Source organism: Tistrella mobilis KA081020-065, assembly GCF_000264455.2.
In the GTDB taxonomy this organism is placed as follows: domain Bacteria; phylum Pseudomonadota; class Alphaproteobacteria; order Tistrellales; family Tistrellaceae; genus Tistrella; species Tistrella mobilis.
On record NC_017966.1, the window covers coordinates 1 to 461,373 of the forward strand.

Below are 461,373 nucleotides of genomic sequence, written 5' to 3' on the forward strand. Positions count from 1 at the left end.
ATGAAGGCGCTCACCTGGCACGGCAAGGGCGATATCCGCTGCGAAACCGTTCCCGATCCCGCCATCGAACACGGCCGGGACGCGATCATCCGCGTCAGCTCCTGCGCGATCTGCGGATCGGATCTGCACCTCTTTGACGGGGTGATGCCGTCGATGCATCATGGCGACGTGCTGGGGCATGAAGCGATGGGCGAGGTGGTAGAGGTCGGGCGCGACAATCAGGCGCTGTCGGTCGGCGATCGGGTGGTGGTGCCCTTCACCATCTCCTGCGGCGAATGCTTCTTCTGCCGGCGCGGTTTCTTCTCGGGCTGCGAGCGCTCCAACCCCAATGCGGCCGATGCGAAGAAGCTCTGGGGGCAGTCCCCGGCGGGGCTGTTCGGCTATTCCCACCTGCTGGGCGGCTATGCCGGGGGGCAGGCGGAATATCTGCGCGTGCCCTATGCCGATGTCGGGCCGATCCGGGTGCCGGATGGCATGCCCGATGAACAGGCGCTGTTCCTGTCGGATATCTTCCCCACCGGCTATATGGCGGCCGGGTTCTGCGACATCCAGCCCGACGACACCATTGCGGTCTGGGGCTGCGGGCCGGTCGGGCAGATGGCGATCCGCAGCGCCTTTCTGCTGGGGGCCGGCCGGGTGATCGCCATCGACACCGTGCCCGAGCGTCTGGCCATGGCACAGGCCGCCGGGGCGCTGACGCTCGACTTCATGGCCGAGGACATCTACGACCGGATCCAGGAACTGACCCGCGGCCGCGGCGCCGATGCCTGCATCGACGCTGTCGGCACCGAGCCCGAGACCAGAAGCGGCCTCGATGCCGTGATCGACCGGGTGAAGGTTGCAGCCTTCATGGGCACCGACCGGCCGCATGTGCTGCGTCAGGCGATCCAATGCTGCCGCAATTTCGGCACGGTCTCGATCGTGGGCGTCTATGGCGGGCTGCTCGACAAGATCCCGATGGGTTCGGCGATCAATCGCGGCCTGACCTTCCGCATGGCCCAGACGCCGGTGCAGCGCTATCTGCCGCGGCTGGTGGAACTGATCACCTCGGGCCGCTTCGATCCCTCTTTCGTGGTCACCCATCAGGCCGGGCTGGATGCCGGGCCCGATCTCTATGCCACCTTCCGCGACAAGGCCGATGGCTGCGTGAAGGTGATGCTGCGGCCCTGAGCCCGCCCCGGTTCTGACCGACACGCTTCCCCTCTACCCGGCCCCGTTCTCTTCCTCTGCCGTCGGCGGTTCGCACTCCAGCACCACCCGATATCCCTGGTTGTCCAGCGTATGGGTGGCGGTGACCACCGACCAGCGGCCATCCACCGGCGTGCGGATGCCTGAGACCTCGACCGGTGTTTCGGCCCGCAGCGCCGCATCGCCGGGAAGGGTGAGGCGCAGCCGACGACGGGCGCGTTCTGCGGCTTCGCCGGCGGCCTGGGCGGCGGCCCGGGCGTCCTCTGCCGAGGCGAAGCTGCGCCGGAGCGTGCGTGCCGGGGCCGATGGATCGGCACCGGGCACCTCCACCCGTTCCGATCGCCGTTCCCCGGTTGCGGTATCGGTATAGGCGGCGATCACCGCGCCATGGGCCGGGCGTTCGGTCTGGGACAGCGCCCAGTCGGTCAGCCTTTCGGCCGGCAGGGCGATCGGGTCGAGCAGCTCGCCGCCGGCGCTGCGGCCGCGCGCGGCAGAGACAAACAGCAGCCGGCCGGCCACCGGCTTCGCCACCGCGTCATGATCCTTCGCCAGCCGGGTCAGCAGGTTCAGGTCGCTCTCACCCGTCTGGTCTACCCGGGTCAGAACCCGGCCGGCCAGATCTTCGGACACGCGCGGTGTCAGCCCGTGACGGCCGGCGATCCCGGCGACCAGGTCGCCGATCGTGATCCGGTCGCGCCCCAGGGTGCGCGGCTCCTTCAGGCTGGCGGCAAAGGCGGCGGCGCTGGCGATGATCGTCATGCGGGCCGGCGGGCCGGCATGTTCCAGCCCGTCGACCTGAAACCGGCCCATCAGCTCGGGCCGGCCCAGCCCCAGCCAGAGGCTGAGGTCGACGCCGGTTCGCGGCCAGGCGATGCGGCTGTCGCGGTCGTCGAGCACGATCCGCAGCGTGTCGGCATGCATGCCGGCGGCATCGCTGACCGTCAGCGAGATCAGCCGGTCGGCGAGCAGCGGGGTGAGATCGGCATCCCCCGCCGTCAGACGGAAAATCGGGCGCATCAGTCCCAGAGCCTCACCCGTTCGCGCGCCACCGGAATGGTGCGTCCGGCCGTCGCTCGCGGCAGATCGGGCAGCAGCACGGCAAGGTTGGCAGGATAGACCGGGCCCTTCGCGGCCAGGCCCGGATTGGCGGCCAGCACCTCGGCCACCACGTCATGGCGGCCGTAATGCCGCCAGCAGATGCGGTCGAGCACATCGCCGTCGATGGTGCGGTAGAGCGTGGTCATGCGGCCTCCGAGGTGGGGTCGTCCTCGCCATAATAGGCGAGCGAAATCTGCAGATCGATCGCCCGGGCAAGGCCGCCCGGCCCGAAGACCCGGCCGGTCTCATCGATGCGGGTGATGACCCAGAAGCCCAGCACGCGGCCGTCGGACAGGGTGAAGAGCAGCGGCTGCCCTTCGGCTGCCATCGCACGCAGCTGCTCGATCTGGCCGGTCCCGCCGCGCCACCAGGGATGAAGGGTGGCCGGCAGGGTGATCTCGTCGGTGCCGGGGCCCACATATTGCAGGGCAGGGGCGCGGCCGATCCGGTCCTGTGCCGGCCACCGCCAGGCGGTTGCGCGGCGGAGTTCAGTATAGGCCACCGTGGACAGGCCGAAGCCGAACCGGCCGAGCCGGGCAAGCTGGGCCGGTACGATGCCGGCCGCCTCGGCGATGCCGCCGAGCGCCGCCGCCACCCCGGGCGGGACATAGATGGTCGCCGCCACCTGCGCGACGACGCCATCTGCCGCCGCCATCGCGCTCCGGACCCGGCCGTGAAGATCCAGCCGGCCGGCGGCCCGGCCCAGCATCGCCCCCAGATCCGATCCCGCCGCCATGCCGTCCGGCAGCCCGTCGCGTGCCACGCTTTCCAGCGCGGCCAGCATCGGGTCGGCAGCTCCGGGGGCAAGACCGTTCATCCAGCCGAGCATCACCCCGGCTGTGGCATCGGCCCGACCCTGGCCGCGCAGCATCACCTGGGCGGCGGCCCCGACCGCGTCGACCAGCGCCATGCCTTTCAGCCCCAGCCGCGGCGCTGCCGCCAGAAGCCGCGGCAGATCGGCCGCGAGTGCCCGCATCGCGACTGGCCGATCGCCGGTCCCGTCGTCGGCGGTGAGGGTGGATTGCAGCAGCCGGTCCCAGGCGGCGGCCATATCGCTGCCCGGGATCTTCGCCTGCTGCATCAGGCTCGCCGACACCGCAATCGTCTCGTCGAGCGCCACCCCGGCCGCGAGGGCCGCAAGCGCCGAGGGCCTGAGGGCCAGCAGGGCGCCGGACAGCGCCGTGCCGCGGCCGACAAGCCAGGTCAGCGCCCCGGTCAGGGCATCGGGGTCCTGACCGCTTTCCGCCTGGATGCGGAGGATGGCGGAAACGGTGTCGTCGAAGGCGCGACGCTGGGCCGCAGTGGCGCCGCCGCCGGGTTCCAGCAGATGGGGGGCAACGCCCACCAGGGCGGCGATGCGGCGCCGGATGCCCGGATCAGAGATCGTGGTCATAAAGCACTCCCCAGTCATTGTTCAGGACGCCCTGCCGGAATTCCGACGCGATGCGCTGGCCATCGGCGGGGCCGGTGACGTTGATCGTCACGTTCCAGGTGTGGCTGATGGCGGGTGGTGTATGGCCGGTGGCAGTCATGACCGGTTGAGGCGGCATCAGTTGTGGCAGGGGCGCCACCTGCTCTTCGGTCCCGTCCTGACGGATGATCCCACCGTCGAAGGAGGGCATGGGCAGAGAGACGACGTTGCCGTGCGAACCCGCCCGATCGGTGCTGGCCCCGCTCAAAAGCTCGTTGCCGGTTGCGACGATATCGTCCCAGAAGTAGACGATGAGGCCGGTTGCGGCCAGGGCTGCCAGAACCTGGGGTTTGGCGACGGTTGACATGACCACGGGGCCGATAAGAGGCATCAACCAGCGCATGATCCCGGCGCCGCTACCCAGTCGGGCGATCAGACCGCCAGCCGTCTTTGCCACCCCGCCGACCCGGCCCGCCACGCCGCCGACCGTTCCCGCCACCGTCGCAGTACCCGCGGCCAGGACCAGTGCCGAGGTCAGCCCGGGCATGGCCTCGATCAGCCGGTTGATGCCGTTCAGCAGGTCGGTCACCACGTCGGCGATGCGGGCAAGATCCGGTTCCATCGCAGTCAACAGGGTGGATACGCTGCCTTCCCAGGCGGCGGTCATGCGCTGGACGGAACCGCCAGCGCTTTCGCCCACACGCGCCGCCGCCGCTTCCAGCGATCCCGGCGGTGCGCCCTGTGCCACGCCGCCGCGCCCGGGCAGGCCGGCACCTGCGCTCAGCACGCTGGTGCGCAGCCGATCGTAATCTTCGCCGCCGGTCATCAGGCGAGCGGCTGTGCTGGCCGCCAGTTCATCGCCGAACAGCGCATCCAGATCCGGCAGATTGCCGCCGGTCGCGCGGCGGATGTCGTCGAGCACCCGGCGCAGCGGATCGGCGCCCGTTGCCTGTGCAGCCTGGACCGCGGCCCGGATATCGACGCCCAGCGCATCGGCACGTGTCGACACCGCCCGGCTTTTCAGCGCCTGCAGCAGGGCGGCCATGCCAGCGGTCGCTTCGGCACCGTCAGCGCCTGCGATCTGAAGGGCGGCGGCCAGGCTGGCGACGCCGCCGGTACCGGTCAGACCGATCCCGGCTGCCGTGCCGGCAAGGGCGGGCAGGGCAGGGACGGCGCTGCGGAAGTCGGTGACCCGGCCCGCCACGCCGGCACGGTTCAGCATCTCGAAGGCGATGCCGATCTCTGCCGGATCCAGTGCCATCTCGCGGGCGAGGCCGATGGCGCCGCCGGTCAGCGCCTCCACCCCGGCGCCGGTGGCCTGATCGGTCCGGGCGATCACCTGCACGGTTTCCAGCGCCCCGGCCGGGTCGGTGCGGTTACGCACCAGCACCTCGAAGGCGGCGGTGAGACGGGCTGCATCTCCGCCGGTCTGTGTCGCCGTCTCGTTCAGCGGCGCTATATAGCTCGTCAGGGTGTCGGGTGCGGTGCCGGTGATCGTGGCCAGCCTCTGCAGCCGGGTCGAGACCTCGATCGCGGGGCCCATTGCGTTCAGAATGCCCGAGGCAAAGCCGGTCACCCGCCCCAGATCGTCATAGGTCTGGCGAATGCCCTCGCCATAGCGCCGCACCGCCGCGGCGATCACCTCGGCGCGGTCGGCAGCTGCGGGCGCGCTGTTCTCTGCCATGGGATGTCTCCGGTCATCTGCGGGATGGCGTGGTGCCGCGCATCTGCGGCGTCAGAATCAGATGGGCACGGGCGATCGCCCGGCGGTGCCAGGCAATCGCCTCGTCCAGCGTCAGGGCGGACAGCTCGGATGGCTGCCAGCCGAAGATCAGCGCGAGGTCGGCTGCGAGGTCGTCGGGGTCGACCCGGAGCCGCTGCCGAAAAAACCCAGCAGACCCACGCAGAGCCGGGTGAAGTCGGCGGGATCGAGCCCATCGACCACGGCGGGGTCCAGCACCGGCGTCGAGGTGCGCGAGATCAGCTCGGCCACGGCGCCCACCTCCATCTGGTAGACGTCGAGCAGCTTCACGCCGCGCAGCTGGCCGATCCGCGGCCGGGTCAGCACGATCTGGTCGGTGGGCACGCCGTCGACGGTGACGGGCGTGTCGAGGCGGATGGTCACGGTGTCGGTCATGGCGGAAGATCCTGACGTGGAGAAAGGGGGGGGGGAGGGAAGGCGGGGCCGGCGATCTGCGGCCCCGCCTTCCGGTCCGGATCAGACGCCGAGCGCCGTGCGCAGATCGGACATCTGGTCGATACCGCCAATGCGGCGGACCATGTTGAGCGCGTCGATTTCCACCAGCTCCCGTCCGCCGATGGTCAGCCGGTAATAGCTGAGGGCCGCGGTGTAGGTGGTGGCGGCGCTTTCACCCGGCGTCCAGTCGCCGGGATCGACGGCCTTCCAGCGGCCGCGCATGTCGACCACGATGGTTTCGGCCTCGGTACCGTCCGAGGCCGCACCACGGGCGGTGATGCCGATCTCGGCGCCGAACAGGCCGAAATGCTCGATCATGGTCGCGGACAGCTCGGCCAGTTCGAAACTGGCTTCCAGCTTTTCGAGCCCCATGTCGATCTCGACCGGCAGATCCATGCCGCCGGCACGGAAATCTTCGGTCTTGACCGTCAGCTTGGGCAGGGTGAGCTTGGTCGCGCGGCCGAGATACCCCCGGCCGTCGACATAAAGCGCGCAGGCGCGCAGGATCTTGGGCAGCGTTGCCACGGAAAATCGCCTCTCTGTTCAGGGCGGATCGGGAAGGTGGAATGGCCGCCCGCCGCGCGGGAGCCGCCGCACGGCGGGGCAGGCTTTCCACTCAGACGGCGAGCGCTTCGGTCCAGTACTCGGCGTTGCGATGGGCGCGGAAGGTCAGGCGCTCCAGCGGTGCCGGCGGCTCGATGTCGAAATCGACATAGAGCTTGCCCGCCTGAAGGGTGGCCGGCGTGTTCAGGTCCGGGTCCAGCCAGGCCTTGCCGCCGACGATGGCGCCCAGCGCGATCAGCTCGCGCAGATAGGCGTTCACGCTGCCTTCGATATCGGCGAAGAGCTGGCGCGACAGCGGCCGGTCCATCGCCCAGAGCAGGGCGCGTTCGATGCTGTCATAGATCAGGTCCGCGGTACGGCGCACCGGCAGGAACTGCCAGAGCGGATCCTGCGCCGTGGTGCGGTTGCCCCACAGGCGGAAGCCGTTGTTGCGGATGATCGTGGCGATCTTCGCTTCGTTCAGCAGGTTGGATTCCGAATTCGAATCCGACAGCGCGAAATCGACCGGGCGCGAGATGCCGACGATGCCGGCGATCTCGTGATTGCTGGGCGACCACCAGAAGCCACGCTCGTTGTCGATCCGGGCGATCAGCCCGGCAACGCGGGCAGAGGCGGGCTCTGCCACGGCAGCATCGGTTTCCTGCGACCAGACCATGACCTTGGGGTCGACGACGAACAGGCGGTCGGAGCCGAGCGACTGGCCATAGGTCAGGGCGGCGGCCGTGGTGGTGGCCGGGCCGTCGGCGATCACCACCGCCCGCATCGACGGCGCGACCGACAGCAGGGCCGCGACCACCGGGTTGGCGGGTGTGCCGCCATCGGTGCCCTGATGGGTGAAGCCGGTGGCGATCAGGATGCGCGGCGAGGCGCCGAGTACGGCCTGTGCCGCCTTCAGCGCGTGCACGCCGGTGCCGTCGAGGCTGCTGCCGGCGACATTGCCCAGCGTGTCGGCCTCGTCGGTGCCTTCGGTGACGCGGATCACCGCGACCACGGCGCCGGCCTGGTCATAGATGCCGGCCAGTGCCTTGGGCAGGCTGCCGCTGTCGCCCAGGCCGGCGAGCTGGCGGCGATTGGTCACCAGCACGGGCGTGTCGAGCGGCCAGTCGGCGGCGACCGCGTCGGGTGCGGTGCCGATCAGGCCGATCACCGAGGAGCGGACGGTCTGGATCGGCCGGATGCCGTCGTCGACCTCAAGCACCTCGATGCCATGGAGGAAATCGGTGGCCATGGATCAGTATCCCCTGAGTGCGGTGCGCGCCGCGGTCACGGCGGCCTCGATCGCGGTGGCATCGTCCAGCAGGTCCAGACCCTGCTTGGCCGAGACGCGGATGGCCTCGATATTGGCGGCGGCAGCGATCCAGGCGGTGCGGGCGGCCAGGATCTCGTCGGCCAGCGCGGCCACGGTCATGGCGCGGGCCTGGGCCTCGGCCGTCAGCATCGGCCAGGCCGAGGCGTCGGCCGGCCGGCCGGCCGCGACGAAGGCCGCGGCGGCTTCCGCCTTCATCTGGTAAATGCCGTCCTGGCCGGCGAGCGGGCTGGCATGGCGGCCACGGGCGGCAACCGCAGCCGCGTCGATCGCGCGCCGGCCCTGTTCGCGGGCATCCTGAAGCGCGGCTGCGGCATAAACCCCGGCTGGCAGGCCCAGCATGGCCGCAGCATCGGCATCGGTCACGCCGGCATAGCGGCGCCCGTCATAGATGATATCCATAGGGGAAGCCTCAGAGTTCGGTGGAGGAGAGGACGTTGTAGACGCGGCCGGTTGCATCGGTCTTCAGACCGGCCATGAGGTCGCTATAGGTCAGGCCTTCGGGCAGGACGTTGTTCGATGCGCCGAAGATCGCCGGCTGCTGTGCGGCATTGAGCAGCACGCCCCGCCCGGCAGTGCTGCGGGTGATGGTGCTGCCGTAGATCTGCAGCCACATGCTGGCGGTGCCGGAGCTGCGGTTAACGAACGACGTCGTGCCGAGCGTGATGTCGCAGAACAGCACCCCGACCAGGGCCCCCATCATATCGATGCGGCGGACCAGGCCATCGGACGGCACCGTCTCCAGATCGGCGGGGGTCGCCGTTTCCAACGCGCAGTAGACGAAGGAGACCGATGCATCCTGAACATAGAAGCCATAGACTTCGTTCTCATCTGCGCTGAGCCGCTGACGGATGATCGGCCTGTTGCCGGTCGTCAGGTTGGCCTGAGAACGGAACTGGATCGTCTTCCTGCGCAGATAGATGTCCGCATCGATATCGTAAACATGCGGCGCAGCCGCCAGATAGATGATCCCGTGACCACCCACCGGCACGGCATCACAGGCGGCTTTAAGAGTGCGGAAGGGCTGGCTGCTGCTGGTCCCGGAATTGGTGTCGGCACCGGTTGCGGCATTCAGATAGTAGGTCTTCGAATTGTTCGGGATCGCGTTCAGCGCATTGGCGACCGACTGGTCGATCGTCTGCGCCTTGGTGCGATAGGTCTCGTAGAGCGAGTCGACTTTGCCCGTCAGGGCGGCGATCTCGGTTTCGAGGGCGGTGAAGGCCATCGATCAGGCTCCTTCGGCAAAGCGGGCCATTGCCTCGATATAGGCAGGCGACCCTTCGTGGTAGACGGGGTGGACGGGGTAGCGGGTGCGGATCAGGGTGGTGCCGCCACCGTCCTTCGACACAGGTGGCAGGAAGACCCGGACACCGCTGGCACGGACCGCGCGGGTGGTACCGTCGGCATCCAGGGCGAAGCGTGCGCCGGCGCTGGTGTCGGCGTCGTCGCCCGCGGTTTCGCCCTGGAACAGGCTATCGGGCGTGAACCAGTTGACGCTGGCGGCACGATAGCCGTTGTAGGGGGAAGCCTCGGTGCCGGCACCGGTGATGGTGGTCTGTTCGGGGATGCCGTAGGGGTTCCAGCTCTCCAGCGGCGTGCGCAGGATCAACTCCAGCGGGATCGCCCAGCTCGCCCGATAGGTGCGGCCGTCGCGCTCGAAGCCCGAGACGCGTTCCTGCGTGGTCAGGGCGGCCCAGAGGGTGGGATCGTTGAAGCCGCGGTGGAAACCGGTGCGCCCTGACGCATCCGGCACGCTCAGGCTGGCACGCCGGCTGTAATAGGCGGCGTTCAGCGTGGTGCCGGCGCTCCAGCCGGTGATCTGCTTCCACTCACTGTCTTCGAAATACTCTTCCAGCAGGCTGGCGCCGGCACCATCGAGCCCCGGAATCTTCTCCATCCAGGTGTCGGGGGTCTTCAGCGCGAAACGGGCATAGCGGCTTCCCTCCACATCCGCCGGCACTTCGCTGCGCATCCGGGTCGGCACATCGTCGACGAAGGCGACCATGTCCGAAATCTTGTGATCCTTCAGCGTCGAGACGGTGCGGGTCAGGATGCGGTAGCGCAGCACAGCGATCTGAGGCCGGCCGCGGATCGACCGCACGGCCACCGGCACGAACGGGTTGTTCTCGGCCCGCAGCTTGGCACCGGTGGTGTCGATCATCTGGATGGTGTTCAGCAGCCCCGCCGCCGAGGTATCGTCGGCCTGGTGACGCGGGGAATAGAACGAGTCCGCCACGCCGCCACTCTCGGGCAGCACCTCCCACCAGACCTCGGCATAGGCCAGGTCCCAGCGGAAATGCTGGGCGTCGGCATCGGCGATGCTGCCATCGGTCACCTTGTGCAGCAGGTTGCGCATCTTGGTGATCTGTTCGGCAGGCGTACCCGTCACCGACGCCGGCACCGTCACCGGATCCTGGCGACGCACCGCCAGATAGCCGCTGCCTTTCGCAGCCGGCGTGTTGTCGACATAGTCGTTATGGCGGGTGCGCAGGTACCAGCCGTTGACCACCATGCCGAGTTCCGCGAGGCCCATCACGCCCGCCAGATTGGCGTGATCATGGGCGTTCAGCGCCGCATAGCCGATCGTGGTCGGCCGGTACCAGGGCTCTTCGCCGCGGCTGCGGATGTTGTACTGGCGGGTGACGATGATGCCGGACTGGCCGTTGGCGCGCAGCACTTCGGCCTGCGATTCGGCGGCCGATGCGGCCGAGAGCGCCAGGCTCGCCGCCAGTCGTTCGGTCGATGCGACCCGCTCGCCGACCTGCCGCTCCAGCAGCAGACGGTACTGTTCGGTTTCCTGGCCGATAAGGCGCAGCTGCTCCTTGATGTCGCGGATCTCGGCATCCCGCTCCAGCCCCCGCCGGCCCTCGTCGGTGAAGGCGGCGCTGAGTGCCGTGGCGGCGGTGGCGCTTTCGGCGATCGCCGGCTCGATGGCAAGGTCCAGCGGCTGGCCCTGATCGACGATCTCGATCGCGCCCAGTGGCACGTCGGTGACCGTCAGCGTCAGGCCGAGCAGGAAGCGCACCGGCGCGGTCTTGTAGCCGAGCGCGCCGGAACTCATCGACCAGAGCCAGACCAGCGTGCCGTCTTCGGCGAAGAAGCCGACCTCGCGGATCCAGTATTCGCCGTCGTCGACGATCGCCGCAGACAGCGCCAGCTGGTGATTCTGCGGGTCGACCTCGGCATGGGCGATCTCGACCCGCGCTTTTTCAGAGGTGAGGGCGGTGGCGGATGCAAGCGGCGTGTAGCCGGCATCGCCCACCGCGACATGGGTGATCTTCAGTTTCAGACCGGCCGTGTCGGCGTCGAGAATCGCCTGCTGGCCGGCGGTCGTGGTAACGACCTGGAGATTGGTGGTCATGAACGTCCTCTCGTCAGGATGCGGCCGCCATGGCGGTGGCAAGCACCACCGGGCGCCGGAGGATCGCGGCGGGATACAGGTGCAGGTCGACCTGTGCTTCGATGTCGGCCAAGGGGACCTCCGATCGGGTGTGGGCCAGGGCTGCCGGGCGGGTGAGGGCGGCACCGATCCGATGCACCGGCCCCGCCGCGGCAGAGAGATGGCGGAAGGGCACGGCGGCCGTTCCGTGGGTGAGGCTTGCCGGCCGTGTGAGCCGGGCGGCGACCGCCTGGCCGACCCGCACCGATCCCCGGGGCTCCGGGGTGGCGGACAGGTCGTGCGACACCAGCGTCGAGCGGCGCATGGCGCCGCCGATTTGCGGTCCGGCGCCGAAATCGGCGCCGATGCGCAGGTCGAAATGCACCCGGGCCGGTGCCGTGCGTTGCAGGATTTCGGTCAGATCGCGCGCCAGATCGTCTATCGTCCAGTCGGGGCCGCGATCGGCGTAGTCGTTGGCATAGGCATCGACCAGCACCGTGTAGGGCGCCCCCTCTACTCCCGGATCGAACCATTCTCTGAGCGAGATCCGGGTCTTGAGGGCGCTGAGCGCGGTGTGGACGGCGGCCGGGGTGCCGCGGGTGGCGCGGGTCTTCAGCATGCTGCGGATGACGTTGCGCTTGACCTCGGCCGGCCAGCCCGGGCGCCAGTAATCGACCCCCACCGCCCAGGCGAGCCACGGCAGCCGGTCCTCGGGGCAGGCATCCACATCCCAAAGCGGCTCGATCGGCACCGGCACATCGCCGATGCGGGCGAAACCCTCGTCCAGCCGCCGCTCCAGGCGGGTGGCGTTGGGCGGCATCAGGCCCTTGAAGCCGTCACTCATCGCCCACCGTCCCGCCATCGGCCGGATCGGTGTCCAGCGTCACCTCGATCGCCTCGCACCAGGCGGCCTCGTGGGCCTCGGGCAGCAGATCGCCTGCCGGTTCCAGCAGGCGGACCCGTTCCACCCCGCCCTGATGCAGGGCCTGCATCAGGCCCGAAATCGCGACCGGCGTACCCAGCATCCGGCGGGCCTCGACATAGCGGGCGACCGATGCGGTGCCGTCGGCCATGATCACCTCGGCATCGGGCAGGCTGGTGATGGTCAGCTTTGCCACCACCCGGTAGGGCAGAATGCTTGCGGCGGCGACGCTCACCCGGTCGGTCAGCGGCCGGACGGTCCGGTCGTTGGCGGCGTCGAGCACGGCATCGAGCAGGGCGGTCAGCCGTGCCTGATCTTCAGGCGTGCCCGACGGTCGCCATTCCGGCAGCACGGTCACCACCACATCTCCGGGTGCCGGAGAGGTCGCGATCGCATCGCGGATATCGACCGACACATCCAGTGCCCGGGCACGATAGGCCGCGGCGGGGCCGGCCACCGACCAGCCGTCGGGCGTGGTCAGCACGCGGCTGCGCAGGCGGTCGTCGGTTTCATCGGCAATCCGCGACACGCCGTAAAGCGCCGCCAGATGATCCAGATCGGTGCCGGTCGCATAGGCCAGCATCACGCTCTGTGCTGCATCGTTCACCCGCTGGCGCAGCAGAAGCTCGCGATAGGCCACCACCTCCACCAGCTTGCGCAGAGGCTCGCTTTCCAGCTGCAAGGCGCCCTCCAGCGAGGGGCTTTTTTCCACGAGGTCGGCGATGATCTCGTCGCGGATGGCCTCGGCGGTCAGGGTTTCCACCACATCCGGCCGGGGCAGGCGCGACAGGTTGAGCGGCGCGTCGGTCACAGGATCAGTCCTTCAAGAACCAGGGGGCGGCCGTCGGGGCGGTAGACGGCGTCGATGGCGATCTCCAGCCGGCCGGTGGCAGCGTCGGCCGCGACCAGCCGGACCCGGTCGATCCGGATCCGCGGCTCCCAGCGCGCCAGCGCATCGGCGGTTTCTGCCGCCACATCAGCGGCGAGCGCCGCACCCAGCGGCCGGTCGATCAGCGCCGGCAGGTCGGATCCGTAATCCCGCACCAGCACGCGGCTGCCCTTGGGTGTGGTCAGGATGTCGCGGATCGACTGGCGGACATGGTCCAGCCCGCCGAGTGGCCGGCCGGTGGCGCGCGAACTGCCACCGATGCCGCCGTCGGCGACGGCGGTCGCGAATGTGGTCAGGGTCATGGCGGTCAGTCTCCGATCAGGATCCGGGCCTCGCCCTCGGCAACCCGGCTGCCGCACGAGACCGGATCGTCGATCCGGCCGATCGCGCGGCCGCCGACCGTCAGACGCGGCGCACCGGCTGCAAGCACGCCGCCATGGGTTTCGGGAATGGCGGGGCAGGTATGGGCGGCGAAGGCATGGCCGACCAGGACGACCGGCCGGCCGCCCACGGTCAGCCGCGTCTCGCCTTCGATCGACGGGCGGCCCGGCCAGCAGCCATGGCCGGTGCAGGCATCGCCTTTCAGCGTCACGGGCGGCATGGGGTCAGCCTCCTTCCAGAAGCCGGATCGCCTGGGCGTCGACATGAATGGTGCCGCCGGCCCGGATCACCAGATCCCCGGGAAGGTCGATCACCACCCGTTTCGCCGCCCGGTCGACCGTGACACTCGACCCGTCGCCATGGACGGTGCGGTGGATATCGGCCGAGGCTGCCGGTGCCGGTGCGCCGGTCGAATAAAGCGCGGGCAGGATCACCCCCAGCCCCGGCTCGCCTTCAGGACAGAGCAGCACCACGGCCTCGCCGGGTTCCGGTGCCCACCAGCTGCGATCACCGCCGGCGCGGGTGGTGATCCAGGGCAGCCAGGCGGTCAAAAGCTCACCCGACCGGACGCGGGCGCGGGCATTGGCGGGGTCGGTCTCGGCGATCACCCCGCGGCGGAGCAGGTTGACGAGCCGGCGTTCCAGCTCGCTCACTCGGAAAGCGAGATCCGGGCTCATGGCTGGCCTCCGCCTGCATCCGGATCGTCCAGGCCGGTCACCGGCACGTAGTCCGCGACGTGATCGGGGCCGATCCGCGGAGCGAAGCCCGCCAGAATCTCCGTCGGCAATGGGTCGACCGGCTCGGCCGGTGCCTCGCCCAGCACCACCTCCTGCAGCCATTCGACCCGCCAGAGGCAGATGGCTGGATCCGCAGCCGGGGGCGTGTACAGACCGGCGGCAACGTCATGCGGGGCACCGGGTGCCGGCTCGTCGTCTTCCGCAACACCGGCCGGATCGGCCAGCGGGGCGGCGAGCGGCAGGCGGCCCGTGACCGCTTCGACCAGATCCAGCGCAGCCCGATCGCGATCGCCGGCGTCGTCATGCCGGGTGGCGATCCAGGCGGCCAGAGCCGCAGCATGGAGATGACGGCCGTCATCCATCATCCGGCCGCGGCCGAGGCCGGTGACGATCACCGTCACCAGTGCCTCGGTGCCGGCCGGCTCCGCGCCGATCAGCGCGGCTGCGACCGCGGCATCCACGGCACCGGGATGGGACCGGCAGACGGCAGCCTCGGGGAGCCAGGCGGCGATCAGCCCGGTCATCCGGTCGCGCAGCATCTGAAGACGTCGGGTGGACATGTGGGGCCGTTCCTCGTCGAAGGAGCCGGGACACCGGTCTTCCGGTGCCCCGCTTTGCCCGGCGGACCGGCCGGATACGCGGCCGGCCTGCCGGGGTGACGAGGGGGATGATGGCCCGGAACCGGCGCCGGGCATGCGCTGTACCGGTTCAGGTGAAATGCGACCGCATGGCGCTGCCGGTGATCAGGCCCCGGCGCGCCGTGCGGCCCGAACGGCCGCCCGGCAGGCATAGACCCAGCGTTCGGTCACGCCGAAGCGGCGCGCCACCGCATGCGCCGGGCCTGCGGCGTCGCCGATCAGGCGGCGGCGATCGGCCCGGTTTGTCGGGTGGCGCGGCAGGGTCAGATGGCCGGGACCGAAGGCGTCGCAGAACCGGGTCGCGGCCTCGGGCCCGATCAGGGCCGACAGCCAGTGGCCCCCGGTCCAGGCGCCCGGCGGACGGAATGTAGCGGCGGGTGCCGCCATAGCTGCCGATCAGCAGATCTGTGGCCTCGGCACCGATAAGCGCTGCGATGCGGGCTGCGCCTGGCTGGGTGGTCTCGGGTTCCGTGATCATGTCCGTGCTCCGGTTTTGTCGTCAGGTTCACGGGATGCGGCATAGCAGAGGCCGGAGCGGCGTCTCTACATACCCGGTGCTGCAACTGCCGGCCGGTTTGCGGCCGCAAACGAAAACCCCGCCATCCGATTGGATGGCGGGGGTCTGAGATCGTCCGACGGTCCCCTGTCGGGGCGGCGGGATCAGCTGTGGTAGGCGGCCTCGCCGTGGCTGGACAGGTCCAGGCCCTCGCTCTCGGCTTCCTTGCTGACGCGCAGACCGACGATCAGGTCGACGATCTTGTAGAGGATCAGGCTGCCGATGCCCGACCAGGCGATGGTGACCAGCACGGCCAGGATCTGGGTCCAGACCTGGTCGGCCATGGTCACGCCGTCGGCATAGCCGATGCCGCCGAGCGACGCGCTGGTGAACACGCCGGTGCCGACTGCGCCGATGATGCCGCCGATGCCGTGCACGCCGAACACGTCCAGGCTGTCGTCATAGCCCAGCTTGTTCTTCACCACGGTCACGAAGAAGTAGCAGATCGCCGAGGCGATGATGCCGAGCACGATCGCGCCCACCGGGCCGATCAGGCCGGCGGCCGGGGTGACGGCGACCAGGCCGGCGACGATGCCCGAGGCGGCGCCCAGCATCGAGGCCTTGCCGCGGGCGAGGCTTTCGATCACCACCCAGGCGACCAGCGCGCCGGCAGTGGCGGTGAAGGTGTTGATCATGGCAAGGGCGGCACCGCCGGTGGCTTCCAGGTTGGAACCGGCGTTGAAGCCGAACCAGCCCACCCACAGGATCGAAGCACCGACCATGGTCAGCGTCATCGAATGCGGGGCCATCATGTCACGGCCGAGACCGGTGCGCTTGCCGACCATGATGCAGCCTACCAGGCCCGCGATGCCGGCATTGATGTGCACGACCGTGCCGCCGGCGAAATCCAGCGCGCCCCAGGCGAAGAGCATGCCGTCCGAATCCCACACCATGTGGGCGATCGGGAAGTAGACGAAGGTGACCCACAGGATGACGAACAGCACCACCGCCGTGAAGCGCATGCGCTCGGCGAAGGCGCCGACGATCAGTGCCGGGGTGATGCAGGCGAAGGTCATCTGGAAGCAGATGAACACGTATTCCGGGATCACCACGCCGTCGGTGAAGGTGGCGGCGACGCTGTCCATGGTGACGCCGGCGAGGAAGGCCTTGTCGAGCCCGCCCCAGAACATGCTGGGGGCATCGCCGAAGGCCATCGAATAGCCCCAGAGCGTCCAGACGATGATCACCACGCCGGTGATCATGGTGCACTGCATCAGCACCGAGAGCATGTTCTTGGCGCGCACCAGGCCGCCATAGAACAGTGCCAGACCCGGCAGGATCATGAAGAGGACCAGGATGGTGGAGACCATCATCCAGGCGGTATCGCCCTTGTCCATCGTCACGGCGGCCTCGGTGGCCGCCTCTGCGGCTGCGGGTGCCGCATCCTGCGCCCAGGCCGGCAGCGCCGACAAGGCGAGGGCGGGCGCCGCAGCGAGTAGGGTTTTCAGGTGCTTCATTACTATCCCCTGGTCCTCGAGGAACTGCATGACTGCGAAGCGGTCGAAAGTCGGTCTTCATCGGCGGGCCGGTGAGGCCCGGACGCGGCCACCGCCCCATAAGGCAAACTTCGCGCCAATTTCCGAAGTCACGGAAAACTCACCCGAAAAACCCTGGTCGGCCACGGCGGTGCAGCATGGTGCACGCTCATTGAATGATCAGACGCCTAAAATGCAGGCAATTGTCACATATGGGCAGAGACGCAGATGCCGCCCCGTCCGGGCGGACGGGGCGGCATGCAGCGCTGCTTTTGCGACGGGTGGACCCGGGCGGTCAGACCGGCCGGTCGGTCCCCTTGATCGTGGTCCGGTGCATGATCCGCCGGTACTTCACATCGTCATAGGGGGTGGCCTTGTGCATGGTGCAGCGGTTGTCCCAAATCAGCAGATCGCCCTCCTGCCATTTGTGGCGGTAGACGAATTCGTCCGAGATCGCATGAGCGTTGAGCGTGGCGAGCAGCGCGGCCGCCTCGTCCGCCGGCAGGTCCAGGATCTCCTTCACGATATCCTCGCCCACATAGAGCGACAGCCGGCCGGTCTCGGGATGGGTGCGCACCACCGGGTGCACGACATCCGGGGTGGCGGCGCGCTGGGCATCGGTCAGCGGCTCGCGATCGCCGAAGGCCTTGTCGTAATAGCCGGCATAGGAATGCACCGCCTTCAGATGGCGGATCTTCGCCTGCATCTCGGGGTCGAGCGCCTCCCAGGCGGCATGCATCGACGAGAACAGGGTGTCAGCACCTTCCGGCGGGCATTCGCGGGCGTAGAGCACGGATCCGAAGCAGGGGATCTCCAGATAGGACCAGTCGGAGTGCCAGTTCCAGCCCTCCTTGTGGTTGCCGATCGAGCGGCCGGCTTCCTTGACGTTCGACAACACATAGATTTCGGGATGCGCCGTCGTCAGGTACTGGGTCAGCACGTGGATCTGCAGATCGCCGAAATGGCGCGAGAAGGCGATGTGCTGGGCCTCGGTCAGGTTCTGGCCGCGCAGCAGCAGCACCGAATGCGTGTTCAGCAGGTCGCGCATCTCCGCGACCATGGCATCGGAAATCGGCGCCGAGGCGTCGACGCCCAGGATCTCGACGCCGATCACGGGCGAGAGTTCCTTGATCTCCATGAGACTGATCCTTCCGTGCAGACGTGGGGGAATTGTCGGTGGTCTCTGATCCGCGTAGCCAGGGGCCACGACGTCAGTCGGCGTAGCCGGGGGCGACGTCTCTGAGCAGGCGCAGGAAACCCGGCCATTCGCGAAAGCCAGGGCGTTTGATGTCGCCGGCGAATTCGGTGAACTGGCGGGCGGCCTTTTCCGAGACCTCGGGCGGCGGCAGGGCCAGACTGCCGCCGGATGCCGCCGCGGCCGCCTGGGCCTTCAGCTGGATCCGGGCCGCGCGCTCGAAGTAATAGGCCAGCATGAAGGCCTCGGGGATCGTCTGGCCGACGGTCAGGAAACCGTGATTGCGCAGCAGCAGCACCCGGTGCTGGCCGATATCGGCCACCAGCCGGTCCTGTTCCTCCAGATCCAGCGCCACGCCTTCGTAGGGGTGGATGCCGATCCGGTTGTGGAAATGCATCGCGAACTGGCTGACCGGCAGCAGCCCCTCGGGCAGGGCCGAAACCGCGGTTGCCGCGTCCGAATGCAGATGCAGCACACAGATCGCATCGGCGCGGGCACGGTGGATGGCGGCATGGATCACGAACCCGGCCCGGTTGACCTCGCCTGCGCCATTGCACAGCTTGTTGCCCTCAAGATCGATCTTGAGCAGCGAGCTTGCCGTGATCTCGCGGAAGAACATGCCATAGGGGTTGATCAGGAAGTGGTGATCGCTCCCCGGCACCCGGGCGGAGATGTGGTTGTAGATCAGGTCGTCCATGCCGAAATGGGCGACGAGGCGATAGCAGGCGGCCAGCTGACGGCGCAGCTCGTCTTCGGTCGCGGGATGGTCGGAGACGGACATCATGTCCTCGTTTTCAGGAAATCACTGCCACCAGACCAGCTTGCGGTCGACCCAGACCAGCAGCAGGTACAGGATCATGCTGGCGACCGATGCGGTGAGCACGCCGGCCCAGACCAGCAGGAAATCGACCTGCTGGGTGGCCTGGAAGATCACCCAGCCGATACCGGCATAGGCGCCGAGCATTTCAGACACGATCGCGATCAGCACCGCACGGACCACCGCGACCCGGAGCCCGTTCACCACCGAGGGCAGGGCCGCCGGCACCCGCAGCTTGGCCATGATGGTGATCGGGCCGGCGCCGAAGCTGCGCATCAGGTTGATCGCCGCCTCTTCGGGCCGCTTCAGCCCGTGCAGCGTGTTGACCAGGATCACGAAACCCACGGCGAGCGTGACCATGGCGATCTTGGAAGCCGGGCCGATCCCCAGCCAGATCAGCGCGAGCGGGGTATAGGCCACCACCGGTACCGAATTGATCGCGACCACAACCGGCATCAATCCGCGTTCGACCGCCGGCAGGAAGACCATCAGCATGGCCAGCGCCACACCGATGGCAGTGCCGAGCGCGTAGCCGAGGCCCGCTTCATAAAGCGTCGCCTGCAGGGCGGTCAGCATCATCGGCAGGTCGTCGATGGTGGCGCCGAAGATGGCGGTGAGCGAGGGCAGCACATAGGGCTTCACGTCGAAGGCCCATATGGCGGCCTCCCAGATGCCGCCGATGACCGCCAGGCCCAGGACCACCGGCAGGACCCGCTCGCGCAGAACCGCGCCGATGTTCAATCCTGCCGCCACCATATGAACTTCCTTTCGAACAGGGAGACCACGGTATAGAGGGCGGAGCCCAGCAGGCCGCAGGCAAGGATGATCGCCCAGAGCCGCGGCACGGCTTCGGTGTACATCGCCTGGATCAGCATCACGCCCAGCCCCACCGTGTCGCCGAACCATTCGCCCACGATCGCGCCGATCAGGCTGAGCGAGATGCCGAGCCGGAGCGCCACCGCGATCACCGGCAGGGCGGTGGGGAAGCGCAGCTTGCGGAAGATGGTCCACTCGCCGGCACCGAAGCTCTTCATCAGCGCCACCTTCTGCGGGTCGCAGCCCAGCAGGCCGCGATGCGTGTTCACGGTGACGGGGAAGAAGGTTACGTAGAAGGCGATGATCACCTTCGACAGGATGGTATTGCCGAACCAGATGATCACCAGCGCGCCGAAGGCGATGACCGGGATGGTCTGCGACACCACGAACAGCGGAAAAAGCGCCCGTTCCAGATTGCGGGAATAGGCGAAGACCACGCCGCAGAAGATGCCGAAGGCCGATCCGGTCAGGAAGCCCAGCACGGTTTCAAGGAAGGTGCGGCCGGTGCTGCGCAGCAGATAGGACCAGACCGAGGCGGCATCGGCCAGCACCACCGACAGCGGCGGGAAGAACGAGGCCGGCACCTCGAAGATCCGGGTGATGCCTTCCCAGAGGATGGCGAGGGTGATGATGGTCAGCAGCGGCAGTCGCACCGCCTGCCAGACCCGTGCCGCCGGCCCGCCGGATGCCCGGGCGGCACTCATCCCGCACCCCCGGTCGTGGAGACGAAGCTCTTGCGGGCTTCCTCCTCGATCGCGCCCAGCAGGCGGCGCTTGATCTCGATGAATTCGGGCGAGGTCACGATACCGGCATCGCGCGGACGTGGCAGCTCGATCACCTCGTCGCATTTGATCGTGCCGGGACGCGACGTCATCACCACCACCCGGTCGCCCAGGAAGATCGCCTCGTCGATGTCGTGGGTGATGAACAGCACCGTACGGCGATAGCGCGCCCAGATGTCGAGCAGCCAGCGCTGCATCATCGCCCGGGTCAGCGCATCCAGCGCGCCGAAGGGTTCGTCGAGCAGGATCATGTCGCGCTCGAACAGGAAGGTGCGCATCAGCGCCACCCGCTGGCGCATGCCGCCCGACAGCTGGTGCGGATAGTGCTTCTCAAAGCCCTTCAGGCCGAAATCCGGCAGCATCTCCAGCGCCCTGGCGCGGGCGGCGGCCTTGGGCGTGCCCTCCACCTCCAGCCCCAGGATGGCGTTGTCGACCACATTGCGCCAGGCGAACAGAAGATCGCGCTGCGGCATGAACGACACCTTGCCGAGCAGGGCGCCATCGGCCATCGGCCGGCCATGCATCAGGATCGAGCCGTCATCGTCGGCCGGCAGCAGCCCGCCCACCATGTTGAACAGGGTGGATTTGCCGCAGCCCGAGGGGCCGACCAGACAGACGAACTCGCCCTCGCGGATCTTCAGGTTGACGTTCGAGACTGCGGTCACCTGCGCCGGGCCGTCGCCGAACCGCTTCCACAGATTGACCAGTTCGAGCAGGGGCGGCTTCTCCCCCGCCACGGCCGGGGCCGTGGCGGCAGAGGAGACGGAAGACGACGAGGGCGCCATCGCGGTGCTGGTGGAGGAGGGGGGCATCATCCGCCTTTCCGCTCTCAGAGCTTCTTGTCTTCGGCCGGGACCTTGTCCCAGAAGGAGGGATCGAACGCGGCCTTCAGATCGACCGGAGCCTTCATCACGCCATTGGCGAGCAGGATGTCGTGCTGCTTCTGCAGGCTGTCGAAATCGATCGCGAGCAGGCCGTCGCTGGCGCCCTTGCCATAGACCATCACGTCCTGGATGGCCTCGATCATGGCTTCCTGATGCTTGCGATCCATGCCGGGATCGGCCTTCATCATGATGTCGATCGCCTCGGCCTTGTGCTCGAGCGCATATTTCCAGCCCTTGAGCGTGGCGGTGAGAAAGCCCTGTACCAGCTCCGGCTTGTCCTTGACGGTGTCGGTGGTGGTGACCAGCGTGTCGCGCTGCACGGTGATGCCGAAATCATCGGGCTGGAACAGCACCAGATCGGTCAGGCCGCGCGACTTCAGCGTGTTCAGCTCGTTGTAGAGCGTTGCGGTCGCGACATCGACCTCGCCGTCGATGAACGGGTTCAGCGACACCGACTGCGGCATCAGGGTGAAATCGCCCTCGCCGACGCCGCCGGTCGCCAACATCGCCTTCAGCGTGTACTGCGCGCCGGTGTACCAGGTGGAGACCTTCTTGCCCTTGAAGTCGGCGAGCGTCTTGATGCCGCTGTCGGGCTTGGTGACGAAGGCATAGGGCGTCTTCTGATGCGAAACGCCGATCGCGACCAGGGGCATGCCCTTGTCCACCGCCGCCAGATGGCTTTCCACGCCGCCGGTCAGGCCGAAAGTATCGGCGCCCGAAGCGACCAGCGCTTCGGCGTTCAGGTTCGGGCCGCCTGGATTGATGGTCAGGTCGATGCCCTCGGCTTCGTAGAAGCCCTTGGCCTTCGCGACGTAGAAGCCGGCGAACTGCGCCTGGGGCAGCCATTTCAGCCGGAGCGAGGCTTTCTCTGCCGCCCGGGCATCCTGGGCGCCGCCCAGGGTCGCGGCCGCCAGCAGCGGTGCCGCAAGCGCAAGGGCGACGGCGGCCCGGCGGGCGCCTTTCGCGAAGAGGGGTGCGAAAGCCATGTCGTCTGGTCTCCTCGATCGTCGGGGGCCGTTGAAGGCGTGGCGGCGGTGATGTCGACCATGGGCCTGCGGTCCGGGTTGCGGAACCTGGCTGCATGCCATGTCATGCGGGTGCTGCCTTTGCGGCACCCTGCCGGAGCGTTGCAACGGCCGTGCCAGACGCGGCAGCGTGTGACGGAGAGATGACGGTTCTGCCCGCAATCGGCCGCAGACCGCCGTGCACCGGCCGCGTGCACGAATGCGCGGCACAGCATTCTTGTATGCAAGAAAGCCAAAGGCCGCATAAAATTTGGCCAATTTCGGATATGTGTGCCCAAATTTTCCGCACGGAAGCCCGAATGCTCATGAAAAAGGCATGGATGCCCTGGTGCGATCTGGACAGATTGCGCGGTTCTCGATACAAAAAATGCAGATCTGCATGCAGGAGATGGCGACATGGTCGACGTACCGCCCGCCGCCGGCAGCCCGGGGCTGCCCTTCACGCCCGACGAACGGGCGGATTATCGCAGCATCCGCGAAAGCCAGGCCCGGGATTACGAAATCCAGGAGCGCCACATGGCGCGTCATCGCCAGGGCACGCCGGATCTGTATCTGCGGCTGCTGGCGGGGTTGGCGACCCCGCATCTCGGCTTCCCGATCGACCGGCTGGAACATTCCCTGCAAACGGCAAGCCGGGCCCTGCGCGACGGCCGGGACGAACTTTATGTCTTCGCGGCGCTGTTCCATGATGTCGGCGATGCCGTTGCACCCGCCAATCATCCCGAGGCCGGGGCGGCGATGCTGCGCCCCTATGTCTCCGACGATCTTTACTGGATGGTCCGCCATCACGGCAGCTTCCAGGGTTATTACTACTGGCACTTCCTGGGCCGCGACCGCGACGCGCGGGAGAAATACCGGGATCATCGCCTGTTCGGCTTCACCGCCGAGTTCTGCGAACTCTATGATCAGGCGGCCTTCGATCGGGACTACCGGTCATTGAGCCTGGCGGATTTCGAGCCACTGGTGCGGGAGGTGATGTCTCGGCCGCGGAATTTCGTCCCCGACTAATGCAGAGGGCCTGTGCGTATGCTCATCCGGCGGTTCTGCGTGCATGGTGACGATAAAACCGCTATTGTCCGCGGGGCGGTATCGCTCCGCCGTCTCCGTTGAGCGGATCCGCGCCCCCATGAAGATGGTGTCATGAAGATCAAGACGGTGCCCGTGGTGACCGAAACCCGTGCCGAAAGCCTGCGCCGCAGCCTGGAACAGCAGATCGTCCGTGGCGAGCTGCGCCCCGGCGACCGGCTGGACGAGGTGGAACTGGCCGAGCGCTTCAACGTGTCGCGGACCCCGGTGCGCGAGGCCCTGCATGCGCTGGCCGCGGCCGGGCTGATCGAGATGCGCTCCCGCCAGGGGGCGACGGTGTCCACCGTGTCGATCTCGATGCTGCTGGAGATGTTCCAGATCATGGCCGAGCTGGAAGGCCTCTGCGCCAGCTTTGCCGCCCGCCGCGCCAATGCCGCCCAGCGCCGCAACCTTCAGGCCATCCATGAACGCCTGGTCCGGGTGATCCAGGACGACGAGCCCGAGGCCTTCTACGAGGTCAACCGGGAATTCCACGAGGCGATCTACGATGCCTCGAATTCCGAATTCATCGCCGAACAGACGCTGGCGCTGCGCAACCGCGTGTCGCCCTATCGCCGCTATGTCACCTTCCTGCCTGGCCGGATGACCGCAACGCTGGACGAGCACGAGCGGGTGCTGAACGCGATCCTCGCCGCCGATTCCGCCGGCGCCCAGGCGGCGATGCGCGATCATGTCACCCTGCTGGGCGACAATCTGACCGACTTCATCGCCGCCATCCCGCCGAGCGTGCTCAAAACCGCCTGAGCCCCTGGCCAGGCGTTCCGGCGATTATTTCACGCCGACATGCCGTTCGGCCGGGACACGAGCGGTCCGGAATTCGTAGGTGATCTCGTCGCCTTCGGCCGACAGGATACGCAGTTCGGCACGATCGCCCGACTGCCGCTCGCACCAGCTGCCCGGCGACGCCTGGCGGGCCTGATAGCTGCGGGTGCCAGCCTGGCTGCCGACATAGTCGAAATCGATCGTGCAGTTCCGCGGCGCTCCGAAGGCCAGGCGCAGGCGGTTCTTCGCCTCCCCGCCTCACCCGGCACCAGCAGCATCACCGCCTGCGGCCGGTCATTGATCATGAAGACCGAGTGATAGCGGCCAGCGGTCTCTTCCGCCGCCTGCGCCGGCATGGCGGCCAATCCGAGAAGCAGGGCCAGGGTGGTGCGTGTCATGAGTGACATCCGTCGGGCTTTCGATCGAGGGTGACGATCTTCGCATCATAGATGCAATTTTCAGGTCATGTGCGCCGATCTGCCCTGATCCATCCGCAGGCCGGTATAGGGGCGTGCGAATTCCCCTTTTCATCGCCCCGCCCCGGTCACATGATGGCCAATGTGTAGTGACCTGCGGAGCATCGGCGTGTCCGTCCGGGGCGTCATCTTGAGCCTTCTGGTCGTGCTGCTCTGCGTGGTCGGGCGGCATGGGTTTGCTGTTGAGGCAGAACCGGCCGCCGGGCGGCCGGTTCTGGATCCGGCGCAGCAGGCCTGGCTTGCCGCTTACGGTCCGGTCACCTTTGGGGTGGTGGAGGCCGGCTGGCCGCCCTATGACAGCGTCACCGCCGACGGCAGCTGGGAGGGGATGAGCGCCGATTACGTGGCCGCCATCGCCCGGGCTGTGGGCGCCCGGATCCGCGAGGTCCGCTTTCCCGACTGGAACGCTGCGATCGCTGCCCTGAGCGCCGGGCAGATCGACGCCCTGGCCAGCATGAACCGCACGCCTGCGCGTGAAGCGGCGATGAGCTTCACCACCGCCTATGTCACCAGCCGGGCGGTGATCGTCTCTCCGCGCGACCGCCTGCCGCCGACATCCCTGGACGACCTGGCGGGCGAGACCGTCGCCATGGAACGCGGCTATGCCACCACCGAGCATCTCGCCGCCGGCTATCCCGCCATCCGGCTCGCCCTGGTCGCCGATACCGCCGCGGCGCTTGACATGGTCGCCTCGGGCCAGGCCGCCGCCTATGTCGGCGAAATGGCGGCCGCGAGCTGGATCATCCGCCACCGCCGGCTGGACGGGCTGCAGATCGGCGCCGTGACCGATCTCAACACCGGCGCGCTGTCCATCGCCGTCACCCGCAATCTGCCGCCGCTGACCGGGATTCTGTCCGCCGGCATCCGCGCATTGACGCCCGAACAGCACCGCGAGATCCGCGGCCGGTGGCTGTCTTCGGTGGCCGTCGGCATGCTGGATGTAGCACGGCCGCGCCTTGATGATCGTCAGGCCGACTGGATCGCGCGCCACCGGGTGCTGACGGTCGCGGCCACCCGCAGTACCGCACCGCTCGGTTTCATCGACCGCAATGGCCACCATGCCGGCATCGCCGCCGATGTGCTCGACCACATCGCCACCGCCACCGGTTTCACCATTAATCTGGTGCCGGCTGACAGCCCGGCCGAGGCGCGCCGTCTGCTGTATGAAGGCCGGGTCGATGCGGTGGCGAGCCTCGGTCATCTGCGCGAGGTGGAAGACGGCATCGTCTTTCCGGTCGCCCATGCCCGCACCCCCTGGGTGCTGGTCGACCGGATCGACACCAAGCCGATCCAGGCGGCGGGTGACCTGTTCGGGCGGCGGGTCGCGGTGGTCGACGGCAGTGCGGTCGCGGCGGCGGTGAAGGGTATCGCACCGGGGCTGGTGGTCACCCGCTGGCCGACGGCCGAGGCGGCGCTCAAGGCCGTCGCCGGCGGTGCCGCCGATGTGGCCGCGGCAGAGCTTGCGGTGGCCAGCTGGGAAATCCGCCGGCTTGGCCTGGGCAATCTGAAGCTGACCGGTCTGCCAGGCGGCAATGATGTCGTCTTCGGCCTGGCGGTCCTGGCCGACAGCCACATGCTGGCCGGCATCCTGCGGGTGGCGGGTGCCGATCTCGACACCGGCACGCTCAACGCTATCACCGCCCGCTGGCAGGAGGGGCGGTTCGAACAGCGGCTCGACCTGTCTGTCGTGCTGCCCTGGATCCTGCCGCCGGCCGCGGCGATCCTGGCGGCGCTTGCGATCTTCGGCATCTGGAACCGGCGCCTGAAGGCAGAGGTCGCCGAGCGGGCGCGCGCGGAAGAAGACAGTGCCGAAGCGACGGCCCGGCTTCGGATGATCCTGGATCTGCTGCCCGGCGCCGTCTATCTCATCGGGCCCGACGGCCGGCTGCGCTTCGTCAACCCCGGTTTCGCCAGCCTGTTCGGTGTGCCGGCAGACATCGCTCAGCCCGGCATGGCGATGATGGACGTCGTCCGCCGCTTCGCGACCGAAGGCGTCTACGGGCCGACCGACGATCCTGAGGCCGTCGCGCGCCGGCGCTGGGATGCCTTTCTGGGCGCCCCCAGCACCGGCACGCTTGCCACTTTCCTCACCCTGCCCGACGGGCGTTCGGTCAATGTGGTGCGCTCACCCTCCACCGCCGACGGGGTGCTGTGTGTCGCAACCGACGTCACCGACCGGGTGCGCGCGGAACGGGCGCTGGAGGCGAGCGAGGCGACGCTCCGCGGCATCATCGCCTCGGCCTTCGATGCCATCGTGATGATCGATGCCCGCGAACATGTTCTGTTGTGGAACCCGGCGGCCGAACAGCTCTTCGGCTATGCTGCGGCCGATACGGTGGGGCGCAATGTCCACGACCTGATCACGCCCGACCGCCACCGGGCGGTGCTGAGGGCGGGGGCTGCCCGTGCCATGGCCGATGCCGGCGACACCCCCTGGACGCGCACCCGCGAGATCGAGGCGCGGCGCGCCGACGGCACCGAATTCCCGGTGGAATTCAGCCTCTCGACCTTCAGGCTGCACGGTGCCTGGCATGGCGTGGTCTTCGTGCGCGACATCACCCCGCGCCGGCATGCGGCCGACGAGCTGGCCCGCGCCCGCGATCTGGCCGAGCAGGCCAGCCGGTTGAAGAGCGATTTCCTCGCCAATATGAGCCATGAAATCCGCACCCCGATGAATGCCGTGATCGGCATGACCCATCTGGCGCTCAAGACCGAACTCACCCCCCGCCAGCGCGACTATCTGCAGAAGATCCAGGGGGCGGCCGACGGGCTGCTCGGCATCATCAACGACATCCTCGACTTCTCGAAGATCGAGAACGGCCGGCTGGAGCTGGAGGCGGTGGATTTCCGCCTCGACGACGTGCTCGGCAATCTTGCGACCGTGATCGGCCATCGCGCGGAAGAGAAGCGGCTGGAATTCATCTTCGACGTTGCCCCCGACGTGCCCGGCACGCTTCTGGGTGATCCGCTCCGTCTGGGCCAGGTGCTGATCAACCTGGCCGGCAATGCGGTCAAGTTCACCGAGACCGGCGAGGTGGTGGTCTCGGTCCGGCTGGTGATCTCCGATGCCGATGGCCACCGGCTGCGCTTCGCGGTGCGCGACACCGGCATCGGCATGACGCCCGACCAGATGTCGCATCTGTTCGAGCCCTTCACCCAGGCCGACGGCTCCATCACCCGGCGCTATGGCGGCACCGGGCTCGGCCTCAGCATCAGCCGCCGCCTGGTCCGGATGATGGATGGCGAGGTGACGGTTGAGAGCACGCCCGGTGCCGGCAGTGTCTTCACCTTCGATGCCGCCTTCGGCCGCAGCCGTGCCCGCTGGTCGCGGATCACGGCACGGCCGGATCTGCGCGGCCTGCATGTGCTGGTGATCGACGACAACCCGCTCGCCCGCCAGGTCTTGACCGGCATGCTGGAGGGCATGGCCTTCCGGGTGGTGGCGGTGCCCTCGGGGGAGGCGGGGCTGGAAGCGCTCGCCCGCGGCCGCGAGGTGGAGGATCCCTATAGCCTGGTCCTGCTCGACTGGCGGCTGGGGGCCGGGCTCGACGGGCTCGCCACCGCCGGGTTGATCGCCCAGGCGGCGGCCGAAGCGGGCGCGCCGGTGCCGCCGATCGTGATGATCACCGCCTTCGGGCGCGACGATCTGCGCCAGTCGGCCGAGGCGGCGGGCATCCGGGCGGTGCTGGGCAAGCCCTTCAACGCCTCCACCCTGTTCGACACCATCATGCATGTCTTCGACGACGGCGGCGGTGATGATGTCCGGGCGGCAGCCACCCAGGCCCTGCCCGATCTGCGGGGCGGGCGGGTGCTGCTGGTAGAGGACAATGCCCTTAACCAGCAGGTGGCGCTGGAGCTGCTGGAGGCCGCGGGGCTGGTGGTCGATGTCGAAACCGACGGTCGGGCGGCGCTCGACCGGCTGGTGGCAGGGCCGCGACCGCCGGTGCACGATCTGGTGCTGATGGATCTGCAGATGCCGGTGATGGATGGCTACGAGGCGACGCGGGCGATCCGGGCGACGCCCGGCCTGGCGAATCTGCCGATCGTGGCGATGACCGCCCATGCCCTGGCCGAGGAACGCCAGCGCTGCCTGGAGGCGGGCATGAACGACTGCGTCACCAAGCCGGTCGATCCGGAGCGGCTGATGGCGGTGGTGGCGGGGTTCGTCCGTCCCGGCGGCGATCTGGCGGGCCTGCTGCCGGTCCTGCCGGCGCCGTGCGATCTGGCGGCCCTGCCGCCGCTTGCCGGCATTGAGGTGGAGGCGGCCCTGCGTCGCCTGGCCGGCAATGCCCGGCTCTATCGTGACCTGCTGTTGCGCCTGCTGGCCGATCATGCCGATGCCGCGGGCCGGATCCGCACCGCCCTCGGGTCCGGCGATGCGGCAGAGGCGCGGATGATCGCCCATGCCCTGGCCGGTGTGGCCGGCAATCTGGGCATCACGGCCCTCGCCGCCGCCGCGGGTGGGGTCGAGGCGGCGTTGAAGCATCCGGATGGCGACCCCGAGGCGGCGGTCGCGGCCCTTGAAGCGGCCTTCGATGCCGCGGCCGAGGTGATCCGGCCCCTGGCGGGGCTGGAAGACTCCGAACCGGATCCACCGCCGCCGGCCGATGCCGCCGCCGTCGCCCGGGCACATGATGCGCTTGCACGGCTGGCGGCTCTGCTGCGCGACAGCGACGGCGCCGCCGTCGACCTGTTCGAGGCCGAGCGCGGCACGCTTGTCGCGATCCTGCCCCCCGCCATGCTGGCGACACTGGGCGGGCGGATCGATGCCTTCGATTTTGACGGAGCCAGTACCCTGATCGCCGGCACCCTGATCGCCGGGGCCATGGAGGCGGACGAATGACCGACCGCAAGACCATTCTGCTGGTGGACGATACGCCGTCCAATCTCACCATTATCAACGCGGTGCTGAAGGACGACTACCGCACCCGCATCGCGACCGGCGGCGCCAAGGCGCTGGAGATCGCCGCCGGGCCCGAGGGCCGGCCCGATCTGGTGCTGATGGACGTGATGATGCCGGGCATGGATGGCTACGAGGTCTGCCGGCGGCTGAAGGCCGATCCGGCCACCGCCGACATTCCGGTTATCTTCCTGACCGCACTCCACGATGAGCGCGACGAGCGCGCGGGCTTCGCGGCGGGTGGGGTCGACTTCATCACCAAGCCGTTCTCGCCCGAGATCGTGCGCGCCCGGGTGCGCACCCATCTGGCGCTCAGGGAAGCCAATGCCCGGCTTGCGCGCCAGAATGCCGAGCTGGAGCGGCGGGTGGACGAGCGCACCCGCGAACTGGCCCTGGTCCGCGACCTGACCATCTTCTCGCTGGCCTCGCTGGCCGAAACCCGCGACAACGAGACCGGCAACCATATCCGCCGCACCCAGACCTATGTCCGCGAACTGGCACTGGCCCTCAGGGACCATCCCCGTTTCCGGGCCGAACTCGACGATGCCACCATCGACCTGCTCTACAAATCCGCCCCGCTGCACGATATCGGCAAGGTCGGCGTGCCCGACGCCATCCTGCTCAAGCCCGGCCGGCTGACGCCCGAGGAATTCGAGGTGATGAAGCAGCACGCCGAATTCGGCCGCGCCGCCATCGCCGCCGCCGAGGCCCGGATCGGCTCGGGCAATGGCAATTCCTTCCTCCGCTACGCTCGCGAGATCGCCCACACCCATCACGAAAAATGGGACGGCAGCGGCTATCCCCGCGGCCTTGCCGGCGATGCCATCCCGCTCTCAGGCAGGCTGATGGCGGTGGCGGACGTCTATGACGCGCTGATCTGCAAGCGGATCTACAAGCCCGCCTATTCCCACGAGACCGCCGTCGACATCATCACCCAGGGCCGCGGCACCCATTTCGACCCCGACATCGTCGACGCCTTCCTGACCCTCGCCGACCGCTTCCGCGACATCGCGGCGGAGTTTGCCGATCCGGAAGAGGCGTGACGCCCATATCGGGCGTCAGCGCCGGCGGCGGAGCTGCATCACACTCGCCACCGCCGCAAACCCCGCGCCAAGAATGGTGACGGCCATCCACCCGCCCGCCTGCCAGGCCGCTGTGGCTGTGGCGGAACCGGTGGCGCCGCCCAGGAACATGGCGCCCATGAACAGGGTGTTGATCCGGGCGCGGGCTTCCGGGGCGAGGGCGAAGATGACGTGCTGGTTGGAGACCAGGGCCGCCTGGACGGCGAAGTCGAGCAGGACGACGCCCGCGATCATGCCGGCGAGGCTGGTCCAGGCGCCGAAGATCGCCCAGGCGGCGAGGGTGCCGAGGGCGCCGGCCAGGATCACCCGGTCGGGGCCGCGGCGGTCGGCGATGCGGCCGGCGAGGGGCGCGGCCAGCACGCCGGCCATGCCGACCAGGCCGAAGGCGCCGGCGGCATCCGCCCCCAGGCCGAAGCGCGGATCCTGCAACCGGAAGGCGAGCACCGTCCAGAACACCGAGAAGGCGGCGAAGAGCAGCGCCTGGGTCGCCGCCGCCCGGCGCAGCGCGCCATGCGCCCGCCAGAGCCCGGCGAGAGAGCGGAGCGACGCAGCCCAGGTCAGGCCCCCGGCCGGCCGGGCCGGGGCATGGGGCAGGCGCCAGGCGAGCAGGGCCGCGGTGCCGAGCGCCAGCGGCACGCCCAGCCAGAACATCTCGCGCCAGCCGGCATGGCTGCCGACGAAACCGGCCAGCGTGCGGCTGAGCAGGATGCCGGCAAGCAGCCCCGACATCACCGTGCCGACCACCGCCCCCCGGCGTGCGGGCGCCGCCAGATGGGCGGCGAAGGGCACGATCTGCTGGGCGACGGTGGCGGCAAGGCCGATCGCGAACGACGCCGCCACCAGCAGCAGCGCATCGGGCGCCAGCGCCGCCCCGACCAGAGCCAGGGCGAGGGCCAGGAACTGCAGGGTGATCAGCCGCCGCCGCTCTACCAGATCGCCCAGCGGCACCAGCAGGAACAGCCCCGCGGCATAGCCCAGCTGGGTGGCGGTGGGCACCAGCGCGGTCGCGGTGCCGCTGAGGTCCTGTCCGATCAACCCCAGCAATGGCTGGTTGTAATAGATATTGGCGGCAGCAATACCGGTTGCGGCTGCCATGGTGAAGCTCAGGCCCCGGCCGATTCCGGTGGCCGGGGCGGCCTGGCCGGCCGTGCCGGCTGCGGTTCCTGCGGTCATGATCGCCTCGCATCTTGTTGGCCCCGCTAATCTGGCCTACCCTCAAGATCCGCGGTACCGGCCGCGATTGATCAGCCTGCCTATCGGAAAACGATATGATTGACCTGAACGACGTCGCGGTGCTGGTGGAGGCGGTGGCGGCCGGCAGCCTGGCGGGGGCGGCCCGCCGGTTGGGCATCGGCCCGATGGTCGCCTCGCGCCGGCTGGCGGCGCTGGAGGACGAACTCGGCGTGCGGCTGGTCCACCGCACCACCCGCGCCCTGTCGCTCACGCCCGAGGGCGAGGCCTTCTGGCCCTATGCCCAGACCCTGCTGGAGAACGCGACCGATGGCCGCGCTGCCGTGCGCCCGGCCGCGTCGGGGGCGGCGGGCCGGCTGCGGGTCACCTGTTCGGTACCTTTTGCGCGCAAGGTGGTGGCGCCGATGATGGGCGGCTTCCTGCGCGACAATCCGGCGCTGGAGGTGGAGCTGGTGGCGAGCGATGCGGTCGTCGACATCGTGGCCCAGGGGCTGGATCTCGCGATCCGCATCGCGCCCCTGCGCGACAGCACCCTGATCGCGCGGCGGGTGGCGCCCAATCCGCGGCAGCTGGTTGCCTCGCCCGCCTATTTGGCCGCCCGCGGCACGCCGTGCCGGGTGGCGGAGCTTGCGGATCATGACTGCCTCACTACACCCGGCACCGGCCACTGGTCCTTTTCGGGGCCCGCGGGCCCGCTTCGCCAGCGGGTGCGCGGACGCTTTACCGCCACTTCGATCGATGCCCTGCAGGAGGCCTGTATCGACGGGCTGGGCCTTACCATCATCGCCGACTGGAATGTCCGCGACGACCTCGCGACCGGCCGTCTTCGGGTCGTGACGCTTGAAGACGGCGCGCCCGAGCCGCTGACCATCTGGGCGATCCACCCCACCACCCGCTTCGTGCCGCCCAAGGTCCGTCTGTTCGTGGCGGCGCTGGAGGCGCATCTCGGCGCCCGCTGACGGCGTGTCGCGCCGCTATCCGGCGGTCAGCGCCTGCCGCGCCGCGGCAACCGCCGTGCCTGTATCGCCGCGGAAATGGACCGCGGGCGGGGTCAGCCCATGGCGGTGGAGCATGTGACGCACGGCGGGGCGGGCAGCGGCGATCCACAAGGTGGCGCCCTGGCGGTCGGCCTTGCGGCGGAAACCGTCGATGGTGGCGGCGCCGGTGGAATCGAGCAGGGGCACCGCGCTCATATCCAGCACGTAAGCCTTGGGGGCCGCGGCGCCGACATTGTCGAGCGTGGCGCCGACGGTCGCTGCGGCGCCGAAGAAGAAGGCGCCGGAGATGCGCAGCACGGCCACCGCGCGCTCGTCGCCTTCGGCCGGCTGCCAAGCGGTGCGGCCGCCGGTTTCGGGGCGGTCGCTGTCGGCGCGGTCGGGTTCGATCAGCGGCACGCCGGTCTCCACCGCCACCGTGCCGGCCATGCGGTGCAGGAAGATCAGCGCGCCCAGCGAGAAGCCGGCGACGATGCCGGCGGTCAGATCCTCGAACACCGTCAGCAGGAAGGTGACCGCCAGCACGGCGGCGTCCCCGCGGGAGGCGCGGAGCAGGATGCCGATCGCGTGGCGCTCGATCATGTTCCACGACACCACCGCCAGCACGCCGGCCAGCGCTGCGAGCGGGATATAGGCTGCGAGCGGCGCCGCGATCACCATGAAGCCCAGCAGGAACAGGGCATGCAGCATGCCCGAGACCGGGCCGCGTGCGCCCGAGCGGACATTGGTGGCCGTGCGGGCGATGGTGCCGGTCACGCAGATGCCGCCGAACAGGGCGGAGGCGATGTTGGCCACACCCTGGGCGACCAGTTCGCAGTTCGACCGGTGGCGCCGGCCGGTCATGGCATCGGCCACCACCGCCGAGAGCAGGCTTTCGATCGAGCCCAGCAGCGCGAAGGAAAGGGCGGCCGGCAGCACGGCCATGACCTTCTCGACCGAGATCGCCGGCAGGGCGGGGGCGGGCAGCATGGAGGGGATGCCGCCGAACCGGCTGCCGATGGTCTCAACCGGCAGGCCGGCGAGGGCGGCGACCAGGGCGGTGCCGACCACGGCGATCAGCATGCCCGGCAGGCGGGGGGCGAAGCGTTTGGTGCCCTGGATGATCAGGATGGCGGCCAGGGCCAGCGCGATTGCCGCCGGGCTGGCGGTGCCCGCGGCATCGGCCAGCGCGTGCAGCTTGGGCAGGATGGCGGCGGGTTCGGGGCCCGCCAGATGCAGCCCCGCCAGATCCTTGATCTGGCTTGAGAAGATGATCACCGCGATACCGGCGGTGAAGCCCACCGTCACCGGATAGGGGATGTATTTGATGAAGGTGCCGAGCCGGAGTGCCCCGATCGCAAGCAGGATCAGGCCGGAGAGCATCGTTGCCAGGATCAGCCCGTCGACGCCGTGGGTCGCGACGGTGGATGCCACCAGCACGATGAAGGCGCCGGCCGGGCCGCCGATCTGGAAGCGGCTGCCGCCGAGGGCGGAGACCAGAAAACCGCCGATGATGGCGGTGTAGAGGCCGCGTTCGGGCCCAACGCCCGAGGCGATCGCGATCGCCATCGACAGCGGCAGGGCGACGATGGCGACGGTCAGGCCGGCGATCGCATCGGCGCGCAGTGCGCCCAGGCCGTAGCCTTCACGTAGCACGGTGAGGAGTTTGGGGGTGAAAAGCTCCGCCAGGCGCGGGCTCTGGGCTGAGGCGGCCATCCGTTCCGGATCCCTTGGCATGATCGGCCCCTCCCCCGTCGGGGGCGGGCATGATCTGGGCCGGTGGCGGGGACAGGCGGTCAGCGGCCGGGCGGTGCCTCTTTCAGGCGCACGCCGCGACCCTGGCCGAGGCTCTGGGCCCCGTCGCCGATCAATTCCACGCCCGCCCGATCGAAGGCCTCGATCACCTTGGTCAGGGTGTCGACGACCCCGCGCACCGTCCCTTCGCTCGCCTCCATCCGCTGGATGGTGGGGAGCGACACACCGGCAAGCTCGGCCAGCTGACGCTGGTCGATGCCGAGCAGGGCGCGGGCTGCGCGCATCTGGGCCGCCGTGATCAAGGGGTCCTCCGGTCCGGACTGGCAATCCTCATGTTAGTACCTTCAAAAATGATGTCCAGAACATCAGTATCGGCGTTTACAGCATCAGGACTTGCATATGCTGCATGGCTCGGCTGCGCATCATAGCCGCTGCCCGGGGCTGCGTCAGGCTTGACTCGCAGTGTCATGTTTGTACTGTTCGATACAGAAATTATCAAACGGTACAGATCATCGGAGATCGCCCATGCGTCCGCCCATCCCACCCTTCACCGCCGAAGCCGCCGCCCTGAAGGTGCGCGCCGCCGAAGACGGCTGGAACAGCCGCGACCCTGAACGGGTCGCCGGCGCCTATACGCCCGACTGCCTGTGGCGCAACCGGGCGAGTTTCGTGCGCGGCCGCGCGGAGATCGTGACCTTCCTGACCGCGAAATGGACCCGCGAACTCGACTACCGGCTGATCAAGGAACTCTGGGCCACGGCAGGGGATCGGATCGCGGTGCGCTTCGCCTATGAATGGCATGACGACAGCGGCAACTGGTTCCGCTCCTACGGCAACGAGAACTGGGAGTTCGACACGGACGGGCTGATGAAGCGCCGGATCGCCAGCATCAACGATCTGCCGATCGCGGCGGCCGACCGCAAATTCTTCTGGCCCCTGGGGCGGCGGCCGGATGATCATCCGGGCCTGAGCGATCTGGGTCTGTAAGAGAGGGGAGGCGGCGCGACGCCATGGCACGGCTGGTCAGGGAACGCAGCGACATCATCCCGCTTCTGGGCGAGGTGTTCCGCGCCCATGGCTATGAGGGGGCCAGCTTGCAGGTGATCGGCGCCGCCACCGGGCTCGGCCGCGGCAGCCTGTACAATTTCTTCCCCGGGGGGAAGGAAGAGATGGCGGCGGCCGTGCTGGCCGATATCGACCGCTGGTTCCGGGACGAGATCTTCCGGGCCCTTGAGACCGCCGCCGCCTCGGGCGATCCCCATCGCGCCCGGGCGGCGATCGAGGAAACGGCGGCCGCGGTCGGGCGGTATTTCCGCGGCGGGCGGCGGATCTGCCTGGTCGGCGCCTTCGCGCTCGATGGTGTGCGCGACCGTTTCGCGGCGGCGGTCGCCAGCTATTTCCGGGCCTGGATCGATGCCCTTGCTGCGGCGCTGGACACAATGGGGCTTGCCCCCGGCACGGCGCGCGACCGGGCGGTCACGGCGGTCGCCGACATCCAGGGGGCCCTGGTTCTGGCCCGCGCGCTCGACGATCCCGGCCTGTTCGAAACCCGGCTCAGGGCGATCGTGACCGCCCTCACCGCAGATCCGACCGGGGCGGATTAGGCTCGGGGGCTCTGGTCGCGGCGCCCCTGCGGTCATATATGTGGGGGCTTGCCGTCGTCCCCCGCGTGAACAGGACCCGCCTCTGATGTCTCCGATCGATACCGGCCGCCTGAACGGCCGGTCCCCGGCCAGCCGGATCATGCGGTGGTTCGAGTCCCGGCTCGACCCCTATCCGCCGGCGGCGCCGACCCAGCCGCCGCGCGGGCTGGTCGCCTTCTGCCGCCATTACACCCGGGGGGCGGAACCCTGGCTGATCGCCATGGCGCTGCTCTCCACCGCCATCGCGCTGGCCGAGGTGGCGCTGTTCTCGTTCATGGGCTCGCTGGTCGATCTGCTTCAGGCGAACACGCCCGAGGGGCTGTTCGCGGCCGAAGGCTGGAAGCTCATCGGCATGGCGGTACTGGTGCTGGTGGTGATGCCGGCGATCGCGCTCGGCAATTCGCTGATCATCCACCAGACCCTGCTCGGCAATTTCCCGATGCGCATCCGCTGGAGCCTGCACCGCTATCTGGTGCGCCAGTCGATGAGCTATTTCCAGGACGAGTTCGCCGGCCGGGTCGCGACCAAGCTGATGCAGACCTCGCTCGCGGTGCGCGAGACCGTGATCAAGCTGCTCGACATGGGCAATTACGTGCTGGTCTACATGACCGGCGCCCTGATCGTCGCGGCCTCGGCGGACTGGCGGCTGATGCTGCCCTTCCTTGCCTGGATCCTGCTTTATGCCGCGCTGCTGCGCTGGTTCATTCCGCGCATGCGCGCGGTCTCTCAGGCCCAGGCCGATGCGCGGTCCGAGATGACCGGGCGGATCGTCGACAGCTACACCAATATCGCGACCGTCAAACTGTTCTCCCATGCCCGCCGCGAGGACGGCTATGCCCGCGACGCCATGGAGAGTTTCCTCAAGACGGTGCATCTGCAGATGCGGATGTCGACCGTGGTCCAGGTCGGCAATCTGTGTCTGAACTATCTGCTGATCGCCTCGGTGGCGGCGCTGGGCATCTGGCTCTGGACGGTGCAGGCGGTCAGCGTGGGCGAGATTGCGGTGGCGGTATCGTTCACGCTGCGTCTGATGGGCATGTCGCAGTGGATCATGTGGGAAATGGCCGGGCTGTTCGAGAATATCGGCACGGTCCAGGACGGCATGAACTCGATCTCGCTGCCCTACGAGGTGGCCGACCGGCCGGATGCGCGCGCGCTTGGCCCGGTGACGGGGGCCATCCGTTTCGATCACGTCGGCTTCAATTACGGCGGCCGCCGGCCGGTGGTGCGCGATTTCGACCTGGTGGTGAAACCGGGCGAGAAGATCGGGCTGATCGGCCGGTCCGGTGCCGGCAAGTCGACGGTGGTGAACCTTCTGCTGCGCTTCTACGACGTCGAACAGGGCCGGATCACCATCGACGGCACCGACATCGCGACCGTCACCCAGGATTCTCTGCGGGCGGCGATCGGCGTGGTGACGCAGGATACCTCCCTGCTGCATCGCTCGGTGCGCGACAACATCGTCTATGGCCGGCCCGATGCCGGCGATGACGAGATGATCCGTGCCGCCCGCCGGGCCGAGGCCGATGATTTCATCGCCACCCTGGTCGACAGCCATGGCCGCCGCGGCTATGACGCCCATGTGGGTGAGCGCGGGGTGAAGCTCTCGGGCGGTCAGCGCCAGCGCGTCGCCATCGCCCGGGCGATGCTCAAGGACGCGCCGATCCTGATCCTCGACGAGGCGACGGCCGCGCTCGATTCCGAAGTCGAGGCGGCGATCCAGGCCAATCTCGACCGGCTGATGGAGGGCAAGACCGTGATCGCCATCGCCCATCGCCTGTCGACCATTGCCGCCATGGACCGGCTGGTGGTGATGGATCAGGGCCGCATCGTCGAACAGGGCACCCATGATCAGCTGATCGCGGCCGGCGGCCTCTATGCCCGGCTGTGGCATCGCCAGTCGGGCGGCTTCATCCAGGCCGATGACGAGCCGGCAGAGGTGCTGCAGGGGGCCTGACGCCCCCTGTTTCTGCAAATCATGGGAGATCAAAGCCATATGGCCCTGTTGCGCCGCCTCGCCGCCCTGGCCCTGCTGGTGGCGGCGGCGATCGGGATCTTCCATGTCCTGGCCGGGATGCGGGCAGGGACCGTCCGGCCCGGTCTGGTGCTGATGACCGGCCTGCTCGCCATCGGGGTGCAGGTGGCGGCCCATCAGCTGGTCATCCACGGCCTTGCCCGCGGCGGCCGCAGGCGGGCCGCCGTCGCTGCGGTCTCGGCCTTGCTCGCGACCACGCTGTTCGCGGGCGGTGCCGGGGTGCTGGCCGATCTGATGATCACCCACCGGCAGATGATGATGACCGGCACCGGCGGCGCCATGCTGACCGTGGCCGTGCTGCTGCTCTACACCGCCTTTCTGGTGCTGGCGAGCCATCGGACGGAGCGGGTGGGGCGGGGGCCTGCCATCCTCTCCACCCTTCCGATCCTGGCAGTCCTCGGCTGGGCCGGCTGGCGGATCGCCTCAGGCCCGGGTTTCGCCGCCATCCCCGCCATCCTGGCCGACGGGAGCGGCGCCGACCGGCTCGCGTTGGCCTGCGTCGCCCTGATGACCATCGGGCTGGTGGCGCAGGGGGCACGCCAGCTGCTGAAACGACAGGTCACCCCGGATCTGCCGTCAGGGCTTCCGGCGCCGTCCTATCGCGATGGCGGAGTTTATGTGCCGGAGTCCGGGTGGGACGGGAGCGGTGACGGTGGGGATGGGTCCTGCGACTGATGGTGCCGAACGAGAAGCGGGGGCGGATGCCGTGCACCCGCCCCCGCCCGGCCATACCGGAGGGACCCGTGTTTCCGGTATGGCTCACTTCGTCTTCGTCACGCCCCAGAAGCGGTCGAAACCGGCCGACCAGGGGGTGTAACCCTTGAGGTCGGGCGCCGTGGCGATGACGCGGACGTCGTTGTAAAGGCCGATCACCGGCACCGCCTCGGCCATGCGGCTGTGGATGCGGTCGAAGATCTTGCCGCGGACCGCCGGATCCATGGTCTGCTTGGCGGCTTCCAGCAGCTTGATCGCGTCCGGATCGTCCCAGCTGGCGCTGGGCTGTTCGGTCTTGTCGCCGATGATCGAGGAATAGGCGAGCGCCGGATCCAGCCGCGAGGAATAGACGAAGGACTGCATCTGATACTTGCCCTGCAGATAGTTCTGCAGCTGCGTCGCCCAGTCCAGCACCTCGATCTGGGCGTTGATGCCCGCCGCCTGCATCATCGCCTGGGCGGTGACCGCGGTTTCGTGATAGCCGCCGGGGCGCATATTGGTCTGGATGCGGATCGGCTCGCCCTTATAGCCGGCCTCTTTCAGCAGCTTCTGCGCAAGCGCCGGATCATAGGCCGGCCACTGATCATGGGTGGCGTTGTGATAGGGGCTGGCGGTGGCGACGCCGGACGGATTGGCGGTGGCGACGCCTTCGCTGGCGACCGCTACAACCGAAGGCACGTCGATTGCGTGCGCAATCGCCTTGCGGATGCGGGGGTCCTTCAGCACCGGATCCTGGATCTGGATCAGCAGCAGGTGCCAGGACAGGATCGGCTGTTTGTAGATCGACACCCCGCGGCTTTCGGCCTCCGGGATCTCGGCGGCGCCGAGTTCGGGCACGAAATCCAGCTCGCCGGCATAAAGCGCGTTCTTCATCACCGTGCCGTCGGGCGCGATCAGGAAGCGCAGATGATCGGCCAGCGCCGGCTTGGCGCCGGTCATGCCGTCCGACGGGCCCTCGCGGCCGGTATAGCCGTCGAAGCGGTCCAGCTCGACATAGCGGCCGGGCTTCCAGTCGCCGATCACATAGGGGCCGGTGCCGACCGGCGCCTTCCAGCTGCCGTCTTCATTGACCGAGGACGGGTGCAGGATGGCGGCGTTGCACTGCAGGTTCGACATGAACAGCGGCAGCATCGGGTTCGGCTTTTCCAGCCGGAACACCACCGCATAGGGCTCGGGCGTCTCGATCGCGGTGATCGCAGCACCCTGTTTGCCGTCGAAGAAGCGCTTGCACTGCCAGGCGGTCTCCGCCTTCAGATAGCGGTTCCAGCTCCAGGCGACATCGGCCGAGGTCATCTCGGCGCCGTTCTGGAAGTGGACGCCCTTGCGCAGCTGAAAGCGCCAGGACAGGCCGTCGGCCGAGGGCTCGAAGCTTTCCGCCAGGACCGGGCCGACCGACAGATCCTGACGGTGGCCGACCAGCCCCTCGACCACGTGGTTCATGATCAGATCCGCGGTGCCGTCGCGCTGCACGCCGGGATTGGTGCTGCGCAGATCGGTCGGGATCGCGATGGTGATCCGTTCCGTCCGCTGCGCTTCATCGGCGGAAAAGGCAGTCTGCGGCAGGATCAGCGCCGCGGTGACGACGGCCGCGGCGCCAAGCTGCCGCGTGGTCACGCAGGTCATGGGTCTTCCCCTTCCCTTCGCTGGGTGATGGTGAAGCGACACCGGCGGCACACCACCGGTCCCCGTCACGAGCCGGCCGGACATTGTTTTCGGATCGTCCGGTCCGGGAGTATTGCGGGGGCGGGGCGCATGCTCCCCATGCGCGCCGCCCGATCTGGTGTCTGCGTCAGGCCCTGGTGGCGGCCACGGCCCCGGCCAGGAAGTCCTGGACGGCGCCGACCACCTTCAGCCCTTCATGGCGCACGCCCGGCAACAGGTCGAGCCGCACGGGAATGCCCTTCGCCTCGAACGAGGCCTTCAGGCTCCGGATCTTGTCGACCCGGGTGGCGCCGGCGATGTTGGCATCGGGCATCCAGCCGGGCATGCCCGGCTTCAGCGTGATTTCCCAGGTGTCGAGATCGGCATCGCCCACCACCATCTGCACCGCCACACGGCGCATGGCGTCGACATCGGGATCGGTGCCGAACACCTCGCGCAGATTGCGGATGCCGACCCACCAGTCGCGATCCTCGTCCAGCAGGGTCACGCCGCCGGGCGCGCCGATCGAGACCGCGAACAGCCGGTCGGCATGCAGATAGAGGAAGCGGTGGGTGAAATGGCCGCCGCCCGAAAAGCCGAACAGGGCCACGCGCGAGACGTCGATGTCGTAGCGCTTGCCCACCAGATCGACCATGTCGAGCACCAGCCGGTCGAAGCGCATGTCGTGGAATTTGATGCGCTTATAGTTCGACATCTCTCCCGGCTCGATCAGCCCGACGGGAAAGAGCGGCGCCAGCACGATGCAGTCATGGGCGTCGGCAAAGGCGGCGAAATGGTCGCGATAGGCCGCCGCGGTGCGGCCGGTGCCATGCATGGCGACGATCAGCCGCCAGCGCCGGCGCGCCTCGGCATCGGCCGTGGCAAAGCTCTTGGGCACATAGAGGCAATAGGAGACGCGCTGTTCGTTCGGCAGGGCGAAGAAGGGCGTCGGCCCGAAATCGTAGAAGTTCAGATGCGGCTGCGCGAGGGTGATGCCGTCGGGGATCATGGGCGCGGGCTCCGGCAGGGTCGGGAGGGCAAGGCAGGCGGGGGACGGCCCTGGCTCGTCTTCGAGCATAGGACCGCCCGCCGCGAAGGCCAAGGGCAAAAACTGCTTTTATGACGGTTATAGTGCAGAACGATCATTGGCGGCACCGGCCAGCCGCCAACCGCCGCCGGGTGCCGGCTCCAGCACAGGTGCGGCGGCGAGCAGTGCGCGGGTATAGGCATGGCGCGGCCGGGCGAAGAGGTCTTCGGTCGCCGCCGTCTCGACGATCCGGCCATCCTTCATCACCGCCACCCGGTGGGCGATGCGGCGCACCACCGACAGCGCATGGGTGATGAACAGGCAGGAAAAGCCGTGGCGCTGCTGCAGATCGCCGAACAGGTCCAGCACCTGGGCCTGAACCGTCATGTCCAGCGCCGAGACCGCCTCGTCGGCGACCACGAAGGCCGGGCGGCGGACGATGGCGCGGGCGATGGCGACCCGCTGGCGCTGGCCGCCCGAGAGTTCATGCGGCAGGCGCTTCGCATAGGCCGCGCCCAGCCCGACCTCTTCCAGCACCTCGTCCACCCGGCGACGCGCGTCTTCAGCCGAAAGCCCGGGCACATGGCGCAGCGGTTCCGCCACGATCCGCCCCACGCCATGGCGTGGGTCCAGCGACGAGAACGGATCCTGGAACACCATCTGGCAGTCCAGCCGCCGCGCGCGGGCCTCGGCGCCGGTGGTGCGGGCGAGATCGGCACCGCGGAACATCAGCTGCCCGCCGCTCGGCCGGGTGAGGCCGACCAGGCAGCGGCCGATGGTGGTCTTGCCCGAGCCGCTTTCGCCGACCAGCGCCAGGGTCTCGCCCGGCGCCACCTGAAAGCTGACCCCGTCGACGGCGCGCTTGTCGGGCTGGCGCTTCAGCATCCGCCGCCGGCCCTTGTGGATCACCACCAGATCGCGGGCCTCCACCACCGGCACATCGGCCCGGGCGGGCGGCGCCAGACGGCGCGGCCGCGGCATCGCCTCCAGCAGGTTGCGGGTGTAGTCATGCTGCGGGTCGAGCAGGATCCGTGCTGTGGGGCCGCGCTCGATCACCCGGCCGCCGCGCATCACCACCACGTCGTCGGCATAGCGCGCCACCAGCCCCAGATCATGGCTGACCAGCAGGATGGCGGTGTCGTTCTCGCGCGCCAGCTCTACCATCAGCTCCAGCACCTCGCGCTGGACCAGGGTATCGAGCGCGGTGGTCGGCTCGTCGGCGATCAGCAGCCGGGGCTTCAGCAGCATCACCGAGGCGAGCATGATCCGCTGGCGCATGCCGCCCGAGAATTCATGCGGCCAGGCGCCGAAACAGCGCGCCGGATCGTCGATCCGGATGCGGGCGAGCATGGCGAGCGCCCGCGCCCGGGCCTCGGCGCGGCCGATCCTCTCGTGCAGCATCAGCCCTTCGACCAGCTGCGCGCCCACCGACAGGGCCGGGTTGAGCGAGACCATCGGTTCCTGGAACACCATGCCGATCTGGCCGCCGCGCACCTTGCGGCGCGCGGCCCCTTCGAGCGTGGTGATGTCGCGGCCGTCGAACAGGATCCGGCCGGACTGGCGGATCAGCGGTGCCGGCAGCAGGTCGAGCACCGCCCGCGAGACCACGGTCTTGCCCGAGCCGCTTTCGCCCACCACCGCCAGAATGCGGCCGCGCGCGATCGACAGGCTGGCATCTTCCACAACTGTTGGTCCGTGTTCTAGGCCAACAGACAGCTTTTGGATGTCTAGAAGCAGGTCGCTGGTCATGCGTTGCGCATCCTGGGATCGAGCCGGTCGCGCAGCGCATCGCCCAGCAGGCAGATGCCGAGCAGGGCCATGGTGATGCAGGCGCCGGGGAAGATGGTGAGCCAGTCGGCCTGGGCCAGATAGGGCCGGCCGGCGGAGAGCATCGAGCCCCAGGTCGCCGCCGGCGGCGGCACGCCGAGCCCCAGGAAGCTGAGTGCGCTTTCCGACAGCAGGGCCCAGCCGAACATGGAGGTGGCGAGCACGATGATCGGCGAGGCGGCATTGGGCAGCACATGCACCGCCATGGTGTAGAGCGTGGAATTGCCGGTGACGGCCGAGGCCTCGACGAATTCCCGCGCCCGCAGCGACATCACGATGCTGCGCACCACCCGTGCCATCGAGGGGGTATAGGCGATGCCCAGCGCGATCACGATGCTGGTCTCGCCCGGCCCCATCACCGCCATCAGCCCCAGCGCCATCAGAATGCCGGGGAAGGCGAGCAGCGCATCGATGACCACGGCCAGCATCCGGTCGACCGCGCCGCCCAGAAAGCCGGCCAGCACGCCGATCGGCGCGCCCAGCAGCGTCGCCACCGCGACCGTGGCAAGCCCGATCGACACGCTGGTGGTGGCGCCGCTCATCAGCCTTGAGAGCACGTCGCGGCCGAATTCATCGGTGCCCAGCCAGTGCAGTTCCGAGGGCGGCTGCAGGCGATGGGGGATGCTCAGCGCCATCGGGTTGTAGGGCGTCCAGACGGCGCCGGTGACGGCAAGCATCAGCACGATGCCGACCAGGATCACCCCCAGCCACAGCCCCGGCTGAAGCCGGCGACGCAGCGGTTTCAGGCCGCGGGTATCGGCGGTGGAAGCAGGTGCAGAGGTCATGCCGCAACCCTCGGATCGAACAGCGGGTGGAGCAGGTCGACGATAAGGTTGATCACCACGTAAAGCCCGGCGATGAAGAGAAGCCCGCCCTGGACGACCGGATAGTCGCGGGCATAGATCGCATCGACCAGTAGCCGGCCGAGACCGGGCAGCGAGAAGATGGTTTCGGTGACCGCAATGCCGCCCAGAAGATTGCCCAGGATCAGCCCGACCAGGGTCAGGGTCGGTGCGAAGGCGTTGGGAAACACATGGCGCGCCATCACGGTGTGTTCCGGCAGCCCCTTGGCGCGGGCATGGGTGACGTATTCCAGCCGCAGCACCTCCACCGTATTGGCGCGCGCCATGCGGGTCAGGATGCCGATTTCGACGATGGTCAGCGTCAGCACCGGCATGACCAGATAGGCGAGCGCCCGGCCGGCATCCTCGGCGAAGCCGACATAGCCCACGATCGGCAGCCAGCCCAGATTGAGCCCCAGCCACATCAGGATCAGCAGCCCCAGCCAGAAGGTCGGGATGGACATCAGCAGGGTGGCACAGGCGGTGATGGCGAGATCCGTGCCGGCCCCGCGCCGCCAGGCCGCGATCATGCCCAGCGGCACCGCGACCAGGGTCGCGATCAGGACAGCCGGGAAGACCACGCCGGCCGTGACCGAGAAGCGATCGGCCACCAGCTCTGCCACCGGCAGGCCGTTGGTGATGGACTGGCCGAGATCGCCCGAGGCCAGCCGCTCGACCCAGAGCACGAACTGCCAGGGCCAGGGGCCGTCCAGCCCATAGGCCTGACGCAGCGCCTGAACCGTGGCCGGATCGGCCTGATCGCCGAGCATGGTGGTGACCGGATCGCCTGGAATCGCGCGGATCAGCACGAAGACCGCAAGCGCCACCACCACGAGTGTCGGGATCGCCGACGCCAGGCGGTAGAGGATGAAGCGCAACATGGCGGGCTCCTTTTTTGTTGGTCCCTCGCCGGGCGGGCGCTGCCGCGCCCTTGGCCGCCGCCTCAATGGCGGAAGTCTGTATGGCCCTCGCCGGGCGGCCACTGCCGTGGCCTTGGCCGCCGCCTCAATGGCGGGAGTCTGTTCGACCCTCGCCGGGCGGTCACTTCCGTGGCCTTGGCCGCCGCCTCAATGGCGGGAGTCTGTTAGTCCCTCGCCGGGCGGCCACTACCGTGGCCTTGGCCGCCGCCTCAATGGCGGCTTGGGCCAGCCGTTGCAAGGGGCAACGACTGGCCCCGGCTCGTCGTCAGGCGCGGGGGGCGGTGATCGCGCCGTCCATGTCCAGCGTGTAGGTGGTGAAGCGGGTCGACAGGGCCGGCATGGGGCAGACCTCCATCAGGCCCAGCGCCGGTTCCATCACCACCATGGCGACGGTGGAGGAGATGGAGCCCCCGGCCCCCGGCCGGGGCGGGCGGCAGACCGAATAGGGGACGCCGAAATCGTCGAAGAAGGCGGCCTTCAGCACGTCGCGGTCGATCTGCCCGGCCTTGGCCGCCAGCGCCCGGCGCACCCGCCAGTCGCGATAGAAGCTTTCCGGCACGAAGGGGATGCCGGTGTCGCGGATCTTGGTGCGGGCGATGTCGCCGATCCAGTGATTGGCATGCACGATCATGCCGTTCTCGTCCGGCCAGATCGGGAAGGCCTCGTCGGGGGCGCATTCGAAATCGATCGCGAAGCCTTCCGACCAGCTCAGCATCATGTTGTTCGAGGCCGATTTGGGCGTGCAGGACACCGCCTTCATCGCCAGCGCCATATGCTGCTGTTCCAGCGCCTTGCGCCGGATCAGCGCCAGCGGCACGCCGACCTGGGCGTAGTCGCGGTCGCTTTCCAGATAATTGGCGGTGATGGCGATGCCGGCCGAATTCAGGCCGCAGCGCGCCAGGCCGCCGGCTTCGGTCATGGTCAGCAGGTCGGGGCCGTCGTCGCGGCGGATCTTCAGCACCACGGTGGTGTGGGCGCATTCCGGCCGCCAGTCCCAGTTCTGGCCGTGGATCAGCCGGCCATGGGCCGTATGGCTGCCCAGGATCACCGCACCGGTGCATCCGTCCGGCTCCTCGTCCGGAATGCCGGCGCGCTGGCGGCCGATCTGCAGGATTTCGGTGCGGGCATTGATCAGCAGGATGTGTTCAAGGTCGCAGCCCGCCCCCTCGGCGATGCCGCGCATCTCTTCCACATAGGCGGGGTCGAAATTCTCCACCAGCGGCAGGAATTCCCGCGCGATGGCGGCGATCGCCGACCAGTCGTGGTTCATCGCCCGGAGCTGGGCGGTGTAGAGCGCAACACTGCCCAGAACCTGGGATTTCAGCGCCGCGCCATAGGTCCGCCCCCGCTCGACGGGGGTGCCGCGCAGCTCGACCATGGGGAAATCGACGACATCGGCGGCAGATGTCGGGGCCACGGGTGGGATCATCGGGGGAGGTTCCTTGGAAGAGGGCTGACCCATGTTGCACTGAAGGCGTGCAGAAGACAATTTTTCCGGGCCGGACCGCGCCGGGCGCAGCGCCGTGCAACCCGTGCTTGATCGGCGGCCGAAGCCGTGGTTAACAGGGGATGCATGCGCGCGGCCGGCCGGCGACCGGGCGCGCCTTCCCCACAGAGCAGGCTGTCTTTTCGATGGTGACGATGCCCGAGGCCGAGGACGACGCCGCACCGCAGGCCGGGCTGTCGGCCCTGCAGATCGAGGTTGCCCGCCGCATCCTGGAACGCATCCGCGACGGCCGCTGGGCGCCGGGCGAACGCGCGCCGGAGCTGGCGCTGGCCAAGGCGCTGGACGTGTCGCGCACGCCGGTGCGCCGGGCGCTGGAACTGCTGGAAAGCGAAGGGCTGATCGCCCAGTCGCCCGGCCGCAGCTTCCGGCTGATCGAGGATCCCGCCGCCATCGAGGCCGCCGCTGCCCGCGTCGAGGCCCGGCTGCCCGCCTCGGATACCGAGCGGGTCTATCAGATGATCATCGCCGACAAGGCCCAGGGGCGCATCGCCCAGGATGTTTCCGAGGCCGAGCTGCTGCCCCGCTATGGCGTCTCTCACGGCACGCTCCGCCGGGTGCTGATCCGCCTGTCGACCGAGGGGCTGGTCACCCGCCAGCCCGGCCATGGCTGGCGCTTCGTCGACAGCCTGGACGACGACGACGCGGTGACCGAAAGCTATGCCTTCCGCATCGCCATCGAATGCCAGGCCCTGGCTCAGCCCCGCTACCGGGTCGACACCGCCCGCTTCGCCGAGCTGCGCGCCGCCCATCTGAAGGTGCTGGCCGCCGATCGCGAGACGCTGGACGAGCGCGAATGGTTCCGGGTCAACGCCGCCTTCCACGAGGCGATCGTGGCCGGCGCCGGCAACCGCTTCTTCGACCAGGCCATCGCCCAGCAGAACAATCTCCGCCGCATCCAGGAACGCGACGAGTTCCGCCGGCTGACGCCTGATCGGGTGGTGCAGTCCTGTTGCGAACATCTGGCGATCCTCCAGGCGATCGAGGCCGGCAACCGCCGGCTGGCGGCGGCCCTGCTCCGCCATCATCTGGCCCAGGCGGCGGAGTTCCCCGAGGACGAGGGAGGGAGTCTTTTTTTAGCCCCTCGCCGGGCGGGCACTGCCGTGCCCTTGGCCGCCGCCTCAATGGCGGGAGTCTGTTTGACCCTCGCCGGGCGGCCACTTCCGTGGCCTTGGCCGCCGCCTCAATGGCGGCTGGGAGCCCTGTGGTCCTGCGGCGGGGAAGAGGCTCACTGGCGATAGTGCGCGGCCATTTCGGCGGCGAGGGCACGGTCTTCGTCGCGGGGGCTTTCCGCCAGCGCGCGGATCACCGCGGCGCGGTCGGCCTCGGGTCTCTCCTGGCTGAACTTGGCCAGGGCCTCCACCGTCTGGATGACGATCTCGAAGGCCTGGATCCGCGGCAGCATCGCCTGGATGTCGGCCTCGTTCAGTTGATCCAGCGGCCAGGGCTGCGGTTGCTGCGCCTCGAAATGCGCAACCGTGCGGGCAAGCGCCGCGCGGTTGGCCTCAGGCCCGGTCAGCAGGCGGATATGTGGCCGGTCACGTGCAGCGCCGAATAGTTCCAGGTCGGCGCATCGGCCCCGGTGACGTACCAGGCGGGGGAGACATAGCCGTCGGGCCCCGTGAAGACCGCCAGCACCGGCACGCCGTCACGAAGCCGCGCCGCCTGCGGGTTGACGCAGGCGATATGGCCGAGCAGCCGGTCGCCGGGCGCCAGGCCGTCATCCAGCCTGAGCAGCGGCAGATGGCTGGCCAGCGGCGCACCGCCCTGGGGCGGCACATCCACCAGCATGGCGAAGCCGTGGGCGTCGACGAAGGCCGCGCGGCGCGCGGCCTCCTCAATGCGATAGCGTGCGGGTGCATACATGGCGACGGGTGTCCTCAGCCGCGCGAGGCGTGGACCGGCGGCAGATGCTGCGCCCAGGGCGCCGCCTCTTCGATCCGCGCCGCCAGGCGGAACAGCGTCGCCTCGTCGCCGGGACGGGCGATGAACTGCACGCCGACCGGCAGGCCGCCGTCGCTGAAGCCGCCCGGCACCGACATCGCCGGCTGGCCGGTGACATTGGCGATATGGGTGAAGCCCAGATGGCCCAGCACCCGCGCGAGATAGACGTCGAGGTCCAGCCCGTCACTGTCCAGATAGCCATGGGCCATCGGCGCCTGCGGCAGGGTCGGGGTCATCAGCAGGTCGTAATCGCCGAAGAAGCGGCAAAAACGCCGGGCCTCCGCCCCCATCCGGCCGCGGGCATCCAGCAGCGCCGGCGCCGGCGTGGCCCGGCCGCGTTCCGCCGCAGCCAGAATGCCGCCTTCGACCGTGCTGCGATCGACCGGCCGGCCCATGATCTTCGACAGGTCGTCGACCTGCGCCGCATCATAGGCGCAGACCATCAGCTTCAGCGCCTCGGCAACCGCCTCGCCGTCATAGACCGGCACGGCCTCGACCACCTCGTGGCCCATCTCTTCCAGCAGCTTCGCCATGCGCAGCGTGGCAGCGCGGACATCTTCGGTCACCTCCACCGGCACCGGCGGGGTCAGGCTGAGGGCGATCTTCAGCCGGCCGGGGGCGGCGGCGACCTCTTCGAACCACGGCCGGGTCTTGGGCGGCGCAAAATAGGGGGCGCCGACATCCGGGCCGTCGGTCAGGTCCAGCATCAGCGCGCTGTCGCGGACGCTGCGGGTGACGACGTGTTCCGAAACCAGCCCACCCCACAGATCCCACGACACCGGCCCGGCCGGGGTGCGGGCGCGCGAGGGCTTCAGCCCGAAGGTGCCGGTCGACGAGGCCGGGCAGCGGATCGAACCCGCGCCGTCATTGGCATAGGCGATCGGCACCATGCCGGCGGCCACCGCCGCCGAAGAGCCGCCACTGGAGCCGCCGACGCTGAAACCATGCTTCCAGGGATTGTGCGTCGGCCCATTCGCAACCGGTTCGGTTGTGGCGTTGGAGCCGTATTCCGGCAGATTGGTCTTGCCGACCACGATCACGCCGGCCTTGCGGTAGCGCGCCATGATCTCGGTGTCGTAATCGCGGGTGAAACCGGCGGCCAGGCGGCTGGCATTGGCGCTGGGCACACCGGCATAGGACTGGCAATCGTCCTTCAGCAGCACCGGCACGCCATAGAGCGGGGTGGCCGCGGGATCGAGCCGGTCGAGCGCCGCCAGCTGCTCTTCGGCCTGGGCCTCCATGCGCATGATCACGGCATTCAGGGCAGGATCGACCCGGTCGATCGCGGCAAAGGCGGCCGCGACGGCCTCGCGCGGGCTCACTTCCTTCGCACGGATACGCGCGGCCAGCGCGACGGCATCATCCGTCGCATAGGTCTCGACGAAGCTCATCAATCTGCCCTCTGTTGGAGCGGGGTGCATGTGGCTGATGAGGAGGACCGTAACAAACTGCGTTCTGAACGTAAATAAGACAGTTTAAAAAATGCGAAGCCGCATCGGCGCCTCTCCGTCGGGGGTGATCTCGACCGCCGCGGTCATGCCGGCGACCAGTTCGACCCCGGGCGGCACCGCATCGATCCGGATGCGGACGGGGATGCGCCGGGCCAGGCGCACCCAGGCGAATGTCTCAGGCACATCGGGCAGGCCCTGCGCGCCGGGCGTGTCGTTGTCGTTCTCGATACCGCGGCCGATGCTGTCGACATGGCCCGACAACGGCCGGTCGAACCCCATCAGCCGGATCTGCGCCGGGCGCCCCGGGTGGACATGGCGGATTTTGGTCTCTTCGAAATAGCCGGTGATCCGGAAGCTGCCGGCATCGACGATCGAGATACGGCTTTCGCCCGCGATCGCATAGTCCCCGGGCCGGAGGCGCAGGGTGCTGACATAGCCGTCGACCGGAGAACGCACGGTCGTGCGCGCCAGATCGAGCCGGGCGAGATCCAGCCGCGCCTGTGCCGCCCGCCAGTCGGCATCGGCCACCGCCGCCGCGGCCTCCACCTGCTGAAGATCTTCGCGCGAGATCGCCTCGCGGAGCCGCTTGCGCCGCTCTGCCGCCGCCCGGCGGACGATCATCTCCTGACGCCTGGCTTCGACATCGGCCTCGGCGGACCGGACGGCAAGGCGGTAGCGCTCGGGGTCGATGACATACAGCACATCGCCCCGCTGAACATGGCCGTTGTCGCCGACCTCGACCGTGGCGACGGTGCCCGACACCTCGGGCGCCAGCCGGACGACATCGGCGCTGACCCGGCCGTCGCGGGTCCAGGGCACCTGCTGATACCGATCCCAGTACTGCAGGGCGATCACGGCGGCGGGCACGACGATGCAGAGGGTGAGGACATAGCGGCCGAGGCGGGAGAGGATCCTGGTCATTGGAAAAGCCCGGTGGATGGCAGGTGCTGGAGCAGCAGCCCGTAAATGATGGCGAAGACGGCAAGCTCGACGAGCGGCCGGCCGGCGAAGAGGCGGCTGAGCCCCGTGACGACCAGAACCCGGATCACCAGCAGGGTGGCAACGAGCGCCAGGACCGCCAGCACCAGCAGGCCGGGGATGAAAACGCCGCCGAGGGCGAGATCGGTGATCATGGGTGTGGCTCCCCGTCGGGCGTGCCGCCACTGCCCAGCCCCAGCGCGAAGCGCAGATCGATGATCAGGTCGAGCAGGCGGGCACGGTTGTGAAGCGAACTGCCGGCGATCAGCCCGGCCAGCGCCCGGATGCGCGGCTCCAGCCCGGCGATCTGGCCGGGGTCCGGCTGCCGGGCCGCGAAGCCGGCCGCGATCGCCGCCAGCAGCCCGCGGGCATCGCGGCCGATATGGCCCTCCACCCGGCCGATCTCGTGGCGGAGCTGCCCGGCGGCATGGCCGATGCGCAGATGATGCATGGTATCGTCGAGCAGATGGCCCTGCAGGCGGCCCGAGAGCCGCAGCCTGGGCAGCAGCAGCGCCGTGCGGTCGACCATGAGGTTCGTCCACCAGGCCTCGTCGGGGGCGGTGCCGAGAATGCGCCGCCGGACATCCCTGCGGCTCAGCCGCAGCAGGCGTCCGATCGCCGCATGGGGCGGGACGGTCTGAAAAATCGTCATGCTCACCATCGCAAAGCCGACGGCCGCGAACAGCGCGACCACGTTGTTGAGGGCGGCGGCGAAATCGCCGTGATAGACGCTGTCCAGCCCGCCCAGGATCGGCACCGTCAGCGTGATGCCGAGCGCCATGAAGGTCGTGGGCGGGCGCGCCTGCAGGGATCCGGCGAACAGGAAGACGGGGGCCAGGACTACGACGAGACCGGCGAAATCCGGCACCCGTGGCAGGATCGCGAAGCCGTAGACCAGGCTGATCGCCACCCCGTAGACCGAGCCCAGCATGTAGGTCCGCAGATGCGGCGCCGGCGCATCGACGGTTCCGAACAGGGCACAGCACACACCCAGGATCGAGACCGCCATCCCGCCATCCGGCCAGCCCGACCAGATCCAGAACAGGCAGCCCATGGTGATGCCGATGGCGGCACCGGCCCCCGCCCTGACCGCCATCCACGGGTCGCGGTGATAGACATAGCCCCTGGCCGGACGGGGGGTCGATCGGCCGGGGCCGGCCCTCAGGGCCTGTTGCCAGAGCCGATCAGTGTCACGAAGCAGGCCGGCCATCAGGGCCAGACGGCCGGCGAGATTGGCGGCCAGCCGGTCGCGCGGCGTCGCCGCCCCCGCGGCAAGCCGGGCCCCGAGGGCTTCCGCCCGGTCGATCAGGCCGCTCGCCGCGGCTGCCCGCGCGGCGGCATCGTCCATGGCGATCCAGCGGCGGAGATCCGCCACCAGCCGCGCGGTTTCGTCTGCCGGATCGCCTGTCTCAAGGCCCAGGGCGGCGATCTTTTCTTCCACCTCCATCGTCAGCGGCAGCAGGTGGGACAGCCGGTCGTGGATCATCCGGCGCAGCCCGATATGCGGCACCAGCGGTGCCGGATCATAGGGCAACTGCGTGCCGAGCCCCTGCAGGCCGAGAAGATCGGCGGCAAGCTGGCGGCGATCATCGCGCGTCTGCCGCGCCGCGGCCCCGCCCAGGGCATCATCCGCCAGGCGCCGGGCATCGCGGAGCGTGGCCGCCAGCCGGCCGGTGAACTGGTCGGTCGCATGTTTGGGCAGAACGATGCGATGAACCAGAACCGCGCAGAGGATGCCGACCGAGATTTCCTGAACCCGCACCAGGGCGGTGGTGAAGATCTGGCCCGGATCGAGCACGCCCGGAAAGCCGATCAGGCTGGCGGTGTAGCCGGCCAGAACGAAGGCATAGGCGCGGGGTGTGCGATCGAGCAGGGACAGGCCGAGGCACAGGCCGATCCAGCAGGCGAGCACGATGCTGCACAGGATGGGGTCGTTCACGAAGGCCGGAATGATCACCACCGTCGCCGCCGCACCGACCAGGGTGCCGGCAAAGCGATAGACGCCGCGGCCGAGCGAGGCGCCCGCCGAGCCTTGCGAGACGATATAGACGGTCAGAACCGCCCAATAGGGCCGCGGCAGTCCGATCCGCAGCGCGAGATAACAGGCCAGCATCGCGGCGATGAAGCTTTTTGCCGAGAACAGCAGCGCGTCTGCATCCGCCCGCAGCAGGGGCGAACGGCAGAGGCGCCGGAGGTGACGGCCGGCTGCGGCAATGGGACGCTCGGGGCGATGATCGGTGCTCATGCCGCAGAGTATCGCCGCGGTGCCAAATCGGTTAAATTCGATATCCGGTCATAAAATCACTAAAAACTGCCAAAGCGATGTGCCCCTCCCCAAGATCTGCCGTCTCCGCCGTCTCGGTCTTCGATCCGGACCTCACCGACCGGCCGGCGGTCGCCAGCCAGCTCGATTTCGCAGACCATGCGGAAGAGGTGCCGGTCCACCGGCATCGCAAGGGGCAGTTGATCCTGGCGCGGCGCGGCGCGGTGACCTGCACGGCGGATAACGACATCTGGATCGTGCCGCCCAATTGCGCCGTCTGGATCCCGGGCGGCATGCCGCACAGCGCCCGGGCGACCGCGAACGCCCGCCTCAGTTATCTGTTCGTGGAACCGGGCGCCGCCCTGCTGCCCGACAGCTGCTGCACCCTGTCGCTCTCGCCGCTGGTGCGGGAAATGGTCGACCGGTTGGCTCAGGAGCCGGCGGATTATCCGGCCGACAGCCATGCCGCCCGGCTGGCGCGCGTCACCCTGGACGAGCTGGCGGGGATGCCGCGGGAGCGTTTCAACCTGCCGATCTCGAGCCATCCCAAGATCCGCGCCATCGCCGACGCTCTGACCCTCGACCCGGCCGACCGCAGCACGCTCGGTGACTGGGCAAAGCGCGTGGCGATGAGCGAACGTTCGCTCGCCCGCCTGATGATCCGGGAAACCGGCCTGACCTTCGGCCGCTGGCGACAGCAGCTGCACCTGATCGTCGCCCTGCGCACACTGGCCGCCGGCACCGCGGTTCAGAACGTCGCGGTGGAACTGGGCTATGAGTCGGTCAATGCCTTCATCGCCATGTTCAAAAAGGCGCTGGGCAGCACGCCGGCACAGTATTTCGCCCAGCGGCGGCGGGGGTAAGGCCGGCCAGGCCCAGACCGTTCAGATAGGTAAAAGTGCAGCCGGCCGACATGGGTGACAGCTGTGCAAGATGGTCGCGGAGGTGCGGCCATGGCGTGGCAAGAGACCCGTGTGATGGATGAGCGGTTGTGTTTTGTGTCGGCGTGCCTCGAGGGCGGCGACAGCATCTCGGAGTTGTGCCGTGTGTTCGGCATAAGCCGGAAGACGGGGCATACATGGCTGGGTCGCTATCGCCGTGACGGGTTCGCGGGCTGGAGGATCGGTCGCGGGCGCCGCATGGCAATCCACGAGCGGTTCCTGATCGGCCCCGAGACCTGGCGGGATCGCGATCCCGCACCAAACCAAGGCCGGAACCGGGGTGAGCTGTTACCTGTGTCGCCGGTCTGAAGTGTTGCCCGTCTTTCCGGTTGCTCAAGGAGACTAAGCGAACATCGACCGCCCACCATATGGCGATAGCGGGCGATCATATGGTTCCAGCGGATTGCGATCTGCTATAAAATGTGAGCAGGTCTCGAAGGAGTATCCGATGCAGCGGCGACTTCGCAATATCCTTCTGGCAGCGGTCGCGGCGGCTGCGTCGATATGCGCCCACACCGCGGGCGCGCAAAGCCTCACGCCCGAGCAGTTGCGGGCCCTGGTGGACAAGCGCGTCACCGCGCTCAATCCGTATCAGGAACTCCTCAACGATCCGGATCCGGCACGAAGCCTGGCTGCCATGCAGATCATGCTGGAGAGCGACGATGCCGAACTGACCCGTCTTGCATTGGAGTTCGGGCTGCTGTCACCCAACCCTTCGGTGAAACGCGCCGCCTTCGAGAGTTTTCTCAAAACCCGCCCGATCTTCTCGATTCGTCTGGACGGCAGGGCAGTGAAGGACAACGACTTTACCGGCGTGATTCGGGATCGGTGGAACGGCAACGTTACGCCTGAAAAGATCGCGTACTGGCGGATCGGCGTCGGTGACTACTCTCCGGACAAGCGCTGCTACGTGAATGCGAATGCGGGTAACGAGTGTTTCGTGACCGTCAATGCGGATGGCATCTTTCTGACTGCGAGCTACCTGAATGCGCGGGGGATCATCGGCGATGACGGCGCCATTGCGGGTTCAGCCACCTTGGGGGCGGTAGACGAACCGGTACCGTTCGCGATCAAACTGCTCGAATGAGGCAAACTGTCGAGTGAGGTTACTCGACAATCACGTCGTCGATCACGACCGGACCGGGACCCCAGGCATCAAGGATCGTGAACGCAATCCACCGGATGTTGCGTGGTGCCATCCGGCCGGTATCGAACAGGCCGTCGGGGGCCATCTGGCCGCGGGTCCATTCCCGGAACTGCTGCCCTTCGTCGTCAAGGGAATACTGGACGATGATCGTTCTGGGCAGCGCATAGTCTGCATCCGTCGGTGCGGTCATCCGGACACGATGCACTGCGGCGACGTTGCCGGTGGCAATACCAAACACGATCCGGGCGCCCGGTACGCCCTCATAGACGAAAACGCCGTTGCCCGTCAGATTTTCCGGGCCATAGCGTGGGTTGACGGGCGGTATAGAGCTGCGGACGACCACCAGCGGTAGCCCCGCCGCCGCCGGCATCCCGGCGGCTGGCGGTATCGCACCGGCCGGCGGGGCGCCATAGGCCGCCCCCTGTTCATTCAGAAAGCGGTGCAGGTTTATCAGAATCTCTTCCGAACGCATGAAGGTCGCCCGACGAGGGTCCGCAGAAGCATAGGCCATGCCGATCGGTGTTTCGCCGACGAAGGCGAAGGCACCGGACGTTCCCTGGCTGATCTCGCGACCGGCCAGGATCTCGCCCTCAAGAGTCAGGTAGCCGCGCTGGGTGATCCGCAGCGGCACACGCTCTTCCTCGCCCGTGGGTGTGAGGCGCAGAAGGCTGGCTTCGGCCGCCCGCCTGCCAGCCGCGTCGACGTCGAGTGCGTCCAGCTGCTCGCTGCAGCGATCCGTGCCGATGCCCCGTATCACGGCAAGTGCCAGATCGATGCCATCCCAGAACGGTGTGATCACGGTGCCCGTCCCGGTCTGCACCGGTGCCGCTGTGGAAACGGTCACGCGCGGAAAGATGCCCGCCACGTGGCGGGGCATCACCGCATAGCAGGTGCCTGCCTGACCGAACATCCAGCCGAAGCCATTCTCTCCCTCGCCGTTCTTCACGGAAACGGTTTGTGCAAATGCGGATGTTCCGTAAATTGCCAGTAGGACGAGTGCCGAAAGGATCACGGTCATGACGTTGCGGAAAAGAATCATGTCTGTCTTTCTCGCGGCTCTCTTGATTCCGACCCCTGGGGCGATGGCACAGGACGAACCGGCACTCGAACTCGGCCAGGATGGCTTCAGGGAGATCGTCCGGCCAAGTGCATTGATTTCCGGCGCGATCGTCACCGGCGTGCAGGTCTATGCTGCGGCACAGGACGATATCTCCATGCGTGGCTTCGTCCCCCGGAGCTGGGCCGGTGAAAGCGTCTGTGCATCTGTTCTTACGATCAACGGGCTCTATGAGGCAACGGCGACCTACAGAATTCCGGCTGAATGGCCGGGTGGAATTGCACTGCTTCCTTTCCCGACCGTGCATGCGGACATTCTTTCCAATGCCGGATCCGATGGCCTGTCGATCCGTGTCAGCCGGAATGCCTGTGGCGCGGAGCTGGGGCGTGACATGTCCTTTGCGCTCTGGAATGGCGGTGGGGGAAACAGGCTGACCGTCCTGCTCAACTCGTTCCGGGCCGATGCGGTCTATCTGTATGTTGCCGGGCGCGAGACGCCGGTCCGCTGCCGTATGATCGATCTGCCGGCCCGCAGCGCATTCGATGTTGCCTGCGATCTGTCCGTCGACGGTCTTGCCGGTCCGACCCGGATCGAGATCCTGCGCATGGTGGAACGCAAGGTTGCGCCGCCCACCGATTTCGTTCTCTGGCTGCCGCAGGAGTAGGCGGTGCGATACATGGCCTTTCTGAGGCGCTTCGTCTCGGGCTTCAGCGTTCTGGTTGTGGTGACGGTCGTCTTTCTGGCGACGACCGCGAATGATCGCTCGTTCCAGATCGAGGCCGAGACTCTGGGCGCCGCGATCACTTTCGAAGGCGACCAGAACATCTGGAACTTCTCGGCTGCCATCCTGTGCCTGCCGCGGGCGATACCTGATCTGCGGCAGCTGACGACGGAAGCGGTGGATCGGGATACCGCCTGTACCGAGGCATTCTTCGAACTGGCGGAGCGGACGGACCTTTCGATCCACTGGCACCATGGTGACGAGGTCGCAGTTTCGGTCGACGGCGAGGGGCGGCTGGAGATCGAGATCAGGCGGCGTCGGGAGACGGATGTACCCGAGCACGCCTTTCTGGTCATACCCGCCGACATTTGGACCCGGCAGGGGGCCCTGACCTTCGTCGGCTCTGCGCGCATCGGCGGTGATATGGCAACGGGGGCCCGCGACTATCTGCGCGCCGGCAGGTGGGACGTGCGGCAGACAGGCATCGCCAATTCTCTGTTTCGGGATGTCACCGAGGTGGTGAAGCGTGGCGACTTTACGTTGGGCAGCTCCGTTCAGGTTCTGAATGCCGGCATGCCTGCCACGCTCTTCGGCAGTATCACCCGGTCGGCGGAAGCGGGCATACGGCTGGTCGCCCTCTCCGAACGGGGTGAGGTCGAACTGCAGGTGGCCTATTTCGGGGTGGGCACTCCGGTCATTCTGCGCCCTGACTGGATCGACAGAATCGTCTCCAGTTCGGTGCTCATCGCACTGATCGGCGTCATGACCTTCGCGTCGAGCATTTTCCAGATATTCATGTTTGCCCGGTCCGGGCGCAACCTCTGATCCCCTGGAGGGCAATCCGGTTTGCTCCGCGGCCAGTAGCATGATTTTTCATCATGCAATGCCCAATATTCATGCGTTGTGATGCCAGCTGGATGATCCCATACTTGACCTACAAATAAAAATGAAGGTCAGGAGACATGCGGGATATGATGAATCGCAGGCGGTTCAACACCTTCCTCGGCGCGGGCATGGTCTCGGCTGCGGCAGGGCTGAAAATCGGGATGGGGCAGGCCTTCGCGGCCGATGGTTCCTTCCAGCGGGTGAAGAATTCGGGGGTTTTGCGCATCGGCGGCGTGCCGGATGGCGCCCCCTATTACAAGAAGAGTCTGACCGACGGCAGCTGGCAGGGCTTTTATATCGATATCTGCAAGAAGCTTGCGGATGATCTGCGCCTCGAACTCTCGGTGCTGGAAACCACCTGGGGCAATTCGGTGCTGGATCTTCAGGCCGACAAGGTCGATGTCTTCTTCGGCCTGAACCCGACGCCCGAGCGGCAGAAGGTGATCGACTTCTCGGTGCCGGTGTTCAACAACGCCTTCTCGCTGGTGGCGAAGGAGGGGTTGGAGGCGACCAGCTGGGAAGACGTGAACAAGCCCGAGATCCGGATCGCGGTCGATGCCGGCTCGTCGCATGATGCCGCCGTGACGCGCCATGCGCCCAACGCAACCGTCGTGCGCCTGAAGAACCAGAGCGACGCCACCGCCGCCCTGCAGTCGGGGCGGGCGGATGCGCAATGCCTGGTGCTGGTGCTGGGCCTGTCGCTTCGGGCCAAGAACCCGAAGATCGGCAAGCTGATCATCCCGACGCCGGCCGACTACACCACCTCGAATGCCGGTTTCCGGCGCGAGGACGACCAGTCCTGGCGGCAGTTCGTCGACGGCTGGATCAAGGCCAACCGTGCGAGCGGCTTCATCAAGGATGCGATCATCCGCAACATGCAGCTGGTGGGTGTGAAACAGTCCGACTTCCCGCCCGGTTTCGACGTCTGATCTCCCCGGATCCGCGGCGGGGCCGGCTGCCGCCGCCGCGGATCCGCTGCCACCCTGGACCGGGAGATCCGGATGTACGAGTGGGATTTCGGCCTGTTGTGGGGCTATCGCTGGCTCTTCCTCGACGGGCTGTGGGTGACGGTGTCGTTCACCGTCGCCATCGTGGCCGGGGGCCTTGCGGTCGGGCTGGTCGGTGCGCTGGGGCTGCTCTGCCGCTTCGCGCCGCTGCGCCTGGCCAGCCTCGCCTTCATCGAGGTCTTCCGCTGCACGCCGATCCTGGTGCAGCTGATCTGGTGCTATTACGCCCTGCCGATCCTGGCGGGTATCGAACTCAGCGCCACCAGTGCGGCGCTGATCGCGCTGTCCTGCTATGGCGGTGCCTTCTATGCCGAGATCATCCGCGGCGGCATCGTCTCGATCGATCCCGGCCAAAGCGAGGCGGGGGCGGCGCTGGGCATGACGCCGGCGCTGACCATGCGGCGGATCATCCTGCCCCAGGCGCTCCGGCGCATGATCCCGGCGCTGATGAACCAGTCGATCCTGCAGTTCAAGAACACCTCGCTGGTCTCGGTGCTGGCGGTGCCCGATCTGGTCTATCAGGGCCAGATGGCCGCCCATGACAGCTTCCGGCCGCTCGAGACCTATACCGCGATTGCGGTCGCCTATTTCGTCATCCTGTTCCCGCTGACGCTGTTCGTCCGCCATCGGGAGCGCAGGCTGGGGAGCCGGTCATGACCGCCGCTGAAACCAGGCCGCAAGAGACCAAGATCGAGATCGCCGGCCTGCAGAAATCCTTCGGGCCCCTGGCCGTGCTGCGCGATATCGGCTTCACCGTGCCCGCGGGCGGCGTGGTCTCGCTGATCGGACCGTCGGGCTCGGGCAAGTCCACCTTGCTCCGCTGCATGAACCTGCTGGTGACGCCCGATCGCGGCAGCATCCGCGTCGGCGATGCCCGCTTCGTCTTCGGCAGCGGTGCGCCGTTGCCCTCGCATCGCGAGCTGGCGGGCTTTCGGGCGCGCACCGGCATGGTGTTCCAGAACTTCAACCTCTTCCCGCATATGACCGTGCTTCAGAACGTGATGGAGGCTCCGGTTCAGGTGCGGCGCCGGCCCAAGGCCGAGGCACGGGAGATGGCGCTGGCCCAGCTTGAAAAAGTGGGCCTGGTCGACCGGGCCGGGCAGATGCCCGATACGCTGTCGGGCGGCCAGAAGCAGCGGGTGGCGATCGCCCGGGCGCTGGCCATGGAGCCCGAGGTGATGCTGTTCGACGAGGCGACCTCGGCACTCGATCCCGAACTGGTGGGCGAGGTGCTGGCGACGATCCTGAAACTCGCCGCCGACGGCATGACCATGGTGATCGTGACCCACGAGATCGCCTTCGCGCGCGAGGTGTCCGACCGGGTGGTGTTCATGCGCGACGGCGTGGTGGTCGAAGACGGCCCCGCCGCCCAGGTGATCGGCGATCCCCGCCAGGACGCCACCCGCCAGTTCCTCAGCCATTTCCACAAAGCCATCTAGGACCAAGCCATGGAGCGCATTGAACGACTGCGCGTCTTCCTGATCGAAAGCCCGATCGCGATGGCCCGGCTGCAGGGCGTCGGCAACGTCAAGGGCACGGTCAAGCGCGTCCTGGTCGAGGCGACCTCCACCTCCGGCCTTGTCGGCTGGGGCGAGGCGGCCCCCTGGGAGGTGTTCACCGGCACCGCCGAAGCGGCCTTCGCCGCGATCGACGTCTATCTGCGGCCGCTGGTGACCGGTGCGCCGGTCAATCGCATCCGCGCTCTGACCCGGGCGATGGACAAGGCCCTGGTCGGCCATGGCGAGGCCAAGCTCGCGATCGAGACCGCGCTGTTCGACATTCTGGGCAAGCGGTCGGGGCTGTCGGTCGCCGAGCTGCTGGGCGGCCGGGTGCGGGATGAGATCCCGCTCTCCTTCTCGATCGCAGATCCCGATTTCGACGCCGATTTCGCCCGCATGCAGGCCATGGTTCCGGCCGGCAACCGGATCTTCAAGGTCAAGACCGGGGTCAAGCCCCATGCCGAAGACATGGCGCATCTGGAGGCGATCCGCGACGCCTTCGGCGAGACGGTCGACCTTCGGCTCGACTACAACCAGGCGCTCGATCCCTTCGGGGCCATCGCCATCCTGCGCGATGTCGACCGGTTCCGGCCCACCTTCATCGAACAGCCGGTGCCGCGCGACTGCCTGGCGGCGATGGCGTCCTTCGCGGCCGCCCTCGATACGCCGATCCTGGCCGATGAAAGCTGTTTCGACGCCCGCGACCTGCTGGAGATCGCCCGGCTGGGTGCCGCCGATGCCGTCTCGGTCAAGCTGATGAAAGCCGGCGGCATCCTGAAGGCGCAGGCGCTGATGGCCGTTGCCGATGCGCTGCATCTGCCGGGCTATGGCGGCACGCTCTGGGAAGGCGGCATCGCGCTTGCGGCCGGTACCCAGTTCATCGCCGCGACGCCGGGCATGTCGCTCGGCTGCGAATTCTACATGCCCCATCACGTGCTGACCGAGGATGTGCTGCTGGAGCGGGTTCCCAACCGCAATGGCAGGGTGATCGTCCCCACCGGCCCCGGCCTCGGCATCGAGGTGACGGAACAGTCGGTGCGCGGCAATGCCCGCATCCTCGCCGAAGCCTGACATGCCGCCGCTGCGGGCCTGATACCGGCGCCGCGGCGGCGCCCCCAGGAAGCAGAGATGTCCCAGACGAACGAGACGCAGGCCGTCGTCATCGGCGCCGGCATCGTCGGCGTGTGCGCGGCGCTGGCCCTTCGCCAGGCCGGCCTGGCCGTTACCCTGGTCGACCCGGACGAGCCCGGCGGCGAGCACGCGGCGAGCTATGGCAACGGTGCTTTCATCACCCCCGCCTCGATCATCCCCATGTCGGTGCCGGGTCTCTGGCGCAAGGTGCCGGGCTATCTGCTCGATCGCGACGGCCCGCTCACCATCCGCTGGCGGCATCTGCCGCGGCTCACCCCCTGGCTGCTGCGTTTTCTGGCCGCCGGCATGACCACGGCGCGGGTGGAGCGCACCGCCGCCATCCTGTCCGGCCTGCTGCACGACGCACCCGACCGCCATGCCGCCCTGGCCGCGGCGGCAGACGTGCCGGGGCTGATCGAGCGGCGCGGCGTGCTCTACGTCTACCCCGACCGTGCCGCCTTTGCGGCCGAAGCCCTGTCCTGGCGGCTGCGGCGTACGGCCGGTGTGGTCTGGCGGGAGCTGGACGCGGCGGATCTGCAGGCCTTCGAACCCGCCTTGTCCCCCGCCTACCGCTTCGGTATCCACGTGCCGGCAGCGGCGAATTGCGCCGATCCGGGGGCCTATGTCGCGGCCCTGGCGGCTCATGGTGAACGTCTCGGCGTCCGCCGGGTCACCGCACAGGCCACCGGCTTCACCTTCGAGGGTATGAAACTGCGGGCGGTCGAGACCGATCAGGGGCCGATCGCCTGCAACCGGGTGGTGGTGGCGGCGGGCATGGCCTCGGCACGGCTTGCCGCCGCGGCGGGGGACCGTGTTCCGCTGGAGGCCGAGCGCGGCTATCACGTCCAGCTGACCGGCGGTGCCCCGGGCGGGCCGCATCTGCCGGTGATGCCGAGCGACGGCAAGATGGCGAATATCGTCACGCGCGAGGGGCTGCGCGCGGCGGGGCAGGTGGAACTGGCGGGGCCCGGTGCGCCGCCGGACTGGCGCCGGGCGGAGATCCTGCTGCGCCATCTCTACGCCACCTGGCCGGGGCTTTCCCGCGATCTGCCGGTGCGCCGCTGGATGGGCAACCGCCCTTCCACCCCCGACGGGCTGCCGGTGATTTCGGCCGCCCGCCGCAGCCCCGATGTCTTCTACGCCTTCGGCCATGGCCATGTCGGCCTGGCCGCCGGCCCCAAAAGCGCGGCGCTGGTCGCCGCCCTGGTCACCGGATCCACGCCACCCCTGTCGCCCGCGCCGTTCGCTGCGACGCGCTTCCGGTGGTGACCGGTCCCGCGATGACCCTTGCCTCAAAAGGATCGACGATGCGTGGTGCAGACATTCTGGTCGAGATGCTGATCGGTTACGGCGTCGACACCATCTTCGGCGTGCCCGGCGACACCAATGTGCCGTTCTACGAGGCGCTGCAGCTGCGCGCCGACGAGATCCGCCATGTGATGGCGCGCGACGAACGCTCCGCCGGTTTCATGGCCGATGCCTATGGCCGCTTCACCAACCGGCCGGGCGTGTTCGAATGCCCCTCGGGCGCCGGGGCGATGTATTCGCTGCCGCCGGTGGCGGAAAGCAACGGATCTTCGGTGCCGGTGATCCTGCTGACCATCGACATCCCGCTGCCGGGCGAGGGCCGGGGCGTGCTGACCGAGCTTGACTGCGCAAAGCTGTTCGAGCCGGTCACCAAGCTGTCGGTGCAGGTGAAGTCGCCGGAAAAACTGCCCGAGATCATCCGCCGCGCCTTCCGTGCCGCCTGTTCGGGCAAGCCCGGCGCGGTGCATCTCCAGATCCCCGAGGACATGCTGCTGGCCGAGGTCGATCCGGCCCGGATTTCGCTCCATGTCGAGGAGGAATGCCGGACCTTCCCGGCCTATCCGACCCTGCCGCCCGAGACCAAGTTGACCCGTCTGCTGGAACTGATCGCCCGCGCCGAGCGGCCGCTGATCATCGCCGGCGGCGGCGTCAACCGCGCCGATGCCGGCGACGTGATCACCAGCTTCGCCGAGCGCCACGATATCCCGATCTGCACCACCATGACCGGCCAGGGCTCGATCCCCGACGATCATCGCCTGGCGATCGGGGTGATCGGCGACAACGGCTATCACCCCCATGCCAATCTGGCGCTGGAGAAATCCGACCTCGCGATCTTCGTGGGCTCGCGCATCGGATCGGTGGTCACCATCGGCTGGACCTTCCCGCAGGTGACGCTGAACCGCCGGCTGGTCCAGATCGACATCTCGCCCGAGGTGATGGCCAACAATTACGAAAACCTGCTCTCGGTGCAGGGTGATGCGAAGCTGGTCTTCCAGCGCTTGTTGCAGATGGAAACCGACACCAACCCCGCCCGGCGCAGCGGCTGGGTGGATGAGCTGAACGCCGACCGCGCGCGTTTCTGGGAGAGCGCGGCACCGCTGCTGACCGACGAGCGGGTGCCGCTGCGGCCCGAACGCGCCGTGCATGCCTTCAATCGCGCGCTCGAAGCCTCGGGCCGGCCGGCGCTGATCTATTCCGATGCCGGCACGCCCACGCCCTATATGACCCGTTTCCTGAAGATCAACGACCGCGAGACCCGCTTCGCCATCCCGCGCGCCTTCGGCGGGCTGGGTTCGGCCTTGCCGGCGACGGTGGGCGCCTGGGCGGCGGATCCCGCCAAGCGGCCGATCGGCCTGTTCGGCGACGGCTCGTTCGGCATGAGCGTGGGCGAGCTTGAGACGCTTGTCCGCCTTCAGGTGCCGGCGATCCTGATCCTGTTCAACAACGGCACCTATGGCTGGATCAAGGGGCTGCACCGGCTGAAGGGCCACAATCAGTGTTTCGGCGTCGACTTCCTGCCGCCGGAAGGCCAGGCCATCGCTGAAGCTTTCGGGCTCAAGGCCTGGACGGCACGCACGGGTGCCGAACTCGACGAGGCGCTGGCCCTGGCCTTCGCCTGGAAGACCGGGCCGTGCTTCATCGACCTCAGGATCGAATCCCTGGCGGAGCGGGTGCCGCCGGTCTATTCCTGGCTGCGCCGGCGCGGTGAGGATCCAATGGCGCTGGACAGCGCCGATCACGGATACCGCTGAGGTCGGATCATCTCAGGCAGCCGGATCATCTCGGGCGGTGGGGCGCGGCGCGGGCAGCAGGTTCCGCCGCCGCGCCTCGGCCAGGAACCAGCGGCGGAAGGCGGCGACGCCGTTCTGGCTCATGAAGGCTTCCGGGCAGCACATGTAGAAGCCTTCGCCTGAAGAGCAGCGCTGGGGGAAGGCGGGCTTCAGCCGGCCGTCGGCCAGTTCGGCCAGGACATAGCTTTCCGGCACCACCGCCAGCCCCATACCGGCGATCGCCGCCTCGATGATCATGTCGGTGACCGAGAAGCGCGGCCCCAGGATCGGCCCGGTGAACGGGATGTCGGCCGCGCGCAGCCAGTGCATCCACAGGCTCGGCCGCGAGACGTTCTGGATCAGGGTGATCCGCCGCAGATCGTCTTCGGCGAGGAAGCCTTGGGCCGGCAGCAGGGCCGGGGCGCCGACCACCACGAGGTCTTCTTCAAACAGCAGATGGCTGCGGCAGGCGGCCCAGTTGCCCACACCGCGCAGGAAGAACAGATTGGCGTCGAAATCCGCCGGATCCTGGGTATTGGGGCAGGCCACCACCTCGAACAGGATCTCGGGCTCGGCATGTGCGAAATGTTTCAGCACCGGCAGGGCCCAGCGCCGTGCCAATGTGGGTGACATGCCGATGCGCAGGAAGTCTTCGGTGGTCCGGCCGCGCACCGCATCGATGGAGACTTCCTCCATCCGGTCGAGCAGATGCGAGATTTCTTCGTAATAGGCCCGGCCGGCTGCGGTCAGGATGATGCGCGGGCCGGCGCGTTCGAACAGGGTGACGCCCAGAAACTCTTCCAGATTGCGGATCTGGCGGCTGATGCCGCTCTGGGTGACGCACAGATCCTCGGCCGCCTTGGTAAAGCTCAGATAGCGCACCGCCGCATCGAAGGCGTGGAGGGCAGACAGGCTGGGCAGGAAGCGGCGCAAGCTCGTCTCCGGCGGTCAGAACCCGGCCGGGCCGGGTATCGGTGCACCGACCGGTGCCACCACCAGCCGGCCGATGCCGTCGGCCGCCAGCGTGAAGCGCAGCAGAATGACCACCGGGTCGGGCAGGCCGGTCGGGTCGAAATCGCCCGCCACCGCCACCCTGACCGCAACCTCCGCCCCGGCTTCCTGCCAGTCGATCGGGGTGAAGCGCAGGCGGATGGCGAAGATCTCGTGCGCCGCCCAGGCGCCGATCGACGGCCGGCCATGGATCAGCCGGTCGCCCCGGACCACCTCGGCGCCTTCGGTGAACAGCTGGCGGAAACTGTCGAAATCATCCTCGTTCACGGCCTCGATCCAGTCGAGGACAAGGGGCGTCGCCAGGTTGGACAGGCGGGACATCAGCGGTGCATCGGGCATGACGGTCGGTCCGGGCAGCGATCGGTTTCGTGGCATGGTCACATCTGATGGACGTGGACGGACATGATGCCGGTCACCTCCTGACGACATTCCGTCAGGAGCCGGACAAAAACCGCGATCCGCCCCGCATGATGCAGCGATGATCGGGCCGGCGGCGCTCAGGTGATTGGCTGTTTCCCCCCAGCCGGTAAGCCTGCGCCTGCGTGGGTGATCACGTCAAGACCGGTCTTCGATGTTTCACGTTGCAGTCCGCACGATCCTGGCCACCAGCCCGTGCAGCTCGTCGACATAGCCGGTGCGCCCGGATGGCGTGTCGGGGTCCGAGGTGATCACGACGACCATGTCGATGCCGGGCAGCAGATAGAGCAGCTGGCCGCCATAGCCCCAGCCATAGACCGCCGGCCGGACGCCCGTCTCACGCAGGAACCAGCCATAGCCATAGGCATCGCCGGTGAAGGGCGAGGTGGTGCGGGGCGTCCACATCTCGCGGATCCACCCCTCCGACACCAGCCGGGTTCCGTCTGCCGCAACCCCGCCCCGGCGGAGCATCTCGCCGATGGCAAGCAGGGCGCGGGGCGACAGCACCATCTGGTTGCCGCCCATATAGACGCCCTGCGGATCGCGGGTCCAGGGCGGGATGGTGATGTCGAGCGGATCCCCCAGCCAGTCGCGGGCCAGCGCCAGCGTGCTCTCGCCGCTGGTGCGGGTCAGGATCGCCGACAGCAGATGCGAATTGCCGGTGGAATAGAGCATCCGCCCGCCGGGCTCCGCCACGAAGGGCCGGGAGAGCGCCGTGCGCACCCAGTTCCGGCTTTCGACCCAGGCGCCGTAATAGGGGCCGGAGGTCCGCTCCAGCCCGGCCTGCATCGACAGAAGATGGCCGATGGTCAGCCGGTCCAGCCGCGGATCGGGATCATCCGGCAGGTCGGCGGGCAGCAGGTCCGCCACTTTCTGATCCGTGCCGGTCAGCACGCCCCGATCGATCGCGATGCCGGTGAGCAGGGCGATGATGCTTTTCGACAGCGATTTGACGTTCACCGGTCGCGTGGCCGGCGGGCCGCGATAGACCCGTTCGGCCAGAACCTCGCCCGCCTGCGCCACGATCAGCGTGTGCAGGCCGGTCAGGTGCCGGGCATCGTCGAGCAGCCGGTCGAGCGCGGGCGCCGCCGCCCGCCCGGCCCGCGGGGCGATGGCGGTGACGGCGGCGAGCGCGAGGCCGCCGGTGATCAGCCGGCGGCGGGAGGGCAGATATCCGGTCATGGAACTGGAGTTGGGGCGATGCCCGGCCGGATCAACGGCCGGGCATCCTGTGGTCACGCCTGGCGTGTGTTTCGCCACAAGCCGTAGAGCCCCGCCACATCGCCCGAGCAGAGCAGCGGCATGGCCTGCCGGATCTCGTCCAGTGGCCAGTCCCACCACGCCATCTCCAGCAGCATGGCGACGGCATGCTCGTCGAAGCGCTGCCGCACCGGCCGGGCCGGATTGCCGGCGACGATGGTGTAGGGGGCGACGTCGCGGGTCACCACCGCGCGGGTTGCGATCACCGCGCCATGGCCGATGGTGATGCCCGGCATGATCACCGCTTCGGCACCGATCCAGACATCGCTGCCGACCACCGTATCGCCCGCCGGCCGGTAGCCGTTCTCCGCCCCGGCGAAGGCGGGTTCCCCCGTCCACCAGAAGAAGGGGAAGGTGGAGACCCAGTCGGCGCGGTGGCCCTGATTGCCGGCCATGATGAAGGCGGCACCCGTGCCGATGGAGCAGAACGAGCCGATGATCAGCCGGTCGACATCATCGCGATCGGGCACCAGATAGCGGGCGCAATGGTCGAAGCCATGGCCATGATACCAGCCGGAATAATAGCTGAACCGGCCGGCCGTGATGTTGGGGTTGGTGATCTGGTCGCGGATCTCGCGGCCCTTGAACGGGCTCTCGAAGGCATTGGTCAGAAAGGGTGTGGTCATTGATTGAGCATTCCGCTGCGCGTCGTCCTGTATTTCCGCCATGCGCCGGGCATGACGATAGGACAGCCTTGAACGATATGTTCAGGCTGGAAACAGGTTCGCGCTGGGTCTGGCGGCCATGATGCTCATGGGGCGGGATGTTAGGTCAGCGGCCATGCCGGGGCAAGGCTTTCCCGCCCGTCAGACCAGCCGCCGGATCGGGCGCTTCTTCCAGATCAGGTGATAGAGCGCCGACTGCCCCGCCGCCAGCAGGCAGAAGGCGACCGGGTACGACATCCACACCCCTTCGATGCCGATCCGCGCCGACAGCGCCCAGCCGACCGGCAGGCCGATGGCGAGAATGGCGGTGCCCGAGACCAGGGTCGGCAGCAGCACCATGCCGCTGGCCCGCATCAGGCTGGAGGTGGCCATGCCCATGCCATAGATCACCAGCGCCCAGACCACGATGTGCAACAGGGTGCGGGCTTCCGCGACCACGGCCGGGTCGGCCAGGAACAGGCCGAGCAGGGGGCCTGAAAACGCATAGACCAGCGCCACCAGACTGCCGGTCAGCACGAGGTTGAAGGTGAGCGCGGTGCGCAGGATTTCGGACAGCCGGTCGGTGCGCCCGGCACCGATCGCCTGGGCGCCGAAGATCGAGGCGGTGATGCCGATCGAGATCGCCGGGAACTGGACATAGTTCACGATCTGGGTGATCGCGCCATAGGATGCGGTCGCATCCGAGCCGAAGCGGTTGACCAGCGACAGGATCAGGATTTCGGAAAGCGAGATCAGCACCAGCATGATGCCGGTGGGCAGGCCGATGCGCAGCACCTTGGCGAGCAGCACGCGGTTGAAGCCGAGCGCGCGCAGGAACGCGCCATCCGGCGCCAGCGGATGGTTGCGGCGGCGCAGATGGATCACCATCCAGGTGGTGGCGATGGTCATGGAGACGATCGAGGCCCAGGCCGGCGAGGTGACCCCCATCTGCGGCAGCCCGGCCCAGCCGCGGATCAGCGCCGGGGTCAGCACCATGCCGATCAGCGTGGCGAGGCCAAGGGTGAAGAGCGGCGTGATCGTGTCGCCCACGCCCCGCAGCATGGATGTCGCGAGCAGATAGAGGAAGATGCCGGGGGTTGCGATCAGCATGATCCGCGCATAGGCCACCGCCTGCGGCAACACATCGGGCGGCGTGCCCAGCAGGCTGAGGATCGCGGTGGTGGCCGTGCCTCCGAAGATGGCCACCAGCAGCCCGGCCGCCACCACCACGCTCAGCGTCGTGGCCGCGATCGCCTTGATCTGCCCGGTCTCGCCGGCACCGAAGGCCTGCCCGATCAACACCGCCGCGCCTGCGCCCAGCCCGATGATCAGCGAGATCATGAAGAACATCAGCGGAAAATACGACGTCACCGCCGCCAGCGCCGACACCCCCAGCATCTGCCCGACATAGATGTTGTTGAGGCTGCCCGACGCCGCCTGCAGCAGATTGCTGCCGATCATCGGCACCAGAAACGCCAGATAGGGCTTCCACAACGGCTGTACCGGCGCCTTGGGCGAGAAGGGCGACACCCGCGGCTTGCCACGGCCGGCCGGCGCCGGAGAACGGGGGGAGGGGGCAGACATCGGGGGCGCTCCGGGGCAGGCGTGCGGGATGGGGCTGGCACTCTAGCAGGGGGCGGGGTGGGGGGCTATGGGCAGAGCGGGGGTGGTGGGATGGGGGGACAGGGAACGCGTGGCCGGCTCTGATCCGCCCTTCCGTATCTGCCGCCGCCGGACCTCGTGCGCAACAGCCGGTCAGTCATCTGCATGTTGCGCTGCAACGTTTCGTAACACGACAAAACATGGGGAAAGTCAGGCGGCTGCTATTTTATGACCGATTGAAGCAACAGGTTGGGTCATGGCCAGGAAATCCCGCTCAGGAAAGGTCTCTCTGCGCCTGATGGCTCTTCTGGTGTCGGTCATACCGTCTCCCTGCATAGTCATTGCGGCCGCAGGGGCGCAGGAGATGATGTCGGTCTCTGTCGTCGTTGCGAGAGAAGGCCTGCTCACGGACCAGATCTCCATCGTCGGAACGCTGGTGCCGCGAGAGGAGGTGGAAGTTCATCCTCTCGTCTCGGGCCAGCCGATCACGCGAATTCTTGCGGAGACAGGGCAGTACGTTGAAGAAGGGCAGGCGCTGGCCATGCTCGATACCACCGATGCGCAGATGCTGCTCGACAAGAACGCCGTCGGCACCCTGCGGGCAGAAGCCGCTGTCGCCGTCGCGCGCAGCCGGGTGGATGTGGCGCTGGTTGCCGAAGCAGAAAGCAGACGAAGGCTGGAGCGTAGTCGTGCCCTGCAACCCAAGGGTGCCGTGTCCCTGCAGCTTCTGGATGAACATCAGAATGCTCATGCTCGGGCGGTCGCGGAGCTTGCTCTGGAGCGTCAGTCGCTCGCACTTGCCGAAGCCGAGGCGGACCTCGTGATCCATGAGCGCCGGGAAATAGAACTCAGGATCCAGCGTGGCACGCTCATAGCCCCGACGGCGGGGGTGATCCTCGACCGCAGGGCCCGACTCGGCGCCCTGGCGTCGGATGCAGGTGATGCTCTTTTCTCGATTGCGGAGAACGGTCTGGTGGAGGTCGTCGCACAGGTCGTGGAAACGGATTTTGTCCGGCTTCGCGACGGAATGCATGCCGAGATCAATCTGCCGGGACGGAGCGATCCGGCGACGGGCACGCTCAGGATGAAAGCTGCGCAGATGGATCCGGTGACCCGCAGTGGCGAGGTGCGGATCCGACTGGATGAGAATGATCGCGTCACGCCGGGCATCTTTGCGCGCGGCCACATAAAAATCGCCGAAAGACGCGGCATTCTGCTGCCGGGCACGGCGGTCAGAAGCCGCAGCGGTGAGGATATGGTCTATGTGGTGGCGAACGGGGTCGTGGATGTCCGCCCGGTGATGGTCGGGCTCCGGCGGGACGGGTTGGTGGAAATCACCGGCGGCCTGTCCGCGGGCGAAATGGTGGCTCTGAAGGCCGGCGGCTTCCTGAAGGATCGGGAGAAGGTTCACCCCGTGATTGCCGGCACGGATGCTGCGCCGAAAGACGAGCTGGCCGTATCACCCCCGACGGACGATGCACGGGGGCGCATGCGCGAATGAATACAAATATCTCCGCATGGGCCATACGCACGCCGCTGCCGTCCATTCTGCTGTTCGTGGTTCTGACCATCATCGGGCTCTACAGCTTTGTACGCCTGCCGATCACGTATTTTCCAACGGTCATCACGCCGTCGGTCCGCGTCACCATTGAACAGGCAGGTGCATCTCCCGCAGAACTTGAAATCCAGGTGACGCGGCTTGTGGAAAACGCCATAGCCTCGCTGCCAGCGATCCGACGGCTGGATTCCATGATCGATCAGGGGCGTTCCGTGACGACCGTGGAATTCGAACTGGGTCTGGTGACGCCGGACCGTGCCGTGGACGATGTGCGGGACGCGGTCTCCAGGATCAGGAGCGACCTGCCGGCCATGGCAGATGAGCCCTTGATCGAAAGGCTGGAAGAGGATTCCACATCCCTCGTCACCTATGCAGTCCTGAACCCCGATATGACGGTGACGGAACTGTCCTGGTTCATCGATGACACCGTGACCCGCGCTCTTCAGGGTCTTCCGGGTGTCGGGCGTATCGAGCGTGTCGGCGGTGCCGATCGCGAAATACATGTTGAACTGGATGTGGAGCGGTTGCAGGCCCTGTCGCTCACCGCCGGAACGGTCAACGACATGCTGCTGCAGACGCAGCTTGAACGTTCGGGCGGCCGTAGTGAGGTGAACGGCAACGAGGAGGTCGTGACCACGGCTGCCGCGGCCGAAACGATCACCGAACTGGCCGGGCGGCGTCTGGCGCTCGATGGTGAAAGCTCGGTCCGGCTTTCAGACATTGCACGGGTCCGCGATGCGAATGCCGAGCCCCGGGCCTTCGCCATGCTCGACGGTTCCGAGATCGCAGGCTTTTCCGTCTATCGCTCGGGCGGAGCGGGCGAAGTGGCCGTCGCTACCGCTGTCGCGGGCGCGCTTGAGGAGATCAGGACCGCTTATCCGGACCTGCAGTTCCGCCTGGTCGACGACAATGTGTCCTATACCGTCGGCAACTACCATGCGGCCATGAGCAGCCTGTTCGAGGGGGCGGCCCTGTCGGTCATCGTGGTGTTTCTGTTCCTGCGTGACTGGCGGGCAACCATCGTCGCGGCCGTGGCCCTGCCACTTTCGATCATCCCGACGTTCTTTGTGATCGGGCAGCTCGGGTTCTCGCTGAACATTCTCAGCATGCTTGCGATCACGCTGGTGACCGGCATCCTGGTCGATGACGCCATCGTCGAGATCGAGAATGTCGTGCGCCATCGCAACATGGGCAAGTCGGCCCGCCGTGCCGCGCTGGATGCCTCCGACGAGATAGGGCTCGCCGTCATCGCGATATCGGCGACGATCATCGCGGTATTTGCGCCGGTCGGGCTCATGAGCGGCGAGGTCGGGCTCTATTTCCGTGAATTCGGGCTGACCGTCGCCATTGCCGTCTTCTTCTCGCTGCTCGTCTCACGGCTGATCGTGCCCGTACTGGCGGCGTATTTCATGACCGCGGGGCCCCCGAAGGATGAGGAAAACGGGCGGCTGATGCGGTCTTACGAATACCTGCTGAAGATGAGCCTCAGGCACCCCCTGCTGACCGTCGGCACGGCTCTGGGGCTGTTCGCGATCGCGATCGTGTCGTTGGCGTCGCTGCCCACCGCCTTTCTGCCCGAAGAAGACATGGGGCGACTGACGCTTACGGTCGAACTGCCGCCGGGCGCCACCCTCGACGACACCCGGGCGGCAACCGATGACATTGCGGACCGCCTTCGCGGTTTCGAAGAGGTTCGGGGCGTTTTCGTCCGCGCCGGGGCGAGCATGACCGGGCAGGAGGATGTGCGTCACGCGATCGTGCTGATCAATCTCGTTCACAAATCGCAGCGCGAGAGGTCATTGTCGGCGATCGAGGCCGATCTGGAAAGAATGCTGGCAGCGTTTCCGGATCTGCGTCTGCGCTTCCTCAACAATCGGGGCAGTCGTGACGTTTCCTTTGCGCTGCTGGGCAGCGACGGCGATGCCGTTCAGGCGGCGGCGAATGCCGTCCTGCGTGAGATGTCGGCCGATGGCGACTTCGTCGACCCGTCCAGCGACAACATCGCCATGCGCCCGGAATTGCGGGTGATCGTCGACACCGACAGGGCCGCGATGCTCGGCGTGTCGCCGGCGATGATCGCCGAGACCATCCGCGTGTCCACCATCGGCGAGGTCGACAGCAGGCTGGCGGATTTTCTCGACGGGTCCAGAAAGATCCCGATCCGGGTCATCATCGATCCGGTTTTCCGGGGGAATCTGCCGGCCTTGCAGTTGTTGACCCTTCCGGCAGCCGGCGGCGGTCAGGTCCCGTTGTCGGCGGTGGCCGGGATCCGTTTCGACGAAACGGCTGCCGTGATCAATCGCATGGACCGTCTGCGTCAGATCGAGATGGGAACGGACATGGCCGCAGGCATGACCTCGGGGCAGGGTCTCGAAAAGCTGATGACGCTCGACAGCGTCCGCAACCTCCCCGATGGCATACACATACGGACAACGGGCGATTCCGACAGCGAGGGCGATGTCTTTGAAAGCTTCGTGCCCGCCATGGGCGCGGGGATCCTGCTGGTCCTGATCGTCCTGATTCTGCTGTTCGGCAGCGTGCTTGCGCCGTGGACGATCCTTGCGTCGCTGCCTCTCTCGATTGCCGGGGTCACCCTCGGGCTTGTGCTGGGCGGGCATGCCGTGTCCCTGCCGGTCGTCATCGGCATTCTGATGCTGATGGGCATCGTGACGAAGAACGCGATCATGCTGGTTGATTTCGCCATCGAACGCGAGGCGCAGGGGCTTGGCCGGATGGAGGCCATCGTCGAGGCGTGCTCCAGCCGCATCCGCCCGATCGTCATGACCACGCTGGCCATGGTCGGCGGCATGATCCCGTCGGCGATCGGCATTGGCGACGGCGGCGAGTTCCGGGCCCCGATGGCCATCGCCGTCATCGGTGGGCTTCTGGTGTCCACCCTTCTGTCCCTGATCGTGATCCCGTCGCTGCACCTGATCATGTCGACTCTGGGTGACCGCCTGACCTGGATTTTCCGGCGGGTTTTTCAGTCGGCCGGGGGCTAGAGCCTGCGTCAGGCAGGCTCGTTGGTGTGGCCGGTTTCCCCTGACACCCACTTCTCCATCACCACCCGCGGCACCGCCTGATACCCCACCTTTTCATAAAACGCCTTCACCGCCGTATTCGTCTCGCGGATCATCAGCAGCACCTTGCGCACGCCGTGGCGGCGCAGCCAGTCTTCGCCGGCGGTGACGATGTCGGTGCCGAGGCCCTGCTGGCGGCAGGTCGGGTCGACGGCGACGTAATAGAGCCAGCCGCGGTGGCCGTCATGGCCGGCCATGACCGAGGCGACCAGCCGGCCGTCGAGCCGGCCCGCCAGCACCTCGGAATGGGAGCGGCCGCGCGCGAAGGCGATGTCGTCCAGCGGTACGACTGATCAAGGCTGGCATCCGGGTGGAGCGGATCGAGCCCGGTAAGCCGCAACAGAACGGGCGACATGAGCGGATGCATCTGACGCTTCAGGAAGAAACGGCCTCGCCGCCGGCCCGGAGCCTGAAGGAGCAGATGCAGCGGTTCCGGGACTTCCGCCAGAGCTTCAACCACGAGCGCCCGCATGAAGCGCTGGATTATGAGGTACCCGCCGCGCGCTACCAGCCCTCGCCACGGCGTTTTGACGGCCGGCTGCGATCGCCGGACTATCCGCATGACGCCGAGATCCGGAGAGTGCGCAGGACCGGAGAGATCAAATGGCGAAACCGAAACCTGTTTCTGACCGAGGTGCTCTCAGGCGAGCCGGTCGGGCTGTTCCTGATCGGCCCCGAGACCTGGCTGGTGAAATACGGGCCTGTTGCGCTGGGCTCGATCAGGGGGAAAGCGGGCTTTGAAAAGTTTGGTGCGGGATCGTGATCCCGCACCAAACCAAGGCCGGAACCGGGGTGAGCTGTTACCTATGTCGCCGGTCTGAAGTGTTACCCGTCTTTCCGGTTGCTCAGGGCCGCAGCATGATTTGAGATCCGTGCGTATCGGGGCAAAACCGGCGCCAGATGACCGGTTATCTGCGCGCCAAGCCAACACGCTATCTTCCCTTCTGGGCGGGCGAGACATCACCCCTCAGGATCTGAAGTCGAAACAAAAGCCTCCGAAGGTTGACGAGGTGTCTTCTAACTGCTAATGATTCTCATTATCAAAATGGAGCGGAGAATGTCTGATAACCATCTGGAGCAAAGCGGATGAAACCCGGCACAGCCGAGGCGGCACTGCGCGTCTGCATGATCGGGCTCCCCGCCACCTGCGCCGTTTTCGGCGGCAGCATCATCCTTGACCATCTGGCTGATCTTGGCAGGCCCGAATGGCAGCAGGCGCTCGTCTCCATCACTGCAGGGGCTGTAATCGGTGGAGTCGTGGGATTCCTATTGGTGATTGTGAAGAAATTTATGATCAAGGACTAATCGTATGATCACCAGAGATTATGGGCTGCATCGACTTCATATTTGTATGGCATTATTATTGGCGGCGATATTCATATCAATTTCCAATTCATCTGAAGCCTCGCAAATTTCGAAGAACTCGGCAAAAGAGAATAGGAATATTGTTGAAATAGAAGATTTTTTGCCGGGTACGGGAGATGTCACAGTCTCAATAGGGGCAGATTTTTCTTATTTGAACCAGGACTCGAACACGTTCGCATTCGGGCTTGCGCCACAAGGTAACGTGATAACACTCGTCCCCTTCTCAGTTCCGTCAAATCGCCAGACTTATTCGTTTTCCGCCGCAGCAGCAGTGACCTATGGAATCACCGAAAGATTATCACTCGGGGCACGCATACGAGGAACGGCCGAGTTTACTGAGATCCAGACAGGCGGCCACTACACAAAAAGAGACGATAAATATGAAATATCTGACATTTCCCTAACTGGAAATTACAAAATTACACCCATCACAGAGAGTCCTTATTATTATATATTTGGAGAATATCGATTTCTGGAAATGGAAGATGATGTATCTATCGGTCACTCTTATGCCTTTGGCGCAGGCATCGGATGGCTGGAAGATCCTATTCTCATTTCTCTGGGACTCGCCTTCTCCTCGGTGGATGTCCGAGATCCAGAATCTTCTCTGAATTTCTCTGGGCGGTACATGATGGCATTTCCAGCAATAGCCTTCTCTGTCAACGAAAAGATCAATCTGACGTCCGGTGTGAGCCTTGGGTACATGCTCGACGACATGCCACACGGCGCAGGAGGATCATCGTTTAGCAGCGCCATGGCCTTCGGGCTCTCCTACCGCATGAGCCGCCAGACGGCGTTGAATCTCAACACCCGTTTTGGCTTGGCGGATAACGAGAGTGTCGGCATGCATGGCACGTGGATTTATAGGTTCTGAAAGGAGAATAGCATGAGGAAGCTACGGGCAATCTCTGGAATAGTGGTCCTGTTGTCGATCATGATCCACCCGGCATTTGCGTTGGAACAAGATCAGTCAGCAAAAATATTTGGACCGAAACACCGAGAACTCTACACTCGCGAATTAACAGAAGAAGAGCGTAAAAACATAACAGGAGCGATCCACCCAGTCATTATAGCGGTCGGGTGGGCCGCGGGCGCCGGAGGGGCAAGCATCGTCTATCAGTATGCCGCCAATGGTCAGGTCGACTGGTGGGAAGTAGCCACCAACGCTACGGGGGCCTTCGTCGGAGCACTTACCGGCGGAGCCCTGACTCCGTATATCGGACAAGTCGGCTCCGCCGTAGTAGGCGGAGCAGCAGGAATGATATCTTATTATGGAATGAATAATCATATGAACATCGGTTCTGTGTGCTCCACATGCCACCAGTGATTGCGGACGAGATGATCAGATATTACGCTTTATCGGTTCTGGTATTTTCTGTGCCCACAGATGTTTTGGCACAGGAAGCCACATTTCCATTTTTTCCGGGAGAGGTGATCAAGCCATTCAATATTCAGAAGTATAACAAAATAACGACACAAGTATTTGATAGCTCCTGCGGGGCAGCTTCGGTTGCAAACATAATCAGCGAATACTACAGGATACCGACAAATGAACTGGTAATTCTAGCAAACATGAATATACATGGGGATAGATCCGAGTATTCATTTGAAGATCTAAGATATGGGGTTGAATTTCACAATCTAACGCCCGTATACGTCGCGACTAATTATGAGGCACTTCTGGAGCTCAAGATTCCAGTGATCGCACATCTACGATTGCTTGACGGTAATCACTTTTCTGTAATAAGAGCTGTCACTGAAAATTACATATTTTTAGCTGATCCCGCCTGGGGGAATGTAAAATTGACGCGCACACAATTCGAAGAGAAATGGTTGAGTGATACAAATGAAGGTCATATCATGGCTATAATTTCTGAAAACAACATAAACACTTCTGATGAATATTTCGGTCTAAAAAAATATCGATAAATCAATCTATATGATATTTCATGATTTTAGATGAAATATGGGTATGTATTTATTAATACAAAATCAGCTTATTGGTAGTATTCTGAATATCTTTATAGATATTATATTGTGAATCAATCCGTTCAAAATTGCTCGTGAGCTAGAAATTCATGCGTAATTTCTTCCATCATGTTCTATTCTATATTCCGCAAACTGTCGTGCACATTCTAAATATAATCATGCCCGACTCACTCCTGCATCGAGAAGCATGTCTTCGATGGCGCAACTCCGAGATGTTGTCACCGCCTTCAAGGCACGCCGACACGAAACACAACCTCTCATCCATCACACAGGTCTCTTGCCACGCCATGGTCGCACCTCCGCGACCATCTTGCACACCTGTCACCCATGTCAGCGGGCTGAACTGTTACCTATCTAAGCGGTCTGGACCGACCGGTCTGGCCCCCCCTCACAACCACCTCTCCATCACCACCCGCGGCACCGCGTTATACCCCACCTTTTCATAAAACGCCTTCACCGCCGTATTCGTCTCGCGGATCATCAGCAGTACCTTGCGCACGCCGTGGCGGCGCAGCCAGTCTTCGCCGGCGGTGACGATGTCGGTGCCGAGGCCCTGCTGGCGGCAGGTCGGGTCGACGGCGACGTAATAGAGCCAGCCGCGGTGGCCGTCATGGCCGGCCATGACCGAGGCGACCGGCCGGCCGTCCAGCCGCCCGACCAGCACCTCGGAATGCGAACGGCCGCGGGCGAAGGCGATGTCGTCCAGCGGGTCGTTATAGGGCATCACCAGATTGCAGGCCTGCCACAGCGCCACCAGCGCCGGCAGTTCGGCATCGTGGACGGGGCCCACCGTCAGGCGGGGCCGGTCGGGCCGGTCGTCGGGATCGGTGGCATCGGTGCTGTCCATCGGCGTGGTCCTTTCGTTGCGGGGCGGCGTGCGGGCCATGCGGTTTCGTGGCCGCAGATCAGCAGAGATCCATGACCACAGAATGACAAAACCGCAGCGCCAGGGGCCAGCCTGTGGAGCAGCCGCTTGACTCGTCGGTAACCAGCTATTACGGATGGAAAACCCATGAGTTTTTCTTTCGGCCAATCCGGTTTCCGTATGCGTCACCCCCTATGCCGGGTGGCGTGACGTCCGGGGCCGGGTCGGAGGGAAAGCCGGGGCAAGCCCGGCGGCGGAATCAGACCGGGCGGAACCGAACGGGAGGAAGCCCATGTCGATGGATGTCGCGGGCCCCGCCATCAGGGCGGTGCCGGCATGACGGGCGAGGTGCGGGCACCGGCCGGGGGCCTGCTCCGCCTGGCCGATCTGCTGAACACGGTCGTCGCCCGGATCGTGGTCTGGCTGGTGCCGGTGATGGTGGTGGTGACCATCATGGATGTGGCGCTGCGCCTGTTCGCCGGGCGGGCCACGCTCTGGGCCTTCGATGCCACGGTGCAGTTCTACGCCGCCCATTTCCTGCTGCTCGGCGGTTTCACCCTGCTGCGCGGCGGCCATGTCGGGGTCGATATCCTGCGCGAGCAGGCGGGGCCGCGCACCGGGCTGGTGATGGATGTGGCGTCCTGGATCGCCTTCTTCTTCCCCTTCGCCATCGTGATGGTGCTGTGGAGCTGGGATTTCATGATCGCCTCGTGGGCGATCCATGAAACCTCGCCCGGGGTTGCGGCGCTGCCGGTCTATCCGATCAAGACCCTGTTCTTCGCCGGCAATCTGCTGCTGCTGATCCAGGGCGTGGCGGAATTTCTGCGGGTGCTCGCCGGCGGTTTCAGCCGGCTGAAGGGGGCGTGACGCCATGCATCTCTCCCCCGAACTCTTCACCATCCTGATGTTCGCCGGCCTGCTGGTCGGGCTGCTGCTCGGCCATCCGCTCGCCTTCGTGCTGGGCGGGCTGTCGGTGATCTTCGCCATGCTCGGCCCCGGTATTCCCGCCTTCGGCATCGTGATCAACCGGGTCTGGGGCCTGGCCGACAATTACGTCATGGTCGCGATCCCGATCTTCGTGTTCATGGCCCGGCTGCTCAGCGACAGCGGCATCACCGACCGGCTGTTCCACACGTTGCGTCTGCTGTTCGGGCCGGTGCCGGGCGGGCTGAACTTCGCGGTGATCATCATCTCGGTGCTGCTGGCCGCCGCCACCGGCATGGTCGGCGCGTCGCTGGCCGTGATGGGCGTGCTGGCCCTGCCGGCGATGATCTCTTACGGCTATCGCAAGGAAACCAGCACCGGCGCCATCGCCGCCGGCGGCAGCCTGGGCATTCTGATCCCGCCCAGCATCATGCTGGTGGTGATGGGCGGCTATGCCCAGCTGTCGGTCGGCAAGCTGTTCGCGGCGGCGCTGGTGCCGGGCCTGCTGCTGGCGGTGTGCTATGCGCTCTATACCGGCATCCTGTGCTGGATGAAGCCGCAATACGGGCCCCCGGTCACGGCCGAGGAACGCGCGCAGACCTCTACCGGCGCGCTGCTGCTGATGCTGCTGAAAGAGGTGGCGCCCACCCTGGCGCTGATCCTGGGCGTGCTCGGCTCCATCTTCACCGGCATCGCGACCGTCACCGAGGCGGCCTCGATCGGTGCGGCCATCGCCTTCCTGATCATCCTGGCCTATCGCCGGTTTTCATGGGCGATGCTGCGCACCGCGGTGATCGAAACCGGCATCACCACCGCCATGGTCATGTTCGTGGCGATCGGCGCCACCGCCTTCACCGGGATCTTCGTCGCCGGCGGCGGCATGGGGGTGGTGCAGTCCTTCTTCACCGGGCTGGAGATCGGCCGCTGGGGCACCTTCGCCCTGCTGATGTTCGCGGTGTTCATCGCCGGCATGTTCCTCGACTGGCTCGGCGTGATCATGATCTGCTTCCCGATCTTCCTGCCGATCGCCGCCGCCCTCGGTTTCGACAAGCTGTGGTTCGTGATGATGATCGCGGTCTGCCTGCAGACCTCGTTCCTGACACCCCCGGTCGGCTATGCCCTGTTCTACCTGAAGGGCGTGGCGCCGAAGGGGGTCACCACTATGCACATCTATCGCGGCGTCGTGCCCTTCGTGCTCATCATCCTGGGCGTGATCGGGCTGTGCGCGCTGTTCCCCGGCATCGTCACCTGGCTGCCCACCCGTGTGGGCTGATACCGGCCAGGCCGAAGAAACATCCCAACGACCAGACACGTCCGCATGAACGGACGGCGCGGAGGAAACATCATGCCCAGTATCACCATATCCGGGATGGCCAGGGTCGCCGGCCTCTCAGCCGGTCTGGCACTCTCAGCCGGTCTGGCACTCGCAACCGGTACCGCCCTTGCGGCCGACGCCACCATGCGCATGACAACCACCTGGACCAGCGGCATCAACCTGATGGAGGGCGACAAGAAATTCGTCGAGATCGCCAATGCGATCACCGGCGATGCGCTCAAGATCGAGTTCTTCGAAGGCGGCACGCTGGTCCCGCCGACCCAGGTCTTCGATGCGGTGCAGAGCAATACCGTCCAGGCCTCGGCCGACTGGCCGGGCTATTGGGCGGGCAAGAATTCGGCCTTCGGTCTGCTCGGCAGCTACCCCATGCTGTTCACCGCCGCCGACTATATCCTCTGGACCAAGCAGTGGGGCGGGTTCGAGGCCTTCCAGGAAGCCTATGGCCAGTTCGGCATGGTCTATCTGCCCTATGCCGTGGTCTCGATGGAATCGGGTCTGCGCGGCCGCAACCCGATCCCGACGATCGCCGATATGGAAGGCAAGCGCATCCGCATGTCCGGCCGCGCCCAGGGCGAGATCCTGAAGCGGCTGGGCGCCGCCCAGACCCAGATCGCCGGCGGCGAGGTCTATCAGGCGCTGGAGCGCGGCGTGGTCGATGCCGCCGAATTCTCCGGCCCCGGCGTCGACTGGGGCATGGGGCTGCAGGAGGTCTCCAAATACTGGATGCCCCCGGGCTGGCATCAGCCGGGCTCGATGAGCGGGGTGATGATCAACAAGAAATTCTGGGACGGGCTGCCCGAAGAGGTTCAGACCAAGCTGAAGATCGCCGCCGACGCCACCCTGTCCTGGTCGATCGCCTATTACGAGCATGACGCGGTCGAGGCGGTGCGCAAGTTCAAGGAGGCCGGGACCGAAGTCGTGCAGCTGCCGGCCGAGGACGTGGCGAAGCTGCAGGAGATCTCCAACCAGGCTCTGGTCGACGAGGCCTGCGCCAACCCGCTCTTTGCGAAGATCGCCGCCTCGCAGGTCGAATACATGGCAGACTATGCCGAATGGCGCGGCATGGCCGGGGATTTCGCCATGGGGCGCAATCTCTCCAAACTGCCTGATGTCGCGAAGCTGAAATCCTGCGCCGGCTGACATCGCCTCCGGAGGCTGCCCGATGACCACCGACACGCCGTCCTCTCCCATCCTTCCGGAGGTGACCGCCGCGGGCGGCCTCACCATCGACCTGCTGTTCGCGCGCCAGGCCCGCGCCACCCCCCAGGCACCGGCCCTGGCCGATGCCGGGGGCGAGGTCGCCTTCACCTATGGCGCGCTCTTCGCCCGGGTGTCGCGGCTCGCCGCCTGGCTGACCGGCCCGGCCGGGCTGAGGCCGGGCGACCGTTTCGCGGTACTGGCCGAAAACCGCACCGAATATGTCGAACTTCTGCTCGCGGCCGCGATGAGCGGCACCATCCTGGCCGCGATCAACTGGCGGCTGGCACCGCCCGAGGTCGCCCATTGCCTGCGCCTGGTCGAACCCGGGCTGATCGTGGCGAGCCCCCGCCATGCCGGGCTGCTGGATGCGGCAGCTGTCGGCGATGTGCCGCATCTGCTCTTCGGCCCGGATTTCGAGGCGATCGCCACCACCGGCCCGGTGCCGGATCTGCCCGCGGTGACCGGGCCCGAAAGCGGGCTGGTCATTCTCTACACCAGCGGCACCACCGGCCTGCCCAAGGGCGCGCTGATCAGCCACCGGGCCGAGATCGCCCGGACGCAGGTGATGGCGATCGACCATGCCATTCCGCCCGGGCGCGGTTTCGTCGCCTGGGCGCCGCTCTTCCACATGGTTTCGGCCGATCAGGTGCTGGGCACGCTGATCCGTGGTGGCAAGGTGACGGTGGTCGACGGCTACGACCCCGAGGCCATCATCCGGGTCGTAGCGCGCGAAAAGATCGGCTGGCTGGTGCTGATGCCGGGCATGATCGAGGATTTCCTGGCCCATCTGGCGGAAGCCGGGCCGATCGAGCCCGATGTGATGGTGATGGGCTGCATGGCCGATCTGGTGCCGCTGGCCCAGATCCAGGCGGTGACCCGGGCCTTGAACGCGCCCTATCTCAACAGCTTCGGGTCGACCGAGACCGGCGCCGCCCCCGCCTCTGCCGCGGTGATCGGCGTGGGGGAGCTGCCCGCCGGCCTGTCCAAGCGCCAGAGTTCCGGCTGTGCGGTGCGCCTGGTCGACTGGGACGATACGGAAGTGCCCGACGGCATGCCGGGCGAGGCGACGATCCGCTCGCCCTCGCTGTTCTCGGGCTATTGGAACAATCCGGAGGCCACTGCCGAAGACTTTCGCGGCGGTTGGTTCCATATGGGCGACATGTTCGTCCGCAATCCGGATGGCAGCCTGGATTTCGTCGACCGGCGCAAATACCTGATCAAATCGGGTGGTGAGAACGTCTATCCCGCCGAGATCGAACGGCTGATCCTGGCGGGCGCCGACATCCGCGAGGCGGTGGTGGTGCGTGCGCCCGATGCGCGCTGGGGCGAAGTGCCGGTGGCGGTGGTCGCAGCCGCACCCCACGTAACGCGCGAAGACGTGCTCGGCCGCTTGCATGGCCGGCTCGCGCGGTACAAGCTGCCCAAGGCGGTGGTGTTCCTGGATTACGACGCCTTTCCCCGCTCGACCACCGGCAAGATCAAGCGTCACGACGTCGAAACCCTGCTCGACAGTCGGGGCCAGCTCAAGGGAGATCCCGCCCCATGACCACCGCATCCGGATCCGCAGCTGACGTCTCAACCAATGGTTATGTCCACGGCTTCGCCGAAGGCGCCGTGCTGCTGGAGCGCCGCGGCCCGGTTGCCTGGGTGCGGATGAACATGGCCGAGAAGCGCAACGCCATGTCGGAAGCGCTGGTGCAGGGCCTTGCCCGCGCCGTCGATGCGGTGGAGGCCGACCCGGCCTTCCGGGTGATGGTCATCACCGGCTCGGGGCCTGCCTTCTCAGCCGGCGGCGACCTCGCCCTGTTTCAGCGGCTGGTCGGCAGCGGCACGCTCGATACCTTCGACACATATCTTGAGCGCGGCCGGGCGATGTTCACCCGGATCGAACAGTTCCGCCGCCCGGTGATCGCCGCGGTCAACGGCGTCACCGTCGCGGGCGGGCTGGAGCTGATGCTGACCGCCGATCTGGTCTATGCGGCGGAAAGCGCCCGGATCGGCGACGGCCATGTGAAGTTCGGCGTGATGCCCGGCGGCGGCTCCACTGCCCGGCTGTCGCGGCGGCTGCCCTTCAATGTGGCGAGCGAGCTGCTGCTGACCGGCCGTCTCGCCGACCCCCGCGAGCTTGCCGCCCATGGCCTGGTCAATGCCGTGCTGGCCGACGACGCGCTGGAGACCCATGTCCAGCAGGTGGCCGAAACCATCGCCCGCCACAGTTCCGACGGTATCGCCCGGATCAAGGCCCTGCATGCCCGCGCCCGTGACCGCAGCCTGGACGACGCGCTCGCGACCGAGGTCCGCGCCCTGCTGGATTATGCCCGCGGCCCGGATCTGCTCGAAGGGCTGACCGCCTTCGTCGAGAAGCGGGCACCGCGGTTCAGGTGAGCCGCCGCGCTCTCTGCTACCCCTACGCCCGATGATGCCCCCTACGCCCGATGATGCTTCGGGGGCAGGCCGTAGGTCTTCTTGAACGCGGCGGTGAAGCTGGTCGGGCTGGTATAGCCGGCGATCCAGGCCGCCTGGGCGATCGGCACGCCGTCGCGTTCAAGGGCCGCCCGGGCGGCCTCCAGCCGCTTCAGGCGGATGAATTCATAGACCGTCATTCCCAGATGTTCCTTGAAATGGCGCTGGATCGACGAGGTGCTGAGGCCCATTTCGCGGGCGATGCCCTCGACGGTCAGCGGCCGGCCCAGATTCTCAAGAATATGGTCGTGGATGCGGGCGATCTGCCGGCGGCTCATCTCCACCGGTTTCGGCGTATCGTCGCCGGTGGCGTCCAGCATCTGCAGGCAGGCTTCGCACATCAATTGCAGGGCGTGCGACTTGCGATAAAGCGTGCGCAATTCGCCCTGCATCGGCACCGGCGGTTCCAGAATGCGTTCGGCAAGCTGGATCAGCGCCGGCCGGGCTCGAAGCTGAACCGGTTCAGATGGCCGGCGAAGAAGCGGCGCAGCGCCGGCATGCCGTTTTCGGGGCAGCTGCGCATCAGATCCTGCATCCAGGGCAGGGGCGCTGAGACCATCACCTTGCGCATCGCCACATCGCTGTCGTTCACGAAGCGGACCAGGCAGGGCCGGGCGACGTTGAGCAGGAAGACCTGCGGCACCGAGATGTCGGAATCGCCGGCATCCAGGCGGAAATGCTCGCCATCCATCACGAAATGCTGCGCGCCCTGCAACAGCACGATGACCATGAATTTCGGCCAGACCTGATGCAGCTCCTCGTCGGGCGTGCAGGTCGCAAGGCCGGTCATCGTGCCGACGAACAGGTCATGTGGAATGCCCAGGGCGGGCGCAGTTTCCTGCATGTGAACACCTTGATCACGCTTGGGTCGGGTCAGGTGTCCTCACGACGCTGCCATCGTGCCTGCGCAGGTCTTTGCCGCTTTTGAAGAGGTCATGTCGCACGACAGCGCCGACACCCTAGCCCTAAACATCGGAAAGTCAATGGACTTCCACCGCCCTGGCAGGGGGCGGAGGGGTGTTCGCGTATGTCGGAGAAAAACATATGGCACGCATGGCGTATCGGGCAGGCGCGGGAAAATGGGCGTTTTCCGTGTCCTGGGCAGCACTTCTGGCCGCAGGGCCGGCCGTGGCGGAAGACGCGGTCCGGCTGGACGTCCTGAAGGTTGAAGAACGGGCGACCGAGAACGGCACCGGCCCGGTCGGCGGCTATGTCGCCCGGCAGAGCCGGACCGGTACCAAGAGCGATACGCCGATCGCAAAAACGCCGCAGAGCGTGTCGGTCGTCAGCCGGGAACAGATGCAGGCCCAGCAGGTCGAAAGCGTCGCTGAGGCGCTGCGCTACACCCCGGGTGTCTTTGCCGAATATCGTGGCGCGTCCAATCTGCGCGATGAGATCTTCGTTCGCGGCTTCTATTACGTGCCGAAATATCTCGACGGGCTGTTCCTGGGCGGCGACCTCTCTTACGCCAAGATCGAGCCCTATCTGCTGGAACGGGTGGAAATGCTTGCCGGCCCGTCCTCGGTGCTCTACGGCCAGGCCAATCCGGGCGGGCTGGTCAACATGGTCAGCAAGACGCCGACCGATATGCCCCTCTACGAAACCGAGGTCTCGATCGGCACCGGCAATCACTACGGCGCCGCCTTCGACCTGTCGGACCGGCTGACGACCGATGGCCGCTGGGCCGGCCGGCTGGCCGTCACCGGGCTCAATCGCGATCTTCAGGAAGACGGCGCCGAACGCCGCGCCTTCGCGGTGGCGCCCTCGCTGCGCTGGACCGATCACGAGACCACCAGCCTCACCATCCTCGGCGGCTATCAGAACGAGCCCGATGCCGGCTATCGCAACTTCCTGGATGCGGCCGGCACCATCGTGCCGATCCCGGGCTATGGCTATGTCCCCCGCGACTTCTTCGTCTCCGATACCGGTTTCGAGAAGTTCGAGCGCGAACAGCTCTGGATCGGCTATCAGCTGGAGCATGCGGTCTCGGATGCGCTGACCCTGCGCCAGAATGCCCGCTATCATCAGGTCGAGACCACGCATCATACCCTGATCTATGGCAGCGCCAGTGCCAGCCCGACCACCGGGGCCGCCACCATCTACAGTCGCAGCCTGACCGGCGGGGCCGACGACTGGCGGCAGTTCGCGATCGACAACCAGGCCGAATACCGCTTCGGCACCGGTGCGGCGGCCCATACCCTGCTGGCCGGCCTGGACTATCGCCACCGCACCCGCGACTACATCTGGGGCCGCAACCGCAATGTGCCGTCGATCGATGTCGCCAATCCGGTCTATGGCAATTTCGACTTCTCCTCTCTGGACCTCACCACAACCGATGATCAGGATCTGACGGCGGAACAGTTCGGGCTCTATCTGCAGGACCAGATCGAGATCGACGGTTTCAGCCTGCTGGCCGGTCTGCGGTATGATCGCGCCTCGACCGATATCGACGACAACTTCAACGACCTGTCCTATTCCTACGACGACAATGCGCTGACCTGGCGGGTGGGGGCGCTCTACACCTTCGATAACGGCATCGCGCCCTACGTCTCGTATTCGACCTCGTTCGAACCGTCGCTTTACGCCCCCGAAGCGGGGCAGCCGGCCTTCGACCCCACCACCGCCCGGCAGGTCGAACTCGGCGTCAAATACGCGCCCGAGGGGACCGGCCTGCTGCTGACCGCCGCGGTCTATGATCTGCGCCAGAAGGATGTGGTGATGAGCGCCTGGGATCCCGACCTCGGCCGGTCGGTCTATTCCCAGGTCGGCGAGGTCCATAATCAGGGGCTGGAGCTGTCGGCGAAGGCTGAACTGGACGAGCACCTCTCGATGGTGGCGAGCTATTCCTATATCGACTCGACCATAGAGGACTCGGTGACCGCCGCCGAGATCGGCCGGACGCCGGCGCGGGTGCCTGCCCATACCGCGTCGCTCTGGGCCGATTACCGATTCACCGACGGTGCCGTGCAGGGGCTGGGTCTTGGCGCGGGCGTGCGCTATATCGGCACCAGCCAGGGCAACAACACCAATGACTTCGAGGTGCCGGCCGTGACCCTGTTCGATGCCTCGGCCAGCTATGATTTTTCGGCCCTGGGCGGCAGCTGGCAGGGCGTGTCGGTGCAGGTCAACGCCAAGAACCTGACCGACGAGACCTATGTCGCCTCCTGCGCCAGTGCCTATGCCTGCTTCTATGGCGAAGGGCGGACGGTGGTCGCGACCCTGAAGAAGCGCTGGTGAGCCGACCGATGATCCGTCCGACGCGCGCCGTCGTGCTTCCCCTCCTGATCCTGCTCGCCTCCCCGGCCGCCGATGCGGCCGGGGGGCAGGCGGTCGGCGGTAGGCTTGCCGCCGGTGAGACGGCTCTGATCGATCCTGCGGCGGCGCCGGGCGATTATCTCCGCGGTCGCCTCACCGTCGACGGCGGCCGCTTCGATCTCGATCTGGTCGATGGCGCAGGTGTGCCGCTCCGCCATTTCGGCAGCGACATCCCGACCGTCCGCAGCTTCCACCATGTCATGGGTGACACGGGCGAGCGGTTGCAGATCCGTGCGGTTGAGCCGGGCGGCTGGCGGATCGAGCTGGACCCGCCGGTCCCGGCTGCCGCCCAAAAGGCGCCTGACCCGGAACCGTTGAGCCCGACCATCGCAGCCCTTGCGCGCGATCTCGCCCGCGGCGGCGATACCGCCGGCTTCTGGGCGGACATGGCCGCGCGCGGCACGCCGCTGGTCGAGCCCGCCGACCGCCCCGACCGGCGGATCGTAACCTTCCTCGCCCGCGGTGCCCGGCACAACGTCCGGCTGTTCGGCGGGCCCGGCACCGGCCATGACGAGTTGCAGCGTCTGGGCAACGCCGATGTCTGGTATCGCAGCTATGTTCTGTCCTCGGACACGCGGCTCGCCTATCAGCTGGCCCCGGACGTGCCCGATTTCGCCGGCACGGCGCGCGAACGCCGGGTGGCGGTGCTGGCCACCGCCGCGGCAGATCCGCTCAATCACCATCCCTGGCCGGCCGATGCGCCCGACGTCTGGGCACGCGATTCCCTGCTGGTGCTGGATGATGCGCCGGATCAGCCCTGGGCGGATGCCGGGGCCTCCGTGCCGCGCGGCCGGCTCGATCACCTGCGGCTGACCAGCCGCCGTCTCGGCAATACCCGCGACATCACCCTTTACCGCCCGGCCGGTTTCGATCCGGCGCGGCCGGACACCGTGCTGCTGATTCTGTTCGACGGCCGGGAGTATCAGCGGAAGGTGCCGGTGCCGCGGATTCTGGACGCGATGATCGCGGCCGGTGCCATTCCGCCGGTGGTGGCGGTGCTGGTCGACAGCCTGGACCAGGACACCCGCGGCCGCGAACTGCCGGGCCATCCGGATTTCGCCGACATGCTGGCGGAAGAGCTGCTGCCGATGGTACGCGCCGCGGCCGGCTTCGCCCCCGATCCGGCCCGCACCGTGCTTTCGGGGTCGAGCTTCGGCGGTCTGGCCGCGATGACCGCGGCGCTCCGCCATCCGGACATTTTCGGCAATGTGCTCTCGATGTCGGGCTCGTTCTGGTGGAGCCCGTCCGGCACGCCCGAAACCGGGCGGGAATGGGTGGCCGGCCGGGTTGCGGCGGCGGCCATGCCGCCGCCGCTCCGGGTCTTCCTCGCCGCCGGGATCTACGAGACCTCGGGCGATGGGGTGACGGCGTCGATCCTCGACACCAACCGCCATCTGCGCGATGTGCTGATGGCGAAGGGCGTCTGGGTGCGCCACCGCGAATATGCCACCGGCCATGACTATGTCGCCTGGCAGGGGGTGCTCTCCGACGGGCTGGTCGCTCTGTTCGGGCGCGACCAGCCCTGACCGGCTCAGCGGCCGACCGGCTCCCAGCCATAGGCTGCACCATCGCTGCCCGGCGTCACCCGGCCGATGCCGGGGAAGGTGATATGGGCCCCGGCCACCAGATAGCCCTTCGCGGCGGCATCCTTCATGGCCTCCAGCCGGCTCCGGCGGGCGGCGTCCTGGTCGACGTCGAAGTCGATGGTGACCTCGGGGTCGGCGAACTGCACGAATTCGCCATGGGTGATGTCGCCCCAGACCACCAGCGTCTCACCCTGATCGCTGACCACGATCGAGGAATGGCCCGGGGTGTGGCCGGCGCGCAGGATCGACTGCAGCCCCGGCACCGGGTCGGCGCCATCGGCGAAGGTCGCAAAACGGCCGGTCTCGCGATAGGGGGCCGTCATGGCGACCGCCTCGTCGAAGCCGCGCCGGGCGGCCTCGGGGGCGGCGGCGCGGGCCTTCTCGCTCAGCCAGTAGGCGGCATCGCGTTCGGCCACATGCAGCCGCGCCTTCGGGAACACGGCCTTGCCGTTGCGGGTCAGCCCGCCCGAATGGTCGGCATGGATATGGGTCAGCACGATGTCGTCGATCTCGTCCGGCGTATGGCCCGCCGCCTTCAGGCTTTCAGGCAGATGGCCGAGCTTCGGCCCCAGCAGGTCGCCGGTGCCGGTATCGATCAGCACCAGCCGGCCATCGGGCATGGCGACCAGATAGGTGTTCACCGCCAGCGTCACCGGCGACTGCTTGCCGGCGCGGGCCAGTGCCGCTTCGATCTGGGGCTTGGGTTCGCCGCGCATGATATCGGCCAGCGGCACCGGGATCTGACCGTCGGACAGGGCGGTGACGCCGATCCGGCCGATGTCGATGTGATAGGGGGCGGAGAGCGGGTCATCCGCAGCGGCGGGGCCGGCGAGGACCGAAAGGCCGAGCAGGCTGGCGAAAGCGAGCGAGGCGGCGAGGGGGGTCTTCGACATGGGAAGAGGTCTCCGTGATCATCGGGACGGGCTTGCCCCGGACGCCGCTTCAGGTATCTATGGTCAGGTCAGCAATCAAATCGATGCGGATCATGGAGACTATCGATCATTTCAATCTGCGCGCCTTCGACCTCAACCTGCTGGTCGCCTTCGACGCACTGATGGAAGAGGGCAGCGTCACCCGGGCGGCCCGGCGGCTGAAGATCGGCCAGCCGGCGATGAGCCATGCGCTGTCGACCCTGCGCATGCTGCTGGATGACGAACTGTTCGTGCGGGTGGGGCAGGCGATGCAGCCCACCGCACGTGCCGTCGCCGTGGCCGGCCCGGTACGCACGGCGCTGATGCAGGCCCAGGCGGCGCTGGGGGCGCGGGAAAGCTTCCGCCCCGAAACCGAACGCCGCATCTTCCGCCTGGGCATGTCGAGCGAGCTGGAACTGCTGCTTCTGCCCGCGCTCACCTCGCGTCTGGCGACGGAGGCGCCTGGCATCCGCCTGCATGCCCGCATGGCGCCGTCCACCCAGGTCGAGACGATGATCGACACCGGCGTGATCGATCTTGCGGTCGGCTGCTCGCTGGAGCCGGCCAGCCGGCATCGCGGGCTGGACCTCTTCCCGGCCGGGGTGTCGTGCTGCTTCAACCCGCAGCGCCTGGCGCTGGATGTGCCGGTCGGGCTGGATGACTATCTGGCCGGCCGTCATGCCGTCATCTCGCAAAGCGAGAGCCTGCATGGCTGCGTGCACGAGGCGCTGGAGCGGATCCGCACCGATCTCGACGTGGTGATGGCGGCGCCGGATTTCCTGACCGTGCTGTCGGCCGCGGTCGAGGCGCCGGTGATCGCCACCATCTCGACCCGCGTTGCCCGGCGCTTCGCCCCGCCGCTGGGCCTGGCCGTCTCTCCGGTGCCGCTGGATCTGGTGTTCCCGCCGGTGCGCATGGTCTGGCCGGTGCGGCTGGATCGCGACCCGGCGGCGGCCTGGCTGCGCGACCGGATCATCGAGACGCTGGGCCTCGACGTGGTGCATGATCGGGCGGCATGACGATGACCGTCACCGGGGGGAGACATGACGACATCCTTCGCCGCAGTCCTGGACCGGGCCACCCGCCATCATGGCGGGTCCGGCGGGCTGGAGGCCCGCCTTGCCGCCACGCCCTGGGCGGCTCGCACGGCCGACGAACTGCGCGCGGTGCCCGACGATCGCTTCCTGGCTGAGGCCACCCGGGTGATCTTTCAGGCCGGTTTCGACTGGGCGGCGATCGATCGTCGCTGGCCGGAGTTCGAGGCGGCATTCGAAGGCTTTGACCCTGCCCGCTGGTCGCTGATGTCGGATGACGATCTCGACCGGCTGATGGCGGCGCCCGGCATCGTGCGCAACGCCGCCAAGCTGCGCTCGGTCGGCGGCAATGCCGCCTTCTTCTCCGATGTCGCCCGCAGCCATGGCTCGGTCGCGGCCTGGATCCTGACCTTCCCGGCCGGGCGCTATATGGAGCTGGTGCGCGAGCTGAAAACGCGCGGCGACCGTCTGGGCGGCAAGACCGGCCAGCTGCTGCTGCGCCGGATGGGCGTGCCCTCGCTCATCTGCTCCGATGACGTGGTCAAGGCGCTGATCACGGCGGATGTGGTTTCGAAAGCGCCGTCATCGGCGAAGGACTTCGCCGCGGTCCAGGGTGCCCTGGACCGCTGGCAGGCGGAAACCGGCTTCGATCTCACCCGGATCAGCCGCATTCTGGCGTTGTCGGTGGGCTGATCTCCCGGCGCTTCATGTGCCGCCGACGATCGCCGGCCGGACCAGTGCCGCCAGCGCCGATCGCATCGCCTGGGGGTCGGTCACCCGGCGCGGGAAGCGGATGCGCAGATCCCCGTCGGGGGAGGTGAGGTCGATACCCTCGGGATCGATGCCCGCCGCGCGCCAGCGTCCGGCATCGCCGCCGCCATGCAGCCGGGCCAGGCGCCCGGGCAGGTCCTCGCCCCAGGGGCCGTTCAGCCGCTCCACCTCGTCGGCCTCGGCGGCGAGCAGGGCCTCGGCGCCGGCAAGATCGGTCAGGAAATGCGCCACCTGCGGCTCGCCCGCATTGCGCCGCGGTCCGCCGGCGACGCGCAGATCCGCCATCTCCAGCCGGTAGAGGCCGATATCCGGCAGGGTCATATAGAGCTTCGTCTTCGGATGCCGGGCCAGATAGCGCCGGCGGACCGCTTCCAGCCTTGCCGGATCGGTTACCTGCACCACCCGTCCGACGATGGTCATCCGCACCCCCGCCAGCACATCGGTAAGCCCCGGCTCGACCAGGGTCAGCGACGCGCGCGGATCGGCCGCCAGATTGCGGGCATGCAGCGCCAGCCCGGCCATGATGAAGACCGGGCTACCGTCGTGATCGGTCGCCAGATTGGTGGCGGCGCCATAGGGATAGCCGCTTTCCGGGTCGAGCGTCGACAGGGTGCCGAACCGCGCGGTGCGCAACAGCCGCCGGCCGTGATCTTCGGCATCGAAGGGCAGGGCGGCATCCAGGCGCAGCTCCCGGCCGCGCGGGGTGATGACGGGGGCGCCGTCGGTCGGCGTGTCGACAGAGGGGGCGGGCGTGGTCATGGCGGTCTCTCCGGGCTGGCGGTCGCGCAGCCGAAGGATGGGCGTCCTTTTATGAGAATGCAAGTCAATCGCAATAAAGGAGCCATGTGCGGCCGCCGCATCTTTTCCGCCACCCGGCCTTTCCAGGCGCGAGGCCGTACCGTAGCATCCAAGCCCGAAAACAGGCCCTCGCGGCCGTCTCTTATGTGCCAGTATCTTATGTGCCAGTACGAGGAAGACCGATGGCCGATCCGAAGCCCACTGCACTGCCCGAGCGCCGGCGCGGCTCTGGTGTCAAGATGGTCTATGACCTTCTGCGCGATGAAATTCTCGATCTGAAACTGGCACCGGGCAGCACGGTCGACGAGGCGCAGCTGGCCGAGCGGTTCAAGATGTCGCGCACGCCGATCCGCGAGGCGCTGGTCCGCCTTGCCGGTGAGGGGTTGATCGAGACGCTGCCGAACCGCTCGACCATGGTGTCGAACATCGATTTTCTCAACCTCAGCACCTTCTTCGATGCCCTGGTGCTGATGTACCGGGTCACCACGCGGCTGGCCGCGCAGAACCATCGGCCGGAAGATCTGCCGGTCATCCGCCGTCATCACCAGGATTACGCGGCCGCCGTCGAGGCGCGCGACGCGCTGGCGATGATCGCGACCAACGCCGCCTTCCACGCCGCCATCGCCGAGGCCGGCCGCAACCCCTATTTCACCAGCCTTTTCATAAGGTTGCTGAGCGAGGGGCGGCGCATTCTCCGGCTTTATTACCGGTCCTATGAGGAGCAGTTTCCCCAGCGCTTCGTGGACGAACACGCCGAGATGATCGCCACGATCGAAGCGCGCGACGTGGAGCGGGCCGACCAGCTGGGCAAGGCTCATGCCGAGCAGATCGTGGCCCAGGTGCAGAAGCTGTTCACCCGCAATGGCGGGCTCGACATCCCGCTCTGAGTTTGCATTTTCTTTGTCGACAATAAAAATGCAAACTGCCATCATGACCATGGCAGAGGGGGAGGACAGCTGCGTCCTGCCGGCGGACTGCCGATCGAACGGCTGGAAGGAAACGAAGGTGAAGGCGACGATTTTCTCCGGTGTGATCCCCGCCCTGATGACCCCCTGCAAGCCCGACCGGACTCCGGATTTCGCTGCGCTGGTCCGCAAAGCTTGGGAGTTGATCGATGCCGGCATGTCGGCGGTGGTCTATTGCGGCTCCATGGGCGACTGGCCGCTGCTGACCGATGCACAGCGCATGCAAGGCGTCGAACGTCTGGTGGAGGCCGGGATTCCGGTGATCGCCGGCACCGGCGCCGTCAACACGGCCTCTGCGGTTGCACACGCCGCCCATGCGCAGAAGGTGGGCGCGCAGGGGCTGATGGTCATTCCCCGCGTGCTGTCGCGCGGCACGGTCGTCGCGGCGCAGCGGAACCATTTCAAGGCCATTCTGTCCGCGGCACCGGATCTGCCGGCGGTGATCTATAACAGCCCCTATTACGGCTTCGCCACGCGTGCCGATCTGTTCTTTGCCCTGCGCGCCGAACATCCCAATCTCGTCGGCTTCAAGGAATTCGGCGGCCCCGACGACATGCGTTATGCGGCCGAGAACATCACCAGCTGCGACGACGACGTCTCGTTGATGATCGGCGTCGATACCTGCGTGTTCCACGGCTTCGTGAATTGCGGTGCCACCGGTGCCATCACTGGCATCGGCTGTGTACTGCCGAAGGAAGTGCTGCACCTCAGCAACCTCGCCCAGGCGGCGGCGAAGGGGGATGCCGATGCCCGACAGCGCGCGCTGGAACTGGAATCGGCGCTGGGCGTGCTCTCCTCCTTCGATGCGGGGCCGGACCTCGTTCTGTATTTCAAGTACATGATGGTCCTGAAGGGCGACGGCGAATACGCGCTGCACTTCAACGAAACCGACGAACTCACCGAAAGCCAGCGCGGCTACGTCACCACCCAGCTGAAACTGTTCGACACCTGGTATGCGGAATGGAGCCGGCTTCCGGGGGCCGTGCAGACATACAAGGCGTAAGGCAGAGCCGTCCGGCCTGCAAACGGCCCTCCCTCCGGAGGGCCTTTTTTATGGACCTGTCGCCACCGGCACACGGTCCGCGCGCCTGTGCAGCCCATCCGGTGATGCGGCACAAGTGCCTGTTCTGCCAGTCAGATTTTTTCTCGAAGCTTATATATTTTTTGTATTTTTCTTGTATCCTGAATAGGGGGTTTTCGCCGTTCGGCGTGGGAGGGGCCTTCGCCGGCGAGGATCACTGCTGATGGGAGACAACAGTGAACAAGGCTTCAATTTTCGCTGTCGGACTGATGGCCGCTACCGTCCTGGGGGGCACGGCGCATGCGGACAAGCTGGACGACATCATCGGCTCGGGCACGCTGCGCTGTGCGGTGGTGCTGGACTTCCCGCCGATGGGGTCGCGCGATGCGAACAACACGCCGATCGGCTTCGACGTCGACTATTGCAACGATCTGGCGAAGGCGCTGGGCGTGACCGCCGAGATCGTCGAGACGCCGTTCCCTGAGCGGATTCCGGCGCTGATGTCGGGCCGTGTCGATGTCGGCGTCGCCTCGACCTCGGATACGCTGGAACGGGCGAAGACCGTGGGCATGACCATCCCCTATTTCGCCTTCGAGATGGTGGTCACCGCGAACGGCAAATCCGGCGTGACGTCCTATGACGGCATGAAGGGCAAGGTGGTGGGCGCCACCGCCGGCACCTACGAGGCGATCGCGCTGGAGAACCAGGTGAAGGCCTGGGGCGAGGGGTCCTTCCGGCCCTATCAGACCCAGGCCGATGTTTTCCTGGCGCTGGCCCAGGGCCAGATCGACGCCACGGTTTCCACCTCGACGGTGGCACAGGCGAATGTGAAATCGGGCAAGTTCGCCGGGCTGTCGGTGGTCGGCAGCGCGCCCTTCGACACCGATTACGTCGCGCTGTTCACCAACCGCGAGGAATACGGCCTGATCAACTACCTGAACCTGTTCATCAATCAACAGGTCCGCACCGGCCGCTATGCCGACCTCTACGAAAAATGGGTGGGCGGCACGGCGCCGGATCTCACCGTCGGCAGCGTCTATCGCTGATTGACCCGGCCCGGCCGTGGCGGCCGGCAGATGCCGGCGCCACGGCTTCCGTCAGGAATGTGACCTGCCTCGGGTCCGGGAGACGGGGATGTTCACCTATACTTTCCACTGGAATCAAGCGCTTAAAGCGCTGCCGCAGATGCTCGACGGCGCGCTGGTCACCCTTCAGATCGCCGTGCTGTCGATGGCGATCGGTCTGGTCTGTGCCATCGCGCTGACGGCCTTTCGCCTGTCGGGCAACCGGTCGCTGTCGGCGGTGGCGGCGGTCTGGGTCGAGATTGCCCGCAACACGCCGGCGCTGTTTCAGATCTATATGGCGCATTTCGGCCTGGGCAATTTCGGCATCCATCTCAGCCCCTATGCGGCACTTCTGGCCGGCATCGCCTTCAACAATGCGGGCTATCTGGCCGAGAATTTCCGCGGTGCGCTGAAGGCGATCCCCGATACCCAGACCCGCACCGGCCGTTCCCTGGGCATGACCCGGCTGCAGACCTTCCGCTTCATCGTGCTGCCGCAGATGCTGCGCATCGGCTATCTGCCTGCGACCAATCAGATGATCTGGGCGATCCTGATGACCTCGCTGGGCGTCACGGTCGGGATGAACACCGATCTGGCCGGCGTGACCCAGGATCTGAACGCGCGATCCTTCCGGACCTTCGAATTCTTCGCCATCGCCGCGGTGATCTACTACCTGATCGCCAAACTCGTGACCCTGGCCGCGCGGGCGCTCGCCTGGCGTCTGTTCCGCTACTAGGAGGGCCGGAGATGTTCGATACCGCCCTGACCTGGAACGATCTGGCCTTCCTCGGCCAGGGGGCCCTGATGACCCTGGCCGTGACCGCCGTCTCCGTGGCCGCGGGCACGGCGATGGGGATCGTCTTCGGCGTGATCCGCTTTCAGGCCGGACCGGTCTGGTCCCTGCCGCTGATGTTCTTCCTCGACATCTTCCGGTCGGTGCCGCTGCTGATCCAGCTGGTGCTGGGCAATGCCCTGCAGTCGATCGCAAAGCTGGGCTGGCCGCCGTTCACCACCTCCTGCGTGGTGCTGTCGCTCTATACCGCCGCCTATTGTACCGAGATCGTCCGCGGTGGCATCGCGGCCGTGCCCGTCACCACCCGCCGCGCCAGCCGGTCGCTGGGGATGACCTGGTGGCAGGATATGCGCCACATCGTGGCGCCGCTGGCGGTGCGGGTGTCGATCCCGGCCTGGATCGGGCTCACGCTCGGCGTCATGAAGGATTCGGCGCTGGTGCTGTGGCTTGGGCTGATCGAACTGCTGCGCGCCTCGCAGATCCTGGTGACCCGCCTGCAGGAGCCGCTGTTCATCCTGCTGATCTGCGGCGTCATCTACTTCATCATAAGCTTCCCGATTGCCCGGCTCGGCGGCTATCTCGAAAGACGGTGGTCCCCCTATGATTGAGATCGAAAACGTCCGGAAGTCCTTCGGCAGTCTGGAGGTGCTGAAGGGCATCGACCTCACCGTCGAGAAGGGCGAGGTGGTGACGATCATCGGCGGGTCGGGCTCGGGCAAATCCACCCTTCTCGCCTGCATCAATGGTCTGGAGCCGATCAATGCGGGCGTGATCCGCATCGACGGCACCCGGGTTCATGACCGGACGACGGATCTGAACCGGCTGCGCCGCAAGGTCGGCATCGTCTTCCAGCAATGGAACGCCTTCCCGCATCTGACGGTGCTGGAGAATGTGATGCTGGCGCCGCGCAAGGTTCTGGGCCTGTCCCGGCAGCAGGCCGAAGAGATCGCGGTCCGGCAGCTCACCCATGTCGGGCTCGGGGAAAAGCTGTCGGTCTATCCGAACCGCATGTCCGGCGGGCAGCAGCAGCGCATGGCCATTGCCCGCGCGCTGGCCATGTCGCCCGAATACATGCTGTTCGACGAGGTGACCTCGGCGCTCGATCCCATGCTGGTCGGCGAGGTGCTCGACACGCTCAAGATGCTGGCCGAAGAGGGGATGACGATGATCTGCGTGACCCACGAGATGGGGTTTGCGCGCGACGTCTCGGATCGGGTCGCCTTCTTCCATCAGGGGGCGATGGCGGAGATCGGCCCGCCCGATCAGATCTTCGGCGCGCCCCGGCAGCCCGAAACCCAGGCCTTTCTGGGGAGTGTGCGCTGATGACCGGGCCGGAGGTCGTCGTCATCGGGGCGGGGGTGATCGGCCTGTCGGCGGCGATTGCCGTTCAGTCGCGAGGCTTTCCGGTCACGGTGCTCGACCGCGAGGGGCCGGCGGCCGGTGCCTCGGCCGGCAATGCCGGCGCCTTCGCCTTCACCGACATTCTGCCGCTCGCCTCGCCCGGCATCCTGCGCAAGGCGCCCGGATGGCTGCTCGACCCGCTCGGGCCGCTGTCGGTGCCGCCGGCCTACGCGCTCAAGATCGCGCCCTGGATGTACCGTTTCTGGCGGGCCTGCGCGCCCGAGCGCGTTGCCGCCGCCACCGATGCCCAGGCGGCCCTGATGGATCTCTCCCGCGCCGAGCTGGAACCCTTCCTGCAACAGACCGGCACGCGCGGCATGTTGCGCAAGGACGGCAATCTCCAGGTCTATGAAAGCCGCGCGGAATTCGAGGCCGCGCGGCCCGGCTGGGCGGCACGCGAACGGCACGGCATCGATTTCCGCCATGTCGATCCCTCAGAGATGGCCGCGATCCAGCCGGGGCTCTCGTCGCGCTTCACCCATGGAACCTTCACCCCCGGCTGGTACTCCATCGCCGACCCCCGGCTCTACACCCTGGCGCTTGCCGATCATCTCCGGCAGCGGGGCGGCAGGATCGAGCGGGCCGAGGTCACCGCACTCCGGCCCGAGGCAGCGGGTGTCGGGATCGTCACGGCCGACGGGACGTCGCGGCGCGCGGCCCGGGTGGTGCTTGCCGCCGGCGCCTTCTCGCACCGCATCGCCCGCACCCTCGGCGACGCCATCCCGCTTGAAACCGAGCGCGGCTACAACACCACCCTGCCGCCCGGTGCCTTCGATCTCAGAACCCAGATCACCTTCGGCGGGCATGGGTTCGTGATCAGCCGCCTGTCCACCGGCATCCGCGTCGGCGGTGCGGTCGAACTCGGCGGGCTGGATCTGCCGCCGGATTACCGGCGGTCGCGGGCCATGCTCGGCAAGGCGCAGGCATTTCTCCCCGGGCTCGTCGCAAAAGGGGGCGTCGAATGGATGGGCTTCCGGCCGTCCTTGCCCGACAGCCTGCTGGCGATCGGCCGGGCCGGCAGCCAACCGCGCGTGATCTATGCCTTCGGCCACGGCCATCTCGGCCTCACCCAATCGGCCGGGACCGCCCGGCTGGTCGCCGACCTGCTGACCGACGAACCATCGCCCATCGATCTCTCGCCCTTTTCGCCTCACCGCTTCTGACAGAGTGAACGCCATGGCCTGCTTCACATTCTCGTGCATCGACGGGCATACCTGCGGCAACCCGGTCCGCCTGGTCTCGGGCGGCGGCCCGCGTCTTGAGGGCGCGACCATGCTTGAAAAGCGGGCGCATTTCGTCAGGGAGTACGACTGGATCCGCACCGGGCTGATGTACGAGCCGCGCGGCCACGACATGATGTCGGGTGCGATCCTCTACCCGCCGACCCGGCCGGATTGCGATGTCGCGGTGCTGTTCATCGAAACCTCGGGCTGCTTGCCCATGTGTGGCCATGGGACGATCGGCACCATCACCATGGGCGTAGAGAACGGCCTGATCACGCCGCGGGCGCCGGGCAGGCTGTCGATCGATGCCCCGGCCGGTAAGGTCGACATCACCTACCGGCAGGAAGGGCGTTTCGTCGAAGAGGTGCGGCTGACCAATGTCCCGGCCTTCCTCTATGCCGAAGGCCTGACCGTCGAGGTCGAGGGGCTGGGCGAGGTGGTGGTCGACATTGCTTATGGCGGCAATTTCTACGCCATCGTCGAGCCGCAGACGGCCTTCCGCGACATCGCCGATCACACCGCCGGAGAGCTGATCGGTTGGAGCCCGAAGCTCAGGGCCGCGCTCAACGAGAAGTACGAGGTCGTCCATCCGGAGCATCCCGAGATCCGCGGCCTCAGCCACATCCTGTGGACCGGGGCGTCGACGCAGCCGGGGGCCCATGCGCGCAACGCCGTCTTCTACGGCGAAAAGGCCATCGACCGCTCGCCCTGCGGCACCGGCACCTCGGCGCGGATGGCGCAGCTTGCGGCCAAGGGAAAGCTGAAGGTCGGCGACGATTTCGTCCATGAATCGATCATCGGCTCGCTGTTCAACGGCCGGGTGGAAGCGGCGGCCACGGTTGCCGGACGTGATGCCATCATCCCCTCGATCGCCGGCTGGGCGCGCATGACCGGCATCAACACGATCTTCATCGATGACCGCGATCCCTTTGCGCATGGCTTCGTCGTCAGGTGACGGGGATGGGGGCAGGAGTGCGTCTGCGATTGAGGATGAACCTCTCGGCCTGAAGACAAGGAAGCTGACTGATGGTGAAACCCGCATCCAGGGCCGGGGCGCGCCCGCCTGTGCGCTCCGCTGTAGTCAGGGCGATCGTGGCTGCCTCGGAAGGCGTGCTCGTGGCTGAGAAGGTGCTGGTGGCGATGCTGATGGCATTGCTTCTTGGCCTGATCCTTCTGAACGTCGGCACCCGCTATGCGGGATCGTCGCTCTACTGGGTCGACGAGGCTGCGGTCTATGCAATGGTCTGGCTGACCTTCATCGGCGGGTCGGCCCTGACCCGGCTGCGGCTCGATTTCGCCATGACCCTGGTCAGCGACAGGCTGTCGGCGGCGAATGCGACACGGCTGAAGGCGTTCGCCCATGTCATCGCCTGTCTGTTTTCGCTCGGCCTCGCGGTCATGTGCTGGAACTGGATGGATCCGCCAGGTATTGCGGCGGCCGGTTTCGATGCGCGGAGCTATGCCGGCGACAGCTTCAATTTCCTCTACACCGAATACACCCAGACGCTCGAATGGCCGGTATGGATGATCAGCCTGGTTATTCCGATCTTCTCCGTGACCATGACCCTCCATACGCTGGCCAATATCGTGGAGGAAATCGGGCTGTCGCCGAAGAGACTGCACCCCGGCTTCGGTTCGGCGGAAGGGGTCAATTGAGATGATCACATCCGCGGCCTTTCTTCTCGTCATGCTCGTCGGCGTCCCCATCGGGCTGTGCCTGTGCATTGCCGCCGCCGTCTATATCTGGGCCAGCGGCGACACGCTGCTGTTTCAGACTTTTCCGGCACAGCTCTTCGGCGGCGTCGACAATTACGGTCTGATTTCGATCCCGCTGTTCGTCTTCATCGGCGAGGTGATGAATGGCGGCGGGATCACGCGACGCATCATCAACATGACGATGGCGCTGATCGGGGCGATGAAGGGCGGCCTCGCCTATGTGAACCTGATCGCCAACATGTTCGTCTCCTCGATCCTGGGCTCGGCCACGGCCCAGGTCGCCATCATGGCGCAGATGATGGTGCCGGAGATGGAAAAGACCGGCTATGACAAGACCTTCGCCGCGGGGCTGACCGCCTATGCCGGCATGCTCGGGCCGATCATTCCGCCGTCGATCATGTTCGTCGTCTATTCGGTTCTGGCGCAGGTGCCGGTGGGCGACATGCTGGCGGCCGGTATGGTGCCGGGCATTCTGCTCACCATCATCTTCTGCACCGTCATCGCCGGCATGGGCTGGTTCGTCTACGACTATCCGAGAGGCGAGCGTCTCACGGTCCGCGCGCGGCTGCGGATTATCCTCGGCGCCCTGCCGACGCTCTCGATCCCCATCGTCATCGTGGGGTCGATCCTGTCCGGCATCGCCAACCCGACCGAAGCGGCGGCCGTCGGCGCGGTCGCGGCGGTGCTGGTCGGGCGGTTCTGGATCGGCGAACTCTCCGTCGCTCAGCTGCCGCGGATGCTGCTGCGTGCCGGCATCTATTCGGCGGTCGTGCTGATGCTGGTCGCTGCGGCTGCGGTTTTCTCGTGGGTGCTCGTCTACGGCATGGTGCCGCAGCGCGTGGCGGCATGGGTGCAGACGATCGCCACCGACCCGATCACCTTCATGCTGCTCGTCAACGTCATCCTGCTGGTCATCGGCACGGTCATCGACGGCGCGCCGGGACTGATCATGACGGTGCCGATCCTTCTGCCGATCGCGACCGGGATCTATGGCATCGATCCGGTCCATTTCGGCGTGGTCGTCGTCATCAATCTCGTGCTGGGTTTCCTGTCCCCGCCCGTCGGTCTCAGCTTCTTCGTCGCCTCGGCAGTCACGGGGGCGAAGCCCGGCCGGATGTTCGTCGTGACACTGCCCTTCTTCTTCGCGGCTTGCAGCCTGCTGATCCTGCTGTCGATCTTCCCCGCAATCTCCACCGCCTTCGTCAAGTAACCGCCGCCCCATCATGCCTCCAGAGGACAGACCCATGACGATCTCGCGCAGGACATTCCTCCGTAACACGACGCTTGCGGCTGCCGGTGCGGCCTCGGTCGGCACGCTGTTTGCGCCCAACATCCTGCGGGCGCAGGAGGCGAAGACCTTCCGTCTCGGCATCACGACGCCGCCCGGCCATCCGTGGAACAATGCGGCCCTGAAGGTCGGGGAGATGCTGAAGGCCGAAACGAAGGGCCGCCTGGATCTTGCCGTCTTCCCCGCAAATCAGCTGGGCACGGAAGCGGTGATGTTGCAGCAGATGCAGGCCGGCTCGCTCGATTTCGGCTGGATCATGACGGCGGAACTCGGCTCCCGCATCCCGTCGATCGCCGCGATCAACGCGCCCTATATCGTCGATTCCACCGCCAAGGTGGCGAAGCTGGTACGCGATCCCCTGGTGATGAAGATGCTGGACGTCCTGCCGAGGGAAACCGGCACGCTGGGGCTGGCCTGGGGCATCACCACCATGCGTGTCGTGTTCTCGGCCAGGGAAATCGGCGGGCTCGACGATCTGAAGGGCATGAAGCTGCGGATCAACACCACCCCTGCCTATCGCGATTTCTATCAGCTGCTCGGCGCCGCGCCGACACCGATCCCGACGCCGCAGGTGTTTGATGCCATGTCCAACGGCCAGGTGGACGGGCTTGAGGCCGATCTCGATTTCTCGTGGAACCAGCGCTTCGACAAAGTGTCGAAGACCATGCTGAAGATGAACGCCATCTTCATGCCCTGTGTCGCGCTCGCCTCCGGCCGGGTCTGGAAGGATGTCCCGGCTTCCGACCGTGAGCTTGTCACCCGGCTGACGCGCGAGGCGCTCGACGCCCAGATCGATGCCACCGTCGCCAACGAGGCGCGGCTGCTCGAAGAGTTCCGGAAGGTCATCACGGTGAAGGACGTCCAGGTCGCGGATGCCGGCAAGGTCATTGCCGAGTACGATCAGATCTGGCTGCCGAAGGCCCCGGTTCTGGCCGATCTGCGCGCGCTCGGCGCCACGCTCTGACGCGCCGGCCCCAGCCATCGGCCCAGGGCGTCAGCCACAAAATAAAGGGGGCCACCCTTCCGGATGGCCCCCTCTCCGTCACACCCCCTTCCCCCGAAGGCGATGCATCGGTCCGGCGGTCACGCGCGCATCACTGCTTCGCGTTGGCGTCCGCCCAGCTCTTCACCAGCTGGTCGTAATCGACCGTCTGGGGCTTTTCCTTCTCGTTCTCGATCTTCAGCTGCGGCGCGATGGTGCCGTTCTTCTTCGCCTGCTCGTTCCAGTAGGCGAGGTCATGTTCGGGGTTCAGCTTGGGGCCGAACTCACCCTGCACGCCGGCGCGCTCCAGGCGGCTCATGACCTTCTCCTGCTCGGCGCAGAGCGAATCCATGGCAGCCTGGGCGGTCTTGGCGCCCGAGGACGCATCGCCGATCGCCTGCCACCACAGCTGGGCCAGCTTCGGATAGTCGGGCACGTTGGTGCCGGTCGGCGTCCACTGCACCCGGGCCGGCGAGCGGTAGAACTCGACCAGGCCGCCCAGTTCCGGGGCGCGCTTGGTGAAGCTCTCGTGGCGGACCGACGAATCGCGGATGAAGGTCAGGCCGACATGGCTCTTCTTCACGTCGACGGTCTTCGACGTCACGAACTGCGCATAGAGCCAGGCGGCCTTGGCGCGGTCGGTGGGGGTAGAGGTCATCAGCGTCCAGGAGCCGGTGTCCTGATAGCCGAGCTTCATGCCTTCCTTCCAGTACACGCCGTGCGGCGAGGGGGCCATGCGCCATTTGGGCGTGCCGTCCTCGTTCACCACCGGCAGACCCTTCTTCACCATGTCGGCGGTGAAGGCGGTGTACCAGAAGATCTGCTGGGCGATATGGCCCTGCGCCGGAACCGGGCCCGATTCCGAGAAGGTCATGCCCTGGGCCTCCGGCGGTGCATAGGCCTTCATCCAGTCCAGATACTTCTGGATGGAGTAGACGGCCGCCGGGCCGTTGGTGTCGCCGCCGCGGGCCACGCAGGAGCCGACGGGCTGGCTGTTCTCGTTGACGCGGATGCCCCATTCGTCGACCGGAATGCCGTTGGGCAGGCCCTTGTCGCCATTGCCGGCCATCGACAGCCAGGCGTCGGTGAAGCGCCAGCCGAGCGACGGGTCCTTCTTGCCGTAGTCCATGTGGCCATAGACCTTGCGGCCGTCGATCTCGCGGCCGGTGAAGAACTCGGCAATGTCCTCATAGGCCGACCAGTTGACCGGCACGCCCAGATCGTAGCCGTACTTCTGCTTGAACTCGGCCTTGATCGCGGGGTCGCTGAACCAGTCGTAGCGGAACCAGTAAAGGTTCGCGAACTGCTGGTCGGGCAGCTGATAGAGCTTGCCGTCCGGGGCGGTGGTGAACGACTTGCCCATGAAGTCGTCGATGTCGAGGTTCGGGTTGGTGACGTCCTTGCCTTCGCCCGCCATCCAGTCGGTCAGGTTGCGGACCTGCTTGTAGCGCCAGTGGGTGCCGATCAGATCCGAGTCGTTGACCCAGGCGTCGTAGAGGTTCTGACCCGTCTGCATCTGGGTCTGGATCTTCTCGACGACGTCACCTTCCTGGATCAGGTCGTGGGTCAGCTTGATGCCGGTGATGGCCGAGAAGGCCGGCGCCAGCACCTTGCTTTCGTATTCATGGGTGGTGATCGTCTCCGAGACGACCTTGATCTCCATGCCGGCGAACGGCTTCGCGGCATCGATGAACCACTGCATCTCCTTTTCCTGGTCGGCGCGCGACAGGACCGACTGGTCGCCGATCTCCTTGTCGAGGAAGCTCTTCGCCTCCTCCATCCCGGCCCAGGCCTGGCCGGCAGCCAGCAGCAGCGCCAGCGCCGCCGTGGATGCCATCAGATGCTTCCGCATAAGTACCTCCCTCTTGATCAGCTGCGGATGCCGGCACGGGGCATCCGTCGTTCGAAGCAAGCCTCGATTGGTCTTCAGTCACCCGCCGCGCAGGGCCCCGGGCAGTGGGGTCAGACGAAGCGGAACACCAGGATTGCGTAGATCACCGACAGCCCCGTCGCCCACCACAGGCTGGCATCCACAAGCCCCAGCCAGCCCAGATGGATGAAGGCGCTGCCCAGCAGCGAGATGAACAGGCGGTCGCCGCGCGTGGTTTCGAAGCGCAGCAGGCCGACCTTCGGCGCCCCACCGGGACGGGCGTATTCCCAGACCCCCATGCCCAGCAGCAGACAGGCGATGACGACGAAGAAGATGACCGTGGGCCAGGTCCAGGCCATCCACGAGAAGTCGAACGACATCGGTGCGGCCTCCCTCAGACGCGGCCCAGGGCAAAGCCCTTGGCGATGTAGTTGCGGACGAACCAGATCACGAGCGCGCCGGGGATCAGCGTCAGCACGCCTGCGGCGGCGAGCAGGCCCCAGTCCATGCCCGAGGCCGAGACGGTCCGGGTCATGGTTGCCGCGATCGGCTTGGCATCGACGGTGGTCAGCGTCCGGGCCAGCAGCAGTTCCACCCACGAGAACATGAAGCAGAAGAAGGCCGCCACGCCGATGCCGCTGGAGATGAGCGGCAGGAAGATCTTCCCGAAGAAGCGCGGGAAGGAATAGCCGTCGATATAGGCGGTCTCGTCGATCTCTTTGGGCACGCCCGACATGAAGCCTTCCAGGATCCACACCGCCAGCGGCACGTTGAACAGGCAGTGTGCCAGCGCGACCGCGATATGGGTGTCGATCAGCCCGAAGGCCGAATAGAGCTGGAAGAAGGGCAGGGCGAACACGGCCGGCGGCGCCATGCGGTTGGTCAGCAGCCAGAAGAACAGATGCTTGTCGCCCAGGAACCGGTAGCGCGAGAAAGCATAGGCAGCCGGCAGGGCCACCGCCACCGAGACCACCATGTTGATGACGACATAGGTGATCGAGTTGATGTAACCCGAATACCAGGACGGATCGGTGAAGATGATCTCATAGTTCCGAAGCGTCGGCTCGGCCGGCCAGAGCGTCAGACCCGAGACGATTTCCTCGTTGGTCTTGAAGCTCATATTGACGAGCCAGTAGAGCGGCAGCATCAGGAAGAGGATGTAGAGCGCCGGCACCAGCCAGGACCAGCGGGATTTCGTACCCCGCTTGCGCATGCGGCGGGCCAGCTGCTCGTCATAGGCGTCGGTGCGGGTGGCGGGCATGGCGGTCGTCGTCATGTCACGTCCTCGCGTCGTAATTGGTCATGACGGTGTAGAACACCCACGACAGCAGCAGGATGATCAGGAAGTAGACCAGCGACATCGCCGCCGCGGGGCCCAGGTCGAACTGCCCGATCGCCATCTTCACCAGGTCGATCGACATGAAGGTCGTCGAATTGCCCGGGCCGCCGCCGGTCACGACGAAGGGTTCGGTGTAGATCATGAAGCTGTCCATGAAGCGCAGCAGCACGGCGATCAGCAGCACGCGATGCATCTTGGGCAGCTGGATGTATTTGAACACCGCCCAGCGCGAGGCCCCGTCGATCTTTGCCGCCTGGTAATAGGCGTCGGGGATCGAGACCAGGCCGGCATAGCAGAGCAGCACCACCAGGCTGGTCCAGTGCCAGACATCCATCACCACGACGGTGATCCAGGCCGACAGCGGATCCTGCACATAGTTGTAGGGGATGCCGAGCGATTCCAGCGTGTGGCCCAGAAGGCCGATATCGCCGCGGCCGAAGACCTGCCAGATGGTGCCGACCACGTTCCACGGCACCAGCAGCGGCAGGGCCATGGTGACCAGGCAGAACGGCACGCCCCAGCCCTTTTTGGGCATGTTGAGCGCGATCAGGATGCCGAGCGGCACCTCGATCGCCAGGATCAGCAGCGAAAAGCCGAGGTTCCGGAACATCGAATCCCAGAAGCGTGGCGACTGCAGGATGTCCTTGAACCATTCGGTGCCGGCCCAGAAGAACTGGTTGTTGCCGAACGTGTCCTGCACCGAATAATTGACCACGGTCATCAGCGGGATCACCGCCGAGAAGGCCACCAGCACCAGCACCGGCAGCACCATGAACCAGGCCTTGTTGTTCCAGGTCTTTTCCATGGGCTCAGGCTCCCGTGTCGACGCGCCAGGCGTCGGCATAGAGGTTGATGCCGCGCGGGTCGAAGGTGATCCGCGCCTCGGCCGGGATGTCGCCGTCTTCCGGCACCACCGCCGCGATCTCGTGCCCGGCCAGATCGGCATGCACGATGCGGTGGCGGCCGATATCCTCGACCTTGGTGATGGTCGCGGGCAGGCCCGTGCGACCCAGGCGGACGAATTCCGGCCGCACGCCCAGTTCCAGCTTCGCCCCCGGCGTCGTCGCCGGTGCGGCACCGATGCCGATCGCATGGGTTCCCAGCCGCGCCGTTGACCCGTCCAGCGTCACGGGCAGCACGTTCATGCCGGGCGATCCGATGAAATAGCCGACGAAGGTATGGGCCGGGCGCTCGAACAGCTCGTCCGGGGTGCCGATCTGCACGATCTGGCCCTGATACATCACCACCACCTTGTCGGCGAAGGTCAGCGCCTCGGTCTGGTCGTGGGTGACGTAGATCATGGTGTGGCCGAAGCGCTTGTGCAGCTGCTTCAGCTGGGTGCGCAGCATCCACTTCATATGCGGGTCGATCACGGTCAGCGGTTCGTCGAACAGGATGGCGCTGACATCGTTGCGCACCAGGCCGCGGCCCAGCGAGATTTTCTGCTTCAGGTCGGCGGTCAGGCCGCGCGCCTTCTTTTTCGCCCGATCGGCCAGGTCGATCATCTCCAGGATCTCGCGGACCCGGGCATCGACCTCCCGTTCGGGCACGCCGCGATTGCGCAGCGGGAAGGCGAGGTTGTCGTAGACCGTCATGGTGTCGTAGACCACGGGGAACTGGAACACCTGGGCGATGTTGCGTTCCTCGGTCGACAGCCCGGTGACGTCGCGGCCGTCGAACAGGATCCGGCCTTCCGACGGGCGCAGGAGCCCCGAGATGATGTTGAGCAGTGTGGTCTTGCCGCAGCCGGAGGGACCGAGCAGCGCATAGGCGCCGCCGTCATCCCAGCGGTGATGCACTTCCTTCAGCGCGTAGTCATCGTCCGATTTCGGCGCCGGGCCATAGGAATGGCGGATATGGTCGAGGTCGATCAGGGCCATGTGTTCCGTCCTCCCCGGCTCAGACCGCTTGCGCCCGAAGACCGGCGGCAAGCTGCACCGCGCGGCCCGTGGCGTCGAAGAACATCAGGTGGCGCGGCTCCAGATACAGGTTCAGCATCTCGCCGATCTCGTGGTCATGGATGCCGGGCGCGATCATCACCCAGCGCTCGCCGGCGAAATCGACATGCACGAAACTCTCCGAGCCGTTGAACTCGGTCACGAAGGCGCGCGCTGCAAAGGCGATCGCGTCGCTGCCGCCCGGCGCCACCGTCAGATGATGCGGCCGGAAGCCGGCGGTATAGCGGCCATCGGGCAGCCGGGTCATGCCGCCCGGCACCGCCAGCGTCTGGCCGTCGGCCAGGCGGAAGACCGGCCCCGCCTTGGTCAGCGCCAGCGTGTTCAGCGGCGGGTCCGAGAAGGTGGTGGCGGTGATCAGGTCGGCGGGGTTGCGGAACACCTCGATCGTCGGGCCGAACTGGGTGATGCGGCCCTCGTGCAGGGTGGCCGTATTGCCGCCCAGCAGCAGCGCTTCCGAAGGTTCGGTGGTCGCATAAACGAAGATCGCGCCCGATTCCTGGAAGATCTTGGGCAGTTCGGTGCGCAGTTCCTCGCGCAGCTTGTAGTCCAGATTGGCCAGCGGCTCGTCGAGCAGCACCAGCCCCGCCTTCTTCACGATCGCGCGGGCCAGCGCCGTGCGCTGCTGCTGGCCGCCCGACAGGTTCAGCGGCTGGCGGTCCAGATAGGGGGTCAGCTTCAGCAGCTCGGCGGCCTGGCGGACCTCGCGGTCGATGGTCGCGCGGTCGGCACCGGCCAGACGCATCGGCGAGGCGATGTTGTCATAGACAGTCATCATCGGATAGTTGATGAACTGCTGGTAGACCATCGCGATGTTGCGCTTCTGCACGGGCACGCCGGTCACGTCGCGGCCGTCGAACCAGAGCGAGCCGCGGGTCGGGCGGTCCAGCCCGGCCATCAGCCGCATCAGCGTGGTCTTGCCCGAGAGGGTGGGGCCGAGAAGCACGTTCAGCGTACCGCGCTCCAGTGTAAGCGTGGCCTCGCCGATGTGGGTCTCGTCGCCCACCTGTTTGGAAACGCCTTTGAGTTCAAGCATCGCGGTGTTCCATGTCTCGCGGTCGGCTCGCTTTCGGGACGATGTGGGTCCGGGCTCGGGTCGTCATTCTGCGGCGGCAATGCCGGTGACGGGCAGGCTGTGCATGAAGTCGTCCACGGCTGCCCGCTGGTCTTCCGACAGATGCAGGCCGCGCTTGGTGCGCCGCCACAGAACATCGTCGGCCGTCCGCGCCCATTCGTGGGTCACCAGATAGCGGATTTCGCTTTCGGTCAGATCCGCACCGAAATCGCGCCCCAGATCCGCCTTGCTTCGCGCGGATCCAAGGATCATCCGCGCCCGTGTGCCATACAGCCTCACCAGTCTGCGGCCAAAACCGTCGTCCAGGAAGCCGTATTCGGCACGCAGCCGGGCAAGCTCGGCCTCGAAACCGGTGGCGGGGAAGTCGCCGCCGGGCAGGGTGGCGGTGGCGGTCCATGCCGGGCCGCGGGCGCCCAGCTCCGCCTCGATCTTCTCCAGCGCCGCCTCGGCCAGGCGCCGATAGGTGGTGATCTTGCCGCCGAAGACGTTCAGCATCGGCGCGCCGTTGCCGGGCGCGTCCGGCCCGTGCTCCACCTTCAGCACATAGTCGCGCGTGGCTTCCTGCGCCTTCGACGCGCCGTCGTCATAAAGCGGCCGCACGCCGGAATAGGTCCAGACGATGTCCTCGCGCCGCACTGGCTCGGCGAAATACTCGCTGGCCGCGGCACAAAGATAGTCGATCTCGCCTTCGGTGATCCGGATGTCCTTCGGGTCGCCCTTGAAATCCTGGTCGGTGGTGCCGATCAGGGTGAAGTCGTCTTCATAGGGGATGGCGAAGATGATCCGGCCGTCGGAATTCTGGAAGAAGAAGGCGCGCGGATCGTTGAACTTCGCACGCACCACGATGTGGCTGCCCTGAACCAGGCGGACATTGTGGACGTCGTTGCGGGCCAGCGTGCCCTGCAGCACCTGATCAACCCAGGGGCCGGCGGCATTGATCAGCATGCGCGCACGAAAGCTGCGGGTCACCTCCGGATGGTCGACGCTCTGGACGGTCACGATCCAAAGCTCGCCCTCGCGCCGCGCCGAGGTCACGCGGCTGCGGACCATCAGCTCCACGCCGCGGGCGGCGGCATCCATGGCGTTCAGCACCACCAGCCGGGCATCGTTCACCCAGCAGTCGGAATATTCGAAAGCGGTTCGGAACAGCGGCTTCAGCGGTTTCGCGGCGGGATCGCTGCGAAGATCCAGCGTCCGGGTCGCGGGCAGCTGCTTGCGGCCGCCGATATGGTCGTAGAGGAACAGGCCCAGCCGCAGCAGCCAGCGCGGCCTGAGCCCCTTGTGATGGGGCAGCACGAAGCGCATCGGCCAGATGATGTGCGGGGCATTGCGCCACAGCACCTCGCGCTCCATCAGCGCCTCACGCACCAGCCGGAATTCATAATGTTCCAGATAGCGCAGCCCGCCATGGATCAGCTTGGTGGAGCCGGAAGAGGTGCCCGAGGCGAGATCATTCATCTCGGCCAGCGCGACCGAATAGCCGCGCCCGGCAGCATCACGCGCGATGCCGCAGCCGTTTATGCCGCCGCCGATGACGAAAATGTCATGGACCGGATCGCCCGTCACCCGTCTTCCCTCCCCAGGCTTTCGCAACGCAGCATTCTCTGTGCCGCTCGAAAGTCTGTGAAGCGTAATGTGAAGGTAATACGAATGTCAAACGAAACTCGCGGCGCGCCGGCCGCGTGTGCAGGGCGCATGGACCGCCCAGGGGCTAGAACGCAAGAAGCCCCCTCCGCACGGAGCAGAGAGGGCCGACGATCACGGACAACTCCCGGATCTGCGGATGGGCCGGATCTGCGGATGGGCCGGATCTGCGGATGGGCCGGATCTGCGGATGGGCCGGATCTGTGGAAGGTTGTGGGGAGACAGGCGCCTATGCCGCAGCTCGGATCTGCCCTTCGTTCGTGATCTGGTGATTGATAACCTCTTCGGAAACGCCGAACTTCTCCGCCATGGCGAGTGCATCATTGCCCTTGAGGCGAAGCTCTGTGATTTCGTTGATCGGCGCGAGAAATTCAGCGGCAAAGGCCCGGCTCGCCGCCTGTCGATACACATTGCGAAGATCGTTGAGGGACGCCCGCCCGTTGCCGGGAAAGCAGATCACATCACCGACGGCGCGGGCAAAACTGAACAATTCAGCGGCAGAGTGGCCGTGACGACGCAGATGGATGCGTGCTGTCTGGCCGTCGACTGACCGCACGGCTCTGAGGCCTGCGACAGAACCTGCATCGGAGAATGCGGCGCTGGCGCCAAGACGTGCCGCGAGGCTGGGCAGGGGCCCGACCTCTCCGCTGAGATCCAGCTTCGACCGCAGGATTTGCGCGCGGCGATAGCCCAATGACCATGGGCGTTCATTGCTGCGAGGGGGCGCTGATACTGCAATTGAGTGCGCGTGAGCCGCCAGATCGTCGAGCCGGCAGGTATTATCCGGCCGGCTTTCAGCTGCAGAGATCCATGACAGTAGCTCGGTGTGTTTCCGGGCGGTGGCCGCGCCAGCGAGGAACTCCAACAGGGCCTCGCCGCTGAAGAATCCTTCCGCGTTCTCGATGAACGAAGCCGAAGCGTCGTCGATCTGATATGGGTCTAACCCGAACGCGCCTGCGGCTTTGCAAAAGGCAGTCTCTGCGGGGTCTTCCAAAGATTGGCGGACGCGAGCCCAGCGAAGTTGCATTGCCGAGCCGGAGATCCTTTTTGATCGAAGCCTCTGATCGACGGTATCGAGGAAATTCCGGAAGTGGTCCTCTATATTTTGTGGAGTCAGGATCTCGCTGGCTTCTGTGAGGAAGGTGATACCTTCCTGCTCTGACGGCTGAACGTGAACGGTGAAGGTCTGTCCATCGAAATCGAAACGGATGTCGGGCACGATATATCCGCTGCGCCAACGCCTCAGTGACACGGGCAGGTCGTGGGGCGTGAAGACCCGCCACCAGTCATGCACCAGCCCTTCCGCAAGAGCGTACGCAACGACAGTTATGTTCTTGACCACCTTGCCCTTCGGCAGGCTCGCCAGGGTCGCATTACGGCCGCCGACGTGAAGGGCGAGCGCGGCCACGGTCGCGCGTTCCTCGGGAACCGCGTTTTCCGCATCATCAATCCACGCGATGTCAAACTTCATCGTGCTCGTCATCCTGCAGAGGCCAACCTTTATAGGTGCCCAGGGTCGTGTTTATGCAGCGCCCCTGCCAAGCCTTTTTATCGCCAACGATGCGCCAGATAAAGTGGGGGTAGATGTCGTCTCCTTCCTTAAACTCGTACCATCCCTTGATAAGAGCTTCTTGTACCCAGCATGTGGCCTGGTCCCGCTCGTCCGGCGTCCGCATCGGACAGATTGTTGCAGGCGGGGCTTTCCTGTGGCGGGGGAGTCCATTCCACCATCGCTTATTCTTATGTTCCGGGCTGCCTTCATAGCGGGCTGCTCCAATTTCACCTTGCGTCAGGCCACGGCGACGCGGGATCTGTTTCGGGTGGCGCATTGTCGTCTCTCTGTCGCAGGTATGTATGCCGCCCGAAAATATATCATGGGTAGATTTTTGTGCTTCGGCTAATGTGCAGACAACCAAAACTTGATCACCAACCCCACCACCCCGGTAACCGCCACCCCCGCGGCCCAGAGGCCCAGGAACCACAGCCACTGGCGCGGGCGGGGGAGGTGGTGATGGCGGCGGGGGTTGTCTTGCTCTGCCATCTCAATGATACCCTTCATGGCCGGTCTTGCCGCGGAACACCCAATAGGCATAGGCGGTGTAGCCCAGGATGATCGGGATCAGCACCGCGGCGCCGACCAGCATGAAGCCCAGGCTCGCCGCGGGGGCGGCCGCCTCCCAGATCGTCACCGCCTGCGGGACCACATGCGGGAAGATGCTGACGCCGAGGCCTGCGAGGCCGAGGGCGAACAGGGCCAGCGCCATCAGGAAGGGCGTGTAGTCGTGGTCGCGCTTCAGGCTGTAGAAAAAGGCGGCCGAGCAGATCAGCACCAGCAGCGGCACCTGCGCCGTGAACAGCACCCGCGGCCAGGCGAACCAGGCCTCGTAATAGGCGCCCGACAGGAAGGGCGTCGCCGCACTCACCGCCGCCATGCAGACGAGCGTTGCGATGCCCAGCCGGAGCGCCAGGCTGCGGCATTGCAGCTGCAGCACGCCGTCGGTCTTCATCACCAGCCAGGTGGCGCCCAGCAGCGCATAGCCGATCACCAGGCTGACGCCGACCAGCAGGCTGAAGGGGGTGAGCCAGTCCCACCAGCCGCCGGCATAGCTGCGCCCCTCGACCGCGATGCCCTGGAGCAGCGCGCCGAGGGTGATGCCCTGGGCCAGCGTCGCCACGATCGATCCGGCGGTGAAGGCGAAATCCCAGGCCCGGCGATGGCGGGCGTCGCGCCAGCGGAATTCGAAGGCGACGCCGCGGAAGATCAGCGCCAGCAGCATGGCGATGATCGGGGCATAAAGCGCCGGCAGGATGATCGCATAGGCGAGCGGGAAGGCCGCCATCAGCCCGCCGCCGCCCAGCACCAGCCAGGTTTCGTTGCCGTCCCAGACGGGGGCGACCGAATTCATCACCCGGTCGCGCTGGGGCCCCGGCGCGAAGGCCGGAAACAGGATGCCGAGCCCCAGATCGAAACCGTCCATGACCACATAGGCGAAAACGGCGAAGGCGATGACGAAGGCCCAGATGGTGGGCAGGTCGAAGAAACCGGTCATCATCGGATCACCTCTCCTCGCGGGTGGGTGAGGCATGGGTGCCGGGGCCGTGACGGCTACCGATCGCGCGGCCGGCATGGACGGCGGGTGCCGGCGTGATCCCGGCGGCGCGCACCGGCTGGTGTTCCTCCGTCTCGTCGTCGCGGGTCTGATCGGGGGTGGCCGTCTGCGGCGCCTTGTGCATCAGCTTCAGGATGTAGAGCGTGCCGCTGCCGAAGACGATGAAGTAGACCAGGATGAAGATCAGCAGCGAGGTTGCCACCGCAGGTGCTTCCAGCGGCGAGGCGGACTGCGCCGTGCGCAGCAGGCCATAGACGGTGAAGGGCTGGCGGCCGACCTCGGTGGTCACCCAGCCGGCGATCACCGCCACGAAACCCGACGGGCCCATGGCCAGGGCAAAACGGTGCAGCGCGCGCGAGCTGTGCAACCGACCGCGCAGCCGCTGGACCAGGGCGAAGCCGCCCAGCGCCAGCATCAGGAAGCCCAGCCCGACCATGATGCGGAACGACCAGAACACGATCGGCACATAGGGCCAGTCCTCGCGCGGCAGCGTCTCCAGCCCGTCGAGGGGCGCATCCGGATCATGCTTCAGGATCAGCGACGACGCCTTGGGGATGGCGATCTGGTGGCGCACCTCGCCCGCCTCCTGATCGGGAATGCCGAACAGGATCAGCGGCGCGCCATCGGGATGGCTTTCGAAATGGCCCTCCATGGCCATCACCTTGGCGGGCTGGTGTTCCAGCGTGTTCAGCCCGTGCATGTCGCCGGCGAAGATCTGGATGGGCGCCGCCACCATCACCAGCCCGGTCGCCATCGAGAACATCACCCGCGCCGCCTCGTTGCGGCGGTCGCGCAGCAGATGCCAGGCGCCGACGGCGCCGACCACCAGCGCGGTGGTCAGATAGGCGGCAAGCACGGTGTGGGCCAGCCGGTAGGGGAAGGAGGGGTTGAAGATGATCTCCAGCCAGCTTTCCGGCACGAACTGCCCGACCTCGTTGATCGAGAAACCGGCCGGAGTCTGCATCCAGCTGTTGGCCGAGAGAATCCAGAAAGCCGAGATGAAGGTGCCGATCGCGACCATCAATGTCGCCGCGAAATGCAGGCCGCGACCGACGCGGTTCATGCCGAACAGCATCACGCCCAGGAAGCCTGCCTCCAGGAAGAAGGCGGTCATCACCTCATAGGCCATCAGCGGCCCGATCACCGGTCCGGCCTTGTCGGAGAACACCGACCAGTTGGTGCCGAACTGGTAGGACATCACGATGCCCGACACCACGCCCATGCCGAAGGCGAGGGCGAAGATCTTCAGCCAGTATTTGAACAGGGTGAGATAGACCGTGCGCCCGGTCTTCAGCCACAGCGCCTCCAGCACCGCCAGATAGCTGGCGAGGCCGATGGAGAAGGCGGGGAAGATGAAGTGGAACGACACGGTGAAGGCGAACTGGATGCGCGCCAGGAGAACGGCGTCGGCCTGATCAAACATAGCCGCCTCCGTCGGATGATGCCTGGCCGCGATCGGCGGGGCGGCGGCGCGGCAGATCGGTCGATGCCATGACACTCCTCCTCGGAAGATGGTCCCGGGCTCGAACGGGCGGTGAGACATCGTCGGAACGACGCCTGGACCATAAGGTTGCCCGCGACAGGGCGTCGGCAAGGTCGGGTGAGGCAGCCTGTCGCGGCAGCGCCATCCAAGACCCGCCGGCGCCCATGCCTCAACCGCAGCAATGTCGCAGCCCTGTCGCAGGCATCCGCTACCCGGGGTGGAGAAAACCGGCCGGCCGCGCGATGCGTCATCCGGTCGCGCTCATGGGCAACTGCTTGAGAGCATGCGGTGAATTCTTCCGGCGATGCCATCGCAACCTTCCCGCCATCATGCCGCAGGGTCGGCAGACATGGCCTTTACCAAACGCGCATTTGCGACGTCAGGCCGCGATATTTTTGATCTGGATCAAAGCGCGGGCACGGGTTTCGTGAGAGGCTGGCGGTTCCATACCAAGAGGTATTGACTCGTAGCCGGCGCCACGGTACTTCCTTGTGCAACGAACAGCGACGCAGGGAGGACGAAATGACGTCGCAGGCTCCGGTCGTTCACGGCCGTGGCGAGCCCCGGCCGGCCTTCGGGTCCGTGCTGGCGGCCTTCGACCACGCCGTCACCCAACATGCTGAAATAACGGCACTCATCCACCGCGGGCGCAGCCTGGATTATGCGGCCGAGGGCCGCGCGGTGGCGGAACTCGCAGGCTGGATCGAGGAAGCGGGTTTTGGTGGCCGTAGCGTGGTGCTGCTGATCCCCAACGGGATCGAGTATCACATCGCATACTTTGCGGTCTTGTATGCCGACGCCACGCCGGTGCTGCTGAACCCGCTCTACCCCGCGCCGGCGCTGGAGCCGCTGTTCGCCGATGCCGAGCCGGCGCTGGTGCTGACGGTGCCCGAGACGGCCGAGGCCGCCCGCGCGCTGATGCCGCGGTTCGGCCATCAGGTGCTGGTGCTGGGCGAGGGCGATTTCACCCCCGAGGCCCTGGTCGCCCGCGGGCCGGCGGTCTGGGTGCCTCGCCAGGCCTCGCCCGAGGCGCCGGCCGCGCTGATGTTCACCGGCGGCACCACCGGCATTTCCAAGGCGATCGTCCACAGCCATCGGGCGATGATGGATGCGATCCTGCGCATCGACTGGGGCTGGCCGACCCGCGCCCGGGGCGAGGTCTGGCTGCCGGTCGCGCCGATGTTCCACATCTATGGCTGGCTGTTCGGGGTTGGCAATCCCGTCCATGCCGCGGCGACCCTGATCATCCCCGATCGCTTCCAGCCCGATCATGTCGTCGATCTGATCGCGCGTCACCGCGTGACGGTCTTCGGCGGCGGGCCGCCGGCGATCTACCAGGGGCTGATGGCGGCGCAGGATTTCGAGACCGCCGACCTCTCCTCGCTTGTGGTCTGCGGCGGCGGCGGCGCGCCCTTCCCGGTGGAGGTGCTGAAGCGCTGGAAAGACCGGACCGGGGTCGATATCGCCGAAGGCTATGGCATGACCGAGATCGCGCCGATCGCGGTCAATACCGACAGTTTCGGCCGCAAGGCGGGCTCGGTCGGCAAGCCGGTGCCGGATGTCGACATCCGCATCGCCGATCTGAACGACTGGTCGCGGGAACTACCGATGGGTGAGGCGGGCGAGGTTTGCGTGCGCGGGCCGCACGCGCTGACCGAGTACCGCAATCGCCCCGATGAGACCGCGGCCACCATCCGCGACGGCTGGGTTCTGACCGGCGATATCGGTTTCGTCGATGCCGAGGGCTTCCTGACCATCACCGACCGCAAGAAAGACGTGATCCTGGTCAAGGGCTTCAACGTCTTCCCGCGCGAGGTGGAAGAGGTCATCCACCAGCATCCGGATGTGCGGGGCGTCGGCGTGGTCAGCCTGCCCGATGCGCGGTCGGGTGAACGGATCATCGCCTTCGTGGTGGTCGATCCCTATACCGAGACCGGTGTGGCCGACCTCATGGCCCATTGCAAGGCACGGCTGGTCGCCTACAAGGTCCCGGCCGAGATCCGCCTGATCGAAGATCTGCCGCTGACCCCGGCCCGCAAGCTGGACCGCATCGCGCTCCGCCGCCAGGCGGCGGAAGCGGCCGAAGCTGCGGCCTGACCGCCGACGATCGGCCATGGCGCACCCCATGTGGTGCGCCGCTTTCTGCCCTCAACATACCAAAGAGTACTGTGGGCATCAGCAACAGGGGGGACTGTCCATGAAGATGCAAGGTCTCAAACGCGCCGGCCTCAGACTTGGTCTCGCTACCGCCGGCGCCGTGATCGCGATGACCGCGGCGGCCATGGCCGAGCCGGTGGTGCTGCGCTACAACCAGTGGTTCCCGACCGGCCATTGGTCGCAGACCGAGGGTCTGTATCCCTGGTTCGCCGAAATCGAGGCGGCCACCGAAGGCCGGGTGAAGGTGGAGCCCTCGGCCAAGCCGATCGCGCCGCCGAACCGCAATTATCAGGCGGTGGTCGACGGGGTCGCCGATCTTGCCTGGGGCCCCCACGGCTACACACCCGGCGTGTTCCCGCTGACCGAAATGGTGGAACTGCCCTTCATCACCGAGGATGCCGGCAAAAGCTCGGTCGCTTTCTGGCGGCTCTGGGAGAATTTCTTCGCCCCGACCGGCATGCAGGGCGATGTCGTGACGCTGGCGATGCACGTCACCTCGGGGGGCAACATCCATATGCGGGAGACCGGGGTCGAAAGCCTGGCCGACCTCAAGGCGCAGAAGATTCGCGTGCCCACCCCCACCGTCGGCCGGGTGCTGAAGGATGTGGGCGCGGTGCCGGTTTCGGGCTCGCTGGGTGAACTGCGCGAGATGCTTTCCCGCGGCATCATCGACGGCACGGCGATTTCCGACGAGCTGGTGACCGGTTTCAAGGTCGAACAGTATGTGAAGCATGTCACCCGCATCCCCGGCGGGCTTTATTCCAACGCCGCCTTCGTGATCGTCAACAAGGCGAAGTGGGAGAAGATCTCGGAAGCCGACCGTGCCGCCATCCTGAAGCTGTCGGGTGAGACGCTGTCGGAAAAGATGGGCGCCCTCTGGCATAAGCATGATCTGATCGCGCGTGAGGCCATCAAGGCCGAGCTGGGCGATGCCTATCGCGATGCCAGCCCGGCCTTCCTCGCCGAGTTGAAGGCCGCCTTCCAGCCGGCCGAGGTGGCGTGGCTGGAACAGGCCGCGAAGCTCGGCATCGACGGCGGCGGCGCGCTCAACTTCTACCGCGCCGAACTGGCCCGCAGCGGGGGCAATTGAGGCCATGACCGCCCTGATCCGCATGGTGCGCGGCCTGACCGACCGGATCGCCATGGCCACGCTGATGCTCATGGCCCTGGTCACCTTCGTCGACGTCGCCGGCCGGGTGCTGTTCAACGAGCCGCTGGGCTTCGCCTACGAGATGATCGGCGTGCTGCTGGGCCTTGCCACCTATGCCGGGCTCTACGCCACCCAGCTGCATCGCGGCCATATCGCGATCGACCTGCTGGAGGATCGCTATCGGCGCTGGCCGCGGTTCGATGCGGTTCGGGGCGCTCTGGTCTGGCTGGTGGAGGCGCTGTTCTGGGGGCTGGTCGCCGCCTGGATCACCCGCCAGGCCGGCACCTCCATGGCCTATGGCGAAACCTTCCTCTTCCTGCCGGTTGCGAAGCATGTGCCGCTCTATGCGCTGGCGGTGCTGGCCTGGCTGGCCTTTGCCGGCCATCTCGCCCGCGGCTGGCTGACCGTCACCGGCCGTAGCCTCGCACCCGGGGCCGGCAAAGCGGAGCAGGTCGGATGATCGTCACCATCGCCTTCCTGATCCTGTTCGCGCTGCTGCTGCTGCGCACGCCGATTGCGGCCGCCACCGGCCTGGTCGGCATCGGCGGGCTCGCGGTCTATCAGGGCATCGGCCCGGCGCTGTCGCAGATCGGCATCATCGCGACCGAAACGGTGCTCACCTATGAATTCGCGGTCATCCCGCTGTTCATCCTGATGGGCGCCTTCATCAGCCGCTCGGGCATCGCCGAGGAACTCTACCGGGCCTGCCATGCCCTGGTCGGCCATCGCCGCGGCGGGCTCGCGGTCGCCACCGTCGTCGCCTGCGGCGGCTTCGGGGCGGTCTGCGGTTCCAGCCTCGCCACCGCGGCCACCATGTCGCGGGTCGCCTATCCGCCGATGAAGAAATACGGCTACAGCGATGCGCTGGCCTCGGGCTCGATCGCGGCCGGCGGCACGCTCGGCATCCTGATCCCGCCCTCGATCGCGCTGGTCTTCTACGGCATCCTCACCGAGACCGATATCGGCCAGCTGTTCATCGCCGGGCTTCTGCCGGGTGTGGTCGGCATCCTGCTCTATGCGGCGGCGGTCGTCGCCGTCACCACCCTCGACCGCAAGGCCGGGCCTGCGGCGGAGCGGATGCCGCTGCGCGATCGGCTGAAGGCGCTGCGCGATGTCTGGGCCACGGGGCTGCTGTTCGTCATCGTGATGGGCGGCATCTATGGCGGGTTCTTCTCGCCCACCGAAAGCGCCGGCATCGGCGCGGTCGGCGCCCTGCTGATCACCGCCGCCCGCGGCCGGGCCAGCCTGGCGATGGTCCGCGATGCGCTGACCGATGCCGCCCACACCACCGTTGCCCTGATCGCGATCCTGATCGGCGCCTTCCTCTTCGCCAATCTGATCAATGTCGCAAGCGTTCCCCAGGCGCTGGTCGCCTGGATCGGGGCCATGGATGTGCCGCCGCTGGTGGTGATCCTGGCGATCATCGGCGTCTATCTGGTGCTGGGCTGCGTGCTGGAAAGCATGTCGATGATGCTGTTGACCGTGCCGGTGTTCTATCCCCTGGTCGCGAGCCTCGGCTACGACCTGATCTGGTTCGGCATCGTGGTGGTCGTCGTGACCGAAATCAGCCTGATCACCCCGCCGATCGGCCTCAACGTCTTCGTGCTGCGCGCGGTATTGCCCGATGTCCGGCTGGCCTCGGTGTTCCGCGGGGTCATGCCCTTCATCACCGCCGATGTCGTCCGTCTCGCCCTCATCCTGTTCGTGCCCTGGCTGTCGCTGGCCCTGCCGCAGCTGATGCGCTAGCCGACCCGTCTTCTCCCATGCCCACAGGCACGGGACTCTGCCTTATCCATACCTTCAGGTACTGAAAGGAATCCCTGACATGAACGCCCAGGCTCCCGCCGCCATTCAGGTCGTCACCCGCACCATCCAGGCCCATGATCATCGCACCAATCTGCACGAGGCTGGCCAGGGCCGCCCGGTGGTGCTGCTCCACGGCTCGGGCGCCGGGGTTTCGGCCGCGGCCAACTGGTCGAAGGTGATCCCGGAACTGGCCCGCAATTTCCATGTCGTCGCCCCCGATATCGCCGGCTTCGGGATGACCGAACTCAAGCCCGATGCGCGCTATGACATCAAGCTCTGGGTCGCGCATTTCATCGGCATCCTGGACGCGCTGGGCCTGGAGAAGGTCGGCGTGGTCGGCAATTCCTTCGGCGGCGCGCTGGGCCTTGCCACCGCGCTGTCGCATCCGACCCGCATCGACCGGCTGGTGCTGCTCGGCACCCCCTGCGGTGAATTCCCGATGACCGACGGCCTGCGCGCCCAGCTGGAGTTCGACGGCACGATCGAGGGCATGCGCCACGCGGTCAGCTTCTTCCCCCATGACGACAGCATCATCACCGACGAGCTGATCCAGCGCCGGTTCGAGGCCGCCACCCAGCCGGGTGCGCTCGAAGCCTTCCGCAAGCTGATGCCGGCGCCGGCCGGTGACGAGCGGCCCACCGTGCGCGGCATTCCACTCAAGGCGCTGGCGACCCTGCCGCACCGTGCCCTGATTCTGCATGGCCGCGAAGACCGGGTGGTGCCGTTCGAACGCGCGCTCGACATGCACCGCTCGGTGCCGAATTCGGAGCTGCATTCCTTCGGCCAGTGCGGCCACTGGGTGCAGATCGAGCGCGAGGCCCGTTTCCTGGATCTCGTCACCGAATTCATGGCCCGCGACTGATCCGGCGTGAAGGAGGGCCATGCCCATGAGCCGCGACGTGCTCGAAAAGCTGCTCTACGACCTGTCGACCAGCCGGCAGAACCGCGAGGCCTTTGCCGCCGATGCCGACAAATACCTCGCCCGCTATCGGTTGAGCGCCGGGGAAAAGGCGCTGGTGCGCGACTACGACGTTCGCGCGCTGGCCGATCTGGGCGTCAACACCATGCTGACCTGGGGCTTCTGGCTCCAGGCCGGCCGGCGCAACCCCGACTACATTCGCGCGATGCAGGGGCGCGCCATGCAGGGCCGCGCCGTGCAGAACCGGAACAGCGCCACCCCGACCGAAGGAGCCCCGTCATGAGCCGGATCGTCGGCGGTTTCGTCGTCCCCCACGACCCCGTGATGTATGCCGCCCCCAAGGCTGCGAGCGAGGCCGAGGCGGCCGCGGTCTATGGCGCCTATGCCGCGATCGCCCGCCGGATCGGCGAGCTTCAGGCCACCACCGCCATCGTCATCGGCTGCGACCACTACATCCTGTTCGGCACGGATTGCCTGCCGCAATACGTCATCGCGACCGGCGAGGTCGACGGCCCAATCGACCAGCTGCCCGGGCTGAAGCGCGGCCCGATCGAGAACCATAGCGGCCTCGCCCGCCACATCGCGGAACAGGGCTTCGCCGAGGGCTTCGACTGGACGGTGGGGCGGTCGATGCAGGTCGACCATTCGATCGCCATCCCGCACCAGCTGCTGGTGGCGCCCAATGAGGGCGTGAAGACCGTGCCGGTGATGCTGGCCTGCGGCGTCGACCCCTATATCCACAAGCGCCGCGCCTTCGATCTGGGCCGCCAGATCGGCCGGGCGATCGAAAGCCATGACGGCGACGAGCGGGTGGTGGTGATCGGCTCGGGTGGCATCTCGCACTGGGTCGGTACCGCCGAGATGGGCCGCATCAACCCCGATTTCGACCGGATGGTGCTGGATTGCGTCGCCCGCGGCGATGCCGAGGCGCTGATTGCGCTGGATGACGCCACGATCCTGGAACAGGGCGGCAATGGCGCCATGGAAATCCGCACCTTCATCTGCGCCATGGGCGCGGTGGGCGCCAGCCAGGCCCGGGTGATCGATTATCTGCCAGTCCCCGGCTGGATCACCGGCCTCGGCTTCGCCGAACTCGCCGCCGCCTGAGGAGACGCACCCCATGACCGATACCACCCTGATCCGTCTTTGCGATGCGGCCGATCTTGCCGAAGGCGAGGTGCTGAAGATCGAGATCGACGGCCGCAAACCGCTGGCCGCCACCCTGGTCGACGGCGTGGTCCATGTCTTCGACGACACCTGCCCGCATGCCGAGGAATCGCTGTCCAAGGGCTGGGTAGAGGATGGCCGGGTGGTCTGCCCTGTCCATTTCGCCGAATTCGACCTGGCCGATGGCAGCGTCCACAACGCTCCGGCGGGCTGCGGAAAGCTCCGCGCCTATGCGGCCGAACTGCGCGACGGCGCGGTTTTCGCCAGCCTCGGCTGACCGGTCCCGATACGCGCGCCTGCGCCACAAAAAACACAAGCTCTCCCATTCGGTCCGCCCTTCGGAGGAACAAGTCATGTGCGACGCCAAGGCGCGCCCCGACATGCAGCCGGTCTACCCCAAGGCCGGCAGCTATCCCGATTTCGCCGATCTGGTCGACGACAGCCGCGCCCAGGTCGATCGCCGGGTCTTCATCGACCGCGCGATCTATGAAGCCGAGCTGCGGCAGATCTTCGGCCGGGCCTGGCTGTTCCTGGCCCATGAAAGCCAGATCCCCAATCCCGGCGATTTCGTGCGCACCTATATGGGCGAGGACGACGTCATCGTCGTCCGCCAGCGCAATGGCCGCATCGGCGCCTATCTGAATTCCTGCCCGCATCGCGGCAACCGGGTGTGCATGGTGGACAGCGGCAAGAAGGCCCGCGGCTTCATCTGCAATTATCACGGCTGGTCCTTCGGCATCGACGGCCGGTTGAACGGTACCGACGGCAAGGTCTATGACAAGGATCCTGGCTTTCAGAAATCCGAGATCGGCCTGACCCCGGTCGCTCAGGTCGCGAGCTACCAGGGGCTGGTCTTCGGCACCTTCGATCCCGAGGCGCCGTCGCTCGAAGAATATTTCGGGCCGTTCACCTGGTATCTCGACGTCATGCTCGACAATGACGAGGGTGGCACCGAATTCATCGGCGGCTGCGTGAAGTCCACCGTCGAGTGCAATTGGAAGTTCCCGGCCGAGAACTTCGTCGGCGATATCCTGCATGCCTTCTGGACCCATCAGTCGGGTGCCGAGGCGATTCTGGGCGGGGCCGTCGATCTGGGCTCGCGCTATGACGAACGCGCCTTCCAGGCCAGCGTCTACGGCCATGGCATCGAAACCAATCTCGACAAGGTCGGCAACACCCGCACGCTGGGTTTCCCCGAGCTGAACGATTACGTGCTGGGCCGCTACGAGGCGGTAAAGGCGCGGCTGGGCGAGGTCAGGGCGCGGATGGTCGGCGCGGTGTCGTCCTGTACCGTTTTCCCCAATTTCTCCTTCCTCCCCGGCCAGGCGACTTTCCGCGTCTGGCATCCCAAGGGGCCGGACCGGATCGACCTCTACACCTGGACGCTGGTGAACAGGAATATGCCCGAGCGGATCAAAGAGCTTTACCGCAAGGGCACCATGATCACCTTCTCGCCGGGTGGCGTGTTCGAAATGGACGATGGCGAGAACTGGGAATACTGCACCAAGGCCAATCAGGGCTGGGTGACCCGGCATCAGAAGCTGCATTACGGCCTGGGCCAGGACAGCGGCTGGGCCGAGTCAAGCCTGCCCGGCCATATCCATCGCGGCTCGCTCAACGACGCCAATCAGCGCCAGTTCTACAGGCGCTGGGCCGAGTTCATGCGCTTCGACAGCTGGGGCGATCTGCAGCGCGCCGAGACCGCGCCGCCGGCCAAACCGATGACCCGGGCAGCCGAGTGAGGGAGGCGAGGATGACCGTGCAAACCGTTCCCATGCTCGACGAAATCCCCGTCGCCGACGAGCTGCTCCGCCGCATCGAGCGCTTCTATTACCGCGAGGCGCGGCTGCTCGACCGCGAGGCCTATGCCGACTGGCTGACCCTGCTCGACCCCGGCATCCGCTACTGGATGCCGGCCATGGAGACCCGCAAACGCGGCGATCAGCGCGGGCCCTGGACCGATGGCGAGATGTCCTATTTCGACGATGATTTCGCCATGCTCAGGGTCCGCGTCGCCCGCTATGAACAGCCCTCGGCCTGGGCCGACAACCCGGCGACGCGGCATCTGCACATCGTCACCAACATCGAGGCGATCGAGACCGGCACCCCCGGTCTGGTGCGGGCGTTCTCGTGCTTCGAGAACGTGCGCAATCGCAACGAAAAGGACCAGGACATCATCCATGGCCGCCGCGAAGACCTGCTGAAGGTCGGGGACGGGCGGATCACCATCGCCGAACGGCGGATCCTGATCGTGCAGAACATCCTGTTGTCCAAGAACCTCAACACCTTCTTCTGACAAAACTCATCCAACCTTTGGGAGGACGGCGTGATGACGGGCAGGGCCCTGGAAGGCGAGGCGGCGCTGGTCACCGGCGGCGGCAAGGGCATCGGCCGGGCGGTCGTCGACCGTTTCGTGGCCGAGGGTGCGCAAGTCGGCGTACTCGTGCGTTCTGCGGCCGATGCCGATGATCTGGTGGCGGCGCATGGCGACCGGGTGGCCCCGGTGATCGGCGATGTCCGGTCCTGGGACGACAATCTCCGCGCGGTGACCACCGTCGTCGAGCGCTTCGGCAGGCTGGACGTGCTGGTGCCCAATGCCGGCGTCTACGACTTCTCGGTGCCGTTCGAAGACCAGACCGGCCCCGAGATCGCCGCGCGTTTCGACGAGCTGATCGCCGTCAACGTCAAAGGCTATCTGCTCGCCGCGCGGGCGGCGCTGGAACCGCTTCGGGCCATGCGCGGGTCGATCGTCTTCACGCTGTCCTCCTCGTCCTTCTATGCCGGCGGCGGCGGGGTGCTCTACGTCACCTCGAAACATGCCCTGGTCGGCACGGTGCGCCAGCTCGCCTTCGAGCTGGCGCCCGAGATCCGGGTCAATGCCGTCGCCCCCGGCGGCACCCGTACCGGACTTGGCGGTCTCGCCTCGGCCGGGGCGGAGGCCACCCGTCTGGATGCGATCGAGGGCTTCGACCGCATGGTGGCCAAAACCGTGCCGCTGGGCTTCCTGTCCGAGCCCGAAGACCATGCCGATGCCTATGTCCTGCTCGCCAGCCGCAGCGCCTCGCGCTTCATGACCGCGGTGATCCTGCCCTCCGATGGCGGGCTGGAGGTGCGCGGCGGCGGCCGGCGCAAGCGCGGCTGACCCGCGCCATCTGCAACCGGAGATAAACAATGACCAATGACGTGGCAAGCCAGGTTGCATCGCTGAAAGACCAGCTGCGCCTGCCGGTGATCGTGGCGCCGATGTTCCTGGTCTCGGGCCCCGATCTGGTGGTGGAGGCCTGCCGGGCCGGGCTGATGGGCTCGCTGCCCGGGCCCAATGGCCGGACGATCGAAGATCTGCGGGCCTGGTTCACCGACATCGCCACCCGGCTGGATGCCGCGCGTGCCGCCGGCGAGCGGCCGGCGCCCTGGGCCTTCAACATGATCACCCATCAGAGCTATGGCCGTTTCGACGACGAGATCGCGCTGGTGCAGGAGTTCCGCCCCGGCATCGTGATCACCGCGCTCGGCGGCCCGCATCGGGTGACCGATGCCGTGCACGGCTATGGCGGGCTGGTCTTCGCCGACGTGAATTCCGCAGGCTTCGCCCGCAAGGCGGTCGACAAGGGCGCCGACGGGCTGGTGCTGGTCTGTTCCGGTGCCGGCGGCCATACCGGCGAATATGCCATGCTCGCCTTCATCGACGAGGTCCGCAGCTTCTTCGACGGGCCGATCGTGGTCGGCGGCGCGATCAGCCATGGCCGCAGCGTTCGCGCCGTGGAACTGCTCGGCGCCGATTTCGCCTATATGGGCACCCGCTTCATCGCCACCCCCGAAAGCCTGGTCTCCGACGACTACCGCGCCATGGTGGTCGACAGCCGGATGGAGGATCTGGTGGCGTCGCGCGCCATCACCGGCGCGCTCGGCAACTGGATGCGGGTCTCGATCGAAAAGGCCGGCATCCCGCTCGACGCCATGAAGGCCGAGGCGAAGATCGATTTCTCGGGCGACATGCATTCGGGCGTGAAGGCCTGGAAATATGTCTGGAGCGCCGGCCAGGGCGTCGGCGCCACCGACCGGGTCACCCCCGTGCGCGAACTGGCCGAGCGGCTGGTCGCCGAATATCTGGCGGCCTTCCGGGCCGAACGCACCACCCATACCGCCTTCGCCCGCCGCAATGGCTGGCAGGCCGCAGCGGAAGCCGCAGAATGACCGAGATCACCCCCGACATCCAGGCGGCGGCCGCGGCGATTTTCGCCGCCCGCGAGAGCCTGACCCAGATCCCGCCGGTGCGCGAGACCCACGGCATCACCGATGTCGAGAGCGCCTATGCCGTCCAGGCGCTGAACACCGCCCGCTGGATCGAGGCCGGCCGCCGCCCGGTCGGCGCCAAGATCGGCCTGACGTCGAAGGCCGTGCAGGAGCAGCTGGGCGTGGGCGAGCCCGATTTCGGCACGCTCTGGGCCGATTACGCCTTCGGCGAAGGCGATGTCGTGCCGCTCCGCCGTTTCATGCAGCCCAAGGTCGAGGCCGAAATCGCCTTCGTGATCGGCCGGCGGATCGATGATCCGCAGATCTCGCTCACCCGGCTGACCGGGGCGATCGATTGCGCCTATGCCGCGGTCGAAATCGTCGACAGCGCCATTGCCGCCTGGAACATCCGCCTCGCCGACACCGTCGCCGACAATGCCTCGGGCGGGGGCTTCGCGCTCGGCACCGAACCCCGCCGGATCGGCGATGTCGATCTGCGCCTGGGCGGCATGGTGCTGACCCTGAACGGCCGCCCGGCCTCGATCGGTGTCGGCGCCGCCTGTCTCGGCCATCCGCTGAACGCCACGCTCTGGCTGGCCCGGCGCATGGCGGAACTCGGCCGGCCGCTGGAGGCGGGCGACATCGTGCTCTCGGGCGCCCTGGGCCCCATGGTGCCGGTGGCCTCGGGCGACGTTTGCACCGTCGAGATCCAGGGCTTCGCGCCGCTTTCCTTCGTGTTCGGAGACTGACACCCATGACCAAGGTCAAATGCGCCATCATCGGCTCGGGCAATATCGGCACCGATCTGATGATCAAGATCATGCGCATGTCGAAGACGCTGGAGATGGCGGCCATGGTCGGCATCGATCCCGAGAGCGACGGGCTGAAGCGGGCCGCACGGCTGGGCGTCGCCACCACCCATGACGGCGTCGAGGGGCTGCAGGCCCTGCCGGTCTATCCTGAGATCGGCATCGTGTTCGACGCCACCTCGGCCGGCGCCCATGCCCGGCACGACCGGTTGCTTCAGGCCGACGGCAAGCAGGTGATCGACCTCACCCCAGCCGCCATCGGCCCCTATGTGGTGCCGCCGGTCAATCTGGATGCCATGCGCGACGCCCCCAATGTCAACATGGTCACCTGCGGCGGCCAGGCCACCATCCCGATCGTGGCGGCGGTGGCGAGCGTTGCACCGGTGACCTATGCCGAGATCGTGGCCTCGATTTCCTCGCGCTCGGCCGGCCCCGGCACCCGCGCCAATATCGACGAATTCACCGAGACCACCTCGCGTGCCATCCGCGAGGTCGGCGGCGCCGGTGCCGGCAAGGCGATCATCGTGCTGAACCCGGCTGAGCCGCCGCTGATCATGCGCGACACGGTCTATTGCCTGGCGCAGACCCAGGACCGCGAGGCGGTCCGCATCGCCATCGAGAAGATGGTGGCCGAGGTTCAGGCCTATGTCCCCGGCTACCGGCTGAAGCAGGCGGTGCAGTTCGAGGTGATCGGCGACAACGCCCCGCTCCGCATCCCCGGCGTTGCCGAAGCGGCCACCGGCCTCAAGGTCAGCGTCTTCCTGGAGGTCGAGGGCGCCGGCCATTACCTGCCGGCCTATGCCGGCAATCTCGACATCATGACCTCGGCGGCGCTGAAGACCGCCGAACGCCTGGTCGACCTGCGGCGCGAGAAGGCAGCCTGACCCATGACCGATACCACTACGTCCGACACCAACGCGACCACCCCGGCCCTGCGCCTCTACGTCCAGGACGTCACGCTCCGCGACGGCATGCATGCCATCCGCCATCAGTACACGCTGGATCAGGTGACGGCCATCGCCGCCGCCCTCGACCGGGCCGGCGTCGATGCGATCGAGATCGCCCATGGCGACGGGCTCGCCGGCTCGTCCTTCAATTACGGCTTCGGCCGCACCACCGATCTGGACTGGATCGAGGCTGCGGCTTCGGTGATCACCCGCGCGAAGCTCACCACCCTGCTGCTGCCCGGCATCGGCACCATTCATGATCTGGAGCGGGCCTTTGCCGCCGGCGTGCGCTCGGTCCGGGTCGCGACCCATTGCACCGAGGCCGATATCGCGAAGCAGCACATCGCCCATGCCCGCAAGCTGGGCATGGACGTCTCGGGCTTCCTGATGATGAGCCATATGAACCCGCCCGAGAAGCTGGCGGCCCAGGCGAAGCTGATGGAAGACTACGGCGCCCATTGCGTCTATGTGGTCGATTCGGGCGGCGCCCTCACCATGGCCGGCGTCGCCGACCGGGTGCGCGCCTTCCGCGACGTGCTGGCACCCGAAACCCAGATCGGCATCCACGCCCATCACAACCTGTCGCTCGGCGTCGCCAATTCGGTGGTTGCGGTCGAATGCGGGGCGATCCGGGTCGACGCCTCGCTGGCGGGGCAGGGGGCGGGGGCCGGCAATGCGCCGCTGGAGGTGTTCATCGCCACCGCCGACCGCTATGGCTGGGCGCATGGCTGCGATCTTTATGCGCTGATGGATGCCGCCGACGATCTGGTCCGACCGCTTCAGGACCGGCCGGTCCGGGTGGACCGCGAGACGCTGAGCCTCGGCTATGCCGGGGTCTATTCCAGCTTCCTGCGCCACGCCGAGACGGCCTCCGCCACCTATGGCGTGGATGTCCGCCGCATCCTGACCGAGCTTGGCCGGCGCCGCATGGTCGGCGGCCAGGAAGACATGATCGTCGACGTGGCGCTGGATCTGGCGCGCGAGGCGCCTCAGGGCTGAGGTGGACTACTGGTGGCGCCGTCCGGTGTCGTCACCGCGGGGGCCGTCAGCAGCTCCATGACCTTGTCGATATAATCCTGCTCCGCCACCTGGTCGCCCAGCGTCTTGTGCAGCACGCTGTCGCCCATCATGGCGCAATAGGCGATATAGGACCGCTTGCGCGCCTCGGCCTCGTCGAAGCCGTGATCGCGAAAGATCTGCTCGAAAAAGCTCATGCGGATCTGGTCCACCTCCCAGATCGCCTTGCGCGGCATTTCCACCCGCCGCGCCCAGTCGCGGATGCTGGTTTCGATCGCGGCGAAGGCCTGGGATTTCGGGCGGCGGGGCAGGGCGAGCAGGTGGCGGAGCCGTTCCATACCGCCCGGCCCGGCCCTGGTGACGCTGCGGATGACGTTCAGCGTCATCCGGCTGCGCCAGGTGTTCAGCATGGCGGCCAGCAGGTCGCTGCGCTTCTTGAAGTGCCAGTAGAAGCTGCCCTTGGTGACGCCCAGCCGGTCGCAGAGTTTGTGCAGCTGGATGCCGCGGACATTCTCGTCGACCAGGATGTCGATCGCGGCTTCCACCCAGTCGGCCTCGGTCAAAGGCCGGTCCTTGACACGCTTCGTGGGGGCGCGGCGGCGCTTTTCAGGTGGGGCGGTCTCGCTGGTCTCGGCCATGTCTCGGGATATCCGGTGGTTCCGCAACGGGGGCAGCCCCCCTTGCACTGCAACAAGCCGCCACAATACCCCAGGGTCTTGCTGAGTCCATGAGACAAAAGCGGGCCATGAGACAAAAGCGGGCGCCCGCGCGCACCCCACGCCCAATTGAAAGGCAGATGAAGATGAGCCCGATCGTTATCATCGGCGGCGGCCAGGCCGGTGGGGCCGCGGCATTGGCCCTCAGGCGCCATGGCGCGACCGGTCCCATCACCCTGATCGGCCGCGAACCCCTGCCGCCCTATGAACGCCCGGCCCTCTCCAAGGGCCTGCTGCTGGGCGAGACGGCGTTCGAGAAGCTGCTCGTGCTGCCTGAAACCGTGGCGGCCGAACAGGCGATCACGCTGCGCCTCGGCACCACCGTCACCGCCATCGACCGGGCCGCGCAGACGGTCACCACCGATGCCGGCGACGTTCTGCCATACGGAACCCTGATCCTGGCCACCGGCGGCCGCGCCCGCGCGCTGCCGGGGCTTGCCCCCGACGGTCGCGACATCTTCGCGATCCGCACCGCCGCCGATGCCGAGGGGATCCGTGCGCGCATGGCCCGGTCCCGCTCCCTGCTCGTGATCGGCGGCGGCTGGCTGGGGCTGGAGCTCGCGGCCAGTGCCCGCAAATCGGGGCTCGACGTCACCCTGGTCGAGGCGGGCCCCCGGCTCTGCGGCCGGGTGCTGCCGCCCGCGGTCTCGGCCATCCTGGCCGATCTCCACACCCGCCGCGGCGTCGATCTGCGCCTCGGCGATGCCCCGGTGGCGCTCGCCTCCACCGGGACCGGCGGCGTCACCGCGCGGCTCGCCTCGGGTGCGGTTCTGGCCGCCGACATGGCCGTGGTCGCGGTGGGCCTGACGGTCGAGGACGATCTGGCCCGCGCCGCCGGCCTCGCCACCGCCGACGGCATCCTGACCGATCCGGCCGGCCGCACCGAAGATCCGGCGATCTTCGCCATCGGCGATGTCGCCCGCACCCCGCACCCCGCCCTCGGCAGCCCCACCCGGCTGGAAAGCTGGCAGATGGCCAATCTCCAGGCGGAGGCGGCGGCGCGCGCGATCCTGAACCTGGCCGTGCCGCCCGCCGAAACCCCCTGGTTCTGGTCGGATCAGTACGACCTCAACCTCCAGATCCTGGGCCTGCCCGACATGGCGGCCCAACCCATCCGCCGCGGCAGCCCCGAGACCGGCCGTGGCAGCCTGCTCTGGCTGGATCCGGCCGAACGGCTCTGCGCCGTCATCGCCCTCAACGCCCCCCGCGACATCGCCATGGCCCGCCGCCTGATCGGCACCGGCCTGGTCATCGACCGCCCCCGCGCCGCCGATGCGGCGGTGCCGCTGAAGGATGCGGTGTTCCGGGCGGCCTGAGGTGCCGGAAGATCTGGAGGGCGGGCAGGGCTTGCCGGGCGGGGCAACACGGCGGATGATGCCGTCTCACTTTCCGGGACGATCCGCCGTGCTTGCTTCCTCCGCCTCGCTGCGCCCTGCCTCGCGACCCCATGGCTGACGACCTGCTGTTCAGCCTCTCCCCCGCCGACCTCGCCGGCGCCGGCCTTGCCATCTTCGTGGCCGGGTTGCTGCGCGGCTTCACCGGTTTCGGCTTCGCGCTTGCCGCCGTGCCGCTCGCCGGGCTGGTGTTGCCGCCGGCGATGATCGTGCCGGTGGTGATGCTCACCCAGCTGGTGATCGGCAGTGCCGATGCGGTGCGCGAGCGGCGGGCGGTGGACTGGCGGCTGGTCGGCTGGCTGACCCTGGGCCTTGCCATCGCCACCCCGCTCGGCACCTGGGCGCTGGTGGCGCTGCCGGGGGACATCACCCGGATCGTGATCGCCTGCATCGTTCTGCTGGGGGCGGCGGCCGCCTGGCGCCCGCCCCGGGCCGAAAGCGCGGGCGAGGGCGGGCTGCTGCACGCCCGCATCACCCGGCTGGGCGTGGGCCTGGTCGCCGGGCTGTTCACCGGGCTTGCCGCCATGCCGGGCCCGCCGGTGGTCGCCTATATGCTGGCGGCAGAGCGCGACCCGCGGATCATCCGTGCGACGCTGATGGTGTTCTTCTTCTTCACCGCAATCACCGGCTGTGCCAGCGCTTGGTTCGCCGGGCTGATCGGCTGGCCGGAGCTGGTGATGTCGGCGGCGGCCCTGCCGCTGGTGGTCGGCGGCAGCGCGATCGGGGCGGCCGGTTTCCGCCGGGCCGATGCCCGCCACTACCGCCCCGCGGCGCTGGTGGTGCTGGTCGGCGCCGCCGTGGTGACCCTTGCGCGCGAGATTTTCTGATCGCGAGCGACGAGGGGAAGCCGCTGGCCTCGCCCTTCCCGGCGGGCTATAAGCCGGAAGAGTGAACTTCCCCCGCCAACCGACGCCGACGAGGCCGTCATGCCCCTCGATCCCGACACCCTGTTGGCGAGCAGCATGTTCATCAACGCCTCGGGTGCCATCGTGTTCAGCCTGTTCTGGCTGGCGGACCGCCGCTCGCCGGAACTGGCGCTCTGGGCAGCGGGGTATGTCCTTATAACGCTGGGCCTGCTGGGCATGATGCTGCTGTCCACGACGGACTATCCGTCCGCCTGGGCGGGCGGGGCGGCCTTCCTGCTCTGCGGCCTCTCGCCCGCCTGCTTCTGGCTGGGCACCCGCTGTTTCGACAGGATCCGGCCGGTCTGGTGGGGGCCGGCGCTGGTCGCGGGCAGCATGCCCGGTCTGCAATACCTCGTCGGCATCGAACTCGGCCGGCCACCGGCCTCCGTCGCCGCCACCACCGCGCTGCTGCTGGCGGTGCTCTACGCCTTCAACACCCATGTGCTTGCCCGCGGCATCGGCCGCGATCCGTCGCTGCCCGGGCGCTGGCCGGTGGCGCGCATGGTGGTGTCCGTCTGCCTCGGCCTCTATTGCCTCAGTTTCATTGCCTCGGCGCTCGTCACCTGGCATGGCGGAGGGTCCGGGGTGGAGGCGGAGGCTGCCTCGATCGTGATCGTCTCGGTGGTCGACAATCTGCTGGGGGTGATTTCCTGCATCGCCATGGCCGGCATGCTCTGGGAACGTGCCCGGGCCGATCTGGCGCGCGAGGCGCGGATCGACCCGCTGACCGGGCTGTTGAACCGCCGCGGCCTGCATGACGGCGCCCGCCGCTGGCTGGCCCGCAGCCGGCCGCTGGCGGTGATCATCGCCGATATCGACCGGTTCAAGCGGATCAACGATGCCCATGGCCATGCCGGCGGGGATCTGGTGCTGACCACCTTCGCCCATCTGATCCGCGATGTCTGTCCGGCCGAAGACAGCCTGCTGGCCCGGATCGGTGGCGAGGAATTCGTGATCCTGCTGCGCCATGCTGACCCCGATGCCGCCCGGCACTTCGCCGACCGGCTCCGCCACGAGGTCGAAACCGGCGGTTTCCTGGTGGCGGGCGAACGGCTCGCGATCACCGTCAGCATCGGCCTCGCCTTTCCCTCGGCGGCCGAAACCGACCTCACCCCCGCCCTGGAACGCGCCGACCGCGCGCTTTACGCTGCGAAGCGTGGCGGGCGTAATCGGGTGGAGGAACTGGCGGCGGTCTGACCGGCGGGTGTTACACCGCCTGCCCCGCCGCCCAGCCCGACGACCAGGCCCATTGGAAATTGTAGCCGCCCAGCCAGCCGGTGACGTCGACCACCTCGCCGATGAAGTGCAGGCCGGGCAGTTTGCGGGCCATCATGGTTTTCTGGTCCAGTTCGCGGGTATCGACACCGCCCAGCGTCACCTCGGCGGTGCGATAGCCTTCGGTGCCGGCCGGGCGGATCCGCCAGGCGCCGACCGCATCTGCAAGCGTTCTCAGGCGCCTGTCGCCCAGATCCGCCAGCCGGGCGGTCTCCACCCCGTGATCCTCGGCGATGCGCTGCGCCAGCCGGCGCGGCAGCAGGCGAGAGAGCACGGTCACCGGCGCCTGACGGCCGCTGTCGCTGCGTGCCTGGCGCAGTAGCTCGAAGACGTCGACGCCCGGTGCCATGTCGACCACGATGTCGCGCCCGTCGCGCCAGAAGGACGAGATCTGCAGAATGACCGGGCCGCTGAGGCCGCGATGGGTGAAGAGCAGCGCCTCGTCGAAGCCGGTGCCGTCGCACGACACCCGCGCATCCACCGCCACCCCGGCAAGCGGCTTGACCCGGGCCAGATCCTCGGGCCCGAATGTCAGCGGCACCAGTGCGGGACGGGTTTCGGTCACCTTCAGCCCGAACTGCCGGGCGATGTCGTAGCCGAAGCCGGTGGCGCCGATCTTGGGGATCGACAACCCGCCCGAAGCGATCACGAGCGAGGCGCAGTGGATCATCTCATTGCCGGTCCGCAGCCGGAAACCGCCATCGGCTGCCGCCTCCACCGTCTCCACCCCGGTCGAGAGCGCGAGTTCCACCCCGCCGGCCGCCATCTCGTCGGTCAGCATGGTGATGATCTGCTGTGCGCTCTGGTCGCAGAACAGCTGGCCGAGGATTTTCTCGTGGAAGGCGATGCCGTGGCGGCGGACCAGGGCGATGAAATCCTGGGATGTATAGCGCGACAGCGCCGAGATGCAGAAGCGCGGATTTTGCGACAGGAAGTTGCGCGGCGCCGTGTTCAGATTGGTAAAGTTGCAGCGCCCACCGCCCGAGATACGGATCTTCTCGCCCGGCGTCTGCGCGTGGTCGACCACCAGGACGCGCCGGCCGCGCCGGCCGGCTTCGGCCGCACACATCATGCCGGCGGCACCGGCGCCGATGATCACCACATCCCGATATCGCGTCTTCATGCCCGACGTCACCTCAAAGCTTCAGCCTTGCTCTATCATGAGCCCTGCGCCGGCTGAAGAGCCGCCCTGCGGAAAACCCTCCACATTATGAGAATTTCTTAACCGCTCATCGGTTACAAACCGGAGACACACGCCGGCCTGCCTGTGGCGGCGGTGCGGAGGCGGTGCAGAGGAGCGGGGCATCGGCATGGCGCGTCGGTCTTGGTTCGGAGATGGAGCTGGGGGGCACCGCCTGCGGATGCTCAGGCCCGCCTATGTCCGCATCGTGCCGGTGCTTGTGCTGTTGGCCGGGCTTCTGGCCGCGGGCAACGCCTGGTACCTTCAGCGCGACGAGAACCGGTACCAGACCACGCGGGAGCTGAACCGGGCCGCTGCAGAGGCTGCCCAGACCATCGGCGACCGGCTGCAGATCATCGAGCACACCCTGCATGGCGCCCGCGGCGCCATGGTGGCGGTGGGCTCGCGCAGCTTCGACGAGGAACGCTTCCGGCGGTTCGCCGAGGCAATCGATTTTCGCCGCGACCTGCCGGGCGCCCTGGCGCTCGGCTTCGTCCGGCGGGTGGAGACCGCCGACCTCGCTGCCTATCAGGCCCGGGAACGGCGCGAGGGGCGCGAGGATTTTCGCGTTCAGCCGATTGCGCCCGGCCGTGCGGGCGAGCATCTGATCGTCGAATATGCCCATCCGGCCGGCGCCGAAGGTCTGGCCACCGGGCTGGATCTGGTGACCAACCCCGCCATCCGCGAGGCGGCGGCACTGGCCCTCACCATCGACACCGCCGTCCTCAGTGCGCCGTTGATCCTGCGCCCCTCGGGCCCGGCCAGCGAGATGACCGGCATGGTCATGGCCCTGCCGGTGCGCAGCGCCATGCACGGACCCGCCGATGCCCTGGTGATCATGTCGCTGGCGGTGGATCGCGTGCTCGGCCTGGGATTGTCGCGCGACGACACGCTGATGGTCACCATCTCGGACGTCACCGACCATCCCGGCGGCGCGATCCTGCAGCTGACCGGCTCGGCCGACCTCAAGGGGCAGCGCGTCTACCGGCCCGTGACCTTCTACGGCCGGTACTGGCGCGTCGACGTCACCCCCGGCCCGGCCTTCATCGCGCGCCTGAACCTGTTGTCGCCCTGGTGGGTGGCGGCAAGCCATCTGGGGCTGGCCGTCATCGCGGCGCTGCTCGCCTATCTGATCCTGAACCGGGTGGACCGCCGGCTGCGCGACGATGCGCGCCGGCTGGCCGCCGCCGACGAGCTGGAGCGGCTGGTCGCCATCCGCACCGCGGAACTCCGCGAGCGCGAAGCCCGCTTCCGCGCCATCACCGAACTGTCCGCCGACTGGTACTGGCAGACCGATGCCGATGGCCGGTTCATCGAAATCTCGGGCGGGATCGAGCGTTTGGGCTTCGAGGCCGACCATGTCGTCGGCCGGAGCCGGCGGGAGCTGGCGGCCGATCCGGATGATCCGGGACTTGCGATCTATGATGCCGTGGCCGCCCGCCGCCAGCCCTTCCGCCGCGTCGCCTATCGTGTTGCCGGCGGCGAGGGCGAGATGCGCACCATCGAGATCAGCGGCGACCCGATCTTCGGGGCGGATGGCCGCTTCCAGGGCTATCGCGGCTCGGGACGCGACGTCACCGACGATGTGGCGGCGCGCCGCGAGATCGAGCAGGCCTATGCTACCGTCGCCGGCGTTCTGGACGCCTCGCTGAACGCCGTCTTCGTCTATGTGGCCGAGCGCGACGCGGCGGGGCGGCTGACCGATCTGCGCCTCAGCATGATCAACGCGGCCGGTGAGGCGCTGTCGGGCGTGCGCGCCGATGACGTGATCGGCAACTCCCTGCGGGGCAGCCTGCTGCCCGGCGAGGAAGAGATCTTCCGCCGTGCCCGCAGCGTGGTCGAAACCGGCCGCCCCGAGCGCTTCTATCAGCTGGTCAACCGTGCGGGCCGCGACATCTGGGTCATGATCCAGACCGTCCGGCTGGGCGATGGCTGCGTGATCACCGCCGCCGACGTCACCGAGGCGCGGATCCGCGAGGCGCGGTTGCGCGAAAGCGAGGCGCGGTTGCAGGCGCTGATCGGCACGGTGGGCGTCGGCATCGTCGTGCTGGACGGCGACGGCCAGGTAATGATGATGAACGCCGCCGGCGAGCGCCTGTTCGATCGCCGTGCGGCCGAGGTGGTGGGCGACAATTTCTGCCATCTGGTGCCGCGGCCCGAGGGGCTGGAGGCTGCAGGCGATGACGAATGCGGCGGCTCGATCGCCGATGGCTGCGGCGCGATCCACCAGGCGATCGCCCTCAGGGCCGACGGCACCTCCGTGCCGGTCGAGGTCTCGATCGGTGCCTTCGATACCGGCGATGGCCCGATGTATGTGGCCGCGATCGCCGACATGACCGAACGCGACCGCTCCATGGCCGAGCTGCGCCGGGCGCGCGAGGAGGCGGATGCCGCCAACGCGGCCAAATCGGCCTTCCTCGCCAATATGAGCCACGAGATCCGCACGCCGATGAACGGTGTCACCGGCATGCTGCAGATCCTGCTCGCCACCCCGCTCGATGCCGATCAGCGGCGCTATGCCGAGGTCGCGCGCGACAGCGCCGACAGCCTGCTGGGGCTGATCGACGACATTCTCGACGTCTCCAAGCTCGAAGCGGGGCGGATGGAGCTGGAGCGCCTGCCTTTCGATCTGGAGGAGCTGGTCGACGGCGTGATCGCGATCCTCGCCCCCCGCGCGCGGGACCGGCGGATCGATCTGGCCGGGGTGGTCGACTCCTCGGCGGTCGGTAGCTGGATCGGCGATCCCACCCGTATCCGGCAGATCCTGGTCAATCTGGCCGGCAATGCGGTCAAGTTCACCACCGCCGGCCATGTGTCGATCGAGGTTTCGGCGATCGCCGCCGATGACGACCGCGGGCGGCTGCGCTTCCGGGTGGAAGATACCGGCGTCGGAATCGCGGCCGATCATCTGGACCAGCTGTTCCGGCCCTTCTCTCAGGCCGATGCCTCCGTCACCCGCCGCTTCGGCGGCACGGGGCTGGGGCTTGCGATCTGCCGCGACCTGACCGCGCTGATGGGCGGCACGATCGATGTCGTCAGCCGCGAGGGCGAAGGCTCGGTGTTCACGGTCGAGATCGGGCTGGAGCGTGTGGCCGATGCGGCGCGCACGACCCCCTCCATGCCGGTGCTGGCCGGTCGGCGCGCGCTGGTGGTCGACGCGGTAGAGGTCACCCGCCGCATGGTCGCCCGCCAGATCGAGGCGCTGGGCATGGACTGCGTGGAGGTCGCCTCTGCCGGTGAGGCGCTGATCATCCTGGAGATGAGCGTCGCCGGCGAACGTCCGATCGATCTGGTGATCAGCGGCCTGAACCTGACCGGTCTCAGTGCGGCACGTCTGGCGCGCTGGGTACGGCTGGATCCGGATCTGGCGGGGGTGAAGGTGATCGCGGCCACCTGCGGCGTACCGGTGCCGGACGAAGAACTCTATGACGGCGTGATCTCCAAGCCGGTCCGCCGGCGCGAACTGGCGGATCTGATGCACCGCCTGCTCGACCCCGAGGCCGCGGCCGCCCGCGGCGTCAGCCCGGCCCCGGCCGAGGGGCCGGGCCATGGCCGGCGCCTGCTGCTGGTTGAAGACAATGCCACCAACCGCACCGTGGCGACGGTGATGCTGGAACGCCAGGGCTATACGGTCGAGACCGCCGAGACCGGCGAAGGGGTGGAGCTGCGGCTTGCCGAGGGCAGTTTCGATGCCGTGCTGATGGACATCCAGATGCCCGTGGTCGACGGTATCGAGGCCACCCGCCGCATCCGCGCCGCCGAGGCGGCGGCCTGCCTGCCGCCGGTGCCGATCGTGGCGCTCACCGCCAACGCCATGGCGGGCATGCGCGAAGAGTATCTGGCGGCTGGCATGAATGACTATCTGGCCAAGCCCTTCCAGGTCGACGACCTGCTGGCGGTGGTCGCAAAGTGGTGCGGCGGCCGGGCGACGCCGGCCGCATCCGCCCGGCCTGCGCGGCCGCCGGCCGTGCCGGTTCTGGACGAAACCGCGCTCGACCAGGTGGCAGCCGTGCTGCCGGTGGAGAAGTTCGAGGATCTGGTCCAGAGCTTCGTCACCGCCGGTGTGGCCCAGCTGGATGAAGTCCGCGCCGCCCGCGCCGCCCGCGATATCGACCGCCTGCGCCGCAGCGGCCACGACATCATCTCCACGGCCGGCAATTGCGGGTTGATGCAGCTGTCGGACGCCGGCCGCCGCCTGCAGGTCGCGGCCCGCGCCGGCGACCTGGACCAGGCGGTCGAAGTGGCCGGCGAAATCCTTGATGTCGGCCCGGCCGCCATCGAGGCCGTCCGCACCCGCTTCGGCTCGCCGCGATCGGCGGCCTGACCGGCTCAGTCCGCCAGCCCGATCTCGCGCAGCCGCTCCGCCAGATAGTCCGCGGCTGTTTTGTCTGCCGCAAGCCGCACCTCGGGTCGCGGATGGATGAAGATCGGCATGGACTGGCGGGCGGTGTGGTCGCCCTGTGCCGGGTTGACCACCCGATGGGGGGTGGCGGGCAGATAGCCGGCGGTGGCGAGTGCCAGCATGTCGCCGCCATTGACCGCGATCATGCCGGCATCGCAGGGCACGGCATGCCAGCGGCCGGCGGTATCGCGCGCTTCCAGCCCCGGTTCCGAGCCCGCGACCAGCAGGGTGATCAGGTTGATGTCCTCATGCGCGGCGGCCCGGACGGCGCCGGGCTCGGCATCCTCGCCGACCGGCGGGTAGTTCAGCACCCGGAACAGCGAGCGGTCGGAGCCGGCGACCATGGCGGGCAGCGGCTCCGACAGCCGGTCGCGGATCCCGGCCGGCAATTCCTCCTGGATCCAGCCGAGCAGGGTGGTGCCCAGATCCGACAGCTGCCGATAGATTTCGCGGGTATCATCTGCAATCTCTGGCGGCAGGGCCGTGTCGGGATAGACGTGGAAGAACTCCTTCAGATCCTTCACCGCCACCCCCTTCGCATTTTCCGACCGGAAGGGGAAATAGCCGCTCTGGCTGCCGGGTGCACGGATCCAGCCCCGCTTTGCCGGATCGGCGAAGAACCGTGCCCACCCGGCATGCAGGCGGGCGATCAGCCCGGCATCGATCGGATGCGCACGGAGCACCGCAAATCCGGTATCGCGCAGCGAGGCCAGGAACCGGGCCGGCGCCCGGGCGTCGGTCATGTCGATGCTGTCGATGGCGAACATATGAGAGGGCACCCTAGTGCATTGACCGAGCGGAAGGGACATATTGGAGGAGCATTCTCCGGCGATATATGGGTAGAATCTACCCTGGATATGTATATATCTCTATCTTCGGTGCGGTGTCGCCTATCTTACCTATCCGTGGATTGCTACGGCCTCCTGGAACATGTTTGGCAAGTCTTGATCATGCTGGGGGCATGGAGGTAGTGGGGGATGATAGTGATGTAGGCAGGAATAATGGCGGTGATTTGGCGCTGGCCGCTTCGGTTCTATGAAAAAGGACGGAGTTGTGGTTGAGGTTCAGAAGATCATCATAGATGAATTTTGGCATAAGATGATATATAAGGTATGTATATTGTTAATATCGTGCCTTTCTGTCGTCCATAAACCAGAGATATCACATGCGTCTGAAAATGTAGGCGCGTTGATTGGTTTTCACGAGGATCCGTTGCCTATATATGACCGCTTTGTTTCTAGAGGACCGATAGGATATCTACATATCGAAGATATTTCAAAAGTAATTATTTTAGAAATCGACAATGTATATGTAATTTTCAGTTACGATGATGAAAAATATATAACGAGAAGATTTCTTTTGGAGTTTTCAAGAGAGACTAATGAAGATTGCATTAGGTTGGAAGATAATATTTCTGGCTCAAGGTCTGTAGGATACGCGTGCAGATGAAGAATTTTTGGAAGGTGTCAATTTTTAAATTGAAAAAATTCCCATTATATGTGATTATTCCATTCTCATTAGTAGTATTTTTCCATCAAATTGATTTATTTGGAATAAAAGGTCAGACAGAAAAGCAGTCGGCTCGAATGATCAATATCGCGCTTTCTCACATGTATCCTTCGCATAATAGCTATGTCTTGCCAGTCATCATAACGGAAAGAACGTTAGAAAGACTTGGATCATCCTATCCATTGCCCGAAAATATATTATCGGATATGATATATATGCTATCTCAATTTGGAGCTAAAGCTATATTCATCGACATGACTTTCTCCGGAAGAAGAAAAACAGAATTATCACATCTTCTTCAGGCAATTAAATATGCAGCTAGTAATAGAACTCATATTTTTTTTCCAATTAATGGATACAAAAGTGAAAATTTCGACGATATTATGAAATTAATAAATGAAAGCCCGTCAATTCATGCCGTTGACATTTCGCTTGGAAATAATAGATCCGGATTAAATTACCCAAAGAAGAGGAATATAGCGGTTCTGACGCCTGCTTTTGCCATATGTGCGGCTTTCTACGGCGAAAACTGGTGCCGATCTGATGTTGCCAAGCTGGAAATCGCGAACATATGGTGGCGAGGATCGGAGGAAGAGAGCCTATATGACGCCGCTAAAGATGTTCTGCAACATATCATTCGGAACATCTCTGGAGATTTAAAATCGTATGATGATAATAAGCCAATTGTATATATAAAAATGGAAACCTTTGAGTCAATATACCTCGGAGAATTCTCGGGCACGGATAGGGAAAAGCTAACGAGTCAGATCGTAGTCATTGGACAAAATTTGCATGGATTAAATGATTCTGTTGAAACGTCAATTGATGACTCGATGCCCAGCCTTCTATACCATGCCATGGCGATTGATAATCTAGCTGCACTAGAAACAGAATTCTCTATAAATAAAATCTCTCGGCATATTATTGAAGTAATTATAGCAATAATTCACTATGTCTCAATATGTATATATAGAAAATATACCCGAAAATATTATGAATGTTATATTTATAATAATGAAAAATTCATAAAAAGGCTCATTGTACTGCCAATATTAAACATCGTACCGACTATCGTTGTTTTTGGGATGATTTTCATCATGTCGATTCTATTATTCGAGTTCTTGCAGATGAGGTCTGTCTTGGATCTCTTGGGCATTATCGGTGCGGTGGAGCTCGGTAGAATGTTAACGCCGGCATCAGAAGACAAAGTGTCTAAAGTATAATGAAATAAAATAAATTCAGAGTCCGTTCGAGAACTTATCTATGATTTCCACCTCCTTGCGATTCTCCGCATCATGATCCGGATCATGGCGAGGCGGAGAAATGCCAGAGCCATCCGTGACAGGTTCTCGAAGTCCTTGGCCAGCCTGGGACAGCGGCCGAGCATTCCGAAGGTCCGTTCCACGATCCAGCGTTTGGGCAGGATCTGGAAGCTCTTGGTGGTATCGGAACGCTTGACGATTTCCAGTTACCAGACGCCGAGTTCACGCACGGCGGCAGCCGTGGCGGTCCCCTGATAGCCACCATCGGCGAAGATGCGCTCGATGAACGGAAACAGGCGGCGGACCTCTTTCAGCACCGGCAACGCGCCGTCCCGATCCTGGATGTCGGCAGGCTGGATCTGCGCTTCCAGCATCATGCCGAGCGTGTCGACGACGATGTGCCGCTTCTTGCCTTTGACCTTTTTACCCGCGTCGTAGCCCGACGGATCGATCCGCGCCCCCCTTTTTCCGCGCTTTTGACGCTCTGGCTGTCGATGATTGCCGCAGTCGGGCCGGCCTCTTTCCCGGCCAGTTCGCGGACATCCACGAACAGGGCATGGTGGATCCGCGCCAGCGTGCCATCCCATTCCCACAGACCCAGATATTCATGCACCGTGCTCCGCGGCGGCAGATCCTTGGGCAGGGCCCGCCATTGGCAGCCGGTCATCAGCACATAGAACACACCGTTGAGAACTTCGCGGACATCGACCGTGCGCTGTCGACCGCCGCGCTTCGCGGGCGGGATCAGCGGTTCGACCAGCGCCCATTCTTCATCCGTCAGGTCGCTCGGATATCTCAGGCCCGGCCGTTCATAAATCCGGCGGGTTTCCGTCGTCCACATTCTGTCCGCTCCCTTTTTCTCTGGCGCGGCATAGAATCACAACGGATTCACCGGATTCAATAACATTCCGGACGGGCTCTTAACGAATTAGAATATTTGTTTCGTCAATTAAGGATATTATAAGAAGATGGCAGTCTATATCTGATTTTTGGAAATATTCGCAAAAAGCTTGAAGGCCATCTTGGCCTTTTTCGAATCCATAGTATTCTAAGATATAATCGAAATAATTGTTCACGTACTTTTGATATATTAGATTAATTTTGTATGCTTCTTCGCTGAAAATTAAGGATCCTAAGTTATCTTCAATTTCTCTCCTCAGTTCTTTTAATTCTGTAATCGGATTCATTCCAAAACACATATCTTTTTCAGATTTTATTTTTGAACACTTATCTACGTGCATATTCGGAATAGGAGGAATCAAACCAAAACTATCCGGATAGCGCAAAGTGTATGTTGCCAAATACCAAGCCGGCATGCGCATATTTAACGCATACATGGCTTTCGCTACAAATAAAAAACTTACATCATAATAAGAGCCGTGTTCATAATAATTGGCGAGTATTTTTCTATATTGTCTAGTTCGCAACCAAAAGTTGATATTGTCCAATCGAGCATAATCATAATTTTTTGTAAAATAATGCTGAGGTGCATAATAATACTGAAGGGGGTTTCGAGAGAGTTCTCCTAATGGAGCAGGGCGAATTTCCTCAGCAGATGCGACGGTAGTATAAAAAAAGATACTCAGAACAAAAATTGAAAAGAATCTACCCCTCATTTTTTAATCTCCTTATTTCATTGCGGATACGCATGATACGTTCATCAAAAGATCCATAGTGACCCACAGGAGATTTTGGTACATTGTAATATATATAGAACCGATTGAGGGCTGAAATTGCTGCATAGACATCATAGCCAGCTTTAGAAATTAGCCGCAACCCGACGGCGTCAGCCAAATATTCTTGATCCATTGAAAAATATAACCCGCTATGCTTCGATATATCCGAAATTACTTCATTCTTAGCAATTTCGAGAAATACCAAACAGGGTGGACATGTTAGATACACCGATAGCGATAATGGTATCAGTTGCGCGTCTTTGTTAAGTCTCTCGTATGAAACGTTTTCTGCAAATAAATCGTCATTATAAGCGATATGAACCATTTCATGCGCAATCATCCACGCAAGTTCCTGCTCATCTAGTGTTCTTGAAAACTGTGGATCCACTAATAATGTTCCGTTCTCCATCACCGAAAATGTAAATGGAATATCCTCTAATTTTATATTCGTCCCTAGGCGTCTATTGTATTCTTCCAGCGCAAGTATATATTCTGGATCAGATTTTATTATAACGCGGGCATATTTTGTCGAAAAATTATTCAAAATTGCAATTTTCGTCCAAGTGCGACGAATTCGAATGACTTCTTCATCCTTAGATTTTCCATACCCTATCCCATCATACGTATAGAAATATGTTGAAATATTATTGAAATCATCTCCATCTGATCGAATTGATACGTAGCTGCTACAAGACATCAGACACACGGATAGTGTTGATGTAAAAACTATTCTAAGTATGCGATAAATATTCTGCATTATCTTTCCACATTCTGCCGAAATGCGCAAAGTCGCCGTGAGAAAGTTAATTAGCCGGGTACATTGTAGGCGCAATTATGTGCGTGACTTCCCAAATTCGCAAGATCGGTTCGGCGAAGGCGCACGGTCCCAACATAGCAGCCTCAGCGCGCCGCCACCACCGCAGCCGCGGCGATCATCAGGCTGCCGGCGCCCCGGTTCAGCGCGCGGATGCGGGCCGGGCGGTCCAGCAGGCTGCGGGCTTTCATGCCGATCAGCACATGGCCGCCCACCACCACCACCTCGACCGCGGCGATGATCGCCAGCAGCAGGGCGGTATCGGCCACCCCCAGCGGCCGCACGCCAAGCGCACCCGGAAGAAGTGCCAGATAAAAAATCGACATCTTTGGGTTGCTGACATTGAGCAGGAAACCGGTGATGTAGAGCCGGAACACCCCGCCCGAGGCCGCCCGCGGCTTGATCACGGGTGCCGCCCGCCACATGGAGATGCCCATCCAGACCAGCCAGGCGGCCCCCAGATACTGCACAAAGGCCAGCTGTTCGTTCATCGTCTGGGCGAGCGCGTTGAAGCCGATCGCGGCCAGGATCACGAAGCCGAAAATGCTGGTCACCACGCCCGCGCCATAGGCGAGGCCATGGGCCGGGCCGTCGGCCACGGTCTTCGACAGAATGGTGACGTTGTCGGGGCCGGGGCTGGCGGCGAACACGAAAAAGGCGATGGTGAAGGTCAGGATGGTCTGCAGATCCATGGCGCCCCTCCGTCAGATGGCCGTGGCGGTGGCTTCGGATGTCGCATCGAAGCGGAAATAGCCGCCGGGGGCGTAATCCGTCCCGACGGATTTATAGCGGCTTGCGGGGGCATCGAAGCCGAAATCGAGATAGTGCAGCAGGGCGTTGCGCACCTGGGGCGTGTCGATCGTCACCGGCGGCAGCGTCAGCTCCCGCCCCGGCCGGTCATGGGCCAGGTGGCGGAAGATCCGGTCGCGGATGCCGATGCCTTCGGGCATGCGGATCTTGGGTCGGTTGATCATGACATCGGCAATCTCGCCGCGAAAGGCTTCGCGCAGGATCCATTTCTCCACACCGCCGCGCAGCTTCAGATCGAATGGCAGGGCCATCGCGAAATCGACCAGCGCCCGGCCCAGAAACGGCACCCGGCATTCCACGGAATGGGTCATGCTGGCCCGGTCGGTGCGTTGCAGATCGGTGCGGTGCAGATTGCCGACCCGATAGGTGGTCAGGGCATAGGGGTCGGCGGCGGTGCGGAACATGTCGTAGCCGGCGAAGAGTTCGTCGGCGCCGTCGCCGGCGATCGCGACCTTGAAGCCGTTGGCCCTGACGGCGGCATGCACGGCGGACATCGAGATCATGTCCGAGATGTCGACCGGCTCGAAGAACTCGCCGTCGAAGATGGCGCCCCGGATCCGCCGCGGGATCATCTCGGGTGCGAAACCGGTGACGATATGGCGGATGCCCCGTTCGGCGCAGAAGGCGCGGGCGAAGGCCAGATCCTCGCTGTCTTCCGTGCCCACCGAAAAGGCGGTGACGTCGGGGTGGTGGCGGGTCGCCAGGTGCAGCAGGATGGTACTGTCCAGCCCGCCCGAGAAGATCACCGCCAGAGGCAGGTCGGTCTGCACCTGCCGGCGGACGGCGGCATCCAGCAGGGCCCGGCAGCGGCCGACCGGGTCGGGCCCGATGACGGCCGGGTCGTGCGCCGCCTGAAAGCCGGCATAGCGGCTGATCACACCATCGGCCCAGACATGGCCGGGGGCAAGCTCAGTCACCCCGGCGATCAGGCCGATGAAGGCCTTGCGTTCCGATGCGAAGGCCACCCAGCCGCCGGCCGTGGCCATATAGAGCGGCTTGACGCCCAGATGGTCGCGGGCGGCAAAACTGCTGCCGGTGGCGGGATCATGGATCACGAAGGCGAAGATGCCGTCCAGCCGGTCCACACAGGCCGGCCCCCAGGCGCCGAAGGCCGCCAGCACGGTCTCGGTGTCCGATGCGGTGCGGAAGTGATGGCCGCCGGCATCGAGTTCCGCGCGCAGCTCTTCATGGTTGTAAATTTCGCCATTCATCACGATCAAGCGGCCGCTTGCCGGATCGACCACCGGCTGACGGCCATGGGCCCGGTCGACGATCGCCAGCCGGTTGGTACCCATGCCGCCGCCCGCACCCGGCATCCCCCGGCCCTGCGCGCGCCGGCCCTGCGCGCGCCGGACTGGCAGCAGCAGATGTTCGGCGAAGTTCCAGCTGTCGCCCCGATGGCGCAGCGCGCCCAGCATGCGCATCAGCGCCGCTGCCGGATCGACCGGCGGCGGCAGGTCGGGGGTGGCCGCCAGCGGCAGGATGGCTGCAATACCGCACATGGGCGCAGTCTCCTGCGCCGGTGGGCGTGCTGCGGGTGCCGATGGCGACCAGCGCCGTGCGCGCCAGCCGCGCCGTCCAGCCATGGGTGGAAGGTGCAACCCGGATCGCGCCCAGCATGTCGGGCAGGGCGGCGGCAATCCGGGCGCGGCGGCTGGCCGGGGTGTCGCCCGCACCCACCAGATCGTACATCCGGTCCAGATGGTCGAGCAGGGCATCGCGCGCCGCTGCGGCGTCGGCACCGTGCAGGGTGAAGGGGTCGTCGATATCCATCACCCGCACGTCGCGGAAGCCGGCTGCGGTCAGCAGGCTGAACATTTCGCTTCGGGTAAAATGGCGGTGGGGATGGCCGGTTCGCGACCAGGGATGAACCACCCGGTCGAACCAGCGGGCGGTGCTGCCGCCGGTTTCGAAATCATGCAGCACCAGCCGGCCGCCCGGGCGGAGCGTCCGGAAGGCCTCGGCCACGGCCGCGGGGCGGTCGTCGTCATTCAGATGATGGCTGCCATATGCGATCAGCACCCCGTCGAGCGCGCCGCCCCGGATCAGGCTATGGGTGGCGGCCTGGCGCAGCGCCGGCAGGTCCCGGGCCAGGCAGGCTTCCACCATCAGCCGCGACAGATCGGCCGAGACGATCATCGGCCCGGGTGTATCCAGCCCGTTCACGAACCGCGCGAGCGTGCCGTCACCACCCAGCACGTCGAGCAGCAGGGTTTCGGGCCCGGGGATGCGATCGAAACCGGGCGAAAACAGGCGGAGCAGGGCCGCCATGCCCGGCGCGCGGTTGTCGGTGGCCCTTTGCGCCAGGTTATAGGCGGTACCGCGGCCGCCGGTGTCAGCGTCCTCGAACTCCCACGAGGCGGCGTTCATGGCGGCAACCGCATCGCGCAGGGCCGCCGGCGCCGTGCGGCCGGGGTCGAGCAGCCGGTCGAAGACCGGGAAGCGGGACCGCAGCATCTGCAGCGCGGCCGGGGCGGGAAGATCCTCAAGATAGAGCGGTTCGGTTATGACGGACTGATCGAAGGCCAGCATCGCGACACCATTGCGGTGACGGACGGCGTGGGGGGCCGCGGTCCGGAGATGGATCAATCTCCGGATGCTGTATTGTCTTCAGCTTTTGATCAATATGGATTCAAAGATAGAAACGTTATGGGGAATATTCCCCGCCATCGAACCGGTCCCAGACCGGCACCCCGGCGAAGCGGGCGACCAGGAAGTCGATCAGCAGCCGCGATTTGGCCGCCAGATAGCGGTTGGGGGCATAGAGGGCGAAGATGTCGAGCGCCGTGGGCGGGTGGTCGGGCAGCACCACGGCCAGCCGGCCGGCGGCGATGTCGGGGCCGGTGATGAAGCTCGGCAGCGCGGTGATTCCATTGCCCGCCACGGCTGCGGCCCGCAGAACCTCGCCATTGTTGCAGCACATGGCAGCGTTGAGGTCGGCGCGGATCGTGCCGCCGCCGGGGCTGGTCAATGTCCACTTCTGAAGATTTGTGCTGTGGCCATAGACCAGGCAGCGATGCCGGACCAGATCGTCCGGGGTCTCGGGCGCGCCATGGGCCGCCAGATAGTCGGGGGCGGCGACCAGCAGCCGGCGGCAGGGGGCCAGCCTGCGGGCGATCAGGCTCGAATCCTCCAGCTGGCCGATGCGGATGGTGACGTCGACCCCTTCCTCCAGCGGGTTCACGAACCGGTCGGACAGCACCATCTCGACCTTGAGATCGGGCCAGAGCCGGGCGAAGTCGGCGATCGCATCGCCCAGATGCAGGGTGCCGAAGGACATGGGCGCGTTCAGCTTCAGCGTGCCGCGCGGCTGGTCGTGCAGCTGCGCCACCTGCAGCTCGGTCTCGTCGATCGCGGCCAGGATGTCCAGGCAGCGTTCGTAATAGGCCCGTCCCGCATGGGTGGGGCTCACCCTGCGGGTGGTGCGGTCCAGAAGTCGGGCACCCAGCAGGTGTTCAAGCTCCGCCACCGCCTTGCTGATCGCGGATCGGGTCAGGCCGAGCGTGCGCCCGGCCTCGGCGAAACTGCCGGTCGTCACCACCTTGGTGAAGGCCTGCATCGCATCCAGCTTGTCCATGAAGGCCCTCGTCCGCCTGATCCCTCCCCATGGCATAGCATTTCGGGGGCCGCCCCGGCGAGCGGATCAGCCCATGCCGAGCAGATGATAGATGCGTTTGGTATAAGCGCCGAATTCCGGCGTCGCCTTCATGTCCAGGGTCCGCGGATGGGGCAGGTCGATCGGGAAATGATCGGCCATCCGCGCGGGGCCCGCCGTCAGCACCGCGCATTGCGAGCCCAGGAACACCGCTTCCTGGATCGAATGGGTCACGAAGATGATGGTCTTGCGGCTCTCGCCCCAGATCCGCAGCATCTCCAGATTCATCTTCTCGCGGGTCAGTGCGTCCAGCGCACCGAAGGGTTCGTCCATCAGGATCAGCTTGGGGTCGTGGACCAGCGCCCGGGCGATGGCCGCGCGCTGCTGCATGCCGCCCGACAGCTCGTAAGGGTATTTGGTCTCGAAGCCCGACAGGCCGACCATGGCCAGCAGCTCGCGCGCCCGCGCCTCGGCCTCGCGCCGGGCCAGGCCCAGGATCTGCGCCGGCAGGATCACGTTCTGCAGGATGGTGCGCCATTTCAGCAGCAGGGCCTGCTGGAACACCATGCCGACATCGCGGCCGGGGGTGAAGGCAGAGGTGGCATTGCCGATCCGCACCTCACCCTCTTCGGCGTCGTGCAGCCCTGCCAGGATCTTGAGCAGGGTGCTCTTGCCGCAGCCCGAGGGGCCGACCAGCGAGACCATCTCGCCCTCGTTCACATCCATGGTCACATCCGACACCGCAACGAATTCGCGGGTGCCGGTGCGATAGACCTTGCGCACGCCCTTCAGCCGGATCAGCGGCTCGGGCGTGGTGTCGATGCGGGCGGCATTCATGGTCATGACAGCCAGCGCTCCAGGTTTTCGGCCACGAAGGCATCGTCGGACAGATCGGCATGCATCCGGCACACCCGGTCGAGTTCCGCCGCCTGGCCCGGGCTCAGCCCCTCTGCGGGGTCCAGGCACCAGATGCCTTCCAGCAGGCCCTGGCGGCGCAGGATCTCGTGACAGCCGGCGATGCAGCCGTGGAAATCATTGGCGACGTCGAAGAAGGCGGCGTTGCAGTCGGTGACGCGCGAATCGAGTGCCAGCAGATCGGCCGGCACGTCGCCGCCACCGGCTGCCGCCTTCAGCCGCTCCAGCATCAGGACCGCCTGCCGGGTCCAGACCGACCAGTGGCCGAGCAGCCCGCCGCGGAAGCGCAGCGTCACCGGCATGCCGTCCCGCATCACCGTGAACGGGGTCAGCAGGTCCAGCACGATATGGTCGTCATTGCCGGTATAGAGCGTCACCCGATCTTCCGCCCGCGCCGCGACCACGCCGCGGATCACGTCGAGCGTGCGATAGCGGTTGAAGGGGGCGACCTTGATCGCGATGACATTGTCGATCGCCGCGAACCGCGACCAGAAATCGGCATCCAGCGACATGCCGCCGACCGCAGGTTGCAGGTAGAAGCCGATCAGCGGGATTTCTTCGGCCACCCGGGCGCAATGGGCGATCAGTGCGTCGGTATCCTGACCCGCCATCGCCGCCAGGCTCAGCAGCCCGGCGTGATAGCCGAGGCCCACTGCCGTCTGCGCCTCGGCCACCGCCTGATCGGTGCGGCCGGCCAGCCCCGCCACCATCACCAGCGGCCGGTCGGTCCAGGCCTTTGCATCGGCCATGGCCGCGCTCAGCACCGGTTCGTACAGCCCCACCTCGCGGATCGCGAACTGGGTGGTGTGCACGCCGACCGCCAGACCGCCGGCACCGGCATCGACGTAGTAGCGGGTCAGCGCCCGCTGGCGGCGCCGGTCGAAGCGCCGGTCCCGGTCCAGCGCCAGCGGATGGGCGGGGATGGCGGTGCCGGTCCGGATACGCTCCAGGATCTCCGGCGGCAGGGTCGAGCGGTGCAGGGTCATCGGGTGTTTTCCTTCCGACGAAGTTTCCCATGACCACCATCGTCCACGATGGTGGTCATAAGCCGCCATTGAGGCGGCGGCCAAGGGCGCGGCAGCGCCCGCCCGGCGAGGGGCTGACAGGACTCGCTACCCGAATTCGGGGCCGGCGGCGGCATAAAGATGGAGAGGGTTGCCAACAGGGGCCGGATGATGAAGCGCCATACGCAGGAACGGGCGGCGTGGCACGAAACCGCGGGTACGCAGCAGGTCGGCGAGGCCGGCATGATGGTCGGCAAGATCGATGATCAACGGGCCTGAGGCGGCCGCGATGGCCGCCTCGATCAGCCGCGCCGCCGTGCTCTCGTCCTCCGCGACCACCGGCCCGATCTGGGTGGCGACCCGGCCCGGGCGGCCCAGGGCGAAGCCGCTGCCGGTGTCCGCGATCAGCGCCGGGGCGCCGCTGGCGGCAAGCCCGGCCAGCAGCTCCGGGCGGGGGGCGCCAAGGGCTGCGGCATCGGCCCTGGTGATCCGGGGCAGGTCGCCCGGCACGATGCGACGCACCCCTTCGGGGATACTGCCGCCGCCGGTGCCTTCCCAGCGGGTCAGGCCGAACCAGGGCAGGAAGCCGAGCGGGCGATAGACCTGTTCCCCTGCCGGTGTCGCATCCAGCACCGGCAGCAGGCCCTGCGTGCGGCAATGGTCGAGGCAGACCTTCAGGATCTGCGTGCCGAGCCCGCCGCCCCGCCGGTCGCCCCGGACCAGCACCATGCCGATCCAGGCGACCCGTGGCCCATGGGCGATCACCGCACCGGTTGCGACCGGTCTTCCGCCCTCGGTGATGCCGAAGACGGTGCCCGACCGGAAGAAGGTCATCCAATCGGCCGCGGTCTGGTTCCAGCCGGCCGCGGCCGAGAGCGCCCGGCAGTCATCAAGGGCGTCGGGCGTAAGCGGCGCCGGCTCAGTAGGTGCCATCCCGCACCTCGAACCGGGTCGGCTTGCCGAAGGCCGGCCGTTCCGCCGCCACCCAGTCCGCCACCCAGTCGATCATCCGGTTGAGCGGCACCAGCGGGTAGCCGAACAGCCCGGCCGCCTGTGCCGTGTTGGTCAGCCAGGCGGTCGGCGCCTCGGTACCGGTGATCACCGCTTCGCGGCCCAGCCTTTCGGCGAAGGTGCGGGCCAGCCAGCGCACCGCGATCGTCTCGGGGCCCGAGACGTTGATCGGGCTGGTCGGATCGGTGCAATGGGCCAGGCAGCGCAGCGCCTGGGCATTGGCATCGCCCTGCCAGATGACGTTGACATGACCCATGGTCACGTCGACCGGCTCGCCGTCGCGGACCTTGCGGGCCACGTCGAACAGCACGCCATAGCGCAGATCCACGGCATAGTTCAGCCGGAACAGCCGGCCGGGGGTGCCGTAGCGTTCCGAGAAATGGCCGAAGATCCGCTCGCGCCCGATGCACGAGAAGGCGTATTCGCCGGGCGGGTTCAGGATGCTGTCTTCCGTCGAACCCTGGCTCGACACGTCGACGAAGGGATAGACGCAGCCGGTGGAGAAGGCGACGATCCGGCTGTCGCGGAAATGTTCGGCCACCATCGACGGGACATGGACGTTCATCGCCCAGGTGAGGTTGGCCGAGCCGGTGGCGCCGAATTTGCGCCCGGCCATGAACACCACATTGCGGACCCGAGGCAGGGCGGCGATGGCGTCGGGATCCATCAGATCGCAGGCGATGGTCTCGACCCCATGGGCCTCCAGGCTGTCGCGCAGGCCCGGCTCGCTGAACCGGGCGACGCCGATCACGCGCTTGTCGGGTGCTGCATTGCGGGCGAGGCGGGCAAGCGTCGGGCCCATCTTGCCGCCGACGCCCAGTACCATGATGTCGCCGTCGATCGCGGCGAGGTCGGCCGCCAGCGCCCGCGACGGGCGGGTCAGGAAATCGTCCAGGGCTTCGGTGCCGTCGAAACGGTCGGGGAAGGCGGCGTCGTCGAGCCAGACGGTCATTTCATCCTCGCATCCTTGGGGAGGAACAGGTGTTCGGCGGCGAGCACCGCGAGATAGAGGGCGAGGCCGAGCAGGGTCAGCATCACCACCGCCATGAACATGGCGGGCGTGTCGAGCGAGGCCTGAACCTGGATCATCAGGTAGCCGAGGCCGCGTTCCGAGGCGATGAATTCGCCCACCACCGCGCCGGCCACGGCCAGGATCGCGGCCACCTTCATGCCCGAGAACAGATAGGGCAGGGCGCCGGGCAGCTGGATGTAGCGGAAGGCCTGCCAGCGCGAGCCCTTGAGCGAGCGCACCAGGTCGAGCAGGTCGGGCTCCACTTCCTTCAGACCGCGCGCGGTGGTCAGCAGGATCGGGAAGAAGCAGAGCAGGAAGGTGATGAGGATGTTGGTGCCGATGCCATAGCTGAACCAGACGATCACCAGCGGCCCCAGCGCCACCTTGGGGATCATGTTCAGCGTGACCAGCAGCGGAAACACCAGCAGTGTCAACGGCTTCGACCACGAGAAGGCAAGCGCGAGCGCCACCCCCACCACCACCGACAGCGCATAGCCGCCGAAGATCTCGGCCGCGGTGACGGCGGTATTGCCGAGCCAGTCATAGCCTTCGCCGCCGAGTGTGGCGAGGACGGCCGCCGGGGACGGCAGGATGAAGGCGGGCAGGTCTGCCAGGCGAACCGTCAGCTCCCAGAGCGCGATCGCGCCCAGATGGACGGCGACGACCGCCGCCTGGCGCCGGCGTGCCGCCGCGCGTTCGGCCTTCACCTCGGCCGCCGCGCCCGCGCTGCGGGCGTCCTCCTCCACGAGGCTGGTCATGACATGGGGTCCCTCTTCGAACGGCCCTGGTGAACGGGTGTCGGCCCGCGGACGGCTGGCGTCCGGTTCCCTCGGCCTCGCCCTCCGGCCACAAAACAAGGCTAGGGCGGCTGGATTTTTGAGTCAACTAAACAGTTGACTTAATTTCACGCGGTCGCGCCTGCCACCGGTCGCAGGGCCGAGAGCACAAAATCGATGACATGGCGCCGGCGACGAGAGACCTCGCGTGCCGAATCCAGGTTGGTATCGAAAATGGCGGAAAGGGTGTGATTGTTGGCAAAGAAGAAATAGGCAAGACCTGCGATCGAGATATAGACGTTGATCGCATCCATGTCGTCGCGGAACACGCCGTCACGGGCACCGCGGGTCAGGGTTTCTTCAATCATCACGATCAAGGGTGAATGCATTGCCTGTATTTGCGGAGAGTCCTTGATATGCCGGGCCTCGTGACGGTTCTCGTCGTTGAGCAGGGCGACCAGCTCGGGATGTTCGGCCAGATGGTCGAAGGAGAAGCCGACCAGCCGCTCCATCGCCGCCACCGCCGGCAGATCGGCCAGATGCAGGGCCTGTTCCCGTGCGCGGATCTCACCATAAACCTGTTCCAGCGCGGCGCGGAACAGGTCTTCCTTATTGCCGAAATGGTGATAAACCAACTGCTTGTTGACGCCGGCCCGCTGCGCGATCTCGTCGACCCGCGATCCGGCCAGGCCCTTGTCGGCGAATTCGGCGATCGCGGCGCTGAGCAGAGCGCGCCGTGTCGCCTCGGGATCGCGCTTCTGGCGAGCCGGGCGCTTGTCGTTCATCCGCGGGGAGTCGTTCATCGGGGCCACTTCCAAATTATCAACCAACCAGTTGATTTAACATTGCCGGGTCCCGGGGTGAAGCGCTAAGCTTTTCCGCGACAGGGCCGTAACGCCTTCCTTACCACAATGGAAGCGGCGGTGCCGATCAGGGAAAAGTCTGGCCTCACCGGGAAAAGTCAGGGAGTTGAAGGGCATGAAGATCACGGGGACCCGTGCGACTGTGGTGGCGGCGATGGTCGCCGCGGTCTGGATGCAGCCAGCTGCCGCAGCCGAATCGGTCGATCTGGTGCTGAACTGGGTGCCGACCGCCGACCATTCGCCCTATTACTACGCCAAGGCGCAGGGCTGGTATGAAGAGGCGGGCATCGACCTCGACATCCAGACCGGCAAGGGCTCGGGAGTTTCGGCCCAGCGTGTCGGCGCCGGGGCGTCAAAGATCGGCATCGCCGACATGGCGACCGCCCTGCTGGCGAAGAGCAAGGGCGCCGATCTGACCGCGGTGATGGTGGTCTATGCCAACTCACCGCAAGGTTTCTACTGGTTGAAGAGCCACGGCATCACCGGGCCCGCCGACTTTCCCGGCCACAAGATCGGCAACCCGCCGAGCGATGCCTCGCGGGTGATGTGGCCGGCCTTCGCGCAGAAGGTGGGCATCGATCCCGCGTCGGTCAGCTTCGTGAATGTCAGCCCGCAGGCCAAGATGGCCTCGCTCAAGAGCGGCGCGATCGATGTCACCACCGATTTCTATAACGAACACGATCTGAAGGTGCGCGAGTTCGGCGACGATCTGGGCTTCGTGGCCTGGCGCGATATCGGCATCAACCCTTATGGCAATGCGATCATCGTCAATGGCGATTTCCTGAAGGACAAGCCCGAGGTGGTGGAAGCCTTCACCCGGGTCAGCCAGCGCGCCTTCGCCGCCTGCGTCCGGGACGTCACCCCCTGCCTTCAGGCACTGCTCGCGGCCGCCTCGGGGCTGACCGAAGCCAACCAGCGCGACCAGTGGAACCGGGTGAAAGAGCTGATGCGCGACCCGACCACCACCGGCACGGCCCTCGGCGCCTTCGACCCCGAGCGGGTCGCGGCCGACTATCAGCTGGTCGAAACCTATTTCGGCATCGAAAAACCCTTCGACGTGACCGGCGCCTATACCAACGACTTCCTGGACCACGGCATCCGTATGACCGCGGAGTGAGCCGGCCGGACGCAGGCGTACAACCGGCTGCCGGCGGTTCAGGCCGGTGGTCGCGATGCTGGTGGTCGCGATGATGCTGCGGCCCTGCGCCGCAGATCGGCGACCGTCAGCCAGGTGGCCGAGATCAGGAAATAGACCGCCCCCAGCGTCGCATAGCCGGTAACGCTGGTGATGGAGGGAATGGCGGGCAGGCCGGCGCGCGAGATGAACAGCACGCCGGCCACCGCCGACTGCGCCCCACTCAGCACCATCGCCCATTGCGCGCCGAACCCCTTCCAGCGGCGGATGGCGGTGCCGAGTTGCAGCAGGCCCGACAGGATCGCCCAGGCGCCGAACACGGCGAGCACCTGGTTCATGCCGTTCTGTAGTGCGATGACGACCGCGAGGGTGGTGACGGCGCTGACGCCGGCATTGATCGTCTGTGTCGGGTTCCGGCGCAGCCCGCCATTGCGCGCGCCGTCGACGAGGTTGGCGGCTGCATCCCAGGCGGGATAGAGGATGAGCAGGGCCATGGCGAGGCCGGGCGACTGCTGCCCGGCGGTGAGGGCGAGCAGCACCCAGATGGCGGAGAACCCCGCCCGTGCGAAATAGTAGAGCCTGAGCCATCTTTCCTGAGCGGCGGGTGGCAGGCCGGCGGATCCGGTCGTCATGTCGTGATCTTTCTGTCGGGTGACGGAAGGGAAGGTGCGTGCCTGCAATGCGTGGTCTTTTATAATCTACCTACTAATAGATAGTTTGCGGGGCGACAGATCGGCCGGTCGGCCGGTCGGCAGACCCTGCGGCCGGTAGATACCGGGTCAGACGGCCGCGAGCCTGTCGATCAGGGGGCGGGTGATCATGCCGAAGATCGCCGGGTCTCCACAGGCGCGTGCGGAGAGCATGGCGCCGTGTACTGTCGCCATGAAGCTTTCCGCCGCCACCCGGGGCGGGGCCGCGAGAACCATCGTGCCCCCGGCGGCGCCCTGGTCCATGACCGCGGCCAGCCATGCCGAAAGCCGGCGGAAATAGGCCGTGACTTCCTGCGCGACTTCTGGTGGCAGGACCGGAATTTCGCAGGCGAGCAGCGCGCAAACGCAGAAGCTCAGGCTCCCGTCGCCGATGCAGCCTTCCCAGAAGCCGATATAGGCGCGCAGCTGATCGAGCGGTTCCGGATGATGCCGGGCCAGCGCCGCCAGCCCCGCTTCGGCCTCGTCGCGATACTGCACGACGAGCGCCCTGACCAGATCGACTTTTCCGGGAAAATGATGGTGAATACTCGCCTTTCGGATGCCGACCACTGCAGCGATATCGGCATAGCTGAAGCCGTTATATCCCCCCGCGACCACCAGTGTGCGGGCGCAGCGGAGAATGTCGTCGGCGGTGTTTCGGGGCGTGCTCATGACGTAAACCTACCTTCTGGTAGGCAGGCCGTCAAGCAGCCACACCACACCGCCCCGGCTGCGGGGAATGTCTCCCGTGATTGTATCCATTTCAGACACAGTCCGGCCGAAACTGGCTGAATTGTGGGATGGGGTGGTCGGATCTATCTTCCTCTCAACGGTCCCGCGGTGGACCTCCCGCAAGCAGGGGAAACAGGATCATGACCACCATCATTCGTCGTGCAGAAGACCGGGGCCATGTCGATTTCGGCTGGCTGAACAGCCATCACAGCTTCTCCTTCGGGCATTATTTCGACCCGAACCACATGGGCTTCGGCCCGCTGCGGGTGATCAACGACGACCGGGTCGCCCCGGCCGGCGGTTTCCCCACCCATCCGCATCGCGACATGGAGATCATCTCCTATGTGCTGGAGGGCGGGCTTGAGCATCGCGACAGCCTGGGCACCGGCTCCGTCATCCGCCCGGGCGACGTGCAGCGGATGACCGCCGGCACCGGCATCCGGCACAGCGAGTTCAACGCCTCGCGTACCGATCCGGTGCACTTCCTGCAGATCTGGATCATCCCCGAGGCCGAGGGGCTGGCCCCCGGCTACGAGCAGAAGACCTTTGCCGAGGCCGAGAAGACCGGCCGGCTGCGCCTGGTCGGCTCCCGCACCGGCCGCGAGGGCTCCATCACCATCCATCGCGATGTCGATCTCTATGCCGGCCTGCTGCCCGAGGGCACGACCACCAGCCATGATCTGGCGGCGGGCCGCATCGCCTGGATCCAGGTCGCCCGCGGCACGGTGAAGCTGGGCGACGAGGTGCTGAAGGAAGGCGACGGCGCCGCCATCGCCGGCGGCCGCATCGACCTCGCCGGTCTCGACGGCGCCGAGGTGCTGGTCTTCGACATGGCGGCGTGACGCCGAGGCATATCAGGGCGCCCGCTTCGGATTGCGCAATCCGGGGCGGGCGTCTTCTTGCGTATTGCGGGCCACGATCCGGACCGGGGGCTTCGAAAATCGGCCGCGACGGGTCATGAATGGAATTGAAGCGCGGCGACCCGGCTTACATAGTGTGGTATACCGTGCCCGCCGTCCCCTGGGGCCAGTCTCAGGGGCGGTACACAAGAAGCCCATATGCGCGCCCGTCTCCGCGCGCGCCGCGTCCTTGAGGATCCCCCATGCCCGCCTATCGTTCCCGCACCACCACCCATGGCCGCAACATGGCCGGCGCCCGCGGTCTGTGGCGCGCAACCGGCATGAAGGACGAGGATTTCGGCAAGCCGATCATTGCCGTGGTCAACTCCTTCACCCAGTTCGTGCCGGGCCATGTCCACCTCAAGGATCTGGGGCAGATGGTGGCGCGCGAGATCGAAAGCGCCGGCGGCGTCGCCAAGGAATTCAACACCATCGCGGTCGATGACGGCATCGCCATGGGCCATGACGGCATGCTGTATTCGCTGCCCTCGCGAGAGCTGATCGCCGACAGCGTCGAATACATGGTCAATGCCCATTGCGCCGATGCGATGGTCTGCATCTCCAACTGCGACAAGATCACCCCCGGCATGCTGATGGCGGCACTGCGCCTCAACATCCCGGTGGTCTTCGTCTCGGGCGGGCCGATGGAGGCCGGCAAGGTGGTGCTGGGCGGCGAGAAGAAGGCGCTGGACCTGGTCGACGCCATGGTCGCCGCCGCCGACGACCGGATTTCGGAAGAGGATGTCAAGGTCATCGAGCGCTCGGCCTGCCCGACCTGCGGATCGTGCTCGGGCATGTTCACCGCCAATTCGATGAACTGCCTGACCGAGGCGCTGGGCCTGTCGCTGCCGGGCAACGGCTCGACGCTGGCGACCCATGCCGACCGCAAGCGCCTGTTCCTGGAAGCCGGCCATCTGATCGTCGATCTGGCCCGGCGCTATTACGAACAGGACGACGCCACCGCCCTGCCGCGCGGCATCGCCACCCGGGCGGCCTTTGCGAACGCCATGACGCTGGACATCGCCATGGGTGGGTCGACCAACACCGTGCTGCACCTGCTGGCGGCGGCGCAGGAGGGTGAGGTCGATTTCACCATGGCCGATATCGACCGGCTGTCGCGCCGGGTGCCGGTGCTGTGCAAGGTGGCCCCCGCGGTCAGCCATGTGCATATGGAAGACGTCCATCACGCCGGCGGCATCATGGCGATCCTGGGCGAGCTGGACCGCGCCGGCCTGTTGGACACCTCGGTGCCGACGGTCCATGCCGAGACGCTGGGCCATGCGCTCGACCGCTGGGACGTGAAGCGGACCACTGCCGCCTCGGTGCATGATTTCTACCGTGCCGCCCCCGGCGGCGTGCCCACCCAGACCGCCTTCAGCCAGGATCGCCGCTTCGACGCGGTCGATCTGGATCGCGAGACCGGCGTCATCCGCGATATCGACCATGCCTATTCCAAGGATGGCGGCCTCGCGGTGCTGTTCGGCAATATCGCGCTCGACGGCTGCATCGTGAAGACCGCGGGCGTCGATGAGTCTATTCTCACCTTCAAGGGCCCGGCGCGGATCTTCGAAAGCCAGGATGCGGCGGTGTCCGGCATTCTGGGCGGCAAGGTTTCCGCCGGCGACGTGGTGCTGATCCGCTATGAAGGCCCGCGCGGCGGCCCGGGCATGCAGGAAATGCTCTATCCCACCAGCTACCTCAAGTCCAAGGGGCTGGGCAAGACCTGCGCGCTGGTGACCGACGGCCGCTTCTCGGGCGGGTCCTCGGGGCTGTCGATCGGCCATGTCTCGCCGGAAGCGGCCGAAGGCGGCGCCATCGGCCTGGTCGAGGAAGGCGACATCATCGAGATCGACATCCCCGGCCGCCGCATCCATCTGGCGGTGGACGACGAGACCCTGGCGGCCCGGCGTGTCGCGCAGGAGGCCGCGGGCTGGAAGCCGGCCGAACCGCGCAGCCGCAAGGTGTCGAAGGCGCTGCAGGCCTATGCCATGCTGACCACCAGTGCCGCCCAGGGGGCCGTGCGCCGGATCCCGGCCGCGGACTGATCGATCAGCCTGAACCCGACCACTGCGAGCCCCGCCATCGCTGCCGATGGCGGGGTTTCGTTTGTCCGGCCGGTGGATCATCCTGCGATATGTATAGGCAATTGACGTCGGGTGATCCGCTGTGCTGCTATGAGTTTATGCAAAGCAAAGACCCGCGGCCCGATCCGCGGGCACAGGGGTGACCGGGTCAGGACCATCAGCGTCCGTTCACATACGGGGGACCAGTTCATGAAGCTTCGTCGGAACATCGGCATGGCCGCCGCCATGGCCGGTCTTGCGGCCGTGGCGATCGCCGCGCCTGCCTCCGCCGAGACCACTAAGGTGACCATCGGCCTGTCGGGCTGGACCGGCTTCGCGCCGCTGACGCTGGCGAAAGAGGCCGGCATCTTCGAAAAGCACGGGCTGGACGTCACCCTGAAGAAGATCCCGCAGGCCAGCCGCCATCTGGCGCTCGCCTCCGGCGACATTCAGTGCGCGGCGACCACGGTCGAAACCTGGATCGTGTGGAACGCCAACGGCGTGCCGGCGAAGCAGATCTTCCAGATGGACAAGTCCTATGGTGCCGACGGCATCGCGGTGCGCAGCGATGTCAACGGCTTCGCCGATCTGAAGGGCAAGACCGTTGCGGCCTCGGCGCCCGGCACCTCGCCCTATTTCCTGCTCGCCTGGATGCTGCACAAGAACGGCATGAAGATGTCGGATGTTAAGGTGGTGAACATGGAGCCGGGGCCGGCGGCCCAGGCCTTCGTCGCCGACCAGAACGATGCGGCGATGACTTACGAGCCCTATCTCTCCACCGTCCGCAACGCCCCCGACAAGGGCAAGATCCTGGCGACCACGCTAGATTATCCGGCGGTGATGGATACCGTCGGTTGCACCCCGGCCTTCCTGTCGGAAAACCCCGCCGCCGGCAAGGCGCTCGCCGACAGCTATTTCGCGGCGCTTGAGATGATCGCGGCCGACAAGGACAAGGCCTATGGCATCATGGGCGCCGATGTGAAGCAGACCGCCGAGGCCTTCGGCAATTCGGCGCAGTATCTGCGCTGGCAGGACAAGGCGGCGAACCAGGCCTTCTTCGAGGGCGAGTTCAAGACCTTCTCGGCCGAGGCGGCCGACCTGCTGCTCGAAATCGGCGTGATCAAGCAGAAGCCGGATATCGACGCGATCGTCGACACCAGCTACATCAAGTGACGAACGGCAGGTGATCCGCGGCGGGGCAGGGGCATGGCTCTCCGCCCCGCCCATCTGCTGCCTCCGTCGCTTTTTCTTTCCGACCCAAAGACCTGGTTGAACCCCATGCTCCGACCTTTCGAGCCGGTCAGCCCGCGCACGCGGATCCTGCTCGGCATCGGCTTTTTCGTGCTGTTCACGGCCGGCTGGGCGGTGGCGACCTTCGGCGGCTTCGTCTCGCCGACCTTCCTCGCCGACCCGCTCACCATGCTCGCCGACGGCTGGTCGCTGCTGGCCGACCAGGGTTTCCTGTCCGATATCGGCATGACCGTCTGGCGGGTGGTCGGCGGGTTTGCCATGGCCAGTGTCATCGCCGTGCCGCTCGGCATCGCCATGGGGGCCTACAAACCGATCGAGGCGCTGTTCGAGCCCTTCGTCTCCTTTGCCCGCTATCTGCCGGCCTCGGCCTTCGTGCCGCTGCTGATCCTCTGGGCCGGCATCGGCGAGATGCAGAAGCTGCTGGTGATCTTCATCGGCTCGGTCTTCCAGATCACCCTGATGGTGGCGGTGCAGGTCGGTGCCACCCGCCGCGACCTGGTCGAAGCGGCCTATACTCTGGGCGCGCGCGATCGCGGCATTCTCCGCCGGGTGCTGCTGCCGGCCAATGCCCCCGACATCGCCGAGACCCTGCGCCTGGTTCTGGGCTGGGCCTGGACTTATGTCATCGTGGCCGAGCTGATCGGCGCCTCGTCGGGCATCGGCTACATGATCATCAATTCCCAGGCGCTGATGGCCACCGGCCAGATCATTTTCGGCATCATCGTCATCGGCGTGATCGGGCTGATTTCCGACGTGCTGTTCAAGCTGGCGAACCGCCGCCTCTTCGCATGGCGGCTGGCATGAGCGGCGGGCTGATCGTCGAGAACGTCAGCCGCACCTTCCCGGGTGTGCGCGGCGGCAAGCCGACGCTGGCGCTCCAGCCCACCGATCTGGTGGTGCCGGACAACGACTTCGTCTCGGTGCTGGGCCCGTCGGGCTGCGGTAAGTCGACCCTCCTGCGGATCATCGCCGGGCTCGACCGGCCGTCGACCGGCCGGGTGACGCTGGACGGGCGCGAGATCACCGGCCCCGGCGCCGATCGGGGCATGGTCTTTCAGTCCTACACCCTGTTCCCGTGGCTGACCGTCGCACAGAATATCGGCTTCGGCCTGCGCGAAAAGGGCATGGCCGAGGTCGAGCGGCGCGAGATCGTCGGCCGTTTCATCGATCAGGTCGGGTTGCGCGGTTTCGAAAACCACTGGCCCAAACAGCTCTCGGGCGGCATGCAGCAGCGCACCGCCATCGCCCGTGCGCTGGCCAACGATCCCAAGATCCTGCTGCTCGACGAACCCTTCGGCGCGCTCGACAACCAGACCCGCGGCCTGATGCAGGAACTGCTTCTCGGCATCTGGGAAAGCGCCCGCAAGACGGTGATCTTCGTCACCCACGACATCGAAGAGGCGATCTTCGTGGGCTCGCGCGTCATCACCATGTCGGCCCGCCCGGGCCGGATCAAGGCGATCACCCCCGTGCCGCTTGCCCATCCGCGCCACTACACCGTCAAATCCAGCCCCGAATTCAGCGAACTCCGCGCGAAGCTGACCGAGGAGATCCGGGCGGAGGCGATCCGGGCGGCGGGGGATCATTGATTGCAGCCCCTGTTACAGGGGGGACTTGTCGTGGGGTGCGGGCGCGCTTATTGTCATTCAAGTGAATGACACCCGGCCTCTCGCGGCAGGAGGATAGAATGGCGGTCACGGCTCTGGTTCAGGCGCGCATCGACGCCGAGGTGAAGGAGAAGGCGAGTGCGGTGCTCGACGGTGTCGGGCTCACCCTCTCGGATGTCGTGCGTATCGTCCTGACCCGGGTGGCGCGGGAAGGGGCACTGCCCCCCGGCCTCGTCACCGATCCGGCCACCCATGATGCCTGGTTCCGCGCCCGGGTGCAGGAGGCGCTCGACGACACGGCCGGCGATCTCTCTCATGACGAGGTGAACGCCCGTCTCGCCGCCCGCCGGGAGGCAGCGCTCCGGCGGGCCGGCGGCGCGTGAGGATCATCTGGTCCCGCTTCGCGGCCCTGGACCGCGAGCGGATTTTCGACCGCATCGCCGCGCATGATCTTGGCGCGGCGATCGGTATCGATGAACGAATTCAGCAGCAGTCGTCGGATCTGGCCCGGTTCCCGCAGCGGGGCCGGCCGGGCAGGATCCCCGGGACCCGCGAACTGGTCATCCACGGCACGCCTTACATCCTGGCCTATCGGCCGGGTGAAGAGACCGTCCGGCTCCTGCGCCTGCTGCACGGCGCCCAGCTCTGGCCCGACGAGCTGGAGTGACCGCCCGTCGGGTAATTGCCGCCGTCACTTCCGTCCCGCCTCGATCATCGTCCGCAGCGGCTCGGCCGCAAGGGCGGCTTCGATCTTTTCCCGGCCCGGGGTTTCGGGCAGGGCCTCGCGCAGATTGCGGGCATGGGTCTCGGGCAGGCGCGGCGGCATCATCGGCTCGTAGGGGTCGACGATCGCATCGATGACCACCGGGCCCGGGGTGGCGAGCGCCTGGTCCAGCACCGCATCCACCTGGCCGGGTTCGGACACCGTGAAGCCGCGCCCGCCCATGGCCTCGGCGGCTTTGGCGAAATCGATCGGCTGCAGCTCGCAGGCGAATTGCGGGTTGCCCAGGAACATCATCTGCTCCCAGGCGATCTGGTTGAGCATGCCGTTGCGGATCACCAGCAGCTTCAGGTTCAGCCCGTGGCGGACGGCGGTGGAGAACTCGCCCAGCTGCATGGCGAAGCCACCATCGCCGACGATCGCGAAGACCGGGCGGTCGGGATGGGCCAGCCCGGCCGCGATCGCATAGGGCAGGCCGCAGGCCATTGAGGCGAGCGTGCCCGAGACGGCGTAATCCTGCCCTGGCCCCAGCGGCACGTGGCGGGCGGCAAGCTCGGTGTTCTGGCCGCTGTCGCTGGTCAGGATCGCCTCGGGCGGCAGCCGCCGGCCCAGCGCCCCCACCACCACCTGCGGCTTCATCGGCACGTCGTCCTGGCGTTCGGCCGCGCGCATCATCTCGCGCCAACGCGCCATGCCGCTCTGTGCGCGTTCCAGGAAGCTGCGATCCTGCTTGCGCTCCAGCTTTTCGTTCAGCAGATGCAGGCTTTCTGCCGCATCCCCCACCAGCCCGGCCTCGACCGGATAGCGCAGGCCGATGCGCTCGCCGTCGCGATCGATCTGCACGGCGCGCGCCTGGCCGGGGTCGGGATAATATTCGATATAGGGGAAGGTCGATCCCACGATCAGCAGGGCGTCGCAGCCCTCCATCGCTTCCTCGGACGGCAGGGTGCCGAGCATGCCGATGCCACCGGTCGAATGCGGATGGTCCTCGGGCAGGATCGCCTTGCCCAGCAGCGCCTTGGCGACCGGGGCCGCCAGCAGGTCGGCGGTCTTTTCAAGCTCTGAAACCGCACCGGCGGCCCCCTGGCCGGCCAGGATCATCACCCGTTCCGCCCGGTTCAGGATCGAGGCCGCCAGCTCCACCTGATCGGGATCTGGCAGGCTGCGGCCGTAAAAGCGCCGGTTCGGCACATGGCCCGGCCGGTTGCGCGACGAACGCGGGCTGTCTTCCAGCCTCTGCACCTGCATGTCGGCCGGGATCGACAGATGGGCCACGCCGCGCCGGGTGAGTGCCGCCCGGCAGGCGAGGCCCGCCACCGTCTCCATATGTGCGGCGCTGGCGACCTTGGTGTCGAAGACCGCGATGTTGCCGATCATCCGCGAGAGGTCGATGTCCTGTTGGGTGAAGCTGTCGATCAGGTCATGGGCCTGCAGGCCGGTGATCGCCAGCACCGGCGCCTGATCGAGCGCCGCATCGCACAGCCCGGTGATCAGATGAGTGCCGCCGGGACCGGAGGTCGCCAGGCAGACGCCGAGCTTTCCGGTGAATTTGGCATGGGCGGACGCCATGAAGGCGGCGCTTTCTTCATGCCGGGTCTGGATGAAGCGGATCCTGTCCTGACGGGTGCGCAGCGCCTCCATGACGCCGTTGATGCCGTCGCCCGGCAGGCCGAAGACGGTGTCCACCTCCCAGGCGATCAGGGTCTCGACCAGAATGTCGGCGGCGGTGAGGGCAGGTGAGGGGGCGGTCATCGGGCGATCTCCGATCTGCGGGGATGTCGGAAGGCGAACGCGCGGGCGTACCGCATGTTCCATTGAAACCTTCCGGCGACTCCGGCGTTTGCCTGTCGTGCCCGTCGTCCCGAGCCCGCCGTCCCGAGCCCGCCGTCCCGAGCCCGCCGTCCCGAGGAGGCCCCATGCCCGACACCCAGCGGGCAGAGATTGCCCGCGCGGCTCTGCCCCGCGCGCCTGAATTCGATGCGACCCTCGCCCTGCTGCGAGAAGGCGCCGGCTACATTTCTGCCCGCGCCGATCACCTGGGGACCGACGTCTTCCGCACCAGGCTGGCGCTCCGCCCGGTCATCTGCATGCGCGGCGCCGAGGCGGCGGAGATCTTTTATGGCGGTGACCGTTTTACCCGTCGCGGTGCCATGCCCGCCTCCATCCGCCATCTGCTGCAGGATGACGGCAGCGTCCAGGGGCTGGACGGGGCCGCGCATCGCCACCGCAAGGCGATGTTCACCGGCCTGATGCTGGAGGACTCGATCCGCCGTCTCGCCGGCCATTTCGCTGCCGAATGGCGCAGCGCCGTGCCGGGCTGGCAGACGGCGGGCAGGGTGGTGCTGGTCCGCGCCCTGCCGCAGCTGCTGTTCCGCGCCGCCGCGGTCTGGGCGGGCGTGCCGGTCGACGATGCCGAAGCGACCCGTCGGGCGGACGAGATGGAGGCGATGATCGTCAATGCCGGCCGGCTCGGCCCCGCCAACTGGCGGGCGCGGCTGCGCCGTCACCAGACCGAAGCCTGGGCGCGCCGGGTGATCCGCGATCTGCGTGCCGGTGCGGCGGCGGAGCTGTCGCCGGCCCTGCCGGCCGCCGCCATCGCCGCCCATCGTGATGAGGCCGGCCGGCTGCTGCCCGAGGCCGTGGCGGCGGTGGAGTTGATCAACCTGCTGCGGCCGGTGGTGGCGGTGGGTCACTTCATCCTGTTTGCTGCTCTGGCGCTCCATCATCATCCTGAATGGCGGACACGCTTCGCCACGGGCGCGGACGAGGATCTTGAGCCCTTCGCGCAGGAGATCCGCCGCACCACCCCCTTCTTCCCGGCGGTTGCCGGCCGGGTGCTGACCCCCTTCACCTGGCGGGGCATCGATTTCGCGGCCGATGCCTGGGTGCTGTTCGACATCCACGGCACCGATACCCATCCGGCCCTCTGGGCCGATCCGGCCGCCTTCCGCCCCGAACGTTTCCGCGGCTGGGATGGCGATCCCTGGCGCCTGGTGCCCCAGGGGGCCGGGCTGGTCGGGGCGACCCATCGCTGCCCGGGGGAGCGGATCACGCTGGAGCTGATCAAAGAGGCGGTCCGTCTGCTCTGCCGCGATCTGGACTGGCGGCTGCCGCCCCAGGATCTGACCGTCGATCCCGCCCGCCTGCCGGCCTGCCCGGCGGACGGGCTGGTGCTGGCCGATCTCAGGCCGTGCCGCTGACCACCCCGTCATGTCATCGGAAAGGACGACCCCTATGCCGTCTCACATCCACGGTTTTGCCGCAGCCCTCGCCGCGACGCTGATGATCGCGGCCGCCCCCGCTATCGCCGCCGAGGCAGAGACCACCCGAGCGGACGCGCGGTTCATCGGCCTCTCGGGTGAGGAAACCGGCACCGCCACCCTCACCGGCACCGCGCGCGGCGTGCTGATCCAGGCCGAGGTGCGGGACCTGCCGGCCGGTCAGTGGGTCGCCTTCCACATTCACGAAGGCGGTACCTGCGATGCGGCCGATCACCACAAATCGGCCGGCGGCCATTTCAACCCGGGCAACACGGCCCATGGTTTCCTGGCCGAAGGTGGGCCGCATGCCGGCGACATGCCCAACCAGATGGTCGGCGCCGACGGCACGCTTCATGCCGAGGCCTTCAACCCGATGGTCCGGCTCGATGACGGCCCGAACGGCATCCGCGGCCGGACGCTGATGATCCATGCCGGCCGCGACGACCACCGCAGCCAGCCTTCGGGCAATGCGGGCGACCGGCTGGCCTGTGCGGTGATCGAGTAGTCGGGCAGCTGCAGGCACGCAGAGCCGGAGACGGTTGCGCGCCAGCCCGGGCTGATGCCGGACCACCACGTCCGGTGTGGTGACCGAGACCGCCGGCATGGCGGCGGCGGAGATCTGCCGCAACCGGCCTTCCAGCCTGAAGATCAGGGCCCGGCCGGTGCCGGTGCGGCAGACCAGGCGCATCCGGCTCCGGCCGACCTGAACGCAGCAGCGCCGCCCGTTCACGGCGAGATAGAGCCGGGGCCGACAGAGCCGGGCCCCGGGTCGCGCCTGGCGCGGCAGGTCGCAGAGGCGGAGCAGGCAGAGAGGCAGCCGCGCGCCGCCGAGCTGCGCCGACGTCTCGACGGGCAGGCGGAAATGAAGCACCACCCCTCGCGTCTCGCCCGTCTCCAGCGGGGTCGGTGGAAACATCTCGATCTGCAGATCCCCGATCTCTGCCAGGTCCGCCACCGGGGGACGACCGCATCCCAGAGGCTGGGCCTCGACGAGTATGGGCGTGCGTCGTAAAGGCCTGGTCATGGTCTTGCCTCCTGTCGTCAGCGGGGGAATGCATGCGAGCAGGTTAACCTATGGTTCACATATATTGCATGCAGGATTGTGTTGCCGCATGCGGACGAATGTTGCCTGTCGACGCCCGTGAACAAATCAAACATGATAAAATATTTTTGGAATGGGCACTCGTTCGGCGAGAAATGATCGCTCTAATTAGAATTTCAGCGTGTATTTCAATCACTGGTGACGGAAGCGGGGGACAAATCGTTGCAAAATTGGTCAAATGCCTCAGACACGAAATCTGCCGGCCGCGGAACGGCCGGGATCTGCGGTGTGGAGAGGCAACCGACACATGAGCACGACGAACCCGACCGGCCGGCGGCCGAATTTCCTGTTCCTGATGGTGGACGAGATGCGCCACCCGCCGGTTTACGAAAGTGAGGCGACCCGGGCCTTCCGCGCCGCCCATCTGCATATTCAGCCGGTGCTGCGGCAGAACGGCGTGAACTTCACCCGTCACTACGCCGCCTCGGTCGCCTGCGCGCCCAGCCGGACCTCGATGTTCACCGGCCAGTATCCCTCGCTGCACGGTGTCACCCAGACCACGGGTGCGGCCAAGTCGGCCTCGGACCCGCAGACCTTCTGGCTCGATCCCAATGGCGTGCCGACCATGGGCGCCTGGTTCCGGGCCGGCGGCTATCGCACCTTCTGGCATGGCAAATGGCATGTATCCGATGCCGATCTCGCCACGCCCGGCACCCATAACGGCCTGCCGTCCTATACCGCCGACGGGGCGCCCGATCCGCAGAAGGTGGCGCTTTATCGTGCCGCGAACCGGCTGGATCCCTATGGTTTCGACGGCTGGATCGGGCCCGAGCCCCACGGGTCGAACCCGCTCAACAGCGGCTCGTCGGCCAAGGATGCCCGCGGCCGCGATGTCGCCTATCGCGACGAGGTGGTGGCGACGCTGAAGGCGCTGGATGCGGCAGAGGACGACACGCCCTGGCTGATGGTCGCCTCGTTCGTGAACCCGCACGACATCACCCTCTATGGCCTGGCCGCCCGTCTCGGCGGCGGCTTCTCTTTCCCGGTGGGTGAGGACGTGCCGAAGGATCTGTTCGACGACAGCTTCAAGGCCTCGCGTTTCGAGGATCTCTCCACCAAGCCCTCCGCCCAGGCGAGCTATGCCGAGAGCTACCGGCAGTGGATGCAGCCGATCGTGGACAAGGAATTCTACGAGCGCCTTTATTATCAGCTGCAGCAGACGGTCGATACCGATCTGATGGCCGTCTACGAGACGCTGATGCAGACCCGCTTTGCCGAGGACACCATCGTCATCTTCACCTCGGACCATGGCGACCTGCTCGATGCCCATGGCCATATGCACCAGAAGTGGTACACGATGTATGAAGAGGCGCTGCACGTGCCCTTCATCATCTCCAACCCCAGGCTTTTCCCCGGCGGGGCCGAGGTCGACGGGCTGACCAGCCATGTCGATCTGCTGCCGACCATGCTGGGTCTGGCCGGGCTGGATGCAGACCAGCTGCTCACATCGATCGGGCCGCGCTATACCGATGCCATGCCGCTGATCGGCCGCGATCTGACGTCCGCGCTGGTCAACCGCACGCCGCTGACCGACCCGATCTATTTCATGACCGACGATGATCCCAGCCGCGGCCCCAACCAGGTCAACTTCACCGGCATCGCCTATAACTCGGTCATCCAGCCCAATCATATCGAGGCGGTCATCGTGGCGGGAGAGGACGGGACGCTCTGGAAATACGCCCGTTATTTCGACAACCCGCAGTTCTGGAGCACGCCGGGCCGGCCGGGCAATCCCAATGTCAATGTTGAGGACATCGTGACCAGCCCGGTCGGTACGCCACCCGACACCGACGGCACTACCCAGTGGCCCTACAACTACACGGTCAAGCACCAGCCGCTGGCCGAGGAATACGAGATGTATGAACTCAGCGCCGACCCGCTGGAGCTGAACAATCTGGCCGGCCAGCCGCAATGGGCCGAGCGTCAGGCACAGCTTGCCGCATTGCTGGCCGAACAGAGCGCCGCCAAGCGCACAGTCCCCCAGAGCGGCCGCGTGCCCGGCCAGCCCTTGCCGATCCCGGCCGGCCAGATGGGCTGAAGCGCCGGTCAGGTCACCAGGAAGTCGGCGGCGGTGAGCGCCAGGCCCTTGCCCAACAGGGCGATCTGCACCGCCGCCGATCCGGCGCGACGTCAGCCGCCCGACGGATAGTCGGCGTCCGACACCTTTTCCATCCAGGTGACGACCGATCCGTCCAGCGCCTCGGCGATGGCGAAATGGGTCATGGCGGCATCGGGGGCGGCACCGTGCCAGTGCCGGGTCATGGGCGGGATCCAGACCACATCGCCGGGGCCCACCTTCAGGACCGGCCCGCCGTCTTTCTGTACCAGGCCGCGGCCTTCGGAAATGAACAGCGTCTGGCCCAGTGGGTGAGTGTGCCAGGCGGTGCGGGCGCCGGGGGCGAATGCGACGGTGGCCCCGCCGATCCGGGCGGGGGCGTCGCCCTGATAATGGCCGTAGACCTTCACCTCGCCGGTGAAATACGCGTCGGGGCCGGGTGTCGCGGTCTCGGGCGCGGCCGGGATCACCCGCAGATCGGTGCCGGCAGCCGCAGCGGCTGCACGTCCGGCGAACACCTTTTCCAGCACCGGCACCGCAGACATCGCCCGCGGCCAGCCGGCATAGAAGGCCAGATGGGCCGGCACTTCCGCAGCCTCGTCGCGGCTGAGGCCGTTATCCATGGCGCGGCCGGCGTGGAAGGGCAGCTGTTCCGGCTGACCGATGGCGATCAGCGCCGCCATGGTGATCAGGCTGCGGTCGCGCGGCGCCAGATCGGGCCGCTGCCACAGATCGCCGAACAGCACCCGGTTGGTCAGGTCGGCGAGGGCCGGGGCGGTCGGGCCGACCGCGCCGTCGACGGCGGCCTTGCGTGCCGCTTCGGCAGCCGCTTCCAGCTCGATGCGCGCAGCTCCGCTCTCGGCCACCGGGCCGATGCTGCGCTGCTCGAACACGGTGCGTGTCTCGAACACTGCCGAAATGGCGGCCGGCCAGCCGGCATAGAAGGCGAGCTGGGTGATCAGCTCGCCAATCTCCTCCGGTCGGACGCCATTGTCGAGCGCGCGCGCGACATGGGCGCCGATCTGCGCCGTCCGCCCGGTAGACACCAGGGCTGCCAGGGTGATCAGGCTGCGGTCGCGCGGGCTCAGCACCGGCCGGGCCCAGACTTCGCCGAACAGCAGGTCGTCGGTGAAACGGCCGAGCGCCGGTGCGACCTCGTAGACGGGGGCGGGGGCAATCCTGCGCCTCTCCTCCTGCGCCTCTGCACCGGTGGCGGCCAGCGTGGACAGGGCGATTGTGGCGGCGATCTTCTTCATGATCCTCGTGATCCTCCGGCATCGGTCGGGCGGTGGCGGGCGGCAAGGCCATACGCCACACGATTGCCGATAAGCTGGGGGCATGGGGATCCAGCGATTAGGCGATCAGATCCGCACAGGCTGATATTGCTGATTCATGAATGGCCGGGTCATGAAGGGCGGGCGGCCTGTGCCCGCAGCGCATCGACCAGCAGCCGGAAGGCGACCGACACCTGGCGCCGGCTTGGATAATACAGGTGGTAGCCGGGGAAGGGCGGGCACCAGTCGTCCAGCACCCGCACCAGCCGGCCCTCGGCGATCAGGCTGCCGAACTGGTCCTCGGGCAGGCAGGCGAGGCCCAGCCCGTCGAGTGCCGCCCCTACGATCAGCGGCGTGTGGTCGGTGGTGAACCGGCCGGTGACGCGCACATTGAGCGGCCGGCCCTCCTTCTCGAACTCCCAGACATAAAGCCCGCCCAGGGTCGGGAGCCGGAGGTTCAGGCAGTCATGGCCGGTCAGGTCGTGGGGAGTGCGCGGCGCCGGGTGGCGTTCGAAATAGGCCGGCGACCCCGCCACCGCCATGCGCAGATCGGGGCCGATCCTGACCGCGATCATGTCGCGATCGACCTCTTCACCCAGCCGCACCCCGGCGTCGTAGCGTTCGCTGACGATGTCGGTCAGGCGCTGATCGATCGAGATTTCGATCTCGATCCCCGGATGTTCGGCGATCAGCCGGTTGGTCACCGGCATCAGCAGGTCCATGGCCGCCTGGCGGCTGGCGGTGATCCGGATCGTGCCCGTCGGCCGTTCGCCCAGCACGCTCACCGCCCGGATCTGCGCCTCGATGTCGTCGAAGGCCGGGCGCAGGGTCGCCAGCAGCTGCTCGCCCGCATGGGTGGGTGCGACATTGCGGGTGGTCCGGGTCAGCAGCCGCACGCCCATGCGTTCTTCCAGCCGCCGGATGGTGTGGCTCAGTGCCGATTGCGACGTGCCCATCCGCGCCGCCGCCCGGGTGAAGCTGCGCTCTTCGGCCACGGCTACGAAGGCCATCAGATCGCCCAGTTCCTCACGCTTCATTCCGGTCTCCCCTCGTACCTGCCCGGCCAGAATATATGAGCGAGCGACATAGGTGCATACCGATCTGATGATCTAATCGCACGGCGCGGCAGGTGCTATGTCGTCAGGTACCCGGCCATGCCCGTCATGGCCACCCTCGGGAAAGGACCTGATCCCATGCTGGGCACCGTACTCCACGCCCCCGGCGACGTCCGTTGCGAACACGTCCCCGAGCCGGAAATCCTGCAGCCGACCGATGCGATCATCCGCCTGGCCGCCAGCTGCATCTGCGGCTCCGATCTCTGGCCCTATCGCGGGCTGAACGACATCACCGCCCCCATGCATATGGGCCATGAATATTGCGGCGTGGTGGTCGAGGTGGGTGCCGCGGTCACGACCGTGCGGCCCGGCCAGTTCGTGGTCGGCTCGTTCTGCCTGTCGGACAACACCTGCCCGCATTGCCGCCACGGCTTTCAGTCGTCCTGCGACCAGCGCGAATTCATGAGCGGCGCCCAGGCGGTGTTCGCCCGGGTGCCGCTGGCCGACGGCACCCTGGTTGCGACCCGGGACATGCCGGCCGACGATCTGATCCCCGGCCTGCTCGCCGCCTCCGATGTGCTCGGCACCGGCTGGTATGCGGCTGATGCCGCGCGGGTCCAGCCCGGATCCAGCGTGGTCGTGGTGGGGGACGGTGCGGTCGGGCTGATGGGCGTGCTGGCCGCAAAGCAGATGGGCGCCGCCCGCATCATCGCCATGAGCCGCCACAAGACCCGCCAGGATCTCGCCCTGCATTATGGCGCCACCGACATCGTCGCCGAGCGCGGCGAGGCCGGCATCGCCCGGGTTCGTGAGCTGACCGCCCGCATCGGCGCCGATGCGGTGCTTGAATGCGTGGGCACGCAGGACTCGATGACCCAGGCCCTGCGCGTCGCCCGGCCCGGCGCCATGATCGGCTATGTCGGCGTGCCCCATGGCGTTGAATTCGACGGCCAGCAGCTGTTCTTCTCGCAGGTCGGCATGCTGGGCGGCCCGGCGCCGGTCCGCCGCTTCCTGCCCCATCTGATGGATCTGGTGCTCAGCCGCCGCATCGATCCGGGCCTGGTCTTCGACCTGGAGCTACCGCTCACCGACGTCGCCGAAGGCTATCGGGCGATGGACGAGCGGCGGGCGATCAAGACCCTGCTGCGGGTGTGATGCCACCCGTCAGACTGTCGGCACCGTACCGCCGTCGACGGTGATCTCAGTGCCGTGGATGGCCGAGGCGCGGTCCGACTGCCAGGAAGGCGATCACCTCGGCGACCTCGTCGGGGCGGGCGGGGCGGCCGATCGGAATGCCACCCAGGGCGTCGAGAATGCTCTGGCGTGCCGCTTCCTCGGTCGTGCCGGCCCCGGCGGCGATCCGTTTGACCATGGCATCGGCGGCATCGGTATAGATCCAGCCGGGCGATACCACATTCACCCTCAGCCCGCGGGGGCCGACTTCCTTCGAAAGCGCCTTGCTGTAGGTGACCAGGGCGGCCTTCGCCGCGGCATAGGCGATGGTCGCGTCATGCAGTGGCAGACGGTGCTGGATCGATGCGGTGTGGATGACGGCGCCCCGGCCGCGCGCGATCATGCCGGGCAGCAGCGCACGGTCGAGCCTGACCGCGCTCAGCAGGTTGAGGTTGAGTTCGGCCAGCCAGCAGGCATCGTCGAGCGCCATAAACCCGCCGCCCGGCGACCCGGACCCGCCCAGCACATGCACGATGATATCGACCCCGCCGAGGCGGTCGATGGCCGCCTCGGCAAGGGTTGCGACCCCTTCGGGCGTCGTCAGATCTGCGGCGATGAAGGCCTCGGGCGGTACGAAATCGGGCCGCTCCGACCGGGCGGCTGTGATCAGCGCGGCACCGCCGGCGGCCAGTCTCTGAAACGTCGCCGCGCCGGCGCCTTTGGTTCCGGCGGTGATGACCACGCGCCTGTCACGGAATTCGGAGGGATCGATCGACATCATCAGGCGGTCTCCTTTGGGCCTCGGAGGTGATTGACCGGTTCCGATATGTCGCTAAGCTGAAGAAAAAGGAAGACCGCACAAAAAAGTGAGGGACTTACTTATGAGTAAGCGGCCCGACTACACGCCCCATAGCGGCGCGCAGGGCATTCAGAACGCCTTGCGGATTCTTGAAGGGCGCTGGAAACTGGTGATCCTGTTCCAGTTGTTCGGCGGCAAGACCCTGCGTTTCTCGGAACTCGAACGCTCGATCCCTGGGGTGTCGCAGAAGATGCTGGTCCAGCAGCTGCGCCAGCTGGAGACCGACGGCGTGGTCCGGCGCATCGTCCATGCCGAGGTGCCGCCCCGGGTCGACTACTGCCTCACCGACTGGGGTCAGTCCCTTTGTCCTGCACTCGATGCGCTCCTGCTCTGGGCGGAAGCGGCGCCGGACGACATCCGCGCGCAGCTGATCCCGTCGCCCATGCCCGCCTGGCCCGCCTGACCCGCCTCGGCGGCGGCGTCGCGGCAGGCGCCTGAGATCCAGGCGGTGAAGGCCGCCATGGCCCGGCTCTGCGGCCGTTCCGACGGCCAGGCCAGGAAATAGTGGCCGGCCGGCACGGTGGTGGCGAAGGGCTGCGTCAGCCGGCCCTGGCGGATCTGGCGGCTGAACATGGCGATCGGCAGCAGGGCGACGCCGAAGCCGTCGGCCGCCAGTTCCGCAAGCGCCACCGAGCTGTCGAAGACCGGGCCGGTGACCGGCGGGGCGGGGATGCCGGCGGCGGCGAACCATTGCGGCCATTCCGCATTGCGATAACTGCGCAGCAGCACCGCCCGGCCCAGATCGGCCGGATCCTGCAACCGCGCCGCCAGCCCGGGGGCGCAGAGCGGCGACAGCGGCGCCTCGATCAGCGGCACGGTTTCATGCCCGGTCCAGCCGCCGGTGCCGAAGCGGATCGCCATGTCCAGCCCTTCGCGCAGAATTTCCACGCGGTTGTTGTTGGTGGCGATGCGCAGCTCGATCTCGGGATGGGCGGCACAGAACCCGTCCAGCCGGGCGGTCAGCCAGCCCAGGGCGAAGGTGGTGTTCACGCCGACATTCAGCACCTCGACATCGCGCCGGCCGTGCAGCCTGTCCAGCACCCGGCCGATGGCGTCGAAACTGTGTTCCAACACCGGCGCCAGAAGCCGCCCCTCATCCGTCGGCACCAGGCCTTGAGAGGTGCGCTGGAACAGGGTGGCGCCAAGCAGATCCTCCAGCCGGGCGATCTGATGGCTGACCGCCGCCTGGGTCACGCGCAGTTCGATCGCCGCCTTGGTGAAGCTGCCCTGGCGCATGGCCACTTCGAAGACGCGCAGCGCGTTCAGGGGGATGTCCGGGCGATCCATTGCATAACCTCAGCTTATGGCGGTCAGCAGGATTTGTCGGCTGGGCCGCCGATGCAAGCCGGATTAAGAGAACGGCATAAGAAAATCTTGAGGAGATCTCATGATGCCGATCGCTCTTCCGCGTCTGCCGCGTCTTGTGGCGGGCCTGGCCCTGGGGCTGTTTCTGGCGATGCCCGCCTGTGCCGACACGCCGAAGACCCCGACGCCCGAGACCCGGCTTGCCGACACCGTCAGCCGCATCGAGGATCAGCTCGATGCCCGCATCGGCCTCGTGCTGCACGATACCGGCCGCGGCTGGCGATGGGGGCACCGCGCCGATGAACGCTTCCTGATGAACAGCACGGTCAAGATGCCGATCTGCGGCGCGATTCTCGCCGGGGTTGATGCCGGAACGGTCTCATTGGACGAAACCCTGCCCATCCGCCGGGCCGATCTCGTCTCCCATGCGCCGGTCACCAAACCGCGTGTGGGCACGGCGATGTCGATCGCCGGCCTCTGCTTCGCCACCCTGGACCAGAGCGACAACCCCGCGGCCAATCTTCTGATCACCCGCCTCGGCGGCCCGGCCGCGGTCACGCAATTCTTCCGCAGCATCGGTGATCCGGTCAGCCGGCTGGACCGGCTCGAACCCGGTCTGAACAGTGCGCCGGCCGGCGACCCCCGCGACACCACCACCCCGGCGGCCATGGCGGCCACCATGGAAACCCTGCTGCTCGGCACCGGCCTGACCCCGGCGTCCCGGGCGCAGCTGACCGAATGGATGCGCCATGGTGGCGTCACCGGCGCCCTGCTGCGCAGATCCGCCCCGGCCGACTGGCAGATTGCCGACAAATCCGGTGCCGGCGACACCACCCGCAATCTGGTGGCCCTGATCACCCCGCCGGGCCGGGCGCCGTGGATCGCGACGATCTATCTGGGGGATGCCGAGACGGATTTCGCAACGCGCAACAAGGCCCTGGCCGAGATCGGGGCCGCGGTCGTCGAGGTGGTCAGGGCACCCTGACGCTCACCGCCGGCCCATCCCCTCCAGGAAGATCCCCTCCAGGAACAGGCCCAGCAGATGGGGGATGCGCGTCTGTGACGCCTCGTCCTCCCCGGTGGCGAGGGAAATGGCGGTCACCACGCAGACCAGATCCTCGAAGCTCACATCCTGGCGGACGGCGCCGGCGGCCTGCGCCTGATGCAGCAGCCGCCGGCCTTCCGCCGTCGTCGCATGGCAGCCGGGCGTTCCGCTTTGCAAAACCGTACCGATCGAGGTGGCGAGGCCGCGATAGAGCGTCGTGTCGGCCGCCAGGTCTTCGAGATAGGCCCTGAGCGCGCCGGCGGGATCGCGCCCGTCATCCCGCGTCCGGCTCGTCTCGGCAAGCGACAGGAAACGGGCATTATAGGTGGCGGCCAGCAGCTCCTCGCGCGTCGGGAACCGGCGATAGAGCGTGCCGATGCCCACGCCGGCACGCTTCGCCACATCCTCCAGCGCGGCACCGGCGCCCTGTTCCAGAAACACCGCCTCGGCCGCGGCCAGGATGCGCTCGCGGTTGCGGCGGGCGTCGGCACGCAGGGTGCCCTCCTGCTGCATGCCCTCCTGCTGCATGGTCTCCTCGCTCACGGTCTTCTCCGAAGGTGCTTGCTAAATGGAGGATGCCTCCATATTTTAAATGGAGCAATCCTCCACTTATGACCTGAGGTATGGATATGGCACGGGGATCTGAGAGCCGGTTTGCGAACCGGGTGGTGGTGGTGACCGGCGGCAGTGACGGCATCGGCCTGGCGACCGCGACGCAGTTCGCCGCCGAAGGCGCGCATGTCTACGTGACCGGCCGTCGGCCGTCGGCTCTGGATGCGGCGGTCGCGGCGATCGGCAACGGCGCCGTCGGTGTGTCGGGGGATGTCGCCGACCCGGCGGATCTGGACCGGCTCTACGACCGCATCCGCCGCGACCATGGCCGCATCGACATCGTCTTCGCCAATGCCGGCATTTCCGAATCCGCCGGCCTCGACGCCATCGACGCGGCCCATATCGACCGCCTGTTCGACGTCAACCTCAAGGGCACGGTCTTCACCGTGCAAAAGGCCCTGCCGCTGATGACGGCGGGCGGCGCCATCATCCTCGCCGGCTCGGCCGCGGGCAGCAAGGGCCTGCCGGGGCTCTCGATCTACAGCGCCACCAAGGCCGCCATTCGCTCCTTCGCCCGCACCTGGACCACCGACCTCAAAACCCGCGGCATCCGCGTCAACGTGGTCTCCCCCGGCATGATCCTGACCCCGGCCATGGACAGATACCTCACCGCCAACCCCGGCACCGAAGACGCCCTGAAACAGATGACCCCCTTCGCCCGCCTCGGCACCGCCGAGGAGGTCGCAAAAGCGGTGCTGTTCCTGGCGTCGGAGGACAGCGGTTTTGTGGCGGGGGATGAGCTGTTCGTGGATGGGGGGGTGATGGCGGTTTAGGCCGCAGATATCATTACCTGATCGTGATCACGGCTGGAGCGCGACATCCCCGTCAATCTCGGCATTGAGGTCGACGTCCATGTCCCCGACAAGTGCCGCAATGCGATCGCGCAGGCTGGCGGGCAGTGCGGCGATGGATGTGCCCGGGTGTTTGCGCATGTCCTGCGCCAGAAATGCGAGGAAGCGGTCCACGACCGGATCGCTTGCCTCTTCCATTACTTTCTCGACATAAACCCGATGCTGATCGTCCACAAAGAAGGCGATGCGTCCGCCGTAGTCCACGCCCAAAGCCTGTCGCACGCTCTTGGGGGCGCCGACACCTGCTGCCAATCATGCCAAGCGCGGAACATCAGATAATCGCCTGCAACCCCTTGTCCGCAATGACGTTCAGCAGCTTGAGCGCGGGGCCGGTGGGGCGGGTTGCGCCCTGCTCCCACTTGCGCACGGTCGACGCGGTGGTGTGCAGGTGATGTGCGAACATCGGCTGGCTGAACTTCAGGTTTTCGCGCAGACGCTTTATGTCCATGGGGCTGAACTCCCGAACCGGGGCCGGGCAGATCGTGCCGAACGCGCGCAGCGTCACCTTATTGATGGCGCCTGCGTCGTAGAGCGCAGCCAGGTCCTCGCGCAGCGATTCAACAATTTTGCTCACAATGCACCTCCACCAGAACACCCGACTGTAACGCCTTCCTTTTTCATTTTTTGTGGCGACTGCCTCGCTCTCTGTCAACCAAGGCGAGAAACAATAGATCCGGTATGTCCGAGCCGCCAGAAGCATCCGATTTCGCCATGTTGAGGGCGTTAGAACTCGTGAGGAAAAATTCGCCTCTATTTCCGATCCGTGGCGCCCTTGCTGTTTGCAGTGGTTTGGGAGGGTGATTGGATGTGAAGTTTTTGCAGAATCCCGTCTTCTGTCTGCATGTTGTAAAATGCGGTTGGCGCGCTTACATTCCAGTCTGAAAATGCATCTTTTGTCTCCTCCCACTTGCTGATTGATCCATATATTTGGATATACATGCCACCGAACCGTATCGCATGAATTCTATCGGCTATCTTGAGTGCCTCATGCATGTGTTTACCTCCTAAAGAAAATGCATATCCAGATGATGTTCCGGAAATGCCGATAACTAGTAGTGATTTTAAGGCCGAAAGCACCATAAAATTTGCGGTGATGTCTTGCACCGAATTAATAAGGCGTATCATTTGTTCTCCAACAAAATATATGCAGAATATTCCTACGAATAGCGACAAAACTCCGATAAAATTCCAAATCTTTGACCATGCAACAAGCATTTTCTCGCGATCTCTGAGTTCATCAACGGTGTCTTTAACATAATCTGATGAACGTTCTCGAAGTTTATTTGATATTTCTTCATTATATTTTTGTCGCTCGCTTTCCGTCTGACGCCGTGCATTTTCCAGAGATTTTTCTGAATCTGACTTCTCTTTTGAGAATTTTGCTTTCTCGATGCGTAATTCACGTCTTTCCTGATGGAGCTGCTCCTTTAATTTATTTATCTCCTCAAAATCTTCCATATACGATTTCTTTCCATCTTCATACGCCCTTATAAGATTACGTTTATATTCATCTTTATATTCATCTTCATGTGAAGAATATTCTGTGGGAATTCGAAGTGATTTACTATATGTGTGCCGGTTAACTCCATGAGATTCGGGTATTTTTGTTTCTGATGTTCTGTTCATGGGGAAATCATCTTCTTGGGTACTCATTGCGAATCTCCAGTTGCGAGCGAGATAAATTGGTGTGCAGATTATTTGCCCAGCTGATTTGGAAGATGAACGCACACAGTAACATAATCCGGCTCAACGTCAGGAGAAATCAAGTCTAATTATTTAATTGATCAGCGGTCAGCGACCAAAGCCACCGACCGGACTTGTCAGGTCTGAACCGTTACCCGTCCAGTCGATTTGGACCCCAGGCACCCCTCACCCCCCATCCCTCTTAATCCGCATCGTATAACTATACCGATCCGCCGGATGATCATTCACCGAGGCGATCAGCGGCCGGCCCTTGCGGTCCAGATAGCGGCGGACCACGCGCAGGACATGGGCTTCGGGGCGGTGGTCGTCGAAAAGGGTGCGGCTTTCGGGGGGCATGGGCAGGGCGGTGATGGTCTGCAGGGTTTCCGTCACCGTAACCCGGGCGCGCTGTTCGATCAGGGCGTAGAAGGGGCCGTGGCAGTTGGGGAATTCGTCCTGCAGCCAGGCGAAGCGTTCGGGTACGAAGACTTCGGTATAGCTGATCGGCGCGCCGTCGCCCTGGGCGGAGCGGACGCCGTGGATGTGCAGCCAGGGCTCGGCCGGTTCGGTGCCGATCAGTCGGGCGGTGGGCTCGTCCAGCCGTTCCATCGCCATGGCGTGGATGCGGAAATCGGTGTCCAGCGCATACTGGAAGAGTTCCGACAGCGACCGCATCGACTGGCTGAAGATCGAGCCCGGCTCGGCCGAGAGCACATGGGTGCCCGATCCCTGCCGGCGCTCCACATAGCCCTGTTCGACCAGGCGGCGCAGCGCCTCGCGCACGGTATAGCGGCTGACGGCGAATTCCGCGCACAGCTCCGCCTCGGTCGGCACCAGGCTGCCGACCGGATAGAGACCGTCGGAAATCCGGTCGCGGATCTCCTGGAAAACCTGAAGATAGCGGGGGATTTCCGGGCCGTCCGCCGCGGCGGCTGCCGGGTCCCGGGTCAGATCTGCCGCCTGATCCTGCTCCATGCGCGTTCCAGCTCCCCTTGAAATTCGGGCGCGGCCACGGCGATCAGACGTTCCGCCCGCATGTCGAGGTTGCACCCGCGCAGATCCGCACAGCCGTATTCGGTGACGACGATGTCGATATCCGCGCGCTGGATGGATACAACAGTTCCACTCTCCAGAACAGGGACGATCCTGGATCGTGCCCCCCCCGCAGCGGTCGAGGCAAGGGCAACCACCGCTTTCCCGCCCGCCGAGCGGCGCGCGCCGCGCAGGAAATCGACCAGCCCGCCCTGGCCGCTGATCTGGCGGCCACCGATCATCTCGGCCGAGGCCTGGCCGAACAGGTCGATTTCAATCGCGCCGTTCACCGCCACCAGCCGGGGCAGGGCGCCCAGCCGGGCGATGTCGTGGGTCTCGGCCACCGGCCGGAAACGCACGCCCTCCGCCCGGGCGATGCGCTGGTGGAAATCGGGCGTGCCCAGGGCCACGCCGGTGGTGATGCCGCGGCTCGCCACCCCCGCCTCCAGCAGCTCCAGCCCGGCCGCAGTGACCATGCCCGCATGCAGCCCCAGATCCCGGTGATCCTTCAGCGCGCGGAGCAGGGCCGCCGGCGCGGCGCCGATGCCGGTCTGGATGGTGGAACCGTCCCCGATCAGCCCGGCGATGCGCGCGCCGATCCGGCTCTGGACCGGATCGTCACGATCGGGTGGCAGCCCCGCGGGCAGACCGTCGCTTTCGATCAGCCCCGAGAACCGGTCGATCGGGATCCGGATCCCGTCGAGCGGTTCCGGCAGGTCGGGCAGGATCACGCCATAAAGCCGCGCGCGGCCGGCCGCCACCGCCGGGGTGAAGTCATGGGCCATGGCCAGCGACACCATGCCGTCGCGCGGCGGTGCCACGGTGAACAGCGCCGCGTCGATCGGGCTCGCCTGCAGATGGTGGTATGTGTCGACATAGGCGAGCGGCAGATGCCGTACCCGGCCGGCCTCGAAGCCCTGGCGCAGGGCCGGGGTCACGAAGGTCGACTCGACCGTCAGTGTCGGGTCCAGCGCCGCCAGATCCAGCCGGTTGACGCCGGGGATGAACACGCCGGTGAGTGTCTTGTCCCTGAGCGCCCCGCAGGCGCCCAGCGCCGTCAGCACCTGGGCAGGTTCGCCCGCGCAGCCGGCGGTATAGATCCGCCGGGCGGGTGCCAGGGCCCGGGCCAGGCCGTCGAGATCGATCAGGGGCAGGGGGGGCATGCTGCTGGTCATCATCCGTCACTGAACGGGTTGCGCTCCGGGTTTCGGCTGCTAGTATATGTCCGGACAAATTTGGAAGATAGCCCTCATGCCCGAGAATTCCGATGTCTGACAGCGCCGCCAGTCTGCCCAGTCTGACCGAACGGCTCGGTCTTTGTCTCGCCCGTCCGGTCGATGCGGCTGCGCGGGAGCGCGCCCGCCTTGCGGTGCTGGACTGGGCCGGCTGTGCCGTGATCGGGGCGGCGACCGAGACCGGCCGGGCCTTTGCGCGGCTTGCCGCGGATGGGGTGGTTGGGCCATCGCGGGTGCTGGGTGCGGGGCGCGCCCCCGCCCGCGACGCCGCCTTCGCCAATGGCGCCTATGGCAATATCTACGAAATGGACGATGTCGACCGCCAGGCCGTGCTCCATCCGGGCCCCGTGGTCATCCCGGCGGCACTGGCCATGGCCGAGGCGCTGGGCAGCAGCCCCGATGCCCTGCTCGATGCGGTGGTGCGCGGTTACGAGGCGATGGTGCGTCTGGGCCGCGCCATGGGCCCCGCCCATTACCGCCACTTCCACCCGACCGCGACCTGCGGCGCCTTCGGGGCCGCCGCGGCCGCGGCCTCGCTGATGGGGCTGGACCAGGCACGTCTGACCGGCGCGCTCGGCACCGCCGGCACCCGTGCCGCCGGGCTCTGGCAGTGCCGGCACGAGCCGGTGACCACCAAGCAGTTCCACACCGCCCGCGCCGCCGCCGGCGGCATCGAGTCGGCACAGCTGGCCGCCGCAGGCCTCGGCGGGCCGCGCTTCATTCTGGAAGGGCCGCAGGGGCTGTTCGCCGCCATGGCGCCCGACGCCCGGCCCGACGAGATCACGGCGCCCCATGATGGCGCCTGGCTGATCCTCGGCACCAGCATCAAGCCCTGGCCGGCCTGCCGCCATGCCCATGCCGCGATCGATGCCGCGCTGATCCTCCGCGCCGAAGCGCAGGGCCGCATGCCGGCCGCGATCGAGGTGCGCAGCTTCGCCGATGCGCTCACCTTCTGCGACCGGCCCGATCCCGCCAGCACCATCCAGGCCAAATTCAGCCTGCAGCACGCCGTGGCCGTCACCCTGCTCGGCGGCCCGCCGCCGCTCGGCGCCTTCGAGCCCGAGGTCATCGCCGATCCGGTGGTGGCGGGGCTGCGCGCGCGGGTGCGGCTGGTGGTGGCCGAACCCTATGCCGGCGCCTATCCGCGCCGTTTCGGCACCGGCCTCACCATCACCTGGGATGACGGCACCACCAGCCGTGCCGAGGTGCCGGACGCCCTGGGCGACCCCGAAAATCCGGTCGATCATGCGGCGGTGGTGACCAAGGCCCGCACGCTGGCCAGGGCGGCCGGGCTGGACGAGCAGCACATCGGGGCGCTGATCCGGGCGATCGAGGCCCTTGAAGGCCCCGATCCGGCCCGGATCGCTGCCTTCACCGCCATCCTGCCCTGATCTTTGGCCCTCACCGTCACACCTTCACCCCCCACATTTGCGAAGAGACGAAAGCATGACCGGTCCCGACTATTTCCAGGCGCCCGACTATTTCCAGGCCATGGACTACCCCACGATCGTCCAGGCCTATCCGGTGGGGGATGATTTCGTCGCCCTGGGGCAGCGCCTCAGCCGCGACGAGCTGTTCGCCCGCCAGGACGCCCAGTTCCGTAAATGTCTGGCCTTCGCCTGGAAGGTGCCGTTCTATCAGCGGCTCTGGGGCGAGAAGGGCATCGAGCCCGGCGATATCCGGGGACTTGCCGATATCGGTAAACTGCCGACCTATTCCAAGACCGAGCTGATGGCCTCGGTGGCCGCCCATCCGCCCATGGGCGATTTCCACGGCCTCGACACCTATCCCGCCGGCCAGCGCCCGCCCGTCGTCTTCCAGACCACCAGCGGCACCACCGGCAAGCCCCAGCCGCTGATCTATGGCGCGAAGAGCCGCGAGGTGCAGAACCGTCTTCTGGCGCGCGCCTATCTCTGGCAGGGCATGCGGCGCGAGGATGTGGTGCATTCGGTCTATGGCCACGGGCTGATCAATGGCGGCCATTACGTCCGCGAGGCGGTGAGCCACTGGGTCGGCGCGCAGTTCATGAGCGCCGGCACCGGCATCGAGACCCGGTCGGTCAATCAGGTCATGATGATGCGCGAATTCGGCGCCACCGTGCTGGTCGGCTTCGGCGACTATGTCAAGCGCCTGGCCGATGTCGCCCGCGCCGAGGGCATGGAGCCCGGCCGAGACATCCGTATCCGCATGATCACCGGCCATATCGGTGCCGAAAGCCGCGAGAGCATGAGCGAGGCCTGGGGCGGTGCCGAGGTCTATGACTGGTATGGTGTCGGCGACACCGGCATCATTGCGGGGCACGGTCCCGATCAGGACGGCATGTATGTGATGGAGGACGCGCAGTATCTGGAGCTGCTCGATCCCGATACCGGCCTGCCGGTCGAAGACGGCGAGCTGGGCGACATGGTCTGCACCTGCCTGTTCAAGGACGACGTCTTTCCGATCATCCGTTTCAACACCCACGATGTGACCGAAGTGATGACCGGTGCCTCGTCGACCGGAGTCAATTTCCGCCGGATCCGCGGTTTCATGGGCCGGTCGGACAATATGGTCAAGCTGCGCGGCATCAACATCTTCCCGACCGGTATCGGCGCGCTGCTGTCGGAAGAGCGCGAGGAGATGACCGGCGAATATATCTGCCGCGTCGCCCGGATCGAGGGCCGGGACGAGATGACCGTCCATGTCGAGGTCAGAACCGGGGCGGGTGACGCTGCGATGAAGGCGGCGTACGAGAAGATCCTGCGCACCCGCCTGGGTGTCGAGATCGGCGTCGCCTTTGCGGCGCCGGGCGAGCTGGCGCCGCTGACCGGCATCGAGGTGCGCCAGAAGCCGATCCGGCTGATCGACGAGCGCAAGTAAGCGCCGCTGACCGCCGCTCTCCCCCGCCGCTCTCCCCCGTCATCTTCGCCGAAAGAGCCCACGCACATGAACGTGACGCCCGTGTCCGCGGACCTCACCCGCCTCACCGCAACGGAGCTTGTCGCCGCTTACAGCAATGGCGCCGCCGATCCGCTGGCGGTGTTCGATGCCTGCATCGCGGCGATCCGGGCGCGGGATGGCGGGATCCGGGCATTCATCGAGCTGGATGTCGAGGGCGCGCGGGCGGCGGCGGCGGCCTCTGCCGCGCGGTTCCGGGATGGCTGCCCGTGCGGCCCGCTCGATGGTGTGCCGGTGGCGGTGAAGGCCAATATCGCCGTGCGCGGCCTCGCCTGGTCGGCGGGGGTGGGCTTCTGGCGCAACCGGATCGCGGCGGAAGACGCGCCGGCCGTGGCGCGGCTGCGGGCGGCCGGCGCGGTGATCCTGGGCACGCTCAACATGCATGAGGGTGCGCTCGGCGCCACAACTGATAACCCGCATTTTGGTCGTTGCTACAACCCTGCCGTGCCGGGCTGCACCCCGGGCGGGTCGTCCGGCGGCTCGGGTGCGGCGGTGGCGGCCGGTTTCGTGCCGGTGGCGCTCGGCACCGACACCATGGGCTCCGTGCGCATTCCGGCCGCTTATTGCGGGGTGATGGGGCTGAAGCCGACCACGGGCCTTGTCTCGAATACCGGCGTGGTGCCGCTCGCCTGGTCGCTCGATCATATCGGGCCGGTGGCGCGGTCGGTGGACGATCTGGCCCTGGTCACCCGGACCCTGGCCGGCTTCGACCCCGCCGACCCGGTGGCCGAACCCGCGCCCGCCGGCTGGACGGCGATACCCAGCGGCTGCGGCCTGTCCGGCATGCGCCTTGGCCTGCCGCGCGAGATCGACGCCGTAGCGACCGAGCCGGCGGTGCGCGAGGCTTTCGCCCATGCGCTGGACCGTCTCCGCGGCCTGGGCGCCACTATCCAGCCGGTCGCCATCCCCGGCTGGTCGCCGGGCCCCGCGCGCCGCGACGGGCTGTTGATTTCCGAGGCAGAGGCAGCGGAGCTGCATCCCGAACTGATGGGTCCCGACGGCACCACCACGCCCGAGGGCGTGAGCGAGAGCTTCGCCGCCGCCCTGCGCTATGGCCGCGATGCCAGCGCCGCCCGGCTGGCGGGCGCATACCGCCGCATCGCCGAAATCGGTGTCGCCGCCCGTGCGGCCCTGGCCGGCCTCGACGCCTTCATCCTGCCCACGGCCCCCCAGGCCGCCTTCGCCCATGATGCAAAGGTCCCGGCCGGGCAGGCCGATTTCACCGCGCTTGCGAATTTTGCGAAGCTGCCGGCGGTCTCCGTGCCGGTTGAGCCCATGGCACCCCCGACGTCAATCGATGACCAGACATTCGCAAACGTCGCAAACTCTGCGAATCCTGCGAAGCCCCCGATCGGCCTCCAGTTCATCGGCCCCCGCTTCGGCGAGGCCGCCATCCTGCGCATGGCCGCCGCTTACACGGCGGCACTCGGCGGCTCCGATACCGTGCACGGATCGTGACACCGTAAAGCGTGCGGCACACCAGCGCCGGGGCGATCAGACGAAACCGCCATCACCGCGACACCCCGCCCGCGAACCCCAGGCACCCGCAAAAACCCCGGGAGGTTCGCGCAAACCGCGTTTTTTCCGCCCGCGCTTCAAGGTATTAAGAGGGGGTAGGGTCGCACCCTTGCGGGTGCGTGGATTGAAACGGCAGGTCAATGATCGGCGAGCCCTGGCGAAGGCTCCAGGGTCGCACCCTTGCGGGTGCGTGGATTGAAACGGCAGTCATGTCGATCCCGAAGCGCATCCCGAAAAGGTCGCACTCTTGCTGCCGCGTGAACCGTACAAGACGCCGTGTCGCCGGCGACACAGTGGGGATTCGGGCGGGCAAGTTATGCATACCCCGCCGGCCGCCGTGTATGCCAGTCGGTCGCAGTCTGGAAGGCGTGGGCGGTGCGGGCGATCAGGGCTTCGGCGAAGCGGGGGCCGGCGAACTGGCAGCCGATGGGGATGCCTCCACCGCCGATACCCGTCTCGCTGAGGCCGCAGGGGATGGTGATGGTCGGCTGGCCCGAGACGTCGAAGGGGGCCGTGAACGGGCCGATCGCCAGGATCGCCGCCGGGTCTTCGCCCAGGCCGGACATGTAATCGAGCGTGGGGCCCGCGACCGGCAGGCCGGGGATCAGCAGCACGTCGCAGGCGGCATAAATCGCCTCCATCGCCCCGGCGAAATCGCGGCGGTGCTCCTGCGCTTCGGCCAGTTCGAACGCCGTGTGGCGGTGGCCGCGTTCGATCAGCGCGGCGAGGCGCGGGCCGTATTCGGCCGCGCGGGTCGACCAGTGTTCGCGATGAACGATGGCGGCCTCGACCGCACATTGCACCGCCCAGCCGGTCAGCGCTGGCTCGATCGGCGGCAGGGTGACGTCGACGATGCGCGCGCCGAGCCCGGTCATCACCTCGATCACATGCTCCATCGAGGCCAGAACCTGATCATCTGCCCGCGCCTTCAACAGCCCACGGTCGATGCCGATGGTCAGGCCCCGCACCGGTTTGGTGAGTTCTGCCATATAGTCAGGTACGGGAAGTTGTGATGCGGTGGGGTCGCGCGGGTCGGGGCCGGCCATCACGCCGAGCAGGGTGACGGCATCGGCGACACTGCGCGTCATCGGCCCCATATGATCGAGCGAGGGGGCGAGGGCGAGCGCGCCCGCCCGGCTGACCCGCCCCCATGTCGGCTTGATGCCCGTCACGCCGCAGCATGAGGAGGGCAGGCGGATCGAGCCACCGGTATCGGTGCCGAGCGCGCCCCAGATCAGCCCGGCGGCCACCGCCACACCCGACCCGCTGGACGAGGTGCCGGTCCAATGCCCGGCCCCCCAGGGGTTGACCGGCGGCACGACATCCGGGTGGTGATCGGCATAGGCGCCCTCGGTGAGGGTGGTCTTGCCCAGAATGATCGCACCGGCGGCCCGCAGCCGCGCGATGACGGTGGCATCCTGCGCGGGCCGCCGGCCGCGCAGCACCGGGCTGCCGAATTCCGTCGGCATGTCGGCCGTGTCGAACAAGTCCTTGGCCGCCAGCGGCACGCCGTGCAGGGGGCCGCGCACCAGACCGGCGGCGATTTCCGCCTCGGCCCGGCGCGCCTGATCCAGCGCCGCATCGTTCAGATGGGCGAAGGCATGAAGCGCGCCGTCATGGGCGGCGATCCGGTCCATCATGCAGCGGACCGCGTCCACCGGCGACACCGCCCCACGGCGGATCTCGTCTGCCAGGCGGACCAGGCTCAATCTGTGCAGGGTCGACGACATTCCGGACGGCTCCTCTCATCGGGCTGCGGGCGCGGGCATGTCAGTATTATACAAGAATGCCTGTTTCGTGTTCAAAAATCGTCGATGCTCATAAAACAGGCGGTTCGTCCCAGGGCAGATGCCGGAGAATCGCGGGATGGCGAGATGGAAGGCGGTGGCATGCATATTGCGTGGGCGCGCCTGCACACCGGATGACCGGGCCGTGCGCAGAACCCCCGCCTTGCCCACAAAAAAATGCTCCGGAAGGCTTCGATCCATGTATATGCGCATTGCGAAACGGGGGGCGGTCGCCCTTGGTCTGGCCGCGGCAGCCGTCTTTGGCCCCATGGGTGGGGCGGCGACCGCCGATGCGGCAGAGGCGGTGTCGGTGCGGCTGAAATGGCTGCCCCAGGCCCAGTTCGCCGGGTTTTACGTCGCCAAGGCCAAGGGTTTCTATGAAGCCGAGGGCCTGGATATGACCATCAACCCGGGCGGCCCGAACCTGAATGCCGAGGCGCTGGTGGCCTCGGGCGCCGATACCTTCGGCCTCGGCAGCGGGACAGAGGCGGTGCTGCATGCCCGCGCCAAGGGTCTGCCGCTGATCTGCATCGGCATGTCGCAGCAGAAGACCCCCTTCGCCTTCGTTGCGCGCGAGACAAGCGGCATCAAGACGATCGAAGATTTCAAGGGCAAGAAGGTCGCAACCTGGTTTACCGGCCCGCAATACACGCTCTATTCGGTGCTGGCCGCGGCCAAGATCAAACAGTCGGAGCTGACCATCATCCCGCAGCCGGTCTCGATGGCGCCCTTCGTCGCGGGTGAGTTCGACGTCGCCACCGTCACCTTCTACAACGAGCTGAACACGCTGAAAGAGCAGGGGATCACCGATCTGACGGTCTTCACTCCCGATGACTATGGCGTGACCACCCAGCAGGACAGCTTCATCACGTCCGAGAAGATCGCGACCGAGAAGCCGGAGCTGGTCCAGGGCTTCCTGAACGCTACCCTGAAAGGTTGGAAATACGCGTTTGAGCACAAGGCAGAGGCGATCGACATCGTCATGGCCGCGGCGGAGGGGCTGGAGCGCAAGCACCAGGAGGCGATGCTGGACGAGATCGAACGGCTGATGGTTGCCGGCCGCGCCGCCGATGAAGGCCTCGGCGCGCTCGACATGGCGTCGATCGAGAAGGTGCAGAGCGATCTGGTCGGCTTCGGCGCGCTGAAGGAGCCGGTCGACCTGAAGGCCGCCTTCGACGAGAGCTTCTGGGACAAGGTGCCGGCTGCGGACAAGATGCTCTGAGCCTCCACAACCGCCCGCGGAGGAGATCCTGCGCGGGCGGTGCTTGACTCGACGGCGTGCGTATACAATAGTGACGTTATTGCATTCACAAACGCATGTTATGCGTACCAAGCGAGGGTTTTGAGCGGTGAAGCTGGGTCTTGAAGGCAAGAAGGTTCTGATCACCGGCGCATCGAAGGGTATCGGCCTGGCCGCTGCCTGGAGCTTTGCCCGCGAGGGTGCCGATCTGCACCTGGCCGCCCGCTCGGAAGAGGCCCTGGTCGAGGCGAAGGCGGCGATCGAGGCGGAATGCGGCGTGGCGGTGACGATCTACCCCATGGATCTGTCGAGCGATGCGCAGATGGTGGCGCTGGCCGATGCCGCGGGTGATGTCGACATTCTGGTCAACAATGCCGGCAACATCCCCTCGGGCCCGATCGATGCGGTGGATGATGTCTCCTGGCGCCGCGGTTTCGACCTGAAGGTCTTCGGCTATATCTCGCTGACCCGCGCGGTGTATGCCCGCATGCAGGCGCGCGGCACCGGCGTGATCGTCAACGATATCGGCAATTCCGGCGAGAACTGGGATGCCAATTACATCGCCGGATCGACCGGCAATGCGGCGCTGATGGCCTTCACCCGGGCACTCGGCGGGGTGAGCATGGATTACGGCGTGCGGGTGCTGGGCGTGAACCCGGGGCCGGTGGAAACCGACCGCATGGTGCGGCTGATGAAGCGACGCGCGGTCGACATGTTCGGCGACGAAACCCGCTGGCGCGAGCTGTTCGACCGCTATCCCGGCGGCCGCCCGGCCACGGCCGAAGAGGTGGCCGATCTGATGGTGTTCCTGTCCTCGCCGCGCGCCGGCTATGTCAGCGGCACGATCGTGACCATCGATGGCGGCATCGCCTCGCGCGGGTCGATCATCAAGGATGGCGGCCGGCGGTCGGTCGCGGCGCCCGCGCTTCAGGAGCCCGCCATTCAGGAGATCGATGCGTGAGCCTGCTCGACACCAAGAACGCCTATTTCGACCGGCTGTTTTCCGACCCCGAGCTGAAATGGCTGGGCCAGAACACCAATCACGTGCCCCAGCATCCGGCGGTTGCCGCCGCCATGCATGCAGCGGTGGATGCCGAGAATTTCCATGCCTATGCCCCGCCCGCCGGCATGGAGGCGCTGCGGGCGGCGATCGTCGCCGATCTGCGGCTGCCCGGCGCCCAGGCGCTGGTGACCGACGGCGCCGTGGCGGCGCTGGCGCTGATCTGCCGGGCGTTTGCGAAGCCCGGCACGACCTTCGTCACCACCGATCCGGGCTGGAAATGGCCGCTGCAATTCGCCGCCCAGAACGGCGCCGAGGTGATCGAAATCCCGATCTACGGCCCCGAATGGAATTTCCGCCTCAGCCCCGAACGGCTGGCCGAGGTGGTGGATGAGCGGACCGCGATCATCTATCTGGTCGACCCGAACAACCCGCTGGGCATCACCTATACCGCCGAGGAAATCGGCGCCTTCGCGGCGATCGCGCGCGAGGCAGGCGCGATCCTGATCCATGACAGCACCTATCGCGACTTCGCCGAAGGCCATACGCCGGCCAGCATGATCTATCCCGAAGGCGCGGTGACGGTGGTCAGCTTCTCCAAATGGCTGGGACTGGCGGGCATGCGCGTGGGTGCGCTGGTCGCATACCCCGAGCTGATGGACAGGATTGCACCGTTTTCGACCGCGCCCTTGGGCGCCAGCGTGATCGCCCAGGCGGCGGCGCTGGCCGGGCTTGGGGTCAAGGACGAATGGATGGCCGGGGTGCAGCAGATCCAGCGCCACAACCAGGCGCTGATCAAACAGGCGGTCGATGCCCTGCCGGGCTTCGCCATGCCGGTCTACCCCTCCCACGGCAATTTCGTGGTGGTGGAATGCATCGAGGCCGGGGTGCGGCCGGAAGCGCTGGTGGCCGAGTTTCAGACCGCGGGGATCATGATCCGCCAGGGCACCTATCATACGCCCCGCTTCGGCGACCGCTTCATCAAGGTGTCGACCACCGTGCCGACCGCCTGGGTCGAAGCCTTCTGCGCCCTGCTGCCCGAGATGGCGGAACGGGCGAAGACCCGCACCGACATCCCGCCGCTGTTCTGACCGGAAGGGCAAGTCCGATGTCTTTTGCCACCGCAACCGACGGCACCCGCCTCTATTATGAAGAGGCGGGGACCGGCACGCCGATCCTGTTCATCCATGAATTCGGCGGCGATTATCGGGCCTGGGAACCGCAGATGCAGTTCTTCGCGCGCCGGCATCGCTGCATCACCTATTCCGCCCGCGGCTATGCGCCTTCGGATATTCCGGCGGATGTGGCGGCCTATTCGCAGGAGATTGCCGTCACCGATGCGCTGGCCGTGCTCGACCATCTGGGCATTGACCGCGCGCATATCGTCGGCCTGTCGATGGGCGGGTTCGCGACCCTGCATTTCGGCCTGATGGCCCCCGAACGCGCCCTGTCGCTGACCATCGCCGGGGCCGGCTATGGCGCGGAAAAGCAGTTCGAGGACTATTTCCGCGGGGTTTCCCTGGAAGTGGCCGAGCGGTTCCGGACGCTGGGGGCCAAAGAATTCGCCAAGACCTATGCGCTGGGCGCCAGCCGGGTGCAGTTCCAGAACAAGGATCCGCGCGGCTGGCAGGATTTCGCCGACCGCCTGGCCGAGCATTCCGATATCGGCGCCGCCAATACGATGAGCGGCGTTCAGGCGCGGCGGCCGTCGATCTACGATCTGGAAGAGCGGATCCGCGCCTGCACCGTGCCGGCGCTGATCGTGGTCGGCGACGAGGACGATCATTGCCTGCAGCCGGGCATCTTCATGAAGAAGACCCTGCCGGCCGCCGGGCTGGCGGTGCTGCCCAAAACCGGCCATACGCTGAACCTGGAAGAGCCGGCGCTGTTCAACCAGCTGCTGGCCGAGTTCATCGCCATGGTCGAGGCCGGACGCTGGACGGCCCGCGACCCGCGCGCCGAGCCGGCGCAGATCATGAAGACGTCGTGATCCTTATGTCCGGCGATGGTGGCGGGACAGGCGGCGCGGCGCCGGCGGAGAGCTGGCGCCGCCGCACCGACTGGCGCAAGGAAACGGGGGAGGGGTATATGCCGAGCGGTCGCGAGATCACGCCGGAGGCCGAACGCATTCTGGGGCATGTAAATGGCGACCGGTTGTGGCAGCGGCATATGGAACTGGCCCGCTTCGGCGCCCGCAGCGATGGCGGGGTCGACCGCCAGGCGCTGTCGGCCGAAGAGATCGAGGCCCGCGCCCATCTGATCGGCATCGCCCGCGCCCGCGGTTTCGGCGTTGCAACCGATCCGGCTGGAAACCTGTTCTTTCGGTTGCAGGGGCGGGAGCCGCATCTGCCGCCGGTGCTGTCGGGATCGCATATGGACAGCCAGCCGACCGGTGGCCGTTTCGATGGGATCTATGGCGTGCTGGCCGCCTTCGAGGTGCTGGAAGCGATCCGCGATGCGGGACACACGCCCCGCCGCAGCATCGAGGCGGTGGCCTGGATGAACGAGGAAGGCTCGCGCTTCGCCCCGGGCATGATGGGATCGGAAGCCTTCGCGGGCGTGCGGCCGCTGGACGAGATTCTGGGCGTCCGCGATGCCGACGGGGTGAGCGTCGCCACGGCGCTGGCCGCCGTGAACTCAGCCTTCCCCGATGTGCCGCTGCGCGAGCTGGGCCAGCCGATCGAGGCCTATGTCGAGGCCCATATCGAACAGGGCCCGGTGCTGGAGGCCGAGGGCCGGGTGGTCGGCGCCGTGACCGGCATTCAGGGCAAGCAGACCTATCGCGTGACGGTGACCGGCGAAGAGGCCCATGCCGGCACAAAGCCGATGGCCGAGCGGCGCGATGCGCTGATCGCCGCCAGTGCCATGGTGCAGCGCCTTCATGCCATCGCGCGCAGCACGGCCGAAGATCTGATGCTGACCTTCGGCCGCTTCACCGTTTCGCCCAACGCACCCTCGGTGGTGCCGGCGAAGGTGGTGTTCTCGATCGACCTGCGCCATTTCGACACCGGGCTGATGCAGGGCTTCGGCGCGGCGATCCCCGATCTCTGCGCCGAGCTGGCCGGCGGTTGCGGGGTTGTGGTCGAACCTCTGGTCGACGCGCCCTCGCTGGTGTTTCCCGAAGCGCTGCGCGACCGGATCCGCGACATCGCCGCGGTGCTGGGCCATCCGGTCATGGACCTGGCCTCGGCGGCCGGGCACGATGCAAGGCACCTGCACGCCATCGCACCCACGGCGATGATCTTCATTCCCTGCCACCAGGGCATCAGCCACCACCCGACCGAGCGGGCTGAACCCGAACACCTCCATGCCGGCACCCGGGTTCTGGCGGCGCTGCTGACCGAGCTTGCGGGGTAGGGTGGCGGGAGATCCTCAGTTGGCGGGGGATCCTCAGGCGCAGGCGGGATCCGCGGCCGGTGCCGCCGCGGCGCGCCGGTCCAGCGCGCCGCTCCAGAGGGTGAGGGCGAGGGCCGCCAGGGTGATCAGCGCCCCGACCCAGGGCGTGGCGCTGAGCCCCAGGCCCGAGGCCACCACCCGGCCGCCGATCCAGGCACCCGCGGCGATGCCCAGGTTGAATGCGGCGATGTTCAGGGCCGAGGCGACATCTACTCCTTCAGGTCGGTGAAGCCTGGCAAGCTTCACCACGTAGAGTTGCAGGCCTGGCACATTGGCGAATTGCAGAAAGCCCAGCGCCGCCAGCGTGACCAGCGCCGGCACCGCAGACAGCAGCGTGACGCTGAAGGCGAACAGAACCGCGGCCTGGGCGGCGAAGAGCCAGGCGAGCGCCCTGACCGGGTTGCGGTCGGCCAGCCGGCCGCCGGCGATGTTGCCGATGGCGATCGCGACGCCATAGAGCACCAGCACCAGGCTGACTGCGGCATTCGGCAGGCCGGTCACCTGTTCCAGGATGGGCGCCAGGAAGGTGAAGGTGACGAAGGTGCCGCCATAGCCGGCCGCCGTCATCCCGAAGACCAGTAGCAGCCGGCCCGAGCCCAGCACGCGCGCCTGATCGACCAGCCGGGCCGGGGCGGCGCGGGGCAGATCGCGCGGCAGCAGGGCGGCGATGCCGGCCAGCGCGACCGCACCGATCAGCGCCACGGCCTGGAAGGTGGCGCGCCAGCCGAAATGCTGCCCGATCCAGGTGCCGAGCGGCACGCCGGTGACGATCGCCACCGTCAGCCCGGCAAACATCATCGCAATCGCCGAGGCTCGCCGGTTTTCCGGCACCAGATCGGCGGCAATGGTGGCGCCGACTGAAAAGAACACCCCGTGGGCGAAGGCCGACAGCACGCGGGCGACCAGAAGCACCTCGTAGCCCGGCGCCAGCGCCGCCAGCCCGTTGCCGGCGATGAACAGCGCCATCAGCCCTAACATCAAAGGCTTGCGCGCCGCGCGGCCGGTGAGCGCGGTCAAAACCGGCGCGCCGAAGGTGACGCCCAGGGCATAGACACTGACGATCAACCCCGCCGCAGGCAGGTCGATCCCCAGATCCTGTGCCACCGTCGGCAACAACCCGACGATGACGAATTCAGTGGTTCCGATCGCATAAGCTGCGATGGTCAGGGCAAACAAGGCGGGAGGCATGGCGGACACTCCAAACCGCGGAACCAGTCTCGCCCGGCACTATGCCCCTGTCCCTCAACATCGATAATCCGCCATGGATGACGATCACTCTGTCATATGATGACAGAATAACCCCCGCCGACCGGCCCCTGCGCGAACCGCAGGTACACGTAAAAACCCCGGGAGGTTCGCGGTGAAGTTTTTCCTTCATCATCAGGGCATTACCAATTCTCAATGGCGCATCACTCATACCTGACCAGGATCTCCCCGGAGATTCGCGCAAACCGCATTTTTTCCGGCCGTGATTCGGGGTATTAAAGGGGGGTGGGTCGCACCATCAGACCCAACCGATTGTCTCTGAAAGAAAATCCCGTCATCCCGGCGTGAGGGCTGACAATTGCCTTTCGCCGGAATGACGTATAAATGCTTGACGGATGCCGGTCAGTACGGGATCCGACATGAATGCCGGGTGACGGGGGCTCTCCTCAGAGGCCCGACCAGCGCCACCCCAACCACCAGGGAGGCACCACCATGCGCGCCCGACGCCGGCATGATGCCGAACGCCGCAAGGCGAAAGCCCGGCGGATCATGGCCTTGTGGTTTCCCGATCAGGAGCCGCAAGGGTTTTCCGCGCGTGCAGTGGGACGCAATGCGGCGACGCATTGCCGGCCCTGTTCCTGTGTGCTCTGCCGGGGGCCGCGGAGTGGGGAGGAGCGGCCGCGCCGGCGGGTGGTGATGACCGACGAGGTCTGAGTCAAGGTGTAAGCGGGGGCGTACGGATTTGGATGCCCAAAAAAATAAGGACACTTGGGGTCGCCGAATCTCAGTGGTAACGTGACAGACCACTCGGAAGTATCTGGCTCAGGGACTTATTCTGTTCTGACGTGGCGGATTAATTAACAAATCGGAATAGATAAATGCGGAAATACGCCGTGCTGACTTTGGGAACCTTGATTGTTGCGCCGATTGTTGCGCCGGCGGCGGATAGAATGCCTATGGAACGGGAAGATGCAGCAATAATTATATCTGCGATTGATAGCTTAGCCAGTATTGTAGCCCAGGGTAATGCGATGTCTTCTGCCGCCGGCGTATCAGCTGCAGCTGCCGGAGGAATTTCTGAAGCGATGAAAGAAAAGTCGAATACCAAGAAGGCGGGAGATCTATTGTTGGTGCTCTCTGAGCAGATAAATGAAGCACTTCTAAAATATTCTATGAATATTAATTCTGAAGCATCAGATAGAATAATTGAAGCAAGAAAAATTGTTATTTCAATTGAAGAACATCAAAGAGTACCAACGGAATCAGAATGTAAATCAATACTTGTGCCAATTGGCGAGATGGCAAAGAACGCGGACGCCGGCGGCAGCCTGAGCACCACACTTAAGGCAGCTAGTCAGGCTTCAGGATACTTCGGTGATATAATCACTATGGAGGATGGTGAGGATATCGCCGTGCATTTTCGGACGCTTACGCGAGATTTGGCAGAAGTAACCGCGCGATACGCCGCAGTGTCGTCGCCTGATGCGCGGCAGTTAATCATGGCGTCGGGGCCTGTTCTTGGGCGAATCTGCCGGATGGGCCTTTAGTTCACTGAGAAAACAGGTCCGCGCAAGTTGCGTCCTTCCGGACGCGTGGCTGATACGCTCGGCCCGCACGTTTGAGCGGGTATACTTATGTGCACCCGCACCTGAGAATCTCGCCAGCCAGCGACTAACTGGCCGCTGCCGGTTCATCCGTCGGCAGGCGAGCGATCCCGACGCCGCAGCGCCCGGTCACCCTGGTGCCCCGTCATCCGGGCGGGTTCATCGGATCCAGGGGCACGATTTCGGCCCAGATCTTGTTGCAGCCCTCGGCCCGCCAGATCGATCGGACCATGACTCTGGCGCCGGTGTCGTACCATCCGAGGACCGGCGGGCGGTTGGTCGATACGCAGCTGCCAGCCAGGTTGCTGCCGTAATCGTAATGGCCCTGCCGGATGTTGACTGGCGAGGTCACGCGCCAGTCGCGGCCGGCCAGCCGGTCGGGCGCGAATGACCCGGCACCGTAAAGGCCGGGCGCTTCCCATCGGCCATCGGCATAGCTGTCCAGGAACATCCAGGCGGTGCCGTCGGCGGATGTCGTTGTGGCCGGCGGTGGGGCGGCTGCCGCTGCCGGCTGCGGCGCCGCGCTCTCTCCTGAGGGCGCGTCGCGCAGGGCCGTGTCGGCCTTGCAGAACGGCTGGATCAGCTCAAAACAATGGGTCTCGGTATAACGTCGATGGCGAGAATGATGATGCCGGTCAGTATGGCCACCAGAAACGCCCTCATCGCCACCTCCAATGGCTGCGCGTTCCAGATCGTCTGATGACCGGCGCGGCTTGTCAATCGGGGGTAGATGAGTCTGTCAGTCTGTTGCGGCGGGCACCCGAAACGGCAGCGGTGCCGCGCCCGGTGCGCCATCCGGTTTCAGCCCGTTGAACACGATGTCGATGAAACTGTCGGCATAGGAGGTGGCGGCCTCGGGATCGGTCAGCGGCGTGCCGTACATCCGTTCGATCATGCCGGAAAAGGTGAAGATCAGCGAGGCGCCGAAGACGATGATCAGGGTCACGTCGCGCAACGGCATCTGGCGGATGGCGCCGGCCGCCATGGCCTCGCGGATCGCGCCTTCGAACTTGTCGAAGGCGGTTTTCATATAGCTTTCCACCAGCCAGTGCATGCGGTCGCCCGATACCGAGCCTTCATGCACCGTCACCCGGGCGAAATCGGGGTTGTGGGCGTTGGCATAGACCAGGCCCTTGGTCAGCAGTTTCAGTCGGGTCAGCGGGTCCATGCCGCCGGGTTTTTCGGCGAGGGTGTCATAGAAGGCGATGCGTTCGGCCATCAGCCGGTCGATCGCCGCCTCCCAGATCTTCTGTTTCGAGCCGAAATGATAATGCACGATCGACTGCGTCACCCCCGCCTCGGCCGCGATCGCGCCGGTGGTCACCGGCTCGTAGCCGAGGCGCGCAAACAGCTTCGTGGCGGCATCGAGCAGGGCGTTGCGGGTGGCATCCGGCCCGGCATCGCCCAGCGGCGGCCGCCCCTGACGGCGGCGGCGCGGCGTGGCGGTACTCGTCTTTCGGGTGCGCACGGGCTTTGATACCGATTTTGGGTTGTCGTTCTCCTGGCGCGCCATCACCCTCATACCATGTTTCAACCGGCGTTCAGCGCCTGGACCATAGCCCCGTCCGGCGCGCCGGCCCAGCCCGAAATCACCGGGCCGGACCGGGACGCCGGTCCGGTCACGGCTTCAGCAGCGGGCAGTCGCTTTCCGCCGCCGGGCGGTAGGCCTCGGCACCGGGGATGGTGGTCTTCTGGGCCAGATAGTCGAGCGGATATGTCGACTCCGCCGGGCTCTTGACCTCGAAGTAATACATGTCGCGCATCAGCCGCCCGTCGGCGCGGATGGTGGCGCCGTCGGTCATGAAGTCGTTGACCGGCATGGCTTTCATCTTCGCCAGCACTGCCTGGGTCCCGGTGGTGCCTGCGGCCTCCACCGCCTTCAGATAATGCAGGACCGAGCTGTAGACGGTCGCCTGCACATCCGTCGGCACCTTGCCGTGGCGGGCCTTGAAGCGTTCGGCGAAGGCGCGGGTGCCGTCGGTCTGGTCCCAATAGAAATCCGCCACCACCGGCATGCCCTTGGTTGCCTCCAGCCCCAGACCCTGGATGTCGTTGACGGTGAAGAACAAAGGCGCGATCCGCTGGCCGGCCTGGGCGATGCCGAATTCATCCGCCTGCTTGATCATGTTGCGGACATCCGCGCCGCCCGCCACCAGCGCCACCACATCGGCGCCCGAAGCCTGCGCCTGCAGCAGGAAAGAGCTGAAATCGGTGGTGCCGAGCGGGAAGCGCACGGTGCCCTTCACGCTGCCGCCCATCTTCTCGATCACGCTGATCGTGTCGCCCTCAAGCCCATGGCCGGACGCGTAGTCGACGGTGAGGAAGAACCAGGAACTGCCGGGGTTGCTCTTGAAGATGCCCTCGACATTGCCCTTGGCCAGGGCATAGCCGTCATAGCCCCAGATCAGGCCGTTGGTGGTGCAGCGGTCGCCGGTCAGGCTCTTGTTGTTGGCGCCCGAGAACACCGCGATCTTATCGCGCTTCATGATCACGTCCTGAAGCGCCAGCGAGATGCCGGAATTCGACACGTCGAACAGCGCCTGCACGCCCTCGTCGTCGAACCATTTCAGCGCCGCGGTGACGCCGATATCGGCCTTGTTCTGATGATCGGCCGACACCAGCCCGACCGGCTGGCCCAGCACCTTGCCGCCGGCATCCTCGATCGCGAGTTCGGCCGCGACCACCGATCCCTGGCCGCCGAAATCCGAATAGACCGAGGACATGTCGGTCAGCACGCCGATCTTGACGGCATCCGCCGCCTGCAGCTCGGCCATCTGGCACAACACCGCCAGTGCCGCCGCGAGCCCCGCGGCGGGTTTCATTATCCTGCGCATGTGATCTTTCCTCCCGATCCCGGTCTTGGCGCCGGGGCGTGGTCGTGTGTGTGGGGAGGGCCGGCGTGCCCGTCTTTGCGGGCATCGCCGGCCGGGAGTCTTGCGGCTCAGCGCGTGGCGATGAAGGGCCGCCGCTTGCCGCCTGCCGCCGGTGCCGGCGGCACCGGGAAGCCGTCGAGGCCGCGCCGCACCCAGTCGCGGCTGGCGGCGGGGTCGATCACGCCGTCGATTTCAAGGAAGGCCGCCATGTTCGACGCCTTGCCCTTGGCATAAAGCGCATCGACCAGCTTGCGGTAGAGCGCATCGCGCCCGGCCGGGTCGGCGATGGCTTCAAGATCGCGGCGATAGCCCAGGCGTACGGCCCCTTCCAGGCCCATGCCGCCGAACTCGCCGGTCGGCCACGAGACGGTGAAGGCGGGGGCGTGCATGTTGCCGCCGGCCATCGCCTGGGCGCCCAGGCCATAGCCCTTGCGCAGCACGATGGTGAACATCGGCACGGTCATGTTGGCGCCGCCCACGAACATCCGCGACACCCGCCTGACCAGCGCGGTCTTCTCGGCATCCGGGCCGACCATGAAGCCCGGCGTGTCGCAGAGCGACAGCACCGGCAGGCCGTGCGCCTCGCAGAGATCCAGGAAGCGCGCGGCCTTCTCGGCCGCCTCGCCGTCGATCGCGCCGCCCAGATGGCGGGGATTGTTGGCGAACAGGCCCATCGGCCGGCCCTCGATCCGGATCAGGGCGGTGATGATGCCGATGCCGTAATCGGGCCGGAGTTCGAGCACCGAATCCGTGTCCGCGACCAGCTCGATCACCTTGCGCACGTCATAGGCGCGCAGCCGGTTTTCGGGGATGGCATTGCGCAGCAACCGCTGATCGGCCGCCGCCCAGTCGGCCACCGGCCCCTGGAAATAGGACAGGTACTTCTTCGCGGCGGCGACCGCCTCGGCCTCGTCCTCGACCAGGATGTCGACCACGCCGTTCGGCACCTGAACATCCATCGGCCCGACCTCTTCGGGCTTGTAGACGCCAAGTCCGCCGCCTTCGATCATGGCCGGGCCGCCCATGCCGAGATTGGCGTTGCGGGTGGCGATGATCACGTCGCAGACGCCTGCGATCGCCGCATTGCCGGCAAAGCAGCGGCCCGAGACCACGGCCACCGTCGGGGCTTTGCCGCTCATCTGCGCCAGCAGCTTGAAGGTCGGCACGTCCAGCCCTGCCACGCCGACATGGTCGGTATCGCCCGGCCGGCCGCCGCCGCCCTCGGCAAACACCACCAGCGGCATCGCCCAGTCATTGGCCAGATGGAACATGCGGTCCATCTTCTTGTGGTTCATGAAGCCCTGGGTGCCGGCCAGCACGGTGTAGTCGTAAGAGAGCAGCATGCAGCGCGCCCGCTCGGCCCCGAACAGACCGGCATTCACCGAGCCCACACCCGCCACCAGCCCGTCGGCGGGGCTCATCTTCTTCAGCGTCTCGTAATCATGGCGGCTGCGCTGGGCGGCGAGCGCCAGCGCGCCGTATTCCATGAAGCTGCCGGGATCGGCCAGATCCTCGATATTCTCGCGCGCGGTGCGCTGGCCGGTCTTACGCCGCCGCGCCACCGCATCGGGCCGGCGGGCATCGGTCAACTCGTCATGCAGTTCCAGGATCGCGGCCAGATCGGGGCGGATATGGTCCAGATCGACCTCGACCGTCTCCTCTTCCGCAGCGCCCTCGAAGTCACCCGGCTCGATGAACAGCACCGGCTGGTCGCCATAGACGGTCTCGTCCACCGCCACGGCCAGCGCCCGCACGATGCCGGCCCGGCCCGCGGTGATGGTGTGCTCCATCTTCATCGCCTCGATGACCGCCACCACCGTGCCGGGGCGGACGACATCGCCGGGCGTCACCTCGATCGCGACCACCCGGCCGGTCATCGGGGCGGCCACCGCCTCGGTGCCGTCGGGTGCGACCGGCCCGCTCGCCGCTTTCATGGCCCCGCCGCCGCTGCTTTCCACCCAGAGCTTCGGATGGCTGTCGGCGGCCTCCGCCAGCCGGGCGGCATGGGCGCCGATATAGCCGGTATCGAAGCGCCCGGCGCGCACCGCCTCGTCGGCGATCAGGCTTTGCAGGAAACCGATATTGGTCGCCACGCCTTCGATGCGGAATTCGGCCAGCGCCCGGCGGGCACGGTCCAGCGCCAGATCCAGCCGGTTGCCCGGCACATGCACGATCAGCTTGGCCAGCAGCGAGTCGTAATGGGGCGAGGTCGCATAGCCCGCATAGCCGAAGGTCTCGACCCGCACACCGCGGCCACCCGGCACCTCGAAGGCCGAAATCACCCCGCCCGCGGGCACGGCCACGGCATCGGCGCCGATCTTCTCCATATTGATCCGCAGCTGCACCGCCACACCCTCGGGCTCGGGCAGGCGGCCGTCGCGCAGGCCCAGCTCGGCCAGGCTCAACCCGGCGGCCAGCCCGATCTGGGTCTGGACCAGATCGACGCCGGTCACCTCTTCGGTGACGGTGTGTTCCACCTGCAGCCGCGGATTGGCCTCCATGAACACGAAGCGCTGCCCGGCCGGGTCGCGGCCGTCGATCAGGAATTCGAAAGTGCACAGCGTGTGGATGCCTCCGGCCCTGGCCAGCGCCACCGCGGTCTCGGCGATCCGCGCCTTCAGCGCCGGGTCGAGCCCGGGCAGCGGCGCGATCTCCACCAGTTTCTGATGCCGGCGCTGCAGGCTGCATTCGCGTTCATGCAGATGGATCACCCGCCCGTCCCGATCGCCCAGCACCTGGATTTCCAGATGCCGCGCCGGCTGGATCAGCTCTTCCACATAAAGCGCATCCGAGCCGAAGGCGCCCAGCGCCTCGGCACCCGCCCGGGTCCAGGCTTCGGCCAGTTCCGATGCCGCGCGCACCACCCGCATGCCGCGCCCGCCGCCGCCGGCCACGGCCTTGATCATGATCGCGCCGCCGGCACCCAGGCTGTCGAAGAAACTCCGGGCTTCATCCAGCGAGGTGGCATGGGCCGTGCCGCGGGCCAGCGGCGCGCCGGTCTCCGCCGCCAGCCGCCGTGCCGCACCCTTGTCGCCGAACAGGTCGAGCGCTTCGGGCTTCGGGCCGATGAAGGTCAGCCCCGCTTCGGCGCAGGCGCGCGCGAAGCCGGCATTCTCGGCCAGGAAGCCATAGCCCGGATGGATGGCGTCGGCGCCGGTTTCCAGCGCTGCGCGGATCACCGCGGCGCCGTCCAGATAGGCGGCGGCGCCAACGCCCGGCAGCTCCACCGCCTGGTCGGCGCGTCGCGTGTGCAGCGAGCGGGCATCGTCCCTGGGCGCGACCGCGACGGTCGGAATGCCCAGTTCGGCGGCGGCGCGCGCGATCCGGATCGCGATCTCGCCGCGATTGGCGATCAGGATACGGCGGAAGAGGGGAGACGAAGGAGAAGAGGGGGAGGAGGGGGACGTCATCTGTCAGCTGTGCCCGATCTTGTCGCGTTTCACCACGATGCCGGCGGCCTCGCGGTCCCATGTGTCTGCCGTGACGCCCGCCTTGCGGATCAGGTACTTTTCGACCTTGTTCGTGGGCGTCTTGGGCAGGTCCGCAAGCATACGGACATAACGGGGGATCATGAAGTGCGCCATGCGCGGGCGCAGATGCTCGATCAGCGCCGCCGGATCCAGGCTGGCGCCCTCGGCCAGCGACACCGCAACCAGGATCTCGTCCTCGCTGTCGGCGGCGGGCACGGCGACCACGGCCGCTTCGCGCACGGCCGGATGGCCGCAGATTTCGGCCTCGACCTCGAAGGATGAGACGTTCTCGCCGCGGCGGCGGATCGAATCCTTGAAGCGGTCGACGAAGAACCAGTTGCCCTGATCATCCACCCGGAAGGCATCGCCGGTGTGGAACCAGCCATTGCGCCAGGCGGCGGCGGTCGCCTCCGGATTGCCCGAATAGCCGTGGTTCATCTGCCAGGGCAGGTCGGTGCGGATCACCAGCTCACCCACTTCGCCCGGCTCGACCGCCCGGTCATGGGCATCGACCAGCCGCACCTCCACCCCGTCGCGGGGCCGGCCGCAGCTGGCCACCACCTCGGGGTTTTCCTCGGCGATCAGCGGGCAGGAGACCTCGCTCATATTGAACAGGGTATGCAGCGTCACGCCGAAGCGCCTGCGGAAGGCGATGGCCTCTTCGGTCAGCGGGATGGCGATGACATGCGCGAGGGGGCTGTCTTCTGCCGCGCCCTCGTCCCGGTCCTTCAGCAGGAAGGCCGCCATCACCCCCAACAGGATGACGCAGGTGGTGCCGCTCTGCCGGACCGCCGGCCAGAAGCTCCTGGTGTCGAAGCCCTCGACCAGGGCGATGGAGCCGCCGAGTGCCAGCATGGCATAGACCGGCGCCGTGCCGCCGACATGGAACAGCGGCAGATTGACCATGAACCGGTCGCCGGCGCCCAGGAACGGCACCCGCCGCGGATCCGACGCCAGCGCCGTGCCCATGGCGTGCAGATGGGCGTAGCTCGACAGCACACCCTTGGACGGGCCGGTGGTACCCGAAGTGTAGATGATCGACTGGGTGTCCCAGGGTTCCACCGGCTCGGCGAGCGGGGCGGGGGCGGTGGTGCTTTCCAGCGCATCGCCACCCAGCCAGGTGATCCCGTCTGCGGCGGGCAGCCGCGCCGCGGCCGTGGCTGCGTCTGCCGTATCGGCCACGACCACCCGGTCGACGGCGCTGGTGTCGATCCCGACCAGACGATCCGCCAGTGCCGCGATGGTGATCACCAGCCGCGCCTCCGACACCTGGATCACATGCTCCAGAATGCCGCCCTTATAGGCGGTGTTGATCGGCACATAGATCGCGCCAGCATAGTTGATCGCGAACCAGGCGGTGAGACACAAGCCGCCATTGGGCAGCCAGACCACCACCCGGTCGTGGGGCTTCACGCCGAGCGCCTGAAGGGCTGCGGCCATGGCGCGCACCCGGTCGCGCATTTCCGCGTAGCTCCAGACCTGGCTGTCGGCCCCGCCCCGGCGATCGGGAAAGGCGACGAAGGCGGCATCGGGCGTGTCCGCGGCGCGGCGATCCAACAGATCGGGCAGCACGCAGTCTGCGCGGCCCTGAAGGCGCGTGTGGTCCGGCATGTTTCCTCCCATGCGGCAGCTCTTGAACGGTGCCGTCGGGATGATGGTGCATAAATCAATAGATCTATTCAATAACTGAATCGACAGCCGTGCCGCTTTGGTGCCCGCGGCCGTCGGTCAGGGGGATGATCCCGCATTGCGCGCTGAAATCGTTTTCAGAATCAACCGCTTCCCGTGGCGCAACCGGGGCCATGCGAAATTTGCGAAACCGTCGCTGACATGTCTGGGTTAGAGTGCCCCACGGCGGTTCCTCCCCCCTTGGATCACGCCTGACGATGCGTGACGACAACGAGGTCCGGCCGCCATGCCCCAGATCCATCCGCTTCCCCGACGGCGCAGCCTGGCCCGGCTGCTGTTCCGCGTCGATCTGCAGCGGATGATCGTCGCCCTGGCGGTGGCGGCGGCAGGGGTGCTGCTGGCCAACGGCTTCTATTCCAGTTATCTGGTCCAGCGCCAGGTGTTGATCGACACCACGCTGAAGGCCAACCACGCCTACGCCGCCAAGCTGGCCGAAGCCGCGCAGAATTTCATCGAAGAGGCCCAGCAGCAGCTGGCCTACAGCGCGGGGATCGTCGCCCGCGATTTCGACAATGAAAACCTGCTGCTCGACGAGGCCGAACGTCTGCGGCTGCAGACCCACAGCTTCAACTCGGTCGCCATCGTCGATGCCGGGGCGATCGTGCGCGCCACCTCGCCCGAGGCGCTGCAGATCAAGGGGCGCTATCTGCGCTCGCTGGCGGCGCGCGAGGCGCTGGACCAGCGCCGGCCACTGGTCAGCCAGCCTTATATGGCGATCACCGGCAATATGCTGGTGGTGATTTCGCAGCCGGTCTTCACGGCAGACGGCCGCTATCTGGGCTATATCGGCGGCACGATCTATCTGCGCGAACGCAACATCCTGAACGTGCTTCTGGGCACGCATCACTATGACGACGGTTCGTATCTGTATGTCGCCGACCAGGGGCGCGCGCTGCTTTATCACCCGGATCCGGCGCGGATCGGTGAAGTGGTGTCCGGCAACCCGGTGATCGAAGCCGCGATCACCGGCGTCAGCGGCAGCGGCGAAGTGGTCAACAGCCGCGGTGTCGCCATGCTGGCGGGCTATGCCCCGGTGCCGGCCACCGGCTGGGGGGTGGTGGCGCAGCGGCCGCTTGCGGTAACGCTGGCGCCGCTCGAAGGGCTGATGTGGCGGGTGGCGGCCAACAGCGCGCCGGCAGCGGTCGTCACCCTGGTCGCGATCTGGTGGTTCGCCCGGGCGATTTCCCGGCCTCTGGGCCAGCTGGCCGAAGGCGCCCGCCAGATGGACGCCCCCGGCACCGCCGACCGGATCCAGCGGGTGCGGTCGTGGTATGTGGAGGCGCGGCAGATCAAGCGGGCGATGCTGATCGGCATCGGCCTGCTTCAGGCGCGCATCGGCCGGCTGGACCGCGATGCCCGCACCGACCCCTTGACCGGGCTGATCAACCGCCGCGGCATGGATGATGTCCTGGAGCTGTGGCGGGCCGAGGCCCGGCCCTTTGCTGCGATCGCGGTCGATATCGACCATTTCAAGCAGGTCAACGACAGCTGGGGGCACGAGGTCGGCGATGCGGTGCTGCGCCGGGTGGGCCTGATCCTGCGGCAGACCGCGCGCGACACCGATCTCGTCTGTCGCACCGGCGGCGAGGAATTCCTGCTGCTGCTGCCGGGCCTGTCATCCGCGGCGGCGGTCGCCGTGGCCGAGCGTCTGCGCAAGGCGGTGGCGCGGGAACGGATCGATCCGGCGGGCCATGTGACGGTCTCGGCCGGTGTGGCCGTGTTGCCCGAAGACGCGACCGATATCGGCGCCGCCCTGCGCCTTGCCGACGAAATGCTCTACGAGGCCAAGCGCGCCGGCCGCAACCGGGTGGTGGCGGCCGGCAGCCCGCGGCTGCACGGCTGAGCATCCGTCGCGTCGACCCTGGCCGATCTCGTCACCGAGAGGGGCCCCGCGTGACGCCTCCGGCCAGTCCGCGAAATTTTTTTACGCGCGCGGCCGCATGTCGCCTTCCGGGGCCGGGATTCCGACCCCGTTCAATTCATGACGAAATTTTTGCGGCCAAGATGTCATTCGGTAATTTTATGACCCTGCGGCGCACGGAACCGTTTTAGGTGCAGTGCAACTCGCGCCGCGGGTACCGGAACCGGTGGAGTGAATGTCTTCAGGGTTGCAGGCGCCGGCAGGCCGCCGCCACTCACGGTGTAAAGAGTGGGGATGACAGCCCGGATGTTTCGCTGTCATAGTTTGGCCACTCGGAGCGCCCCATCTTCGTCTGGGATGCCATCCTCGTCTGGGAAGATCGACGCTGATGTCCACATCCGAACACCTTAGTCTGCATGTACCCGAGCCGGCGGTCCGGCCGGGCGACACCCCCGACTTCTCGACCGTCAAGATTCCCAAAGCCGGGGCCGTGCCCAGACCCGAGGTCGATGCCGATCCGGAGCAGATGCGCGACCTCGCCTTCTCGATCATCCGCGTGCTGAACCGCAATGGCGAAGCCGTCGGCCCCTGGGCCGGCGCGCTTACCGATGACGAGCTGCTCGACGGGCTGCGCCACATGATGACGCTGCGCGCCTTCGATGCGCGCATGCTCATCGCCCAGCGCCAGGGCAAGACCTCGTTCTATATGCAGCATCTGGGCGAGGAGGCGGTCAGCTGCGCCTTCCGCAAGGCGCTGGTCGACGGCGACATGAACTTCCCTACCTATCGTCAAGCGGGGCTGCTGATCGCCGGCGGCTATTCGATGGTCGACATGATGTGTCAGATCTATTCGAATGCCCGCGACCCGCTGAAGGGCCGGCAGCTGCCGGTGATGTATTCCTCGCGCGAGCACGGTTTCTTCACCATCTCGGGCAACCTCGCCACCCAGTTCGTGCAGGCGGTGGGCTGGGCGATGGCCTCGGCCATCCGCAACGACACCAAGATCGCCGCGGCCTGGATCGGCGACGGCTCCACCGCCGAGAGCGATTTCCACGCCGCCCTGGTCTTCGCCTCCACCTACAAGGCGCCGGTGGTGCTGAACGTGGTCAACAATCAGTGGGCCATTTCTACCTTCCAGGGCATCGCCCGCGGCGGATCGGGCACTTTCGCCGCGCGCGGTCTGGGCTTCGGCATCCCGTCGCTGCGTGTCGACGGCAACGACTATCTGGCGGTCCACGCCGTCGCCAAATGGGCGGCGGAGCGGGCGCGGCGCAATCTGGGCCCGACGCTGATCGAATACGTCACCTATCGTGTCGGCGCGCATTCCACGTCCGACGACCCTTCGGCCTATCGTCCCAAGGCTGAAAGCACCGCCTGGCCGCTGGGCGATCCGGTGATCCGGCTCAAGAACCATCTGATCACCCGCGGCGTCTGGTCGGAAGACCGCCACAAGCAGACCGAGGCCGAAATCCTGGACACGGTGATCGCCGCCCAGAAGGAAGCCGAAAGCCACGGCACGCTGCACGCGGGCGCCAAGCCTTCGGCCCGCGACATGTTCGACGGCGTCTTCGCCGAGATGCCGGCCCATCTGCGCCGGCAGCGCCAGCAGGCGGGAGTCTGAACCCATGCCACGCATGACGATGATCGAGGCCATCCGCGACGCGCTCGACGTGATGATGGGCCGCGACGACCGGGTGGTGGTCTATGGCGAGGATGTCGGCTATTTCGGCGGCGTCTTCCGCTGCACCCAGGGCCTGCAGCAGAAATACGGCCGGACCCGCTGCTTCGACGCGCCGATCAGCGAAAGCGGCATCGTCGGCACGGCGATCGGCATGGCCGCCTATGGCCTGCGCCCCTGTGTCGAGATCCAGTTCGCCGACTACATGTACCCGGCCTATGACCAGATCACCCAGGAAGCGGCGCGCATCCGCTATCGCTCCAATGGTGATTTCACCTGCCCGCTGGTGATCCGCATGCCCACCGGCGGCGGCATTTTCGGCGGCCAGACCCACAGCCAGAGCGTGGAAGCCCTCTTCACCCATGTCTGCGGGTTGAAGGTGGTGGTGCCGTGCAGCCCGCACGACGCCAAGGGCCTGCTGATCTCGGCCCTGGAAGATCCCGATCCGGTGATCTTCCTTGAGCCGAAGCGGCTCTATAACGGCCCCTTCGACGGCCATCACGACCGGCCGGTGACCCCCTGGTCGAAGCACGAGGCGGGCGAGGTGCCGGCCGGCCATTACTCCGTGCCGCTCGGCAAGGCCAATATCGTCCGCCCCGGCTCCGCCGTCACCGTGCTCGCCTACGGCACCATGGTCTATGTCGCGCAGGCGGCCGCGGCCGATGCCGGCATCGATGCCGAAATCATCGATCTGCGCACGCTGGTGCCGCTCGACCTCGACACCATCACCGCCTCGGTGCGCAAGAACGGGCGCTGCCTGGTGGTGCACGAGGCCACGCTGACCTCGGGCTATGGCGCGGAACTCACCGCCCTGGTGCAGGAGAACTGCTTCCATCATCTGGAGGCGCCGGTCACCCGCATCGCCGGCTGGGACACGCCCTATCCGCATGCCCAGGAATGGGACTATTTCCCCGGCCCCGCGCGTGTCGGCCGTGCCCTTCAAGAGATCCTGGAGAGCTGACCCATGGGCGAGCATATCATCAAGATGCCCGATGTCGGCGAAGGCATCGCCGAGGCCGAGCTGGTCGAATGGCATATCGAGGTCGGCCAGATCGTCCGTGAGGACGCGGTCCTGGCCGCGGTGATGACCGACAAGGCGACCGTCGAAATCCCCTCGCCGGCCGATGGCAAGGTGCTGTGGCTGGGCGCCGAAATCGGCGACGTGGTCAGCGTCGGCGCGCCCCTGATCCGGCTGGAGGTGGAAGGCGAGGGCAATGTCGCCGCCGGTGCGGCAGCGCCCGCCGCTGCTGCGTCGAAGCCCGCCGCGGCCCAGCCTGCGGACGAGGATGACGGCGCCCCGCCGGCCGCCCCGGCCCAGGCGGCGGAGCCGGCGCCGGAACTGAAGACCGTGCCCAAGCCGCAGCCGGCTGCGAAGCCCCCGATTACCAGTTCCGGCGCGGGTGCCGGCACGGTCGCCATGGCCCCGGGCGCCCCCCGGGGGGAGCATGAAAAGCCGATCGCCTCTCCCGCCGTGCGCCACCGGGCGCGCGAGGCCGGGGTGGATCTGCGCCAGGTGCGCGGCACCGGTCCGGCCGGCCGCATCACCCATGAAGACCTCGATCGCTTCTTCGCCGGCAAGGACCAGCGCCCCGCCGCCGGCGGGCTGGTGGCCGATACCAGCGTCAGCGAAATCAAGGTGGTCGGCCTGCGCCGGCGCATCGCCGAGCAGATGGCGCTGTCGAAGTCGCGCATCCCCCACATCACCTATGTGGAGGAGGTGGACGTCACGGCACTCGAAGAGCTGCGCGGCAAGCTGAACGCCGAAAAGCGGACCGACCGGCCCAAGCTCACCATCCTGCCCTTCCTGATGCGGGCGATGGTGAAGGCGATCGCCGAACAGCCGCGGCTGAATTCGCGCTATGACGACCAGGCGGGTGTCATCCACCAGCATGGCGGCGTGCATATCGGCGTCGCGGCCCAGACCCCCACGGGCCTGGTCGTGCCGGTGGTGAAGCATACCGAGGCCCGCGATCTCTGGGCCTGCGCCGCGGAACTCTCGCGCCTGGCCGAGGCGGCCAAGAACGGCACCGCGACGCGCGAAGAGCTGACCGGCTCCACCATCACCATCACCTCGCTCGGCGCGCTGGGCGGCGTGGTCACCACCCCGGTGATCAACCATCCGGAAGTCGCGATCGTGGGCGTCAACAAGATGATGGTCCGCCCGGTCTGGGACGGGTCGGCCTTCGTGCCGCGGAAGATGATGAACCTGTCGTCCAGTTTCGATCATCGCGTGATCGACGGCTGGGATGCCGCCGTTTTCGTCCAGCGCATCAAGTCGCTGCTGGAAACCCCGGCGACCATCTTCATCGAGGGCTGAGACGATGAAGGATATTTCCTGCAAGCTGCTGGTGATCGGCGCCGGCCCGGGCGGTTATGTCTGCGCGATCCGTGCCGGCCAGCTGGGCGTCGACACCGTGATCGTCGAGGCGAAAAAGCCGGGCGGCACCTGCCTGAATGTCGGCTGCATCCCCTCCAAGGCGCTGATCCACGCGGCCGAGGAGTTCGAGAAGCTGGTGCATATGGCCGAGGGCCAATCGCCGCTCGGCATCACCGCCACGGCGCCGAAGATCGATCTGGCCCGCACCGTCGCCTGGAAGGACCAGATCGTCGGCCGGCTGACCGGCGGCGTGTCGGGCCTGCTCAAGAAGGCGCGGGTCAAGGTGGTTCAGGGCCATGCCCGTTTCCGCGACGGCAAGACGGTCGAGGTCGAAACCGAAACCGGGCTTCAGGTGATCAGGGCCGAAGCGGTGGTCATCGCCACGGGCTCCGAGCCGGTCGAGCTGCCCTTCCTGCCCTTCGGCGACCGGGTGATCTCGTCGACCGAGGCGCTGGCGCTCACCTCGGTGCCGGAGCGCTTCGTGGTGGTCGGCGCCGGCTATATCGGCCTCGAACTCGGCACCGCCTATGCGAAGCTGGGCGCGAAGGTGACGGTGGTCGAAAGCCAGTCGCGCATCCTGCCGCTCTATGATGCCGAGCTGACCCGGCCTGCCGCGAAGCGGCTGGAAGAGCTGGGCGTAGAGGTGCTGACCGGTGCGAAGGCGCGCGGCCTGTCGCGCGGCGGCGACGGGCTGGTGGTCGAAACCCAAAACGGGGACGAGATCACCCTGCCGGCCGACAAGATCCTGGTCACCGTCGGCCGCCGCCCGGCCACGCGCGGCTGGGGGATGGAGGAACTGGTGCTCGACATGCAGGGGCCCTTCATCTCGGTGGGCGAGCGCTGCCAGACCTCGATGCGCGGCATCTATGCCATCGGCGACGTCACCGGAGAGCCGATGCTGGCTCATCGCGCCATGGCCCAGGGCGAGATGGTCGCCGAGATCATCGCCGGCCATAACCGGGTCTGGGACAAGCGCTGCATCCCGGCGGTCTGCTTCACCGACCCCGAAATCGTGACCGCCGGCCTCTCGCCCGACGAGGCGAAGCGGTTGGGCACCGAGGTCAAGACCGCCCAGTTCCCGTTCACGGCTAATGGCCGCGCGATGACGAAACTGGGCGAGCAGGGCTTCGTGCGGGTGGTCTTCCGCGCCGACAACAATCTGGTGCTGGGCATCCAGGCCACCGGCCAGGGCGTCTCGGAACTCTCCGCCGCCTTTGCGCTCGCCATCGAAATGGGCGCGCGTCTGGAAGACATCGCCGGCACCATCCACGCCCACCCCACCCAGGGCGAGGCCTTCCAGGAGGCGGCGCTCAAGGGCCTGGGCCACGCCCTGCATATCTGACCGGGCATATCTGACCGGGCCACGCCCTGTATATTCGGCCGGGCCACGCCGGCGACCACATCGCGGCCACGCTCCCCTTGGGGGCGTGGCCGTCGTCGTTCCGGTCTGTGATGGGCCCCTCTTGTGAGGCATCTCACCGGGATTAATGAACCACGGTCATAAAGCCGATCGGAAAATCGCCCCTAATCCTCTGGTGCCGGCGCGCCATCTTCTTCATCTACCGGACCCGCATCCGCCGCCTGGCGGCGCAATAACCTCAAGGACATGGGCGCGGGACGGAGGTGAGACGACAAACAGGCGGAACGGGGACAAGAGCCATGGCCTTCGACATCACGATCAACGGCGCCCGCCATCAGGTGGACGTCGACGGCGACACGCCGTTGCTTTGGGTGCTGCGCGACGTGCTGGGGATGACCGGCACCAAATTCGGCTGCGGTGCAGCACTCTGCGGGGCCTGCACGGTGCATATGGACGGCCAGCCGATCCGGTCCTGCATCACGCCCGTGGAGGCGGTGGGCGAGGCGCCGATCACCACCATCGAGGCGCTGGAGACCCTGCCGGTCGGCCCGGCGCTGCAGGCGGCCTGGGTGGCGCTGGACGTGCCGCAATGCGGCTATTGCCAGTCGGGGCAGTTGATGTCAGCCGCGGCCCTGTTGACGGAAACACCCAAGCCGTCCGATGCCGAGATCGACGGCGCCATGTCGGGCAATGTCTGCCGCTGCGGCACCTATCCCCGCATCCGTGCGGCCATCCATCGCGCCGCCGGCGCGGTCTGAGCGGGGAGCGCGATCCGATGATCAATATCACGACGACCGGTATGACCCGGCGCAGCTTCCTGACGGCCGGTGCCGCCGTGACCGGCGGACTGGTCGTGTCGCTGACCCTGCCTTTGGGCATCCGCCCGGCCGATGCCGCCGCCGCTTCTGCCGATACGGCGCGCTTTGCCCCCAATGCCTTCATCCGCATCGATCATCAGGGCATCGCCACCCTGGTGATGCCGATGGTCGAAATGGGCCAGGGCGTCTATCAGGGCCAGGCCATGCTGATCGCCGAAGAGCTGGAGATCGGCCTGGATCAGGTCCGGCTGGAACATGCGCCGGCCGGTCCGGCCTATACCAACCCGCTGCTCGGCGGCCAGGTCACCGGCGGGTCGACCACGATCCGGGCGATGTGGCAGCCGCTGCGCCAGGCGGGTGCCGTGGCCCGCACCCTGCTGGTTCAGGCCGCCGCCGCGCGCTGGGGCGTGGATCCCGCCGGCTGCACCGCGCGCGATGGCCGGGTGCATGATGCCGCAGGTGGGCGCAGCTTCGGCTATGGCGAGCTGGTCGATGATGCCGCCCGGCTGCCGGTGCCCGATGCGGCGACCGTGCGGCTGAAGGATCCCGCCGATTTCCGCCTGATCGGCCAGCCGCTCCACCGGCTGGACACACCCGACAAGGTGAACGGTCGGGCCGCTTTCGGCATCGATGCCCGGCTGCCGGGCATGAAGATCGCCGCCATCGCCATCGCCCCGGTCTTCGGCGGCCGCCCCGCCGGGCTGGACGAGGCGGCGGCGAAGGCCGTGCGCGGCGTGCATCAGGTGGTGACGACCGACGAGGCCGTGGCCGTGATCGCCGACCATTGGTGGGCGGCCCATAAGGGGCTGGAGGCGGCCGCGATCCGCTGGCAGGACGGCGAGCATGGCGGCGTCAGCATGGCCGATCTGCGCGCCGATCTGGACGCCGCCTCGCGCCGCCCCGGCGCCGTGGCCCGCGACGAGGGCGGGGTGGATCAGGCGCTGGCAGGGGCGGCGCAGCGGCTGGAGGCGGTTTATGAACTGCCTTTCCTCGCCCATGCGGCGCTGGAGCCGATGAACTGCACCGTGCATGTCCATGACGGCGCCTGCGACATCTGGGTCGGCACCCAGATCCCCGGCATCGCCCAGGCGGTGGCGGCGGGCATTCTGGGCATCCCGGCCGAGAAGGTCACGATCCACAACCATCTGATCGGCGGCGGTTTCGGCCGGCGGCTGGAAGCGGACGGCATCGCCCATGCGGTGAAGATCGCCCGCCAGGTTTCGGGCCCGGTCAAGGTGGTGTGGAGCCGGGAGGAAGACATCCGCCACGATATGTACCGGCCCTATTACTACGATCGGTTGCAGGCCGGTCTCGGTGCCGACGGCCGTCCGGTGGCCTGGACGCATCGGGTCTCGGGCTCGTCGATCATGGCCCGCTTCGCCCCCGCCGCCGTCGTCAACGGCGTCGACCCCGATGGTGTCGAGGGTGCGGCCGAACCGCCCTATGCCTTCCCGGCGATCCGGGTGGAGTTCCAGCGGGTCGAACCGCGCCATGTGCCGACCAGCTGGTGGCGGGGTGTCGGCCCCACCCACAACATCTTCGTGGTCGAAAGCTTCATCGACGAGCTGGCGGCAGCTGCCGGCGCCGATCCGGTCGCTTATCGCCGCAGCCTGCTCGACGCCAATCCGCGTGCCCGCGCTGTGCTCGACCGTGCCGCCGAGGCTGCCGGCTGGGGCGGGGCGCTACCGGCCGGCCATGGCCGCGGCGTCGCGCTTCAATACGCCTTCGGCAGTTATCTGGCGATGGTCGCAGAGGTGAAGGTCGCGGCCGATGGCGGGGTGCGGGTCCATCGCCTGGTTGCGGCGGTGGATTGCGGCCGCGCGGTCAACCCCGATCAGATCCGCGCCCAGATGGAAGGCGGCGCGATCTTTGGCCTGACGGCGGCACTTCATGGCGAGATCACCATCACCGATGGCCGGGTGGCGCAGGGCAATTTCGACACCTACCTGCCGATGCGCATCGACGAGGTGCCGGTGGTCGAAACCCATCTGATCGACAGCAGCGAGGCCCCGGGCGGCATCGGCGAAACCGCCACCGCCGCGGTCTCCCCCGCCGTCACCAACGCCATCTTCGCCGCCACCGGCAAACGCCTCCGCCGCCTGCCGATCGATCCGGCGGCGCTGAAGCGCGCGTGAGGCCGGCCCGGCCCATCTGATCCCTGATCGGCGGCGGCTGCCGAAGCCGCCGCCGCTTCTTTCCATCACAATTGACTGACCGTCAGTCATAATATAGACAGGGGAGGCAAACCGGCGGCAGCTCGCCGGGCGAGAGGGTCATCAGGGATGGATGCCGTATGATGCACATAGCCGAACCTGCCACAGGCCCCGGAGCCCCGGGGCGGGTGGCGATCACGATCGCTTTCGTCCTGGTCTGCCTGAACCTCCGCATCGTTTTCGGCGGGGTCGGGCCGCTCCTGCCCTATATGTCGCTCGACCCGTTGACTGCCGGCGCGCTCACCGCCTTTCCGCCGCTATGCATGGGCCTGTTCGCGCCCCTCGGCGCCGTGGCAGGGCGGCGGCTGGGCGAGGCGCGTGCCCTGTTCGCGGCCATGGCGATCCTGACCGCCGGGATCCTGATCCGGTCCTGCGGGATGACCGGCCTGCTGGCGGGCACCGTCATCGCCAGCCTGGGCGTCGCGGCGCTGAACGTGCTGACGCCGGTCTTCGTGCGCCGCAATTTCGGCGGCCCCCGGATCGGGGTGATGATGGGGGTCTATGCCATGATGATGGGCGGGGGTGGCGGCATCATGGCCGCGCTGGCGGTCCCGATCTATCATGCCGCGGGCGACAGCTGGCCGATCGCGCTGGCAGGCGCCGCAGTGCCCGCCGCCATCGCGCTGGCGATGCTGATTCCCCTGCTTGGCACGCCCCGTTCGCCCGCCGGTTCCAGTGGGGCGGGGCAGCGCTGGCACTGGCTGCTGAGACACCCCACCGCCTGGAGTCTGGTCTGCTTCTTCGGCATCCAGTGCCTCGTCTTCTATGTGGTCCTGGCCTGGCTGCCGGCGATCTATGTCGACAAGGGGGTGTCCCCCGCCACGGCCGGCCTCTATCTCGCCCTCTGCATCCTGGCGGTGGCCGCTGGCGGCTTCTTCGGGCCGACGCTCGCCGCGCGCCGGGATGATCACCGCGGTCATATCCTCGTCTGTATCGCGCTCTGCATCACCGGTCTCGCCGGCGTTCTTCTGGCGCCAGCGGAAACCGGGGTCGTCTGGTCGGTCATCCTCGGGCTCGGCATGGGGGCGGGCCAGGGCATCCCCGGCGTCCTCTATGCCAGGCGGACCGCCGACCATCTCGGCATGATGCAGCTCTCGGGCATGGTGCAGAGCTTCGGCTATCTGATCGCCGCCACGGGGCCGGTCATGGCCGCGGCGCTGCATGGCTGGAGCGGCGGCTGGGCCTGGCCGATCGGTGTCCTGCTCGGCCTGCTCGTCTTCAACGGGTTTGCGGGGCTGCGCGGCGGTCGCGATCATGTCATCGGCGCGGACGGCAGATGAAACCCGCCGGCGGATGGGCTATCACTGCGAAAACGACCTGAAGGGGGCGGTAAATGACCGGGGCAGCCGACAAGCGGCCAAGAACCAAGCCGGCGGAAATCCGTCGCGACGAGTTGATGGATGCGGCGGAGTCCCTGTTTCTGAGGAAGGGGTTTGCCGCGACGAGCGTGGGGGAGATCGTTGCGGAAGCCGATGTCGCCAAAGGCACCTTCTATCTGTACTTCAAGACCAAGGACGATGTCCTGGACGCCCTCCGCACCAGATTTATCGAGGGGTTCTGTGAAAAGCTGGACCTGGCCCTGGCCGCCGGGGATCGGGACTGGTCCGGTCGCATCGATATCTGGGTCAGGACCTGCGTGAACGCCTGGCTCGACAGCGTGGCGCGGCATGATCTGGTGTTTCATCAGCACGCGCCGGCCGATCGGGCCATGAAGGCCGACAATCTCGTGATCCTCCGCCTGGCGACGCTCCTGGAGCAGGGGGCGCAGGCGGGGGCCTGGACGATCGATCACCCGCGCATGGTCGCGGTGATGCTGTTCGACGCCCTGCACGGCGCGGTTGATGACAGTCTCGCCGCGAAGACACCGCTGAGCCGGGCGCAGCTGATCGCTCTGATCACCAGGTTCTATCGCCGGGCCCTCGCCATCGATCAGGGCTGACGGCGGCCGGGCCAGAAGGCGGCGGCCCTGCCGCCCGGTCGGTCGCCGCCGTCTCCCCCCTCAGGCCGCCGCCGCCTCCGCCTGCCAGCGGGCCACCATCTCGTCCGTCGTGGTCACGTCGCCGAACTGCAGGGCGAAATTGGTCAGCGCGCCGCAATGTTCTTCGGCCGTCAGGCTGGCATTGGCATCCGCCACCATGGTGGTGCGGTAGTTCAGCATCATCGCATCGCGCGCCGTGCTGTCGCAGCAGACATTGGTCATGGTGCCGGCCACCGCGACCGCGGTGATACCGCGGGCCTTCAATGCCGCATCCAGATCCGATGCGCCCTGGATGAAGGCGCTGTAGCGGGTTTTGCCCACCACCAGATCTTCCGGCTGCACATCCAGCTCGGGCCAGAGGAAGGAGGGGCGTGCGGTTTCGGCCAGGGCGGCCGATCGCGCCTGCATGCGCTCCGGCCGCATCAGCACCCGGTGAAAATGCGGGATCTCGGCCAGGGCCTGATCGGTGTAAAGGGTGCGGATCCACACCACCGTTCCCCCGGCCGCGCGCAGCGCCGCCGCCAGCCGGTTGACATTGGGCACGATCGCGCGGGCCGCCGGCACCTCCGCCGGCATGCCCGGCTCCATGAACCAGATCTGAAGGTCCACCACCACCAGCGCGGTTTCGCGCGCGGGCAGGCGATGATGGACCAGCGGTGCCCCCTGGCGGGCCATGATCCGCGCCATCGCCCAATCCGGCATCACATATTCGTGCATCTGATTAAACCTTGTGCAGTTTTGGTCCGCAACTCTGGGCCGGACCCGGTCTTCGGGGGCAGGTAAAATCGTATACAGTAGACAGTAGGCGAGCAACGGCGTTCTGGCCCGCGGTTTGCATTCACCGCTTCCCAGGCACATCACATGCCTCCGCAGGCGGAGGCCGGGTCAGGGGAATGGGGGACGGATGATCAACCGGATCGGAGATCGGCAGAGGGGCGCTGTGGCGGCGGTGCTGGGCGCGATGCTGGCCACGATGGTGGCGGCGCAGCCGGCAGCGGCCGAAGAGCTGACCCGGGTCAGCTTCATGGAGCCGATCCACTCGCTGTTCTACGCGCCGCTCTATGCCGCCGACGGCAAGGGCTTCTTCGCGGAAGAGGGCATCAAGGTCGATTTCGCGGTCTCGCAGGGCAGCGACAAGGCGACGGCGGCGCTGCTCTCGGGCTCGGCCGATGTCGTGCTGGTGGGGCCTGAAACCGCAGTCTATATCGCGGGCGGCCGTTCGCCGGTGAAGACGAAGATCTTCTCGGGCCTGACGGCCACCGACGGCTCGTTCCTGATGGGGCGCGAAGGCACGGCAGGGGCGGCGGCCGATGGCAGCTTCGACTGGTCGGCGCTCAAAGGCGCCACGATCATGTCCTGGCGCAAAGGCAGTGCGCCGGCGCTGTTCATGGAGGCGGCGCTGCGCAAGGCCGGGCTCGACCCCGAAACGGACGTCACGCTGGTCACCAACACCGCCATTCCGGCCAGGGTCGGCGCCTTCATGGCCGGCATCGCCGATTACGGCACCTTCTTTGAGCCCGACGTCTCGCGGATCGAGGCCGAGGGCAAGGCCAAGGCGCTCGCCAATGTCGGCGGCGCCGTCGGCCGGATCGACTACACGGTCTTTGTCGCGACCGACCCCTTCATCGCGCAGCATCCCGACATCATCCAGGGCTGGACCGATGCCATCGCCCGCGGCCTCGCCTGGACGGCGAGCGCCGATCCGGCCGAGGTGGCGGGCGTGCTCGCGCCCTATTTCCCGGGCGTCGACCAGGGGCTGCTGGCCGAGAGCGTGGTTCGTCACCGTACCGCGGGCATCTGGAAGACGTCGCCGCTGGTCGAGCCGGCGGCGATCGACGGCCTCCAGACCCTGCTGACCGAGGCCGGCATTCTGAAGCCCGAGGCGCGCGTCGCCTATGAGGACGTGGTGGCGACCCGCTTCGCCGAGGCCGCGCCCAAGGCGGTCGCCGCGAAGTGATCCGGGCGATGCATCATTCATCTTGGGGAGACAGACTATGACCATCGGCTCCGTCCTGGATCGGGCCTCTCCGGATCTGGCCACCGTGGCGGCGGAGGTGCCGCCACGGATCTCGTTCCGCAATGTCGGCCTGCGCTATTTCAGCCCGCGCGGCGAGACCGAGGCGCTGCGGGGGATCGATCTCGACATCCGCCCGGGGGAATTCGTCGCCATCGTCGGCCAGTCGGGCTGTGGCAAGAGCACGCTGCTCTCGCTCCTTGCAGGGCTCGTGCCGCCGGGCAGCGGTACGGTGGCGATCGACGGCGTGCCGGTCACCGGCCCCGGCCGGCGGGTGGGGTTCATGCTCCAGCAGGACACGCTGTTCGAGTGGCGCACGATCCTGGAAAACACCCTGCTCGGGCCTGAACTTCAGGGCGGCGACATGGCGGCCGCCCGGCGCCGGGCCGAGGCGCTGCTCACCCGCTATGGCCTGGGCGAGTTCATGCACCACAAGCCCGGCCAGCTGTCGGGCGGCATGCGCCAGCGCGCGGCGCTGGCCCGGACCATGTGTCTGGAGCCCGACATCCTGCTGCTCGACGAGCCGTTCTCGGCGCTCGATTTCCAGACCCGGCTGATGCTGGCCGACGAGATCGCCGACATCATCCGGCGTGAGGGCAAGACCGCGATCCTGGTCACCCACGACATCCCGGAAGCCATCTCCATGGCCGACCGGGTGGTGGTGCTGAGCCGCCGGCCCGGGCGGATCCGGGCCATTCACGACATCGCCTTCCCCAGCGCCGGCGGCACGCGCCCGCGGGCGATGGCGGTGCGCGAGACCCCGGAATTTCCCCATCTTTTCAACCTGGTCTGGGAGGAGCTTGAGGTTCATGCGGAGTGAGGCCATGCAGAGTGACGCCGTGAAGGGCAGCCCGGCCGCCGCAGCGGCAGCCAGCGCCGAATACCGGGCTTGGGCGGCGGCGCGGCGGCGGGAGCGGATCGCCGTGCTCGGCTGGCGGGTGCTGCTGGTGGTGGCGGTGCTGGCGCTCTGGGAAGCGGCCCCCCGCCTTGGCCTGGTCAACCCGATGCTGACCAGCCATCCGAGCGCGGTCTGGCAGGGTTTCCTGGTGCTGATCGAGGAAGGGGATCTGGGGCTGCATGTCGGCGTCACGGTGATCGAGACCATCGCCGCCTTCGCGCTTTCCATGATCATCGGCACCGCCGCGGCGCTGGCACTCTGGTCCTGGCCGATGGTGCAGAAGGTGCTGGATCCCTTTCTGGTGGTCGCCAACGCCCTGCCCAAGATCGCGCTGGTGCCGATCTTCTACATCTGGCTGGGCCCCACCCAGTCGATCTATGCGGTGGCCGTCGCGGTCGCCGTCTTCATCACCATCCTGATGATGTATACCGGCTTCGTGCAGACCGATCCCAACAAGATCAAGCTGGTCCGCACGCTGGGCGCCAGCCGGTCGCAGATCCTGCGCAAGGTGGTGCTGCCGGCCAATCTCGCCACCTTCATCGCCACGCTGAAGGCCAATGCGGGCCTCGCCCTGGTGGGCGTGATCGTGGGCGAGTTCCAGTCCGCCAATGCCGGCCTCGGCTATCTGATCGTCTATGGCAGCCAGATCTTCCGCATGGACATGGTCATGGCCGCGATCGTGATCCTGGCCGTGCTGTCGCTGCTGATCTATCTGGCCATCCAGCTGGCCGAGGCCCGGCTGATGCGGGGCGGTGCCGGGCATTGAGGGGCTTGCGTCCGGCCTGCCGGACAAGCCCCTCGTCTTTTGGTCAAAATCGTATACAGTATTCAAAATTCAAAAACAGAAGGAGGCGTTCATGCCGTTCTTCACGCAGGACTGGCTGATCGCGGGCGCGGTGATCGCCGTGGCGGCCTGCCTGCAGGGTACCGGCGGGATCGGTTTCGGCATGGTCGCGGCACCGGTGATGGCGATCCTGATGCCCGAACTGCTGCCGGGGCCGATGCTGCTGCTGGGGCTGATGGTCGCCGTGCTGGCGGTGACGCGCGAGCGGGCGGCGCTGGATCCGAAGGGGCTGGGCTTCGCGCTGGCGGGCCGTCTGCCCACCTCGATCGCCGCCGCCACGCTGATCGGCATCCTGCCGGTCCGCGACCTCTCGATCGTCTTTGCGCTGGTGATCCTGGGCGGTGTCGCGATCAGCGTCACCGTCTCGCTCCGCGGCCGGCGCATCGTGCCCTCGCCGGGCAAGCTGTTTGCCGCCGGCCTGGTCTCGGGCTTCATGGGCACGATCACCTCGGTCGGCACGCCGCCGATCGCGCTGGTCTATCAGAATGCCGATGCGGCCGCGCTGCGCGCCACGATCGGCGCCTATCTGGTCGCCGGCACGCTGATCTCGATCGGCGCGCTTGCGGCCGTCGGCCGCTTCGGCCTGCATGATCTGGCGCTGGGCGCCTGGCTGGCCCTGCCGCTGGCGGCAGGGTTCTGGGTCTCTGGGCCGCTGGCGGCCCGGCTGCCGCGTAATGCCATGCGCTGGCTGGTGCTGGCGCTGTCGGCCGCGGCCGCCGGGCTGCTGCTGGTGAAGCAGGTGATCTGAACCGCCCCGCTCACCATACGCCAGTATTCGGCATCGACGCCCAGGGCTCGGCCTTGGGCAGCGGTTCGCCCTTCTGCAGCAGTTCCACCGAGATCAGATCGGGGGAGCGCACGAAGGCCATGTAGCCGTCGCGGGGCGGGCGGTTGATGGTCACGCCCGCCTCCATCAGCCTCTGGCAGGTGGCATAGATGTCGTCGACCGCGAAGGCCAGGTGGCCGAAATTGCGCGCGGTGCCATAGTCTTCCGGATCCCAGTTATATGTCAGCTCGATCAGCGGCGCGGTCTGATCGGGACCGGTGACGTCGTCCGGGGCGGCAAGGAAGATCAGGGTGAAGCGCCCCGCCTCGGAGTCCCGCCGCCGCACTTCCTTCAGCCCCAGCTGGTCGCAGAAGAAGGTGAGGGCGGCGTCGAGGTCGCGGACGCGGATCATGCTGTGCAGGTAGCGCACGGGAAACGGTCCTTCCGGCAGTCTTGAACAGGTGAAGGCGGGTGCCAGGGGTGGCGCCCGCCTTCACCATAGACCCTTGGCCGTCCGGCGTCAGCCGGCCTTGGCGCGCAGCCGATCGATGCTCCAGATCCCTGAGCCTGCCGTCGCGATGAACAGGAAGACGAAGGCGTAAAGCGCCGCCAGCTCGCCCTTGTTCACGATCGGCAGCAGCCCGCCATTGGCATGCCCCACCCAATAGGCCGCCGCCGCCATGCCGCTGCACAGAAAGGCGGCCGGGGTGGTGAACAGGCCGATCATCACCAGCGCGCCGCCGACCAGCTCGATCGGCCCGGCGATATAGACGATCCAGTCGGGCAGGGCGTAGCCCGCCGGCGGCAGGCCGAACAGCTTCTGGGTGCCGTGCCACAGGAACAGGAAGCCGGTCACGATGCGCAGCAGCGCATAGGCCTGGGGCTGGAAGGGCTTGAGCAGTTTTTCCATCCGATGTCTCCGGGGAGGGAGGGGTGCGCGGTCGCGTGCTGCGGCGATGTGCCGCGTCGCCCGCATCCTGCGCCGGACATGCGCCTGCCGCAGTGGCCTTCGCCACAGCCCCGCATTCCGTGTCTATTGGCGCGTCAGAATGGCCCCGGTGATGATGTCGAACAGATGATCGGCACGCGGCACCAGCGGCGGCTGGTCGGCCAGCCAGGCCAGCGCGCTGATCAGGGCGAAGAGGTCGTTGCCGTCCATATCGGCCCGGGCGGCACCCGCCGCCTGCGCGCGGTGCAGCAGCCGTGTGCCGGCTGCGCGCAGCCCCGTGCAGGACCCGTGCAGCGCCGAGTTCTCATCGCCGATCGCCGCCACCATCAGCGCGATGGCGCCCCGGTAGTCATGGGTCATCGCCACCGCTTCGCGCAGCCAGGTGGCGAGGGCCGCGCCCTGATCCTCCCGGGCTTCAAGCTCTGCCGCCCGCCTGGCCAGCGCGTCGAAGCCGTTCCGCAGCAGCGCGTCGAGCAGCGCCTCGCGGGTCGGGAAGTGGCGGTAAAGCGTGCCGAGGCCGACGCCGGCCCGGCGGGCGATGTCGCGCAGCGACGCCTCGGCGCCTTCTTCGGCGATCACCTGGCGCGCCACGGCCAGGAGCTGATCGTAGTTTTTCCGTGCGTCGGCTCTCATTCGGCCTCTTGAAAAACGGAGCACCGATCCGGATATAACCGGTGCACTGCTCCGTATTTAATAGCACAGATGCCATCATGGAGAAAGCGATGCCGGGCGAGATGATGAAAGCGGTCAGGATCCACCGTTTCGGCGGTCCCGAGGTTCTGGTTTACGAAGACGTCCCGCGCCCCCGCCCGGGCCCGGGTGAGGCGCTGGTGCGGGTGCATGCGGTGGGGCTCAACCCGCCCGACTGGTATCTGCGCGACGGCTATCGCGCCCTGCCGCCAGAATGGCGTCCCGCGGGCGGCGTCCCGATCATCCCCGGCACGGATATTTCGGGTGTGGTCGCAGGTCTCGGCGAGGGCGTCACCGGCTTCGCCGCCGGCGATGTGGTCTATGCGCTGGTCCGCTTCCCCGAGGGTGTCTTCGGCGGCAGCAACGGTTATGCGCAGTATGTCAGCGTGCCGGCCGCCCAGCTCGCCCCCGGGCCGGCGGGCATCGACCATGTCCAGGCCGCGGCCGCGCCGATGTCGCTGCTCACCGCCTGGCAGTTTCTGGTCGATCAAGGCCATGACGAGCCGAACCCGCTTCAGCCCGCCCGCCATGAGCCGGTGTCGCTCGACGGCCGCCGGGTGCTGATCAACGGTGCCGCCGGGGGCGTCGGGCATTTCGCCCTTCAGATCGCGAAGCTGAAGGGGGCGCAGGCGATTGCGGTCGCCTCCGCCCGGCACAAGGCGCTGCTTCGCGATCTGGGTGCCGATCAGGTCATCGACTACCGCGCGACCCCGCCGGAAGATGTCGTCCGGGATCTCGATCTGGTGGTCGATGCCGTGGGCGGGCCGGCCACCGGTCGGTTTCTCAAGACCCTGAAGCCCGGCGGCGCCCTGTTCCCGATCTTCCCTTTGGGCTTCGACGGGGCGGCAGAGGCCGCGCGGCAGGGCATCACCGTCTCCGCCACCCAGGTCCGCTCCAGCGGTGCCCAGCTGCGGCAGCTGGCGCCGCTGCTGAGCGACGGCCGTATCCGCGCGGTCATCGACAGCACATATCCCCTGGCAGATGTCCACAAGGCGCATGAGCGTGCGGAGCGCGGCCACATTCAGGGCAAGATCGTGCTCACCGTCGACTGACCCGCCGGGTGCGCGCGGCTCAATCCAGCCCGGTCTTGCCCGGTGCCCAATAGGCCTTGGCGCGGATCCGTGCCGCGGGCACGCCGATCGTCTTCAAGGCCCGGCTCATCCGCTGGATCGACGAGGCCTTGCCGGTCAGCGCGAAGCGGACCCGCCGGGCGGCGAGGCGGGTCAGTTCGGCCTCCGCCACCGCCAGATGGGTGTCCCCGGCCTGCCGGCCGATCACCCGCGCGCCGTTGAGCCCCATGCGCGCCAGCACCAGCCGGGATGCGGCCACGTCCGTCACTTCGAACAGATGTCCTTCGGCATCGCCTTCGGCGCCGAGCGAGGCTGCGAGCGCGAACGATGTCTCGTCGCCGAACACCACCACCGGCCCCCCGGCGCCCGTCAGATCCAGCGAGCGGCGCGGGCCGAAGACGTGGCACCCGGCGCCGGCCGTCAAAGCGGCCGCCCAGCGGCTGCCCGGTGCCGCGCCCGACGCCGCATCCTGGTCGTGAAGATAGGCCAGCAGCTGTGTCCGCCCGGCGGCGGCATCCCAGAAAATCGGGGTATAGGTCCGGGCGGTCATGCCGGTTCCCATCGCCACCTGCAGCTTCTGGCCGATGGTCCAGGCGACATCCTTCAGCGCCGTCCCCTCCAGCGTGATCAGCCGGAAGTGCGGCGACAGCGTCTCCACCGCGGCGACCCGTGCCGGGCGCATGAACCAGCTCTGCAGGGTGCGGGCGATCCGGCCGGGCTGCGGTACGGCATCGGTGCGCGGTTCGAAGGTCGAGGTCATGGCAGGGCTCCTGTGGTCGGGCGTCGATCTTGGCGTCGGGCGCCGATCTTGGCGTCAGAGGCAAGATAGGCAGCCCCGGCGCTGACCACATTCGTTCAAACAGACAAAATCTTGCGATATCCGGTCAATCCGCACCGTTCCCATCCTGCCGCCGCCGCTCGGCCAGATAGCGTGCCGGCGGCTTGCCCAGCGCCTTGCGGAACATGGTCACGAAGGCGCCGGCGCTTTCATAGCCAAGCTCCTGCGCCACGCTTTGCACGGCGGCGCCCTGATCCAGCCGTTGCAGCGCGATCAGGATATGCAGCTGCTGGCGCCAGCGGCCGAAGCTCAGCCCGGTTTCGCGCGTCAGCGCCCGGGTCAGCGTGCGCGGGGCGGCGGCCATGCGCTTGCCCCAGGCCTCGATCGTCGCACGGTCGGCCGGATCGGCCATCAGCGCGGCCGCGATACGGCGCAGCCGCGGATCCTGCGGCATGGGAAAATTCAGCTGCTCCACCGGTGCCCGGGCCAGCTGGTCCAGCAGCACGGTCGCGATCCGGCCGTCGGGCCCGTCTTCGTCATACATCACCGGCATGTGGGCCGCGTGCCGCAGCAGCTGTTCCAGCAGTGGTGAGACCGCCACCGTGCAGCAGCCGGCGGGCAGGGCCGGCGCGGCATCGGGGTCGACGAACAGGCAATAGATCTCCACCGCACCGCTGAGCGCTGCGCTGTGGGGCATGCCGCCGGGAATCCAGACGGCACAGCGCGGCGGCACGATCCACACCCCGTCATCGGCCTCGCAGCGCACGATGCCCCGCAGGGTGAAGATCAGCTGGGCCTTGCGATGAAAATGGACGCCCATTTCCTTAAGCCCCATCCCGGCCACCAGGTCGGCGCCGATGGCGGTGATCGCCCGCGGCACCTCTTCGGGCGAGAATCCGGCCTTCTCGACGGGGTCGGGCGCATGATCGAAACGGTAGAAGGGCATCGCCGTCTCCGCTCAGCCGGGCCGGTGGCCGCGGATCACATCCAGCTCGGCCCGCGTCGCCACGATCCTGACCGCGATCGCACCGCCGCGGCCGCGGATGTCCAGCACCCGATGACCGATCCGCCCCAACTCGGCCGGTCCCGGGCCCCGGCCGCCGGCCACCACCCCCGCCACCGTCGCCTCCGACAGGATCAGCGTGCAGCGCTCGGCCTTGGTCGCCTCTTCCAGCCGGGCCGCGACATTGCCGGTATCGCCCAGAAACTGGATCGGCCGCGGGGCGGTCACGCCGGTGGTGCCCACAACCGAAGGGCCAAGATGTACGCCAATTCCGATACGAAGTGGCGCATCCAGCTCATGCCGCAGTTCGGCCGACAGCGCTTCCACCCCATCCCAGATCGCCGCCGCCGCGGCCAGCGCCGCCCGGCAGGTGGCCGGCACGTCGTCCACCGGCCCGGTGCCGCCGAACACGCTCATTACCCCGTCGCCGGCGATGCCGGTCACCCGGCCGCCGGCGGCGGTGACCGCCTCGGTCACCACATCGACATAGCGCTCGATCAGATAGAGCGCGTCATAGGCGGTGCGTTCGGCGGCAAGCCGGGTGGAGGCGCGCAGATCGGTGAACAGCGCCACCACCATGGCCTCGCGGGCATGGCCGACCAGCCCGGCGGCGCCGGTGCGATCCTCGACCATGGCTCCGGTGAAGCGGGCACCGGGGGGGATCAGCGGCTGCACGGTCAGATCGCTCGGCGGCCTGAGCTGGCAGGCCAGGCGCACATCCCCGGGCGCCCGGATCCGGCGCAGCATCTCCGCCTCAACCGCCCGGGGCGGCGGCAGCTGGTCGCGGCCGTCCAGCACCCGCACCCGGCAGGTGGAACAGCGCCCCTGGCCGCCGCAGATCGCGGCATGGGGGATGCGGGCGCTGAGGCTGGCTTCCAGCACGCTCCAGCCCCGCGGCACCGTCACCACGGTCTCGCCGCCATCGGCGGCGGCCGGGCCGGCATAGCGGATGCGCACCGCGCGGAAATGCCGGGCATGGCCGTCGCGCAGCAGCCGCCCGGCCAGAACCCCGCCGACCAGCAGCACCCAGGCGCCGGTCAGGCATTCGACCCAGGGGCCAAGGCCTGCGCGGGCCGCCGCCGCCACCTCGGGTGCGACCGCGGTCATCCGGGCAAGTTCGGGGTCGCCTGCGGCGGCGCGGGCCTGGATATCCGCCCCGGCGATGGCGATGCCGATCACCGCCAGCACCGGCACCAGGCAGGCGGCGACCAGCAGCAGATGCGACCTTGCCATGAACCAGGTCTTGAACCGCAGCCAGCGGTAGAGCCCGATGCAGCCATGCACCCAGACCACGACCAGCAGAAGCAGTTGCAGAAACAGGTTGATGCCGGCCTCGGGCAGCCAATAGCCGGCGAGCAGCCGCCAATAGCTGTCGTCCAGCCCATAGAGCATCTCGCCCAGCCGCACGCTGACGGCATGGCGGATCACGATCAGCGGGATCAGCAGCCCCAGCCCCAGCTGCCAGGCTTCCACCGCCGACATGCGCAGATGCCGCCGCCGCCACAGGGCGTGCAGCCCCAGCGCCGCATGCACGGTGAAGGCGCCATAAAGCGCGGTATGGCCGATCCAGCCCTTCCAGGGCACCAGCAGCACCCGGCTGGTCGCCTCCATGGCCGGCGCCGTCAGGATGCCCGAAGCGTGGGTCAGAAAGTGACAGCTTGCATAGAGGAAGAGGATGATGCCCGATATGATGCGCAGCCGGGCCAGAACCGGCGCGGGCGGCCGCATGGCGCCACCATCGCCGGCCCCGGCATCCCTGCGCGCCCATCGGCCAGCCCACCATCGGCCCAACGCCCATCGGCCAGCAGACCACGGGAAAGATATGCGACCCAGCATGGTCAGACGCACCGACCCCCGTTCCGCCAGGGATAGCCTGGCACGTATCCCTCTGTTCGCGGCGCTGTCGCCCGACCAGATCGCGGCACTCGATGCCGCCTGCAGCTGGCGGCGGGTGGATGCCGGCGCGGCGATCATAGATCATCAGGACGACGGAACCGATGTTTTCTTCGTCGTCCACGGCCATGTCCGGGTGATGATCCGCCAGCCCGGCGGGCAGAGCGTCATTCTGCGCGACATCGGCGACGGCGAGTTTTTCGGCGAACTGGCGGCGATCGACGGCCAGCCGCGCTCTGCCGGCATCCAGGCGGTCACCGCCGCCACAGTCGCCCGGATGCCTGCGGCCACCTTCCGCCGCGCGATCCACGACCATCCCCCGGTCGCAGACCAGGTTCTGGGCCTGTTGGCGGGGCAGGTGCGGATGCTGGCGACCCGCGTCACCGAATTCTCCACCCTCAACGTCCGCCACCGGCTCTATGCCGAATTGCTCCGCCAGTCCCGCCCGGACCCGCGCGAGCCCGCCCATGCGATCATCTCGCCACCGCCGATCCAGGCCGACCTGGCCGCCCGGATCAGCTCGCACCGCGAAGCCGTCTCCCGCGAACTCGCAGCCCTCACCCGCGCCGGCCTCCTCGACCGCCGCCGCGGCGCCCTGGTCCTGCTCGACCCCGCCCGCCTGCGCCAGCTGGTTGAAGAGGCTTATGCGGGGGGGTGAGGGAGTATCTCGGGACGGCGGATCAGAACCGGCCGCTTCTCGCCTGTTCCGGGGACGTCCTCGAATGCCGGATGGCGGCGCCTGCGTGACAGGATCCGGTGCAGTTTGTCGCGGGTTTCAGGGGTGACACCGTCGGCGCAGCGCCCCGCGACATCCTCCAGAACTTTCCGCGCCCGGGCATCGGCCAGCACCATGTGCACATGGCGGGCCTCTTCGGGTGTCAGATGATCGTCGAGCGTGACCAGCTCCATGGGGGCGAGTCCGGCGAGCAGCTTTGCCTGAAGCTCGACCTGGCCGCCGAGCATCAGCTCCAGAAGGCGGGGCGGTGGTGCGAACCAGCCGCCCACACCCCAGGAGGTGAATCGCTGACGCCAGCTTCGCTGCGGGGGTGTCGTGGTGGTCCCGATGGTGACGATGCGCTGGGCATTGAAGGGGATGCGGAATCTCTGCGACAGATCATGAGCGGCCAGCAGGGCAGGGCCGTTGGCGACGAGGGCACCATCTGCGTAGTGGTGATCCCCGATCTTGTGGCGTGGCAGATAGGTCGGTGCGGCGGCCGAGGCCAGCACCACATCGACAACAGAGATATGTGCCTGATCCGGATCGTAACTGCGGAAGATCTCGGGCTTTCCCAGGCTCTCGTTGATTGTCGGGATCAACAGGGCATGGTCCAGATCGCCGAGCCGCCTGTCGCCCAGAATGGCGGTCAGAATGTCGCGGAGCGGCTTCGGCGAGAAGCGGGCGCCGAGGATACCCGGCGCGGTCGCCAGAATCTTCCGCCTCGGGAAGATTTTCTCCCCGTTCTGCTGCATGATCCTCGCAATCGCCGATGCCGTCAGTCCGGCGGCAAGGCCGGCGGCGATGATTGAACCTGCCGACGTTCCGGCAAGCAGGTCGAAATGTCCGGCCACGGAGGCCCCGGGCTGGCGGCCGGGTATCATCTCCTCGATCCGGCACGCCATGAGCGCCGAGAAATAGGCAAGGAAGCCGCCGCCCTGGAAGGCGAGAACACTTGCGGTCGCCGGATCCCCGGCGTCAATCGGTCCAGCGGGCGGTGACATGAAGGCCGGACCTCGACAGTTTCTCCATCATCTTCCGATCATTTGGTCCGTCCTGAAGCAGCAGCTCCGCATCCTGGACACGGCAGATGGCGATGGTCTGAAGGAGATGCGGATAGACCTCAGGGAGGATGGCGCGGAGCCTGGACAGGAGCAGCAATTCGTTCCGGCCGACCGTGAACAGCAGATAGCGCGGTGGCGGAATGGCGAGACCGGAGGCCGGGTTGCCGACGGTATGGTCGAGCAGTTCCTGCAGGCGGCTCTCGAACCGGAGGCGGTCTTCCGGCGCGGCGGTTGCGGCCAGATCCGCCACGAAGGCCAGGGCAGGGGCCGCAAGGGCGATGCGCTCGGATGTGTTGGCGGCAAGAAATCTCAGCGCGGGATGCTGCCTGCTGCCATCGACGATCTGCATCGTCTCCTTCGGCCCCGGCAGGATCATAAACCCCGCTCCGGCTTCGGTAAGATGACGGGGCGGCCGAGCACATCGGCGAGAGACGGCATCTCATAAGACAGGGACGGCGGATTTGCCGCCAGCGCATGCGGCGGCCCGTCATGTGCCAGGTGCTCGTAAAGATCACCCGCCGTCGCCAGCTTGGGCTGGAGCGTGGTCACAAGGGCGTCGATCAGCAGGGCCAGGCGGTCGCGGCCGATCAGCACGGCTTCCGGGTCGTCGCCTCTGGTTTCGGTCAGGCCGAGAGGCCCGGTCTTGTCCAGATCCGCCAGAACCCGGCCGGGATCGCGTTCGAATTCGGCCAGCGTCAACCGCCGGTCCTGCCGCGTGTTGTAGAGGTCGAGAAGGATCCGTGCGATCCGGACCAGTCCTTCGCCGGCGGGCCCTTGTGCCAGTTCCCGCAGCCGGGCCAGATCGATCCGGCGTGCGGCCGCAGCGAGCGTGTCGTCAGGCTCTGCCATATCGCCCCCCCCGGCTGTCGTTACCACTTGCGATGATATGGGGGTTTCAGGCGTGCGATCAATCGCTTGCGGCGATCCTGCCCCTGCTTTGTTCCTATCCCGCCTCCACCCGATACCGCCCCGGGCTCTGGCCGGTCCATTTGCGGAAGGCGCGGTGGAAGGAGCTGGGGTCGGCGAAGCCGGCCGCGGCGGCGGCGTCGGCGACCGAGGCGGCGGGGTCGCGGAGGACGTCGATGGCGATGTCCAGGCGCAGCGCGTCCTTGATCGCCCGGTAGCTCTGGCCCTCGGCCGCCAGGCGGCGGTGCAGCGTGGCGGTGGAGATGCCGAAGGCGGCGGCCAGGCTGTCGATATCCGGCCAGTCGTCGGGGTGCAGGCCGCGCAGATGGTGGCGCACCCGCACCAGCCAGGCATCGGCATTGCGATAGCGCACCAGAATATTGCCCGGCGCCTGTTTCAGAAAGCGGGTCAGGGACCGGCGCGAGCGGTCGATCGGCAGGTCCAGCAGCTCGGCATCGAAGACCAGGCGGCTGTCGGGTTGGCCGAAGCGCAGATCGTTGCAGAACAACCGTCGGTAATCGTCGGTATAAGCCGGCACCCGTGCGCGGACATCGATCCAGCGGATCGGGATCCGCCGGCCGACCAGCCAGCAGGCGGCGCCATGCAGCATCAGCCAGATGGTGAAATCGGCGAAGGCGCGCGGCGGGGGCAGGGGCGCCCCGCCGGTGGGGCGGCGGCCGCGCATCACCAGCTGGGCATGGGCGCCATGGCGCAGCAGGCGCAGGTCGATATCGTCGAAGACCAGCATCATGAACCGGGTCATGATCCGCAGTGCCGCGCCCAGATCCGGCGCCTCGCGCGCGGTGGCGCACATGAAGCCGAAGCTGCCGCGCTTCATCCGCCGCCGGTTCATCGCGAAGAATTCATCGTCCAGCAGCCGGGTCAGCCCGCGCCACAGCCGGGCATAGGTTTCGGCATCCACCCGCGCCCCCGGCCGGGTCAGGGCGACCGGGTCGATGCCGGCCGATCGCAGCACCGGCCCGGTATCCAGCCGCAGCCGATGGGCGCCTTCCAGGGCTTCCGCCACCAGATGGGCCGAAATCGTGCCGGCCGGGACATCGCCCTCGCCCGTGTTCCGTTGTCCGGATCCGTTGTCCGTGGTCATGCGTCCCGCCGGCCCTTCGCCCGCCCCCTGTCCTGTGGGTCAGGGGATAAACCGGAAGTCGCCCGGGGTAAAGCAGGCAGTGCGCATTGCGACCCCGGATCACCCGCCCTCGGGTGTGGCGCCGCCTGCGGGCCAGGCGGCGAGGGCCTGTTCGGCGATCGCCTCCAGCTTCTCCCGACTGAACCCCGCCTTGGCCTGCACCGCCATGCCATGAAGCGTGGTCAGCAGGAAGGCGGCGAGCACGTCGGGTCGGGCGCCGGATGGCAGGTCGCCCGCGGCCTTCGCCCGCTCGAAGCGGGCGCAAAGCTGCGCCTCGCCGGCGGCGCGGGCCTCGATCAGCATCTGCCGCACCGGCTCCGCATCGTCCGACCCGGCCAGCACCCCGTTGATCCCCAGGCAGCCGGTATGCTCGGGATGACGGGTGTTGAGGTCGATGGCGCTGAACAGGATATGCCGTGCCACTTCCCGGGCGGTCGGCAGGTTCAGGGCGGCCGGAATGTAGTCCAGATGACGTTCGTAATAGCGGGCCAGTGCCTTGCGGAACATCTCTTCCTTGTTGCCGAAGGCCGAATACAGCGCCGGCCGCTCCACCCCGGCCGCCCGGGTCAGGTCGGTATAGGACGCGCCTTCATAGCCCTTCTGCCAGAACACGCACATCACGGCGTCCAGCGCCTCGTCCATATCGAATTCGCGACGGCGCCCCATCAGCCCGGTCCGGAAATGATCATCGGCTGCATCCTAAGGCGCTTGACAGCTCCTGTCCATATTTCATACCAATCGTTATCATAATGATTAGTATGAAATGAAGCGCTCTCTGGAGCGCCGGAAACGGAGGTCTCATGTCGAAGATGTCAGCTTCGAAGATGTTGGCGGGCAGGGTGGCGCTGGTCACCGGCGGGTCCCGCGGCCTGGGCGCCGCGGTGGCGCGGGCGCTGGCTGATCAGGGGGCGGATGTGGCGATCAGCTATGTCGCCTCGGCCGACAAGGCTGCGGCGGTGGTGGCCGATCTGACGGCGCAGGGCGTGCGCGCGGCGGCCTTCCGCAGTGATCAGGCCGATACCGCCGCGGCGGCACCGTTGATCGGCCGGGTGATGGCCGAATTCGGCCGGCTCGACATTCTGATCAACAATGCCGCGATCTCGGTGCTGGGCCAGATGGTGGACGATCCGGCCGCCGACACGGCGCGGCTCGACCGGCTGTGGCAGATCAATCTGGCCGGCGCGGTCGCAACCACGCGCGCCGCGGCGCCGGTGCTGTCGGATGGCGGCCGGATCATCTTCATCGGCTCGGCGCTCGGCAGCCGTGTGCCCTTCCCAGGCGTCGCCGACTATGCCGGCAGCAAGGCGGCGATCGCCGGCTATGCCCGCGGGGCGGCGCGTGATCTGGGGCCGCGCAACATCACGGTCAATGTCGTCCAGCCGGGCATCATGCCCACCGACATGGCGGCAGAGGTGGGCGACAGCGTGCCCGACGCCCTGATGGACCTGCACCCCATCCGCCGGATCGCGACGCTGGACGAGGTCGCGGGCCTGGTCTGCTTCCTGGCCGGGCCCCATGGCGGCTACATGACCGGCGATGTGATCGACATCGCCGGCGGCATTCAGGTCTGAGACGCCCCGCGCCTTGCCGCCGATGCGGCATAGGTCACCCGCCGCAGCCGGTTCAGCTCTCCCAGCGGCCGGTGGGCGGCAAGGGCGTTCCAGGGGGTGAAGGCGGTGTCGCGGCCGCGCCCGGGTTCCACCGGCTGGGGTGGTAGCTCCAGCCGGGCCACGGTCGTGAACGGCCCGGTCCAGCGGGCGATGCCGTCATCCAGCGATTCGTGCTCGCCCTGGCGGGGCTGGATCAGGAAATCGAAGCCGATCGGCCCGCGGGCGAAGGCCTTGCGCAGCCGTTCGGCGAAGCTGCCGCCGCGCACATTCCGCCAGGCGGCATCCGGCCGGCACTGAAACTTCATCGCCCCCGCGCCCAGCGCGAAGGGCGCCACCGAATGATAGATCCGCCCGGCCAGATCGCGCCCCTTCAGGTGGTTGCGCAGCGTGTCGGCCATCATCTGCAGATAGTGCAGGCGCAGCCGCCCGCGCGGCATCACGGCGCCGGGCAGCAGCATGCGGCCAAGCGTCGGCTTCAGATGGCCGTCGATCGCCCGGAACAGCACCAGCGCATCGGCGGCATCGCGCATCGCCGGGGTCGGCTGGTCGACCATCACGAAATCCTGCCGGCCCTCAGGCGCGCCCTCGCAGACCTCCCCCGCGATGCCCGACACGGCGATCGCCATCCCGCGCGCATCCGGCAGCCGTTCATCCGGCAGGAGCCCGCCCGAGAACCGCACCAGGGCCTTATACTGCCCTGGCCGGGCGAACAGCCCCGCGGCCAGGGCCGGATCTGCGGGCGGCGTGACGGTGAACACGGCGTCCAGGCAGGCATGTTCCAGCTCGTGAAAGGTTCGTGGCAGCGACCCGTCCGGGCGCGGCAGCTGAAAGGTGCGGTGGAAAATCGTGACCAGCTCGTCGCCGGTCGCATCCAGCGGGCAGCGGGGTGCGTCTGCGGGCAAGGGCGCATCCTCCGGTCGGTCGGTGGGTGATCCATATCCCCGATCCTGACCGTCCGGCGGCCTGGACGCAACCGTCAGCCGCAGTCGCCGCGGCCGGGCAGGGGGCAGAGCGTGCCGCAATCGGCAAAACCCTCCAGCTGATAGCGCAGGCAGCAGATTTTGCGGCGGAACGCGCCCTCCCCGGGCTGCACCTCGTCCGGCGGACGCCTGGTCAGCATGCCCTTCAGCGGGTTGACCAGCCCGTCCGCGATCCGGTCGTGGTCCAGCAGACGGGTCCGGGCGCGGGCGGCAAGGGTGGCATCGCCGCGGATCTCCGCGCCAACCCCGGCGGCCCAGGCCAGGATCGAAGCGGCATTGCACCACAGCAGACGCGGCGATATCCGCCCCGCTTCGGCAAGGCGGTCGAAGACCGGCAGCAGGTGATCGCTGATCAGGCTGTCGATCACCTCCAGCGGATCGCCTGCCGGGACGAGTTGGTGATCGGCCGCGATCCGGAAGCCGCAGGGCTGGCCGGTCGGATCGCAGGCGATCCGGCAGGTGTCGGGGGTGATCGGCAGCCGCCTCCCGGCGAGCATCGCCGCCGCCACCACCGGTACGCCGACCACGCCGCAGTAATACTGGCTCCACATCGATGCCGCGGCCCGCCTTGTGGCCGGGACGGCGGCCGGACCGCAGCGGCGGGTGAGGATTTCCGTCAGATCCGGGCGGGCCAGCAGTTCGGCCGCCGTCGGTGTCGGCACCGCCGGATCATCCGCGGCCAGCACGCCCGACAGATAGGTGAAGCTGCCGGTGAAGCAGCCCTGCAGCGCCGCGATCATGGTCATCTTCCCTCCCGCGGGCTGCGGCCCAGCAACAGGATCAGCCAGGGTCCGCCGATCAGGGCCGCCATCAGCCCCGCCGGCACCTGATAGGGCGCCAGGATCATCCGTCCCGCCTGATCGGCCGCGATCATGATCGCGGCGCCGGCAATTACCGCGGCCAAAATCTGGCCGCGTGCGCGGCCGAACCCGGAGAGCCGGGCCAGATGCGGAGCGATGACGCCCACGAAGCTCAACGGTCCGACCAGAGCGGTGGCGGCGGCGGTGGCGAGGCAGACCAGCAGCAGGGCCAGCGCCCGGACGGGTGTCACGGCGAGCCCCACCCCCCGGGCGACATCGGGGCCGAGCGCCAGCAGGTCGAGCGGCCGGGCCATGGCGAGAGCAAGAGCCGGCAGCAGCACGGCACCCGCCGCCGCGGCCATCGCCTGGTCGGGTGCGACACCCCAGGTGGAGCCGGCCATCCAGGCCATCAGCCCGGCCATGCGCGGGTCGCCGCTTGCTGCCGCCACCGCCACCAGCGCGGTGCCGGCGGTGCCGATCGCGACGCCGGCCAGCAGCAGCCGTTCGGGGGCAAAGCGGCTGCGGGCGGCGCTGGCCATGACCAGAGCGAGGGCGGCTGCCGCTCCCGCGGCACCGGCGGCCAGCCGCGCGGGGCCGCTGCCGCCACCGGCCAGGAACAGGGTGGAAAGCACCGTTGCCAGGATCACGCCCGAGGTCAGGCCCAGCACTTCGGGCGAGGCCAGCGGGTTGCCGGTCAGCCGCTGCAGCACCGCCCCGGTCATGCCCAGCAGACCGCCTGCCGCCAGCGCCGCCACCACACGCGGCCAGCGCCAGGGCAGCAGCACCTCCAGATCGGCCCCGGTCGCCAGATGCAGGCCGTCGGCGCCGCGGCCGACCAGCAGACCGGTCAGCGCCAGGCCCAGGGCGGCCAGGCCGATGGCCAGGAAGATCCGACCAGGGCGCCAGGTGCGACTGTCGGGGGCCGGGGTCTCCGGTGGTGGCGCCACTGGTGACGGCGCCTGCGGCAACCAGCCGCGGCGGCCGAGCAGCACCATCAGCAGCGGCGCGCCCAGCACCGCGGTTAAGGCTCCGGTCGGCAGCATCGGCCCGTCGAGCATGCGGCCGAGGGCGAGGGTGATCTCGTCGGCAAGCCAGAGCAGCGCGGCACCGGTGGCGGGGGCCGCCAACAGCCGGGGGCCGAGGCGGGTGACGCCCGCCAGCCTGACCAGGGCCGGGGCGGCAAGGCCCACGAAGCCGATCACCCCCACCGCGGCCGAGACAGAGGCGGAGACCGCGACCGCAAGGCCCAGCGCCAGCAGCCGCAGGCGGGCGGTCCGCACCCCCAGCCCCTGCGCGCCGGTCTCGCCCAGGTCGAGCAGGGCGAGCGGCCGCAGCAGCAGCCCGGCCGCGAGCGCCGCGAGGACCAGCCGCACCGCCAGGGTTTCTGCCGCAGACCAGCCGTCCTGGACCAGCGAGCCGCTGCCCCAGATCAGCACTGCGGTCAGATAATCGTGATTGAACACGGTCAGGAAGCCGGTGGCGGCGCCGCAGATCAGCGTCACGATCAGCCCGGCCAGCACCACCCGGACCGGTGCCGCCCCGCCGCGGCCGCCGATCGCGAGCGTAAGCCCGATCGCCGCCGCCGATCCGGCCAGGGCCACCATCTCCCGCCCCGCGCCCAGCAGGGACGGCGCCGTCAGGGTCGCCAGGGCCAGCGCCAGATGGGCGCCGGCCGAAACGCCGAGCGTCGAGGGGTCGGCGACGGGATTGCGCAGCACCTGCTGGAACACGGTGCCGGCCAGGCCGAGCAGGGCGCCCGCCAGCAGCGCCACCGCGATCCGCGGCAGGGTGCCGGCCAGGATCATCACCCGGTCGATCCCCGCGGCGGGCAGAAACCCCGAAGCCGGCAGCAGGGGCACGAGCCCCGCCCAGGCGAGGCCGGCCGCGGCCAGCAGCGGCAGAAGGGTGAGGCAGAGCAGCGGGCGCGAGGGCAGCGGCATCATGGCAGATAGCTCATCGGCCGGCCGGAAACCGGATGTGGCATCACCCCCAGTTCCAGCCCGTAGATCCGGCGCAGCATCTCCGGTTGCAGGATGTCGCAGGCCCCGCCGCTGGCGACGATCCGGCCTGCATCCAGCGCCACGATGCGGTCGGCGAAGCGGGCGGCCATGTCGACATCGTGCAGCACCATCACCACCGCCAGGCCGCGATCCCGGGCAAGGCTGCGGACCAGGGTCAGCACCTCCACCTGATGGGCCACATCCAGGGCCGCGGTCGGCTCGTCGAGCAGCAGCACCGATGCCTCCTGGGCGAGCGCCATGGCAAGCCAGGCCCGCTGACGCTCGCCGCCCGACAGCGCGTCGACCTCGCGATCGGCCAGGGCGTCGAGCCCGGTGCCGCCCAGGGCGCGGCCGATCGCGGCCGCATCTTCGGCGCTGCGCCGGCCCAGCGCGCCGTGATGGGGGTAGCGGCCGAAGGCGGCCAGTTCACGCACGGTCATGCTGGGTGCCGGCGGCAGGGTCTGGGGCAGATGGGCGACCAGCCGCGCGAACCGCCGGGGTGGAATGCGGTGGATCGGTGCCCCGCAACAAAGCGCCTGACCCCGGTCGGGCCGGCGGATGCCGGCGGCAAGCCGGATCAGCGTGCTCTTGCCCGATCCGTTGCGGCCGATCAGGGCCACGACCTCGCCGGCCCCGATCTCCAGATCGGCATCGGTCAGGATGCTTCGGCCATCGGCCAGAACGGTGGCGCGGCTGATTTGCAGAAGTGGAGCGGTCATCCGGCCTCCCTTCGACCGGCGTCACTGGCGTCACTGGCACCGGTCAGGGCATCCGCCAGCTGGTCGGCGAAGCGGGCCATGGTCGGCAGGGCGCCGAAATACCAGAACGGACCGATCCGCCGGGCACGGCCGGCGGCGACCGGCGGCAAGGCCTGCCAGATGGTCGAGGCCCCGGTGGTCCAGCCGGTTTCGGTCACCGGCAGATCGGCATAGATCAGCCGGCAATCCGGCAGCGCCGCCAGCCGGTCGATGCCGATGGCGGTATAGCCCCAGAAGCTGCCCGGGCCGGTCCAGGCCGGTGTCAGCCCCATCCGGGCCATCACCGCCGCAATGAAGCCGTTGCGGTCGGCGATCCAGCCATGGCGCGGGTCCTGAAAGATGAACACGGCGACCGGCAGCCGGCGCAAGCCCTCGCCGACCCGGGCGGCGGCGGCATCGATCCGGGCGAGGGCCCGCGCGATTGCCGGCTCGGCGGCTTCGGCCCGGCCGAGCCTCTCACCCAGATCGCGGGTCACCTGGCAGGCTGCATCCAGCGGTGCGCCGTCGCCGGTATAGATCGACCCCTCCCAGACCGGCGCGATGCGGGCCAGCGCCGGCCCGATCGTCTCTGCCTGACCGTGGCCGGTGACGATCAGATCGGGGCGGAGCAGCAGCAACCGTTCCAGATCGGGCTGGGTCATCAGGCCCAGATCGATCACATCCCCGGGCAGATCCGGATCCTGCGCCCGGTCGCGATACCGGCCCGGCTCGACCATCGCGACCGGCGGCCGTCCGAGTGCCACCGCCGTCTCGGCCATCGCCCAATCCAGCACCGCGATGCGCCGGGGGGCGGGCGTGGCGAGGCGCGGGGCAGCGGCCCCGGCGGCAGGGCCGCCGAGGGCCATGCCGCCGAAGGCCGCCACCCCGCGCAGCATCTGCCGGCGGGAGAGCGACACCGCCGCTCTCACCAGCGATAGCGCAGGCTGGCGATCACCGTCCGGCCCTCGCCGCGATAGCAATAGCCGTCCTGGCAGACCAGCACCTCGCGATCGCCCAGATTGCGTGCATTCAGCTGCAGCCGGGCGCCGCCCAGATCGTAGTGGATCACGGCATCGGCCAGGGTATAGCCGCCATTCGTGGTGCTGTTGGTGGTGTCGGTATAGGTCTCGCCCACATAGCGCAGGCCGAAGCCGCCGCCCAGCCCGGCGAAGCTGCCGGTCTGGTGGGTGTAGTCCAGCCAGGCCGAGGCCAGATGTTCGGGCACGCCCGTCGGCCGGTTGCCCTGGTCACCCTCCAGGCTGCGGGTGATCTCCATATCCTGATAGGCATAGGCGGCCCGGAGCTTCAGCCCGTCCATCAGTTCGGCCACCGCTTCCAGTTCCAGACCCCGGCTGCGGACCTCGCCGATCTGGCGCGGCAGCAGATAGTTGCCGTTTTCGTGGGTCACCACATTGGTCTTGGTCAGATCGTAGAGCGAGGCGGTGTAGATCGAGTTGGTGCCCGGGGCCTGGTACTTCACCCCGATCTCGATCTGCTCCCCCTCGGTCGGGCGCAGCTGGTTGCCGTTGACGTCGGTGCCGGATTCGGGATTGAACGAGGTCGCATACGAGACATAGGGGGCGAGGCCGGACTCGAACATGTAGAGCAGGCCGACGCGGCCGGTGGTGGCATCGTCTTCCGATCGGGTCACGATGCCGGTCTGGCGGTCGCGGGTGCGGTTGGTGGCGTTGTCGTGGCGCAGGGCCAGCGTCATCCGCCACCGGTCCAGCGCCAGCTGATCCTGGATGTAGACGCCGGTCTGGTTGGTCCGCACCGCGCTCAGCGTCAGCACGGTGTCGGGATGGGGCACGTACTGGCTGTAATCCGGGTGCCTGAGGTTCAGCGAGGGGGCGTCGCCGCTCAGATAGTCGATCGTGCCGTCATTCCACTGATAGTCCAGGCCGGTGAGCAGGGTGTGGCTGACCGGTCCGGTGTCGAAGCGGAACTCGGCCTGATTGTCCACACCCAGCGTCTGGATGGTTTCATAGACGCCGATCGATGTCCGGTTCAGGGTGTAGCCGTCGGCCTGCAGCCCGGCGGGGCTCAGATACTGGTTGTCGGTGTCGACCTCGCCATAGCGCAGATTCTGGCGCAGCGTGATGTCGTCGGTCAGGTCATGGGCCAGTGAATAGCCGACCATCACCTGGGTCTGCTCCAGTTTGTCGAAGTTCTCGTCGCCGCCCCAGATCCGGGTCAGTCCCTGCACCGGATCGTCGTACGGGCGCGGGCTGGCGCCGGTGCGGTCGTGCTGATACTGGCCGTAGACGGTCAGCTCCGTGGCGTCGCCCTGCCAGCGCAGCGAGGGAGAGAGCATCACCCGGTCGTCGTCGATCTGGCTGATGGTCCGCTCGCTGTCGCGCGCCACCGTCACCAGGCGATAGGACAGGCTGCCATCGGGCACCAGCCTGTCGCCCAGGTCGAACTGGGTCTGCAGACGATAGGGGTCGCCGGTCAGAAACTCGACCTCGCGGATCTTCTCGCCGGTCGGCCGCTTGCTGACCCGGTTGACCAGCCCGCCGACATCGCTCTGGCCATAGAGCACCGAGGCCGGCCCCTTCAGCACATCCAGCCGTTCCAGGTTGTAGGTGTCGGTGCGGTAATAGGCCAGCCAGCCGGTATTGGGCTGCTTCAACCCGTCCAGATAGTCGCCGCTTTCGGTGATGCTGAAGCCCCGGATCTGAATCTGGTCGAAGCGCGGATCCATGCCCCAGCCGGCGATCTGAACGCCGGCGGTATAGGCCAGCGCATCCTCCACCGTCTGGACCTTCTGATCGGCGATCTGGTCGGCGGTGACCACCGACACCGATTGCGGCGTCTCGATCAGCGGTGTGGCGGTTTTGGTGCCGGTGATGGTGTTGCTAGCGACATAGCCGTCGACCGGGCCGACGGCGCCGGCCAGTTTTGCGTCCATCACCACCAGCGGCCCCAGGCTGACCGCGCCGTCCGATGCGGCCAGGATGGTGGCCGCTCCGGCCCCCGAAAACCGGTAGTCGAGCCCGGTGCCGGCCAGCAGCCGGGCCAGGGCCTGATCGGCGCGCATGGTGCCGTCCACCGGCTGGGAGCGGCGCCCGGCGGTCAGCCCCGCATCATAGGCCAGCTGCACGCCCGAGGCGGCGCCGAAGGCCGCCAGCGCCGCATCCAGCGGCTGGGCCGGAATGCTGAAATGCAGGGTCGGCAGGCCCTGTCCGGTTTCCTGTGCCGCCGCCTCTGGCATCTGCCCGGCCAGCGCCACGGCGCTCAGCACCAGTGCCGTCGCCCCCAGAACCACCCGCCGGCCACCGGCCGCACTGCCCCGCATCGTCGCCATTCCCGCTCCCTCCTTCAGACCCGGGTCGGCGGGCCTGTCATGCGAATGTGTCTCATGTGCATGACGGGCGGGCGGCGGCGGCGACGAATCGGCGGGGTGTAAATTTTACGAAAACCTTGTCCCTGAAGTCGGCTCAGATCTCTTCGACCACGGCGGTGAAGACATAGCCGCCCAGGCGCACCGTGCGCAGCAGGGCGGGTTCTTTCGGGTCGGCTTCGATCTTCTGGCGCAGCCGGCTGATGTGCACGTCGATGCTGCGCTCGATCGGCCCGGCGAGACCGGCATGGGTCAGCGACAGCAGTTCTTCGCGCGTGATCACCCGGCCGGGATTGCGGCAGAAGGCGAGCAGCAGGTCGAATTCCGTAGTGGTCAGCGCGATGCGGGCACGGGAGGGGTCGTGGAGCTGGCGGCGCAGCGGGTCGATCTCCCAGCCGTCGAAGCGCAGCCGGCGGCGGGCATCGGGCAGGGCTGCACCGTAAGAGGCGCGGCGCAGCAGGCTGCGGATCCTGGCCACCAGCTCCCTGGGGCTGAACGGCTTGGTGACATAGTCGTCGGCCCCCACTTCAAGCCCGACGATCCGGTCGATTTCTTCGCCCAGCGCCGTCAGCATGATGATCGGGATGGTCATCTCCGCCCGTATCCTGCGACACAGGCTGACGCCGTCCTCGTCGGGCAGCATGATGTCCAGCACGATCAGGTCGAAACCCTGCCGGCTCAGGGCCGCGGTCATGCCGCGGCCGTCGCCAACCACCGTCGCCTGCATGCCGCTTTCCTGCATGGTCAGGGCCAGCAGCCCGCCGATCCCGGCATCATCCTCGACGATCAGGATCCGGGGCAGGATACGGGGGCCGGCGGCTGGCTGCATCTTCGTCACCTCGTCCCGATCTTCAGAACCGGTAGCCCAGCGCCAGTGAAAGTTTCGGCTGGACCTTCTCTTCCACCACCGGGCTGTCGGCGGCATCGCCGGTCAGCACGCCCACACCCGCCGCACCGCGCAGCAGCCAGTTGTCGCCCATCATCCAGGTGGCCGTGGTCTCGAATTCCACCCGCTTCAGCCCGGCCTCGGCATCATAGCGCGCCAGGCCCGATGCGGTGGACTGGCGGGCATCGATGCCGAAATAGCTCTGCATATGCTTATCATCGGCCATCACCGCGGCCACACCCGCCGTCAGGGTCAGGCGCTCCGACACTTCCATCGTATAGTCGAGCCCCAGCGTGCCCGTCAGCCCGTCGTTGCCGCCCAGCGCCCGGTCGACGGTCAGATACACTTCGAAGGGCTCCGGGTTCCAGGCGAGTTTCAGCCCGGCGGTGGCGGCGCCATCGACATCGCCCAGCCCTTTCAGCCGGTCGGCATCGTCCTGGTCGCGGCCTTCTTCATAGCCCAGCCGGCCCGAGACCGACAACTGGCCCCAGCGTGCGACACGCGCCTCGGCGCCGCCGGGGGAGACCGTCAGCCAGTCCTGCCAGGTGAAGAGTACCAGCGGCACGGGCGAGACCTCCATATCCTCGCCGCCTTCGTATTCGGGGGCGAGTTCGGCACCGGCGCCGAGCACCAGGCTCCAGTCGCGGGCCTCGGCACCGGCCGGCCGGATGATGAGAAGGGCGACCGCAGCTGCGGCCGGAAGAAGGGAGGTGGTATGGCAAGCGAGACGACGCATGACGGCTCCGTGCGACGATGAGGACCGATGCCTTCTGCTTCCCATATTGCGCGGGGCCGTGGGGGTGTGGATTTGTTACGTTTTGTTGCGGCGCAACCGCGGCGGCCCGCGACATGCGAAGATGGCGGCCGCCACCTCGTTCACCCCATACGCCGGAGCGGGCATGAAGCGCGTCACGATACCGCGACCGACATTGCAGATACAGATCATGGTCATCATCCTGATTGGCCTGGCGGTCGTCGACACGTTCGGTCCGATCCTGGAACGCCAGATCAAGAGTCTGTCGACCCTGCCGGACCTGAAGCAGGTGGCCAGGCAGGTCGGGGTCGTGGCCGATCTGGTGGAGGACAGCCCACCGGCGGAACGCGACGCCGTGCTTGCTGCAGCGCGGCGGTCGGGCTGGGTTCTGTCCCTCGCAGCCCCCGAGACGGCTGACCGGTTGGTGACGGGACTGCCCGAGGATGGTGTTTTCGACAGGCTGACCAGCTGGTTGTTCATGCCCGAGGACATCGATCCGCCGGTCGGTGGATGGCGCACCTTCCTCGACGAGACCCGGGTGATGGTGCTGAAGATCGACCAGGGGCAGACCCTGCTGGTCGCCACCCTCGATCCTGAGCGGATGATCCTGCGCGACGTCTCGGCCCAGGTGCCGTATTACCTGCTTGCCATCGTCACCCTCGGCCTGCTCTTTGCGGCCTTTTCGGCCCACGTCATCACCCGGCCGCTGCGGCGCATCGCAACCGCCGCCGCCGGGGCGGACCTGTCGGGCGGGACCGAGATCTTCGAGGAACGCGGCAGCATCGAAATCGTGATGCTGGCCCGTGCACTCAACCGCATGCGCCGGCGGATCGTGACCATGGTCGAGAGCCGCACCCGCATGCTGCGCGGCATCAGCCACGACCTGCGCACGCCCCTGACCCGCATCCGGCTCCGCGCCGACCGCATCGCCGATGCGGAGCTGCGCGCGGCCCTGCTCGCCGATGTCGGCCGGCTGGAGGCGCTGCTCAATGAAAGCCTGGCCTATCTGCGCGACGACCATGCCCGCGAGGCGGTGGAGCGCACCGATGTCGCCAGCACCCTGCAGACCATCTGCAGTGATTTCGCCGATATCGGCCACGACATCCGCTTCCACGGCCCGAACCGCCTCGTCGCCCGCTGCCGGCCGCTGGCGCTGGGCCGGGCGGTGGCCAATCTCTGCGAAAATGCCATCCGTTTCGCCAGCCGGACCGATGTCACGCTCACAGCCGGCGACGGTGTCTTCGTGATCGAGGTGGCCGATAATGGCCCGGGCATTCCGCCGGACAAGCGCGCCCGCGTGCTGGAACCCTTCTTCAAGCTCGACACCGCCCGCCAGGACGGCGGCACCGGCTTCGGCCTGGGCCTCGCCATCGTCGCCGAAATCGTCCAGGCCCATCGCGGCCAGCTTGAGCTTCTGGACAATGCGCCACAGGGGTTGCGTGTGCGCATGACGATACCGGTGGGGTGACGCGTCACGCGACCCCCCGTACCCTTTCGCCCCACTCCCGGGGCGGGCGGCCCATCACCCGCTTGAAGGCGGTGCTGAAGGCGCTGTCCGACCAGTAGCCCAGATCGGGCGCGATCACCGAGATCGGGTCGCCGGTGGTTTCCAGCCGGTCGGCCGCCAGCAGCATGCGCCAGCGGGTCAGATACTCCATCGGCGTCTCGCCCGCGGTTTCGCGGAAGCGGGCGGCGAAGGCCGATCGCGACATGCCGGCCGCGGCGGCCAGGTCCTGCACCGTCCAGCGCCGGGCGGGATCGGCATGCATGGCGCCGATCGCCGCGGCCATGCGCGGATCGGCCAGCGCGAAAAACCATCCGATGCGCGGAGGGCCAGTGCGGGTGGGCCCCGCTTCGGTCATGCACAGGCGCAGCGCCTGGACCAGCATCATATGGGCCAGATGGCGGGCGATCAGCTGGCCGCCGGGGCGGGGATCGTGCAGCTCGTCGATCATCCGCTCCACCGCCCAGCGCAGCGCCTCGCGATCCGCGGGGGCATGAACATGCAGCACGGGCGGCAGGCTGGCCAGCAGCAGCCCGGCGCGGCCGGCATCGACCGCAAACCGGCTGCCGACCAGGAACATGCCGCCACCGCCGCCCAGCCGCGCCACGCCCTGGTCCCGCTGCACGGGGAAGATCTCGCGGGATGAAACCGGCACCAGGCCCAACTCGCTCGCCAGGGTGAACGACCGGCCGCTCGGCATTACGAAGCTTTCCCCCGCCTGCAGCCGCAGCGGATCGGCCAGGCCGTCGACGGTCAGCCAGCAGCCGCCCCGGGTGATGGCATAGCATTTGATATAGCCCTGCTGGTCGTCGAAGCGCACAGCCCAGTCGCCGCCGGCATCGAAGCCGGCCGAGACATAGCTCTTCGGGCGGAGCAGGGAAAGAATGTCGGAGAGCGGGTCCATCGCGGGGCCTCTTCGGGGGAGAGCAGCGCCGCCACGGGACGATCGCGAAGATATTATGGAGGCTGCAGCATGGATCGTCCATGGGGTCGGGCCTATCCTGCGGCCTCGGTGTTTTACCGATCCTGCAGCTTTGCGAGGTTGCCATGCATGTCTTCGTCACCGGTGCCACGGGTTTCGTCGGCACGGCGGTCGTCCGCGACCTTCTTGGGGCCGGGCATCGGGTTTCGGGCCTGGCCCGGTCCGATGAGGCGGCCGCATCCCTGGCCCGGGCCGGCGTCACCCCCATCCGTGGGGATCTCCGCGACACCGCCGGGCTTGCCGCGGCGGCAGCGGCGGCGGATGGGGTGATCCATGCCGGTTTCATCCACGACTTCACCGATTATGTCGCCAATTGCGAAATCGACCGCGCCGCGGTGCGGGCGCTGGGGGCGGCGCTTGCCGGCAGCGACCGGCCGCTGATCGTCACCTCCGGCATCGGCGTGCTGCCCCAGGGGCGGCTCTCGACCGAAGACGACGCCCCGCGCGCCGGATCGGGCGGCCTGCCCCGCGTCGCCTCGGAAGAGGCCGCCGCCGAGGCGCTGGCCGGCGGCGCCAGGGTCATGGTGCTGCGCCTGCCGCCCTCGGTTCACGGGGCCGGCGATCACGGTTTCGTGCCGATTCTGATCGACATCGCCCGCCGCACGGGCGTCTCGGCCTGGATCGGCGAGGGCGCCAATCTCTGGCCGGCGGTCCATCGCGGCGACGCCGCCCGGCTCTATCGCCTGGCGTTGGAAGCGGGGCAGGCCGGTGCCCGCTATCACGCCGTCGCCGAACAGGGCATCGCCTTTCGCGAGGTCGCAACCGTCATCGGGCAGGGGCTGGGCCTGCCCCTGCGCTCGGTCACGCCCGAAGAGGCGCCGGCCCATTTCACCTGGTTCACCCATTTCGCCGCCATGGACGTGCCGGCCTCGGCCACGCTCACCCGCGAGAGCCTCGGCTGGGTGCCGACCGGGCCGGGGCTGCTCGACGACATCCGGACGGCGGGCTATTTCGTCGGATGATGAACGCGGTGCGTAAGGGCGGCCGGCTGACGGACCGGGTCAGCCGGCCTCGCCGGCGACCCGGTCACCCAGCGCCATCAGCCTGTCCCGCGGCAGGTCGAGCGACGGCACCGCCAGGTTTTCCTTCAGATGATCAAGGCTCGACGTGCCCGGGATCAGCAGGATGTTGGGCGCGCGGGCCAGCAGCCAGGCGAGGGCCAGCTGCATCGGCGACACGCCCTGCGCCGCCGCCTCTTCGGCCAGCGCTGCCGATTGCAGGGGGGTGAAGCCTCCGAGCGGGAAAAAGGGTACCCAGGCGATGCCCTGATCCGCCAGACGGTCGACCAGCGCATCATCGGCGCGGTGGACGAGGTTGTAGTGGTTCTGCACGCAGACCACCGGCGCGATCCGCTGCGCCTCGGCGACCTGGGCGGCGGTGACGTTGCTGAGCCCCAGATGGCGGATCAGTCCCTGGTCGCGCAGCCGGGCCAGTGCCGTGAACCGCTCTTCGATCGAGCCTTCTTCCGGCCCGGGACTGTGGCCCTCGACGATTCTGAGATTGACCACATCGAGCACGTCGAGCTTCAGGTTGCGCAGATTGTCGTGCACCGCGCGCTCAAGATCGGCCGGCGCCTGCGCCGGCAGCCAGGCGCCGTCACTGCCCCGGATCGCGCCCACCTTGGTCACGATCACCAGATCGTCCGGATAGGGGTGCAGCGCCTCACGGATCAGTTGGTTGGTGATATGGGGGCCGTAGAAATCGCTGGTGTCGATGTGGTTGACGCCGGCCTCCACGGCCGCCCGCAGCACCGCGATCGCTGCCGCAGGATCTTTGGGCGGGCCGAAGACGCCAGGCCCTGCCAGCTGCATGGCGCCATAACCCATGCGGTCGACCATGCGGTCGCCGAGCCTGAACTTGCCGGCCGTCTTGTGCGTCGTCATGATCGTTCCTCCGGGCTTTGCAGGCTGCGCTCGTCGGGGCAGGACGACCAGCGGGATCGGCCTGTTTTATCAGATGGCCGGCCCCGCCGACACCGGCCCCGATACGGGCACCGACACCGACACCGGCACCGACACCGACACCGGCACCGGCACCGGCACCGCAATGGTGCAGTGAACCCCGTCGGGTCCCAACGTGAAGCTGGTCTTCGCCTTCAGCTGATAGGGCAGGCCGCGTTCGATCAGGGCGCGGCCCTGGCCCCCATCCCCCCTGGCCCCCCATCCCCCCTGGCCCCCATCCCCCTGGCGGCTACCGGGCGGGGTGGGGGCGGCGGCGGGCATGGTGATGCCCCGCTCCCGCCAGTCGATATGCAGCCAGGGCCCCTCATGGTCGTCCTCCGCGGGCGCCAGGTGCCACGAGATCTGCAACCGCCCTGCGGGCTGGGCCAGGGCGCCGTATTTGACCGCATTGGTCGCCAGTTCGTGCAGCGCCATGGCCAGCACCTGTACGGTGGAGGATCTGAGCCGCACCTCCGACGGCCCGGTCAGGGTCACCTGGCTGGCGGGGTCGCCCATCACCGAGATTTCGGCGCGGACCAGTTCGTCGAAGGCGACGCGGTCATGATCGGTCAGTCGCGACAACAGGCCCTGCACCCGGGCCAGCGCGTCCAGCCGGTCGCGGAACCGGTGCTGGAAATCGCCCAGATCGGCGCTCGCCCGGGCGGTCTTGTCGGCGATCGAGCGGATGACGCCCATCAGATTGCGGGTGCGGTGCTGCAGCTCGGCCAGCAGCACCTTCTGGCGCTCCTGCCATTCCCGCTGGCCGGTCACGTCCATCATGGCGCCGACCATGCGCACCGGCCGGCCTTCGGCGTCATAGAAGAACCGCCCGCGCCCGGCGATCCAGTGCACCGAGCCATCGGGGTGCAGGGTGCGGAATTCGCTGACGAAATCGCTCCCGTCGGCCATCGCCTCGTGCAGTGCGGCCTCGGTTTCGCCGCGATCCTCGGGGTGGATGCGGCGCAGCCATGCCTCGTAGCTGGGCGTCACCTCGCCCACCGCATAGCCTTCCATCAGGTAGTGCTCGTCCGACCAGTGGATATGCCCGGTCTCAAGATCCCAGTCCCACAGCCCCAGCCGCGCCACCTTGACGGCGATGCCCAGCCGGTCGCTGCTGCTTTGCAGCGCGTCCTGAACCCGCCGCGCCTCGGTGGTGTCGTGGCTGATCCCGCCGATGAAGGCGATCCGGCCGGTGGCGTCGGGGATGGGGAAATCCGTGTTGCGCAGCCAGCGGATGCCGCCATCGCCGGGGCGGATCACCCGGTGGTCGAAGGTGACATGGTCGCCGCCGCGCACCCGGGCGATCATCGCCTCGGTCCGCGGCCGGTCTTCCGCCACCACCAGATCCAGCCAGCGCCGGTAATTATCCCCCGTCAGCGCCTGTTCGCGGCCAAGGCCGTAGATCGTCTCGAAGGCCGGGGACAGATAGACCCATTGCAGGCTGTCGGCATCGCGGATCCACAGAACATCCCGCGAGGCCTCGCCGAAGCGCCGCAGCCGCTCTTCGGTCGCGCGCAGCTTCTCCGCCGCCTGGCGCGGGGCGGTGACGTCGGTGCCCGACCCGAACCATTCGCTGACGGTGCCGTCGGGGGCGAGCAGCGGCGCGGCACGCGACACCACATGGCCGATGCCGCCATCGGGCAGGCGGATGCGGTGTTCCAGCTCGAACACCGTGCTGCCGTCGATGGCCGCCTGAACGGCGCTCTGCACCATCTGCCGGTCCTCGGGCAGGACGAAGCGCTCAAGCCAGGTATGGTTCAGCGCGGTGCCGGCGGGGTCGGCGACATGCGGTGGCAGGCCGGTCTCCATCACCGACATCTGCTGCCAGTCCGGGCTGATCCGATAGACCGACTGTGCGGTCGCCATCACCAGGGCCTGAAAGCGCCGGCGGCTCTGGTCGATCTCGGCCTCGTGGCGCTTGCGCTCCGAGATGTCGTGGAACAGCACCGCGACCTGGTTTTCGCCGATCCGGAAGGCATAGACATTGTACCAGAAGCCCAGCGCATCGGCCCGATGCTCGAAACGCTCGGGCGTTCCGGTCAGGGCGATGCGGCCATAGATGTCGAACCAGTGCTGTTCGTGATCCGACGCCAGATCGCGCATTCGCCGGCCCACCGCATCCGACAGGCCGGTCTGGCGGGCGAAGGCGGCATTGGTTTCCAGAAACACATAATCGACCGGCTTTCCGTCCGCATCGAACAGCATTTCGATGGTGCAGAAGCCCTCATCGATGGAATTGAACAGGGTGCGGTATTTGTGGGCCTCGCCCTGCAATTCGGCCAGCCGCGCCGTCGCCAGCGTCAGCCCCACCTGGCGGGCCAGCAGGTCCAGGAAGCGGCGATAGCCGTCGTCATAGGAAAGCCGGGGGTTCAGCCCGACCACCAGAAAGCCCGAGACCTTGTGGCCATGGTCGTCCGTGGCCGCCGTCAGCGGCAGAATGACGGCGGATTGCGGCGCCCCGGCCGCGGTGGAGGCGGCCGGCCAGGGGCCGGCGGCAAGCCCCGGCCCGGCCAGGTCGATCACCCCACCCCGATGCCCTGCCAGGGGGGCGGCAAGCGGCCAGGGCTGCGCCGGGCCGTCGGCATCCATCTCCCAGGGGGTGACGGCGGTTCCGGCCGCAAGCCCCGCGCAGCCGGTCAGCCTGGCGGTGCGCGTGTCGCCGTCCAGGCTGTAGAGCAGGGCAAAGGCCAGGTCGCGCGGCTGGTCGTTCAGCACGGCGATGATCGCGGCGGCGGTCTGGGGCGCGCTGCGGGCGGCCCGGGTGCCGTCGCCCAGGGCGGTGAGTGCCGCCAGCCGACGGTCGCTCAGCATCCGGCCGGTCTCGTCGGTGCAGATGCCGAACACCCCGGCGGTGCCGCCCTGGCCGTCGGGGATCGGGCTGCACGACAGGGCCATGCAGACCTCTTCCGCCACCCCGTCGCGGGTGACGACCATGTCCAGCCGCTCGCGCCGGATCGCGGCCCCGCCCGCCATCACCGCCGCCAGGGTGGCGCCGAGATCGGGCCAGGCGGCGCTGTCGGTCGTGGGCCGCTCATCCGACCCGTCCTCGTCCCCCCCGTTCTCGTCCACAGGGAGGCCGGACAGGGCAGGGTGGTGCCGGCCCAGCAGCGGGATGCAGGCGTCGTTGTGGAAGCGGATCAGCTCCTTCCCCCACCAGATCAGCATCGGCTGGGGGGCGGCGAGCATGATCCCGATCGCAGAAATCAGGCCCTGCGGCCATCCGGCCTGGGGGCCGATCGCGGTTGCCGACCAGTCGCCGGCATCGATCTGCGCCCGCATGCTGCCGTCATTCGTCGGCGTCTGATGCCTCAGCGGCATATGCATCGCATGGGTCACCGCTCCTCGCTTTCATCGCCATCGGGCGTCTTCGCGCCCTGCGGCTGATCGGCGGGGCCGCGCCGCCGCCGTGCCTCTTCCAGCGCATCCGCCAGTTCATGCGCCAGCTGCCGCAGCCGCGGCGGAATCACCTCGGTCCGGCCCGGTATGCGCGAGCTTCGCAGGGGGCCGGCTTCGCCGTCCATCCCGCCATTGCGCGCCCATCGCTCGCGCGCCCATCGCTCGCGCACCCATCGCGCGCGTTCTTCGTCGCCCCGTGCCGGACCGCCATTTTTCTGATCGACCATAAACCCTCCTGGACCACCTGGCGGTGGCCATCCTGATACCCGCCACCCCGTACCCGGATCCCTCCGGGGGCCTCGCTTCAGTGCAGATAAAGCCGTCCGCGCCGGCGGAATTCGTCGTCCAGCGCCGCGTGCAGCCAGGCGGCCGGCTCCGGGCTTCCGGCCCGGCCGCTCCGGGCTTCGGTGATCGCCCGGCGCAGCGTCGCCTCCACCAGCCGTTCGGCCGCGCCCGGGTCGGGCAGCAGGGTGCGGGCCCGTTGCAGCAGGCCCGAGACCACCGCTTCCAGGCTCTGCGCATCATCCATGCGGCCGCCCGAAACCGCATCGGTGCTGCCGTCGCGGTCGGGCGCCGGCAGGTCCCGCCCGTCCTCATACTGCCGGTGCAGATCGTCCAGCAGCGTGCGCGCGTGATGTGGTTTCTGATAGACCGGCCGGCCGGCGAAGCGGTCGGGGAAAATGTCGAGGTCATAGCCGGTCAGAAACACGAAGGGCACGCGCCCCAGGACCAGCGAATCCGCCACCGGGAACGAGGCCAGATCCCGGATCCTCACATCCAGAATCGCGACCTGCGCGGCTTCGACATGCCGGATCGCCTCGTCCATATCCGAAAACGGCCCGACCACCGTATCGCCGCAGCTGCGGATATCGTCCGACAGCGTCTCGGCCAGATAAAAATCATCCTCCAGCACCAGAACCTTCAGCGACGGCCGATCGATCCGCCGCTCCCCGCCGACCTCCCGGCCGCGCCGGCCGGCGCTCACCTGTACGGCGCTCACCTGTGCTCTGGGGGCCATTAACCGCCCCGGCTCAAGACCGGCGGCAGGCGGGGCGGGACGTGCGGTCACGGGCGGGGCGGATGGCATGGTCGTTCTCCGATGGATCTGACTGTTCTCAGGCAGTCAATCGGCGAAGGCGCTGCGGGTTCCCGTATAATTCGAGGGGGTGGCGTTTTTTTCCGGTGGCTTTGCCCGGATCGGGGGGCGGGCTACACTGAAACCAGGGCGCGAGCCATGGGGAGGCCGGTATGCAGATCAGAAAACAACCCGAGGGTCTGACCATCGCCCTGCCCGACGAGCTGGTCTCCGAACTCGGCTCTGAGGCGGGCGCCACCCTCGACGTCCGCGTGACCGGGCCTTGGGCTTTCGACATCAGCCGTCGGTCGGATCGGGAAAGGGCGATTGAGCGGTTGCGGGCGTTTCGGGGGATGTTGCCGGCGGGGTTTGTGTTTGATCGGGATGAGGCGAATACATAACGCTCCGGCCGCCATCTGTCCGGGGCCGGAGCGTTACGAAGGTCATGTCATATCGGCCGCGATTTTGACATCTCGACCTGGATCGTGGCTTCAATCCGAATCGTCATCATCGTCTTCTGTGGCACCGTCGACATAGGCGTCACCGATGATCGTCCGGATACGATCCGCCATGATCTGCGCCCGGCGGCGCATGAAGACTTCGTAGTTTTCAACCTTGAACTGTTCCAGCCAATCCGGATCTCCGGGATTTCCAGGAATGAGGCAGGCCTGCATTCTTTCGCGGAGGGCCCCGACCGTGCCGGCTTCTTTGGCGCTCAGCAGCCTGGTCCTGAAATAGTCGTAGGGAGAATCGTCGCCGATTTTTCGGTTCGTATCTCTGATGACCGGAATCTTGTTGGTAATGGAGTCGATATCTCGTTGACGTACCTTGCTCTTCTTGAGGAGGGCACGCGGAAAAATATGGTGTTCTTCGACCATATCCTCCGATATCAGTTGATTGGTGAACAGATCATTCTTAATAGTCGCAAATATCAGGGACTGTAGGCCTTTATATCTAACATCCGCTGCCTGATAAAGATGCATGATGGAATCGACATTCATGTATACTTTATCAAAAGTCGGATTTATTTTTCCGGATGAATATAGACTTAGCTCTGAAAAATACAGACCCATCTTGTAATTACCGGCCTGTCGCGCACCCTGCTGGAGTATCTTACAAAAATACCACTTCCGCAGGGTGTCATCCTCATTGTCATAGATCGACGCGCTATCATTGCTGATGACGAACAGGGCTGCGATCGCAGTGAGAATGTTGTGGCTGGGCGGGTTTGGCGCGCGCGCGCCATTGCGTTCGGCCCAGCGGTAAGCCTTGGCGAGACCCGTGATCGCCGCGTTCCATTCAGACAGTATGACGTCTCTTCCCATCGTGAGAAGAGTACCCCGGGAGACTTCCGGAGATTTTCCGCTACGAAATGCTGAAACCAGCGCAATGACCTGTAGGGCACGTTCTCCATCGACAGCAAAATCGTTTAATATTGGATGAATTTCTTTTGCACTCTTCCACATAGATTGAAGATCTGGATCCGGATAATATTTAGCGACAGAAAGATCGAAGGTTGTGAGCCGTGTTCCGGTGGAATTAATTGTCTCGAATATCCGGCAGACGCTTTCGATCTTGGCGTCGCGTTCGATCGTCACGACCGGCAGCAGGTAGCTTCGGAATCTCTCGAAAACCCCGCGTACCTTGGCCATCTCCGCAGCGGCTTTGCGGCGGTCCCCATTGAATTCCTCGATCGTGTACAGATTGTTGTCACTGAACTGCGACAAGTAGATTTCACAGTCGATCTGACTCATCACAACGTCGGCGCGAATGAGGTCCTGATCTTCTTTCCGTGAATGTCCATTCTTATCCTTGCGCTTGCGCGTAATCCAATCCGTGCCATCTTCTCCCCGCAGATAATGACTCAGCATCTTTCTTACGTTAAAATAGTAGCTATGTGTTGGATCGGCATCCATGAATACACGGACGATGGATGTGACTCTCTGTTGCCCGTCAAGTATATAGTATTGCTCAGACGGCATCTCTTCTGGCGGGGCTTCGCCAGCCGATTCACCGGCATCATCATTGCGATCCTCGAATATCTCGGCTTGGATGCTGCGAGAATTCAGTGTTATGTCAGCCGTCTTGGGAAGCAGAAGGATGGATCCAACAGGATAGGAGCGTGAAATCGAGTCAATCAACAGCTTTATCTGTGCGTTCTTCCAGACGAAAGGGCGCTGAAATTGCGGAATCGTCAGAGCCTTCTCTCGGGCCCGTCGAAGTATGTCGGAAATAGTGAAATTGGCCGTGTGCATGGGCGCGCTCCGCATCCGCTCTCAAGAGTGTACAAGTTATCGTACGCTCTCTCGACCCTCAACCATTGGCCGAACGCACATGCGTTTTGCAGCGGAATGGTCGGGAGCATCCTCCGCATGTGGGCGAATGAGGCTGCATCGCATTTTCGGGAAGAGTTTAGCCCCCCACCCCCCTCCCAAAATCCGTCTCTGCCGCCTCCCGCAGCGCATCCGCCGCATGCTCCGGCGACGGTGCCGCCTCGTCGGGCAGAGGGGTGGTGGCGGAAAGGGCGCGGGCGACGACGGTCATGTAGATGCGTTCCACCTCCTGCGGCAGCGGGCGGACTTCCGTGCCGGTGACGCAGTAGCGGGAGAGCAGGAATTCGCGGGCGCCCATCAGCATATAGGCCATGGGTTCCAGATCGGCGTCGGTATAGCCGGGCAGTTCGCCCGCGGCATGGGCCCGGCGCAGGGCGCGGACATAGCCTTCGGCCAGGTGGTCATAGAATTCGCGGTGGGCTTCGGGGGCGAAGAATTCGGCCTCGTTGGTCAGGCGGTGCAGATGCGGGTGGGTGGAGAGATAGGCGAAATTGGCCTCCAGCCCCACCCGTTCGCGTTCCAGCACCGTGCGGGTGTGGCGGGTGCGCCGGCGGATGAAGTCCAGCATCCGCCGGCCCAGCGTCGGCAGCAGGCTGTCGAACAGAGCCTGGCGGTTTTCGAAATGCAGATAGACCGAGCCATGGGCGATGCCGGCCTCTTCGGCCACCCGGGCGATCGAGGTCTTGTCGTAACCTTTCTCGCCGATGGTCCGGGCGGCCGCCTGGATGATCGCCTCGCGCACCTGTTCCGCGCGCTCGTTGCGTCTGCGCCCCGCCATGAATTCCGTCCTTCGGTTGACTGTGCGGTCGTGGACGGCCGGTCAGGTCTTGTCCTGGACTGCGTCCGCCACCATCCTGCGGATCAGATGTTTCTGGATCTTGCCCGACGCGGTGCGCGGGAAATCCTCGACCCATTCGATCCGTTCGGGAAGTTTTTGCCGCGCCAGCCCCCGCGATGCAACAAAATCGGCGATCGCCTCGCGATCCGGCAGGGCGGTGCCGTCATGTTCCGCATCGCGGGCCGCATCGGTCGGGATCAGCCAGGCGCAGACCCCTTCGCCCAGCCGGGCATGGGGCATGGCGACCACAGCGGCTTCGCGCACCAGCGGGTGTTCGTGCAGCGCGTCCTCGATTTCCTTGGCCGACAGGTTCTCGCCGCCGCGGATGATCAGATCCTTCTTGCGGCCAGTGATCACCACCTGGCCCGCGGCCGAGACCGTGCCGAGGTCGCCGGTTTTGAAATAGCCTTCGGCATCGAAGGCCTCGGCCGTGGCGTCCGGGTCGGTATAGCCGCGGAACAGCGCCGGGCCGCGGGCCAGGATCTCGCCCTCCGCCCCCGGCGGCAGGGTGCGGCCGGCATCGTCGACCACCTTCACCTCCCAGCCCGTCACCGCGCCGTCGGTCACCGCGGCGGCTTCGGCCGAGGCCGGGTCGGTACCGGGATAGCCCTGGGTGATCATCGGGCATTCACTCGACCCATAGACCCGGAAGGCGGCAAGGCCGGGCAGGGCGGCGCGGGCGCGGCGCACCACTTCGGGCGGCACCGCCGCACCGCCGCAGGCGAAGATCTTCAGGCTGGCGGCCACCGGCGGCCGCCCGGCGGCGCGGGCGCTTTCCGCGGCCTGGGTCAGCTCCTGCAGGAAGGGGGTCGCGCCGATCATCACCGACACGCCATGGTCTTCGATCAGGTCCAGCGCCCTACTGCCGTCCCAGCGCTCCATGAACACGGTGGTGGTGCCGTGATAGAAGGGCAGCTCCATGCCATAAGAGAAGCCGGTGACATGGGTGACGGGAGAGGGCATCAGGATCACCTGGCCCGCCCGGACGTCCCAGGCCGCCATGGAATTCAGCAGCGCCCGCTGCGAGGTCTCGTGGGCATAGAGCACGCCCTTGGGCCGGCCGGTGGTGCCCGAGGTATACATTACCATCTTGAGTTGTGAGGCATCGGCCGGGGTGAAGTCGTCGCCGAAATCAACCGCACCGTCGTCTTCGGCCCCGCCCCAATCCTCCCAGCTATCGCAGCCTTCCGCGCGGCCGCGCACGGTGATGATGGCCTGAAGATGGTGCAGGCCCGGCTTCAGCCCCCGCGCCATGGCGGCATAGTCGAACCGCCGCCACTCCGCCGGCAGGACCAGAAGTTTTGAGCGCGCATCCCCCAGAATGAAGCCCACTTCGCGATCGCGATAGATCGGCACGATCGGGTTGATCACCCAGGCCCCCAGCGTGCAGGCCAGGTTCAGCACCACCGCCTCTTCCCAATTGGGCAGCTGAAAGCTGACCACATCGCCGGGCTTCAGCCCCGCCTGCCGCATCTGCCGTGCCAGCTTCACCGCCCGGCTCAGGGCCTGGCCATAGGTCAGGCTGCCGGTTTCGGTGCGCACCGCAATCTGGTCGGGGGTCTGGCGCGCCCGGTCGCGGGCATAATCAACCAGCGTGCGCCCCGACCATTCGCCGGCTGCCCGGCGCAGCCGGGTCTCGTCCGGGGTGTAGCGCAGGCGAAAGCCGCTCGGGTCGTCGACAAGGATGCTGGACATGGGGTGCGGGGTCCTCGGGAGCACAGGGCGCGGAACAACGGCGATGATGGTCACAAGCCGCCATTGAGGCGGCGGCCAAGGCCACGGTAGTGGCCGCCCGGCGAGGGTCGAACAGACTCCCGCCATTGAGGCGGCGGCCAAGGCCACGGCAGTGGCCGCCCGGCGAGGGGCTGAAAGACTCACACGGCCAGATAGCGGGCTTTGAGCGTCGGATCGGCGTCGAACTCATGCCAGCTGCCCGAATACACCAGCTGGCCGCTGTCGATCAGATGCACCTGGTCGGTCACCGCGCGGGCGAAGGAGAGGTTCTGTTCGGTGACCAGCACCGTCAGCCCGTGATCGCGGTGCAGCCGGCGGATTTCGCCCGCCATCTGGTCCACGATCACCGGGGCCAGCCCCTCCACCGGTTCGTCCAGCAGCAGCAGGCGCGGCCGGGCGATCACGCCGCGCGCCACCGCCACCATCTGCTGCTGCCCGCCCGAGAGCGCATAGCCGGCCCGGGCCGCGAAGGGCACCAGCGCCGGGAACAGCGCCCAGATCTCGTCCATGGTCATCGGCTTCACGCCCGGGCGGGCGGCATGCGCGCCCAGCGCGATATTCTCGGCCACCGTGATATGCGGGAAGATCCGGCGGTCTTCGGGCACCAGCATCAGCCCGGCCCGGGCGCGGGCATCGGGCGCGAGCGGCCCCATATCCCGGCCGTCCAGGGTGATGCGGCCGCCGGTGACCCGTGGCCCGGCATTCAGGATGGTTTTGAGCAAGGTGGATTTGCCGGCGCCGTTGCGGCCGAGCAGGGCGACGGCCGAGCCTTCCTCGATGGCGAGGTCGATGCCGTGCAGCACCGCGGCATCGCCATAGCCGGAATGAAGCGCCTCGATGCGCAGAAGCGGGTCAGCCATGGCCCAGATAGACCTCCTTGACGGTCGGGTCGTCGCGCACCGCGGCCGGTTCGCCGCTGGCGATGACCCGGCCGTGATGCAGCACGGTCAGCCTTTGGGCAAGGCCGAAGACCACGCCCATGTCATGTTCGGTGAGCAGGAAGGCGAGGCCGTGGGCACGCCGGGTTTCGTCGATCAGCTCGGCCGCCGCTGTGCGGTCGCCCGGCGACATGCCGGCGGTCGGCTCGTCGAGCATGATCAGCTTGGGCCGCAGCGCCAGGCTCATCGCCAGTTCCAGCCGCTTCTTGTCGCCGTGGGAGAGCAGCTTCGCCGGGTCGTCGGCGCGCGGTCCCAACCCCAGCCCGTCGAGCAGCCGGCGGACCTCGGCCAGCGTGCCATGCCGCGGGCTGATCCGGAAAGTGAGGCCGAAGCCGCCCCGGGTCCGGCGCTCGCGCGCCTCCACCGCCACGATCAGGTTTTCGGCCGTGGTCATCTCGCCGAAGATCCGCGCCACCTGGAAGGACCGGCCGACGCCGCGCCGCACCCGCTGCCAGCCGGCAAGCTTCGTGACATTGCCGTCGTCGAAGCGGATCTCGCCGCCATCGACCGGAAACTCGCCTGAGACCGCCTTGAACAGCGTGGTCTTGCCGGCGCCGTTCGGGCCGATCACCACATGGGCCTCGCCCGGTGCCACATCGATCGAGACATCGTGCAGCACCTGGGTCTTGCCGTAGAACTTCACCAGGCCGCGGGCCGCCAGCAGCGGCGCGGCGGAGCTGGGGGCGGACAGGCTCATGGCGTCTGCTCCTGCGGGCGGGTGGTCGATGCGACGGGTCTGGCGGGCGCGGCTGCGGCGGGCCGCGCGCGCAGTTTCATCACCAGCCCCATCACGCCGCCGGGGATGGCCAGCACCACGGCCAGCAGCATCAGCCCGGTGGTGATGTCGGCGATGCCGTGCATGGTGCGGGTGGCGTATTCCACCGCGCCGAACAGGATGGCACCGATCGCAGGGCCCCAGAAGCTGGCGGCGCCGCCCAACAGGGCATAGAGCACCGGCTTTGTCGACATGCTCCAATGGGCGAGTTCGGGGGTGACGATCTGCATCCAGGGCGCGCTGACCGCGCCGGCGAAGGCGCTGGCGGCGCCCGAAATGGCGAAGGCGGCCAGGCGGTGGCGGTCGACATTAAGGCCCAGAAAGGCCGCGCGCACGGGATCCTGCCGGATCGCCCGGAAGCTGCGGCCCAGCACGCCATGCCCCGCCCACCAGAGCAGGGCCGAGGCCAGGCCGCAGGCGACCAGCATGAACCAGTAATAGGCATCGCCCTGCGTCAGATCGATGGTGGCGACGCCAAGCTCGATCGTCGGGCGATAGATGCCGGTCAGCCCGTCATTGCGGCCCAGCCAATCGGTCTTGGTGATCAGCACATGGACCAGTTCGGCGAAGGCGAGCGTCAGCACGGCGAAATAGATCCCGCCCGAGCGGCGCAGCGCCACGATGCCGAAGACGATCGCCGCCAGCGCCCCCAGCCCGGTCGAGAGGCCGAGCCACATCAGGAACGGCCCGCCGCCGGCCTGCTGGGGGCCGGCCGCCATGGCATAGGCGCCGATGGCGAAGAACATCGCCTGGCCGAAGGACAGCAGGCCGATGGTGCTGAACAGCAGGTTCCAGGCCTGGGCAAACACGATGTTGACCAGCGTCAGCCCCGCCAGGAACACCAGCCCCTGATTGAGCAGCGCGGGCGCCAGGGCGAAGAGGATCAGGCCCACCGCCAGCGGCCAGAGTGCCAGAAGCGGTGTCGTCCGGGTCGCAAGCATCATCATGCCACCTGTGCGCGTCCCATCAGCCCCTGCGGCCGGATCAGCAGCACGGCGGCCAGGGCGACGAAGAAGAGGATGCCGGGATAGTCCGGCAGGAAGACGGTGCCGAAGCTTTCGATCAGCCCCAGCATCACGGCGGCGATCGCAGCGCCACGGATGCTGCCCATGCCGCCGACGATGATCACCCCGAAGGCCTGGAGCAGGAACACGCCGGCCAGGCTGGGCGACAGGCTCTGATTGGCGGCGAGCAGCCCGCCGGCAAGGCCCGCCAGGCCGAAGGCGATCACCACCGTGATCATCAGCACCCGGCCGACGCGAATGCCCAGCAGCTTCGCCATCCAGCTGTCCATGGCGACCGCCCAGATCAGCTTGCCGAAGGTCGTCCGCTCCATCAGCAGGTCCAGTCCGATGAAGGCGAGCAGGCCGCAGGCCACCACGAACAGCGCGAATTCGGGCATGATCGCATCGCCCAGGAACACCGCGCCGCCCAGCTCGTCGGGCGTCGGCACCGACATGAAATTCAGCCCCCAGATCAGCTTGACCGCGCCGTCGCAGACCAGCAGCAGGGCGTAGGTGGCGATCAGCACATAGGCGTCTTCAACCCCGCGCAGCCGCCGGAAAATGGCGAGATCGGCCAGCACCCCCAGCACGGCCACCGCCATGCCCGATGCCAGCGCCACCACCAGATACAGCCAGAGCGGCACGCCGCCGCCGCCTGCCAGCTGCAGCAGGGTGAAGGCGATATAGGCGCCGATCATGAAGAACCCGCCATGGGCGAAGTTCAGGATGTGCAGGATGCCGAAGATCAGCGTCAGCCCCGCCGCCACCAGAAAGGTCGCGGCCGCCCAGGCCATGCCGTTGAACAGGATCAGCGCCAGATCGGCGAACGTCATCATCGCCTCCGTAAGGCCGCATTGGGGTGCGGAAGGTCGGGGTGCGCACCGTTGGCCATGCGATGCACTCTGTCTCGCGAAAAAATGCAGCCACCGGGGAGGGGGTGCGGCCGGTCACCGGGGAGGCGCGATCGTCTTGGCCGCGCCCCGGTGGCTGCAAGTCGAGAGACGGTCAGAGAGACTTCAGTTCAAGCTTCTGTCCCGGCCGTGCCGGTTCCACCACGCTGTCACCCGGCACCGAGACGAAGTCGGTGACCGCGAAGCCGTCGGGGTTGTTGGCCTTGGGGCTGATGCGGATGATCTCGACGCTCTTGATCGCCTGGTTGTCCTCGGCGCGCAGCGTGCGCTTGCCGGTGGCGCTGTCGAAGGTCAGGCCCTTCAGCGCGGCGATGATCGCATCGGCCCTGGTCTCGCCGCCGGTCTTCTCAAGTGCCGCCTTGTAGGCATAGACCGCCGCATGGGCTTCCGCCGCCCAGCCCATCGGATACTTGTTCCCGGTGCGCGCGACATAGGCATCGTAGAGATGCTTCGACATCGGGTTGTCGGTGTTGCCGTTGAAATACCAGTGGGTGCCGGTCCAGGTGTCCGGGGTCTGGTCCTTCATCGCCAGCGGCACCAGGAACTCGTTGGCCGAATCGACCAGCACCTTGGTCTTTTCGAACAGGCCGAAGGGCTTCGCCTGCTGGAACAGGGTCACCGCATCGCCGCCATAGGCCGAGGTATACAGCCCCTCGAAGGGCTGGCGCACCGCGGCGGCGATGAAGTTCTTGTAGTCGCCCGCGCCATAGGGCACCAGGATCGGCCGCTGGATCTCGGGCTGTTTGCCGGTGACCTGGGGGAAGACGTTCAGCATCGCATCCACGAAGATCGCCCAGGTGGTGCGGCCATATTCATGATCGGGGATGATGCCGCCCCAGCTGGTGACGTTCGGGTAGCGCTCGGCGATCAGCCGGATCAGGCCGTACTGGCGCGAATAGGGGCTGTCGCCTACCCGGAAGACATTGGGGCTGTAATTCTCGTGGTTCAGCTTTTCGGTGCCGGCGCCGCAGGTCAGCACCGTGCCGCCGGCCGCCTGCATCAGCGGACCCATGGCCAGCGCCACCGCCGAGGAGATGGTACCCAGCTGCAGGTTGACGCCCTGGCCCAGCAGCTCGCGTGCCGCCACCGTCGCGGCGGCCGGGTTGGCCTTGCTGTCGCGGATCTCCAGCGCCAGCGGCCGGCCGTTCACGCCGCCATCGGCATTGATCTTCTCGACCGCGATTTCGGCGCCATGGCGCACGAAGCTGCCGATCATTTCCTGTGCGCCCGACAGCGGCGTCACCAGGCCCAGCGTGAGCGGGTTGTCGGCGGCACGGGCGCCGGGGATCCACAGCCGGCTCATCGGCGCGATCGCGGCCGCGGCGGCGGTGGTCTTCAGCAGGGTGCGCCGGCTGAATTTCGGGCCCTTGAAGCTCTGGGTCATCTCTGTCTCCTCCCTGGGCATGGCGCGGTTCTGGTTGGTGTCCCGTGGGGCACGGGCCGCGCCTTCATGCCTCATCCATGCGATGGGTGCAGATCGTGTCGGTCGTGTTCGGGTGCCCCGGCAAGCTGCCGGCGCAGTTCGGTCTTCAACACCTTGCCCAGCGGGTTGCGGGGCAGCGCATCGGTGAGGAAGACCCGTCTCGGGATCTCGTAATCGGCCAGCACCGCCGTAGCGGCCGCTTGCAGCCGAGCGATGAAGTCTTCATCGGTTTCGATGTCTTCGGTTGTGTCCGGCGCCGTGCGCACCACCACCGCCGCGACATCCTCGCCCAGCCGCGGATGGGGCAGGGCGATCACCGCCGCCTCGAACACGCCGGGGATGCGGTGCAGCACGTCTTCCACCCGCCGGGCGGCGATCTTCAGCCCGCCGCGGACGATCACATCCTTCAACCGGTCCAGGTGGTGGAGATGGCCGTCGGCATCTATCCGCCCCCAGTCGCCGGTGCGGACCCAGCCATCCCTGATCGTCTCCGCCGTCGCCTCGGGCGCGTCGCGATAGCCGATCATATTGGCCGGACTCAGGATTTCGATCTCGCCGGCTTCCCCCGCCGGCAGTTCGCGGCCGTCCGCATCGGTGATCCGCACCCGGCAGAGCGGCATGGGCCGGCCGACCGAGCCGGGCTTTGCCGTCACCTCGTCGGGGAGAAGCATGGTGCCGGTGGGGCCCGTCTCGGTCATGCCGTAGTTCTGGCGCTGATCGACTTCCGGGAACCGTCGGGCCAGTGCCAGCACCGCCTCCTGGGGCATGGCGGCCCCGCCGTAATTCCAGAGCCGGATGCTCGACAGATCGGGGGCGTCTCCGCCCGCCCGCGCCAGCGCATCCAGCAGATAAAGAAAGCCCGAGGGCACCGACAGCAGCACCGTGCTGCGCCGGGTCGCGATCCGCGCAAGGATGCGCGCCGCATCGAAGGCGGGCTCCACGATCATCGCCGCCCCGGCCCAGAGCGCGGCCAGCGGGTTGAAATGCACGCCCGAACTGGTGAAGAACGGCACCGCGTGATGATGCCGGTCATCCGGCGTCAGCCCCAGCGCCGTGCCGAAGATCGCCCCCGTGGCCACGGCAGAGCGGTGGCTGTGCTCCACCGCCTTGGGCCGGCCGGTGGTGCCCGAGGTGAAGATCAGATCGGCGACGGCCTCGGGCGCCACCTCGGGCAGGGCGAGACCGGCATCGGCATCCGCCGTCAGCCCGGCGAGCCCGTCGCCCAGGTCGATGCAGCGGGCAGCACCGCCCGCCCGCGTGATCGCGGCGGCAAGCCGCGGCATCAGCCCCGGTTCGGCAAAGGCGAGCCGCAGCCGGCCAAGCGCGATGGTGTGGTCCAGATCCTCGTCGCCATGGCGGGGGTTCAGCGGCACCAGCACACCGCCGGCCAGCGCCGCGGCATACTGCACCAGATGGGCCTCGGTGACGGCGGTGTTGCCGGCCAGCACGCCGATGCCGTCACCCGGCCCGACACCCGCCGCCACCAGCGCCCGGGCCAGCCGCTCCGCCTCCGCCGCCATGGCGGCGAAGCTGGTGACGGCCAGCCCGTCCGGCTCGGCCGGCCGCAGCAGCGAGGGGGCGATCAGCATGGGCGCCGCGCCATGTTCCGCCGCCCGCGCCCGCAGAAGACGGCCGAGCGTGCCCGTCTCCGCAATCCTGCGGGCGAGATCGGCTTCAAGCGGTCCCTGGGGCGTGGGGGCAGCCATGGCGGTTCCCTCTGGTGAGCTTATCGACCGGCCAGCTTATCGACCCGTGAGCTTATCGACCGGTGAAGGCCGGCTTGCGCTTCTCGCGGAAGGCGGCGACCGCCTCGCGATGGTCTTCGGTCAGGTTCGACATGCTCTCGTACCCGATGCAGGCATCCATCATCGAATGGGCCAGCTGCTTCAGGGCGATATTGGTCGCGGTCTTGGTCCAGCGGATCGCCTTGGTGGCGCCCCCGGCCAGGCGGTCGGCCAGGGCATAGACCTCGTCGTCCAGCCGCTCCGGCGCGACCGCGCGATTGATCAGCCCGATCTGCGCCGCCTCGGGGGCGGTCAGCAGGTCGCCGGTCAGCAGGAATTCCTTGGCGCGGGCAAAGCCGATCAGCTGCGGCCAGATCACCGCGCCGCCATCGCCCGCCACCAGCCCCACCGAGACATGCGGGTCGCCGATCTTGGCCTTGTCCGAGGCGATGATGATGTCGCACATCAGTGCGATGGTCGCACCCAGCCCGGTGGCATGGCCGTTCAGCCGGCAGATCAGCGGCTTTTCAAGATCCAGCTGGCTGAACACGATGCGCTTGGCCTCAAGCCCGGTGCGCTCGAATTCGCCGGGCACATCGATATGTTCCTGCATCCAGTTGATGTCGCCGCCGGCGCAGAAGGCGCGGCCGGCGCCGGTCAGCACCACCACATCGCTGTCCGGGTCCATGGCGAGGTCGGTGAACAGCCGCGAGAATTCCTCGTGCAGCCGGGCATTGACCGCATTCATCGCCTCGGGGCGATTGATGGTTGCGGTCAGCACGCGGTTGCGGCGTTCGAAGGTGAAGCACTGATAGTCGCGGAATTCGAAGGCGCCGGGTTCGGTGGTCACGGGGCTGGTTTCCTCTCAGGCGGGGCGGTTCGTCTGCCGCCCTTGGGTGATGTCTTCAAAGTCTCTGGCGATCAGGCGGCGTTGCTCTGCTCGGCGGTGGCGATGAAGCGGTCCAGATGCAGGTCGTTACCGCCCATGCCGGCGGCGATCACCTTCAGGCGCTTGAAGCCGTGGCCGACGATCATCTCGTCGGTCATGCCGATGCCGCCATGCAGCTGGATCGCCTCGCGGCCCACATGCATCGCGAGTTCGGCCACATGCAGCCGGGCGGCCGACACTGCGCGGGCGCGGGCGAGCACGTCGTCCTCGGCCAGCGCGACCGTCGCCATGATCACCATCGACCGCGCCTCTTCGCAGGCGATATGGATATCGGCCATGCGGTGCTGCAGTGCCTGGAAGCGGCCGATTTCCTGGCCGAACTGGCGGCGGGTGCGCAGATGGTCCAGCGTCGCCGCCTTCAGCCGCTCCATCACGCCCACCGCTTCCGCCAGTTCCGCGGTGATGGCGCGATCGATCAGCGCGGCCAGGATGGCATCCGCCGCGCCGGCCAGCAGGGCCGCCGCCGGCACCTCCGTGCCCTCGAACGCGATCTCGGCCGCGGTCATGCCGTCGAGTGTCGGATAGCCGGTGCGGGTGATCCCCGGCGCCGTGGCCTCCACCAGGAACAGCCCGGTGGTGCCGCCCGGCATGCTTGCCGAAACCAGCAGGCAATCCGCCTCGGCCCCGGCACGGACCACGCTCTTGGTGCCGTCCAGCCGCCAGCCATCGCCCACCGGCACCGCCCGGGTGCTGCGTGGGGCGGCCGGGTCGCGCAGGCCGGGCTCGTCATGGGCGAAGGCGACCACCAGCCGGCCGCCGGCGATGGCCGCCAGCCGCGCGTCGTCGTCGGCCGACCCGGTCAGCATCAGCGCCGCGGGGGCGATGACGGCGGTGGCCAGATATGGTTCCACCATCAGCCCGCGGCCGATCTCTTCCATCACGATCATGGTCTCGACCGCACCGCCGGCACTGCCGCCCGCGGCTTCGGGCAGCGCCACGCCCTGCCAGCCCATTTCCGCCATATCGGCCCAGGCGGCCCGGTCGAAACCGCCGGCCGCCGCGGCCTTGCGGCGCTTCAGATCATAGCGCTCCGCGACCCAGCGCCTGGCCATGTCGCGCAGCATCGACTGTTCTTCGGTGAAGCGGAAGTTCATGTGATGCTCTTTGTTTGGCCCTCGCCGGGCGGGCACTCCGTGCCCTTGGCCGCCGCCGGGTTTTTTTAGCCCCCTCGCCGGGCGGGCGCTGCCGCGCCCTTGGCCGCCGCCTCAATGGCGGCTGGGAGCCTGTTGTGAACGCAGGCAGTGCCCAGGCTTCCGGGCGTTGCGGTCAGAGGCCCAGGGCGTGTTTGGCCAGGATGTTGCGCTGGACTTCGTTGGAGCCGCCCCAGATGGTGGGGGCGCGGTGGTAGAGGAATTCGGCCAGGATGCCGGCGGCGCCGTCGAGGCCGATTTCGATGCCCTGCGCCTCTGCCTCCAGCAGCCGCACATCGAAGGGGATGCCGTAGAGGCCGAGCACGTCGGTGGCGAGTTCGGTGATCGCCTGCACCAGTTCGCTGCCGCGGATCTTGAGCAGGGAGGCCTCGGCCCCGGGACCGGCCCCCTCCATGGCGGCGTCCAGCATGCGCAGCGTGGTCCATTCCAGCGCCAGCACGCGGATCTCCAGCCGGGCGATGCGGTCGCGGAAGCGGGCATCATCGGCCAGCACGCCCCGGCCGTTGGCATGGGGCAGGCGGGCGGCCATGCGCCGGATCTTGCCGATCAGCCGCCTTGCCTTGCCGGTTTCGGCCGAGAGCATGCGCTCATGCCCCAGCAGGAATTTGGCGTAGGTCCAGCCCCGGTTCTCCTCGCCGACCCGCTCGCTCACCGGCACGCGGACATCGTCGAAGAACACCTCGTTCAGGTGATGGGCGCCATCGATCGAGATGATCGGCCGCACCGTCACCCCCGGCTGCTTCATGTCCAGCAGCAGGAACGAGATCCCCTCCTGGGGCCGTGCGGCATCCGCATCGGTGCGCGCCAGGCAGAACATCATGTCGGCCCAATGGGCCATGGTGGTCCAGATCTTGGATCCGTTGACGATATAATGGTCGCCATCGCGCACCGCCCGGGTCTTCAGCCCGGCCAGATCCGACCCGGCACCCGGCTCGCTATAGCCCTGGCACCAGAACACATCCGACGACAGAATGCCCGGCAGATGCCGTTCCTGCTGGTCGGCATTGCCATAGGTGAAGATCACGGGGCCCACATAATTCACCCCGAAGGGCAGCAGCCAGGGGGCACCGGCGCGCGCGGTCTCTTCCTGGAAGATATAGCCTTCCACCGGCGTCCAGTCGCACCCGCCCCATTTCTTCGGCCAGAACCCCGCAATCCAGCCCTGTTCATACAGGATCTTCTGCCAGCGGATGTGATCCGCACGGGAAAGATGCCGCCCCTCCAGCACCTTCGCCCGGATATCCTCGGGCAGCCGCTCCTCGCAGAACCGCCGCACCTGATCGCGGAACGCCCGCTCTTCGGCCGTGAACTCGGCGTGCATGCCTCGCTCCGAACTGATTAATGATTCATAAGTCATTATTCTTGTCGCTGAAACCGGGGCGGGGCGCAAGATCAAATCGCGTTGTGCAGTACAGAAGAAATTTTAGGAGGGGTTGTGCGGTGCGGTGGGAAAGGTGGCGGGGCGGGGCAGGGGACGAGGGGTGCCTACTTGCGTCTGCGGGGTTCGGCGGTTGATCGCGTGGGCAGCCTTACAGGTCTACGGCTTTGAACTCTTCGATCACGTCCCGAACACGATGCGGCGGACAGGATATGTAGTCCGACTAGATCTCATCACAGCCATGAGGATAGCCCAAGAGGTTGCTCATGGATGCTATTACGGCACAGTAGAATTCGATATCGTTCAGACTTTGCTTCGGCCATGCATCAAGAAGGATCTTTGCGACGTTTCTTTCAACGCCGATCAGTGTCTGGAACTCCCAATCCGGAAAGAAGGGCCCTTCGACGGCGGCGCGCAGGCATTCTCCTGCGATCTTCATCGCTTCCGGGCTGATTGCGCCCAGGTTTACCATGGGGCTGTTGGACCTTCATGATTGCCAGCTGGTGGGGATGTGGAGAAGAGCATCGCTACGATGTTGGTGAAGTTCATCCATGGATAGGTTTGGTGCCCAGGTTGGGCGGTTTAGCGGCGGAAATTTCCTCACCATGACGATAGTCGCACAGGGGTGGGCTTATACATCCCCCCGATCTCATGTGTTCTTCTGCGCCGGGAGATGAATTTAATGATGTGGCACGCACCTGTTCACAAAAGATCGTTTGGCCTCGGCTACTGATGCGGACGGCTATCTCGACTTTTGGTCGCATAAACCTCGCGGCGATTGATCGCTCCGTTGCGCTCATGCCTCTTCCATAATTCAGGTCGTCGGGGCTATGCTAGCGGTGGGTAGCTGGTGTCCACAAGAGGTTCTCAAAGCAGGTTTCTGCAAGGTTGGGGACAGGGCCCAACTCAAATATCTACCTTTTCAGTCTCGAGGCACCCCCTTGGCGGGAGAAGAAGGATATGAAGATAAAGCATGTAACCATTCATAATTTTCGGTCGGTTCACCATGCGGACTTTGATCTCTACGACTACACAATGCTTGTAGGGGCTAATAACTCCGGAAAATCTACCATTATCAACGCTTTAAGAATATTTTATGAAGATAGCATCAAATGGTCAAAAGATGATCTGCCCAAAATAGTTGGACCAGATCGAGAATCTTGGATTGAGTTAGAATTTGAATTAAATGATGATGAATTCAGGAGTCTACCTGAAAAATATCAGGGGCATTATCATAATCTAAAGGTAAAAAAATTCCTAGCATCCGAAGAAAGTCCGGGGCGGGTAAAATCTGGACAAAGTAATATATATGCCATGCTCCCGGATGGCTCTCTTGAAGAAAATCTATTTTTTGGGGCAAAGAGTATAAGTCAAGCAAAGCTCGGTAGGGTTATATATATACCTGCACTAAGCACTCCCTCAGAGAATTTCAAAACAACCGGAGCTTCGCCATTTCGTAATGTTATTTCTTTTTTGCTGAAGAAGGTCGTTGAAAATAGCAAAGGTTATGCCGCTTTGGGTACGGCGTTTGATACCCTCAATTCCGAAGCAAAGGGCGAAGCTGGATTTCTTTCGCAGCTAATTAATCCGATGAATACTGCATTGAGCAGGTGGGGTGTGAGTATGAAACTGGAAGTAAAGCCAGTCACCCCGGAGGAGATCGTTAAAAATCAAATAGCGCATGCTTTTCAAGATGAAAACTTTGATGGCGATCTATCTATTGATAGATTTGGGCATGGATTTCAGCGCTCTGTGATATACGAGCTAATTCGTCTGGCTCCAATATTTGAGGATTCGAAAAAACGAGACAAGAAAATTTTCGATCCGGACTTTACACTCCTGCTATTTGAGGAGCCAGAAGCGTTTCTCCATCCCAACCAGCAAGAAAATCTGGCGTTAAGCCTACGGAAGCTGGGCGGAGAGGCAAATCAACAGGTTCTCATTACAACACATTCTCCTGTTTTTGTCGGAAAGGCGGCTAAGGATCTCAAGCAGATTATCAGGCTGCACCGTCAAGAAGGCGTCAGCAGAGTCTTTCAGCCTTCTGAGCAGAATCTTGAGGAACTTCTGTCGGGAGCGAATAGACTCAAAGAAGCTCTTGAGAAATTTGTAAATGATTTAAGTATAGATGATTCAAGAAAGGCAAAAGCGAGGAGGCTGATCGCTAGTTTTCCAGACAGAGAAGTGGCGATACAGGAAGATAGTTTCCGGTTCCAACTTTGGCTTGACGGGGAACGGGCATCTGCCTTCTTTTCTGATAAAGTTATAATTTGTGAGGGAGCTACAGAAAAGGCGCTTCTTAACTATCTGCTAGAGAATGACTGGGAACAATTCAGAAGTAACAGTATCTTTATTCTTGATGCACTGGGTAAATATAATTTCCCGCGCTATCTTTTGCTGTTTGAAATTTTTGGAATACCACATGGTGTCCTCCTAGATGGTGACGTTAATAGAAATGAACATGAGGCAATTAATCAGCTCATTCACTCGCTTCGAGGAACATATACGATCGACATACATCAATTTGAGAAGGATTTGGAGGCATTCATCGGCACAGAGAAGCCGCAGTCCGGTCGTGATGACAAAAAGCCGATTGAGGTGCTTAAGGCCATTTCTGAAAATAGAATAGATATAATGAAAATATCGGAGCTACAGACAATTTTTTCCACTATCTGCGGCATAGGAAATAAAGAAAACTTACTATAAGATTATTATTTTGTCCAAGGACAATCACGCCCGTCCATGCTCAGCATGTAATCGTAGAGTTAAAATGGCGAGATCCACATCTTCCTTCGTTGGGCGAAATGTATGTTCGTTCATAAGATGATAGTGGAGTTCATTCTGCGGATGATCAAGCCGCTGCTCTTATTTGGCGGTCTAAATGAAGATGTCGTCATGATGATGCAATCGATGAGATTAATGACGCATGCTCGTTTCTGCCATCACCAACCTCACACGTCGCCCAAACCATCCTCATAATCCCGCGCCCCATGGATCACATGAACGATCAACACTCGGTCCTCTTCCACCCGATACAGAATAAGATAGTCGCGCCAGGGGCGGCGTCGCAGGCCGAGGTGTTGATAGCGGGGCAGGGTGGGGTAAGCGTGGGGTGTGTCGCCGAGGCGGCGGGCCACGTCGCGAAGTTCGCGGATAAAGCTTGCCGCGCGCCGCGGATTGTCCCGGGCGATGTGATCACCCACCGCCCGCAGGTCAGCCTTTGCCTCGCTGGAAAACTCGACCCTCACGACTCCGCGCGCGCGTCGGCCATCGCCATATAGCGGGCTTCGAGTTCGTCGAAGACGTCTTCGGCAGGGTGGGTGCGGCCAGCCGCGCCGTCGGCCAGGCCGCGCATGACGGCGGCGTCGAGGGCGGCCAGGCGCCGTTCGCGTTCCTCCATCAGGCGGAGGGCGTCGCGTATCACCTCGCTGGCGTTGTTGTACCGGCCGCTGGCGAGCTGGGCCTGAATGAAGGTCTCGAAGTGCTTGCCGAGGGTGTAGCTGCCGGGCATCGCCATTCTCCTCACCTCTATCGTTGAATGATAGTGTCGGCGCTGATGGCGTGCAATGTCCCGTGGCAGGCCGGGATGGACAGCTTCGCCGGCCCGATGCACCATCTGGCTGACGCGTCCATGCGGGAGACCTCAATGCCCCGACCGTCAGATTCTCCGGATCCGGCACCGCCCGGGCCATCCGACTGCCCCGAGGAATCAATCCCGGCCACCGCCACGCCGGATGTGTCGGCAGTCATCGATCCCAGGGTCTGTTTACGCGCCGCCATCGCCCGCGGCGTGAGCGACGACTTCATGATCGACGGCCGCGAACAGCCCGATCTCCCGCCCTCCGATCTCTCGCACTTTGATTTCTGACCCCCCAAAAAAAACAGCCGCACCCCCAAGGATGCGGCCGTTCTCACCCCGTCGCCCCGCCCTTGTCCGGGCAGGCCGCAGGTCAGCTCTTCTTCAGCGCCGCCGAGGCGTTGCCGATTTCGAAGGTGCCCTGGGCGGTGCCGCTTTCCGGCACGATTTCGCGGGCGCGGTCGCCGATCTCGTCGATGCGGGCGGCGATCTGTTCGGCGGCGTCGGGGCCGTCGCCGATATAGACGCCTTCGGTCAGCGTCACATAAGCGCGTTCAAAGCTGCCGGCGCCGGCGTTCAGGATCATGCGGGTCGGCGCGTCTTCCGACACCAGGTAGAGCAGGCCGGGGGAGACCGTTTCCGGGCGCAGCGCCGCCAGAACCTCGGCGGTCATCAGGCCTTCGGTCATGCGGGTCGCGGCGGTGGGGGCCAGGCAGTTGACGCGGATGTCGTTCTTCACGCCTTCCAGCGACAGGGTCTGCATCAGCCCGACCAGCGCCATCTTGGCGGCGCCGTAATTGGACTGGCCGAAATTGCCGTACAGGCCCGACGACGAGGTGGTCATCACCACGCGGCCGTAATTCTGCGCGCGCATGATCTCCCACACCGCCTTGGTGCAGATCACCGCACCCATCAGGTGCACGTCGACCACCAGGCGGAAATCGTCCAGGCTCATCTTCGCGAAGCTCTTGTCGCGCAGAATGCCGGCATTGTTGACCAGAATGTCGACCCGGCCCCAGCGCGCCATGGTCTCGGCGACCATCGCCTCAACCGCCGCCGCATCGGTCACCGAGGCGCCGCTCGCCATGGCCTCGCCGCCGGCGGCCTCGATCTCGGCCACGACCTGGGCGGCCGCATCCGAAGACCGCCCGTCGGCGCCCAGATCGTTCACCACCACCTTCGCACCGCGCGCGGCCAGCGCCAGCGCATGACAGCGGCCCAGGCCGCCGCCGGCCCCGGTAACGATCGCAACGCGGCCGTCGAACCTCATGCTCATGAACTCCACCTTCCCTGTCGGTCATCTTCCGCTCCGCAGGTCCGGCCACGCTCTTGGCATATGTTCCCGGGCAAACAGCCCTCCGGGCATATGGGGGCATGATCGGCGGACCCGCCGCCCGCAGCGCGTCTGCCGCGGGCCGGCGCGATCATAGCGGCTGCGCGCCGCAGCGCAAAATATACGGTGTTTGAAAGATCTTATGGCCGGCCATAGGCGCCGGACCCGCCGGCCTCGGCCGAGGCCTCCCGCGCTGCGGCGAAGATCAGGGCGCGGTCGGCCTCGGGCAGTTCGCTGCCGCTGGTCGTGGTCACCACGCAGGCCACCTCGTGCTGGGCATCGAAAACCGGCGCCGCCTGGCCGGTGATCCCTGAGAGCAGATGGCCGCTGAGTTCATGGCCGAAGCTTTCGCGGATCCGCGCCAGATCGCGGGCAGCCGGCGGCTTGCCGCGAAACGGTGCCGGCTGGAGTTTGCGCGCGACCTCGATCCGCTCCGGCGGCAGGAAAGCCTGAAAGACCAGGCCGCAGGCGGTGTTGTCCAGCGGCAGCACATCGCCCAGGCCAATGGCGCTGATCGAGAAATAGGCGCTGCGATACCAGCGCACCACGGTGGGGCCGCGATCGGTCCAGATCGCCACCCCGCCGCTGGCGGCGATGCGCATGGCCAGCGCCTTCATATGCCGCGCCGCCACCTCCACCGCATCGATCCGGCGCAGCGCGCCGATGCCGATATCCAGCGCCGTGGGCCCCAGATCATAGCGGCCGCTGGCGGCTTCCTGCACCGCCAGCCCTTCCTTGATCAGGCTTTGCATATAGCGATGGGCGGTGGAGGTGCCGGTGCCGGCGCGCCGGGCCAGATCACTCAGCGCCATCGGCCCCTCGGCATCGGCCAGGATGGTGAGAAAGCGCGCCGCGATCGAGACCGACTGGATGGTACCGGATCGCCGCTCCACACCCTTGTCGTCCTCCATCTCCACCCCGCTCATCGAAGCACCGAGGGCAGCCAGAGGGAAATACCGGGGAAAGCGAGCAACAGAACCATGACGACCATTTCGGCGAGAAGAAACCACGCGGCGCCGCGCACCACGCGGCCGAAGGAGATGCCGGCCGGCATCAGACCATGGGCCGCAAACAAGTTCAATCCGAGCGGCGGCGTGATCAAGCCGATCTCGATATACTTCACCGCGATCACCCCGAACCAGACCATGTCGAGCCCGCGTGCCTCCACCGCCGGCAGGAAGATCGGCAGCGCCAGCAGCATCACCCCCATCGGGTCCAGCACCGTGCCCAGTGCCAGCAGCACCACCGACAGCACCAGCAGGAAGGCGATATCGGTGTCGGCGAAGGCCGCCAGATGGCCGGCGACGAATTCCGGGAAGCCGGTCAGCGCCAGATAGGTGGACAACGTGCTCGCCCCCACCGCCACGATCAGGATCGCGGCCGTGGTCCGGGCGGTGTCGGCAATGGCGGCCCGAAAACCCGCGCGGTCGAGCGAGCGGCGGATCAGCGCCACGATCAGCGCCGCCAACGCCCCCAGCCCGCCCGCTTCGGTCGGCGTCGCGAAGCCGCCATAAAGCCCGGCGATCACCATGGCAGCGATCGCTGCCACCGGCCAGACGCCCAGAACCTCGCGCCAGCCGGGCCGGGGGCCGTCATCCGCGCCGCCGGCGCTGCCGGCGATGGCGGGGTTCAGCCGCGCGCGCAGGATGATCATCACCGAATAGGCAAGGGCGGTCAGCAGCCCCGGCACCAGGCCGGCGGCGAACATGGTCAGCACCGATTGTTCGGTCAGGATCGCGAAGATGATGAAGGGGATCGACGGCGGGATCACCGCGGCGATGGTGCCGGCACAGCCGCAGACCCCGGCGATCAGCCCCGGATCGTAGCCGCGTTTCAGCATCTGTGGCACGGCGATGCGGCCGACCCCCACTGTGGCCGCGAGGCTCGACCCCGATGCCGTGCCGAAAGCCGCGCAGGTGATGTTGGTGGCAACCGCCAGCCCGCCCGGCACCCGCCGCGTCAGGTGCTGGAACAGCGCGAACAGCACATCGGCCAGCCCGGCGCGGGCGACGATATTGCCCATCAGCAGGAACATCGGCACGGCCGACAGCTCCCAGCTGGCGGCGAATTCGAGCGGCGCGCGCGACAGCAGGGCAAAGCCCGGCCCGATGCCGATCATCGCCACCGTCCCCGCCAGCCCCGCCGTGAACAGGGCGAAGGCGATCGGCACCCGCAGGGCCGCCAGCCCCAGGAACAGCAGCAGGGCCAGGCAGGCCTGGTATTCGGGGGACAGGGTCTCAGGCGCCATGGGGGGCCTCCACCGGCGGGCGGCCGGCTGCGGTGCGGATCAGCTGAACCAGGGCCACCAGCGCGAGCGCGCCGAAACCCGCCACCACCGCCCAGCGCCCCGGCCAGACCGGCAGGGAAAAGCCGGTCAGGACCACCCGCTCGCCGCGCAGCGTCGCCACCCAGGCGACATCGAAGGACAGCCAGGTGAACAGCCCCGCCACCGCCACCGTCACCAGGGCGGCGGCCAGCCGCTGCAGGTAAAGCGCCCGGCCGCCCAGCCGTTCGGCCAGCACCGCCACCTCGATCTGCCGGCCGGTGGCCTGAAGCCCCGCGAGCGGCAGGAAGACCGCCATCACCATATAGATCCGGGCCACCGCCTCGGGCATGCCTTCGGGTGTGCCGCCGCCGATCAGGCGGATGATCAGATCCAGCGCCATATGGGCGAACATGGCGAGCACCGCCAGTTCGCCCAGCGCACCGGTGGCCGCGGCCGCAAGCGCCGCCACCCGGTCGAGGATGCGCATCAGCCGGGGCACGCTGCCAGGCTTTCCGGGAAGACGGTCTCGGTCAGCAGCCGGGTCATCTCGGCCGGGTCGGCCTTGATCTTCGGCAGGTAGTCCTCGTGCCATTTGCGGTAGATCCCGGCGATCCGCTCTGCGAAGGCGTCGGGTTCCGCGATGCCGCGCGCGGCCGCACGGGCCGCCAGCGCCTTGATCTCGCCCGCCTGATAGGCGGGCCAGGCCGCCTGCATCGCCGCGTCGCCGCCCGAGAAGGTCGCAACCGCTTCAAGCTTCGGGCGCACCATGGCATCGGCGTCGATATAGGCCTTCTGCACATAGGGCAGGGCGGATGCGGCGGCATGGGCCAGGATCGCCTTGCGGTCGGCCTCGCCGATCCGGCACCAGGCGTCCAGGCTGACCGAGACCGGCACCGCGCCACCGACGATGCCCTGGGGCATGTCGATCACGCCCCTGACGACATCGGTCAGGCCATAACTCTGCGCCCAGCTGAGCGGCACCAGCGCGCAATCGGTCTTGGCCGTCTGCAGCGAGATCAGCAGATCGGTGATCGAGGTGGTGACCGGGATCATGCCCAGCGCCTCGGCCCAGCGCGCCTCGGGGCTGCCGATCACGCTGACCCGGCGGCCCTGAAGATCGGCCTTGCCCGCAACCGGGCTGGTGCACTGCATCGCCATCGGTGCGGTCGCATTCAGGAACAGCGGGATCTGGCCCTCGCGGCGCATCTCGTCCAGGCAGTCGGGGCAGCCCTGAAAAAAGGCTTCGTTGATCGCGCCCATCGCCGCCACCGGGTCGACGCCGAAACCGGTCAGTTCCGACATCACCGAGGCATGGGGCAGGTCGGACGGGTAGAAGGCCAGTACCACGAAGCCCGCATTCACCACGCCGTCGCGGATCGAGGACAGCACCGTCGGCATCTTCACCACCGTGCCGCCGAACAGGCCGCGGAATGTGACCCGGCCTTCGGTCACGGTCTCGATGCCCTTCAGGAAGGGCACCACGCCCTCGCGATTGAACAGCGCCTGTTCCGGCACCGGCGACCCATAGGTCAGCGTCGCCGCCTCCGCCGCCGTGCCGGCGGTCGCCGCCAGGCAGATCGCCGCCGCGGCAAGCCCGCGGCGCAGTGTCGTCAATCTGGTCATGGGTCCTGTCCCCCGGTCTGTCGTCTCCCGCTCCGCGACCGGCCTTGCTGTCCTGTATCGCGGAATATATTCTGGATCGTGGAACACGCTCCGCCATCTGTCAAGGACGCCCGCATATGCGTAAGGAATTGATCGGTCTCGATCATCTGATGATTTCAACCCCGGATCTGCCGGCGATCCGCGCCTGCTATCAGCGGCTGGGTTTCTCGGTGACGCCCTGGCGGACCAACGAGCCGATGGGCGGCGGCAGAACCGGCGGCCGCGGCGGCAACCATCTGGTGCTGTTCCGCCCCACCGATGACCGCATGACCAATTTCCTGGAATTCGCCTATGCCGACCCGGCCCATGCCGTGCCCTATATGCGCGACCTGCTGGGCCGCAGGCCGGCGCTGGCGATGATCGTCCACGCCGCGACCGATCTCCGCGCCCTGGATGCGGGCTGGCAGGCGGCAGGCTTTCCGCCCTGCATGTATTACGAACTCGACACCGACTATCGCGACCCCGAGGACGGCACGGTCGACCGGATCCATTTCCGGGTGCTGGTGCCCGATGCGCCGCGCGGCCCGCTCGCCTTCAATGCCTGCGAGGTGATGGACCGCAGCCATTATCTGCGCCCGGCCTGGATCACCCATCCGAACAGCGCCGAATACTGGGCGGCGGCGACGGTGGTGACCGATGATCCGGCGGCGATGCGCAATCATCTGGCAGCGATTTACGGCATCGATCCGGCCGGGCAGGGGCCGGTCTCGGTGACCCTGGGCGATCAGACCCTGACGGCGATCGATGCCGCAGGCTTCGCCGCCGCCTGGGGCGATGCCGCGCGTCGCGCCGATGGCAGCGCCGCCGAACTGGCAGTAGAGGTGCGCATCGCCTCGGCCGATACCGCCCGCGCGGTGCTTGCCCGCAATGGCGTGCGCTTCCGGGACGAGGGCAGCCGGCTGGTCGTGCCCGCGGCCGAAGCCGGCGGCATCGTGCTGGTGCTGGCCGAGGCCGCCTGAGCCATGCGCGCCCCCCAAACCCACGAAACCCTCCCCATGGCTGGCGCCATCGGCCTGATCGGCGGCACCGGCTGGCCCTCCACCGCGCTTTATTACGAGCGTCTGAACCGTCTGGCAGAGCCGGGCACCGTGCCGGTGCTGATCGCCAGCCTGTCCTTCGCGCCCGTCCTGGCCGATGCCGAACGCGGCCGCTTCGATCTGGTCACCGCCGCCTTCGTGGCGGCGGGGCAGGGGCTTGCCGCGGCCGGGGCCGGTGTGATCGGCCTTTGTGCCGCCACCGCGCATCTGGCCTTCGATGCGGTCGCCGCTGCCGTGCCCGTGCCCTGCCTGCACATCGCAGAGCCCTTCCGGCACCCGGCCGGTCTCTTGCCCAACGGTCTCTTGTCCAAAGGGGCCGCGGTCGGCGTGCTCGGCACGGCACAGACCCTTGAAGCGGGTGTATTTACGGGCCCCCTCGCCGCGGCCGGCCACAGGGTGGTGACACCCGGTGCCGGGCTGGCGGCGGGGCTCGACCGGGCGATCAAGACCGGCATTTCCTCCGGGCGTCCGACCCCGGCGGATATCGCCGCGGTTCAGGCCGCCCTCGACGATCTGGTTGCGGGTGGGGCCGATGCCGTCGTGCTCGGCTGCACCGAATTGCCGCTGATCCGCGACCGGCTGCGGCCGGCCGTGCCGCTGATCGATGCGGTGGCGGCCCATTGTCAGGCCCTGCTGTCGTGGTCGCGCGGCTGAGTGCTGCCGCCTGTGCCAAAAAAAACCGCGCCGCGGGAGACAAGAACCCGGCAGGCGCGGTGAAGGATCGCACAGGGAAAGTGCGGGCAAGGAGACGACCATGACGAGCCGAAGGTCCGATGACCCGGTCCGTCCCGATGTCCAGATCACATTACCGCTGCACTGCTTAACGAGGCGTGAACTCCCGCAGGATTTTCGCGGGCCCCGACAGAAATCTGCATGATGTGTCGCAGATCGGCGCTCCGCGACGTGCAACGGGTCTGTGTCCTTTTCGGGGCGCGCGTCAGGGTCTTGCGGGTTCTTCTTGCCTGTCTTTCGCGTGCAACAGCAGGTCCCGGGGGGTGATATCCCTCCCGCGGGTGAAAAACATTGCCGGAAGATGTCCACCGGGTGTCAGCGCCGGGGCCTTGGCGGGCCCCGGCTGCCGGCCTCCGATCCGTGGCCAGGGTGACCACAAAACGCCACCTGGACCTTCGCCCCCATCAACCCATATCATTTCAACGACGCGGCGCACGGAACAGACACCGCAGCCGCCGGAGTGTCATCGGTCAACACAGCCGACGGGGGATGCATCATGTCGCATGTCACCGCAAGTATCGGAAATCTTCCCTACGCCGTCTCGATTTCGACCGGAAACCATCGCCTGGCGTCCGACGAGCCCGTGGTCATGGGCGGGGGCGATCATGGCCCCACACCACACGATCTTCTGTTGTCGAGCCTTGCATCCTGCACGCTGATCACGCTCAAAATGTATGCGCATCACAAGCACTGGCCGCTGCTGGCGCTCGACGTGGAGTTGAGCTTCATCCGCGATGAAGCCGCAGAAGATGCAGTGACGGTGGAGCGGGTGATCACGCTGCACGGGCCGCTTTCCGATGCCGCCCGCGACGAACTCGCCGATCTGGCCGAACGCACGCCGGTCACGCTTCGTCTGAAGCCGGGTCTGCCGATCAACACCATCTTCCGTCAGGCGGCGGTGCCGGTGATGGCGGAGGCCTGAGCGAGCCTCCGTCATCCTTCGCGGCCGGCGGCCTCAGGCCGCCGCCACCGCCCTCAGGAAGCCGTCCACCGTGCCGCGCAGCCGGGTGGAGCGTTCCGCAAGCGTGCGCGCCGTGCTCAACACCTGCGCCGAGCCCGACGCGGTGGCTTCCGCCGCGATGGTCACCCCGCCGATCGTGTCGGTCACGTCCTGGGTGCCGCGGGCGGCCTGGTCGGCATTTCGGCCGATTTCGGCGGTCGCGGCCGACTGCTGCTGCACCGCGGCGGACACGGCACTCGACATGCCCTGCACCCGGTGCACCACTTCGGCCATCCGGCCCACGGCATCCAGCGCCGCGCCGATGCTGCCATGCATATGCTCCACCCGTCCGCGGATGTCGCCGGTGGCCCGTGCGGTCTGGGTCGCCAGGCCCTTCACTTCCGATGCCACCACGGCAAAGCCCTTGCCAGCCTCTCCGGCGCGCGCCGCCTCGATGGTTGCGTTCAGCGCCAGCAGATTGGTGTGGTTGGCGATCTCTTCGATCAGCGCAATCACCGCGGCGATATCGTTGCCGGCGCGGTCCAGCTCGCCACCCAGCACCTTCACGCGCTCGACCTCGTCGCTGGCATCGCTTGCAACGCCACGGGCGGTCTCCATCTGCCGGGCCACTTCCGAAACGGTCGCGGTCAGCTCTTCGGTCGCCGCCGCCACTGCCTGAACATTGGCCGAGGCCTGCCCGGCCGAACTGCCCACGGTCGAGGCCTGGCGCGAGGTCTCTTCCGAGCTTGACGACAGCAGCTGGGCGGTCGCTTCCAGCTCCACGGCCGAACTGCTCATCACCGCCAGCATCTCGGCCACTTCATGGTCGAAATCGCGGATCAGCTGTGCCACCTCGGCGGCGCGGCGCTCGCGGGCCGTCACCTGAGCGGCTTCCGCTTCCAGCAGCCGGCGGCGTTCCTGCGCATTGTTGCGGAAGACCAGCATGGCGCGGGCCACGTCGCCGATTTCGTCGCGGCGATCGGTGCCCTGAACCTCGGCATCCAGATCGTCGGCCGCCAGCCCGTTCAGCCGCCGCACGGTGCGCTGCAAGGGGCGCGCGATGGTGGCGATGGCGATCAGCAAGCCGGCGATCAGGCCGGCCAGGGTACCGACGATCGCGGTGACCACGATTTCCATTTCGGTCTCGTGGCCCAGCATGCGGGCATCTTCGGCAACCGCATGCGCCCGGGCCTCGATATCCTCGACCAGATGCGCCACCTCGTCAGACAGGGCGTGGGTGGTGGCACGACCCCGCTCCACCTCCTCCACCACGGCCCGCTGGGCGGCGTCGATCTCGCGGCCCTCGTGGCGGCGCGCCACCTCCAGGGCGTGATGGACCTCGCCGACATAAGTCTCGAAATGCTGTTCGATCAGCGCAATGCGCGGCAGGTCGCCTGCTTCGGCATGATGGGTCATATCCTCCAGCAACTCGCGGAAGCGCAGCACGCTCTCCTCGATCTCGGCGGTTGCTGCGGGCAATTCGCGCGGATCGGCCGCCAGCCGGTATTCGGCGTGGCGGATATCGCTGATCGCCTTGGTCGCCAGCGTGCCGTCCAGCACCTCCATCCCGGCCTCTTCAACCCGGGTGGTGGCATCGATGCACACCACCAGGCCGCGATAAGACACCACCGATATCGCCGCGGTCACCGCCGACATCAGGATAACGATCGATGCCACCTTGTGGGTCATCTTCAGGTTGGAGACAAATCTGTTCAGCATGGCAGGCGCCGCCGTCTTTTTGTGGGAAGCTGACGGCAGTATCCCTGTTTCCCTTTAAACAAATGTAAAAAGCGCCGTGCGAAATATTTGCGGCACCCCGCTCCTTATACCAATCATCATGGATGATACATGGCCAGTACAGCCTGTTCAGCCGCGAATCAGTCGCATGATCACCCGGTCGAGGGTCTGCAGAAAATTGGACCGGTCGCGCTGGGTCATCGGCTTCGGGCCCTTCAGCCCGCCCTGATCGGCGCCGGCGCGCAGATCGGCCATCAGCGCCCGCATCGCCAGCGCCTGGCCGATATTGGCCCGGCTGAATTCTCGGCCATCGGGGGCGATCACGGCCGCCCCGGCTTCCAGGCAGCGGGCGGCGAGCTGGATGTCGGCGGTGATCACCACATCGCCGGGCGTGACATCGGCGACGATCCGGTCATCCGCGGCATCGAAGCCGTCGCCGACGGTCACCAGCTCAACCCTCGGGTCCTGCGGCACGTTCAGCCAGGCATTGGCCACCACGCGCACCTTCAGCGACAGGCGCTGCGCCACCTTGTAGGTTTCGGCCTTCACCGGGCAGGCATCGGCATCGATATGGATCACGGGTGGGGTCATGGGGCGGCAGTCTGCCCTGATCCGGCCTCGGATGCCAGCGCCGCGGCGCGGGCCAGCAGCCGTTTCGCATTGCCATAGCGGGGCAGCTCCACCTCGATCCCGTCCAGCATCACGCGGGCGGCACCCTCAGCCCGTGCCGCCTCGAAGGCCGCAACCAGCCGCTCGGCCTCAGCCACCTCGTGCACGGCCGGGGTCAGCGCGGCATTGATCACCGCCGCATGGGCGGGGTCGACCAGGCTTTTGGCGACATAGCCCAGCCGCCTTGCGCGCAATGCATCCGCCCCGGCGCCTGCGTCATCGCGCCAGGTATAGGGGCAGTCGACGGCGATCACGCCCGCCGCCACGCAATCGACCAGAAACCGGCCGCGGGCATGGTCCAGCTCGGCCGCATCGGGCCCGCGTATGGCCCCCAGATCGGCGGCGAGGTCTTCCGATGCCATCAGGCAGCCGGCGACGCGCGGGCTGGCGGTCGCGATCTCGAAGGTCAGGCGCAGCGCGCGGGCACTTTCGATATTGGGTAGCAAAGCGGTGGAACCCGGCGGAATGTCATATGCCGCTTCCAGCGCCGCCACCGCATCGGCAAGCCGGATCACGTCCTCAGGGCCGCTCACCTTGGGCAGGGCCACGATCTCAGGCCGGCCGCGCATCACGGCCTTGAGGTCGGCCATGCCGTCGCCATCGAGCGGATTGACCCTGACCGCCACCCGCTTGCCCGCCGCCCGCCAGCGCTCATAGGCCGCAGGCGCCAGCGCCCGAGCCTCGGGGCGGCGGGCAGGGGGCGTGAAATCCTCCAGCTCGTGGATCAGCAGATCGGCGGGGCAGGCCGCCGCGTCCGCGATCGCGGCCTCCGAGGCGCCTTCCACGAACAGCCAGCTGCGGCAGAGGCGGAAGCGGTCGGGCGCCGAAGTCGTGTCGGCGGCAGCGCTCATCCCCGCACCCGCTCGGTCGCCTCGAACTGGCGGGCGGCATCCAGCAGCACCGGCAGATATTCGCCCTCCAGCATCTCCACGCTCACCCGCGCCGCCTGGGCGCTGACATTCATCGCCGCCACCACCACGCCGGTGCGGTCATGCAGCGGCACCGCGATCGACCGCAGCCCCAGCTCCAGTTCCTGATCGGCGATGGCATAGCCCTGGTCGCGGACCAGGGCCAGCCGGTCGCCCAGGCTTTTCATGTCGCCCAGGCTGTGGGGGGTGCGGGGCTCGAAAGAAATGTCGCGCAGCAACATATTGCGCCGGGCCGGCGGCAGGTTGGCCAGCAGCACCTGGCCCATCGAGGTGCACCAGGCCGGCAGCCTTGCCCCCACATTCAGGCTGATCGCCAGGATCCGGTGCCGGGCGGCGGCGCGGGCCACATAGATGATGTCGATCCCGTCCAGCACGGCGGCAGAGCAGCTTTCGCCCAGCGTGTCGCTCACCCGGCGCAGCCAGGGCTGGATCGCCTCGGTCATGTCCAGCGACGACAGGTAGGAAAAGCCCAGCTCCAGCACCATGGGCGTCAGCTCGAAATACTTGCCGTCGCTGCGGGCATAGCCCAGCGCCTCCAGCGTCAGCAGGAAGCGGCGGGCGGCCGCACGGGTCAGCCCCGTGCGCTCCGCCACCTCGCTCAACGTCTGGCGTGGCGCCTCGGCGCCGAAGGCGCGCACGACACTCAGGCCGCGGGCGAAGGATGCGACGAAATCAGGCGAATCCGGGTCGATCATCGGCCGCTCCGCGACAGCATGGGTGCCGTTCGTGGGGTGAACGTCCCCCATGCTAGGCGAACGAAGCCCATCCGTCCATCCACGCATCCGTGTCGTCTTGTGGCCACATGGAAAAAGCCAGGTATCGCATTGAACCTGCGCGGCGGATGGTCTATCTGGGGAAGGGCGTGTCGGGACCACACCAGAGGTCATTCCCCCGGGGACGGGCGGGGAATGCACCTGTCGTGCAGGAGCCCGTGCCGTGCCCCAGACCGGCGCCCTCGATCAGACCAGTCCCTCCGATCAGACCAATTCCGTCGATCAGACCAATACCCTGGGCCCGAACGACCACATCCAGTCGCTGACCCCGCTTCGGGGCATCGCGGCGCTCTGGGTGGTGGTCTATCATTTCAGCTTCCAGTATCTCCCCAATATCCGCCCCGAGGCGCTGACCGAGGCGATCGGCAAGGGGTATCTGGCCGTCGATCTCTTCTTCATGCTCAGCGGCTTCGTCATCACCCATGTCTATCACCGCAGCTTCACCGCCGATCCGCCCGGCCGGTACCGGGATTTCGTCAAGGCGCGGATCGCCCGGCTGTACCCGCTGCATCTGGCAGTGCTGGGGTTGTTCGTCGCAACCACGCTCGGCGCCCGGGCGATGGATTATGCCCTCACCGGGCATTTCGAGATGATCCCGGTCGACGGCGCGCGGTCGATCAGCGCGCTGGTCGCCAACCTGTTCATGCTTCAGGGGCTGAAGGCGTCGGAACTCAGCTGGAACTATCCTGCCTGGTCGATCAGCCTGGAATTCATCGCCTATCTGATCTTCCCGATGCTGTTGCCGCGGATCTGGGCGGCGCCGCGCGGGGCGAAGCTCGCGCTGGCCGGCCTGCTCTATGCGGCGCTGGCCTGGTTCGCCTGGGATACCGGCGACGACTTCAATCAGTGGAACGGGCCGCAGACCCTGCTGCGCTGCCTGCCGGAATTCCTGCTCGGCAGCCTGCTTTATGCCGCCTTTCGCCATGGTGGCGCCGGTCGGCTGCTGGGAGGCGACGCCGCCGGCCTTTTCCTGCTCGGCCTGACGCTCGTCTGCCTGCATCTGGGGGCGCCGGATCTCGTGACCGTCACCCTGTTCGCCGGGCTGATCCTGGCGCTGGTCGCCAATCGGGGGCTGGTCGCGCGCGCGCTCAACATCCGGCCGCTCGACTGGCTGGGCCGGGTGTCCTATGCGCTCTATCTGATCCACGGCTTCGTGCAATACGCCGCCACCCGGATCATCACCGATCTGACCGGGGCGGGGCGAGAGGCGCTGTCGCCGGGGTGGTCGCTGGTCACCTTCGCGATCATGACCGCGGTGAGCCTGGCCCTTGCCCACCCGGCCCATCACCGGATCGAGATCACCGGCCGGCGGGGTCTGCGCCGGCTGCTCGGCATCGACCGGCAGCCGGCGGCGGCGTAGCAGGCCGGCCGTCAGAGGGGATCGACCGGCAGGGTCGGGCCGACCCGCGCCTCGATCGCGGCGCCGGCATCCAGCATGGTCGCTTCTTCATAGCGGCCGCCGACGATCTGCACGCCCAGCGGCACCCGGCCGGTGCCGTCGGGCGACGGCATGAAGCCCACCGGCACCGACAGCCCCGGCAGGCCCAGGATGGCGGTGGCGTTCAGCGGCGCGAAGGCGTCGATCAGCGGTCGAAGTTCCGCCGCGGGTTTGCGGTCGGCCTCGCGGTCCATGGCTGGTTCCAGTGCCACCGGCATCAGGATCAGGGGCGTGTGCTCGAAAAAGGCCAGCCAGTTGCGCAGGATGGCGTTGCGGCGGGCAAGGCCGGCGATGAAGCCGGTCAGGTCCAGTTCCCGCCCGGCCAGCGCCATGGCGTCGACCATGTTGTTCAGCACCGCATCGCCATAGGTCCGGGCGGTTTCGCGGGTGCCGAACAGGTTCTCGGTGGACAAAAGGTCGAGCCAGAGCTGGTGGGCTTCGGCGAAATTGGGCGGGCTCGCCTCCATGACCTCATAGCCGGCCTCACTCAGCCAGGTGGCGGCCAGGCGCAGCGCGTCCGCCACCGGCGGCGTGGTGCCCTCGGGCACGAACAGGGCGACCCGGATCGGCGCCGCATGCCGCCGCGGCCGTTCCGGAACCGGCACCCACCAGGGGTCGCGCGGGTCGCGTGCCGCCATGGCGCCCAGGCCCAGCCGCAGATCCCGGATGCTGCGCGCCAGCGGCCCCTGCACCGCGGCCAGATTGGAGACGATCATCCGCTCCACCCCAAGCGACGGATTGAACGCCGCCACCCGGCCCAGCGTCGGCCGGATGCCGGTGACCCCGCAGCAGAAGGCCGGCAGCCGCACCGATCCCCCCAGATCATTGCCATGGGCGAGCGGCCCGATGCCGGCCGCCAGCGCCGCCGCCGCCCCGCCGCTGGACCCGCCGGCGCTGCGGCCGGGGGCGTGGGGGTTCAGCGTCGCCCCGTGCAGCGGGTTGTCGGTGAACCAGCGCATCGACAGGCTGGGCGCATTGGTCCGGCCGAAGGGCACGGCGCCGGCCAGTTTCCAGTTGCGGGAAACCGGTGCATCCTCGGCGGCGATATTGCCGGCCAGCGCCGGCAGGCCGTTGGTGGTGGCGGATCCCGCCAGGTCGATATTGATCTTGATCGTCACCGGCACGCCGTGCAGCGGCCCGGGCTCTTCCCCGGCAGCCAGTGCCGCATCGGCGCGGTCGGCGGCGGCGAAGGCGCTTTCGTCCAGCCGAATCACCACGGCGTTGATCCGGCCGTTCACGGCGTCCATCCGCTCGAAACAGGCGGTCAGCGCCTCGCGTGCCGAAATCGCCCGGCTGCGGATGCCGGTCGCGATCTCGGTCGCATCCCACTGCCAGAGCGGGGTGGTCGGCAGTGCTGTCTCGGTCGTCATGAAAGACCCTCCGGCGGTTGGGGGAGAGATGCGTGGGAAGATGCGTGGGTGGGGGCTCACCGTCCCGACAGCGTCATGCCGCCGGGGGCGCTCGTCCCCTCGCTTTCGAAGGCGCGGAGCATGGCGGCCATGGCATGGGCCCCGGGGTCGTCGCTGGCATCGAGCGCCCCGATCACCCCGGCGCGGTCGGCGGCGGTCTTGTCCTGGTTCAGCTTGAACTTGGCCTCGACGCGGTCGAGCGGCATGTCGATCGCCACGATCCGTTCCAGCCTGGGCAGGATCAGCTCGTCGGGCATGGCCGCGAAGGACCAGGGGCCGCCGAGAGGCGTGTCCCAGAGGGCGACGGTGCGGCGGAGCACGGCCAGGATCTCTTCCGGCTCCTCCACCAGGCGTGGCCGGCCGATGCCGTGGATGGCGGCGTAATTCCAGGTCGGGAAGGTCATCCGGTCTTCGTACCAGGACGGTGAGATGAAGGCGTGCGGCCCCTGGAAGATCGCAAGGGCCGGGGTTTCCCCGCCAATGAAATGGCGCCATTGCTCGTTGTTGCGCGCCATATGGGTCACGAGCCGCGGCGGCGCATCCGGGCGTTCGTCGACCAGCATCGGCAGATGGGTGGCGACCGGCCCGTCGGCACCGGTCGAGACCAGGGTCGCGAAGCTCCAGGCCCGCATCGCCTGGTGGATGATCCGGGGCCGCTCTTCCAGATAGGCGGCGGGGGTGTACATCGGCGCTGCCTCCCTCAGTTCAGGCGAAGGGTATGTTTCAGCCAGAGCGCCGTGTCGTCCAGCGCCTCGCCGGCGACTTTCGCCACCGATACCGCCTCAAGGAAGCTGTGCACCGTGCCGGGATAGACTTTCGCCCCGACCGGAACCCCGGCCGCGGCCAGACGGTCGCGCATCTCCAGGTTCTCGTCGTAAAGCGGGTCGCATTCGGTGATCACCATCCAGGCCGGCGGCAGGCCGGTCAGGTCGGCATCCAGCACGCGCAGCCGCGGGTCGAAGCGCTGCTCGGGGTCGGCGACGTAATTCATCAGGAACCAGAGCATCATATGGGTGGTCAGCAGATAGTTGCCGCCGCCCCAGCGCAGCACCGACGGGCTGACCAGATCCATCGAGAAGCCGCCGTAATTCAGCACCATGGCGGCGATGGGCGCCTCGCCGGCATCGCGGAAGGTCAGGCAGGCCGAGACGGTGAGGTTGCCGCCGGCCGAATCGCCGCCAAGCGCGATCCGGGCCGGATCGAGGCCGAATTCGGCGGCGCGGGCATGGATGGCGCGCACGACATCCACCACCTCCTGCGGCGCCTGCGGGAAGCGGGCTTCCGGCGCCAGGGAATAGTCGATGCCGATCACCACCATCCGGGCGCGGGCGGCATATTCGCGCATCAGCCGGTCATGGGTGTCCAGGCTGAACAGCACGAAACCGCCGCCATGGATATAGATCAGCGCCGGTGCCGGCGCCGCCAGCCCTTCGGGGCGATGGAAACGGATCCGGACCGGGCCGTGGCGGGTCGGGATCATATGGTCCTCGCGGGAGGCCATCACCGGCCCGCCCTCGGTCCAGGGCTGGCGGACGATTTCCGCCACCCGCCGCGCCTCGGGCGGGGTCAGCTGTTCGCGGGGCGGGTGGGCCGAGGCGTCGGCGATCATCCGGCGGACGAAGATCGCGATCTCGGGGTCGAGCACATCGTATGGAGAGGCGGTCATGAGCGTACCTGTCAAGCGGGGGCGGGCGCGTCCGATGCCGCCCCGTGACGGGCGGCGAAGATGGCGCGGCCAGGAATGGCGGCCAGAAGATCGCGGGTATAGTCGTGGGCGGGGTTTGCGAAGAGTGCTGCGGTCGGGCCCTGTTCGACGATGCGGCCATGGCGCATCACGATGGTGTGGTCCGACACCTCGGCGGCGACGCGGAGGTCGTGGGTGATGAAGATCATGGCGAGGCCAAGCTCGCGCTTCAGATCGGCGAGCAGGGCCAGGATCTGCGCCTGCACCGAGACATCGAGCGCCGAGACCGCCTCGTCGGCGACCAGGATGGCGGGGCCCGGCGCCAGCGCCCGGGCGATGCAGATCCGCTGGCGCTGGCCGCCCGAGAATTCATGCGGGTAGCGCGCCGCCGCCGAGGCATCGAGCCCGACCCGTTCCAGCAGCCGGGCGGCGATCGCCAGCGCCTCGGCCCTGGGCGTGCCGAAGGCGATCGGGCCGCGGGCGATGGCATCGCCCACCCTGTGGCGCGGATTGAGCGAGGCGAAGGGGTCCTGGAACACCATCTGCACCCGGCGGCGATAGCTCTTGAGCGCCGCCCCGCCGAGCCCGGCGACATTCTGCCCCTCGAACAGGATCTCGCCGCCATCGGGGCGGGTCAGCGCCATCACCATCCGGGCCAGCGTCGATTTGCCCGACCCGCTTTCGCCCACCACCGCCAGGCTTTCGCCGGCCCGCAGCGCCACCGTGACATCGTCGGTGGCATGCACCACCCGCCGGCTGCGGAAGCCGGTGCGGCTGGTGTACTGCTTCCGAAGATTGTGGAGTTCCAGAATAACAGGGGTTTTGGTTGTGGCATCGGCTGCGGGCTTCGGCCCGGCGCGGCCGGGTACCGCCTCGATCAGGCTTTGGGTATAGGCATGGGAGGGCCGGGCCAGCACCGTGCGGCCGGGGCCTGCCTCCACAACCTTGCCATGGCGCATCACCACCACCCGGTCGGCGATGTCGGCGACGACGCCGAAATCATGGGTGATGAACAGCACCCCCATGCCCCGCGCCTTCTGCTGGGCGCGGATCAGATCCAGGATCTGGCGCTGGGTGGTGACGTCGAGTGCGGTGGTCGGCTCGTCCGCGACCAGCAGCGCCGGATCATTGGCCAGCGCCATGGCGATCATCACCCGCTGGCGCTGGCCGCCCGACAGCTGAAAGGGGAAGCGCCGGCCGATGGTCTCGGGGTCGGGCAGGCCGACCCCGGCGAACAGCTCCACCACCCGGCTGCGGCGGCCCTCGCGGTCGAGACGGCCATGGATCGCCATGGCCTCCGCTACCTGATCGCCGACCCGGGTCAACGGGTTGAGCGCGCTCAACGGCTCCTGGAAGATCATCCCGATATCGGCACCGCGGATCCGGCGCAGCGCCGCCTCGTCCAGGCTGGCGATATCGGTGTCGCGGAAGCGGATCTCGCCGCCGGCCAGCCGCACCCGCGGCGGCAGCAGGCCCAGCACCGCATGGGCGGTCATCGACTTGCCCGAACCGCTTTCGCCCACCAGGCAGACGATTTCGTCGGCCGCGACCGACAGCCAGACCCCGTCGACGGCCCGGGCCCGGTCGCCGCCCCGGGGCAGGGCGATGGAAAGATCGCGGATGTCGAGAAGGGAGGTCCCTGTCACCGTCAATGTCCTCCTGCGGTTCCGCGGGCGCGGGAGATGCGCGGGTTCAGCGCGTCGTTCAGCGCCTCGCCCACCAGGTTGACCGCCACCACCGTCAGCAGGATGGCGAGGCCGGGAAAGACGCTGGTCCACCAGGCCTGGCGGATCACGGTGCGGGCGGAACCGACCATGAACCCCCAGGACATGTCGTTGGGATCGCCCAGCCCCAGGAAGGACAGCGCGCTTTCGATCAGGATCGCCGTCGCCACCGTCAGCGAGGTCGCAACCACGATCGGCGAGGCGGCATTGGGCAGGATGTGGCGGATGATGATGGCCAGTGCGCTTTCCCCCTGGCAGCGGGCGGCATGGACGAAATCGCGGGTGGCGATGCTCATGAACTCGGCACGGGTCAGCCGGGCGAGCGGCGGCCAGCTGACGACCGCGATCGAGAAGATCACCGTCTCCATGCCGGGCGAGAGGATCGCGACCAGCAGGATGGCGAGCACGAAGCCCGGGATGGTCTGGAACAGTTCGGTGATCCGCATCAGCACGTCGTCGACCAGCCCGCCGAAATAGCCGGCGGCCGCACCCACGATCACCCCGATGCCGGCGGCCGAGACGGCGGAGGCGATGCCGATGATCAGCGACACCCGGGCCCCCCAGGCGATGCCGGCGGCAACGTCGCGGCCCAGCGTGTCCGAGCCGAAGATCAGCCCCTCGGACAGGGGCGGCTCGAAGGGCGCACCGACCATCTCCCAGGGATCGACCGGAAACAGCAGCGGCGCGCCGAGGGCGAGCCCCGTCACCAGCGCCAGCAGCACCGCGCCGGTGATCCCGCTCGGGTGACGGAAGAAGGCGGAGAAGAAGGCCCGCATGGGTCTGCAAATCCTCTCTCTGGCAGGAGGGCGCTCCGGCGGCGCCGTCACCCGGCCCGGGCCAGGCGCGGATCGATGATCCGGGTGATCAGATCGGTCAGCAGGTTGATCGCGATCACCAGCACCGACATCACCAGGAAGATCCCGAGCAGCACCGGATAGTCGCGCTGCATCACCGCATCGAAGGTGAGCCGGCCGAGGCCGGGCCAGGCGAAGACGGTTTCCACCACCACCGAGCCGCCGATCAGCGCGCCGGCCTGGACACCGGCGAAGGTGATCACCGGCAGCAGGGCGTTGCGCAGCATGTGGTGGCGGATGATCCGGCCGCGCGACGCCCCCTTGGCCCGGGCGGTCTTCACGTAATCCTGGTGCTCCACCTCGATGATCGAGGCCCGCATCAGCCGGGCGTAGATCGCAAGATAGATGGCGGCGAGCGTGGTCACCGGCAGGATCATGTGGGTGGCGACGTCCAGCACCAGATCGATGCCGGTGAGGCTGGGGCCGATGGTCGCGAAGCCGAAGGCCGGCAGCCAGCCCAGCTGAACCGAGAAGATCAGCACCAGCATCAGCCCCAGCCAGAAGACCGGCATGGCATAGAACAGCAGCGCCAGGACCGAGATCACCGTGTCGGTCCAGCGGCCGGCACGCATGCCGGCCAGCGTGCCGAGCAGGCTGCCGATGGCCAGCGCCAGCAGGAAGGCGGTCACCGTCAGCAGCAGGGTGGCGGGCAGGCGCTCGCCGATCAGCACCGAAACCGGCTGACGCTGGCGGTAGGAATAGCCGAGGTCGAAACTCGCGACCTTGGCCAGATAGTCGGTCAGCTGGACATGAAGCGGCTGGTCCAGCCCGTATTCGGCCCGGATCTGGGCGATCAGCTTTTCGTCGGATGCGCCCGACTGGCCGGCGATCACGGCCGCCGGGTCGCCGGGGGCGGCATGGACCAGCAGGAAGTTGAAGGTCGCGATGATCAGGATCATCACCGCGATCTTCACCAGCCGGGCCGCCGCCGCCGCGATGGCCTGGTACATGCTCAGCCCTCGAACCAGGCCTGATCGAAGTCGTCATTCACGCCGATGGCCGAGACCACCAGATCATGGAAGCGCTTGTCGTACATGGTCGGGAAGTCGAGTTCGACCAGCCAGCCGACCGGCACCTCTTCGACCAGCAGGCGCTGGACTTCGGAATAGAGTGCCTGGCGCTTCGCCGGGTCGACCGCGACCGCCGCTTCGGCGAACAGTTCGTCGACCTTGGGATTGCTGTAGCCCGAGGTGTTGGAGAACAGCACGCCCTTGCGGATGTTCGACGAGACATAGGTCCGCGACACGCCGAGCGCCGGGTCGCCGAACTGGTAGAGCCAGGGGGCGGAGACTTCGAAATCCCAGTTGCCGACCCGGGTCGCCCAGCCGGCGACGTCGATCGCCTCCAGCACCACCTCGATGCCCACCTTCGACAGGGCCTGGCGGATGTATTCGGCGAAGCGCATCCAGACCTCGCCATAGGGCGGGACCAGATAGGTGATCTTCGCGCGCTTGCCGTCGGCGCCGGGCTTCAGCCCCATTTCGTCGAGCAGGGCGATCGCCTTGGCCGGGTTGAAGTCGTAGATCTTGACCTTGGGGTCGTAGAATTTCGTCGCCTTCGACATCGGCCCCGTCGCCGGCCGGGCCAGGCCGAACAGCACCTTGCGGACCAGGAAATCCTTGTCGATGGCGTGCATCACCGCCTGGCGGAAACGCTTGTCGTCCATCGGCTTGATGCGGTTGTTGAACTCCAGCCAGAGCAGGGGCGCGTAGAATTCATAGCCCTTGGTGGTGAATTCCACATGCGGCAGCTGCTTCAGCCGCGGCACGTCGAACATCTCGACATCGCCCCATTGGGTGAGATCGACGGTGCCGTTTTCCAGCGCCAGCGCGCGCGAGGCGGCATCGGGCACGATCCGGTAGATGATTTCGTCCAGATAGGGCTGGCCGGGCTTGTAGTACTCGTCATTGCGCACCAGCCGGATATGCGAGCCGCGCTCCCACTCCGCGAACTTCCACGGGCCGGTGCCGATCGGCTTCGCGTTGTGCGGGTTGTTGCGATAGTCGGTGCCCTCGTAGAGATGCTTCGGCATGATCGGGCAGGACGACATCTCGAAGCATTGCAGGAAGGGGCCGAAGGGCTCCTTCAGTTTGAAGACCACGGTGTGGGCGTCGGCGGCGGTGATGCTCTCGCAGCGGGCGAAGTTGCCGCGCGCCCGGGCATGGGTCTCGGGCAGGATCTTGGTGGTCGAGAACACGACGTCCTCGGCGGTGAAGGGCGTGCCGTCATGCCACTTGACGGCCTCTTCCAGATGGAAGGTATAGGTCAGGCCGTCGTCCGACATCTCCCAGCTCTTCGCCAGGGCCGGGCGCGGCGACTGGTCGAAATCGAACTTCAGCAGGCTCTGATAGATCTTGCCGGCGACGGTCAGCGTCGGCGCCTGCTGGTTGATCGCCGCCACCAGAACCGGCGGTTCGGGCTGGATGATCACGTCCAGCGTGCCGCCCCGGCTCTGGCCGGCGGCACGGCGGATGCCCAGCGGAATGCCGGTCGATCCCACGATCCCGGCCATCAGCATCAGTTTGTTGAAGTCGCGACGGTTCATGGCGAGCCCTGACTCCCTTGATTTGTATCCCGCATGCATCGGCGCGCCGGTTCTCCGGCGTCGCCATGGCCTCCCCGGCCGTGTTGGTCCCCCGTGGTGGGGGCCTTGTCGTCGTCAAGTGTAGGGCCCGGCTGCCCTGGCCCGCGTCGCGGCATGGGCCATCTTTCGTCGCGTCCGGGCCAAATCCGGTCGGATGCCGCCGGTCAGTAGCCGCGGCCCCGCTCCACAGGGTTCAGCGGCGGACGCCCGCATGCGGTCCGCCACGCATTCTCGACGATCTGGCCGATGACCGCCCCGTCGCTGGCGATCGCCGCCATATGCGGCGTCACCAGCACCCGCGGATGGGTCCAGAGCGGGTGGGCCGGGTCCAGCGGTTCGGCGGCGAAGACGTCGAGCACGGCGCCGCGCAGATGGCCGCTGTCCAGCGCCGCGATCAGATCTTCCGGCACCAGATGTTCGCCGCGGCCGACATTGATCACGGCGGCGCCCCGGGGCAGTTTCGCGAAGGTGGCAGCCCCCAGAATGCCGCGGGTCCGGGGCGTCAGCGGCAGCAGGTTGACCAGGATCTCGCTCTCGGCCAGCAGGGCGTCCAGCCCCTCGGGCCCGTGATGGCCGGTGATGCCCGGCAGGCTGCGCGGCGTGCGCGACCAGCCGGCGACGGCGAACCCCTGTGCGGACAGCGCCCGCGCCACCCGGCCGCCGATCTCGCCCAGCCCCAGCACGCCGATGCGGCGGTCGGCGGCGGCCTGCTGCGGCGGGCGCCGCCAGATGATCGCCGGGCGGTCGCGCAGGACCACCTGGTCCAGCCCGCGATGGAACCAGAGCACCGACCAGAGCACGAATTCGCTCATCGCCGCCGGCAGGCTGTCGTCCACGATCCGCGCCACCGGCAGGGCGGGGTCCAGCCCGGCATCGTTCAGCACGCCGTCGACGCCGGCGGCGATCGACTGGACCAGTTTCAGCTTCGGCATGGTGCCGAGCAGGCCGGCGGGCGGCCGCCAGCAGACCGCGATTTCGGCCTCGGCGCCGTCATCCTCGGGCCAGACGGTGATGTCGAGCCGGGGCTCCGCCGCCAGCAGCGGCGCCTTCATGAAGCCGAGGTCGAGAATACCGCCGATCAGGATCAGTTTCGGCATGGATGCTCCCGCATGTGTCGTCCTTCCGGGCGCCGGTTGCATCCGGCGCTGTCCCGAAGGATACTGTCGGGGCATCCGACCTCCGCCGGGACCCGGGCCATTTATCGTCGAGGATGGGCCATATGCTCGGACATGCCGGATCTTCGGCTTTCGACACGGCGGCGGAGCTGCCGTCTCCCGAACCCTATGTCACCGGGATCGTCGGCCATCTGGCCGCGCGGTCGGCGGCCGAACGCCTGCAGGCGATCGACCGGCCGGTGGTCGGCATGGCGGCGGAGTTCGCCGCCGGCAATGTCGGCAGCCATCACGATCACCCCCGCGGCCAGATCGAATACGCGCTGACCGGGGTGATGACCGCGATCACCGATCACGGCACCTGGGTGGTGCCGCCGCGCACCGCGCTTTGGATACCGGCCCATACCATGCACCAGGTGCGCAATTGGGGGCCGCTCACCCTGCGCACGCTGTATCTCGACATGGAGGTCTGCGGCGCGCTGCCCGCCGAATGCCGGGTGTTCCGGGTGTCGGAGCTTCTGCACGCGCTGATCGTGGAAATGGTCGCCGCCCCGCATGAATATGATCTGGACGGCCGCGAGGCGCGCATCGCCGAGCTGCTGATCGGTGAACTGGCCCGCATGCCCGATGTCGACCTGCACGCGCCGATGCCACAGGACCGGCGCCTGGCGCGCATCTGCCGCGCGGTGCTGAAAGACCCGGCCGCCGAACACGATCTGGACCACTGGGCGGCGGTGGGCGGCATGGCCCGGCGCACCCTGACCCGTCAGTTCCGCCGCGAAACCGGCCTCACCTTCGCCGAATGGCGCCAGCAGATCCGCCTGCTCGAAGCCCTGCCGCGCCTCGCCTCGGGCGAAACGGTGACCAATGTCGCGCTCGACCTCGGCTATGACAGCCCCAGCGCCTTCACCGCCATGTTCCGCCGCATCCTGGGCGCCAGCCCGCGCGACTACCTCCGCACCACGGCGGAGGGTGGGCGGGCGGTGGGGTGAGGGGATATGTTACGGGCCTGAAACGCGAGACCTGGAACCGCAGCCCATCCGCTCGTCCAGCATGATCCGGATCTCTTCGAACGCCGCTTCCCCGTCAATGGCGGGGCCGCTCGCAAGGCCTTCGTCCCACAGGCGCACGATCTCCCGGATCGCCCGGGTGCTGCGGTCGTCCGCGGTGCCGTGGACATCATCAATCGGCGGATCGCCTGCCATCGGGCCTGTTCCCTGGAATGAGCGTCGCCGGCAGAGGCTAACACGGTCGCAGCCTCTGCGAGGAGCCCCCACCCGAAAAAAGGCCCGGCACCCCCAAGGGTGTCCGGGCCTTCCTCCACCGATCGGCACGGCGAGGGCGGGGCTGCGCTTTGGTCGTGCCGATGTCGGGTGCGGAGATCAGATCCAGTAGGGCGGCACGCCGTAATGGCGGTGGACCGATTCCTCGTAAGTCCGGTCATACAGCCGCCGCTCGTCGCCGCGGTCGTAGGTCGGTGCGTTTTCCAGCTGGTCACGGGTCAGATTGACCACATAGCCCTCTTTCGAGGTATCGTATTTCAGCACGTCCCAGGGAACCGGATGGTATTTCTCGCCGATGCCCAGGAAGCCGCCGAACGAGAGCACGGCATAGGCCACGCGACCGTTCAGCTTGTTGAGCATCACACCATAGACCGAGCCGATCTTCTCGCCGTCGGCGCCGTAGACCGAGGTGCCTTCGACCCGGTCTGCGGAAATGAGGTTCGAGGTTTCGGTCGTGGCAGGGGTGGCCATCTGAGCGTCCTTCCTCTTGCTGTCCATGCCCGCCGGCCGGCGGGTACGGACGGCTCAACGCTTGACCGGTTCTTTTGTTCCCGGCTTTAAACTGGTTTAAACTCAGCCAATAATTTTCAGCTGGCTTGGACTATTGAATCATGTCAACTTTTGCCTGCTCCGGAAACATCGGAACCCGCGCGGGGGCATGCTACTTTCATAAGAAAGGTCTCTACGAACTGTGGCACGGGCGAATCCTCGCATGAGAGACATCTATACCAGAAAATCGCCGCGATCCGGTGACTGCCTCATCGATAAAATGGGGTATTATCTCGAATTATCCCGACAAGACATAGACCATCTCGCCGATTTGCAGCGGCAGGAACAGACATGGCGGGTCCGGGATGTGGTGCGCGAGATGGGCGCGCCCACGGAAATGTTCTATGTCGTCAAGACCGGCTGGTGTTTTTCCTACACCATCATGGCCGATGGCCGCCGGCAGGTGCTTCAGATCCATCATCCGGGCGATGTGATCGGCATTCCCGACATCGCCTATGAACATGCGGTCACCGGCCTGCAGGCCGCGACCGACATCTGTCTCTGCCCCTTCCCCAAGAGCCGGCTGGACACGATTTTCACCGACAGCCCGCGGTTGACGGCGCTGATCATGACGCTCGGCATGATCGACCACGTGGTTCTGCTCGACCGGATCCGCACCATCGGCCGGATGAATGCCGACGAGCGTGTGGCGCATTTCCTGCTCGAAATCCTGAGTCGTCTGCGGATCACCAACCCCGATGTCGGCGACAGTTTCGAGCTGCCGCTCAGCCAGGAGCTGATCGGCGACACGCTGGGGCTGACCAATGTCTATGTCAGCCGCACCCTGTCGCTGATGGAGCGCGCCGGGCTGATCGAGCGCATCGACCGCTCGATCCGCATCGCCGACGAGCAGGGGCTGCGCGACATGGCGGATTTCCAGGACCGCTATTATCGCATCGACACCTCGTGGTTCCCGGGTGGTGCGCTGGAGAAGCTGTCGGCCGGCGCCTGAGCGGCCGCCTTCAGGCTGCGACCCCGGGTCCTCTGGTCATGGGCGGGCGGCCTTGATAGGGTCGGCCCGTTCCGCATCACGCGGACCCGGCCGGAGGTCTGCCCCCATGTACACCACCATCCGTCTGCGCAATGTCAGGGCCTGGGCCGATAGCGGCGATATCGCGCTGGCCCCGCTCACCCTGTTCTACGGTGCCAATGGCGCCGGCAAAAGCAGCATCGCCCAGGCGCTCGATGCGCTCGCACGCATTGCCGGGCGCGGGTTTACCGATCCGGCCGCCCTGGTCGCGGCTCTGCCGGCGGCGGCCGTGCGTGACATGATCCGCGACCGCGATCCCACGCGGCTGATCGGCATCGATCTGGCATGGCAGCCCGATGCGTCGATGCAGGCTGCCCTGGTGCAGGGCGCGCGCCGGCTGGCGGTGTCGGTCGAACTGGGCCTCGATCCGGCCGGCCAGCCGCGGCTGCACGGGCTTCACTGGACCGTGACCGATATGGCCGACCGCCCGCTGCGGGTGGTGGCGGTTCATGACGGCCGCCCCGTGGACAAGGATGCAGCTGCCATCGATGTGCTGGCCGCGGCCACCGCGGCCGCGGTCGGTGGTTTCGTGATGCTGGGCCCCCTGCGCGCCCGGCCGCGGCGCAGCTATGCCGTGCCGGCGCGGGTGCCAGCCGATGTGGGGCCGCGCGGGCAGGGGGCCGTGCCGGCCATGGCCGCGGCCGACCGCGCCGGCCGCCGGCTTTCGATCGGCGATGGCGCCGCGCGCGGCTTTGCCGACATGATTTCCGACCGTCTGGCGACCCTCGGCCTGGTCGCGGGGGTGGAGCTGGTCGATGCCCCGGGCGGCGTGGCGCTGATCGCCCGCGGCCGGCGTGGCGGCCAGGCCCCCTTTGCCGAGGCCGGGTTCGGCCTGTCGCAGGTGCTGCCGGCGGCGGTGGCGGCCTTTCTGGTGCCGGCCGGATCGACGCTGTGGCTGGAACAGCCCGAGCTGCATCTGCATGCGGCCGCCCAGGCGGCGCTGGGCGATCTGCTGATCGACGCGCTGGAGGCCCGCGAGGCCGGCCGCGCCCGCCATCTCCAGATCCTGGTCGAAACCCATTCCGAGCCGCTGCTGAACCGCATCCAGCGCCGCATCGCCGAGGCGCGGCTCGATGCAGACCGCGTGGCCGTGCACTGGTGCCCGGGCACGGTGCCGGCCACGATCGAGCGGCTGGAGATGGACGAGACCGGCGAGATCCTGAACTGGCCCGACGACGTGTTCGGCGACGAGATGGCCGATGTCACCGCCCGGGCGGTGGCGGCGGCCGCCCGCCGCAAAGCCCGCCGGGCGGGTGAGGGGGAGGGCGGGGCATGACCGGATCGGCCGAGCGCCCGCGGCGGATCATCGACACCAATGTCCTTCTCATCGCCAATGGCGCCCATGACGACGTGGGCCCCGATTGTGTGGCGGCCTGTGCGCTCACCCTGCAGGAGATATTGCAATCCGGCCGGGTGGTGATCGATGACGGCTGGGCGATCCTGGAAGAATACGGCCACAAGCTGCGCCCCAATCGCGGCAAGGGGCCGGGGGATGTGTTTCTGAAATGGCTGCTGCGTCAGGCCGGCAATCCGGCGCGCTGCGAACAGGTCACCATCACCCCCGACGAGGCCCGCGGCTGGGCCGAATTCCCCGACGATCCGGCGCTGGGCAATTTCGATCCGCCCGACCGGAAATTCGTCGCGGTGGCCGCCGCCCACCCCGCCCATCCGCCGATCCTGCAGGCGGCGGATTCGAAATGGCTCGACTGGGCGCCGGATCTGGCGCATCACGGGGTGGAGGTCCGCTTCATCTGCAAGGGTGAGGCGCAGCGTTTCCACCAGAACAAGTTCGGCCGATGACCGGTTTCTTCCGCTTTCCCCAGACCGCCCATGTCGCCTGGCTGGGTGCGGGCGCGCCGCGCGACGACAAGCTGCTCTCGCCCGACGAGATCGATCACCTGCTGGATGGCCCGGTGGTGATCGAAGAAAAGGTCGACGGCGCCAATCTGGGCCTGTCGGTCGATCCCGACACCGGGCTGGTGCGCGCGCAGAATCGCGGCCAGTATCTCCATGCCCCCTTCACCGGCCAGTTCGAGCGGCTGGGCGACTGGCTGGCCCTGCATGAAGACCGGCTGTTCGATGCGCTGGCCATCGACCGGCTGATCCTGTTCGGCGAATGGCTGGCCGCCCGGCATTCCCTGGGCTATGACGCGCTGCCCGACCTGTTCCTGGCCTTCGATGTCTACGAGCGCGAGACCGGGCGCTTCCGCAGCACCAGGGCCCGCAACGGCCTGGCGCAGCAGATCGGCATCGAAACCGTGCCGGCCCTGTTCACCGGCCGGGTGACCGACGGCGTCGACGGGCTTCTGCGCATCCTGACCGGCGCCCGCAGCCGCTATCGCGACGGCCCGCCCGAAGGCATCGTGATCCGGCGCGAGGACGACACCCACCTCATCGCCCGCGCCAAGCTGGTCCGCGCCGATTTCACCCAGGCGATCGGCGAGCACTGGCGCCGCCGGGCGATCGAGTGGAACCGGGTTCAGCATTAGAACCCTAACTATTTATTTTGCGGACATTTAACAATTAATGATTGAGAACGCCCCGCCGAATCGGGACAATCCTCTGGTCACGTAACCACGCGCAGACCTCCGTCGCCCGCCCGCCGCATCTGCTTTTTGCCAGCAGCTGCGCCCGGCTCCCTGCATGCCCGGCGCCGGTCGCCCGCGGGCGGCGGTGCGAAGCTGTGCCGCCGACCGGGAGGTTTTCCGTGAGTCGTTTCTGGCAACATATCGGCCGTCTGGGTCAGGGGTTGGGGCTGGCGCTTGTGCTGGCCGTCGCCGCTGCCCTGCCGGCGGGTGCGCAAAGCACCCATACCGCATCCGATCTGACCGACCGCTATTACAACACCGCCGCCGATTGCGGCGGGCCCTCGCGCCCGGCCTTTCTGTGCTCGGGCGTCATCTTCCGCGGGACCCGCTATTCCACCGCCTATCATTCCTGGGATCCGAGCCCGACATCGGTGCGGACGGGCGGTGTGTCCTTCTCGTATCTGCGCGCCGATGCGCGGTTCGAAAACCTCGCCTTCAACTATCATAACGGCTACACCGTCTATCCGATCTTCGGTGCGCCGTCCTGGGCGATGGATTTCAATTTCGTCTGTGCCTTCCCGCTGGACGGCGCCACCGATGCACGGACCGATCAGGGGTGCGGCAGGCGGACCGACGACAACACCAATCGCAGCGCCCCCTGCCAGTCGATCGGCGTTCTGACCGCCGAGCAGTGGCTGAGCACCTATCAGCCGCATAATTCCAGCACCGGTTTCCGGGCCTGCGGCTTCACCGTCGCCGACCACACCAACCCGCCCCAGGGCACGGCCTACGCCTTCCAGCAGGTGATCCGGGCGATGAACCAGCTGGGCCCGGTCTCTCTGGGCCAGCAGAACGAGATGCGCGCCGCCACCTGGGCGCAGGGCATCGGCGACAAGCTGCCGATCGAATCCTTCTTCTACCTGGCCAATGCCGGCGATCAGGCCCTGCTGGATGCGCGCGGTGACCAGGCCGATTACTACCGCACCACCGGCCGCTTCGTGCCGGTGATCCGCATGACGCTGCCGACGGCGAACAAGAACGCCACCTTCCACTATGTCGATGCCGACCAGGCGATCAAGCCGGCGGCGGCTGCGGCCTGCCCGCAATACATCGAACGCGGCAGCTGGACCACCCATCCGGGCTCGCCGCATCTGAGCCTCAGCCTGGTGCCGACCGATTGCGCCCGCAATGTGGCGGCCTCGGCGGCAAGCGCGGTCTTCGCCGAGGTTCAGGCCAAGTTCGGCGCCACGCCCCAGTGGCACAACCCGGCCGGCATGGCGGCGCAGCTGAGCTGCCATATCGAAATCGCCCGCCACAAGGCCGAATGGAACCTGGAGCCCGACCGCCGCGCCGACAGCCCGGAGCAGACCCGTAAGGAAGACTGCAACCCGCCCTTCGTCTGAGCCTTGCCCGCCCCCCCCATGAAAAACCGCCGGGAGCCATATCGCCCCCGGCGGTCTTCATTGTCCGGTCGTTCCGGTCGTCGGCCCCGATCAATGCGCCTGTGCCGGCGGGTGCAGCTGGTCCAGCACCTTGCGCAGCACGCCATGGGCCACGGCCACCTCGGTAACCTCGCCGACCAGGGCATGATAGCGCGCCTGCGCGCCCGCGGTCTCGCCGGCCTCTGCGGTCGCAAGGCTGTCGGGCCCCGGCCGCACCAGGGCGGCAACCTTGCCCGCATGCCGCGCCACATCCTCGGGCCCCGGCGGCGGCAGGCGCCGCGGGCTGCGGGTCTCGTCGATCGAGACGATCAGATCCGAAATCGCCTTCAACCAGGCGAAATCCGGATGTCCTGTCACCAGCGACAAACGCTGATACGGATCCGCGGCCGCGCCGAACCGCTCCAGCTCGGTATCGAGCATCGCCTTGTGAACCTTGATCAACGCCGCCGACAACAGCTTCAGCGCAGCGCGGGGGTCGGTGGCAGGCAGGCGGTCGATGGCGGTCATGCGATCGCGTCTCCTTCATCTCGCCGGTTGCGGAACCGGCAATATGTAGCGATCGCGGGGGCGAATGTCACCCTGTGGGGTATGCAGGGGCAGGGCAATCGGGTGAAACAGTGCGTGACAGGACGGAAAAAGTCTGAATCTCTCGTTGTCGACGTTGCTGGCTTGGGAGGGATGGATGGAACCGTGTGGGGCCTTGGGCGAAGCGATTGGGTTTCTTGAGCATTTTGAGGAGCTTCCGGACGGGCGGCAAGCTGGCAAGATTGTGTATCCGCTTGATGAGGTGCTGCTCCTGAGCCTTCTGGCGGTGCTGGCGGGAGCGGAGACCTTCACGGACATCGCGCGCTTTGGCCAAAAGAAGCTCGATCTGCTGCGGCGCTTCCGGCCATTCGCGGATGGCACGCCGCCGCACGACACGCTGGGTGACATCTTCGCGTCGCTGGACGCGGAGAGCTTTCAGCGGTGCTTCGTGTCGTGGGTGGCGTCGGTTACCGGGACGCCTGAGGGCGTGATCGCCATTGATGGCAAGACCGTGCGGCGTTCGGGCGGGAAGAAGGACGCGAAGGCGCCCATCCACATGGTCTCGGCCTTCGCCGCCCGGCAGCGTCTGGTGCTGGGTCAGGTCAAGGTGGACGAGAAGTCGAACGAGATCGTGGCCATTCCCAAGCTATTGGACCTGCTGGCGATCGAAGGGGCCATCGTGACCATCGACGCCATGGGATGCCAGCGCGACATTGCGGCCAGGATCACCGACAAGAAGGCCGATTACGTGTTGGCCCTCAAAGGCAATCAAGGATCGCTGCGCGAGGACGTCGCCCTGTTCGTCGCCGAACAGCAGGCCAAGGGCTTCCAGGATACGACCATCAGCCAGCACGAGACCGTCGACGGCGATCATGGCCGGATCGAAACCCGCAAGACCACCGTCATCCATGATGTCGCCTGGCTCCGGGCGCGACATGACTGGCCCGGCCTCAAAAGCATCGTCGTCGTGGAAAGCACGCGACGGATCGGCGACAAAATCGACAGCGAAACCCGGCTCTACATCACATCATTGGCGCTCATCGCCGCTCTCGTCGGGCCGATCATCAGAAGTCATTGGGCCATCGAGAATAGTCTCCACTGGGTCATGGATATGGTCTTCCGTGATGACGAATGCCGGGTGCGTACCCAAAACGCCCCAGCCAACTTCACAACCCTGAAGCACATGGCACATAACCTGCTGCGACAAGCACCGGGAAAGGACTCCCTACGCCTCCGACGCAAGGTCGCCGCCTGGGACGACGACTTCCTCGCAAGCCTCATCGCAGTTTAAAAACTTTCACCCGATTCCCCTGTATGCAGGGGGCGGGGGGCCGTCATACCGACGGACGGGTTGTACCATGCCGTCGCGTCATCTGCTGCAGCACCACGGCCGGTTCGGCGATATGGCGGGTCATGCGGCCATCGAGGATGATGCCCGCACCATCGGTCCCGCGGACCTCGAACAGCAGGGAGCGGCCGATTGCCCGATTCAGCCGGGCGGTGATCTCTATGGTGACGCCCGCCGGGGTGGGGGCCAGATGACGCAGGTCGAAGCCGACCCCGACGGTTGTGTGGCCGGGCGGCAGGGCGGCGGCCACGGCGCGCATGCAGGCCAGTTCGGCCAGCCAGATCACCGGTGCCGAGGCCAGGGCGGAGACCTCTCCCTGCCAGGCATCCGCCAGATCCTGTGACCGCACCAGATGGGTCATACGGCCCTCGAGCCCGGGCGTCAGCCCGGGCAGTGTGGCGATCAGGTCGCCGATCTCGCTCATGTCTGGATCCTCCGGATCAGAGGGCGGCAGCCGCGGGGCGGCCCCGGCCGGTTGCAACCGAAACGATGCCAAGTGCCAGACCCAGCACCAGGAAGACCCGGCGGATGCCCTCCAGATCGGCAGCCCCGGCGCCGGCGCCGGAAGCGCCGGCAATCACGCCGGTTGCGACCTGCCAGACAGCGACGCCGGCAAAGAAACAGAAGATCAGCCCTGCCAGCGCCCGGCCCATGGTTTCAGGCGGGAAGCTTGCCCTGACGACGGCGAACTGAAGCACATAGAACGATCCGGCCGCGACTGCGATGCCTGTCAGCGCCAGATCGAGAGCCAGCATGCGGCCGCCGATCAGGCCCAGTGCCGCCAGCGCTGCGGCGGCGAGCAGGCCACCGCCGGTCATCAGCAGCCGCCGGCGGTGGCCGGGGCGGTCGGCACGGCCGAAGCCCAGCGGGGCCACCACCATCACTGCCGACACCACCAGCACGATATTGCCGATCGTCACCGCATCGAGGCCATAGGCGGCATCGAGAAAAGGGCCGAGCCAGAGGCCGCGCAGCGTGATCAGCGCCGGATATGAGATGAGGGCGAGCGCTGCCGTACCGCGCATCGCCGGCGAAATCAGGATCGCCAGCGTGCCGCGGATGTCTTCCACCAGCCGGGTGCCGGCGGCCCCTGCCGCAACCGGCGGCCGTGCCGGCACCGGCGCCCGGGCGAGGCCCAGGTGAATGGCCGCGGCGACGATCAGTGTCAGGACCGAGCAGGCGGCGAAAGCACCCCGCCAGCCGCCCAGTTCGATCGCAAGCGAGAGCGGCGTGCCGGAAAGCAGCATCCCCGCCCCACCGATGGAAACCACGGCACCCGAGACCGCCGCGAAGCGCTCGGCCGGCCAGGCATGGCTCGCGAATACCAGCGGCGCCATCAGCAGGCCGGAACAGCCGATGCCGATCACCGCCTGCGCGGCGACCAGCCAGCCGAAAGCTGGTGCCACTGCCGACGCCGCGGCACCGGCGGCGGTGATCAGCAGCAGCAGCGTCGCCGTGCGCCGCACGCCCAGCCGGTCCACCGCCAGACCGACCGGAAGCTGCACAAGCGCGAAGGCCAGATGGAAGGCCGCCGCAAAGACGCCTAACCCTTCTGCGCCGATGCCGAATCCCGCCTGAAGCGGGCCCGCCATCACCGCCGGCAGGGTGCGGTAGAGATGGCTGAGGGCGAAGCCGGCCACAAGCAGGCCGAGCATCACCGTTACGGCGCGCGGTACGTCCGCGGTCCGTCGGGCCGTCTCGGGGATGGCAGGAGGGGAGGACATCGCGCGGTGATCCCTGTTGGGCGGGGGAGAGGGCAGATGGACAGGAGGGAGGGGCAGGCACTGAGATCTTCCAGCCCGGTCTGGGAGAATATTCATTCCGGCCTCGACTCGGAGATTAGGGGCGAGAATCTGACATGTCAAAAGCATGATTTATGGAAGGCGTCATTCCAGAATGTATATTTGTTGCATTGCAAATAAGTGGGGCATTCATGCTGTGGCGTGCCCACCAAAATTTGGGTCGCCTGCATGCCCGAGACATCCGAGGGGCTGCCCGTATATGGACGCCGTGGCATCACCCGTGGGCACATTGCGCCGCACACTAAAAAGTCCATAATATGGATTAAAAAAACAGATCAGCCGGAGAGTTCGGAGGATGAAAGGATGCCGGTGCCGGCACGCCTGCAAACAGGCACAACGATTCCATCCGTTGATCGATGGCCATTCCGCAAAATTGGACAGAATTGCTGGCCTTTTTTGCGAAAACAGCCGGATTATCCTGTCATATGGTGTGCGGATCCACGGAGATGGGAGCCGTTGGAGGTCGATGTGACATGCCTTTACATCGTCCATTATATGGACCTTACGTCAATTATTTTGAGATGACGGATTGAATCGCCCGTCCTGTGGTTGTATTTATGGAATGGATAACGCCTGGAACGATCGTTCGAGCGGCTGTTGGCGACCCATAGTCGACAGCTGTCCCTGACAATAAAAAAACGGATCGATTTCCGGGCTGAACGGGGAGACGCAAGATATGATCATGTTCCTGCCCGCCTTCACGAGACGCTGAGCCGGCTGCCACGGTCCGGCCAGGCTCGTGCCTTCCGCGCGCAATCGGGAGGTGCCGCCGCCGGCCCGGCAGGCAGATCGACATTTCACCCTGAACATCTGGAATCGATCGAACCGGTGGCGGGCCTGGGCCGCGCTGCCGGCCAAGGGGATCATCATGCTTCAGACCAGCACCGTGCCAGCATCGCCGGGCGTGCTCGCCCAACCCGCCTTCGCCCGGGCGATCGACCGCCTGTCGCAGCTGTCCGTCGACGGCTATTACAACCCTTATCGCAGCTTCGATTGGCCGGACGCCATCGACGCCGACAGCTGGTGGATGTCGCCTGAACTGCTCTCGGTCTCGGGGACCGAGATGGGAGCAGAGCTTGACGAGGACACCCTCCGCAGGCTCGCCAAGTGGGAGAGCATCAACTTCTACAGCCTGAACGTGCATGGCATCCGCGAGCTGCTGCAGGCGGTCATCGCCCGTCTGCACGAGCCCGGCTATGAAGTGGCATCGAAGTTCTTCCACCATTTCGTCGGCGAAGAGAACGACCACATGTGGTTCTTCGCCGAGTTCTGCATGCGCTATGCCGGCAAGCTCTATCCCGACCGCCAGGTGCGGATCGAGACGGCGACCGACCCGGCGATCGAGAATTTCCTCACCTTCGCCCGAATCACGATCTTCGAAGAGATCGTCGACTTCTACAACACGGCGATGGGCTCCGACGAGCGGCTCGACCCGGCCATTCGCAAGATCAACCACGTCCACCATGTCGATGAAAGCCGCCACATCGCTTTCGGCCGCAAGCTGATGGTGCTGTTGCACGACGAACTGCGCGCCAAGGGTGACGAGGCCTTGCTCGACAAGGTGTCGGAGTATCTGCGCCGCTACATGACCGCCAGCGTGCGCGGCTTCTATTCGCCCGACGTCTATCGCGATGCCGGCATCGCCGAACCGCTGGTTCTGCGCCGGCGCCTGATGGCCGATCCGGCCCGCGCCGCCTTCGATGCGAAGGTGCTGCGCCGGACCACCGACTTCATGACCGCCACCGGTATCCTCCGCCCCGTACGGGAGGCCGCATGATGACCGACCTCACCCCCGCCGCCGACGCCGAGGCCCGTATCCTCGAGTGGCTTCTGGCCCGCAATCCCGAACTCCAGGCCATCCCCGACGACATGGACCTGATCGAGAGCCGGGTGATCGACAGCCTGGACTTCATGGAATTCGTCTTTCTGCTGGAAGAGGTCACCGGTCGGTCGAACCTGCTCGACGGCGTCTCGGTCGATGCCTTCCGCAGTCTGGCGGCTATCCGCAGCACGTTCCTTGCCGGCTGATCTGCAGCACCCTCTTGAGGACGATCCTGAGGAGTTCCCCCGATGTGCACCGAACATGATTGCGGCCACGGCCAGGCTGCGGCGGATACCCCCCTTTATCGTGCGGCCGAAGACGGGCTGGTGACGCTCGGCCCCGATGTCACCGAATTGATGACCGCGCTGGATGATCACATCCGGTCCTGGGCCCGGAGGGTTCCGGCCCGGCCGATGATCTACCCGCCGCTGATGCGTGCGGCCGATCTCGACACGCTCGACTTCTTCCACAACTTCCCGCATCTGGGCGTGATGACCGCCGGTATCGCCGAACCGCATCAGGCGGCGGTGGCGGAAGAGGCCAAGGCCGGCCCGGTCGGCGTGATTGCGGGCGACCGGCTGACCGATGCCACGCATCTGCTGCCCACCGCCGCCTGCTACAACATCTATCTGGACCTGCGCGGCAGCCGGCTCGACGGCCCCCGTTTCACCACCACCATCGGTCGTTGCTTCCGCCGCGAGACCCATTACGACGGTCTGCGCCGGCTGATGGGTTTCAGCATGCGTGAGATCGTCTGCGTCGGCCCGCAGGATGCGGTCAAGGCGCATCTGAAGACCTTCCGGGCGAAGATCCGCGCTTTCGCCGACCGGCTCGATCTGCCACTCGAAATTGAGGCGGCGACCGATCCGTTCTTCTCGGCGGATGCGGCGCGCACCGCCATGCAGAAGCTGTTCCCGGTGAAGGAAGAGTTCGTCTATGGCGGCTCGCTCGCCATCGCCTCGGTCAACTTCCATCGCAACTTCTTCGGCGAGCGGTGCGACATCCGCACGGCCGATGGTGAACATGCCTTCAGCGGCTGTGTCGCCTTCGGTCTGGAGCGCTGGATGCATGCCCTGCTGGATCAGCATGGCGGCGATGCCCGCCGCGCGCGGGCGGCGCTCGAGGTCGCGATCGCCGACGAGGCCGCCGAGGATGCGGCACTCGGCCTCGATGCCGGCTCGATGGTGTCACCGCCCTCGGCCGATGTCGCCCAGGCGCCGCGCAAGCGCACCCCCGCCGGAGCGGAGGCGTGAACGCCGACGCTCCGGCCCCCCGGTCCGCCCCCGGTGAGGGGGCGGCCGGGCGGGCAGCCGGCAGGGTCGGGGCAGCCCTGCCGGTCTTCCAGGCGGGGATGGGCGGCATCGCCGGGCCACGGCTGGTCGCAGCCGTGGCCGAGGCCGGCGGCGCCGGCATCGTCGGGCTTTACAAGCATCCGCCGCAGGAGATCGCAGCCCTGATCGCCGAGACGGCCGGCCTGACCGGGCGCGCTTTCGGCATCAATCTGGTGCCCGAGGTCGTCTCGGAAGCAGTGCTGGTCGATCAGGTACGGGCAGTGCTGGCGGCACCGGCAGAGACGCCGCCCTTCATCAGCTTCTATGGCCTGCCGCCACGGGCAGCGATCACCCCCGCACGCGATGTCGGGCGTGAGGTGATCGTGCAGATCGGCAGCGTGTTCGATGCGGTGGAGGCGGTCAATCGTGGCGCCACCCAGTTGATCATCCAGGGCCACGAGGCGGGCGGTCACCATCTGTCGCGCCGGCCGATGGCCGATCTGGTCGCGGCGCTGGTGGAACGTCTGCCGGCGGTTCCGGTGATTGCGGCGGGCGGCATCTCGTCGGGTGAAGCTGCTGCGGCGGCCGCGGCGGCCGGTGCCGATGCGGTGCTGGCCGGCACGGCTTTCATCTGCGCATCGGAAAGTGCGGCGCATGATGTCTACCGTGCGAAGGTGATGGCGGCCTGTTCGGCCGATACCGTGGTCAGCGACCGTTTCGAGATCGGATGGCCCGGCCGGCCGCATCGGGTGCTGCGCAATGCGGTGACCGAGGCGGCAGTGCCACCCGAGCCCGCCTTCATCGGCCGCACGGTCCTGTTCGGCCGGCCCTATCCGGTACCGCGCGGCTCTGCCGCCGTGCCGACCATCCATAGCTCGGGCCGGATCGAGGAAATGGCGCTCTATTGCGGCACGGGGTGCGATGCCGTCACCCGGATCGAGCCCGCCGCTGCCATCGTCGCCCGTCTGGCGACCGGTTTCGCGGCCGGCCGCAACGCGTCGGCGACGGACCCGACCGTCACGGCTGCACCCGTCACGCCCGTTACGGCGCGGGCCGGCTGAAAAGATCCTCCGGGAGATATCTGATGGACATCGCCTTCATGACCCTCAGCCGGCTCGCCTTCGGCTATTGGGAGGGACAGCCGCTTTATGCCATGGCCGAGCTTGGCGTCTTCGACGCCCTGGCCGAAGGGCCGGCACGGGCGGCGACGCTCGCCGACCGGCTTGCCGCCTCGACCGATGGCATGGTCCGGCTGCTCGATGCCGGGGTGGCGCTCCGGCTGCTGACCCGCGATCCCGAGACCGACGGTCGCTATCGCAACACCGAGATGGCGACGAAGCTGCTGACCTCGGGTTCGCCCGATACCCTCATCCACTGGGTGCGGGTGATGGGCCGCTGGTCCCGGCCGTGGAGCCGGCTGGCCGATGCCGTGCGCAGCGGCACCACGGTCGAGGATCAGGGCCTGCGGCTGGGGGACGACCCCGCCTATATGCGCGACTTCATCCTGGGCATGCATGAATATGCCCGCCGCGGGGCGGCGGAACTGCCGTCCGCCATTCCGCTTGAAGGGCTGCGGCGCGGGGTCGATGTCGGCGGTGGCGCCGGAACCTATGCCATCGCGCTCGCCAATGCGGCGCCGGAGCTGAAGCTGACCGTTCTCGACCTGACCCCGGTGCTCGACATCACCCGGGCGATGGTCGATGCCCACGGCCTTACCGGCCGGATCGATACCGGGGTGATCGACTACCGCCTGGATCGTTTCGGCGAGGATCTGGACCTGGTGCTGATGTCGAACGTGCTGCACCAGGAAAGCGACACGGTCTGCCTGTCGATGCTCGGCCGCGCCCGCGATGCGCTCCGGCCCGGCGGGCGGGTGGTGGTGCAGGGGCATTTCGTCCAGCCCGACCGGACGGGGCCGCTCTTCGCCACCCTGCACAACCTTTCAGCGCTCGCGCTGTGGAGTGGCGGCCACAGCCGGACGCTGGAAGAGATGGCGGCACTCGCCGGACGCTCAGGCTTCACCGAGGTCACCACCGGCCCGGTCGGCAAGTCCGGCCTGTCGATGGTGACCGCGGTAAGGGCCTGATGGTCCGGGCCTGAGGGTCAGCGATCAATCGCTGCCATGCGGTCGGGGGCATACCGTTCCCCGGCAACGAGGCCGGGCGGCACAGCGGCACTGATCGCCGCCCGGTCCTCTTCCGTCAGCCGGAGTCCAGCCGCCGCCAGATTGTCGTCCACCCGCGACGGCCGCGAGGCGCCGAAGAGGGCGATCACCGGGGCGGCCTCCGTTCCCGCCGCCAGCACCCAGGCCAGCGCCAGGGCGGCCGGTGTGGTGTTGCGTTCCGCGGCCAGTGCCGCCAGCCGGCCGGCGAGGTCGGCGTTGCGGGCAAGGTTTTCGGGCGCGAAGCGGGGGTAGATCTTCCGCCCGTCATCCGCCGCAAGCCCGCCGCCGCCGACCGATCCGGCGAGCAGGCCGCGGCCCAGCGCGCCATAGGCAACGAAGCTGGTGCCGGTCTCGGCACAGGCGGCGAGCAGGCCATTTTCCGGGTCGCGAGAGACCAAGGAAAACTCGCTCTGCACCGCGGCGATCGGGTAAATTTCTGCGGCTTTTCTAAGGGTTGCCGGTGAAACTTCGCTCAAGCCGATCTGTTTCACCCGCCCCTTCCGCACCTCGTCGGCCATGGCGCCGACGGTCTCTTCCACCGGCACATCCGGATCCAGCCGGTGCAGATACCAGAGGTCGACGACATCGGTGCCCAGCCGGCGGAGGCTCGCCTCCAGCGCCAGCGGCACCCGTTCCGGCCGGCCGTCGATGCCGCGGAGATCGCCGCCGCCATCCGGCCGCACGAAGCCGAATTTGGTGGCGATCTGCACCCGCTGCCGCAGGTCGGGGCGGGCGGCGAGCGCCCGGCCGACCAGCTCCTCATTGGCGCCCCAGCCATACATGTCGGCCGTGTCGATCAGGGTCACGCCCCGGTCGACGGCATGGTGGATGGTGCGCAGGGCCTCCTCGGCGTCGCGGGCGCCATAGCTGCCGGTCATCGCCATGCAGCCCAGGCCCAGCACCGGCACGGCCGGCCCTCCCCGGCCCAGCGGGACTGTCGGAAGCTCGCGGGACATCATGCCGTCTCCTTTCCGCCGGTCGCTGCGGCAGGCTGTCGTCCAAGATTGCGCAGCGCCGCCCAGGTTTCGGGCGTCCAGCTGCGCAGGGCGGGAAGTTCCGGGCCGGCGGCGCCTTCCAGGCGCCGACCACCATCGATCGCCAGCACCTCGCCGGTAATATAGCCGGCGCCGTCCGAGACCAGGAAGGTGGCGAGATCCGCCAGTTCCTGCGGCCGGCCGGTGCGGCCCAGCGCGACGCCCGCCTCGGCCGGCGGCAGGTCGGTGCCTTCGGGCCGCAATCTGCCGAAGGCGCCCTCGGTCGGGAAGGGGCCGGGCGCGATGCCGTTCAGTCTTATCCCCGCCGGCCCCCATTCCACCGCCAGCGAGCGGATCATCGCCAGCACCCCCGCCTTGGCCATGGCCGAGGGCAGTTTGTAGGGCGCGCCGGTCAGGGCCGACTGGGTCAGGATGCACAGCACCGCGGCCGGCATGCCGGCGGCGATCCAGCGCCGGCCGGCGGCCAGCGTCACATTGGCCCCGCCCTTCAGCACGATATCGACCACGGCATCGATCGCCCGCGGCGACAGGGTTTCAGACCGTGCCAGGAAGTTGCCGGCGGCCGAATTGACCAGAATGTCGAGCGGCCGGCTCTGGAAGGCCTGGTCCATCATCGCTTCGACGGCATCGGCGTTGCGGACATCGCACGGAAAACAGTCGACCGCCACGCCGTGGTCGGCGCGGATACCCTCTGCCGCCGCCTCCAGCACGGCGGCCCGCCGCCCCACCAGCACCAGATCGGCGCCGAGTTCGGCATAGCGCCGCGCAATGGCGAGCCCCAGCCCGGACCCGCCACCGGTGATCAGCGCCCGACGGCCCTGAAGAAGCCCGGATGCGAACATGGATCAGCTCCTTGAGTTCTTATAACGGCTCAATACGCCACCAGCCCCGGCAGATACAGGCTCAGTTCCGGCAGCGCGATCAGCAGCGCCAGCACGATCACCTCGCCCACCAGGAAGGGCATCACCCCCTTGAAGCCCACCTCGACCTTGGTATTGGCGGCGCCCGAGGCCACGAAGACGTTCATGCCCAGCGGTGGCGTCACCAGCCCGATTTCGGCGGTCTTGGTCACGATGATGCCGAACCAGATCGGGTCGTAGCCCAGCGACATCACCAGCGGGAAGGTCAGCGGCAGGGTCAGGATGATGATCGCCAGCTGGTCGATGAAGAAGCCGAGCAGCAGATAGATGGCGATGATCACCAGCAGAATGCCCCAGGGCGGCAGCGGCAGGGTGCCGACCCAGTCGATCAGGTTCTGGGGGGCGCGGGTGGCGGCCAGGAAATAGCCGAAGATCATCGCGCCGATGATGATCGCGAAGATCATGGCGGTGGAGCGCAGTGTGTGGCGCAGCGCCACGCCGAATTCCTTCCGCCCCAGACCGCCCCAGCCGAGGCCGATGACCAGCGCGCCGGCCGCGCCTACGGCGGCGGCTTCGGTTGCGGTGATGGCGCCCGAATAGATCCCGCCCAGCACCAGGCAGACCAGGATCGCCGCCGGCCAGACCGGCAGGATCGAGGCCATGCGCGCCTGCCGGCTGGCCTTGGGTGCCGCCGGTGCAATCTCGGGCCGGCGTTTCACCCAGACCAGGATGACGGTGGCATAGGCGATCGCGGTGAGCACGCCGGGGATGACCCCGGCCATGAACAGGCTGCCGATCGAGGTTTCGGTCAGCACGCCATACATGATCAGCCCCATCGAGGGCGGGATCATGATCGACAGCGTGCCCGCCACCGCGACCGTGCCGACCGCCAGCCGGTCGTCATAGCCGTATTTGCGCATCTCAGGCACCGAGATCCGCGCCATCGCAGCCGCGGCCGCCGTGCTGGAGCCGGCGAGCGCCGCGAAACCGGTGGAGGCGACCACGGCGGCGAGCGCCAGCCCGCCCCGGACATGGCCGATCCACAGGAAGCACATCCGGTAGAGATTGGCCACGATCGACGACCGGGCCAGAAGTTCCGCCATCAGGATGAACAGCGGGATGGTCGAGAGCAGGAAATTGGCGGCGGTGCGATAGGGCGTGGTCTGGAGCACGCCGAGGGTCGGGATCCAGCCGATCGCCATCGCGGCGCCGACCGCGCCGGTCACACCCAGCGCATAGGCGATGGGCATGCCGATACAGATCAGCACCACCAGCGCCATCATGGGGAGGGCGACTTCCATCGGGGCGTCTCCTCAATTCGTCCGGGGCAGGTGGTCGCGGATCGGTACCGCTGGCCCGGCATCCGCCGGTGCCTGGGGCATGGCCTCGTCCGCCGGCGCGTCATGGGGCAGGGCCGGCATGCGGCCGTCCACCACATGCGGCACCAGGGCCACGCCGCGCAGCACCAGGCGCAGCGCCAGCACGGCCGATCCGATCGCCACCAGCGCCCAGCTCGGGGCCGTCGGCAGCGGCATGGCGCCGCCCGTCCAGCGATTGGCCTTGAAGTTCATCCAGGCGGTATCGCCGGACTTCCAGGCAATGGCGGCGAACAGCAGGGCGGCCGCGATCATGTAGACCACGTCCAGGCCGAGCCGCAGCCGCACTGGCATCAGGTTCAGCAGCAGGTCGACCCGGACATGGCCGTCGACCCGTTCGGTGCCGGCGAGGCCAAAGAAGACCACGGCCATCATCAGATAGAATTCGGTGATCTCGTAAGCCGCCGTCACTGGCGAGGCGAACAGATAGCGGCCGCCGGCATCTGCCACCGTCAGCACCATCATCAGGATAAGCGCCGCCATCGCGGCACCGTCGAGCAGGGTTTCCAGATGGCTGACCGCGCGGTCGATCAGTCTCATGGGGCGCGTCTCCTTCCCGGGCGGGCAGGGTTGCGAAGGGGAAATGCGGCAGCGCCGGCAGGTCCCGAAGGGGGCCTGCCGGTGCGGCAGAGGTGCCGGTGCCGGCCCTCAGCGGCTGGTCATCAGCTCTTCCCATTCATGGAAGACGCGGGTTCCGGGCAGGCCGCGGCCGTCATAATCCTTCACCCAGGCGGCCTGAACCGGCTTCAGCTTGCCGGCCCAGACCGGCACGCCCGAGGCCGGGATGGCATAGACCTCGCCGCCGCGCTTCGCGAGGTCGGCCGCAAAGGTTTCGGCGCGCTCGACATAGAGCTTCTGGACGTATTCATCCATCTCTTTGCCGGTCTTGATCAGCAGGTCCTGAAGATCCTTGGGCAGCTTCTGCCAGACGTTTTCGTTGATCACATAGAGCGTCGGGAACAGGCCGAAATTCAGGTTGCTGGTCGAATAGCGCAGCTGTTCTTCCAGCTTGTAGCCGCCCGCGGTCGGGATGTTGAACAGCGAGCCGTCGACCGTTCCGCGCTGCAGCGCGGGGTAGAGATCCGGCGCCGGGATGGCGACCGCGATGGCGCCCAGCGCCTCGACGCTGCGTTCCTGAATGCCGCCCGACGAGCGCAGCTTTACGCCCTTCAGCTGGTCGGGCGTCAGGATCTTGGTCTTGGTGGTCATCAGCTGATAGGCATGGGTGACCGAGGCCTGGATCACCCGCACGCCCTGGGGCACGTATTCCACCTCGTTGAGCGTGCCGAGGGCGAGTTCCGAATAGGCCGCACCCTGTTCGCGCGGGTCGGATTTGTTGCCGACCAGCGGGATGGCCGAGACCGTCGACAGCGGCAGGCGGTCCGAGACATAGAGCGGTGCCGCATAGGAAATATCCGAGATGCCGTTGATCGCGGCATCGAGCAGATCGGAGGATTTCGCAAGCTGTTCAGCGGGATAGATCTCGAACTTCAGACGGCCGTTCGACTGTTCGTCGACCAGTTTGCCCCAGTATTCCATCGCGATGGCGCCGGTGTGGCGGGTCGGGTAGGAATGGGCGACGCGCAGCGTGATCGGGTCTTCGGCGGCCGCAGGGCCGGTGGTCAGGGCGACTGCCGCGGCGACGAAGGTGGCGGCGCCGGCAAGCCGGCGGGTCCAGGATGACATGGGTTTTCTTCCTCCCAGTGCCGGCGACCCTCTTCTTTGCGGAGGGTCTGCCCGGCGTTGTCGTTGGTGTGGTCGTTGGTTCCGCGCCGGGATCACTCCCCGGCGGCGGCAAGTGGTCGGGGTGTTTCTGCGGCGGCGGGGGCGAGGCGGGCGAGGGCATCCACCGCCACCACCCCGTCCGGGCGCACGAAGATCGGGTTCACGTCGATTTCCTGCACCCGGTCGGCGGTGGCGAGCGCCAGATCGGACAGCCGCACCACCAGATCGGCCAGGGCCTCGATATCGGCCCGCGGCCGGCCGCGGGCGCCCTCCAGCAGGGCCACGGATTTCAGCCGGCCGATCATGCGCAGCGCCTCCGCCCGGTCGACCGGGGCGGGGGAGACCGCGACATCCTTCAGGATCTCGACGAAGATGCCGCCCGCGCCCACCATCACCAGCGGCCCGAAATCCGGGTCGACGGTGACGCCGGCGATCATCTCGACCCCCGGTGCGGCCATGCGCTGGACCAGCACGCCGTGGATGTCGATGCCGGGCAGGGCGGCCGCGACCGGGCCGGTCAGCCGGGCATAACCATCCCTTATCGCTGCCTCGCCCTCGATATTCAGCAGCACGGCGCCGGCATCGGTCTTGTGCGGCAGCTGCGGCGACATCAGCTTCAGCGCCACCCGGCCGCCAAGCCGGGCGGCCGCGGCGACGGCCGCATCGGCGCCGGTCACCAGTTCTTCCTCGGTCACCGGAATGCCCGCGGTGGCGAGCAGGCGCTTGGCCTGAACCTCGGTCAGCAGGCAGGCGTCCGCCGGCAGCCCGGCCAGCGCCGCGCGGGCGTCGGGAGCAGCGGCGGTCTCGGGCCCGGCCCGGCCCAGCCGCTCCACCGCCTCGCGATAGCGCACCAGATGGGCCAGGGCTGCGGCACAGCCGGTCAAGGTGGTGAAGATGGTGGTGCCGAGCCCGGCCATCAGGGCCGCCACCTCGGGGGCGGGCGGGGTGTAGGAATAGAACACCACCGGCTTGCCGGCCCGGGCGATCGCCGCCTTCAGCGCTTCGGGCGAGAAGGCCTCCACCGCCCCAACGCTGCCGAGCGGCGCCACGATCACCACCGCATCGGCCTCGGTGCTGTCCGCCAGGGCCTCGATCACCGTGTCGAAGGCGGAAAGCCCCTGGGCGGTGATGTCGACCGGGTTCTGGGTGGCACCATAGCTCGGGATCAGCGGCCGGATGCGGGCCTGCAGGTCTTCAGACAGCAGCGGGACAGTCAGCCCGGCCTGTTCGATCGCATCTGCCATCCACGATCCCGACCCGCCCGATGAGGTGACGATCGCCACCCGCCGACCGCGCGGCAGGCTGCCCACCGAAAAGGCGGCGGCGATGTCGATCATCTCGTCCTGGTCGTCGGCGCGGATCACCCCATAGCGATCGAAGATCGCGTCATAGGCGGCATCCGATCCGGTGAGGCTGGCGGTATGAGAGGCGGCGGCGCGCTGGGCCGCCGGCGAGCGGCCGACCTTGGCCATGATCACCGGCTTGCCAAGACGCGCCGCTTTCCGTGCTACCGGAATGAGTTTGTCGCCGTTCTTCACCCCTTCAATGAACATCATCAGCTGCGCGACCCGGGGGTCGTCGAGCAGGGCATCGGCGAAATCCAGCGCCTCCAGATCGGCCTCGTTGCCGGTGGCGACGACATGGGTGAAGGGCAGGCTGCGGCGCACGCCGCGATTATAGAGCGCGAAGCCCAGCCCGCCGCTCTGGGCGACCACGGCGACGCCCTGCGCGGGCACCGGCGCATCGACCGGCGCGATCTCGGCCGCCGGGCTGAAGGTGGCGGCGGTGCGGTCCAGGATGTTGTAGAAGCCCATGGCGTTGGGGCCGATGATGCGCAGGCCCGTGCGGCGCGACAGCGCCACCATCTGCGCCTGAACCTCGGCCATCTCGCCGCCCTCTTCGGCGAAGCCCGACGAGAAGATCACCGCCGCGCCCACCTTCGCCGCGGCGCAGTCTTCCAGCACGCCCAGAACCAGATTGGCCGGCACGGCGACCAGTGCCAGATCCACCCCGCCCGGCACGTCACCCACCCGCGGATAAGCCTTCAGGCCCTGAACCTCGGCCCGGCTGGGGGTCACGGGAAACACCTCGCCGGTATAGCCCCGCTTCAGCAGCAGATGCAGCACCCGGCCACGAATGCGCACGATATCGTCGGAGGCGCCGACCACCGCAATCCGCCGCGGGGAGAGCAGGCGGGCGATATCGGCGCTTTGGGAAGTTGTGGTGGTCATGTCGGACGGATCACCATCTTGGGGAGGAGCGTCTGGGGGGAGGGAGGCACCGGCCGCACCGGCTAGCGGCAGCCGCGCACCTTGCGCGGCTGCAAGCCGCCATTGCGGCGGCGGCCAAGGGCACGGAGTGCCCGCTTGGGCCGAGGGACTAACAGACTCGGCGGCGGCCAAGGGCGCGGAAGCGCCCGCTTGGGCCGAGGGACTTACAGCCCCGTCAACATCGGCCACAGCGCATCCCCGCCCTGGCCTGCGATCTTGCGGCCCAGCCGTTCCTGCCACTGTGCCTCGTTGCCGAACTCGTCGCGCCAGCTCCACAGCCGGCGGGTCTGATAGTGCAGCGGGTGTTCGCGGGTGAAGCCCATGGCGCCCATGATCTGGTGAGCGAGCGCCGCCCCCTCGGTCGCCGCCTGGCCGGTGCGCGACTTGGCGAGCGCCGCACGCAAGGAGGAACTGCTGCCGTCTTCGGCAAAGCCGATCTCGGCCGCCGCACTCGCCGCCGCGGTTTCGGCCGCCAGCACCGCCAGCATGTGCTGCACCGCCTGGAACTTGCCGATCGGGCGGCCGAACTGCTCACGCTCGCCCGCATAGGTCAGCACCTGGGCGAGCGCGCCCGACAGGGCGCCGGCGATCTGGACGGCGCGGAAGGCCGCCCCCATCGCCAGCACCTGGTCGGCCGCATCCTCGACCGCCGCCGAGGCGACAGGTGCCTCGCCTGCGAAGACCAGGTCGTCGCGCGCCTCGCCCGCCAGGTTGATGTCGGCAGAGACCGCCGCCGGCCGCGCCGCCACGACGATGTGTTCCGCGCCGCGCCCGTCGCGGGCGGCAAACACCACCTGCGACAGATGGCGGCCAAAGGGTACCCGGCGGAGCGTACCGGTCAGCTGCCCGCCTTCCAGCGCCATCGCTCCGGCATCAGCCGTGCCGATCCCCGTCAGCCCTTCTGCGGCCTCGCCCAGCCCTGCCGTCTTCAGCAGCCGGCGTGCGGCCATCACCTCGGCCAGCGGTACCGGCAGGGCGTGGCGGGCGACATGGCGCACCAGGGCCTGCATCTCGGCTGGGCCGGTCATGTCGTCGTCGATGGTGTCGGCATCGGTGATGCCGGCGGTCTCCATCGCCTGCCACAACCGTTCGGGGAACCTGCCACCGTCGGCGCCCTCGCGCATATCGCGGGTCGCCTCCACCGCGACCAGCCGGTCGACGGTGCGCAGCATCATGTCCAGGATATCGTCGCTCATCTGAGGCCCAGCCCCCTTGCGATCATGCCTCTCAGGATCTCGCGGGTGCCGCCGCGGATGGTGAAGGCCGGTGCCGCCACGACGGTGTGGCCCAGCAGGGCGGCCAGGTCGGCATCCTCGCGGTCGATCCGGGGTTCCAGCGCCAGCAGCCGCCGCGCGGTCTCGGGGATCGACTGCTCGAAAGCGGTGCCCAGATCCTTGACCAGCGCCGCCTCGGTCGCCGGGCGCAGGTCGCGGTCCAGCATGCCGGCGATGGAGGTCGACATCCGGCGCAGCGTCGCCAGTTCCGCCACCTTGCGGCCGATCTCCACCGCGGCCATGCGGTCGGGCTGCGGGCCCGATCCGTCGATGATCTCCAGCAGCAGCTGCACGGTGCTGAGAAACCGGTCGGGGCCCGAGCGTTCGAAGGCCAGCTCACCGGTGACCATGGTCCAGCCGCTGCCTTCCTCGCCGATCATCATGTCGTCGGGGGCGAAGACGCCGTCGAACACCACCTCGTTGAAATCGTGCCCGCCATAAAGATTGTAGATCGGCCGCACCTCGATGCCCTCTGCATCCAAAGGTACAATGAACTGGCTGAGACCCGCGTGTCGGTTGCTGTCGCTGCGCGCCGCGGTGCGGGCCAGCACGATCAGGTAATGGGCGCGGTGGGCGTTGCTGGTCCAGATCTTACGGCCGGTGATCCGCCAGCCGCCATCCACCTGCACCGCGCGGGTGCGGGCGGCGGCAAGGTCGGAGCCTGAATCCGGTTCGGACATGCCGATGCCGAAGAAGCAGGTGCCGGCGCAGATTTTCGGCAGGATCTCGCGTTTCGCGCGTTCGCTGCCGTGGTGGAGGATCTGATGGCCGCTCTGGCGGTCGGCCACCCAATGGGCGCCCACCGGCGCGCCGCCGGCCAGCATTTCTTCCGTCATCACATAGCGTTCCAGGGCCGACCGCCCGCGCCCGCCATAGCTCTCGGGCCAGGTCATGCCGATGAAGCCGCGGCGGCCGCATTCGGCGCTGAAGGCGGGGTCGAAGCTCGACCAGGAATGGCGTCTGGGCGTGTAGAGGCCGGTGTCGCGTGCCTCCGTCAGGAAGGCGCGGACCTCGGTCCTGATGGCTTCGGCGGCCGGCGGCATGGCCGTCGGCGCGAAGGTGAATTCCTGCATCTCGGCTCTCTCCGGGGGATGCGCACGGCGAAAGCGCGCGGCCAGGAGGTCCCGCCGGCTGGCGGGCATACCTCCGCCTTCATGCCGACCGGGGGAAAACGCGCGGCATCAAGGGTCTGGCCAATGGGCTCTCGTGCTTGTTCTGCCCGGTCATGACAGCCTGAAACGCCGGTATCTGTGTAGGTAAAAATTCGTTTGTGCAGTGCGATTTCATATATGAGTTTTGACAAGATGCCATGTCGCCGGTAGGGTGCGAGAGAACCATCCCCTCGGGAGAGCCCCCAATGAGCCGCGACGTGGTCAAATCGGCGGCACGTGTCATTCACGTGCTGGAGTATTTCGACGACGTCCGCCGGGCGGTGTCGGTCTCGGAAATCGCCGAGCATCACGACTGGCCGGTCTCCAGCACCTCGGTGCTGATGCGGTCGCTGGTCACCCTCGGTTATCTCGATTACGAGGCCGGCACCCGCACTTACATGCCCACCACCCGCGTCGCCCTGCTCGGCAACTGGATTCAGGCCAACCTGTTCAAGGACGGCCAGCTGATGCATCTGATGGAGTGGTTGAGCGAAAAGACCGGCGAGACCGTGGTGCTGGCGGCAAGGAACGGCCTCGGCGTCCATTACATCCAGGTCATCCAGGCCACCAACACCATGCGCATGTCGGTACGTCTCGGCACGGTCCGGCCGCTCTGCTGGTCGGGATCGGGCTGGATGCTGCTGTCCACGCTCGACGACGATACGATCCGCAAGCTCGCCCAGCGTCACAATGCCGATGTGGCCCCGGTGGCCTCGCCCGAAACCGGCGCCCTGTCGCTGCCGGGCAAGCGTGTCGACATCGCCGAGCTGATGGAGGTGATTGCCGATGTCCGGGCCAAAGGGTATGCCTTCTCGGCCAACCAGGTCACCGCCAATGGCGGGCTGATCGCCATGCTTTTGCCCACATTGCCCGGCGACAAGCCGCTGGTCATCGGCCTTGCCGGGCTGACCAGCGTTCTCGAAACCAATCTCGACCGTTTCGTCGCCCTGCTGCGCGAAGGGATCGCGCTTCATATCGGCTGAGCCCGAAGACTGGCCGGTCGCCTCAACAACCCGGAAGGAAACGCCCGCATGTCCGAAGCGGTGCTCTACGAAGAATCCGACGGCGTCGTCACCCTCACCCTCAACGAGCCCGAGACCCGCAACGCCATCTCGCCGGCGATCGTCGATGCGCTGGTCGGCCACATCGAGCGGATCAACACCGACATGTCGGTGCGCTGCGTGATCGTGACCGGCGCCGGCGACGGCTTCTCCTCGGGCGGCAACGTCAAGCAGATGCGCGACCGCGAGGGCATGTTCGGCAACGAGCCGGTGCAGATCCGCCGCGGCTACTGGTACGGCATCCAGCGCATCCCGATGGCGATGTATTCGCTGGAAGTTCCGGCCATCGCCGCCGTCAACGGCGCCGCGGTCGGTGCCGGCTGCGATCTCAGCCTGATGTGCGACATCCGCCTTGCCAACACGAAGGCGGTCTTCGCCGAAAGCTTCATGCGCGTGGGCCTGGTTTCGGGCGATGGCGGGGCCTGGTTCCTGCCGCGGGTGGTCGGCTATTCCCGCGCCGCCGAGATGACCTTCACCGGCGATTTCGTGAAGGCGGACGAGGCCGAGCGCATCGGCCTGGTCTCCCGCATCGTGCCCGACGACCAGCTGATGGACGAGGCCCGCAAGCTCGCCCGCCGGATTGCGTCCAACCCGCCGCACAGCCTGCGCCTGAACAAGCGCCTGCTCCGCGACAGCCAGGGCGTGCCGCTGCCCACCGCACTCGAAATGGCCTCCTGCATGCAGGCCCTGGTCCAGAGCACCGAGGACCAGCACGAGGCGGTCAGCGCCTTCCTCGACAAGCGCGCGCCGGAATTTAAGGGGCGGTGAGGGCCAAGGGTCAGTGAGGGTCGGTGAGTGGCAGAGGATGGGTGGGCGGCGTCCCTGGCGCCGCCCATTCTCCCGCCCCATATGGTCTCTGCCTGCCCCATATGGCCGCCGCCGGTACGGGCTGGCGTGACGTGCCGGAGATTGGCATAATCCGCGGATCCCGAAGTGGGAGGCTCGCCCATGAAGATGAACGTATCCCTCAGCGAGGATCTTGCGCATTTCGTTGAGGCAAAGGTCGCCGACGGGCGTTACGGCTCGTCGAGCGAGGTGATCCGCGATGCCCTCCGCCTGATGGAGAAGGTTGAGCGGCAGGAGGCCGAAAAGTTGGCATCGCTGCGCTTGGCCTGGCAGGAGGGGATCGACAGCGGCGATGCCGGCGAGATCGATTTCGATGCTCTGCGGCAGAAGGCCCGAGCCCGGTTCCTGGCCGCCCGGGGTCCGGACGGTGGAGATGTCAGCGGTGGAGACGCCGACGCGTGATTGGGCGCGTCCGCTTTACCAGCCAGGCTGAAGCCGATCTTCTCGATATCTGGTTGCATCTGGCCGTCCATGCCGGCATGGACGCCGCCGACCGCCTCTCGCGGCGTATCGAGACGGCATGCAGGCGACTTGGAACCTGGCCGGAACTCGGACCTGCCCGAAGAGAGATCGCAGAGGATGCGCGTGGCCTCGTGATCGAGCGCTGGATCGCATTCTATCGGATTGACGGCGCCGACGTGCAGATCGTGCGCGTGCTCGACGGTTCGCGCGACCTCACGATGCTGGACTGGCCGGCGGTGACGCCCCCTCCCGTGCGCAGGTGACGAGCAACTGCTCCCTGGCAACGAATACGTCAGGCTGCCGTCTTGAGGTGCTCACCCTGCCGATGCGCTCCGTCGCCAGCGAAAATCGGCCAGGGTGAGCACCATCCCGACGCTCAGCCCCGCGGCCAGCACGATCATTGCCCCGGCCGGCCCCGTCTCTGCCAGCCGGGTGGTGGCGAGCGGTACGGCGGCCAGGATGGCGACATTGTTCAGGGTTTCGGCCACCGCCAGCACCATGGCCTTGTCGGGCCCGGCACGCGTGGCCAGCACCACCGTCGCCGCCGGCGCGCCGGTGCCGAGCGCCGCCCCCCAGGCCGCCAGGCACAGAAGCGCCGCCCAGAGCGGCAGCGACCAGGCCATGAACAGGGTAATCGCCAGGGCAAGGACCAGGGTCACCAGAACCAGCACCAGCTCCTCGCGGCCGAACAGCCGCCGCAGCCGGCCGGCCGAGAGGTTGCCGAGCCCCAGCCCCAGCCCGAAGGCGGCGACCGAGACGCCCACCGCCGCCGGCCCGAACCCATAGCGCAGCCGCAGCACCTCTCCCGAGAGCAGGAAGGCCGCGACCCCGGTCCCGTTCCACGCGCCCTTAGCGATGAGCGGGCGTAGGATCGAGGGTGAACGGAGCCAGCTCCAGCCGGTGCCTTCGGCTCGGCGGGCTGCCGCAGGTGCATGGCCAGGCAGCCGTCTCCGTCCGATGACGAAGACCATGGCACAGCCCGCGGCGGTGATGACGAAGGGGGCGACCCAGCCGATCAGATCGGTGGCGATCCCGGCCATGGCCGGCCCGAAGGCGATGCCGGCGGTCATGCCCAGCATCACCAGCCCCATCGCGCCGGCCTGGCGGTCGCGGGGGATCACCTCGGCGATCAGCGCAAAGGAAGTGGGGATCAGGATTGCCGAGGCGATGCCGCCGAAGATGCGGAGCGCCACCGCCACCCCCAGCGTGGGCGCAAGGACGATGGCCAGCCCGTCGAGCGCGAACAGCAGCAGCCCGGCCAGCAGCAGCCGCCCCCGATCGACCCGGTCCGACAGCCAGCCGAACACGGGGGCCGCGATCGCATAAGCGACCGCATAACCCGAAATCAGCCAGGCCGCCCCGGCCGGCGTGGTGTCGAAAGCATCGGCGAGCGGCGCCAGCATCGACGACAGCATGAATTCGGTGGCGCCGACGAAGAAGACGGTGACGGCAAGAAGCGGCAGCAGCCGGCGATCCGCCGACTGCCGCCCGGTAGAGATCATCACGGCCGGATGGTCTTTCTGTTTCCGGTTCCGGCCGCTTGCCCCCAGCCGCATGCCACGATGTCGGGCTGGCAGATGCGTCAGGCAGGCTGGCCGCGGAAGCCGATGGTGAAGGTCACGACATCGTCGCGATAGGCGCTGACCACGCAATCCACCGTCATGCCATAGACCGACCTGACCAGGTGGCTGGTGGAGCTGCAGCCGTCCCAGGCCGCGAACAGGGCGCCCGTATCGGTTCCTCCCTCATTGATCCAGATCTGTGCGCGGGCGTTGGTGAGGCTTCCCGCGCCCGGGACGCCGAAGGCCACATCGACCGGACGGGCATCATCGTCGCCGATCTGGAACCGCAGCCAGCCGACGGCGTCACCATCGGACACCGGGTTCCAGACATAATCGGCGAAAACCCAGCCCGCGGGCGCCGTCTGGTGGGCGGGGATCTGGTCGACGGGCCAGGCAGCAAAGCCGCCGCGCAGGCCCTTGCGATCGGTAAGCCGGATCGTCACCGCGCTTTCGTTGTAGATGATCACCCGGCAGGCATAGCGGCCGCCGAAAGCCAGGCTGTAAAGCCAGGTGCGGTCATTGGCGCTGGCCCAGTCTGGCAGCAGCTGCGGCCAGTGGTCGGGCTGGCCGGGATCGATCAGCTGGAAGCGGGCGAAACTGCTCTCGGCCGGGCTCTGCACCCGAAGCGGCTGGGTTGCGTGCGGATCGGTGTCGCAGCCGGGGGTGAACAGGCCGGCAATGCGCCCGGTGGCGGCAAGCACCAGCCGTTCGCCGCGGGCATCATATCGCCAGAGCTGATCATTGTTGCGGGCCTCGTCTTGCGAGGCAAGAACCAGCGTGCCGTTTCGATGGGTCAGGCACACCCGCCCGGGGGCATCTTCCGACTGCGCCGGGAACAGGCGGCCGGCACCATCGGTCGTCCAGACCTGGTGCCGCCCGATGACGAGGCGGGCGAGCACCGCCCGGTGCCCGTCGAGATGGCCATCGCCGGTACCTTCGATCGACAGCGCCATATCGGCATTCACGGCCAGCGCCGCCGCCGGGTCGGCGGCCCTTCGGGCGATGATGCAGAACGGGGTTTTGATGGTCAACCCCGTCCCGGGACGGGCATCCTCTGCCTTGCGGCGATCGCGGGCCAGATAGGGATCGCGCGTCGCATCGGCCCCGTCCGACGTCTTCAGCAGGGCCGTCAGTTCTTCGGGCGACAGCGGATCGACCATCCAGAGATCCGACAGACGGAAGGACCCGGTGACGGCCGGATCGAAACGCCCCACGGCGGTCAGCCCGGCTTCCAGGCCGGTATTGATCAGATGGCCGGCGGCGGTGAGTGTCCAGCTCTGATAGGGTGCCGTGTCGAGGGTGGTGATCGCCAGTTTGAACCGGTCCGCCTGCGGCCGGCCGGCCGGGCCGGTTACGACATCGTCGGTCAGTGCGGTCAGGGCGAATTCGGCCGTGGCGGAGCAGGAATAGGCGATGATCTGCCCCAGGCCGTTTTCGTACCAGAGCTGCGATGCCGGATCGGCCTTCACGTCGGCATCGCGCAGCCCGACCTCGACGCCATTGCCCGGCTGATCCATCAGCAGCGACAGCACCTTGTCGGGCTCCATGCGGTTGCGGATGCGGAAGTAGACCGGGCGTGCGCTTTCGCCCGCAATCCGGCGATAGTCGTTGTAGAACAGGAAATGGGCGCCCTTCGCCTGCAGCTCCTGCACCGTATGGCGGCTGGCATAGTCGCGCAGCACCGCCCGGCAGCGGCGCGCCAGATCGCGCGGCAGCAGATCGATGCTGGGCATCGGATCATCCTGCATCACCGCCGACCAGCGCCGGTAATTGCCGAGAGATTTCGCCCATTCGCCGGCATCGGACAGAAACTGCCCCTCGCCGCCCACAGCACTCAGGGTCAGGCCCTGACGCTCGGCGGCGGCAAGCGCCCGCGACTGCTCGCGGGTGGCATCCTTCATCTCGGCCGCCGCCTGCGCCGTGCCGACCCCCAGATGCGACACCTCTGCCTTCACGCCCACCGACAGGCTGCGGGTCACATCGGCCGTGCCCTCGGTCGCCGACAGGGTCTGCACCCGGGTGCCGAACAGCCGGCCGCCGACCAGGGTGCGGCGGGCGACGAAATGGCCATAGATCGCCAGCACCGCCATCAGCCGCTCGGCCGGGTCGATCAGCTCCGGCCAGGGATCGATGTCGGCCGGGTCGGCGGGATCGAGCGCCGCCGTCACCGCCGCCAGGAAATCCGGCGCCGCCGCGGGGGTCCGGTCGTCGAAGGACAGGTCCACCCTGGGCAGGAAATAGCTGGTGACGACGAAAACCGTCTTGCCGGCCTCGGCCGTGGTGGTCTCTGACAGCCGGCCGATGCCGACACCCACCCCGATGCCGCCCTGGAAAGAGGGCTTGCCGACCGCGGCGGTCATCGACATCGACAGGCCGAACACGCCGTTGCGCTGCGCCTGATGAACCTGTTCGGAATAGGTATAACTGGTTTCGTAATAGCCCGACAGCTGCGGCTTCAGATAGAACAGCCGGGTCGGCCCGGTGGGGGTGGCCGGTCGGGAGGCCACAGGCGGTGCACCCGCCGCAGGTTTGGCCACCGGCTGAGGCTGGGCGATTGGCTCAGGCTGGGCGACAGGTTGAGGCTGGGCGGCCGGCTGGGTGGGGCTGGCCTGCTTGGCAGGTTTGGCCTGCTGGCCGGTGGACGTGATCAGCGCCGCCGCGGCTGCCGCCATCAGCGCGGCTTCGGTCGCCCCCCTGGTCTTATCCGGATCGGCCGGTTTCGCATCCGACAGCCCGGTCAACCGGCGGCGCGTGGCGGCATCGCCCCGCAGGTCCAGCCGGTAGAGCACGTCGCGGAAGCTGCGGGCCGCCACTTCGCTGCGGCTGTGATCGATCACGATGCCCCGATAAAAGCCGATCCGGTCGAGCAGATCATCCCGCTGGGCAAGGTTGAGCGTGAAGAAATCCGAATGGTCGGAGGCAAGCGTGCCGCCGCCGGCTGTAAAGACACGGGTTGCGGCCTCGGCGGTGAAGTCGCGCCTGGCGAGCGGCGTCTCGGCCATGGCGGTTGCGATCTGTGCGGTCGGATCGGGCACCGTCACCCGCAGCCGGTCCAGCAGCTTCTGCCGGTCGTCCAGCGCCTCGCGGCCACGCTCGTCGCGCCGACGCACCGCCGCCTCGGCATGCTCTTCCACCGCGCGATCGGCATCCAGTTTCGCCTTGCGGGCGGTGAGCACCGCGGTGTCGCTGGCCAGCATCTCGATCTCGGCCTTGTCTTCTGCCAGTTTCCGAAGCCGCGGCTCGGCGGCGGGAATGTCGGAGAAGCAGGTGACCGTCAGGCTTGGCTGGCCGTCATCGGGATAGTTGACCGTGAAGACCTCCTGGTAGGGACGGTCTTCTGCCGCCTCCGGCAGGGGCTCGCCGCTGGCTGCGCGGAACCGGCAGCTCTCCGGAATCCCGGCCGCGACCAGTCGCCGTCGAACGACGGCGACCGTATCCCCCAGTTTGAGGTCGATATCGACCTTGCGGCTGGACACAAGATCGCCGTTCAGGTCGACCCATTTCACAAGGCAGAGCATGGCGCGCCCCTTCGGCCTTTTGGCCGATCATGTTGTCATATATAAACATGATATAGCAGACATGCCCGACAAAAAATGCTATTTGCGGCAATTACAGGAAATTTTCATCTTCGGGAATATTTTCAGAGACTTCTACCAGGCGCACCAGGCAGATGAGGCGCAAGACGTGCACTATATAGCACGTTCCGGCGGCCCCCGCAGAGCAACCGGCACGCACCCGCCCCCCGCATGGCAGCCCGTCGGCCACAGACGGTGTTCCGCGACGCACGGGCATGTTTAACTTCCGGTGATCTGGCCGCAGCGGGAGAGCCCAGCCGATGACCAAAGCCTCGGATCTCGTCGTCCAATGTCTGGAGAATGAAGGCGTGGAATACGTCTTCGGCGTTCCGGGCGAAGAGAATCTCGATTTCCTCGACAGCCTGTCGCGGTCGGAAACCATCCGCCTGATCCTGACCCGGCACGAGCAGGCCGCCGGCTTCATGGCCGCAACCTATGGCCGCCACACCGGCAAGGCCGGGGTCTGCCTGTCGACGCTGGGGCCGGGTGCGACCAATCTGGTCACGGCCGCCGCCTATGCCCAGCTGGGCGGCATGCCGATGGTGATGCTGACCGGCCAGAAGCCGATCAAGAAGTCCAAGCAGGGCCGGTTCCAGATCCTGGACGTGGTCGACATGATGGGGCCGATCACCAAGTTCACCCATCAGTTCGCCTCGGCCGACAACATCCCCTGGCGGATGCGCGAAGCCTTCCGCCTGGCCGAGGAAGAAAAGCCCGGCGCGGTGCATCTGGAACTGCCGGAAGACGTGGCGCGCGAGACCACGGACAGCCGGCCGGTGCCGGCCAGCCTGAAGCGCCGGCCGATCGCCGAGGCCAAGGCGATCAGCGCGGCGGTGCGCCGGCTGGAGCAGGCGCGGTCGCCGATCCTGGTGATCGGCGGCGGCGCCAACCGCACCCAGACCAGCCGCATGCTGTCGCGTTTCGTTCAGAAGACCGGCATCCCCTTCGTCACCACCCAGCTGGGCAAGGGCGTGATCGACGAGCGCAGCCCGCATTTCGTGGGCTGCGCGGCGCTGTCGGCTGGGGATTTCGTCCATCGGGCGCTGGATGCCGCCGACGTCATCGTCAATATCGGCCATGACGTGATCGAGAAGCCGCCCTTCTTCATGAAGCCCGGCGGCGCCGAGGTCATCCATGTCAATTTCCGCTCGGCGGAGGTCGACCCGGTCTATTTCCCACAGCTGGAAGTTGTGGGTGATATCGCGAATGCCCTCTGGCAGATCACCGAAGAGATCACCCCCAGCACCGCCTGGGATTTCGGGATGATGCACAGGGCCCGCGATGCCGGGGCGGAGAACGTCGCCCATGACGCGGTCGACATGCGCTACCCGGTCTATCCGCAACATCTGGTGGGCATCGTGCGCGAAGTGATGCCGTCCGACGGCATCATCGCCCTCGACAACGGCGTCTATAAGTTGTGGTTTGCCCGCAACTATCGCGCGCATGAGCCGAATACGGTGCTGCTCGACAATGCGCTCGCCTCGATGGGGGCGGGGCTGCCCTCGGCCATGGCCTCGCGGCTGGTCTATCCCGAACGCAAGATCATGGCGATCTGCGGCGATGGCGGGTTCATGATGAACAGCCAGGAGCTGGAGACCGCGGTGCGGCTGGGCATGCAGCTGGTGGTGCTGATCCTGAACGACAACGCCTATGGCATGATCCGCTGGAAACAGGCCGATATGGGCTTTAAGGATTTCGGGCTGAGCTATGGCAACCCGGATTTCGTGGCCTATGCCCGTGCCTATGGCGCCCATGGCCACCGGGTGAGCGACACCGGCGAATTGCCGGCCTTGCTCCGCCACTGCCTGGAGGCGCCGGGGGTGCATGTCATCGACTGTCCGGTCGACTATTCCGAGAACGACCGGATCCTGAACCGCGAACTGAAGCACAAGGCGGCGGCGCTCTGACGACGCCGGCGATGCGGGGGCATCCGCGCCTCCGCATCGCCTGTCGCCTCAGGACCGGCCCGTCATCTCAGCGAGACTGGCATCTCAGCGAGACTTGTGCGGCCTGGCGAGACAGGCATCGAAGATGGCGGCCGTCTGTGCGGCGGCCTTGTTCCACGAAAAGCGGCCGACATTCGCCTGGCCGCGCAGGATCAGGTGTTGACGCAACGCCTCGTCTTCGACCAGGCGGGACACGGCCGCAACCAGCGCATCCGCATCCGCCGGTTCGATATAGAGCGCGGCATCGCCGGCGACTTCCGGCAGGGCGCCGCGGCGCGTGGTCACCACCGGGCATCCGCAGAGCTGGGCTTCCAGGATCGGCAATCCGAATCCCTCATATTCCGACGGCATCACCAGGCACACCGCCCGGCGGTAATGCGCGGCCAGAACCGGCGTGGAGACGCCGTGCAGCCGCGTGATGCCGACATCGCCCGAGCGGGCGAGGGCGGCCGCCAGTGTCCCATAGGGATCGGTCCCCAGGATGACGGTGCGGATGCCCGCATGCTGCCACAGCCGGGCGGCAGCCTGCACCACGGTCTGCGGCGATTTATGGGGCAGGACGCTCGCCACCATCATGATGAAGGGACCATGCGCGCAAGCCCCGATGGCATCCTCGGGATCATCGGGCCCGAATCCCGGGCCCGCCGCTTCATGTACCACATGCAACCGCGTGCCGACCCTCAGCCCCTTGGCGCGGATGTCACTGGCGGTGGTTTCCGAGACCGCGATCACCGCATCGGCGGTTCTGGCGGTCAGGCGATCCATCACCTGCCGGAACCGGGCCTGGTAGCGTTCCACCGATCCGGGCACCATGGCGTACATAAGATCGTGAATGGTGACCACCTTACGGAAGTCGCCGAGCAGCGGCCCGGTGTTACCGGGGCTGAACATCAGGTGAACACGGTGACGCCGGGCAATGCGGGGCAGAATGGTCTGTTCCCAGATCACCCGCTGAAACCGGCCACTGAACTGTGGCACTTCAACGACGCGCACTTTGGACGCCAGATCGGAGGGCAGGGCGGTGCCCGCCTGCACGAACACCATCAGTTCGTATCGTTTCAGGGCGACCAGTTCACGGAGCAATGACCACGAATAGGTCGCCATGCCGCCAGGAACTCCCGGCGTGAGAAAAGCCAAATTCAGTCCGACGACATGCATCAAGGAAAGGCTCGGAAAGGACCGGGGCGTCTTCGGACGGAATGCCCTTTTGGGCGCCCCGTGACGGCAGACGAAAATACTACGATCTGCTGTGCAGAGATACAGCCTATTGAAGGCCAGGTTCAGGAAGCCGCAGGGCAAAGCCACACGGCGACCGCAAGCCCCGTCTGTCCCCTGCGGTTACCGATCTCGATGCGGCCGCCCTGGTCCTCGACCAGACGACGGGTGATGTCCAGCCCCATGCCCGAACTGCCACCGCCGACGCCCGGTTCGGCCCCCTGGCCCAGAATGGCGTCACCGGCATCACCCAGCCGGTCCGGTGCGACACCGGGGCCGGTGTCGAGCACCGTGAAGCCCGGTCGGCCCGCGTCGTTCTGGACGTCGATCCGTACGGTACCGCCCGGTGGGGTGTATTTGATCGCATTGGCCAGCAGATTGACGGCGATCTGCTGCACCGTGGCGGCATCGGCGCGGACCATCACCGGCCCGGGTGCGGACACTTCTTCAAGCTGTATGGCGGCTTCCAGAGACAATCCATGGACCAGGCGCAATGCTGCCGCGAGCGGCTGGCGCAGATCGATGACCTGGGGCAGCGGGCCGTCGGTGTGGCGCGGCCGCGCCAGCAGCCGGTTGACCAGGCCCAGCATCCAGCGTCCGGCCTCGTCGATCGATCCGGCCCAGGCGCGGGGCTCCTCCGGCAGGCGCTGGTCGGCCGCAATCAGGGCGGCATAGCCCATGGTGGAACAGAGGGGGGTACGCAACTCGTGCGCCAGTTCCTGCACTGCCTGGCCGGGTGTTGCGGCCATGTCGACCAGCCGGGTCTGGACCCGCACCGCCAGATCCATCTGTTCGCGCAGATGATCATTGGCGGCCAGCAGTTGCAGGCGTTCCGCAACCAGGGCGGCGTGGGCTTCCAGCATGCGCGTCTGACGGTCGTCGAGCCCGTCGGGGCGGGGTTCCGGGTCGATGACGCAAAGGGTGCCCAGGGCGATGCCGTCGCCCAGCCGGATGGGCGCCCCGGCATAGAAGCGGATGAAGGGCGGCCCCACCACCAGCGGATTGCCCGCGAAGCGCGGATCCTGCGCGGCATCGGGCACTTCCAGTACCGTGGGGGCGGCAAGCGCATGATCGCAGAAGGCCCAGTCGCGCGGGGTTTCGGTGGCATCCAGCCCGTGCCGGGCCTTGAACCACTGCCGGTCGGTGTCGATCAGCGAAACCAGGGCGATCGGCGCCCGGCAAATGTCGGAGACGATATCGACGATCCGGTCGAAGCCGGGTTCGGGCGGGGTGTCGAGCACGCCCAGCCGGTCGAGATGTGCCATGCGTCTGCGTTCGCGCACCGGATCGCGCCCGGCCGGCATGAAGGTCTTCCCGATGGTCTCCGATTTACCCGTGTCAGCCTTCGTCACGATCCGCATCCTCGATGCATCGACCCGTTTTGACAGATGCATCCTGCCACGGTTGATTGAAGGAAGTCTTAAATGCGCCGTATCTTTCAAGCCCGCCGACGGATCCTGCGCAACGTCGCGAGGCTGCCGTCCAGCGCGGCGAACAGGGCGACACGGGCCGCCGCCTCCAGCCTGCGGGCGGCGGCACGCAGCGCCGTCAGATCCACGACATCGGGCAGGCCGCGGATGGTATGAAGGCTGCGGCGCAGCTCTTCGGCTGACCCGCCGGCCAGGCGGGCGCCAGATCCAGCAGGAAGGTCTGCAGGCGGTCTCGCGCCGCAAGGGCTGCATCGGGGCCGAGGCTTGCAACCAGCGCCGCGAAGACCGGATCGGCCGCGGGCACGAGCGGCAGATCGACATCGAAACAGGTGCCGTCCGTGGCGCCGTCCCCCACGGTGATCCGGCCGCCCATCGCCTCGGCCATCAGCTGAATGGCCGCCAGCGGCCGGTCCCCGCCATCCCGATACCCGCGTCTGCCATGAACGCCTCCGGACCCGCCTTGCAGCCCGTGTCCGGGCGCTCCAGAGCCGAAGGATACGCGGTGATTGCCAATGAACTATTGACGGCATTGCGGGCGTGGGCGTGCAGCCGTCGTCAGACGCGGTCGGAATAGCGGTCGAAGGCGGTGACCCGGCGCACCGGCAGGTCCAGCTCGGCGCGGCGATAGATCTCGGTGCGCAGGAAGGTCATCTCGGCCTCCAGCTCCGCCTCGGGCACGTCGCGCCACCAGGCCTTGGGCTGGCCGTCGGAGCCGTCGTTCCAGCGATAGCCGCGGGCCTTCAGGGCATCCTTCATGTCGAAGGGGCTGCCTTCGGCGCGGATGCGCATGGTCGCCTGGCGGGCGCCCGCCAGCAGCGCACCGAGCGCGGTCACCCCCGCCACCGCCAGCGGCCGGGCCAGAACTTCCAGCAGGGCACGGCAGTCTTCCGCCGCCCGGTGGCCGTCGTGGAACAGCCCGGCCTTGCCCAGAAGATAGCCGAGCTTGGTGCCCTCCACACCCTCGGCCGCCCAGTCGATGCCGGTCTGAGAACAGGCCCAGGCCTTCACCCGAAAGATCTCCCAGACATGTTCGACGAATTTGCGGTCGAAGGCGGCGTTATGGGCGATGACCACCGACGCGGCATCGGCAAAACCCGCCACCTCCACCGGGTCGATCGCCTGGCCCGCCACCATCTCGTCGGTGATGCCGGTCAGTTTCGTGATCTCGGGCGGGATGGGCATGCCCGGATCCTGAAACCCCGAATAGGCGCCGGTCACCCGGAAGACCGTGCCGCCGGGTTCGAATTCGAAGGCGATCATGCCGAGTTCGATGATCCGGTCCTTCGCATGGTCCAGGCCGGTGGTCTCGACATCCAGGATCAGGCCGTTGCGCACCTCGCCGCGGCGCTGGAACTCGCCCTTCTCGCCGGCGGTGGAAAACCATTCCCGCGGCTCGATCCGCCGCAGGATGCGATAATCGCCCGAGGCTTCCAGCTTCCGCGCCATGGCCTCCAGCTCGGCACGGGCGCGGGGGCTGCGGGGGCGGGTGGGGGCGGTCATGGCAGTCTCCGGCTCACTTGTACCAGGCCAGCTGTTCCGAGGTGGCGACCAGCGTGCCGCCCGGCGCCCAGAGCGTCACCTGCTGATCGAAGAATCCGTCATGGACCCGGCGGGCGATGGCTTCCAGCAGCAGGAACTGCCCCGCCAGCCCGTCCAGCACCTCGGGACGGGCATGGATATAAGTGGACAGCGTGACGGTCGAAATCGGCCGCGGGCCGCGGTCGAGCACGAAGACCCGGGGATAGATCGCATCGGCGAGGCCGGCGACCACCGCGGCATCCACCGCACCTGCGGGCTCCCCCTCGACCAGGGCATGGCGCAGCCAGACCAGGCTGCGGCTGGTATCGGCGCCGGTGAAGGGCGGGCCCTGAACGATCCGCATCTCATAGGCCGAGAACCAGGGCGGCAGGCTGCGGTGTGCATGGCGGGGCGCGTCTTCCGGCGCCACGGCCGCAGGCATCGCGAAGCGGGGCTCGGTGAAATCGCCGGTGTCGCGGCGGGCGGCGGCGGTGAAATTGCCGCGCGCCGCGATGGCGCCGTCCTGGATCAGATCCACCTGCCAGAACGACACCGACCGGCCGACGCGCGCCGGCGAGGTGACGATGGTGAACGGTCCCTCGGCGATCGCGCCCATGAACTGGGTCTGGGTGGCGACGATCCCGGCACCGGGGCCCGCCTCGGCCAGCCAGCCGGCGGCGGCACGCTCGGCGGCGCGGGTCAGCACCGCGGCGATCCAGCCGCCGAAGGGGCCGATCATGTTCCGCCAGACCGGGTCGGTGCGGCCCGACCAGACGCGGACGCCGTCCGCCCTTTCCTCTACCGGTTCGATCGCGAGGGATCCACGGAAGGCATCGGGGCGGCTGGTGGTCATGAGGCGTGTCTCCGGTCAGCGGCGCGTCGATGCGGGCCGTCATGTTTTTGGGGTCGGGGTTTCTTTATCATGTCTGGCTGTCCTGCGGCAGTGCGGTGTTGATGCGGCCGCAGCGCAAACGGCGGCTTGCATCTGAGAGTGATTATCAATATCACTTAACCGTAGCGCCTCGCCGCAGGGAATCCGTCCGATGTTCGCAGATCTCGCCCCGGCCTTCAGCGGCCCGTTCGACCGGTTCAGCAGATCGGTGGTCGGCCCCGGTGATCCGCGGCCGGCGCTCAGCATCCGGGCTCTGACCGCCGATCCCGAGGCGCTGGTCGAAAAGATGCTGCGCCGGCTGGCGCCCGAGGCCTCGACCCCGCAATCCCGGCGCGGCGCCGCCTCGCTCTGGACCCAGTTCTATTTTGCGCTCGTCGGCGTGCCGGTGGTGCTGGCGGCGATGCGCGGCCGCCGCCGTCTGCCGGTCGGGTTGGACGAGATGGCGGTGGTCATCGGCGAGAACGGCCTGCCGGCGGCGTTGAAACTGCCCGCCGCGGGGGCTCCCCAGCCCGATCGCGACCCGCGCGCGGCGATGGAGGCACTGATCATCGATCATTACCTGCCGGCGGTGACCGCGATGAGCCGGGCCGGCCGGCTGGCGCCCCGGCTGCTCTGGTGCAATGCCGCCGTCCGCCTGGTCTGGGCGATGGAGGCCGCGGCCGAGGCCGAGCCCGAGGACACCGAATTGGCCGGGATCGCGGCGGCAGCCCGGCAGGCGGTGATCGCGACCCCCGACCTCAGTTGCGGTGCCGCCAACCCGATGTTCGACATGTTGCTCTCGCCCAAACCGGACTCCGGCTCCAGCTATACCCGCAAGGTCTGCTGCCTGCGCTACATGATGCCGGGGGTGGCCGATTGCGGAGAAACCTGCCCGCTGCCGCCCTGCCGCACCGCATGACCATCCAGGGGATGCGCGACCGGCTGCTGGCGGCCTTCCTGGCGGAACGCCCGGCCATGCTGCGCCGGCTGACCCGTCGCACGGGGTCTGCCGCATCGGCCGAGGACATTCTACAGGATTTGTGGATGCGCGTCTCGGGTGCCGCGGGGGCCGGGCGGCTGGACGGGGTCGACAATCCGGTGGCCTATCTGAACCGGGCGGCCAACAATCTCGCCATCGACCAGGACCGCGCCGAGCAGGCCCGCCGGTTGAGCCCCGACGAAATCGACACCCTGACCACGGTAGAGAGCGAGGCACCGGGGCCCGAGCGGGCAGCGGCCGCCCGACAGGAGCTGGAGGCTCTGAAAGCAGCGCTGGCCGACCTGCCGGCGCGCCGCCGGGCGATTTTTCTGGAGGCGCGGATAGAGGAACGCCCATATCGCGAGATCGCCGCCCGCTGGGGCGTCACCACCCGCACCGTCGATGTCGAGATCCGCAAGGCGCTGGACCATTGCGCCGACCGGCTGGGGCGCCGGAGGCCGGGCCGGTGAGCGGTGGAGGCATGACAGGGCTTGGAAAAAAGTCTGGCGCGTGCGATTCGTCTGCCATACGCCCCGCACGTCTGTCACGTAAGGGGGGCGGACGCCCCCCACGGTACCAGTGCCCCGTCCGGCGCCGGCCCTGCCCCGGCCCCAGCATATGAAGGCCCCGATGTTCCGTCGCCGCCCCGATCCGGATGCCGAGGCCCTGAAGCTTGCCCGCGCCTGGATGGCCCGCCTGAAATCCGGCGAGGCCACCACCGATGATGCCGCGGCCTTCCGGGCCTGGCGTGCGGCCGATCCGGCCCACGAGGCCGCCTGGGCCGAAACGGTGCGGCTGTGGGAGGCGAGCGGCGCGGCCGCGGCGGCCGTCCGGCGCCGCGATGTCGCGCCGCGCCGGGCGATGAGCCGCCGCATGGTGCTCGGCGGCGGTGCCGTCGCCGCCTCGGCGGCGATCACCGGGCTTGGTGCGGTGCGGCTGGGGCTGCTGCCGGCACCGGCGGATCTTCTGGCCGATCATGCGACCGGCACGGGAGAGCGGCGCGAGATCACCCTGCCCGACGGCAGCCGCGCCGCGCTCGATGCCCGTACTGCACTCGATGTCGACATGGCCCCGGGCCGGCGCCGGCTGACCCTGATCCACGGCGCGGCGGTGGTGGATGTTGCAGGCGGGCTGAGCCCGGCGCTGGAAGTCCGGGCCGGCCCGGGCGTGGCGCGCGCGGACGCAGGCAGCTTCACCATCCGCCAGATCCCGGTGCCGGCCGACGATCCGGGCGGCATGCGCCGGCGGGTGGTGTGCATCGCAGGCAGCGTGTCGGTCACCGCGGGTGAAACCCGCGAGCTTCTGCCCGGTCAGGCGGTCGATTACGACGACACCGGCTGCGGCCCGGTGGTGGGCGCCGATGCCGCACTCGAAACCGCGTGGCGGCAGGGGCTGATGGTGTTCCGCGACCGGCGGGTGGATGAGATCGTCTTCGAGCTGAACCGCTATCGTCCCGGCCGGGTTATCCTGCTGGACGACACCGCCGCCGCCCGTCGGTTGAGCGGCGTGTTCCACCTTGACCGCACCGACGAGGTGGTTGCCCATCTGGAACGCATGCTGGCCCTGCCGACCCGCGACCTGCCCGGCGGCATCGTGCTGATCGGCTGACCGGTACCGGTCTCGTATGAAGTTTCGATGACATCCGGGACGAGGCCGCCACGGCCCCTTGGATCAGGCCCCGTGCAGGCGTATGAGGGCGGCGGTTCCACCCCTTCATCGGCCCCTTCATCGGATGCTCCGCCCATGGCCCCCCGCCCTATGCCACCCGAACGCCCCCTGCCTGCCGAACGCCCGAAACTTGCCGAAACCGTGATCGACGAGACCGCCAGCCTGCGCGAGGTGGCGCTGGGACGCAGTTGCGAGGTGCTGGCGCGATCGGCGCTCGAATACTGCACGCTCGGCGATTACAGCTATCTGGGGCCCGATTGCATGGTGGCGGATGCCGAAATCGGCCGGTTCTGCGCCATTGCGGCGCGAGTCCGGATCGGCGCGCCCAACCATCCGATGGACCGGCCGAGCCTGCACCGCTTTACCTATTGCCCGGAATATTACGATGCCCGGGCCAGCCGCGACGCTGGCTTCTTTACCGACCGTCATGCCGACCGGGTCCGCATCGGCCATGACGTCTGGATCGGCCATGGCGTGACCGTGCTGCCGGGCGTGACGGTGGGCGACGGTGCGGTGCTGGCGGCGGGCGCCGTGGTCACGAAGGACGTGGCCCCCTATACCATCGTTGGCGGCGTGCCGGCGAAACCGCTCCGCGAGCGGTTTTCGCGCGAGGTCGCGGCGCGGCTCGCCCGGATCGCGTGGTGGAACTGGCCCTTCGAGGTCATTCTGGAGCGGCTGGAGGATTTCCGGTCGGATGACATCGAAGGGTTCTGTGACCGGTGGGATCCTGCCCACGACGGCCTGGGGTGAGGTCAGGCGGGCAGATCTGCCACCGCGGCGCCGATCCGCTCGATCGCCTGGCGCAGCACCTCGTCGGCGGCAGCGAAAGACAGGCGCAGATGGCCGGGGCTGCCGAAAGCGGCCCCGGGCACCAGGGCGATGCGGGCCTCGTCCAGCAGCCACCGCGCCACGGCCCGGTCGTCGCCGAGCCGGGTGCCGCTGCGCGTGGTCCGGCCGATCAGCCCGCCGATATCGGCAAAAGCATAGAAGGCGCCGTCGGGGGCCGGGCAGCTTATGCCGTCGATCGCGTCCAGCCCGGCGGTGACCAGCCGGCGGCGGCGGTCGAACACCGCCAGATGATCGGCCAGCACCTCCTGCGGCCCGTCGAGTGCCGCGGCCGCCGCCGCCTGCGACGGCGTGGCGGCGCCGGATGTGCTCTGGCTCTGCACGGCCGCCATGGCCTGGATCAGCGGGGCGGGGCCCGCCCCCCAGCCGATCCGCCAGCCGGTCATGGCATAGGCCTTGGAGACACCGTTGACGGTCAGCACCCGATCCGCCAGATCGGGCGCCGCTTCGGCCATGGTCGCAAAGCGGCGGCCGTCATAGATGATGTGTTCGTAGATGTCGTCCGACAGCACCCAGACTTGCGGATGATCGCAAAGAACCGCCGCCAGGGCCTTGAGATCGCTCGCTGAATAAACCGCACCGCAGGGGTTGGACGGCGCGTTCAGGATCAGCCAGCGGGTCTTCGGCGTGATCGCGGCTGCGAGTGCCTCAGGGGTCAGCCGGAAGCCGTCCTCGGCCCGCATGCGGGGCGAGACCACCCGCCCGCCGGCCAGCGCCACCTGGTCCAGATAGGATGTCCAGAACGGCGCCGGCACGATGACCTCGTCCCCTTCGTCCAGCGTCGCCATCAGCGCATTGTGGATCACCTGCTTGGCGCCCGAGCCGACGATGATGTTGGCGGGCGTCAGATCCAGCCGGTTGTCGCGGGCATGTTTGGCGATGATCGCGGCCTTCAGCGCGGCGGTACCAGTGAGCGGCGCATAGCGCGTGGCGCCGGCCTCCACCGCGGCCGCGGCGGCCTCTCTGATATGGGCGGGGGTCGGCAGGTCCGGCTCACCGGCGGCCAGCACGATCACGTCGCCACCCATCGCCTGCGCCCGGGCGCCGATCGCCAGAATCTCGGACACGCCGATCCCGCCCAGCCGCCGGGCCGCGCGAAAGCCGTAAGAAGCCTGTCCGGCCGCCCTGGTGGCGCCGGTGGTGTCGGTCATGGACATGTCGGGTCTCCGGAGGAGAAGAGCGGGGGGTGGGGGTAAGAAAAAGGCGGGTGCCGTGTGGTGTGGCGACCCGCCTTGCCTGTGCGTCATGGGGGGCAGATCCCCCCCTCCTCAGATATCGAAGGTGACGCCCTGGGCGAGCGGCAGCGTGCTGCCGTAATTGATGGTGTTGGTCGCCCGGCGCATATAGGCCTTCCAGGCGTCGGAGCCCGCCTCGCGGCCGCCGCCGGTTTCCTTTTCGCCGCCGAAGGCGCCGCCGATTTCGGCGCCCGAGGGGCCGATATTGACATTGGCGATGCCGCAATCGGATCCGGCGGCCGACAGGAAGCGTTCGGCGTCGCGCAGATCATTGGTGAAGATCGACGAGGCCAGGCCCTGGGGCACGTCGTTCTGGGCGGCGATCGCCTCGGCCAGATCGTCATGGCGCAGCACGTAGAGGATCGGCGCGAAGGTCTCGTGACGGACGATATCGGCCTGGGCCGGCATCTCGACCAGGGCCGGGCGGCGATACTGGCCCTGGCCCATCACCTCGACCACCTCGCCGCCATGGACGGTGCCGCCGGCGGCGCGGGCCGCCTCCAGCGCGGCATCCATGGCGCGGGCGGCATCGGCATCGATCAGCGGCCCGACCAGCACCCCGGCCTCGCGCGGGTCGCCGACCTTCACCGAGGCATAGGCGGCCTTCAGCCGGGTGACGAAGCCGTCATAGATCGAGCCATGCAGGAACAGGCGGCGCAGCGTGGTGCAGCGCTGGCCGGCGGTGCCCATGGCGGCGAAAGCGATGCCGCGCAGCGCCAGTTCCAGATCGGCCGAAGGCTGCAGGATCGCGGCATTGTTGCCGCCGAGTTCCAGGATGGCCCGACCGAAACGTTCCGCGACCCGGGGGCCGACCTTGCGGCCCATGGCGGTGGAGCCGGTGGCGGAAATCACCGGCACCCGGCGGTCGTCGACCAGCTTTTCGCCGATCTCGCGCCCGCCGATCAGCAGCGAGGCCAGCCCTGCGGGCACCTTGCCATGGCGCCTGGCCGCCTTTTCGAACAGGGCGGTGACGGCCAGCGCGGTCAGCAGGGTCTTTTCCGACGGCTTCCAGATCACCGGGTCGCCGCAGACGAAGGCGAGTGCGGCATTCCACGACCAGACCGCGACCGGGAAGTTGAAGGCGGTGATCACGCCCACCGGGCCGATCGGGTGCCAGGTTTCCATCATCCGGTGGTCCGGGCGCTCGGTGGCGATGGTCAGGCCGTGGAGCTGACGCGACAGGCCGACCGCGAAGTCGCAGATGTCGATCATCTCCTGAACCTCGCCCAGCCCCTCGGCCGGCACCTTGCCGGCTTCCAGGGTCACCAGCCGGCCCAGATCTTCCTTGGCGGCGCGCAGCTCTTCGCCCAGCAGGGCGACCAGCCGGCCGCGCTCGGGCGCCGGCACCAGGCGCCAGGCCTTGAAGGCCTCTGCCGCGCCGGCGATCGCCGCCTCGGCCTCGGCCGGGGTGGTGTCGGTCAGCCGGGCGATCTCGGCACCGTCCAGCGGCGAGCGGGCGATGCGGTCACCGCCCGACAGCCGCGCCGGATCCACCCCCAATCGGGCGAGGACGGCACGGGCATCGTCGGCAGGGCTGAGCCGGGTCTCGGTCTCGCGGGTCATGGCGCTCTGAACTCCTGGGTCGTGATCTTGTCCGGACGCGCCGGGCCGCCTCTTCAGGACGGGCCGACCGGCGCAATGGGCTGGCGGCATCATAGGGCGGGGCGGGGCGGCAGGCACGTGGCATTCGTGCCTGCCGAGGGGCGCACCCGATCATTCCCTGGGGAAATGATACCGTTAAAACAATAAATTACGGGCGAGAACTCGCGTTCCGACGTCAGAACCCGCCGCATCGGGCCGATGGCCACCCATCGGCCCAGCCGCCATTGAGGCGGCGGCCAAGGCCACGGTAGTGGCCGCCCGGCGAGGGACTAACAGACTCCGGCGGCCAAGGCCACGGTAGCGCCCGCCCGGCGAGGGCCAAACAGACTCCTACGCCGCCGCGGTCATCTTGAAGATGCCCTGGGCATTGCTGCTGTCGAAGCCCAGATCCAGCCGCCGGCCGGTTTCGGTCGCCAGTGTGTCGGGCAGGGGGTCGCGGGTGATGAACTCGTAGAAGCTGCCCGGCACGATGCGGGTGACGGTGGCGCCCGCCGCATCCCGGAACGGCCGTGCCACCTCGGCGGCGCGATAGGCAGTCTGGCGCACCCGGCCCGAGGCCGAGACTTCGACCTTGTCCTTGATCGGCCGGCCGGCGGCGCGCTCGGCCTCGGCCAGGGCGTCGACATCGGCCACGCGGTCGGTGGCGTGGTTGAAGGCGTTGCCCTCGGTCGCGATCCAGGCCATTTCGGCCGACTGCGCCTTCAACGCCTCGTAATCGGCCAGCGCCGGCACCCCGTGCTGGCGGTCGAAACAGGCGACCAGCACCGGCAGCAGGGCGGTTGCGGTCTCGATGTCCAGCGTGCCTTCCGCCGCCAGCCGGTCCAGCGCGGCGGCGGCCTCAGCCGTCAGCGGATCGCGCGAACTGCCGGTCACCCGCAGCACCGCCGCCTCGAAATCGGGGCCGAAGCGTTCGGGGTGCAGCTCGCTCACGAAGAACTGGGCGATGTCCTCGGGCAGATCTTTCTGGGCATAGGACCGGCCGGTCATCTTCAGCCGGTCGAGCGGATAATGCCCGACCTGGGCATAGCCCAGCGGCTCCAGGATGCGGGTGATCGCGGCTTCGCCGGCCGGCAGGGCGCCCTGGCCGGCCATCGCCACCGTGCGCACGGCGCCGTGATCGTGGCAGAGCGTGCCGCCGGCCGCCACCCGTTCCGCCACATAGGCCGCCGCGGCCGGCACCCGGTCGATCAGATCGGCGAAGAGCAGCATGTTCAGCGCCTGGGCGATCACGGCGCGCGAGGCGCGGTCGCCGGTGGCGCCGGCCAGCGCCGGATGCACGACCATGGTGGTCATCAGGCCGTCGGTCCGCGCGGGGCCGGCGACGGAGGCGACGAGGCGGTGGAGCACGGTCGTGTCACGGGCGGTCATCTGCACACTCATTCCTGATGGGCCGGAAAGCCCTGACGGGCGATGTCTCGGATGTCGGGCCGCGGGGGGTGCCCGACGCCAGGGATCGTGCGATACTGACGGCTGGTTTGGGAAACGATGAATAATGGGGAGGTCATGAGTTTCGGGAATGATCTGCCGTCGAAGCGCGGGCTGATCCCGTCGCTCGGCGCGCTGCTGGCTTTCGAGGCCGCCGCCCGGCATGAGAGCTTCACCCGCGCCGCCACCGAGCTGAACCTCACCCAGGGCGCCGTCAGCCGCCAGATCCGCCAGATCGAGGATCAGCTTGGTCTGGCGCTGTTCGTGCGCGTGCGCCAACGGGTCACGCTCACCGATGCCGGCCGGCTCTATCTGGGCGATGTCCGCCGCGCCCTGGTCGATCTGGGCGAGGCGACCCACCGGGTGATGGCGCTGGCCGGCCGCGGCCGGATCCTGAACCTCGCCACGCTGCCCACCTTCGCCACCCGCTGGCTGGTGCCGCGGCTGCCGGATTTTTTCGCCCGCCATCCTGATATCTCGATCAATTTCTCGACCCGGCTGTCGCCCTTCGATTTCACGGCCGATCCCTTCGATGCCGCGATCCATTACGGCCGTGCCGACTGGGCCGGCGCCACCGCGCACCATCTGATGCGCGAGGTGATCGTGCCGGTCGCAAGCCCGGTCTGGCGCGCCGCCCATGCCCCCGACCGCCTGGAAGACCTGGCCCGCCTGCCGCTGCTGCAGCAATCCACCCGCCCGGCCGCCTGGCCGGCCTGGTTCGCGGCTCAGGGGCTGGAGGCCCCGGAAACCGTGCGCGGCATGGTCTTCGAACAGTTCGCGATGATCGCCCAGGCGGCTGCCTCGGGTCTCGGCGCCGCCCTGCTGCCCCGCCTGCTGATCGAAGACGACCTCGCCACCGGCCGCCTCGAAGTCCTGTTCGACCGCGCGATCGTGCCCGACGAGGCCTATTGGATCGTCATCCCCGACGCCAAGGCCGGCCAGCCGGCGGTGGAGGCGTTCCGGCGGTGGATTGTGGGGGCAGCGGGGCATTCCGAGGGCGGGTCGTAACAAATCGTGGACGGCCCTCGCGTGCGGGATCTTCCGGCCCCACACTCATGTTGAACAAGGCGGGGACACATCCGCCCTCGACGAACAACGGAGCATCGAGCGCCATGATCAAGACCATGTTGGGAGCGGCCGGCACGCCTGCGCTGGCGGTAGAGACCGTACCGGCCCTGAGAGAGGTGCGGGTGGGGGAGGTGCTGGATGGGGTGGTGGAGATCGAAGGCGGGGTTGCGGCCCTGCATATCGCGCGGGTGACGCTGGATCTGGTGGTCAGGGCCCTGATCCATCCCGATCCGCGCCGGCAGCCGAAAGGTGAGGGGGAGGCGGGTGAGGGGGAGCACGCGCCCGAGCCCCATCACGGTCTGATCATGATCGCGGCCGAGACCATCGCCACCGATCTGACGCTCGACCCCGGCAGCTGCTGGCCCTGCCGTTCGCGATCGAGATCCCGGCCCATGCGCCGCTGTCGCTGGGCGTGTCCACCGCCGGGCTGCGCACGCGGGTGGAGGTGGATGGCGCCCAGGACGGCGCCGATGGCGACGCCATCCGCATTCTGCCCGATCGCTGGACCGGTGCGGTGCTCGATGCCATGGAGCATCTGGATTTCCGCCTGGCCGAGGCCGAGGTGGAGCATGTGCCGGGCGATGCCTGCCCCTTCTTCCAGACCTTCGTCTTCCGGCCGATGTCGCTGCGCGATCTGCGGGTGGAATGCATCGACCTCGCCTTCCGCCCCCGGGACCATGGCGTGCATGTCGACATCGTGGTCGACAATCGCGGCAGCCTGTTCACCGCCGCCCGCGAAAGCCGGGTCGGGCTCGATATCGACGACGAGCTGCTCGACATGGGCACCGATGCCGTGGCCGGGCTGCTGCGGGAGGAAATCGACCGGCTGAAAGGCCCGATCGTCGCCTGAGCGGGGCGGCTGCGGTCCGGATTCGTGCGGTCTGCGAACATCGACCGCAGGTCGTGCACATCATCTTGACCATGCGGGGGTTCGACCGTGAGATGGGCGCATCCCTGGCCCATACGGAACCCCGCCCGATGATCGACAAACAGGTCCCCGACCCCGCCACCGCGGTGGCCGACATCCCCGACGGTGCCACCGTCCTGATCGGCGGCTTCGGCGAGGCCGGCAGCCCGATCGAGCTGATCCATGCGCTGATCGACCAGGGCGCCCGCGATCTTGTGGTGGTCAACAACAACACCGGCAATGGCCGCGTCGGTCTGGCGGCGCTGATCGGCGCAGGCCGGGTGCGGAAGATGATCTGTTCCTACCCGCGCTCGTCGAATTCCGAAACCTTCCCCGATCTGTACCGGGCGGGAAAGATCGAGCTGGAACTCGTCCCCCAGGGCACGCTGGCCGAGCGGATCCGCGCGGGCGGTGCCGGCATTCCCGCCTTCTTCACCGCAACCGGCGTCGGCACCGTGCTGGCCGAGGGCAAGGAGGTCCGCGAGATCCGCGGCCGCCGCTATGTGCTGGAAGAGGCGATCACCGCCGATTACGCCCTGGTGCGGGCCGAGCGCGCCGACCGGCTGGGCAATCTGGTCTACAACAAGGCGGCGCGCAATTTCGGCCCGATCATGTGCCAGGCGGCCCGGGTCGCGATCGTCCAGGTCCGCGAGATCGTCGCCGTCGGCGCCATCGATCCGGAACACGTCATCACCCCCGGCATCTTCGTCGACCGGGTGGTCGCCATCGCCGATCCGGCGCAGGAATCCGTATTGGTTGCCCGCGGGGAGCAGTATCCATGACCACCGCCACCAGCACCTTCCCCCGCGGCATCTCCCGCGATGCCATGGCCCGCCGCGCGGCGCTGGACATCCCCGACGGCGCCGTGGTCAATCTGGGCATCGGCATTCCGGAACTGGTCGCGGGCCATGTGCCGGCCGGGCGCGATGTGATCTATCACACCGAGAACGGCATTCTGGGCTTCGGCCCGCCGCCCGAACCCGGGGCCGAAGACCCCGAGCTGATCAATGCCGGCAAGAAACCGGTCACCCTGCTGCCGGGTGCCGCCTTCTTTCACCATGCCGACAGTTTCGCGATGATCCGCGGCGGGCATATCGACATCTGCATCCTGGGTGCGATGCAGGTGGCGGCCAATGGCGACCTCGCGAACTGGTCGACCGGGGCCGCCGATGCGGTGCCGGCGGTGGGCGGGGCGATGGATCTGGTGGCCGGCGTGCGCCGGGTCTTCGTCATCACCGAGCATGTCACCCGCGACGGCGCGCCCAAGCTGCTCGATGCCTGCACCTATCCGCTGACCGGAGCCGGCGTCGTCCACCGCATCTTCACCAATCTGGCGGTCATCGACGTCACGCCCGAGGGCTTCCTGCTCCGCGAGCATGCGCCGGAGGTCTCCGTCGACACCATCCGCGCGCTCACCGGTGCGCCGCTGGCGCTGGCGGCGGACCTGCAGGTGATCGGCTGATGCATCAGGATGTCGGCAACAGGAAGACGATCGTCTGATCATGGAAGCCTTTGCCGATGTCGATGCCGGCCTTGCCGATGTCGATGCCGGCCGGATGATCGATCATCAGCGCGTTCAGGCCCGGGCCGGCAGCCTTGACGGTCCCGTGGCGCTCTCACTCCGTCATTGAAGGGGCGCCGGCCGGGTGGCGGCACCGCCATCATCCCACGCAACCTGCGCCGGCAAAAATATGCCTGCGGTTGTAAAAAAATCGCGCCACCCCCTGAAAATTCCCGCCGGCCATCCGTCTCCTCTGGTACTGCAAATGAGAATCGTTTGCATTATTACAACCAGCAGAGGTGAAACGGCATGAGCTGGGGCGACGAGACCACCGTGTTCGACGTGGTGATCAACCACGAGGAGCAGTACTCGATCTGGCCGAGCTACAAGCCCATTCCGGAGGGCTGGCGCGCGGTCGGCAAGCAGGGTCCGAAGGCCGACTGCCTCGCCTATATCGACGAGGTCTGGACCGATATGCGGCCGCTGAGCCTGCGCCGCGCCATGGCGGCGCGCGAGGCGGAGCAGGCTGCCGGCGCCGCGCCCGCGGCGTCGTGATCCGAACCCCTTCCTGACGCGCTCCCCGCCTGTGAAGGGTCAGGTCATCGTGAATGCCACCACTCCCCCTCTCGCTGCCGATCTTGTGATCGGCAGTCTTCAGGCCGGCGCCACCCGGATCGTGACGGTCGAGGCGGCCGGCGCCGGGCCGGCGGCGGAGAGGCTGGATGCGCTGCGCCATCTGGCCGATCGCCATGTCGAGACCGCCGGCGGGTTGCTGATCCGCGGGCTCGATGTTTCGGATGCCGCCGCCTTCCACGCGCTCGCCCGCGGTTTCGGCCATGATCTGCTGGCCTATGAATTCGGCTCCACCCCGCGCAGCCGGGTGGGGCGGGGGTCTATTCCTCCACCGAATATCCGGCGCATCAGTGGATCCCCCAGCATAACGAGCAGTCCTATACCGACCGCTGGGCGATGCGGATCTGGTTCTTCTGCGATGTGGCGCCCGAGGATCGGGGCGAGACCCCGCTCGCCGATGCCCGTGCGGTGCTGGCCCGGATCGATCCCGCGATCCGGCGCCGTTTCGCGCGCCATGGCGTGATGTATGTCCGCAATTACGGCGGCGGGCTGGACCTTCCCTGGGAACAGGTCTTCGGCACCGACGACCCGGCCCTTGTGGAGCGGACCTGCCGCGCCCGCGGCATCGCCTGGGAGTGGCAGGAGGACGGCCGCCTGCGCACCCGCCAGGTCTGTGCGTCGGAAGCCGTGCATCCGCGCACCGGCGAGACGGTCTGGTTCAACCAGGCCCATCTCTTCCACGTCTCGGCGCTGGAGCCCGATCTGCGCGAGACCCTGCTCGCCGTGGTCGACGAGGAGGACCTGCCCCGCAACGCCTGCTATGGCGACGGCAGCCCGATCGAGGATGCGGTGCTGGACGAGATCCGCGCCGCCTATGCGGCCGAGATGCTGCGTTTCCCCTGGAAGCGTGGCGATGTCCTGATGCTCGACAACATGCTGATGACCCATGGCCGGGCCCCGTTTACGGGGCCGCGGCGGATCCTGGTCGCCATGGCCGAGCCCTGGGGCGCCACCGGCCCCGCCTGATCCCGCCTGATCCTCCCCTCCCATCCGACCCTCACGGCATTTCCGAACGGGAGACCCCTGCCATGCCCGCGACACCCCTCTTCAGCTTCGCCCCGCGCGCCGCCGAGGCCGATGACCAGCTCGATCTGATCCGCAGCTTCGCCGACCTTCACCCCTATCGCAGCGCAATGGTGGAAGAGCTTGTTCTGGATGAGGATTTCTACCGCCGGCCGCTGCGCCCCGAAGACCTGTCCTTCATCCGCTTCGACGAGCCGGTCACGCCGGATACCGTCACCCTGCTGCCCTCTCTCGCCTCGCACCGCCTGCTGCTGTCGATCAACGAGCTGGATGTCGCCCGGCTGCCGCGGGACGGTGCGCCCGAGGCCTTTGCCGCATTCGACCATTTCTACGGCGAGGAAAGCCGCCTGCTGGGCGGCCGCATCCGGCCCTTCCTGGAGGATTTCGTCTTCGACCATCTGGCCGCGGGCGAGGCCCCGGTGGCGCCGGCCGATCAGACCCGGCTGCTTCGCGACGTGCTGAACCGCGAGGCCGGCTTTCTCGGCACGCTCTTTGCCCATCTGAAGCGCGCCGATTATCTGGAAGAGGGCATGCGCTTCGCCCTGATCCAGCACTGGTGCCTGGCCGAAAGCCGGCGGCTTGCCATGTCGCGTGCCCGGGCCGGCGGCTGGTTCGGGCCGTTGGGCGACGGTGCGCCGCGCCTTGTGCTCGATGCCGTCGACGACCGGGCGATCGCGCGGCTGGCGCGACGCTGCGGCGTCGACCTCAAACCCCATTCCTACTGGCAGTTCTATCTGTCGACCAGCATGGCGCGCGCCAATCTGCTGCACGCGCTCGCCCGCCGTCCCGATCGGGCGCTGGCGCTCTGGGGCGCCGGTTTCGCGGCCGAGGCCGAATGGATCGCCTTCGGCTGCCTGCTGGCCCAGGCGGGCGAGGCGCTGGGCATCGAGGGGGCGACGCCTGCCGGCCACAACCGCCACCCGGCCGAGGCGCTGGAAGATCTGGGCCGCCGCTTCGGCCGCGCGCTCGAACTCGCCGAGGCCCGCTGGGGCGAGGAAGGTCTGGCGCGGATCGGCCAGGGGCTGGCGGCGGCGTCCCGCCTGCGCGATGCCGCCGAGCGCGATCTGGGCGAGCAGCTGGAATGGCTCTCGGCCATCCCGGCCTATCGCGAGATCGCGGGGAAGATCGATGCCCGCATCCAGGCCGAATGCCCCGATATCGACCGCGAGACCTTCGTCGAGCCGCGCGAGATGTGCTCCACCACCCATGTCCATGACGACTACCGGCTGGTCGCGATCGAGACCGGCGACATGGTGTTCTGGGGCAATCTCGGCATGGAGCTGAAGCTTGCACCCAGCGAGATGGTGCTGGTGCCCATGGGCCGGCTGCACGGCTCCTCGATCCTCTCCGAGGAATGCGTCTACCACCAGCCGATCATCCCCGAGGAATGGATACATCCGCTGGTTGCAGATCTGAAGCTCGGCGCCCGCGCCTGAGCCGTTTCACGTCTGCCATCTCGCCTCTGCCGTCTCGCTTCTCCCCCGCCGCCGACAGGACTCTGGAGTACGGACCCCCATGAACAGCGGGCGCATGCTTCCCGAAGACCGCCGCCGCAAGCCCACCCCCTGGACCGCCCGGCTGATCCGGGATGACGGGCTTGTCGCGACGCCGCCGCCGGCCTGGCTGCCGCCGTTCTACGACCTGTTCCATGCCAAGGTCACGGACCCCGCCTATCCCTGCTTCTTCGGCACGCTGGCCGAGCGCAAGGGAGAGATGTTCTACGCCTGGGTCGACCGGGCGGACGATCTTTCGGGCGTGCCGGCGGCGATGGCGACCTTCCTCAGGCTTGCCGCCGAGCGGCCGGAGGAGAAGAACAACTTTGCGCTGTTCTTCCCACCGGAGCCTGAACCACTCTCCCATTCCGCCTATCGCGACCGGTTCTGGCGGGTGCTTCAGCATCTGCATGACCATGACCCGGCGCCCACCTTCGAAACGCTGGAAACCGAGCCCGAGGATGCCGCCTGGGAATTCGGCTTCGGCGGCGAGCAGATGTTCGCGGTCGGCTGCGCGCCGTCCTACAAGGCGCGCGACAGCCGCAATCTGGGGCCGGGCATGGTGATCCTGTTCCAGCCGCGCAGCGTGTTCATCGACACCATCACCAAGCGCGAGATCGGGGCCGAGGCGCGGGCGGTGGTGCGCAAGCGCCTGCTGGCCTGGGATGGCCAGCCCGTCCATCCCGATCTCGGCGTCTATGGCGACACCGACAACCGGGAGTGGAAGCAGTATTTCCTGGCCGACGGCAACGACCCGGAAGCCGGGCGCTGCCCCTTCCTGGTCCGCCGCGACCGCAGCTTCGCCGACACGCTCACCGCCCTGCTGGTCGGCCGCGGCCGCCATCAGGCCGACCTGCCGGCCATCGCCGCCCCGGCCGACGGGGCAGGGGACCATGCCGCGACCGGACGCCATCTGACCTATGGCGCGCTGGACGCCCGCGCCCGCGACCTCGCGGCCCGGCTCGCCGACCATGCCCGCCCGGGCGACCGGGTGATGCTGGTTCTGCCGGCGGGGCCCGATTATGTCGCCGGCCTTTTCGCCTGCCTCTATGCCGGCCTGATTGCCGTGCCCGCGGGGGCAGGGCAGGGGGCCGATCCGGCACGGCTGCAGGCGATCCGCGCCGATGCCGCCCCCCGTATCCTGTTGACGAACAAGGGCTCTGAATCGATTATGGCCAATATGGCCATAAAAGGTGATGAAACAGTCATCTATACTGATACAGCCTCCGACGCGGCCCCGCGAAGCTTCGAACCTGTGGTTGCATCGCCGGAAAGCCCGGCCTTTTTGCTCTATGAACCCGGCCCGGCCGGATCCGGGCCGGGCGCCCGCCGGGGCGTGATGCACAGCCATGGCAGCGTCATGGCGGCACTGCTGGTCGCCCGCCGGCTGCTGGGGCTTGCCCGCGGCGATGTGGTGGTCAATGTGCTGCCGCCCGACCAGGCGGCGGGGCTGATCGGCGGGGTGCTGGCGGCGATCTTCGCCGGGGCGAAGCTGGTGATGGCGGACCCGGACCGGGTGCAGGCCGACCCCGTCCTCTGGCTGCGGGCGATCGCCTCCCAGAGTGGTGAAATTTCTGGCGGTACAATCTCCGGCGGTACCGATGCCCTCTGGCGGCGCTGCCTCGACCGGGTGCAGGCCGCCGATCTGGCCGGGCTGGACCTCTCGCGCTGGCGGGTCGCCTGGTGCGCCACCGGCACCCTGCCGGTCGAGGTGCTGACGGCCCTCCGCGACCGCCTCGCCCCGGCCGGCCTGGCCCCCACCGCCTTCCACCCCTGCCACGGCCTGGCCGAGGCCGGGCTGCTGATCGCGGGCGCGACACCCGGCGCCGGCGCCCGCATCGTCGATGCCCCCCGCAGCCATGCCCGCATCGGCACCGCCACGGCCGCCGCCCCGCGCCTGATCGCCTGCGGCCCGGCAGCGCCCGGCCACGAGATCGCCATCATCGACCCTGCCACCCGCCACCCTCTGCCGGCCGGCAGCATCGGCGAGATCTGGGCCCGCGGCCCGGCCGTCGCCCGCGGCTACTGGAACCGCCCTGACGCCACCGCCGCGACGTTCGATGCTCGCATTGCCGGTAGTGACGACCGCGAAAACACGCCGTGGTTGCGAACCGGCAGCCTCGGCGCCCTGATCGACGGCGATCTGGTGGTCTGCGATTCGGGGGAAGCTCCGGGTCTCGCCGCCGAGGCCAGCCTTCCCGCCACCGTCGGCCAGGAGGGGTTCTGGATCGACTGGCAGCTCGACCCGGCCGATGCCCGCTGGAACGTCTCCGCCCGTCTGCAGCTGGCCGGCGATGTGGCGCCCGAAGCCGTGCGGGCCGCGATGGCGGCCATGGTCGCCCGTCATGATGCGCTGCGCGTGCGTTTCGCGGAGGAGGGCGGCCGGCTTCGCCAGCTGATCGCGCCCGAGCCGGTGTTCGAGTGGCGGGCCGGTGCCGATGCCGATCCGGACGAGGCCGCCCGCCGGCCCTTCGATCTGGCCCGCGGGCCGCTGCTTCGTGCCGATCTGGTACCCGACGGTCCCGGCCGGCAGGTGCTTCAGGTCGTCGTCCACCATGCCGTCACCGACGGCTGGTCGGCCGGCATCATGCTCCGCGATCTGATGCTGGCACTGGCCGGCCGGCGGCTGCGTCCGGCGCCGGATTATGCTGCGGCGATCCGGTCGGTGGCGCTCGATCCCGATCACCTTGCCCATGAGATCGCCTGGTGGCGGGACCGGCTGGCCGGAGAGACCCCTGAGCTTCACCTCCCCCGGCGTGCGGGTGCAACGCCGGGTGGTCCGGGGCGGCGCGTGTCGCGCATGGTGTCCGCGACGCTCGCCGCCCGTCTGGCCGAGGCCGGCCGGGCCCGGGGTGCCACCCGGGCAATGATGCTGCTGGCGGGCTTCGCCGCACTGCTCCACCGCCATGGCGGCACCGCGGCCACCCGCATCGGCATCGCGCGGGCAGGGCGGGGCGCCGCCGCTTCGCGTCATGTGGTGGGTTTCTTCGTCAACACCCTGGTTCTGCACACGGATATTCCCGCGGGCCTCGATGCCGCCGGGCTGATCGAGCGGGTGCGCGACGGGCTGCGCGAGGCGGAAGCCCATGGCGATCTGCCCTTCCCGCGGCTGGTGGCGGCGCTGCGGCCCGACCGGCGGACCGGCCGCAACCCCCTGGTCAGGGTGATGTTCAACCATCAGCCCGGCCGGCTGGATCGCCGCCTTGCCGACGGCCCCGCCGCGCTGGCCGGCATCGAGCTGGACCCGGGCACGGCCGAGATCGAACTGTCGCTGGGCGTCAGCGAAACCGCCGACGGTCTCGCCATCGCCTTCGACCATGCCGCCGCCGCCTTCGCCGCCGAAGACGTCGAGCGCCTGGCCGACGACTATCTGGCGATCCTGGAGGCCCTGGCGACCGACCCCGCGCAGAAGCTCGGCGCCCTGCCGGTCAGCCTGCCGGCACCGCAGCCGGCGGTGGCGCCTGCCTTCCGATCCGCCGCCGCCCGCATCGCGGCGCAGGCCGCCGCCGACCCCGCCGCCCGGGCGCTGATCGTCGAAGGCCAAAGCTGGAGCCGCGGCCGTCTCGCCCGCTGGTCCGACCGCATCGCCCGCGACCTGCTCGATGCCGGCCTCGCCCCCGAAGAGCGGGTCGGGCTCGATCTGCCGCGCGGTGCGGCGATGGTCACCGGGTTTCTCGGCATCCTGAAGGCCGGCGGCGCGGTGGTGCCGCTCGATCCCGCCCTGCCGGCCGCGCGCCGGGCGCTGATCCTGGCCGATGCCGGCGTGCGCCGTGTCCTGACCGACGCGGCCGAGCCCGAGGGTGCGGATGTGGCGCCGGTTCTGGAACCCGTCGATCCGGGCCAGATCGCCTATGTGATCCACACCTCCGGCTCCACGGGCATGCCCAAGGGCGTCGCCATCCCGCAGGATGCCCTCTCGGCCCATCTCGACGACTACACCGCCCGCTATGGCCTGACCGATGCCGATCGCGTGCTGCAATTCTCGACCCTCGGCTTCGATGCCGCCTTCGAGCAGCTGCTGCCCGTGCTCGCCGCGGGCGGCACCGCCGTGCTGCGCGGCCCCGAGATCTGGGACCATGCCACGCTGAACGCCCGGCTTGCGGCCGATCGTGTGACGCTCGCCTATCTGCCGACCGGCTATTGGCGCCGCTGGCTCGACGATCTGCCGGCGTCGCTCCCCTGCCTGCGGCTCATGGTCGTGGGTGCGGAGGCGCTGGGCGGCGATGCCGTCGGCCTCTGGCGCGCCGGCCCGCTCGGCCATGTGGCCCTGCGCAACAGCTATGGCCCGACCGAGGCCACCATCACCGCCACCGATCACGAAACCGGCCCGACCGACATCCCGTCGCCCCAGGTCGCCATCGGCCGTCCCTGGCCTTCGCGTCTGGCCGTGGTGCTGGATGCTCATGGCAATCCGGTTCCGGTCGGCGGTGTCGGCGAACTCTGCCTGGGCGGTGTGGCGCTCGCCCGCGGCTATCTGAACCGCCCGGGCCTCACCGCCGAACGGTTCGTGCCGGCCGCGGGCGGCGGGCGGCTCTATCGCACCGGCGATCTGGTGCGGCCGCGCGCCGATGGCACGCTCGATTTCCTCGGCCGCGCCGACAGCCAGATCAAGCTCCGCGGCTATCGGATCGAGCCGGGCGAGGTGGAGGCCGCCCTCCGCCGTCAGCCCGGCGTGCGCGATGCCGTGGTCGGGCTGATGGCTGGCCGTCTGGTCGCCCATGTGGCGGGCACGGCCGATCCGGCAGCGCTCACCACCGCCCTCGGCGCCGATCTGCCCGGCTGGATGGTGCCCCAGGCGATCCTGGTGCTCGATGCCCTGCCGCTGACCCCGGCCGGCAAGATCGACCGCCGGGCGCTGCCGTCACCCACACTCGCAGAAGTTGCGGGTGAGGAAGCAAGAACCACTAACGAGACGCTCCTGCTGACCATCGCCCGCGCGCTGCTCGGCCGCAGCGATCTGGGCGTCACCGATGATCTGTTCGCGGCCGGGGCGGATTCGATCCTGGTGCTGCAGCTGGTCGCCCGCGCCCGGGCCGCCGGCCTCGTCCTCACGCCCCGCGCGGTGTTCGACTGGCCGCGCATCGACCGCCTGGCCGCCATGGCCGAGACCGGGGCCGCCCCGGCGCTTCTGCCGCCGCTGACCGGCACCGATCTGCCGCTCACTCCGATTCAAAGCCGTTTCGTCGCCCGCCATGCCGAACCGGTCAGCCCCTGGAACCAGGCAGTGCTGCTGGAGTTGGCGGACGACATGGGGGGCGACGACATCGGGGCGCCGGCCATCGCCACCGCCCTCGGCCGGCTGGTCGCCCTGCATGATGCGCTGCGCCTGCGGCTGCGGCGTGACGCGGACGGGGTCTGGCGCCAGTGGATTGCGGCGGAAGAGGGGGCGGAGCTGCTCGTCGCCCCCGCCGACCCGGCCGATCTTCATGCGATGGTCGATCCGGTTGATGGGCCGGTGCTGCGCGCCGCGCTGATCGCGGGCAGCCCCCGGCGGCTGATGATCACCATCCATCATCTGGCGGTCGACGGCGTTTCGTGGCGCATCCTGCTCGACGACCTCGCCACCCTGCTCGGCGGGGGCGAGCCGGCCCCGGCCACGACGCCCTGGAGCCGCTGGGTGGAGGCCCTGCCGGCCCGCGCCGCCGCGGTGCAGGACCAGGCCGATATCTGGCGCCGCCGTCTCGCCGGGGCTATCCCGACCTTCAGCCCGCACCGTGCCGGCCGCCGTCGGCGCGCGGAATTGATCGTCGATGCCGCCCAGGCCCGCGACGAGGTGCTGCTGGCGGCCCTCTCGCGCGCCCTCGGTCGCCCGGCGCTGGTCGAGATCGAAACCCATGGCCGTGATCTGGCGGGCCCCGACACGCCGCTCGACCGCACGGTCGGCTGGTTCACCGCCACACATCCGATGGTTGTCACTCCCCAGGATGACGACCGGGTTCTGGTTGCAGGTCTGCGCGCTGCCCGCATCGGTCTGCCGCCAGGCGGCGCGGCCCATGCCCTGGTCGACGGGCTGGACGACCTGCCGCGCCCCGATATCGCCGTCAACAATCTCGGCCGCTTCGCCGAAGGCGCGGGGCCGCTGCGCCTGGTCACCGACATGATCGGCGACCCCAGCGGCGGCCACGCCCCCGAACATGCCCTGGTGCTCGATGCCCTGACCATCGGTGACCGGCTGCATCTGCGTTTCGATGCCGATGAGGCGGCGCTCGACCTGGATCGATTTGCGGAACGCTTTGCCGCCGCCCTCGATGCGCTCGGCCGCGCGGGCCTGCCCGAAGACGCCTGGCCCGCCACGCCCATGCAGCAGGGCATGATCTTCCATGGCAGGCTGGCCCCTGCAGACGGGCTCTATGTCAACCAGCTCTGCCTCGACCTCGCCGGCCGGATCGATCCGGCCGCGCTTGAGGCGTCGTGGAACGCGGCCCTCGCCCGCCACCCCATCCTGCGCAGCCGCTTCGCCGAGACCGGGGACGGCAGCCTGATCCAAATCGTGGAACCGGAGGCGCGCCTTCGCCTGAACTGCATCGACGTCGATGCAGATGGATATTATATCGACGTCGATGCATCCGGTGACAGATACATCGACGTCGATGCATTCCTCCGGGCCGACGCCGCCCGCGGTATCGACACCGCCACCGCGCCGCTGATGCGTCTGACTCTGCTCCGCGGCGTCCGGGCCGACACGCTGGTCTGGACCTGCCATCACGCCATCACCGACGGCTGGAGTTCCGCCCGCCTGCTCGCCGAAATCGCCGGTCTCGCCGAGATCGCGGGCGCGGGGCAGGGCGGCAGCTATCGCGACTATGTCGTCTGGGCGGCCGGCCGGCCGGTGGATGCCGGCTGGTGGCGGGCGCGGGCGGCGGCGGTGACCGATCCGGTGCTGCTGCTGCCGGCGCTGGGCCGGCCCGAGGCCCCGGTGCCCGGTCGCGCCTGCCGGACCACCCGGCTCGATGCCGCCCGGACCGCCGCACTCAAATCTGCCGCCGCCGCGGCCGGCGTCACGCTCGCCACCCTGGTTCAGGGGGCCTGGGCGCTGACCCTCGCCCGGCTGGGCGGCCGCAACCAGGTCGCCTTCGGCGTCACCGTCTCGGGCCGCCCGGCCGATCTGCCGGGGGTGGAGGCGATCCAGGGCCCGTTCCTCGCCAGCCTGCCGGTCTGGGTCGACCTGCCCGGATCGGCGCCGCTCGCGCCCTGGCTGCGGGTTCTGCAATCCGAAACCGTCGACCTGGCCGGGCATGCCCATACCGGCCTGGCGGAGATCGGCCGCATCACCGGCCTGGGCGCCGAGGGGCTGTTCGACAGCCTGCTGGTGGTCGAGAACTACCCCCTCGACCCGCGCCTGATGGCCCGGGGCTTCGGCGCCCCGGTCACCGACGCCCGCATGGTCGAGCGCACCCACTTCCCCCTCGCCCTCGCCGTCATCCCCGAGGCTGGAAGGTCGGGGGAGGGCGAGTGCCTGGCCCTCCGCTTCGATCACGACGCCACCCGTCTCGACCACCTCACCATCGCCGCTCTGGCCGAGGGGCTGGCCGATCTGCTGGGGCAGCTGGCGGCGGATATTAACCAGGATCTGGGCAATATCGCGCTGGCCCTGCCGGGTGGCGATGCCGGTGGGCAACGGGACGGGGCAGGCGATGCCGCCACCCCCTTCACCCCCGTCCTCACCCCCATCTCCGCGCATGCCGCGGCCGATCCCGACCGGCCGGCGGTCACCATGGGCGACGACCGGCTGACCCGCGGCGCGCTGGACCGGCTGTCAAACCGCATCGCCCGCCATCTCGCCCGCGCGGGCGTCGCCACCGACCGGCTGGTCGGCCTCTGCCTCGACCGCTCGCCGGCGCTGGTGGCCGGCGCGCTCGGCATTCTGAAGGCCGGCGGTGCCTATGTGCCGCTCGATCCGGCCTATCCGGCCGAGCGGCTGGCCGGCATTCTCGACGATGCCGGCCTTCAGGTGGTCGTCACCGACCAGGCCACCGCCGATGCCCTGGCCGATCTCTTCGCCGGCCGGACCCTGGTCCTGGTCGATGCCGCGGACGAAGCCGACGACAGCCCGCTCAACACCCCCATCCACCCTGATCAGCTCGCCTATGTCATCTACACCTCCGGCTCCACCGGCCGGCCCAAGGGGGTGGGTGTCACCCATCGAAACCTTGCCCGGTTGCTGACCCGGACCAGCCATTGGTACGGCTTCGGGCCGGCCGACGTCTGGCCGCTCTTCCATTCCTTCGCCTTCGACGTGTCGGTCTGGGAAATCTTCGGCGCGCTCAGCACCGGCGGCCGGCTGGTGGTGGTGCCCTGGTGGACCGCCCGCGACGCCACCGCCTTCCACGGCCTGCTCAGGGCCGAGCGGGTCACCGTGCTCAACCAGACGCCCTCGGCCTTCCTGCCGCTGATGCAGGCCGACATGGCGGCCAGCGACAGGTTGACCGATCTCAGGGTGATCGTCTTTGCGGGCGAAAAGCTGGAACCGGCGGGGCTGGCCGACTGGCTGGCCTGGCGTGGCGACAGCGCGCCGGTGCTGGTCAACATGTACGGCATCACCGAGACCACGGTGCATGTTACGTATCGCGAAACCACCGCCGCCGATGCCACCCGCCAGCCGCCGCGCAGCCTGATCGGCGTGCCGATCCCCGATCTCAGCCTGCATGTGGTCGATGCCGATCTGAACCCGACCCCGGTCTTTGGCACCGGCGAATTGCTGGTCGGCGGGCCGGGCCTTGCCCGCGGCTATCTGGGCCGCCCGGCGCTGACGGCCGAGCGCTTCATCCCCGACCCCTTCGGCGCGCCGGGGGGCCGGCTCTACCGCTCGGGCGATCTGGTTCATCTGATGGCCGACGGCATGCTCGACTATGTCGGCCGCAACGATCTCCAGGTCAAGATCCGCGGCTTCCGCATTGAATTGGGCGAGATCAACGCCGCCCTGCTCACGGCGCCCGGCATTCGCGAGGCGGCGGCGCTGGCGGTGGATGACGGCGCGGGGGCGAAGCGGGTCCTCGCCTGGCTGGTCATGCAGCCGGGCGTCACCCTCGATGCGGCGGCGCTGCGCAGCCATCTGGCCGCGCGCCTGGCCCCGCACATGATCCCGGCCGGCTTCATCGCCCTCGACCGCATGCCGCTCACCGTCAACGGCAAGCTCGATCGCGCGCGCCTGCCGATGACCATCGCCCCCGAAGCGGGGTCGGACGACGGTCCGGGATACGAAAAGCCGGCCACGGCCACCGAGGCGGCACTGGCGCGGATCTGGGCCGGTGTGCTGGGCCTGGCGCGGCTGGGGCGCACCGAGGATCCGTTCCTGAACGGCGCCGATTCCCTGCTCGCCATGCGCACGCTGGCCCGCATCCGCAGCGAGTTGGGGGCCGATCCCGGCCTCAAGGCGCTGTTCGACCACCCGACGGTGGCGGAACTCGCGAAAATTGTTGATGCCGCCAAAGAACACGACCTTGAGGTGTTGCCTGCCCGTGCCGACACCAGCCGGGCACCGCTCGCCCCCGGTCAGGACGGGCTGTGGTTCCTCTGGCAGCTCGACCCGGCCAGCACCGCCTATACCGTCGCCGGCGCGCTGTCGCTGCGGGGGGCGGGCGCGGGGACCGTCGACGCCACCACCCTGCGCCGGGCAGTTGCCGATGTGGTCGCGCGCCACGAGGCGCTGCGGGTGCGCTTCGCCGAGACTCCGACCGGCCCCGTGCAGCTGATCGACCCCGCGCCGCGTTTCGTCTGGCAGGAGATCGACCTCACGGCCGCGCCCGAAACCCTGCCCGATCTGCTCGCCGGTTTCGCCGCCGAGCCCTTCGATCTCACCGCCGGCCCGCTGCTTCGTGCCCGGCTGGTCAGGCTTGCGCCCGACCATTGCGTGCTGGCGCTCGCCACCCATCACATCGTGGCCGATGGCTGGTCGATGACGGTTCTGGCGCGCGAGATTGCGGCCCTCTGTCAGGGCCGCCCGCTGCCGGTGCCGGTCTCGGGCTGGGGCGACTGGTCGGCATCCGCGCGCGCGGCGCTCGATCAGGGCCGTCTGGCCGATCAGATCGCCTGGTGGCAGGCTGAACTCGGCCGGGACCATCCGGTTCTGCGGCTGCCGGTCGACCGCCCCCGTAAGGGCGCCCGCAGCGATGCCGGCGGCCGGGTCGAACGCCGGCTCGATGCCGGGGCCATGGGCCGCATCCGTGCCGCCGGCCGCGGGGCCACGCTCTTCGTCACCCTGCTCGCCGCCTTCGATATCCTGCTGCACCGCCAGGGCGGCGATACCGACATCCGCATCGGCGTGCCCGTCGCCGGCCGCACCGGCCCGGGCACCGAGGACATGGTCGGCTTCTTCGTCAACACCCTGGTGTTGAAGGCCGAGATCACCGGCGGCATGCGCTTCGGCGATCTGGTCGATCAGCTCCGCCGTCGCAGTCTTGAGGCCTGGTCACGCCAGGATGTGCCTTTTGCCGTGCTGGTCGATCGGCTGGGTGCGGAGCGCAGTCTGGAACGCACGCCGCTGTTCCAGGTCATGTTCAACCTGCAGCAGCAGGACCCCGCCGCCGCGGCGCCGGGCGAGGGGATAGAGGTGGAGGTGGTCGAAAACCCGGTGGCCACCGCCCGTTTCGATCTGGTGCTGGATGTGGTGGAGCGGCCCGACGGGCTGCGGCTCGCCTTCGACTATGCCGCCGACATCTTCGACGCTGCCACCATTACGGGTCTGGCCGATCAATATCTCTACCTGCTGGAGCAGGTCACCAGCGGTGCCGATCCGCTGATCGCCGCCCTGGCCCTGCCGGCACCGCGCCCCGCCGCCCTGCCATCGGCCCCGATCCGGCAGCGCTTCGACCCGGTCGCGGACCGGATTCTCCGCCGGGCCGCCCGGGTTCCGGCCCGCGAGGCCGTGGCCTGCGAGGGCATAAGGGTTACTTATGGTGATCTGGACCGGCTGTCGAACCGCATCGCGGCGGCGCTGCTCGCGGCCGGGCTGCGGCCGGAAGAGCGGGTCGGCCTGCTGCTGACCCGCACGGCCGATCTGCCGGCGGCACTGGTCGGCGTGCTGCGCGCGGGCGGCGCCTTCGTGCCGCTCGACCCCGCCTATCCCGAAGACCGTCTGGCCGACATGGCCGCCGATGCCGGCATCCGCCTGGTGCTGGCCGATGCTGCAACCGAAGCGACGCTGCCGGGCCTGCTGGCCGGCCGGCAGGTCATCCGGCTCGACGCGCTCCCGACCGGGGGGCAGATGGCGCCCGTCCTCGTCCGGGTCCACCCCGATCAGCTGGCCTATGTGATCTACACCTCCGGCTCCACCGGCCGGCCCAAAGGTGTCGCCATTTCGCAGGATGCCTTCAGCCTGCATCTGGACGATTTCCTCGCCACCTACGGCATTGGCGACGGTGATGTGGTGCTGCAGCAGTCGACGCTCAATTTCGACGTTGCGCTTCACGAAATGCTGCCGGCGCTGATCATGGGCGGCCGCATCGTCATGCGTGGTCCCGCCATGTGGGATCTGGCCGCGCTCAGCCGGGTGCTGGCGGAAGAACGGGTCACCTTCTCGCGCATTCCCACCGCCTATTGGCAGCAATGGCTGCGCGATCCGCCGCGCGACCTGCCGCATCTGCGCCAGGTCACCGTCGGCGGCGAGGGCCTGCCCGGCGATGCGTTGCGCCGCTGGCAGGAAGGCCCCCTCGGCCATATCCGGCTCGACAACCTGTACGGCCCCACCGAAACCACCGTCGCCTGCATGCACCGCATCACGACCCCAGAGGATGCGGGTGCCCTGATCGTGCCGATCGGCACCGCCTATCCCGGCCGGACGGTCGCGATCATTGATGCGGACGGAAACCACGTACCTGTCGGGGGTTATGGCGAACTCTGCATCCAGGGTGACAGCCTGGCCCGCGGTTATCTCGGCCGTCCCGGCCAGACCGCCGAACGCTTCGTGCCCGACGAGCAGGCCTGCAGGCAGGGTGCCCCGGGCGCGCGTCTCTACCGCACCGGCGATCTATGCCGCATGCGCCGGGATGGCACGGTCGACTTCCTCGGCCGGCTCGACGCCCAGGTCAAGCTGCGCGGCTTCCGCATCGAGCCGGGCGAGATCGAGGCCGCGATGCGGGCCTGCCCGGGCGTGGAAGATGCCGTTGTCGCCCTGATCGGATCGGGCGAGGGGGCGCGGCTTGCCGGTTACGTCACCGGCACGGCCGAACCGGCCGTGGTGGCGGCCGCCCTTGGCCAGCGCCTGCCGGCCCATATGGTGCCGACCACCATCACCCCGCTTGCCGCCCTGCCGCTGATGCCCAATGGCAAGGTCGACCGCAAGGCCCTGCCGGTGCCCGAACTTGCCGCCGCGGGCGAGATCGTGGCGCCGGGCACCGATGCCGAGGCCGCCCTGCTCGATGTGTGGCGCGGCGTGCTGGGGCGTGAGGATTTCGGCGTCACCGACGGCTTCTTCGAACTCGGCGGCGACAGCATTCTCAGCCTTCAGGTCGTCGCCCGCGCCCGTGCCGCCGGCTGGGTGATCACGCCGACCCAGATCTTCACCCATCCGCGCATCGACCGCCTGGCCGCGGTGGCCACCCCGGCCGCCGCCCAGGATATTGCGGCCGAAATCACCGGCACGCCCCTGCCGCTCACCCCTATCCAGCGGGGCTTTTTCGACCGCCATCCCGATGGTCCGTCGCACTGGAACCAGGCGGTGCTGCTGATCCCCGACCCGTCGGTCACGGCCGAGGCGCTGGCCGCGGCACTCGCCGCCCTGGTCGCACGCCATGACGCGCTGCGCCTGCGTTTCGCGGTCGATGGGGACGGGGCCTGGACCCAACATGTTGCGCCCGCTGAAACAGTGGAGCTGCTGATCTGCCGCACCACCACCCGGGATGGCCTGGAAGACGCCTGCACCGATGTGCAAGCCAGTCTCGACATCCGGACTGGTCCCATGCTCCGCGCCGGCCTTTTCGAGCTGCCCGGCGGCGCGCGGCGCCTGCTGATCGCCATCCATCATCTGGCGGTCGACGGCGTCTCTTGGCGGATTCTGGGGGCTGATCTGGAGACGGCACTTTCGGGTGCACCGCTCGCCCCCGTGCCCATGCCCTGGAGCCGCTGGGTCTCCGACCGCGCCGCCCTGGCCGCAACCCCGGCACTCGCAGACCAGGCGGCCTGGTGGCGCCAGGCGGCAGAGGGCGCCGAACCCTGCTTCCCCGACCGCACGGGTCCCCGCGGCCTGACGCAGAGCTGGCAGGCCGACCCGGCGCTCACGGCGGCCCTGATCCACGACCTGCCCCGCCGCTATGGGCTGGGCGTCGAAGATCTGCTGACCACAACCCTCGCGCGCCTGCTCGCCACCACCACCGGCCGCACCCACATCGGGATCGATCTGGAAGGCCATGGCCGCGACACGGACGCCGCCGATGCCGGGCCTGCTGCCGACCTCTCCCGCACCATCGGCTGGTTCACCGCCCGCTATACCCTGGCGCTGCCGGGGGCGGGCGATACCGCCGACATCCTCGCCGCCACCCGCCAGACGCTGAAATCGGTGCCCCATGGCGGGCGCGACCGGGGCTGGATCACCGCCCTGGATGATCTGCCGCGGGCCGATGTCAGCCTCAACTATCTGGGCCGGGTCGATCTGGGCCTTGCCGGGAACGGTCGCGTCGCGCTCGCCCCGGAAGGCACCGGCCGGCGCGTGGCGCCGGGTACCGAGGGCAGCGGTCATGCGCTTGCCGCCGATGCGCTGATCCGCGACGGCCGGCTGGTGATCGACTGGCGGTCCGACGGTGCGCTTGCCGACGGCGCAGCGCTCCACAGCCTGGCCGAGCATTTCGGCACGCTGCTGGCCGGGCTGGTTGAAACCTGCCGCACCACGCCCCCGGTTCTGGTGCCGGCCGATGTGCCGCTGGCCGGGCTGGGCGCGGCGGCCCTGGCGCGGCTTGGGCTCAGCCTTGGCACGACCGAGGATGTCTACCCCGCAACCGGCTTGCAGGAAGGGCTTCTGCTTCATGCCGGTGAGGCCAATGACGGCCTGTATATCAACCAGTTGTACCTGGTTCTTGACCCTGAAACGGATATCGAGGCGCTGGTTCAGGCCTGGCGGGCCGCCATGCGCCGGCATGCGATCCTGCGCACCCGCTTCGCCTGGGATCATGGCGGCGCGGCGCTGCAGATCGTGATGCGCGATGCCGTGCTGCCGGTCGCGCGTCTCGATTGGCGGAACCTGGATGCCGCCGGTCACGACCGCCGCCTGGCCGCCTGGGCCGCCGAAGACCGTCGCCGCGGCATCGATCCCGCCGTGGCGCCGCTCGCCCGGTTGACCCTGATCGCACGCCCCGATGGCGGCCACGACCTGTTCTGGACCAGCCATCATGCCTTGAGCGACGGCTGGAGCCTGGCCCTGCTGATGGGCGAGATCGCCGCCGATTATGCCGCCCGCATCGATGGCACAGAGGCGGGTCTGCCGCCGGTCCGCCCCTGGCGCGACCATGTCGCCGCCACCCTGGATGCCGGCCGCCGCTTCGCCTCCTGGTGGCAGGCGGAAGCCGCGCGCCGGGACGATCCGGCCCGGCTGCTGCCGCTGTTGACCGCGCCCACCGTACCGGCCGGGGAGGCCGCCGCCGGGGCCTTCACCCGCCACACCCCGCTGGGTGAGGCCGCCACCGCGCGCCTCGCCGCCGCGGCGGCGCAGGCCGGCGTCACCCTCGCCACACTGGTCGAGGCCGCCTGGGCGCTGACCCTCGGCCGTCTCGGCCACCGGAACCAGGCGGTGTTCGGTGTCACCATGTCGGGCCGCGGCGGGGATCTGGCCGGCATCGACCGGATGATCGGCCTGTTCATCAACAGTCTGCCGCTCGTGGTGGATTTGCCCGGCGCGATGCCGGTCAACCAATGGCTGCAGAACATCCAGACCGCCGCCGCCAGCCTCCGCGCCGCCGAGGCAACACCGCTCGCCACCGTCCAGCGTCTCACCGGGCTGGCCGGCGATGCCCTGTTCGACAGCCTGCTGGTGTTCGAAAACTACCCCGTCGACGGCGCCCTGGCCGACAGCCGGCTGGGGCGGCTGGTGCGTCATGTGGCGATGGTCGAACGCACCCATTACGCGGCCACGCTCGCCGCCGTGCCGGGCAGCACGCTCGATCTGCGCTGGGGCTTCGACGGTGCCCGCGTTTCGCCATCCGATGCGGATCGCCTGGCCGCGCGCTTCCTCGACCTTCTGACCGCGCTGCCCGACCATCTCGACCGGCCGCTCGGCAGCCTCGCCTGGCCGGCCGATCCGGTGCCGCAGGCGGCGGCGCAGCCCTTCCGCGCCGTCACCGCCCGCCTCGCCGCCGCGGCGGCCGCACACCCCAATGCCATCGCCGTCACCTGCGAGGGCGTGTCGATCACCCATGCCGCGCTGGATCGCCATGCGAACCAGGTGGCGGGGCGGGTGGCAGATGCCGGCGGCACCCCCGACCTCACCGACACCCCCATCGGCCTCTGCGTCAGCCGCGGGCCGGCCCTGGTGGCCGGGCTGGTCGGCATTGTGAAGGCCGGTGCCGTGGCGGTGCCGCTGGATGGCGATCTGCCCGATGCGCGTCTGGCGCAGATCATCGCCGGGGCCGGCCTGTCGCTGGTCGTCGCCGATGCCGCCGGCCGCGATCGTCTCGCCGGCTTCGGCCTGACCATCATTTCCGCCGACGAGGGCGGCGACGCGGCACCGGCGGTCGATGCCGTCCGCCACCCCCAGGCGCTCGCCTATCTGCTCTACACCTCCGGATCGACCGGCACGCCCAAAGGTGTCGCCATTCCCCATGGTGCCCTGGCCGCGCATCTGGATGACCACGCGGCACGCTTCGGCCTCACCGCCGATGATCGCGTGCTGCAGTTCTCGACCCTCGCCTTCGATGCCGCCTTTGAACAGCTGCTGCCGATCCTGTCGCTGGGCGGCACGGTGGTGATGCGCGGCCCCGATCTTTGGGACTATGCCACGCTGAATCATCGGCTTGCCGCCGACCGCGTCACCGTGGCCTATCTGCCGACCGGCTATTGGCGGGGCTGGCTCGCCGCCCTGCCCGAGGTGGCGCCCGCATCTCTGCGCATGCTGGCGGTCGGCGCCGAAGCCCTGGGGGGAGCGGCGCTCGGGCGCTGGCGGGGCGGGCCGCTCGGCCATCTGCCGCTGCTCAACACCTATGGGCCGACCGAGGCCACCATCACCGCGACCTGCCATCTGACCGGGGCCGCCGACATCGCCGCCGCCCAGGTGCCGATCGGCCGGGCCTGGCCGTCGCGGCGGGTGCTGATCCTCGACACCCATGGCAACCCCGTGCCTGAAGGTGGCATCGGTGAGTTGTGCATCGGCGGCCCGGCACTCGCCCGCGGCTATATGGCCCGGCCCGGCCAGACCGCGGAGCGCTTCGTGCCCGATGCGACCGGCGGCCCGGGCGCGCGGCTCTATCGCACCGGCGATCTCTGCCGGCGCGAAGCCGGCGATGTGTTCCGCTATCTGGGACGCATCGACGATCAGGTGAAGCTCCGCGGCTATCGGATCGAACCGGCCGAGATCGAGGCCCGGATCCGCGCCGTGCCCGGCATCCGCGATGCCGCGGTCGGCGTGATCGGGCAGGGGGAGGCCGCGCGCCTCGTTGCCCATATCGTGGGCGAGGCCGGCCCCGAAACCGTGCGCGCCGCTCTTGCCCGCGACCTGCCGGGCTGGATGGTGCCGCAGGCGATCCTGCCGCTCGATGCCCTGCCGCTGACGCCTGCGGGCAAGCTCGACCGGCGCGCCCTGCCGGCCCCGGCGGCCGATCTTCCGACGCATCGGGCGCCCGAAAGCCCGGCCGAACGCATGATGGCCGGGCTCTGGTCGGCCGTGCTCGGCATTGAAAATCCCGGCGTCACCGACGACTGGTTCGCCCTCGGCGGCGATTCGATCCAAAGCCTGCAACTGGTCGCCCGCGCCCGCGCGGCGGGGCTGAAGCTCACCACCCGCCAGATCCTGGAACATCCACGCATCGCCGATCTGGCCCGGCTGGCCGTTCCGATCAGCGAAGCCAATGATCTCCCGGCGGCCCCGGCTACCGACCCCTTCGCGGCCGTCCGCCAGGTCTTCGCCGAGCTGGGCGAGCCTTTCGACGCGGTCGAAGACGTCTATCCCGCCACCCCGCTGCAACAGGGCCTGCTGTTCCACGCCCGCACCGGCGCCCGCGACGGGCTTTACGTCAACCAGCTGCGCATCACCATCGACGGCCCGGTCGACCGTACCGCGCTGGCCGATGCCTGGCAGGCGGCCGTCGCCCGCCATCCGATCCTGCGCACGCGTTTCGAATGGCGGCATGGCGGCGAGGCTTTGCAGGTCGTCCAGCGCAGCGCCACCGCCCTGGTGACCGAAGAGGATCACGGCCTCACTCACATCGCCGCGCATGATGCCCGGCTCAGGGCCTGGCGGGCGGAAGATCTGGCCCGCGGCTTCGATCTCACCCGTGCGCCGCTGGCCCGGCTCGCCATCCTGGCCCGCCCCGATGGCGGCAACGATTTGATCTGGACCGCCCATCACGTCATCACCGATGGCTGGAGCACCGCGCGTCTGCTGGCCGAAATCGCCACCGACTATGCCGCCCGCCAGGCCGGCGGTGCGGCCGATATTCCGGCGCCGCGGCCCTGGCGCGACTATGTCGCCTGGGCGGCCGCCCGCCCCGATGCGGCGGCGTGGTGGCAGGCGCAGGCGGCGCGGCTGGCCGATCCGGTGACGCTGGCGACCGCCTTCGGCGACGTCACCCCGGCCGAGCCGGATACAACCGATGATATCTCGATCAGCCTTGGAGACAATCTGTCGGACGCTCTGCGCCGTCTCGCCCGGCGGAATGGCGTGACGCTGGCCAGCGTGATGCAAGGCGCCTGGGCCCTGCTGCTGGCCCGCGCGGGCGGCGGCCGTCAGGCGCTGTTCGGCATCACCACCGCCGGCCGGCCGCCCGAACTCGACGGGGTCGAGGCCATGCAGGGGCCGTTCATCAACAGCCTGCCGCTGCTGGTCGACATCGCCCCGGGCCGGACGCTCGGCGCCTGGCTGCGCGATCTCCACGCGCTCGGCGGCGCGCTGCGCGAGGTTGAACACACCCCGCTTGCCCGGGTTCAGCGCTGGATGGGGCGGAGCGGCGACGCGCTGTTCGACAGCCTGCTGGTGTTCGAAAACTACCCCGCCGACCGCGCGCTGGGCGACACCGCCTTCGGCGGCCGCATCGCCGGGGTCGAGACCACCGAGCGCACCCATTACCCGCTGACACTCGCCATCGCGCCCGATGCCGCCATCACGCTGGGTTTCGGCTTCGATCCGGCACGGCTGCCCGCCGATCTGGTGGCACGTATCGCCGGCCTCTATCGCGACCTGCTCGCCCGCATGGCGGAAGCGCCCGACGATCTGGCGCTCGGCGCGCTCCGCCTCACCGATCAGGGCATGCCCGTGGTCAACGCCCCCGCAACCCCGGATGTCGTCACACGCATCGCCGCCCGCATCGCCGCCACCCCCACCGCCATCGCGCTCCGCGCGGGCGGGGAGGGCCGCGACTATGCCGCGCTCGGCCTCCAGGCCGGCGGGATCGCCCGGCGCCTGACCGGAGAGGCGGCCGTGCTGCCGCCCGACACCTCCATCGGTCTCTGCGTTGCCCGCGGGCCGGATCTCGCGGCCGGCTTCCTGGGCATTCTGGCGGCGGGCGGAGCGGTGCTGGCGCTTGATCCGGATCTGCCGGATGCCCGGCTGCGTCTCATGCTGGAAGATGCCGGCGTGACCCGGGTGGTGGTCGATGCCATGGGCCGCGCGCGCCTGGCCGGCTTCGCCCGCGATCTGACCCTGATCGATGTCGCGGGCGCGGGCGCGCCGCTGGCGGCGCCCCATCTCCACCCCGGCCAGATCGCCTACCTGATCTACACCTCGGGCTCCACCGGTCGGCCCAAGCCGGTTGCGGTTTCGCATGGCGCGCTTGCGGTCCATGTCGACGACTACATCGTCGAATATGGGCTGACCGCAGATGATCGCGTGCTTCAGGTCTCGACCTTCGGCTTCGATGCCGCGATCGAGCAGCTGCTGCCCGCGCTCACCAGTCGGGGCAAGGGTGGTGATGCGCGGCCCCGCCCTCTGGTCGGCGGAGGAGATCACCGCCGAACTGGCCGACGAGGCGGTGACCGTCGTCTATCTGCCCACCGGCTATTGGCGGATGTGGCAGGCGGGGCTGGGTCGGGTGCATCTCCCGGCACTCCGCCTGGTCACCACCGGCGGCGAGGCGCTGGCCGGGGCGGCGCTGGCCGACTGGCTGGCGAGCCCCCTGGGCCATGTGCCCTTCCTGAACAGCTATGGCCCGACCGAGGCGACCATCACGGTGTCGGCCCACCGCAGCCGGGCCGCCGATGCCCTGCTGCCGGTGGTGCCGATCGGCGAGGCCTGGGGCGGGCGCAGCCTGGTGGTGCTCGATACCGAGGGCGACCCGGTTCCGGAAGGCGGAACCGGTGAACTCTGCATCGGCGGCCCGGCGCTGGCCCGCGGCTATCCCGGCCGGCCGGGGCTCACCGCCGAGCGCTTCGTGCCGGCCCCGGGCGGCGGGCGGCTCTATCGCACCGGCGATCTGGCCCGGCTGGGCCCCGACGGCGCGATCCGCTTCCTGGGCCGCATGGACGGGCAGATCAAGCTCCGCGGCTTCCGCATCGAGCCGGGCGAGATCGAAGCCGCGCTCCGCAACGAGGCCGGCATCCGGGACGCCGTGGTCGTCCTGGCGGGGCAGGATGCGACCGCGCGCCTCATCGCCTATGTCACCGGCACGGCCGATCCCGACCGGCTGAAACAGGCGCTGGCCCATCGTCTGCCCGGGCATATGGTGCCGCAGGTGATCATGGTGCTGGATGCGCTGCCGCTGACGCCGGCCGGCAAGCTCGACCGCAAGGCCCTGCCGGCCGCGGATGCGCCCCAGGCGCTGCCGGTCACGCTGCCGCGGGACGAGATGGAGGCCGCACTGCTCGATCTCTGGCGCGGCCTGCTGGGGCGTGCTGATTTCGGCATCGACGACGACGTCTTCGACCTCGGCGCCGATTCGATCCTCAGCCTGCAGCTGGTCTCGCGCGCCCGCCGTGTCGGGCTGGTGCTGACCCCGGCTCAGGTCTTTGAGCATCCCCGCATTCGCGACCTCGCGGCCGCAGCCGCCCGCATCGGCGGGGCGGGTGCCACCAGCCTGCCGGGCCAGGGCGAAATCATCGGCCGGGCCCTGCCGCTCACCCCCATCCAGGCCGATTTCTTCGAGACCTATCCCCAGGGCCCGTCGCACTGGAACCAGTCGGTGCTGCTGACCGTCGACGGATCCATCGAGCCCGAACGTCTCCGCGACGCGCTCGATGCCCTGGTCGCCGCCCAGGATGCCCTGCGCCTGCGCTTCCGCACCGATGGCGAGGGCCGCTGGACCCAGGCCGTTGCGCCAGACGAGACGGCGGAGCTGCTCCGGGTGATGACGATCGGCGACGACCCGGCCGATCTGGACCGGGCGGGCGAGGCGATCCAGGCCTCGCTCGACATCCGCAGCGGCCCGCTGATCCGCGCCGGGCTGTTCCGCCGCCCGTCGGGCGACCGGCTGTTGATCGCCATCCACCATCTGGCGGTCGACGGGGTGTCGTGGCGGATCCTGCTTGAAGATCTGGCCCGCAGCACCGCCACCCGCCCGGTTCTGCCCTGGAGCCGCTGGGTGGAGGCCCAGACCGCCTATGCCGCGGGGCCGGCGGTCGCGGCCGAACTCCCCTGGTGGCAGGCGGCTTTGGCCCAGGCCGCACCGGCCTTCCCCGCCGCCCGCAGCGGCGATCGCCGCCAGCATGACCAGATCTTCGATGCCGCCCTCACCACCCGCCTGATCACCCAGCTGCCGCGCCGCTGGCGGATCGGCGTCGACGAGGTGCTGCTCGCCGCACTGGCCGCCAGCCTCGCCGCGGAAGGTTCGCAACTGTTGGTGTCTCTTGAAGGCCATGGTCGCGAAGAGGTTGTGGAAGGCGCGGATCTCAGCCGCACCATCGGCTGGTTCACCACCCGGTTCCCGGTGGTCGTGCCGGTGAGGGAGGATCCGGGTGACCTGCTCGCCGGGGTCAGATCCGCCCTGCGGTCGGTGCCGGTCAAGGGGCTGAACTGGGGCTGGCTGCGCCATGGCGCCGATCCGGCGCTGGCCGCCGCCGCCCGCGCGCTGCCCGCGCCCGATATCGGCTTCAACTATCTGGGCCGGTTCGGTGAAGGGCAGGCCGGTGAGGGTGGTTTCGGCTTCTCGCGAGAGGCGGCCGGCCGCTCGGTGGGCGTGGAGACGCCGGCGGGCCTGGCGCTCGACGTGAATGCGATGGTGGTCGGCGGCCGGCTCTCGGTCTCGTGGCGTCACGATACCGGCGCGCTCGCCCCCGACCGGCTGGCGGTGCTGACCGAAGGCTTCGCAGAGCGTCTCGCCGCCCTCATCGACCACGCCCTTGCCAACGAGATGCGGGCCACCCCGCAGGATTTCGACATCGATATCGACCAGGACGCGCTCGACGACCTGCTCGCGGAGATCGACGGATGACCATGGACAGCCATCACCGCCACGACGACGCGCCGGAAGCGACCCCGGCCGCCCCGGTCGCATCTTTCCGCGACAAGAGTAACGTGGCCGAGATCTTCTATCTGTCCGAGTTGCAGCAGGGCATGCTCGCCCATGCGCTGAAGGGCGGCGACGACGCCTACCACATCCGCCATGTCTTCGAAATCGCCGGGAATTTCGATCCCGAGCGCTTCGCCCGGGCCTGGGGGGCGGTGGTCGCCCGTCATGCCCTGCTCCGCGCCGATATCCGCTGGCGCGAGATCCCGAAGCCGGTACATATCGTCTATCGCCGCACCGCCGGTTCGCTCGCCATGGCCGACTGGCGCGGCCTCGACCCGGCGGCGCAGCGGGCGCGGCTGGAGGCCGATCTGGCCACCGCCCGCGCGGCCGGGTTCGATTTCGCCCGCGCCGCCGATCCAGCCGTGCAGCTGATCCGCATCGCCGATGACCGCTGGTGGTTCACCTGGCGCTTCCACCATGTCCAGCTGGATGGCTGGAGCGTCGCCCGCATCCTGGCCGACCTGCTCGCCGCCTATCGGGGGGAGGCGCCCGCCGCCCCCGCGCCCTCGTTCCGCAGCCACATCAAATGGCTGGAGGGGCGCGACCTCGCCGCCGCCGACGCCTGGTGGCAGGCGGAGCTGGCGACCGTCGAGGCCGCAACCCCGCTGCCCCCGGCAGAGGGGCCGTTCAGCCAGGGCCATGCCGAGCGCATCCGCCATCTGGATGCCGACACCACCGCCGCCCTCGACCGGCTGGCCCGGCGCGCCGGGGCGACGCTCTCGACCCTGCTTCAGGCCGCCTGGGGCTGGCTGCTCGCCACCCATGCCGGCACCGACGAGGCGCTGTTCGGCGTCACCCTCTCGGGCCGGCCGGCGGACCTCGACGGGGTGGAGCAGATCGCCGGCCTCTTCATCAACACCCTGCCGCTGCGCGTCACCCTTGATCGCAGTCTCAATGTCACCGACTGGCTGGCGGCAGCCCAGCGTCGGATGAACGCGCTCCGCCCCCACGACCATGTGCCGCTTGCCCGCATCCGCGGCCTGGCGCCGCTGGTCGACGGCCCGCTTTTCGACACCATCCTGGTGGTCGAAAACTTCCCGGTCGATGCTGCCCTCGGTGCGGCGGATGATGATGTCACCATCCGCGTGCCCGGACCGGCCGCACCCGAAGACGGCGTCATCGCCACCGATGGCCGCAATCACTACCCGCTCAGCCTGATCGCCGAAACCGGTCCGCGGCTGAAACTGGTTCTGGCCTATAATCTCAGCCGTTATGGCCATGACGATATCGCCCGGCTGATGGCGCAGCTGGTGCGGGTGCTGGAAGCGCTGCCCGTCGCCGCCGACCGGCCGCTCGGCTGCTTCGCCCCCTTCGACGACATGCCCCGCCAGCCTCTGCCGGCGCTGCCGCAGCTGCTGCCCGACCATCTGCGGGCCCATGACCCGGCGGCCGTCGCCATCGTCGACGGCGCCCGCGCCATCACCTATGGCGACCTCGCCCGCGATGCCGCGCGGCTTGCCTTCCGGCTCGGCGCGCTCGGGGTCAGGCCCGGCGACCGGGTGGCGCTGATCGCGCCGCGCTCGGCCGGCTTCGTTGCGGCGGTTCCAGGCATCTGGCGGGCGGGTGCCGCCTATGTGCCGCTCGACCCCGCAGCACCGGCGGCCCGGCTCGCCGATCAGATCGCCGATTGCGGCGCCCGCCTGGTGATCGGCCGGGATGGCGACCTGCCGGCTGATCCGGCGGGGTGGGGCGAGGACGAGGCCCCGGCCGTGGCGCTCGACCCGGCCTGCGAGGCCTATGTCATCTTCACCTCCGGCTCTACCGGCCGGCCCAAGGGCATCGCCGTCTCGCATGGCGCGCTCGCCGCCTATCTGGACGGGCTGGTGGCGCGGCTGTCGATGGGCCGCGACCCGCTCCGCATCGGCTGGGTGTCGACGCCGGCCGCGGATCTGGGCCATACCGCGCTGTTCGGCGCGCTGCGCCTGGGCGCCGAACTCCATATCGCCGACGAGGCGCGGATCTTCGATCCCGACCGGTTCGGCGCCTGGATGGCCGATCACGCCATCGATCTGATCAAGATCGTGCCCGGCCATCTGGCGGCGCTGCTGGACGCGGCAGAGCCCGCCCGCGTGCTGCCCCGCCGGGCGCTGGTGCTGGGCGGAGAGGCGCTGACCGCCGGGCTCGCCGCCCGCATCGCCGAGCTTGCCCCCGCCTGCCGGTTGATCAATCATTACGGCCCCAGCGAAACCACCGTGGGCGTGCTCACCGACGAGGGCGGCACGGCCAATGCCGGCCGCCACGCCCTGGGCCGCCCGCTCGGCCATGCCGCGGTCCGCATCCTCGACCGCGCCGGCAACCCGGTCGCCCCGGGCATGGCCGGCGAAATCGTCATCGGCGGCGCAACGCTCGCCCATGGTTATGTCGGCCGTCCCGGCCAGACGGCGGAGCGCTTCATCCCCGATGCCGCCGGCCTGCCCGGCGCGCGGGTCTATCTGACCGGCGATCGCGGCCGCGCGCGCGAAGACGGCCGGATCGACTTCCTGGGCCGGCTGGACGATCAGGTCAAGATCCGCGGCTATCGCGTTGAACCGGAAGAGGTTGCAACCGTGCTCCGCGGCCTGCCCGGCGTCGCGGCCGCAACTGTGATCGCCCGCCCCGATGCCAATGGCCGGCTGCGGCTTCTGGGCTATGCGGCCGGGTCCGGCCTCGACGGCGCCCGGCTGCGCCAGGCCCTGGCCGAACGCCTGCCCGATGCGCTGGTGCCGGCGGCGGTGATGGTGCTGGACCGCCTGCCGCTCACCCCCAACGGCAAGATCGACCGCAAGGCGCTGCCCGACGAGCCGGGCGCCGAGGCGGCGGCCGCCCCGGCGAAACCGGCCCCCCGTACCGCCACCGAAGCCGCCCTTCTTGCCATCTGGTGCCAGGTGCTGAAGCGCGACGATATCGGCGTCACCGACAATTTTTTCGCAAGCGGCGGCGATTCGATCCTCAGCCTTCAGCTGGTCGCCCGGGCCCGCAAGGCCGGGCTGAAGCTCACCCCCAAACAGGTCTTCGACCAGCCCGAGATTGCCCGTCTGGCGGCGCTGATCGACGGCGCGACGCCGGCCGCCACCCCGGCTCCGACGGCCAGGCCCCAGGCTCCGCGCCTGCCGGCGGCGCAGGTCGCGGCCCTCGAAGCCCTGCGCCAGAGTGGGGTGGGCCAAAGCCTGGACGGCGTGACCGACATCCTGCCCGCCACCCCCGTGCAGCGGGGCATGATCTTCCACACGCTGGAGGCGGCGGGCCGGGCGGACGGGGCGGGCGTCTATGTCAACCAGCTGCGCCTCACCTTCCGAGGCCGCGTCGACCTCGAAGCGCTGGAGGCCGCCTGGGCGGCGGCGATCGCGCGCCATCCGGCCCTGCGCACCCGGTTTGAATGGCGCCATGGCGGTGATCTGCTCCAGATCGTGCATGAAGCGGCCGCGGCGCCGATCGCCGTGCTCGACTGGTCGTCTTTGCCGGCGGCCGCGGCCCGGCTGGAGGACTGGCTGGCCGGTGATATCGCCCGCGGCATCGATCTGACCCGCGCCCCGGCGATGCGCCTTGCCGTGATCCGCCGCCCCGATGGCGGCGACGAGCTGGTCTGGACCAACCACCACGCCATCACCGACGGCTGGAGCACCAGCCTGGTTCTGGCCGAGCTTGCCCGCGACTATGCCGCACGGCTGGAGGGCGGCAGCGCCGGGCTGCCGGCACCACCCCACACGCGCGCCTATGCCGCCTGGCTCGCCGCCCAGCCCGACCCCGAACCCTGGTGGCGCCGCCAGATCGCCCGCATCGACCAGCCGGCCCGAATCACCGAAGCCCTGATCACCGAAGCGCTGGCGGCCCCTGCGGAGGCCACCCCCCGCCACCACCAGCTGCGTGTCCTGCTCGACCCCGACATCACCGGGCGCCTCACCGCGGCGGCGCGGCGCGAACAGGTCACCCTCAACACCCTGGTTCAGGGCGCCTGGGCACTGCTGCTCGGTCGCTATGGCGGCCGCGATCAGGCCGTGTTCGGCGTCACCCTCGCCGGCCGTCCGGCAGAGCTGCCGGGCGTCGAGGCCATGGCCGGGGCGTTCCTCAACACTTTGCCGGTCTGGATCGACCTGCCCGCCGATGCCGCCATCGGCCCCTGGCTGCGCGACATTCAAAAGTTGAACGCAGAACTCCGTTCAGTTGAATTTTCCAGCCTGGCCGATGTCCAGCGCTGGTCGGGCCTGGCGGGCGAGGGGCTGTTCGATGCCCTGCTGGTCTTCCAGAACTTCCCGGTCGAGGCGGCGCTGGCCGATCTGGAAACCCGGCTGGGCGTCACCGGCGCCGATGCCTGGACCCGCAGCCATTACCCGCTGGAGCTGATGGTGGTGCCGGGTGACCGGCTGGACCTGCGCTGGAACCATGATGCGGCCCGCCTCGGCGACGCGCAGGTGGCACAGCTGCACCGCCATTTCCTGCGCCTGCTCGACCTTTTGGCGGAGGGGGAGGGCGTGTTGGGCCGCATCGATATGCTCGACGCCGACGATTGCGCCGAACTGGTCCTGGCCCGCAACCGCACCGCCGAAGCCTGGGACCTGGATTGCCGCATCCACGACCTCATCGCGCCCTGGATCGTCCGCAGCCCCGATGCCCCCGCGGTGATCGCCGCCGATGGTCGGGTGCTGGACCATGCCGGGCTGGATGCCGCCGCCAACCGGCTGGCCCATCGCCTTCAGGCCGCCGGCACCGGAGCCGACGACGTGGTCGGCCTCTGCCTGCCGCGCGGGCCCGAGGCGGTGATCGCCATGCTGGCGGTGATGAAGGCGGGCGGCGCCTGGCTGCCGCTCGATCCGGCCCTGCCCGACGACCGCCTGGCCTATATGGTCAAGACCGCGGGTGCCCGGCTGGTGATCGCCCCGGCCGCGGCCGCGGCCCGCTTCCCCGCCCTTGCGGTCCTCCCGCCCGATGGCGGCGACCATCCGTCGACGCCGCCGGTCTGCCCGGCCACCCCCGACACGCTCGCCTATGTCATCTTCACCTCCGGCTCCACCGGCCGGCCCAAGGGGGTGATGATCCCGCATCGCGGGGCGGTGAACTATCTGCGCTATGGCGCTGCGGCCTATATGGATGCGGACACGGCGGAACCCGGCCGGGCGGCGGGTGCAGGCGCGCCGGTCAATACCGCGCTCGGCTTCGATGCCACCATCACCAGCCTGTTCCTGCCGCTGGTCACCGGCCGCGCGGTCCATCTTCTGCCCGAGACGGATGAGATCGAGGCCCTGGCCGCCCTTCTCTCAGGCTCTCATGACTTCAGCCTGGTCAAGCTGACCCCCGCCCATGTCGAGGCGCTGAACCATCTGAACCCGGCCGGCGCCTATGCCGGCCAGGCCCGCGCCCTGATCATCGGCGGCGAGGCGCTGACCGCCGCCGCGGTGGCCCCCTGGCTGGCCGAGGCGCCCGCCACCCGGCTGATCAATGAATACGGCCCCACCGAAACCGTGGTCGGCTGCGCCGTGCATCGGGTGACCGCGGCCGATCTTGCCGGCGAGACCATGCCGATCGGCCGGCCGATCGCCAATACCCGCCTGCTGGTGCTGGATGATGACCTGCGCCCGCTGCCCGACGGCGCGGCAGGGGGGCTCTATATCGGCGGGGCGGGGCTTGCCCGCGGCTATGCGGGCCGCCCGGGGCTGACGGCGGAGCGCTTCCTGCCCGACCCCTTCCACCCGGGTGAACGCCTCTACCGCACCGGCGATCTCGCCCGCTGGCGCGCCGATGGCAGCCTCGACTATCTGGGCCGGCTGGACGATCAGGTGAAGATCCGCGGCCACCGCATCGAACCGGGTGAGATCCAGGCGGTGCTGGCCGCCCATCCGGCCGTCGCCCGCGCCGCTGTGATCGCGCGCCCGGGCCCGGCGGGTGGCCTGCGTCTGCTCGCCTATGCCGTCGCGACGGCGGGCGAAGCCGCCGATCCGGCGGCGCTGCTCGCCCATCTCTCGGCGCGGCTGCCGCATTACATGGTGCCGGCGCAGGTCATGCTGCTGGACGATCTGCCGCTGACGGCCAACGGCAAGCTCGACCGCCGGGCGCTGCCCGATCCCGACCGGCCGGCAGGGCAGGGTATCGCCGCCGGCGACCCGCTCGAAGCCGCCCTGCTCGACATCTGGCAGGGGGTGCTGAACCGCCGCGACATCGGCGTCACCGACGATTTCTTCGACCTCGGCGGCGATTCGATCATGAGCCTGCAGGTGGTCGCCCGCGCCGCCCGCGCCGGCATCCGCATCACTGCCCGCCAGATCTTCGATCATCCGCGCATCGACCGCCTGGCCGCGGCGGCCCGCAGCGCCGAAGCCGAAGCCGCCGAGGCCGAAATCGCCGACACGCCCCTGCCGCTCACCCCCATCCAGGCCTGGTTCTTCGACCGCCACCCCGATGGTCCCGGCCATTGGAACCAGTCGGTGCTGCTGCGGTCGCGGGAGGCGATCGACATCGCCGCCCTCGACCGGGCGCTGAAGGCGATCGTCGCCCGTCATGATGCCCTGCGCCTGCGGTTCGAAACCGATGTCGCCGGGCGCTGGCGGCAGCGTGTGGCCGAGATCGAGACTGCCGATCTGCTCCGCGTCGCCCGTCTCGACGGCCCCGACGCCCTCGATGCGGCGGGCGATGCGGTGCAGGCCAGCCTCGACATCCGGACCGGTCCGCTGCTCCGCGCCGGCTGTTTCAGCCTGCCGCCCCGCGGTACCGAACCCGGGAGTGATCGCCTGCTGATCGCCATCCACCATCTGGCGGTCGACGGCGTGTCGTGGCGCATCCTGCTCGATGATCTTCAGGCCGCCTATGATGCCGCACTGGCCGGCCGGCCGATCGATCTGCCGGCGCCGCCCGTGCCCTGGAGCCGCCATGTCCTGCGCCAGGCCGCCCGCCTGGAGGATACCGCCGCACTCGGTGCCGAACTCCGCTGGTGGCAGGGCCATCTGGCCGGCGCCGCGCCGGTCTGGGGGCCGGCCCGGTCCGGCGACCGGCTGGAACAGGAACGGGTGGTGGCCGAAGCCGTCACCCGCCGCCTGCTCACCGATGTGCCGCGCCGCTACCGGATCACGGTCGAAGAGGTGCTGCTGGCCAGCCTTGCCCGCACGCTCGGCCAGGCCACCGGCCGCCACACCGTGCTGGTGGCGATGGAAGGCCATGGCCGCGGCGAGCCCGGAGAGGGCGGGGAGGCGCACGACCTCTCGCGCACCATCGGCTGGTTCACCACCCATTACGACCTTGCCCTGCCGGCCGGGAGCGATGAGGGCGGGGCCGACGATGCCCGCCTGCTGGCCGATCTGCGCAGCCGCCTGCGCAGCCTGCCGGCGCGCGGTGCCGATCGTGGCCTGCTGGCGCTGGCGGCGGACCCCGCGATCGTCGAAGCCGCCCGGGCGCTGCCGGCGGCCGATATCGGGTTCAACTGGCTCGGCCGGTTCGACGGCAGCCTGGAGGAGGGCGGGCGGTTCGCGCTCGGCACCGAAACCGCCGGCCGCAATATCGGCCGCCGCGGCCCGATGCGCCATGCGATCGAGATCAATGCCGCGGTCACCGACGGCCGGTTGCGCATCGGCTGGCGCCATGATCCGGCCGTCGTCGCCGAAGCGGTCATGACCCGGATCGTCGAGGGTTTCGAGGCGGCCTTGACCGACCTCGTCAGCCATTGCCTGACGGCGGACCCGATCCCGGTCGCCGCCGATTTCCCGCTGGCAGCCCTCGATGAGGACGGGTTCAACCGCCTTCAGCTGGCGCCGGGCCAGACGGAGGACATCTACCCCGCCACCCCCGTGCAGCAGGGCCTGCTCTTCCACAGCCTGCGCCATCCGGGGCAGGGGGTCTATGTCAACCAGCTGCGCGTCACCCTGGACGGCACGCCCGATATCGACGCGCTGGGCCGGGCCTTCGCCGCGGCGATGACCCGCCATCCGGTGTTGCGGACCAGTTTCGACTGGCGTCATGGCGGCACTGCGCTGCAACTGGTCCATCGCCGCGTCACCCTGCCGATCGATGTGCATGACTGGTCGGGCCGCGTGGCTTACGAGCCGGACCTGGCCGACTGGCTTGCGGCAGACCGCGCCTGGGGGTTCGACCCGTCCGCGGCGCCGCTGATGCGGCTCGCCCTGTTCCGCCGCCCCGACGGTGCGCATGATCTGGTCTGGACCCTGCACCACGCTTTGACCGACGGGTGGAGCACCGCGCGCCTGCTCCACGAGATCGCCCGAGATTACGAGGCCCTGACCGAGCCCGAGCCCGCCGAGGCCGGCATTCAGGCCCCCACCCCCTATCGTGACTATATCGCCTGGCTGCTCCGTCAGCCCGATCCGGCCCCCTGGTGGCGGGCGCAGGCGGCGCGCATCGCCGATCCGGCCGGCATCACCCAGGTTCTGGCCGCGCCTGCGGCGCCGGTCGCCGGTTCCCATCGCCTGGACCGCCCGGCCCCCGAAGCCCTGACCCGTGCCGTGGAGGCGCTGGCGCGGCGGGAGCGGGTGACGCTCGCGACCGTGCTTCAGGGCGCCTGGGCGCTGCTGCTCGGCCGCATGGCCGGGCGGGGCCAGGCGGGGTTCGGCCTGACCGTCTCGGGCCGCCCGGCCGATCTGCCGGGGGTGGAGCGCATGGCCGGGCCGTTCATCAACAGCCTGCCGCTCTGGATCGACCTGCCCCCCGCCGCCCGTCTGGGCGACTGGCTGCGCGACATCCAAAAGTTGAACGTGGAAATGCGCGCGGTTGAACACAGCAGCCTCGCCGACATCCAGCGCCTGACCGGCCGCTCGGGTGACGGGCTGTTCGACAGCCTGCTGGTGATCGAGAGCTATCCGGTCGAAACCGCCGCCGGTGCCACCCGTCTCGGCGCCCGCACCCGCGCCATGTCGATGGTGGAACGCACCCATTACCCGCTGGTGCTGGCGGCCCTGCCCGGTGCCCGGCTGGATCGGCCCGGAGCCGCGCTCGATCTGCGCTGGGGCTGGGATGGCGCGCGGCTCGACGGCGATGCGGTGGCGCGTCTGGCCGATGATTTCCTCGACCTGCTCGGCGCCTTCACCGCCCCGGACGCCGGGCGGCTGCCGCTGGGTGCGGTGTCCGTCACGGCCCCCGTGCCGGCCCCGGCGGTCGTCCACGACGTCCACCCCGTCCATGAACGCTTCGCCGCCATCGCCGCCCGCATGCCCGACCGCGAGGCGGTGGCCTGTGGCGACCGGCGCCTCGACTACGGCCAGCTCGACCGCTGGTCCAGCCGCATCGCCCGCGCGTTGCTGGCGGCGGGGGTGCAGCCTGAAACCCGGATCGGCCTTGCGGTCGAACGCTCGGTCGGGCTGGTCGCCGCCATTCTGGGCGCGCTGCGCTCGGGCGGGGCTTACGTGCCGCTCGATCCCGACTATCCGGCCGACCGGCTGCGCCACATGATCGCCGATGCCGGCCTCACCGTCCTGCTGGTCGGCCCCGAGGCGGCACGAATGCTCGCACAGGTTGTGGATACGATTCCTGATAGTTGCAGGCTGATCGACGTCACGACCCTGGATGACCTCGACGCCCCCGACTCCCTTGATGACGGCCCGGTGACGGTGCCGGTCCTGCCCGACCAGCTCGCCTATGTCATCTACACCTCGGGCTCCACGGGGCTGCCCAAGGGGGTCGGCATCTCCCATGCCGCGCTCAGCCGTCATTTCGACGATTTCATCCCCGCTTTCGCCTATGGGCCAGAGGATGCCGGGCTGCAGTTCTCGACGGTCAATTTCGATGCCGCGATCGAACAGATGCTGCCGCTGCTCACCCTCGGCGGCCGGGTGGTGCTGCGCGGGCCCGAGATGTGGTCGGCGGAGGAGCTGACCCGCGTGCTGGCGACGGAACGCCTGACCATCGCCGACATCCCGACCGGGTTCTGGCAGCACTGGGCGCGCGACCCGTCGCTTCACCTGCCGCATCTGCGCCGGGTGACGGTGGGTGGCGAGGCGCTGCCGCCCGATGCGCTGGCGCGCTGGAAGGCCGGCCCCCTGGCGCATGTCCGGCTCGACAACCGCTATGGCCCGACCGAAGCCGCCATTTCGGCGCTCTATCACGAAACCCGCGCCGAAGACGGCGCCCGGCCGCCGGTGCCGATCGGCCGCACCTATCCCGGCCGCAGCGCCGTCATCCTCGGCACCGACGGCAATCCCGTGCCGACCGGCGGCATCGGTGAACTCTGCATTGGCGGCGCTGCGCTGGCCCGCGGCTATCTGAACCGCCCCGGCCAGACGGCGGAGCGTTTCGTGCCGGATCCCTTCGGGGCGCCGGGCGCGCGGCTCTACCGCAGCGGCGATCTCTGCCGGCTGCGCGAGGATGGGGTGGTGGTCTTCCTCGGCCGCGTCGACGCCCAGGTCAAGCTGCGCGGCTTCCGGATCGAGCCGGGCGAGATCGAGGCGCTGCTCAGGGCGCGCCCCGGCGTCAGTGATGCCGTCGTGGCGGTGCGGGGCGATCGCCTGCTCGCATGGGTTGCGGCTGACGCGGAAATTGACCCGATGGAGTTGCGGGCTGATCTGGCGGGCCAACTGCCCGGCTGGATGGTGCCGCAGCGGGTCATCCGCCTCGACGCCCTGCCGCTTCAGCCCTCGGGCAAGATCGACCTTGCAGCGCTGCCCGAACCCGAAACCGCGTCCGAGGCGGTGGCGCCGCGCAATGCGCTGGAAGCCCGCCTGCTCGGCCTCTGGCAGAAGGTGCTCGCCTCGGACGGGCCGGGCGTCACCGACGACTTCTTCGCCGTTGGCGGCGATTCGCTGAAGGCGCTGCGTCTGGCTGCCGCCGCCCGTGCCGAGGGTCTGGACGGCCTCTCTCTTGAAGCGCTGTTCGAGACGCCGACCGTCGCCGGCCTGGCCCGCCGCCTGGCCCGAGAGGCGGACGAGACCACGCCGCCCGAGGCCACACCGCCCGCTGGCCTCCGCTGCCTCAACGGCCCGGCGCCGCAGCGTCTGTTCTGCATCCATCCGGGGTACGGGCTGGTGCGCGAATACCGCCACCTCGCCGCGGCCCTGGACGGCCGGGTCGAGGTCTGGGGCCTTCAGGCACCGCGCCTCTCCGATCCTGCCTGGGCACCGGCCGACATGGCGGCACTCGCCCGCGACTATCTGGCCCGGCTGCGCCTTGTGCAGCCCGAAGGCGGCCTGCACCTCGCCGGCTGGTCGCTCGGCGGCTGGCTCGCCGCGGCGATCGCGGCCGAAGCCGACCGGGAAGGCGGGCAGGGCGCCACAACCCTTACCATCATCGATACGCCATCAACCGTGCCTTCAGTTGTGTTCGATCCGGCCGGCACCGAGGCCCGCATCCGCGGCTATCTCGCGGCCGGGCAGATCGACGACCTGGCCGCCGAAGCCGCTGCGGGCACGGGGGCGGATGACCGCGACACCCTGGTCGCCGCCGCCGTCGACCTGGTCGGCCTGCATGCCCGGCTGCTCACCGGCTGGGTGCTGCCGCGCCTGGCGGTGCCGGTCAGCCTGCTCCGCGCCACCGCCGCCGGCCGCGCACTCGACCCCGCCGGCTGGCACGCCGCCGCCCCGGCGGGCCTCACCCTCCACGACCTCGACGCCGACCACGAGGGCATCCTCGCCCATCCCGACACAGCGGCCCTGGTGCTGCACACCGTCACCCAAGCCACCCCGGGAGCCCCCGCATGACCGTGACAACCCTGCCCACCCGCTTCGTGCCGGAGGTCATGGTCACCCCCGGCCCGGCCGCGGACGAGGCGACGCTGCGTCTCGATGCCGTCACCGACCCTGCCGCCCTGCTCGACGGGGCGGCGGCCCTGCTCGGCCGGCTCTCCGCCCGTCATCCCGCCGCCACCACCCTGGTTCTGGCCGGGGCGGGGTGGGCGGCGGTGGCGGCGGGCTTGCGCGCCCGCGGCCTGGCACTCCGCGACCCTGCCGGCCGGCTGGTGCTGCCGGTCGATCTGCTCTGGCAACAGCCGGCGGCCTGGGCGCCTCAGGTGCCGCCGGTGCCCTATCCCTACCGCCCGGTGCTCTCGGGCGCCTTCCGCCACCCGCAGCGCCCGCCCAAGCCCCATGGCGAACTCTACCGCCGCTTCGTGCCCTGGCTCGGCCTCGACATCTCGTTCCGCGCCGCCAGCCTTGAGGCCGATCTCGATCTGGTACACCGCTGGATGAACGATCCGCGCGTCGCCGCGATCTGGGAAGAGGCGGGGCCGATCGACCATCACCGGGCTTATCTCTCAGGGCTGATCGCCGACCCGCACATGATCCCGATGATCGGCTGTTTCGGCGACGAGCCCTTCGGCTATTTCGAGATTTACTGGGCGAAAGAGAACCGCATCGCGCCCTTCTACGATGCGCAGGATCATGATCGCGGCTGGCATGTGCTGGTCGGCGACGACAGGTTCCGCGGCCGGCAGTATGTCGCCGCCTGGCTGCCCTCGCTGATGCATTACCTGTTTCTCGACGACCCGCGCACCACGCGCATTGTGGGTGAACCGCGGTCTGATCACAGCCAACAGTTGCGTAACCTCGATCGCGGCGGCTTTGCTCGGATCAAGGATTTCGATTTCCCCCACAAGCGCGCCACCCTGGTGATGCTGCTGCGCGAGCGGTTTTTCGGCGACCGGCTCTGGCTGCCCGATTTCGCGACCGCAAGCCCCGACAGCTGGGCCGCCGCCGCCACCACCCCCGAACCGAGGACGATCGCCCGATGATCATCGACGACACGGTCTCCATGCTCGATGTGGCCGGCATCGGCTTCGGCCCGTCCAATCTGGCGCTGGCCATCGCGCTCGATGCCCGCGCCCCCGGCCGCCGGTCCTGCTTCTTCGAAAAACAGCCGGAATTCCGCTGGCATGGCGGCATGCTGCTGCCCGGCAGCCGGATGCAGGTCTCGTTCCTGAAGGATCTGGTCACGCTGCACGACCCCACCAGCCGCTTCACCTTCGTGAACTATCTCCATGCCCGCGGCCGGCTGGTCGACTTCATCAATCAGAAGACCTTTTTCCCCAGCCGGATCGAGTTCAACGACTATCTCCGCTGGGCGGCGGCGCAGTTCGACGACCGGGCCAGCTACGGAACGGAAGTTGTCGCGGTCGAGCCGGTTACAACCAATGGTCGTCTGACCGCCTTTGCGATCCGCATCGCCGATGCCGCGGGGCGCGAGCGGGTGGTGCGGGCGCGGTCCGCCGTCGTCGCCATGGGCGGCCGGCCGCGCATCCCCGAGCCCTTCCGTCCGCTGAAGAGGGAGCCGCGCCTGTTCCATTCCTCGGGCTATCTGCGCCATCTGGACCGGATCCGCCTCGCCGACGAGGCCGGCGGCCGGGTGGCGGTGATCGGCGGCGGGCAGAGTGCGGCCGAGATCTTTTCGGATATACGCAGCCGGTTTCCGCGCGTAAAAGTCGATCTGATCCTCCGCGCCGCGGCGCTCAAACCCGCCGATGACAGCCCGTTCGTGAACGAGATCTTCAACCCCGGCTTCACCGATCTGATCTTCTCGCAGGCCCCCGCACAGCGCCGGGCGGTGATCGACGAATTCCGCGGCACCAATTATTCGGTCGTCGACCTCGATCTGATCCAGTCGATCTATGAAGACCTCTATCAGCAGAAGGTGACCGGGGAAGACCGGTTGCGCATCCGTGCCGGCCAGCGTATCACCGGCGTCTCGGCCGGGGAGGGCGGAATCGCGGTGGTCACCCGCGACACGATGTCGGGTGTGCCGGCCGCCGAGACCTACCAGGCCGTCATTCTCGCCACCGGCTATGACCGCGACCTGCCGCGCGATCTGGTCGGCGCGCTCGACCCCCATGTCACAGGCTGGGAGCCGGACCGGCTCTACCGCGTGCCCATGGCCGACCCGTCGGGCCCGGTCCTGCACCTGCAGGGCGCCTGTGAAGACAGTCATGGGTTGAGTGATACTCTTCTTTCAGTTGTGGTGATCCGGGCGCAGGAGATCGCGACCGCGCTGGCGGCGCATCTGGACCGGATGGATGCCGCCGCCGCTCCGGCCCGGCGGCCGGCCCTGGCGGGGGCGGCTGGCTGACCGATGATCCCGGCACTGCTCCCGCTCGACCCCTTCCTCACCGGCGACTATGCCGCCCATCGCGACAGTTTCGCCATGGCGGGCGTGGGCGAGGCAGGCGCCGGGGAGGCGGGGGTGCCGCTTGCCGATGCCGCCGCGGTCGGTGCGGCGCTCACCGCCTTCACGGCGCCGCTCGGCCCCGCCCGGCGGGTGGCGGCGGTCTCCCAATGGACCAAGTCGTATTTCGCCGTACTGACTGTTCCCTCGGTTGCAGCAACCCTGCTGCTCGACTGCGATCTGCCGCTGTCGCCCGAGGGCGGCATCACCATGGTTCTGGGCGAAAACGGCCGGCCCGCCGGCTTCCGTCTGCCCGGCGACGCCCGGCCGCTCGGCCCCGACCGGCTGGGGACCGCCTGCGGCTTCACCCGCTTTTCCGGGCTGATCGACGACCATCTGGCCGCCATCATCCCGGTTTTCGCCACGGCGGGCGGGGTGCCGCAGCGGATGATCTGGTCCAATGCCGCCGATTATCTGGACCGGGCGGCCCGCATGCTCGTGCCGCTCGCCTCGGCCTGGCCGGGGCGCGAGGCGGCTTCTGCCGGGCTTCAGTCCCTGCTCGCCACGCCCGACCGCCCCGACGGCAGCCCCAACCTGCTGCACGAGCCCGTCCGCCTGATGAACGGCCTGCGCACCCGCAAGGTCTGCTGCCTGCGCTATGCCATGCCGGGCGAGGATTTCTGCGGCAGCTGCCCCAAACGCCGCCGCGCCGAAGCCGCCCGCGCCGCGCGGGGGTAGGGCAGGGCACCACCCCGATTTTCCGGACCTCCCCCTGAATGCTTTTCTCCCCCCTCTGCCTCTCTTCGCGGCGGCCCCTCGCCGCCGCGCTCTGCCTCAGCCTTCTGCCCGCAACCATCCATGCCCGCGAGGTGGTCATTACCACCACCACCCACGGCATTCCCCATATCCTGGCGCCCGATCTGGAAGCGGCGGGCTATGGCGCCGGCTATGCCTATGCCGCCGCCGGCAATGCCTGCCTGCTGGCCGATGCGCTGGTCACCGTGCGGGGTGACCGCTCCCGGGTTTTCGGCCCCGATGCCCCGGTCGAGCTGATCGGGGCCGGGTTTCCAACCTCGTCTCGGACAGCTTCTTCCGCGCCTATCTGGACGATGCCCGCCTCGCCATCGCCGATCCCGAGGCCGATGCCCTGATCCGCGGCTATGCCGAGGGCTACAACCGCTTCCTCGCAGAGGCCGGCCCCGATGCGCTGCCGGCGGCCTGTCGCGGCGCCGCCTGGGTCACCCCGGCGACCCCCGCCGATCTCCGCCGCCTGCTCGCCCGCCTTGCCATCCAGGCGAGCGGCGGCCGCTTCGCCGAGGCCATTGCCACCGCGGCACCCCCCACCGCCACTCCACCAGGTGACGGACCGGAGCAGCAGGCCGCCACCGACCCGCTGACCCCGCCGCCGGCGCTGGCCAGCAACGGCTATGCGCTGGGCGGCGATCTCACCGCCGATGGCGGCGGGCTGCTGCTCGGCAATCCGCATTTCCCCTGGGAGGGCGGTCTGCGCTTCTTCGCGCTCCACGTCACCGTCCCGGGCGTGATCGACGTGATGGGGGCCACGCTGGCGCCGCTGCCGCTGCCGGCCATCGGCTTCAATGCCCGGCTGGCCTGGACGCATACCGTCTCGACCAGCCAGCGTTTCGTGCTCCACGAACTCCGCCTGGTGCCGGGCGATCCCACCGCCTATCTGGTCGACGGCGTGGCCGAGCGGATGACCGCGCGCGACATCACCATCCCCGTCCGCCAGGCGGACGGGACCGAGGCCACGGTCACCCGCCGGCTGTGGGAGAGCCGGTTCGGCGCCGTGCTCGCCATGCCGGCACGCGGCCTCGCCTGGACGGCCGAGACCGCCTGGGCGATCACCGACCCGGAGCGCGCCGACACCAGCCTTGCGACGCAATGGCTGGGCCTCGGCCGGGCCGGCAGCGTCGCCGAGGCCGAAGCCGCGCTGATCGCCACCCGCGGCACGCCCTGGATCAACACGCTGATGGCCGATGCCGACGGCCGGGCGGGCCATGCTGACCTCACCAGCGTGCCGCCGGTGACCGATGCCCTGGCCCGGGCCTGCGCGCCTTCGGCCAGGGCAGGGACGATCGCCGCCGCGGCCCGCATCACCATCCTGGCCGGCGACCGTGCCGCCTGCGCGGTGCCGGGGCTGATGCCGGCCGATCAGATGCCGGTGCGCAACAGCCGCCGGTTGTTCATGAACGCGAATGACTCCTATTGGTTGTCGGACCCCGCGACACCGCTCACCGGCCTGCCCGCGATTCTGGGCCCGACCGACGTGCCGCAGCGCCTGCGCACCCGGATGAGCGCCCGCCAGCTCGGCGAACTCACCGGCCGGCCCGGGCCCGCCATCGCGCCCTCGGATCTTGAGGCCATGCTGTTCTCGGAACGCAATCTGGCGGCCGATCTGGCGCTCGATGCCGTGCTCACCAGCTGCGCCGGCCAGCCCGACCTGGCCGAGGCCTGCGCCGTGCTCGCCCGCTGGGACCGGCTGAGTGCGCCCGCCTCCCGCGGGGCCGGGCTGTTCCGTCAGATCTGGCGGCGTCTGGGGGCGGATCCGGGCCGCGCTGGCGGCTTCTGGTCGGTGCCCTTCGATCCGGCACACCCTTTCGATACCCCGCGCGCGCCGGATGCGCACGACAAGGGGACAGCGGATCTGCTGCGCGGCGCGCTTCGCCAGGCCGTGGCCGATCTCCGGGCGGCCGGTCTCGCCCTCGATGCGCCGCTCAGTGCCTTTCAGCAGCGGGGCGGCATCGCGCTGCGTGGCGGCGACGATGCCGAGGGCATGCTCGACAATCTGGGGCTGGGCCCGCTCGGCCCCGGCGGGTTCGACACCACGGCACCCTATGGCACCAGCTGGGTGCAACTGGTCCGCTGGCGCCGTCTGGCCGACGGCACCACCGCGCCGGTCGCCCGCGGCCTGCTGACCTATGGCCAGTCGGCCGACCCGTCCTCCCCCCTCCATACCGACCAGACCCGGCTTTATGCGGCGGGCCGGCTGTTCGATCTGCCGTTCACGGCAGAGCAGATCGCCGCAGATCCGGGTCTGACCCGTCGGGTGCTGGATCTGCCCGACTGACCGGCCGTCAAAAAAAACGTCATCTGCCCTGAAAAAGTCACGCGGCCGACCGTCCTATCCGGGAATGCGAGTGCCAACCAGTCGCAACACAACTGGGCACCCGCAACGGGACACGGGAAGATTGACGCAAAAAATGCAGAAGACGGGAGCCGGTTGGACCATGGGCGGTCGGAACAGGACAGAGGCACGCGCGCAGGCCGCGCGCCGGCGACGGGCCGAGATCGTGGCGGATGTCGCCCTTGCGGTCGGCATGGCCGGCATGGTGCTGGCTCAGGCCCCCGCCGCGCGCGCGGCCGGGGCCGACGGCGTGCAGCTGGCGCAGGCCGGGCAGGGCTATGACATCCCCGCCCAGTCGCTGACCGGGGCGATCACCAGCTTCGGCCGCCAGTCGGGCCTTCAGGTCACGCTGGATGCCGCCGTCGCGGGCGATCTGCGCTCGCCGGGCGTGCGCGGCAGCTACACCCCGGAAGAGGCGCTGCGCCGCCTGCTGCAGGGCACGGGCGTCACCTATCGCTTTGTCGATGCGCGGACGGTGACCCTCACCCAGGTGGCGGGGCAGGGCGCCGCGGTTCTCGATCCGCTGGAAGTGGATGCGGACCGCCAGGTCGAAAGCCCCTTCCGGCCGATCGCCGGCTATGTCGCCACCCGCAACGTCACCGGCAGCAAGTCCGACGTGCCGCTGATCGAAACGCCTCAGACGATTTCGATCGTGGTGCGCGACCAGATCGACGCCCAGGCCGCCCAGACCGTGCCGCAGTCGCTGCGCTACACCTCGGGCATGATGACCGACCGCAACGGCCTGGACGAGCGCGCCGACTTTCTCTATGCCCGCGGCTTCAAGGTCGACAGCTATCTGAACGGCACCCGCTATCTGGGCGGCACCTGGGCCACCGCCCAGATCGACGCCTATGCGCTGGAGCGGATTGAGGTGCTGAAGGGGCCGTCCTCGGTGCTCTACGGCCAGGCATCGCCCGGCGGCATCGCCAACGGCATCAGCAAGCAGCCGCTCGAAGACCCGGCGGGGGAAGTCCGTCTTCAGTATGGTGAATACAACCGGATGCAGGCGGCCTTCGACCTGACCGGCCCGCTCACCGAGGACAAAGACGTTCTGTTCCGCATCACCGGCCTCGGCCGCGGTGCCGACACCCAGATGGAGCAGACCAAGGAAGAGCGCTACTGGATCAATCCGGCGATCACCTTCCGCCCCAGTGAAGACACCACCCTCACCCTGCTCGGCAGCTATCAGACCGATCCGGCGCTTGGCGGTTATCAGCGCCTGCCGGCCTATGGCACGGTGCTTTACAACCCCGCTGGCGAAATCCCGACCGATCTCTTCGTGGGCGACCCCACTTTCGACAAGCAGGAGCGCAAGCAGTACTCGCTGAGTTCGCTGTTCGAGCACCGCTTCGACGACACCTTCACCTTCCGCCAGAATGCCCGCTTCATGCGGACGGATTCCGATTTCGGCTATCTCTACACCGGCAACATCATGTCGCCGACCAGCAGCCTGATCCGGCGCAGCGGCGTGATCGCCGACGAGACCAATGACGGCATCACCGTCGACAACCAGATGCAGGCGAAGTTCGCGACCGGCGACGTCACCCATACCGCGCTGCTCGGCCTGGACTATCAGAACAACCGCAACGACAGCGTTGTCGACTACCTGCTGGCGAATCCGATCGATTACGCCAACCCGAGCTATGGCAATCCGGGGATCGATTTCGACAATCCCTTCTTCCAGCAGAGTTCGTCGCAGCGCTTCGAGCAGACCGGTGTCTATGTCCAGGACCAGATGTCCTATGGCAACTGGCATCTCTCGCTCGGCGGCCGTCACGACTGGCTGGACATCGACACCACCGACCGTCTCCTGAACGCTGAAAGCAACCTGACCGAGAATAAGTTCACCGGTAAGGTCGGCCTGCTCTACCACTTCACCGATATCGGGCTGGCGCCCTATGCCAGCTATTCCGAGGCCTTCGAGCCGATCGCCGGCACCACCACCGACGGCAAGGCATTCGAACCGCTGACCTCGCAGCAGTACGAGGTGGGCGTGAAGTATCAGCCCAAGGGCTGGAACACGCTCTTCACCCTGTCGCTCTACGACATCACCCAGCAGAACGTCGCCACCAGCACGGCGCGCGAGATCAATGGCGGCATCGTGAACTTCACCGATCAGAGCGGTGAGGTGTCATCCCAGGGTCTCGACTTCGAGATCCGCGCCAGTCCGTTCGACAACTTCAACGTCATCGCGTCTTACGCCTACGTCGATGCCGAGGTCACCAAGGCCGGCGACATCACCGGCACCGAGGGCAAGACCCCGGTTTATGTGCCCGAGCATTCGGGGTCGCTCTGGGCCGATTACCGCTTCATCGACGGTTACGTGGCGGGCCTGGGCCTCGGCGCCGGCATCCGGGTGAACGGCAAGACCTGGGCCGACGCCCTCAACACCGTCGAGGTGCCGGGCTACGCCGTCTATGACGCGGCGGTCAGCTATGACCTCAGCTACCTGAACCCGGATTTTGCCGGGGCGAAGTTCCAGATCAACGCCACCAACCTCACCGACAAGATCTACGTCGCCGACTGCCAGAACCTCACCAACTGCTACTACGGCGCGCGCCGGAAGGTCTATGCCACGCTCAGCTACCAGTGGTAATCAGCATCCGCAGAATGCGGCAACCGGCGGTGGTGGGGTTGACCTGCCGCCGCCGGCGGTCGTCTGGAAGGGGGCGGTGATGGAGGGTGCCTTTCAGGCCCGCGGGCTCGGCTTTGCGGTGGCCGGCCGGCCGCTGCTCGCCGATGTCGATCTGGGGGTTGAGAAGGGGCGGGTGCTGGGGCTGATCGGCCATAACGGCTCGGGCAAGAGCACGCTCATGAAGCTGCTCGCCCGCCAGATCGCGCCCACGACCGGAGAGGTCAGCCTCGACGGCCGGCCGCTCGCGGCCTGGGGCGACCGCGCCTTCGGCCGCAAGGTCGCCTATCTGCCGCAGACCCCGCCGGCCGCCGCCGGCATGACGGTGCGCGAACTGGTCCGGCTGGGCCGCTATCCCTGGCACGGCGCGCTCGGCCGCTTCAGCCGCCGCGATGCCGAGCGGGTCGATGCGGCGATGGAGGCCACCGACACCACCCGCTATGCCGACCGCATGGTCGACAGCCTGTCGGGCGGAGAGCGTCAGCGGGTCTGGATCGCGATGCTGGTCGCCCAGGACGCCGATTTCATGCTGCTGGACGAGCCGATCTCCGCCCTCGACGTCGCCCATCAGATCGAGGTGCTGGACCTCGTCCACCGCCTCGCCCGCGGCGGCGCCGATGGGATAGGGCAGGGGCCGGGTGTCGTCGTCATCCTCCACGACGTCAACATGGCCGCGCGCTTCTGCGACGACATCCTGGCGCTCAAATCCGGCCGCGTCCTGCTCCGCGGCGGCCCCGCCGACCTGATGACCGAAGACGCCCTCGCCCGCATCTACGGCGTCCGCATGGGCATCCTGCCCCACCCCGCCGGCGGCTGGCCGGTCGGCTTCGTGTACTGAGCGCGAGGGCAGGGGACAGCCATGACCATTACCCGCCGCCACCTCATCGCCGGACTGGTTTCGGCACCGCTTCTACCTGCGGTAGCCCGCGCCGCCGCGTCGACGCATCAGCCGGCCGATCTGCCGCGCCGGATCGTGGCGCTCGACTGGTCCTCGGCCGAGACGCTGATCATGCTCGGCCGGCCGCCGGTGGGCATCGTGCGCATCCCCGATTATCGGGCCTGGGTGGTGGAGCCGCCCCTGCCCGACGGCGTGGCTGATGTCGGCATGCGGCTGGAGCCCAATCTGGAGGTCGTCCAGGCGCTCGCCCCCGATCTGATCCTGATCGCGCCGGGCCTTGAAGCCGTGCGCGCGCGGCTGGAGAGCATCGCCCCCACGCTGCGCCTGCAGGTCTTCACCCCCGGCCGCCCGGCCTTTCCGGCCGCCATCGCCGAAACCCGCCGTCTGGGGCAGCTGCTGGGGCTGGAAGATGCCACCGAGGCTGCCCTGGCCGCGGCCGAGGCGCGCATGGACCGGGCTCGCGCGCAGCTCACCCGCTATGACGGCCGGCCGCTCTATGTCGTCAACGTGCTCGACGACCGCCATGTCCGGGTGCTGGGGCAGACGGGGCTCTGGCAGGCCGCCCTGGACCGGCTGGGCCTCGCCAATGCCTGGACCGGCGACAGCGGCCCCTGGGGCATGGCCACCGTCGGCCTGGAACGCCTGACCACCAACCCCGAGGCCCGGCTGGTGCATGTCGCCCCCGGCCCGGCCGGTTTCGAAACCCGCCTCAGAACCAGCCCGCTCTGGCGCCATTTCGACATGATCCGGGCGGGCAGGGTGGTGGGTCTGCCGGCTGTTTTCCCCTTTGGCGCGGTGCCTTGTACCGTTCGCTTCGCGGAATGTCTCAGTCGGGCGCTGGCCGCGGAGGCAGGCGCATGAGCCTCGCCCTCGACCTGCCCCGCCGCCGTTTCCACCCGGGCCTTCTGGTGCTGCTGCTCGCCCTGCCGGCGCTGGCGCTGGCGCTGCTGCGGCTCGACCTCACCCTGGGCTCCGGCGCCTGGTGGCCGGCACTCCTCGGCCCCGATACCGAGACCGGCAGCGCCGTCGATATGGCACAACTTCTGGTCCATTATTCGATGCTTCCGCGTGTGGCGGTGTCGCTGCTTGCAGGCGCGGCGCTGGGCCTCGCCGGTGCCGTGTTCCAGCAGGTGCTGCGCAACCCGATCGCCTCGCCGATGACGCTGGGCGTGGCCGCCGGTGCGCGGCTGGCGCTCACCCTCGCCACGCTCTGGGCGCCGGCGCTGGTTGCGGTTGACGGAGGGGGCGTCTCCGGCTGGGGGGGCCGCGAACTGGTCGCGGTAGCCGGCGGCGGCCTCGCCACGCTCGCGGTCTTCGGGCTCGCCGCCCGCCGCGGCCTGTCGCCGGTATCGCTGATCCTGGCCGGCATGATCGTCAGCCTGTATTGCGGCGCGCTGGGGGCGGCGCTCACCCTGCTGTATGAACCCTATCTGACGGCGCTGTTCATCTGGGGCGGCGGCTCGCTGGTTCAGCAGGACTGGCAGACAACCCTCTGGCTGCTGCCGCGTCTTGCGGTCTGCGCGGTGCTCATCGCCGCCATGATCCGCCCGCTCACCCTGTTCGAGCTGGATGACGAGGGGGCGGCTGCGCTTGGCCTGTCGCTCGGCCGGGTGCGGTTCCTGGCCCTGCTGCTGGCGGTCGCCCTTGCCGGCTTCGTGGTTGCCGCCGTGGGTGTCATCGGTTTCGTCGGCCTCGCCTCCCCGGCGCTGGCCCGGCTGGCCGGCGCCCGCCGCGTGCGCGACCGGCTGCTGTGGGCGCCGCTGATCGGGGCGGCGCTGCTCTGTCTCACCGATCAGCTGGTCTGGTTTCTGGGCGAGCAGCTGCCGACGGGGGCCGTCACCGCCCTGCTGGGTGCGCCGCTGCTGCTCTGGATGCTGCCGCGGCTCGCACTCGGCGGCCGCCCCGAAACCCCGCCGATGGCGGCAGAACCCGGCCGTGCCCCGGGCTTTCTGCCGGCCGCGATCATCGGCCTCGGCATTCTGGTCCTGCTGGTCGTGGTGGCACTCGCACTCGGCCGGGCGCCCTCGGGCACCGTCACCGGCCAGACTGTGTGGCTGTGGAGCGACCCGTTCACCGCCGAGATGCTGCGCTGGCGCTGGCCGCGGGTGCTTGCCGCCGTCACCGCCGGGGCGGCCATGGCCGCGGCCGGCTGCCTGATGCAGCGCTTCACCGGCAATGCCATGGCCAGTCCCGAAGTGCTCGGCATTTCGGGTGGGGCCGCCATTGCCACCGTGCTCGCCGGCTTTCTGCTGCCGGTGGTCGACCGGCCGGCGCAGATCCTGGCCAGTGCGGCCGGTGCCGTGCTCACGCTGCTGTTCATCATCCGCCTCGCCCGCCGCTCGGGCTTCGGCCCCGAACGGGTGCTGCTCGCCGGTGTCGCCATGGGGGCGCTGTTCGATGCGGTGGTCGTCGCCATGCTGGCGACCGGCGATCCCCGTGCCACCCAGCTGCTCGCCTGGATGGTCGGCTCCACCTATGTCGTCGGCCCGGCCGATGCCGTCGCCACCGTCTTCGTCGTCGCGGCCCTGCTCGCGCTGGCGCCGCTCGCCGCGCGCTGGCTCGACATCCTGCCGCTCGGCACCGCCACCGCCCGGGCGCTGGGCGTACCGCTCGGGGCCGCCCGGCTGGTGGTGCTGCTGATCGCCGCCGCCCTCTCGGCCGCCGCCACGCTGGTGATCGGCCCGTTGAGTTTCGTGGGGCTGATCGCCCCGCATATCGCCCGTCTCGCCGGTTTTCGCCGGGTTCTGCCCCAGCTTGCCGCCGCCGTGATCATCGGCGCCGCCATTCTGGTCGGGGCCGACTGGCTGGGCCGGACCCTGTTGTTCCCGCGCCAGATGCCGGCCGGCCTGCTCGCCGCCCTGGTCGGCGGTCCGTATTTCATGTGGCTGCTGTGGCGCCGCGCCTGACCGGCGCCACAGCCCCTCAGACCGCGGGCCAAACCCCGAAAGGACCTGTCCCGGATGTTTGCCGAACTGCTGCGGATCCTGAAGCCGTTCTGGCCGCTCGCGCTGGTTTCCACCCTGATGGGCACGGCCAGCGGCTTCGCCACCACCGCGCTGCTCGCCACCATCAATGATGCGCTGCATACCGATGGCGGCGCCACCACCGCGCTCCTGCTGATCTTCGCCGGCCTCGCCGTGCTCACCCTCGTGGGCGAGACGGTGTCGGATATCGGCAACAGCCTGGTCGGCCAGCGGGTGGTTGCCCGGCTGCGCCATGATCTCTGTGCCCGCATCCTGACCGCACCGGTGGCGGAACTCGAACGCTATCGCCTGCATCGCCTGACCGCCGTGCTCAACCAGGACGTCGACACCATCACCCAGTTCACCTTCAACTTCTCGGGCTTTGCGATCTCGATCGCCATCGCGCTCGGCTGCTTCGCCTATCTGGCGGTGCTCTCGCCCTTGATGTTCCTGATCGCGCTGGTGGCGATCATCCTCGGCACCGCCGGCCACACCTATGCCCGCCGCAACGGCTTTCTGGGTTTCGCCGCGGCGCGTGAGGCCGAAGACGAGTTGCAAAAGCAGTACCGCGCCATCACCGAGGGCGCCAAGGAGCTGCGCATCAACCGCCGCCGCCGGGCGGAGATGTACAATGTGCAGCTCGACCGCACCATCTCGTCGATCCGCGATCTGCGCATGCGGGCGGTCCGGATCTTCTGCACCGCCAATGCCTTCGGCTCGGCGCTGTTCTTCGTGGTCATCGGGCTGATGCTGGCCATTCAGTCGATGTCGCCCTCGGCCGATCAGAAGGTGATCAGCGGTTTCGTCCTGGTCCTGCTTTACGTCAAGGGCCCGATCGAGGGCATCGTCGCCATGCTGCCGCTGCTGGGCCGCGCCCAGGTCTCACTGCGTCGCATCGCCGATCTGCGCGCCCGCTTTTCGGAAGCGGAGCCGCATCTGCCGCTCACCGACCGCGCCACCGCTCTGGAGCCGCTGGAGCGGCTGGACCTTTCCGGCGCCCGCTTCGCCTTCCCGGAGCCCGAGGGCGGCACCGCCTTTGAACTCGGCCCCATCGATCTCACCATCCGCCGCGGCGAAATCGTGTTCATCACCGGGGAAAATGGCGGCGGCAAGACCACGCTGATCAAGCTGTTGCTGGGCCTTTACGAACCGGTGGCGGGGGAGGTGCGTTATAACGGCCGGCCGCTGACGCCCGAGCTGCGCGACGATTACCGCCAGATGTTCTCGACCATCTTCACCGACTACTACCTCTTCGACGATCTGAACCTGCCCGACGGCGTGCTGCCCGATGAGGCGCGGCGTTATCTCGAAGAGCTGGAAATCGCCCACAAGGTCTCGGTGAAGGACGGCCGTTTCACCACCACCGATCTTTCCACCGGCCAGCGTAAGCGCCTGGCCCTGGTCCATGCCTGGCTGGAGGGCCGGCCGGTGCTGGTCTTCGACGAATGGGCGGCCGATCAGGACCCCGAATTCCGCCGCATCTTCTATACCGAGCTGCTGCCGGCGCTGAAGGCCCAGGGCCGCACGATCATCGCCATCTCTCATGACGACCGCTATTTCCACATCGCCGACCGCCATATCCGCATGCAGGGCGGGCGGGTGATCGCGGCCGACGGGCCGGACCAGGATGCACCGCAGGCAGAGCCGCGCCCGGCCCGGGCCGGCTGATATCCAGCCTTAAAAAAAGAAGCAGGGCAGGGGGTTTCGCGAACACCCTGCCCTGATGTCTGAACCCGGAAGACCGGTGCCGTCACTGCCCCGGCAGGATGACCGGCTGATGTGTGCCCGGCGGCTGGGCGTCCTGAATGCCGTTATCGGTATTCCAGGCCCGACCGCCGCCCGCCACCTGCTCCAGCGCCTCGTCGCTCAACTCGTCCTCGGCCGGCAGCACGATGTGGATATGGGCGGGCGTGTCTTCCACTACCGAAATCGTCAGCCCGGCCGGGATCTCCATTCCGAACAGCGCCGTCAATGCGGCATGCGGGTCTGTCTTCAGCCGTGCGCGGAACCCGGCATCCTCCTGAGCCCGGGCGATAATCTGCCGCAGGGCGTCGTCACGATCGATCACGCGTGGTCTCCTTGTCGGTAAAGCGCGCGGGGTTGTCAGGCGGATCGGTGTCAATCGCCGTGCCCGAAGCCGCGCGAGATGATGCCCGAGCCCGTCGTCTGGTTAGAACCGCCATTCCATGGCCCGCCGCCGCCGGCCACCTGCTCCAGTGCCTCGTCGCTCAACGTGTGGTCGGCGGGCAGCACGATATGCAGATGGGTGGGCGTGTCTTCCCGCACCGACACGGTCATCGTCGACGGGATCTCGACTCCCAGCAACGCCTTCAATGCCGCGCGCGGCTCGGCCTTCAACTGGCCCCGGAAACCGGCGTCTTCCTGCGCGCGGGTGATGATCTGCCGCAGGGCCTCGTCATGATCGATCATGGGGACGCTCTTTCGATTGGTGTTGCCGCAGGCTGGCGATTAATGCTGCCGCAGGACGGCTCAGGCCTCGTCCCAGCCCATCGGCCGTCCGCCCGAGGCGGAGGTCGGCCCGGTGTTGAAGAAGTCGCGGGCGATGCCCCAGTTCACCCCGGCACCGCCGGCGACGGCCTCCAGATCTGCGTCTGAAAGTTGATCACCAGCCGCTGGCAACACGATGTGCAGATGTGTGGGGCTGTCTTCGACCACAGTCACCGCCACAGCCGAAGGGATCTCTATACCCAGAAACGATGCAACCGTTGCGCGTGGATCGGCGATGAGCCGGGCACGAAATGCCGCGTCCTCCATGGCTTTTGCCACGATCTTCCGGTGGGCCTCGTCATGGCCGATCATGCGTCACGCCTCGCCTGGCTCCTTTGTCTCCTGCAACTCATGCGTCACGCCTCGCCTGGCTCCTTTGTCTCCTGCAACTCATGCGTCACGCCTCGCCTGGCTCCTTTGTCTCCTGCAACACTCTGGCAAGGCGCAACGCGGCTGTCGAACGGGGAGCGAGGCGAATATTAACCGCGATTGATGCAACCCCCAGCCATCAGTCCGCCCTGTCAGCCGGCGTCGCCATTTCGGCCCCGCTCATTCCAGCCGCTGATCCGGGCGGCCATGGCCTCCAGCGCCTCGTCGGTCATATCGTTTTCGGGCAGCACGATATGCAGCTGCTGCGGCTTGTCCTGCAGGATTTCGATCTCCAGATCGGGCGGCAGATCCACCCCGAACATGGCTTCCAGCGTGGCATGGGGGGCGATTTTCAGGCTGTGGCGAAACACGGGATCGCGGGCGGCGCGGTCGGAAATCCGGCGCACGGCCTCCTGGCGGCTGATCATGCGATGGTCGTCCTGTCGATGTCGTCTCAAAAGCCGGATGGTCGTCAATCTCGTCCGGAGACCGGGCTGATCCAGACGGTAAGGGGCAAGACCGCCACGATACCGACGTTTCGGCCGCGGATTGTTGCAATATGCTGCAACCTCGTCGAGATCGACATAGGCGCCAGATCAACGATCATTCATGGAATGGGCAGGTTCAGCCGCGCGCCCCCATCTGGCCCGAGTTGTCGCCGGTTCGACATCCCCCCGCCTCTGGCGGTGCCATGAAAGTCGATAATAGATGATTATCGGACTTTAGAAGCGAATCATATAGGCCGCTAAACCGAAGCATATCAGCAGACCGGCCGGAACCTAACCACATCAACTTTTACACATGGCATCCTTGCCAACACGCGTCGGGCTTCCGGCCGCGCGGACATCATCCCACACAACAGCCATAGGGATTTGCCGCCATGACCATCCGAACCGGCCAATGCCTCTGTGGTCAGGTCACATTTGCCATCGAAGGCGAGCCGATGCGCGTCGGCATCTGTCATTGTACGGACTGTCGGAAGGAAAGCGGCTCAGCCTTCACCTATTATGGTGTCTGGCATCCGGCCCGGACTAATATTACGGGTGAAAGCGTAGAATATCGCGGACAGTGCTTCTGTCCGCAGTGCGGTGCCCGGCTGTTTTCGAAAAACGGCACCGAGGTGGAAATAAAACTCGGCATCCTGTCGCCCGCGCCGACCGGCCTGGTTCCCGGCTATGAACTCTGGGTCAAGCGTCGAGAGCCCTGGCTCCGGCCGGTCGACGGGGCCGAGCAGTTCGACGAGAATCGCCCCGTCGCAGACGCGGGCGGGTGAGGGCGCCCGATCAGCCGCCCTCGCCCGCCGTCCGTCTTGATTCTTACCGCCGCCGGCGACCGCCGATGAAGCGCCGGGCGGCTGCGACGATGCCCTCGGCATCGATGCCGTAATGGGCATAAAGATCCTCGACCGTGCCGGTCTGGCCGAAATGGTCGACGCCCAGCGCCGCCACACGGTGGCCGTTGACACCGCCCAGCCAGGCGAGCGTCGCCGGGTGGCCGTCGATCACGGTGACGAGGCCGGCATGATCCGGCACCTGGTCGAGCAGGCGTTCGACATGCGACACCGCCGCGGGCTCGCCCTCGGCGCGGGCCTTTTCCGCCGCGGTCCAGCCGGCATGCAGCCGGTCGGCCGAGGTGACGGCCAGCACCGCGACATTGCGGCGGCTGCCGCCGATCATGCCTGCCGCCGCGATCGCCTCGGTGACGGTGACGCCCTGATAGACGATCACCACCTCGCAGCCGGGCTCCGGCGCCTTCAGCCAGTAGCCGCCGGCCAGGATATCGGCCGCGAGGGTATCGTCGATCTCGCGCCGCATCTGCTCCACCGGCCGGGTCGACAGGCGCAGATAGACCGAGCCGCCGGCATCGTCGGGCAGGAAGGTGTCGGGGTCGGGGGTCTTTTTGCCGGCGCGCTGCATATGCGCGAAGCCCCAGTCCATGATCACCGCCAGCTCGTCGGCGAAACCCGGCTCGAACGAGGCGAGCCCGTCCTGGCTCATGCCGATCAGCGGCTGGGCGATCGACTGATGCGCCCCGCCCTCGCCCGCCAGCGACACGCCCGAGGGTGTGGCCACCACCATGAACCGGGCGTCCTGATAGCAGGCATAGTTCAGCGCATCGAGCCCGCGCGAGATGAACGGATCATAGAGCGTGCCGACCGGCAGCAGCCGCTCGCCGAAGAGTTCATGGGCAAGGCCGGCGGCGCCCAGCATCAGGAAGAGGTTCATCTCGGCGATGCCGAGTTCGATATGCTGGCCCTGGGGCGAGAAATGCCATTTCTGGGTGCTGGGAATGCGCTGGCGCTGGAAGATGTCGGCGATCTCGTCGGCGGCGAACAGCGCGCGGCGGTTCACCCAGCCGCCCAGATTGGTCGACACCGTGACGTCGGGCGAGGTGGTGACGATGCGCCGGGCCAGATCGCTGTCGGTTTTGGCGATCGCATCCATGATCCGGCCGAAAGCCGCCTGGGTGGAGGTGGTGCCGGCGGAGGCGAATTGCGGCCCGATCGGGGCCGCGACCGGCGCCGTCAGCCGGCGGCTTTCGGTGGTGTTGAACGGCACGCGGTCCAGGAAGTCGCGCAGCACCGCCGGGTCGAGGTCCAGCCCTTCGAAGGGTTCCCATTCATGGCCGGCGCGGATGCCCATGGCGTCGCGCAGCGCATGGATCTGCGCCTCGGTCATCTGGCCGGAATGATTGTCCTTGTGGCCGGCGAGCGGCGTGCCCCAGCCCTTGACCGTATAGGCGATGAAGACCGTCGGCCGGTCGTCCCGGATGCCGTGAAAGGCATCGAGCAGGCTTTCCAGACAGTGGCCGCCCAGATTGGCCATCAGATCGGCCAGCTCGGCATCGCTGCGCCGGGCCAGCAGCGCGCTCACCTCGCCCTGGTCGCCCAGATCGTCTTCCAGCCGCTCCCGCCAGGCGGCGCCGCCGCGGAACATCAGCGCGGAATAGAGCCCGTTCGGGCAGGCATCGATCCAGGCGCGCAGCTTTTCGCCGCCCGGCTCGGCAAAGGCGGCGCGCTGCAGGGCGCCGTATTTCACCGTCACCACCCGCCAGTCGAAGGCCTTGAAGATCGCCTCGATCCGCTCGTACAGCCCCTCGCGGACCACGCCGTCGAGGCTCTGGCGGTTGTAGTCGATCACCCACCAGGTGTTGCGCAGCCCGTGTTTCCAGCCTTCCAGCAGGCATTCATAGACATTGCCCTCGTCCAGCTCGGCATCGCCGACGAGCGCGATCATCCGGCCTTCGGGCCGGTCGGTGCGCGCCCAGGATTTGGCGCGGACATAATCCTGCACCATGGAGGCGAAGGCGGTGAAGGCGACGCCCAGCCCGACCGAGCCGGTCGAGATGTCGACATCGTCGGTATCCTTGGTGCGCGAGGGATAGGACTGCGCACCGCCGAAGCCGCGGAAGGCCTTCAGCTTGTCCAGGCTCTGGCGGCCGAACAGATACTGGATGGCGTGGAAGACCGGGGAGGCATGGGGCTTGACGGCAACCCGGTCTTCGGGCCTGAGCACGTCGAAATAGAGCGCCGTCATGATCGCGGTCATCGACGCCGAGGACGACTGATGGCCGCCCACCTTGACACCCGAGGCATTGGGCCGGATGTGGTTGGCGTGGTGGATCATCCAGTTCGACAGCCACAGCGCCTTGCGGTTCAGCGCCTCCAGCACGGTCATATGCTGCCCTGCCATCTTCTCTTCCGTCTCGCGCGTCACCATGCCGGTCATGGGCGTTTCACTCCTCCCGTCGCACCGATGGCCTCTGCCACCGAACGCCCTATTCTGCGCCGGGTTGAGCAGTGGTTCTTGCCTATTTTCGGCCCCAAAGACAGACTGCACGCAGTGTTCTGCTAAAAAGGGGCCCCCGCATGGCAGCATCTGCTGAACCCGATCTGGACGCCGTCGACCGGCGGATCCTGAGGGCACTGCAGGAAGACGGCCGCATCACCGTCCAGGCGCTGGCCGAGAAGGTGGGCCTTTCCCCCTCCCCCTGCCTGCGCCGGATCCGGATGATGGAAGAGGCCGGCGTGATCACCGGCTATGCCGCCCTGGTCAACCAGAACGCGGTCGGCCTGCCGGTCTCGGTGTTCGTCTCGATCAAACTGGAACGCCAGCGCGCCCCCGAACTCGACGCCTTCGCCCGCGCCATCACCGCCTGGCCCGAAGTGATGGAATGCTACCTGATGACCGGCGCCCGCGACTTCCTGCTGCGGGTGGTCTGTGCCGACCTCGCGGCCTATGAGGCGTTTCTCAGGGACCGGCTGACCCAGCTGGACGGGGTGGGCTCGATCGAATCGAGTTTTGCGTTGGGGCAGGTGAAGTATTCGCGGGTTTTGCCGGTGGGGTGAGGGGTAGGTGTTGTGGCGCTGAGCGCGATCAGGGGGAAGGCCGGCTCTGGAAAGTTTGGTGCGGAATCGCAATCCCGCACCAAGCCAATGCCGGAACCGGGACGAGCTATTACCTATGTCTCCGGTCTGAAGCACTACCCTTCTTTCCGGTCGCTCAGTCCCCGGTGACCTGCTGAAAATGGACGAACAATGAGTGCCGAATAATTATCGTACCACTTTCAAAAGGAATAAGGTATGCCCTGCGTTCCCCGATAGAATATAGCATCCAGAGAAGCATTTCCTGTGCTAAAGGATCCACTCGATGTTTCTCTAAAAGTGAAACGCCGATACATATTACCATTTCTGGAATTCCGATAGGATGTAAAATTTTTCAATAGCATGCAATCGGACGGGTTTGGCAAAATCCGAAAATATTCACTTTCATGAAAACAAAATATAAGCAAACTTGGCGAATTTCTACAAAATCCTATTTGATTTTCATAAACATCAAAAATATAAGAACCAGAGATATTTTTTCTTGCGCTGAGAGCGACTATTCTGCGCCCTCCGTTAATTTCGCGAAATTTTCGCCGATCAATCTTCTCATAATGACCATCAAAATTCTTTATGATTGATCTCAGGACGTCGGCAATAAAATGATCATCGATACTTTGTTCTCCATGGTCGCACGACATGCCAACCAACGGCCGTTTGGCGATTGGAACATCTTTCCACATTTTTGATGAAACGAAAGACGGGTCGAGCCACCCATCCGGATACCCGGGAGGCCTCTCGGGTGGCGGCCTATCATCCGGATGCCAGCCATAGAGTTCAAAAGAGCGGTACTTCAAACAGGCGATAACCTCTGAATCATGGTCCGTGAGGCTTGCAAGAGCCACCGGAAGAAGAACCAGGTTGGCGATACATGTGTGATAGCGAGGGTCGTAACAGGATTTCGGCCAGATATGGCAGGCGCTATAGCGCTTGGGCATCACACCGGATCCGAACACGGCTTTCTTAATGGCTTGATTGGCCTTCGAATTATCATCAAGAGTAATGCCGTTTACGACCTCCCCTCGTTTCTCATCATTTCTGGCACGGCGCGTATTCGGAAACCAGGCACCGCTCGGATTAAGCTTCCTGCGCTCCTGGAATACTCTCGGATGGGCCCAAAGGCTGCAACCTGCCACCAGCGCCGGCAACTTCACACCCAAACGGACTGTTCCCGCTGCAAGCAAATCATCACCGTTGAGCATGCAGACCTCTTAGGATTAGCGGCGAATTCACACACCGATCGAAATGTCATTCAATTTTGGGCGGATTTTCGTGTGATCGCCTGTCGGCAAATAAGAGACTACGCATACCGGGGCAGCAGATCCATCCATTTTTATCCGCTAGAGCGCATTATTGTTCAAACAAACTACTATAAGTATATATAATGTTAATAGTGTAACCGGCACGTGCAGCGACCTCTTTACCTCCTTGCCCGCGATGCATGACCGGCCCCATCATGCTCGAGCTTACTGATAAGGCAATCTGCCGTCACTATGTCTGCGCAGCGGAGCAAAAGCGTGCACCCACAGCGCAGCGGTTTATGGTCTGATCAAAAAGTCCTGCGGAGCATCCGTATATCGTCTTCGACCCTGATCATGTGAGGGGCCTTCGGGCCCCTTGTTCTGTGGTTTGGGGATCCCGGCCTGGAAGGGCGTGCGTCCCTTCATGCCAGGCCCCTCGTGCGGCTGGTTCATGCCTGAAAGAAGCCGATAATTCGACCGTAGAGGCTTTGAAGATCGGATAGGCGCCGCTCCAGTTTCGAGACCCCGGCAAGACATATCCCCCTCACCCAAACCTCCCCGTAATATAATCCTGCGTCCGCCGCTCCCGCGGTGTTGAAAACACCGCTTCCGTATCCCCGAATTCGACCAGTTCGCCCAGATACATGAAGCCGACCTTGTCGCTGACGCGGGCGGCCTGTTGCATGTTGTGGGTGACGATCACCACGCAATAGCGTTTGCGCAGCTCCCAGAGCAGTTCGTCGATGAGCGCGGTGGAGATGGGGTCGAGGGCCGAGGCCGGTTCGTCGAGGAGGAGGACGTCGGGGCGGATGGCGATGGCGCGGGCGATGCACAGGCGCTGCTGCTGGCCGCCCGAGAGGCTGAGGCCCGAGGCGTGGAGCTTGTCTTTCACCTCGATCCAGAGGGCGGCGTCGCGGAGGGCGGATTCGACGGCGTCGTCCATCTCGGCGCGGCCGAGGCGAGTGTACATGCGCAAGGGGAAGGCGATGTTTTCATAGATCGACATCGGAAACGGCGTCGGTTTCTGGAACACCATGCCCACCCGGGCGCGCAGCCCGGCGATGTCGCCGTGATGGGCGAGGCCGCGGCGGGTGAGGATGTTTTCGCCGTCGAGCAGGATTTCGCCGTCGATCCGGTGGCCGGGATAAAGATCGCAGATCCGGTTCAGCGTGCGCAGCAGGGTGGATTTGCCGCAGCCCGAGGGGCCGATCAGCGCGGTGATCAGCCGGTCGCCGAAGGTGATGTCGACATCCTTCAGCGCATGATTGTCGCCGTAATGGAAGTTGAGCTTGCGGGTGACGATTTTCGGGACGAGCCCGGCGGCGTCGACGGGGGTGGATGCGGTCATTTGCGGCCTCGGGCAGAGATCAGGCGGGCGGTGATGGAGAGCAGCAGCACGCCGGCTGCAATGAGCAGCGCGCCCGCCCAGGCGAGATCCTGCCAGTCGCGATAGGGGCTCATCGCGAACTGGAAGATCACCACCGGCAGGCTGGGGGTGGGACCGGTGAGGTCGTAGGCATAGAACTGGTTGTTGAGCGCGGTGAACAGCAGCGGCGCGGTCTCGCCCGCAATGCGGGCGATGGCGAGCAGAACGCCGGTCAGGATGCCGCTGGCCGCCGCGCGCCAGGTGACGCCGGCGATCATCCGCCAGCGCGGCATGCCGAGGGCAACGGCCGCCTCGCGCAGCTGGTCGGGGACCAGCGCCAGCATGTCTTCGGTGGTGCGCACGATCACCGGCACCGCGATCAGCGCCAGCGCCGCCGCCCCCGCCCAGCCCGAGAAATGGCCGAGCGGCACCACGATCAGGACATAGACCGTGAGCCCGACGATGATCGAGGGCGCGCTCAACAGCGTGTCGGCGAACAGGCGCACCAGGCCGGCGGCCCGGCTGTCGCGGCCGTATTCGGCCAGCCATGTACCCGTCAGCACACCCACCGGGGTTGCGACCGCAATCGCCGCCGCGGTCATCGACAGGCTGCCCAGAATGGCGTTGAGCAGCCCGCCCCTGCTGCCCGGCGGCGGGGTCGCGCGGGTGAAGACGTCGAGCGAGAGGGCGCCCGCACCACGGATCACCAGCTCCCACAGGATCAACGCCAGCACCAGAAGGGCGGCCAGCGCCGCGCCGGTGCACAGCCCCGTCATCACCAGATTGACCAGCCGACGTCGGCGCAGCCGTGCGGGCGAAACCGGGATGGTGCCCCCTCTCATCGCCCCCTCCTCCCTCATCGACCCGCCCTCCCCGTCCGGTTCAGCAGCGCGCGGGCGCCGAGCAGCACCACGAAGGTGACCACGAACAGGATCAGCCCCAGCGCCGTCAACGCCGAGACATAGACATCGCCCGAGGCCTCGGTGAATTCATTCGCGAGCGTCGCCGAGATGGTGGTGCCGGGCTGAAGCAGCGAGGCATGAATGCGATGGGCATTGCCGATCACGAAGGTGACGGCCATCGTCTCGCCCAGCGCGCGGCCAAGGCCGAGCATCACGCCGCCGATCAGCCCGCGCCGGGCATGGGGGATCAGCACGCGGCGCGATACCTCCCAGGTGGTGGCGCCGACGCCATAGGCGGCCTCGCGCAGCACCGGCGGCACCTCCGCCAGCACCTGGCGGGCGACCGAGGTGATGAAGGGCAGCACCATCACCCCCAGGATCAGCCCGGCGGTGAGCACGCCGATGCCGAAAGGCGGCCCCTGGAACAGCGCGCCCACGACCGGCAGCGGCCCGAGCGTGTCGATCAGCGCCGGATAGACCGTGGAGGCCAGCACCGGCGCCAGCACGAACAGCCCCCACATGCCATAGATGATGCTGGGAATGGCGGCCAGCAGCTCCACCGCCACCGCCAGCGGCGCGCGCAGCCGGTGGGGGCAGAGTTCATTCAGGAAGATGGCGATGCCGAGCGCCGCCGGCACCGCCAGGATCATGGCGATCGCCGCCGTGATCAGCGTGCCCGCAACCGGTGCCACCGCGCCATAGACATCGGTCACCGGGTTCCAGGCCTGGGTGACCAGAAACCCCACCCCCATCTGATCCGCCACCGGCAGGCTGCCGATCACCAGCACCACCAGCATGGCGGCAAGTGCGGCCACCACCATCAGCGCGGCGATGCCGGTCAGCCGCCGGAACGGCCCGTCCCAGCCAAGCCCCGCCGGCAGGGCGCTGAGGTGCAGCGGCCGGGCCACCGGATGGGCAGAAACGATGTCCGGCTCCGGCGCAAGGCCGGCCTCTTCGACGCTCATGAAACCTCGCAGGGCCGCCGCCGGCAGGGGATGCCCCCACAGGCGGCGGCCGGACGACAGACGCAATGCACAGACAACGCCGGGATCAGTAGACGGGTTTGCCGTCCTTGCCCTTGATGCTGTCGGCCCAGGTCTTTTCGACCATCTGCACCACCGCCTGCGGCATCGGCACATAGTCGAGCTTTTCCGCCGCGGCACCGCCATTGGCGTAGCTCCAGGCGAAGAATTTGAGCGCGGCGGCCGCGCGGGCCGGCTGGTCGGCCTGGCTGTGCATCAGGATGAAGCTGGCACCGGTGATCGGCCAGCTGTCCCGGCCCGGCTGATCGGTCAGAACCAGGTGATAGCCTTCGGCATGGGCCCAGTCGGCATTGGCAGCGGCGCTCTGGAAGGTCTTGCTTTCCGGGGCGACCACGGCGCCGTCATGGTTCTTCATCTTCAGCCAGGCCAGCTTGTTCTGAAGCGCATAGGCGTATTCGACATAGCCGATCGAACCCGGGGTCTGGCCGGTGAAGTTGGCCACACCCTCATTGCCCTTGCCGCCGAGCCCGGTCGGCCATTCGACCGCGGTGCTGGCGCCGATGTCTTTCTTCCAGTCGGCACTGACCGAGGAGAGATAGGTGGTGAACAGGAAGGTGGTGCCCGATCCGTCGGCGCGATGGACCACGGCGATCGCCTGATCGGGCAGTTTGACGCCCGGGTTCAGGGCGACCAGCGCCGGATCGTTCCATTTGGTGATCTTGCCCATATAGATCGCGGCCAGCGTCGGCCCGTCGATCTCCAGCGCACCGGCGGCGATGCCCGGGATGTTGACCACCGGCACCACGCCGCCCATGACCATCGGCCACTGCACCAGGCCCGCGGCCTTCAGATCGGCGGCTTCCAGCGGCATGTCCGAGGCGCCGAAATCGACGGTATGCGCCTTGATCTGCTTGATGCCGCCACCGGAGCCGATGGACTGGTAGTTCAGCGAAACGCCGGTTTCGGCCTTATAGGCCTCGGCCCATTTCGCATAGACCGGGTACGGGAAGGTCGCACCGGCACCGGTGATCTCGTCGGCGGCCTGGGCGGTGCCGATGCTCAGGCCGAGCATCAACAGTCCTCCGGCAACAGCCGGAAGGCGACGAAGGACGGACATATGCCAACATCTCCAACGGGATATGGATCGGAAGGGCCGCGGCGAGGGCACTATAGGCCCGCGTCTTCCACCTCTGCATCCCGATTCCAAGTCGACCGGCCATAATTCATCAAACTGACACATATCGACTTGATATTGACGATTGCCCATTTTGGGCAATCTTCAGACATACTCATTCTTGTTTGGTCATGGTGACTGCTGCTCTTGTAAAGATGCGGTGGCGGTCATGAAAAAACGGTCGCTTCCGAAACGGAAACGGCCGTCGGGCGGCTGATGACCCGGATGGTTTCGCTTGGCCGCCATGCCGTTGGACTGGCAAGGGCCGCGACATTTAAGCGGCGCGGCCGGTCAGCGCAGAAATGCCGCCTCGTCGCGCGCCACCTGATCCATGCCCTGCAGGCGGAAGATTTCGCCGACCGGGGCGATGCCGCCCTCGACGCCCAGCGTGTCGCCATCGGCCATGATCCGGGCGAAGCTCTGCTGCATGGCGGCGACCGCGGCCCGGATCGCATGGTTGCCATAGATCACCAGGCCGACCCGGCCGCTTGCCGCGGCGCGCGCCATGGTCATCTGCGGATAGGCGGTGGGGACGATGACGATCGGGATGCCGCCATCCCAGGCGGCGATGAAGCCCTCGATCTCGTCGGGGGTGGTCGACTTCGAATGGACCAGCAGCAGATCCGCCCCGGCGGCGGCATAGGCGCGGCCGCGCTCCAGCGCCGCACCCGGCCCGGCGCCGGCGATCAGCGCCTCGGTACGGGCGATGATCAGGAAATCCGGGTCGTTCCGGGCGTGGCGGGCGGCCTCGATCTTGCCCTGAAACTCGGCGATCCGGAGCAGGTCCTGACGCCCGCCCTCGACCAGCGAGGTGACCTTGGGAAAGACCTTGTCCTCGATCACCACCGCGGCGGCACCCGCCGCCTCGTAGCTGCGCACGGCATGCAGGACGTTGAGGGCATTGCCGAAACCGGTGTCGATATCGGCCACCACCGGCAGGCGGGTGCGGGCCGCCATCGCGCGTACGACCTCCAGATGCTCGGCCATCGAGACCAGGCTGATATCGGGCAGGCCGAGCGCCGCCGAGATTTCAAAACCGCTGGCCCAGGCGCCGTCGAAGCCCGCCTCTTCCACCAGCCGCGCCGAAAGCGGGTTGTGGGCGGCCATGATGCGGGCGGGCGTGGTGTGGGCGGGCGTGGTGTGGGCGGGCATGGCATTGTGGGCGCCGGAAACGCGGTCGCGGAAGGCCCGTCGGGTCGATGTCATCGATCTTCTTCCTTGAAAAGAAAAGGATTGCGGCGGATCAGCACAGCCGCGCGATCGCGGCCGCCATCACCCGCACAGCACGGATCAGCGTGTCGTCGGCCGCGGCATAGCTGATGCGCAGATGGCCGGGTGCCAGGAAACCGCTGCCGGGCACCAGCGCCACGCCAGCCTCGTCCAGCAGATACAGGGCCAGATCGGTGTCGGTGGCGATCGCCTGCCCGGCCGGCGTCGTCCGGCCGATCAGGGCGGTGCAGTCGACGAACAGATAAAAGGCGCCCTGCGGCAGGTGGAAAGACAGACCCGGGATCGCGGCGATCTCGCGGCAGAGCAGATCCCGGCGGCGGCGGAAGGCGCTGCGGAACCCCTCGACCACCGCCGGATCGCCGTTCAGCGCGGCGATGGCGGCATATTGCGCGATCGAACAGGTGTGCGAAGTCGACTGGCCCTGGATGGTGTTCATCGCGCGGATCAGCTCAACCGGGCCGGCGCCATAGCCGACCCGCCAGCCGGTCATGGCATGGGATTTCGAGACGCCGTTGACGGTGAGGGTGCGGTCCGCCAGATCCGGGGCGACGGCGGCCATGGTCGCGAAGGCGGTCTCGCCATAGACCAGATGCTCGTAGATGTCGTCGGCGAGCACCATGACCTGCGGGAAATCGCGCAGCACCGCCGCCAGCGCCGCCAGATCCGCCACCCCCGCCACCGCCCCGGTCGGGTTGGCGGGCGAATTGAGCATCAGCCAGCGGGTGCGCGGGGTCAACGCCGCGCGCAGCGCCTCGGGCCGCAGCCGGTAGCCGTCGGCGGCGGTGGTCGCAACCGGCACCGGCACGCCGCCGGCCAGTTTGATCATTTCAGGGTACGACACCCAGCAGGGGGTGGCGAAGACCACCTCGTCCCCCGGATCGAGCGTCGCCATCAGCGCATTGAACAGCACCTGCTTCGCGCCGCACCCCACCGTCACCTGGTCGGGGGTGAAATCAAGGCCGTTCTCGCGGGCGAATTTGGCCACGATCGCCTCGCGCAGCGGCAGGATGCCGGCGACCGCGGTATAGGTGGTCCGGCCCTCGGCGATCGCACGGACCGCCGCCTCGCACACCGCCGCGGGGGTGGGAAAATCGGGCTCGCCCTGGCTGAGCGCCACGACGTCGCGGCCGCGGGCGCGCAGATCCGCGGCCATCTGGGTCATCGCCTTGGTGGCGGACGGCGCCACCTGTCTCATGCGGGCGGAAAGCGTGATCATTGTGTCGGAAACATCCCGGCGTGGAGCAGAGGGGGAATGGATGGGAGTGGTCGCCGCGGCGGAGAACGCCGCGGCGGGGCAGCGGTGTCGGGTCAGCGGGCGGCCGCCGTGACCTCCTGCCAGATCGCCAGAACCTGGTCACGGTCGCGGGCGGCCGCATCCTGGTCGACCGCGATCACCGTCAGATCCGCCAGCCGCGGCAGGCCGGCGATGGCGGTGACGTCGACCCGGTCATTGGCCGGCCGGCGCCAGGTGGCTGCAAAGATCGCCGCCTGGGCGGCATCGGAGGCCATGATGTCGAGCAGACGCTGCGCCGCCTGCGGATGCGGCGCGCCCTTCACCACCGCCATGCCCTCGGGCGACAGGAAGGTGCCCTCGGCCGGGTAGACCAGGCGGATCTCGCTCTGGCCGCCGGCGACATAGGCCTCGGCGGAATATTCCATGGTGATGCCGGCCGCGAACTCACCGGCCGCCACGCTTTTGTAGACATTGGACGAGCTGCCCGTGACCACGACATTGCGGGCGAGCTTCTCCAGCCCCTCGCGGCCGAAGAGCTGATACAGGCCGTAGATCTGGGCATAGGCCGACGAGGAATTGGCGGGGTCGCCGATCACCACCTGGCCCTTCCAGGCCGGATCGAACAGATCGGCCCAGCCGGCGGGCATCGACCGGCCGTCGAGCCGGCGGTCATTGACCATCAGCACCATCACGTGGACATTGGCGCCGGTCCAGAGCCCGTCGGGGCCGACCATGTCGGCGGGCAGCTCGACCCTGGTGTGATAGGGCGCCAGCACGGCACCATAGGCGGCGAGCGTGGGGAAACCGGCACTCCAGAACAGATCGGCCTCAGGCGCGGCGGCCTCGGCTTCGATGCGCTTCAGCAGGGCGCCGGTGGCGCCGCGCACCACCTCCACCTCCAGATCGGGGGCGGCGTCGCCCACCACCTTCAGCAGGGCATCGACCGCCGCCGAATTGTTGGAGGCATAGAGCACCGCGGTCTCGGCCGCGGCCGGGAGGCTGGTGACGGCCAGGCTGCCGATCAGGGCGGTGCCGGCCAGGATAAGCGTCTTGAGCAGGGTGGGGCGTGACATGTCGGGCTTCCGTCGATGGGGTGGCGGATGGGGCATGCCGCAGCGCGCACGGACCGTCAGTCCGTGGCGAAGACACGGATCCCGAAGATGCGGGTCGCGAGCCAGAGCGGCAGGAAGATGGAGAGAAGCAGGATCAGGCTGTAGGCCGAGGCCGGGCCCATATAGCCGCTGTCGATCTGCTGATAGATCTGGATCGGCATGGTGGTGAGCCCGGGCGAGTAGAGCACGATGGTCGCGCTCAACTCGGAAAGCGTGGTGACCCAGATGAAGACCGCCCCGCCGGCCATGGCCGGCCGGAGCAGCGGCAGCACGACCTTCAGGAAGCTCCGCCCCGGCGGCACGCCCAGGCTGATGGAGGCTTCCTCGATCGAATCGCGGATCTGATAGACCGCCGAGGCGGTGGTGTTGACGGCATAGGGCATGCGCCGGATGAAACAGGCGATCGCCATGATGACCCAGCCGCCGGTGAGCGCGACCCAGCCGCCATTCCAGGTATTGATCAGCGCGATGCCCAGCACCGTGCCCGAGACGGCGAGCGGCAGCAGGCCCAGATAGTCGAGCAGATGGGTGAGGCCCGAGCGCTTCTTGATCGACAGCCAGGCCAGCACCGTGCCGAACAGCACGCCCGCGATCGAGGCGAGGGTCGCGAGACCGAAGGAATTGCGCATCGCCTCGGCGCCGAAAGAGGCCAGGCTGGCGAAATTGCCGAGCGAGAACCGCCCCCAATGCAGCACCGGGCCGATGCTGTGGGTGAAGGCGCCGATCGCCACCACCGCCACCGGCAGCAGCGACAGCAGCACCATGGCGGCAAGCCCGCCGCCGACCAGCCGGGCAAGCGGCGCCGGCAGGTCGATCCGCACGGGCGCGCGCCCCGCCTCCATCTGATAACCGCGCCCCCGGGCCAGCCCCTTCTGCAGGATCAGGGCCAGCGCCACCAGGGCCACCAGCACCACCGACATGGTCGCCTGCATGGTGCCGCCGCCGCCGAATTCGCTGACGAAGGCGTTGTAGGCGGCCACCGACAGCACCGGCACCCGCGGGGCCACGATCACCGGCACGCCGAAATTGTCGACCGCAAGCGTGAACACGATCAGCGCCGCGGTGGCGACGGGCGGCAGCAGCAGCCGCGCGGTCACCGTGCGCCAGACCCGGCCGGGGCCCGAGCCCAGCACCGTCGCCGCCTCTTCCAGAGACCGGTCGACGCCGCGAAAGGCCGCCAGCACCAGCAGATAGACATAGCCGTAATGCTGCAGGACCATCACGAAGACCAGCCCGGTCCAGCCGTAGAACCCCGGCAGAGCGATGCCGAAGCGGTCGTTCAGCAGATTGGTCACCAGCCCGTTATTGCCGAAGACCATCAGCCAGGACTGGGTGACGATGATGTCGGGCAGAACGAAGGTGGCGAGCGGCGCCAGGGCCAGCAGCCCGCGGCAGGGCAGACGCAGCCGGGCGACGGCGAAGGCGAGCGGCAGGCCCAGCAGCAGGGCACCCAGCGCGGTCGCAAGCCCGAGCGCCACGGTATTGACCAGCGCATCGACCAGGGCCGGGGTGGCGAAGAAGCGCCGGTAACCCTCCAGGCTCCAGCCCTCGGGCCCCTGCAGGCTGAGGGCGAAAAGCCGGAACAGCGGCACGGCGACGAAGGCCGCCAGCACCGCCAGACAGGCGAGTTTGGCGACGGTCCAGACCGGAAGCCCGCGCATCGATCAGACCTCCCGCACCAGACAGCAGCCGGGCGAGATTTCCACCGTCACCGCGCTGCCCGGCTCGGGCGCCGTGGCGCCGAACCCGTTGGGCTGGATCAGCCGCAGCGCGGCACCGCCTTGAAGCCGAAGCTCCACCCGCGTGGCCTCGCCCAGGAAAGTCAGCCGGGTGACCGTCGCGGCCAGGCGGTTGTCGCCACCCTGATCGCCCGCGCCGGGGGCCAGGATGCGGGCCTCTTCCTCGCGAATGCACAGCCGCACGGCATCGCCCGGGCGGCAGCCATTGGCATGGGCGGCAAGGCGCGCGCCACTCAGCCGGCACTGCGCGACCTCGCCCCGGATCCCGTCCGGATCGACCGCCAGAAGATTGGCGGCCCCCAGGAAATCGGCGGCATAGGTCGATCGCGGCCGATGATAGATCTCCCGCGGGCTGGCGATCTGCTCCACCCCGCCCGCGCGCAGCAGCGCCACCCGATCCGACATGGTCAGCGCCATACGCTGATCATGGGTCACGAAGACGGTGGTGACGCCATAATCGCGCTGGATGTCGCGCACGAAGCTCTGCATGCCGGCGGCAAGCCGGGCATCCAGCGCCGAAAGCGGCTCGTCGAGCAGCAGAACCAGGGGCTCGATCACCAGCGCCCGCGCCAGCGCCACCCGCTGGCGCTGACCGCCGCTCAACGCCGCCGGCAGGCGATCGGCGAAACCGGCCAGTTCCACCCGCTCCAGACAGGCGCCGACCCGGCGGCGGATGTCGCTTTCCGGCACATGGCGGGCCCTGAGCCCGTAGGCGACGTTTTCGAACACGCTGCGGTCGGGGAACAGGGCGTAATCCTGAAACACCATGCCGCAATCGCGCCGATGGGCCGGCAGCCGGGTGACGTCGCGCCCGGCAAAGGCCACCCGGCCGCGGGCCGGCGCCAGAAAGCCGGCGATCAGGCGCAGAAAGGTGGTCTTGCCGCAGCCGCTGGGGCCCAGGATGGTAAAGAAGCATCCATCCGGAATTGTCATGCTTTGGCCATCGATGACCGGTCGCCCGCCATAGGTGACGACGACGTCGTCGATATCGATTCTGGCCATGTCTCAGCTTTCGTCTGCGGGTGTGCCCTGCCCTCCCCAATAGCGGCGACGGATGAAGATCTCGTGACATTCATCAGGAAATGAGATTGGTCTATGAAGCGTCGCATGGATGCGGCAGCATGCGGATGACGCAGGGGGGAAGGACCCATGGGGATCGACCACGACGACATCCCGCTGAACGCCCTGCGCGCCTTCTGCGAGGTGGCGCGGGATGTTCATGTGTCGCGGGCGGCTGGCCGGCTCGGGGTATCGCAAAGCGCGGTCAGCCGGCATCTGGCCCTGCTCGAAGCCCATATGGGCGCAGCGCTGCTGGAACGGCAGGGCCGCAATGTGGTGCTGACCGAACTGGGCCGCCAGCTGGCCGAAGCGGTGACAGCACCACTGGAAGAGATCGCCTTTTCGGTGCGGCTGATGCGGCGCCGGCGCAGCGGCCGGCGCACTCTGGTGGTGCGCACCTCTCTGCCCACCTTCGCCTTCACCACGTTGATCCCGCGGATCGCCGATTTCAGCCGCGAACACGGCGACGTGCCGATCGACGTGCTGACCTCGGTCACCTCTCAGGAACTGCATGGCGATTTCGACGTGCTGATCACCCGCGATCTGGTCCTGCCCGGCCCTGTGCAGGAATGGACCATCGCCGAGGAAAAGGTGGTCTGCGTCGCGGCCCCCGAGATCGCCCGGCGGATCACCCTGGCGACCCTGGCGGCGGTGCCGCTGTTCATCGTCAATTCCCGCCCCGACATCCTGCCCGCCTGGCTGGCGGCCCGGGGGCTGGGCGAGGGCGATATCCGCATGGGATCGCGCTACGACCATCACTACATGGCCCTGCCGGCCGCCATGGCCGGCCAGGGGCTGGTGCTGGCGCCCGAGACGGTGGTGGCGGATTATCTGCAGAAGGGCCTGCTGGCGGCGGTGCCCGAGACCCGCTTTTCGACCGGCATGGTCTACAAGGCCTATGCGTCGGATCGCGGCATGGACCCGCAGCTGAGCGCCGCCTTCTGCCGCTGGGTCGTCCGGCTCTGCCGCGGCTGACGTCGCGCTCCGGGGTGGTCTTCGCAGGCAGTGACCGGACCGCATGGCTGATATGAGCCGCAGATCATAGGCAGGGCCGCACGTGGCCGGCAGACTGGGCAGGCCGATGACCGCCGGCAGTCACGACCGACGGCAGACCGCAGGAGGAAACCGCCATGACCAACCCGTCCGCCCCACACCAGACGCTGCGCGACAAGGCGTATTTCGACCGCCGCGCCACCGACGAGATGGCCCGACATCTGGCCCCTGCCGGCCGCAGCCTGCACGAGACCATGGCCACTTCCTGCCGGATTCTGGCGATGACCGGCCAGGAGGCCGGGCTGGCCGGGCAGATCAGTGTGCGATCCGACCGACCCGGCGCCTATTGGACGCTGCGCTTCGGCCTGGGCTTCGACGAGGCGACGCCCGCCGATTTCATCGAGGTCGACCGCGACCTGAACACGCTTTCGGGCGAGGGCATGGCCAACCCCGCCACCCGCTTTCATCTCTGGGTCTATGATGCCCGTCCGGATGTGAATGCGATCATCCACACCCACTCGCCCTGGGCCGCAGCCCTTGCCGCGGCCCGCCAGCCGCTGGTGATCGCGCAGATGGACATGACCCCGCTGCACGACGACTGCGCCTTCCTGGCCGACTGGCCGGGCGTGCCGATCGCCGATCAGGAAGGCGTGATCATTTCGGAAGCGCTGGGGACGAAACGGGCGATCATCCTGGCCCATCACGGCTATCTGACCGCAGGCGGCAGCTGCGAGGAAGCGACCTATCTGGCGGTCTATCTGGAACGGGCCGCCCGGATGCAGCTGCGCGCCCAGGCGGCCTTCGGTCCGCTGACGCCGGTCGACCCGACGCTTGGCGCCGAGGCGCACGACTATCTGCTGAAACCCGTCATCGTCAACGCGACCTTCGATTATTGGGCCCGGCAGGCCGGCTAGACCTCGGGGGGTTGGGCAAAACTCGGGGGGTGGGCAAAACCCGGGGGCCAGGCCGTCACCTGCCGCAGACGGACGCCCCCTACCCGCCCGCTACGAGAGCGGTTCCAGGAAGGTCGCAAGCCCCTTGCCCGTCGACCAGTTCTCCTTCGAGACCTCGACCAGATTGATGAACACGTCCTCGGGCCGCAGCCCGGGATTGTCGGCCAGAAGGGTGACCATGCGGCGATAGAGCGCCCGCTTCTGGTCCGTCGTGCGGGTGTTGTTCACCGTCAGCTGGATAAAAACCAGATCATCGCTGCGCTCGATGCCGAAGCAATGGGCGCCATAGCGGAAATTCGCCGCCGTATGCTCGTGGATGGTCATGAACTGGTCGTCCTCGGGCACGTCGAAGCTGTCGCGCAAAGCCTGATAGACGCCGTCGAAAATGGCCTGGCGCCAGGCATCGGGCTTGCCGGCACGCAGCGAGATGTGAACCAGCGGCATGATGGCCTCCTGATCATGTGGGGTGATGGCCCTGAGGCTAGCCGCACCCCAATCATTTCGATATCCTATGAATTCTGATATCAGAAATCAGGATCTGAAATGGCAGGAGCGCATGGTTGACCGCCCCCTCGACCTCGATGCCGTCCAGGCCTTCGTGCGCATCGCCGACTACGGCAGCTTCACCCGTGCCGCCGAAGCGGGGCGCACGACCCAATCGGCGATCAGCCTGAAGCTGAAACGGCTGGAGGAGCGGCTTGGCTGCCGACTGGTTGAACGCACGCCAAGGCATGTCGAGCTCTCGGCCCGCGGCCTGGCCTTTCTGGAGCAGGCCCGGGCCCTGCTGGCGGCTCACGACCGGGCCTGTGCGGTGGTGGCGCCGCGCCGCCGGCATCTTTCCATCGGCATCAGCGACCATGTCGCCGGGCCGGAACTGCCGCTGCTGATCGCACGGATGACGGCCGGGGATCCGCAGCTGTCGATCGGTATCCGCATCGGATCTTCGGGCGACCTGCTGCGCGCCTTCGACCGGCGCGAGATCGACACGGCGATCGTGCGCTTCCAGGAGGGCCGGGACGATGGCGAAACCATTGCCGAAGAACAGTTCGGCTGGTTCGCCGCCGGAAGCTGGCGGCATCGCGCGGGGGAACCCCTGCCGCTGGCGACCATGCCCGAGCCCTGTGGCGTGCGGGTACTGGCGGGCGCGCTGCTCGATCAGGCGGGCATCGCCTGGACGGAGGTCTTCACCGGCGGGGGCGTTACTGCGGTTGCAGCCGCGGTCGCAGCGGGGGTCGGCATCGCGGCGCTGTCGCCGCGCATGGTGCCGCTGGGCACGGTGGATGTCGGCCCGCAACTGGGCCTGCCCCGGCTGCCACGGTTGCCGGTGGTGCTGTACAGCCGCGACCGCGACGGCCCGGCCGGCCGCGCGGTGGCGGCACTTGCGGCGGCATATCGAACCGCGATCCGCGGCTGACGGCCCCTTGCGACCGGGACGTGGTCCCCGTCAGGCGCCGCTGACGATCAGCACATAGGGGGTCAGCGTGGAGACCCGCCCGCCATGCGGCAGCAGGGCCGTGCGCAGCGCCGCTTCCGGGTTCCGCAGGTCGTAGACGCCGGTGACCCGCCGGGTCATCAGCGCCTCGTCGCGCACGACGATCATGCCCGGATAGCGGCGGCGGATCTCTGCCACCACATGGCCCAGGCTCTGGTTTTCCACCACCAGCAGCCCGTCGCGCCAGAGAGCGATCTGGGCGGGCTGAACCCGATCCTGATTGAACCGGCCGGTGGCGCGGTCGATATGCAACCGTCCGCCCGGGTCCAGGCGGGCATCGCGGGGGGACCCTTCGGGCACCGCGCCTGCATAGGCGACATGGACCGCGCCGCTTTCGACGCCGATATCCAGCGCCTCGGGATCGATGCCCACCGCAAAAGCGGTGCCGATATCGACCACCCGCAGATCATCGCCGGTCACCGCGAAGGGCCGGCTGCGGTCTTCGGCGACGGTGAAGAAGGCGTCGCCCCCGATCAGTTCCACCCGGCGCTCGGACGGGCCATAGGCGACGCGGATGGCGCTGTCGGCCGCGAGGATTACCAGGGTGCCGTCTTCGAGCGTGATCCGGCGCTGTTCACCGCGGGCGGTGACGTAATCGGCCCGAAGATGCAGCTCTATGGTCGGCAGCAAGGCGACGACGACCGAGGCCGCGAGCGCCACGGCGGCGGTGACCGCGACCATCCGCCCCAGACTGCGGCGACGGCGCAGCGGCACCACGCGGGCAGGCGTATCCGCCGCGGCAGCGGCCGGGCGGCCGGGCAGCGCGCCGGTCAGCTTCCAGACCCGCTCGGCCCGGCGCCAGGCCTGTTCATGGGCAGGGTGCGCGGCCCGCCAGACGATGGCAGCCGAGCGCAGCCGCTCGTCATGCGGGCACGCCCTGGTCTTCAACAGCCAGTCGACGGCCGTCTCCAGGATCGGATCGACCGGTGCGTCTTGATCTTCCTCGGCGTGGCCCGTCATGGTCCTGCGGCGTCCGGAGCGTTCAGCCTGCTGGGGCGACCGGGTGATCTCCCCTCCCTCCGTTCAGACGGGCCGGCCGCGTGTTTTTTCAGCCATATACTGCGCGGACGCAAGTTCAATCGCACGCATCGAGGCGTTGTGCACAATGGACCAGCGCCTTCCTGACCATCTGATGCACCAGGGTGACCGAGACGCCCAGATGATCTGCGACCTCCTGCAGGGACTGGCCGGCCATGCGGTGCATTTCAAAGGCGATGCGGGTGCGTTCGGGCAGCTCGTCCAACGCCTCGGCCACAACGCGCAGCTCGTCGCGGTCGATCGCTTCCTGCTCGGGCGTGGGGGTGGCGGCCGGCAGGGCCTGGAGCGCGTCGTCGTCGACATCAGTGATGCGGGCGAGCGCGCGGTGGCGGTCCCAGTCCATGGCGATATTGCGCACGATGCGGTAAAGATAGGCGACGGGATGCAGGATCGGATTGCGTCCCCGGCCCTCGGCCTCTCCCGCGCCCACGAAGCGCAGCCAGGCTTCCTGAACGGCATCTTCCGCCCAGGCGCGGTTGCCGAGCAGGGGGGCGGCATAATCCACCAGGGCCGCACGATGGGCCAGGTAGACCTCGAGCTTCCGATCGGCAGTGGTGGTCGGCGGGGTTACCATGCGGCCGCTCGCTCATCGTCGGTTCCGGACGCCGGCCGCGCTGTTTCGTCGCAGCCTATGCAATTGCAACTTACTCGCATCTTTTGCAGAGGGCAACGGCAGAAGCGATCAACCTGCGGCGGACCGGGTGGACCGTCGGTTACGGCCAGATCAGGTTGAGGCTGCGATCGGCCACGCGCAGCACCGCCGGCGCTGACGGCAACGGGTCGCCATCGGCCTGGATGGCGAGGCCGGCGGGCCCCTCGATCACCAGTTCGCGGGCCGGCAGGATGCGCACATCCGAAAGCCGGTCCAGCCGGCCCGCCGCCAGCGCCGCCCCCTGGCGCAACAGGGCCGCCACCCCCCGCCCGCCCAGCAGCACCACATGCATGCCGGGCCGGGTGATGTCGCCCTCCGGCACCGCGCGGAAGGCGCCGCCATAGAGCCGGCCGTTCACCGCCACCACGCCATGGGCGCGATGGGGCACGCCGTCGATGCGCACCGAAATCTCGGGCCAGTCATAGTGGCGGATCCGGTCCAGCACCGGCGGCAGATAGGCGAGCTTGCCCCAGCGCCATTTGAGCGCCGGCCGCGCCGCCAGTGTCGCCACCACCGCCCCGTCGAAGCCGGCGCCGACCATCAGCAGGGCGTGCCCTGTCGGCGTTTCGATCGGCGTCACCGGCCGCAGCCGGCCGGTGAGGAAGGGGGCGGCCAGCGCCCGGGGCGCGCGCTTCAGCCCCATTTCCAGCGCCATGACATTGGCCGTACCCACCGCCAGCACGCCGAGCGGCAGCGGAAAATCCCGCTGCATCAGTCCATTGGCGGCGGCATTGATCGTGCCGTCGCCACCGGCCGCAACCACCGCATCGGCATCTTCAGGCCCGGTGCCGCCGGCCAGCGCGGCGATCTCTTCGGGCGTGCGGGCCTCGGCGATCAGCAGCCGGCAGCCTTCGGCGCGCAGCACATCCAGCGTCCGCTGCAACAGCCGCCGCCCTGCCCCGGTGCCGGCCAGCGGATTGGCGATCACCAGCAGCCGCGGCGCATGCGGCAGGGCACCGCCGCCCTGGCTCTGGTCCAGAACGGCGAGGTCATGGGTGGATCTCATCCTGCGGCACATCTCCGGGCGCACGACGCCGCCCCCACCGGGCCGGCCGCCGCCGAGTGTCGCAGAGCGCCGGGGAAGTTGCCAGTGACGGTGGTGCGACAACGCCGCCTCGGCCGCGGCAGGCAGGGGGGCCGCCGGTCGTGGTCTTACCCCCACGGCGCGGCTGGCTCTTTGCCGTTTCCGGCCTCTCCCCGGTCCTGCCGGTGCGTGATGCCCCCCAGCCGCTCCGTATCGGGACCTTCCCTGTCAAAGCCCGATAATGTTGCCACATGCGGCAGCGCCTTGAACGGCAGGGCGCCCCAGAATGGCAGGGGCCCGTCAGGCCGGCCGCCGGCGCACGGCCGGATGGGTCGCCCAGGCGGCTGGAACGTCGATTTCCATGTCCAGCAGCATCTGGCCGAAGCCCTTGCCCAGCGGGTCGTTGCGCATCGATGCCATGCCGCCGCCGCCCAGCGCGCGGGTCAGCAGGAAGTTCACGGCATGCACGCCGGGCACGTCGAAGCGGGTGACCCCGCCCTCCGGAGCCATCAGATGCGCAAACCAGGCCTGGACCTTCTCGGGCGTGACCTGCCGGCGCAGCCAGGGCAGGAAATCCGGGTCACGGGCGATGATGCCGATATTCGAACTGTCGCCCTTGTCGCCCGATCGGGCCCAGGCGATCGAATAGAGCGGCATCCGCGTCGTCGGTTCGGGCGTTTCGCCGGGCGTGGCCGCAGCCGGCTCGGCAGCCACTGCGCCGGCTGTATCCTGCGACGGCATGTCGGGTACAGGGATCCGGACATGCATGACCTCGTCGCCGAGCGTGACGGTGACCGCCACATCGCGTTTCGGCATAAGGAACGAGAACAGCCGCACCACCGGCGAGGCCTTGGGCCGGCCCCCGGCGCCGGTGGTGCCGGGCGACCACGAAGTGCCGGCAGGGGCGATCTCGCGGGCGAAGATGCCCAACGCCTTGCGGTCGTCATGGCTTGCCGACAACCGCATGACCACCTCGCGTGCACCACCTGCCCGGGCATGCGGTCCATACATCGATTCGGCGCCCAGGATCTCGGTGCAGGTCGCCCGGTAGTCGGCCAGATTGGCCTGGCGGAACATCGCCCGGGTCCGGGCCAGGATCGCATCGGCGGTGCGCTGCGCCTTGGCGGCGGCATCGATGCCGATGATGGTCAGCTGCGCCACCGCGCGCCAGCCATCCATATAGGTGGCCGAGGCCTTGTAGCTGTCGGTCGGCGCGCGACCGCGTGTGCCCTGCACGCGCACGCGATCAGGCCCCTCCGCCGCCATCGTCACCGCGGTGAAGTCGCAGATCACATCCGGCAGCATATAGGCCGCCGGGTCGCCCACTTCGTAGAGCATCTGTTCGGCCACCACCGCCGGCACCACCAGCCCGCCGGTACCCTGGGGCTTGGTCACCACGAAGCTGCCATCGGCCGCGCATTCGGCGATCGGATAGCCGATATCCGCCCAGTCGGGCACCAGATCCCAATCGGTATGCAGGCCGCCGGTGGCCTGGCAGCCGCATTCCAGGATATGCCCGACCAGACTGCCCGCCGCCAGACGATCGTAGTCGTCGGCCGCCCAGTCGAATTCATGCATCAGCGCGCCCAGCGCCAGCGCGCTGTCGGCCGAGCGGCCGGTGATCACCACATCGGCGCCGGCATCCAGCGCCGCCTTCACCGGCAGGGCGCCCAGATAGGCATTGGCGCTCATCAGTTTTTCGGGCAGGGCGGCCCCGGTGAACATCTCGGTCACGCCGGAAGCGCGCAACTCGTCCAGCTTGCCCAGCAGGTCATCGCCTTCCACGATCGCGATCTTCAGACTGACCCCGGCCTCGTCGGCAAGCCTGGTCAATGCGGCAGCGCAGGCCCGCGGATTGACCCCGCCGGCATTGCTCAACACCTTGATTTTCCTGGCCGCGACATCCTTGATCACCGCCCGCATCGCCACCTCGACGAAGTCGGTGGCATAACCCTGGTCCGGCGATTTCGCCCGCATCGAGGCCAGAATCGACATGGTCAGCTCGGCCAGATAGTCGAAAACCAGATAGTCGATATCGGCCCGGCGGACCAGCTGCGGCGCACCCACGGCGCTGTCGCCCCAGAAGCCCGAGGCTCCGCCGATCCGCACGATCCTGTCGCTCATGGCGCGTCTTCTCCAATGTCGGGGGGAGGGATTATTGTCGCGGCCGGGCCGCATTTTCTATATACCTATCATTAGGTATTGATGCTCGCAAGCGGCAGGATGGTCCCCGCCTGCCCTGCCCCCCCGAAAAGAAGGCCAGCCCATGCAGCTCTCTCCCTCGCCCCGCGCCGCCGATCTCAAGGCCCGGCTCGAAGCCTTCATGGCCGAACACATCTACCCGGCCGAGGCCCGCTACTATCGCGAAAGTGAGGAATTGGGCCCCTGGAAGGTCCAACCGGTTGTGGAGGAGCTGAAGCCCCTGGCCCGGGTGGCGGGGCTCTGGAACCTGTTCCTGCCCGAAAGCGACCATGGCGCCGGGCTCTCCAACCTCGATTACGCGCCGCTCTGCGAGGTGATGGGCCGCTCGCATCTGGCGCCCGAGGTCTTCAACTGCTCGGCCCCCGACACCGGCAACATGGAGGTACTGGCACGCTATGGCACACCGGAGCAGCAGGCGCGCTGGCTGACGCCGCTGCTTGAAGGGCGCATCCGCTCGGGCTTTGCCATGACCGAACCCGCCGTCGCCTCGTCGGATGCCACCAATATCGAAAGCCGCATCACCCGCGATGGCGATGACTACGTCATCAACGGCCGCAAATGGTTTACCACCGGCGCCACGGATCCGCGCTGCAAGATCCTGATTTTCATGGGTAAAACCGATCCGGACAATGCCGACCGGCACCGTCAGCAATCCATGATCCTGGTGCCCATGGATACCCCCGGCATCACCGTGCACCGGCCGCTGCCGGTCTTCGGCTTCTACGGCATGCCCGACCGGGCGTCGGAGGTGAGTTTTGAAGACGTGCGCGTGCCGGCGGCGAATATGCTGCTGGGGGAAGGCCGCGGTTTCGAGATCGCCCAGGGCCGCCTGGGGCCGGGCCGGATCCATCACTGCATGCGCCTGATCGGCCTGGCCGAGCGGGTGCTGGAAAAGGTCTGCGCGCGCGCCGAAGAGCGGGTCGCCTTCGGCCGCCCGGTCGCCGAGCAGACCGTCACGCTGGAGCGGATCGCCGAGGCAAGGATCGCCATCGAACAGGCCCGCCTGCTGACCCTCAAGGCGGCCTGGATGATGGACACCGTCGGCAACAAACAGGCCAAAGCCGAGATCGCGATGATCAAGGTCGCGGTGCCGAACATGGCCTGCCGGGTGATCGACATGGCGATCCAGCTGTTCGGCGGCGCCGGCGTCACCAATGATTTCGCCCTCGGCGCCGCCTATGCCACCGCCCGCCTGCTGCGCATCGCCGACGGGCCCGACGAAGTGCATCGCAACCAGATCGGCCGGCTGGAACTGCGCCGTCAGCGGGCCGCGCGGAGCTGATCCGCGGTTCGCCCTCGCCTTTCCTGTTTGCACTGCGGCAGTTTCCCGTCATATTCGCCGGATATTGATGGGGTCTGCCGGAGGAACCTTGCCGCATGGATCGATTGTTGTTCGGGTGGCGGATCGCCTCTGACATTCCGTTGCCTGAACTTCCCCTGTGGCCGGCTGCCAGCCGGCCCGGCGAGGTGCAGCCATACGAGGAGCGGCCGGCCGACATCACCATCCGCCGCGGACCCGTGCCCGCCCGCTTTGCCGAGATCCGCGTGGAACGCCCGCTGTTCACCCTCTCTGCGGACGGCGAGATGCGGATCGACGTCAAGGGCCATCATGTCTTCCTGGTCCGCGACGGCCGCGAGGTCGTGATCGATACCGGCACGCCCGATGATGCCGACTGCCACACCTATCTTCTGGGCCCGGTGCTCGGCGCGCTCTGCCATCAGCGCGGCGAGGTGATCCTGCATGCCGCCGTACTGCGTTTCGGCGATGCGGCGGTGGCGTTCTGCGGCCAGTCGGGCGCCGGCAAATCCACCCTCGCCGCCAGCCTGCTGGCCCGAGGCCATCGCATGCTGGCGGATGACGTCACCGTCTTGCGGCGGGGGCCCGGCAGCGACGCACGCACCCTGGCCTGGCCCGCCTATCCACGCATGCGGCTCTGGCAGGATGCCGCCAGCCGCAGCGCCATCGACACCAGCGCGCTCGACCGCTGCGTCTTCGACATCGAGAAGTTCGTCGTGCCCGTCGATCCCGCCTTCGACACCACCCCCCTGCCGCTCGCCGCCCTTGTCCATCTGGATCGCTGCGAGAGCCCTGCGGACGAGGCGTTGATCCCGCTCAAGGGGCTGAAGGCGGCGGGGCAGCTGCGCGACAATCTCTACCGCGCCGGCATGGCCTATGCACTGGACCGCGCCACCCCCCTCCTCCAGAACACCGCCCGCCTGGCGGCGGGCATCCCCCGCCATCTGATCGCCCGCCGCCATATCGACGACGGCGCGGCAGAGCGGCTGGCGGATCGGATCGAGGCGGCGATCGCCGCCGGCAGTGAGGCGTAACGAGCCCGATCTACCGACCAGAATACCCGCCAAAGCCCGGCCGCCCCTTGAGGGACGGCCGGGCTTTTTCCGGTCAGCTCATATTGGGCAGATACATGATGATCCCGGGGAAGAGCACCATCACCAGCACCAGAATCAGGTCGGCGACCAGGAACCACATGATGCCGCGGAAGATCTGGCTGGTCGTCACCAGGTTTCCGACCACACCCTTGATCACGAAGACATTCATGCCGATCGGCGGGGTGATCATGCCGATTTCCAGGAACTTGGTCAGCAGCACGCCGAACCAGATCAGGCTGAAGCCGGCGGCATCGATGATCGGCAGCACGATCGGCATGGTCAGCAGCATCATGCCCAGCGGTTCCAGGAACATGCCCAGAATCAGGTACATGACCGTCACCGCCAGCAGCAGCATATAGGGGTTGGCGCCGATATCGATCACGACGGTCGAGATCCAGTCACCGGCCCCCGACAGCGCCAGAAAACGGCTGAGCAGGCTGGCGCCGATGCCGATGATCAACAGCGCGCTGGTGGTGACCAGCGTCTCCTGTGCCGCAGTCCGGAACATCTTCCAGGTGAAGGTGCCCTTGGCGATGGCCACCACGCAGGACAGGAAAGCCCCCACCGCGCCCGCTTCCGTTGGGGTAAACAGCCCGCCGAACAGGCCGCCGAACACGCCCAGCATGATCGCCAGCACCGGCCAGGTATCGCGGAGCGCATCCAGTTTTTCGGAAAGCGGAACGTCTTCACGCACCTGCGGCGCCAGCGCCGGGTTCAGCTTCACCCGGATCAGGATCACCAGAATATAGCCCAGCGCCGTCAACAGCCCGGCGACCAGCCCGCCCAGGAACAGCTTGGTCACCGCCACCTGGGCGATCACGCCATAAAGGATCATCAGGATCGACGGCGGGATCAGCGCGCCGATCGTGCCCGCCGCCGCCACCGTGCCGGTGGCGAGCTGGGCGTCATAGCGGTGGCGCATCATTTCCGGCACCGCAATCCGCCCCATCGCTGCCGAACAGGCGATCGACGAGCCGGTAACCGCCGCGAAGCCGGCGGAGCCGAACACCGCCGCGATGGCGAGCCCGCCCGGAATGCCCGACATCCACACCCTGGCCGCCCGGAACAACCCCTGGGTCAGCTGGGCGTGATAGCAGACGAAGCCCATCAGCAGGAAGACGGGCACGGAACTCAGCACCCAGTTGGCCGCGAACTGATAGGGGATCAGGCCGAGCGAACTCCACGCGACCTTCCAGCCGAGCAGATACCAGATGCCGCCGAAGGACACGCTGACCAGCGCCATGCCGATCGGCACCCGCATGGCCAGCAGAAGGAAGAGCAGGCCGATGCCGGCCAGACCGATACCGACGTCGCTCATCCGTGATCCTTCCCGCCGACGACCACATCATCCGGCGTGTCGTCCCTGAGCCCCGAGGCCGCGCCCGTCACATGGGTCGCCAGCCGGTAGAGCACAACCAGTGCCATCAGCGCCGTGCCGACCGGCAGGATGTAGTAGGAGGGCCAGATCGGGATCCGCCAGCCTTCCTGGATCACGAAGGCGCCGACCGCCTGTTTCTTCATCGCCTCCAGCCAGGACTGGCGGGTCATGGCGATGAACACCGCCGCCGACAGCACATAGGCGAAGCCGCGCAGCACCGCCTGGGCGCGCGCCGGCAAAAGGTCGGTCACCACCTCCACCGAGATATGCTTGTCGCCCTCTTCCGCATAGGCGAGCGGCAGGAAAGCGACCACCAGCATGTAGAAATTCGACACGGCGGCGATTGTGCCGGGCAGGGCGATCCCGAACAGATTGCGCACCACCACGTCAGCCGTGATGTGCAGCATCATCAGGGTCACCGCCAGCACGCCGATCACCGACGTGAAATGGATCAGACGCGACAATCCGCGTCCAAGCGCCTGCATCACGCGCTCTCCCATGGGTCGGAGGGGCCTGCGGAAAGATGAACAAAGGGCGGCGACACCTGCCGCCGCCCCTCAGGCTCACATGCCGTAGGTTTTCACATCGACCTTGGAGACCACTTCCGTCCAGTAGACTTCGGCCAGCTCGTCCGGCGTCTTCACCTCTTTCACGATCTTCGCCCATTTCTCAAGCAGCGGCTTGAAGGTGTCGATCGCCGCCTGCGGCTCGGCCACGCCGAACTTGGAAGCATAGAATTCGGCGATGGTCTTCATGTCGCTCTGCACGAAGCTCTGGGTCTGGTCGATCAGCGCCTGATCGGCATGATGGATCCGGATGCCCTTGGCCTCGGCGCGCTTCAGATCGCGGCCTTCGAAGTTCACATACTGCCAGCCGGCATGGGCCGACATATAGGTACCGGCGCGGAGCAGCGCCGCGCGCTGGTCTTCGTTCAGCCCCTGCCAGGTGTCGACATTGATGTTGGCGATCGCCGAGGCGCCGAACACGCCGCCCGGCACTTCCGGCGTGATGTCGCTGACCGCATCGATCAGCGCCAGGCCGGAAAGCTCGGGGGCTGAAATGATCGCGCAGTCCACCGCCCCCTGGGTCAGGGCCTCGAAGATCTCGTTACCGGGCATGGAAACGGCGGTCGCCCCCACGCTTTCCGACCAGCGGCGCCAGTTCTGGCTGCTGACCCGCAGACGCTTGCCCTTGATTTCCTCGGCGTTGGTCACCTTCTTGTTGCACAACAGCATATAGCGGGTAGAGGCGGCCGAGGCGGTGAAGACCTGGTTCTGGGCCTTCATATCGTTCTGGCAGGTTGGGCAGTGCAGGAAGACGTATTCCAGCATGGCGCTCTGGAAGATCAGCCCGTCGCGACCGCCGGTATCCATCAGGTTCAGCAGCATGGTCAGGTCGCCGGCCAGGTTCATATTGGCGAATTCGGCCGGGTTGTAGGCGGTCAGCACATAGCCGATGTCGGTGATGCCGTCGCGCACGCCGCCGGGCGTTTCCGCCAGGTTCAGCAGCGACAGCGGGAACACCTTCACCGACAGCGTCCCCTTGCTCAGCTCCTGCACCTTCTTCACATACACATCGGCCGCAATGGTCGATGCGGTGTTGGCCGGAAAGCCGATGGCATAGCGCAGCTCTTCGGCCTTTGCGGCCTGGCCCGCAAAAATGCCGGCTGCAGCAACACCGGCCGCCACGGCATAGGAGGCCAGTCTGCGGGCAAGCGGGGTCCTGGTGGGCGTCATGATGCAATCCTCCCGTCGGGTCATTTCTTTTGTTTTCGTCATGTCTTTTATTTTACAGAGGCTTGTCGCCCCTTTTTGCGCCGTCAGGCGCAGCTCACGCCGGCTCGAAATGCCCCGCATAGCGGCTGCGGAGTTCGGTCTTCCGCACCTTGCCGGTGGCGGTCATCGGCATTTCTTCCAGGAACACCACCAGCTTGGGCACCTCGAAGCCGCCCAGCTGCCTGCGGCAATGCTCCACGATGCTCTCTTCAGTGGGTTCGGTGCCGGGCTTGGCCACCAGGAAGGCGGTCACCGCCTCGCCCCAGCGGGCATGGGGAATGCCCACCACCACCGCGTTCTGCACGTCCGGATGGCCCAGCAGCACCTCTTCGATCTTGATCGAGGGCACGTTCTCGCCGCCGGACTTGATCATGTCCTTCTTGCGGTCCAGGAACAGCAGCTCGCCATGCTCGTCGATCACGCCGATATCGCCGGTATGGTGCCAGCCATGCAGCCGCGCCGCCGCCGTCGCCTCGGGCTGCTTGTAATAGCCGAGCATGGCGTTGGGGCCGCGATGCACGATCTCACCCGGCTTGCCCGGGGGCAGCAGATTGCCGTCGTCATCCATGATCGCGGTGTCGTTGACGATGCAGGATTCGCCCCAGTAATTGCCGAAGCGCAGGCGGGCGCGTTCAGGCCGCGACATCACGGTACCGGGATACATCTCGGTCTGGCCGCTGGAGAGGCGGAAATCGGGGCAGAATTCGTCCAGCAGCCGCCGCATCAGCGGCTCGGGCATCGGCGCCATGGCATAGACGCACATGCGCAGATGAAGGCTCCGTTCCTTGCGCAGCGGGTGCTCCAGCAGCGCCCGGTACATCAGCGGCAGGCCGACCATGATGGTCAGCCCCTCGGCGGCCAGCCCCTCCAGCATCACCGCCGGGTCGAAGCCGCGCATCAGATGCATCTTGGCGCCGCCCATCATGGTGGTCAGCAGCACGGTGTGTTGGGCGCAGTGGAACAGCGGCAGCACGCCCGTCACGCCATCCTCGCGGCCGATCTGCCATTCGATCGAATTGCTCATCGCCGCCATCACCACCGCCAGATGGCAGTGCATCACGCCCTTGGGGCGCGAGGTGGTGCCGCTGGTGTACATGATCAGGGCAAGATCGCGCTCGTCGATCGCCACCTCGGGCTCGACCGTAGACCGGCCCTCAATCGCGGCACCGAAGCTGATATAGGGCAGCGACCCCTTCGGCACCGGGCTGCCCGGCACCTCGATCACCGTCACCGGCCGGCCCAGTTTCGCCAGCATTTCCGCCATGGCGGGCTGGGCGGCCAGCACGTCGTCGGCCACCACATGGCCCACCTCGGCATGGCGCATGATGTAGTCGATGTCGTCCACGCCCAGCATCGCATTGGCCGGCACCCAGACCAGCCCGGCCTTGTGGATGCCGAAAATCACCGGGATGAAATCGGTGGAGTTGGCGCAGATGCAGCCGACCTTGTCACCCGGCTTCAGCCCCTGGGCCAGCAGATAGTTGGCGAAGCGGTTGGCATCGTCGTCCAGCATGCGATAGGTGGCGCGGCGATCGCCTTCGACGATGGCGACCCGGTCGGGATGCCGGCGGGCCGTACGGCGCAACACGTCGCCGATGGCGACGCGGCCGATCTGTCCCGGCCCCGGCACGCCCTCGATCATGCGCTCCGAGCTGGTGGTCATGGCAGTCAATCCTCCCTGGCGGCTTCCATTCTGTGCGGGGAAGCTCTGGTCGTGCGGTTGGGGCGCGTCGTCAGCTGCCGGCGGCCCAGGCGGGCTGGCGTTTTTCAAGGAAGGCGGCAACCCCTTCCTGGCCTTCGGCGCCGCGCAGGCAGCGGGCGAATTCGGCCGAAGAGAGGTCGAGCAGGTCGGGCAGGGCCGTGGTCCGCTGGGCCATCAGCAGGCGCTTGGTGGTGGCGTTGGCGCCGGGAGCGCAGCGGCGGATATCCGCCACCAGCTTCGCCACCCTGGCCTCCAGCGCAGCACCATCCTCCACCACCTCGTGCACCAGGCCGATCCGGCCGGCCTCGGCCCCGTCGAAGCGCATGCCGGTCAGGGCCAGGCGGCGGGCCTGCGACACGCCGATGCGTGCCGCCACGAAGGGCGCGATCTGTGCCGGCGGAATGCCCAGCCCGGTTTCCGACAGGGCGAAGCGGGCATCCCGGGTGGCGATGACCACATCGCCGATGCAGGCGAGGCCGAGACCACCACCAAAAGCTGCACCTTCAACAGCCACTACAACTGTCTGGGGCAGGGCCTCGATCCGGGTCAGGAAATGGCCGAAGCGGCGGTTGTCGGCCTGGATCGGGTCGGGCTGGCCCGCCTCGGGCCGGGCCGCCCGGAACGACGCCATGAAGCCCTTGATGTCGCCGCCGGCGCAGAAGGTGCCGCCGGCACCGCTGATCACCAGCGTGCCGACCTCGGGATGGTCTTCGGCCCAGGCGACCACCTCGGTCAGCTGGCGGACCATCTCGCCGGTCATGGCATTGCGTACGTCGGGCCGGTTCAGCGTCAGGCGCAGCACCGGGCCGTCGCGGTCCAGCAGCAGATCGGGGCAGATCGGAAGCTTGGCAGCGGGCGTGGATCTGGTCGTGGGCATGGCCGGGGGGCCCTCAATCGGTCTTGCGGCCGGGCAGGATGCCCATGCCCTTGGCGATGATCGACAGCATCACCTCGTCGGCACCGCCGCCGATCGAGGTCAGGCGGCCGTCGCGATAAAGCCGGGTGACCTCGGTCTCGTTCATGAAGCCCATGCCGCCCCAGTACTGCAGGCAGCCATCGGCGATTTCGCGCGTGAAGCGGCCGGCGCAGAGCTTGGCCATAGAGGCCAGATGGGTCATGTCCTGGCCGTCGACATAGCCTTCGACCGCGCGATAGATGATCGAGCGCAGCAGCTCTACCTTGGTCTGCAACTCGGCCAGCTTGAAATGCACCACCTGGTTGTCCAGAACCGGTTTGCCGAAGATCATCCGGTTGCGGGTGTATTCAATCGTGTCGGTGATCGTGCTTTCCAGCAGGCGCAGGGAACAGGCCGAGCCCCAGATGCGCTCTTCCTGGAACTGCTGCATCTGGTAGACGAAGCCCATGCCCTCGTCGCCGATGCGATAGCGCTGCGGCACGCGCACGCCGTCGAAATGGATCTGGGCCGTGTCCGACGCGCGCATGCCCATCTTGTCGAGCTTGCGGGCGATGGTGACGCCCTTGGTCTTCATCGGCACGCAGATCAGCGACTTGTTGCGATGGACCGGGCCCTCGCCGGTATTGGCCAGCAGGCAGATCCAGTCGGCCTGGGTACCGTTGGTGATCCACATCTTGCCGCCGTCGATGACATAGTCGTCGCCATCCTTGCGGGCCCGGGTCTTGATGCTGGCGACATCCGATCCGGCGCCGGGTTCCGACACGCCGATGCAGGCGACGCGGTCGCCGGTGATCGCCGGTGCCAGGAATTCCTGGCGCAGTTCGTCCGATCCGTGCTTGGCCAGCGCCGGGGTGGCCATGTCGGTCTGCACGCCGATCGCCATCACCACCGAGGGTGAGCGCGCGGCGCTGATCGCCTCGCAGAAGGCCAGCTGATAGGTGTAGTCCAGGCCCAGCCCGCCATAGGCCTCGGGTTTGTTGATGCCAAGAAAGCCCTGATCGCCCATCTTCTTGAACAGCTCATGGGCCGGGAAGATGCCGGCATCGTCCCATTCCTGGACATGCGGGTTGATCTCGGCTTCAACGAACTTCGTCACCGAACGCATCAGTTCGTGATGCTGCTCCGTGTAAAGCATCTGCCTCTGGCTCCTTGCGGGCGTCATGGCGCGGGGGGAGACCGCGCGGATGTGTTGGGAAGGGGAGTGTGAGGAAGGGATGTCGGGAAGGGTCGCTTGCCTTATATACCCTTATATCTAACAATAGGCATTGAACGCCGGGCTTGTAAAGTCTCCGCGCGACCTCGCGGCCATGATACGGGGGCTCGCGCAGGTGCAGCCGCGGTGTTATGTTGCAACGCAGCCAGAACATCGGGGTTTTCATCGCATCTGCGAAATGCCCGGGTGTCCGCCATCATCAGATCCACCGCAGACAGGCGTTCCGCGGCTGGTCGACGACACGGGGTTCCGCATGCAAAGACTTGGCGCCATCCGCCCGGCCGATGATCTGGACGACAATGACCGCGTGGCGCTCTATGTCCGCCTGGCCCGGATCTTCCGCGACCGCATCCGCTCGGGCGAATGGTCCCCGGGCGAAAAGCTGCCGCCGGTGCCGGATCTCTGCCGGGATTTCGCCGTGGCGCCGATCACCGTGCGCCAGGCCCTGCGCATGCTCGCCGACAAGGGCCTGCTGATCGCGATCCGCGGCAAGGGCACCTTCGTGACCGAAGGCCAGCATTCCGCGGTCGACGATCCGGAACTCCGCCGGGCGATCAACGACCGGCTGGACCTGACCCCCGGCCAGGGCATCCGGGTGCTGAAGCGCGAGACCGGCATCGCACTGCCCCCGGAACTGCAGATGGAAGGCGGCCATCCCAGATCCAGCTATGTCAAGATCACCAAGATCCATCTCTACAATGAAACGCCCTTCGCCCTGATGGACGTTTATGTCGACGAAGCTTCTTACCGCCACTTCCCGCCGAATTCGGAGCATGGCTCCAAGATGCTCCGCATGCTGACCAACCACGGCCCCGACAAGATGGGCTCGTCGCGCCAGCTGATCACCATCTCCCACGCCGATCAGGACGTCGCCCGCGCCCTCGATTACTCTCTGGCGGGGTGATGGTGAAGATCGTCTCCAACATCTTCAGCATCGACGGCGATATCCTGATGGCCAACAACGCGCTCTATCGCGGCGACATGTTCGTGATGGAACGGGTGGAACAGACCCCCGCCGTCCCGGTCATCCCCGACCCGACCCGGCCCAAGGACCGGCATTGATCGGCACGCAGACCATGGAGGATCCATGGACGCCGGCCCCGGGCTGACCGCCATCCCCCAGCTCGACGACCTGATCGACGCCATCGACAGCGCGGCCGAGGCCTTCGTGCTGTGGGATGCAGACGATCGTCTGGTGTTCTGCAACGACCACTACCGCCGCTTCTTCGGCGAGCCCGACAGGGTGCGGCCGGGGGTGCGGTTCGACGAGCTGGTCGAGATGAACATCGTCTATACCAGCATTTCCGAAATCAGCTTCCTGCCCCAGGGCTGGGATCCCGACCGCTATCGCGAGCGCCGCATCGCCGCGCACCGCACCGCCAGCGACACGTTCATCCAGCTGCGCGACGGCCGCTGGCTGCAATCGCGAGAGCGGCGGACCCGTTCGGGCGGCATCATCGGGGTCTATTCCGACATCACCGAGCGGATGCGCACCGAACTCGCGCTCTCTGCCGCCAAACAGGCGGCGGAGGATGCCAATCTGGCCAAGTCACGCTTTCTGGCCGCCGCCTCTCATGATCTGCGCCAGCCGCTGCATGCCGTCGGCATCCTGATGTCGGCGCTTTCGGCCCGGCTCACCACCGATCGCCAGCACGCCATCGCCGGCCAGATCAACGACTGCCTTCAGACCGTGACCGGGCTGTTCGATGCCCTGCTCGACATCTCCCGCCTGGATGCGGGGGTGGTGGCGCCGCAGCCGGTCGACCTGCCGCTCGGCCCCCTGCTCCGCGCGCTCGCCCGCGAATTCGAGCCCGCCGCCCGGGCCAAGGGGCTGGAGCTGACCGTTCGGCCAGGGGCGGTGGCAGGGATGGCGGCCGCGGTGCAGAGCGACGCCGCCATGCTGGGGCGGATCCTGCGCAATTTCGTCTCCAACGCGGTCAAATACACCAGCCGCGGCCGGGTGGTGGTCGGCGTCCGTCCGCGGGGGGCGGATCTCAGGATCGACGTCATCGACACTGGCCCCGGCTTCGATGCGGCAGAGGCCCAGGCGGTGTTCCGCGAATTCCACCGGCTGGACGGCGCCATGGCCGAACAGGGGATCGGGCTCGGCCTCGCCATCGCCGACCGCCTGGCCCGGCTGCTCGGCCACCGGATCGAGGTCATAAGCCGACCGGGCCACGGCACGCGCTTTTCGCTGATCCTGCCGCGGGCGGCCCATCTGCCGGTACCGGAGCCGGTCGCCCCGGCCCCCGCCATGCCGGCGGGTCTGGCCGGCCGGCGCCTGCTGCTGATCGACGACGACCCCGACATCCGCCGCGCCGCCGCCCAGCTTTTCGACGCCTGGGGCTGCATTGCCGCCTTTGCCGCCGGCGCCCATGATCTGGCCGGGGTTCTGGATGCCATGGACGGCCCGCCCGAGGCGGTGATCATCGATTACGTTCTGGGTGACGGCTGGACGGGTGCCCGCCTCGCCCCCTGCCTGCGCGCCCGGTTCGGCGATGCCCTGCCGATGGTGATGGTCACCGGCGACACGGCGCCGGAGCGCCTGCGCGAAGTGCAGGGGCTGGGCTTTCCGGTGCTGCACAAGCCGCTGAACCCCATGCGGCTGGGGGCGACGCTCAGGGCGCTTCTCCCATCTCAGACCGGCACATCTCAGCCCCTGTAGCGCCGCGCCAGCGCCGCCGCCTCGGCACGCGAGCCCAGATCCAGCCGCCGCAGCATCTGCGACACCTGGTTCTTGACCGTCTGTTCCGCCAGGCCCAGCCGGTCGGCGATCGCCCGGTTGGGCAGGTCGTGGGCCAGAAGTTTCAGGATCTCGCCCTGGCGGCGGGTCAGGCCCAGCGCGCCGGCATCCAGCCCCACCGGGGCGTCGGCGGCCGGCTCCTCGGCATCCAGCGCCGCCGGGGGCACGTAGATGCCGCCGGCCAGCACCAGGCGGAGCGCACTTTCCAGCACCTCGGCCCTCAGCGATTTGGGCAGATAGCCCGCCGCACCCGCCGCCAGCGCCTTGCGCATGATCGCCGGCTGTTCGTCGGCCGAAACCACCGCCACCGCGACCGAGGGGAAGTGGCGGCGCAGCACCTCCAGCGCCTCCAGCCCCTTGGCGCCGGGGATGTTGAGATCCAGCAGAACCAGCCCGATCTCCGGGTCGCGGCCCAGCGCATCCGCGGCCTCGGTCAGGGTCGCGACCTCGACCACGGCGGTGCCGGGGGCGCAGAGTTCCAGCATTTCGCGCAGACCCGACCGGATCAGCGCATGGTCATCGACGATCATCGCCCGTGCGACGGACATGGCCTCAGGCCTCCGATCATGAACGGTACGGTACCAGTGTACCGGGCGTCGATGACGGTTCGGCTGTCGGCCGGATCCGCAGCCAGCCGCCGCCCGCGGGCGATGGATGCAGGCTCATGCATGCAGGCATGCGGTACGTGGCGTTGCCGTATGGTCAAGCCTGCGACAACAGAACCGACACATTCCGGGTCTAAGGTCGCGGCCGTCATCCACCGGCACCAGAGGATGCGGACCACATGGCGGCGATCGACATCTGCGGCATCACCAAGAGCTTCGGGCGCACCGAGGTTCTGAAACGGGTCGATCTGGACATACGGGACGGCGAGTTCCTGACCCTGGTCGGGCCGTCGGGCTGCGGCAAATCCACCCTGCTGCGCATCATCGCCGGGCTGGAAAGCCAGACCGGCGGCGAGATCCGCATCGCCGGCGCGGCCGTCGACCATCTGCGGGCCCGCGATCGCGACCTCGCCATGGTGTTTCAGTCCTATGCGCTCTATCCGCATCTGACGGTGGCGGAAAACATCGCCGTGCCGCTCAGCATGCGCCGGCTGAATGCCGCCCGGCGCCTGCCACTGCTGGGGCCGCTGCTGCCGGGCACCCGGCGGATCACGGCCGGGATCAGGGCCGAGGTGATGGCGACCGCCGCCATGCTCGGCATCGGCCATCTGCTTGCCCGCCGGCCCGGCCAGCTTTCGGGCGGGCAGCGCCAGCGGGTGGCGCTGGGCCGGGCGATGGTCCGCCATCCCCGCGCCTTTCTGATGGATGAACCGCTCTCCAATCTGGATGCCAAGATGCGGGTGCATATGCGGGCGGAAATCGCCCGGCTGCACCGCCGGCTGGGCACCACCTTCATCTACGTCACCCATGATCAGGCCGAGGCGATGACCATGTCCGACCGGCTGGCGGTGATGATGGAGGGCCGCATCCTGCAGCTCGACACCCCCGACGCGGTCTATGACGACCCGGCCGATATCCGGGTGGCGGAATTCATCGGCAGCCCGCGGATCAACCTCGTCACCACCCGGCTGGCCCCCAGCGGCCGGCTGCTGCTGGGCGACAGGCTGCTGGCGCTCCGCCCCGCCGTCCCCGGCCTCACCCCCGGCACCGAAATCCGGCTGGGCTTCCGGCCCGAACATGCCGACCTCGTCCCCGCCGACCGTGCGGCGCTCTCAGGCCGGGTTTCCCTGCTCGAAAACCTGGGCTCGGACCTGCTGGTGCATCTGGAGCTGGACGACGCGGCCGGTGGCGGCACGGCGGTGGTGCGGCTCGATCCCGCCCGCGGCCGCCCGGCCGAGGGGGAGATCTGCGGCATTGCCATGGGGCCGAAGCCGCTCGCCTTCGGCGCCGATGGCGCCCGGCTGCCGCTTGCAGCCGCCCCGGCGGCGGAGATGGCCCATGTCTGATCAGGCCCTGCATCTTGCCCGCGGCGCCCTGGCGCCTCGAAGCCGCGCGGCGGCACGGGCCGAACGTCTGCGCGCCATGACCGCCTGGGCGCTCTCGGCCCCCGCCGTGATCCTGATGGCCCTGCTGCTGATCGGCCCGGTGATCGGGGTGATGGCGCTGTCGCTCACCGACTATCAGCTCGGCGCCAGCACACTCTCGTATATCGGCCTCGACAACTATGCCGAGATGTTCGGCGACCGGGTCTTTCACACCGCGCTGATCAACACGCTGCTCTATGTCGCGGTGGTGGTGCCGGGCTCGGTCTTCCTGGGGCTCGGCATCGCGCTGCTGATCGAATCCGGCACGAGCGGCCGCGCGCTCTATCGCGCGATCTATTTCCTGCCGGTGATGGCGACGCTGATCGCCATGGCGATCGTCTGGGAATTCATGCTCCACCCCCAATTCGGGCTGATCAACCTGGCCCTCGGCCGGATCGGCATCCCGGCGCAGAACTGGCTGACCGATGGCGATCTGGCGCTCTGGGTGCTGGCCGCCATCGGCATCTGGCAGGCGGTCGGCTTCAACATGGTGCTGTTCATGGCGGGGCTGGTCTCGATCCCGCGCTTCCTCTACGACGCGGCCGAGATGGACGGCGTGCCGGGCGCCTGGGCGCGCTTCCGCCTGGTCACCTGGCCGATGCTGGGGCCGGTCACCCTCTTCGTGGTGGTCATCACCTCGATCCGCTCCTTCCAGGTGTTCGACACGGTGCATGTGCTGACCAAGGGCGGGCCCAACAAGGCGACCGAGGTGCTGCTCTACACCATGTATGCCGAAGGGTTCGAATTCTTCCGCTCGGGCTATGCCGCCGCGGTCACCGTGGTTTTCCTGGGCTTCGTGCTGGCACTGACGCTGGTCAAGATCGGCGTCCTGGACCGGAAGGTGCACTATTCATGACCCGCCCCGCCTCCCGTCCCCATCTGCTTCTTCCCGTACTGCGCCATCTGGTTCTGGGCCTTGGGGCGGTGATCATGCTCGCCCCCTTCGTCTGGATGGTCTCCACCTCGCTCAAGCCCGCGGCCGAGATCTTTCTGGACCATATCCGGCTCTGGCCGCACCAGCTGGCGGCGGCAGAAAACTACACCACCGCCGTCACCAAGGTGCCGCTGCTGCGCTTCATGCTGAACGGGCTGATCGTGACCGTCACGATCTTCGTGATCCAGGTCGCGGTCGCCCTGCCCGCCGCCTATGCGCTGGCCAAGCTGCGCTTTCGCGGCCGCGGGCTGATCTTCGGCGCCATCCTGTTCTGCCTGCTCATCCCCCCGCATGCGATCGCCGTGCCGGTCTTCCTGCTCTTCCACCAGCTGGGCATCCTGAACAGCTATGCGGCCATGGTGGTGCCCTTCACCATCTCGGTCTTCGGCATCTTCCTGATGCGCCAGTTCTTCCTGACCGTCCCCGACGATCTGATCGATGCCGCCCGCATGGACGGCTATGGCGAGTTCGCCATCGTCTGGCGGGTGATGCTGCCCACCGCCGTCCCGGCGATCACCGCCTTCGGCATCTTCTCGGTCGTCGCCCACTGGAACGACTATTTCTGGCCGCTGATCGTGGTCAATGATCAGCACCTGCTGACCCCGCCGCTCGGCGTGGTCGCCTTCCGCAACCAGGAGGCGGGCAGCGATTTCGGCCCGCTGATGGCCGCCGCCACGCTGATCATCGCGCCGCTGGTGATCGCCTTCCTCTTCGCCCAGCGCCGGTTCATCGAGGGCATCACCCTGACCGGCATGAAGTAGCCACCCTTCCCCCCCTCACGGCCTTCCACCTGTCCAGAGAGGACGCACCCCATGTTCCGGACGCTGCTCACCGCGTCGGCAATCGCCGTCGCGACCGCTGCCGCACTGCCCGCCGCCGCCGCCCAGCCGGTGGAACTGGTCATCCAGTACCCCTATGGCGAGCTGTTCAACGAGACCCACGCCCAGATCCGCGAGGCCTTCGCGAAGATCCATCCCGAGATCACCCTCACCTACCGCACCCCTTATGCGGAATATGAGGAAGGCACCCAGAAGATCCTGCGCGAGGCGGTGACCAACCAGCTGCCCGACGTCACCTATCAGGGCCTGAACCGGGTGCGGATCATGGTCGATCGCGGCATTGCCCGGCCGCTCGACGGCTATATCGCCGCCGAAAAGGACTTCGAGGCCGAAGGTTTCCATCAGGCCATGTACGACATCGGCACTCAGAACGGCCATGTCTACGCCCTGCCCTTCGCCATCTCACTGCCGATCACCTACTGGAACCTGGATCTGGTGCGCAAGGCCGGTGGCGACCCCGCCAACCTGCCGACCAGCTGGGACGGCGTGATCGACATGGCGAAGAGGATCGACGCGCTCGGCCCCGACGTGAACGGCATCAGCTATGTCTGGGACATCACCGGCAACTGGCTGTGGCAGGCCCCGGTCTTCGCCCATGGCGGCACCATGCTGACCGCGGACGAAACCAAGGTCGCCTTCGACGGCGCGGAAGGCAAATTCGCCATGCAGACCATCGCCCGGATGGTCACCGAGGCGCATATGCCGAACCTGGCCCAGGCCGATGCCCGCGCGACCTTCGCGGCCGGCAAGACGGGCATCTACGTCACCTCGACCTCGGACCTGACCAAAACCACCAACATGATCGCCGGCAAGTTCGAGCTGAAGACCCATGTCTTCCCCGACGTGACGCCCGGCATCGGCCGCCTGCCCGCCGGCGGCAATGTGGTGATGATCGTCTCCAAGGACGACGCGAAGCTGGACGCGGCCTGGCAGTACGTGAAATTCGTCACCGGCCCCGAAGGTGCCGCGATCATGGCCCGCACCACCGGCTACATGCCCCCCAACAAGAAGGCCAACGAGGTCTATCTGAAGGACTTCTACGTCCAGAACCCCAACCACTATACCGCCGTCAGCCAGCTGCCGATCCTGACCAAATGGTACGCCTTCCCGGGTGAGAACGGCCTCAAGATCACCGATGTGATCAAGGACCATCTGAACTCGGTGGTCACCGGTGCCCGCGCGGGCGAGCCCGATGCGGTGCTGGCCGACATGACCCGCGACGTGCAGCGCCTGCTGCCGAAGAAGTGATGCCGATGAAGCTCATCCATCTCACCGACACCCATTTCGTCCGCCCGGGGGAGAGGCTTTACGGCCTCGACCCCAGGGCCCGGCTGGATGCCTGCATCGCCGACATCAACCGCAACCATGCCGACGCACGCCTGGCGGTGATCACCGGCGACCTCACCCATTACGGCGACCGCGCGGCTTTCCTGGGGCTGCGCGACGCGCTGGCGGCGCTGGCCGTGCCGGTACGGCTGCTGCTCGGCAATCACGACACGGTGGAAACCTTCCGCGAGGTCTTCCCCGAGACGCCGGTGGACGCCGACGGCCGGGTTCAGGGCGTGGAGGATACCGAGGCCGGCCGGCTGATCTTCCTCGACACCAACATGGCCGGCACCCATGCCGGCTGGTACGACCGGCCCCGCCTGGACTGGCTGTCCGCCCGCCTCGCCGAGGCGCCCGAAGGGCCGGTCTATCTGTTCATGCACCACCCGCCCTTTGCGCTCGGTATCGCCTCCATGGACCGGATCGGCCTGATCCGCCCGGATGATTTCGAGGCCTGCATCGCCCCCCACCGGGCCCGGATCCGCCACATCTTCTTCGGCCATGTCCACCGCCCGGTCTCGGGCTCGTGGCGCGGCGTCCCCTTCTCGACGCTGCGCGCCACCAACCACCAGGTCTGGATGGATCTGACGTCCCCGGAGATCCGGGTCAGCCACGAACCCCCGGCCTATGCCGTGGTGCTGCTTACCCCCGACCAGACGACGGTCCATACCCACGACTTCCTGGACGCCGGCCCGGTCACCGACCTCACCGACATCGCCGGCAGCTTCTGGGACGAACAGGCCCGGCGGGCGGAGATGGCGGAAGGCTGACGGCCGGGACCAAAACACGGCGTGCCGTCAGCCATGACAGCGCGCCGTGTTTCGACGCGATCTGCATTCCGATCATGAGGCGGTCATCTGGAAGGGAACGCAGTTGGCGCCATCCTTCACCATGTCAATTCGTCCACGCCCGAGTGGCGAGACACGGTCGGAATCGGAACTACGGAAGCAGCCGGCCTTCCTTCCACGCACCCATAAAGGGCGCATTTTTTCACCTGTGCCCCGGGGTTCGCGTGGGGGTGGGCGGATTCAGGCGTCATCGCTCTCCGGCAGGTCCATGTCAAGCAGCCAGGAACTCAGGCTCTTGCCGTGCTGGTCCAGGCGAAGCGAGCGGGTCACCCCGCCGCCGAGCGCGCGGTGGAGAACGAAGTTGAGGGCGCCGAGCGTGGGCAGGCGGTAGCGGTCGACCGGGCCATCAATGATGCCGGCGAACCGGATTGCGACGCGGTCGGCGGTCAGCCAGGCGTCGAGGCGCGGGAAATCGGCCGCGTCGTAGACGATCACCGAGATGGTCGAGGTGTCGCCCTTGTCGCCCGTGCGGGAATGGGCGATGTCGTGGAGTTTCATGGCCGCGCTCCTCAGGCTTCGAAATGACGCAGCGTCGCGCGGACCCGGCTGCGCGGCAGATAGGTGGAGCCGACGCCGATGATCTCGCGGCAGGACTTCATCACCCCGCCGCCGCCAGCCGGGCCGTTGGTGTAGAGGGTTTCGACCTCGTCGCCGATCCGCTTCGCCGCGGCCGCCGTGGCCGTGCGGCCGATCACCCGGACGCGGACCTCGGCAGGGTCGGCCCGTCCCTCGGCCGCGGCGGCCCCGTGCAGCGCGTCGACGCCGATCAGGTCGAAGCGCAGCTCTTCGGCCACCAGGCCGGTGAGGCGCAACCGGCCCGCGACGATATCGAGTGCCAGCCGCCCGCGGGCAACGGCGCCCGGGCCGGCATAGGAGATCTGGCCCTCGCCGAAATACCCGTCGGCATAGCCGACCGACACCTTCAACGCCGCGGGGCGCGGCCGGCCGTTGGCCCCCGCTACCAGTACCCGGTCGGGGCCGTCCTGGGTGAAGGTGATGTCCGAGAAATCGGCGACCACGTCGGGCGTGACATAGCCCGCCGGATCGAACACCTCGTAGAGCAGCTGCTCGGTACAGGTGGCCCGGTCGATGCGTCCGCCGGAGCCCGCCACCTTGGTGATCACGGCAGTACCGTCTTCCGCGACCTCGGCGATCGGGAAGCCCAGACGCTCCAGCCCCGGCACGTCGCGGCGGCCGGGATCGGCGAAATAGCCGCCGGTGATCTGGCCGGCGCATTCCAGCAGATGCCCCACCGCCGTCGCCCGGCCGAGATGCGTCCAGTCGTCGAGTGACCAGCCGAATTCGTGGACGAGCGGCGCCACGAACAGCGACGGGTCGGCGACCCGGCCGGTGATGACCACATCGGCGCCGGCGGCCAGGGCCTCGATCATCGGCCCGGCCCCCAGATAGGCATTGGCCGAAATCACCCGTGTACCCAGCTCCTGAAGCGAGGCGCCGGTTTCTTCCAGCCGGGTGCCGGTGGGGTCGAGCAGATGCAGGACGTCGTCACCTTCCACCGCGACCACTTTCAGGCCGCAGAGCCCCAGCGCACGGGCAATCCGCACCACCTCTTCCGCCGCGGCGACCGGGTTGGCCGCCCCCATATTGGAGAGGATGCGCACGCCATTGGCCCGGGCCACCGGCAGAACGGCCCGCATCCGTGCGTCGAGCAGCGGATCATACCCCTTTGCCGGATCGCCCCGACGGGCCTGCTGGGCAAGCGCGATGGTCCGCTCGGCCAGGCATTCGAACATCAGATACTGCACGTCGCCATGCGCGGCGATTTCGACGGCAGGTTCTATGCGGTCGCCGGCATATCCGGCACCGGCGCCCAGTCTCACCCGCTTCAAAGGATGGTCCTCCGTCACTTCTGTCCGGCCAGGGCTGTCCCGCCAGGGCGGATCGGGCCGCCGCAGGCCGGGACTGCGGTCAACCCGCGGCCGCTTCCGCGCGGGCGAAGCCGCCGCCGGGAATGGCGGCGAGCAGGTCGCGCGTGTAATCCCCGCGGGGACGAAGGAACACCTCGTCCACCGCCCCGTATTCCACCAGCCGGCCCCGCTGCATCACCGCGATCCGGTCGGAGATCGCGGCCGCGATGCGCAGGTCGTGGGTGATGAAGACCATGGCGAAACCCAGCCGCTTCTGCAGATCGTCGATCAGCTCCAGCACCTGGGCCTGCACCGAGACGTCGAGCGCCGAAACCGCCTCGTCGGCGACGATCACCTCGGGCTCCATCGCCAGCGCCCGGGCGATGCAGATGCGCTGGCGCTGCCCGCCCGAGAATTCATGCGGGTAGCGGTCGAGCGCATCGGGCTTCAGCCCCACCATCTCCACCAGGCCAGCCGCCCTGCTCAACGCCTCGGCCCTGGGCGTGCCATGCTGCAGCGGTCCCTCGATCAGCGTGTCACGGATCCGCCGGCGCGGGTTCAGCGAGCGGTAGGGATCCTGAAAGATCATCTGCACGCCGCGGCGATAGGCCTGAAGCTCGCGCCCGCGAAAGCCGGCGATGTCACGGCCGCGATAGAGGATGCGGCCGCCGGTCGGCGTATTGAACCCGGTCAGGCAGCGGCCGACGGTCGACTTGCCGGAACCACTTTCGCCCACCACACCCAGCGTCTCGCCCTCCCCCAGGGTCAGGGAAACGCCATCCACCGCCCGAACCGCCCGGCCGCCGCCGAACAGGCTGCGGCCGCCATAGACCAGCTCCAGCGCCTCGATCTCGATCAGGGGCGCGGCCGCGGCCAGCGGCTCCGCCTTCACCTCCCCCTGGGGCACGGCATCGAGCAGCATGCGGGTGTAGGGGTGCTGCGGCGCCGCCAGCACCTCGGCCGCGGCCCCCTGCTCCACCACCTCGCCCTGACGCATGACCAGCACCCGGTCGGCGATGTCGTGGACGACGCCGAAATCATGGGTAATGAACAGCACCGCGCTGTGATGCCTGTCCTGCAGCTCGCGCAGCAGGCGCAGGATCTGGGCCTGGGTGGTGATGTCGAGCGCGGTGGTCGGCTCGTCGGCGATGATCAGTGCCGGTTCAAGCGCCAGCGCCATGGCGATCATCACCCGCTGGCGCTGGCCGCCCGACATCTGGTGTGGATAGGCGCCGATCATCCGCTCGGGGTCGGGCAGGCGCACATCGCGCACCAGCTCCAGCACCCGCTCGCGCACCGCCGACGCCGCAAGGCCCGGCCGGTGGACGCGGATCGCCTCGCCGATCTGGGCGCCGACCGTCATCAGCGGGTTGAGCGCGGTCATCGGCTCCTGGAAGATCATCGCCATCCGGTCGCCGCGCAGCTCGCGCATCCGGGCCGGTGTGGCGGCGATCAGATCCTCGCCCTCCAGCTCGATCGCGCCGCTTTCGACACGCAGCGTGCCCGGCGGCAGCAGCCCCATCACCGCCGAGGCGGTGACCGACTTGCCCGACCCGCTTTCACCGACGATGCAAACGATTTCCTGCGGCCCGATATCGAGGTTGAGCCCACGGACCGCATGGGCCCGATCGCCCCCCTTGGGCAGGGCGACGGCGAGGTTGCGGATCGAAAGGACCGGAGAGGCCGTACCGGCAGCCTGTGCAGTGGTCATGGGATCAGCTCCTCCGGCCGGCGAGCTTGGGGTCGAGCTGGTCGCGCAGACCGTCGCCCAGGATGTTGACCGACAGCACCGTCACCGCCAGGAAGCCGCCGGCGAAGAAGATGGTCCAGGGCGCCTGCTGAAAGTAGTTGCGCCCCTCGGCCAGAATGTTGCCCCAGGTCGGCACGTCGGGCGGATAGCCGACGCCCAGGAAGCCCAGCACCGCCTCGACCAGGATCGCAGACGCGAAGATGTAGGTCGCCTGCACGGTCAGCGGCGCCACGCAATTGGGCAGCACATGGCGCAGCAGCACCAGCCAGCGCGGCACGCCGAGGCCCAGCGCCGCCTCGACATAAGGCTCCTCACGCACGCTCAGCACCACGCTGCGCACCAGGCGGACCACCCGCGGAATGTCGGGAAAGGCGATCGCGATCACCACCGACACGAAGCTGGCGCCGAACAGCGAGACCATGGCGACCGCCAGCAGGATCGAGGGAATGGCCATGATGCCGTCCATGATCCGCATCAGCACCGCATCGAGCAGCCGGGTGGCACCGGCGAGCAGGCCCAGCACGGTGCCGATGCCGACCGCGACAACGCACACCACCAGCCCCAGGAACAGCGACACCTGGCCGCCATGGAGCACGCGGGAGAACAGGTCGCGGCCAAGCGCATCGGTGCCGAACCAGTAGGTCGCATCCGGCGCCTTCAGCCGGAAGCGCGGCTTCATGATCGTGGGATCAAAACTGGTGAGATAGGGGGCGAGGATCGCGGCCAGGACCATCAGGGCGACGATCGCGAGACCCAGAAGGACCGGCCGGCTGGCGAGCACGCGCCGTGCAGTCGGAGACAGGGCAAGGGACATGGCGGCCATCCGGTCAGTAGCGGATCCGGGGATCGATCAGGATATAGGCGATGTCGATCAGCAGGTTGACCGAGACATAGGCCAGCGAGAAGAAGATGATCACCCCCTGCACCACCGGATAGTCGCGGGCCAGGATCGCATCGATGGTCAGCCGGCCGACGCCCGGCAGGTTGAACACGCTTTCGGTCACCACCACGCCGCTGATCAGCATGCCGATACCGATGCCGATCACCGTGACGATCGGGATCGCGGCATTGCGCAGGGCATGCTTCCACAGGATCACCCGTTCGGGCACGCCCTTGGCGCGGGCGGTGCGGACGAAATCCTCGCTCAGGATTTCAAGAATGCTGGCGCGGGCGACCCGGGCGATCAGCGACATGAAGAACACCGACAGCGTCAGGGTCGGCAGCACCAGATGGCGCAGGCTGCCCCAGGGATCATCGAAGGGGCTGACATAGCCCTGCACCGGCAGCAGGTCGAGCCAGAGCGAGAAGCACAGGATGAAGATATAGGCGAGCACGAAGCCCGGGATCGAAAAACCCAGCACCGAGAACAGCATCAGCAGCCGGTCAGCCCAGGAATTGTGCCGACGGGCGGCAATCACGCCCATCGGCACCGCCAGCGCCACGGTCACGATGATCGAGGCTGCGGCCAGCACCAGGGTCGGTTCCAGCCGCCCGGCGATCTCGCCGATCACACTCTGATGCGAGGCGATCGAGACCCCGAAATCGCCGCGCAGCAGGTCCAGGATCCAGATCCCGTACTGGTGCAGCAGCGGCTTGTCGAGTCCGAGCTGCGCCGTGATCGCGGCGACGACCTCGGGGCTCGCCAGGTCGCCGGCGAGCACGGTGGCAGGGTCGCCGGTCAGCCTCACCAGGAGGAAGACCAGCGTCACCACCACCAGAACCACCGGCACCGACATGGCGAGGCGGAGTGCGATCAGGCGCAGCATGGATGCCCTCCGCTCAGTGCTTGGCGATGCCCCAGTACACCTGGACGGGCGAATCGATCAGCGGATCGACGCCGGCGCGGTGTGCCGAGACATTGGCATAGGTGCCGAGCGGGATGTAGAAGACCAGTTCATAGGCCCGCTTCTGGATGGCGGCGGCAAGGCGCTTCTTCTCGGCTGGATCCGATGCGGCCGCAAACTCATCCTTGAGCGTCGCCAGCGTCTTGTCCTCGGACCAGCCGACATAGCCATTGCTCCCGCGGGTGTCGAGGTTCAGGTTTGAGAGCGGCGAGGTCAGGTCGAGCATGTTCCAGTTGCCATAGGCGACGCTCCAGCCGCCCTGATCCACCGGATCCTTCTTGTTGCGGCGCTGCAGGAAGGTCGCCCAGTCCATCGACTGCATCTCGACATTCATGCCGATCTGCCGCAGGGCCTGCACGGTCATGGGCGCGACAGCCGACAGCGAGGCGAGGTCGGTCGGGTGCAGCACCACCACCTTCTCGCCCTTGTAACCGGCATCCTTCAGCAGTGCCTTCGCCCCCTCGAAATCCGGCGTGACGGCGGTCTGCACGGCACCCTCTTCGGTGGCGAGCGGGGTGCCGCAGCCGAACATGGCGCCGCAGATGGTATAGAGTTCGGGATCGCCGATCTGCGCATCCATGAAATCGGTCTGCGAGATCGCGTGCAGCACGGCCTGGCGGACCTTGACGTTATCGAAGGGCGGCTGCAGCCAGTTCAGCCGCATGGTCGGCACATTGCTCGACTTCAGCTTCTGGACCTCCACGCCGTCCACACCGGTCAACTGCCCGACCGTGTCGGCATAGATGTTCTCCAGAATGTCGACCTCGCCCTTGGTCAGGGCATTGGCCGCGGTCTGCTGGTCGGGGAAGCTCAGATATTCGACCCGGTCGACCTTGGCGACCTTGCCGCCGGCCAGGCCCGAAGGCGCCTCGTCACGCGGGACATAGGCCTCGTTCCGCACATAGACCGCCTTGACGCCGGGCTGGAATTCGTCGGCGACGAAGCGGAACGGGCCGGAGCCGATATATTCGCGGATCTGCTCGGTGGGGGAGGTCTCGGCGATGCGCTTCGGCATGATGAAGGGCACCAGCGAACTCGGCTTGGCGAGCGCGTCGATGACCGCGCCGAAGGGCTCGGACAGGACCAGACGGAAGGTCTTGTCGTCGACCGTCACGAATTCCTTCGCCGCCTTCATCATCCGGATACCGGTGAGGTCGCGCGCAGCCCAGCGGCGGACCGACGCGACGGCATCCTCTGCGGTCACCGGTGCACCGTCGTGGAAGGCCAGGCCGTCGCGCAGCGTGAAGGTATAGGTCATGCCGTCATCACTGACCGACCAGTCCTTCACCATCTGCGGCTGCGGTTCGAAATTCGCATCCACGGCAAACAGCGTGTCGTAGATGAAATAGCCGTGATTCCGCGTGATATAGGCGGTGGTGGTGATCGGGTCCAGCATTTTCAGGGCCGCATGGCCCACCACTTTCAGCGTGGTCGTCTCCTGCGCCGACACCTGAAGCGGCGCGCCGAAAGCCCCCAGCAGGCCAAGCCCTGCCAGAACTCCGGTCAATCCGGCGTTGATTTTCATGCTACGGACTCCCTGTGCATTCCATCGATGAGCCACCCGGGGGATGTTTTTCTAGGGCGATATTTTCGTCGCCTCGTCATTGCCGTCTTCGGCCGGCCTCCTCCACCGGTCCGGGGCAATAAATTCTTGTAACATAGCGTTTCTTGCGGATTAAATTTGGAAAATGACATCATTCATACGGATATCGGTATGAATTTGAATCTGAGACAGTTGCGCGCCTTCGCAGCCGGCGCCCGCGCCGGTTCCTTCTCCGAAGCGGCACGGACGATCAACCTCACCCAGCCCGGCTACTCGCTGATCATCCGCCAGCTGGAGGAGGAGATCGGCATGAAGCTGTTCGATCGCACCACCCGCCGGCTGGCGCTGACGCCTGCGGGGCGGGAATTCGCGCTCCGCGTCGACAAGATCCTGGCCGATCTCGACAATGCCTGCCGCGATCTTGAGGATCTGCGTCTTCGGCGACGCGGCAAGGTGACGATCGCCGTCCTGCCTTCCACCGCCTCCACCTTCGTGCCCAAGGTCGTGCAGATGCTGGCGCGCGACCATCCGGGCCTCTCGGTCTCGATCCTGGAGCGGCTGGCCGCACCGCTGATCGAGAGCGTGTCGACCGGCGAGGCCGATTTCGGCTTCGGCATCAGCCTGGGTGCCGACGAGGAACTGCGCTTCACCCCCATGATTCAGGACCGCCTTGTGGGTCTGTTTCCGGCCGGGGACGAGCTGGCGGAGGGTGCCGCAGCACTGGGCTGGCAACAGCTGATCACCCGGCCCTATGTCTGCTTCGTCGACAACACCAGCCTGCATCATCACGTAGACCGCGCAGCGCGGGAAAGCGGGCTGGCGCTGAACGTGGTCAGCGAAGTGACCTACATGACCACGGCCGTCAGCCTGGTCCAGGCGGGGATCGGCTTCACCATCCTGCCGGAACTCGCGCTCGGCAGTCTCAATCTCGACGGCGTCATCATCCGCCCGGTGATCGACCCGCCGGCGGTGCGCAGCATCGGCACCATCACCCGGGCCGGCCGGGTGAAGAGCCCCGCCACCCTTGCCGCGCTGGACGCGTTGGACCGCATCTGTCGGGACCGGTCGAGCCGCCTGATCCTGGCCGGTCATTCATAACGAATTCTGGGGAAATGATGTTCAAGTCCAAATGACCCGGTCAGAATCCGGCATGCTATCGTGATGTCCGGCCGCAGACGCCCACCGCAGCCTGCTGCTGCGCAAGAAGCAAAGGGCGCCGGCAAGGAGGCAGAGCGATGGACAGGACCAGTCAAGGCGCGCGCAGCTGGAAACAGGCCGCCGGAACACAGTTCTCATGCGAGAAGGCCCCCGCCCTCGGATACCGGGGCATGGTCGTGACCAACCACCCGCTGGCATCGGCGGCGGCGGTCGAGATCCTGGCCGGCGGCGGCAATGCAGTCGATGCGACCATCGCCGCGCTGTTCACTCTGTCGGTGGTCGAGCCGATGATGGTGGGCATCTTCGGCGGTGGGACCGCCCTGATCCGCCTGGCCGATGGCCGCGAGGCGGTGATCGACGGCCTGGCGACGGCCCCCGCCGGCGCCGCACCCGACAGTTACAAGGCGGTGTCCGACAGCTGGCCGGACTATATGGAAACCGAAGACCGCGCCAATGCCGTGGGGGCGAGCGCGGTGGCGGTGCCCGGCAATCTCAAGGCCTGGTGCGAGACGCTGGAGCGCTTCGGCACGCTCGACCTCGCGACCGTCACCGAAGCGGCGATCCGCCACGCCGATCGCGGCTACCGCGCCACGCCCTATCTCTGCAACTGCATCGACGGCACGGCGGCGGATCTGATCCGCGATCCCGAAATCTCGGCGATCTTCACCCCCGGCGGCACACCGCTGAAGCCCGGCGACCTGGTCCGCCAGGGTGCCTATGCCGACACGCTGCGGCTGATCGCGCGGGAAGGCGCCGTGGCGCTCCATGGCGGCGGGCTGGGCGCGCATGTGGGCGAAGAACTGACCCGTGCCGGTTCGTTCCTGCGCACCCGTGATCTGATCGACTACCGCACGGTCGATCGCGTGCCCGTCCGGGGCGATTATCGCGGCTGGGAGATCGTCGGCACCCCGCCGCCCTGTTCGGGCGGGGTGCATATCGTGCAGATGCTGAACCTGCTGGAAGGGTTCGATATTGCCGGCACCGGCTTCGGCACGGCGGAAGGCGTTCATCTTCTGCTGGAGGTGCTGAAGATCGCGGCCTCGGACCGCCGCGCCTCCACTGCCGATCCGGCCTATGTCGACGTGCCGGTCGACCGGCTGATCTCCAAGGCCTATGCCGATCTGCGCCGGCCGGAAATCCTGCCCGACCGCGCCAATGTGTTCCCGCCGCGGGTCATTTCGACCGAGAGCGCCAACACCACCCATGTCACCATTGCCGATGGCGACGGCAACATCGTCACCTCCACCCAGACCATCAACAGCCTGTTCGGCGCCCGGCTGATCATCCCCGGCACCGGCATCATCCCCAACAACTATATGTATCTGTTCGACCCCCATCCGGGCCATGCCCTGTCGCTGGAGCCGGGCAAGCGGATCACCAGCACCCAGGCGCCGCTGATCCTGTGCCGCGACGGCCGGCCGGTGCACGCGCTCGGCCTGCCCGGCGGCCCCAGGCTCTACGGCTCGGCCATGCAGGCGGTGGTCAATCTGATCGACCACGGCATGACGCTGCAGGAGGCGGTGGAAGCGCCGCGGGTCTGGACCCAGGGGCAGGATGCCGAGATCGAAACCGCGGTGCCTGAAGCCGTGCGCGACCGCCTGGCCGCCATGGGCCATGACGTCCGCCCGGTCGGGCATGTGGCTGGCGGCATGTGCGCGATCAGCTTCGAAGCCGACGGCGCGATGACCGGTGCCGCCTGCTGGCGGGCCGACGGCACGCCGATCGGCATCGGTGGCGGCCTTGCGCGTGAGGGCACGCAGTTCTGGCCTGATTACCGCCGCACCGCTGGCATCTGAATACCCGCCCCGTCCTCCTTCACTGACATATCCCTGGATGGAGATATCCCCTTGTCCCAGGATCTCATCGCCCTGTCCGCGGTCGAAGCAGTCGGCCTGCTGCGCCGGGGCGACATCACCCCCCTCGACCTGATCGACGCCGCCGAGGCACGAACCGAAACTGTCGACGGGGCGATCAACGCCCTGCCGATCCGCTGTTTCGATCAAGCGCGGGAAGCGGCCGCATTGCTCGATCCCGCGACCGCCCGGCGCAAGGCCGGCTGGCTGGCGGGGCTGCCGATCGCGGTCAAGGATCTGAGCGATGTGGAGGGCGTCCGCACCACCATGGGCGGCTCGCCGATCTTCAAGGACAGGATCGCGACCGGCTCCAGCTATGAGGTCCGCAATCTTCTGGCGAATGGCGCCCTGCCGGTGGCCAAGGCGACCTCGCCCGAATTCGGCTTCAATGCCACCACCTACAGCCAGCTCTTCGGCTATACCCGAAACCCCTGGAACACGGCGCTGTCCACGGCCGGCTCTTCGGGCGGATCGGCGGCGGCACTCGCGACCGGCGAGGTCTGGCTCGCCACCGGCTCCGATCTGGGCGCCAGCATCCGCGCGCCGGCCGCCTTCTGCGGCGTTGTCGGGTTGAGGCCCGGCCCCGGCCTGGTGCCGCGGGGCCCCGCCACCTATTCCTCGACCCTGCTGCCGGTCAACGGCCCGATGGCGCGCAGCGTCGCCGATGTGGCCCTGATGCTGGACGCCATGGTCGGCCATCAGCCGGGCGACCCGCTGTCCTTCCCCCCGGCCGTGCCCAGCTATCAGACCGGTCTCGACCAGGATCCGGCACAGCTGCGGGTCGGCGTGTCCACCGATCTCGGCATCACCCATTGCGACAGCGAGATTGCCGGGCTGATCCGCAATGCCGGCCGGATTTTCGAGGGCATGGGCGCCGCGGTCGACGAAGGCTGCCCGGATTTCACCGGCGCCATCGAGATCTTCCACACCATCCGCGGTACCGGCCATATCGCCGGCATGGGCAAGCTGGTCGAAAGCCATCGTGATCAGCTGACGCCCGAGATCCTGTGGAGCGTCGAAACCGCCCGCAAGCACGATGCCGATGCGATCGCCACAGCCGAGCGCGAGCGCTCGGCCCTCTATGCCCGGGTCGCCGCCTTCTTCGAGGCCTATGACCTGCTGATCTGCCCCTCGACCGTGGTACCGCCCTTCCCCGTGGACTGGACCACGGTTCGCGAGCATGAGGGCCATGTCTTCGAGCGCTACATCGACTGGATCGCAATCACCTTCGCGATCACCCTGACCGGTTGCCCGGCCATTTCGGTGCCCTGCGGCTTCACCGCCGAAGGCATGCCGGTCGGTGTGCAGATCGTCGGCCGCCCGCGTGGCGAACACGCCCTGCTGAAGGCGGCAGCCGCCTTCGAGCGCGCTGCGGCGCTTGGTCGCCTGACGCCGATCGATCCGCGCCAGGGATGATCATCACAGTGGAAGCGGAGGCCACGGCCACCCGCTTCCACGTCTTCTCAATGCGCCGCCAGCAGCGCGCCGAACCCCTCGACCCGGTCGGTGATGCCGGCCCGACGCAGCGCATGCCAGTAGAGCGCGGTGTTGACCGCGATCACCGGCTTGTCGAGCCAGAATTCAGCCACCGCCGCCAGCCGCGCCATGGGCAGGTTGGTGCCAAGCTGCACGATCGCCTCCACGGCCGGATCGTTCAGGCGGATCAGCGCGTCGCGGATGATCCGGGGTGACAGGTCGGCCATTTCGACCGGCCCCGTCGCCTGCACGCCGCCCACGGCCACGACCTCGAAGCCCAGCCCTTCGAAGAAGCGGACGACCTTGTCTTCCCCCGCCTTCTGATAGGGGGTCAGCACCGCCAGCCGGCGGATGTCGCCATGGGCGCGGATCGCCGGACCGAAGGCATCCGACGCGAGTGTCACGTCGAGCCCGCCCGACCGGGCCGCCAGTCCCGCCGCCAGCCGGGCCGAGGCCTCGGGGCCGTCCCAGAAGGTTTCGGCCGACATGCCCATGATCAGGGCATGGGGGCGGCAGGTGATCACCCGGTCGACCGCCGCCATCAGCTCGGCCTGCACCCGTTCCATCAAGGCGGCGAAATCGGCCTCGGTGGTCAGCGGCCGGTCGGGGATGTGGATGCGCGAGACATGATTGCTCACCCCGCCGGGGCGCATGCGGGCGAATTCGGTCTGCACCACCGTGTTGGTCGACGGCACCATCACGCCGAATTTCAGGCGGCGCCCTTCCTGCTCGAACATCTCCGCTCCTCTCTGCCCGGCGGCTGCCCGATCGGGGCCCGCCCATGACGCCCCTTGCGCGGCGCTTCGTCCCGGCTATGCTACACGGAAAATTTGTCTGGACAAATAGGTGATCTGCGACGACCATCCAGCCGATCACCCCAGCCGCCGGAGACCGTCCTTGTCCCAATCCGCACGCCGCAGCCTGTTGTTCGCCCCCGCGACGCGCCCGGAGATCTTCGCCAAGGCCCTGGCCTCCGGCGCCGACCTGGTCTGTGTCGATCTGGAAGACGCCGTCGCCCCCGACCTGAAGCCGGCCGCCCGCCCGGCCGGCTTCGACTTCCTGCGCGCCGCCGCAGGCGACGGCGCCGGCGGGCCCGAACGGATCCTGCGCATCAACGGGCTGAAGACGATTGCCGGCCTGCACGACCTGGCCGCACTCGCCGGTGCCGGGATTCCCACTGGCATCGTGATGCTGCCTAAGGTTGAAAGCGCGGAGGAACTGCGCCTCGCCGATGCGGTGCTGACCGAAGCCGGCAGCGCGCTGAAGCTGGCCGCGCTGGTGGAGAGCGTGCGCGGGATCGAGGCCGCCCATGCCATCGCCGCGGCAACGCCGCGGCTCGACCTGATGATGTTCGGTGGGGCTGATCTTGCGGCCGAACTCGGCACCCGGGTGGCGCCCGAGCCGATGGCCTATGCCCGCGTCCGGCTGGTCCAGGCCGCACGCGGCGCCGGCATCGATCTGATCGACGTGCCGGCGCTGGATTTCCGCAACCCGGATGCCGTGGCTGAAGACGCCGCCCGCGCCCGGGACCTGGGCTTCACCGGCAAGGCCGCCCTGCATCCCGCCAATGTCGCCCTGGTCAATGCCGCCTTCACCCCGGCCGAGGCCGAGATCGCCTGGGCACGCCGGGTGATCGAGGCCTTCGAGGCCTCGGCCGGCGGCGTCGCCGTGCTCGACGGCAAGCTGATCGAGAAACCGGTGGTCGCGGCCCAGCGCCGGGTGCTGTCGCGCGCCCGGGCCGCCGGCCTGCTCGCTGCCTGATCCGCCCTTCTACAGACACGCTTTACCTCCAGAGACGAGAACGGAGACCTCCCCATGGTGCAGACTCACGTCGCCGTCGGCGAAAACCGCTACCGCGAAAGCTTCGGCCGCTATTTCGAGGATTTCAGCGTCGGTGACATCTACGAGCACCGCCCGAAGCGGACCATCACCCAGAACGACAACATCTGGTTCACCCTGCTGACCATGAACACCCACCCGATGCATTTCGACGAGGAGTTCGCCAAACACTCCGAATTCGGCCAGTGCATCGTCTGCTCGCCCTTCACCGTCGCCCTGCTGGTCGGCATGAGCGTCACCGATGTCAGCCAGAAGGCGATCGCCAATCTGGGCTGGAAGGAAATCAAACTGACTCATCCGGTCTTCGCCGGCGATACGCTGGAGGCGGAATCGGAGGTGCTGGACAAGCGCGAGAGCAAGTCGCGCCCCAATGCCGGCATCGTCACCGTGCGCACGCGGGGCATGAACCAGCACGGCAAGGTGGTCTGCGAATTCGACCGGACCATGCTGATCGCGAAAAAAGGTTACGACGTGGAAGAGAAGGCTGGTTACTGACCGGTTTCGCATCTCCCCCAAGTCGACCCGCCGGTGACCACCCGTCATTCGGACACGCGAAGGGCGTATCATTGGATACGCCCTTCGTCGCATCTATGACACCGGAAGAACATCGGTCGATGACATGCAGGCAGACTAGCATCCATCTGTCGCAGCCCCCTCCCTCTCGCGGCCCTCTCCGTCTCGCGAGGCTGTCCCAGATCATGGATGTCCAGGATGCAGGAAGTCGACACCACCACGCTCACGGCCGGCTTCGTACCGCTCGGCACCCTTCAGCCGGTGCTGCCGGCCATCGAGGAATGCATCACCCGCTGGCGCAATGACGGACGTCTGGACGGCCTGCTGCGCCTGGGCGCGGAAGAGCTTCTGGCCCTCTGTCGCGACGATCTTCCCGCCGATTATCTGCGCTTCCTGAGCGAGGCCGGAGCCGGGCCGCTGCCGGCGGACGGGCTGGTCATGTTCTGCTGCCCGCTCGATTTCGACGAGGTCTATGGCCGGGAGGATGGCGGGCGTTATGCCATCTTTGCAACCGATGCGGGCGGGGCCTGCTATGCCTTCGACCGCGTGGATGCGCTCGCCGTCGTCCGGATTCCGGCCACGGGTGAGCCGATCACCCCGGTGGGCGGGGACTTCACGGCCTTTCTGAGCGGCCTGCTGGATTAGTCTACCATTTTTATCGACTGATTATTTGTCAGGACCAGCAGGGCGCGCTATGCTTCCTTCATAATGCCGGCCGCATCCCGGGCGATGCGGCAGACCGGATTGGACCGGCCGGCCCTGGGGGAGAACCGCGCAATGACCGACGATGCCGGACTGCGCGGCATCCGGACGCTGATCCTGGATGCCGGCCCCCATGCCAGTACCTCCGGACGCCTGCTGCGCCGCCTTGCCGTCGAGGCAGGCGAGGCCCGGGTGCTCCGCCTTGCCGGGACCCATGACGACATGCTCTCCAGGGTCTGCCGGATGGTGGCTGCCGCACCAGGTGTGGTGATCTGCGGCCATAATCTTGGGGCGGCCCTTGCCTTGCATCTGGCCGATCGCCCGGTCGCCCGGGCGGTGGGCGGACTGCTGCTGCTCGCCCCCGCCGATGTCGAACAGCGCCCCGGGCTTGAAGACCATGGCCCCCTGCCCCGCGGCCAGCTGCCCTTCCCAACCATCGTCGCCGCCCGGCCGGGGGACCCCTGGATGGATGACGCCCGGCTGAAGCGGCTGGCGCTCTGCTGGTGCGCGGAACGGGTGGAGCTTGGCGGCGATGACGACCGGCCGGCGCTGCGCCGCCTGCTCCGCCGGCTGCTGCTGCGCGCACGGATCGACCGCGAGGGCCCGCCCGCCGGCCGTCCGCCACTGATGGCCGAAGACGGCCCGCCCGCCCGCGGCTGGCTGATGTGAGCCCCGCTTATAGTCCTGCGGGTCCGGTAAAGTGCCGGGTGTTCCGGCCGATCGCCGCCCGCGCCGCCTTCAGCTCCGCCTTCGCCACCGTCTGCAGATGCACCTCGTCGGGCCCGTCCAGCACCCTGAGCGCCCGGCCCCAGCTCCAGAGCCCGGCAAGCGGCGTGTCGGGCGACAGGCCCGCCGCGCCGAAGACCTGCATCGCCCGGTCCAGCACCCGGGTCTGCAGCCGCGCACTTGCAAGCTTGATCGCAGAGACCGCCGTGCGCGCCGCCGCATTGCCTTTCGTGTCCATCAGCCAGGCCGCCTGCATCACCAGCAGCCGGCACTGGTCGATCTCGATCCGGCTTTCGGCGATCCACTCGCGGATATTGGCACGATCGGCCAGAGGTGTGCCGCCGATCCGGCGTTCCAGCGCCCGCTCGGTCATCAGCTCCAGCGCCAGTTCGCACTGACCCACCGAACGCATGGCATGATGCACCCGCCCGGGCCCCAGCCGGGCCTGGGCGATGGCAAAGGCGTCACCCTCGGCCCCGATCAGATGTGCCGCCGGCACCCGGACATTGCGGAACACGATCTCGCCATGCCCGTCTGCCGCATGCGCGCCCATCAGCGTGATGTCGCGCACGATCTTCACGCCGGGGACGTCGATCGGCACGATCACGAAGGAATGCCGCCGGTGGCGCTCCGCCAGACCGTCCGGGTCGGAGACGCCGAAGACGATGGCGAAGGACAGATGCGGATGGCGGGTGCCGGTGATGAACCATTTCCGCCCTTCCACCACGTAATCGTCGCCGTCCCGGCGGATGGTGGTGGCGAGCGAAGTGGGGTCGGATGACGGCGCATCCGGCTCCGACATGCAGAAAACCGACCGGATCTCCCCCAGCAGCAGCGGATCCAGCCAGCGCGCCTTCTGATCCGGCGTGCCGAACAGCTGCAGCAGCTCCATATTGCCGCTGTCCGGCGCCGCGCAGTTGAACACCTCCGAGGCCCAGGGGACCCGGCCCATGATCTCGGCCAGTGGCGCATACTCGGCATTCGACAGCCTGACCCCCGGCTGATCGTCGGTCAGCGACGGCAGGAACAGGTTCCACAGCCCGGCCTCCCAGGCTCGCGCCTTCAGCCGTTCGATGATCTCCGTCGGATGGCCGCCGTCGAGGAAGGCCCGCGTCACCGCCCCATGGGCCGGCAGGATATAGTGGTCCATGAAATCCGTCAGCCGCTGGCGCAGCGCTTCGACATGAGGCGGGTGGTCAAACTGCATCTTGTTGTTCTTTCTCTCGACCGGACCAGGGCAGACATCATTCATACGTTCGTTTGAATTGAAGATCGCATATGGCCTGCCCGAGGTCAAGGCGCGCCGCAGATCCTGGAATTCAGGGCACAGATGATGTGCCCGCACCGCCGATACCGGATCCCGGCGTCCAGGCCCATCTGGCGGGGTGAGACAGTCACCCTGATGGAAGGACGGATCGATGGAGCATCGTCAGCTGGGCGCTTCGGGCCTCAAACTGCCGGTTCTGGGGCTTGGGACAGGCACCTTCGGCGGTAGCGGGCCGCTGTTCGGCGCCTGGGGCAATACCGATGTGGCAGAGGCCCGGCGGCTGATCGACATCTGCCTGGAGGCCGGCGTCACCCTGTTCGACAGCGCCGATGTCTATTCCGACGGCGCCTCGGAACAGGTTCTGGGCCAGGCGATTCGCGGCCGGCGCGACCGGGTGATCCTGTCGACCAAGATGGGCCTGCCCATGGGGCCCGGTGCCAATGACGCAGGCGTCGGTCGCGACCGGCTGATCCGCGGCGTGGACGCGGCACTCCGCCGGCTTGGGACCGACCGGATCGACATCCTGCAACTCCACGCCCATGACGCCGCCACCCCGGTGGACGAGGTGGTGGCGACGCTGGATGACCTGATCCGCGCGGGCAAGCTGCGCCATGCCGGGGTCTCGAACTATCCCGGCTGGGCCTTGATGAAGGCGCTGGCGGCCGCCGACCGCACCGGCCGCAGCCGCTTCGTCGCCCATCAGGTCTATTATTCGCTGATCGGCCGCGACTATGAATGGGAGCTGATGAAGCTGGGGCAGGATCAGAAGGTCGGCGCCCTGGTCTGGAGCCCGCTCGGCTGGGGCCGGCTGACCGGCCGCATCGGCCGCAACCGTCCGATCCCCGCCGGCAGCCGGCTACACGACACCGCCGCCTTCGCGCCCCCGGTCGACGAGGCCCTGCTCTACCGCGTGACCGACGTTCTGGACGAGATTGCCGCCGAGACCGGACGCACGGTGCCGCAGATCGCGATCAACTGGCTGCTCGGCCGCCCGACGGTCACCTCGGTGATCATCGGCGCGCGCAACGAGGCGCAGCTGCGGGACAATCTGGGCGCCACAGGCTGGCAGCTGACCCAGGACCAGATCGCCCGGCTGGATGCGGCCAGCGTCCGGGACGCCCCCTATCCGCACTTCCCCTATCGGCGGCAAGAGGCTTTCGCCCGGCTCGATCCGCCGGCGGTTTAAGGCAACAGCCGCTTCTCGTAACGCCAGACCACGATGTCGAACGGGCCGTCTGCCGTCTGAAGCTGCATAGGCGTGGTCGCAGCCCGATGCCAGCCGGCCTTCTCGTAAAAGCGGGCGGCACGGTCATTCCCCACCACACAGGAAAGCCAGGCGATGTCCACTCCAGACGCGGCAAGCTGCGCCTCCGCCGCCAACATCAACGGCATCGCCAGACCATGGCCGCGCAGGGCGGGATCGACATAGAACTGGTCGAGACAGGCACCCTTCAGCCAGAAAAAACCGGCGGGGGCGCCGTCTGGCCCGGTCACCTGCACTTCGCCCGCCGGTGCCGCCTCAAGCCGGGCCACGAAACTCTCCAGCCGCCGCGCCCGGACAAGACCCTCGGACGCCGACGCCAGATGCCCGTCGCACCAGCCCTGATGCCAGAGCCGGGCGAGCGACGGGATATCCGCCGGGGCAAGCGGGCGCATCGGCGCCGGATCGAGATGGCGGAAAGCCTCGACGGGGGCGGTCATAAAGGGGCATCTCCTCGCGGCAGCTGCACCTCTCTGCGAGAGGCCCTCTTCCGAGAATAGAATGCCGCCGGTGCAAGGTGAAGCGCCGGGGGCGGAACGGCATCCGCTCCCCGGCGCTTCATTTCACCTCTTGTACCTGATGTCAAAAGCCGACCCGATCGATCGTGATCGGATCGTAGCGGGCGACATGGTGCTTGTGCGGCGGCGTGGCGAGAATGTGCCGCGCCCGGTCATCGAGCCCGTCGGTGGCAAGCCGCCGATGCTGCGCGAGGACCACTTCCAGCGCCGTGACGAAGTGTTCGTAATAGTTCCACTGCTCGGGTCCGAACCCAGGATTGGCCGCCTCCCAATTGCGGATGGCATCGGTCAGCGCTTCCTGAAATTCGCCCCAGGCGAATTCGCCCGCCTCGCAGGCGGCAATGGCGATGGCGAAGGCCCGCAATTCCCAGGGCTTGTCGAAGGGCACCTGCCCCTCGCGCCGCTCAAGCAGAACGGCCAGATCGGTGCTGCAACTTGTCGATACAGGCATCATCTGCGATGTCCCTTGCCGGTCGTTCAGGCCGCCCGGGGGAAGCCGGTGCCGATCATCGAATCCCGGGTAACCAGGGCCGCAAGCTCGTCAGCCCCCATCCCGTCGGTGCCCGCGGGGCGCTGCGGCAGCACCCAGTAGCGGATTTCGGAATTCGAATCCCACACCCGGATCTCGGTTTCCTGCGGGATGTCGAGCCGGAAATCCTCTTTCAGGCAGAGGCGCGGCTCGCGGATGATCCGGGCGCGATAGGGCATCGACTTGAACCAGTTCGGCGGCAGGCCGAGCACGGGCCAGGGATAGCAGGAGCAGAGCGAGCAGACGACGACGTTATGGATCGTATCGGTGTTCTCGACGACGATCATGTGCTCGCCCTGCAGGCCGCCGATCCCCAGTTCGTGGCAGGCGGCACTGGCATCCGCCAGAAGCCGGGCCTTGAACTCGGGATCGGTCCAGGCCCTGGCCACCACAGAGGCGCCGAGCCGCGGGCCGACCTCGTTTTCATAGACGGCGGCGAAGCGGTCGACACCCGCTTCCGACATCAGCCCGCCTTCGATCAGGATGGCCTCGATCGCCTTCACGCGGGCCGCGATCTCTTCCTCGCTGCGGGGTGTGTAGACCAGATTGACTCGGGTCATGCATCGTCCTCCCTTCAGGACCGCGCCAGGGTGATGTAGGGCTCCCACATGTCGACATGCTGACATGCGTTGGGATCGGCATGTTCCGCCCCGTAGAGTTCTGACTGGGCGAAACGGACGGTGTAGAGATGTTCGGCGGTCTCTCCGCCACCGGCGGCGGTGGTGTCGGGAAAGACATGGGCGCCGTGATGCATCACGATCTCGCCGACACGCCCCATGGCATAGCGGGGCCGGCGATGGTGATGGCGGGGCACCGAGGCATCGACGACGACTTTGTCCCCGATCCGGAATTTCGGCGCCGTCTCGATCTGCCGGGCGGCCGGGAAGCCGTTCTGGATGGCCCAGTTGGCGAAGTCGACGAGGGCCGGGTCGTCATTCGGCGGCAATGGCGCATCCGGATACTGAAGATAATAGGCCGTCCGCTTGTCCAGCTCCTCGCGGGTCCAATGACCCTTTTCGCAGCCGATCCGTTCGACCGCATCCACCCAATGCTCGTAATAGAAGGCGGTGAGGTAATGGAGCGGGTGCATCCCCTCCAGATGCTTGCGGAATTCGTCCAGGCCGAACATCCCGGCCCGGGCCGCGAAGGGGAACAGCGCCCAGGCCGCCTTTTCCCATTCGGCATGATAGGGCGGCTCCCAGGCGGTGGGCCCGACCGGCCCCATCCCGTCGATACCGCCGAGGTCGTGAATACCGTTCATAGCTCATCTCCCTGCTGCAGGACCGGTCCCGGGACCATCAGGCCGGCGCATGGAGGCGACGCTCCAGCAGCATGCCGTTGCGGAGCGACTTCGCGAGCGCCAGCACGCCCAGATCGATCAGAGGTTCGGCCAGAATGACCGCCAGATAGGCCGCCCCGAAGGCCGAGACCGACTGCAGAACCGAAAGCTCGACGCCCTGGCCGTAAAACACCCAGAACGCCACCCACGAGACGATGCCGGCCTGGTAGGTAGCCGAAAGCGCGAGCACCTGACGATAGGAGAGGTCGACATAGGGCGTGCCCGGCGCGATCAGACGCCGCGCGGCCCAGGACAGCGCAAAGAGCGGCACCAGAAGCGTCGTGACGTTCATGCCGTATTGCGGCAGGTCGAAGGGCGCGAAGAGCAGCCCCTGTACCAGCAGCCCCGATGCCAAGCCGATGGCCGCAGGGGCGAGGCCGAACATCAGAAACAGCGTGGAGCCGAGGATCAGATGAACCTCCGACACGCCGACCGCCGGATGCGGCAGCAGCTGGAAAAGACCAAGCACGACGGCCGCCGCGATGCCGCTGCGGGCAGCGAGTGACGCGCCGCCGCGGTTTCTGATCTCGTCATAGCCGAATTTGAGCGTCGCCAGCCCGGCCCCGGCCGCCGTCGCGTATCCCAGGATGGCCTTTGCGCCATCCACGATGCCCGGTTCGATGTGCATCGTCCGCCTCCTGTTTTTTATTGGAGAGCACCCGCGCGCATGTCATCCACTCAGGACGCGCTCTTCCCCCGCGCGCCTTCCCGGGATCATGGCCCCGGCTGCCGCGTCGGGTGCTGTCTTATTCATAATTGTCAGATGACATTATTGCAAAGGAAATATATTTGTATGTCGGTGGATCACCCCTGAACATGTGGGGCGCGCCGCAGATGAGTCCCGCCCCGCCCGCAGCGCCCCGCACAGGCGAGCCGACAGGCCAATCACTGACCGGGAGCCTTGAAGATGATTCAGGTGGTTTCTATGCTGAAAACAAATCAGCGGGGGCCGGTGACCATGTCCAAAGTGAATATCGGATTGCTGATCTCGCAAAGCGGCCCGACCGGTATCTGGGCGCCATCCTGTCTGAACGGCGCCATCCTGAGCGCCGCCGAGACAAACGCCGCCGGGGGCGTCCATGGCCAGGAAATCAACCTGGTCGTGCGAGACGCCGGCTGGGATCCGGCCGTGGCGGCGCGCATCGCCCGGGATCTGGTCGAGATCGACAATGTCTCGGTGATCGTCGCCATGGTGGCATCCAATGCCCGACGGCGGATCTCGTTCGCGATCGCCGGGCGTGTGCCCTTCATCTATACGCCGAACTATGAAATGGACGCGCCCGAACCGACCATTGCGCTCAGCGCCACCGATGACCGCCTGATCCCGCCCATGCTCGCCTGGATCGAACAGCGCTTTCGCGCGCGCCGGTTCCTGATGATCGGCAGCGACTATCGCTGGCCGCAGCGGACCATGCCGATGACCGGCCGGATGATCGCGGCGGCGGGCGGCACCGTGGTCGGCATGCTGTCCCGGCCGCTGGATGCGCCGGAAGACTGGGACCGGCGCGCGGTCGAAGACATCCGCAAGGCGGATCCCGACGTCGTTCTCTGCTTTCTGGTCGGGGATCAGGGCATCCCCTTCTACCGGATCTATGGCGAGGCCGGGCTTGCCGGCAGGATCCCGAGATGCGCCATCGCCACCGACGAAACCATCCTCACCAGCCTCTCACCCGCAGCGATGGAAGGGCTGTTCGCCGGGGCCTGCTATTTCGCCGCGGCCCGGACTGCGCCCAATACCGCGTTCATGGAACGCTACTGGTCGTCCTTCGGAAGCCTGGCGCCGATCCCCAACGCCTATGGGCAATCCTGCTATGAAGGCGTCAGCTT

General features: G+C 67.6%; 399 protein-coding genes and 6 pseudogenes (1 of these 405 only partly in view). 186 read left to right on the top strand and 219 right to left on the bottom strand.

The window, feature by feature from the left end; translation table 11 throughout:
- The gene (locus TMO_RS20820) at positions 1-1,170 is read left to right on the top strand and encodes a zinc-dependent alcohol dehydrogenase (RefSeq protein ID WP_014752762.1); all 1,170 of its coding nucleotides are present in this window, start codon (positions 1-3) and stop codon (positions 1,168-1,170) included.
- A gap of 33 nt (positions 1,171-1,203) precedes the next feature.
- Here TMO_RS20820 and TMO_RS20825 read toward each other — a convergent pair whose 3' ends face one another.
- From TMO_RS20825 to TMO_RS20940, 25 genes are all read right to left on the bottom strand, one after another.
- Complete coding sequence (locus tag TMO_RS20825) at positions 1,204-2,205, bottom strand: contractile injection system protein, VgrG/Pvc8 family (RefSeq protein ID WP_014752763.1); 1,002 nt, start codon at positions 2,203-2,205, stop codon at positions 1,204-1,206.
- Positions 2,205-2,432 carry a tail protein X gene (locus tag TMO_RS20830; RefSeq protein WP_014752764.1) on the bottom strand — a complete coding sequence of 76 codons (228 nt, stop codon included), beginning with the start codon at positions 2,430-2,432 and terminating at the stop codon, positions 2,205-2,207. Before TMO_RS20830 ends, TMO_RS20825 begins: the two co-directional genes overlap by 1 nt.
- Positions 2,429-3,679, bottom strand: coding sequence for a phage tail protein (locus TMO_RS29820; RefSeq protein ID WP_014752765.1), 1,251 nt, complete (start codon positions 3,677-3,679; stop codon positions 2,429-2,431). Before TMO_RS29820 ends, TMO_RS20830 begins: the two co-directional genes overlap by 4 nt.
- Positions 3,663-5,381 carry a phage tail tape measure protein gene (locus tag TMO_RS20840; protein ID WP_014752766.1) on the bottom strand — a complete coding sequence of 573 codons (1,719 nt, stop codon included), beginning with the start codon at positions 5,379-5,381 and terminating at the stop codon, positions 3,663-3,665. Before TMO_RS20840 ends, TMO_RS29820 begins: the two co-directional genes overlap by 17 nt.
- Positions 5,382-5,394: 13 nt before the next feature.
- Positions 5,395-5,604, bottom strand: a complete 210-nt coding sequence (locus tag TMO_RS32870) for a GpE family phage tail protein (protein WP_081599066.1) — start codon at positions 5,602-5,604, stop codon at positions 5,395-5,397.
- Entirely contained in the window at positions 5,529-5,834 is a 306-nt protein-coding gene (locus tag TMO_RS20845) for a phage tail assembly protein (RefSeq protein ID WP_014752767.1), read from the bottom strand. Before TMO_RS20845 ends, TMO_RS32870 begins: the two co-directional genes overlap by 76 nt.
- 81 nt (positions 5,835-5,915) lie before the next feature.
- Positions 5,916-6,419 carry a phage major tail tube protein gene (locus TMO_RS20850; protein WP_014752768.1) on the bottom strand — a complete coding sequence of 168 codons (504 nt, stop codon included), beginning with the start codon at positions 6,417-6,419 and terminating at the stop codon, positions 5,916-5,918.
- Between the two features lie 91 nt (positions 6,420-6,510).
- Entirely contained in the window at positions 6,511-7,686 is a 1,176-nt protein-coding gene (locus TMO_RS20855; RefSeq protein WP_014752769.1) for a phage tail sheath subtilisin-like domain-containing protein, read from the bottom strand.
- 3 nt (positions 7,687-7,689) lie between these two features.
- Positions 7,690-8,166, bottom strand: coding sequence for a hypothetical protein (locus TMO_RS29825; RefSeq protein ID WP_014752770.1), 477 nt, complete (start codon positions 8,164-8,166; stop codon positions 7,690-7,692).
- 10 nt (positions 8,167-8,176) lie between these two features.
- The gene (locus tag TMO_RS20865; protein WP_014752771.1) at positions 8,177-8,989 is read right to left on the bottom strand and encodes a hypothetical protein; all 813 of its coding nucleotides are present in this window, start codon (positions 8,987-8,989) and stop codon (positions 8,177-8,179) included.
- Positions 8,990-8,992: 3 nt separating this feature from the next.
- Complete coding sequence (locus tag TMO_RS29830) at positions 8,993-11,125, bottom strand: phage tail protein (RefSeq protein ID WP_014752772.1); 2,133 nt, start codon at positions 11,123-11,125, stop codon at positions 8,993-8,995.
- Between the two features lie 13 nt (positions 11,126-11,138).
- Positions 11,139-11,987, bottom strand: coding sequence for a phage tail protein I (locus TMO_RS29835; protein WP_014752773.1), 849 nt, complete (start codon positions 11,985-11,987; stop codon positions 11,139-11,141).
- Positions 11,980-12,876: a baseplate J/gp47 family protein gene (locus TMO_RS20880; protein ID WP_014752774.1), complete on the bottom strand. Its 897-nt coding sequence runs from the start codon at positions 12,874-12,876 to the stop codon at positions 11,980-11,982. The genes TMO_RS29835 and TMO_RS20880 overlap by 8 nt, the downstream gene beginning before the upstream one ends.
- Positions 12,873-13,256 carry a GPW/gp25 family protein gene (locus TMO_RS20885; RefSeq protein ID WP_014752775.1) on the bottom strand — a complete coding sequence of 128 codons (384 nt, stop codon included), beginning with the start codon at positions 13,254-13,256 and terminating at the stop codon, positions 12,873-12,875. Before TMO_RS20885 ends, TMO_RS20880 begins: the two co-directional genes overlap by 4 nt.
- 5 nt (positions 13,257-13,261) lie before the next feature.
- Positions 13,262-13,555 (bottom strand): PAAR domain-containing protein, encoded by a 294-nt coding sequence (locus tag TMO_RS20890; protein WP_014752776.1) that lies wholly within the window; start codon positions 13,553-13,555, stop codon positions 13,262-13,264.
- Positions 13,556-13,559: 4 nt separating this feature from the next.
- Entirely contained in the window at positions 13,560-14,012 is a 453-nt protein-coding gene (locus TMO_RS20895; protein WP_014752777.1) for a phage baseplate assembly protein V, read from the bottom strand.
- A complete protein-coding gene (locus TMO_RS20900; RefSeq protein ID WP_014752778.1) occupies positions 14,009-14,632 on the bottom strand; it encodes a hypothetical protein in 624 nt (207 codons plus the stop codon). Before TMO_RS20900 ends, TMO_RS20895 begins: the two co-directional genes overlap by 4 nt.
- A gap of 183 nt (positions 14,633-14,815) precedes the next feature.
- Positions 14,816-15,097 (bottom strand): hypothetical protein, encoded by a 282-nt coding sequence (locus tag TMO_RS20905; RefSeq protein ID WP_014752779.1) that lies wholly within the window; start codon positions 15,095-15,097, stop codon positions 14,816-14,818.
- A gap of 273 nt (positions 15,098-15,370) precedes the next feature.
- Positions 15,371-16,723, bottom strand: coding sequence for an ammonium transporter (locus TMO_RS20910; protein ID WP_014752780.1), 1,353 nt, complete (start codon positions 16,721-16,723; stop codon positions 15,371-15,373).
- Between the two features lie 313 nt (positions 16,724-17,036).
- Positions 17,037-17,879 (bottom strand): TauD/TfdA dioxygenase family protein, encoded by an 843-nt coding sequence (locus tag TMO_RS20915; protein ID WP_014752781.1) that lies wholly within the window; start codon positions 17,877-17,879, stop codon positions 17,037-17,039.
- 73 nt (positions 17,880-17,952) lie between these two features.
- Positions 17,953-18,717, bottom strand: coding sequence for a class II aldolase/adducin family protein (locus TMO_RS20920; protein WP_014752782.1), 765 nt, complete (start codon positions 18,715-18,717; stop codon positions 17,953-17,955).
- Positions 18,718-18,738: 21 nt separating this feature from the next.
- On the bottom strand, positions 18,739-19,509 hold the full coding sequence (locus TMO_RS20925; protein ID WP_014752783.1) for an ABC transporter permease: 771 nt from the start codon (positions 19,507-19,509) through the stop codon (positions 18,739-18,741).
- Entirely contained in the window at positions 19,491-20,273 is a 783-nt protein-coding gene (locus TMO_RS20930; RefSeq protein WP_014752784.1) for an ABC transporter permease, read from the bottom strand. The genes TMO_RS20925 and TMO_RS20930 overlap by 19 nt, the downstream gene beginning before the upstream one ends.
- On the bottom strand, positions 20,270-21,163 hold the full coding sequence (locus TMO_RS20935; protein WP_014752785.1) for an ABC transporter ATP-binding protein: 894 nt from the start codon (positions 21,161-21,163) through the stop codon (positions 20,270-20,272). Before TMO_RS20935 ends, TMO_RS20930 begins: the two co-directional genes overlap by 4 nt.
- A gap of 17 nt (positions 21,164-21,180) precedes the next feature.
- Complete coding sequence (locus tag TMO_RS20940; protein ID WP_014752786.1) at positions 21,181-22,221, bottom strand: ABC transporter substrate-binding protein; 1,041 nt, start codon at positions 22,219-22,221, stop codon at positions 21,181-21,183.
- 435 nt (positions 22,222-22,656) lie between these two features.
- On the opposite strand from TMO_RS20940, the gene TMO_RS20945 reads away from it, so the two are divergent.
- The 5 genes from TMO_RS20945 (at position 22,657) to TMO_RS20965 (ending at position 30,527) form a co-directional block, all read left to right on the top strand.
- A complete protein-coding gene (locus TMO_RS20945) occupies positions 22,657-23,268 on the top strand; it encodes an HD domain-containing protein (protein ID WP_014752787.1) in 612 nt (203 codons plus the stop codon).
- A 132-nt stretch (positions 23,269-23,400) separates the two neighbouring features.
- Positions 23,401-24,090: a GntR family transcriptional regulator gene (locus tag TMO_RS20950; protein ID WP_014752788.1), complete on the top strand. Its 690-nt coding sequence runs from the start codon at positions 23,401-23,403 to the stop codon at positions 24,088-24,090.
- A 39-nt stretch (positions 24,091-24,129) separates the two neighbouring features.
- On the top strand, positions 24,130-24,426 hold the full coding sequence (locus tag TMO_RS20955) for a hypothetical protein (protein ID WP_041607293.1): 297 nt from the start codon (positions 24,130-24,132) through the stop codon (positions 24,424-24,426).
- Between the two features lie 288 nt (positions 24,427-24,714).
- Positions 24,715-29,427 (top strand): response regulator, encoded by a 4,713-nt coding sequence (locus tag TMO_RS29840; RefSeq protein ID WP_187297864.1) that lies wholly within the window; start codon positions 24,715-24,717, stop codon positions 29,425-29,427.
- Positions 29,424-30,527 (top strand): two-component system response regulator, encoded by a 1,104-nt coding sequence (locus TMO_RS20965; protein WP_014752790.1) that lies wholly within the window; start codon positions 29,424-29,426, stop codon positions 30,525-30,527. Before TMO_RS29840 ends, TMO_RS20965 begins: the two co-directional genes overlap by 4 nt.
- 15 nt (positions 30,528-30,542) lie before the next feature.
- Here the strand turns inward: TMO_RS20965 and TMO_RS20970 are convergent, their stop codons facing one another.
- A complete protein-coding gene (locus tag TMO_RS20970; protein ID WP_014752791.1) occupies positions 30,543-31,739 on the bottom strand; it encodes an MFS transporter in 1,197 nt (398 codons plus the stop codon).
- A gap of 95 nt (positions 31,740-31,834) precedes the next feature.
- Here TMO_RS20970 and TMO_RS20975 point away from each other — a divergent pair, with 95 nt between their 5' ends.
- Positions 31,835-32,716, top strand: a complete 882-nt coding sequence (locus tag TMO_RS20975; RefSeq protein WP_014752792.1) for a LysR family transcriptional regulator — start codon at positions 31,835-31,837, stop codon at positions 32,714-32,716.
- 15 nt (positions 32,717-32,731) lie between these two features.
- Here TMO_RS20975 and TMO_RS20980 read toward each other — a convergent pair whose 3' ends face one another.
- Together TMO_RS20980 and TMO_RS20985 are read right to left on the bottom strand one after the other, a co-directional pair.
- Positions 32,732-34,447, bottom strand: coding sequence for a SulP family inorganic anion transporter (locus TMO_RS20980; RefSeq protein WP_014752793.1), 1,716 nt, complete (start codon positions 34,445-34,447; stop codon positions 32,732-32,734).
- Between the two features lie 80 nt (positions 34,448-34,527).
- Complete coding sequence (locus tag TMO_RS20985; protein WP_014752794.1) at positions 34,528-34,788, bottom strand: helix-turn-helix domain-containing protein; 261 nt, start codon at positions 34,786-34,788, stop codon at positions 34,528-34,530.
- A gap of 223 nt (positions 34,789-35,011) precedes the next feature.
- On the opposite strand from TMO_RS20985, the gene TMO_RS20990 reads away from it, so the two are divergent.
- The 4 genes from TMO_RS20990 to TMO_RS21005 all read left to right on the top strand — a co-directional run bounded on the left by TMO_RS20990 (position 35,012) and on the right by TMO_RS21005 (position 38,839).
- Positions 35,012-35,473, top strand: coding sequence for a DUF1348 family protein (locus TMO_RS20990; protein WP_014752795.1), 462 nt, complete (start codon positions 35,012-35,014; stop codon positions 35,471-35,473).
- A gap of 23 nt (positions 35,474-35,496) precedes the next feature.
- Complete coding sequence (locus tag TMO_RS20995) at positions 35,497-36,090, top strand: TetR/AcrR family transcriptional regulator (protein ID WP_014752796.1); 594 nt, start codon at positions 35,497-35,499, stop codon at positions 36,088-36,090.
- Between the two features lie 85 nt (positions 36,091-36,175).
- Positions 36,176-38,086, top strand: a complete 1,911-nt coding sequence (locus tag TMO_RS21000) for an ABC transporter ATP-binding protein (protein ID WP_014752797.1) — start codon at positions 36,176-36,178, stop codon at positions 38,084-38,086.
- Positions 38,087-38,125: 39 nt separating this feature from the next.
- A complete protein-coding gene (locus tag TMO_RS21005) occupies positions 38,126-38,839 on the top strand; it encodes a hypothetical protein (protein WP_014752798.1) in 714 nt (237 codons plus the stop codon).
- 84 nt (positions 38,840-38,923) lie between these two features.
- Here TMO_RS21005 and TMO_RS21010 read toward each other — a convergent pair whose 3' ends face one another.
- The 6 genes from TMO_RS21010 to TMO_RS21035 all read right to left on the bottom strand — a co-directional run bounded on the left by TMO_RS21010 (position 38,924) and on the right by TMO_RS21035 (position 46,564).
- Positions 38,924-40,501 (bottom strand): ABC transporter substrate-binding protein, encoded by a 1,578-nt coding sequence (locus tag TMO_RS21010; protein ID WP_014752799.1) that lies wholly within the window; start codon positions 40,499-40,501, stop codon positions 38,924-38,926.
- Between the two features lie 166 nt (positions 40,502-40,667).
- Positions 40,668-41,528: a hydrolase gene (locus TMO_RS21015; RefSeq protein WP_041607295.1), complete on the bottom strand. Its 861-nt coding sequence runs from the start codon at positions 41,526-41,528 to the stop codon at positions 40,668-40,670.
- Positions 41,529-41,645: 117 nt separating this feature from the next.
- On the bottom strand, positions 41,646-43,295 hold the full coding sequence (locus TMO_RS21020) for a dipeptide ABC transporter ATP-binding protein (RefSeq protein WP_041607296.1): 1,650 nt from the start codon (positions 43,293-43,295) through the stop codon (positions 41,646-41,648).
- A complete protein-coding gene (locus TMO_RS21025) occupies positions 43,292-44,050 on the bottom strand; it encodes an ABC transporter permease (RefSeq protein ID WP_051045603.1) in 759 nt (252 codons plus the stop codon). Before TMO_RS21025 ends, TMO_RS21020 begins: the two co-directional genes overlap by 4 nt.
- Before the next feature lie 104 nt (positions 44,051-44,154).
- Positions 44,155-45,096 (bottom strand): ABC transporter permease, encoded by a 942-nt coding sequence (locus TMO_RS21030; protein ID WP_014752803.1) that lies wholly within the window; start codon positions 45,094-45,096, stop codon positions 44,155-44,157.
- Positions 45,097-45,400: 304 nt separating this feature from the next.
- Complete coding sequence (locus TMO_RS21035) at positions 45,401-46,564, bottom strand: C45 family autoproteolytic acyltransferase/hydolase (protein WP_014752804.1); 1,164 nt, start codon at positions 46,562-46,564, stop codon at positions 45,401-45,403.
- A 203-nt stretch (positions 46,565-46,767) separates the two neighbouring features.
- Here TMO_RS21035 and TMO_RS21040 point away from each other — a divergent pair, with 203 nt between their 5' ends.
- Positions 46,768-47,880, top strand: a complete 1,113-nt coding sequence (locus tag TMO_RS21040; RefSeq protein WP_187297865.1) for a GntR family transcriptional regulator — start codon at positions 46,768-46,770, stop codon at positions 47,878-47,880.
- Here TMO_RS21040 and TMO_RS32670 read toward each other — a convergent pair.
- The 7 genes and pseudogenes from TMO_RS32670 to TMO_RS21065 form a co-directional block, all read right to left on the bottom strand.
- Positions 47,868-48,044: a hypothetical protein gene (locus tag TMO_RS32670; RefSeq protein ID WP_014752806.1), complete on the bottom strand. Its 177-nt coding sequence runs from the start codon at positions 48,042-48,044 to the stop codon at positions 47,868-47,870. The genes TMO_RS21040 and TMO_RS32670 overlap by 13 nt on opposite strands.
- Before the next feature lie 21 nt (positions 48,045-48,065).
- Positions 48,066-48,233, bottom strand: a pseudogene (locus TMO_RS32945) (hypothetical protein); the annotation flags it as partial.
- Positions 48,155-48,505 (bottom strand): FMN-binding negative transcriptional regulator, encoded by a 351-nt coding sequence (locus tag TMO_RS32675; protein ID WP_014752807.1) that lies wholly within the window; start codon positions 48,503-48,505, stop codon positions 48,155-48,157. The gene TMO_RS32675 and the pseudogene TMO_RS32945, both read right to left, overlap by 79 nt.
- 14 nt (positions 48,506-48,519) lie before the next feature.
- Positions 48,520-49,974 carry an amidase gene (locus TMO_RS21050; protein WP_014752808.1) on the bottom strand — a complete coding sequence of 485 codons (1,455 nt, stop codon included), beginning with the start codon at positions 49,972-49,974 and terminating at the stop codon, positions 48,520-48,522.
- 84 nt (positions 49,975-50,058) lie between these two features.
- The gene (locus TMO_RS21055; RefSeq protein WP_014752809.1) at positions 50,059-50,955 is read right to left on the bottom strand and encodes an HlyD family secretion protein; all 897 of its coding nucleotides are present in this window, start codon (positions 50,953-50,955) and stop codon (positions 50,059-50,061) included.
- The gene (locus tag TMO_RS21060; RefSeq protein ID WP_014752810.1) at positions 50,952-51,167 is read right to left on the bottom strand and encodes a DUF1656 domain-containing protein; all 216 of its coding nucleotides are present in this window, start codon (positions 51,165-51,167) and stop codon (positions 50,952-50,954) included. Before TMO_RS21060 ends, TMO_RS21055 begins: the two co-directional genes overlap by 4 nt.
- Positions 51,164-53,257: an FUSC family protein gene (locus TMO_RS21065; RefSeq protein ID WP_014752811.1), complete on the bottom strand. Its 2,094-nt coding sequence runs from the start codon at positions 53,255-53,257 to the stop codon at positions 51,164-51,166. Before TMO_RS21065 ends, TMO_RS21060 begins: the two co-directional genes overlap by 4 nt.
- A gap of 77 nt (positions 53,258-53,334) precedes the next feature.
- Here TMO_RS21065 and TMO_RS21070 point away from each other — a divergent pair, with 77 nt between their 5' ends.
- The 3 genes from TMO_RS21070 to TMO_RS21080 all read left to right on the top strand — a co-directional run bounded on the left by TMO_RS21070 (position 53,335) and on the right by TMO_RS21080 (position 55,303).
- A complete protein-coding gene (locus tag TMO_RS21070; protein ID WP_014752812.1) occupies positions 53,335-54,138 on the top strand; it encodes an AraC family transcriptional regulator in 804 nt (267 codons plus the stop codon).
- A gap of 90 nt (positions 54,139-54,228) precedes the next feature.
- Positions 54,229-54,525, top strand: coding sequence for a helix-turn-helix domain-containing protein (locus tag TMO_RS21075; RefSeq protein ID WP_051045575.1), 297 nt, complete (start codon positions 54,229-54,231; stop codon positions 54,523-54,525).
- A gap of 139 nt (positions 54,526-54,664) precedes the next feature.
- A complete protein-coding gene (locus tag TMO_RS21080; RefSeq protein ID WP_014752813.1) occupies positions 54,665-55,303 on the top strand; it encodes a hypothetical protein in 639 nt (212 codons plus the stop codon).
- A 19-nt stretch (positions 55,304-55,322) separates the two neighbouring features.
- On the opposite strand, the gene TMO_RS21085 is transcribed toward TMO_RS21080, so the two are convergent.
- Positions 55,323-56,402, bottom strand: a complete 1,080-nt coding sequence (locus tag TMO_RS21085; protein WP_014752814.1) for a hypothetical protein — start codon at positions 56,400-56,402, stop codon at positions 55,323-55,325.
- On the opposite strand from TMO_RS21085, the gene TMO_RS29845 reads away from it, so the two are divergent.
- The 8 genes from TMO_RS29845 (at position 56,401) to TMO_RS21120 (ending at position 64,722) form a co-directional block, all read left to right on the top strand.
- Entirely contained in the window at positions 56,401-57,084 is a 684-nt protein-coding gene (locus tag TMO_RS29845) for a hypothetical protein (protein ID WP_051045576.1), read from the top strand. The genes TMO_RS21085 and TMO_RS29845 overlap by 2 nt on opposite strands.
- A gap of 60 nt (positions 57,085-57,144) precedes the next feature.
- On the top strand, positions 57,145-57,966 hold the full coding sequence (locus TMO_RS29850; protein ID WP_145978347.1) for a hypothetical protein: 822 nt from the start codon (positions 57,145-57,147) through the stop codon (positions 57,964-57,966).
- Positions 57,967-58,112: 146 nt separating this feature from the next.
- Positions 58,113-58,955: a transporter substrate-binding domain-containing protein gene (locus tag TMO_RS21095; protein ID WP_014752817.1), complete on the top strand. Its 843-nt coding sequence runs from the start codon at positions 58,113-58,115 to the stop codon at positions 58,953-58,955.
- Positions 58,956-59,027: 72 nt separating this feature from the next.
- Positions 59,028-59,690: an amino acid ABC transporter permease gene (locus tag TMO_RS21100; protein ID WP_014752818.1), complete on the top strand. Its 663-nt coding sequence runs from the start codon at positions 59,028-59,030 to the stop codon at positions 59,688-59,690.
- The gene (locus tag TMO_RS21105) at positions 59,687-60,472 is read left to right on the top strand and encodes an amino acid ABC transporter ATP-binding protein (RefSeq protein ID WP_014752819.1); all 786 of its coding nucleotides are present in this window, start codon (positions 59,687-59,689) and stop codon (positions 60,470-60,472) included. The genes TMO_RS21100 and TMO_RS21105 overlap by 4 nt, the downstream gene beginning before the upstream one ends.
- A gap of 9 nt (positions 60,473-60,481) precedes the next feature.
- Positions 60,482-61,603: an enolase C-terminal domain-like protein gene (locus tag TMO_RS21110; protein WP_014752820.1), complete on the top strand. Its 1,122-nt coding sequence runs from the start codon at positions 60,482-60,484 to the stop codon at positions 61,601-61,603.
- A gap of 57 nt (positions 61,604-61,660) precedes the next feature.
- On the top strand, positions 61,661-62,932 hold the full coding sequence (locus tag TMO_RS21115; protein ID WP_014752821.1) for an NAD(P)/FAD-dependent oxidoreductase: 1,272 nt from the start codon (positions 61,661-61,663) through the stop codon (positions 62,930-62,932).
- A gap of 38 nt (positions 62,933-62,970) precedes the next feature.
- Positions 62,971-64,722 (top strand): thiamine pyrophosphate-binding protein, encoded by a 1,752-nt coding sequence (locus TMO_RS21120; RefSeq protein WP_014752822.1) that lies wholly within the window; start codon positions 62,971-62,973, stop codon positions 64,720-64,722.
- 12 nt (positions 64,723-64,734) lie between these two features.
- Here TMO_RS21120 and TMO_RS21125 read toward each other — a convergent pair whose 3' ends face one another.
- The 5 genes from TMO_RS21125 to TMO_RS21145 all read right to left on the bottom strand — a co-directional run bounded on the left by TMO_RS21125 (position 64,735) and on the right by TMO_RS21145 (position 69,656).
- On the bottom strand, positions 64,735-65,673 hold the full coding sequence (locus TMO_RS21125) for a LysR substrate-binding domain-containing protein (RefSeq protein WP_014752823.1): 939 nt from the start codon (positions 65,671-65,673) through the stop codon (positions 64,735-64,737).
- Between the two features lie 15 nt (positions 65,674-65,688).
- Positions 65,689-66,090, bottom strand: coding sequence for a nuclear transport factor 2 family protein (locus TMO_RS21130; RefSeq protein WP_014752824.1), 402 nt, complete (start codon positions 66,088-66,090; stop codon positions 65,689-65,691).
- A gap of 237 nt (positions 66,091-66,327) precedes the next feature.
- Positions 66,328-67,350, bottom strand: coding sequence for a serine hydrolase domain-containing protein (locus tag TMO_RS21135; protein ID WP_014752825.1), 1,023 nt, complete (start codon positions 67,348-67,350; stop codon positions 66,328-66,330).
- 53 nt (positions 67,351-67,403) lie between these two features.
- Entirely contained in the window at positions 67,404-68,039 is a 636-nt protein-coding gene (gene catB / locus TMO_RS21140) for a type B chloramphenicol O-acetyltransferase (RefSeq protein WP_041607408.1), read from the bottom strand.
- 195 nt (positions 68,040-68,234) lie between these two features.
- A complete protein-coding gene (locus TMO_RS21145; protein ID WP_041607298.1) occupies positions 68,235-69,656 on the bottom strand; it encodes an MATE family efflux transporter in 1,422 nt (473 codons plus the stop codon).
- 274 nt (positions 69,657-69,930) lie between these two features.
- Between TMO_RS21145 and TMO_RS21150 the strand changes: the two genes are divergently transcribed.
- Both TMO_RS21150 and TMO_RS21155 read left to right on the top strand, forming a co-directional pair.
- Positions 69,931-71,175: an efflux RND transporter periplasmic adaptor subunit gene (locus TMO_RS21150; protein ID WP_014752828.1), complete on the top strand. Its 1,245-nt coding sequence runs from the start codon at positions 69,931-69,933 to the stop codon at positions 71,173-71,175.
- A complete protein-coding gene (locus TMO_RS21155) occupies positions 71,172-74,234 on the top strand; it encodes an efflux RND transporter permease subunit (RefSeq protein WP_014752829.1) in 3,063 nt (1,020 codons plus the stop codon). The genes TMO_RS21150 and TMO_RS21155 overlap by 4 nt, the downstream gene beginning before the upstream one ends.
- 8 nt (positions 74,235-74,242) lie before the next feature.
- Here TMO_RS21155 and TMO_RS21160 read toward each other — a convergent pair whose 3' ends face one another.
- Entirely contained in the window at positions 74,243-74,593 is a 351-nt protein-coding gene (locus tag TMO_RS21160; protein ID WP_416069012.1) for a GNAT family N-acetyltransferase, read from the bottom strand.
- Between the two features lie 29 nt (positions 74,594-74,622).
- On the opposite strand from TMO_RS21160, the gene TMO_RS21165 reads away from it, so the two are divergent.
- From TMO_RS21165 to TMO_RS30730, 5 genes are all read left to right on the top strand, one after another.
- On the top strand, positions 74,623-75,075 hold the full coding sequence (locus TMO_RS21165; RefSeq protein ID WP_187297866.1) for an integrase core domain-containing protein: 453 nt from the start codon (positions 74,623-74,625) through the stop codon (positions 75,073-75,075).
- A gap of 323 nt (positions 75,076-75,398) precedes the next feature.
- Complete coding sequence (locus TMO_RS21170; protein ID WP_041607300.1) at positions 75,399-75,617, top strand: hypothetical protein; 219 nt, start codon at positions 75,399-75,401, stop codon at positions 75,615-75,617.
- A 4-nt stretch (positions 75,618-75,621) separates the two neighbouring features.
- Entirely contained in the window at positions 75,622-76,551 is a 930-nt protein-coding gene (locus TMO_RS30725; RefSeq protein WP_014752832.1) for a transporter, read from the top strand.
- Positions 76,552-76,602: 51 nt separating this feature from the next.
- Positions 76,603-77,004: a hypothetical protein gene (locus tag TMO_RS31350; RefSeq protein WP_145978349.1), complete on the top strand. Its 402-nt coding sequence runs from the start codon at positions 76,603-76,605 to the stop codon at positions 77,002-77,004.
- 11 nt (positions 77,005-77,015) lie between these two features.
- Positions 77,016-77,606, top strand: a complete 591-nt coding sequence (locus tag TMO_RS30730; RefSeq protein ID WP_187297867.1) for a C39 family peptidase — start codon at positions 77,016-77,018, stop codon at positions 77,604-77,606.
- A gap of 448 nt (positions 77,607-78,054) precedes the next feature.
- Here TMO_RS30730 and TMO_RS21175 read toward each other — a convergent pair whose 3' ends face one another.
- On the bottom strand, positions 78,055-78,513 hold the full coding sequence (locus tag TMO_RS21175) for a GNAT family acetyltransferase (protein WP_014752833.1): 459 nt from the start codon (positions 78,511-78,513) through the stop codon (positions 78,055-78,057).
- A gap of 354 nt (positions 78,514-78,867) precedes the next feature.
- Here TMO_RS21175 and TMO_RS21180 point away from each other — a divergent pair, with 354 nt between their 5' ends.
- From TMO_RS21180 to TMO_RS21200, 5 genes are all read left to right on the top strand, one after another.
- Positions 78,868-79,398, top strand: coding sequence for a TRAP transporter small permease subunit (locus TMO_RS21180; protein WP_014752834.1), 531 nt, complete (start codon positions 78,868-78,870; stop codon positions 79,396-79,398).
- Positions 79,399-79,402: 4 nt separating this feature from the next.
- A complete protein-coding gene (locus TMO_RS21185) occupies positions 79,403-80,728 on the top strand; it encodes a TRAP transporter large permease (protein ID WP_014752835.1) in 1,326 nt (441 codons plus the stop codon).
- A 72-nt stretch (positions 80,729-80,800) separates the two neighbouring features.
- A complete protein-coding gene (gene dctP / locus TMO_RS21190) occupies positions 80,801-81,931 on the top strand; it encodes a TRAP transporter substrate-binding protein DctP (RefSeq protein WP_014752836.1) in 1,131 nt (376 codons plus the stop codon).
- A 22-nt stretch (positions 81,932-81,953) separates the two neighbouring features.
- Positions 81,954-83,537 (top strand): class I adenylate-forming enzyme family protein, encoded by a 1,584-nt coding sequence (locus TMO_RS21195; protein ID WP_014752837.1) that lies wholly within the window; start codon positions 81,954-81,956, stop codon positions 83,535-83,537.
- A complete protein-coding gene (locus tag TMO_RS21200; RefSeq protein WP_014752838.1) occupies positions 83,534-84,376 on the top strand; it encodes an enoyl-CoA hydratase/isomerase family protein in 843 nt (280 codons plus the stop codon). Before TMO_RS21195 ends, TMO_RS21200 begins: the two co-directional genes overlap by 4 nt.
- A 41-nt stretch (positions 84,377-84,417) precedes the next feature.
- Here the strand turns inward: TMO_RS21200 and TMO_RS32370 are convergent, their stop codons facing one another.
- Together TMO_RS32370 and TMO_RS32375 are read right to left on the bottom strand one after the other, a co-directional pair.
- Complete coding sequence (locus tag TMO_RS32370; protein ID WP_014752839.1) at positions 84,418-84,846, bottom strand: helix-turn-helix domain-containing protein; 429 nt, start codon at positions 84,844-84,846, stop codon at positions 84,418-84,420.
- Positions 84,847-84,884: 38 nt separating this feature from the next.
- Positions 84,885-85,298: a hypothetical protein gene (locus TMO_RS32375; RefSeq protein ID WP_014752840.1), complete on the bottom strand. Its 414-nt coding sequence runs from the start codon at positions 85,296-85,298 to the stop codon at positions 84,885-84,887.
- A 200-nt stretch (positions 85,299-85,498) separates the two neighbouring features.
- On the opposite strand from TMO_RS32375, the gene TMO_RS21210 reads away from it, so the two are divergent.
- Together TMO_RS21210 and fes are read left to right on the top strand one after the other, a co-directional pair.
- Complete coding sequence (locus TMO_RS21210; RefSeq protein ID WP_051045578.1) at positions 85,499-87,691, top strand: TonB-dependent siderophore receptor; 2,193 nt, start codon at positions 85,499-85,501, stop codon at positions 87,689-87,691.
- 8 nt (positions 87,692-87,699) lie between these two features.
- The gene (gene fes, locus TMO_RS21215; protein ID WP_041607305.1) at positions 87,700-89,295 is read left to right on the top strand and encodes an enterochelin esterase; all 1,596 of its coding nucleotides are present in this window, start codon (positions 87,700-87,702) and stop codon (positions 89,293-89,295) included.
- 5 nt (positions 89,296-89,300) lie between these two features.
- Here the strand turns inward: fes and TMO_RS21220 are convergent, their stop codons facing one another.
- Positions 89,301-90,248, bottom strand: a complete 948-nt coding sequence (locus TMO_RS21220; RefSeq protein WP_014752843.1) for an MBL fold metallo-hydrolase — start codon at positions 90,246-90,248, stop codon at positions 89,301-89,303.
- A 92-nt stretch (positions 90,249-90,340) separates the two neighbouring features.
- Between TMO_RS21220 and TMO_RS21225 the strand changes: the two genes are divergently transcribed.
- Both TMO_RS21225 and TMO_RS21230 read left to right on the top strand, forming a co-directional pair.
- Positions 90,341-91,285 (top strand): LysR family transcriptional regulator, encoded by a 945-nt coding sequence (locus tag TMO_RS21225; RefSeq protein WP_041607307.1) that lies wholly within the window; start codon positions 90,341-90,343, stop codon positions 91,283-91,285.
- A 24-nt stretch (positions 91,286-91,309) separates the two neighbouring features.
- Complete coding sequence (locus tag TMO_RS21230; RefSeq protein ID WP_014752845.1) at positions 91,310-91,993, top strand: DNA-3-methyladenine glycosylase I; 684 nt, start codon at positions 91,310-91,312, stop codon at positions 91,991-91,993.
- Between the two features lie 12 nt (positions 91,994-92,005).
- Here TMO_RS21230 and TMO_RS21235 read toward each other — a convergent pair whose 3' ends face one another.
- A complete protein-coding gene (locus TMO_RS21235; protein WP_014752846.1) occupies positions 92,006-92,830 on the bottom strand; it encodes a HugZ family protein in 825 nt (274 codons plus the stop codon).
- A gap of 221 nt (positions 92,831-93,051) precedes the next feature.
- Between TMO_RS21235 and TMO_RS21240 the strand changes: the two genes are divergently transcribed.
- The 11 genes from TMO_RS21240 (at position 93,052) to TMO_RS21290 (ending at position 103,304) form a co-directional block, all read left to right on the top strand.
- The gene (locus TMO_RS21240; RefSeq protein WP_014752847.1) at positions 93,052-93,756 is read left to right on the top strand and encodes a GntR family transcriptional regulator; all 705 of its coding nucleotides are present in this window, start codon (positions 93,052-93,054) and stop codon (positions 93,754-93,756) included.
- 118 nt (positions 93,757-93,874) lie between these two features.
- Complete coding sequence (locus TMO_RS21245) at positions 93,875-94,837, top strand: dihydrodipicolinate synthase family protein (protein ID WP_014752848.1); 963 nt, start codon at positions 93,875-93,877, stop codon at positions 94,835-94,837.
- Positions 94,838-95,124: 287 nt separating this feature from the next.
- Positions 95,125-95,901, top strand: coding sequence for a transporter substrate-binding domain-containing protein (locus tag TMO_RS21250; RefSeq protein ID WP_041607416.1), 777 nt, complete (start codon positions 95,125-95,127; stop codon positions 95,899-95,901).
- 88 nt (positions 95,902-95,989) lie between these two features.
- A complete protein-coding gene (locus tag TMO_RS21255) occupies positions 95,990-96,655 on the top strand; it encodes an amino acid ABC transporter permease (RefSeq protein ID WP_014752851.1) in 666 nt (221 codons plus the stop codon).
- 11 nt (positions 96,656-96,666) lie between these two features.
- Entirely contained in the window at positions 96,667-97,320 is a 654-nt protein-coding gene (locus TMO_RS21260) for an amino acid ABC transporter permease (protein WP_014752852.1), read from the top strand.
- Positions 97,313-98,035: an amino acid ABC transporter ATP-binding protein gene (locus tag TMO_RS21265; protein WP_014752853.1), complete on the top strand. Its 723-nt coding sequence runs from the start codon at positions 97,313-97,315 to the stop codon at positions 98,033-98,035. The genes TMO_RS21260 and TMO_RS21265 overlap by 8 nt, the downstream gene beginning before the upstream one ends.
- Positions 98,035-99,276 carry an NAD(P)/FAD-dependent oxidoreductase gene (locus tag TMO_RS21270; RefSeq protein ID WP_014752854.1) on the top strand — a complete coding sequence of 414 codons (1,242 nt, stop codon included), beginning with the start codon at positions 98,035-98,037 and terminating at the stop codon, positions 99,274-99,276. Before TMO_RS21265 ends, TMO_RS21270 begins: the two co-directional genes overlap by 1 nt.
- 13 nt (positions 99,277-99,289) lie before the next feature.
- Entirely contained in the window at positions 99,290-100,291 is a 1,002-nt protein-coding gene (locus TMO_RS21275; protein WP_014752855.1) for a 4-hydroxyproline epimerase, read from the top strand.
- 71 nt (positions 100,292-100,362) lie between these two features.
- Positions 100,363-100,992 carry a TRAP transporter small permease gene (locus TMO_RS21280; protein ID WP_041607309.1) on the top strand — a complete coding sequence of 210 codons (630 nt, stop codon included), beginning with the start codon at positions 100,363-100,365 and terminating at the stop codon, positions 100,990-100,992.
- A gap of 1 nt (position 100,993) precedes the next feature.
- Positions 100,994-102,262, top strand: a complete 1,269-nt coding sequence (locus TMO_RS21285; RefSeq protein ID WP_014752857.1) for a TRAP transporter large permease — start codon at positions 100,994-100,996, stop codon at positions 102,260-102,262.
- 34 nt (positions 102,263-102,296) lie between these two features.
- Positions 102,297-103,304 (top strand): TRAP transporter substrate-binding protein, encoded by a 1,008-nt coding sequence (locus TMO_RS21290; RefSeq protein WP_014752858.1) that lies wholly within the window; start codon positions 102,297-102,299, stop codon positions 103,302-103,304.
- Between the two features lie 130 nt (positions 103,305-103,434).
- On the opposite strand, the gene TMO_RS21295 is transcribed toward TMO_RS21290, so the two are convergent.
- From TMO_RS21295 to TMO_RS21345, 10 genes are all read right to left on the bottom strand, one after another.
- A complete protein-coding gene (locus tag TMO_RS21295; RefSeq protein WP_014752859.1) occupies positions 103,435-105,174 on the bottom strand; it encodes an ABC transporter substrate-binding protein in 1,740 nt (579 codons plus the stop codon).
- Between the two features lie 110 nt (positions 105,175-105,284).
- Positions 105,285-105,572 (bottom strand): DUF2160 domain-containing protein, encoded by a 288-nt coding sequence (locus TMO_RS21300; RefSeq protein WP_014752860.1) that lies wholly within the window; start codon positions 105,570-105,572, stop codon positions 105,285-105,287.
- Between the two features lie 14 nt (positions 105,573-105,586).
- Positions 105,587-106,468: a carbohydrate ABC transporter permease gene (locus TMO_RS21305; protein ID WP_014752861.1), complete on the bottom strand. Its 882-nt coding sequence runs from the start codon at positions 106,466-106,468 to the stop codon at positions 105,587-105,589.
- 1 nt (position 106,469) lies between these two features.
- Positions 106,470-107,336, bottom strand: coding sequence for a carbohydrate ABC transporter permease (locus tag TMO_RS21310; RefSeq protein ID WP_014752862.1), 867 nt, complete (start codon positions 107,334-107,336; stop codon positions 106,470-106,472).
- Between the two features lie 4 nt (positions 107,337-107,340).
- The gene (locus TMO_RS21315; protein ID WP_014752863.1) at positions 107,341-108,411 is read right to left on the bottom strand and encodes an ABC transporter ATP-binding protein; all 1,071 of its coding nucleotides are present in this window, start codon (positions 108,409-108,411) and stop codon (positions 107,341-107,343) included.
- Positions 108,412-108,430: 19 nt separating this feature from the next.
- Positions 108,431-109,522 (bottom strand): ABC transporter ATP-binding protein, encoded by a 1,092-nt coding sequence (locus TMO_RS21320; protein WP_014752864.1) that lies wholly within the window; start codon positions 109,520-109,522, stop codon positions 108,431-108,433.
- A 63-nt stretch (positions 109,523-109,585) separates the two neighbouring features.
- Positions 109,586-111,127 carry a glycerol-3-phosphate dehydrogenase gene (gene glpD / locus TMO_RS21325; RefSeq protein WP_014752865.1) on the bottom strand — a complete coding sequence of 514 codons (1,542 nt, stop codon included), beginning with the start codon at positions 111,125-111,127 and terminating at the stop codon, positions 109,586-109,588.
- Positions 111,128-111,434: 307 nt separating this feature from the next.
- Positions 111,435-112,676 carry an ImmA/IrrE family metallo-endopeptidase gene (locus TMO_RS21330; protein WP_014752866.1) on the bottom strand — a complete coding sequence of 414 codons (1,242 nt, stop codon included), beginning with the start codon at positions 112,674-112,676 and terminating at the stop codon, positions 111,435-111,437.
- A gap of 571 nt (positions 112,677-113,247) precedes the next feature.
- Complete coding sequence (gene cydB / locus TMO_RS21340) at positions 113,248-114,255, bottom strand: cytochrome d ubiquinol oxidase subunit II (protein WP_041607418.1); 1,008 nt, start codon at positions 114,253-114,255, stop codon at positions 113,248-113,250.
- Between the two features lie 7 nt (positions 114,256-114,262).
- Positions 114,263-115,738, bottom strand: a complete 1,476-nt coding sequence (locus TMO_RS21345; protein WP_014752869.1) for a cytochrome ubiquinol oxidase subunit I — start codon at positions 115,736-115,738, stop codon at positions 114,263-114,265.
- A 582-nt stretch (positions 115,739-116,320) separates the two neighbouring features.
- Between TMO_RS21345 and TMO_RS21350 the strand changes: the two genes are divergently transcribed.
- The 15 genes from TMO_RS21350 (at position 116,321) to dmpG (ending at position 129,985) form a co-directional block, all read left to right on the top strand.
- The gene (locus tag TMO_RS21350) at positions 116,321-117,895 is read left to right on the top strand and encodes a class I adenylate-forming enzyme family protein (protein WP_014752870.1); all 1,575 of its coding nucleotides are present in this window, start codon (positions 116,321-116,323) and stop codon (positions 117,893-117,895) included.
- Positions 117,896-117,995: 100 nt separating this feature from the next.
- Positions 117,996-119,045 (top strand): TRAP transporter substrate-binding protein, encoded by a 1,050-nt coding sequence (locus tag TMO_RS21355; protein WP_014752871.1) that lies wholly within the window; start codon positions 117,996-117,998, stop codon positions 119,043-119,045.
- Positions 119,046-119,049: 4 nt separating this feature from the next.
- On the top strand, positions 119,050-119,565 hold the full coding sequence (locus TMO_RS21360; protein ID WP_014752872.1) for a TRAP transporter small permease: 516 nt from the start codon (positions 119,050-119,052) through the stop codon (positions 119,563-119,565).
- A complete protein-coding gene (locus TMO_RS21365) occupies positions 119,562-120,851 on the top strand; it encodes a TRAP transporter large permease (protein ID WP_014752873.1) in 1,290 nt (429 codons plus the stop codon). Before TMO_RS21360 ends, TMO_RS21365 begins: the two co-directional genes overlap by 4 nt.
- A gap of 79 nt (positions 120,852-120,930) precedes the next feature.
- Positions 120,931-121,773: an alpha/beta fold hydrolase gene (locus tag TMO_RS21370; protein ID WP_014752874.1), complete on the top strand. Its 843-nt coding sequence runs from the start codon at positions 120,931-120,933 to the stop codon at positions 121,771-121,773.
- 25 nt (positions 121,774-121,798) lie between these two features.
- Positions 121,799-122,113 (top strand): hypothetical protein, encoded by a 315-nt coding sequence (locus TMO_RS29855; RefSeq protein WP_145978351.1) that lies wholly within the window; start codon positions 121,799-121,801, stop codon positions 122,111-122,113.
- Positions 122,110-122,937, top strand: coding sequence for a protocatechuate 4,5-dioxygenase subunit beta (locus TMO_RS21380; RefSeq protein ID WP_014752876.1), 828 nt, complete (start codon positions 122,110-122,112; stop codon positions 122,935-122,937). The genes TMO_RS29855 and TMO_RS21380 overlap by 4 nt, the downstream gene beginning before the upstream one ends.
- 13 nt (positions 122,938-122,950) lie before the next feature.
- Entirely contained in the window at positions 122,951-123,274 is a 324-nt protein-coding gene (locus TMO_RS21385) for a Rieske (2Fe-2S) protein (protein ID WP_014752877.1), read from the top strand.
- Between the two features lie 76 nt (positions 123,275-123,350).
- On the top strand, positions 123,351-124,739 hold the full coding sequence (locus TMO_RS21390; RefSeq protein ID WP_014752878.1) for an aromatic ring-hydroxylating oxygenase subunit alpha: 1,389 nt from the start codon (positions 123,351-123,353) through the stop codon (positions 124,737-124,739).
- An 11-nt stretch (positions 124,740-124,750) separates the two neighbouring features.
- A complete protein-coding gene (locus tag TMO_RS21395; protein WP_014752879.1) occupies positions 124,751-125,293 on the top strand; it encodes a 3-phenylpropionate/cinnamic acid dioxygenase subunit beta in 543 nt (180 codons plus the stop codon).
- Between the two features lie 33 nt (positions 125,294-125,326).
- Entirely contained in the window at positions 125,327-126,139 is an 813-nt protein-coding gene (gene hcaB / locus TMO_RS21400; protein WP_014752880.1) for a 3-(cis-5,6-dihydroxycyclohexa-1,3-dien-1-yl)propanoate dehydrogenase, read from the top strand.
- Positions 126,140-126,168: 29 nt separating this feature from the next.
- Positions 126,169-127,191 carry an NAD(P)H-dependent flavin oxidoreductase gene (locus TMO_RS21405; protein WP_014752881.1) on the top strand — a complete coding sequence of 341 codons (1,023 nt, stop codon included), beginning with the start codon at positions 126,169-126,171 and terminating at the stop codon, positions 127,189-127,191.
- A 5-nt stretch (positions 127,192-127,196) separates the two neighbouring features.
- Positions 127,197-127,979, top strand: coding sequence for a 2-keto-4-pentenoate hydratase (locus TMO_RS21410; RefSeq protein ID WP_416069013.1), 783 nt, complete (start codon positions 127,197-127,199; stop codon positions 127,977-127,979).
- Between the two features lie 5 nt (positions 127,980-127,984).
- Positions 127,985-128,923: an acetaldehyde dehydrogenase (acetylating) gene (locus TMO_RS21415; RefSeq protein WP_014752883.1), complete on the top strand. Its 939-nt coding sequence runs from the start codon at positions 127,985-127,987 to the stop codon at positions 128,921-128,923.
- A gap of 3 nt (positions 128,924-128,926) precedes the next feature.
- Positions 128,927-129,985 carry a 4-hydroxy-2-oxovalerate aldolase gene (dmpG, locus tag TMO_RS21420; protein WP_014752884.1) on the top strand — a complete coding sequence of 353 codons (1,059 nt, stop codon included), beginning with the start codon at positions 128,927-128,929 and terminating at the stop codon, positions 129,983-129,985.
- Here dmpG and TMO_RS21425 read toward each other — a convergent pair.
- Positions 129,976-130,641 (bottom strand): TetR/AcrR family transcriptional regulator, encoded by a 666-nt coding sequence (locus tag TMO_RS21425; protein ID WP_145978352.1) that lies wholly within the window; start codon positions 130,639-130,641, stop codon positions 129,976-129,978. The genes dmpG and TMO_RS21425 overlap by 10 nt on opposite strands.
- Positions 130,642-130,805: 164 nt before the next feature.
- Between TMO_RS21425 and TMO_RS21430 the strand changes: the two genes are divergently transcribed.
- The 3 genes from TMO_RS21430 to TMO_RS29860 all read left to right on the top strand — a co-directional run bounded on the left by TMO_RS21430 (position 130,806) and on the right by TMO_RS29860 (position 134,215).
- Positions 130,806-132,035 (top strand): NAD(P)/FAD-dependent oxidoreductase, encoded by a 1,230-nt coding sequence (locus TMO_RS21430; RefSeq protein ID WP_081599068.1) that lies wholly within the window; start codon positions 130,806-130,808, stop codon positions 132,033-132,035.
- 131 nt (positions 132,036-132,166) lie between these two features.
- Positions 132,167-132,940, top strand: coding sequence for a sulfite exporter TauE/SafE family protein (locus TMO_RS21435; protein ID WP_014752887.1), 774 nt, complete (start codon positions 132,167-132,169; stop codon positions 132,938-132,940).
- A 99-nt stretch (positions 132,941-133,039) separates the two neighbouring features.
- Positions 133,040-134,215 carry a GGDEF domain-containing protein gene (locus TMO_RS29860; RefSeq protein WP_014752888.1) on the top strand — a complete coding sequence of 392 codons (1,176 nt, stop codon included), beginning with the start codon at positions 133,040-133,042 and terminating at the stop codon, positions 134,213-134,215.
- A 10-nt stretch (positions 134,216-134,225) separates the two neighbouring features.
- Here the strand turns inward: TMO_RS29860 and TMO_RS21445 are convergent, their stop codons facing one another.
- Positions 134,226-135,416 (bottom strand): NAD(P)/FAD-dependent oxidoreductase, encoded by a 1,191-nt coding sequence (locus tag TMO_RS21445; RefSeq protein WP_014752889.1) that lies wholly within the window; start codon positions 135,414-135,416, stop codon positions 134,226-134,228.
- A 238-nt stretch (positions 135,417-135,654) separates the two neighbouring features.
- Here TMO_RS21445 and TMO_RS29865 point away from each other — a divergent pair, with 238 nt between their 5' ends.
- On the top strand, positions 135,655-139,797 hold the full coding sequence (locus TMO_RS29865; RefSeq protein WP_051045579.1) for a PAS domain S-box protein: 4,143 nt from the start codon (positions 135,655-135,657) through the stop codon (positions 139,795-139,797).
- A 5-nt stretch (positions 139,798-139,802) separates the two neighbouring features.
- Here the strand turns inward: TMO_RS29865 and TMO_RS21455 are convergent, their stop codons facing one another.
- Positions 139,803-140,642: an isopenicillin N synthase family dioxygenase gene (locus TMO_RS21455; RefSeq protein WP_014752891.1), complete on the bottom strand. Its 840-nt coding sequence runs from the start codon at positions 140,640-140,642 to the stop codon at positions 139,803-139,805.
- Between the two features lie 678 nt (positions 140,643-141,320).
- Between TMO_RS21455 and TMO_RS30750 the strand changes: the two genes are divergently transcribed.
- Positions 141,321-142,607, top strand: a complete 1,287-nt coding sequence (locus TMO_RS30750) for a CHASE2 domain-containing protein (protein ID WP_145978354.1) — start codon at positions 141,321-141,323, stop codon at positions 142,605-142,607.
- A 38-nt stretch (positions 142,608-142,645) separates the two neighbouring features.
- On the opposite strand, the pseudogene TMO_RS30755 reads toward TMO_RS30750, so the two are convergent.
- From TMO_RS30755 to TMO_RS21515, 13 genes and pseudogenes are all read right to left on the bottom strand, one after another.
- A pseudogene (locus TMO_RS30755) lies at positions 142,646-143,487 on the bottom strand (IS5 family transposase).
- A gap of 79 nt (positions 143,488-143,566) precedes the next feature.
- Complete coding sequence (locus tag TMO_RS31360) at positions 143,567-144,262, bottom strand: hypothetical protein (RefSeq protein ID WP_145978355.1); 696 nt, start codon at positions 144,260-144,262, stop codon at positions 143,567-143,569.
- A complete protein-coding gene (locus TMO_RS30760; RefSeq protein ID WP_014752896.1) occupies positions 144,252-145,079 on the bottom strand; it encodes a M48 family metalloprotease in 828 nt (275 codons plus the stop codon). Before TMO_RS30760 ends, TMO_RS31360 begins: the two co-directional genes overlap by 11 nt.
- A 143-nt stretch (positions 145,080-145,222) precedes the next feature.
- Positions 145,223-145,828 (bottom strand): LysE family translocator, encoded by a 606-nt coding sequence (locus tag TMO_RS21470; protein WP_014752897.1) that lies wholly within the window; start codon positions 145,826-145,828, stop codon positions 145,223-145,225.
- Positions 145,829-145,840: 12 nt separating this feature from the next.
- Positions 145,841-147,241 (bottom strand): asparagine synthetase B family protein, encoded by a 1,401-nt coding sequence (locus tag TMO_RS21475; protein WP_051045580.1) that lies wholly within the window; start codon positions 147,239-147,241, stop codon positions 145,841-145,843.
- Positions 147,132-148,535, bottom strand: coding sequence for a class I SAM-dependent methyltransferase (locus TMO_RS32380; RefSeq protein ID WP_051045581.1), 1,404 nt, complete (start codon positions 148,533-148,535; stop codon positions 147,132-147,134). Before TMO_RS32380 ends, TMO_RS21475 begins: the two co-directional genes overlap by 110 nt.
- Positions 148,536-148,593: 58 nt before the next feature.
- Positions 148,594-149,523: a LysR family transcriptional regulator gene (locus tag TMO_RS21485; protein ID WP_014752900.1), complete on the bottom strand. Its 930-nt coding sequence runs from the start codon at positions 149,521-149,523 to the stop codon at positions 148,594-148,596.
- Between the two features lie 66 nt (positions 149,524-149,589).
- Positions 149,590-150,384 carry an ABC transporter ATP-binding protein gene (locus TMO_RS21490; RefSeq protein WP_014752901.1) on the bottom strand — a complete coding sequence of 265 codons (795 nt, stop codon included), beginning with the start codon at positions 150,382-150,384 and terminating at the stop codon, positions 149,590-149,592.
- Positions 150,381-151,442, bottom strand: coding sequence for a dihydrodipicolinate synthase family protein (locus TMO_RS21495; protein ID WP_014752902.1), 1,062 nt, complete (start codon positions 151,440-151,442; stop codon positions 150,381-150,383). The genes TMO_RS21490 and TMO_RS21495 overlap by 4 nt, the downstream gene beginning before the upstream one ends.
- 126 nt (positions 151,443-151,568) lie before the next feature.
- A complete protein-coding gene (locus tag TMO_RS21500; protein ID WP_014752903.1) occupies positions 151,569-152,393 on the bottom strand; it encodes a GNAT family N-acetyltransferase in 825 nt (274 codons plus the stop codon).
- The gene (locus TMO_RS21505; protein ID WP_014752904.1) at positions 152,380-153,423 is read right to left on the bottom strand and encodes an NAD-dependent epimerase/dehydratase family protein; all 1,044 of its coding nucleotides are present in this window, start codon (positions 153,421-153,423) and stop codon (positions 152,380-152,382) included. The genes TMO_RS21500 and TMO_RS21505 overlap by 14 nt, the downstream gene beginning before the upstream one ends.
- The gene (locus tag TMO_RS21510; RefSeq protein WP_014752905.1) at positions 153,420-154,241 is read right to left on the bottom strand and encodes an ABC transporter permease; all 822 of its coding nucleotides are present in this window, start codon (positions 154,239-154,241) and stop codon (positions 153,420-153,422) included. The genes TMO_RS21505 and TMO_RS21510 overlap by 4 nt, the downstream gene beginning before the upstream one ends.
- A gap of 146 nt (positions 154,242-154,387) precedes the next feature.
- Positions 154,388-155,062: a TetR/AcrR family transcriptional regulator gene (locus TMO_RS21515; RefSeq protein WP_014752906.1), complete on the bottom strand. Its 675-nt coding sequence runs from the start codon at positions 155,060-155,062 to the stop codon at positions 154,388-154,390.
- A gap of 175 nt (positions 155,063-155,237) precedes the next feature.
- Between TMO_RS21515 and TMO_RS21520 the strand changes: the two genes are divergently transcribed.
- Complete coding sequence (locus tag TMO_RS21520) at positions 155,238-156,239, top strand: ABC transporter substrate-binding protein (RefSeq protein ID WP_014752907.1); 1,002 nt, start codon at positions 155,238-155,240, stop codon at positions 156,237-156,239.
- Between the two features lie 38 nt (positions 156,240-156,277).
- Here TMO_RS21520 and TMO_RS21525 read toward each other — a convergent pair whose 3' ends face one another.
- Together TMO_RS21525 and TMO_RS21530 are read right to left on the bottom strand one after the other, a co-directional pair.
- On the bottom strand, positions 156,278-156,889 hold the full coding sequence (locus tag TMO_RS21525) for a membrane protein (protein ID WP_014752908.1): 612 nt from the start codon (positions 156,887-156,889) through the stop codon (positions 156,278-156,280).
- 147 nt (positions 156,890-157,036) lie between these two features.
- Positions 157,037-157,618, bottom strand: a complete 582-nt coding sequence (locus TMO_RS21530) for a TetR/AcrR family transcriptional regulator (protein ID WP_014752909.1) — start codon at positions 157,616-157,618, stop codon at positions 157,037-157,039.
- Between the two features lie 200 nt (positions 157,619-157,818).
- On the opposite strand from TMO_RS21530, the gene TMO_RS21535 reads away from it, so the two are divergent.
- The 7 genes from TMO_RS21535 (at position 157,819) to TMO_RS21565 (ending at position 164,165) form a co-directional block, all read left to right on the top strand.
- Positions 157,819-158,520 carry a pirin family protein gene (locus TMO_RS21535; protein ID WP_014752910.1) on the top strand — a complete coding sequence of 234 codons (702 nt, stop codon included), beginning with the start codon at positions 157,819-157,821 and terminating at the stop codon, positions 158,518-158,520.
- 260 nt (positions 158,521-158,780) lie between these two features.
- Positions 158,781-160,622 (top strand): dihydroxy-acid dehydratase, encoded by a 1,842-nt coding sequence (gene ilvD / locus TMO_RS21540; protein WP_014752911.1) that lies wholly within the window; start codon positions 158,781-158,783, stop codon positions 160,620-160,622.
- 252 nt (positions 160,623-160,874) lie between these two features.
- The gene (locus tag TMO_RS21545; RefSeq protein WP_041607322.1) at positions 160,875-161,813 is read left to right on the top strand and encodes an ABC transporter substrate-binding protein; all 939 of its coding nucleotides are present in this window, start codon (positions 160,875-160,877) and stop codon (positions 161,811-161,813) included.
- Between the two features lie 105 nt (positions 161,814-161,918).
- Positions 161,919-162,695: an ABC transporter permease gene (locus tag TMO_RS21550; protein WP_041607324.1), complete on the top strand. Its 777-nt coding sequence runs from the start codon at positions 161,919-161,921 to the stop codon at positions 162,693-162,695.
- Positions 162,692-163,480 carry an ABC transporter ATP-binding protein gene (locus tag TMO_RS21555; RefSeq protein ID WP_014752914.1) on the top strand — a complete coding sequence of 263 codons (789 nt, stop codon included), beginning with the start codon at positions 162,692-162,694 and terminating at the stop codon, positions 163,478-163,480. Before TMO_RS21550 ends, TMO_RS21555 begins: the two co-directional genes overlap by 4 nt.
- A gap of 98 nt (positions 163,481-163,578) precedes the next feature.
- Positions 163,579-163,881: a type II toxin-antitoxin system RelB/DinJ family antitoxin gene (locus TMO_RS21560; RefSeq protein WP_014752915.1), complete on the top strand. Its 303-nt coding sequence runs from the start codon at positions 163,579-163,581 to the stop codon at positions 163,879-163,881.
- Positions 163,878-164,165, top strand: coding sequence for a type II toxin-antitoxin system RelE/ParE family toxin (locus TMO_RS21565; protein WP_014752916.1), 288 nt, complete (start codon positions 163,878-163,880; stop codon positions 164,163-164,165). Before TMO_RS21560 ends, TMO_RS21565 begins: the two co-directional genes overlap by 4 nt.
- A 24-nt stretch (positions 164,166-164,189) precedes the next feature.
- On the opposite strand, the gene TMO_RS21570 is transcribed toward TMO_RS21565, so the two are convergent.
- The gene (locus tag TMO_RS21570; RefSeq protein WP_014752917.1) at positions 164,190-165,971 is read right to left on the bottom strand and encodes a thiamine pyrophosphate-dependent enzyme; all 1,782 of its coding nucleotides are present in this window, start codon (positions 165,969-165,971) and stop codon (positions 164,190-164,192) included.
- A gap of 164 nt (positions 165,972-166,135) precedes the next feature.
- On the opposite strand from TMO_RS21570, the gene TMO_RS21575 reads away from it, so the two are divergent.
- The 3 genes from TMO_RS21575 (at position 166,136) to TMO_RS21585 (ending at position 170,619) form a co-directional block, all read left to right on the top strand.
- Positions 166,136-167,419 (top strand): cytochrome P450, encoded by a 1,284-nt coding sequence (locus TMO_RS21575; protein ID WP_014752918.1) that lies wholly within the window; start codon positions 166,136-166,138, stop codon positions 167,417-167,419.
- Positions 167,420-167,453: 34 nt separating this feature from the next.
- Complete coding sequence (locus TMO_RS21580) at positions 167,454-167,984, top strand: superoxide dismutase family protein (protein ID WP_014752919.1); 531 nt, start codon at positions 167,454-167,456, stop codon at positions 167,982-167,984.
- An 844-nt stretch (positions 167,985-168,828) separates the two neighbouring features.
- Positions 168,829-170,619, top strand: coding sequence for a sulfatase-like hydrolase/transferase (locus TMO_RS21585; protein ID WP_014752920.1), 1,791 nt, complete (start codon positions 168,829-168,831; stop codon positions 170,617-170,619).
- Between the two features lie 92 nt (positions 170,620-170,711).
- On the opposite strand, the gene TMO_RS21590 is transcribed toward TMO_RS21585, so the two are convergent.
- The gene (locus TMO_RS21590) at positions 170,712-171,893 is read right to left on the bottom strand and encodes a carboxymuconolactone decarboxylase family protein (protein WP_014752921.1); all 1,182 of its coding nucleotides are present in this window, start codon (positions 171,891-171,893) and stop codon (positions 170,712-170,714) included.
- Between the two features lie 149 nt (positions 171,894-172,042).
- On the bottom strand, positions 172,043-172,948 hold the full coding sequence (locus tag TMO_RS21595; RefSeq protein WP_014752922.1) for a LysR family transcriptional regulator: 906 nt from the start codon (positions 172,946-172,948) through the stop codon (positions 172,043-172,045).
- 156 nt (positions 172,949-173,104) lie between these two features.
- Between TMO_RS21595 and TMO_RS21600 the strand changes: the two genes are divergently transcribed.
- A complete protein-coding gene (locus tag TMO_RS21600; protein ID WP_014752923.1) occupies positions 173,105-174,121 on the top strand; it encodes a zinc-dependent alcohol dehydrogenase family protein in 1,017 nt (338 codons plus the stop codon).
- 9 nt (positions 174,122-174,130) lie between these two features.
- Here the strand turns inward: TMO_RS21600 and TMO_RS21605 are convergent.
- Positions 174,131-174,917 (bottom strand): annotated as a pseudogene (locus tag TMO_RS21605) (SDR family oxidoreductase).
- Positions 174,918-175,020: 103 nt separating this feature from the next.
- On the opposite strand from TMO_RS21605, the gene TMO_RS21610 reads away from it, so the two are divergent.
- Positions 175,021-175,401 (top strand): winged helix-turn-helix transcriptional regulator, encoded by a 381-nt coding sequence (locus TMO_RS21610; RefSeq protein ID WP_041607326.1) that lies wholly within the window; start codon positions 175,021-175,023, stop codon positions 175,399-175,401.
- On the opposite strand, the gene TMO_RS21615 is transcribed toward TMO_RS21610, so the two are convergent.
- Positions 175,293-176,285: a LysR family transcriptional regulator gene (locus TMO_RS21615; protein WP_014752925.1), complete on the bottom strand. Its 993-nt coding sequence runs from the start codon at positions 176,283-176,285 to the stop codon at positions 175,293-175,295. The two genes, TMO_RS21610 and TMO_RS21615, sit on opposite strands and share 109 nt — an antisense overlap.
- A gap of 100 nt (positions 176,286-176,385) precedes the next feature.
- On the opposite strand from TMO_RS21615, the gene bla reads away from it, so the two are divergent.
- A complete protein-coding gene (gene bla / locus TMO_RS21620; protein ID WP_014752926.1) occupies positions 176,386-177,288 on the top strand; it encodes a class A beta-lactamase in 903 nt (300 codons plus the stop codon).
- Positions 177,289-177,291: 3 nt separating this feature from the next.
- Here the strand turns inward: bla and TMO_RS21625 are convergent, their stop codons facing one another.
- A complete protein-coding gene (locus TMO_RS21625) occupies positions 177,292-177,861 on the bottom strand; it encodes a TetR/AcrR family transcriptional regulator (protein WP_041607436.1) in 570 nt (189 codons plus the stop codon).
- A gap of 116 nt (positions 177,862-177,977) precedes the next feature.
- Here TMO_RS21625 and TMO_RS21630 point away from each other — a divergent pair, with 116 nt between their 5' ends.
- Positions 177,978-178,733: an SDR family NAD(P)-dependent oxidoreductase gene (locus TMO_RS21630; RefSeq protein WP_014752928.1), complete on the top strand. Its 756-nt coding sequence runs from the start codon at positions 177,978-177,980 to the stop codon at positions 178,731-178,733.
- Between the two features lie 27 nt (positions 178,734-178,760).
- On the opposite strand, the gene TMO_RS21635 is transcribed toward TMO_RS21630, so the two are convergent.
- The 5 genes from TMO_RS21635 to TMO_RS21650 all read right to left on the bottom strand — a co-directional run bounded on the left by TMO_RS21635 (position 178,761) and on the right by TMO_RS21650 (position 182,689).
- Positions 178,761-179,033 (bottom strand): type II toxin-antitoxin system PrlF family antitoxin, encoded by a 273-nt coding sequence (locus TMO_RS21635; RefSeq protein WP_228382362.1) that lies wholly within the window; start codon positions 179,031-179,033, stop codon positions 178,761-178,763.
- 49 nt (positions 179,034-179,082) lie between these two features.
- The gene (locus tag TMO_RS21640) at positions 179,083-179,385 is read right to left on the bottom strand and encodes a helix-turn-helix domain-containing protein (RefSeq protein WP_014752930.1); all 303 of its coding nucleotides are present in this window, start codon (positions 179,383-179,385) and stop codon (positions 179,083-179,085) included.
- Between the two features lie 176 nt (positions 179,386-179,561).
- Positions 179,562-180,464 carry a hypothetical protein gene (locus tag TMO_RS30765; RefSeq protein ID WP_014752931.1) on the bottom strand — a complete coding sequence of 301 codons (903 nt, stop codon included), beginning with the start codon at positions 180,462-180,464 and terminating at the stop codon, positions 179,562-179,564.
- A gap of 216 nt (positions 180,465-180,680) precedes the next feature.
- The gene (locus TMO_RS21645; RefSeq protein WP_014752932.1) at positions 180,681-181,469 is read right to left on the bottom strand and encodes a GntR family transcriptional regulator; all 789 of its coding nucleotides are present in this window, start codon (positions 181,467-181,469) and stop codon (positions 180,681-180,683) included.
- Positions 181,442-182,689, bottom strand: coding sequence for an acetyl-CoA hydrolase/transferase family protein (locus tag TMO_RS21650; RefSeq protein ID WP_187297869.1), 1,248 nt, complete (start codon positions 182,687-182,689; stop codon positions 181,442-181,444). The genes TMO_RS21645 and TMO_RS21650 overlap by 28 nt, the downstream gene beginning before the upstream one ends.
- Positions 182,690-182,793: 104 nt before the next feature.
- Between TMO_RS21650 and TMO_RS21655 the strand changes: the two genes are divergently transcribed.
- The 3 genes from TMO_RS21655 to TMO_RS21665 all read left to right on the top strand — a co-directional run bounded on the left by TMO_RS21655 (position 182,794) and on the right by TMO_RS21665 (position 187,156).
- Positions 182,794-184,152: an MmgE/PrpD family protein gene (locus tag TMO_RS21655; protein ID WP_014752934.1), complete on the top strand. Its 1,359-nt coding sequence runs from the start codon at positions 182,794-182,796 to the stop codon at positions 184,150-184,152.
- A 55-nt stretch (positions 184,153-184,207) separates the two neighbouring features.
- The gene (locus tag TMO_RS21660; RefSeq protein ID WP_014752935.1) at positions 184,208-185,620 is read left to right on the top strand and encodes a phenylacetate--CoA ligase family protein; all 1,413 of its coding nucleotides are present in this window, start codon (positions 184,208-184,210) and stop codon (positions 185,618-185,620) included.
- A gap of 66 nt (positions 185,621-185,686) precedes the next feature.
- A complete protein-coding gene (locus TMO_RS21665) occupies positions 185,687-187,156 on the top strand; it encodes an amidase (protein ID WP_014752936.1) in 1,470 nt (489 codons plus the stop codon).
- A gap of 374 nt (positions 187,157-187,530) precedes the next feature.
- Here the strand turns inward: TMO_RS21665 and TMO_RS21670 are convergent, their stop codons facing one another.
- The gene (locus TMO_RS21670) at positions 187,531-188,946 is read right to left on the bottom strand and encodes an amidase (RefSeq protein WP_014752937.1); all 1,416 of its coding nucleotides are present in this window, start codon (positions 188,944-188,946) and stop codon (positions 187,531-187,533) included.
- A 256-nt stretch (positions 188,947-189,202) separates the two neighbouring features.
- On the opposite strand from TMO_RS21670, the gene TMO_RS21675 reads away from it, so the two are divergent.
- The 5 genes from TMO_RS21675 to TMO_RS21695 all read left to right on the top strand — a co-directional run bounded on the left by TMO_RS21675 (position 189,203) and on the right by TMO_RS21695 (position 194,600).
- Positions 189,203-190,225, top strand: coding sequence for an ABC transporter substrate-binding protein (locus tag TMO_RS21675; RefSeq protein ID WP_014752938.1), 1,023 nt, complete (start codon positions 189,203-189,205; stop codon positions 190,223-190,225).
- A gap of 127 nt (positions 190,226-190,352) precedes the next feature.
- Entirely contained in the window at positions 190,353-191,204 is an 852-nt protein-coding gene (locus tag TMO_RS21680; protein WP_014752939.1) for an SDR family oxidoreductase, read from the top strand.
- Positions 191,201-192,334, top strand: a complete 1,134-nt coding sequence (locus TMO_RS21685; protein WP_014752940.1) for a pyridoxal phosphate-dependent aminotransferase — start codon at positions 191,201-191,203, stop codon at positions 192,332-192,334. Before TMO_RS21680 ends, TMO_RS21685 begins: the two co-directional genes overlap by 4 nt.
- Before the next feature lie 17 nt (positions 192,335-192,351).
- Complete coding sequence (locus tag TMO_RS21690) at positions 192,352-193,233, top strand: alpha/beta fold hydrolase (protein WP_014752941.1); 882 nt, start codon at positions 192,352-192,354, stop codon at positions 193,231-193,233.
- A 5-nt stretch (positions 193,234-193,238) separates the two neighbouring features.
- Positions 193,239-194,600 (top strand): M20 family metallo-hydrolase, encoded by a 1,362-nt coding sequence (locus TMO_RS21695; RefSeq protein ID WP_322111274.1) that lies wholly within the window; start codon positions 193,239-193,241, stop codon positions 194,598-194,600.
- Between the two features lie 33 nt (positions 194,601-194,633).
- Here the strand turns inward: TMO_RS21695 and TMO_RS21700 are convergent, their stop codons facing one another.
- Positions 194,634-195,827 (bottom strand): MFS transporter, encoded by a 1,194-nt coding sequence (locus tag TMO_RS21700; RefSeq protein ID WP_014752943.1) that lies wholly within the window; start codon positions 195,825-195,827, stop codon positions 194,634-194,636.
- An 896-nt stretch (positions 195,828-196,723) separates the two neighbouring features.
- On the opposite strand from TMO_RS21700, the gene TMO_RS30770 reads away from it, so the two are divergent.
- Entirely contained in the window at positions 196,724-197,392 is a 669-nt protein-coding gene (locus TMO_RS30770) for a hypothetical protein (RefSeq protein ID WP_014752944.1), read from the top strand.
- A gap of 202 nt (positions 197,393-197,594) precedes the next feature.
- Here TMO_RS30770 and TMO_RS21705 read toward each other — a convergent pair whose 3' ends face one another.
- From TMO_RS21705 to TMO_RS21725, 5 genes are all read right to left on the bottom strand, one after another.
- Entirely contained in the window at positions 197,595-197,900 is a 306-nt protein-coding gene (locus tag TMO_RS21705; protein WP_014752945.1) for a hypothetical protein, read from the bottom strand.
- A gap of 288 nt (positions 197,901-198,188) precedes the next feature.
- The gene (locus TMO_RS21710) at positions 198,189-198,917 is read right to left on the bottom strand and encodes a TetR/AcrR family transcriptional regulator (protein ID WP_041607330.1); all 729 of its coding nucleotides are present in this window, start codon (positions 198,915-198,917) and stop codon (positions 198,189-198,191) included.
- 151 nt (positions 198,918-199,068) lie between these two features.
- A complete protein-coding gene (locus tag TMO_RS21715) occupies positions 199,069-200,283 on the bottom strand; it encodes an ABC transporter substrate-binding protein (protein ID WP_014752947.1) in 1,215 nt (404 codons plus the stop codon).
- A gap of 107 nt (positions 200,284-200,390) precedes the next feature.
- Entirely contained in the window at positions 200,391-203,732 is a 3,342-nt protein-coding gene (locus TMO_RS21720) for an acetyl-CoA carboxylase family protein (RefSeq protein ID WP_014752948.1), read from the bottom strand.
- Positions 203,733-203,735: 3 nt separating this feature from the next.
- Positions 203,736-205,403: an AMP-binding protein gene (locus tag TMO_RS21725; RefSeq protein ID WP_014752949.1), complete on the bottom strand. Its 1,668-nt coding sequence runs from the start codon at positions 205,401-205,403 to the stop codon at positions 203,736-203,738.
- 304 nt (positions 205,404-205,707) lie between these two features.
- On the opposite strand from TMO_RS21725, the gene TMO_RS21730 reads away from it, so the two are divergent.
- The 9 genes from TMO_RS21730 to TMO_RS21770 all read left to right on the top strand — a co-directional run bounded on the left by TMO_RS21730 (position 205,708) and on the right by TMO_RS21770 (position 217,727).
- Positions 205,708-207,324 (top strand): sensor domain-containing diguanylate cyclase, encoded by a 1,617-nt coding sequence (locus TMO_RS21730; RefSeq protein ID WP_014752950.1) that lies wholly within the window; start codon positions 205,708-205,710, stop codon positions 207,322-207,324.
- Between the two features lie 406 nt (positions 207,325-207,730).
- A complete protein-coding gene (locus TMO_RS21735; protein WP_014752951.1) occupies positions 207,731-208,963 on the top strand; it encodes a 3-methyl-2-oxobutanoate dehydrogenase (2-methylpropanoyl-transferring) subunit alpha in 1,233 nt (410 codons plus the stop codon).
- Positions 208,964-208,967: 4 nt separating this feature from the next.
- Positions 208,968-209,981, top strand: a complete 1,014-nt coding sequence (locus tag TMO_RS21740) for an alpha-ketoacid dehydrogenase subunit beta (RefSeq protein WP_014752952.1) — start codon at positions 208,968-208,970, stop codon at positions 209,979-209,981.
- A gap of 3 nt (positions 209,982-209,984) precedes the next feature.
- Positions 209,985-211,337, top strand: a complete 1,353-nt coding sequence (locus TMO_RS21745; protein WP_014752953.1) for a dihydrolipoamide acetyltransferase family protein — start codon at positions 209,985-209,987, stop codon at positions 211,335-211,337.
- A gap of 4 nt (positions 211,338-211,341) precedes the next feature.
- Positions 211,342-212,739: a dihydrolipoyl dehydrogenase gene (lpdA, locus tag TMO_RS21750; protein WP_014752954.1), complete on the top strand. Its 1,398-nt coding sequence runs from the start codon at positions 211,342-211,344 to the stop codon at positions 212,737-212,739.
- 317 nt (positions 212,740-213,056) lie between these two features.
- Positions 213,057-213,515, top strand: a complete 459-nt coding sequence (locus tag TMO_RS21755; protein ID WP_014752955.1) for a (2Fe-2S)-binding protein — start codon at positions 213,057-213,059, stop codon at positions 213,513-213,515.
- A gap of 17 nt (positions 213,516-213,532) precedes the next feature.
- On the top strand, positions 213,533-215,710 hold the full coding sequence (locus TMO_RS21760) for a xanthine dehydrogenase family protein molybdopterin-binding subunit (RefSeq protein ID WP_014752956.1): 2,178 nt from the start codon (positions 213,533-213,535) through the stop codon (positions 215,708-215,710).
- Positions 215,711-215,916: 206 nt separating this feature from the next.
- Complete coding sequence (locus TMO_RS21765; RefSeq protein WP_014752957.1) at positions 215,917-217,068, top strand: CynX/NimT family MFS transporter; 1,152 nt, start codon at positions 215,917-215,919, stop codon at positions 217,066-217,068.
- A gap of 53 nt (positions 217,069-217,121) precedes the next feature.
- Positions 217,122-217,727, top strand: coding sequence for a TetR/AcrR family transcriptional regulator (locus TMO_RS21770; protein ID WP_014752958.1), 606 nt, complete (start codon positions 217,122-217,124; stop codon positions 217,725-217,727).
- Between the two features lie 60 nt (positions 217,728-217,787).
- Here the strand turns inward: TMO_RS21770 and TMO_RS21775 are convergent, their stop codons facing one another.
- The gene (locus tag TMO_RS21775) at positions 217,788-218,483 is read right to left on the bottom strand and encodes a cysteine hydrolase (RefSeq protein WP_014752959.1); all 696 of its coding nucleotides are present in this window, start codon (positions 218,481-218,483) and stop codon (positions 217,788-217,790) included.
- A gap of 187 nt (positions 218,484-218,670) precedes the next feature.
- On the opposite strand from TMO_RS21775, the gene TMO_RS21780 reads away from it, so the two are divergent.
- The 4 genes from TMO_RS21780 to TMO_RS21795 all read left to right on the top strand — a co-directional run bounded on the left by TMO_RS21780 (position 218,671) and on the right by TMO_RS21795 (position 222,270).
- Positions 218,671-219,723: an ABC transporter substrate-binding protein gene (locus TMO_RS21780; RefSeq protein WP_014752960.1), complete on the top strand. Its 1,053-nt coding sequence runs from the start codon at positions 218,671-218,673 to the stop codon at positions 219,721-219,723.
- A gap of 37 nt (positions 219,724-219,760) precedes the next feature.
- On the top strand, positions 219,761-220,600 hold the full coding sequence (locus tag TMO_RS21785) for an ABC transporter ATP-binding protein (protein ID WP_014752961.1): 840 nt from the start codon (positions 219,761-219,763) through the stop codon (positions 220,598-220,600).
- A gap of 4 nt (positions 220,601-220,604) precedes the next feature.
- The gene (locus TMO_RS21790) at positions 220,605-221,444 is read left to right on the top strand and encodes an ABC transporter permease (RefSeq protein WP_145978358.1); all 840 of its coding nucleotides are present in this window, start codon (positions 220,605-220,607) and stop codon (positions 221,442-221,444) included.
- 91 nt (positions 221,445-221,535) lie between these two features.
- Positions 221,536-222,270 carry a sulfite exporter TauE/SafE family protein gene (locus tag TMO_RS21795; RefSeq protein WP_014752963.1) on the top strand — a complete coding sequence of 245 codons (735 nt, stop codon included), beginning with the start codon at positions 221,536-221,538 and terminating at the stop codon, positions 222,268-222,270.
- Between the two features lie 10 nt (positions 222,271-222,280).
- On the opposite strand, the gene TMO_RS21800 is transcribed toward TMO_RS21795, so the two are convergent.
- The 3 genes from TMO_RS21800 to TMO_RS21810 form a co-directional block, all read right to left on the bottom strand.
- The gene (locus tag TMO_RS21800) at positions 222,281-222,718 is read right to left on the bottom strand and encodes a VOC family protein (protein ID WP_014752964.1); all 438 of its coding nucleotides are present in this window, start codon (positions 222,716-222,718) and stop codon (positions 222,281-222,283) included.
- A gap of 90 nt (positions 222,719-222,808) precedes the next feature.
- The gene (locus TMO_RS21805) at positions 222,809-223,198 is read right to left on the bottom strand and encodes a DoxX family protein (RefSeq protein WP_014752965.1); all 390 of its coding nucleotides are present in this window, start codon (positions 223,196-223,198) and stop codon (positions 222,809-222,811) included.
- 123 nt (positions 223,199-223,321) lie between these two features.
- Entirely contained in the window at positions 223,322-223,870 is a 549-nt protein-coding gene (locus TMO_RS21810) for a TetR/AcrR family transcriptional regulator (protein ID WP_014752966.1), read from the bottom strand.
- 89 nt (positions 223,871-223,959) lie between these two features.
- On the opposite strand from TMO_RS21810, the gene TMO_RS21815 reads away from it, so the two are divergent.
- Entirely contained in the window at positions 223,960-224,979 is a 1,020-nt protein-coding gene (locus tag TMO_RS21815) for an NADP-dependent oxidoreductase (protein WP_041607333.1), read from the top strand.
- A 19-nt stretch (positions 224,980-224,998) separates the two neighbouring features.
- Here the strand turns inward: TMO_RS21815 and TMO_RS21820 are convergent, their stop codons facing one another.
- The 3 genes from TMO_RS21820 to TMO_RS21830 form a co-directional block, all read right to left on the bottom strand.
- The gene (locus TMO_RS21820) at positions 224,999-225,757 is read right to left on the bottom strand and encodes a siderophore-interacting protein (RefSeq protein WP_014752968.1); all 759 of its coding nucleotides are present in this window, start codon (positions 225,755-225,757) and stop codon (positions 224,999-225,001) included.
- A gap of 124 nt (positions 225,758-225,881) precedes the next feature.
- Complete coding sequence (locus TMO_RS21825; RefSeq protein ID WP_014752969.1) at positions 225,882-226,721, bottom strand: AraC family transcriptional regulator; 840 nt, start codon at positions 226,719-226,721, stop codon at positions 225,882-225,884.
- A 12-nt stretch (positions 226,722-226,733) separates the two neighbouring features.
- Positions 226,734-228,506: an adenylate/guanylate cyclase domain-containing protein gene (locus tag TMO_RS21830; protein ID WP_014752970.1), complete on the bottom strand. Its 1,773-nt coding sequence runs from the start codon at positions 228,504-228,506 to the stop codon at positions 226,734-226,736.
- 106 nt (positions 228,507-228,612) lie between these two features.
- On the opposite strand from TMO_RS21830, the gene TMO_RS21835 reads away from it, so the two are divergent.
- Positions 228,613-229,329, top strand: coding sequence for a Crp/Fnr family transcriptional regulator (locus TMO_RS21835; protein ID WP_014752971.1), 717 nt, complete (start codon positions 228,613-228,615; stop codon positions 229,327-229,329).
- On the opposite strand, the gene TMO_RS21840 is transcribed toward TMO_RS21835, so the two are convergent.
- The 5 genes from TMO_RS21840 to TMO_RS21860 form a co-directional block, all read right to left on the bottom strand.
- Entirely contained in the window at positions 229,314-230,390 is a 1,077-nt protein-coding gene (locus TMO_RS21840) for a CBASS cGAMP-activated phospholipase (protein WP_014752972.1), read from the bottom strand. The genes TMO_RS21835 and TMO_RS21840 overlap by 16 nt on opposite strands.
- Entirely contained in the window at positions 230,365-230,799 is a 435-nt protein-coding gene (locus TMO_RS21845) for a hypothetical protein (protein WP_145978359.1), read from the bottom strand. Before TMO_RS21845 ends, TMO_RS21840 begins: the two co-directional genes overlap by 26 nt.
- A gap of 23 nt (positions 230,800-230,822) precedes the next feature.
- Complete coding sequence (locus TMO_RS21850; protein ID WP_014752974.1) at positions 230,823-231,299, bottom strand: hypothetical protein; 477 nt, start codon at positions 231,297-231,299, stop codon at positions 230,823-230,825.
- Positions 231,300-231,393: 94 nt separating this feature from the next.
- A complete protein-coding gene (locus TMO_RS21855) occupies positions 231,394-232,461 on the bottom strand; it encodes an AraC family transcriptional regulator (protein ID WP_014752975.1) in 1,068 nt (355 codons plus the stop codon).
- Positions 232,462-232,560: 99 nt separating this feature from the next.
- A complete protein-coding gene (locus TMO_RS21860) occupies positions 232,561-233,166 on the bottom strand; it encodes a TetR/AcrR family transcriptional regulator (protein ID WP_014752976.1) in 606 nt (201 codons plus the stop codon).
- Between the two features lie 134 nt (positions 233,167-233,300).
- Here TMO_RS21860 and TMO_RS21865 point away from each other — a divergent pair, with 134 nt between their 5' ends.
- Positions 233,301-234,071 carry an SDR family NAD(P)-dependent oxidoreductase gene (locus TMO_RS21865; RefSeq protein ID WP_014752977.1) on the top strand — a complete coding sequence of 257 codons (771 nt, stop codon included), beginning with the start codon at positions 233,301-233,303 and terminating at the stop codon, positions 234,069-234,071.
- On the opposite strand, the gene TMO_RS21870 is transcribed toward TMO_RS21865, so the two are convergent.
- From TMO_RS21870 to TMO_RS21905, 8 genes are all read right to left on the bottom strand, one after another.
- The gene (locus TMO_RS21870; RefSeq protein ID WP_014752978.1) at positions 234,062-235,012 is read right to left on the bottom strand and encodes a hypothetical protein; all 951 of its coding nucleotides are present in this window, start codon (positions 235,010-235,012) and stop codon (positions 234,062-234,064) included. The genes TMO_RS21865 and TMO_RS21870 overlap by 10 nt on opposite strands.
- Positions 235,013-235,086: 74 nt before the next feature.
- Positions 235,087-235,836 (bottom strand): siderophore-iron reductase FhuF, encoded by a 750-nt coding sequence (gene fhuF, locus TMO_RS21875; protein ID WP_145978360.1) that lies wholly within the window; start codon positions 235,834-235,836, stop codon positions 235,087-235,089.
- Entirely contained in the window at positions 235,833-237,833 is a 2,001-nt protein-coding gene (fhuB, locus tag TMO_RS21880; RefSeq protein WP_014752980.1) for a Fe(3+)-hydroxamate ABC transporter permease FhuB, read from the bottom strand. Before fhuB (TMO_RS21880) ends, fhuF (TMO_RS21875) begins: the two co-directional genes overlap by 4 nt.
- Positions 237,830-238,609, bottom strand: coding sequence for an ABC transporter ATP-binding protein (locus TMO_RS21885; RefSeq protein WP_014752981.1), 780 nt, complete (start codon positions 238,607-238,609; stop codon positions 237,830-237,832). The genes fhuB (TMO_RS21880) and TMO_RS21885 overlap by 4 nt, the downstream gene beginning before the upstream one ends.
- Complete coding sequence (locus TMO_RS21890) at positions 238,606-239,544, bottom strand: ABC transporter substrate-binding protein (RefSeq protein ID WP_014752982.1); 939 nt, start codon at positions 239,542-239,544, stop codon at positions 238,606-238,608. The genes TMO_RS21885 and TMO_RS21890 overlap by 4 nt, the downstream gene beginning before the upstream one ends.
- Positions 239,545-239,552: 8 nt before the next feature.
- The gene (locus tag TMO_RS21895; RefSeq protein WP_014752983.1) at positions 239,553-241,934 is read right to left on the bottom strand and encodes a TonB-dependent siderophore receptor; all 2,382 of its coding nucleotides are present in this window, start codon (positions 241,932-241,934) and stop codon (positions 239,553-239,555) included.
- 133 nt (positions 241,935-242,067) lie between these two features.
- The gene (locus tag TMO_RS21900; protein WP_051045583.1) at positions 242,068-242,799 is read right to left on the bottom strand and encodes a response regulator; all 732 of its coding nucleotides are present in this window, start codon (positions 242,797-242,799) and stop codon (positions 242,068-242,070) included.
- Between the two features lie 22 nt (positions 242,800-242,821).
- A complete protein-coding gene (locus tag TMO_RS21905) occupies positions 242,822-243,592 on the bottom strand; it encodes a MipA/OmpV family protein (protein WP_014752985.1) in 771 nt (256 codons plus the stop codon).
- Positions 243,593-243,800: 208 nt separating this feature from the next.
- Between TMO_RS21905 and TMO_RS21910 the strand changes: the two genes are divergently transcribed.
- Complete coding sequence (locus TMO_RS21910) at positions 243,801-245,078, top strand: ATP-binding protein (protein WP_014752986.1); 1,278 nt, start codon at positions 243,801-243,803, stop codon at positions 245,076-245,078.
- A gap of 4 nt (positions 245,079-245,082) precedes the next feature.
- On the opposite strand, the gene TMO_RS21915 is transcribed toward TMO_RS21910, so the two are convergent.
- A complete protein-coding gene (locus TMO_RS21915; protein WP_014752987.1) occupies positions 245,083-246,018 on the bottom strand; it encodes an AraC family transcriptional regulator in 936 nt (311 codons plus the stop codon).
- A 143-nt stretch (positions 246,019-246,161) separates the two neighbouring features.
- On the opposite strand from TMO_RS21915, the gene TMO_RS21920 reads away from it, so the two are divergent.
- Entirely contained in the window at positions 246,162-247,058 is an 897-nt protein-coding gene (locus TMO_RS21920) for an SDR family oxidoreductase (RefSeq protein ID WP_014752988.1), read from the top strand.
- A gap of 39 nt (positions 247,059-247,097) precedes the next feature.
- Here TMO_RS21920 and TMO_RS21925 read toward each other — a convergent pair whose 3' ends face one another.
- The 4 genes from TMO_RS21925 to TMO_RS29880 form a co-directional block, all read right to left on the bottom strand.
- Positions 247,098-247,979, bottom strand: a complete 882-nt coding sequence (locus tag TMO_RS21925) for an oxidoreductase (RefSeq protein WP_014752989.1) — start codon at positions 247,977-247,979, stop codon at positions 247,098-247,100.
- A 69-nt stretch (positions 247,980-248,048) separates the two neighbouring features.
- The gene (locus TMO_RS29875) at positions 248,049-251,315 is read right to left on the bottom strand and encodes a PAS domain-containing protein (RefSeq protein WP_187297870.1); all 3,267 of its coding nucleotides are present in this window, start codon (positions 251,313-251,315) and stop codon (positions 248,049-248,051) included.
- A gap of 53 nt (positions 251,316-251,368) precedes the next feature.
- A complete protein-coding gene (locus TMO_RS21935) occupies positions 251,369-251,659 on the bottom strand; it encodes a hypothetical protein (protein WP_041607340.1) in 291 nt (96 codons plus the stop codon).
- Positions 251,660-251,736: 77 nt separating this feature from the next.
- A complete protein-coding gene (locus TMO_RS29880; RefSeq protein WP_145978361.1) occupies positions 251,737-252,432 on the bottom strand; it encodes a response regulator receiver protein in 696 nt (231 codons plus the stop codon).
- Positions 252,433-252,680: 248 nt separating this feature from the next.
- On the opposite strand from TMO_RS29880, the gene TMO_RS31365 reads away from it, so the two are divergent.
- Complete coding sequence (locus TMO_RS31365) at positions 252,681-252,908, top strand: MazE family transcriptional regulator (protein ID WP_014752992.1); 228 nt, start codon at positions 252,681-252,683, stop codon at positions 252,906-252,908.
- Between the two features lie 90 nt (positions 252,909-252,998).
- On the opposite strand, the gene TMO_RS30775 is transcribed toward TMO_RS31365, so the two are convergent.
- From TMO_RS30775 to TMO_RS22010, 13 genes are all read right to left on the bottom strand, one after another.
- Positions 252,999-254,762 (bottom strand): GmrSD restriction endonuclease domain-containing protein, encoded by a 1,764-nt coding sequence (locus TMO_RS30775; RefSeq protein WP_014752993.1) that lies wholly within the window; start codon positions 254,760-254,762, stop codon positions 252,999-253,001.
- A gap of 157 nt (positions 254,763-254,919) precedes the next feature.
- Positions 254,920-255,618, bottom strand: coding sequence for a TetR/AcrR family transcriptional regulator (locus TMO_RS21955; RefSeq protein ID WP_014752994.1), 699 nt, complete (start codon positions 255,616-255,618; stop codon positions 254,920-254,922).
- A gap of 42 nt (positions 255,619-255,660) precedes the next feature.
- The gene (locus TMO_RS21960) at positions 255,661-257,373 is read right to left on the bottom strand and encodes an AMP-binding protein (RefSeq protein ID WP_014752995.1); all 1,713 of its coding nucleotides are present in this window, start codon (positions 257,371-257,373) and stop codon (positions 255,661-255,663) included.
- A 179-nt stretch (positions 257,374-257,552) separates the two neighbouring features.
- Positions 257,553-258,272, bottom strand: coding sequence for an ABC transporter ATP-binding protein (locus TMO_RS21965; protein WP_014752996.1), 720 nt, complete (start codon positions 258,270-258,272; stop codon positions 257,553-257,555).
- Entirely contained in the window at positions 258,265-259,047 is a 783-nt protein-coding gene (locus TMO_RS21970; RefSeq protein ID WP_014752997.1) for an ABC transporter ATP-binding protein, read from the bottom strand. Before TMO_RS21970 ends, TMO_RS21965 begins: the two co-directional genes overlap by 8 nt.
- On the bottom strand, positions 259,044-260,072 hold the full coding sequence (locus tag TMO_RS21975; protein ID WP_014752998.1) for a branched-chain amino acid ABC transporter permease: 1,029 nt from the start codon (positions 260,070-260,072) through the stop codon (positions 259,044-259,046). The genes TMO_RS21970 and TMO_RS21975 overlap by 4 nt, the downstream gene beginning before the upstream one ends.
- A complete protein-coding gene (locus TMO_RS21980) occupies positions 260,069-260,965 on the bottom strand; it encodes a branched-chain amino acid ABC transporter permease (protein WP_197465225.1) in 897 nt (298 codons plus the stop codon). The genes TMO_RS21975 and TMO_RS21980 overlap by 4 nt, the downstream gene beginning before the upstream one ends.
- 169 nt (positions 260,966-261,134) lie before the next feature.
- Positions 261,135-262,424, bottom strand: a complete 1,290-nt coding sequence (locus TMO_RS21985) for an ABC transporter substrate-binding protein (RefSeq protein WP_014753000.1) — start codon at positions 262,422-262,424, stop codon at positions 261,135-261,137.
- Between the two features lie 71 nt (positions 262,425-262,495).
- Positions 262,496-264,169, bottom strand: coding sequence for a class I adenylate-forming enzyme family protein (locus TMO_RS21990; RefSeq protein WP_014753001.1), 1,674 nt, complete (start codon positions 264,167-264,169; stop codon positions 262,496-262,498).
- A gap of 52 nt (positions 264,170-264,221) precedes the next feature.
- On the bottom strand, positions 264,222-265,037 hold the full coding sequence (locus TMO_RS21995; RefSeq protein ID WP_014753002.1) for an enoyl-CoA hydratase/isomerase family protein: 816 nt from the start codon (positions 265,035-265,037) through the stop codon (positions 264,222-264,224).
- 71 nt (positions 265,038-265,108) lie between these two features.
- Positions 265,109-266,230 carry an acyl-CoA dehydrogenase family protein gene (locus tag TMO_RS22000; RefSeq protein WP_014753003.1) on the bottom strand — a complete coding sequence of 374 codons (1,122 nt, stop codon included), beginning with the start codon at positions 266,228-266,230 and terminating at the stop codon, positions 265,109-265,111.
- A gap of 172 nt (positions 266,231-266,402) precedes the next feature.
- Positions 266,403-267,608 (bottom strand): acyl-CoA dehydrogenase family protein, encoded by a 1,206-nt coding sequence (locus TMO_RS22005; protein WP_041607344.1) that lies wholly within the window; start codon positions 267,606-267,608, stop codon positions 266,403-266,405.
- A 280-nt stretch (positions 267,609-267,888) separates the two neighbouring features.
- Positions 267,889-268,137 (bottom strand): hypothetical protein, encoded by a 249-nt coding sequence (locus TMO_RS22010; protein ID WP_014753005.1) that lies wholly within the window; start codon positions 268,135-268,137, stop codon positions 267,889-267,891.
- Between the two features lie 488 nt (positions 268,138-268,625).
- Here TMO_RS22010 and TMO_RS30780 point away from each other — a divergent pair, with 488 nt between their 5' ends.
- Complete coding sequence (locus TMO_RS30780; RefSeq protein ID WP_014753006.1) at positions 268,626-270,371, top strand: ATP-dependent nuclease; 1,746 nt, start codon at positions 268,626-268,628, stop codon at positions 270,369-270,371.
- A gap of 245 nt (positions 270,372-270,616) precedes the next feature.
- Here TMO_RS30780 and TMO_RS22015 read toward each other — a convergent pair whose 3' ends face one another.
- Both TMO_RS22015 and TMO_RS22020 read right to left on the bottom strand, forming a co-directional pair.
- Complete coding sequence (locus TMO_RS22015; RefSeq protein WP_041607346.1) at positions 270,617-270,913, bottom strand: type II toxin-antitoxin system RelE/ParE family toxin; 297 nt, start codon at positions 270,911-270,913, stop codon at positions 270,617-270,619.
- Positions 270,910-271,176 (bottom strand): type II toxin-antitoxin system ParD family antitoxin, encoded by a 267-nt coding sequence (locus tag TMO_RS22020; RefSeq protein WP_014753008.1) that lies wholly within the window; start codon positions 271,174-271,176, stop codon positions 270,910-270,912. The genes TMO_RS22015 and TMO_RS22020 overlap by 4 nt, the downstream gene beginning before the upstream one ends.
- A gap of 75 nt (positions 271,177-271,251) precedes the next feature.
- On the opposite strand from TMO_RS22020, the gene TMO_RS22025 reads away from it, so the two are divergent.
- Positions 271,252-271,533 carry a hypothetical protein gene (locus TMO_RS22025; protein ID WP_145978363.1) on the top strand — a complete coding sequence of 94 codons (282 nt, stop codon included), beginning with the start codon at positions 271,252-271,254 and terminating at the stop codon, positions 271,531-271,533.
- An 82-nt stretch (positions 271,534-271,615) separates the two neighbouring features.
- Here TMO_RS22025 and TMO_RS22030 read toward each other — a convergent pair whose 3' ends face one another.
- From TMO_RS22030 to TMO_RS22050, 5 genes are all read right to left on the bottom strand, one after another.
- Complete coding sequence (locus TMO_RS22030) at positions 271,616-272,518, bottom strand: SDR family NAD(P)-dependent oxidoreductase (protein WP_014753010.1); 903 nt, start codon at positions 272,516-272,518, stop codon at positions 271,616-271,618.
- 197 nt (positions 272,519-272,715) lie between these two features.
- The gene (locus TMO_RS22035; RefSeq protein ID WP_086015179.1) at positions 272,716-273,486 is read right to left on the bottom strand and encodes an IclR family transcriptional regulator; all 771 of its coding nucleotides are present in this window, start codon (positions 273,484-273,486) and stop codon (positions 272,716-272,718) included.
- Positions 273,487-273,497: 11 nt separating this feature from the next.
- Positions 273,498-274,823 (bottom strand): TRAP transporter large permease, encoded by a 1,326-nt coding sequence (locus TMO_RS22040; protein ID WP_014753012.1) that lies wholly within the window; start codon positions 274,821-274,823, stop codon positions 273,498-273,500.
- The gene (locus TMO_RS29885; protein ID WP_014753013.1) at positions 274,813-275,340 is read right to left on the bottom strand and encodes a TRAP transporter small permease; all 528 of its coding nucleotides are present in this window, start codon (positions 275,338-275,340) and stop codon (positions 274,813-274,815) included. Before TMO_RS29885 ends, TMO_RS22040 begins: the two co-directional genes overlap by 11 nt.
- Positions 275,328-276,464 carry a hypothetical protein gene (locus TMO_RS22050; protein WP_014753014.1) on the bottom strand — a complete coding sequence of 379 codons (1,137 nt, stop codon included), beginning with the start codon at positions 276,462-276,464 and terminating at the stop codon, positions 275,328-275,330. The genes TMO_RS29885 and TMO_RS22050 overlap by 13 nt, the downstream gene beginning before the upstream one ends.
- 116 nt (positions 276,465-276,580) lie before the next feature.
- On the opposite strand from TMO_RS22050, the gene TMO_RS22055 reads away from it, so the two are divergent.
- From TMO_RS22055 to TMO_RS22065, 3 genes are all read left to right on the top strand, one after another.
- A complete protein-coding gene (locus TMO_RS22055; protein ID WP_014753015.1) occupies positions 276,581-277,462 on the top strand; it encodes a VOC family protein in 882 nt (293 codons plus the stop codon).
- A 36-nt stretch (positions 277,463-277,498) separates the two neighbouring features.
- Entirely contained in the window at positions 277,499-278,194 is a 696-nt protein-coding gene (locus TMO_RS22060; RefSeq protein WP_041607353.1) for an aspartate/glutamate racemase family protein, read from the top strand.
- 574 nt (positions 278,195-278,768) lie between these two features.
- Positions 278,769-279,194 carry an OsmC family protein gene (locus TMO_RS22065; RefSeq protein ID WP_014753017.1) on the top strand — a complete coding sequence of 142 codons (426 nt, stop codon included), beginning with the start codon at positions 278,769-278,771 and terminating at the stop codon, positions 279,192-279,194.
- Between the two features lie 33 nt (positions 279,195-279,227).
- Here TMO_RS22065 and TMO_RS22070 read toward each other — a convergent pair whose 3' ends face one another.
- The 4 genes from TMO_RS22070 to TMO_RS22085 all read right to left on the bottom strand — a co-directional run bounded on the left by TMO_RS22070 (position 279,228) and on the right by TMO_RS22085 (position 283,242).
- A complete protein-coding gene (locus TMO_RS22070; RefSeq protein ID WP_014753018.1) occupies positions 279,228-280,931 on the bottom strand; it encodes a methyl-accepting chemotaxis protein in 1,704 nt (567 codons plus the stop codon).
- 147 nt (positions 280,932-281,078) lie between these two features.
- Complete coding sequence (locus TMO_RS22075; protein WP_014753019.1) at positions 281,079-281,540, bottom strand: YaiI/YqxD family protein; 462 nt, start codon at positions 281,538-281,540, stop codon at positions 281,079-281,081.
- A complete protein-coding gene (locus TMO_RS22080) occupies positions 281,537-282,469 on the bottom strand; it encodes an HpcH/HpaI aldolase/citrate lyase family protein (RefSeq protein ID WP_014753020.1) in 933 nt (310 codons plus the stop codon). Before TMO_RS22080 ends, TMO_RS22075 begins: the two co-directional genes overlap by 4 nt.
- A complete protein-coding gene (locus TMO_RS22085; RefSeq protein ID WP_014753021.1) occupies positions 282,466-283,242 on the bottom strand; it encodes an IclR family transcriptional regulator domain-containing protein in 777 nt (258 codons plus the stop codon). Before TMO_RS22085 ends, TMO_RS22080 begins: the two co-directional genes overlap by 4 nt.
- 241 nt (positions 283,243-283,483) lie before the next feature.
- Between TMO_RS22085 and TMO_RS22090 the strand changes: the two genes are divergently transcribed.
- Positions 283,484-284,680 (top strand): acyltransferase family protein, encoded by a 1,197-nt coding sequence (locus TMO_RS22090; protein ID WP_014753022.1) that lies wholly within the window; start codon positions 283,484-283,486, stop codon positions 284,678-284,680.
- Positions 284,681-284,691: 11 nt separating this feature from the next.
- Here TMO_RS22090 and TMO_RS22095 read toward each other — a convergent pair whose 3' ends face one another.
- The 8 genes from TMO_RS22095 to TMO_RS22130 all read right to left on the bottom strand — a co-directional run bounded on the left by TMO_RS22095 (position 284,692) and on the right by TMO_RS22130 (position 294,110).
- Positions 284,692-286,128, bottom strand: a complete 1,437-nt coding sequence (locus tag TMO_RS22095; RefSeq protein ID WP_014753023.1) for an amidase — start codon at positions 286,126-286,128, stop codon at positions 284,692-284,694.
- 56 nt (positions 286,129-286,184) lie between these two features.
- Positions 286,185-286,853, bottom strand: coding sequence for an FMN-binding negative transcriptional regulator (locus TMO_RS22100; RefSeq protein WP_014753024.1), 669 nt, complete (start codon positions 286,851-286,853; stop codon positions 286,185-286,187).
- A gap of 14 nt (positions 286,854-286,867) precedes the next feature.
- Entirely contained in the window at positions 286,868-287,833 is a 966-nt protein-coding gene (locus TMO_RS22105; protein ID WP_014753025.1) for an alpha/beta hydrolase fold domain-containing protein, read from the bottom strand.
- Positions 287,834-287,844: 11 nt separating this feature from the next.
- On the bottom strand, positions 287,845-289,497 hold the full coding sequence (locus TMO_RS22110) for an ABC transporter ATP-binding protein (RefSeq protein ID WP_014753026.1): 1,653 nt from the start codon (positions 289,495-289,497) through the stop codon (positions 287,845-287,847).
- Between the two features lie 2 nt (positions 289,498-289,499).
- Entirely contained in the window at positions 289,500-290,351 is an 852-nt protein-coding gene (locus TMO_RS22115; protein WP_014753027.1) for an ABC transporter permease, read from the bottom strand.
- A gap of 47 nt (positions 290,352-290,398) precedes the next feature.
- Entirely contained in the window at positions 290,399-291,379 is a 981-nt protein-coding gene (locus TMO_RS22120; protein ID WP_014753028.1) for an ABC transporter permease, read from the bottom strand.
- A 2-nt stretch (positions 291,380-291,381) separates the two neighbouring features.
- Positions 291,382-292,974 (bottom strand): ABC transporter substrate-binding protein, encoded by a 1,593-nt coding sequence (locus tag TMO_RS22125; RefSeq protein ID WP_014753029.1) that lies wholly within the window; start codon positions 292,972-292,974, stop codon positions 291,382-291,384.
- 203 nt (positions 292,975-293,177) lie between these two features.
- A complete protein-coding gene (locus TMO_RS22130; RefSeq protein WP_014753030.1) occupies positions 293,178-294,110 on the bottom strand; it encodes a 2-hydroxyacid dehydrogenase in 933 nt (310 codons plus the stop codon).
- A 122-nt stretch (positions 294,111-294,232) separates the two neighbouring features.
- Here TMO_RS22130 and TMO_RS22135 point away from each other — a divergent pair, with 122 nt between their 5' ends.
- Entirely contained in the window at positions 294,233-295,117 is an 885-nt protein-coding gene (locus TMO_RS22135; protein WP_014753031.1) for an AraC family transcriptional regulator, read from the top strand.
- A 9-nt stretch (positions 295,118-295,126) separates the two neighbouring features.
- Here TMO_RS22135 and TMO_RS22140 read toward each other — a convergent pair whose 3' ends face one another.
- Complete coding sequence (locus TMO_RS22140; protein ID WP_014753032.1) at positions 295,127-295,330, bottom strand: hypothetical protein; 204 nt, start codon at positions 295,328-295,330, stop codon at positions 295,127-295,129.
- A 177-nt stretch (positions 295,331-295,507) separates the two neighbouring features.
- Complete coding sequence (locus tag TMO_RS22145; protein ID WP_014753033.1) at positions 295,508-295,879, bottom strand: PRC-barrel domain-containing protein; 372 nt, start codon at positions 295,877-295,879, stop codon at positions 295,508-295,510.
- Between the two features lie 298 nt (positions 295,880-296,177).
- On the opposite strand from TMO_RS22145, the gene TMO_RS22150 reads away from it, so the two are divergent.
- The 5 genes from TMO_RS22150 (at position 296,178) to TMO_RS22170 (ending at position 300,918) form a co-directional block, all read left to right on the top strand.
- Positions 296,178-296,909: a Crp/Fnr family transcriptional regulator gene (locus tag TMO_RS22150; protein WP_228382364.1), complete on the top strand. Its 732-nt coding sequence runs from the start codon at positions 296,178-296,180 to the stop codon at positions 296,907-296,909.
- A gap of 106 nt (positions 296,910-297,015) precedes the next feature.
- Positions 297,016-298,263: an AAA family ATPase gene (locus TMO_RS22155; RefSeq protein ID WP_014753035.1), complete on the top strand. Its 1,248-nt coding sequence runs from the start codon at positions 297,016-297,018 to the stop codon at positions 298,261-298,263.
- Positions 298,260-298,787 carry a hypothetical protein gene (locus tag TMO_RS22160; RefSeq protein WP_014753036.1) on the top strand — a complete coding sequence of 176 codons (528 nt, stop codon included), beginning with the start codon at positions 298,260-298,262 and terminating at the stop codon, positions 298,785-298,787. Before TMO_RS22155 ends, TMO_RS22160 begins: the two co-directional genes overlap by 4 nt.
- Positions 298,784-299,476 carry an RNA ligase family protein gene (locus TMO_RS22165; RefSeq protein WP_014753037.1) on the top strand — a complete coding sequence of 231 codons (693 nt, stop codon included), beginning with the start codon at positions 298,784-298,786 and terminating at the stop codon, positions 299,474-299,476. The genes TMO_RS22160 and TMO_RS22165 overlap by 4 nt, the downstream gene beginning before the upstream one ends.
- A 218-nt stretch (positions 299,477-299,694) precedes the next feature.
- Positions 299,695-300,918, top strand: coding sequence for a DUF2599 domain-containing protein (locus TMO_RS22170; RefSeq protein WP_014753038.1), 1,224 nt, complete (start codon positions 299,695-299,697; stop codon positions 300,916-300,918).
- A gap of 90 nt (positions 300,919-301,008) precedes the next feature.
- Here TMO_RS22170 and TMO_RS29890 read toward each other — a convergent pair whose 3' ends face one another.
- A complete protein-coding gene (locus TMO_RS29890) occupies positions 301,009-301,464 on the bottom strand; it encodes a hypothetical protein (protein WP_014753039.1) in 456 nt (151 codons plus the stop codon).
- A gap of 175 nt (positions 301,465-301,639) precedes the next feature.
- Between TMO_RS29890 and TMO_RS22180 the strand changes: the two genes are divergently transcribed.
- Positions 301,640-302,773 (top strand): ISAs1 family transposase, encoded by a 1,134-nt coding sequence (locus TMO_RS22180; RefSeq protein WP_051045304.1) that lies wholly within the window; start codon positions 301,640-301,642, stop codon positions 302,771-302,773.
- 43 nt (positions 302,774-302,816) lie between these two features.
- Here the strand turns inward: TMO_RS22180 and TMO_RS22185 are convergent, their stop codons facing one another.
- Both TMO_RS22185 and TMO_RS22190 read right to left on the bottom strand, forming a co-directional pair.
- Positions 302,817-303,254, bottom strand: a complete 438-nt coding sequence (locus tag TMO_RS22185) for a thioesterase family protein (RefSeq protein WP_014753040.1) — start codon at positions 303,252-303,254, stop codon at positions 302,817-302,819.
- A gap of 16 nt (positions 303,255-303,270) precedes the next feature.
- Entirely contained in the window at positions 303,271-304,554 is a 1,284-nt protein-coding gene (locus TMO_RS22190; RefSeq protein ID WP_187297871.1) for an MFS transporter, read from the bottom strand.
- A 946-nt stretch (positions 304,555-305,500) separates the two neighbouring features.
- On the opposite strand from TMO_RS22190, the gene TMO_RS22195 reads away from it, so the two are divergent.
- The 5 genes from TMO_RS22195 to TMO_RS22215 are packed head-to-tail and all read left to right on the top strand — an operon-like array spanning position 305,501 to position 309,811.
- The gene (locus TMO_RS22195) at positions 305,501-306,409 is read left to right on the top strand and encodes a diiron oxygenase (RefSeq protein ID WP_145978367.1); all 909 of its coding nucleotides are present in this window, start codon (positions 305,501-305,503) and stop codon (positions 306,407-306,409) included.
- On the top strand, positions 306,406-306,660 hold the full coding sequence (locus TMO_RS22200; protein ID WP_014753043.1) for a hypothetical protein: 255 nt from the start codon (positions 306,406-306,408) through the stop codon (positions 306,658-306,660). The genes TMO_RS22195 and TMO_RS22200 overlap by 4 nt, the downstream gene beginning before the upstream one ends.
- A gap of 42 nt (positions 306,661-306,702) precedes the next feature.
- Positions 306,703-307,707, top strand: a complete 1,005-nt coding sequence (locus TMO_RS22205) for an aminoacyl--tRNA ligase-related protein (protein WP_014753044.1) — start codon at positions 306,703-306,705, stop codon at positions 307,705-307,707.
- Positions 307,704-308,786: an NAD(P)H-dependent flavin oxidoreductase gene (locus TMO_RS22210; RefSeq protein ID WP_051045586.1), complete on the top strand. Its 1,083-nt coding sequence runs from the start codon at positions 307,704-307,706 to the stop codon at positions 308,784-308,786. Before TMO_RS22205 ends, TMO_RS22210 begins: the two co-directional genes overlap by 4 nt.
- A gap of 23 nt (positions 308,787-308,809) precedes the next feature.
- A complete protein-coding gene (locus TMO_RS22215; protein ID WP_014753046.1) occupies positions 308,810-309,811 on the top strand; it encodes a class I SAM-dependent methyltransferase in 1,002 nt (333 codons plus the stop codon).
- A 17-nt stretch (positions 309,812-309,828) separates the two neighbouring features.
- On the opposite strand, the gene TMO_RS22220 is transcribed toward TMO_RS22215, so the two are convergent.
- From TMO_RS22220 to TMO_RS22255, 8 genes are all read right to left on the bottom strand, one after another.
- The gene (locus TMO_RS22220) at positions 309,829-310,845 is read right to left on the bottom strand and encodes an aldo/keto reductase (RefSeq protein ID WP_041607357.1); all 1,017 of its coding nucleotides are present in this window, start codon (positions 310,843-310,845) and stop codon (positions 309,829-309,831) included.
- Entirely contained in the window at positions 310,845-311,726 is an 882-nt protein-coding gene (locus TMO_RS22225) for an SDR family oxidoreductase (protein ID WP_014753048.1), read from the bottom strand. The genes TMO_RS22220 and TMO_RS22225 overlap by 1 nt, the downstream gene beginning before the upstream one ends.
- Positions 311,727-311,755: 29 nt before the next feature.
- Positions 311,756-313,045: a TRAP transporter large permease gene (locus tag TMO_RS22230; RefSeq protein ID WP_014753049.1), complete on the bottom strand. Its 1,290-nt coding sequence runs from the start codon at positions 313,043-313,045 to the stop codon at positions 311,756-311,758.
- 12 nt (positions 313,046-313,057) lie between these two features.
- Positions 313,058-313,660 carry a TRAP transporter small permease subunit gene (locus TMO_RS29895; protein WP_014753050.1) on the bottom strand — a complete coding sequence of 201 codons (603 nt, stop codon included), beginning with the start codon at positions 313,658-313,660 and terminating at the stop codon, positions 313,058-313,060.
- Between the two features lie 108 nt (positions 313,661-313,768).
- The gene (gene dctP / locus TMO_RS22240; RefSeq protein ID WP_014753051.1) at positions 313,769-314,806 is read right to left on the bottom strand and encodes a TRAP transporter substrate-binding protein DctP; all 1,038 of its coding nucleotides are present in this window, start codon (positions 314,804-314,806) and stop codon (positions 313,769-313,771) included.
- A gap of 92 nt (positions 314,807-314,898) precedes the next feature.
- A complete protein-coding gene (locus tag TMO_RS22245; protein ID WP_014753052.1) occupies positions 314,899-317,076 on the bottom strand; it encodes an acetate--CoA ligase family protein in 2,178 nt (725 codons plus the stop codon).
- A gap of 203 nt (positions 317,077-317,279) precedes the next feature.
- Positions 317,280-318,311: an acyl-CoA dehydrogenase family protein gene (locus tag TMO_RS22250; RefSeq protein WP_014753053.1), complete on the bottom strand. Its 1,032-nt coding sequence runs from the start codon at positions 318,309-318,311 to the stop codon at positions 317,280-317,282.
- Positions 318,308-319,462: an acyl-CoA dehydrogenase family protein gene (locus TMO_RS22255; protein WP_014753054.1), complete on the bottom strand. Its 1,155-nt coding sequence runs from the start codon at positions 319,460-319,462 to the stop codon at positions 318,308-318,310. Before TMO_RS22255 ends, TMO_RS22250 begins: the two co-directional genes overlap by 4 nt.
- A gap of 284 nt (positions 319,463-319,746) precedes the next feature.
- Here TMO_RS22255 and TMO_RS22260 point away from each other — a divergent pair, with 284 nt between their 5' ends.
- From TMO_RS22260 to TMO_RS22275, 4 genes are all read left to right on the top strand, one after another.
- A complete protein-coding gene (locus TMO_RS22260) occupies positions 319,747-320,523 on the top strand; it encodes an IclR family transcriptional regulator (RefSeq protein WP_014753055.1) in 777 nt (258 codons plus the stop codon).
- Between the two features lie 48 nt (positions 320,524-320,571).
- Positions 320,572-321,369: a crotonase/enoyl-CoA hydratase family protein gene (locus TMO_RS22265; protein ID WP_014753056.1), complete on the top strand. Its 798-nt coding sequence runs from the start codon at positions 320,572-320,574 to the stop codon at positions 321,367-321,369.
- Positions 321,370-321,549: 180 nt separating this feature from the next.
- A complete protein-coding gene (locus TMO_RS22270; protein ID WP_014753057.1) occupies positions 321,550-321,849 on the top strand; it encodes a type II toxin-antitoxin system ParD family antitoxin in 300 nt (99 codons plus the stop codon).
- Positions 321,846-322,172 carry a type II toxin-antitoxin system RelE/ParE family toxin gene (locus tag TMO_RS22275; protein WP_014753058.1) on the top strand — a complete coding sequence of 109 codons (327 nt, stop codon included), beginning with the start codon at positions 321,846-321,848 and terminating at the stop codon, positions 322,170-322,172. The genes TMO_RS22270 and TMO_RS22275 overlap by 4 nt, the downstream gene beginning before the upstream one ends.
- A gap of 51 nt (positions 322,173-322,223) precedes the next feature.
- Here TMO_RS22275 and TMO_RS22280 read toward each other — a convergent pair whose 3' ends face one another.
- Both TMO_RS22280 and TMO_RS22285 read right to left on the bottom strand, forming a co-directional pair.
- Entirely contained in the window at positions 322,224-323,411 is a 1,188-nt protein-coding gene (locus TMO_RS22280) for an MFS transporter (protein WP_041607481.1), read from the bottom strand.
- A gap of 80 nt (positions 323,412-323,491) precedes the next feature.
- On the bottom strand, positions 323,492-326,989 hold the full coding sequence (locus tag TMO_RS22285; protein WP_014753060.1) for a hypothetical protein: 3,498 nt from the start codon (positions 326,987-326,989) through the stop codon (positions 323,492-323,494).
- 317 nt (positions 326,990-327,306) lie between these two features.
- On the opposite strand from TMO_RS22285, the gene TMO_RS22290 reads away from it, so the two are divergent.
- Positions 327,307-328,953: an acetolactate synthase large subunit gene (locus TMO_RS22290; protein WP_014753061.1), complete on the top strand. Its 1,647-nt coding sequence runs from the start codon at positions 327,307-327,309 to the stop codon at positions 328,951-328,953.
- Positions 328,954-329,037: 84 nt separating this feature from the next.
- Here the strand turns inward: TMO_RS22290 and TMO_RS22295 are convergent, their stop codons facing one another.
- The 5 genes from TMO_RS22295 to TMO_RS22315 form a co-directional block, all read right to left on the bottom strand.
- Positions 329,038-330,291 (bottom strand): glycosyltransferase family 4 protein, encoded by a 1,254-nt coding sequence (locus tag TMO_RS22295; RefSeq protein ID WP_145978369.1) that lies wholly within the window; start codon positions 330,289-330,291, stop codon positions 329,038-329,040.
- On the bottom strand, positions 330,273-331,559 hold the full coding sequence (locus tag TMO_RS29900) for a GAF domain-containing sensor histidine kinase (RefSeq protein ID WP_187297872.1): 1,287 nt from the start codon (positions 331,557-331,559) through the stop codon (positions 330,273-330,275). The genes TMO_RS22295 and TMO_RS29900 overlap by 19 nt, the downstream gene beginning before the upstream one ends.
- A gap of 196 nt (positions 331,560-331,755) precedes the next feature.
- Positions 331,756-332,022, bottom strand: coding sequence for a HAMP domain-containing histidine kinase (locus tag TMO_RS31810; protein WP_014753065.1), 267 nt, complete (start codon positions 332,020-332,022; stop codon positions 331,756-331,758).
- 170 nt (positions 332,023-332,192) lie between these two features.
- Complete coding sequence (locus TMO_RS22310; RefSeq protein WP_014753066.1) at positions 332,193-333,137, bottom strand: 3'-5' exonuclease; 945 nt, start codon at positions 333,135-333,137, stop codon at positions 332,193-332,195.
- A gap of 13 nt (positions 333,138-333,150) precedes the next feature.
- Positions 333,151-334,008 carry a thioesterase family protein gene (locus tag TMO_RS22315; RefSeq protein WP_014753067.1) on the bottom strand — a complete coding sequence of 286 codons (858 nt, stop codon included), beginning with the start codon at positions 334,006-334,008 and terminating at the stop codon, positions 333,151-333,153.
- A gap of 190 nt (positions 334,009-334,198) precedes the next feature.
- Between TMO_RS22315 and fhuF (TMO_RS22320) the strand changes: the two genes are divergently transcribed.
- The 4 genes from fhuF (TMO_RS22320) to TMO_RS22335 all read left to right on the top strand — a co-directional run bounded on the left by fhuF (TMO_RS22320) (position 334,199) and on the right by TMO_RS22335 (position 337,423).
- Positions 334,199-334,945 (top strand): siderophore-iron reductase FhuF, encoded by a 747-nt coding sequence (gene fhuF, locus TMO_RS22320; RefSeq protein ID WP_014753068.1) that lies wholly within the window; start codon positions 334,199-334,201, stop codon positions 334,943-334,945.
- Positions 334,942-335,475 (top strand): RNA polymerase sigma factor, encoded by a 534-nt coding sequence (locus tag TMO_RS22325; protein ID WP_051045588.1) that lies wholly within the window; start codon positions 334,942-334,944, stop codon positions 335,473-335,475. The genes fhuF (TMO_RS22320) and TMO_RS22325 overlap by 4 nt, the downstream gene beginning before the upstream one ends.
- A gap of 160 nt (positions 335,476-335,635) precedes the next feature.
- Positions 335,636-336,613, top strand: a complete 978-nt coding sequence (locus TMO_RS22330; RefSeq protein WP_014753070.1) for a FecR family protein — start codon at positions 335,636-335,638, stop codon at positions 336,611-336,613.
- Positions 336,614-336,748: 135 nt separating this feature from the next.
- Positions 336,749-337,423, top strand: a complete 675-nt coding sequence (locus TMO_RS22335) for a DapH/DapD/GlmU-related protein (RefSeq protein WP_145978372.1) — start codon at positions 336,749-336,751, stop codon at positions 337,421-337,423.
- Positions 337,424-337,425: 2 nt separating this feature from the next.
- Here the strand turns inward: TMO_RS22335 and TMO_RS22340 are convergent, their stop codons facing one another.
- The 3 genes from TMO_RS22340 to TMO_RS22350 all read right to left on the bottom strand — a co-directional run bounded on the left by TMO_RS22340 (position 337,426) and on the right by TMO_RS22350 (position 341,724).
- Positions 337,426-338,676 (bottom strand): pyridoxal phosphate-dependent aminotransferase, encoded by a 1,251-nt coding sequence (locus tag TMO_RS22340; RefSeq protein ID WP_014753072.1) that lies wholly within the window; start codon positions 338,674-338,676, stop codon positions 337,426-337,428.
- A 111-nt stretch (positions 338,677-338,787) separates the two neighbouring features.
- Positions 338,788-340,317 (bottom strand): aldehyde dehydrogenase family protein, encoded by a 1,530-nt coding sequence (locus TMO_RS22345; protein WP_014753073.1) that lies wholly within the window; start codon positions 340,315-340,317, stop codon positions 338,788-338,790.
- Between the two features lie 369 nt (positions 340,318-340,686).
- Positions 340,687-341,724: a 2-oxoadipate dioxygenase/decarboxylase family protein gene (locus TMO_RS22350; RefSeq protein WP_081599057.1), complete on the bottom strand. Its 1,038-nt coding sequence runs from the start codon at positions 341,722-341,724 to the stop codon at positions 340,687-340,689.
- A gap of 135 nt (positions 341,725-341,859) precedes the next feature.
- Between TMO_RS22350 and gcvA the strand changes: the two genes are divergently transcribed.
- From gcvA to TMO_RS22440, 22 genes and pseudogenes are all read left to right on the top strand, one after another.
- Positions 341,860-342,789 (top strand): transcriptional regulator GcvA, encoded by a 930-nt coding sequence (gcvA, locus tag TMO_RS22355; RefSeq protein ID WP_014753075.1) that lies wholly within the window; start codon positions 341,860-341,862, stop codon positions 342,787-342,789.
- Between the two features lie 116 nt (positions 342,790-342,905).
- Positions 342,906-343,058: pseudogene (locus TMO_RS32950) on the top strand (sporulation protein); the annotation flags it as partial.
- Positions 343,059-343,204: 146 nt separating this feature from the next.
- Positions 343,205-343,699, top strand: a complete 495-nt coding sequence (locus tag TMO_RS32680; protein ID WP_416069014.1) for a sporulation protein — start codon at positions 343,205-343,207, stop codon at positions 343,697-343,699.
- A 128-nt stretch (positions 343,700-343,827) separates the two neighbouring features.
- Positions 343,828-344,538, top strand: a complete 711-nt coding sequence (locus TMO_RS22365) for a 3-oxoacid CoA-transferase subunit A (protein ID WP_014753078.1) — start codon at positions 343,828-343,830, stop codon at positions 344,536-344,538.
- Positions 344,535-345,218: a 3-oxoacid CoA-transferase subunit B gene (locus tag TMO_RS22370; RefSeq protein ID WP_014753079.1), complete on the top strand. Its 684-nt coding sequence runs from the start codon at positions 344,535-344,537 to the stop codon at positions 345,216-345,218. The genes TMO_RS22365 and TMO_RS22370 overlap by 4 nt, the downstream gene beginning before the upstream one ends.
- A 40-nt stretch (positions 345,219-345,258) precedes the next feature.
- Entirely contained in the window at positions 345,259-345,387 is a 129-nt protein-coding gene (locus tag TMO_RS32685) for a hypothetical protein (protein WP_267020629.1), read from the top strand.
- Between the two features lie 179 nt (positions 345,388-345,566).
- Positions 345,567-345,812 carry an MbtH family protein gene (locus TMO_RS22375; protein WP_014753080.1) on the top strand — a complete coding sequence of 82 codons (246 nt, stop codon included), beginning with the start codon at positions 345,567-345,569 and terminating at the stop codon, positions 345,810-345,812.
- Positions 345,813-345,861: 49 nt separating this feature from the next.
- Positions 345,862-346,856: pseudogene (locus tag TMO_RS22380) on the top strand (TauD/TfdA family dioxygenase).
- Positions 346,857-346,918: 62 nt separating this feature from the next.
- Positions 346,919-348,349, top strand: a complete 1,431-nt coding sequence (locus TMO_RS22385) for a hypothetical protein (RefSeq protein ID WP_014753082.1) — start codon at positions 346,919-346,921, stop codon at positions 348,347-348,349.
- A 94-nt stretch (positions 348,350-348,443) separates the two neighbouring features.
- Positions 348,444-367,427 (top strand): annotated as a pseudogene (locus tag TMO_RS32385) (amino acid adenylation domain-containing protein); the annotation flags it as partial.
- Between the two features lie 22 nt (positions 367,428-367,449).
- Entirely contained in the window at positions 367,450-369,903 is a 2,454-nt protein-coding gene (locus tag TMO_RS32690) for a condensation domain-containing protein (protein WP_145978374.1), read from the top strand.
- The gene (locus TMO_RS22395) at positions 369,900-381,584 is read left to right on the top strand and encodes a non-ribosomal peptide synthetase (RefSeq protein ID WP_014753085.1); all 11,685 of its coding nucleotides are present in this window, start codon (positions 369,900-369,902) and stop codon (positions 381,582-381,584) included. The genes TMO_RS32690 and TMO_RS22395 overlap by 4 nt, the downstream gene beginning before the upstream one ends.
- On the top strand, positions 381,581-382,612 hold the full coding sequence (locus TMO_RS22400) for a GNAT family N-acetyltransferase (protein ID WP_014753086.1): 1,032 nt from the start codon (positions 381,581-381,583) through the stop codon (positions 382,610-382,612). Before TMO_RS22395 ends, TMO_RS22400 begins: the two co-directional genes overlap by 4 nt.
- Positions 382,609-383,940 carry a lysine N(6)-hydroxylase/L-ornithine N(5)-oxygenase family protein gene (locus tag TMO_RS22405; RefSeq protein WP_014753087.1) on the top strand — a complete coding sequence of 444 codons (1,332 nt, stop codon included), beginning with the start codon at positions 382,609-382,611 and terminating at the stop codon, positions 383,938-383,940. Before TMO_RS22400 ends, TMO_RS22405 begins: the two co-directional genes overlap by 4 nt.
- A gap of 3 nt (positions 383,941-383,943) precedes the next feature.
- Positions 383,944-384,714: a siderophore-iron reductase FhuF gene (gene fhuF / locus TMO_RS22410; protein ID WP_014753088.1), complete on the top strand. Its 771-nt coding sequence runs from the start codon at positions 383,944-383,946 to the stop codon at positions 384,712-384,714.
- Between the two features lie 38 nt (positions 384,715-384,752).
- Positions 384,753-385,127 carry a penicillin acylase family protein gene (locus tag TMO_RS32695; protein WP_014753089.1) on the top strand — a complete coding sequence of 125 codons (375 nt, stop codon included), beginning with the start codon at positions 384,753-384,755 and terminating at the stop codon, positions 385,125-385,127.
- Positions 385,100-387,064, top strand: a complete 1,965-nt coding sequence (locus TMO_RS22415; RefSeq protein ID WP_267021068.1) for a penicillin acylase family protein — start codon at positions 385,100-385,102, stop codon at positions 387,062-387,064. The genes TMO_RS32695 and TMO_RS22415 overlap by 28 nt, the downstream gene beginning before the upstream one ends.
- Before the next feature lie 160 nt (positions 387,065-387,224).
- A complete protein-coding gene (locus TMO_RS22420; RefSeq protein ID WP_051045591.1) occupies positions 387,225-389,717 on the top strand; it encodes a TonB-dependent siderophore receptor in 2,493 nt (830 codons plus the stop codon).
- A 79-nt stretch (positions 389,718-389,796) separates the two neighbouring features.
- A complete protein-coding gene (locus TMO_RS22425) occupies positions 389,797-390,591 on the top strand; it encodes an ABC transporter ATP-binding protein (RefSeq protein WP_014753092.1) in 795 nt (264 codons plus the stop codon).
- A gap of 21 nt (positions 390,592-390,612) precedes the next feature.
- Positions 390,613-391,512: an ABC transporter substrate-binding protein gene (locus TMO_RS22430; RefSeq protein WP_014753093.1), complete on the top strand. Its 900-nt coding sequence runs from the start codon at positions 390,613-390,615 to the stop codon at positions 391,510-391,512.
- The gene (fhuB, locus tag TMO_RS22435) at positions 391,509-393,557 is read left to right on the top strand and encodes a Fe(3+)-hydroxamate ABC transporter permease FhuB (protein ID WP_014753094.1); all 2,049 of its coding nucleotides are present in this window, start codon (positions 391,509-391,511) and stop codon (positions 393,555-393,557) included. Before TMO_RS22430 ends, fhuB (TMO_RS22435) begins: the two co-directional genes overlap by 4 nt.
- A 54-nt stretch (positions 393,558-393,611) precedes the next feature.
- Positions 393,612-395,282: a cyclic peptide export ABC transporter gene (locus tag TMO_RS22440; RefSeq protein WP_014753095.1), complete on the top strand. Its 1,671-nt coding sequence runs from the start codon at positions 393,612-393,614 to the stop codon at positions 395,280-395,282.
- A gap of 82 nt (positions 395,283-395,364) precedes the next feature.
- Here TMO_RS22440 and TMO_RS22445 read toward each other — a convergent pair whose 3' ends face one another.
- From TMO_RS22445 to TMO_RS22460, 4 genes are all read right to left on the bottom strand, one after another.
- Entirely contained in the window at positions 395,365-395,682 is a 318-nt protein-coding gene (locus TMO_RS22445; RefSeq protein ID WP_014753096.1) for an NHLP leader peptide family RiPP precursor, read from the bottom strand.
- 50 nt (positions 395,683-395,732) lie between these two features.
- Complete coding sequence (locus TMO_RS29910) at positions 395,733-396,044, bottom strand: NHLP leader peptide family RiPP precursor (RefSeq protein WP_014753097.1); 312 nt, start codon at positions 396,042-396,044, stop codon at positions 395,733-395,735.
- Positions 396,045-396,104: 60 nt separating this feature from the next.
- Complete coding sequence (locus TMO_RS22455; protein ID WP_014753098.1) at positions 396,105-396,434, bottom strand: NHLP leader peptide family RiPP precursor; 330 nt, start codon at positions 396,432-396,434, stop codon at positions 396,105-396,107.
- Positions 396,435-396,643: 209 nt separating this feature from the next.
- Entirely contained in the window at positions 396,644-396,919 is a 276-nt protein-coding gene (locus tag TMO_RS22460) for a hypothetical protein (RefSeq protein ID WP_014753099.1), read from the bottom strand.
- A gap of 452 nt (positions 396,920-397,371) precedes the next feature.
- On the opposite strand from TMO_RS22460, the gene TMO_RS22465 reads away from it, so the two are divergent.
- Positions 397,372-397,764, top strand: coding sequence for a GFA family protein (locus TMO_RS22465; RefSeq protein ID WP_014753100.1), 393 nt, complete (start codon positions 397,372-397,374; stop codon positions 397,762-397,764).
- A gap of 43 nt (positions 397,765-397,807) precedes the next feature.
- Here the strand turns inward: TMO_RS22465 and TMO_RS22470 are convergent, their stop codons facing one another.
- Entirely contained in the window at positions 397,808-400,219 is a 2,412-nt protein-coding gene (locus TMO_RS22470) for a transketolase-like TK C-terminal-containing protein (RefSeq protein WP_014753101.1), read from the bottom strand.
- Positions 400,220-400,359: 140 nt separating this feature from the next.
- On the opposite strand from TMO_RS22470, the gene TMO_RS22475 reads away from it, so the two are divergent.
- On the top strand, positions 400,360-400,839 hold the full coding sequence (locus TMO_RS22475; RefSeq protein ID WP_014753102.1) for an Lrp/AsnC family transcriptional regulator: 480 nt from the start codon (positions 400,360-400,362) through the stop codon (positions 400,837-400,839).
- 218 nt (positions 400,840-401,057) lie between these two features.
- On the opposite strand, the gene TMO_RS30795 is transcribed toward TMO_RS22475, so the two are convergent.
- From TMO_RS30795 to TMO_RS22520, 10 genes are all read right to left on the bottom strand, one after another.
- Positions 401,058-402,074 (bottom strand): hypothetical protein, encoded by a 1,017-nt coding sequence (locus TMO_RS30795; RefSeq protein WP_014753103.1) that lies wholly within the window; start codon positions 402,072-402,074, stop codon positions 401,058-401,060.
- Positions 402,075-402,657: 583 nt separating this feature from the next.
- Positions 402,658-403,461, bottom strand: a complete 804-nt coding sequence (gene pstB, locus TMO_RS22480) for a phosphate ABC transporter ATP-binding protein PstB (protein ID WP_014753104.1) — start codon at positions 403,459-403,461, stop codon at positions 402,658-402,660.
- Positions 403,458-404,321 (bottom strand): phosphate ABC transporter permease PstA, encoded by an 864-nt coding sequence (gene pstA / locus TMO_RS22485; RefSeq protein WP_014753105.1) that lies wholly within the window; start codon positions 404,319-404,321, stop codon positions 403,458-403,460. Before pstA ends, pstB begins: the two co-directional genes overlap by 4 nt.
- Before the next feature lie 14 nt (positions 404,322-404,335).
- Positions 404,336-405,346, bottom strand: coding sequence for a phosphate ABC transporter permease subunit PstC (gene pstC, locus TMO_RS22490; protein ID WP_014753106.1), 1,011 nt, complete (start codon positions 405,344-405,346; stop codon positions 404,336-404,338).
- A gap of 85 nt (positions 405,347-405,431) precedes the next feature.
- Positions 405,432-406,436 (bottom strand): phosphate ABC transporter substrate-binding protein PstS, encoded by a 1,005-nt coding sequence (gene pstS, locus TMO_RS22495; protein ID WP_014753107.1) that lies wholly within the window; start codon positions 406,434-406,436, stop codon positions 405,432-405,434.
- 393 nt (positions 406,437-406,829) lie between these two features.
- A complete protein-coding gene (locus TMO_RS22500) occupies positions 406,830-407,690 on the bottom strand; it encodes an isocitrate lyase/phosphoenolpyruvate mutase family protein (RefSeq protein ID WP_041607498.1) in 861 nt (286 codons plus the stop codon).
- Between the two features lie 91 nt (positions 407,691-407,781).
- A complete protein-coding gene (locus TMO_RS22505) occupies positions 407,782-408,984 on the bottom strand; it encodes a pyridoxal phosphate-dependent aminotransferase (protein WP_014753109.1) in 1,203 nt (400 codons plus the stop codon).
- A 92-nt stretch (positions 408,985-409,076) separates the two neighbouring features.
- Positions 409,077-410,075, bottom strand: a complete 999-nt coding sequence (locus TMO_RS22510) for an extracellular solute-binding protein (RefSeq protein WP_014753110.1) — start codon at positions 410,073-410,075, stop codon at positions 409,077-409,079.
- Positions 410,076-410,131: 56 nt separating this feature from the next.
- Entirely contained in the window at positions 410,132-411,775 is a 1,644-nt protein-coding gene (locus tag TMO_RS22515; RefSeq protein ID WP_014753111.1) for an ABC transporter permease, read from the bottom strand.
- A 3-nt stretch (positions 411,776-411,778) separates the two neighbouring features.
- Positions 411,779-412,855, bottom strand: coding sequence for an ABC transporter ATP-binding protein (locus tag TMO_RS22520; RefSeq protein WP_014753112.1), 1,077 nt, complete (start codon positions 412,853-412,855; stop codon positions 411,779-411,781).
- A gap of 147 nt (positions 412,856-413,002) precedes the next feature.
- On the opposite strand from TMO_RS22520, the gene TMO_RS22525 reads away from it, so the two are divergent.
- Together TMO_RS22525 and TMO_RS22530 are read left to right on the top strand one after the other, a co-directional pair.
- On the top strand, positions 413,003-413,887 hold the full coding sequence (locus TMO_RS22525) for a LysR family transcriptional regulator (RefSeq protein ID WP_014753113.1): 885 nt from the start codon (positions 413,003-413,005) through the stop codon (positions 413,885-413,887).
- Between the two features lie 155 nt (positions 413,888-414,042).
- On the top strand, positions 414,043-414,819 hold the full coding sequence (locus tag TMO_RS22530; protein WP_014753114.1) for an aldolase: 777 nt from the start codon (positions 414,043-414,045) through the stop codon (positions 414,817-414,819).
- A 90-nt stretch (positions 414,820-414,909) separates the two neighbouring features.
- Here TMO_RS22530 and TMO_RS22535 read toward each other — a convergent pair whose 3' ends face one another.
- Positions 414,910-415,302 carry a tautomerase family protein gene (locus TMO_RS22535; protein ID WP_014753115.1) on the bottom strand — a complete coding sequence of 131 codons (393 nt, stop codon included), beginning with the start codon at positions 415,300-415,302 and terminating at the stop codon, positions 414,910-414,912.
- Between the two features lie 112 nt (positions 415,303-415,414).
- On the opposite strand from TMO_RS22535, the gene TMO_RS22540 reads away from it, so the two are divergent.
- A complete protein-coding gene (locus TMO_RS22540; protein ID WP_041607500.1) occupies positions 415,415-416,272 on the top strand; it encodes a LysR family transcriptional regulator in 858 nt (285 codons plus the stop codon).
- A gap of 30 nt (positions 416,273-416,302) precedes the next feature.
- Here TMO_RS22540 and TMO_RS22545 read toward each other — a convergent pair whose 3' ends face one another.
- The 4 genes from TMO_RS22545 to TMO_RS22560 form a co-directional block, all read right to left on the bottom strand.
- The gene (locus TMO_RS22545; protein ID WP_014753117.1) at positions 416,303-417,310 is read right to left on the bottom strand and encodes a FecR family protein; all 1,008 of its coding nucleotides are present in this window, start codon (positions 417,308-417,310) and stop codon (positions 416,303-416,305) included.
- 115 nt (positions 417,311-417,425) lie between these two features.
- The gene (locus TMO_RS22550) at positions 417,426-417,962 is read right to left on the bottom strand and encodes a sigma-70 family RNA polymerase sigma factor (RefSeq protein ID WP_014753118.1); all 537 of its coding nucleotides are present in this window, start codon (positions 417,960-417,962) and stop codon (positions 417,426-417,428) included.
- A 139-nt stretch (positions 417,963-418,101) separates the two neighbouring features.
- Complete coding sequence (locus TMO_RS22555) at positions 418,102-419,046, bottom strand: diacylglycerol/lipid kinase family protein (protein ID WP_014753119.1); 945 nt, start codon at positions 419,044-419,046, stop codon at positions 418,102-418,104.
- Positions 419,047-419,364: 318 nt separating this feature from the next.
- Positions 419,365-421,188 (bottom strand): acyclic terpene utilization AtuA family protein, encoded by a 1,824-nt coding sequence (locus TMO_RS22560; RefSeq protein ID WP_014753120.1) that lies wholly within the window; start codon positions 421,186-421,188, stop codon positions 419,365-419,367.
- A gap of 142 nt (positions 421,189-421,330) precedes the next feature.
- Here TMO_RS22560 and TMO_RS22565 point away from each other — a divergent pair, with 142 nt between their 5' ends.
- The gene (locus TMO_RS22565; protein WP_014753121.1) at positions 421,331-422,548 is read left to right on the top strand and encodes an acyl-CoA dehydrogenase family protein; all 1,218 of its coding nucleotides are present in this window, start codon (positions 421,331-421,333) and stop codon (positions 422,546-422,548) included.
- 95 nt (positions 422,549-422,643) lie between these two features.
- Positions 422,644-423,597, top strand: coding sequence for a Putative HPr kinase/phosphorylase (locus tag TMO_RS29915; protein WP_014753122.1), 954 nt, complete (start codon positions 422,644-422,646; stop codon positions 423,595-423,597).
- 73 nt (positions 423,598-423,670) lie between these two features.
- On the opposite strand, the gene TMO_RS22575 is transcribed toward TMO_RS29915, so the two are convergent.
- The 6 genes from TMO_RS22575 to TMO_RS22600 form a co-directional block, all read right to left on the bottom strand.
- Positions 423,671-424,975: a TRAP transporter large permease gene (locus TMO_RS22575; protein ID WP_014753123.1), complete on the bottom strand. Its 1,305-nt coding sequence runs from the start codon at positions 424,973-424,975 to the stop codon at positions 423,671-423,673.
- Positions 424,972-425,520: a TRAP transporter small permease gene (locus TMO_RS22580; RefSeq protein WP_014753124.1), complete on the bottom strand. Its 549-nt coding sequence runs from the start codon at positions 425,518-425,520 to the stop codon at positions 424,972-424,974. The genes TMO_RS22575 and TMO_RS22580 overlap by 4 nt, the downstream gene beginning before the upstream one ends.
- Positions 425,521-425,598: 78 nt before the next feature.
- Complete coding sequence (locus tag TMO_RS22585) at positions 425,599-426,771, bottom strand: C4-dicarboxylate TRAP transporter substrate-binding protein (RefSeq protein ID WP_014753125.1); 1,173 nt, start codon at positions 426,769-426,771, stop codon at positions 425,599-425,601.
- 94 nt (positions 426,772-426,865) lie between these two features.
- Positions 426,866-428,473, bottom strand: a complete 1,608-nt coding sequence (locus TMO_RS22590; RefSeq protein ID WP_014753126.1) for an AMP-binding protein — start codon at positions 428,471-428,473, stop codon at positions 426,866-426,868.
- A 70-nt stretch (positions 428,474-428,543) separates the two neighbouring features.
- Positions 428,544-429,389 (bottom strand): enoyl-CoA hydratase/isomerase family protein, encoded by an 846-nt coding sequence (locus TMO_RS22595; RefSeq protein WP_014753127.1) that lies wholly within the window; start codon positions 429,387-429,389, stop codon positions 428,544-428,546.
- A gap of 13 nt (positions 429,390-429,402) precedes the next feature.
- Positions 429,403-430,563, bottom strand: a complete 1,161-nt coding sequence (locus TMO_RS22600; protein ID WP_014753128.1) for an acyl-CoA dehydrogenase family protein — start codon at positions 430,561-430,563, stop codon at positions 429,403-429,405.
- A gap of 331 nt (positions 430,564-430,894) precedes the next feature.
- Here TMO_RS22600 and TMO_RS22605 point away from each other — a divergent pair, with 331 nt between their 5' ends.
- The 3 genes from TMO_RS22605 to TMO_RS22610 are packed head-to-tail and all read left to right on the top strand — an operon-like array spanning position 430,895 to position 433,306.
- Entirely contained in the window at positions 430,895-431,545 is a 651-nt protein-coding gene (locus TMO_RS22605; RefSeq protein WP_014753129.1) for a GntR family transcriptional regulator, read from the top strand.
- Positions 431,545-431,703, top strand: coding sequence for a hypothetical protein (locus tag TMO_RS31860; protein WP_187297859.1), 159 nt, complete (start codon positions 431,545-431,547; stop codon positions 431,701-431,703). Before TMO_RS22605 ends, TMO_RS31860 begins: the two co-directional genes overlap by 1 nt.
- Before the next feature lie 25 nt (positions 431,704-431,728).
- Positions 431,729-433,306, top strand: a complete 1,578-nt coding sequence (locus TMO_RS22610; RefSeq protein ID WP_014753130.1) for a hybrid sensor histidine kinase/response regulator — start codon at positions 431,729-431,731, stop codon at positions 433,304-433,306.
- Here the strand turns inward: TMO_RS22610 and TMO_RS22615 are convergent.
- Positions 433,294-433,932 carry a response regulator gene (locus tag TMO_RS22615; RefSeq protein ID WP_014753131.1) on the bottom strand — a complete coding sequence of 213 codons (639 nt, stop codon included), beginning with the start codon at positions 433,930-433,932 and terminating at the stop codon, positions 433,294-433,296. The two genes, TMO_RS22610 and TMO_RS22615, sit on opposite strands and share 13 nt — an antisense overlap.
- 236 nt (positions 433,933-434,168) lie before the next feature.
- Between TMO_RS22615 and TMO_RS22620 the strand changes: the two genes are divergently transcribed.
- From TMO_RS22620 to TMO_RS22640, 5 genes are read left to right on the top strand one after another with little or no spacing between them, the layout of a single operon-like run.
- Positions 434,169-435,335, top strand: coding sequence for an ABC transporter ATP-binding protein (locus TMO_RS22620; RefSeq protein ID WP_014753132.1), 1,167 nt, complete (start codon positions 434,169-434,171; stop codon positions 435,333-435,335).
- Positions 435,328-436,269, top strand: coding sequence for a carbohydrate ABC transporter permease (locus tag TMO_RS22625; RefSeq protein ID WP_014753133.1), 942 nt, complete (start codon positions 435,328-435,330; stop codon positions 436,267-436,269). The genes TMO_RS22620 and TMO_RS22625 overlap by 8 nt, the downstream gene beginning before the upstream one ends.
- Positions 436,266-437,108: a carbohydrate ABC transporter permease gene (locus TMO_RS22630; protein WP_014753134.1), complete on the top strand. Its 843-nt coding sequence runs from the start codon at positions 436,266-436,268 to the stop codon at positions 437,106-437,108. The genes TMO_RS22625 and TMO_RS22630 overlap by 4 nt, the downstream gene beginning before the upstream one ends.
- Before the next feature lie 51 nt (positions 437,109-437,159).
- Positions 437,160-438,434, top strand: a complete 1,275-nt coding sequence (locus TMO_RS22635) for an ABC transporter substrate-binding protein (protein ID WP_014753135.1) — start codon at positions 437,160-437,162, stop codon at positions 438,432-438,434.
- A gap of 5 nt (positions 438,435-438,439) precedes the next feature.
- Positions 438,440-439,282 carry a phosphodiesterase gene (locus TMO_RS22640; RefSeq protein ID WP_041607506.1) on the top strand — a complete coding sequence of 281 codons (843 nt, stop codon included), beginning with the start codon at positions 438,440-438,442 and terminating at the stop codon, positions 439,280-439,282.
- 258 nt (positions 439,283-439,540) lie between these two features.
- Here TMO_RS22640 and TMO_RS22645 read toward each other — a convergent pair whose 3' ends face one another.
- The 6 genes from TMO_RS22645 to TMO_RS22670 all read right to left on the bottom strand — a co-directional run bounded on the left by TMO_RS22645 (position 439,541) and on the right by TMO_RS22670 (position 446,347).
- Positions 439,541-439,858 (bottom strand): hypothetical protein, encoded by a 318-nt coding sequence (locus tag TMO_RS22645; protein ID WP_014753137.1) that lies wholly within the window; start codon positions 439,856-439,858, stop codon positions 439,541-439,543.
- An 11-nt stretch (positions 439,859-439,869) separates the two neighbouring features.
- Complete coding sequence (locus tag TMO_RS22650) at positions 439,870-441,210, bottom strand: acyclic terpene utilization AtuA family protein (protein WP_014753138.1); 1,341 nt, start codon at positions 441,208-441,210, stop codon at positions 439,870-439,872.
- A 79-nt stretch (positions 441,211-441,289) separates the two neighbouring features.
- Positions 441,290-442,939: an ABC transporter ATP-binding protein gene (locus TMO_RS22655; RefSeq protein WP_014753139.1), complete on the bottom strand. Its 1,650-nt coding sequence runs from the start codon at positions 442,937-442,939 to the stop codon at positions 441,290-441,292.
- A gap of 4 nt (positions 442,940-442,943) precedes the next feature.
- A complete protein-coding gene (locus TMO_RS22660; RefSeq protein WP_014753140.1) occupies positions 442,944-443,801 on the bottom strand; it encodes an ABC transporter permease in 858 nt (285 codons plus the stop codon).
- Positions 443,802-443,805: 4 nt separating this feature from the next.
- Positions 443,806-444,744 carry an ABC transporter permease gene (locus TMO_RS22665; RefSeq protein WP_014753141.1) on the bottom strand — a complete coding sequence of 313 codons (939 nt, stop codon included), beginning with the start codon at positions 444,742-444,744 and terminating at the stop codon, positions 443,806-443,808.
- Between the two features lie 13 nt (positions 444,745-444,757).
- Positions 444,758-446,347, bottom strand: coding sequence for an ABC transporter substrate-binding protein (locus TMO_RS22670; RefSeq protein WP_014753142.1), 1,590 nt, complete (start codon positions 446,345-446,347; stop codon positions 444,758-444,760).
- A gap of 189 nt (positions 446,348-446,536) precedes the next feature.
- Here TMO_RS22670 and TMO_RS22675 point away from each other — a divergent pair, with 189 nt between their 5' ends.
- The 3 genes from TMO_RS22675 to TMO_RS22685 all read left to right on the top strand — a co-directional run bounded on the left by TMO_RS22675 (position 446,537) and on the right by TMO_RS22685 (position 450,792).
- On the top strand, positions 446,537-447,463 hold the full coding sequence (locus TMO_RS22675; RefSeq protein ID WP_041607364.1) for a LysR family transcriptional regulator: 927 nt from the start codon (positions 446,537-446,539) through the stop codon (positions 447,461-447,463).
- Positions 447,464-447,600: 137 nt separating this feature from the next.
- The gene (gene ggt / locus TMO_RS22680) at positions 447,601-449,319 is read left to right on the top strand and encodes a gamma-glutamyltransferase (RefSeq protein WP_014753144.1); all 1,719 of its coding nucleotides are present in this window, start codon (positions 447,601-447,603) and stop codon (positions 449,317-449,319) included.
- Positions 449,320-449,370: 51 nt separating this feature from the next.
- Entirely contained in the window at positions 449,371-450,792 is a 1,422-nt protein-coding gene (locus tag TMO_RS22685) for an amidase (protein ID WP_014753145.1), read from the top strand.
- A 47-nt stretch (positions 450,793-450,839) separates the two neighbouring features.
- On the opposite strand, the gene TMO_RS22690 is transcribed toward TMO_RS22685, so the two are convergent.
- Positions 450,840-451,589: an arylmalonate decarboxylase gene (locus tag TMO_RS22690; protein WP_014753146.1), complete on the bottom strand. Its 750-nt coding sequence runs from the start codon at positions 451,587-451,589 to the stop codon at positions 450,840-450,842.
- 160 nt (positions 451,590-451,749) lie between these two features.
- On the opposite strand from TMO_RS22690, the gene TMO_RS22695 reads away from it, so the two are divergent.
- The 4 genes from TMO_RS22695 (at position 451,750) to TMO_RS32395 (ending at position 454,575) form a co-directional block, all read left to right on the top strand.
- The gene (locus tag TMO_RS22695; RefSeq protein ID WP_014753147.1) at positions 451,750-452,613 is read left to right on the top strand and encodes an HpcH/HpaI aldolase/citrate lyase family protein; all 864 of its coding nucleotides are present in this window, start codon (positions 451,750-451,752) and stop codon (positions 452,611-452,613) included.
- 54 nt (positions 452,614-452,667) lie between these two features.
- The gene (locus TMO_RS22700) at positions 452,668-453,186 is read left to right on the top strand and encodes a MaoC family dehydratase (RefSeq protein ID WP_014753148.1); all 519 of its coding nucleotides are present in this window, start codon (positions 452,668-452,670) and stop codon (positions 453,184-453,186) included.
- 216 nt (positions 453,187-453,402) lie between these two features.
- A complete protein-coding gene (locus TMO_RS22705; protein WP_014753149.1) occupies positions 453,403-453,849 on the top strand; it encodes an SMI1/KNR4 family protein in 447 nt (148 codons plus the stop codon).
- Positions 453,850-453,981: 132 nt separating this feature from the next.
- Positions 453,982-454,575: an alpha/beta hydrolase gene (locus TMO_RS32395; protein ID WP_014753150.1), complete on the top strand. Its 594-nt coding sequence runs from the start codon at positions 453,982-453,984 to the stop codon at positions 454,573-454,575.
- Between the two features lie 7 nt (positions 454,576-454,582).
- On the opposite strand, the gene TMO_RS22715 is transcribed toward TMO_RS32395, so the two are convergent.
- Positions 454,583-455,839, bottom strand: a complete 1,257-nt coding sequence (locus tag TMO_RS22715; RefSeq protein WP_041607509.1) for an acyl-CoA dehydrogenase family protein — start codon at positions 455,837-455,839, stop codon at positions 454,583-454,585.
- A 211-nt stretch (positions 455,840-456,050) separates the two neighbouring features.
- Here TMO_RS22715 and TMO_RS22720 point away from each other — a divergent pair, with 211 nt between their 5' ends.
- Positions 456,051-457,085 carry an aldo/keto reductase gene (locus tag TMO_RS22720; protein ID WP_014753152.1) on the top strand — a complete coding sequence of 345 codons (1,035 nt, stop codon included), beginning with the start codon at positions 456,051-456,053 and terminating at the stop codon, positions 457,083-457,085.
- Here the strand turns inward: TMO_RS22720 and TMO_RS22725 are convergent.
- The 5 genes from TMO_RS22725 to TMO_RS22745 all read right to left on the bottom strand — a co-directional run bounded on the left by TMO_RS22725 (position 457,082) and on the right by TMO_RS22745 (position 460,174).
- Complete coding sequence (locus TMO_RS22725) at positions 457,082-457,600, bottom strand: GNAT family N-acetyltransferase (RefSeq protein WP_014753153.1); 519 nt, start codon at positions 457,598-457,600, stop codon at positions 457,082-457,084. The genes TMO_RS22720 and TMO_RS22725 overlap by 4 nt on opposite strands.
- A 142-nt stretch (positions 457,601-457,742) precedes the next feature.
- Positions 457,743-458,132, bottom strand: a complete 390-nt coding sequence (locus TMO_RS22730; protein WP_014753154.1) for a nitrile hydratase accessory protein — start codon at positions 458,130-458,132, stop codon at positions 457,743-457,745.
- Positions 458,133-458,155: 23 nt separating this feature from the next.
- Positions 458,156-458,767: a nitrile hydratase subunit alpha gene (gene nthA / locus TMO_RS22735; protein WP_014753155.1), complete on the bottom strand. Its 612-nt coding sequence runs from the start codon at positions 458,765-458,767 to the stop codon at positions 458,156-458,158.
- A 14-nt stretch (positions 458,768-458,781) separates the two neighbouring features.
- A complete protein-coding gene (nthB, locus tag TMO_RS22740) occupies positions 458,782-459,468 on the bottom strand; it encodes a nitrile hydratase subunit beta (protein ID WP_014753156.1) in 687 nt (228 codons plus the stop codon).
- Between the two features lie 37 nt (positions 459,469-459,505).
- Positions 459,506-460,174 (bottom strand): energy-coupling factor ABC transporter permease, encoded by a 669-nt coding sequence (locus tag TMO_RS22745; RefSeq protein WP_014753157.1) that lies wholly within the window; start codon positions 460,172-460,174, stop codon positions 459,506-459,508.
- A gap of 279 nt (positions 460,175-460,453) precedes the next feature.
- Between TMO_RS22745 and TMO_RS22750 the strand changes: the two genes are divergently transcribed.
- Positions 460,454-461,373, top strand: partial view of a substrate-binding domain-containing protein gene (locus tag TMO_RS22750; protein WP_014753158.1) — the 5' portion only. The gene runs 184 nt beyond the window's last position; 920 of the gene's 1,104 nt are visible here — the first part of the coding sequence; it begins with the start codon at positions 460,454-460,456; its stop codon lies off the right edge, out of view.

Excerpts from the sequence above, each read along its gene's own strand:
- TMO_RS21415 (WP_014752883.1), top strand. The coding sequence starts at position 127,985 with ATGACCAAGGTCAAATGCGCCATCATCGGCTCGGGCAATATCGGCACC.
- TMO_RS22135 (WP_014753031.1), top strand. The coding sequence starts at position 294,233 with ATGCTCGGACATGCCGGATCTTCGGCTTTCGACACGGCGGCGGAGCTG.
- TMO_RS22510 (WP_014753110.1), bottom strand. The coding sequence starts at position 410,075 with ATGTCACGCCCCACCCTGCTCAAGACGCTTATCCTGGCCGGCACCGCC.
- TMO_RS31360 (WP_145978355.1), bottom strand. The coding sequence starts at position 144,262 with ATGAGGGGTAGATTCTTTTCAATTTTTGTTCTGAGTATCTTTTTTTAT.
- TMO_RS21330 (WP_014752866.1), bottom strand. The coding sequence starts at position 112,676 with ATGAAGTTTGACATCGCGTGGATTGATGATGCGGAAAACGCGGTTCCC.
- TMO_RS30765 (WP_014752931.1), bottom strand. The coding sequence starts at position 180,464 with ATGAGTACCCAAGAAGATGATTTCCCCATGAACAGAACATCAGAAACA.
- TMO_RS21220 (WP_014752843.1), bottom strand. The coding sequence starts at position 90,248 with ATGTCGAAGACCCCCCTCGCCGCCTCGCTCGCTTTCGCCAGCCTGCTC.
- TMO_RS22730 (WP_014753154.1), bottom strand. The coding sequence starts at position 458,132 with ATGATGCCTGTATCGACAAGTTGCAGCACCGATCTGGCCGTTCTGCTT.
- TMO_RS21725 (WP_014752949.1), bottom strand. The coding sequence starts at position 205,403 with ATGCCGGACCACACGCGCCTTCAGGGCCGCGCAGACTGCGTGCTGCCC.
- TMO_RS22460 (WP_014753099.1), bottom strand. The coding sequence starts at position 396,919 with ATGATCAGCCGCCAGGAGGCCGTGCGCCGGATTTCCGACCGCGCCGCC.
- TMO_RS21385 (WP_014752877.1), top strand. The coding sequence starts at position 122,951 with ATGACCGATACCACCCTGATCCGTCTTTGCGATGCGGCCGATCTTGCC.
- TMO_RS21120 (WP_014752822.1), top strand. The coding sequence starts at position 62,971 with ATGCGTGGTGCAGACATTCTGGTCGAGATGCTGATCGGTTACGGCGTC.
- TMO_RS21720 (WP_014752948.1), bottom strand. The coding sequence starts at position 203,732 with ATGACGTCCCCCTCCTCCCCCTCTTCTCCTTCGTCTCCCCTCTTCCGC.
- TMO_RS22330 (WP_014753070.1), top strand. The coding sequence starts at position 335,636 with ATGTTCCGTCGCCGCCCCGATCCGGATGCCGAGGCCCTGAAGCTTGCC.
- TMO_RS21345 (WP_014752869.1), bottom strand. The coding sequence starts at position 115,738 with ATGTTTGATCAGGCCGACGCCGTTCTCCTGGCGCGCATCCAGTTCGCC.
- TMO_RS22005 (WP_041607344.1), bottom strand. The coding sequence starts at position 267,608 with ATGCACGCCGAGTTCACGGCCGAAGAGCGGGCGTTCCGCGATCAGGTG.
- TMO_RS21200 (WP_014752838.1), top strand. The coding sequence starts at position 83,534 with ATGACCACCGCATCCGGATCCGCAGCTGACGTCTCAACCAATGGTTAT.
- TMO_RS21300 (WP_014752860.1), bottom strand. The coding sequence starts at position 105,572 with ATGTCGTTCGACTTCTCGTGGATGGCCTGGACCTGGCCCACGGTCATC.
- TMO_RS21315 (WP_014752863.1), bottom strand. The coding sequence starts at position 108,411 with ATGGCCCTGATCGACCTCGACCATATCCGCCATTCCTATGGCCCGGCG.
- TMO_RS21145 (WP_041607298.1), bottom strand. The coding sequence starts at position 69,656 with ATGTCTGCCCCCTCCCCCCGTTCTCCGGCGCCGGCCGGCCGTGGCAAG.
- TMO_RS21610 (WP_041607326.1), top strand. The coding sequence starts at position 175,021 with ATGAGTAAGCGGCCCGACTACACGCCCCATAGCGGCGCGCAGGGCATT.
- TMO_RS22385 (WP_014753082.1), top strand. The coding sequence starts at position 346,919 with ATGCCCGCGACACCCCTCTTCAGCTTCGCCCCGCGCGCCGCCGAGGCC.
- TMO_RS21625 (WP_041607436.1), bottom strand. The coding sequence starts at position 177,861 with ATGCAGCAGGAGGGCACCCTGCGTGCCGACGCCCGCCGCAACCGCGAG.
- TMO_RS21780 (WP_014752960.1), top strand. The coding sequence starts at position 218,671 with ATGATCAACCGGATCGGAGATCGGCAGAGGGGCGCTGTGGCGGCGGTG.
- TMO_RS22600 (WP_014753128.1), bottom strand. The coding sequence starts at position 430,563 with ATGCTTTACACGGAGCAGCATCACGAACTGATGCGTTCGGTGACGAAG.
- TMO_RS22200 (WP_014753043.1), top strand. The coding sequence starts at position 306,406 with ATGATGACCGACCTCACCCCCGCCGCCGACGCCGAGGCCCGTATCCTC.
- TMO_RS29910 (WP_014753097.1), bottom strand. The coding sequence starts at position 396,044 with ATGATCGATCATGACGAGGCCCTGCGGCAGATCATCACCCGCGCGCAG.
- TMO_RS21955 (WP_014752994.1), bottom strand. The coding sequence starts at position 255,618 with ATGGCGGGGCGCAGACGCAACGAGCGCGCGGAACAGGTGCGCGAGGCG.
- TMO_RS21105 (WP_014752819.1), top strand. The coding sequence starts at position 59,687 with ATGACCGCCGCTGAAACCAGGCCGCAAGAGACCAAGATCGAGATCGCC.
- TMO_RS21455 (WP_014752891.1), bottom strand. The coding sequence starts at position 140,642 with ATGTTCGCCATCGACAGCATCGACATGACCGACGCCCGGGCGCCGGCC.
- TMO_RS21990 (WP_014753001.1), bottom strand. The coding sequence starts at position 264,169 with ATGGCTGCCCCCACGCCCCAGGGACCGCTTGAAGCCGATCTCGCCCGC.
- TMO_RS21535 (WP_014752910.1), top strand. The coding sequence starts at position 157,819 with ATGACCACCATCATTCGTCGTGCAGAAGACCGGGGCCATGTCGATTTC.
- TMO_RS22225 (WP_014753048.1), bottom strand. The coding sequence starts at position 311,726 with ATGTTCGCATCCGGGCTTCTTCAGGGCCGTCGGGCGCTGATCACCGGT.
- TMO_RS21405 (WP_014752881.1), top strand. The coding sequence starts at position 126,169 with ATGACCAATGACGTGGCAAGCCAGGTTGCATCGCTGAAAGACCAGCTG.
- TMO_RS22620 (WP_014753132.1), top strand. The coding sequence starts at position 434,169 with ATGGCGGCGATCGACATCTGCGGCATCACCAAGAGCTTCGGGCGCACC.
- TMO_RS21010 (WP_014752799.1), bottom strand. The coding sequence starts at position 40,501 with ATGACCTGCGTGACCACGCGGCAGCTTGGCGCCGCGGCCGTCGTCACC.
- TMO_RS29915 (WP_014753122.1), top strand. The coding sequence starts at position 422,644 with ATGGATCGATTGTTGTTCGGGTGGCGGATCGCCTCTGACATTCCGTTG.
- TMO_RS21560 (WP_014752915.1), top strand. The coding sequence starts at position 163,579 with ATGGCGGTCACGGCTCTGGTTCAGGCGCGCATCGACGCCGAGGTGAAG.
- TMO_RS21865 (WP_014752977.1), top strand. The coding sequence starts at position 233,301 with ATGTCGAAGATGTCAGCTTCGAAGATGTTGGCGGGCAGGGTGGCGCTG.
- TMO_RS32370 (WP_014752839.1), bottom strand. The coding sequence starts at position 84,846 with ATGCAGGGCGAATTGCGCACGCTTTATCGCAAGTCGCACGCCCTGCAA.
- fhuB (WP_014752980.1), bottom strand. The coding sequence starts at position 237,833 with ATGATGCCGCTGCCCTCGCGCCCGCTGCTCTGCCTCACCCTTCTGCCG.
- TMO_RS21645 (WP_014752932.1), bottom strand. The coding sequence starts at position 181,469 with ATGGAGCAGGATCAGGCGGCAGATCTGACCCGGGACCCGGCAGCCGCC.
- TMO_RS21040 (WP_187297865.1), top strand. The coding sequence starts at position 46,768 with ATGGTGACGATGCCCGAGGCCGAGGACGACGCCGCACCGCAGGCCGGG.
- TMO_RS21575 (WP_014752918.1), top strand. The coding sequence starts at position 166,136 with ATGCCCGACACCCAGCGGGCAGAGATTGCCCGCGCGGCTCTGCCCCGC.
- TMO_RS21070 (WP_014752812.1), top strand. The coding sequence starts at position 53,335 with ATGTGCCCCTCCCCAAGATCTGCCGTCTCCGCCGTCTCGGTCTTCGAT.
- TMO_RS22290 (WP_014753061.1), top strand. The coding sequence starts at position 327,307 with ATGACCAAAGCCTCGGATCTCGTCGTCCAATGTCTGGAGAATGAAGGC.
- TMO_RS22615 (WP_014753131.1), bottom strand. The coding sequence starts at position 433,932 with ATGTCCGTCGCACGGGCGATGATCGTCGATGACCATGCGCTGATCCGG.
- TMO_RS21025 (WP_051045603.1), bottom strand. The coding sequence starts at position 44,050 with ATGCTTGCCGTCACCGGCGCCGTCTGGACGCCCTACAACCCGATGGCG.
- TMO_RS22280 (WP_041607481.1), bottom strand. The coding sequence starts at position 323,411 with ATGATCTCTACCGGGCGGCAGTCGGCGGATCGCCGGCTGCTGCCGCTT.
- TMO_RS21745 (WP_014752953.1), top strand. The coding sequence starts at position 209,985 with ATGGGCGAGCATATCATCAAGATGCCCGATGTCGGCGAAGGCATCGCC.
- TMO_RS22125 (WP_014753029.1), bottom strand. The coding sequence starts at position 292,974 with ATGAACCGTCGCGACTTCAACAAACTGATGCTGATGGCCGGGATCGTG.
- TMO_RS21525 (WP_014752908.1), bottom strand. The coding sequence starts at position 156,889 with ATGACGACCGGATCCGCCGGCCTGCCACCCGCCGCTCAGGAAAGATGG.
- TMO_RS21585 (WP_014752920.1), top strand. The coding sequence starts at position 168,829 with ATGAGCACGACGAACCCGACCGGCCGGCGGCCGAATTTCCTGTTCCTG.
- TMO_RS21210 (WP_051045578.1), top strand. The coding sequence starts at position 85,499 with ATGGCACGCATGGCGTATCGGGCAGGCGCGGGAAAATGGGCGTTTTCC.
- TMO_RS22075 (WP_014753019.1), bottom strand. The coding sequence starts at position 281,540 with ATGACCCCACCCGTGATCCATATCGATGCCGATGCCTGCCCGGTGAAG.
- TMO_RS21430 (WP_081599068.1), top strand. The coding sequence starts at position 130,806 with ATGAGCCCGATCGTTATCATCGGCGGCGGCCAGGCCGGTGGGGCCGCG.
- TMO_RS20920 (WP_014752782.1), bottom strand. The coding sequence starts at position 18,717 with ATGTCCGTCTCCGACCATCCCGCGACCGAAGACGAGCTGCGCCGTCAG.
- TMO_RS22325 (WP_051045588.1), top strand. The coding sequence starts at position 334,942 with ATGACCATCCAGGGGATGCGCGACCGGCTGCTGGCGGCCTTCCTGGCG.
- TMO_RS29875 (WP_187297870.1), bottom strand. The coding sequence starts at position 251,315 with ATGCGGGCGCAGATCGATGCCGGCGACTGGTCGGCAACCGCGATCGGC.
- TMO_RS22455 (WP_014753098.1), bottom strand. The coding sequence starts at position 396,434 with ATGATCGGCCATGACGAGGCCCACCGGAAGATCGTGGCAAAAGCCATG.
- TMO_RS20845 (WP_014752767.1), bottom strand. The coding sequence starts at position 5,834 with ATGACCGACACCGTGACCATCCGCCTCGACACGCCCGTCACCGTCGAC.
- TMO_RS22595 (WP_014753127.1), bottom strand. The coding sequence starts at position 429,389 with ATGCCCACGACCAGATCCACGCCCGCTGCCAAGCTTCCGATCTGCCCC.
- TMO_RS22220 (WP_041607357.1), bottom strand. The coding sequence starts at position 310,845 with ATGTCCCGCGAGCTTCCGACAGTCCCGCTGGGCCGGGGAGGGCCGGCC.
- TMO_RS21760 (WP_014752956.1), top strand. The coding sequence starts at position 213,533 with ATGATCAATATCACGACGACCGGTATGACCCGGCGCAGCTTCCTGACG.
- TMO_RS21835 (WP_014752971.1), top strand. The coding sequence starts at position 228,613 with ATGGTCAGACGCACCGACCCCCGTTCCGCCAGGGATAGCCTGGCACGT.
- TMO_RS21985 (WP_014753000.1), bottom strand. The coding sequence starts at position 262,424 with ATGACCCAGAGCTTCAAGGGCCCGAAATTCAGCCGGCGCACCCTGCTG.
- TMO_RS21900 (WP_051045583.1), bottom strand. The coding sequence starts at position 242,799 with ATGCAGCCAGCCGCCGGCCCCCGTATCCTGCCCCGGATCCTGATCGTC.
- TMO_RS20895 (WP_014752777.1), bottom strand. The coding sequence starts at position 14,012 with ATGAGCCCGGATCTCGCTTTCCGAGTGAGCGAGCTGGAACGCCGGCTC.
- TMO_RS21545 (WP_041607322.1), top strand. The coding sequence starts at position 160,875 with ATGGCCGCCGCCATGGCCGGTCTTGCGGCCGTGGCGATCGCCGCGCCT.
- TMO_RS22430 (WP_014753093.1), top strand. The coding sequence starts at position 390,613 with ATGACCATTACCCGCCGCCACCTCATCGCCGGACTGGTTTCGGCACCG.
- TMO_RS21665 (WP_014752936.1), top strand. The coding sequence starts at position 185,687 with ATGAACGTGACGCCCGTGTCCGCGGACCTCACCCGCCTCACCGCAACG.
- TMO_RS21505 (WP_014752904.1), bottom strand. The coding sequence starts at position 153,423 with ATGACCGTCTGGCTCGACGACGCCGCCTTCCCCGACCGTTTCGACGGC.
- TMO_RS29865 (WP_051045579.1), top strand. The coding sequence starts at position 135,655 with ATGCTCAGGCCCGCCTATGTCCGCATCGTGCCGGTGCTTGTGCTGTTG.
- TMO_RS21630 (WP_014752928.1), top strand. The coding sequence starts at position 177,978 with ATGGCACGGGGATCTGAGAGCCGGTTTGCGAACCGGGTGGTGGTGGTG.
- TMO_RS21885 (WP_014752981.1), bottom strand. The coding sequence starts at position 238,609 with ATGACCGCTCCACTTCTGCAAATCAGCCGCGCCACCGTTCTGGCCGAT.
- TMO_RS22405 (WP_014753087.1), top strand. The coding sequence starts at position 382,609 with ATGATCATCGACGACACGGTCTCCATGCTCGATGTGGCCGGCATCGGC.
- TMO_RS21395 (WP_014752879.1), top strand. The coding sequence starts at position 124,751 with ATGACCGTGCAAACCGTTCCCATGCTCGACGAAATCCCCGTCGCCGAC.
- TMO_RS21590 (WP_014752921.1), bottom strand. The coding sequence starts at position 171,893 with ATGAAGAAGATCGCCGCCACAATCGCCCTGTCCACGCTGGCCGCCACC.
- TMO_RS21085 (WP_014752814.1), bottom strand. The coding sequence starts at position 56,402 with ATGATTCTTTTCCGCAACGTCATGACCGTGATCCTTTCGGCACTCGTC.
- TMO_RS20925 (WP_014752783.1), bottom strand. The coding sequence starts at position 19,509 with ATGGTGGCGGCAGGATTGAACATCGGCGCGGTTCTGCGCGAGCGGGTC.
- TMO_RS21920 (WP_014752988.1), top strand. The coding sequence starts at position 246,162 with ATGCATGTCTTCGTCACCGGTGCCACGGGTTTCGTCGGCACGGCGGTC.
- TMO_RS21470 (WP_014752897.1), bottom strand. The coding sequence starts at position 145,828 with ATGGATCTGCAGACCATCCTGACCTTCACCATCGCCTTTTTCGTGTTC.
- TMO_RS21570 (WP_014752917.1), bottom strand. The coding sequence starts at position 165,971 with ATGACCGCCCCCTCACCTGCCCTCACCGCCGCCGACATTCTGGTCGAG.
- TMO_RS20975 (WP_014752792.1), top strand. The coding sequence starts at position 31,835 with ATGATTGACCTGAACGACGTCGCGGTGCTGGTGGAGGCGGTGGCGGCC.
- TMO_RS22270 (WP_014753057.1), top strand. The coding sequence starts at position 321,550 with ATGAAGATGAACGTATCCCTCAGCGAGGATCTTGCGCATTTCGTTGAG.
- TMO_RS32395 (WP_014753150.1), top strand. The coding sequence starts at position 453,982 with ATGACCGACGATGCCGGACTGCGCGGCATCCGGACGCTGATCCTGGAT.
- nthA (WP_014753155.1), bottom strand. The coding sequence starts at position 458,767 with ATGACCCGAGTCAATCTGGTCTACACACCCCGCAGCGAGGAAGAGATC.
- TMO_RS21075 (WP_051045575.1), top strand. The coding sequence starts at position 54,229 with ATGGCGTGGCAAGAGACCCGTGTGATGGATGAGCGGTTGTGTTTTGTG.
- TMO_RS21960 (WP_014752995.1), bottom strand. The coding sequence starts at position 257,373 with ATGTCCAGCATCCTTGTCGACGACCCGAGCGGCTTTCGCCTGCGCTAC.
- TMO_RS30730 (WP_187297867.1), top strand. The coding sequence starts at position 77,016 with ATGATCAGATATTACGCTTTATCGGTTCTGGTATTTTCTGTGCCCACA.
- TMO_RS21100 (WP_014752818.1), top strand. The coding sequence starts at position 59,028 with ATGTACGAGTGGGATTTCGGCCTGTTGTGGGGCTATCGCTGGCTCTTC.
- TMO_RS22560 (WP_014753120.1), bottom strand. The coding sequence starts at position 421,188 with ATGAGCGACAGGATCGTGCGGATCGGCGGAGCCTCGGGCTTCTGGGGC.
- TMO_RS21225 (WP_041607307.1), top strand. The coding sequence starts at position 90,341 with ATGGAGACTATCGATCATTTCAATCTGCGCGCCTTCGACCTCAACCTG.
- TMO_RS22085 (WP_014753021.1), bottom strand. The coding sequence starts at position 283,242 with ATGATCGACCCGGATTCGCCTGATTTCGTCGCATCCTTCGCCCGCGGC.
- TMO_RS20915 (WP_014752781.1), bottom strand. The coding sequence starts at position 17,879 with ATGGAGATCAAGGAACTCTCGCCCGTGATCGGCGTCGAGATCCTGGGC.
- TMO_RS29835 (WP_014752773.1), bottom strand. The coding sequence starts at position 11,987 with ATGAGTGACGGCTTCAAGGGCCTGATGCCGCCCAACGCCACCCGCCTG.
- TMO_RS21740 (WP_014752952.1), top strand. The coding sequence starts at position 208,968 with ATGCCACGCATGACGATGATCGAGGCCATCCGCGACGCGCTCGACGTG.
- TMO_RS20905 (WP_014752779.1), bottom strand. The coding sequence starts at position 15,097 with ATGGCGGCACCCGCCGCTACATTCCGTCCGCCGGGCGCCTGGACCGGG.
- TMO_RS21285 (WP_014752857.1), top strand. The coding sequence starts at position 100,994 with ATGATCACATCCGCGGCCTTTCTTCTCGTCATGCTCGTCGGCGTCCCC.
- dmpG (WP_014752884.1), top strand. The coding sequence starts at position 128,927 with ATGACCGATACCACTACGTCCGACACCAACGCGACCACCCCGGCCCTG.
- TMO_RS21520 (WP_014752907.1), top strand. The coding sequence starts at position 155,238 with ATGAAGATCACGGGGACCCGTGCGACTGTGGTGGCGGCGATGGTCGCC.
- TMO_RS21350 (WP_014752870.1), top strand. The coding sequence starts at position 116,321 with ATGACGTCGCAGGCTCCGGTCGTTCACGGCCGTGGCGAGCCCCGGCCG.
- TMO_RS21775 (WP_014752959.1), bottom strand. The coding sequence starts at position 218,483 with ATGCACGAATATGTGATGCCGGATTGGGCGATGGCGCGGATCATGGCC.
- TMO_RS29820 (WP_014752765.1), bottom strand. The coding sequence starts at position 3,679 with ATGACCACGATCTCTGATCCGGGCATCCGGCGCCGCATCGCCGCCCTG.
- TMO_RS21490 (WP_014752901.1), bottom strand. The coding sequence starts at position 150,384 with ATGACCATGAATGCCGCCCGCATCGACACCACGCCCGAGCCGCTGATC.
- TMO_RS22255 (WP_014753054.1), bottom strand. The coding sequence starts at position 319,462 with ATGCAGGAATTCACCTTCGCGCCGACGGCCATGCCGCCGGCCGCCGAA.
- TMO_RS21050 (WP_014752808.1), bottom strand. The coding sequence starts at position 49,974 with ATGAGCTTCGTCGAGACCTATGCGACGGATGATGCCGTCGCGCTGGCC.
- TMO_RS32375 (WP_014752840.1), bottom strand. The coding sequence starts at position 85,298 with ATGCAGGAAACTGCGCCCGCCCTGGGCATTCCACATGACCTGTTCGTC.
- TMO_RS21095 (WP_014752817.1), top strand. The coding sequence starts at position 58,113 with ATGATGAATCGCAGGCGGTTCAACACCTTCCTCGGCGCGGGCATGGTC.
- fes (WP_041607305.1), top strand. The coding sequence starts at position 87,700 with ATGATCCGTCCGACGCGCGCCGTCGTGCTTCCCCTCCTGATCCTGCTC.
- TMO_RS22195 (WP_145978367.1), top strand. The coding sequence starts at position 305,501 with ATGCTTCAGACCAGCACCGTGCCAGCATCGCCGGGCGTGCTCGCCCAA.
- bla (WP_014752926.1), top strand. The coding sequence starts at position 176,386 with ATGATGCCGATCGCTCTTCCGCGTCTGCCGCGTCTTGTGGCGGGCCTG.
- TMO_RS22070 (WP_014753018.1), bottom strand. The coding sequence starts at position 280,931 with ATGCTGAACAGATTTGTCTCCAACCTGAAGATGACCCACAAGGTGGCA.
- TMO_RS21130 (WP_014752824.1), bottom strand. The coding sequence starts at position 66,090 with ATGCCCGATGCACCGCTGATGTCCCGCCTGTCCAACCTGGCGACGCCC.
- TMO_RS31860 (WP_187297859.1), top strand. The coding sequence starts at position 431,545 with ATGGTGAAGATCGTCTCCAACATCTTCAGCATCGACGGCGATATCCTG.
- TMO_RS22690 (WP_014753146.1), bottom strand. The coding sequence starts at position 451,589 with ATGTTCGAGCAGGAAGGGCGCCGCCTGAAATTCGGCGTGATGGTGCCG.
- TMO_RS20980 (WP_014752793.1), bottom strand. The coding sequence starts at position 34,447 with ATGGCCGCCTCAGCCCAGAGCCCGCGCCTGGCGGAGCTTTTCACCCCC.
- TMO_RS22350 (WP_081599057.1), bottom strand. The coding sequence starts at position 341,724 with ATGACCGCCCGTGACACGACCGTGCTCCACCGCCTCGTCGCCTCCGTC.
- TMO_RS22130 (WP_014753030.1), bottom strand. The coding sequence starts at position 294,110 with ATGCCGAAACTGATCCTGATCGGCGGTATTCTCGACCTCGGCTTCATG.
- TMO_RS20940 (WP_014752786.1), bottom strand. The coding sequence starts at position 22,221 with ATGGCTTTCGCACCCCTCTTCGCGAAAGGCGCCCGCCGGGCCGCCGTC.
- TMO_RS22100 (WP_014753024.1), bottom strand. The coding sequence starts at position 286,853 with ATGTACACCCCCGCCGCCTATCTGGAAGAGCGGCCCCGGATCATCCAC.
- TMO_RS22545 (WP_014753117.1), bottom strand. The coding sequence starts at position 417,310 with ATGACGGGCCACGCCGAGGAAGATCAAGACGCACCGGTCGATCCGATC.
- TMO_RS22365 (WP_014753078.1), top strand. The coding sequence starts at position 343,828 with ATGATCGACAAACAGGTCCCCGACCCCGCCACCGCGGTGGCCGACATC.
- TMO_RS22160 (WP_014753036.1), top strand. The coding sequence starts at position 298,260 with ATGACCGGATCGGCCGAGCGCCCGCGGCGGATCATCGACACCAATGTC.
- TMO_RS22105 (WP_014753025.1), bottom strand. The coding sequence starts at position 287,833 with ATGACCGCCTCTCCATACGATGTGCTCGACCCCGAGATCGCGATCTTC.
- TMO_RS21980 (WP_197465225.1), bottom strand. The coding sequence starts at position 260,965 with ATGATGACGTTCGCCGATCTGGCGCTGATCCTGTTCAACGGCATGGCC.
- TMO_RS22060 (WP_041607353.1), top strand. The coding sequence starts at position 277,499 with ATGGCTGGCGCCATCGGCCTGATCGGCGGCACCGGCTGGCCCTCCACC.
- TMO_RS22670 (WP_014753142.1), bottom strand. The coding sequence starts at position 446,347 with ATGAAAATCAACGCCGGATTGACCGGAGTTCTGGCAGGGCTTGGCCTG.
- TMO_RS20965 (WP_014752790.1), top strand. The coding sequence starts at position 29,424 with ATGACCGACCGCAAGACCATTCTGCTGGTGGACGATACGCCGTCCAAT.
- TMO_RS21970 (WP_014752997.1), bottom strand. The coding sequence starts at position 259,047 with ATGAGCCTGTCCGCCCCCAGCTCCGCCGCGCCGCTGCTGGCGGCCCGC.
- TMO_RS22140 (WP_014753032.1), bottom strand. The coding sequence starts at position 295,330 with ATGGCAGGCGATCCGCCGATTGATGATGTCCACGGCACCGCGGACGAC.
- TMO_RS21700 (WP_014752943.1), bottom strand. The coding sequence starts at position 195,827 with ATGCCTCCCGCCTTGTTTGCCCTGACCATCGCAGCTTATGCGATCGGA.
- TMO_RS32690 (WP_145978374.1), top strand. The coding sequence starts at position 367,450 with ATGCGCGGCCCCGCCCTCTGGTCGGCGGAGGAGATCACCGCCGAACTG.
- TMO_RS21135 (WP_014752825.1), bottom strand. The coding sequence starts at position 67,350 with ATGACCGGATATCTGCCCTCCCGCCGCCGGCTGATCACCGGCGGCCTC.
- TMO_RS21065 (WP_014752811.1), bottom strand. The coding sequence starts at position 53,257 with ATGAGCACCGATCATCGCCCCGAGCGTCCCATTGCCGCAGCCGGCCGT.
- TMO_RS21810 (WP_014752966.1), bottom strand. The coding sequence starts at position 223,870 with ATGAGAGCCGACGCACGGAAAAACTACGATCAGCTCCTGGCCGTGGCG.
- TMO_RS22120 (WP_014753028.1), bottom strand. The coding sequence starts at position 291,379 with ATGTACCAGGCCATCGCGGCGGCGGCGGCCCGGCTGGTGAAGATCGCG.
- TMO_RS21110 (WP_014752820.1), top strand. The coding sequence starts at position 60,482 with ATGGAGCGCATTGAACGACTGCGCGTCTTCCTGATCGAAAGCCCGATC.
- TMO_RS22025 (WP_145978363.1), top strand. The coding sequence starts at position 271,252 with ATGGACAGCTTCGCCGGCCCGATGCACCATCTGGCTGACGCGTCCATG.
- TMO_RS21240 (WP_014752847.1), top strand. The coding sequence starts at position 93,052 with ATGGCCGATCCGAAGCCCACTGCACTGCCCGAGCGCCGGCGCGGCTCT.
- TMO_RS21515 (WP_014752906.1), bottom strand. The coding sequence starts at position 155,062 with ATGAACGACTCCCCGCGGATGAACGACAAGCGCCCGGCTCGCCAGAAG.
- cydB (WP_041607418.1), bottom strand. The coding sequence starts at position 114,255 with ATGACCGGTTTCTTCGACCTGCCCACCATCTGGGCCTTCGTCATCGCC.
- TMO_RS22645 (WP_014753137.1), bottom strand. The coding sequence starts at position 439,858 with ATGAAACTCCACGACATCGCCCATTCCCGCACGGGCGACAAGGGCGAC.
- TMO_RS22345 (WP_014753073.1), bottom strand. The coding sequence starts at position 340,317 with ATGACCCGCGAGACCGAGACCCGGCTCAGCCCTGCCGACGATGCCCGT.
- TMO_RS21895 (WP_014752983.1), bottom strand. The coding sequence starts at position 241,934 with ATGGCGACGATGCGGGGCAGTGCGGCCGGTGGCCGGCGGGTGGTTCTG.
- TMO_RS30750 (WP_145978354.1), top strand. The coding sequence starts at position 141,321 with ATGAAGAATTTTTGGAAGGTGTCAATTTTTAAATTGAAAAAATTCCCA.
- TMO_RS21270 (WP_014752854.1), top strand. The coding sequence starts at position 98,035 with ATGACCGGGCCGGAGGTCGTCGTCATCGGGGCGGGGGTGATCGGCCTG.
- gcvA (WP_014753075.1), top strand. The coding sequence starts at position 341,860 with ATGAGTTTCGGGAATGATCTGCCGTCGAAGCGCGGGCTGATCCCGTCG.
- TMO_RS22630 (WP_014753134.1), top strand. The coding sequence starts at position 436,266 with ATGACCCGCCCCGCCTCCCGTCCCCATCTGCTTCTTCCCGTACTGCGC.
- TMO_RS21435 (WP_014752887.1), top strand. The coding sequence starts at position 132,167 with ATGGCTGACGACCTGCTGTTCAGCCTCTCCCCCGCCGACCTCGCCGGC.
- TMO_RS21080 (WP_014752813.1), top strand. The coding sequence starts at position 54,665 with ATGCAGCGGCGACTTCGCAATATCCTTCTGGCAGCGGTCGCGGCGGCT.
- TMO_RS22215 (WP_014753046.1), top strand. The coding sequence starts at position 308,810 with ATGGACATCGCCTTCATGACCCTCAGCCGGCTCGCCTTCGGCTATTGG.
- TMO_RS21260 (WP_014752852.1), top strand. The coding sequence starts at position 96,667 with ATGTTCGATACCGCCCTGACCTGGAACGATCTGGCCTTCCTCGGCCAG.
- TMO_RS22505 (WP_014753109.1), bottom strand. The coding sequence starts at position 408,984 with ATGATCACGCTTTCCGCCCGCATGAGACAGGTGGCGCCGTCCGCCACC.
- TMO_RS22030 (WP_014753010.1), bottom strand. The coding sequence starts at position 272,518 with ATGAGCATGAGGTTCGACGGCCGCGTTGCGATCGTTACCGGGGCCGGC.
- TMO_RS22660 (WP_014753140.1), bottom strand. The coding sequence starts at position 443,801 with ATGGCCGCCATGTCCCTTGCCCTGTCTCCGACTGCACGGCGCGTGCTC.
- TMO_RS20840 (WP_014752766.1), bottom strand. The coding sequence starts at position 5,381 with ATGGCAGAGAACAGCGCGCCCGCAGCTGCCGACCGCGCCGAGGTGATC.
- pstB (WP_014753104.1), bottom strand. The coding sequence starts at position 403,461 with ATGACCGCATCCACCCCCGTCGACGCCGCCGGGCTCGTCCCGAAAATC.
- TMO_RS22515 (WP_014753111.1), bottom strand. The coding sequence starts at position 411,775 with ATGCGCGGGCTTCCGGTCTGGACCGTCGCCAAACTCGCCTGTCTGGCG.
- TMO_RS22705 (WP_014753149.1), top strand. The coding sequence starts at position 453,403 with ATGCAGGAAGTCGACACCACCACGCTCACGGCCGGCTTCGTACCGCTC.
- TMO_RS21150 (WP_014752828.1), top strand. The coding sequence starts at position 69,931 with ATGGCCAGGAAATCCCGCTCAGGAAAGGTCTCTCTGCGCCTGATGGCT.
- TMO_RS22585 (WP_014753125.1), bottom strand. The coding sequence starts at position 426,771 with ATGACGCCCACCAGGACCCCGCTTGCCCGCAGACTGGCCTCCTATGCC.
- TMO_RS21005 (WP_014752798.1), top strand. The coding sequence starts at position 38,126 with ATGGCCCTGTTGCGCCGCCTCGCCGCCCTGGCCCTGCTGGTGGCGGCG.
- TMO_RS22465 (WP_014753100.1), top strand. The coding sequence starts at position 397,372 with ATGACCATCCGAACCGGCCAATGCCTCTGTGGTCAGGTCACATTTGCC.
- TMO_RS20865 (WP_014752771.1), bottom strand. The coding sequence starts at position 8,989 with ATGGCCTTCACCGCCCTCGAAACCGAGATCGCCGCCCTGACGGGCAAA.
- TMO_RS22440 (WP_014753095.1), top strand. The coding sequence starts at position 393,612 with ATGTTTGCCGAACTGCTGCGGATCCTGAAGCCGTTCTGGCCGCTCGCG.
- TMO_RS22540 (WP_041607500.1), top strand. The coding sequence starts at position 415,415 with ATGGTTGACCGCCCCCTCGACCTCGATGCCGTCCAGGCCTTCGTGCGC.
- TMO_RS21660 (WP_014752935.1), top strand. The coding sequence starts at position 184,208 with ATGACCGGTCCCGACTATTTCCAGGCGCCCGACTATTTCCAGGCCATG.
- TMO_RS21705 (WP_014752945.1), bottom strand. The coding sequence starts at position 197,900 with ATGTTCCTGGACAGCTATGCCGATGGCCGATGGGAAGCGCCCGGCCTT.
- TMO_RS30795 (WP_014753103.1), bottom strand. The coding sequence starts at position 402,074 with ATGCTCAACGGTGATGATTTGCTTGCAGCGGGAACAGTCCGTTTGGGT.
- TMO_RS22370 (WP_014753079.1), top strand. The coding sequence starts at position 344,535 with ATGACCACCGCCACCAGCACCTTCCCCCGCGGCATCTCCCGCGATGCC.
- fhuF (WP_014753068.1), top strand. The coding sequence starts at position 334,199 with ATGTTCGCAGATCTCGCCCCGGCCTTCAGCGGCCCGTTCGACCGGTTC.
- TMO_RS21020 (WP_041607296.1), bottom strand. The coding sequence starts at position 43,295 with ATGACCAGCGACCTGCTTCTAGACATCCAAAAGCTGTCTGTTGGCCTA.
- dctP (WP_014752836.1), top strand. The coding sequence starts at position 80,801 with ATGCCCAGTATCACCATATCCGGGATGGCCAGGGTCGCCGGCCTCTCA.
- TMO_RS22725 (WP_014753153.1), bottom strand. The coding sequence starts at position 457,600 with ATGACCGCCCCCGTCGAGGCTTTCCGCCATCTCGATCCGGCGCCGATG.
- TMO_RS22315 (WP_014753067.1), bottom strand. The coding sequence starts at position 334,008 with ATGACCACCAGCCGCCCCGATGCCTTCCGTGGATCCCTCGCGATCGAA.
- TMO_RS22230 (WP_014753049.1), bottom strand. The coding sequence starts at position 313,045 with ATGGAAGTCGCCCTCCCCATGATGGCGCTGGTGGTGCTGATCTGTATC.
- TMO_RS22165 (WP_014753037.1), top strand. The coding sequence starts at position 298,784 with ATGACCGGTTTCTTCCGCTTTCCCCAGACCGCCCATGTCGCCTGGCTG.
- TMO_RS20900 (WP_014752778.1), bottom strand. The coding sequence starts at position 14,632 with ATGTCCACCCGACGTCTTCAGATGCTGCGCGACCGGATGACCGGGCTG.
- TMO_RS31365 (WP_014752992.1), top strand. The coding sequence starts at position 252,681 with ATGCAGATCAGAAAACAACCCGAGGGTCTGACCATCGCCCTGCCCGAC.
- fhuB (WP_014753094.1), top strand. The coding sequence starts at position 391,509 with ATGAGCCTCGCCCTCGACCTGCCCCGCCGCCGTTTCCACCCGGGCCTT.
- TMO_RS21675 (WP_014752938.1), top strand. The coding sequence starts at position 189,203 with ATGTATATGCGCATTGCGAAACGGGGGGCGGTCGCCCTTGGTCTGGCC.
- TMO_RS20955 (WP_041607293.1), top strand. The coding sequence starts at position 24,130 with ATGCCGTTCGGCCGGGACACGAGCGGTCCGGAATTCGTAGGTGATCTC.
- TMO_RS21495 (WP_014752902.1), bottom strand. The coding sequence starts at position 151,442 with ATGACCCTGCACCGCTCGACCCTGCCGCCGGAGATCCTGGAGCGTATC.
- TMO_RS21735 (WP_014752951.1), top strand. The coding sequence starts at position 207,731 with ATGTCCACATCCGAACACCTTAGTCTGCATGTACCCGAGCCGGCGGTC.
- TMO_RS21695 (WP_322111274.1), top strand. The coding sequence starts at position 193,239 with ATGTCCGGCGATGGTGGCGGGACAGGCGGCGCGGCGCCGGCGGAGAGC.
- TMO_RS22420 (WP_051045591.1), top strand. The coding sequence starts at position 387,225 with ATGGGCGGTCGGAACAGGACAGAGGCACGCGCGCAGGCCGCGCGCCGG.
- TMO_RS22310 (WP_014753066.1), bottom strand. The coding sequence starts at position 333,137 with ATGACCGCCCCCACCCGCCCCCGCAGCCCCCGCGCCCGTGCCGAGCTG.
- TMO_RS21690 (WP_014752941.1), top strand. The coding sequence starts at position 192,352 with ATGTCTTTTGCCACCGCAACCGACGGCACCCGCCTCTATTATGAAGAG.
- TMO_RS21935 (WP_041607340.1), bottom strand. The coding sequence starts at position 251,659 with ATGGTCGATCAGAAAAATGGCGGTCCGGCACGGGGCGACGAAGAACGC.
- TMO_RS22580 (WP_014753124.1), bottom strand. The coding sequence starts at position 425,520 with ATGCAGGCGCTTGGACGCGGATTGTCGCGTCTGATCCATTTCACGTCG.
- TMO_RS22665 (WP_014753141.1), bottom strand. The coding sequence starts at position 444,744 with ATGCTGCGCCTGATCGCACTCCGCCTCGCCATGTCGGTGCCGGTGGTT.
- TMO_RS21855 (WP_014752975.1), bottom strand. The coding sequence starts at position 232,461 with ATGACCACGGACAACGGATCCGGACAACGGAACACGGGCGAGGGCGAT.
- TMO_RS22095 (WP_014753023.1), bottom strand. The coding sequence starts at position 286,128 with ATGACGACCGAGACAGCACTGCCGACCACCCCGCTCTGGCAGTGGGAT.
- TMO_RS20910 (WP_014752780.1), bottom strand. The coding sequence starts at position 16,723 with ATGAAGCACCTGAAAACCCTACTCGCTGCGGCGCCCGCCCTCGCCTTG.
- TMO_RS22745 (WP_014753157.1), bottom strand. The coding sequence starts at position 460,174 with ATGCACATCGAACCGGGCATCGTGGATGGCGCAAAGGCCATCCTGGGA.
- TMO_RS20990 (WP_014752795.1), top strand. The coding sequence starts at position 35,012 with ATGCGTCCGCCCATCCCACCCTTCACCGCCGAAGCCGCCGCCCTGAAG.
- TMO_RS21815 (WP_041607333.1), top strand. The coding sequence starts at position 223,960 with ATGCCGGGCGAGATGATGAAAGCGGTCAGGATCCACCGTTTCGGCGGT.
- TMO_RS21550 (WP_041607324.1), top strand. The coding sequence starts at position 161,919 with ATGCTCCGACCTTTCGAGCCGGTCAGCCCGCGCACGCGGATCCTGCTC.
- TMO_RS22530 (WP_014753114.1), top strand. The coding sequence starts at position 414,043 with ATGACCAACCCGTCCGCCCCACACCAGACGCTGCGCGACAAGGCGTAT.
- TMO_RS21195 (WP_014752837.1), top strand. The coding sequence starts at position 81,954 with ATGACCACCGACACGCCGTCCTCTCCCATCCTTCCGGAGGTGACCGCC.
- TMO_RS22080 (WP_014753020.1), bottom strand. The coding sequence starts at position 282,469 with ATGAGCGCTGCCGCCGACACGACTTCGGCGCCCGACCGCTTCCGCCTC.
- TMO_RS22155 (WP_014753035.1), top strand. The coding sequence starts at position 297,016 with ATGTACACCACCATCCGTCTGCGCAATGTCAGGGCCTGGGCCGATAGC.
- TMO_RS20825 (WP_014752763.1), bottom strand. The coding sequence starts at position 2,205 with ATGCGCCCGATTTTCCGTCTGACGGCGGGGGATGCCGATCTCACCCCG.
- TMO_RS22565 (WP_014753121.1), top strand. The coding sequence starts at position 421,331 with ATGCAGCTCTCTCCCTCGCCCCGCGCCGCCGATCTCAAGGCCCGGCTC.
- TMO_RS21850 (WP_014752974.1), bottom strand. The coding sequence starts at position 231,299 with ATGGCAGAGCCTGACGACACGCTCGCTGCGGCCGCACGCCGGATCGAT.
- TMO_RS31810 (WP_014753065.1), bottom strand. The coding sequence starts at position 332,022 with ATGGCCGAGGCGATGGGCGGCCGGATCACCGTGGGGGACGGCGCCACG.
- TMO_RS30770 (WP_014752944.1), top strand. The coding sequence starts at position 196,724 with ATGCGGAAATACGCCGTGCTGACTTTGGGAACCTTGATTGTTGCGCCG.
- TMO_RS22340 (WP_014753072.1), bottom strand. The coding sequence starts at position 338,676 with ATGTCCATGACCGACACCACCGGCGCCACCAGGGCGGCCGGACAGGCT.
- TMO_RS22285 (WP_014753060.1), bottom strand. The coding sequence starts at position 326,989 with ATGCTCTGCCTTGTGAAATGGGTCGACCTGAACGGCGATCTTGTGTCC.
- TMO_RS21595 (WP_014752922.1), bottom strand. The coding sequence starts at position 172,948 with ATGAAGCGTGAGGAACTGGGCGATCTGATGGCCTTCGTAGCCGTGGCC.
- TMO_RS21365 (WP_014752873.1), top strand. The coding sequence starts at position 119,562 with ATGATCGTCACCATCGCCTTCCTGATCCTGTTCGCGCTGCTGCTGCTG.
- TMO_RS22470 (WP_014753101.1), bottom strand. The coding sequence starts at position 400,219 with ATGACCGGCATGGTGACGCGCGAGACGGAAGAGAAGATGGCAGGGCAG.
- TMO_RS29845 (WP_051045576.1), top strand. The coding sequence starts at position 56,401 with ATGTCTGTCTTTCTCGCGGCTCTCTTGATTCCGACCCCTGGGGCGATG.
- TMO_RS29860 (WP_014752888.1), top strand. The coding sequence starts at position 133,040 with ATGCCCCTCGATCCCGACACCCTGTTGGCGAGCAGCATGTTCATCAAC.
- TMO_RS21265 (WP_014752853.1), top strand. The coding sequence starts at position 97,313 with ATGATTGAGATCGAAAACGTCCGGAAGTCCTTCGGCAGTCTGGAGGTG.
- TMO_RS21425 (WP_145978352.1), bottom strand. The coding sequence starts at position 130,641 with ATGGCCGAGACCAGCGAGACCGCCCCACCTGAAAAGCGCCGCCGCGCC.
- TMO_RS21905 (WP_014752985.1), bottom strand. The coding sequence starts at position 243,592 with ATGCGTCGTCTCGCTTGCCATACCACCTCCCTTCTTCCGGCCGCAGCT.
- TMO_RS21965 (WP_014752996.1), bottom strand. The coding sequence starts at position 258,272 with ATGGCTGACCCGCTTCTGCGCATCGAGGCGCTTCATTCCGGCTATGGC.
- TMO_RS20830 (WP_014752764.1), bottom strand. The coding sequence starts at position 2,432 with ATGACCACGCTCTACCGCACCATCGACGGCGATGTGCTCGACCGCATC.
- TMO_RS21840 (WP_014752972.1), bottom strand. The coding sequence starts at position 230,390 with ATGTCACCGCCCGCTGGACCGATTGACGCCGGGGATCCGGCGACCGCA.
- TMO_RS20855 (WP_014752769.1), bottom strand. The coding sequence starts at position 7,686 with ATGGCCACCGATTTCCTCCATGGCATCGAGGTGCTTGAGGTCGACGAC.
- TMO_RS21770 (WP_014752958.1), top strand. The coding sequence starts at position 217,122 with ATGACCGGGGCAGCCGACAAGCGGCCAAGAACCAAGCCGGCGGAAATC.
- TMO_RS21910 (WP_014752986.1), top strand. The coding sequence starts at position 243,801 with ATGGTCATCATCCTGATTGGCCTGGCGGTCGTCGACACGTTCGGTCCG.
- TMO_RS21155 (WP_014752829.1), top strand. The coding sequence starts at position 71,172 with ATGAATACAAATATCTCCGCATGGGCCATACGCACGCCGCTGCCGTCC.
- TMO_RS22245 (WP_014753052.1), bottom strand. The coding sequence starts at position 317,076 with ATGACCACCACAACTTCCCAAAGCGCCGATATCGCCCGCCTGCTCTCC.
- TMO_RS20820 (WP_014752762.1), top strand. The coding sequence starts at position 1 with ATGAAGGCGCTCACCTGGCACGGCAAGGGCGATATCCGCTGCGAAACC.
- TMO_RS22500 (WP_041607498.1), bottom strand. The coding sequence starts at position 407,690 with ATGCCCGCCCACACCACGCCCGCCCACACCACGCCCGCCCGCATCATG.
- TMO_RS22475 (WP_014753102.1), top strand. The coding sequence starts at position 400,360 with ATGGCAGCATCTGCTGAACCCGATCTGGACGCCGTCGACCGGCGGATC.
- TMO_RS21290 (WP_014752858.1), top strand. The coding sequence starts at position 102,297 with ATGACGATCTCGCGCAGGACATTCCTCCGTAACACGACGCTTGCGGCT.
- TMO_RS32695 (WP_014753089.1), top strand. The coding sequence starts at position 384,753 with ATGCTTTTCTCCCCCCTCTGCCTCTCTTCGCGGCGGCCCCTCGCCGCC.
- TMO_RS21860 (WP_014752976.1), bottom strand. The coding sequence starts at position 233,166 with ATGGGGCGCCGTCGCGAATTCGATATGGACGAGGCGCTGGACGCCGTG.
- hcaB (WP_014752880.1), top strand. The coding sequence starts at position 125,327 with ATGACGGGCAGGGCCCTGGAAGGCGAGGCGGCGCTGGTCACCGGCGGC.
- TMO_RS21295 (WP_014752859.1), bottom strand. The coding sequence starts at position 105,174 with ATGCGGAAGCATCTGATGGCATCCACGGCGGCGCTGGCGCTGCTGCTG.
- TMO_RS21255 (WP_014752851.1), top strand. The coding sequence starts at position 95,990 with ATGTTCACCTATACTTTCCACTGGAATCAAGCGCTTAAAGCGCTGCCG.
- TMO_RS29895 (WP_014753050.1), bottom strand. The coding sequence starts at position 313,660 with ATGAGACTGATCGACCGCGCGGTCAGCCATCTGGAAACCCTGCTCGAC.
- TMO_RS21355 (WP_014752871.1), top strand. The coding sequence starts at position 117,996 with ATGAAGATGCAAGGTCTCAAACGCGCCGGCCTCAGACTTGGTCTCGCT.
- TMO_RS21825 (WP_014752969.1), bottom strand. The coding sequence starts at position 226,721 with ATGCCCTTCTACCGTTTCGATCATGCGCCCGACCCCGTCGAGAAGGCC.
- TMO_RS21370 (WP_014752874.1), top strand. The coding sequence starts at position 120,931 with ATGAACGCCCAGGCTCCCGCCGCCATTCAGGTCGTCACCCGCACCATC.
- TMO_RS21390 (WP_014752878.1), top strand. The coding sequence starts at position 123,351 with ATGTGCGACGCCAAGGCGCGCCCCGACATGCAGCCGGTCTACCCCAAG.
- TMO_RS22675 (WP_041607364.1), top strand. The coding sequence starts at position 446,537 with ATGAATTTGAATCTGAGACAGTTGCGCGCCTTCGCAGCCGGCGCCCGC.
- TMO_RS21380 (WP_014752876.1), top strand. The coding sequence starts at position 122,110 with ATGAGCCGGATCGTCGGCGGTTTCGTCGTCCCCCACGACCCCGTGATG.
- TMO_RS20935 (WP_014752785.1), bottom strand. The coding sequence starts at position 21,163 with ATGCCCCCCTCCTCCACCAGCACCGCGATGGCGCCCTCGTCGTCTTCC.
- TMO_RS21485 (WP_014752900.1), bottom strand. The coding sequence starts at position 149,523 with ATGGACAAGCTGGATGCGATGCAGGCCTTCACCAAGGTGGTGACGACC.
- TMO_RS21360 (WP_014752872.1), top strand. The coding sequence starts at position 119,050 with ATGACCGCCCTGATCCGCATGGTGCGCGGCCTGACCGACCGGATCGCC.
- TMO_RS22535 (WP_014753115.1), bottom strand. The coding sequence starts at position 415,302 with ATGCCGCTGGTTCACATCTCGCTGCGTGCCGGCAAGCCCGATGCCTGG.
- nthB (WP_014753156.1), bottom strand. The coding sequence starts at position 459,468 with ATGAACGGTATTCACGACCTCGGCGGTATCGACGGGATGGGGCCGGTC.
- TMO_RS30725 (WP_014752832.1), top strand. The coding sequence starts at position 75,622 with ATGATCACCAGAGATTATGGGCTGCATCGACTTCATATTTGTATGGCA.
- TMO_RS21795 (WP_014752963.1), top strand. The coding sequence starts at position 221,536 with ATGCCGTTCTTCACGCAGGACTGGCTGATCGCGGGCGCGGTGATCGCC.
- lpdA (WP_014752954.1), top strand. The coding sequence starts at position 211,342 with ATGAAGGATATTTCCTGCAAGCTGCTGGTGATCGGCGCCGGCCCGGGC.
- TMO_RS22145 (WP_014753033.1), bottom strand. The coding sequence starts at position 295,879 with ATGGCCACCCCTGCCACGACCGAAACCTCGAACCTCATTTCCGCAGAC.
- TMO_RS21600 (WP_014752923.1), top strand. The coding sequence starts at position 173,105 with ATGCTGGGCACCGTACTCCACGCCCCCGGCGACGTCCGTTGCGAACAC.
- TMO_RS20945 (WP_014752787.1), top strand. The coding sequence starts at position 22,657 with ATGGTCGACGTACCGCCCGCCGCCGGCAGCCCGGGGCTGCCCTTCACG.
- TMO_RS22190 (WP_187297871.1), bottom strand. The coding sequence starts at position 304,554 with ATGTCCTCCCCTCCTGCCATCCCCGAGACGGCCCGACGGACCGCGGAC.
- TMO_RS21175 (WP_014752833.1), bottom strand. The coding sequence starts at position 78,513 with ATGGACAGCACCGATGCCACCGATCCCGACGACCGGCCCGACCGGCCC.
- TMO_RS32670 (WP_014752806.1), bottom strand. The coding sequence starts at position 48,044 with ATGCTGCCGCGGATCCAGGCCTTCGAGATCGTCATCCAGACGGTGGAG.
- TMO_RS29855 (WP_145978351.1), top strand. The coding sequence starts at position 121,799 with ATGAGCCGCGACGTGCTCGAAAAGCTGCTCTACGACCTGTCGACCAGC.
- ilvD (WP_014752911.1), top strand. The coding sequence starts at position 158,781 with ATGCCCGCCTATCGTTCCCGCACCACCACCCATGGCCGCAACATGGCC.
- TMO_RS21320 (WP_014752864.1), bottom strand. The coding sequence starts at position 109,522 with ATGCTTGAACTCAAAGGCGTTTCCAAACAGGTGGGCGACGAGACCCAC.
- TMO_RS22700 (WP_014753148.1), top strand. The coding sequence starts at position 452,668 with ATGGTGCAGACTCACGTCGCCGTCGGCGAAAACCGCTACCGCGAAAGC.
- TMO_RS22715 (WP_041607509.1), bottom strand. The coding sequence starts at position 455,839 with ATGCAGTTTGACCACCCGCCTCATGTCGAAGCGCTGCGCCAGCGGCTG.
- TMO_RS22265 (WP_014753056.1), top strand. The coding sequence starts at position 320,572 with ATGTCCGAAGCGGTGCTCTACGAAGAATCCGACGGCGTCGTCACCCTC.
- TMO_RS20950 (WP_014752788.1), top strand. The coding sequence starts at position 23,401 with ATGAAGATCAAGACGGTGCCCGTGGTGACCGAAACCCGTGCCGAAAGC.
- TMO_RS21305 (WP_014752861.1), bottom strand. The coding sequence starts at position 106,468 with ATGACGACGACCGCCATGCCCGCCACCCGCACCGACGCCTATGACGAG.
- TMO_RS21530 (WP_014752909.1), bottom strand. The coding sequence starts at position 157,618 with ATGAGCACGCCCCGAAACACCGCCGACGACATTCTCCGCTGCGCCCGC.
- TMO_RS21030 (WP_014752803.1), bottom strand. The coding sequence starts at position 45,096 with ATGTTGCGCTTCATCCTCTACCGCCTGGCGTCGGCGATCCCGACACTC.
- TMO_RS22520 (WP_014753112.1), bottom strand. The coding sequence starts at position 412,855 with ATGGCCAGAATCGATATCGACGACGTCGTCGTCACCTATGGCGGGCGA.
- TMO_RS22205 (WP_014753044.1), top strand. The coding sequence starts at position 306,703 with ATGTGCACCGAACATGATTGCGGCCACGGCCAGGCTGCGGCGGATACC.
- TMO_RS22000 (WP_014753003.1), bottom strand. The coding sequence starts at position 266,230 with ATGAACTTCCGCTTCACCGAAGAACAGTCGATGCTGCGCGACATGGCC.
- TMO_RS30775 (WP_014752993.1), bottom strand. The coding sequence starts at position 254,762 with ATGCACACGGCCAATTTCACTATTTCCGACATACTTCGACGGGCCCGA.
- TMO_RS21925 (WP_014752989.1), bottom strand. The coding sequence starts at position 247,979 with ATGACGACGCACAAGACGGCCGGCAAGTTCAGGCTCGGCGACCGCATG.
- TMO_RS21180 (WP_014752834.1), top strand. The coding sequence starts at position 78,868 with ATGACGGGCGAGGTGCGGGCACCGGCCGGGGGCCTGCTCCGCCTGGCC.
- TMO_RS22625 (WP_014753133.1), top strand. The coding sequence starts at position 435,328 with ATGTCTGATCAGGCCCTGCATCTTGCCCGCGGCGCCCTGGCGCCTCGA.
- TMO_RS21275 (WP_014752855.1), top strand. The coding sequence starts at position 99,290 with ATGGCCTGCTTCACATTCTCGTGCATCGACGGGCATACCTGCGGCAAC.
- TMO_RS22610 (WP_014753130.1), top strand. The coding sequence starts at position 431,729 with ATGGACGCCGGCCCCGGGCTGACCGCCATCCCCCAGCTCGACGACCTG.
- TMO_RS21580 (WP_014752919.1), top strand. The coding sequence starts at position 167,454 with ATGCCGTCTCACATCCACGGTTTTGCCGCAGCCCTCGCCGCGACGCTG.
- TMO_RS30780 (WP_014753006.1), top strand. The coding sequence starts at position 268,626 with ATGAAGATAAAGCATGTAACCATTCATAATTTTCGGTCGGTTCACCAT.
- fhuF (WP_014753088.1), top strand. The coding sequence starts at position 383,944 with ATGATCCCGGCACTGCTCCCGCTCGACCCCTTCCTCACCGGCGACTAT.
- ggt (WP_014753144.1), top strand. The coding sequence starts at position 447,601 with ATGGACAGGACCAGTCAAGGCGCGCGCAGCTGGAAACAGGCCGCCGGA.
- pstS (WP_014753107.1), bottom strand. The coding sequence starts at position 406,436 with ATGCTCGGCCTGAGCATCGGCACCGCCCAGGCCGCCGACGAGATCACC.
- TMO_RS21715 (WP_014752947.1), bottom strand. The coding sequence starts at position 200,283 with ATGCGCAGGATAATGAAACCCGCCGCGGGGCTCGCGGCGGCACTGGCG.
- pstC (WP_014753106.1), bottom strand. The coding sequence starts at position 405,346 with ATGAGCGTCGAAGAGGCCGGCCTTGCGCCGGAGCCGGACATCGTTTCT.
- TMO_RS29830 (WP_014752772.1), bottom strand. The coding sequence starts at position 11,125 with ATGACCACCAATCTCCAGGTCGTTACCACGACCGCCGGCCAGCAGGCG.
- TMO_RS21510 (WP_014752905.1), bottom strand. The coding sequence starts at position 154,241 with ATGACCAGCCTCGTGGAGGAGGACGCCCGCAGCGCGGGCGCGGCGGCC.
- TMO_RS22055 (WP_014753015.1), top strand. The coding sequence starts at position 276,581 with ATGCGTAAGGAATTGATCGGTCTCGATCATCTGATGATTTCAACCCCG.
- TMO_RS22550 (WP_014753118.1), bottom strand. The coding sequence starts at position 417,962 with ATGGTAACCCCGCCGACCACCACTGCCGATCGGAAGCTCGAGGTCTAC.
- TMO_RS22400 (WP_014753086.1), top strand. The coding sequence starts at position 381,581 with ATGACCGTGACAACCCTGCCCACCCGCTTCGTGCCGGAGGTCATGGTC.
- TMO_RS20885 (WP_014752775.1), bottom strand. The coding sequence starts at position 13,256 with ATGACCCTGACCACATTCGCGACCGCCGTCGCCGACGGCGGCATCGGT.
- TMO_RS22590 (WP_014753126.1), bottom strand. The coding sequence starts at position 428,473 with ATGACCACCAGCTCGGAGCGCATGATCGAGGGCGTGCCGGGGCCGGGA.
- TMO_RS22335 (WP_145978372.1), top strand. The coding sequence starts at position 336,749 with ATGGCCCCCCGCCCTATGCCACCCGAACGCCCCCTGCCTGCCGAACGC.
- TMO_RS22010 (WP_014753005.1), bottom strand. The coding sequence starts at position 268,137 with ATGGTAAACCTGGGCGCAATCAGCCCGGAAGCGATGAAGATCGCAGGA.
- TMO_RS21115 (WP_014752821.1), top strand. The coding sequence starts at position 61,661 with ATGTCCCAGACGAACGAGACGCAGGCCGTCGTCATCGGCGCCGGCATC.
- TMO_RS22065 (WP_014753017.1), top strand. The coding sequence starts at position 278,769 with ATGTCGCATGTCACCGCAAGTATCGGAAATCTTCCCTACGCCGTCTCG.
- TMO_RS22150 (WP_228382364.1), top strand. The coding sequence starts at position 296,178 with ATGGGGTATTATCTCGAATTATCCCGACAAGACATAGACCATCTCGCC.
- TMO_RS22555 (WP_014753119.1), bottom strand. The coding sequence starts at position 419,046 with ATGAGATCCACCCATGACCTCGCCGTTCTGGACCAGAGCCAGGGCGGC.
- TMO_RS21785 (WP_014752961.1), top strand. The coding sequence starts at position 219,761 with ATGACCATCGGCTCCGTCCTGGATCGGGCCTCTCCGGATCTGGCCACC.
- TMO_RS22050 (WP_014753014.1), bottom strand. The coding sequence starts at position 276,464 with ATGACCAGATTGACGACACTGCGCCGCGGGCTTGCCGCGGCGGCGATC.
- TMO_RS20970 (WP_014752791.1), bottom strand. The coding sequence starts at position 31,739 with ATGACCGCAGGAACCGCAGCCGGCACGGCCGGCCAGGCCGCCCCGGCC.
- TMO_RS21170 (WP_041607300.1), top strand. The coding sequence starts at position 75,399 with ATGAAACCCGGCACAGCCGAGGCGGCACTGCGCGTCTGCATGATCGGG.
- TMO_RS21845 (WP_145978359.1), bottom strand. The coding sequence starts at position 230,799 with ATGCAGATCGTCGATGGCAGCAGGCAGCATCCCGCGCTGAGATTTCTT.
- TMO_RS22425 (WP_014753092.1), top strand. The coding sequence starts at position 389,797 with ATGGAGGGTGCCTTTCAGGCCCGCGGGCTCGGCTTTGCGGTGGCCGGC.
- pstA (WP_014753105.1), bottom strand. The coding sequence starts at position 404,321 with ATGAGAGGGGGCACCATCCCGGTTTCGCCCGCACGGCTGCGCCGACGT.
- TMO_RS21250 (WP_041607416.1), top strand. The coding sequence starts at position 95,125 with ATGGCCGCTACCGTCCTGGGGGGCACGGCGCATGCGGACAAGCTGGAC.
- TMO_RS22605 (WP_014753129.1), top strand. The coding sequence starts at position 430,895 with ATGCAAAGACTTGGCGCCATCCGCCCGGCCGATGATCTGGACGACAAT.
- TMO_RS21230 (WP_014752845.1), top strand. The coding sequence starts at position 91,310 with ATGACGACATCCTTCGCCGCAGTCCTGGACCGGGCCACCCGCCATCAT.
- TMO_RS22260 (WP_014753055.1), top strand. The coding sequence starts at position 319,747 with ATGAGCCGCGACGTGGTCAAATCGGCGGCACGTGTCATTCACGTGCTG.
- TMO_RS21830 (WP_014752970.1), bottom strand. The coding sequence starts at position 228,506 with ATGCGGCCGCCCGCGCCGGTTCTGGCCCGGCTGCGCATCATATCGGGC.
- TMO_RS20930 (WP_014752784.1), bottom strand. The coding sequence starts at position 20,273 with ATGAGTGCCGCCCGGGCATCCGGCGGGCCGGCGGCACGGGTCTGGCAG.
- TMO_RS21915 (WP_014752987.1), bottom strand. The coding sequence starts at position 246,018 with ATGGACCCGCTCTCCGACATTCTTTCCCTGCTCCGCCCGAAGAGCTAT.
- TMO_RS22250 (WP_014753053.1), bottom strand. The coding sequence starts at position 318,311 with ATGAGCGACGATATCCTGGACATGATGCTGCGCACCGTCGACCGGCTG.
- TMO_RS21280 (WP_041607309.1), top strand. The coding sequence starts at position 100,363 with ATGGTGAAACCCGCATCCAGGGCCGGGGCGCGCCCGCCTGTGCGCTCC.
- TMO_RS21035 (WP_014752804.1), bottom strand. The coding sequence starts at position 46,564 with ATGATCCCACCCGTGGCCCCGACATCTGCCGCCGATGTCGTCGATTTC.
- TMO_RS21755 (WP_014752955.1), top strand. The coding sequence starts at position 213,057 with ATGGCCTTCGACATCACGATCAACGGCGCCCGCCATCAGGTGGACGTC.
- TMO_RS21015 (WP_041607295.1), bottom strand. The coding sequence starts at position 41,528 with ATGATCCCCGACGGCATCACCCTCGCGCAGCCGCATCTGAACTTCTAC.
- TMO_RS29890 (WP_014753039.1), bottom strand. The coding sequence starts at position 301,464 with ATGACCGCCATCGACCGCCTGCCTGCCACCGACCCCCGCGCTGCGCTG.
- TMO_RS21055 (WP_014752809.1), bottom strand. The coding sequence starts at position 50,955 with ATGACCAGGATCCTCTCCCGCCTCGGCCGCTATGTCCTCACCCTCTGC.
- TMO_RS29825 (WP_014752770.1), bottom strand. The coding sequence starts at position 8,166 with ATGGATATCATCTATGACGGGCGCCGCTATGCCGGCGTGACCGATGCC.
- TMO_RS21975 (WP_014752998.1), bottom strand. The coding sequence starts at position 260,072 with ATGATGATGCTTGCGACCCGGACGACACCGCTTCTGGCACTCTGGCCG.
- TMO_RS21655 (WP_014752934.1), top strand. The coding sequence starts at position 182,794 with ATGTCTGACAGCGCCGCCAGTCTGCCCAGTCTGACCGAACGGCTCGGT.
- TMO_RS21615 (WP_014752925.1), bottom strand. The coding sequence starts at position 176,285 with ATGGATCGCCCGGACATCCCCCTGAACGCGCTGCGCGTCTTCGAAGTG.
- TMO_RS20890 (WP_014752776.1), bottom strand. The coding sequence starts at position 13,555 with ATGCCGCCCGTGACGCTGAAAGGCGATGCCTGCACCGGCCATGGCTGC.
- TMO_RS21820 (WP_014752968.1), bottom strand. The coding sequence starts at position 225,757 with ATGACCTCGACCTTCGAACCGCGCACCGATGCCGTACCGCAGCCCGGC.
- TMO_RS22020 (WP_014753008.1), bottom strand. The coding sequence starts at position 271,176 with ATGCCCGGCAGCTACACCCTCGGCAAGCACTTCGAGACCTTCATTCAG.
- TMO_RS21805 (WP_014752965.1), bottom strand. The coding sequence starts at position 223,198 with ATGGAAAAACTGCTCAAGCCCTTCCAGCCCCAGGCCTATGCGCTGCTG.
- TMO_RS22040 (WP_014753012.1), bottom strand. The coding sequence starts at position 274,823 with ATGGCGCCTGAGACCCTGTCCCCCGAATACCAGGCCTGCCTGGCCCTG.
- TMO_RS22115 (WP_014753027.1), bottom strand. The coding sequence starts at position 290,351 with ATGCGGGCCTTCTTCTCCGCCTTCTTCCGTCACCCGAGCGGGATCACC.
- TMO_RS22180 (WP_051045304.1), top strand. The coding sequence starts at position 301,640 with ATGGAACCGTGTGGGGCCTTGGGCGAAGCGATTGGGTTTCTTGAGCAT.
- TMO_RS20995 (WP_014752796.1), top strand. The coding sequence starts at position 35,497 with ATGGCACGGCTGGTCAGGGAACGCAGCGACATCATCCCGCTTCTGGGC.
- TMO_RS21235 (WP_014752846.1), bottom strand. The coding sequence starts at position 92,830 with ATGACCACGCCCGCCCCCTCTGTCGACACGCCGACCGACGGCGCCCCC.
- TMO_RS21000 (WP_014752797.1), top strand. The coding sequence starts at position 36,176 with ATGTCTCCGATCGATACCGGCCGCCTGAACGGCCGGTCCCCGGCCAGC.
- TMO_RS22035 (WP_086015179.1), bottom strand. The coding sequence starts at position 273,486 with ATGGAGGACGACAAGGGTGTGGAGCGGCGATCCGGTACCATCCAGTCG.
- TMO_RS21310 (WP_014752862.1), bottom strand. The coding sequence starts at position 107,336 with ATGGAAAAGACCTGGAACAACAAGGCCTGGTTCATGGTGCTGCCGGTG.
- TMO_RS22375 (WP_014753080.1), top strand. The coding sequence starts at position 345,567 with ATGAGCTGGGGCGACGAGACCACCGTGTTCGACGTGGTGATCAACCAC.
- TMO_RS22575 (WP_014753123.1), bottom strand. The coding sequence starts at position 424,975 with ATGAGCGACGTCGGTATCGGTCTGGCCGGCATCGGCCTGCTCTTCCTT.
- TMO_RS21730 (WP_014752950.1), top strand. The coding sequence starts at position 205,708 with ATGCCCCAGATCCATCCGCTTCCCCGACGGCGCAGCCTGGCCCGGCTG.
- TMO_RS32685 (WP_267020629.1), top strand. The coding sequence starts at position 345,259 with ATGGAAGCCTTTGCCGATGTCGATGCCGGCCTTGCCGATGTCGATGCC.
- TMO_RS22640 (WP_041607506.1), top strand. The coding sequence starts at position 438,440 with ATGAAGCTCATCCATCTCACCGACACCCATTTCGTCCGCCCGGGGGAG.
- TMO_RS22655 (WP_014753139.1), bottom strand. The coding sequence starts at position 442,939 with ATGACCACTGCACAGGCTGCCGGTACGGCCTCTCCGGTCCTTTCGATC.
- TMO_RS21475 (WP_051045580.1), bottom strand. The coding sequence starts at position 147,241 with ATGGGTACCAACCGGCTGGCGATCGTCGACCGGGCCCATGGCCGTCAG.
- TMO_RS21555 (WP_014752914.1), top strand. The coding sequence starts at position 162,692 with ATGAGCGGCGGGCTGATCGTCGAGAACGTCAGCCGCACCTTCCCGGGT.
- TMO_RS21500 (WP_014752903.1), bottom strand. The coding sequence starts at position 152,393 with ATGGCACCTACTGAGCCGGCGCCGCTTACGCCCGACGCCCTTGATGAC.
- dctP (WP_014753051.1), bottom strand. The coding sequence starts at position 314,806 with ATGTCATCCTGGACCCGCCGGCTTGCCGGCGCCGCCACCTTCGTCGCC.
- TMO_RS22525 (WP_014753113.1), top strand. The coding sequence starts at position 413,003 with ATGGGGATCGACCACGACGACATCCCGCTGAACGCCCTGCGCGCCTTC.
- TMO_RS21790 (WP_145978358.1), top strand. The coding sequence starts at position 220,605 with ATGCAGAGTGACGCCGTGAAGGGCAGCCCGGCCGCCGCAGCGGCAGCC.
- TMO_RS22635 (WP_014753135.1), top strand. The coding sequence starts at position 437,160 with ATGTTCCGGACGCTGCTCACCGCGTCGGCAATCGCCGTCGCGACCGCT.
- TMO_RS21650 (WP_187297869.1), bottom strand. The coding sequence starts at position 182,689 with ATGCCCCCCCTGCCCCTGATCGATCTCGACGGCCTGGCCCGGGCCCTG.
- TMO_RS32675 (WP_014752807.1), bottom strand. The coding sequence starts at position 48,505 with ATGTATGCACCCGCACGCTATCGCATTGAGGAGGCCGCGCGCCGCGCG.
- TMO_RS22395 (WP_014753085.1), top strand. The coding sequence starts at position 369,900 with ATGACCATGGACAGCCATCACCGCCACGACGACGCGCCGGAAGCGACC.
- TMO_RS21670 (WP_014752937.1), bottom strand. The coding sequence starts at position 188,946 with ATGTCGTCGACCCTGCACAGATTGAGCCTGGTCCGCCTGGCAGACGAG.
- TMO_RS21185 (WP_014752835.1), top strand. The coding sequence starts at position 79,403 with ATGCATCTCTCCCCCGAACTCTTCACCATCCTGATGTTCGCCGGCCTG.
- TMO_RS21060 (WP_014752810.1), bottom strand. The coding sequence starts at position 51,167 with ATGATCACCGATCTCGCCCTCGGCGGCGTTTTCATCCCCGGCCTGCTG.
- TMO_RS21445 (WP_014752889.1), bottom strand. The coding sequence starts at position 135,416 with ATGAAGACGCGATATCGGGATGTGGTGATCATCGGCGCCGGTGCCGCC.
- TMO_RS22185 (WP_014753040.1), bottom strand. The coding sequence starts at position 303,254 with ATGAGCGAGATCGGCGACCTGATCGCCACACTGCCCGGGCTGACGCCC.
- TMO_RS22720 (WP_014753152.1), top strand. The coding sequence starts at position 456,051 with ATGGAGCATCGTCAGCTGGGCGCTTCGGGCCTCAAACTGCCGGTTCTG.
- TMO_RS30760 (WP_014752896.1), bottom strand. The coding sequence starts at position 145,079 with ATGCAGAATATTTATCGCATACTTAGAATAGTTTTTACATCAACACTA.
- fhuF (WP_145978360.1), bottom strand. The coding sequence starts at position 235,836 with ATGACCATGATCGCGGCGCTGCAGGGCTGCTTCACCGGCAGCTTCACC.